This window comes from Cedecea sp. B1(4), assembly GCF_059414925.1.
Genome location: NZ_JCAHMZ010000001.1, coordinates 1 through 454234 on the forward strand (window position 1 = coordinate 1; position 454234 = coordinate 454234).

At 54.3% G+C, this 454234-nt stretch carries 447 protein-coding genes, 3 tRNA genes, 5 pseudogenes and 1 other annotated feature (1 of these 456 cut by a window edge); of the genes and pseudogenes, 270 read left to right on the forward strand and 185 right to left on the reverse strand.

Going from position 1 to position 454234, the window contains the following annotated elements; translation table 11 throughout:
- From ACR6JA_RS00005 to ACR6JA_RS00015, 3 genes and pseudogenes are all read left to right on the forward strand, one after another.
- Window positions 1-103, forward strand: a pseudogene (locus ACR6JA_RS00005) (integrase); the annotation flags it as partial.
- A 7-nt stretch (window positions 104-110) separates the two neighbouring features.
- Window positions 111-338 (forward strand): annotated as a pseudogene (locus tag ACR6JA_RS00010) (phage regulatory CII family protein); the annotation flags it as partial.
- A gap of 271 nt (window positions 339-609) precedes the next feature.
- The gene (locus ACR6JA_RS00015) at window positions 610-2370 is read left to right on the forward strand and encodes a retron Ec67 family RNA-directed DNA polymerase/endonuclease (RefSeq protein ID WP_494493276.1); all 1761 of its coding nucleotides are present in this window, start codon (window positions 610-612) and stop codon (window positions 2368-2370) included.
- 41 nt (window positions 2371-2411) lie between these two features.
- Here the strand turns inward: ACR6JA_RS00015 and ACR6JA_RS00020 are convergent.
- Window positions 2412-3029, reverse strand: a pseudogene (locus ACR6JA_RS00020) (phage portal protein); the annotation flags it as partial.
- Between the two features lie 2 nt (window positions 3030-3031).
- Between ACR6JA_RS00020 and ACR6JA_RS00025 the strand changes: the two are divergent.
- Window positions 3032-4030: pseudogene (locus ACR6JA_RS00025) on the forward strand (phage late control D family protein).
- 67 nt (window positions 4031-4097) lie between these two features.
- Window positions 4098-4313: an ogr/Delta-like zinc finger family protein gene (locus tag ACR6JA_RS00030; protein ID WP_494493277.1), complete on the forward strand. Its 216-nt coding sequence runs from the start codon at window positions 4098-4100 to the stop codon at window positions 4311-4313.
- 27 nt (window positions 4314-4340) lie between these two features.
- Here the strand turns inward: ACR6JA_RS00030 and ACR6JA_RS00035 are convergent, their stop codons facing one another.
- Both ACR6JA_RS00035 and ACR6JA_RS00040 read right to left on the reverse strand, forming a co-directional pair.
- Entirely contained in the window at window positions 4341-4937 is a 597-nt protein-coding gene (locus ACR6JA_RS00035; protein WP_494493278.1) for a GIY-YIG nuclease family protein, read from the reverse strand.
- A gap of 364 nt (window positions 4938-5301) precedes the next feature.
- The gene (locus ACR6JA_RS00040) at window positions 5302-6984 is read right to left on the reverse strand and encodes an aspartate:alanine antiporter (protein ID WP_008461047.1); all 1683 of its coding nucleotides are present in this window, start codon (window positions 6982-6984) and stop codon (window positions 5302-5304) included.
- A gap of 297 nt (window positions 6985-7281) precedes the next feature.
- On the opposite strand from ACR6JA_RS00040, the gene ybjM reads away from it, so the two are divergent.
- Window positions 7282-7671, forward strand: a complete 390-nt coding sequence (gene ybjM / locus ACR6JA_RS00045; RefSeq protein ID WP_213715988.1) for an inner membrane protein YbjM — start codon at window positions 7282-7284, stop codon at window positions 7669-7671.
- A gap of 26 nt (window positions 7672-7697) precedes the next feature.
- On the opposite strand, the gene ACR6JA_RS00050 is transcribed toward ybjM, so the two are convergent.
- Entirely contained in the window at window positions 7698-7970 is a 273-nt protein-coding gene (locus ACR6JA_RS00050; RefSeq protein WP_008461049.1) for a GrxA family glutaredoxin, read from the reverse strand.
- A gap of 175 nt (window positions 7971-8145) precedes the next feature.
- Here ACR6JA_RS00050 and ACR6JA_RS00055 point away from each other — a divergent pair, with 175 nt between their 5' ends.
- From ACR6JA_RS00055 to rlmC, 13 genes are all read left to right on the forward strand, one after another.
- Complete coding sequence (locus ACR6JA_RS00055) at window positions 8146-8445, forward strand: DUF1418 family protein (protein WP_213715987.1); 300 nt, start codon at window positions 8146-8148, stop codon at window positions 8443-8445.
- Window positions 8429-9151, forward strand: a complete 723-nt coding sequence (gene nfsA / locus ACR6JA_RS00060) for an oxygen-insensitive NADPH nitroreductase (RefSeq protein ID WP_494493279.1) — start codon at window positions 8429-8431, stop codon at window positions 9149-9151. The genes ACR6JA_RS00055 and nfsA overlap by 17 nt, the downstream gene beginning before the upstream one ends.
- A 140-nt stretch (window positions 9152-9291) precedes the next feature.
- Complete coding sequence (gene xapA / locus ACR6JA_RS00065) at window positions 9292-10125, forward strand: xanthosine phosphorylase (RefSeq protein ID WP_494493280.1); 834 nt, start codon at window positions 9292-9294, stop codon at window positions 10123-10125.
- 28 nt (window positions 10126-10153) lie between these two features.
- Window positions 10154-11377 (forward strand): nucleoside permease, encoded by a 1224-nt coding sequence (locus ACR6JA_RS00070; RefSeq protein ID WP_494493281.1) that lies wholly within the window; start codon window positions 10154-10156, stop codon window positions 11375-11377.
- 98 nt (window positions 11378-11475) lie between these two features.
- The gene (locus ACR6JA_RS00075; protein WP_008461056.1) at window positions 11476-12381 is read left to right on the forward strand and encodes a LysR family transcriptional regulator; all 906 of its coding nucleotides are present in this window, start codon (window positions 11476-11478) and stop codon (window positions 12379-12381) included.
- A gap of 75 nt (window positions 12382-12456) precedes the next feature.
- Complete coding sequence (gene rimK / locus ACR6JA_RS00080; RefSeq protein ID WP_213715983.1) at window positions 12457-13359, forward strand: 30S ribosomal protein S6--L-glutamate ligase; 903 nt, start codon at window positions 12457-12459, stop codon at window positions 13357-13359.
- 92 nt (window positions 13360-13451) lie between these two features.
- Entirely contained in the window at window positions 13452-13931 is a 480-nt protein-coding gene (locus ACR6JA_RS00085; RefSeq protein ID WP_008461058.1) for a YbjN domain-containing protein, read from the forward strand.
- A 383-nt stretch (window positions 13932-14314) separates the two neighbouring features.
- Window positions 14315-15427, forward strand: a complete 1113-nt coding sequence (gene potF / locus ACR6JA_RS00090) for a spermidine/putrescine ABC transporter substrate-binding protein PotF (RefSeq protein ID WP_008461059.1) — start codon at window positions 14315-14317, stop codon at window positions 15425-15427.
- Between the two features lie 141 nt (window positions 15428-15568).
- On the forward strand, window positions 15569-16702 hold the full coding sequence (gene potG, locus ACR6JA_RS00095; RefSeq protein WP_008461060.1) for a putrescine ABC transporter ATP-binding subunit PotG: 1134 nt from the start codon (window positions 15569-15571) through the stop codon (window positions 16700-16702).
- Between the two features lie 9 nt (window positions 16703-16711).
- Window positions 16712-17674 carry a putrescine ABC transporter permease PotH gene (potH, locus tag ACR6JA_RS00100; RefSeq protein ID WP_494493282.1) on the forward strand — a complete coding sequence of 321 codons (963 nt, stop codon included), beginning with the start codon at window positions 16712-16714 and terminating at the stop codon, window positions 17672-17674.
- Entirely contained in the window at window positions 17671-18516 is an 846-nt protein-coding gene (gene potI, locus ACR6JA_RS00105) for a putrescine ABC transporter permease PotI (RefSeq protein WP_008461065.1), read from the forward strand. The genes potH and potI overlap by 4 nt, the downstream gene beginning before the upstream one ends.
- Before the next feature lie 75 nt (window positions 18517-18591).
- Window positions 18592-19065, forward strand: a complete 474-nt coding sequence (locus tag ACR6JA_RS00110; RefSeq protein WP_494493283.1) for a YbjO family protein — start codon at window positions 18592-18594, stop codon at window positions 19063-19065.
- Between the two features lie 48 nt (window positions 19066-19113).
- Window positions 19114-20250, forward strand: coding sequence for a 23S rRNA (uracil(747)-C(5))-methyltransferase RlmC (gene rlmC / locus ACR6JA_RS00115; protein ID WP_494493284.1), 1137 nt, complete (start codon window positions 19114-19116; stop codon window positions 20248-20250).
- Window positions 20251-20889: 639 nt separating this feature from the next.
- Here the strand turns inward: rlmC and artJ (ACR6JA_RS00120) are convergent.
- The 6 genes from artJ (ACR6JA_RS00120) to ACR6JA_RS00145 all read right to left on the reverse strand — a co-directional run bounded on the left by artJ (ACR6JA_RS00120) (window position 20890) and on the right by ACR6JA_RS00145 (window position 25402).
- Window positions 20890-21621, reverse strand: coding sequence for an arginine ABC transporter substrate-binding protein ArtJ (artJ, locus tag ACR6JA_RS00120; protein WP_039291446.1), 732 nt, complete (start codon window positions 21619-21621; stop codon window positions 20890-20892).
- A 155-nt stretch (window positions 21622-21776) separates the two neighbouring features.
- Window positions 21777-22445: an arginine ABC transporter permease ArtM gene (artM, locus tag ACR6JA_RS00125; RefSeq protein WP_494493285.1), complete on the reverse strand. Its 669-nt coding sequence runs from the start codon at window positions 22443-22445 to the stop codon at window positions 21777-21779.
- On the reverse strand, window positions 22445-23161 hold the full coding sequence (artQ, locus tag ACR6JA_RS00130; RefSeq protein WP_008461075.1) for an arginine ABC transporter permease ArtQ: 717 nt from the start codon (window positions 23159-23161) through the stop codon (window positions 22445-22447). Before artQ ends, artM begins: the two co-directional genes overlap by 1 nt.
- An 8-nt stretch (window positions 23162-23169) precedes the next feature.
- On the reverse strand, window positions 23170-23901 hold the full coding sequence (gene artJ / locus ACR6JA_RS00135; RefSeq protein ID WP_008461077.1) for an arginine ABC transporter substrate-binding protein: 732 nt from the start codon (window positions 23899-23901) through the stop codon (window positions 23170-23172).
- A 20-nt stretch (window positions 23902-23921) separates the two neighbouring features.
- Window positions 23922-24650 carry an arginine ABC transporter ATP-binding protein ArtP gene (gene artP / locus ACR6JA_RS00140; protein ID WP_008461079.1) on the reverse strand — a complete coding sequence of 243 codons (729 nt, stop codon included), beginning with the start codon at window positions 24648-24650 and terminating at the stop codon, window positions 23922-23924.
- A gap of 227 nt (window positions 24651-24877) precedes the next feature.
- The gene (locus tag ACR6JA_RS00145; protein ID WP_494493286.1) at window positions 24878-25402 is read right to left on the reverse strand and encodes a lipoprotein; all 525 of its coding nucleotides are present in this window, start codon (window positions 25400-25402) and stop codon (window positions 24878-24880) included.
- Window positions 25403-25510: 108 nt separating this feature from the next.
- On the opposite strand from ACR6JA_RS00145, the gene ACR6JA_RS00150 reads away from it, so the two are divergent.
- Both ACR6JA_RS00150 and ACR6JA_RS00155 read left to right on the forward strand, forming a co-directional pair.
- Window positions 25511-25834 (forward strand): heavy metal-binding domain-containing protein, encoded by a 324-nt coding sequence (locus ACR6JA_RS00150; protein WP_008461083.1) that lies wholly within the window; start codon window positions 25511-25513, stop codon window positions 25832-25834.
- A complete protein-coding gene (locus ACR6JA_RS00155; protein ID WP_494493287.1) occupies window positions 25831-26661 on the forward strand; it encodes an N-acetylmuramoyl-L-alanine amidase in 831 nt (276 codons plus the stop codon). Before ACR6JA_RS00150 ends, ACR6JA_RS00155 begins: the two co-directional genes overlap by 4 nt.
- Here ACR6JA_RS00155 and ACR6JA_RS00160 read toward each other — a convergent pair.
- The 4 genes from ACR6JA_RS00160 to poxB all read right to left on the reverse strand — a co-directional run bounded on the left by ACR6JA_RS00160 (window position 26658) and on the right by poxB (window position 32012).
- Entirely contained in the window at window positions 26658-27668 is a 1011-nt protein-coding gene (locus ACR6JA_RS00160; protein ID WP_008461085.1) for a 3-beta-hydroxysteroid dehydrogenase, read from the reverse strand. The two genes, ACR6JA_RS00155 and ACR6JA_RS00160, sit on opposite strands and share 4 nt — an antisense overlap.
- Before the next feature lie 88 nt (window positions 27669-27756).
- Window positions 27757-29208 (reverse strand): SDR family oxidoreductase, encoded by a 1452-nt coding sequence (locus tag ACR6JA_RS00165; RefSeq protein ID WP_494493288.1) that lies wholly within the window; start codon window positions 29206-29208, stop codon window positions 27757-27759.
- A 15-nt stretch (window positions 29209-29223) separates the two neighbouring features.
- Window positions 29224-30225: a low-specificity L-threonine aldolase gene (gene ltaE / locus ACR6JA_RS00170; RefSeq protein ID WP_494493289.1), complete on the reverse strand. Its 1002-nt coding sequence runs from the start codon at window positions 30223-30225 to the stop codon at window positions 29224-29226.
- A 65-nt stretch (window positions 30226-30290) separates the two neighbouring features.
- Window positions 30291-32012, reverse strand: coding sequence for a ubiquinone-dependent pyruvate dehydrogenase (gene poxB, locus ACR6JA_RS00175; protein WP_494493290.1), 1722 nt, complete (start codon window positions 32010-32012; stop codon window positions 30291-30293).
- Window positions 32013-32162: 150 nt separating this feature from the next.
- On the opposite strand from poxB, the gene ACR6JA_RS00180 reads away from it, so the two are divergent.
- The gene (locus tag ACR6JA_RS00180) at window positions 32163-32594 is read left to right on the forward strand and encodes a DoxX family protein (RefSeq protein ID WP_039301508.1); all 432 of its coding nucleotides are present in this window, start codon (window positions 32163-32165) and stop codon (window positions 32592-32594) included.
- A 35-nt stretch (window positions 32595-32629) separates the two neighbouring features.
- On the opposite strand, the gene hcr is transcribed toward ACR6JA_RS00180, so the two are convergent.
- The 4 genes from hcr to aqpZ all read right to left on the reverse strand — a co-directional run bounded on the left by hcr (window position 32630) and on the right by aqpZ (window position 37141).
- Entirely contained in the window at window positions 32630-33598 is a 969-nt protein-coding gene (gene hcr, locus ACR6JA_RS00185; RefSeq protein ID WP_213715973.1) for an NADH oxidoreductase, read from the reverse strand.
- A gap of 9 nt (window positions 33599-33607) precedes the next feature.
- Complete coding sequence (gene hcp, locus ACR6JA_RS00190; protein ID WP_494493291.1) at window positions 33608-35260, reverse strand: hydroxylamine reductase; 1653 nt, start codon at window positions 35258-35260, stop codon at window positions 33608-33610.
- Between the two features lie 141 nt (window positions 35261-35401).
- Window positions 35402-36301: a LysO family transporter gene (locus ACR6JA_RS00195; RefSeq protein ID WP_213715971.1), complete on the reverse strand. Its 900-nt coding sequence runs from the start codon at window positions 36299-36301 to the stop codon at window positions 35402-35404.
- Window positions 36302-36445: 144 nt separating this feature from the next.
- The gene (gene aqpZ, locus ACR6JA_RS00200; protein WP_213715970.1) at window positions 36446-37141 is read right to left on the reverse strand and encodes an aquaporin Z; all 696 of its coding nucleotides are present in this window, start codon (window positions 37139-37141) and stop codon (window positions 36446-36448) included.
- A 410-nt stretch (window positions 37142-37551) separates the two neighbouring features.
- Between aqpZ and ACR6JA_RS00205 the strand changes: the two genes are divergently transcribed.
- On the forward strand, window positions 37552-39207 hold the full coding sequence (locus ACR6JA_RS00205) for an ATP-dependent endonuclease (RefSeq protein ID WP_213715969.1): 1656 nt from the start codon (window positions 37552-37554) through the stop codon (window positions 39205-39207).
- A 21-nt stretch (window positions 39208-39228) separates the two neighbouring features.
- Here ACR6JA_RS00205 and ACR6JA_RS00210 read toward each other — a convergent pair whose 3' ends face one another.
- The gene (locus tag ACR6JA_RS00210) at window positions 39229-40176 is read right to left on the reverse strand and encodes a VirK/YbjX family protein (protein WP_494493292.1); all 948 of its coding nucleotides are present in this window, start codon (window positions 40174-40176) and stop codon (window positions 39229-39231) included.
- Between the two features lie 142 nt (window positions 40177-40318).
- Here ACR6JA_RS00210 and macA point away from each other — a divergent pair, with 142 nt between their 5' ends.
- Together macA and macB are read left to right on the forward strand one after the other, a co-directional pair.
- Entirely contained in the window at window positions 40319-41434 is a 1116-nt protein-coding gene (gene macA / locus ACR6JA_RS00215) for a macrolide transporter subunit MacA (protein WP_213715967.1), read from the forward strand.
- On the forward strand, window positions 41431-43377 hold the full coding sequence (gene macB / locus ACR6JA_RS00220; RefSeq protein ID WP_166875463.1) for a macrolide ABC transporter ATP-binding protein/permease MacB: 1947 nt from the start codon (window positions 41431-41433) through the stop codon (window positions 43375-43377). The genes macA and macB overlap by 4 nt, the downstream gene beginning before the upstream one ends.
- Before the next feature lie 77 nt (window positions 43378-43454).
- Here the strand turns inward: macB and cspD are convergent, their stop codons facing one another.
- On the reverse strand, window positions 43455-43676 hold the full coding sequence (cspD, locus tag ACR6JA_RS00225) for a cold shock-like protein CspD (protein WP_008461102.1): 222 nt from the start codon (window positions 43674-43676) through the stop codon (window positions 43455-43457).
- Between the two features lie 323 nt (window positions 43677-43999).
- Here cspD and clpS point away from each other — a divergent pair, with 323 nt between their 5' ends.
- Complete coding sequence (gene clpS, locus ACR6JA_RS00230; protein ID WP_008461103.1) at window positions 44000-44320, forward strand: ATP-dependent Clp protease adapter ClpS; 321 nt, start codon at window positions 44000-44002, stop codon at window positions 44318-44320.
- A 27-nt stretch (window positions 44321-44347) separates the two neighbouring features.
- Complete coding sequence (gene clpA / locus ACR6JA_RS00235; RefSeq protein WP_494493293.1) at window positions 44348-46621, forward strand: ATP-dependent Clp protease ATP-binding subunit ClpA; 2274 nt, start codon at window positions 44348-44350, stop codon at window positions 46619-46621.
- Between the two features lie 96 nt (window positions 46622-46717).
- On the opposite strand, the gene infA is transcribed toward clpA, so the two are convergent.
- The 5 genes from infA to trxB form a co-directional block, all read right to left on the reverse strand.
- Window positions 46718-46936, reverse strand: coding sequence for a translation initiation factor IF-1 (gene infA / locus ACR6JA_RS00240; protein ID WP_002211347.1), 219 nt, complete (start codon window positions 46934-46936; stop codon window positions 46718-46720).
- A 278-nt stretch (window positions 46937-47214) separates the two neighbouring features.
- Window positions 47215-47916, reverse strand: coding sequence for a leucyl/phenylalanyl-tRNA--protein transferase (aat, locus tag ACR6JA_RS00245; RefSeq protein WP_494493294.1), 702 nt, complete (start codon window positions 47914-47916; stop codon window positions 47215-47217).
- Window positions 47917-48178: 262 nt separating this feature from the next.
- A complete protein-coding gene (cydC, locus tag ACR6JA_RS00250) occupies window positions 48179-49900 on the reverse strand; it encodes a heme ABC transporter ATP-binding protein/permease CydC (RefSeq protein ID WP_494493295.1) in 1722 nt (573 codons plus the stop codon).
- Window positions 49900-51666 (reverse strand): heme ABC transporter permease/ATP-binding protein CydD, encoded by a 1767-nt coding sequence (cydD, locus tag ACR6JA_RS00255; RefSeq protein WP_494493296.1) that lies wholly within the window; start codon window positions 51664-51666, stop codon window positions 49900-49902. Before cydD ends, cydC begins: the two co-directional genes overlap by 1 nt.
- 113 nt (window positions 51667-51779) lie before the next feature.
- Entirely contained in the window at window positions 51780-52748 is a 969-nt protein-coding gene (gene trxB / locus ACR6JA_RS00260) for a thioredoxin-disulfide reductase (RefSeq protein ID WP_039291478.1), read from the reverse strand.
- 492 nt (window positions 52749-53240) lie between these two features.
- Between trxB and lrp the strand changes: the two genes are divergently transcribed.
- The 9 genes from lrp (at window position 53241) to ACR6JA_RS00305 (ending at window position 66819) form a co-directional block, all read left to right on the forward strand.
- Window positions 53241-53735 carry a leucine-responsive transcriptional regulator Lrp gene (gene lrp / locus ACR6JA_RS00265; protein ID WP_000228469.1) on the forward strand — a complete coding sequence of 165 codons (495 nt, stop codon included), beginning with the start codon at window positions 53241-53243 and terminating at the stop codon, window positions 53733-53735.
- Between the two features lie 121 nt (window positions 53736-53856).
- A complete protein-coding gene (locus ACR6JA_RS00270) occupies window positions 53857-57570 on the forward strand; it encodes a DNA translocase FtsK 4TM domain-containing protein (protein WP_494493297.1) in 3714 nt (1237 codons plus the stop codon).
- A 176-nt stretch (window positions 57571-57746) separates the two neighbouring features.
- On the forward strand, window positions 57747-58358 hold the full coding sequence (gene lolA / locus ACR6JA_RS00275) for an outer membrane lipoprotein periplasmic chaperone LolA (protein WP_494493298.1): 612 nt from the start codon (window positions 57747-57749) through the stop codon (window positions 58356-58358).
- A gap of 8 nt (window positions 58359-58366) precedes the next feature.
- Window positions 58367-59710, forward strand: a complete 1344-nt coding sequence (locus tag ACR6JA_RS00280; protein ID WP_213715960.1) for a replication-associated recombination protein A — start codon at window positions 58367-58369, stop codon at window positions 59708-59710.
- Window positions 59711-59804: 94 nt separating this feature from the next.
- Entirely contained in the window at window positions 59805-61097 is a 1293-nt protein-coding gene (gene serS, locus ACR6JA_RS00285; RefSeq protein WP_008461154.1) for a serine--tRNA ligase, read from the forward strand.
- Between the two features lie 345 nt (window positions 61098-61442).
- Window positions 61443-63884: a dimethylsulfoxide reductase subunit A gene (dmsA, locus tag ACR6JA_RS00290; protein WP_494493299.1), complete on the forward strand. Its 2442-nt coding sequence runs from the start codon at window positions 61443-61445 to the stop codon at window positions 63882-63884.
- A gap of 10 nt (window positions 63885-63894) precedes the next feature.
- The gene (locus ACR6JA_RS00295; protein ID WP_213715958.1) at window positions 63895-64512 is read left to right on the forward strand and encodes a DMSO/selenate family reductase complex B subunit; all 618 of its coding nucleotides are present in this window, start codon (window positions 63895-63897) and stop codon (window positions 64510-64512) included.
- A 1-nt stretch (window position 64513) separates the two neighbouring features.
- Window positions 64514-65374: a dimethyl sulfoxide reductase anchor subunit family protein gene (locus tag ACR6JA_RS00300; RefSeq protein WP_213715957.1), complete on the forward strand. Its 861-nt coding sequence runs from the start codon at window positions 64514-64516 to the stop codon at window positions 65372-65374.
- Window positions 65375-65670: 296 nt separating this feature from the next.
- A complete protein-coding gene (locus ACR6JA_RS00305) occupies window positions 65671-66819 on the forward strand; it encodes an MFS transporter (RefSeq protein WP_008461162.1) in 1149 nt (382 codons plus the stop codon).
- Window positions 66820-66950: 131 nt separating this feature from the next.
- On the opposite strand, the gene pflA is transcribed toward ACR6JA_RS00305, so the two are convergent.
- The 4 genes from pflA to ycaO form a co-directional block, all read right to left on the reverse strand.
- Window positions 66951-67691 carry a pyruvate formate lyase 1-activating protein gene (pflA, locus tag ACR6JA_RS00310; protein WP_213715955.1) on the reverse strand — a complete coding sequence of 247 codons (741 nt, stop codon included), beginning with the start codon at window positions 67689-67691 and terminating at the stop codon, window positions 66951-66953.
- Between the two features lie 194 nt (window positions 67692-67885).
- Window positions 67886-70168: a formate C-acetyltransferase gene (gene pflB / locus ACR6JA_RS00315; protein ID WP_494493300.1), complete on the reverse strand. Its 2283-nt coding sequence runs from the start codon at window positions 70166-70168 to the stop codon at window positions 67886-67888.
- 50 nt (window positions 70169-70218) lie between these two features.
- Entirely contained in the window at window positions 70219-71076 is an 858-nt protein-coding gene (gene focA, locus ACR6JA_RS00320) for a formate transporter FocA (protein WP_039301559.1), read from the reverse strand.
- Window positions 71077-71478: 402 nt separating this feature from the next.
- On the reverse strand, window positions 71479-73242 hold the full coding sequence (gene ycaO, locus ACR6JA_RS00325) for a 30S ribosomal protein S12 methylthiotransferase accessory factor YcaO (RefSeq protein WP_494493301.1): 1764 nt from the start codon (window positions 73240-73242) through the stop codon (window positions 71479-71481).
- 338 nt (window positions 73243-73580) lie between these two features.
- Between ycaO and serC the strand changes: the two genes are divergently transcribed.
- The 12 genes from serC to ACR6JA_RS00385 all read left to right on the forward strand — a co-directional run bounded on the left by serC (window position 73581) and on the right by ACR6JA_RS00385 (window position 87608).
- Complete coding sequence (gene serC, locus ACR6JA_RS00330) at window positions 73581-74666, forward strand: 3-phosphoserine/phosphohydroxythreonine transaminase (protein WP_494493302.1); 1086 nt, start codon at window positions 73581-73583, stop codon at window positions 74664-74666.
- 77 nt (window positions 74667-74743) lie between these two features.
- The gene (gene aroA, locus ACR6JA_RS00335; RefSeq protein WP_213715953.1) at window positions 74744-76027 is read left to right on the forward strand and encodes a 3-phosphoshikimate 1-carboxyvinyltransferase; all 1284 of its coding nucleotides are present in this window, start codon (window positions 74744-74746) and stop codon (window positions 76025-76027) included.
- A gap of 192 nt (window positions 76028-76219) precedes the next feature.
- Window positions 76220-76903: a (d)CMP kinase gene (cmk, locus tag ACR6JA_RS00340; RefSeq protein WP_213715946.1), complete on the forward strand. Its 684-nt coding sequence runs from the start codon at window positions 76220-76222 to the stop codon at window positions 76901-76903.
- Window positions 76904-77017: 114 nt separating this feature from the next.
- Window positions 77018-78691: a 30S ribosomal protein S1 gene (gene rpsA / locus ACR6JA_RS00345; protein WP_008461180.1), complete on the forward strand. Its 1674-nt coding sequence runs from the start codon at window positions 77018-77020 to the stop codon at window positions 78689-78691.
- Window positions 78692-78806: 115 nt separating this feature from the next.
- The gene (ihfB, locus tag ACR6JA_RS00350; RefSeq protein ID WP_008461182.1) at window positions 78807-79091 is read left to right on the forward strand and encodes an integration host factor subunit beta; all 285 of its coding nucleotides are present in this window, start codon (window positions 78807-78809) and stop codon (window positions 79089-79091) included.
- 202 nt (window positions 79092-79293) lie between these two features.
- On the forward strand, window positions 79294-81561 hold the full coding sequence (locus ACR6JA_RS00355; RefSeq protein ID WP_494493303.1) for a ComEC family protein: 2268 nt from the start codon (window positions 79294-79296) through the stop codon (window positions 81559-81561).
- A 37-nt stretch (window positions 81562-81598) separates the two neighbouring features.
- Window positions 81599-83347: a lipid A ABC transporter ATP-binding protein/permease MsbA gene (gene msbA, locus ACR6JA_RS00360; protein ID WP_494493304.1), complete on the forward strand. Its 1749-nt coding sequence runs from the start codon at window positions 81599-81601 to the stop codon at window positions 83345-83347.
- Entirely contained in the window at window positions 83344-84327 is a 984-nt protein-coding gene (lpxK, locus tag ACR6JA_RS00365) for a tetraacyldisaccharide 4'-kinase (RefSeq protein WP_494493305.1), read from the forward strand. The genes msbA and lpxK overlap by 4 nt, the downstream gene beginning before the upstream one ends.
- Window positions 84328-84370: 43 nt before the next feature.
- On the forward strand, window positions 84371-85603 hold the full coding sequence (locus tag ACR6JA_RS00370) for a winged helix-turn-helix domain-containing protein (protein ID WP_494493306.1): 1233 nt from the start codon (window positions 84371-84373) through the stop codon (window positions 85601-85603).
- A 48-nt stretch (window positions 85604-85651) separates the two neighbouring features.
- Window positions 85652-85834 carry a protein YcaR gene (ycaR, locus tag ACR6JA_RS00375; protein ID WP_039291513.1) on the forward strand — a complete coding sequence of 61 codons (183 nt, stop codon included), beginning with the start codon at window positions 85652-85654 and terminating at the stop codon, window positions 85832-85834.
- Entirely contained in the window at window positions 85831-86577 is a 747-nt protein-coding gene (gene kdsB / locus ACR6JA_RS00380) for a 3-deoxy-manno-octulosonate cytidylyltransferase (RefSeq protein WP_213715941.1), read from the forward strand. The genes ycaR and kdsB overlap by 4 nt, the downstream gene beginning before the upstream one ends.
- 137 nt (window positions 86578-86714) lie before the next feature.
- Window positions 86715-87608 carry a YcbJ family phosphotransferase gene (locus ACR6JA_RS00385; protein ID WP_166995503.1) on the forward strand — a complete coding sequence of 298 codons (894 nt, stop codon included), beginning with the start codon at window positions 86715-86717 and terminating at the stop codon, window positions 87606-87608.
- On the opposite strand, the gene elyC is transcribed toward ACR6JA_RS00385, so the two are convergent.
- Window positions 87585-88364, reverse strand: a complete 780-nt coding sequence (gene elyC, locus ACR6JA_RS00390) for an envelope biogenesis factor ElyC (protein WP_494493307.1) — start codon at window positions 88362-88364, stop codon at window positions 87585-87587. The genes ACR6JA_RS00385 and elyC overlap by 24 nt on opposite strands.
- A 132-nt stretch (window positions 88365-88496) precedes the next feature.
- On the opposite strand from elyC, the gene cmoM reads away from it, so the two are divergent.
- The 7 genes from cmoM to ACR6JA_RS00425 all read left to right on the forward strand — a co-directional run bounded on the left by cmoM (window position 88497) and on the right by ACR6JA_RS00425 (window position 99191).
- A complete protein-coding gene (gene cmoM, locus ACR6JA_RS00395) occupies window positions 88497-89273 on the forward strand; it encodes a tRNA uridine 5-oxyacetic acid(34) methyltransferase CmoM (RefSeq protein ID WP_494493308.1) in 777 nt (258 codons plus the stop codon).
- Between the two features lie 3 nt (window positions 89274-89276).
- On the forward strand, window positions 89277-90599 hold the full coding sequence (gene mukF / locus ACR6JA_RS00400) for a chromosome partition protein MukF (RefSeq protein WP_213715938.1): 1323 nt from the start codon (window positions 89277-89279) through the stop codon (window positions 90597-90599).
- Window positions 90580-91296: a chromosome partition protein MukE gene (mukE, locus tag ACR6JA_RS00405; protein ID WP_008461197.1), complete on the forward strand. Its 717-nt coding sequence runs from the start codon at window positions 90580-90582 to the stop codon at window positions 91294-91296. The genes mukF and mukE overlap by 20 nt, the downstream gene beginning before the upstream one ends.
- Window positions 91293-95750, forward strand: coding sequence for a chromosome partition protein MukB (mukB, locus tag ACR6JA_RS00410; protein ID WP_494493309.1), 4458 nt, complete (start codon window positions 91293-91295; stop codon window positions 95748-95750). The genes mukE and mukB overlap by 4 nt, the downstream gene beginning before the upstream one ends.
- Window positions 95751-95932: 182 nt before the next feature.
- Entirely contained in the window at window positions 95933-97771 is a 1839-nt protein-coding gene (gene ldtD, locus ACR6JA_RS00415) for a L,D-transpeptidase (protein ID WP_008461201.1), read from the forward strand.
- Between the two features lie 184 nt (window positions 97772-97955).
- Window positions 97956-98504 (forward strand): peptidoglycan L,D-endopeptidase MepK, encoded by a 549-nt coding sequence (gene mepK, locus ACR6JA_RS00420; RefSeq protein WP_008461203.1) that lies wholly within the window; start codon window positions 97956-97958, stop codon window positions 98502-98504.
- Between the two features lie 39 nt (window positions 98505-98543).
- The gene (locus tag ACR6JA_RS00425; RefSeq protein ID WP_213715935.1) at window positions 98544-99191 is read left to right on the forward strand and encodes an MBL fold metallo-hydrolase; all 648 of its coding nucleotides are present in this window, start codon (window positions 98544-98546) and stop codon (window positions 99189-99191) included.
- A 57-nt stretch (window positions 99192-99248) separates the two neighbouring features.
- Here the strand turns inward: ACR6JA_RS00425 and ACR6JA_RS00430 are convergent, their stop codons facing one another.
- The 5 genes from ACR6JA_RS00430 to ACR6JA_RS00450 all read right to left on the reverse strand — a co-directional run bounded on the left by ACR6JA_RS00430 (window position 99249) and on the right by ACR6JA_RS00450 (window position 106603).
- Window positions 99249-100439: an amino acid aminotransferase gene (locus ACR6JA_RS00430; protein WP_213715934.1), complete on the reverse strand. Its 1191-nt coding sequence runs from the start codon at window positions 100437-100439 to the stop codon at window positions 99249-99251.
- Window positions 100440-100624: 185 nt separating this feature from the next.
- Entirely contained in the window at window positions 100625-101719 is a 1095-nt protein-coding gene (ompF, locus tag ACR6JA_RS00435; protein WP_284143114.1) for a porin OmpF, read from the reverse strand.
- 596 nt (window positions 101720-102315) lie between these two features.
- A complete protein-coding gene (asnS, locus tag ACR6JA_RS00440; RefSeq protein ID WP_008461212.1) occupies window positions 102316-103716 on the reverse strand; it encodes an asparagine--tRNA ligase in 1401 nt (466 codons plus the stop codon).
- A 177-nt stretch (window positions 103717-103893) separates the two neighbouring features.
- Complete coding sequence (gene pncB, locus ACR6JA_RS00445; RefSeq protein WP_166875399.1) at window positions 103894-105096, reverse strand: nicotinate phosphoribosyltransferase; 1203 nt, start codon at window positions 105094-105096, stop codon at window positions 103894-103896.
- A gap of 262 nt (window positions 105097-105358) precedes the next feature.
- The gene (locus ACR6JA_RS00450) at window positions 105359-106603 is read right to left on the reverse strand and encodes a hypothetical protein (protein ID WP_008461216.1); all 1245 of its coding nucleotides are present in this window, start codon (window positions 106601-106603) and stop codon (window positions 105359-105361) included.
- 214 nt (window positions 106604-106817) lie between these two features.
- On the opposite strand from ACR6JA_RS00450, the gene pepN reads away from it, so the two are divergent.
- Window positions 106818-109430 (forward strand): aminopeptidase N, encoded by a 2613-nt coding sequence (gene pepN / locus ACR6JA_RS00455; protein WP_273969033.1) that lies wholly within the window; start codon window positions 106818-106820, stop codon window positions 109428-109430.
- 37 nt (window positions 109431-109467) lie between these two features.
- Here pepN and ssuB read toward each other — a convergent pair whose 3' ends face one another.
- Genes ssuB through ssuE form a run of 5 tightly spaced genes read right to left on the reverse strand, consistent with a single transcriptional unit; the run spans window position 109468 to window position 113723 of the window.
- Complete coding sequence (ssuB, locus tag ACR6JA_RS00460) at window positions 109468-110238, reverse strand: aliphatic sulfonates ABC transporter ATP-binding protein (RefSeq protein WP_213715930.1); 771 nt, start codon at window positions 110236-110238, stop codon at window positions 109468-109470.
- Window positions 110235-111026, reverse strand: coding sequence for an aliphatic sulfonate ABC transporter permease SsuC (gene ssuC, locus ACR6JA_RS00465; RefSeq protein WP_213715929.1), 792 nt, complete (start codon window positions 111024-111026; stop codon window positions 110235-110237). The genes ssuB and ssuC overlap by 4 nt, the downstream gene beginning before the upstream one ends.
- 9 nt (window positions 111027-111035) lie before the next feature.
- Complete coding sequence (gene ssuD / locus ACR6JA_RS00470; protein WP_494493310.1) at window positions 111036-112181, reverse strand: FMNH2-dependent alkanesulfonate monooxygenase; 1146 nt, start codon at window positions 112179-112181, stop codon at window positions 111036-111038.
- A complete protein-coding gene (locus ACR6JA_RS00475; RefSeq protein WP_213715927.1) occupies window positions 112178-113155 on the reverse strand; it encodes a sulfonate ABC transporter substrate-binding protein in 978 nt (325 codons plus the stop codon). Before ACR6JA_RS00475 ends, ssuD begins: the two co-directional genes overlap by 4 nt.
- Window positions 113148-113723 (reverse strand): NADPH-dependent FMN reductase, encoded by a 576-nt coding sequence (ssuE, locus tag ACR6JA_RS00480; RefSeq protein ID WP_494493311.1) that lies wholly within the window; start codon window positions 113721-113723, stop codon window positions 113148-113150. Before ssuE ends, ACR6JA_RS00475 begins: the two co-directional genes overlap by 8 nt.
- Window positions 113724-113970: 247 nt before the next feature.
- Here ssuE and pyrD point away from each other — a divergent pair, with 247 nt between their 5' ends.
- The gene (gene pyrD, locus ACR6JA_RS00485) at window positions 113971-114981 is read left to right on the forward strand and encodes a quinone-dependent dihydroorotate dehydrogenase (protein WP_494493312.1); all 1011 of its coding nucleotides are present in this window, start codon (window positions 113971-113973) and stop codon (window positions 114979-114981) included.
- A gap of 153 nt (window positions 114982-115134) precedes the next feature.
- Window positions 115135-115677: a cell division protein ZapC gene (gene zapC, locus ACR6JA_RS00490; RefSeq protein ID WP_008461231.1), complete on the forward strand. Its 543-nt coding sequence runs from the start codon at window positions 115135-115137 to the stop codon at window positions 115675-115677.
- On the opposite strand, the gene ACR6JA_RS00495 is transcribed toward zapC, so the two are convergent.
- On the reverse strand, window positions 115674-116789 hold the full coding sequence (locus ACR6JA_RS00495; RefSeq protein WP_494493313.1) for a YcbX family protein: 1116 nt from the start codon (window positions 116787-116789) through the stop codon (window positions 115674-115676). The two genes, zapC and ACR6JA_RS00495, sit on opposite strands and share 4 nt — an antisense overlap.
- A 103-nt stretch (window positions 116790-116892) precedes the next feature.
- Here ACR6JA_RS00495 and rlmKL point away from each other — a divergent pair, with 103 nt between their 5' ends.
- From rlmKL to rmf, 6 genes are all read left to right on the forward strand, one after another.
- Window positions 116893-119016 carry a bifunctional 23S rRNA (guanine(2069)-N(7))-methyltransferase RlmK/23S rRNA (guanine(2445)-N(2))-methyltransferase RlmL gene (gene rlmKL, locus ACR6JA_RS00500; protein ID WP_494493314.1) on the forward strand — a complete coding sequence of 708 codons (2124 nt, stop codon included), beginning with the start codon at window positions 116893-116895 and terminating at the stop codon, window positions 119014-119016.
- Window positions 119017-119021: 5 nt separating this feature from the next.
- Window positions 119022-120929 carry an ABC transporter ATP-binding protein gene (locus tag ACR6JA_RS00505; protein ID WP_008461239.1) on the forward strand — a complete coding sequence of 636 codons (1908 nt, stop codon included), beginning with the start codon at window positions 119022-119024 and terminating at the stop codon, window positions 120927-120929.
- 16 nt (window positions 120930-120945) lie between these two features.
- Entirely contained in the window at window positions 120946-122214 is a 1269-nt protein-coding gene (gene pqiA / locus ACR6JA_RS00510) for a membrane integrity-associated transporter subunit PqiA (protein WP_213715922.1), read from the forward strand.
- Window positions 122204-123844 carry an intermembrane transport protein PqiB gene (gene pqiB / locus ACR6JA_RS00515; protein ID WP_008461242.1) on the forward strand — a complete coding sequence of 547 codons (1641 nt, stop codon included), beginning with the start codon at window positions 122204-122206 and terminating at the stop codon, window positions 123842-123844. The genes pqiA and pqiB overlap by 11 nt, the downstream gene beginning before the upstream one ends.
- A complete protein-coding gene (gene pqiC / locus ACR6JA_RS00520) occupies window positions 123841-124407 on the forward strand; it encodes a membrane integrity-associated transporter subunit PqiC (protein WP_213715921.1) in 567 nt (188 codons plus the stop codon). The genes pqiB and pqiC overlap by 4 nt, the downstream gene beginning before the upstream one ends.
- 259 nt (window positions 124408-124666) lie before the next feature.
- On the forward strand, window positions 124667-124834 hold the full coding sequence (gene rmf / locus ACR6JA_RS00525; RefSeq protein WP_008461244.1) for a ribosome modulation factor: 168 nt from the start codon (window positions 124667-124669) through the stop codon (window positions 124832-124834).
- Between the two features lie 71 nt (window positions 124835-124905).
- Here the strand turns inward: rmf and ACR6JA_RS00530 are convergent, their stop codons facing one another.
- The 5 genes from ACR6JA_RS00530 to ACR6JA_RS00550 form a co-directional block, all read right to left on the reverse strand.
- A complete protein-coding gene (locus ACR6JA_RS00530; protein ID WP_213715920.1) occupies window positions 124906-125976 on the reverse strand; it encodes an ABC transporter ATP-binding protein in 1071 nt (356 codons plus the stop codon).
- A complete protein-coding gene (locus ACR6JA_RS00535; RefSeq protein ID WP_008461246.1) occupies window positions 125969-127738 on the reverse strand; it encodes an ABC transporter permease in 1770 nt (589 codons plus the stop codon). Before ACR6JA_RS00535 ends, ACR6JA_RS00530 begins: the two co-directional genes overlap by 8 nt.
- An 88-nt stretch (window positions 127739-127826) precedes the next feature.
- Window positions 127827-128915, reverse strand: coding sequence for an ABC transporter substrate-binding protein (locus ACR6JA_RS00540; protein ID WP_166875364.1), 1089 nt, complete (start codon window positions 128913-128915; stop codon window positions 127827-127829).
- Between the two features lie 232 nt (window positions 128916-129147).
- A complete protein-coding gene (fabA, locus tag ACR6JA_RS00545) occupies window positions 129148-129666 on the reverse strand; it encodes a bifunctional 3-hydroxydecanoyl-ACP dehydratase/trans-2-decenoyl-ACP isomerase (RefSeq protein WP_008461248.1) in 519 nt (172 codons plus the stop codon).
- Between the two features lie 68 nt (window positions 129667-129734).
- Window positions 129735-131489: an AAA family ATPase gene (locus tag ACR6JA_RS00550; RefSeq protein WP_494493315.1), complete on the reverse strand. Its 1755-nt coding sequence runs from the start codon at window positions 131487-131489 to the stop codon at window positions 129735-129737.
- Between the two features lie 176 nt (window positions 131490-131665).
- On the opposite strand from ACR6JA_RS00550, the gene matP reads away from it, so the two are divergent.
- Window positions 131666-132118 (forward strand): macrodomain Ter protein MatP, encoded by a 453-nt coding sequence (gene matP / locus ACR6JA_RS00555; RefSeq protein WP_008461251.1) that lies wholly within the window; start codon window positions 131666-131668, stop codon window positions 132116-132118.
- A 91-nt stretch (window positions 132119-132209) separates the two neighbouring features.
- Here the strand turns inward: matP and ompA are convergent, their stop codons facing one another.
- Both ompA and sulA read right to left on the reverse strand, forming a co-directional pair.
- Window positions 132210-133265: a porin OmpA gene (gene ompA, locus ACR6JA_RS00560; protein WP_213715916.1), complete on the reverse strand. Its 1056-nt coding sequence runs from the start codon at window positions 133263-133265 to the stop codon at window positions 132210-132212.
- Between the two features lie 357 nt (window positions 133266-133622).
- Window positions 133623-134132: an SOS-induced cell division inhibitor SulA gene (sulA, locus tag ACR6JA_RS00565; protein WP_213715915.1), complete on the reverse strand. Its 510-nt coding sequence runs from the start codon at window positions 134130-134132 to the stop codon at window positions 133623-133625.
- Between the two features lie 217 nt (window positions 134133-134349).
- Here sulA and ACR6JA_RS00570 point away from each other — a divergent pair, with 217 nt between their 5' ends.
- The gene (locus ACR6JA_RS00570) at window positions 134350-134979 is read left to right on the forward strand and encodes a TfoX/Sxy family DNA transformation protein (RefSeq protein WP_213715914.1); all 630 of its coding nucleotides are present in this window, start codon (window positions 134350-134352) and stop codon (window positions 134977-134979) included.
- Here ACR6JA_RS00570 and yccS read toward each other — a convergent pair.
- Together yccS and ACR6JA_RS00580 are read right to left on the reverse strand one after the other, a co-directional pair.
- Window positions 134964-137102 carry a YccS family putative transporter gene (yccS, locus tag ACR6JA_RS00575; protein WP_213715951.1) on the reverse strand — a complete coding sequence of 713 codons (2139 nt, stop codon included), beginning with the start codon at window positions 137100-137102 and terminating at the stop codon, window positions 134964-134966. The genes ACR6JA_RS00570 and yccS overlap by 16 nt on opposite strands.
- 12 nt (window positions 137103-137114) lie before the next feature.
- Entirely contained in the window at window positions 137115-137561 is a 447-nt protein-coding gene (locus ACR6JA_RS00580) for a YccF domain-containing protein (RefSeq protein WP_008461256.1), read from the reverse strand.
- Window positions 137562-137691: 130 nt separating this feature from the next.
- Between ACR6JA_RS00580 and helD the strand changes: the two genes are divergently transcribed.
- Window positions 137692-139746 carry a DNA helicase IV gene (gene helD, locus ACR6JA_RS00585; RefSeq protein WP_213715913.1) on the forward strand — a complete coding sequence of 685 codons (2055 nt, stop codon included), beginning with the start codon at window positions 137692-137694 and terminating at the stop codon, window positions 139744-139746.
- Here helD and mgsA read toward each other — a convergent pair whose 3' ends face one another.
- Together mgsA and csgI are read right to left on the reverse strand one after the other, a co-directional pair.
- The gene (gene mgsA / locus ACR6JA_RS00590; protein WP_008461260.1) at window positions 139747-140205 is read right to left on the reverse strand and encodes a methylglyoxal synthase; all 459 of its coding nucleotides are present in this window, start codon (window positions 140203-140205) and stop codon (window positions 139747-139749) included.
- Between the two features lie 99 nt (window positions 140206-140304).
- Complete coding sequence (gene csgI / locus ACR6JA_RS00595) at window positions 140305-140952, reverse strand: curli synthesis inhibitor (protein ID WP_213715912.1); 648 nt, start codon at window positions 140950-140952, stop codon at window positions 140305-140307.
- A 168-nt stretch (window positions 140953-141120) separates the two neighbouring features.
- Between csgI and ACR6JA_RS00600 the strand changes: the two genes are divergently transcribed.
- On the forward strand, window positions 141121-141534 hold the full coding sequence (locus ACR6JA_RS00600; protein WP_008461263.1) for a CoA-binding protein: 414 nt from the start codon (window positions 141121-141123) through the stop codon (window positions 141532-141534).
- A gap of 29 nt (window positions 141535-141563) precedes the next feature.
- Here ACR6JA_RS00600 and hspQ read toward each other — a convergent pair whose 3' ends face one another.
- Both hspQ and rlmI read right to left on the reverse strand, forming a co-directional pair.
- A complete protein-coding gene (hspQ, locus tag ACR6JA_RS00605; protein WP_008461265.1) occupies window positions 141564-141881 on the reverse strand; it encodes a heat shock protein HspQ in 318 nt (105 codons plus the stop codon).
- Window positions 141882-141942: 61 nt separating this feature from the next.
- Entirely contained in the window at window positions 141943-143133 is a 1191-nt protein-coding gene (gene rlmI / locus ACR6JA_RS00610; RefSeq protein WP_213715911.1) for a 23S rRNA (cytosine(1962)-C(5))-methyltransferase RlmI, read from the reverse strand.
- A 161-nt stretch (window positions 143134-143294) separates the two neighbouring features.
- Here rlmI and yccX point away from each other — a divergent pair, with 161 nt between their 5' ends.
- Window positions 143295-143585 (forward strand): acylphosphatase, encoded by a 291-nt coding sequence (gene yccX / locus ACR6JA_RS00615; RefSeq protein WP_166995548.1) that lies wholly within the window; start codon window positions 143295-143297, stop codon window positions 143583-143585.
- On the opposite strand, the gene tusE is transcribed toward yccX, so the two are convergent.
- Window positions 143582-143911 (reverse strand): sulfurtransferase TusE, encoded by a 330-nt coding sequence (tusE, locus tag ACR6JA_RS00620; RefSeq protein ID WP_008461270.1) that lies wholly within the window; start codon window positions 143909-143911, stop codon window positions 143582-143584. The genes yccX and tusE overlap by 4 nt on opposite strands.
- A gap of 137 nt (window positions 143912-144048) precedes the next feature.
- Window positions 144049-144708 carry an FtsH protease modulator YccA gene (yccA, locus tag ACR6JA_RS00625; protein WP_039291604.1) on the reverse strand — a complete coding sequence of 220 codons (660 nt, stop codon included), beginning with the start codon at window positions 144706-144708 and terminating at the stop codon, window positions 144049-144051.
- A gap of 226 nt (window positions 144709-144934) precedes the next feature.
- On the opposite strand from yccA, the gene ACR6JA_RS00630 reads away from it, so the two are divergent.
- Together ACR6JA_RS00630 and ACR6JA_RS00635 are read left to right on the forward strand one after the other, a co-directional pair.
- Window positions 144935-146560, forward strand: coding sequence for an ABC transporter substrate-binding protein (locus ACR6JA_RS00630; protein ID WP_166875340.1), 1626 nt, complete (start codon window positions 144935-144937; stop codon window positions 146558-146560).
- A 157-nt stretch (window positions 146561-146717) separates the two neighbouring features.
- Window positions 146718-146805, forward strand: a tRNA-Ser gene (locus ACR6JA_RS00635).
- 80 nt (window positions 146806-146885) lie between these two features.
- On the opposite strand, the gene ACR6JA_RS00640 is transcribed toward ACR6JA_RS00635, so the two are convergent.
- On the reverse strand, window positions 146886-147224 hold the full coding sequence (locus tag ACR6JA_RS00640; RefSeq protein ID WP_213715950.1) for a RamA family antibiotic efflux transcriptional regulator: 339 nt from the start codon (window positions 147222-147224) through the stop codon (window positions 146886-146888).
- Window positions 147225-147583: 359 nt separating this feature from the next.
- Window positions 147584-148411: a MipA/OmpV family protein gene (locus ACR6JA_RS00645; RefSeq protein ID WP_494493316.1), complete on the reverse strand. Its 828-nt coding sequence runs from the start codon at window positions 148409-148411 to the stop codon at window positions 147584-147586.
- A gap of 87 nt (window positions 148412-148498) precedes the next feature.
- Between ACR6JA_RS00645 and ACR6JA_RS00650 the strand changes: the two genes are divergently transcribed.
- On the forward strand, window positions 148499-149197 hold the full coding sequence (locus ACR6JA_RS00650; RefSeq protein WP_213715909.1) for a response regulator: 699 nt from the start codon (window positions 148499-148501) through the stop codon (window positions 149195-149197).
- Window positions 149194-150381, forward strand: coding sequence for a sensor histidine kinase (locus ACR6JA_RS00655; RefSeq protein ID WP_494493317.1), 1188 nt, complete (start codon window positions 149194-149196; stop codon window positions 150379-150381). The genes ACR6JA_RS00650 and ACR6JA_RS00655 overlap by 4 nt, the downstream gene beginning before the upstream one ends.
- A 1-nt stretch (window position 150382) precedes the next feature.
- Here ACR6JA_RS00655 and attM read toward each other — a convergent pair whose 3' ends face one another.
- Complete coding sequence (attM, locus tag ACR6JA_RS00660; RefSeq protein ID WP_494493318.1) at window positions 150383-151165, reverse strand: AttM family quorum-quenching N-acyl homoserine lactonase; 783 nt, start codon at window positions 151163-151165, stop codon at window positions 150383-150385.
- A 144-nt stretch (window positions 151166-151309) separates the two neighbouring features.
- Between attM and ACR6JA_RS00665 the strand changes: the two genes are divergently transcribed.
- Window positions 151310-152197 (forward strand): LysR family transcriptional regulator, encoded by an 888-nt coding sequence (locus ACR6JA_RS00665; RefSeq protein ID WP_494493319.1) that lies wholly within the window; start codon window positions 151310-151312, stop codon window positions 152195-152197.
- Window positions 152198-152269: 72 nt separating this feature from the next.
- On the opposite strand, the gene ACR6JA_RS00670 is transcribed toward ACR6JA_RS00665, so the two are convergent.
- Together ACR6JA_RS00670 and ACR6JA_RS00675 are read right to left on the reverse strand one after the other, a co-directional pair.
- The gene (locus tag ACR6JA_RS00670; protein WP_213715905.1) at window positions 152270-152947 is read right to left on the reverse strand and encodes a hypothetical protein; all 678 of its coding nucleotides are present in this window, start codon (window positions 152945-152947) and stop codon (window positions 152270-152272) included.
- Between the two features lie 127 nt (window positions 152948-153074).
- Complete coding sequence (locus ACR6JA_RS00675; RefSeq protein WP_213715904.1) at window positions 153075-153686, reverse strand: methylthioribulose 1-phosphate dehydratase; 612 nt, start codon at window positions 153684-153686, stop codon at window positions 153075-153077.
- A 247-nt stretch (window positions 153687-153933) separates the two neighbouring features.
- Here ACR6JA_RS00675 and folE2 point away from each other — a divergent pair, with 247 nt between their 5' ends.
- From folE2 to ACR6JA_RS00705, 6 genes are read left to right on the forward strand one after another with little or no spacing between them, the layout of a single operon-like run.
- Window positions 153934-154863: a GTP cyclohydrolase FolE2 gene (gene folE2, locus ACR6JA_RS00680; RefSeq protein WP_494493320.1), complete on the forward strand. Its 930-nt coding sequence runs from the start codon at window positions 153934-153936 to the stop codon at window positions 154861-154863.
- The gene (locus ACR6JA_RS00685) at window positions 154853-155413 is read left to right on the forward strand and encodes an LbetaH domain-containing protein (protein ID WP_166993678.1); all 561 of its coding nucleotides are present in this window, start codon (window positions 154853-154855) and stop codon (window positions 155411-155413) included. Before folE2 ends, ACR6JA_RS00685 begins: the two co-directional genes overlap by 11 nt.
- Before the next feature lie 2 nt (window positions 155414-155415).
- On the forward strand, window positions 155416-156213 hold the full coding sequence (locus ACR6JA_RS00690) for an ABC transporter ATP-binding protein (protein WP_494493321.1): 798 nt from the start codon (window positions 155416-155418) through the stop codon (window positions 156211-156213).
- Between the two features lie 19 nt (window positions 156214-156232).
- Complete coding sequence (locus ACR6JA_RS00695) at window positions 156233-157183, forward strand: ABC transporter substrate-binding protein (RefSeq protein ID WP_494493589.1); 951 nt, start codon at window positions 156233-156235, stop codon at window positions 157181-157183.
- Window positions 157183-158181, forward strand: a complete 999-nt coding sequence (locus tag ACR6JA_RS00700) for a FecCD family ABC transporter permease (protein ID WP_213715901.1) — start codon at window positions 157183-157185, stop codon at window positions 158179-158181. The genes ACR6JA_RS00695 and ACR6JA_RS00700 overlap by 1 nt, the downstream gene beginning before the upstream one ends.
- Before the next feature lie 31 nt (window positions 158182-158212).
- Window positions 158213-159562, forward strand: a complete 1350-nt coding sequence (locus ACR6JA_RS00705) for a dihydroorotase (RefSeq protein ID WP_494493322.1) — start codon at window positions 158213-158215, stop codon at window positions 159560-159562.
- Here ACR6JA_RS00705 and ACR6JA_RS00710 read toward each other — a convergent pair.
- From ACR6JA_RS00710 to ACR6JA_RS00725, 4 genes are all read right to left on the reverse strand, one after another.
- The gene (locus tag ACR6JA_RS00710) at window positions 159559-159708 is read right to left on the reverse strand and encodes a hypothetical protein (RefSeq protein WP_157141384.1); all 150 of its coding nucleotides are present in this window, start codon (window positions 159706-159708) and stop codon (window positions 159559-159561) included. The two genes, ACR6JA_RS00705 and ACR6JA_RS00710, sit on opposite strands and share 4 nt — an antisense overlap.
- A gap of 98 nt (window positions 159709-159806) precedes the next feature.
- Complete coding sequence (locus tag ACR6JA_RS00715; protein ID WP_494493323.1) at window positions 159807-160595, reverse strand: SDR family NAD(P)-dependent oxidoreductase; 789 nt, start codon at window positions 160593-160595, stop codon at window positions 159807-159809.
- Between the two features lie 173 nt (window positions 160596-160768).
- Window positions 160769-161218 (reverse strand): winged helix-turn-helix transcriptional regulator, encoded by a 450-nt coding sequence (locus tag ACR6JA_RS00720; protein WP_008455662.1) that lies wholly within the window; start codon window positions 161216-161218, stop codon window positions 160769-160771.
- A 67-nt stretch (window positions 161219-161285) separates the two neighbouring features.
- On the reverse strand, window positions 161286-162188 hold the full coding sequence (locus ACR6JA_RS00725; RefSeq protein WP_494493590.1) for a LysR family transcriptional regulator: 903 nt from the start codon (window positions 162186-162188) through the stop codon (window positions 161286-161288).
- Between the two features lie 74 nt (window positions 162189-162262).
- On the opposite strand from ACR6JA_RS00725, the gene ACR6JA_RS00730 reads away from it, so the two are divergent.
- Window positions 162263-163144, forward strand: coding sequence for an HARLDQ motif MBL-fold protein (locus ACR6JA_RS00730; RefSeq protein ID WP_494493324.1), 882 nt, complete (start codon window positions 162263-162265; stop codon window positions 163142-163144).
- 95 nt (window positions 163145-163239) lie between these two features.
- On the forward strand, window positions 163240-164484 hold the full coding sequence (agp, locus tag ACR6JA_RS00735) for a bifunctional glucose-1-phosphatase/inositol phosphatase (RefSeq protein WP_494493325.1): 1245 nt from the start codon (window positions 163240-163242) through the stop codon (window positions 164482-164484).
- 35 nt (window positions 164485-164519) lie between these two features.
- Here agp and ACR6JA_RS00740 read toward each other — a convergent pair whose 3' ends face one another.
- Together ACR6JA_RS00740 and wrbA are read right to left on the reverse strand one after the other, a co-directional pair.
- On the reverse strand, window positions 164520-164747 hold the full coding sequence (locus ACR6JA_RS00740; protein ID WP_213715896.1) for a YccJ family protein: 228 nt from the start codon (window positions 164745-164747) through the stop codon (window positions 164520-164522).
- Window positions 164748-164757: 10 nt separating this feature from the next.
- Window positions 164758-165354 (reverse strand): NAD(P)H:quinone oxidoreductase, encoded by a 597-nt coding sequence (gene wrbA / locus ACR6JA_RS00745; RefSeq protein ID WP_166993692.1) that lies wholly within the window; start codon window positions 165352-165354, stop codon window positions 164758-164760.
- 377 nt (window positions 165355-165731) lie between these two features.
- Here wrbA and ACR6JA_RS00750 point away from each other — a divergent pair, with 377 nt between their 5' ends.
- The 3 genes from ACR6JA_RS00750 (at window position 165732) to rutR (ending at window position 167675) form a co-directional block, all read left to right on the forward strand.
- Complete coding sequence (locus ACR6JA_RS00750) at window positions 165732-165905, forward strand: con-10 family general stress protein (protein ID WP_008455651.1); 174 nt, start codon at window positions 165732-165734, stop codon at window positions 165903-165905.
- Between the two features lie 155 nt (window positions 165906-166060).
- Window positions 166061-166996, forward strand: a complete 936-nt coding sequence (locus ACR6JA_RS00755) for a DMT family transporter (RefSeq protein ID WP_213715895.1) — start codon at window positions 166061-166063, stop codon at window positions 166994-166996.
- 37 nt (window positions 166997-167033) lie between these two features.
- Window positions 167034-167675, forward strand: a complete 642-nt coding sequence (gene rutR, locus ACR6JA_RS00760; protein WP_213715894.1) for an HTH-type transcriptional regulator RutR — start codon at window positions 167034-167036, stop codon at window positions 167673-167675.
- Between the two features lie 6 nt (window positions 167676-167681).
- On the opposite strand, the gene ACR6JA_RS00765 is transcribed toward rutR, so the two are convergent.
- Window positions 167682-168074: a lysozyme inhibitor LprI family protein gene (locus ACR6JA_RS00765; RefSeq protein ID WP_494493326.1), complete on the reverse strand. Its 393-nt coding sequence runs from the start codon at window positions 168072-168074 to the stop codon at window positions 167682-167684.
- A 61-nt stretch (window positions 168075-168135) separates the two neighbouring features.
- Window positions 168136-172098, reverse strand: a complete 3963-nt coding sequence (gene putA, locus ACR6JA_RS00770; RefSeq protein ID WP_494493327.1) for a trifunctional transcriptional regulator/proline dehydrogenase/L-glutamate gamma-semialdehyde dehydrogenase — start codon at window positions 172096-172098, stop codon at window positions 168136-168138.
- Window positions 172099-172524: 426 nt separating this feature from the next.
- Here putA and putP point away from each other — a divergent pair, with 426 nt between their 5' ends.
- From putP to ACR6JA_RS00835, 13 genes are all read left to right on the forward strand, one after another.
- Complete coding sequence (gene putP, locus ACR6JA_RS00775; protein WP_166875269.1) at window positions 172525-174033, forward strand: sodium/proline symporter PutP; 1509 nt, start codon at window positions 172525-172527, stop codon at window positions 174031-174033.
- A gap of 494 nt (window positions 174034-174527) precedes the next feature.
- Window positions 174528-175361 (forward strand): iron uptake transporter permease EfeU, encoded by an 834-nt coding sequence (gene efeU, locus ACR6JA_RS00780; protein WP_213715890.1) that lies wholly within the window; start codon window positions 174528-174530, stop codon window positions 175359-175361.
- A gap of 64 nt (window positions 175362-175425) precedes the next feature.
- Window positions 175426-176550 carry an iron uptake system protein EfeO gene (efeO, locus tag ACR6JA_RS00785; RefSeq protein ID WP_166875266.1) on the forward strand — a complete coding sequence of 375 codons (1125 nt, stop codon included), beginning with the start codon at window positions 175426-175428 and terminating at the stop codon, window positions 176548-176550.
- Window positions 176551-176556: 6 nt separating this feature from the next.
- Entirely contained in the window at window positions 176557-177843 is a 1287-nt protein-coding gene (gene efeB, locus ACR6JA_RS00790) for an iron uptake transporter deferrochelatase/peroxidase subunit (RefSeq protein ID WP_494493328.1), read from the forward strand.
- Between the two features lie 716 nt (window positions 177844-178559).
- Window positions 178560-179348, forward strand: coding sequence for a phosphate starvation-inducible protein PhoH (gene phoH / locus ACR6JA_RS00795; RefSeq protein WP_008455641.1), 789 nt, complete (start codon window positions 178560-178562; stop codon window positions 179346-179348).
- Window positions 179349-179613: 265 nt separating this feature from the next.
- Window positions 179614-179937 carry a PTS sugar transporter subunit IIB gene (locus tag ACR6JA_RS00800; protein WP_008455640.1) on the forward strand — a complete coding sequence of 108 codons (324 nt, stop codon included), beginning with the start codon at window positions 179614-179616 and terminating at the stop codon, window positions 179935-179937.
- A gap of 90 nt (window positions 179938-180027) precedes the next feature.
- Window positions 180028-181386 (forward strand): PTS N,N'-diacetylchitobiose transporter subunit IIC, encoded by a 1359-nt coding sequence (gene chbC, locus ACR6JA_RS00805; RefSeq protein WP_008455639.1) that lies wholly within the window; start codon window positions 180028-180030, stop codon window positions 181384-181386.
- A 55-nt stretch (window positions 181387-181441) separates the two neighbouring features.
- The gene (gene chbA, locus ACR6JA_RS00810; RefSeq protein ID WP_008455638.1) at window positions 181442-181792 is read left to right on the forward strand and encodes a PTS N,N'-diacetylchitobiose transporter subunit IIA; all 351 of its coding nucleotides are present in this window, start codon (window positions 181442-181444) and stop codon (window positions 181790-181792) included.
- A gap of 11 nt (window positions 181793-181803) precedes the next feature.
- Window positions 181804-182640, forward strand: a complete 837-nt coding sequence (chbR, locus tag ACR6JA_RS00815; protein ID WP_034808027.1) for a transcriptional regulator ChbR — start codon at window positions 181804-181806, stop codon at window positions 182638-182640.
- A 90-nt stretch (window positions 182641-182730) separates the two neighbouring features.
- A complete protein-coding gene (locus ACR6JA_RS00820; RefSeq protein WP_039291727.1) occupies window positions 182731-184074 on the forward strand; it encodes a 6-phospho-beta-glucosidase in 1344 nt (447 codons plus the stop codon).
- 45 nt (window positions 184075-184119) lie between these two features.
- On the forward strand, window positions 184120-184881 hold the full coding sequence (chbG, locus tag ACR6JA_RS00825; protein WP_213715888.1) for a chitin disaccharide deacetylase: 762 nt from the start codon (window positions 184120-184122) through the stop codon (window positions 184879-184881).
- Window positions 184882-184982: 101 nt separating this feature from the next.
- On the forward strand, window positions 184983-185330 hold the full coding sequence (locus tag ACR6JA_RS00830) for a nitrous oxide-stimulated promoter family protein (protein ID WP_494493329.1): 348 nt from the start codon (window positions 184983-184985) through the stop codon (window positions 185328-185330).
- Between the two features lie 79 nt (window positions 185331-185409).
- Window positions 185410-185868, forward strand: a complete 459-nt coding sequence (locus ACR6JA_RS00835; RefSeq protein ID WP_213715886.1) for an NUDIX hydrolase — start codon at window positions 185410-185412, stop codon at window positions 185866-185868.
- A gap of 265 nt (window positions 185869-186133) precedes the next feature.
- Here the strand turns inward: ACR6JA_RS00835 and ACR6JA_RS00840 are convergent.
- Window positions 186134-186221 (reverse strand) — tRNA-Ser (locus ACR6JA_RS00840).
- 450 nt (window positions 186222-186671) lie between these two features.
- Here ACR6JA_RS00840 and ACR6JA_RS00845 point away from each other — a divergent pair.
- Window positions 186672-187040 carry a DeoR/GlpR family DNA-binding transcription regulator gene (locus ACR6JA_RS00845; protein ID WP_494493330.1) on the forward strand — a complete coding sequence of 123 codons (369 nt, stop codon included), beginning with the start codon at window positions 186672-186674 and terminating at the stop codon, window positions 187038-187040.
- A gap of 11 nt (window positions 187041-187051) precedes the next feature.
- Here ACR6JA_RS00845 and ACR6JA_RS00850 read toward each other — a convergent pair whose 3' ends face one another.
- Both ACR6JA_RS00850 and ACR6JA_RS00855 read right to left on the reverse strand, forming a co-directional pair.
- On the reverse strand, window positions 187052-188290 hold the full coding sequence (locus tag ACR6JA_RS00850; protein WP_213715884.1) for an MFS transporter: 1239 nt from the start codon (window positions 188288-188290) through the stop codon (window positions 187052-187054).
- A gap of 381 nt (window positions 188291-188671) precedes the next feature.
- A tRNA-Ser gene (locus ACR6JA_RS00855) sits at window positions 188672-188759 on the reverse strand.
- Window positions 188760-188962: 203 nt separating this feature from the next.
- On the opposite strand from ACR6JA_RS00855, the gene ghrA reads away from it, so the two are divergent.
- From ghrA to ACR6JA_RS00875, 4 genes are all read left to right on the forward strand, one after another.
- On the forward strand, window positions 188963-189904 hold the full coding sequence (ghrA, locus tag ACR6JA_RS00860; RefSeq protein WP_213715883.1) for a glyoxylate/hydroxypyruvate reductase GhrA: 942 nt from the start codon (window positions 188963-188965) through the stop codon (window positions 189902-189904).
- A 103-nt stretch (window positions 189905-190007) separates the two neighbouring features.
- Window positions 190008-190745 (forward strand): phosphatase, encoded by a 738-nt coding sequence (locus tag ACR6JA_RS00865; RefSeq protein ID WP_008453572.1) that lies wholly within the window; start codon window positions 190008-190010, stop codon window positions 190743-190745.
- Between the two features lie 28 nt (window positions 190746-190773).
- On the forward strand, window positions 190774-191328 hold the full coding sequence (locus tag ACR6JA_RS00870; protein ID WP_039291744.1) for a TorD/DmsD family molecular chaperone: 555 nt from the start codon (window positions 190774-190776) through the stop codon (window positions 191326-191328).
- A 103-nt stretch (window positions 191329-191431) separates the two neighbouring features.
- The gene (locus ACR6JA_RS00875) at window positions 191432-191920 is read left to right on the forward strand and encodes a DUF1097 domain-containing protein (RefSeq protein ID WP_213715882.1); all 489 of its coding nucleotides are present in this window, start codon (window positions 191432-191434) and stop codon (window positions 191918-191920) included.
- Window positions 191921-191962: 42 nt separating this feature from the next.
- On the opposite strand, the gene csgG is transcribed toward ACR6JA_RS00875, so the two are convergent.
- Genes csgG through csgD form a run of 4 tightly spaced genes read right to left on the reverse strand, consistent with a single transcriptional unit; the run spans window position 191963 to window position 194302 of the window.
- The gene (csgG, locus tag ACR6JA_RS00880; RefSeq protein WP_166875247.1) at window positions 191963-192796 is read right to left on the reverse strand and encodes a curli production assembly/transport protein CsgG; all 834 of its coding nucleotides are present in this window, start codon (window positions 192794-192796) and stop codon (window positions 191963-191965) included.
- Window positions 192797-192834: 38 nt separating this feature from the next.
- Complete coding sequence (gene csgF, locus ACR6JA_RS00885; RefSeq protein WP_494493331.1) at window positions 192835-193251, reverse strand: curli production assembly/transport protein CsgF; 417 nt, start codon at window positions 193249-193251, stop codon at window positions 192835-192837.
- Between the two features lie 9 nt (window positions 193252-193260).
- The gene (gene csgE, locus ACR6JA_RS00890) at window positions 193261-193647 is read right to left on the reverse strand and encodes a curli production assembly/transport protein CsgE (RefSeq protein ID WP_008453562.1); all 387 of its coding nucleotides are present in this window, start codon (window positions 193645-193647) and stop codon (window positions 193261-193263) included.
- Between the two features lie 4 nt (window positions 193648-193651).
- Window positions 193652-194302, reverse strand: coding sequence for a biofilm master transcriptional regulator CsgD (csgD, locus tag ACR6JA_RS00895; protein ID WP_494493332.1), 651 nt, complete (start codon window positions 194300-194302; stop codon window positions 193652-193654).
- Between the two features lie 779 nt (window positions 194303-195081).
- Here csgD and csgB point away from each other — a divergent pair.
- From csgB to ymdB, 9 genes are all read left to right on the forward strand, one after another.
- Window positions 195082-195531, forward strand: a complete 450-nt coding sequence (csgB, locus tag ACR6JA_RS00900) for a curli minor subunit CsgB (protein WP_213715880.1) — start codon at window positions 195082-195084, stop codon at window positions 195529-195531.
- 45 nt (window positions 195532-195576) lie between these two features.
- Window positions 195577-195990, forward strand: a complete 414-nt coding sequence (gene csgA / locus ACR6JA_RS00905) for a curli major subunit CsgA (protein ID WP_008453557.1) — start codon at window positions 195577-195579, stop codon at window positions 195988-195990.
- 57 nt (window positions 195991-196047) lie between these two features.
- On the forward strand, window positions 196048-196377 hold the full coding sequence (gene csgC, locus ACR6JA_RS00910) for a curli assembly chaperone CsgC (protein ID WP_213715879.1): 330 nt from the start codon (window positions 196048-196050) through the stop codon (window positions 196375-196377).
- 120 nt (window positions 196378-196497) lie between these two features.
- Window positions 196498-196806, forward strand: coding sequence for a YmdA family protein (locus ACR6JA_RS00915; protein WP_008453554.1), 309 nt, complete (start codon window positions 196498-196500; stop codon window positions 196804-196806).
- Window positions 196807-196909: 103 nt separating this feature from the next.
- Window positions 196910-197515: an outer membrane lipoprotein carrier protein LolA gene (locus ACR6JA_RS00920; RefSeq protein ID WP_213715878.1), complete on the forward strand. Its 606-nt coding sequence runs from the start codon at window positions 196910-196912 to the stop codon at window positions 197513-197515.
- A gap of 97 nt (window positions 197516-197612) precedes the next feature.
- A complete protein-coding gene (gene fhuD, locus ACR6JA_RS00925) occupies window positions 197613-198494 on the forward strand; it encodes a Fe(3+)-hydroxamate ABC transporter substrate-binding protein FhuD (protein ID WP_166993724.1) in 882 nt (293 codons plus the stop codon).
- Window positions 198425-200422, forward strand: a complete 1998-nt coding sequence (fhuB, locus tag ACR6JA_RS00930) for a Fe(3+)-hydroxamate ABC transporter permease FhuB (RefSeq protein WP_434082331.1) — start codon at window positions 198425-198427, stop codon at window positions 200420-200422. The genes fhuD and fhuB overlap by 70 nt, the downstream gene beginning before the upstream one ends.
- 190 nt (window positions 200423-200612) lie before the next feature.
- Window positions 200613-202829, forward strand: a complete 2217-nt coding sequence (locus ACR6JA_RS00935) for a TonB-dependent receptor (protein ID WP_494493333.1) — start codon at window positions 200613-200615, stop codon at window positions 202827-202829.
- A gap of 150 nt (window positions 202830-202979) precedes the next feature.
- Complete coding sequence (ymdB, locus tag ACR6JA_RS00940; protein ID WP_494493334.1) at window positions 202980-203510, forward strand: O-acetyl-ADP-ribose deacetylase; 531 nt, start codon at window positions 202980-202982, stop codon at window positions 203508-203510.
- A 95-nt stretch (window positions 203511-203605) separates the two neighbouring features.
- Here ymdB and mdoC read toward each other — a convergent pair whose 3' ends face one another.
- Window positions 203606-204766: a glucans biosynthesis protein MdoC gene (gene mdoC / locus ACR6JA_RS00945; protein WP_494493335.1), complete on the reverse strand. Its 1161-nt coding sequence runs from the start codon at window positions 204764-204766 to the stop codon at window positions 203606-203608.
- 295 nt (window positions 204767-205061) lie between these two features.
- Between mdoC and mdoG the strand changes: the two genes are divergently transcribed.
- The 3 genes from mdoG (at window position 205062) to ACR6JA_RS00960 (ending at window position 209616) form a co-directional block, all read left to right on the forward strand.
- Window positions 205062-206597 carry a glucans biosynthesis protein MdoG gene (gene mdoG, locus ACR6JA_RS00950; RefSeq protein WP_166876537.1) on the forward strand — a complete coding sequence of 512 codons (1536 nt, stop codon included), beginning with the start codon at window positions 205062-205064 and terminating at the stop codon, window positions 206595-206597.
- Window positions 206590-209121, forward strand: coding sequence for a glucans biosynthesis glucosyltransferase MdoH (gene mdoH / locus ACR6JA_RS00955; RefSeq protein WP_494493336.1), 2532 nt, complete (start codon window positions 206590-206592; stop codon window positions 209119-209121). Before mdoG ends, mdoH begins: the two co-directional genes overlap by 8 nt.
- Before the next feature lie 273 nt (window positions 209122-209394).
- Window positions 209395-209616, forward strand: a complete 222-nt coding sequence (locus ACR6JA_RS00960) for a YceK/YidQ family lipoprotein (RefSeq protein ID WP_434082332.1) — start codon at window positions 209395-209397, stop codon at window positions 209614-209616.
- A 3-nt stretch (window positions 209617-209619) separates the two neighbouring features.
- Here the strand turns inward: ACR6JA_RS00960 and ACR6JA_RS00965 are convergent, their stop codons facing one another.
- Window positions 209620-209994 carry a MysB family protein gene (locus tag ACR6JA_RS00965; RefSeq protein WP_213715873.1) on the reverse strand — a complete coding sequence of 125 codons (375 nt, stop codon included), beginning with the start codon at window positions 209992-209994 and terminating at the stop codon, window positions 209620-209622.
- 440 nt (window positions 209995-210434) lie between these two features.
- On the opposite strand from ACR6JA_RS00965, the gene ACR6JA_RS00970 reads away from it, so the two are divergent.
- Both ACR6JA_RS00970 and ACR6JA_RS00975 read left to right on the forward strand, forming a co-directional pair.
- The gene (locus tag ACR6JA_RS00970; RefSeq protein ID WP_494493337.1) at window positions 210435-210740 is read left to right on the forward strand and encodes a hypothetical protein; all 306 of its coding nucleotides are present in this window, start codon (window positions 210435-210437) and stop codon (window positions 210738-210740) included.
- Between the two features lie 80 nt (window positions 210741-210820).
- Window positions 210821-211261, forward strand: a complete 441-nt coding sequence (locus tag ACR6JA_RS00975) for a hypothetical protein (protein WP_494493338.1) — start codon at window positions 210821-210823, stop codon at window positions 211259-211261.
- A gap of 136 nt (window positions 211262-211397) precedes the next feature.
- Here the strand turns inward: ACR6JA_RS00975 and mdtG are convergent, their stop codons facing one another.
- The gene (gene mdtG / locus ACR6JA_RS00980; protein WP_494493339.1) at window positions 211398-212624 is read right to left on the reverse strand and encodes a multidrug efflux MFS transporter MdtG; all 1227 of its coding nucleotides are present in this window, start codon (window positions 212622-212624) and stop codon (window positions 211398-211400) included.
- 148 nt (window positions 212625-212772) lie between these two features.
- The gene (locus ACR6JA_RS00985; protein ID WP_213715871.1) at window positions 212773-213696 is read right to left on the reverse strand and encodes a Kdo(2)-lipid IV(A) acyltransferase; all 924 of its coding nucleotides are present in this window, start codon (window positions 213694-213696) and stop codon (window positions 212773-212775) included.
- A 224-nt stretch (window positions 213697-213920) separates the two neighbouring features.
- Between ACR6JA_RS00985 and trhO the strand changes: the two genes are divergently transcribed.
- Window positions 213921-214973, forward strand: coding sequence for an oxygen-dependent tRNA uridine(34) hydroxylase TrhO (gene trhO / locus ACR6JA_RS00990; protein WP_494493340.1), 1053 nt, complete (start codon window positions 213921-213923; stop codon window positions 214971-214973).
- 32 nt (window positions 214974-215005) lie between these two features.
- Here the strand turns inward: trhO and ACR6JA_RS00995 are convergent, their stop codons facing one another.
- From ACR6JA_RS00995 to mdtH, 9 genes are all read right to left on the reverse strand, one after another.
- Entirely contained in the window at window positions 215006-215578 is a 573-nt protein-coding gene (locus tag ACR6JA_RS00995) for a YceI family protein (protein ID WP_494493341.1), read from the reverse strand.
- Window positions 215579-215595: 17 nt separating this feature from the next.
- Complete coding sequence (locus ACR6JA_RS01000) at window positions 215596-216150, reverse strand: cytochrome b (RefSeq protein ID WP_008453530.1); 555 nt, start codon at window positions 216148-216150, stop codon at window positions 215596-215598.
- Between the two features lie 264 nt (window positions 216151-216414).
- Window positions 216415-216528 carry a DUF2770 family protein gene (locus ACR6JA_RS01005; protein ID WP_071530454.1) on the reverse strand — a complete coding sequence of 38 codons (114 nt, stop codon included), beginning with the start codon at window positions 216526-216528 and terminating at the stop codon, window positions 216415-216417.
- Window positions 216529-216574: 46 nt separating this feature from the next.
- Entirely contained in the window at window positions 216575-217696 is a 1122-nt protein-coding gene (solA, locus tag ACR6JA_RS01010) for an N-methyl-L-tryptophan oxidase (protein ID WP_494493342.1), read from the reverse strand.
- 129 nt (window positions 217697-217825) lie between these two features.
- The gene (gene bssS / locus ACR6JA_RS01015; RefSeq protein WP_008453527.1) at window positions 217826-218080 is read right to left on the reverse strand and encodes a biofilm formation regulator BssS; all 255 of its coding nucleotides are present in this window, start codon (window positions 218078-218080) and stop codon (window positions 217826-217828) included.
- 299 nt (window positions 218081-218379) lie between these two features.
- Window positions 218380-218625: a DNA damage-inducible protein I gene (dinI, locus tag ACR6JA_RS01020; RefSeq protein ID WP_008453524.1), complete on the reverse strand. Its 246-nt coding sequence runs from the start codon at window positions 218623-218625 to the stop codon at window positions 218380-218382.
- Between the two features lie 75 nt (window positions 218626-218700).
- Window positions 218701-219747 carry a dihydroorotase gene (gene pyrC / locus ACR6JA_RS01025; RefSeq protein WP_494493343.1) on the reverse strand — a complete coding sequence of 349 codons (1047 nt, stop codon included), beginning with the start codon at window positions 219745-219747 and terminating at the stop codon, window positions 218701-218703.
- A gap of 153 nt (window positions 219748-219900) precedes the next feature.
- Window positions 219901-220461: a lipoprotein gene (locus tag ACR6JA_RS01030; protein WP_008453518.1), complete on the reverse strand. Its 561-nt coding sequence runs from the start codon at window positions 220459-220461 to the stop codon at window positions 219901-219903.
- A 98-nt stretch (window positions 220462-220559) separates the two neighbouring features.
- On the reverse strand, window positions 220560-221774 hold the full coding sequence (gene mdtH / locus ACR6JA_RS01035) for a multidrug efflux MFS transporter MdtH (protein ID WP_494493344.1): 1215 nt from the start codon (window positions 221772-221774) through the stop codon (window positions 220560-220562).
- A 229-nt stretch (window positions 221775-222003) separates the two neighbouring features.
- On the opposite strand from mdtH, the gene rimJ reads away from it, so the two are divergent.
- The 5 genes from rimJ to ACR6JA_RS01060 all read left to right on the forward strand — a co-directional run bounded on the left by rimJ (window position 222004) and on the right by ACR6JA_RS01060 (window position 226380).
- Window positions 222004-222594 carry a ribosomal protein S5-alanine N-acetyltransferase gene (gene rimJ, locus ACR6JA_RS01040; RefSeq protein WP_213716331.1) on the forward strand — a complete coding sequence of 197 codons (591 nt, stop codon included), beginning with the start codon at window positions 222004-222006 and terminating at the stop codon, window positions 222592-222594.
- Window positions 222595-222597: 3 nt separating this feature from the next.
- The gene (locus tag ACR6JA_RS01045) at window positions 222598-223245 is read left to right on the forward strand and encodes a YceH family protein (RefSeq protein ID WP_494493345.1); all 648 of its coding nucleotides are present in this window, start codon (window positions 222598-222600) and stop codon (window positions 223243-223245) included.
- Window positions 223246-223247: 2 nt separating this feature from the next.
- On the forward strand, window positions 223248-224171 hold the full coding sequence (locus ACR6JA_RS01050) for a Gfo/Idh/MocA family protein (RefSeq protein WP_494493346.1): 924 nt from the start codon (window positions 223248-223250) through the stop codon (window positions 224169-224171).
- 113 nt (window positions 224172-224284) lie between these two features.
- Window positions 224285-225820: a murein biosynthesis integral membrane protein MurJ gene (gene murJ, locus ACR6JA_RS01055; protein WP_213716328.1), complete on the forward strand. Its 1536-nt coding sequence runs from the start codon at window positions 224285-224287 to the stop codon at window positions 225818-225820.
- 77 nt (window positions 225821-225897) lie between these two features.
- A complete protein-coding gene (locus tag ACR6JA_RS01060) occupies window positions 225898-226380 on the forward strand; it encodes a cold shock domain-containing protein (RefSeq protein WP_008453505.1) in 483 nt (160 codons plus the stop codon).
- 54 nt (window positions 226381-226434) lie between these two features.
- Here the strand turns inward: ACR6JA_RS01060 and flgN are convergent, their stop codons facing one another.
- The 3 genes from flgN to flgA form a co-directional block, all read right to left on the reverse strand.
- Entirely contained in the window at window positions 226435-226860 is a 426-nt protein-coding gene (gene flgN / locus ACR6JA_RS01065) for a flagella biosynthesis chaperone FlgN (protein WP_008453503.1), read from the reverse strand.
- Between the two features lie 2 nt (window positions 226861-226862).
- Window positions 226863-227156 (reverse strand): flagellar biosynthesis anti-sigma factor FlgM, encoded by a 294-nt coding sequence (gene flgM, locus ACR6JA_RS01070; protein ID WP_213716327.1) that lies wholly within the window; start codon window positions 227154-227156, stop codon window positions 226863-226865.
- A gap of 95 nt (window positions 227157-227251) precedes the next feature.
- Window positions 227252-227911 carry a flagellar basal body P-ring formation chaperone FlgA gene (gene flgA / locus ACR6JA_RS01075; RefSeq protein ID WP_213716326.1) on the reverse strand — a complete coding sequence of 220 codons (660 nt, stop codon included), beginning with the start codon at window positions 227909-227911 and terminating at the stop codon, window positions 227252-227254.
- A 159-nt stretch (window positions 227912-228070) separates the two neighbouring features.
- On the opposite strand from flgA, the gene flgB reads away from it, so the two are divergent.
- The 11 genes from flgB to flgL all read left to right on the forward strand — a co-directional run bounded on the left by flgB (window position 228071) and on the right by flgL (window position 237983).
- Complete coding sequence (gene flgB, locus ACR6JA_RS01080; RefSeq protein WP_008453500.1) at window positions 228071-228481, forward strand: flagellar basal body rod protein FlgB; 411 nt, start codon at window positions 228071-228073, stop codon at window positions 228479-228481.
- A 3-nt stretch (window positions 228482-228484) separates the two neighbouring features.
- Window positions 228485-228889 (forward strand): flagellar basal body rod protein FlgC, encoded by a 405-nt coding sequence (flgC, locus tag ACR6JA_RS01085; RefSeq protein ID WP_008453499.1) that lies wholly within the window; start codon window positions 228485-228487, stop codon window positions 228887-228889.
- Between the two features lie 11 nt (window positions 228890-228900).
- Window positions 228901-229599 (forward strand): flagellar hook assembly protein FlgD, encoded by a 699-nt coding sequence (gene flgD, locus ACR6JA_RS01090; RefSeq protein WP_008453498.1) that lies wholly within the window; start codon window positions 228901-228903, stop codon window positions 229597-229599.
- Between the two features lie 26 nt (window positions 229600-229625).
- A complete protein-coding gene (gene flgE / locus ACR6JA_RS01095) occupies window positions 229626-230876 on the forward strand; it encodes a flagellar hook protein FlgE (protein WP_494493347.1) in 1251 nt (416 codons plus the stop codon).
- Between the two features lie 20 nt (window positions 230877-230896).
- The gene (locus tag ACR6JA_RS01100; RefSeq protein WP_008453495.1) at window positions 230897-231652 is read left to right on the forward strand and encodes a flagellar basal body rod protein FlgF; all 756 of its coding nucleotides are present in this window, start codon (window positions 230897-230899) and stop codon (window positions 231650-231652) included.
- 30 nt (window positions 231653-231682) lie between these two features.
- Window positions 231683-232465, forward strand: a complete 783-nt coding sequence (gene flgG, locus ACR6JA_RS01105; protein ID WP_039291854.1) for a flagellar basal-body rod protein FlgG — start codon at window positions 231683-231685, stop codon at window positions 232463-232465.
- A gap of 55 nt (window positions 232466-232520) precedes the next feature.
- Window positions 232521-233216: a flagellar basal body L-ring protein FlgH gene (locus ACR6JA_RS01110; protein ID WP_213716337.1), complete on the forward strand. Its 696-nt coding sequence runs from the start codon at window positions 232521-232523 to the stop codon at window positions 233214-233216.
- A gap of 11 nt (window positions 233217-233227) precedes the next feature.
- The gene (locus ACR6JA_RS01115) at window positions 233228-234325 is read left to right on the forward strand and encodes a flagellar basal body P-ring protein FlgI (protein ID WP_008453489.1); all 1098 of its coding nucleotides are present in this window, start codon (window positions 233228-233230) and stop codon (window positions 234323-234325) included.
- On the forward strand, window positions 234325-235269 hold the full coding sequence (gene flgJ / locus ACR6JA_RS01120) for a flagellar assembly peptidoglycan hydrolase FlgJ (RefSeq protein WP_494493348.1): 945 nt from the start codon (window positions 234325-234327) through the stop codon (window positions 235267-235269). The genes ACR6JA_RS01115 and flgJ overlap by 1 nt, the downstream gene beginning before the upstream one ends.
- 75 nt (window positions 235270-235344) lie before the next feature.
- Window positions 235345-237000 carry a flagellar hook-associated protein FlgK gene (gene flgK, locus ACR6JA_RS01125; RefSeq protein WP_213716324.1) on the forward strand — a complete coding sequence of 552 codons (1656 nt, stop codon included), beginning with the start codon at window positions 235345-235347 and terminating at the stop codon, window positions 236998-237000.
- A 14-nt stretch (window positions 237001-237014) separates the two neighbouring features.
- The gene (flgL, locus tag ACR6JA_RS01130) at window positions 237015-237983 is read left to right on the forward strand and encodes a flagellar hook-associated protein FlgL (RefSeq protein ID WP_213716323.1); all 969 of its coding nucleotides are present in this window, start codon (window positions 237015-237017) and stop codon (window positions 237981-237983) included.
- 86 nt (window positions 237984-238069) lie between these two features.
- On the opposite strand, the gene ACR6JA_RS01135 is transcribed toward flgL, so the two are convergent.
- The 4 genes from ACR6JA_RS01135 to rne all read right to left on the reverse strand — a co-directional run bounded on the left by ACR6JA_RS01135 (window position 238070) and on the right by rne (window position 242378).
- Window positions 238070-238252: a DUF1869 domain-containing protein gene (locus tag ACR6JA_RS01135; protein WP_008453480.1), complete on the reverse strand. Its 183-nt coding sequence runs from the start codon at window positions 238250-238252 to the stop codon at window positions 238070-238072.
- Window positions 238252-238608: a TehB family protein gene (locus tag ACR6JA_RS01140; RefSeq protein ID WP_494493349.1), complete on the reverse strand. Its 357-nt coding sequence runs from the start codon at window positions 238606-238608 to the stop codon at window positions 238252-238254. The genes ACR6JA_RS01135 and ACR6JA_RS01140 overlap by 1 nt, the downstream gene beginning before the upstream one ends.
- A 16-nt stretch (window positions 238609-238624) precedes the next feature.
- Window positions 238625-238954 carry a TehB family protein gene (locus ACR6JA_RS01145; protein ID WP_008453477.1) on the reverse strand — a complete coding sequence of 110 codons (330 nt, stop codon included), beginning with the start codon at window positions 238952-238954 and terminating at the stop codon, window positions 238625-238627.
- 175 nt (window positions 238955-239129) lie between these two features.
- The gene (gene rne / locus ACR6JA_RS01150; RefSeq protein ID WP_494493350.1) at window positions 239130-242378 is read right to left on the reverse strand and encodes a ribonuclease E; all 3249 of its coding nucleotides are present in this window, start codon (window positions 242376-242378) and stop codon (window positions 239130-239132) included.
- 569 nt (window positions 242379-242947) lie between these two features.
- On the opposite strand from rne, the gene rluC reads away from it, so the two are divergent.
- The gene (gene rluC / locus ACR6JA_RS01155; RefSeq protein ID WP_166876534.1) at window positions 242948-243901 is read left to right on the forward strand and encodes a 23S rRNA pseudouridine(955/2504/2580) synthase RluC; all 954 of its coding nucleotides are present in this window, start codon (window positions 242948-242950) and stop codon (window positions 243899-243901) included.
- A gap of 34 nt (window positions 243902-243935) precedes the next feature.
- Here rluC and ACR6JA_RS01160 read toward each other — a convergent pair whose 3' ends face one another.
- Entirely contained in the window at window positions 243936-244520 is a 585-nt protein-coding gene (locus ACR6JA_RS01160) for a Maf family protein (protein ID WP_494493351.1), read from the reverse strand.
- A 232-nt stretch (window positions 244521-244752) separates the two neighbouring features.
- Here ACR6JA_RS01160 and yceD point away from each other — a divergent pair, with 232 nt between their 5' ends.
- From yceD to ACR6JA_RS01270, 22 genes are all read left to right on the forward strand, one after another.
- The gene (gene yceD, locus ACR6JA_RS01165; RefSeq protein WP_008453471.1) at window positions 244753-245274 is read left to right on the forward strand and encodes a 23S rRNA accumulation protein YceD; all 522 of its coding nucleotides are present in this window, start codon (window positions 244753-244755) and stop codon (window positions 245272-245274) included.
- 16 nt (window positions 245275-245290) lie between these two features.
- On the forward strand, window positions 245291-245461 hold the full coding sequence (rpmF, locus tag ACR6JA_RS01170) for a 50S ribosomal protein L32 (protein WP_008453470.1): 171 nt from the start codon (window positions 245291-245293) through the stop codon (window positions 245459-245461).
- Between the two features lie 12 nt (window positions 245462-245473).
- Window positions 245474-246508 carry a phosphate acyltransferase PlsX gene (gene plsX, locus ACR6JA_RS01175; protein WP_494493352.1) on the forward strand — a complete coding sequence of 345 codons (1035 nt, stop codon included), beginning with the start codon at window positions 245474-245476 and terminating at the stop codon, window positions 246506-246508.
- A gap of 6 nt (window positions 246509-246514) precedes the next feature.
- Window positions 246515-247468: a beta-ketoacyl-ACP synthase III gene (locus ACR6JA_RS01180; RefSeq protein ID WP_039291889.1), complete on the forward strand. Its 954-nt coding sequence runs from the start codon at window positions 246515-246517 to the stop codon at window positions 247466-247468.
- A 17-nt stretch (window positions 247469-247485) separates the two neighbouring features.
- Complete coding sequence (gene fabD, locus ACR6JA_RS01185) at window positions 247486-248415, forward strand: ACP S-malonyltransferase (RefSeq protein WP_494493353.1); 930 nt, start codon at window positions 247486-247488, stop codon at window positions 248413-248415.
- A 13-nt stretch (window positions 248416-248428) separates the two neighbouring features.
- Window positions 248429-249163, forward strand: coding sequence for a 3-oxoacyl-ACP reductase FabG (gene fabG, locus ACR6JA_RS01190; protein WP_008453466.1), 735 nt, complete (start codon window positions 248429-248431; stop codon window positions 249161-249163).
- A gap of 154 nt (window positions 249164-249317) precedes the next feature.
- Window positions 249318-249554, forward strand: a complete 237-nt coding sequence (gene acpP / locus ACR6JA_RS01195) for an acyl carrier protein (protein WP_004157115.1) — start codon at window positions 249318-249320, stop codon at window positions 249552-249554.
- A gap of 85 nt (window positions 249555-249639) precedes the next feature.
- On the forward strand, window positions 249640-250881 hold the full coding sequence (gene fabF, locus ACR6JA_RS01200) for a beta-ketoacyl-ACP synthase II (protein ID WP_213716318.1): 1242 nt from the start codon (window positions 249640-249642) through the stop codon (window positions 250879-250881).
- Window positions 250882-250990: 109 nt separating this feature from the next.
- The gene (gene pabC / locus ACR6JA_RS01205) at window positions 250991-251791 is read left to right on the forward strand and encodes an aminodeoxychorismate lyase (protein WP_494493354.1); all 801 of its coding nucleotides are present in this window, start codon (window positions 250991-250993) and stop codon (window positions 251789-251791) included.
- 10 nt (window positions 251792-251801) lie between these two features.
- Entirely contained in the window at window positions 251802-252824 is a 1023-nt protein-coding gene (yceG, locus tag ACR6JA_RS01210; RefSeq protein ID WP_494493355.1) for a cell division protein YceG, read from the forward strand.
- Window positions 252814-253452 carry a dTMP kinase gene (gene tmk / locus ACR6JA_RS01215; protein ID WP_008453462.1) on the forward strand — a complete coding sequence of 213 codons (639 nt, stop codon included), beginning with the start codon at window positions 252814-252816 and terminating at the stop codon, window positions 253450-253452. The genes yceG and tmk overlap by 11 nt, the downstream gene beginning before the upstream one ends.
- Window positions 253452-254459: a DNA polymerase III subunit delta' gene (gene holB / locus ACR6JA_RS01220; protein WP_494493356.1), complete on the forward strand. Its 1008-nt coding sequence runs from the start codon at window positions 253452-253454 to the stop codon at window positions 254457-254459. Before tmk ends, holB begins: the two co-directional genes overlap by 1 nt.
- Window positions 254460-254469: 10 nt before the next feature.
- Window positions 254470-255264 (forward strand): metal-dependent hydrolase, encoded by a 795-nt coding sequence (locus tag ACR6JA_RS01225; protein ID WP_213716314.1) that lies wholly within the window; start codon window positions 254470-254472, stop codon window positions 255262-255264.
- Window positions 255265-255565: 301 nt separating this feature from the next.
- The gene (ptsG, locus tag ACR6JA_RS01230) at window positions 255566-256999 is read left to right on the forward strand and encodes a PTS glucose transporter subunit IIBC (protein ID WP_008453459.1); all 1434 of its coding nucleotides are present in this window, start codon (window positions 255566-255568) and stop codon (window positions 256997-256999) included.
- Between the two features lie 170 nt (window positions 257000-257169).
- Window positions 257170-257526: a purine nucleoside phosphoramidase gene (hinT, locus tag ACR6JA_RS01235; RefSeq protein ID WP_494493357.1), complete on the forward strand. Its 357-nt coding sequence runs from the start codon at window positions 257170-257172 to the stop codon at window positions 257524-257526.
- A gap of 4 nt (window positions 257527-257530) precedes the next feature.
- On the forward strand, window positions 257531-257914 hold the full coding sequence (locus tag ACR6JA_RS01240; RefSeq protein ID WP_494493358.1) for a YcfL family putative periplasmic lipoprotein: 384 nt from the start codon (window positions 257531-257533) through the stop codon (window positions 257912-257914).
- Window positions 257911-258552 carry a penicillin-binding protein activator LpoB gene (gene lpoB / locus ACR6JA_RS01245; RefSeq protein ID WP_213716312.1) on the forward strand — a complete coding sequence of 214 codons (642 nt, stop codon included), beginning with the start codon at window positions 257911-257913 and terminating at the stop codon, window positions 258550-258552. The genes ACR6JA_RS01240 and lpoB overlap by 4 nt, the downstream gene beginning before the upstream one ends.
- Entirely contained in the window at window positions 258530-259390 is an 861-nt protein-coding gene (gene thiK / locus ACR6JA_RS01250) for a thiamine kinase (protein ID WP_494493359.1), read from the forward strand. Before lpoB ends, thiK begins: the two co-directional genes overlap by 23 nt.
- On the forward strand, window positions 259378-260400 hold the full coding sequence (gene nagZ / locus ACR6JA_RS01255) for a beta-N-acetylhexosaminidase (protein WP_494493360.1): 1023 nt from the start codon (window positions 259378-259380) through the stop codon (window positions 260398-260400). The genes thiK and nagZ overlap by 13 nt, the downstream gene beginning before the upstream one ends.
- A 21-nt stretch (window positions 260401-260421) precedes the next feature.
- Complete coding sequence (ycfP, locus tag ACR6JA_RS01260; RefSeq protein WP_008453447.1) at window positions 260422-260964, forward strand: alpha/beta hydrolase YcfP; 543 nt, start codon at window positions 260422-260424, stop codon at window positions 260962-260964.
- A gap of 328 nt (window positions 260965-261292) precedes the next feature.
- The gene (locus tag ACR6JA_RS01265; protein ID WP_008453443.1) at window positions 261293-262597 is read left to right on the forward strand and encodes an NAD(P)/FAD-dependent oxidoreductase; all 1305 of its coding nucleotides are present in this window, start codon (window positions 261293-261295) and stop codon (window positions 262595-262597) included.
- Window positions 262598-262809: 212 nt separating this feature from the next.
- On the forward strand, window positions 262810-263346 hold the full coding sequence (locus tag ACR6JA_RS01270; protein ID WP_494493361.1) for a glycine zipper 2TM domain-containing protein: 537 nt from the start codon (window positions 262810-262812) through the stop codon (window positions 263344-263346).
- A gap of 45 nt (window positions 263347-263391) precedes the next feature.
- On the opposite strand, the pseudogene ACR6JA_RS01275 reads toward ACR6JA_RS01270, so the two are convergent.
- From ACR6JA_RS01275 to iucA, 6 genes and pseudogenes are all read right to left on the reverse strand, one after another.
- Window positions 263392-264410, reverse strand: a pseudogene (locus ACR6JA_RS01275) (Gfo/Idh/MocA family oxidoreductase).
- 130 nt (window positions 264411-264540) lie between these two features.
- The gene (gene iutA / locus ACR6JA_RS01280; protein WP_213716307.1) at window positions 264541-266742 is read right to left on the reverse strand and encodes a ferric aerobactin receptor IutA; all 2202 of its coding nucleotides are present in this window, start codon (window positions 266740-266742) and stop codon (window positions 264541-264543) included.
- Window positions 266743-266864: 122 nt separating this feature from the next.
- Window positions 266865-268220, reverse strand: coding sequence for an NADPH-dependent L-lysine N(6)-monooxygenase (gene iucD, locus ACR6JA_RS01285; RefSeq protein ID WP_494493362.1), 1356 nt, complete (start codon window positions 268218-268220; stop codon window positions 266865-266867).
- Window positions 268221-268223: 3 nt separating this feature from the next.
- Complete coding sequence (gene iucC, locus ACR6JA_RS01290) at window positions 268224-269957, reverse strand: aerobactin synthase IucC (RefSeq protein WP_494493363.1); 1734 nt, start codon at window positions 269955-269957, stop codon at window positions 268224-268226.
- On the reverse strand, window positions 269957-270904 hold the full coding sequence (gene iucB, locus ACR6JA_RS01295; protein ID WP_213716304.1) for a N(6)-hydroxylysine O-acetyltransferase: 948 nt from the start codon (window positions 270902-270904) through the stop codon (window positions 269957-269959). The genes iucC and iucB overlap by 1 nt, the downstream gene beginning before the upstream one ends.
- Window positions 270905-272629 carry an aerobactin synthase IucA gene (gene iucA, locus ACR6JA_RS01300; protein WP_213716336.1) on the reverse strand — a complete coding sequence of 575 codons (1725 nt, stop codon included), beginning with the start codon at window positions 272627-272629 and terminating at the stop codon, window positions 270905-270907.
- A gap of 132 nt (window positions 272630-272761) precedes the next feature.
- On the opposite strand from iucA, the gene ACR6JA_RS01305 reads away from it, so the two are divergent.
- Complete coding sequence (locus ACR6JA_RS01305; protein ID WP_494493364.1) at window positions 272762-273973, forward strand: MFS transporter; 1212 nt, start codon at window positions 272762-272764, stop codon at window positions 273971-273973.
- 15 nt (window positions 273974-273988) lie between these two features.
- Window positions 273989-274879: a siderophore-interacting protein gene (locus ACR6JA_RS01310; protein WP_494493365.1), complete on the forward strand. Its 891-nt coding sequence runs from the start codon at window positions 273989-273991 to the stop codon at window positions 274877-274879.
- A 166-nt stretch (window positions 274880-275045) separates the two neighbouring features.
- On the opposite strand, the gene ACR6JA_RS01315 is transcribed toward ACR6JA_RS01310, so the two are convergent.
- Complete coding sequence (locus ACR6JA_RS01315; RefSeq protein ID WP_008453420.1) at window positions 275046-275681, reverse strand: TetR/AcrR family transcriptional regulator; 636 nt, start codon at window positions 275679-275681, stop codon at window positions 275046-275048.
- A 247-nt stretch (window positions 275682-275928) separates the two neighbouring features.
- Between ACR6JA_RS01315 and bhsA the strand changes: the two genes are divergently transcribed.
- Window positions 275929-276186 carry a multiple stress resistance protein BhsA gene (gene bhsA / locus ACR6JA_RS01320; RefSeq protein ID WP_213716301.1) on the forward strand — a complete coding sequence of 86 codons (258 nt, stop codon included), beginning with the start codon at window positions 275929-275931 and terminating at the stop codon, window positions 276184-276186.
- A 258-nt stretch (window positions 276187-276444) separates the two neighbouring features.
- Here the strand turns inward: bhsA and ldtC are convergent, their stop codons facing one another.
- From ldtC to melR, 3 genes are all read right to left on the reverse strand, one after another.
- A complete protein-coding gene (gene ldtC, locus ACR6JA_RS01325; RefSeq protein ID WP_213716300.1) occupies window positions 276445-277419 on the reverse strand; it encodes a L,D-transpeptidase LdtC in 975 nt (324 codons plus the stop codon).
- A 149-nt stretch (window positions 277420-277568) separates the two neighbouring features.
- Window positions 277569-281015 carry a transcription-repair coupling factor gene (mfd, locus tag ACR6JA_RS01330; RefSeq protein WP_494493366.1) on the reverse strand — a complete coding sequence of 1149 codons (3447 nt, stop codon included), beginning with the start codon at window positions 281013-281015 and terminating at the stop codon, window positions 277569-277571.
- Window positions 281016-281131: 116 nt separating this feature from the next.
- Window positions 281132-282058 (reverse strand): transcriptional regulator MelR, encoded by a 927-nt coding sequence (gene melR / locus ACR6JA_RS01335; protein WP_213716298.1) that lies wholly within the window; start codon window positions 282056-282058, stop codon window positions 281132-281134.
- A gap of 248 nt (window positions 282059-282306) precedes the next feature.
- Between melR and melA the strand changes: the two genes are divergently transcribed.
- Together melA and melB are read left to right on the forward strand one after the other, a co-directional pair.
- Complete coding sequence (gene melA / locus ACR6JA_RS01340; protein ID WP_494493591.1) at window positions 282307-283662, forward strand: alpha-galactosidase; 1356 nt, start codon at window positions 282307-282309, stop codon at window positions 283660-283662.
- Window positions 283663-283747: 85 nt separating this feature from the next.
- The gene (gene melB, locus ACR6JA_RS01345; RefSeq protein WP_494493367.1) at window positions 283748-285178 is read left to right on the forward strand and encodes a melibiose:sodium transporter MelB; all 1431 of its coding nucleotides are present in this window, start codon (window positions 283748-283750) and stop codon (window positions 285176-285178) included.
- Window positions 285179-285219: 41 nt separating this feature from the next.
- Here the strand turns inward: melB and ACR6JA_RS01350 are convergent, their stop codons facing one another.
- Entirely contained in the window at window positions 285220-286284 is a 1065-nt protein-coding gene (locus ACR6JA_RS01350; RefSeq protein ID WP_494493368.1) for an acyltransferase family protein, read from the reverse strand.
- Window positions 286285-286518: 234 nt separating this feature from the next.
- On the opposite strand from ACR6JA_RS01350, the gene lolC reads away from it, so the two are divergent.
- From lolC to cobB, 5 genes are all read left to right on the forward strand, one after another.
- Window positions 286519-287718 carry a lipoprotein-releasing ABC transporter permease subunit LolC gene (gene lolC / locus ACR6JA_RS01355; RefSeq protein WP_494493369.1) on the forward strand — a complete coding sequence of 400 codons (1200 nt, stop codon included), beginning with the start codon at window positions 286519-286521 and terminating at the stop codon, window positions 287716-287718.
- Window positions 287711-288415, forward strand: a complete 705-nt coding sequence (gene lolD, locus ACR6JA_RS01360; protein ID WP_039292004.1) for a lipoprotein-releasing ABC transporter ATP-binding protein LolD — start codon at window positions 287711-287713, stop codon at window positions 288413-288415. The genes lolC and lolD overlap by 8 nt, the downstream gene beginning before the upstream one ends.
- Entirely contained in the window at window positions 288415-289659 is a 1245-nt protein-coding gene (gene lolE, locus ACR6JA_RS01365; RefSeq protein ID WP_039292006.1) for a lipoprotein-releasing ABC transporter permease subunit LolE, read from the forward strand. Before lolD ends, lolE begins: the two co-directional genes overlap by 1 nt.
- A gap of 93 nt (window positions 289660-289752) precedes the next feature.
- Window positions 289753-290664, forward strand: a complete 912-nt coding sequence (gene nagK / locus ACR6JA_RS01370; RefSeq protein ID WP_039292009.1) for an N-acetylglucosamine kinase — start codon at window positions 289753-289755, stop codon at window positions 290662-290664.
- Window positions 290665-290667: 3 nt separating this feature from the next.
- Complete coding sequence (gene cobB, locus ACR6JA_RS01375) at window positions 290668-291489, forward strand: Sir2 family NAD+-dependent deacetylase (protein WP_008453397.1); 822 nt, start codon at window positions 290668-290670, stop codon at window positions 291487-291489.
- Between the two features lie 128 nt (window positions 291490-291617).
- Here the strand turns inward: cobB and potD are convergent, their stop codons facing one another.
- Genes potD through potA form a run of 4 tightly spaced genes read right to left on the reverse strand, consistent with a single transcriptional unit; the run spans window position 291618 to window position 295426 of the window.
- A complete protein-coding gene (potD, locus tag ACR6JA_RS01380; protein ID WP_039301991.1) occupies window positions 291618-292664 on the reverse strand; it encodes a spermidine/putrescine ABC transporter substrate-binding protein PotD in 1047 nt (348 codons plus the stop codon).
- Window positions 292661-293452: a spermidine/putrescine ABC transporter permease PotC gene (gene potC / locus ACR6JA_RS01385; RefSeq protein WP_494493370.1), complete on the reverse strand. Its 792-nt coding sequence runs from the start codon at window positions 293450-293452 to the stop codon at window positions 292661-292663. The genes potD and potC overlap by 4 nt, the downstream gene beginning before the upstream one ends.
- A complete protein-coding gene (gene potB, locus ACR6JA_RS01390; RefSeq protein ID WP_039301993.1) occupies window positions 293449-294306 on the reverse strand; it encodes a spermidine/putrescine ABC transporter permease PotB in 858 nt (285 codons plus the stop codon). The genes potC and potB overlap by 4 nt, the downstream gene beginning before the upstream one ends.
- Complete coding sequence (gene potA, locus ACR6JA_RS01395) at window positions 294290-295426, reverse strand: spermidine/putrescine ABC transporter ATP-binding protein PotA (RefSeq protein WP_494493371.1); 1137 nt, start codon at window positions 295424-295426, stop codon at window positions 294290-294292. Before potA ends, potB begins: the two co-directional genes overlap by 17 nt.
- Window positions 295427-295710: 284 nt before the next feature.
- Between potA and pepT the strand changes: the two genes are divergently transcribed.
- Entirely contained in the window at window positions 295711-296949 is a 1239-nt protein-coding gene (gene pepT, locus ACR6JA_RS01400; RefSeq protein WP_494493372.1) for a peptidase T, read from the forward strand.
- A 59-nt stretch (window positions 296950-297008) separates the two neighbouring features.
- Window positions 297009-297365 carry a putative T6SS immunity periplasmic lipoprotein gene (locus tag ACR6JA_RS01405; protein ID WP_494493373.1) on the forward strand — a complete coding sequence of 119 codons (357 nt, stop codon included), beginning with the start codon at window positions 297009-297011 and terminating at the stop codon, window positions 297363-297365.
- A 435-nt stretch (window positions 297366-297800) separates the two neighbouring features.
- Here ACR6JA_RS01405 and ACR6JA_RS01410 read toward each other — a convergent pair whose 3' ends face one another.
- From ACR6JA_RS01410 to ACR6JA_RS01420, 3 genes are all read right to left on the reverse strand, one after another.
- Window positions 297801-298466 (reverse strand): hypothetical protein, encoded by a 666-nt coding sequence (locus ACR6JA_RS01410; protein ID WP_494493374.1) that lies wholly within the window; start codon window positions 298464-298466, stop codon window positions 297801-297803.
- An 81-nt stretch (window positions 298467-298547) separates the two neighbouring features.
- Window positions 298548-299267, reverse strand: coding sequence for a hypothetical protein (locus ACR6JA_RS01415; protein WP_494493375.1), 720 nt, complete (start codon window positions 299265-299267; stop codon window positions 298548-298550).
- A complete protein-coding gene (locus tag ACR6JA_RS01420; protein ID WP_494493376.1) occupies window positions 299268-300089 on the reverse strand; it encodes a hypothetical protein in 822 nt (273 codons plus the stop codon). It lies immediately after the preceding gene.
- A 764-nt stretch (window positions 300090-300853) separates the two neighbouring features.
- Here ACR6JA_RS01420 and ACR6JA_RS01425 point away from each other — a divergent pair.
- A complete protein-coding gene (locus ACR6JA_RS01425; protein WP_494493377.1) occupies window positions 300854-301384 on the forward strand; it encodes a hypothetical protein in 531 nt (176 codons plus the stop codon).
- A 93-nt stretch (window positions 301385-301477) separates the two neighbouring features.
- Here ACR6JA_RS01425 and ACR6JA_RS01430 read toward each other — a convergent pair whose 3' ends face one another.
- From ACR6JA_RS01430 to ACR6JA_RS01440, 3 genes are all read right to left on the reverse strand, one after another.
- Window positions 301478-303904 (reverse strand): DUF3772 domain-containing protein, encoded by a 2427-nt coding sequence (locus ACR6JA_RS01430; protein ID WP_494493378.1) that lies wholly within the window; start codon window positions 303902-303904, stop codon window positions 301478-301480.
- 360 nt (window positions 303905-304264) lie between these two features.
- Entirely contained in the window at window positions 304265-304816 is a 552-nt protein-coding gene (locus tag ACR6JA_RS01435; RefSeq protein ID WP_494493592.1) for an Evf family palmitoylated virulence factor, read from the reverse strand.
- A 21-nt stretch (window positions 304817-304837) separates the two neighbouring features.
- Entirely contained in the window at window positions 304838-305116 is a 279-nt protein-coding gene (locus ACR6JA_RS01440) for a hypothetical protein (RefSeq protein ID WP_494493379.1), read from the reverse strand.
- A gap of 502 nt (window positions 305117-305618) precedes the next feature.
- Here ACR6JA_RS01440 and ACR6JA_RS01445 point away from each other — a divergent pair.
- Genes ACR6JA_RS01445 through ACR6JA_RS01455 form a run of 3 tightly spaced genes read left to right on the forward strand, consistent with a single transcriptional unit; the run spans window position 305619 to window position 309328 of the window.
- Window positions 305619-306596 carry an ABC transporter substrate-binding protein gene (locus tag ACR6JA_RS01445; protein WP_494493380.1) on the forward strand — a complete coding sequence of 326 codons (978 nt, stop codon included), beginning with the start codon at window positions 305619-305621 and terminating at the stop codon, window positions 306594-306596.
- Between the two features lie 3 nt (window positions 306597-306599).
- A complete protein-coding gene (locus ACR6JA_RS01450; protein WP_494493593.1) occupies window positions 306600-308312 on the forward strand; it encodes an ABC transporter permease in 1713 nt (570 codons plus the stop codon).
- Window positions 308300-309328 carry an ABC transporter ATP-binding protein gene (locus ACR6JA_RS01455; protein ID WP_213715748.1) on the forward strand — a complete coding sequence of 343 codons (1029 nt, stop codon included), beginning with the start codon at window positions 308300-308302 and terminating at the stop codon, window positions 309326-309328. The genes ACR6JA_RS01450 and ACR6JA_RS01455 overlap by 13 nt, the downstream gene beginning before the upstream one ends.
- 66 nt (window positions 309329-309394) lie before the next feature.
- Here ACR6JA_RS01455 and ACR6JA_RS01460 read toward each other — a convergent pair whose 3' ends face one another.
- The 10 genes from ACR6JA_RS01460 to ACR6JA_RS01505 form a co-directional block, all read right to left on the reverse strand.
- The gene (locus ACR6JA_RS01460; RefSeq protein WP_494493381.1) at window positions 309395-310516 is read right to left on the reverse strand and encodes a ribosomal protein uL16 3-hydroxylase; all 1122 of its coding nucleotides are present in this window, start codon (window positions 310514-310516) and stop codon (window positions 309395-309397) included.
- A gap of 73 nt (window positions 310517-310589) precedes the next feature.
- Window positions 310590-312059 carry a two-component system sensor histidine kinase PhoQ gene (gene phoQ / locus ACR6JA_RS01465; protein ID WP_213715747.1) on the reverse strand — a complete coding sequence of 490 codons (1470 nt, stop codon included), beginning with the start codon at window positions 312057-312059 and terminating at the stop codon, window positions 310590-310592.
- Complete coding sequence (gene phoP / locus ACR6JA_RS01470) at window positions 312060-312731, reverse strand: two-component system response regulator PhoP (RefSeq protein ID WP_008453365.1); 672 nt, start codon at window positions 312729-312731, stop codon at window positions 312060-312062. It lies immediately after the preceding gene.
- A 271-nt stretch (window positions 312732-313002) separates the two neighbouring features.
- Entirely contained in the window at window positions 313003-314373 is a 1371-nt protein-coding gene (purB, locus tag ACR6JA_RS01475; RefSeq protein ID WP_494493382.1) for an adenylosuccinate lyase, read from the reverse strand.
- Window positions 314374-314389: 16 nt separating this feature from the next.
- Window positions 314390-315019: a high frequency lysogenization protein HflD gene (gene hflD, locus ACR6JA_RS01480; protein ID WP_008453361.1), complete on the reverse strand. Its 630-nt coding sequence runs from the start codon at window positions 315017-315019 to the stop codon at window positions 314390-314392.
- A gap of 22 nt (window positions 315020-315041) precedes the next feature.
- Window positions 315042-316151 (reverse strand): tRNA 2-thiouridine(34) synthase MnmA, encoded by a 1110-nt coding sequence (gene mnmA / locus ACR6JA_RS01485; RefSeq protein ID WP_494493383.1) that lies wholly within the window; start codon window positions 316149-316151, stop codon window positions 315042-315044.
- Between the two features lie 53 nt (window positions 316152-316204).
- On the reverse strand, window positions 316205-316666 hold the full coding sequence (locus ACR6JA_RS01490; protein ID WP_336817740.1) for an NUDIX hydrolase: 462 nt from the start codon (window positions 316664-316666) through the stop codon (window positions 316205-316207).
- Between the two features lie 13 nt (window positions 316667-316679).
- Window positions 316680-317009: a lysozyme inhibitor LprI family protein gene (locus tag ACR6JA_RS01495; RefSeq protein ID WP_213715743.1), complete on the reverse strand. Its 330-nt coding sequence runs from the start codon at window positions 317007-317009 to the stop codon at window positions 316680-316682.
- Window positions 317006-317662: a 23S rRNA pseudouridine(2457) synthase RluE gene (gene rluE, locus ACR6JA_RS01500; protein WP_349773469.1), complete on the reverse strand. Its 657-nt coding sequence runs from the start codon at window positions 317660-317662 to the stop codon at window positions 317006-317008. Before rluE ends, ACR6JA_RS01495 begins: the two co-directional genes overlap by 4 nt.
- Window positions 317663-317721: 59 nt before the next feature.
- Window positions 317722-318201 carry a hypothetical protein gene (locus ACR6JA_RS01505; RefSeq protein ID WP_494493384.1) on the reverse strand — a complete coding sequence of 160 codons (480 nt, stop codon included), beginning with the start codon at window positions 318199-318201 and terminating at the stop codon, window positions 317722-317724.
- Window positions 318202-318587: 386 nt separating this feature from the next.
- Here ACR6JA_RS01505 and icd point away from each other — a divergent pair, with 386 nt between their 5' ends.
- Window positions 318588-319838 (forward strand): NADP-dependent isocitrate dehydrogenase, encoded by a 1251-nt coding sequence (gene icd, locus ACR6JA_RS01510; RefSeq protein ID WP_039292075.1) that lies wholly within the window; start codon window positions 318588-318590, stop codon window positions 319836-319838.
- Between the two features lie 92 nt (window positions 319839-319930).
- Here icd and ACR6JA_RS01515 read toward each other — a convergent pair whose 3' ends face one another.
- A complete protein-coding gene (locus ACR6JA_RS01515; RefSeq protein WP_494493385.1) occupies window positions 319931-321544 on the reverse strand; it encodes an ABC-F family ATP-binding cassette domain-containing protein in 1614 nt (537 codons plus the stop codon).
- 365 nt (window positions 321545-321909) lie between these two features.
- Here ACR6JA_RS01515 and ACR6JA_RS01520 point away from each other — a divergent pair, with 365 nt between their 5' ends.
- A complete protein-coding gene (locus ACR6JA_RS01520; protein WP_494493386.1) occupies window positions 321910-322119 on the forward strand; it encodes a DUF6434 domain-containing protein in 210 nt (69 codons plus the stop codon).
- A 78-nt stretch (window positions 322120-322197) separates the two neighbouring features.
- On the opposite strand, the gene ACR6JA_RS01525 is transcribed toward ACR6JA_RS01520, so the two are convergent.
- Entirely contained in the window at window positions 322198-323406 is a 1209-nt protein-coding gene (locus tag ACR6JA_RS01525; protein ID WP_494493387.1) for an MFS transporter, read from the reverse strand.
- Between the two features lie 102 nt (window positions 323407-323508).
- Between ACR6JA_RS01525 and ACR6JA_RS01530 the strand changes: the two genes are divergently transcribed.
- Window positions 323509-324417: a LysR family transcriptional regulator gene (locus ACR6JA_RS01530; protein ID WP_213715695.1), complete on the forward strand. Its 909-nt coding sequence runs from the start codon at window positions 323509-323511 to the stop codon at window positions 324415-324417.
- A gap of 150 nt (window positions 324418-324567) precedes the next feature.
- Here the strand turns inward: ACR6JA_RS01530 and ACR6JA_RS01535 are convergent, their stop codons facing one another.
- Window positions 324568-325452, reverse strand: coding sequence for a GGDEF domain-containing protein (locus tag ACR6JA_RS01535; RefSeq protein ID WP_008456730.1), 885 nt, complete (start codon window positions 325450-325452; stop codon window positions 324568-324570).
- 224 nt (window positions 325453-325676) lie between these two features.
- Window positions 325677-325898, reverse strand: a complete 222-nt coding sequence (locus ACR6JA_RS01540) for a DUF7661 family protein (RefSeq protein ID WP_494493388.1) — start codon at window positions 325896-325898, stop codon at window positions 325677-325679.
- A 252-nt stretch (window positions 325899-326150) separates the two neighbouring features.
- Between ACR6JA_RS01540 and ACR6JA_RS01545 the strand changes: the two genes are divergently transcribed.
- Window positions 326151-326348 carry a hypothetical protein gene (locus tag ACR6JA_RS01545; RefSeq protein ID WP_494493594.1) on the forward strand — a complete coding sequence of 66 codons (198 nt, stop codon included), beginning with the start codon at window positions 326151-326153 and terminating at the stop codon, window positions 326346-326348.
- 141 nt (window positions 326349-326489) lie between these two features.
- Complete coding sequence (locus ACR6JA_RS01550; RefSeq protein ID WP_008456726.1) at window positions 326490-326762, forward strand: hypothetical protein; 273 nt, start codon at window positions 326490-326492, stop codon at window positions 326760-326762.
- Between the two features lie 67 nt (window positions 326763-326829).
- On the opposite strand, the gene ACR6JA_RS01555 is transcribed toward ACR6JA_RS01550, so the two are convergent.
- The gene (locus tag ACR6JA_RS01555; protein WP_494493389.1) at window positions 326830-327144 is read right to left on the reverse strand and encodes a hypothetical protein; all 315 of its coding nucleotides are present in this window, start codon (window positions 327142-327144) and stop codon (window positions 326830-326832) included.
- Between the two features lie 115 nt (window positions 327145-327259).
- Between ACR6JA_RS01555 and ACR6JA_RS01560 the strand changes: the two genes are divergently transcribed.
- The 6 genes from ACR6JA_RS01560 (at window position 327260) to ACR6JA_RS01585 (ending at window position 330780) form a co-directional block, all read left to right on the forward strand.
- Entirely contained in the window at window positions 327260-327601 is a 342-nt protein-coding gene (locus tag ACR6JA_RS01560; protein ID WP_494493390.1) for an antibiotic biosynthesis monooxygenase family protein, read from the forward strand.
- Window positions 327602-327671: 70 nt separating this feature from the next.
- Window positions 327672-328103, forward strand: coding sequence for an ASCH domain-containing protein (locus ACR6JA_RS01565; protein WP_494493391.1), 432 nt, complete (start codon window positions 327672-327674; stop codon window positions 328101-328103).
- A 99-nt stretch (window positions 328104-328202) separates the two neighbouring features.
- Window positions 328203-328418: a fumarate hydratase FumD gene (gene fumD, locus ACR6JA_RS01570; RefSeq protein WP_008456724.1), complete on the forward strand. Its 216-nt coding sequence runs from the start codon at window positions 328203-328205 to the stop codon at window positions 328416-328418.
- 40 nt (window positions 328419-328458) lie between these two features.
- Window positions 328459-328812 carry a DUF1304 domain-containing protein gene (locus tag ACR6JA_RS01575; RefSeq protein WP_008456723.1) on the forward strand — a complete coding sequence of 118 codons (354 nt, stop codon included), beginning with the start codon at window positions 328459-328461 and terminating at the stop codon, window positions 328810-328812.
- Window positions 328813-329150: 338 nt separating this feature from the next.
- Window positions 329151-329309, forward strand: a complete 159-nt coding sequence (locus tag ACR6JA_RS01580) for a YqaE/Pmp3 family membrane protein (RefSeq protein ID WP_008456722.1) — start codon at window positions 329151-329153, stop codon at window positions 329307-329309.
- A 361-nt stretch (window positions 329310-329670) separates the two neighbouring features.
- Window positions 329671-330780, forward strand: a complete 1110-nt coding sequence (locus tag ACR6JA_RS01585) for an SDR family oxidoreductase (protein ID WP_008456721.1) — start codon at window positions 329671-329673, stop codon at window positions 330778-330780.
- 81 nt (window positions 330781-330861) lie between these two features.
- On the opposite strand, the gene ACR6JA_RS01590 is transcribed toward ACR6JA_RS01585, so the two are convergent.
- Entirely contained in the window at window positions 330862-331710 is an 849-nt protein-coding gene (locus ACR6JA_RS01590; protein WP_008456719.1) for a Vmh family MBL fold metallo-hydrolase, read from the reverse strand.
- 132 nt (window positions 331711-331842) lie between these two features.
- On the opposite strand from ACR6JA_RS01590, the gene ACR6JA_RS01595 reads away from it, so the two are divergent.
- Window positions 331843-332721, forward strand: a complete 879-nt coding sequence (locus tag ACR6JA_RS01595) for a LysR family transcriptional regulator (RefSeq protein ID WP_494493392.1) — start codon at window positions 331843-331845, stop codon at window positions 332719-332721.
- 93 nt (window positions 332722-332814) lie between these two features.
- Window positions 332815-333120, forward strand: a complete 306-nt coding sequence (locus ACR6JA_RS01600) for a nuclear transport factor 2 family protein (RefSeq protein ID WP_494493393.1) — start codon at window positions 332815-332817, stop codon at window positions 333118-333120.
- Here the strand turns inward: ACR6JA_RS01600 and ACR6JA_RS01605 are convergent.
- Together ACR6JA_RS01605 and ACR6JA_RS01610 are read right to left on the reverse strand one after the other, a co-directional pair.
- Window positions 333114-333467 carry a DUF488 domain-containing protein gene (locus ACR6JA_RS01605; protein ID WP_494493394.1) on the reverse strand — a complete coding sequence of 118 codons (354 nt, stop codon included), beginning with the start codon at window positions 333465-333467 and terminating at the stop codon, window positions 333114-333116. The genes ACR6JA_RS01600 and ACR6JA_RS01605 overlap by 7 nt on opposite strands.
- Window positions 333464-333967 (reverse strand): 2-thiouracil desulfurase family protein, encoded by a 504-nt coding sequence (locus ACR6JA_RS01610; RefSeq protein WP_213715690.1) that lies wholly within the window; start codon window positions 333965-333967, stop codon window positions 333464-333466. The genes ACR6JA_RS01605 and ACR6JA_RS01610 overlap by 4 nt, the downstream gene beginning before the upstream one ends.
- A gap of 162 nt (window positions 333968-334129) precedes the next feature.
- Here ACR6JA_RS01610 and ACR6JA_RS01615 point away from each other — a divergent pair, with 162 nt between their 5' ends.
- A complete protein-coding gene (locus ACR6JA_RS01615; RefSeq protein WP_213715689.1) occupies window positions 334130-334837 on the forward strand; it encodes a CTP synthase C-terminal region-related (seleno)protein in 708 nt (235 codons plus the stop codon).
- 286 nt (window positions 334838-335123) lie between these two features.
- Here the strand turns inward: ACR6JA_RS01615 and ACR6JA_RS01620 are convergent, their stop codons facing one another.
- Window positions 335124-335864, reverse strand: a complete 741-nt coding sequence (locus ACR6JA_RS01620; protein ID WP_494493395.1) for a class I SAM-dependent methyltransferase — start codon at window positions 335862-335864, stop codon at window positions 335124-335126.
- A gap of 22 nt (window positions 335865-335886) precedes the next feature.
- The gene (locus tag ACR6JA_RS01625) at window positions 335887-337089 is read right to left on the reverse strand and encodes a CynX/NimT family MFS transporter (protein ID WP_494493396.1); all 1203 of its coding nucleotides are present in this window, start codon (window positions 337087-337089) and stop codon (window positions 335887-335889) included.
- 98 nt (window positions 337090-337187) lie between these two features.
- On the opposite strand from ACR6JA_RS01625, the gene ACR6JA_RS01630 reads away from it, so the two are divergent.
- On the forward strand, window positions 337188-337988 hold the full coding sequence (locus ACR6JA_RS01630) for an AraC family transcriptional regulator (protein WP_213715686.1): 801 nt from the start codon (window positions 337188-337190) through the stop codon (window positions 337986-337988).
- On the opposite strand, the gene ACR6JA_RS01635 is transcribed toward ACR6JA_RS01630, so the two are convergent.
- On the reverse strand, window positions 337978-339513 hold the full coding sequence (locus tag ACR6JA_RS01635; RefSeq protein ID WP_494493397.1) for a methyl-accepting chemotaxis protein: 1536 nt from the start codon (window positions 339511-339513) through the stop codon (window positions 337978-337980). The genes ACR6JA_RS01630 and ACR6JA_RS01635 overlap by 11 nt on opposite strands.
- Before the next feature lie 294 nt (window positions 339514-339807).
- Between ACR6JA_RS01635 and ACR6JA_RS01640 the strand changes: the two genes are divergently transcribed.
- From ACR6JA_RS01640 to ACR6JA_RS01655, 4 genes are read left to right on the forward strand one after another with little or no spacing between them, the layout of a single operon-like run.
- The gene (locus tag ACR6JA_RS01640; RefSeq protein WP_494493398.1) at window positions 339808-340665 is read left to right on the forward strand and encodes an ABC transporter substrate-binding protein; all 858 of its coding nucleotides are present in this window, start codon (window positions 339808-339810) and stop codon (window positions 340663-340665) included.
- Window position 340666: 1 nt separating this feature from the next.
- The gene (locus ACR6JA_RS01645; protein WP_494493399.1) at window positions 340667-341485 is read left to right on the forward strand and encodes an amino acid ABC transporter ATP-binding protein; all 819 of its coding nucleotides are present in this window, start codon (window positions 340667-340669) and stop codon (window positions 341483-341485) included.
- Window positions 341482-342240, forward strand: a complete 759-nt coding sequence (locus tag ACR6JA_RS01650) for an amino acid ABC transporter permease (RefSeq protein WP_494493400.1) — start codon at window positions 341482-341484, stop codon at window positions 342238-342240. Before ACR6JA_RS01645 ends, ACR6JA_RS01650 begins: the two co-directional genes overlap by 4 nt.
- On the forward strand, window positions 342230-342925 hold the full coding sequence (locus ACR6JA_RS01655) for an amino acid ABC transporter permease (RefSeq protein WP_494493401.1): 696 nt from the start codon (window positions 342230-342232) through the stop codon (window positions 342923-342925). Before ACR6JA_RS01650 ends, ACR6JA_RS01655 begins: the two co-directional genes overlap by 11 nt.
- Here ACR6JA_RS01655 and ACR6JA_RS01660 read toward each other — a convergent pair.
- A complete protein-coding gene (locus ACR6JA_RS01660) occupies window positions 342906-343352 on the reverse strand; it encodes a DUF441 domain-containing protein (RefSeq protein WP_034808455.1) in 447 nt (148 codons plus the stop codon). The two genes, ACR6JA_RS01655 and ACR6JA_RS01660, sit on opposite strands and share 20 nt — an antisense overlap.
- A gap of 150 nt (window positions 343353-343502) precedes the next feature.
- On the opposite strand from ACR6JA_RS01660, the gene yoaI reads away from it, so the two are divergent.
- On the forward strand, window positions 343503-343607 hold the full coding sequence (gene yoaI / locus ACR6JA_RS01665; RefSeq protein ID WP_284143111.1) for a small membrane protein YoaI: 105 nt from the start codon (window positions 343503-343505) through the stop codon (window positions 343605-343607).
- On the opposite strand, the gene ACR6JA_RS01670 is transcribed toward yoaI, so the two are convergent.
- Entirely contained in the window at window positions 343608-344111 is a 504-nt protein-coding gene (locus ACR6JA_RS01670) for a YbaK/prolyl-tRNA synthetase associated domain-containing protein (protein ID WP_213715681.1), read from the reverse strand.
- A gap of 72 nt (window positions 344112-344183) precedes the next feature.
- Between ACR6JA_RS01670 and ACR6JA_RS01675 the strand changes: the two genes are divergently transcribed.
- Window positions 344184-345008, forward strand: coding sequence for a phosphotransferase family protein (locus tag ACR6JA_RS01675; RefSeq protein ID WP_494599131.1), 825 nt, complete (start codon window positions 344184-344186; stop codon window positions 345006-345008).
- On the opposite strand, the gene ACR6JA_RS01680 is transcribed toward ACR6JA_RS01675, so the two are convergent.
- Window positions 345005-345451 carry an NUDIX hydrolase gene (locus ACR6JA_RS01680; RefSeq protein ID WP_494493403.1) on the reverse strand — a complete coding sequence of 149 codons (447 nt, stop codon included), beginning with the start codon at window positions 345449-345451 and terminating at the stop codon, window positions 345005-345007. The two genes, ACR6JA_RS01675 and ACR6JA_RS01680, sit on opposite strands and share 4 nt — an antisense overlap.
- Before the next feature lie 104 nt (window positions 345452-345555).
- Between ACR6JA_RS01680 and ACR6JA_RS01685 the strand changes: the two genes are divergently transcribed.
- Window positions 345556-345981, forward strand: a complete 426-nt coding sequence (locus tag ACR6JA_RS01685) for a GNAT family N-acetyltransferase (RefSeq protein WP_494493404.1) — start codon at window positions 345556-345558, stop codon at window positions 345979-345981.
- A 53-nt stretch (window positions 345982-346034) separates the two neighbouring features.
- Here the strand turns inward: ACR6JA_RS01685 and ACR6JA_RS01690 are convergent, their stop codons facing one another.
- The 3 genes from ACR6JA_RS01690 to ycgZ form a co-directional block, all read right to left on the reverse strand.
- Entirely contained in the window at window positions 346035-346313 is a 279-nt protein-coding gene (locus ACR6JA_RS01690; protein WP_494493405.1) for a biofilm development regulator YmgB/AriR family protein, read from the reverse strand.
- Between the two features lie 37 nt (window positions 346314-346350).
- Window positions 346351-346716 carry a hypothetical protein gene (locus ACR6JA_RS01695; RefSeq protein WP_494493406.1) on the reverse strand — a complete coding sequence of 122 codons (366 nt, stop codon included), beginning with the start codon at window positions 346714-346716 and terminating at the stop codon, window positions 346351-346353.
- A 72-nt stretch (window positions 346717-346788) separates the two neighbouring features.
- Window positions 346789-347037: a regulatory protein YcgZ gene (gene ycgZ, locus ACR6JA_RS01700; protein ID WP_213715677.1), complete on the reverse strand. Its 249-nt coding sequence runs from the start codon at window positions 347035-347037 to the stop codon at window positions 346789-346791.
- Window positions 347038-347344: 307 nt separating this feature from the next.
- Between ycgZ and ACR6JA_RS01705 the strand changes: the two genes are divergently transcribed.
- On the forward strand, window positions 347345-348535 hold the full coding sequence (locus tag ACR6JA_RS01705; RefSeq protein WP_213715676.1) for a diguanylate phosphodiesterase: 1191 nt from the start codon (window positions 347345-347347) through the stop codon (window positions 348533-348535).
- Window positions 348536-348664: 129 nt separating this feature from the next.
- Window positions 348665-349393, forward strand: a complete 729-nt coding sequence (locus tag ACR6JA_RS01710; protein ID WP_494493407.1) for a MerR family transcriptional regulator — start codon at window positions 348665-348667, stop codon at window positions 349391-349393.
- Window positions 349394-349438: 45 nt separating this feature from the next.
- Here the strand turns inward: ACR6JA_RS01710 and ACR6JA_RS01715 are convergent, their stop codons facing one another.
- The gene (locus ACR6JA_RS01715) at window positions 349439-350719 is read right to left on the reverse strand and encodes a YeaH/YhbH family protein (protein ID WP_494493408.1); all 1281 of its coding nucleotides are present in this window, start codon (window positions 350717-350719) and stop codon (window positions 349439-349441) included.
- Window positions 350720-350790: 71 nt separating this feature from the next.
- A complete protein-coding gene (yeaG, locus tag ACR6JA_RS01720) occupies window positions 350791-352725 on the reverse strand; it encodes a protein kinase YeaG (protein WP_008456669.1) in 1935 nt (644 codons plus the stop codon).
- A gap of 424 nt (window positions 352726-353149) precedes the next feature.
- On the opposite strand from yeaG, the gene ACR6JA_RS01725 reads away from it, so the two are divergent.
- Entirely contained in the window at window positions 353150-353896 is a 747-nt protein-coding gene (locus tag ACR6JA_RS01725; protein ID WP_008456668.1) for a MipA/OmpV family protein, read from the forward strand.
- Window positions 353897-353994: 98 nt separating this feature from the next.
- Here the strand turns inward: ACR6JA_RS01725 and ACR6JA_RS01730 are convergent, their stop codons facing one another.
- Window positions 353995-354885, reverse strand: coding sequence for a D-hexose-6-phosphate mutarotase (locus ACR6JA_RS01730; RefSeq protein ID WP_494493409.1), 891 nt, complete (start codon window positions 354883-354885; stop codon window positions 353995-353997).
- Window positions 354886-354967: 82 nt separating this feature from the next.
- Entirely contained in the window at window positions 354968-355963 is a 996-nt protein-coding gene (gapA, locus tag ACR6JA_RS01735) for a glyceraldehyde-3-phosphate dehydrogenase (RefSeq protein WP_008456666.1), read from the reverse strand.
- A 344-nt stretch (window positions 355964-356307) separates the two neighbouring features.
- Between gapA and msrB the strand changes: the two genes are divergently transcribed.
- Entirely contained in the window at window positions 356308-356721 is a 414-nt protein-coding gene (gene msrB / locus ACR6JA_RS01740) for a peptide-methionine (R)-S-oxide reductase MsrB (protein ID WP_008456665.1), read from the forward strand.
- Window positions 356722-356760: 39 nt separating this feature from the next.
- A complete protein-coding gene (locus ACR6JA_RS01745; RefSeq protein ID WP_008456664.1) occupies window positions 356761-357042 on the forward strand; it encodes a YeaC family protein in 282 nt (93 codons plus the stop codon).
- 48 nt (window positions 357043-357090) lie between these two features.
- Here ACR6JA_RS01745 and chiD read toward each other — a convergent pair whose 3' ends face one another.
- The 4 genes from chiD to sppA form a co-directional block, all read right to left on the reverse strand.
- A complete protein-coding gene (chiD, locus tag ACR6JA_RS01750) occupies window positions 357091-358365 on the reverse strand; it encodes a chitinase ChiD (RefSeq protein ID WP_494493410.1) in 1275 nt (424 codons plus the stop codon).
- Window positions 358366-358569: 204 nt separating this feature from the next.
- On the reverse strand, window positions 358570-359205 hold the full coding sequence (pncA, locus tag ACR6JA_RS01755) for a bifunctional nicotinamidase/pyrazinamidase (RefSeq protein ID WP_494493411.1): 636 nt from the start codon (window positions 359203-359205) through the stop codon (window positions 358570-358572).
- A 9-nt stretch (window positions 359206-359214) separates the two neighbouring features.
- Complete coding sequence (gene ansA, locus ACR6JA_RS01760; protein WP_008456661.1) at window positions 359215-360231, reverse strand: asparaginase; 1017 nt, start codon at window positions 360229-360231, stop codon at window positions 359215-359217.
- A 97-nt stretch (window positions 360232-360328) separates the two neighbouring features.
- Complete coding sequence (gene sppA / locus ACR6JA_RS01765) at window positions 360329-362179, reverse strand: signal peptide peptidase SppA (protein ID WP_494493412.1); 1851 nt, start codon at window positions 362177-362179, stop codon at window positions 360329-360331.
- 232 nt (window positions 362180-362411) lie between these two features.
- On the opposite strand from sppA, the gene ACR6JA_RS01770 reads away from it, so the two are divergent.
- Window positions 362412-362963, forward strand: coding sequence for an NAD(P)H nitroreductase (locus ACR6JA_RS01770; RefSeq protein ID WP_166874945.1), 552 nt, complete (start codon window positions 362412-362414; stop codon window positions 362961-362963).
- Window positions 362964-363007: 44 nt separating this feature from the next.
- On the opposite strand, the gene phoC is transcribed toward ACR6JA_RS01770, so the two are convergent.
- Window positions 363008-363757 carry an acid phosphatase PhoC gene (gene phoC / locus ACR6JA_RS01775; RefSeq protein ID WP_494493413.1) on the reverse strand — a complete coding sequence of 250 codons (750 nt, stop codon included), beginning with the start codon at window positions 363755-363757 and terminating at the stop codon, window positions 363008-363010.
- Window positions 363758-363986: 229 nt separating this feature from the next.
- Here phoC and selD point away from each other — a divergent pair, with 229 nt between their 5' ends.
- The 3 genes from selD to ACR6JA_RS01790 are packed head-to-tail and all read left to right on the forward strand — an operon-like array spanning window position 363987 to window position 367227.
- Window positions 363987-365027 (forward strand): selenide, water dikinase SelD, encoded by a 1041-nt coding sequence (gene selD, locus ACR6JA_RS01780; protein WP_008456654.1) that lies wholly within the window; start codon window positions 363987-363989, stop codon window positions 365025-365027.
- A gap of 3 nt (window positions 365028-365030) precedes the next feature.
- Complete coding sequence (locus ACR6JA_RS01785) at window positions 365031-367025, forward strand: DNA topoisomerase III (protein WP_494493414.1); 1995 nt, start codon at window positions 365031-365033, stop codon at window positions 367023-367025.
- Complete coding sequence (locus ACR6JA_RS01790; RefSeq protein ID WP_494493415.1) at window positions 366982-367227, forward strand: YnjH family protein; 246 nt, start codon at window positions 366982-366984, stop codon at window positions 367225-367227. The genes ACR6JA_RS01785 and ACR6JA_RS01790 overlap by 44 nt, the downstream gene beginning before the upstream one ends.
- On the opposite strand, the gene ACR6JA_RS01795 is transcribed toward ACR6JA_RS01790, so the two are convergent.
- Window positions 367193-367603 (reverse strand): pyrimidine (deoxy)nucleoside triphosphate diphosphatase, encoded by a 411-nt coding sequence (locus ACR6JA_RS01795; protein WP_494493416.1) that lies wholly within the window; start codon window positions 367601-367603, stop codon window positions 367193-367195. The two genes, ACR6JA_RS01790 and ACR6JA_RS01795, sit on opposite strands and share 35 nt — an antisense overlap.
- 70 nt (window positions 367604-367673) lie before the next feature.
- Between ACR6JA_RS01795 and ACR6JA_RS01800 the strand changes: the two genes are divergently transcribed.
- Both ACR6JA_RS01800 and ACR6JA_RS01805 read left to right on the forward strand, forming a co-directional pair.
- Window positions 367674-368240 (forward strand): carboxymuconolactone decarboxylase family protein, encoded by a 567-nt coding sequence (locus tag ACR6JA_RS01800; protein ID WP_494493417.1) that lies wholly within the window; start codon window positions 367674-367676, stop codon window positions 368238-368240.
- Window positions 368241-368867, forward strand: a complete 627-nt coding sequence (locus ACR6JA_RS01805) for a CDP-alcohol phosphatidyltransferase family protein (protein WP_494493418.1) — start codon at window positions 368241-368243, stop codon at window positions 368865-368867.
- A gap of 132 nt (window positions 368868-368999) precedes the next feature.
- Here ACR6JA_RS01805 and ACR6JA_RS01810 read toward each other — a convergent pair whose 3' ends face one another.
- The 5 genes from ACR6JA_RS01810 to ACR6JA_RS01830 all read right to left on the reverse strand — a co-directional run bounded on the left by ACR6JA_RS01810 (window position 369000) and on the right by ACR6JA_RS01830 (window position 374439).
- Window positions 369000-370289, reverse strand: a complete 1290-nt coding sequence (locus ACR6JA_RS01810) for a sulfurtransferase (RefSeq protein ID WP_494493419.1) — start codon at window positions 370287-370289, stop codon at window positions 369000-369002.
- 84 nt (window positions 370290-370373) lie between these two features.
- Window positions 370374-370997, reverse strand: coding sequence for an ATP-binding cassette domain-containing protein (locus ACR6JA_RS01815; protein ID WP_494493420.1), 624 nt, complete (start codon window positions 370995-370997; stop codon window positions 370374-370376).
- Entirely contained in the window at window positions 370997-372535 is a 1539-nt protein-coding gene (locus ACR6JA_RS01820; protein WP_494493421.1) for an ABC transporter permease, read from the reverse strand. The genes ACR6JA_RS01815 and ACR6JA_RS01820 overlap by 1 nt, the downstream gene beginning before the upstream one ends.
- A 32-nt stretch (window positions 372536-372567) precedes the next feature.
- Window positions 372568-373725 (reverse strand): ABC transporter substrate-binding protein, encoded by a 1158-nt coding sequence (locus ACR6JA_RS01825; protein WP_494493595.1) that lies wholly within the window; start codon window positions 373723-373725, stop codon window positions 372568-372570.
- A gap of 51 nt (window positions 373726-373776) precedes the next feature.
- On the reverse strand, window positions 373777-374439 hold the full coding sequence (locus ACR6JA_RS01830) for a TVP38/TMEM64 family protein (RefSeq protein WP_494493422.1): 663 nt from the start codon (window positions 374437-374439) through the stop codon (window positions 373777-373779).
- 207 nt (window positions 374440-374646) lie between these two features.
- Here ACR6JA_RS01830 and ACR6JA_RS01835 point away from each other — a divergent pair, with 207 nt between their 5' ends.
- Window positions 374647-375075, forward strand: coding sequence for an organic hydroperoxide resistance protein (locus ACR6JA_RS01835; protein WP_494493423.1), 429 nt, complete (start codon window positions 374647-374649; stop codon window positions 375073-375075).
- Window positions 375076-375105: 30 nt separating this feature from the next.
- On the opposite strand, the gene ACR6JA_RS01840 is transcribed toward ACR6JA_RS01835, so the two are convergent.
- Both ACR6JA_RS01840 and xthA read right to left on the reverse strand, forming a co-directional pair.
- Entirely contained in the window at window positions 375106-375774 is a 669-nt protein-coding gene (locus ACR6JA_RS01840) for a TVP38/TMEM64 family protein (RefSeq protein WP_213715660.1), read from the reverse strand.
- A gap of 78 nt (window positions 375775-375852) precedes the next feature.
- Entirely contained in the window at window positions 375853-376659 is an 807-nt protein-coding gene (gene xthA / locus ACR6JA_RS01845) for an exodeoxyribonuclease III (RefSeq protein WP_039292300.1), read from the reverse strand.
- A gap of 444 nt (window positions 376660-377103) precedes the next feature.
- Between xthA and ACR6JA_RS01850 the strand changes: the two genes are divergently transcribed.
- The 8 genes from ACR6JA_RS01850 to hutH all read left to right on the forward strand — a co-directional run bounded on the left by ACR6JA_RS01850 (window position 377104) and on the right by hutH (window position 386783).
- Complete coding sequence (locus ACR6JA_RS01850) at window positions 377104-378324, forward strand: aspartate aminotransferase family protein (protein ID WP_494493424.1); 1221 nt, start codon at window positions 377104-377106, stop codon at window positions 378322-378324.
- On the forward strand, window positions 378321-379355 hold the full coding sequence (astA, locus tag ACR6JA_RS01855; protein ID WP_494493425.1) for an arginine N-succinyltransferase: 1035 nt from the start codon (window positions 378321-378323) through the stop codon (window positions 379353-379355). Before ACR6JA_RS01850 ends, astA begins: the two co-directional genes overlap by 4 nt.
- Window positions 379352-380830, forward strand: a complete 1479-nt coding sequence (gene astD / locus ACR6JA_RS01860; protein ID WP_494493426.1) for a succinylglutamate-semialdehyde dehydrogenase — start codon at window positions 379352-379354, stop codon at window positions 380828-380830. The genes astA and astD overlap by 4 nt, the downstream gene beginning before the upstream one ends.
- Window positions 380827-382158, forward strand: a complete 1332-nt coding sequence (gene astB / locus ACR6JA_RS01865; RefSeq protein ID WP_494493427.1) for an N-succinylarginine dihydrolase — start codon at window positions 380827-380829, stop codon at window positions 382156-382158. The genes astD and astB overlap by 4 nt, the downstream gene beginning before the upstream one ends.
- Before the next feature lie 10 nt (window positions 382159-382168).
- A complete protein-coding gene (gene astE, locus ACR6JA_RS01870; RefSeq protein ID WP_213715655.1) occupies window positions 382169-383134 on the forward strand; it encodes a succinylglutamate desuccinylase in 966 nt (321 codons plus the stop codon).
- Between the two features lie 334 nt (window positions 383135-383468).
- Window positions 383469-383954: an ATP-independent periplasmic protein-refolding chaperone Spy gene (gene spy / locus ACR6JA_RS01875; RefSeq protein ID WP_494493428.1), complete on the forward strand. Its 486-nt coding sequence runs from the start codon at window positions 383469-383471 to the stop codon at window positions 383952-383954.
- A gap of 476 nt (window positions 383955-384430) precedes the next feature.
- Window positions 384431-384976, forward strand: coding sequence for an environmental stress-induced protein Ves (gene ves, locus ACR6JA_RS01880; protein ID WP_008456615.1), 546 nt, complete (start codon window positions 384431-384433; stop codon window positions 384974-384976).
- 262 nt (window positions 384977-385238) lie between these two features.
- Complete coding sequence (gene hutH / locus ACR6JA_RS01885; RefSeq protein WP_213715653.1) at window positions 385239-386783, forward strand: histidine ammonia-lyase; 1545 nt, start codon at window positions 385239-385241, stop codon at window positions 386781-386783.
- A gap of 29 nt (window positions 386784-386812) precedes the next feature.
- On the opposite strand, the gene cho is transcribed toward hutH, so the two are convergent.
- From cho to nadE, 3 genes are all read right to left on the reverse strand, one after another.
- Window positions 386813-387676 (reverse strand): excinuclease Cho, encoded by an 864-nt coding sequence (gene cho, locus ACR6JA_RS01890; protein WP_494493429.1) that lies wholly within the window; start codon window positions 387674-387676, stop codon window positions 386813-386815.
- 66 nt (window positions 387677-387742) lie between these two features.
- On the reverse strand, window positions 387743-388633 hold the full coding sequence (gene yddG, locus ACR6JA_RS01895; protein WP_494493430.1) for an aromatic amino acid DMT transporter YddG: 891 nt from the start codon (window positions 388631-388633) through the stop codon (window positions 387743-387745).
- 66 nt (window positions 388634-388699) lie between these two features.
- The gene (gene nadE, locus ACR6JA_RS01900) at window positions 388700-389527 is read right to left on the reverse strand and encodes an NAD(+) synthase (RefSeq protein ID WP_213715650.1); all 828 of its coding nucleotides are present in this window, start codon (window positions 389525-389527) and stop codon (window positions 388700-388702) included.
- Between the two features lie 267 nt (window positions 389528-389794).
- Between nadE and osmE the strand changes: the two genes are divergently transcribed.
- Complete coding sequence (gene osmE / locus ACR6JA_RS01905; protein ID WP_166874884.1) at window positions 389795-390136, forward strand: osmotically-inducible lipoprotein OsmE; 342 nt, start codon at window positions 389795-389797, stop codon at window positions 390134-390136.
- A 153-nt stretch (window positions 390137-390289) separates the two neighbouring features.
- Window positions 390290-390526 (forward strand): cell division activator CedA, encoded by a 237-nt coding sequence (gene cedA, locus ACR6JA_RS01910; RefSeq protein ID WP_008456606.1) that lies wholly within the window; start codon window positions 390290-390292, stop codon window positions 390524-390526.
- Between the two features lie 45 nt (window positions 390527-390571).
- Here the strand turns inward: cedA and ACR6JA_RS01915 are convergent, their stop codons facing one another.
- From ACR6JA_RS01915 to hxpB, 3 genes are all read right to left on the reverse strand, one after another.
- Window positions 390572-391963: an L-cystine transporter gene (locus tag ACR6JA_RS01915; RefSeq protein ID WP_008456603.1), complete on the reverse strand. Its 1392-nt coding sequence runs from the start codon at window positions 391961-391963 to the stop codon at window positions 390572-390574.
- Between the two features lie 132 nt (window positions 391964-392095).
- Window positions 392096-392686 (reverse strand): metal-dependent hydrolase, encoded by a 591-nt coding sequence (locus ACR6JA_RS01920; protein ID WP_494493431.1) that lies wholly within the window; start codon window positions 392684-392686, stop codon window positions 392096-392098.
- Window positions 392687-392807: 121 nt separating this feature from the next.
- Window positions 392808-393476: a hexitol phosphatase HxpB gene (gene hxpB, locus ACR6JA_RS01925; protein WP_494493432.1), complete on the reverse strand. Its 669-nt coding sequence runs from the start codon at window positions 393474-393476 to the stop codon at window positions 392808-392810.
- A 168-nt stretch (window positions 393477-393644) separates the two neighbouring features.
- Between hxpB and ACR6JA_RS01930 the strand changes: the two genes are divergently transcribed.
- Window positions 393645-394181, forward strand: a complete 537-nt coding sequence (locus ACR6JA_RS01930) for a YniB family protein (protein WP_494493433.1) — start codon at window positions 393645-393647, stop codon at window positions 394179-394181.
- A gap of 36 nt (window positions 394182-394217) precedes the next feature.
- Here the strand turns inward: ACR6JA_RS01930 and ACR6JA_RS01935 are convergent, their stop codons facing one another.
- From ACR6JA_RS01935 to pfkB, 3 genes are all read right to left on the reverse strand, one after another.
- On the reverse strand, window positions 394218-395078 hold the full coding sequence (locus ACR6JA_RS01935) for a fructosamine kinase family protein (protein ID WP_494493434.1): 861 nt from the start codon (window positions 395076-395078) through the stop codon (window positions 394218-394220).
- A gap of 98 nt (window positions 395079-395176) precedes the next feature.
- Window positions 395177-395458: a type V toxin-antitoxin system endoribonuclease antitoxin GhoS gene (gene ghoS, locus ACR6JA_RS01940; protein ID WP_494493435.1), complete on the reverse strand. Its 282-nt coding sequence runs from the start codon at window positions 395456-395458 to the stop codon at window positions 395177-395179.
- Between the two features lie 99 nt (window positions 395459-395557).
- A complete protein-coding gene (pfkB, locus tag ACR6JA_RS01945) occupies window positions 395558-396487 on the reverse strand; it encodes a 6-phosphofructokinase II (RefSeq protein WP_494493436.1) in 930 nt (309 codons plus the stop codon).
- 291 nt (window positions 396488-396778) lie between these two features.
- On the opposite strand from pfkB, the gene ACR6JA_RS01950 reads away from it, so the two are divergent.
- From ACR6JA_RS01950 to ihfA, 10 genes are all read left to right on the forward strand, one after another.
- Window positions 396779-397537 (forward strand): DUF481 domain-containing protein, encoded by a 759-nt coding sequence (locus tag ACR6JA_RS01950; protein WP_008456590.1) that lies wholly within the window; start codon window positions 396779-396781, stop codon window positions 397535-397537.
- Between the two features lie 125 nt (window positions 397538-397662).
- Window positions 397663-397917, forward strand: coding sequence for a hypothetical protein (locus tag ACR6JA_RS01955; RefSeq protein WP_213715644.1), 255 nt, complete (start codon window positions 397663-397665; stop codon window positions 397915-397917).
- Between the two features lie 258 nt (window positions 397918-398175).
- Window positions 398176-400104 carry a threonine--tRNA ligase gene (thrS, locus tag ACR6JA_RS01960; protein ID WP_494493437.1) on the forward strand — a complete coding sequence of 643 codons (1929 nt, stop codon included), beginning with the start codon at window positions 398176-398178 and terminating at the stop codon, window positions 400102-400104.
- Between the two features lie 3 nt (window positions 400105-400107).
- A complete protein-coding gene (gene infC, locus ACR6JA_RS01965) occupies window positions 400108-400650 on the forward strand; it encodes a translation initiation factor IF-3 (RefSeq protein ID WP_071530481.1) in 543 nt (180 codons plus the stop codon).
- 91 nt (window positions 400651-400741) lie between these two features.
- Window positions 400742-400939 (forward strand): 50S ribosomal protein L35, encoded by a 198-nt coding sequence (rpmI, locus tag ACR6JA_RS01970; protein ID WP_006118955.1) that lies wholly within the window; start codon window positions 400742-400744, stop codon window positions 400937-400939.
- Between the two features lie 44 nt (window positions 400940-400983).
- Window positions 400984-401340 (forward strand): 50S ribosomal protein L20, encoded by a 357-nt coding sequence (rplT, locus tag ACR6JA_RS01975; RefSeq protein WP_000124850.1) that lies wholly within the window; start codon window positions 400984-400986, stop codon window positions 401338-401340.
- A gap of 239 nt (window positions 401341-401579) precedes the next feature.
- Window positions 401580-401703, forward strand: a sequence feature (Phe leader region).
- The gene (gene pheM / locus ACR6JA_RS01980; protein ID WP_106120997.1) at window positions 401585-401629 is read left to right on the forward strand and encodes a pheST operon leader peptide PheM; all 45 of its coding nucleotides are present in this window, start codon (window positions 401585-401587) and stop codon (window positions 401627-401629) included. Its footprint overlaps the feature before it by 45 nt.
- A 60-nt stretch (window positions 401704-401763) precedes the next feature.
- The gene (pheS, locus tag ACR6JA_RS01985; RefSeq protein WP_008456562.1) at window positions 401764-402747 is read left to right on the forward strand and encodes a phenylalanine--tRNA ligase subunit alpha; all 984 of its coding nucleotides are present in this window, start codon (window positions 401764-401766) and stop codon (window positions 402745-402747) included.
- A 14-nt stretch (window positions 402748-402761) separates the two neighbouring features.
- Window positions 402762-405149, forward strand: a complete 2388-nt coding sequence (gene pheT / locus ACR6JA_RS01990; RefSeq protein ID WP_494493438.1) for a phenylalanine--tRNA ligase subunit beta — start codon at window positions 402762-402764, stop codon at window positions 405147-405149.
- A 4-nt stretch (window positions 405150-405153) separates the two neighbouring features.
- Entirely contained in the window at window positions 405154-405453 is a 300-nt protein-coding gene (gene ihfA, locus ACR6JA_RS01995; protein ID WP_001229265.1) for an integration host factor subunit alpha, read from the forward strand.
- A 131-nt stretch (window positions 405454-405584) separates the two neighbouring features.
- Here ihfA and ACR6JA_RS02000 read toward each other — a convergent pair whose 3' ends face one another.
- Both ACR6JA_RS02000 and ACR6JA_RS02005 read right to left on the reverse strand, forming a co-directional pair.
- Window positions 405585-406571, reverse strand: a complete 987-nt coding sequence (locus tag ACR6JA_RS02000) for a phage integrase (RefSeq protein ID WP_494493439.1) — start codon at window positions 406569-406571, stop codon at window positions 405585-405587.
- Between the two features lie 102 nt (window positions 406572-406673).
- On the reverse strand, window positions 406674-406973 hold the full coding sequence (locus tag ACR6JA_RS02005; RefSeq protein ID WP_494493440.1) for a helix-turn-helix domain-containing protein: 300 nt from the start codon (window positions 406971-406973) through the stop codon (window positions 406674-406676).
- 121 nt (window positions 406974-407094) lie between these two features.
- On the opposite strand from ACR6JA_RS02005, the gene ACR6JA_RS02010 reads away from it, so the two are divergent.
- Window positions 407095-407373 carry a regulatory phage cox family protein gene (locus ACR6JA_RS02010; protein WP_494493441.1) on the forward strand — a complete coding sequence of 93 codons (279 nt, stop codon included), beginning with the start codon at window positions 407095-407097 and terminating at the stop codon, window positions 407371-407373.
- Window positions 407374-407394: 21 nt separating this feature from the next.
- Entirely contained in the window at window positions 407395-407760 is a 366-nt protein-coding gene (locus tag ACR6JA_RS02015) for a hypothetical protein (protein ID WP_494493442.1), read from the forward strand.
- A gap of 2 nt (window positions 407761-407762) precedes the next feature.
- Here ACR6JA_RS02015 and ACR6JA_RS02020 read toward each other — a convergent pair whose 3' ends face one another.
- Entirely contained in the window at window positions 407763-407951 is a 189-nt protein-coding gene (locus ACR6JA_RS02020) for a hypothetical protein (protein ID WP_494493443.1), read from the reverse strand.
- Between the two features lie 269 nt (window positions 407952-408220).
- Between ACR6JA_RS02020 and repB the strand changes: the two genes are divergently transcribed.
- From repB to ACR6JA_RS02045, 5 genes are all read left to right on the forward strand, one after another.
- A complete protein-coding gene (gene repB, locus ACR6JA_RS02025) occupies window positions 408221-408721 on the forward strand; it encodes a phage replication protein B (protein ID WP_494493444.1) in 501 nt (166 codons plus the stop codon).
- A 75-nt stretch (window positions 408722-408796) separates the two neighbouring features.
- Window positions 408797-408997, forward strand: a complete 201-nt coding sequence (locus tag ACR6JA_RS02030) for a DUF2732 family protein (RefSeq protein WP_494493445.1) — start codon at window positions 408797-408799, stop codon at window positions 408995-408997.
- Window positions 408998-409031: 34 nt separating this feature from the next.
- On the forward strand, window positions 409032-409304 hold the full coding sequence (locus ACR6JA_RS02035; RefSeq protein ID WP_494493446.1) for a DUF5405 family protein: 273 nt from the start codon (window positions 409032-409034) through the stop codon (window positions 409302-409304).
- A 55-nt stretch (window positions 409305-409359) separates the two neighbouring features.
- Window positions 409360-411321 carry a replication endonuclease gene (locus ACR6JA_RS02040; protein ID WP_494493596.1) on the forward strand — a complete coding sequence of 654 codons (1962 nt, stop codon included), beginning with the start codon at window positions 409360-409362 and terminating at the stop codon, window positions 411319-411321.
- A gap of 153 nt (window positions 411322-411474) precedes the next feature.
- Entirely contained in the window at window positions 411475-413175 is a 1701-nt protein-coding gene (locus ACR6JA_RS02045; protein ID WP_494493447.1) for an AIPR family protein, read from the forward strand.
- Window positions 413176-413213: 38 nt separating this feature from the next.
- On the opposite strand, the gene ACR6JA_RS02050 is transcribed toward ACR6JA_RS02045, so the two are convergent.
- From ACR6JA_RS02050 to ACR6JA_RS02060, 3 genes are all read right to left on the reverse strand, one after another.
- The gene (locus ACR6JA_RS02050) at window positions 413214-413906 is read right to left on the reverse strand and encodes a hypothetical protein (RefSeq protein WP_494493448.1); all 693 of its coding nucleotides are present in this window, start codon (window positions 413904-413906) and stop codon (window positions 413214-413216) included.
- 600 nt (window positions 413907-414506) lie between these two features.
- Window positions 414507-415538 carry a phage portal protein gene (locus ACR6JA_RS02055; RefSeq protein WP_494493449.1) on the reverse strand — a complete coding sequence of 344 codons (1032 nt, stop codon included), beginning with the start codon at window positions 415536-415538 and terminating at the stop codon, window positions 414507-414509.
- The gene (locus ACR6JA_RS02060) at window positions 415538-417307 is read right to left on the reverse strand and encodes a terminase ATPase subunit family protein (RefSeq protein WP_494493450.1); all 1770 of its coding nucleotides are present in this window, start codon (window positions 417305-417307) and stop codon (window positions 415538-415540) included. Before ACR6JA_RS02060 ends, ACR6JA_RS02055 begins: the two co-directional genes overlap by 1 nt.
- 166 nt (window positions 417308-417473) lie before the next feature.
- Between ACR6JA_RS02060 and ACR6JA_RS02065 the strand changes: the two genes are divergently transcribed.
- The 34 genes from ACR6JA_RS02065 to selO all read left to right on the forward strand — a co-directional run bounded on the left by ACR6JA_RS02065 (window position 417474) and on the right by selO (window position 444203).
- Window positions 417474-418337, forward strand: coding sequence for a GPO family capsid scaffolding protein (locus tag ACR6JA_RS02065; RefSeq protein WP_494493451.1), 864 nt, complete (start codon window positions 417474-417476; stop codon window positions 418335-418337).
- 62 nt (window positions 418338-418399) lie between these two features.
- On the forward strand, window positions 418400-419572 hold the full coding sequence (locus tag ACR6JA_RS02070) for a phage major capsid protein, P2 family (protein ID WP_494493452.1): 1173 nt from the start codon (window positions 418400-418402) through the stop codon (window positions 419570-419572).
- Window positions 419573-419575: 3 nt separating this feature from the next.
- Window positions 419576-420340 carry a phage terminase small subunit gene (locus tag ACR6JA_RS02075; protein ID WP_494493453.1) on the forward strand — a complete coding sequence of 255 codons (765 nt, stop codon included), beginning with the start codon at window positions 419576-419578 and terminating at the stop codon, window positions 420338-420340.
- A 96-nt stretch (window positions 420341-420436) separates the two neighbouring features.
- Entirely contained in the window at window positions 420437-420940 is a 504-nt protein-coding gene (locus ACR6JA_RS02080; RefSeq protein WP_494493454.1) for a head completion/stabilization protein, read from the forward strand.
- Entirely contained in the window at window positions 420940-421143 is a 204-nt protein-coding gene (locus ACR6JA_RS02085; protein ID WP_494493455.1) for a tail protein X, read from the forward strand. Before ACR6JA_RS02080 ends, ACR6JA_RS02085 begins: the two co-directional genes overlap by 1 nt.
- Before the next feature lie 3 nt (window positions 421144-421146).
- Window positions 421147-421443 (forward strand): phage holin family protein, encoded by a 297-nt coding sequence (locus ACR6JA_RS02090; protein WP_494493456.1) that lies wholly within the window; start codon window positions 421147-421149, stop codon window positions 421441-421443.
- Window positions 421430-421927 (forward strand): glycoside hydrolase family 24 protein, encoded by a 498-nt coding sequence (locus ACR6JA_RS02095; protein WP_494493457.1) that lies wholly within the window; start codon window positions 421430-421432, stop codon window positions 421925-421927. The genes ACR6JA_RS02090 and ACR6JA_RS02095 overlap by 14 nt, the downstream gene beginning before the upstream one ends.
- Window positions 421924-422349 carry an Rz-like lysis system protein LysB gene (gene lysB, locus ACR6JA_RS02100; protein ID WP_494493458.1) on the forward strand — a complete coding sequence of 142 codons (426 nt, stop codon included), beginning with the start codon at window positions 421924-421926 and terminating at the stop codon, window positions 422347-422349. The genes ACR6JA_RS02095 and lysB overlap by 4 nt, the downstream gene beginning before the upstream one ends.
- On the forward strand, window positions 422240-422482 hold the full coding sequence (lysC, locus tag ACR6JA_RS02105) for an Rz1-like lysis system protein LysC (protein WP_494493597.1): 243 nt from the start codon (window positions 422240-422242) through the stop codon (window positions 422480-422482). The genes lysB and lysC overlap by 110 nt, the downstream gene beginning before the upstream one ends.
- On the forward strand, window positions 422445-422915 hold the full coding sequence (locus ACR6JA_RS02110; protein ID WP_494493459.1) for a phage tail protein: 471 nt from the start codon (window positions 422445-422447) through the stop codon (window positions 422913-422915). The genes lysC and ACR6JA_RS02110 overlap by 38 nt, the downstream gene beginning before the upstream one ends.
- The gene (locus ACR6JA_RS02115) at window positions 422908-423357 is read left to right on the forward strand and encodes a phage virion morphogenesis protein (RefSeq protein ID WP_494493460.1); all 450 of its coding nucleotides are present in this window, start codon (window positions 422908-422910) and stop codon (window positions 423355-423357) included. The genes ACR6JA_RS02110 and ACR6JA_RS02115 overlap by 8 nt, the downstream gene beginning before the upstream one ends.
- 63 nt (window positions 423358-423420) lie before the next feature.
- Window positions 423421-424779 carry a DUF4062 domain-containing protein gene (locus tag ACR6JA_RS02120; RefSeq protein ID WP_494493461.1) on the forward strand — a complete coding sequence of 453 codons (1359 nt, stop codon included), beginning with the start codon at window positions 423421-423423 and terminating at the stop codon, window positions 424777-424779.
- Between the two features lie 71 nt (window positions 424780-424850).
- Complete coding sequence (locus tag ACR6JA_RS02125; protein WP_494493462.1) at window positions 424851-425492, forward strand: phage baseplate assembly protein V; 642 nt, start codon at window positions 424851-424853, stop codon at window positions 425490-425492.
- A complete protein-coding gene (locus ACR6JA_RS02130) occupies window positions 425489-425836 on the forward strand; it encodes a GPW/gp25 family protein (protein WP_494493463.1) in 348 nt (115 codons plus the stop codon). Before ACR6JA_RS02125 ends, ACR6JA_RS02130 begins: the two co-directional genes overlap by 4 nt.
- Window positions 425837-425841: 5 nt before the next feature.
- Window positions 425842-426750 (forward strand): baseplate assembly protein, encoded by a 909-nt coding sequence (locus tag ACR6JA_RS02135; RefSeq protein WP_494493464.1) that lies wholly within the window; start codon window positions 425842-425844, stop codon window positions 426748-426750.
- Window positions 426743-427288 carry a phage tail protein I gene (locus ACR6JA_RS02140; RefSeq protein WP_494493465.1) on the forward strand — a complete coding sequence of 182 codons (546 nt, stop codon included), beginning with the start codon at window positions 426743-426745 and terminating at the stop codon, window positions 427286-427288. Before ACR6JA_RS02135 ends, ACR6JA_RS02140 begins: the two co-directional genes overlap by 8 nt.
- Window positions 427285-429318: a phage tail-collar fiber domain-containing protein gene (locus ACR6JA_RS02145; protein ID WP_494493466.1), complete on the forward strand. Its 2034-nt coding sequence runs from the start codon at window positions 427285-427287 to the stop codon at window positions 429316-429318. The genes ACR6JA_RS02140 and ACR6JA_RS02145 overlap by 4 nt, the downstream gene beginning before the upstream one ends.
- 4 nt (window positions 429319-429322) lie before the next feature.
- Window positions 429323-429757 (forward strand): tail fiber assembly protein, encoded by a 435-nt coding sequence (locus ACR6JA_RS02150; RefSeq protein WP_494493467.1) that lies wholly within the window; start codon window positions 429323-429325, stop codon window positions 429755-429757.
- Window positions 429758-429886: 129 nt separating this feature from the next.
- Complete coding sequence (locus ACR6JA_RS02155) at window positions 429887-431074, forward strand: phage tail sheath protein (RefSeq protein ID WP_494493468.1); 1188 nt, start codon at window positions 429887-429889, stop codon at window positions 431072-431074.
- A gap of 13 nt (window positions 431075-431087) precedes the next feature.
- Window positions 431088-431606 carry a phage major tail tube protein gene (locus tag ACR6JA_RS02160; RefSeq protein ID WP_494493469.1) on the forward strand — a complete coding sequence of 173 codons (519 nt, stop codon included), beginning with the start codon at window positions 431088-431090 and terminating at the stop codon, window positions 431604-431606.
- Between the two features lie 65 nt (window positions 431607-431671).
- Window positions 431672-431971: a phage tail assembly protein gene (locus tag ACR6JA_RS02165; RefSeq protein WP_494493470.1), complete on the forward strand. Its 300-nt coding sequence runs from the start codon at window positions 431672-431674 to the stop codon at window positions 431969-431971.
- Entirely contained in the window at window positions 431971-432123 is a 153-nt protein-coding gene (locus ACR6JA_RS02170) for a GpE family phage tail protein (RefSeq protein WP_494493598.1), read from the forward strand. The genes ACR6JA_RS02165 and ACR6JA_RS02170 overlap by 1 nt, the downstream gene beginning before the upstream one ends.
- Complete coding sequence (locus ACR6JA_RS02175) at window positions 432116-434584, forward strand: phage tail tape measure protein (RefSeq protein ID WP_494493471.1); 2469 nt, start codon at window positions 432116-432118, stop codon at window positions 434582-434584. Before ACR6JA_RS02170 ends, ACR6JA_RS02175 begins: the two co-directional genes overlap by 8 nt.
- Window positions 434585-434599: 15 nt before the next feature.
- Complete coding sequence (locus tag ACR6JA_RS02180; protein ID WP_494493472.1) at window positions 434600-435094, forward strand: phage tail protein; 495 nt, start codon at window positions 434600-434602, stop codon at window positions 435092-435094.
- Window positions 435094-436269, forward strand: a complete 1176-nt coding sequence (locus ACR6JA_RS02185; RefSeq protein WP_494493473.1) for a phage late control D family protein — start codon at window positions 435094-435096, stop codon at window positions 436267-436269. The genes ACR6JA_RS02180 and ACR6JA_RS02185 overlap by 1 nt, the downstream gene beginning before the upstream one ends.
- A 75-nt stretch (window positions 436270-436344) precedes the next feature.
- Window positions 436345-436566, forward strand: coding sequence for a DNA-binding transcriptional regulator (locus tag ACR6JA_RS02190; RefSeq protein ID WP_085542225.1), 222 nt, complete (start codon window positions 436345-436347; stop codon window positions 436564-436566).
- 220 nt (window positions 436567-436786) lie between these two features.
- Complete coding sequence (locus ACR6JA_RS02195) at window positions 436787-437746, forward strand: bifunctional helix-turn-helix transcriptional regulator/GNAT family N-acetyltransferase (protein WP_494493474.1); 960 nt, start codon at window positions 436787-436789, stop codon at window positions 437744-437746.
- Between the two features lie 102 nt (window positions 437747-437848).
- A complete protein-coding gene (btuC, locus tag ACR6JA_RS02200; RefSeq protein WP_494493475.1) occupies window positions 437849-438829 on the forward strand; it encodes a vitamin B12 ABC transporter permease BtuC in 981 nt (326 codons plus the stop codon).
- 26 nt (window positions 438830-438855) lie between these two features.
- Window positions 438856-439407: a glutathione peroxidase gene (locus ACR6JA_RS02205; protein WP_494493476.1), complete on the forward strand. Its 552-nt coding sequence runs from the start codon at window positions 438856-438858 to the stop codon at window positions 439405-439407.
- Window positions 439408-439417: 10 nt separating this feature from the next.
- The gene (gene btuD, locus ACR6JA_RS02210; protein ID WP_434082330.1) at window positions 439418-440155 is read left to right on the forward strand and encodes a vitamin B12 ABC transporter ATP-binding protein BtuD; all 738 of its coding nucleotides are present in this window, start codon (window positions 439418-439420) and stop codon (window positions 440153-440155) included.
- Between the two features lie 76 nt (window positions 440156-440231).
- The gene (locus ACR6JA_RS02215) at window positions 440232-440693 is read left to right on the forward strand and encodes a C40 family peptidase (protein ID WP_008456552.1); all 462 of its coding nucleotides are present in this window, start codon (window positions 440232-440234) and stop codon (window positions 440691-440693) included.
- 125 nt (window positions 440694-440818) lie between these two features.
- Window positions 440819-441793, forward strand: a complete 975-nt coding sequence (locus tag ACR6JA_RS02220) for a LacI family DNA-binding transcriptional regulator (RefSeq protein ID WP_494493477.1) — start codon at window positions 440819-440821, stop codon at window positions 441791-441793.
- A 168-nt stretch (window positions 441794-441961) separates the two neighbouring features.
- Window positions 441962-442693 carry an EAL domain-containing protein gene (locus ACR6JA_RS02225; protein ID WP_213715636.1) on the forward strand — a complete coding sequence of 244 codons (732 nt, stop codon included), beginning with the start codon at window positions 441962-441964 and terminating at the stop codon, window positions 442691-442693.
- A 64-nt stretch (window positions 442694-442757) separates the two neighbouring features.
- Complete coding sequence (selO, locus tag ACR6JA_RS02230; RefSeq protein WP_494493478.1) at window positions 442758-444203, forward strand: protein adenylyltransferase SelO; 1446 nt, start codon at window positions 442758-442760, stop codon at window positions 444201-444203.
- On the opposite strand, the gene ACR6JA_RS02235 is transcribed toward selO, so the two are convergent.
- The 8 genes from ACR6JA_RS02235 to ppsR form a co-directional block, all read right to left on the reverse strand.
- Window positions 444204-444983, reverse strand: a complete 780-nt coding sequence (locus ACR6JA_RS02235) for a heme ABC transporter ATP-binding protein (RefSeq protein WP_213715634.1) — start codon at window positions 444981-444983, stop codon at window positions 444204-444206.
- Window positions 444980-445939: a FecCD family ABC transporter permease gene (locus ACR6JA_RS02240; RefSeq protein ID WP_494493599.1), complete on the reverse strand. Its 960-nt coding sequence runs from the start codon at window positions 445937-445939 to the stop codon at window positions 444980-444982. The genes ACR6JA_RS02235 and ACR6JA_RS02240 overlap by 4 nt, the downstream gene beginning before the upstream one ends.
- 35 nt (window positions 445940-445974) lie before the next feature.
- Window positions 445975-446790, reverse strand: a complete 816-nt coding sequence (locus ACR6JA_RS02245) for a heme/hemin ABC transporter substrate-binding protein (protein ID WP_494493479.1) — start codon at window positions 446788-446790, stop codon at window positions 445975-445977.
- The gene (locus ACR6JA_RS02250) at window positions 446787-447818 is read right to left on the reverse strand and encodes a hemin-degrading factor (RefSeq protein WP_494493480.1); all 1032 of its coding nucleotides are present in this window, start codon (window positions 447816-447818) and stop codon (window positions 446787-446789) included. The genes ACR6JA_RS02245 and ACR6JA_RS02250 overlap by 4 nt, the downstream gene beginning before the upstream one ends.
- Window positions 447819-447829: 11 nt before the next feature.
- The gene (locus tag ACR6JA_RS02255; RefSeq protein WP_494493481.1) at window positions 447830-449809 is read right to left on the reverse strand and encodes a TonB-dependent hemoglobin/transferrin/lactoferrin family receptor; all 1980 of its coding nucleotides are present in this window, start codon (window positions 449807-449809) and stop codon (window positions 447830-447832) included.
- Between the two features lie 102 nt (window positions 449810-449911).
- Window positions 449912-450076, reverse strand: coding sequence for a hemin uptake protein HemP (gene hemP / locus ACR6JA_RS02260; RefSeq protein ID WP_008456537.1), 165 nt, complete (start codon window positions 450074-450076; stop codon window positions 449912-449914).
- A 187-nt stretch (window positions 450077-450263) separates the two neighbouring features.
- On the reverse strand, window positions 450264-451310 hold the full coding sequence (gene aroH, locus ACR6JA_RS02265; RefSeq protein ID WP_008456536.1) for a 3-deoxy-7-phosphoheptulonate synthase AroH: 1047 nt from the start codon (window positions 451308-451310) through the stop codon (window positions 450264-450266).
- 170 nt (window positions 451311-451480) lie between these two features.
- Window positions 451481-452314, reverse strand: a complete 834-nt coding sequence (gene ppsR, locus ACR6JA_RS02270; RefSeq protein ID WP_008456534.1) for a posphoenolpyruvate synthetase regulatory kinase/phosphorylase PpsR — start codon at window positions 452312-452314, stop codon at window positions 451481-451483.
- 327 nt (window positions 452315-452641) lie between these two features.
- Between ppsR and ppsA the strand changes: the two genes are divergently transcribed.
- Window positions 452642-454234 carry the 5' portion of a phosphoenolpyruvate synthase gene (gene ppsA / locus ACR6JA_RS02275; protein ID WP_213715769.1) on the forward strand. 786 nt of this gene lie beyond the right edge of the window, so 1593 of the gene's 2379 nt are visible here — the first part of the coding sequence; its start codon is at window positions 452642-452644; its stop codon lies beyond the right edge, outside the window.

Genomic DNA, 454234 nt, shown 5'->3' on the forward strand with positions numbered 1-454234 from the left:
ATATAACAGTGAGCGGCCCCATGAATCCCTGAATAACCTGACGCCAGAAGAGTACCGGCTGATGGCTGAAAACCCGGAAATCTCAAAAAGTGCGTGGAACTAAAACGGGTGTGCTTACACTAGCAGAACGCGCTGGCATGAATGTCCAGACTCTACGCAACAAGCTAAACCCGGAACAACCTCACCAGCTTACTGCGCCGGAAATCTGGCTGCTAACCGATCTCACAGAGGACTCAACTCTGGTTGATGGCTTCCTGGCGCAAATTCATTGCCTGCCGTGTGTACCGACCAATGAAGTCGCACGAGGGAAAATTCCTCAGTATGTCCTGAAAGCCACTACATAAAGCGGGCAGGCGTGGCGGGGATACGAGCGCGCGTAATTACCTATAAAAGATGAAATACTTCTGGAATTCATAAAGTTGAAGTGATACGTTCCTAGATGCGCATGTAGGCAGATTTGTTGGTTGTGAATCGCAACCAGTGACCTTAATGGCAGGAGGAATCGCCTCCCTGAAATCCTTGATTCATCGCTATACGGCCAATATGCTGTGCGAAGGAGTGCCTACATGCGTTTTCTCATGACCTTTTTTCCTCCTGGACGAAGAAGAAATGACAAAAACCTCTAAACTTGGCGCACTTAGGGCTGCAACTTCACGTGAAGACTTGGCCAAAATTTTAGATGTTAAGTTGGTATTTTTAACTAACGTCCTATATAGAATCGGCTCAGATAATCAATACACACAATTTCCAGTGCCGAAGAAAGGAAAGGGAGTAAGGATTATTTCCGCTCCGACAGAACGGCTAAAAGACATTCAGCGCCGAATTTGTGATTTACTTTCTGATTGTAGAGATGAAATATTCACTGCAAGGAAAATTAGTAATAATTATTCCTTTGGTTTTGAGAGAGATAAGTCAATTATACTAAATGCTTACAAACATAGAGGTAAACAAATAGTATTAAATATAGATCTCAAGGATTTTTTCGAAAGTTTTAATTTTGGGCGTGTTAGAGGGTATTTCCTTTCCAATCGGGATTTTTTATTAAATCCTATAGTAGCAACGACACTTGCAAAAGCTGCATGTTATAATAGAACCCTGCCTCAAGGGAGTCCGTGTTCGCCTGTAATATCAAATCTAATTTGCAATATAATGGATATGAGATTAGCTAAACTGGCTAAAGAACATGGTTGTGCTTATAGCAGGTATGCAGATGATATAACAATATCCACAAATAAAACCATATTTCCTGCAGAGATGGCCGTAGTACAACCTGAAGGGGTTGTTCTGGGAAAAGTTTTGGTGAAAGAAATAAAAAGAGCTGGTTTTGAAATAAATGATTCAAAGACTAGACTTGCGTTTAAAACATCAAGGCAAGAAGTAACGGGCCTTACAGTTAACAGAATTGTTAATGTTGATAGACGTTACTCAAAAAAAACTCGAGCGTTAGCGCATACTTTGTATAGTACTGGTGAATATAAAGTGCCGGATGAAAACGGTGATTTAGTACCAGGAAGCTTAGATAAGCTAGAGGGGATGTTCGGCTTTATTGACCAAATTGATAAATTTAATAATATAAAGAAAAAATTGAGTAAGCAACCTGATAAGTATGCATTGGCTCCCGCATCCTTACATGGATTTAAATTGAAATTGAATGCCCGAGAAAAAGCATATAGTAAATTCCTTTATTATAAGTTTTTTCATGGCAACTCCTGTCCTACGATAATTACTGAAGGAAAGACAGATAGGGTATATTTGAAGTCAGCTTTAAATTCTTTGGGTGTATCTTACCCTGAGTTATTTAGAGAGAGATCAGATAGTAAAATAAAAGAAATCGATCTTAATATATTTAAATCGAATGATAAAACAAATTATTTCTTGAGTCTTTCGGGAGGAACGGCGGATTTGAAAAAGTTTGTGGAGCGCTATAGAGAACATTATGCTTCTTATTATGGCTCTGTTCCAAAACAGCCAGTAATTATGGTTCTTGATAATGATACAGGCCCAAGCGATTTACTTAACTTCCTTCGTAATAAAGTTAAAAGTTGCCCAGATGACGTGGATGTAATGAGAAAAATGAAATATATCCATGTTTTCTTGAATTTGTATATAGTTCTTACACCATTGGCTGCATCAGGTGAGCAAACCTCAATGGAAGACCTTTTCCCTAAAGATGTTTTAGACATTGAGCTTGATGGGAAGAAATTCAATAAAAATAATGATGGAGACTCTAAAACTGAATATGGGAAGCATGTTTTTTCCGTGAAAATTGTTAGGGATAAAAAAAGAAAAATAGCTTTCAAAGCATTTGGCTATATCTTTGATGTTATTAAAGATATTAGTGATCATTATAATGTAGTATTAAAGAGCTAATGGCCAACCCTAATTTAGGAGCGCTAGGGTTGACGTTTTGGTTAAAATTCATATGGTTTGAATTGCAATATATCATCTTCAAGCCAATTATTTAATTCCTGCATCCTTTTTTGTAAAGGTATTAGTTCGTTTCGTACGAACACTTTACTCGCCTTATCCACATCCCCAAACCCCCCAACATTACTCGGCATGATCCCCATCATCTGCGGCGGAACGCGGTGCGCTGCCATCATGTCATCGCGGCTCACGTTCTTGATATTCAGAAACTCATCCTTTGCCGCGACCTCTGACAACGGGATGATCTGAATCCCGTCCTTTTTGCCGTTCGGCGAGTAGATAAACAGATTGCGGAAATTGCCTGGCCCTTTGGCGCTTTTCATCGCATGGCTGATGTTGTTCACGTCCTCCTGATTCTGTGCGGCGTCGGTCATGTACATGATGAACCCCGCATGGCTGCCGTTGATGTAATACTTGCGGCGGAACAGGGTTGCGGACTCGTTCAGTAGGGCGGACGGGATGGCGGACAGGTACTCCGGCAGACCGTAAATCTCCTGGTTTAAATCCGGCTCCATCAGATGAAAGATGCTGCCTTTAGTGAACTCGTACGGCTGCGTGGTCATGCCGTACTGCACAAACCAGTAGGTATCCAGATCCACGCCTGATGAGTCTGACGCTGACGGATAACCGGGGCTTTGAAGCGGACCAGCTTGATCTGGAACTGGACGACTCGGACGGGAAAATCGTTCTGCCGCGCCGGGGGGCCATTATTCAGTTTGCGCTGGGGTGGAAAGGTCAGCCGCTTTTTCCGAAAGGGGCCTTTACTGTCGATGAGATTGAGCACAGCGGCGCGCCTGACCGTCTCACAATTCGCGCGCGTAGTGCCGATTTCCGTGAAACCCTTAACACGCGGCGTGAAAAGTCCTGGCACCAGACAACGGTGGGCGAAGTCGTGAAGGAAATCGCCGCCAGGCATAAATTAAAGATGGCGCTGGGCCAGGACCTGATGGACAAGCCTGTGGATCATCTTGACCAGACCAATGAGAGCGATGCGAGTTTCCTGATAAAGCTGGCGCGGCAGTATGGAGCGATAGCCTCAGTTAAGGACGGCAATTTGTTGTTTATCCGCCAGGGGCAGGGCAGAACGGCAAGCGGTAAGCCGCTGCCGGTTATCACCATAACCCGCCAGGCCGGTAACGGTCATCGTTTTACCCTGGCAGATCGCGATGCCTATACGGGGGTGATTGCCAGCTGGCTCCATACCCGTGAGCCAAAGAAAAAAGAGACAGCAAAGGTTAAGCACCGTCGAAAGAAAACCACCGCGGCAAAGGAGCCGGAAGCAAAACAGGGCGATTACCTGGTGGGAACTGATGAGAACGTGCTGGTACTCAACAGAACTTATGCAAACCGCAGCAATGCAGAGCGAGCGGCAAAGATGCAGTGGGAGCGCCTGTAGCGCGGGGTGGCGTCATTCACCCTGCAGCTGGCAGAAGGTCGGGCAGATCTCTACACCAAAATGCCGGTGAAGGTGAGCGGGTTTAAGCAGCCGATTGATGATGCGGAGTGGACCATCACGACGCTGACTCACACCGTCAGCCCGGATAACGGGTTTACGGCCAGTCTGGATCTCGAAGTGAAAATAGATGAGCTCGAAATTGAATGATTAGTTCCATATTGAGAACAATTATGTATCATTATTGCGAACTGGTTAAGAGTGAGGGCTGAACGAAATGATGAATTGTCCGATGTGCGGCCAGGCCGCGCATACACACAGTAGCTTTCAGGTTTCCAGCGAAACCAAAGAACGATACAACCAGTGTACCAATATTGAGTGCGGGCATACGTTCGTGACGCATGAGACTTTCGTGCGATCTGTTTGCCGTCCGCAAAAAATCAGCGCCGCGCCGCCTCATCCGAAGGGAATACAGGAACAATTAGCTTACTGATCTAAGACCATAGGCGTAGTTTTTTTACTACGCCAAAAGTCTTCTTCTGAAACCCCTTTCATCAGCAATCTCCATCAATCTTGCCTCTGCTGCAGCCTGACTACGCATTCCTGAAAGCGTCATTCTAAAGTCATGAGCATTTCCCTGAATGTTCAATGGCAGGGGAATCGATGCGATCAAAGTGTCCTCAAATTCCCATGGCGCTGCGACAGATATCCAGTGAACTTTGGCATTCTTTTCCATCCAGGCATCAAGCCACTGCTCGCCTGGGTGAGTGAATGTCATTCTGGAGCCAGACCCTACCCTGCGCAGGGGAAAGTTGCTTTCACGGCTGAGTAGCACTCCAAGCGTGCGTCTAAAAGTGGAACCAGCAGCATTTCCGCTGTAATGCGTTTTGATACGCTTCCTTAAATTCGAACGACTGTTGGGTTTCCCACGCTGGTCTGGTGAGATGCCAACATAAAGCAAAGTGTAATCGTCGAATGTTATGCAGCCTTCTGCAGGACCGCCCGGAGGGATTTCTTTAAACCACCAAAAATAAATACCGTTCACCGCTGGAACCGGAGAAGGCACACTCATGACTTCCGTTCTGCTGTAGGTTTTCTCAGGGTAAAAATCGAACATTCGGCTATCCTTGCTGACTATTTTTTTTGATTTTATTCATTTGTTGCCATGAATCGATGGTTTTTAGTAGTGAGGAGGGCGAAAAATCATGGGGAATTGAAGTCAGGTTTTTGCGACGTGCTTTAGCGCTGTCGCCACTTTGTCGCCATGCATGGGAAAGCGGTGATGTAAGTAATTGATTTTACGGTTGGTAAAATTCAGGCAACAAAAAACCCATCAACCTTGAACCGAAAGCGGCGGGGTTGATGGGCTCCACAAATTGGGGACATCAAAGAAAAGCAGTGGCACTAATTCAGACTGACGCCCCGAAAGAAAGTTCGCTCAGGCATAAAAAAAAAGTATTTTTCTTTGTCTGTGGTTGCGATCACAAACCTGGCCATATCACGACAATTAATGTACCGGCCAGTGTTAACAACACGTTAGCGATAGCGTAGGTGCCGGCATATCCCAACGCAGGAATGTTGCTGCGGGCGGTGTCGCTGATGATTTCCATCGCTGGCGCACAGGTCCGTGCCCCCATCATCGCGCCGAACAGCAGGGCGCGGTTCATTCGCAGCACATAGGCGCCGAACAGGAAGCAGATAATCACCGGCACCAGGCTCACGATAAGCCCGGAAATCAGCATCTGGCCGCCTACAGCACCGAGGCCGTTGCTGATGCCGCTGCCGGCGCTCAGGCCAACCCCCGCCATAAACACCATCAGGCCGAACTCTTTCACCATGTTTAGCGCACCCTGCGGAATGTAGCCGAAGGTTGGGTGGTTGGCGCGCAGGAAGCCAAGCATGATGCCTGCAAACAACAGGCCAGCGGCGTTCCCGATGCCGAAGCTGAACGAGCTGAACTGGAAGGTGACCATGCCCACCATCAGGCCAATAACAAAGAAGGCGCAGAAGGCCAGCAGGTCGGTTATCTGGCTGTGAATTGAGATAAAGCCGATGCGCTCGGCAACGGTTTTCACGCGTCTGGCATCGCCGCTGACCTGCAGGACATCGCCTTTGTTCAGCACGATATTGTCGTCGATGGGCATTTCAATCTGGCTGCGGATCACACGGTTCAGGAAGCAGCCGTGGTCGGTGAGCTTGAGCTGCGCCAGGCGACGGCCCACGGCATTGTGGTTTTTCACCACAATTTCTTCGGTAACGATGCGCATATCCAGCAGATCGCGGTCGAAAACCTCTTTACCGTTTCTGAAGCTTGGGTCGAGGCGCGAGTGAGAATCCGGGTAGCCCACCAACGAGATTTCATCCCCCATTTGCAGCACGGCATCCCCGTCCGGGTTAGCCAGAATGCCGTTGCGGCGAATACGTTCGATGTAGCAGCCGGTCTGGCGATAAATACCCAGTTCGCGCAGATTTTTACCGTCGGCCCAGGCAACCAGCTCAGGCCCGACGCGGTAGGCTCGGATCACCGGGAGGTAAACTTTGCGGCTCGCGTCAGTATCCAGACCGCGCTCGCGAGCAATCTGCTGGGCGCTGGTCTGCAGATCCTGATGTTGCAGCTTCGGCAAATAGCGAGCACCCACGATCAGGCTGACCAGGCCAATAAGGTAGGTCAGGGCATAGCCGAGGCTCAGGTTATCCAGCGAGGTCGCAAGCTGCGCGGCGGGGATGCTTGAATGGCGCAGGGTATCGCCCGCTCCGACCAGCACGGGCGTGGAGGTCATGGCACCGGCGAGCATACCGGCTGTCAGGCCAATGTCCCAGCCAAACAGTTTGCCCAGCCCCAGCGCAATTAGCAGCGCGCTGCCAACCATCACCAGAGCCAGCATCAGATAATTTTTGCCGTCGCGGAAGAAAATAGAAAAAAAGTTTGGCCCGGCTTCGACGCCTACGCAGAAAATGAACAGCATAAAACCCAGATTTAGCGCGTCGGTATTGATCGAGAAATGCTGTTGCCCGAGTAATAAAGAGACCACTAAAACACCAATGGAATTACCCAGTTGCACCGGACCGAGGCGTAATTTCCCCAGGCAAAGTCCGAGCGTTAGTACAACAAATAACAAAAGGATGTAATTCCCGTTTAACAAATCTGCGACGTTTATATTCACGAAGGCTAACTTCTTGTTTACCAGTAAGCTGTTGAAAGAGATAGAGTTATGCGCTAAGGTTTTGACGGTTTCGTCAGCGACGACCGGCAAATTATCACGCATATAAATATCTCACGCGACGACCGAATTTCTGCCGCTAGTTTAATCTTTCTCTGTATCAGCGGCTAGTAAGAATATTGTGCTAAATGTGGCAATGCTTTATCGGAACGGATGGCCAGGCATTATCAAATCGGGTAAAGACGCTGCTGAATTTTCCGGCAGGGTATTTTCGAGCAAAAGCAGATGTCAGGAGGTAAAATGCACAGACGCGCGCAAAAGTGGTTAGGAATTACCTGCTGCTTCGTGCTCTTTATTCTGGTTTTTCTTTCTCTGCGCCTGAACGTGATGGGGCGGTTTATTGCCACCGGGCGCTATGAGCTTGGGCTGCTGTTTTTCCTTCTCCCGGGTGCCGTGGCCAGCTTCTTTTCCCAAGGCGATCGAGTGGTCAAACCGCTGGTGGGAGCGATGTTTGCTTCGCCGTTCTGCCTGTTGATTGCCCACCTGTTTTTCCCCGTAACACGCTCGTTCTGGCAAGAAATGGCCTGGCTACTGAGCGCTGTTTTCTGGTCGTCCCTCGGTTCGCTGTGTTATCTGCTATTTTTTATGTGTAAGAATCGGAATCGCACGCACAAAAAAACCGACTACTGAGAGTCGGTTTTCTGCATTCTTAAAGTTTACTGCGCGGTCTGGAACAGGTTCAGATGTTCTTTTGCGTAAGCTTCAAAATCGGTGCAGCCACCAATGTGCTTCTGATCCAGGAAGATCTGCGGCACCGTTTCAACCGGTTTACCCACGGTTTTTTCCAGGTCAGCTTTGGTGATGCCTTCTGCGTGGATGTCAACATAGCGGAAGTTGAAGTCATCACGCTCGGCGGTCAGTTTCTCAGCCAGTTCTTTAGCGCGAACACAATATGGGCAGCCAGGGCGTCCAAAAATTACTGCAAACATGCTCTCTCCTCAGTTTTTATGGCCGATACGAACCGGCGAATGCGCTTATAATGCCGACATCCGTCACATTTTTAAAGAAGGTCGTGCCTGTTAGTTCGATGCCCGTAGGCTATCTCCTTTCAGTGGGAGGGGCGTGGACTCGATGATAGCTGGCCTGAACACAGGAGATGCCGCTATGCGCGCGGTCGGATCGTTATACAAATCGGTGATTGTGCTGGAAGCGGTGGGGATAGGTTTTTTGGCGCTCGCCTTTCTCTCGCTGCAGGGATACCTGACGCTGCCCGCACCTGTGGCCACTGCAACGGCGGCCATAGTCATGGTATTTATTGGCCTTGGGCTAATGCTGCCGGCGGCAATCATCATGACGTGGCATATTGCTAAACGTCTTGCCCCGCAGCTGACGCTGCCTGATTCTGCTTCAAAACACTCTGATGTAAAAAAGCCAAAGGAAAATCGCGATGACGCCGACCATTGATCTGCTTCGTTCCCACCGTTCAATTCGTCATTTTACCGGGGAACCTATTACCGACGAGCAGCGCGAAGCCATTATTGCCAGCGCACAGGCTGCTTCTACTTCCAGCTTCCTTCAGTGCAGCTCAATCATTCGCATCACGGATATAGCGCTACGCGAGCAACTAGTGCCGCTGACCGGCGGGCAAAAGCATGTGGCGGAAGCCGCCGAGTTTTGGGTGTTCTGCGCCGACTTTAACCGCAATCTTCAAATCTGCCCGGACGCCCAGCTTGGGCTGGCGGAACAGCTGCTGCTTGGTGCGGTCGATACCGCGATTCTGGCTCAGAATGCGTTTACCGCCGCAGAATCTCTGGGGCTGGGCGGGGTCTATATTGGCGGCATCCGCAACAATATTGAAGCGGTGGGAGAGCTGTTGGGCGTGCCGAAATACGTGTTACCGCTGTTTGGCCTTTGCCTGGGCTGGCCCGCTGCCACGCCGGATATCAAGCCGCGTATGCCCGCTGCGATGCTGGTGCATGAAAACCGCTATCAGCCGCTGAACAGGCCGCTGCTGGACGAGTACGACGAGCAGCTGGCGCAGTATTATTTGAGCCGGGACAGCAATACACGGCGCGACACCTGGAGCGACCACATCAGCCGTACCATCATTAAAGAAAGCCGGCCTTTCATTCTGGATTACCTGCACAAGCAGGGCTGGGCGACACGCTAATTCACGCGGCTGCCAGGCCATCAAAGCGGCGATCGATACATTTTTAGTATTAATCGTGGCCTCAAACGGTATTGGTTTCATCCGTCGGTGAGTCGTTATAACTGCTGAAGTTATAACGACAATCTGACAAGGAACCTTCTATGCCAACCTCTACTTTTGATAATTCGCCTTTCTACGCCGCCGACATTATTCGCGCCCGCATTAACGGTCTGGTACCCCGCATTGCTTTTATTCTGGGCTCCGGGCTGGGGGAGCTGGCGGAAAAAATCGACTCTCCTGTAACATTTTCCTATGAAGAGCTGCCCGGGTTCCCCGTCAGCACCGTCCATGGCCATGCGGGCGAACTGGTCGTCGGCACTCTGGCTGGCGTGCCGGTAGCCTGTATGAAAGGGCGGGGGCACTTTTATGAAGGGCGTGGAATGTCGGTGATGACCAGCGCAATTCGCACTTTTAAGCTACTGGGATGCGAAATACTGTTTTCTACCAACGCCGCCGGTTCTCTGCGCCCGGAAGTGGAACCTGGAAGCCTGGTGGCACTCAGCGATCATATTAATACGATGCCGGGCACGCCGACCGTTGGGCCAAATGATGAGCGGTTTGGTGAGCGCTTTTTCTCGCTGGCAAACGCCTATGATGCCGACTATCGCGCCGTACTCCAGCAGGTTGCACATGAGCAGGGGTTCCCGCTGCATGAGGGAGTATTTGTTTCTTATCCAGGGCCAAACTTCGAAACCGCAGCGGAAATTCGCATGATGCAAATTATTGGCGGCCACGTGGTGGGGATGTCGGTTGTGCCGGAGGTGATCAGCGCCCGCCATTGCGGCCTGAAGGTGGTTGCCGTCTCGGCGATTACCAACCTTGCCGAAGGGCTGGGGAGTATTCAGCTTTCCCATGAACAGACGCTGAAAGCGGCTGCGCTGTCGCGGCAGAACTTCATTAACCTGATTTGCGGCTTCCTCGGCAAACTGGCCTGATCCTCACTGACCAAGGCAGGGAAAACAGATGGCGATTAAACTCCGCTTAAAAATCATGCTGTTTTTGCAGTACTTCATCTGGGGGACGTGGCTGGTCACTTTGGGATCTTACATGATCAATACGCTCGGCTTTAAGGGGGCAGATGTTGGCATGGTTTACAGTACCAAAGGGCTTGCGGCGCTGCTGATGCCGGGTCTTATCGGCATTGTGGCCGATAAATGGCTCCCGGCCAATCGGGTGTACTCTCTCTGTCATCTGGTGGGGGCGGGGATGCTGGTCTGGGCGGCCAGCATCGATCAGCCGGGGTTGATGTTTTGGGCAATGCTGGGTAATGCCCTGGCCTTTATGCCGACCATTGCGCTGTCCAATACGGTGTCTTACGCCTGCCTGGAAAAAAACGGTCTGGATACGGTGACGCATTTCCCGCCTGTGAGGGTGTTCGGTACCGTGGGCTTTATTGCGGCGATGTGGACCGTTAGCCTGATGCGCATAGAGTTGAGCAGTATGCAGCTCTATATTGCCGCAGGGGCTTCCGGGATGCTGGCGCTGTATGCGCTTACGCTGCCGACTATCCCGGTGATAAAAAGCCAGGCCACGCGCAGCTGGGTGAGTCGCCTGGGGCTGGACGCGTTTGTGCTGTTCAAAAAGCCACAAATGGCGGTTTTTTTCCTGTTCGCCATGCTGCTTGGGGCAGTGCTGCAAATCACCAATACTTTCGGCAACCCGTTCCTGCATGATTTCGCCCGCCAGCCGGCGTTTGCCAGCAGCTTTGTGGTGCAGTACCCCTCGATCTTGCTTTCCGTCTCGCAGATGTCGGAAGTGGTCTTTATTTTAACGATCCCCTTTTTCCTGCGGCGTTTTGGCATTAAACAGGTCATGCTGATGAGCATGGTCGCCTGGGTGCTGCGCTTTGCGCTGTTCGCCTGGGGCGATCCTTCTGCCTTTGGTTTTGTGCTGCTGTTGCTGTCGATGGTGGTCTACGGCTGCGCCTTTGATTTCTTTAATATCTCCGGCTCCGTGTTTGTTGAGCAGGAGGTGGAGTCACGTATTCGCGCCAGCGCTCAAGGGCTGTTTATGACGATGGTGAACGGGGTTGGGGCGTATTTCGGAGCGATTGTCAGTGGTTATGTGGTGGATTATTTCACCGCCGATGGCGCCAAAGACTGGCCGACTATCTGGCTGGTTTTTGCTGGCTATGCGCTGGTGCTTGCCGTCGTCTTCCACTTTAGCTTCCACTATCACCACCGCTAGCAGAGTGATTCTTCGGCATCGCTCGCACATTAAGGCTCCTGGCCTTACAGCAAGTTTAAGCGATGGTAATTTATGAGGCTTGCCACTCAGGGAGCCTCATGAATACATCTCAGCGTATCTATCGCACCGATCTTAAGCTGCTGCGTTATTTTCAGGCCGTAGCCGAGGAACTGCACTTTGGCCGGGCTGCCGCGCGGCTGAACATGTCGCAGCCTCCCCTGAGCTTTCATATCAAAGAACTGGAAGCTCAACTGGGGACGGTACTGTTTATCCGTCATTCCCGGCACGTGGCGCTGACTCACGCAGGCGAAGTCCTGCTGGAAGAGACAAAACAGCTGCTGAACAACGCAAGCCTTGCGCTGGCCAGGGTTGAGCAGATTGGCCGTGGTGAAGGCGGTCGAATTCAGCTAGGGATTGTTGGAACCGCCATTTGGGGTGGGCTGCGGCTTGGGCTACAGCGGTTTATTGCTGACTATCCCGCCATTGATGTGACCTTCCGTGAAAAGTCCCCGGGGGATCAGCTTGCTTTGCTTGAACGTCACGAGATTGATGCCGGGATCTGGCGGATGGAAACCAGCCCGCCCGGTGGCCTTAAGAGCGAAAAGCTGCATGAGGCGACATTTATGGTCGCGCTGCCGGAGCAGCACCCGCTAGCCCGGCAGCAAACGGTGGACATTACCCAACTGCGGCATGAAGCGTTCGTGACGATGACCGCCATTCACTCTGACTGGACTTTCCTGCAACGTGTTTGCCGTGAAGCTGGTTTTACCCCGAGGGTTGTTCGTGAGGCGGTGGAGCCGCAAACCGTCCTGGCACTGGTGAGCATTGGTTTCGGGCTAACCATCATCGCCGACAGCTACGCGCAGATGAACTGGCCTGGCGTGGTGTTTCGCCCCCCGGCGAGGCCGATACCCGCCGACCTGTATGCCGTTTTTGATCCCGTCCATCTCACCTCGACCACAAAGCAATTAATTGAGGCACTTAAGATGTCTCCCACCGATTAGTCCGTCGTTGAAAGGTGAAGGCAGTGGTATGATTAGCGGGCGGTTAATTTTGGTCTGGTTGCTCAGAGGTGCAGGTTGAAAATCGCTATTTTATCCCGGGATGGAACGCTCTACTCATGCAAGCGCCTGCGCGAGGCGGCAACGCGTCGTGGTCATCAGGTGGAGATCATTGATCCCCTTTCTTGCTATATGAACATTAATCCGGCCGCGCCTTCCGTGCATTATAAGGGGCGTCAACTGCCGCATTATGACGCGGTTATCCCGCGTATTGGCTCGGCTATCACCTTTTACGGCACGGCGGTGCTGCGCCAGTTCGAAATGCTGGGAAGCTACCCGCTGAATGAGTCGGTGGCGATCACCCGCGCGCGGGACAAGCTGCGCTCGCTGCAATTGCTGGCGAAGCAGGGGATTGATTTGCCGGTGACGGGGTTTGCCCACTCGCCGGACGACACCAGCGATCTTATTGATATGGTAGGTGGCGCGCCGCTGGTGGTGAAGCTCGTTGAAGGTACGCAAGGCATTGGTGTGGTGCTGGCTGAAACGCGGCAGGCGGCGGAAAGCGTGATTGATGCGTTTCGCGGTCTTAACGCCCATATTCTGGTGCAGGAATACATCAAAGAAGCGCAGGGCAGAGATATTCGCTGTCTGGTGGTGGGCGATGAGGTTGTGGCCGCCATTGAACGGCAGGCCAAGCCCGGCGATTTCCGCTCAAACCTGCACCGTGGCGGCGTCGCGCATCAGGTCACAATTACCGATCTTGAGCGAGAAGTGGCGCTAAAAGCGGCCAGCACGCTGGGGCTGGATATTGCCGGGGTGGACATTTTACGCGCCGATCGCGGGCCGCTGGTGATGGAAGTTAACGCCTCGCCGGGGCTGGAAGGCATTGAAAACACGAGCGGGGTCGATATCGCCGGGCTGATGATCAAATGGATAGAGCGGCAGGCCCGCCCTGGGTACTGTCTTAAAACCGGGGGATAATTGCCAAATCGGCGCTAATGCATAGTATGACGTGTCATTTTTGCGTAAGATGGCACGTTAATTTTTGAACAGGTAATGAGGTTTTTGCGTTTATGGATTCACTCGTGGTCCCGACTCTGGACACTTTACGCCGCTGGCTGGATGAAACTGGCGTAACCTTTTTCGAGTGCGATACCTGCCAGGCATTGCATTTGCCCCATATGCAGAACTTCGATGGCGTATACGACGCGAAAATCGATCTCGTGGACAACATTATTCTGTTTTCCGCATTGGCAGAAGTTAAACCGTCGGCGCTGCTGCCGTTGGCGTCCGATCTCTCCTCGATCAACGCCAGCTCGCTAACGGTGAAAGCGTTTCTCGACATCCAGGATGATAACCTGCCCAAGCTGGTGGTGTGTCAGTCGTTGTCTGCCTCCGTGGGCATCACCCGCGAGCAGTTTGCCGCCTTTGTTCAGCAGAGCGAAGAGCAGGTTTCGATGGTGATCCTCGAGGCTTGCGCTAATCAGCTGCTTTTTGTGGCCGAAGAAGAAGAGCGCGACGGCACAATTATTCACACCCACTCTCTGCACTGATCCTTTCTTTTTTTAACGCAGCGGCCACCAGCGCCGCTGCGTTCTGCATGTTTTTATTCTGTCATAAAGCCGTCACAGCCAGACAAATCCCTGCCATAAGGCGCATTTTTGCCGCCTGAATAGACGAAAGATGTCTAAAAAGTTGATAAAAGGCGTTTTTTCATCCGGGCTATAGTCGCCAACCCTGGCTACAGTTATTCTTGCTTGGCCGTAAAAACGAGCAACGTCTGCGTGAAGATTACCCAAATTCTTTTTCAGCAGAATGAATAGAGATGCATGAATTTTGCATGCTAAAAAAGCATGCGGTGAATGCGGATAAGCCACATTGCGTAAATTCGGCTCATTCGAGCCTGGTTTGGCCTTTATTCAGAAGGAATGAAATTATGCTCTACCTACGTAAAAAAGGGTTGTTGGGGATGGTTGCTGGCGCGCTGATGGTGGCTTCTGCCGCCAGCTCTGCCGCCGAACAAAAGACGCTGCACGTTTATAACTGGTCTGACTATATAGCCCCGGATACCCTGGCAAACTTCACGAAAGAGACTGGCATCAAAGTGGTCTACGACGTGTTTGATTCCAACGAAGTGCTGGAAGGGAAGCTGATGGCGGGCAGCACGGGCTATGACCTGGTGGTGCCGTCTTCGCAGTTCCTTGAGCGCCAGGCGCAGGCCGGCATCTTCGAGCCGCTGGATAAAAGCAAACTGCCGAACTACAAAAACCTCGACCCGGAAATGCTCAAGCTGGTGGCGCAAAACGACCACGACAACAAATACGGCATTCCGTACATGATGGTGACGACCGGCATCGGCTACAACGTCGATAAAGTGAAAGCCGTGCTGGGGAAAGACGCACCGGTGGACAGCTGGGATCTGATCTTCAAGCCGGAAAACCTTGAAAAACTGAAAAGCTGTGGCGTGTCTTTCCTGGACGCGCCAAGTGAAATTTACGCGACCGTGTTGCACTACCTGGGCAAAGATCCGAACAGCACCAACGCCGCGGACTACACCGGGGCGGCTAACGATCTGCTGATGAAGCTGCGGCCAAATATCCGTTACTTCCATTCATCGCAGTACATCAACGACCTTGCCAACGGTGACATCTGCGTGGCGATTGGCTGGTCCGGGGATATTCTGCAGGCGGCAAACCGCGCCAAAGAAGCTAAAAATGGCGTGAATGTTGCTTATTCCATTCCTAAGGAAGGTGCGATGGTCTACTTCGATATGTTTGCCCTGCCGGTAGATGCGAAGAATAAAGACGAAGCGTACCAGTTCCTGAACTACCTGATGAAGCCGGACGTTATCGCCAACATCAGTAATCATATATACTACGCGAACGCCAACAAAGAAGCTACGCCGTTACTGAGCGAAGAGGTCCGCAGCAATCCGGGAATTTACCCGCCGGCGGATATTCGTGCCAAGTTGTTCACACAAACGGTGATGCCAGCGAAGATTGACCGGGTTATCACCCGCGCGTGGACTAAGGTTAAAACAGGCAAATAGTCCTGTCACAACCTGCACCGGGCGGTTGCACCAGAGTTGTGCAATCGCCCCAGCCTGAACGGAAGCCCTTGTTTCCAGAATGGCGAAAAGTACGGCAACCGGGCCGTATCTTCTTTTTGCTTTTGCCGGAGAGCAACAGAATTGAACGACGCAATCCCTCGCCCGCAGTCCAAAACACCCAAAGCGCTGACGCCGCTGCTGGAAATTCGTAACCTCACTAAATCGTTTGATGGCCAACATGCCGTGGATGACGTCAGTCTGACCATCTATAAAGGCGAAATTTTTGCTTTGCTGGGCGCCTCTGGCTGCGGAAAATCCACGCTGCTGCGCATGCTGGCGGGGTTTGAACAGCCAAGTGCCGGGCAAATCATGCTTGATGGCGTCGATTTGTCGCATGTGCCGCCTTACCAGCGCCCAATCAATATGATGTTCCAGTCCTACGCGCTGTTCCCGCACATGACCGTGGAGCAAAACATCGCCTTTGGCCTGAAGCAGGACAAACTGCCGAAGGCGGAAATTACCAGCCGGGTGGCAGAAATGCTGACCCTGGTACACATGCAGGAGTTCGCAAGGCGCAAGCCTCACCAGCTGTCCGGCGGCCAGCGTCAGCGCGTGGCGTTAGCCAGAAGCCTGGCCAAGCGTCCCAAATTATTGCTGCTCGACGAGCCAATGGGGGCGCTGGATAAAAAGCTCCGTGACCGGATGCAGCTGGAAGTAGTGGACATCCTTGAACGCGTCGGCGTGACCTGCGTGATGGTGACCCACGATCAGGAAGAGGCGATGACCATGGCCGGGCGAATTGCCATCATGAATCGCGGCAAGTTCGTGCAAATTGGCGAGCCGGAAGAGATTTATGAGCACCCAACCACTCGCTATAGCGCGGAGTTTATCGGGTCGGTAAACGTCTTCGAAGGGCTGCTGAAAGAGCGTCAGGACGACGGGCTGGTGATAGACAGTCCCGGACTTGTGCATCCGCTGAAGGTGGATCCTGATGCTTCCGTGGTGGACGGCGTACCGGTCTTCGTTGCGTTGCGCCCGGAAAAGGTGACGCTTTGCGAGGAGCCGCCCGCCGATGGCTATAACTTTGCCGTCGGAGAAGTGGTGCATATCGCCTACCTCGGCGATCTCTCCATCTACCACGTTCGGCTGAAAAGCGGGCAGATGATCAGCGCCCAGCTGCAAAATGAGCACCGCTACCGTAAAGGAGCGCCCACCTGGGGGGATGAAGTTCGCCTGTGCTGGGATGCCGACAGCTGCGTGGTCCTGACGGTTTAAGGGGGCAAGATGACAACACTTTCTGAAGGCCCGGCAGAGACGGCGGTTCCTCAGCCCGCGGGCGTGAAGCGTTTGCTTGCCCGTCTGCAGATGGCGCACGGGCGCAAGTTGGCGATCGCGCTGCCCTATTTGTGGCTGATCCTGCTGTTTATGCTGCCGTTCCTGATCGTCTTTAAGATCAGTTTTTCGGAAATAGCCCGGGCGATCCCGCCTTACAGCGATCTGGTGAGCTGGGCCGATGGCCAGCTGTCGATCACCCTGAATCTGGCGAACTACTTCCAGCTGACGGACGATCCGCTCTACTTCGAGGCTTATCTGCAATCTTTGCAGGTAGCGGCGGTGTCAACGCTGTGCTGCCTGGCGCTGGGCTATCCGCTCGCGTGGGCGGTGGCGCACAGTAAACCCTCAACGCGAAATATCCTGCTGTTGCTGGTGATCCTGCCTTCATGGACCTCGTTCCTGATCCGCGTGTATGCGTGGATGGGCATCCTGAAAAACAACGGCATATTGAATAACGTGCTTCTTTGGCTCGGGGTTATCGACCAGCCGCTGACGATCTTGCACACCAACCTTGCGGTCTACATCGGGGTAGTTTATGCCTACCTGCCGTTTATGGTGCTGCCGATTTATACCGCGCTAACGCGCCTAGATTATTCGCTGGTGGAGGCTTCGTTAGATCTCGGTGCGCGGCCGCTGAAAACGTTCTTCAGCGTGATTGTGCCGTTGACCAAAGGCGGGATTATTGCCGGTTCGATGCTGGTGTTTATTCCGGCGGTAGGGGAGTTTGTTATCCCGGAACTGCTCGGCGGGCCTGACAGCATCATGATTGGTCGCGTCCTGTGGCAGGAATTCTTTAATAACCGCGACTGGCCGGTGGCCTCAGCCGTGGCGATTATCATGCTTCTGCTGCTGATCGTGCCGATCATGTGGTTCCACAAATATCAGAACAAAGCGGCGGAGGACCACACATGAACAACTTACCGGTTGTGCGCTCTCCGTGGCGTATTTTGATTCTGGTGATTGGCTTTACCTTCCTGTATGCGCCCATGCTGATGCTGGTTATCTACTCGTTTAACAGCTCTAAGCTAGTGACGGTGTGGGCCGGCTGGTCAACGCGCTGGTATGGGGAGCTGTTCCGGGATTCGGCGATGATGAACGCCGTTGGCCTAAGCCTGACCATTGCTGCGGCGGCAGCCACGATGGCCGTTATACTGGGGACGATTGCTGCCGTGGTGATGGTGCGTTTTGGTCGCTTTCGTGGCTCAACCGGCTTTGCCTTTATGCTAACGGCACCGCTGGTTATGCCGGATGTGATCACCGGGCTTTCGCTGTTGCTGCTGTTCGTGGCGCTGGCGCACGCGATTGGCTGGCCGAGCGACAGGGGAATGCTTACCATCTGGCTGGCTCATGTGACGTTCTGCACCGCCTATGTTGCGGTTGTCATTAGCTCACGCCTGCGGGAACTGGACCGCTCCATTGAAGAAGCGGCGATGGATCTGGGGGCGACGCCGCTGAAAGTGTTCTTTGTGATCACCGTGCCGATGATCTCGCCCGCCATTATCTCCGGCTGGCTGCTGGCGTTCACGCTTTCGCTTGATGACCTGGTTATCGCCAGCTTCGTGTCCGGGCCGGGCGCGACCACGCTGCCGATGCTGGTGTTCTCGAATGTACGGATGGGGGTTAACCCGGAAATTAACGCCCTGGCGTCAATTATTCTCGGCGTTGTGGGCGTTATCGGCTTGATTGCATGGTGGTTTATGGCGCGGGCAGAAAAGCAGCGGCTGCGCGATATCCAGAGTGCAAGACGTGGTTAAAACGCCTAAAATCTGCAATGATGTGCCTCCGGTGCCGCGCTTGTCGCGGCACCGTGACGTAAGGAACGCGAGGTTGTGGAAATTATCAGGAAACAGCGGTCATCCCATGCAAAATTAAACGTCCCCACGCTGGTGATGGTGGCGGCTATCGGCATCGTCACTACCCGATGCCTCGATTTGCTGCTGCTGTTTAATATGCTAGGGGTTAGTGGGGTGATGGATTTTGTCCATCGCAGCGTGCAAACCTGGCCCCTGACGCTGGTTTTTCTCGGCAGCCTGTTGATGCTCTATGTCGAACTGCGCTGCGCGTTCGTCATCGTCAAAGGGCGTAACTGGGGGCGCTGGCTGTTCCTGCTGACCCAAATTATTTCCGTGACCTGGTTGTCTCTGTCCTCCCTGGGCTGGGGATACCCTGAATTATTCAGCGTTGCCGGGGGCACTAAGCGCGAGATCTTCCGTTCGCTGTTTACCCAAAAGCTGCCCGATATTCTGGTGTTGATTTTGCTGTTTGTCCCTGCCCGCAGCCGGCTTTTTTTCAGACTTCAGTAAGCGCGGAGTGCTACAATCTGCGCCCTCGTTTTTTCTCAGGGTTTTTCTATGCAATGCGCGCTCTATGATGCCGGCCGCTGTCGTTCCTGCCAGTGGATTGAACAACCAGTGGAAGACCAGCTTCTCGCTAAAATGACCGATCTCCGGCAACTGCTGGAAGGCATTGCCGTGGGCGAGTGGTGCCAGCCGGTCAGCGGCCCTGAGCGGGCATTTCGCAACAAAGCTAAAATGGTGGTTAGCGGCAGCGTGGAAAAACCGCTGCTGGGGATGTTACACCGCGACGGCACGCCCGAAGATTTAACCGACTGCCCGCTGTATCCTGTTTCATTTGAGCCTGTTTTTGCGGCATTGAAGCCCTTTATTGCCCGTGCAGGATTAACGCCCTACAACGTGGCGCGTAAGCGTGGAGAGCTGAAGTATCTACTGCTGACCGAAAGCCTGGCGGATGGCGGTATGATGCTGCGCTTTGTGCTGCGTTCGGAAAGCAAGCTGGAGCAGTTGAGAGCGGCGCTGCCGTGGTTACAGCAGCAACTACCTCAGCTCAAGGTGATTTCGGCCAACATTCAGCCCGTACACATGGCGATTATGGAAGGTGAGCAAGAAATTCCGCTGACCGAACGGCGTGCGCTCGAAGAGGTTTTCAATGGCGTACCGCTCTATATTCGCCCGCAAAGTTTCTTCCAGACTAACCCTCAGGTTGCTTCCCGGCTGTACGCCACCGCCCGTGACTGGGTGCGCGCGCTACCCGTCAATCATATGTGGGATCTGTTCTGCGGCGTGGGAGGTTTTGGCCTGCACTGCGCCACGCCGGAGATGAAGCTTACCGGGATTGAAATTGCCCCGGAGGCGATAGCCAGCGCACAGCAGTCGGCTGAAAAACTGGGCCTGCATAATATTCATTTTCAGGCGCTGGATTCCACTCAGTTTGCCGTCGCCCAGCAGGATATCCCGCAGCTGGTGCTGGTGAACCCGCCGCGCCGTGGGATCGGTAAAGCGCTGTGCGATTATCTGACGCAGATGGCTCCGGCGTTTATTGTCTACTCAAGCTGCAACGCGCAGACCATGGCGAAGGATATTCAGATGCTGTCGGGCTATCGCGTGGTGCGTACCCAACTGTTCGATATGTTCCCGCATACTTCGCATTACGAAGTGTTGACGTTGCTGGAGCGTTGTCCTTCATCCTGACGTTTGACCCTTCTTTGACCTGTTCTTGGAGGTGTCTGCTAGCCCGTTGTTTTCCGTTCACCTACCGAATGGTTATCTCTGCACTTTCCGCAAACAGTGAACGTGTCAGGGGACATTACGCCATGCCCCCTGACAACCCCCGTCGGGCTCATCGCAGCTGAAGCGGTAAACCCCCCGGCTACCACCCAAACATTCGGGGTCGTTCGCGATTCGTTCCCGACGATCGCTCTCTTTCGCTGTTCCCGACAGCTCAACCCCGCCTGAGTTGGGTGATAGCCGGGGGCGATGAGAGCCGGGAACAAGGGCGTGGCTGTAGGACTTGAAGCAACAATGACTTTCAGGATGGCTGTGGGCTAACAGCGAGGCACGGTGCCGGCTTAAATCGCCTCCGTTTTCTCTCCGACCCAGGACTGGGAGATAAAACGGAGGTTTGCCGCTCACGCGGTCGATTTATTTCGCCGGGAGTCCGGGTTCTCAGGGGAGTGACGGTGACTCCCCTGAGACGTTCACCGGTGCGGGGGGCATATAAAACAGGACTCAAAGTGAACGGAATTTTAGCTAATCCTTCATAATCGAGGATATTTGTGACGACTCTATAGCTGTACTTTTACTCCCCAGAGGATCGCGATGAGGACAAACTTACTGCGGGAACCACTGAGTGCTGATCTTCTGGTAAGTCCCGTCCGCTTTAATCGCCGCCAGCGCGTCGTTCAGCTTCTTCAGCAGCGCCTGATTATCCGGGCGAACCGCAATCCCTAAACCGGTGCCAAAGTATTGTGCGTCGGTCACATGCTCGCCCACGGTGCCCAGCTGCGGATTGGTCTTCAGCCATTCGTTCACCACGGCGGTATCGCCAAACACGCCATCAATACGGCCATTTTTCAGGTCAATAATCGCGTTCTGGTAACTGTCGTAGGAGACGGTTTTGATCTCAGGGTGTTTATCCTGCAGGTATTTCTGGTGCGTGGTGCCGTTTTCCATCCCGATACGTTTGCCTTTGAGATCGTCCAGCGAAGCAAACTGGCCTTTTTTCGCAATCACCACCGCCGAGTTGGCGTAGTACGGGTTGGTAAAGGCGACCTGTTTGGCGCGCTCAGGTGTGATATCCATCCCGGAAATCACCGCATCGTATTTACGGAACTTCAGGGAAGGGATCAGGCTGTCGAATGCGTGGTTGGTGAAGGTACATTCTGCCTGCATTTGTTTGCATAATGCTTTTGCCAGATCGATATCGAAACCGACGATCTGATTGCTGGCGTCCAGAGATTCAAAAGGAGGATAGGTTGCCGAAGAGCCGAAGTTAATTTTCTCCGCTGCGGCCGCGCTGAATGCGGTTGTAGCGAACATGGCGGCTAACAGTAACTTTTTCATGCGTGTTGCTCCTGTCTGTCAATATTGTTTTAAGTCGCCGTTTCGCGGCGTCAAACCACCATGCCAAAGAGTGAATTTATATGCAATAAAAATGTATATTTATAATTGCATGGGCGTAAAAAAAGCGGGTTGCCCCGCTTTGTCTGTTAGCTTGTCTAGCTGCGGTGTTCAAAGGCCAGCGCCCGGCGTTCAATCAGGCGCATCAGCAAGGTAAGCAGCCCGTTGACGATGAGGTAGACCAGACCGGCTGCGCCGAAAACCGCCACATCATAGGTGCGGCCATACAGAAGCTGCCCGTAGCCCATCACTTCCATCAGCGTAATGGTGTAGGCGAGCGAGGTGCTCTTGAACACCAGCACGACTTCGTTCGAGTAAGAAGAGAGTGCGCGCTTGAAGGCATAGGGCAGCAGAATAGCCAGCGTGTCTTTCTTGCTCATTCCTAAGGCGCTGCAGGACTGCCACTGACCTTCCGGGATAGCGCGAATTGCCCCGTAAAACAGCTGCGTGGTGTACGCGGCGCTGTTCAGAGAGAGCGCAATCAACGCGCACAGCCACGGTTCGGAAAGCAGATGCCACAGCACCGGATAATGCTGAAGCGACGGGAACTGCCCCGGACCGTAGTAAATCAGGAAGATCTGCACCAGCAGCGGCGTGCCGGTAAACAGCGTGATGTAGGCGCGCACAATGTGCACCAGCACCGGCGTTTTCAGCGTCAGAGCGATGGTGAACAGCAGAGACAGCACGAGTGCGACGGCAATGGAAGCGGCGGTGAGCGTCAGGCTGGTGTGCAGGCCTTTCATCAGCTCCGGTAAATACTCGAGCATCAGCCAGGTCTCCGTTCAAAGCGCGTGGCGCGCAGGTCAATGCGCTTCAGGATGTACTGACTCAGCAGGGTAATGACCAGGTAAATCGCCGCCGCAATCACGTACCAGGTAAACGGCTCCTGGGTGCGCGTGGCGATACTTTTGGTTTGCAGCATCAGGTCATTCACGCTGATAAGCGACACCAGCGCGGTGTCCTTCAGCAGCACCAGCCACTGGTTACCCAGGCCCGGCAGCGCGTGACGCCACATCTGGGGCATGACCAGCCGGAAGAAAATCGCGGTTTTGGATAAACCCAGCGCCTGGCCTGATTCCCACTGCCCAACCGGCACCGCTTTCAGCGCGCCGCGCAGCGTCTGTGACGCGTAGGCGGAATAGAGCAGGGAGAGGGCAATCACGCCGCAGAGAAACGGGCTGACGTCAAAGTTCTCAATCTCCATTTTGACCGGGATCGCGGTAAAACCGAGGTTGAGGGTGAAGCCGTCAGAGAGTATCAGCAGCAGTTGGGAGGAGCCGAAGTAGATGAACAGCACCACCAGGATTTCAGGCAGGCCGCGGAAAAGCGTGACTACCCCGGAGCCTATCCATGCCACCGGGCGCCATTTGGCGGATTCCCAGACGGCAAAAATCATCGCCAGCACGAGGCCGACGATGAGGGCACAAACGGCAAGGCCGACGGTCATCCCGGCGGCGCTTGCTAATGGAAACAATTCGTTCATCGAGTTGATTACTTCTGGAACCATTTGTCATAGATGGCTTTGTAGGTGCCATCTTGTTTCACTTTATCCAGCGCGGCGTTGAATTTGCTCTGCAGGTCAGTGTTGCCCTGGCGCAGGGCGATGCCGAGGCCGGTGCCGAAGTAATCTTTGTCGGTCACTTTGTCACCCACGGCAACCAGTTCCGGGCTGGCTTTCAGCCACTCGGTCACCACGGCGGTGTCGCCGAAGACCGCGTCGATACGACCGTTCTGCAGATCCAGCTTAGCGTTCTGGTAGCTGTCGTAAGGCACGGTGGTGATTTCCGGGTGTTTGTCGGTGATGTATTTCTGGTGGGTGGTGCCGTTTTGGATGCCCACTTTTTTGCCTTTCAGCGCGGCAATATCAGCGTACTTGCCCTTCACGCCAACGAACAGCGCGGAGTTGTCATAGTAAGGTTTAGTGAACAGTACCTGTTTTTCACGTTCAGGGGTGATGTCCATCCCCGCCATTACCGCGTCAATACGGCGAAATTTCAGGCTTGGGATCAGACTGTCGAAGGCCTGGTTGGTGAAGGTACAGGTGGCATCGATCTGCTTGCACAGGGCGTTAGCGAGATCAACGTCAAAACCGACGATCTTGTTGTTGGCGTCGATAGACTCAAACGGAGGGTAAGAGGCTTCGGTAGCAAAACGGATAGTCTGTGCGGCGGTAGCAGAAAGGCTCAGAGTGGCTAAAAGAGTGGCCAGCAAAACTTTTTTCATTGTCGTTTTCCCGTTCAACATCAGTGAGAGAGATAGAATTTAAACGCATCGGTTTGCGGGTTAGCAAAGCAGCTGGCATCACCTTGTTCGATGATGTGGCCGTTTTCCATATACACCACGCGGCTGGCGGTTTTACGCGCCACTTCTACTTCATGGGTCACGATGACCTGAGTAATGTTGGTTTCCGCCAGTTCGCGGATAATGCTGACGATCTGCGCGGTGATTTCCGGATCAAGAGCGGCGGTAGGCTCATCAAACAGCAGAATCTGCGGCTCCATCATCAGGGCGCGGGCAATGGCAACACGCTGCTGCTGGCCACCGGAAAGGTGCAGCGGATAGCGGTCCATATAGGGCTTCAGGCGCAAGCGTTCAAGCAGTTTATCGGCGCGTTCACGCGCACGATCTTTGCTTAATCCGAGCACGCGGCACGGCGCTTCAATCAGGTTTTGCAGCACGGTTAAATGCGGCCACAGATTGTATTGCTGGAAGACCATACCGACGTTCTGGCGCAGATCGCGAATCGCTTTGTCGCTGGGGGCTTTGGCGAAGTCGAAAGTCGTGCCCGCAATGCTCAGCTTACCGGAACGCGGCATCTCAAGCAGGTTAAGGACGCGCAGCAGAGAACTCTTGCCGGCGCCGCTCGGGCCCAGCAATACCAGCGTCTCGCCCTGCGGGCAATGTAGTGTGATATCGAACAGCGCCTGATGGGCACCGTAAAAGCAATTAATGCTGTCTAGTTGAATACTCATGCGCTGAAGTTGAATAGCAATTGAGGCCGCAAAGGGTACCTTTAACAGAATAGTTATGCAATCTTTGTGCGTTAAAACTTATAAGCAACCACTTTCCTTGCCTAAAGTTAGCACAAAATAGCGAGGCGGGTGGTGGCTAAGTATAAAAAACCGCGATCCCTGAATATACCAGATTATTTACAGGGGTTATGTTTTCTCCACCCGCATAGCGTAAGCATAAATTGCCGCTATTTGCCTTCAACTGCCTGACGCAGCGTGCCGGTTGGCGCATGGCTCGCCGCGCCGAGGTAACGCACATCGTCCACCGCCCAGCACTTGCCTTCACGGACCATCAACACTTCATCTTTCCAGGTCTGGCTGCCGCGGGTCAGCTCGACGCGCAGAGGAATATTTCGCGCGTCGGTATTTGGGATTGTTGACGCCGAACCCACGCTCGCTTTGTCAGGCCCTTCAGACTGGCTGGAGAAGATATCGCTGCGGGTAAACGCGCTTTGCGCCGCCGGAGAGGTGCTGGATTTTTGCAGAAGCTGGAACAGGGAGTCGCTCAGATAGGGGCGCAGCGCGGCAACGGAACTCAGGCCTTCGCCCTTGTGCGCGATACGGTAATCATAGAACTGCTGAGCGACATCATCCGGGCCGCCGCTGACGCAGGGGCCGCTGCGGGTGCCGATGTCTTTGAAGGCCGGAGTGACGGTGGTACAGGCCGACAACACCAGCGCACAGGGAAGAAGAGCCAAAGCCGAGCTGCGCATTTTTATTTCCTTATTTTCTCAGGAGGACTACCTTAGCATAGCGTATTGGCTCAAAATCGCGTGGCGATTGCCGGGCTAACATGTTGATGGCAAAGAGAGGAGAACGTGATGCAGTTTACAACGACGCCAGGCCTGGAAGGCCACACCATTACTGAATACTGCGGCGTAGTGACCGGGGAAGCTATCCTGGGTGCCAATATTTTCCGCGATTTTTTCGCCGGGGTTCGCGATATCGTCGGCGGCCGCTCGGGGGCTTATGAAAAAGAGTTACGCAAAGCGCGGGACATCGCGTTTCGTGAAATTCAGGAACAGGCCGAAAGCCTGGGCGCTAACGCCGTGGTCGGGATTGATATCGACTATGAAACCGTCGGCAAGGACGGCAGTATGCTGATGGTTTGCGTCAGCGGGACGGCGGTGAAAACGCGCAAATGAAAACCAGGATCTTAGCGCTTGCCCTGGCGCTGTTACTGGCGGGCTGCGCCGGGCAAAAAGGGATTGTCGATCGAGGCAGCTATAAAGTGGACACCCTGCATCAGGCTCAGGCCGCTTATCCGCGGGTGAAAATTCTGGTGATCCATTACACGGCGGATGATTTTTCAAGTTCGCTTTCCACGTTGACCGATCGTAACGTCAGCGCCCACTATCTTGTTCCCGCCGAGCCGCCGCTGTCCGGCGGGAAACCCGTTGTCTGGCAGTTGGTGCCGGAAGAGCAGCTGGCCTGGCATGCCGGGGTCAGTTTCTGGCGAGGGGCTACGCGGATTAACGACACGTCCGTAGGTATTGAGCTGGAAAACCAGGGCTATATCCGGGTTGGCGGTGTTCAGCGCTTTTACCCCTTCAGCCAGCCGCAGATTGCGGTGCTTGAGGATTTAGCGAAGCAGATTATTGCGCGCTATAACATCGCGCCGCAGAACGTGGTCGCTCATGGGGATATCGCGCCGCAGCGCAAGGTTGATCCTGGCCCGCTGTTCCCCTGGAAGCAATTTGCGGAAAAAGGGATTGGCGCATGGCCGGACGCCGCTAGAGTGGCGTTTTATCTTAACGGCCGTGGCCCGCTGCAACCTGTGGATAAATCCGAGTTGCTGGATGTGCTTTCCCGGTATGGCTACGAAGTGCTGCCGGGCATGACCGAGGCGCAGCAGAAAAGAGTGATTACCGCCTTCCAGATGCACTTCCGCCCGGCCAACTACAGCGGCGAGGCGGATGCGGAAAGCCTGGCGATCGCCGAGGCATTACTGGAGAAATACGGCCAGGGTTAGCCCCGGTGCAGCGTGCCGTGATCTTTCAACCACAGCGCGGTACGGCGAATGCCTTCATCAAGGGTGACGATAGGCTGATAGCCCAGCTCCGTTTCCGCACGCGTGGTGTCCAGCGTTAAATCGAAGTTCAGCTTGGAGACGCCGTAGTGCGTGAGCACCGGCTCTTTGGCAGACTTATTGCCAAAGTGCTCCAGGCTGCGGGCGATGATATCCAGCATCGGGTACGGCACCGAGCGAATGCGGCATTTAATGCCCAGCTCGTCGATCAGCTTCTGCACGATGGTCCGCAGCGGGCGGGCTTCCATGTTGGTGATGTTGTAGGCGCGGCCAGAAGGTAAATTCTGTTTCTGTGTCGCCAGCCACATCGCGTGTACCGCGTTTTCCAGATAGGTCATATCCACCAGCGCATCGCCGCCGCGCGGCAGCAGCACGCTGCCGTAGTGGCGCATCATCTGCACCAGGCGCGGGAAAAACACTTTGTCGTGCGGCCCAAACAGGCTTTGCGGGCGCAGAATGGTAAAACGGGTGTTCGGGTTGGCCTGCGCCAGCAGCTGAATCACCTCTTCGCTGGCGGCTTTGCTGCGGGCAAATTCGTTGGCGAAGCGCACCGGGCGAAAATCTTCGCTGATGTTGCGGTGGTGGTGGTAGTCGAAGTAGAGCGACGGCGACGAGATATGAATAAAGTCACGCACGCCCCAGGCCACGGCCCATTCGCCCAGACGGCGCGTGGCGCGGACATTGGCGAGGTCGAAAGCTTGCTGGGTTCCCCACGGCGAGGTGAAGCTGGAGCAGTGCCAGAGCGTGTCGACGTCCGCAAGCATCACTTTCGCCTGGGAAGAGACCAGCTCCGTCAGGTCGGCATGGACAAATTCGGCGCCCATTTTCTGCAGCAGTTTGCCCATCGCTTCGTTGCGCCCGGTGGCCCGAACGCTGATGCCCCTGGCGCGTAAATACTCGACCGCGTTTCGGCCTAAACCGCTGGTTGCGCCCGTGACCAGTACCTTCATGTGACCAACTCGTTATGTTTTGGATTAACGCTGCGCATTTTTCCGTGAAACGGCAGCGCATGCAATGGGAATACTGAAAGATTAGGAGCTAACTTCTCTTTTTGATCGAGTTTTGTTCCGCTAAATGAACAATTCGCCGCGCCATTCCCCTAAAGATAAATAAATGGGCGGGGATCATCGCCAGCCAGTAGATCAGACCGGCGCAGCCGTGAGGATGCCACCAGGCTCTGACGTCCAGCCGACGCTGCTTGCCATCATCCTGTAAGGTGAACGACAGCCGCCCCAGGCCAGGGGCCTTCATACCAAACAGCAGCGTTAGCTCTTTTTCTGGTTCAGCGATAATCACTTTCCAGCTATCAACGGTGTCGCCCACTTCCAGCGTGGCTTTATCAGGCCGCCCTTTGGCAAGCCGATGCCCGACCAGCAAATCCATCAGCGCCCGGGTTTTCCACAGCGCATTGCCAAAAAAGTAGCCTTCTTTGCCGCCTAGCTGGTTGATCACCTGCCAGAGCGAAGAGAGTGAGGCCTGGGTAGTCAGCGTGCAGCCCGCTTGTTTAGCAAAAAAACCGTAGTCAGGTCGCCAGCGGGCAAACGCCTGGGCGTCGTAGCCCCAGTCCTGGGAGTTGGCGAGCCGGTGTTCGTTAGCCAGAGTCAGGCGCACGGCGTCGTCAAAGCTGATGAGCTGTTGCGGGATGCGTTCGCGCAGGCTACGGTCGTCCGCCAGCAAATCGTGTTCCAGACCCTGAATCAGCGCCTTAGCAATACCGGGCGGCACCGAGGTAATAACATTCAGAAACCACACGGAAATCCAGCTGGTGGGGAGTGGCACGGGGATCAGCAGGCGGCGGCGACCGCTGATAGCCATAAAGCGCTCGAACTGCTGCTGATAGCTCAGAACGTCCGGCCCGGCGGCTTCAAACAGGCGATGTTCTGTGGCCGGATGGTCCAGCAGTGCGACGAGGTAGTGCAGCAGGTTATCCAAAGCAATGGGTGAAGTACGGGAGCGAACCCAGCGCGGCGGCGTCAGCACCGGCAGGTTGTACACCATATCCCGCATGACTTCGAAGGCCGCCGAGCCAGCGCCAACAATAATCCCCGCGCGCAGTTCGGTGACCGGCACGCCGGAATCTCGCAGGATATCCGCGGTGATTTGCCGGGCTTTTAGGTGCTTTGAATGCGTTTGCCCGCTTTTGGCCTGTAAAGAGCTGAGGAAAATGACCTGCTTGACTGGATGTTCGGTCAGCGCGTCGCGCATATTCAGCGCCGCCTGGCGTTCGAACTCCATAAAATTATCGCCGTCGCCCATGCTGTGGATCAGGTAGTAGACGGTATCCGCTCCTTCGAGCAGAGCACCCAGGCGGTGCGGCCAGTGCAAATCTACGTGCCGGCATTCTACGCCTGGCCAGGGCTGTTTTTTCAGCCAGTCAATGCGGCGGGCTGCGGCGGTGACATGATGTCCCGCCGCCACGAGTAACGGCACCAGATGCTGGCCAATGTAGCCGCTGGCGCCGAGGACCACTATCCTTTGAGGTTCTGCCATCGTCCCTGAGTCCCGTTAGTTTTGCAGGAAGCTGCGCCAGTGGGCGACGACTTCAGCCAGTTGGCTGCGGGTGACGTCCAGATGGGTGACCAGCCGAGTTGCCGGACCTGCACTGAGGATGATGCCGCGCTCACGCATGTAGGGCCCTAAATCTTCTGCTTCTTCCGCCGTCATGCGCACAAAGACCATGTTGGTGTCCTGACGCATCACATCGACACCAATTTCGCGCAGCTCGCCTGCCAGCCAGTGGGCGTTGTCGTGGTCTTCTTTCAGCCGCTCGACGTTATTTTTCAGCGCATACAGGCCTGCCGCCGCCAGAATACCGGCCTGACGCATACCGCCGCCGGTAATCTTGCGCCAGCGTACAGCGCGCTTGATGTACTCTTTACTGCCCACCAGCAGGGATCCCACCGGCGTGCCAAGACCTTTCGACAGGCAAATGGTGAAGCTGTCGCAGTAGCGAGTAATTTCTTCTAACTGGCAGCCGTAGGACACCACGGCGTTAAAAATACGCGCGCCGTCTACGTGCAGCGCCAGGTTGTGTTTGCGGGTGAATTCCCAGGCCTGCTTGAGGTATTCACGCGGCAGCACTTTGCCGTTATGGGTGTTTTCAAGGCTCAGCAATTTAGTGCGGGCAAAGTGAATGTCGTCCGGTTTAATTTTTGCCGCTACTTTATCCAACGGCAGCGTGCCGTCGCGCTCCGCTTCAATGGGCTGAGGCTGAATGCTGCCCAGCACCGCTGCGCCGCCGGCTTCGTAGAGGTAATTATGTGCGGCCTGGCCAACGATGTACTCTTCGCCGCGCTCGCAGTGGCTGAGCAAAGCTACGAGGTTGGCCTGTGTGCCGGTAGGTAAAAACAGGGCAGCTTCTTTCCCGCTGATTTTTGCCGCGTATGCCTGAAGTTCGTTAACAGTGGGGTCATCGCCGTAAACATCATCCCCGGTCGGGGCGACCATCATTTGCTCCAGCATGGCGCGGGAAGGGCGGGTAACGGTATCGCTGCGTAAATCGATCATGACGGGTCCTTTATCGAGAGGCTGCGCCCGGACGGTTATCCGGGCGGCTGAGGCAACCTTCTTTTTTACCGGAACCAGTTGGTTTTCGCCAGCTCGATCACTTCATCTCCTCGCCCGCTGATGATGGCGCGAAGCATATACAGGCTGAACCCCTTGGCCTGCTCCAGCTTGATCTGCGGCGGGATAGCCAGCTCGTCTTTGGCGACGACAACATCGACCAGCACCGGGCCATCGGTGCTGAAGGCCCGTTCCAGCGCAGCGTTCAGCTCCTCAGGTTTTTCAACGCGAATGCCAGTAATGCCGCAGGCCTCGGCGATACGGGCAAAGTTGGTGTCGTGCAGTTCGGTACCGTCGGTGAGGTAGCCCCCGGCTTTCATCTCCATTGCCACGAAACCGAGCACGCTGTTGTTGAACACCACGATTTTAATCGGCAACTTCATTTGTGCTACGGACAGGAAGTCGCCCATCAGCATGCTGAAGCCGCCGTCACCGCACATCGCCACCACCTGGCGATCGGGCGCGGTGGCTTTGGCGCCCAGCGCCTGCGGCATAGCGTTAGCCATTGATCCGTGGTTAAACGAGCCCAGCAGGCGGCGTTTGCCGTTCATTTTCAGGTAGCGTGCGGCCCAGACGGTGGGCGTGCCCACGTCGCAGGTAAAAATGGCGTCATCGGCGGCGTAATGGCTTATTTGCTGCGCCAGATATTGCGGGTGAATTTGCTTGCCTTCCGAGGGTTTGGCCAGTTCATCCAGCCCTTCACGCGCTTTGCGATAATCCTCCAGCGCTTTGTCGAGGAAGCTGCGATTGGTTTTCTCCTCCAGCATCGGCAGCAGGGCGGACAGCGTGGCTTTGATATCGCCCACCAGCGCCATGTCGACCTTGCTGTGCGCGCCTATGCTGCCGGGGTTGATATCAATCTGGATAATTTTGGCGTCCGTCGGGTAGAACGCGCGGTAAGGGAACTGGGTGCCGAGCAGGATCAGCGTGTCGGCGTTCATCATAGTGTGGAAGCCGGATGAGAAGCCTATTAATCCGGTCATGCCAACGTCGTATGGGTTGTCGTACTCAACGTGTTCTTTGCCACGCAGGGCGTGAACAATGGGCGCTTTCAGGGTTGCCGCCAGTTGCACCAGCTCAGTATGCGCTCCAGCGCAGCCGCTGCCGCACATCAGGGCGATATTGTCGTTGTAGCGCAGGAGTTTGGCGAGTTTTTTAAGCTCATCATGAGGGGGAACCACAATGGGCGGCGGTGCAGGATACCAGTGCGTCGTGGCATGCTCTGGCGCGGGTTTAAGCGCCACGTCGCCGGGCAGTACCACCACGGAAACGCCCCGGTTCAGAATGGCTTTGCGCATGGCAATCGCCAATACCTGTGGGATCTGCTCCGGGTTAGAAACCAGTTCGCAATAGTGGCTGCATTCGCGGAAAAGCTCTTCGGGATGCGTTTCCTGGAAGTAGCCGCTGCCAATTTCGCTGGAGGGAATATGGGCTGCAATGGCGAGAACGGGCACGTGATTGCGGTGGCAATCGTACAGGCCGTTAATCAGGTGCAGGTTACCTGGCCCGCATGAACCGGCGCAGACAGCAAGCTCGCCGGTGAGATGCGCTTCGGCCCCGGCGGCGAAAGCGGCCACTTCTTCATGGCGAGTTGGCATCCATTTAATCGTGCCCATCCGGTTGAGGCTGTCGCTGAGGCCGTTCAGCGAATCGCCGGTGACGCCCCAGATACGTTTCACGCCCGCGCTCTCAAGGGTTTTGGCCAGCCAGGCCGCTACGGATTGTTTCATCGGTTTTCCTTGTCCAGTGTGATAGCGCTTACAAGCTTAGTTCAATTCTGCGTAACGGCAGGTAATGGCCTCCCTAAAATTGGGGCTATTTGTTAGCAAATATTAAGCGTAAATTATTCTCGTTATCATTTTAAAAGGGTGGCAATTCATATGGTTACTAAATTGTTAAATGCAGTGAATGGCGCGCTAAATAAAGACGATCTGGGAAAATTGTTACTGCGTCTGGCGGTAGGCGGCCTGATGCTGTTTCACGGCCTGCACAAGCTGTTTGGCGGCGTGGGCGGGATTAAGGGAATGCTGGCGGCGCATGGCATCCCGGAGTTTGTCGCCTATGGCGTGCTGCTGGGCGAGGTGCTTGCCCCGCTGCTGATTATTTTAGGGATCCTCACTCGCCTGTCTGCGCTTGGGCTGGCGTGCACGATGATTGTGGCCTGGCTGCTGGTGGGCGTGGGGGAAACCTTCATGCTGGATAAAACCGGGGCTTGGGGCATTGAAAGCCTGATGTATTTTTTCCTCGGCGCGCTGGCGATAGTCTTTTGCGGCGCAGGGCGTTACGCGTTTGGCAAGTCGGCCTGGCGTTAGAAAAAGAAAAGGCACCGTGAAGGTGCCTTTTTAGATTAGGCGAGCACTAGGTCGCTCTGTGGATGGCAGGAGCAGGCCAGCACGTAGCCGCTGGCAATTTCCTCTTCCGTCAGTGTCATGGTGCTGGAGACGGTATAGTCACCGGAAACCACTTTTGTTTTACAGCAGCCGCAAACTCCGGCGCGGCAGGCGGCATTCACCGGCACGCTGTTGCTCTCCAGCGCTGCAAGCAGCGTGCTGCCGACCGGTGAGTAGAACTCACGCATCGGCTGGAGCGTGGTGAACTTCAGGCCGCCCGCTGAGGGTGCAGCGGCTGGCGTGAAGAACACTTCCCGATAAAACGCCGTGACTCCCAGCGCTTTCACTTCTTTCTCAACCATGTCCATATAAGGCACAGGCCCGCAGGTCATAACCGTCCGGCTGGCGATATCCGGCACCGCGGCCAGGATCTCGCGAGTCAGTCGCCCGGCGATAAAGCCGTGAGTGGCGTTGTTTTCTGCCACCAGCGTGACCGGGTAATGCCGCCATTCGTCAGCAAAAATCACGTCCTGCGGGGAGCGCACGTTGTAGATGACCTGCACATCCGCTTGCGGGCAGTGTTTTGCCAGCCAGCGGCGCATGGCCATAATTGGCGTGACGCCGCAGCCCGCCGCCAGCAGCAGATAGCGCTCCGACACGATGTTTTCACAGCTGAACTCGCCCTGGGCTTCAGACAGCCACAGGTTGTCGCCGACTTTCACTTCTCCGGTCAGCCACTCTGAGCCAGCGCCGCCGTCGATGCGGCGTACCGTCAGCGTGATAAATTCACTGAGGCTCGGCGTGGAAGAGATCGTATAGGCCCGCAGCGTCTCGCTGCCGTTGCGAATGCTCACCAGGGCATATTGCCCGGCTTTGTAGGGATAGAAGTCGTGGTTAATCAGCGACAGCGTCCAGACATCCGGCGTTTCCTGATGAATATGGTGTACCTGCATTCGGTGCGGGCACAGCGGCGTTGGCATGGTCATGGCTGCTCCTTACGCGCTCATTAACTGTTGGATGTCTTGCTCAACGGTGGTAATGGCGCGCAGGCCAAATTTCTCGTTCAGCACCGCCAGCAGGTTTGGCGTCAGGAAGCCCGGTGCGGTCGGGCCGGTGACGATGTTGGTCACGCCGAGCGACAGCAGCGTGAGCAGAATCACAATCGCCTTTTGCTCAAACCATGAGAGCACGAGGCTCAGCGGCAGGTCGTTCACGCCGCAGCCCAGTTTCTCGGCGAGGGTGACTGCCAGAATAATCGCTGAATATGCGTCGTTGCACTGGCCGGCATCCACCAGGCGCGGCAGCCCTTCGATGTTGCCGAAATCCAGCTTGTTGAAGCGGTATTTGCCGCAGGCCAGGGTCAGGATTAGGCAGTCCTGCGGCACGCTGGTAGCGAAGTCGGTGAAGTAGTTACGTTCTCCGCGTGCGCCGTCGCAGCCGCCGACCAGGAAGATGTGGCGAAGTTTTTCGCGGCTAACCAGATCGATGAGCGTGTCTGCCGCACCCAGTAACGTCTGGCGGCCAAAGCCGACGGTGATCAGGTGTTCGATTTCGCTGTACGGGAAACCGGCCATTTGCTGGGCCTGGGTAATCACCGGGCTAAAATTGTCGCCTTCGAGGTGACTGACGCCTGGCCAGCCGACGATGCTGCGGGTCCAAATTCGGTCATCGTACGCGCCCACGGTTGGGTCGATGATGCAGTTGGATGTCATGACAATAGGGCCTGGGAAGCGGGCGAATTCCGTTTGCTGGTTCTGCCAGCCGCTGCCGTAGTTGCCGACCAGGTGTTTGAATTTCCGCAGTTCTGGATAGCCGTGCGCCGGGAGCATTTCACCGTGGGTGTAGACGTTCACGCCGGTGCCTTCGGTTTGCTCGAGCAAGTTATAGAGATCTTTCAGGTCATGGCCGGAAATCAGGATGCACTTCCCGGCGACCGGGCGTACGTTAACCTGGGTTGGGGTTGGATGGCCGTATTTGCCGGTTTCCCCCTGATCCAGAATGCTCATCACTTTGAAGTTCATCTGGCCGATTTCCATGGAACAGTCCAGCAGCGCGCCCATATCCGCAGGCCAGGTGCCGAGCCACGCCATGATGTTGTGGTACTGGGCGTAAATATCGTTGTCGTACTGGCCCAGAACATGCGCGTGTTCCATGTAAGCGGCAGCGCCTTTCATGCCGTACAGGCACAGCAGGCGCAGGCCGAGAATATCTTCGCCAATGTCGGCTTTGTCACGATTTGGCGTGAATTCAGCGGCCTGGCGCTGAAGTTCACCGAGGTCACTGCTGACCAACTGAAGCTCTGCCATCGGGTTAGTGACGATGACCGCAGGATCGACAGCCAGCGTACGGATTTTCAGATCTTCGCGCATGGCAATGGCATCACGGGCATAGCCAACGATGCGGCCGGAGTCGAAGTTCACGTTGGTCAGCGTTGAGAAGAAGGCGCGGGGAGCAAAGTTATCAATCTCGTGGTCGATAATACCGCGTTCGCGTGCGGCAACGGCCCAGGCGGACAGCCCCTGTAATGTCGCGATCAGCAGATCCTGTAGATCGGAAGTCTGGGCCGTTTTGCCGCAGACGCCTTGGGCATAGGCACAGCCGTCGCCGGCCGGGGTACGAATGGTCTGTTCACATTGCACACAAAACATGATGTCACCTTAAAGTTATATTTTAAATACATGTTTAAGGTTAGGCTGCGGCTTAACAGGTTAAAAGGACTTTTTGGTGCAACTTAAAGGGAGATTGATATAGCTCAACTTTGGCGGCAGCAGGCTACCGCCAGAGAGGTATCAGGCGGCGAAGAAGGCGATGAGCAGCGGGGTCAGCAGGCTAAGAATAAATCCGTGCACAATGGCGGCAGGCACGATTTCCACACCGCCGCTGCGCTGCAGCACCGGCAGGGTAAAGTCCATCGAGGTGGCGCCACAAAGGCCCAGAGCCGTTGAGCGGCTGCGGCGCACCAAAGCCGGGATAAGCATAATAGCCAGTAATTCCCGCACCAGATCGTTAAAGAAGGTCGCGCTGCCAATCACCGGCCCGTAAGACTCAGTCATCAGGATCCCGGACAGCGAATACCAGCCGAACCCAGAGGCCATAGCCAGACCTGTTTTTATCGGCAGGCCAAGCAGTAGGGCGTTGATCACCCCGGCGACCATTGAGCTGAAAACGACCACAATGGCGACAATGATGCCGCGGCGGTTGAGGACGATTTGCCGAAAGGTCATGCCGCTGTTGCGAAGCTGGATCCCGACCAGCAGCAGCAGGAAAATAAGCGTATATTCGCTGGCCTCTGTGGCGTATTTAAGCACCTCAAACCCGGTCAGCCCCAGCAGGAAGCCCAGAGCCACTACCCCGCAAAGCTGTAAGGACTCCAGGGCCATCGCCAGGCGCGAGGGCAGTTTTTCCTGTTTGTGCTGATGCCGCCACGGGAGAGAACGCTCCAGCAGCAAGAGGCCGGCGATGTTACACAGCAGGATCACCCCGACGCTTATCACCGAGTAATGCAGGATAGTCAGCAGGTTGCTGGCGAGATTATCGAGGAACGCCAGGCTAATGCCCATCAGGAAGAGGATCACGTAAACAATCCAGCCCAGCAGGCGGTGAATCAGCCTGAGCAGGTGGATTTGTTTCAGTGGGATCAGGTAACCGGCGAGCAACGGCACCAGGATAATAAGTAATCCTGACAGCATGGAAGGGACAGTCCTTGTAGTTAAAATGTTACGACGGATGTCACACTACCGAAAGAAAGGAATTGAGTCGAGTAGGGGCGAAGAAAAAGGTTTATGCGGGGAAAAGAAAACAGCAGGCTCACCCGAGTAAGCCTGCCTCGGGACTTAGCTGCGTTTTTCCAGCAGGGTGCGGTAAATTATACCGCCCATGATCCCGCCAATAATAGGCATCACCCAGAAAAGCCACAGTTGATCCAGCGCCCATCCACCCTGGAAAATAGCCACTGCGGTACTGCGCGCAGGGTTTACTGAGGTGTTGGTAACCGGAATACTAATTAAGTGAATTAAGGTTAATGCCAGGCCAATGGCTATTGGCGCAAAACCCGGTGCAGCAAATTTGTCCGTTGCACCGTGAATAACAATCAAGAATCCACAGGTTAATACGATTTCAATCACAATGGCGGACAGCATGGAATATCCACCCGGAGAATGTTCGCCGTAGCCGTTAGAAGCAAAACCGCTGGCTGCAGCATCAAAGCCTGCTTTACCGCTGGCGATTAAATAAAGGATAGCGGCAGCAACAATCCCGCCAATCACCTGGGCAATAATGTAGCCAATCACTTCTTTAGCCGGGAAGCGGCCACCGGCCCAGAGGCCAAGAGTGACGGCCGGGTTAAAGTGACCACCGGAAATATGGCCGACGGCAAAAGCCATGGTCAGCACGGTTAAACCAAATGCCAGCGCGACGCCGACAAAGCCAATGCCTAATTCCGGGAATGCTGCCGCTAATACTGCGCTACCGCAGCCACCAAATACCAGCCAAAACGTCCCGAAGAACTCGGCTGCTAATTTTCTAAACATAACCACCTCTGATAAAAGCCAGAAACAATGCAAGGTTCACGCAATAAATCACATGATCCTGACTGTCGCTAATTCACCGTCATTAAGTGAATGACGAAAGTAATATTAAATGCGCGTTAATATTAGGTATTTCGCCAATTCGCCACCAGCACAATAAATTCCAGTTTTTTGATTTAGGGCAATGAGGTGTTATTCCTTTTCTGAAGAGAGGTAGCAGAAGTATAGGTTATCTTTGAATGAAGTAAGAATATTCTGGATAATAAAAAAATACGTCTCAGCACGAATTGATTATGGTAAAAGCGGCGTGCGTTTATCGCGTAACGCTTTGACATTGTGTGGTTACATTGCCTTCCGAGTTGCCGCTATACTCGAAAAGGACGCTGGATGGAAGCGGATGCACAGGAGGCGGTATGTTTCTCGAGCGAGTTGAGATGGTTGGTTTTCGCGGTATTAACCGTTTGTCGTTAATGCTTGAGCAAAACAACGTGCTGATTGGCGAAAATGCCTGGGGTAAATCCAGCCTGTTAGATGCGCTGACTTTGCTACTTTCCCCGCACCGGGAGCTCTACCATTTTGTTCGCGAAGATTTCTATTTTCCCCCCGGCGAGCTGCATGGGCGTGAAAGCCACCTGCAAATCATCCTGACCTTCCGCGAGGCGGCGCCTGGCCACCATTTAGGGCGGCGGTATCGTAATCTTTCCCCGGTTTGGGTGGCGGGGAACGACGGCTTTCATCGTATTTATTACCGTCTGGAAGGCGAGCTTGGGGATGAAGGGACGGTTTTAACGCTGCGAAGCTTTCTCAATGCCCACGGCCAGCCGCTGGCGCTGGACAAAATTGACGACATGGCGATGAATATCACGCGACTGAACCCGGTGCTGCGCCTCAGAGATGCCCGATTCATGCGGCGGCTGCGCAACGGAAGCATGCCCGAAATGCCGGAAACGGAGCTGACCGCGCGCCAGCTGGATTTCCTGGCGCGAGAGCTGGTATCAAGGCCGCAAAACCTCACCGATGCGCAGCTGCGGCAAGGGCTGTCGGCCATGGTACAGCTGCTTGAACACTATTTCTCTGAGCAGGGCGCGATAGCCCACCAGCGCCTGATGCGGCGGCGTTCTCATGATGAGCAGCGCAGCTGGCGCTATCTGGATGTGATCAACCGTATGATCGACAAGCCAGGCAGCCGTTCGCACCGCATGATCCTGCTGGGCATGTTTTCCACGTTGCTACAGGCGAAGGGCAGCATTGCGCTCGACAGGGACGCCCGCCCGCTGCTGCTGGTGGAAGATCCTGAAACCCGGCTGCATCCGATTATGCTGTCTGTCGCCTGGCACCTGCTGAATCTGCTGCCGCTGCAAAAAATTACCACGACCAATTCCGGAGAGCTGCTCTCTCTGACGCCGGTAGAACAGGTTTGCCGGCTGGTACGTGAATCTTCCCGCGTGGCCGCGTGGCGGCTTGGACCGGGCGGTATGAACGCGGAAGAAAGCCGGAGAATTGCTTTCCACATTCGTTTTAATCGCGCGTCGTCGCTCTTTGCCCGCTGTTGGTTGCTGGTGGAAGGAGAGACCGAAGTATGGGTGATGAACGAACTGGCGCGGCAGTGTGGGCACCATTTTGATGCTGAAGGCGTGAAGGTCATCGAGTTTGCACAATCCGGCCTGCGTCCGCTGATTAAGTTCGCTCGCCGGATGGGCATTGAATGGCATGTGCTGGTGGACGGGGATGATGCCGGTAAAAAATATGCGGCAACCGTACGCGGCTTGCTCGACAATGACCGGGATCAGGAGCGCGATCATCTTACAGCGCTGCCTGCGCTGGATATGGAACACTTTATGTATCGGCAGGGATTTTCAGATGTGTTTCATCGCGTGGCTCAGTTGCCCGAAAATGTGCCGATGAATTTGCGCAGGATTATTACGAAAGCGATTCATCGTTCGTCAAAGCCGGATTTAGCTATCGAAGTGGCGCTGGAGGCGGGGCGTCGCGGCGTGGATGCGGTTCCGCCGCTGTTTCGTAAAATGTTTTCCCGGGTGCTTTGGCTGGCGCGTGGCCGGGCGGATTAGCGCCCGGCTGGAAATGCAGATTTAGAAATGACTGTTGATGCTGTTCATCATGCCGTCTAGCAATTCATAACGGCGGCGATATTCTGCACGTTTTTTGCTGGCGATGTCTTCCAGCGGTTTGCGTTCCACGCTGGATGGCAGGGCAAACAGGCCGTCGGCGCGAGGTTCACCGCTCATAGACTGCCAGAAACTGTCATAGTCCGCATGTAGACTGTCTTTTTTCTTCTTCTCGTAGCGCCATGAACGGTAAATATGCGTACCGTTGCCGACGGCCAGAATGCGCTCTGCGTCGAGAAGTTTCGCCAGTTCACAGGCAACCTCAAGCAGCATGCGTTTCGGGAACAGTCCGTGGCAAGCTTTCGTGGCAGCCTGAATTGCTTCATGAGGCACCCAGGTTTTGGCTCCCTGCAGGCAACCAATAAAGAAGGTGTTCTTGCCTTCAAACTGGTTGAGAGTAAAGGTCATACGCGCCAGGGGAACGCCCTCTTCATTACAGAAGTTCAGGAAGGCTTCGCCTTCTTTACCTTCAATATCGTGAGAGGTGAGATCGATAAACATCAGCTCGTTGTTTTTACCCACCAGCGTGGCCAGGCGATAACCTTCGGCAGAGAAATGCCCGTTAAGCATTTTTTTCGGCATTTTCTCGGCAATTTTCTGGTAGTGGTAAGCGATAGTATCCCGCGTATGCTTGCGTTTTAGCGGCAGCGCAAGGTAAGGGCGATGCAGGCGGCAAGGCAGACCAGGCTGAGCGTTCAGCATGCTGGCAAGATGAGGCTGGCTTGCGAGGCTGTTCATCAGGCTGACGGTGTGCAAAGGCATCGCCAGTGAGCGTAAAATAAACTTGCGGCGGTAAGTCTTCTTGCCCCAGGATGCTCCCGGCTGCCATTCCCCCGTCGCGAGGGAAAGGAAAAGTTTCCAGCCTGTTTGAGGCAGGGTTTCGGTAACATGCGCGGCAGCGATCTGGGACATAATAACAACCTGATATTCGGGAAAGATGGCACTATTTCAACACGCCGGATGTCAACCGACGTTCAATAACTGTTACATATCTTCACATTGTGCAGTTTGTTTAAGAACCGTTTAATCATGCGTTAGCTATTTCAGGATTTATATGAAAATTAAGGGAAAATTTAAAAAACGTTATTGGCTTTACGCGCTGCTGGTAGTGATATTTTTCCTCTGGCTTTGGCAGTTTTTGCATGTGCCAGCCCCACAATATCAAACGATGATCGTGCGTAAGTCTTCGCTTCAGCAAAGCGTTCTGGCAACCGGAAAGCTCGATGCTGTGCGCAAAGTTGACGTCGGGGCGCAGGTGAGCGGGCAGTTAAAAACGCTGTCAGTTAGCATCGGCGATAAAGTAAAAAAAGATCAGCTTTTGGGGGTTATCGATCCCGAACAGGCAGAAAACCAGGTCAAAGAGGTTGAGGCCACGCTGATGGAGTTGCGTGCCCAGCGCATGCAGTCCGAAGCTGAAAGTAAGCTTGCCGCGGTGACACTTTCCCGCCAGCAGACGCTGGCAAAAACTCAGGCGGTGTCCCGCCAGGATCTTGATAAAGCGGCAACCGATTTGGCGGTAAAACAGGCCCAGATTGGCACCATTGACGCTCAAATTAAGCGCAATCAGGCTTCTTTGAGCACCGCGAAAACTAACCTCGAGTTCACCCGTATCGTCGCGCCAATGGCGGGGGAAGTGACGCAGATAACGACGCTGCAGGGGCAAACCGTGATTGCGGCGCAGCAGGCGCCAAATATTCTGACGCTGGCGGATTTAAGCACGGTGCTGGTGAAAGCACAGGTCTCTGAAGCCGATGTTATTCATCTCAAACCGGGCCTGAAAGCCTGGTTTACGGTACTTGGCGACCCGATGACGCGCTATGAAGGCGTGCTGAAAGATATCCTGCCGACGCCAGACAAAGTCAATGAGGCCATTTTCTATAATGCGCGTTTTGAGGTGCCGAATCCGAAGGGCATTCTGCGCCTGGATATGACCGCTCAGGTGCATATTCAACTCGGTGGCGTAAAAGATGTGCTGACGATTCCGCTGGCCGCATTGGGCGAACCGATCGGTGATAATCGCTATAACATCACGGTACTGCGCAACGGGGAAACCAAAACCCGTGAGATAACTATTGGGATGCGGAACGACACCCAGGTTCAGGTCGTTAACGGGCTGGAAGAAGGCGAAGAGGTGGTGACTGGTCGCGCCAATGCCGGGAGTAGCAAATGACGGCGCTGCTTGAATTAAAGGACATTCGCCGCAGCTATCCTTCTGGTGAAGAGCAGGTTGAGGTACTGAAGGGCATCAGCCTGACGATTGAAGCCGGGGAAATGGTGGCGATTGTCGGTGCGTCCGGTTCCGGTAAATCGACGCTAATGAACATCCTCGGTTGCCTGGATAAACCCAGCAGCGGCAGTTATAAGGTCGCGGGCGTGGATGTGTCGGGGCTGGATAACGATGCGTTGGCGACGCTGCGTCGCGAGCATTTCGGTTTTATCTTCCAGCGTTATCACCTGCTTTCTCATCTGAATGCTTCGCAAAATGTTGAAGTCCCAGCGGTGTACGCCGGGACAACGAGAGCCCAGCGTCAGCAGCGGGCGCATGAGTTGCTTGGGCGTCTGGGGCTAAAGGAGCGGGTGGAATATCTGCCTTCACAACTTTCGGGTGGGCAGCAGCAGCGCGTCAGTATCGCCCGTGCGTTAATGAACGGCGGGCAGGTGATTCTGGCGGATGAGCCCACGGGCGCGCTGGACAGCCATTCCGGCGAAGAAGTGATGGCCACGCTGAAGCAACTGCGCGAGCGCGGGCATACGGTGATTATTGTGACTCACGATCCGGCCGTGGCGGCGCAGGCTCAGCGTATTATTGAAATTCGCGACGGAGAAATTATCAGTAATCCTCCGCCGGTTCATCAGCCTGCGGCGCGCATGGTTGAAAATCAAACGCTGCGGAGCGGTTCGTCGATACAGCAAGTCATCAGCAGCTTCCGCGAGGCGCTAGGTATGGCCTGGCTGGCGATGGCCGCGAATAAGATGCGCACGCTGCTGACCATGCTTGGCATTATTATTGGCATTGCCTCGGTGGTCTCCATTGTCGTGGTGGGCGATGCCGCCAAGCAGATGGTGCTGGAGGATATTCGCTCCATCGGCACCAATACGATCGATGTCTACCCCGGTAAAGATTTTGGTGATGACAATCCGCAGTTCCAGCAGGCATTAAAATATGATGATTTGCTGGCTATCGGCCAGCAGCCCTGGGTAAGTTCGGCCACGCCTTCTATTTCCAGCAATTTACGCCTTCGCTACGGCAACGTGGATGCGGCGGCCAGCGTCAATGGTGTCAGCGGCGACTATTTTGATGTTTACGGTATGACTATGAGCCAGGGCGCGAGCTTTAACGACGAGCAGATGAAGGGCCGTGCGCAGGTTGTGGTGCTGGACGCCAATAGCAAAAGGCAGCTTTTCCCGAACAAAAGTGATGTTGTCGGGGAGGTTGTGCTGGTGGGGAATATGCCCGCCACGGTGATTGGCGTGGCGGAAGAGAAACAGTCGATGTTCGGCAGCAGTAAAGTGCTGCGCGTCTGGCTGCCTTATAACACGATGGCCGGGCGCGTGATGGGGCAAAGCTGGCTCAACTCAATAACCGTACGTGTTAAAGAAGGGTACGACAGCCACGAAGCCGAGCAGCAGCTTAATCGCCTGCTGTCGCTGCGTCATGGTAAGAAAGACTTTTTCACCTATAACATGGACGGGCTGTTGAAAACGGCGGAAAAGACCACACGTACTCTTCAGATGTTCCTGACGCTGGTAGCGGTTATTTCGCTGTTGGTTGGGGGGATTGGGGTCATGAATATTATGCTGGTGTCGGTCACTGAGCGTACCAAAGAGATCGGTATCCGTATGGCGGTGGGCGCGCGAGCCAGCGATGTACTGCAGCAGTTTTTAATTGAGGCGGTGCTGGTTTGCCTGGTCGGTGGCGCTCTGGGGATATCGCTGTCGCTGGTTATCGCGTTCACGCTGCAGCTGGTGCTGCCGGGCTGGCAGATAGGTTTCTCGCCGGTGGCGCTGCTGACCGCGTTTGGCTGCTCCACGGCCACGGGGGTGCTCTTTGGTTGGTTGCCGGCCAGAAACGCGGCGCGCCTGAACCCTATCGATGCACTAGCTCGTGAGTAATCCCGGCGGTTGGTCATAAAAATGCCAGCCTTATGGGCTGGCATTTTATTTGCGGGATGTACACAATCAATGGGGAACTACGCGACCGCTTCCGCCTCGTGGGGAACGATCAGGCTGGCATGGTTGCCTTTAGGTCCCTGATGCACATCAAACCTGACAAGCTGTCCGGCTTTTAACGTTCTGTATCCGTCCATTTGAATGGTGGAGTAGTGAGCGAAGATGTCTTCGCCGCCGCCTTCCGGGCAGATGAAACCGAACCCTTTGGCGTTATTGAACCATTTAACAGTACCCGTCTCCATGCTTCGACATCCTTCGTAACTCTTAATAGTGAGATGGAATCAACCGGTGGGTAAGGGCGGGCTGTTCAAAACCTCGCCAACTCACCCCGCTACAATGTAGATATTTTATACACTGCGTCAAGCGTCTGGCGGGGCAGGTAAGGCAACAATCAGTCAAAAATTTGAAGCAGTTAACGCTATTGCTATTAATGTGATGTAGCTCGCTTACGGAGATTCGTCACGGGATCGAATACGTTGTCATACGTTTGCGAAAAGCGTATTACACTCAATATAAGGCCTTGCCTGACAGTATGTTGGGCTTCAACAAACGATGATAAATCGCAATGGGTAAGACGAACGACTGGTTGGACTTTGACCAAATGGCGGCGGATAAACTGCGCGAAACGCTAAAACCGCCCTCCATGTATAAAGTTATACTGATGAACGATGACTACACGCCAATGGAATTTGTTATTGACGTACTGCAAAAGTTCTTTTCTTATGATGTTGAACGTGCCACGCAGTTGATGCTCACGGTTCACTATCAGGGTAAAGCTATCTGTGGCATCTTTACTGCAGAAGTAGCGGAAACCAAAGTGGCGTTAGTGAACCAGTATGCAAGGGAGAACGAGTACCCGTTGCTGTGTACGCTAGAAAAGGCCTGACAAGGTCGATAATTTGGGGAGGTGCCTATGCTCAATCAAGAACTGGAACTCAGTTTAAACATGGCTTTCGCCAGAGCGCGCGAGCACCGACATGAGTTTATGACCGTCGAGCATCTGTTACTGGCATTGCTCAGTAACCCATCTGCCCGCGAAGCGCTGGAAGCGTGTTCTGTGGACATGGTGGCGCTGCGGCAGGAGCTCGAAGCCTTCATCGAACAAACTACGCCGGTCCTGCCACCCAACGTTGAAGAGCGCGACACGCAACCGACGCTAAGCTTCCAGCGTGTGCTGCAGCGAGCGGTGTTCCACGTGCAGTCCTCCGGGCGCAGTGAAGTGACCGGCGCCAACGTGCTGGTTGCCATTTTCAGCGAACAGGAATCTCAGGCAGCCTACCTGCTGCGCAAACATGAAGTAAGCCGCCTCGACGTGGTGAACTTTATCTCTCACGGCACGCGCAAAGACGAACCGAATCAGTCATCGGGTTCTGAAAATCCGGTCAACGAAGAGCAAGCAGGCGGGGAGGAACGTATGGAAAACTTCACCACCAATCTTAATCAGCTTGCGCGCGTGGGCGGGATCGATCCGCTGATTGGCCGCGATAAAGAGCTGGAGCGTGCTATCCAGGTTCTGTGCCGTCGCCGTAAAAATAACCCGCTGCTGGTCGGCGAATCTGGCGTGGGTAAAACGGCTATTGCCGAAGGGCTGGCGTGGCGAATTGTGCAGGGTGATGTGCCGGAAGTGATGGCCGACTGCACCATCTACTCGCTGGATATCGGTTCTCTGCTGGCCGGTACCAAATACCGCGGCGATTTTGAAAAACGTTTTAAAGCGCTGCTGAAACAGCTCGAGCAGGATCAAAACAGCATTCTGTTTATCGATGAAATCCACACCATTATTGGCGCGGGCGCGGCTTCCGGTGGCCAGGTCGACGCCGCTAACCTGATTAAACCGCTGCTCTCCGGCGGTAAAATTCGAGTGATTGGCTCGACGACTTATCAGGAATTCAGCAACATCTTCGAAAAAGATCGTGCCCTGGCGCGCCGCTTCCAGAAGATTGATATTACTGAGCCAAGCGTTGAAGAAACGGTGCAGATCATCAACGGGCTGAAACCGAAATACGAAGCGCACCACGACGTTCGCTATACAGCGAAGGCGATTCGCGCGGCGGTTGAGCTGGCGGTGAAATACATCAATGACAGGCATCTGCCGGATAAGGCTATCGACGTCATTGATGAGGCGGGCGCACGTAGCCGCCTGATGCCGGTCAGCAAACGTAAGAAAACCGTTAACGTGGCGGACATCGAAACCGTGGTTGCTCGCATTGCGCGCATCCCGGAAAAAAGCGTTTCCGCGAGCGATCGCGATACGCTGAAAAGCCTGGGCGAGCGCCTGAAAATGCTGGTGTTTGGCCAGGATAAAGCGATTGAAGCGCTGACCGAAGCGATCAAGATGAGTCGTGCCGGTTTGGGTCAGGATCATAAACCTGTCGGTTCGTTCCTGTTTGCTGGCCCTACCGGGGTTGGTAAAACGGAAGTCACCGTACAGCTGGCGAAGTCGCTGGGCATTGAGCTGCTGCGCTTTGATATGTCCGAGTATATGGAACGCCATACCGTGAGCCGCCTGATTGGCGCCCCTCCAGGATATGTTGGTTTCGATCAGGGCGGGCTGCTGACGGATGCGGTGATTAAGCATCCACATGCGGTTCTGCTGCTCGATGAAATCGAAAAAGCACACCCGGATGTCTTTAACCTACTGCTGCAGGTAATGGATAACGGTACGCTGACCGATAACAACGGGCGCAAGGCGGACTTCCGCAACGTGATTCTGGTGATGACCACCAACGCCGGGGTGCGGGAAACCGAACGTAAATCTATCGGCCTTATCCGCCAGGATAACAGCACCGATGCAATGGAAGAGATCAAAAAGATCTTTACGCCGGAGTTCCGTAACCGCCTCGACAACATTATCTGGTTCAACCACCTCTCTACTGAGGTGATTCATCAGGTGGTGGATAAGTTTATTGTCGAGCTACAGGTTCAGCTGGATCAGAAAGGCGTTTCGCTGGAAGTGAGCCAGGAAGCGCGTGACTGGCTGGCAGAGAAGGGCTATGACCGCGCGATGGGCGCTCGCCCAATGGCGCGTGTTATCCAGGACAACCTGAAAAAACCGCTGGCCAACGAACTGCTGTTCGGCACCCTTGTTGACGGTGGGCAGGTTACGGTTGCGCTGGATAAAGACCAGCAGCAGTTGACCTTCAACTTTGCGAGTGCGCAGAAGCACAAGCCGGAGGCCGCGCATTAGCGCTGGCTGAGGATGTAAAAAAGGCCGGGCATGCCCGGCCTTTCTATTACAACTAACTCTCAACGCCGCCCATCTCAGGCCGCGGAATAAAAACTATCAACGGCTACGGAAGACAATGCGGCCTTTGCTCAGGTCGTACGGGGTCAGCTCAACGGTGACTTTGTCGCCCGTCAGAATGCGGATGTAGTTTTTGCGCATTTTACCGGAGATATGAGCGGTAACCACGTGCCCGTTTTCCAGCTCAACGCGGAACATGGTGTTAGGTAACGTATCAAGTACGGTACCCTGCATTTCAATATTGTCTTCTTTGGCCATCTAATCCTCTGGGGTATCACTACCGTAGTTTGAACCGGCAAGATAATGCCGAAGTTCGCTTATCATGTAAAGAATTGTTGGTGAAATCACCAGTGAAAGTGCATTTTGCTTATTACCCGCCGGTTAGCAGCTTGCCGCGTGGCAACGTCTGCGACGAAGAACGCAAGGAGATAAATGAGAGGGTATTCCCTTAAACAATAAATCCCAGACAACGGCGGGGTAGCAGGCAAAAGCCACTTAGCGGCGCTAATTATAACACCCTCACATAAAATGTGTTGTTAAACATTATTGCTCAGCGCCTGCGGAACCCAGCAATGAGAGCCTAAGTGCTGGAGGCGAAGTTCCGCTAATGCCTGGAGATACTCTCTACGAGGAATTTCAATCACGCCCAGAGAAGCCGTATGCTCATTTAATACCTGGCAGTCGATCAATTTACCGCCATGGCGAATAAAGTGCTGACAGAAAACCAGCAGCGCCGTTTTGGAGGCATTCACCCGGCGGCTAAACATAGATTCGCCGCAAAATAATGCTCCCTGCGCCACGCCGTACATGCCGCCTACCAGCTCTTTTCCTTCCCATACTTCAACGGAGTGGGCATGGCCTAATTCATGCAGGCGCAAATAAGCTTCTACAATGTCTGCGGTGATCCATGTGCCTTCATTTCGGTCGCTGGCGCAGCCATAGAGTACGCGCTCAAAAGCGTGGTTGAGCGTGACGGTATAAGGCGAAGTGCGATGAAAGCGCTTCATGCTGCGGCTAAGGTGAAACTGCGCCGGGTAAAGAATGGCGCGGGGATCGGGCGACCACCACAAAATAGGATCGCCGGGAGAAAACCACGGAAAGATACCTCGCTGATAGGCCATCAGCAGGCGTGCGGGGGTCAGGTCGCCGCCAAGCGCCAATAACCCATTAGGTTCACGCAACGCCCCTTCCGGCGAAGGAAAAGCAATCGAGTCACGAGACAGCTGTACCAGACGCATGACGACCAATACTCCAGAGCAAGAGAGCAATAATAAATTGATAAACCCGTCATACTTCAAGCTGCAGGCGCATTGACTGCACCTGTTATTCGTCTCATCCGTGAGCCTCACCCTGAAGGGCCGCTGCGAGCAACGTTCAAATCTGTTCCCGACAGATTTGTCACCCCAGTCACATAGTTAGCTATGTGACTGGGGACTTACGGTCTTGTCGCCTGCCTGCAACCCGAATTATTTAGGGTTATGTATAGTCTATCAGGAACGCCTACAGGCGCTGGCGAAATTGATAATAACGTCCGCCGGACGCCATTAATTCAGCGTGATTACCTTGCTCAATTATTTGCCCGTTGTCCATCACAATTATGCTGTCAAAAGCGTTCAAACCGCGCAGGCGGTGAGTGACCATCAGCACCGTTTTATCTCTGGTGACTTCAGCCAACAAATCAAGGATTTGGCGCTCTGTTTCTGCATCCAGGCCTTCGGTAGGTTCATCCAGCAGCATAAGAGGGGCGTTATGCAATATTGCCCTGGCAATCGCAAGGCGACGAAGCTCCCCGCCGGAAAGCTGACGACCACCTTCGCCAAGCCAGCTATTAAGCCCGCCGTCTTCAAGCAGTTTTTCAAGTCCTACCTGAGTCAGAGCGGTGTTGAGTTGGGCATCGCTGGCCTCTGGAGATGCCAGTAAAAGGTTATCGCGAAGCGTGGCGCTAAACAGGTGTACGCGCTGAGGGACAACGCTCGTTGCTTTGCGCAGAGAGACTTCATCAAAAGCGCTAAGGGCGATGCCGTTAAGTTGAATTTCGCCCTGCTGAGTATCCCATGCGCGGGTCAGTAATTGCAGTAAAGTGGATTTACCGCAGCCGGTTTTACCGAGGATCGCTATTCTCTGCCCGGCGCTGACGGACAGTGAAATGTCTTTCAGTGCAGACTGACTCTGGCCTGGATAAGTAAAACTCAGCTCACGAATGTCCAGAGTTGCCCGCCGTTGCTCGGGCTGCGTTGCTTCAGGAAAAATAACTTCAGGTGTCTGGCTGGTGATTTGCGTCACGCGCAGCGCGGAGGCAATGACCTGGCCAAGATGCTGAAAGGCGCCGGTAACCGGGGCCATCGCTTCAAATGCCGCCAGGGCACAAAAGACGAACAGGGCAATCAGCGCGCCGGGAGATTGGCTTTCGCCTACGCCTGCGGATGCCATCCACAGCATCGTCAGTACGGCAATACCACTGATAAGCAGCATGACAGCCTGCGACAGGGCAGTTAACCCGGCCTGGCGACGTTGCGCTTCCTGCCAGCTGTTTTCCGTGGCATCTAACTGTTCGCGCGCGCGGTTTGCTGCGCCGAAAATGGTTAATTCCGCGTGGCTTTGAAGCCAGGAGGTGAGCTGCTGGCGATAGTTACCGCGTTGAACGGTTAGCGCTTCCCCGGTTGGCTGCCCGGCGCGGTAGAACAGCGGCGGCAGAAGGAGCAGGGTCGCGAGTAAAATTCCGCCAAGCGTTAAGGCAAGGGAAACATCAAGGAAACTCAGGCCAAAAGTCACCACCAGGATAACGACAAAAGCGCCGACGAGCGGGGAGATAACCCGTAAATAAAGGTGATCGAGTGTATCGACGTCTGCCACCACGCGATTGAGCAATTCTCCCTGGCGAAAGCGCGCCAGTCCGGCAGGGGAAAGGGGCAGCAGCTTGCTAAAGGTTGAAACGCGTAAATGCTGCAGGACGCGGAAGGTAGCATCGTGGCTGGCCAGACGCTCAAAATAGCGACCCGCTGTGCGGGTGATAGCCGCCCCGCGAACGCCTGCGGCAGGCAGCATGTAGTTAAAGCTGTAGAGCCCGGCAACGCCCACTACGGCCGAGGCAGAAAGGAACCAGCCGGAGAGCGTTAACAGACCAATGCTGGCAAGCAGCGTGATAATCGCCAGAACAACGCCTAAAGACAGTAACCATTTGTGGCGGCGATAAAGCGCCAGATAAGGCAGCAATGCGCGCATTAGATCTCCTCCTGGCGACTGGCCAGTAATACAGCAAAGGGGCCTTCTTCAGCGGAAAGCTGTTCGAAGTTTCCGTGCTGAACAATCAGCCCGTTCCGCATCACCCAAATTTGATCCCAACTGCTGATGTAGTCCAGTTGGTGAGTCACCATCAGTGTGGTTTGTTTCTGGGACGCTTCCGTGAGCGCTTCCATTACACGCTGTTCGCTGTGGGCATCCAGGCTCGCGGCAGGCTCATCCAGCAATAAAACACCGCAAGGGGAGAGTAAGGCTCTGGCTACGGCCACTCGCTGTGCCTGACCCACGGATAAACGGGTAGACTGATCGCCGATTGGGGTGTCGATACCTTCTGGCAGCTGCGACAGAAACTCTGTTACCGAGGCTTTATCCAGAGCTGCTTGCAAACGAGTGCCGTCCGCTTCTGGCATCCCAAGAAGTACGTTGTCACGTAGGGTAGCCGCCGGTAGCTGCGGATTTTGCCCAACCCAACTAAGCTGTGTGCGCCACCATTCAGGTGAAAGCTGTGCCAGCTCGACGCCATTGACCAGCAACTGCCCCTGATAGGGCAGGAAGCCGGACAGGACATTCAGCAGGGAGCTTTTGCCCGCACCGCTTTGGCCTACCAGCGCCACGCGTTGCCCGGCAGGAAGCATAAAATTCAGCGGCCCGGCCAGCACTTTCCCCTCTGCGGACAGAATTGTCATCTCTCGGGCTTCAAGAGTGAATGCCCCGTTGCCCGAAAGCTGCACGGTTCCCTGCTCAGGGTGTTGCAGCGGTGCGTCGAGGAAGGTCTTCAGGGTCTCTGCCGCGCCTACGGCCTGAGCCCTGGCGTGATAGAAGGTGCCCATATCACGCAGCGGCTGGAAGAACTCAGGGGCAAGAATGAGCGTCAGGAAGCCAGCGAATAAAGTGACTCCAGCACCATAATGGCCGAAATTCAGCTCGCCAAGGTAAGAGAAGCCGAAATAGACGGCCACCACGGCGATAGATAACGAGGCGAAAAACTCCAGCACGCCGGAAGAAAGAAAGGCCATACGCAGCACTTCCATGGTGCGCTGACGAAAGTCCTGGCTTGCCGCGCGAATATTTTCAGTTTCCGCCGCGCCACGGTTAAATACACGAAGTGTTTCCATTCCGCGAAGACGATCGAGGAAATGTCCGCTGAGCCTTGCCAACGCCTGGAAATTACGGCGGTTCGCATCGGCTGCGCCCATGCCTACCAGCGCCATGAAAATGGGGATAAGCGGCGCGGTGCCAAGCAAAATGAGTGCGGCTGCCCAGTTGATCGGGAAAATGGCAATAATAATCAGCAAAGGCACCATGACCGCCAGCGACATCTGCGGCAGGTAGCGCGCGTAGTAGTCGTGCATGTCTTCTATTTGTTCAAGAACCAGCGTAGCCCAGCTACCTACTGGTTTGCCCTGAATCCAGGCAGGGCCTGCCTGATGTAACCTGTCGAGTACCTGGCGGCGAATTTCCTGGCGAATGTGCAACCCGGCGTGGAATCCGACCTTTTCGCGCAGCCACACGATCCACGCGCGCAGCACAAATACCAGAACCAGCAAAATAAACGGCATGAGCAGGGCTTCACGAGGAATATTTTCCATGATCATGTGCTGGAGAATGCGGGCGAGCAGCCAGGCCTGGGCCACAATCAGTAAACCACTGACCAAACCGAGCAGACGTGACAGGCCGAGCCAACGGCGAGAGATAATACTTTGCTGTTTTAGCCAGAGGCTAAGTTCTTGCTGACGGGTTTTATTCATCGCGTGCCAGATGCTGGTAGAAGAAGGAATTCTCAGGCAATTTTGACAGGCAATGTTACATGGCAGAAACAAGAAAGGCGACCAGCAAGGCCGCCTTTTTTAACATCTTTAGATTATTTACACTGTTCGGCCAGGCCGTCGAGATAGCGTTCGGCGTCCAGAGCGGCCATACAGCCGGTTCCGGCAGAAGTGATGGCCTGACGATAAATATGGTCCATCACATCGCCTGCGGCAAACACGCCAGGAATACTGGTCTGGGTGGCGTTGCCGTGAATGCCGGACTGCACTTTAATGTAGCCGTTTTCCAGCTCCAGTTGACCGTTGAAGATGGCGGTGTTCGGGCTATGACCGATAGCCACGAACAGACCTGCTACTTCCAGTTCTTCGGTAATATCGGTGTTTTGCGTGTCGCGCAGGCGAAGACCGCTGACGCCCATTTGATCGCCTGTGACTTCTTCCAGCGTGCGATGGGTGTGCAGCACAATGTTGCCATTTTGCACTTTATCCATCAGACGGTTAATCAGGATCTTCTCCGCGCGGAAGCTGTCGCGACGGTGGATCAAATGCACTTCTGAAGCGATATTTGCCAGATAAAGCGCTTCTTCAACTGCGGTATTCCCGCCGCCGATAACCGCGACTTTCTGGTTGCGGTAGAAGAAACCGTCACAGGTGGCGCAGGCAGAAACGCCGCGGCCTTTGAAGGCTTCTTCGGAAGGTAGGCCAAGGTAGCGTGCAGATGCGCCGGTCGCGATGATCAGCGCGTCACAGGTGTATTCGCCGCTGTCGCCCACCAAGCGGAAAGGACGGTTCTGCAGATCGACGCTGGTGATGTGGTCGAACAGAATTTCAGTTTCGAACTTAGCCGCATGCTCGTGCATACGTTCCATCAGTAACGGACCGGTCAGGTCGTTAGGATCGCCAGGCCAGTTTTCGACTTCGGTTGTGGTGGTCAGCTGACCGCCTTTTTCCATCCCGGTAATCAAAACCGGTTTTAAGTTGGCGCGTGCAGCGTAGACCGCTGCGGTATAGCCCGCAGGGCCGGAGCCAAGAATAAGCAGCTTACTGTGTTTAGCTGTGCCCATGAGATCCTCATTGAACGTTTACAGACAATGGGGGTGATTGTAGGGAATTCGTTGCATTAAAAAAAGAGTGCAGCAATGTTGTTAACGATGTGTGTCATTGATGCTGCCTATAAGCCCAATGAATATTGCCGTCATGTGCATAAATAATCATTGTAATAGCACGGTAATCACGGTGCGAAAATGATGAATAATCATCAGCCAAAAGGAATATCTGGCACGTTCCACTAAAAATAGATGTTTTGCTTTGACAATCCCCTAAGCATTTGCGAAAACATTCGAGGAAGAAAAACATTTGGTGATGTGGAAGCCGCGTGCTCTCGCGCAAACCTGATGCAAATTTACCGAGTTATTGAAATTTACGCATGACGTGGACAGACGCTATGCGTGATGTCGATAGCAGCCGCAAGGCATCGGTCTTCTCACGTACACCCTGAACATTGACGTCACCAGGGTTATGGCAGGTGAAGGAAGGAATAGAGAGAGACAATAATAATGGTAGATAGCAAGAAGCGCCCGGGCAAAGATCTCGACCGTATCGATCGCAATATTCTCAACGAATTGCAAAAGGATGGGCGCATTTCTAACGTTGAGCTTTCAAAGCGTGTTGGGCTTTCGCCGACGCCGTGCCTTGAGCGCGTTCGTCGTCTGGAACGTCAGGGTTTTATTCAGGGCTATACGGCGCTGTTAAACCCGCATTATCTGGATGCCTCGCTGCTGGTATTTGTTGAGATTACTCTGAATCGTGGCGCCCCGGATGTGTTTGAGCAATTTAACGCCGCAGTGCAGAAACTTGAAGAAATTCAAGAGTGTCATCTCGTATCCGGTGATTTCGACTACCTGTTGAAAACACGCGTGCCGGATATGTCGGCGTATCGTAAACTCTTAGGTGAGACCCTGCTGCGTCTGCCGGGCGTGAACGACACCCGTACTTATGTTGTCATGGAAGAGGTCAAACAGAGTAACCGTTTGGTCATTAAGACCCGTTAATACGGGCCAGGTGCAAAATTGGCGTATTTTGGTTACACTCCTGGGAATCCATACAGCAACAGCTCCGGCAGGCCGCCGGTGCTGTTGTCTCCATTGAGTTTAAGGACCTGGAGAGCCTTTCTTGAGCCAGGAATATACCGAAGATAAAGAAGTAACATTGCGGAAACTGAGCAGCGGGCGCCGTTTACTCGAGGCGTTGCTGATCCTTGTTGCCTTATTCGCCATCTATTTGATGGCTGCCTTGCTAAGCTTTAACCCCTCAGACCCTAGCTGGTCGCAAACCGCGTGGCATGAGCCCATCCATAATCTAGGTGGTGCGCCGGGAGCGTGGTTTGCTGATACGCTGTTCTTCATTTTTGGCGTGATGGCCTACACCATTCCGGTGATTATCATCGGGGGCTGCTGGTTCACCTGGCGCCAGCGCGACAGTGAAGAATTCATCGATTATTTTGCCGTTTCACTGCGCCTGATCGGCGTACTTGCGATGGTGCTGACCTCTTGTGGCCTGGCGGCCATCAATGCGGACGATATTTGGTACTTCGCTTCGGGCGGCGTGCTGGGTAGCTTGCTTAGCACCGCTATGATGCCGCTGTTGAACAGCAGCGGCGGCACAATTGCGCTGCTTTGCGTTTGGGCTGCTGGTCTGACGCTGTTCACCGGCTGGTCCTGGGTCAGCATTGCTGAGAAACTTGGCAGCGCGGTGCTGACCGTGCTGACTTTTGCCAGCAACCGCACCCGCCGGGATAACACCTGGCAGGATGAGGACGAATACGAAGAAGAGCATGACGAAGACGAAGCGCCGCAGGTTTCTGCTGAGAAACGCGAATCTCGGCGGGCGCGTATTTTACGCGGGGCGCTTGCGCGTAAGCAGCGCTTATCGCAGAAGTTTGCTAATCCTAATGGTCGCAAAACGGATGCGGCGTTGTTCTCCGGCAAGCGTATGGATGACGCTGAAGACGATGTGTTGTTCAGCGCTCGTGGTGTAGAAGCAGATCCGAACGATGTGCTGTTCTCCGGGCATAAAGCGACTTTGCCAGAAGATCAGGAATACGATCCGCTGTTCAGTGGACACTCTGCCGTTGAGCCTATTGCAGCGGCTGCCGCGGCAACAACCGTTCACCAGTCGTGGGCTGCACCGGTACCGCCGGTTGCTTCAATGCCTCCAGTATCAACACCGGCACCTGCCGTTGACGCTGAGCTTGCTGCCCCAGCGATTGCCTGGGAACCGGCACCGACAACGGTCACGCCAGAACCGGTTATTGCGCCTGCCCCGGATCATTACACGTCGCCGCACCCGGCAAGCATACAACAGCAGGTTGTGCCTGAGACGCATCAAAGCTGGTCTGAACCCGTTGTGCCAGTGGCTCAGCCAGCCGTTGAACCACAGTCCGTGCCTGAGCCGGTAGAAGAGGTGAAATACGTTCGCCCGCCGATGTACCACTTTGAAGAAGTGGAAGAGAAGCGAGCCCGGGAACGTGAACAGCTTGCGGCGTGGTATCAACCAGTCAATGAGCCAAAGCCTGATCCTTACAGCTATGCGCCAGTAAAACCCGCTAGCCCGGAACCGGTTCAACCTTTGATACCGACATCTGCGCCCGCTTCCACGCCGTTATTGGCACCAGAAATGCCAGTGCCGGATATAACGCAGACTGCATCTGGCATTCAGCAGGCAGTAAAAACTGGTGCTGCAGCGGCAGCATTTTCACCCGTGTTCAGTATCGCCAGCGATGCGCCACGTCCTCAGGTAAAAGAAGGTATTGGCCCTCAACTGCCACGTCCAAACCGGGTACGCGTTCCGACTCGTCGTGAACTGGCGTCCTATGGCATAAAACTGCCTTCCCAGCGAATGGCAGAAGAGCAGGCGAGACTCGCCGAGAACCAGCAGTCTGAAGACGATTACGGCGATGAAGGCGATGCGCTGCAGCAGCACGAACTGGCCCGCCAGTTTGCAGCCCAGCAACAGCAGCGCTATGGCGAAGAGTACGAAGACGAAAGCTGGTCTGAAGAACAGCAGGCCGAGGCGGAAGAGGCGGAACTTGCGCGTCAGTTTGCCTCACAGCAGCAACAGCGCTATAGCGAGCAGCCACAGCAGAATAATGCGCCGTTCTCTCTTGACGACTTTGATTTCCAGTCATCGTTGAAGGAACTGGTGGATGATACGCCGAGCGAGCCGCTGTTTACCCCGAGCTTTGAACCGGCCCCGCAGCTAGTTCAGCACAGTCAACCCGCGGCACAGCCTTCTCAATATGCTCAGGCGGCTCAGCAGCAGCCTGCTGCGCCAGAGCCAAAAGAGAGCCTGATCCACCCGTTCTTGATGCGCAACGGTGACGACCGCCCGCTTCAGAAACCGACCACGCCGCTGCCGTCGTTGGATCTACTGACTTCTCCTCCAACTGAGGTTGAACCGGTAGATACCTTTGCAATGGAGCAGATGGCGCGCCTGGTTGAAGCGCGTCTGGCGGATTACCGCATTAAAGCGGATGTAGTGGATTATTCCCCTGGCCCAGTCATTACCCGCTTCGAGCTGGATTTGGCTCCGGGTGTGAAGGCTGCCCGCATCTCTAACCTTTCCCGCGACCTGGCGCGTTCGCTCTCCACCGTCGCCGTGCGTGTGGTTGAGGTTATTCCGGGTAAACCTTACGTAGGCCTTGAGTTGCCTAACAAAAAGCGCCAGACCGTTTATCTGCGTGAAGTGCTCGACTGCGCTAAATTCCGCGACAACGGCTCTCCGTTGACCGTGGTTCTGGGTAAAGACATCGGCGGTGAGCCTGTCGTTGCAGACCTGGCGAAAATGCCTCACTTGCTGGTAGCCGGTACAACGGGATCCGGTAAGTCGGTTGGCGTAAACGCCATGATCATCAGCATGTTGTATAAAGCAACGCCGGAAGATGTTCGCTTCATTATGATCGACCCGAAAATGCTTGAGCTGTCGGTGTATGAAGGCATTCCACATCTGTTGACCGAAGTGGTTACGGATATGAAAGACGCGGCGAATGCGCTGCGCTGGAGCGTGAACGAGATGGAGCGCCGCTATAAGCTGATGTCCGCGCTGGGCGTGCGAAACCTTGCGGGCTACAATGAACGCGTGCTGGAAGCTGAGCGCATGGGGCGCCCAATCCCTGACCCGTTCTGGAAACCTGGTGACAGCATGGAAGTGAGCCACCCGATGCTGGAGAAACTGCCGTATATCGTGGTGCTGGTGGATGAATTTGCCGACCTGATGATGACGGTAGGCAAAAAAGTAGAAGAGCTGATCGCCCGCCTCGCACAGAAAGCGCGCGCCGCAGGTATTCACCTTGTCCTTGCAACCCAGCGTCCATCGGTTGACGTCATTACCGGCCTGATTAAAGCTAACATCCCAACCCGTATCGCGTTTACGGTGTCGAGCAAAATTGACTCACGCACTATCCTGGATCAGGGCGGCGCGGAATCACTGCTTGGTATGGGGGATATGCTTTATTCTGCACCAAACTCCACGACGCCGATTCGTGTGCACGGTGCCTTTGTGCGTGATGAAGAAGTGCATGCGGTGGTACAGGACTGGAAAGCACGTGGCCGTCCGCAGTACATCACCGGCATTACCGATGATGAAGGCAGCGGTGACGGCGTAGGCGGCGGGATGGACGGTGACGAAGAGCTGGATCCGCTGTTCGATCAGGCTGTCGCTTTCGTGGTAGAGAAACGCAAAGCATCCATCTCCGGCGTGCAGCGCCAGTTCCGTATCGGCTACAACCGAGCCGCGAGAATCGTGGAGCAAATGGAAGCGCAGGGGATCGTGAGCCCACAGGGGCATAACGGTAACCGAGAGGTTCTTGCGCCACCTCAGTTTGAGTAATCCGACCGAGCGCTAGTCCATTGAACAAAAAAGAGCCGCGCCTGCGGCTCTTTTTGCAAAGATGGGTAAATTACCGGAAAATCAGCTTATTCTTCTGTTGCGGTAGCCGAAGACTTCACTAGAGTGAGCAGCAGAAGCGCCATCATCAGGTGGTCAATGAATCCAGAGGGAACATAATGAAAAAAATCGTAATGACCTGCGCGCTGTTAGCTGGCCTGACCGCAACCGGAGCCTGGGCTGACGCAGCCGGGGATTTGCAGGGCCGCCTTGATAAAGTTGGCAGCTTCCACGCCAGCTTCACCCAGAAAGTCACCGATGGTAGCGGCGCTGCCGTGCAGGAAGGCCAGGGGGATCTGTGGGTTAAGCGCCCAAACCTGTTCAACTGGCACATGACTCAGCCCGATGAAAGCATTCTCGTTTCCGACGGTAAAACCCTGTGGTTCTACAACCCGTTTGTTGAGCAGGTTACGGCTACCTGGCTAAAAGACGCCACCAGCAATACGCCGTTTATGCTGATTGCCCGCAACCAGTCCAGCGACTGGAAGCAATACAACATCAAGCAAAGCGGCGATGACTTCGTGCTGACGCCAAAAAGCAGCTCGGGTAACCTGAAGCAATTCACCATCAACGTCGGCCGAGACGGCACTATCCATCAGTTCAGCGCAGTAGAGCAGGATGACCAGCGTAGCAGCTATACTTTGAAGGCTCAGCAAAACGGTGCAGTGGATGCCGGTAAGTTTACGTTCACCCCGCCAAAAGGCGTCACGGTGGACGACCAACGTAAGTAGAGGCTTGAGTGAGCAATCTGTCGCTCGATTTTTCAGAGAATACCTTCCAGCCGCTGGCCGCGCGTATGCGGCCAGAAAATCTGACACAGTACATCGGCCAGCAGCATCTGCTGGCTGATGGAAAACCGCTGCCCCGAGCCATTGAAGCAGGTCATCTGCATTCCATGATTCTTTGGGGGCCGCCGGGCACCGGTAAAACAACCCTCGCCGAAGTGATTGCTCGCTATGCCAGCGCGGATGTTGAACGTATTTCTGCGGTAACCTCAGGCGTGAAAGATATTCGTGAGGCAATAGAACGTGCGCGGCAGAACCGCAATGCCGGGCGCCGCACCATTCTTTTTGTCGACGAAGTTCACCGCTTCAACAAAAGCCAGCAGGATGCCTTCCTGCCGCATATTGAAGACGGCACCATTACTTTTATTGGTGCGACAACCGAAAACCCTTCTTTTGAGCTGAACTCGGCGCTGCTTTCCCGTGCCCGCGTGTATCTACTGAAATCACTGACCGTGGCGGATATTGAGCTGGTGCTCGATCAGGCGATGAACGATAAAGCCAGGGGCTACGGCGGGCAAAATATCATCCTGCCGGACGAAACGCGTAAAGCCATTGCCGAGCTGGTAAACGGCGATGCGCGCCGGGCGTTAAATACGCTCGAAATGATGGCGGATATGGCTGAAATTGACGCCAGCGGCAACCGGATTTTGCAAACCCAATTGCTAACGGAGATTGCTGGTGAACGCAGTGCGCGTTTCGATAATAAAGGCGATCGTTTTTACGATCTAATTTCAGCGGTACATAAATCAATTCGCGGTTCTGCCCCGGATGCCGCTCTTTACTGGTACGCGCGTATTATTAGTGCAGGTGGCGATCCGCTCTACGTTGCGCGGCGCTTACTGGCGATTGCCTCTGAAGACATTGGTAACGCGGATCCCAGAGGTATGCAGGTGGCCATTGCCGCCTGGGATTGCTTCACCCGCGTAGGGCCAGCGGAAGGGGAGAGGGCTATTGCTCAGGCGATTGTTTATCTGGCCTGCGCCCCGAAAAGTAACGCCGTTTATACCGCGTTCAAAGCTGCAATGGCGGATGCGCGCGAACGTCCCGATTATGACGTGCCCGTCCATCTGCGTAACGCCCCAACGAAATTAATGAAAGAAATGGGCTACGGCCAGGAATACCGTTACGCCCATGACGAGCCCAATGCCTATGCCGCCGGGGAAGACTATTTCCCACCTGAAATGGCGCAAACTCGCTACTATCGGCCGACCAACAGAGGTCTGGAAGGTAAGATTGGCGAAAAGCTAGCCTGGCTGACCGAGCAGGATCAGAAAAGCCCCACAAAACGCTACCGCTAATGCAGGCGTTGCGGTAAGGTTAGCAAGACTATCAAAGCGGCCGCAGGCTGTGGCCGTACTCCTATAAATTCAATTCGATAAGCACAGGATAAGCATGCTCGATCCCAATCTGCTGCGTACAGAGCCAGACGCAGTCGCTGAAAAACTGGCACGCCGGGGCTTTAAGCTGGATGTAGACACGCTGCGCTCTCTGGAAGAGCGTCGTAAAGTACTGCAGGTCAAAACGGAAAATCTGCAGGCTGAACGTAACTCGCGATCGAAATCCATCGGCCAGGCGAAAGCGCGCGGAGAAGACATTGAGCCGCTGCGCCTGCAGGTTAACCAGCTGGGCGAAGAGCTGGATGCAGCGAAAAACGAGCTTGATTCTCTGCTGGCAGAAATTCGCGATATCTCGCTGACGCTGCCAAACATTCCTGATGACTGCGTGCCATTGGGCAAAGACGACAGCGAAAACGTCGAAGTCAGCCGCTGGGGCGAACCGCGTAAATTTGATTTCGAAGTGCGCGATCACGTAACCCTGGGCGAAATGGCAAAAGGCCTGGATTTCGCTGCGGCGGTGAAACTGACCGGTTCCCGTTTTGTAGTAATGCAGGGGCAGGTGGCGCGTATGCACCGTGCGCTGAGCCAGTTTATGCTGGATCTGCACACCGAGCAGCACGGTTACATGGAAAACTATGTTCCGTATCTGGTTAACCAGGACACGCTGTACGGTACCGGCCAGCTACCTAAATTTGGCGGTGACCTGTTCCATACCCGTCCATTGGAAGAAGAAGCAGACAGCAGTAACTATGCGCTGATCCCTACCGCAGAAGTGCCGCTGACCAACCTGGTTCGCGACGAGATCATCGACGAAGATTCCCTGCCGCTGAAGCTGACTGCGCACACGCCGTGCTTCCGCTCTGAAGCTGGTTCCTATGGCCGTGATACTCGCGGGCTGATTCGTATGCACCAGTTCGATAAAGTTGAGATGGTGCAGATCGTTCGCCCTGAAGACTCTATGGACGCGCTCGAAGAGATGACCGGCCATGCGGAGAAGGTTCTGCAACTGTTGGGTCTGCCATACCGTAAAGTGCTGCTTTGCAGCGGTGATATCGGTTTCGGTGCGCGCAAAACTTACGATCTGGAAGTCTGGCTGCCGGCACAGGATACGTACCGTGAGATCTCTTCCTGCTCCAACTGCTGGGACTTCCAGGCTCGCCGCCTGCAGGCCCGCTGCCGCAGTAAAGCAGACAAGAAAACTCGCCTGGTTCACACCCTGAACGGTTCTGGTCTGGCAGTTGGCCGTACTCTGGTCGCCGTCCTGGAAAACTACCAGCAGGCTGATGGCCGCATTCAGGTACCAGAAGTGCTGCGTCCTTACATGAATGGCCTGGAATACATCGGGTAATCCGCCGTTTGTGATGCATTGAAAAAGCGCCTCAGGGCGCTTTTTTTATACCCTAATTCCGAGGTTTTACGTCAACACCGCCTTTCTTGATACCAGACAATAACCCCTACTCCCAAAGAAGTATTATTGCTCACCGGAAGCGGGTGATGATTGTTCAATTAAAACTTCCATCTAATCATCATTTGACGGCCGTGCTTCACAAGGCGTGACGCGGCCAGGTCAATCCTTCAATAAAAATAAACCGGACACCCCTTTCACCCTTTAGCTGTGCAACGGAATGTGGGCTCTCAACCCGCGTGACCGCTGTCGGCTTATTTCAACTGTGAGCAAAACAAGTAGGTCACTATGACTGATAAAACCCCTAACGCGATCCTCGCGGCAGAGGTCAGCCGTCGTAAGCTGGTCCAAACCACGGCAATCGGTGGTTTAGCTGCTGCAACTAGCGCCTTCTCACTCCCCTTCTCCCGGCTCGCTTTTGCCGCTAAAACCGTTAATCCCGGTAGCAGTGAAAAAGTGGTCTGGAGCGCCTGCACGGTGAACTGTGGCAGCCGCTGCCCGTTGCGTATGCATGTGGTGGATGGCGAAATTAAATATGTCGAAACCGATAACACCGGCAATGACGATTATGAAGGTTTACACCAGGTTCGGGCCTGCCTGCGTGGTCGCTCTATGCGCCGACGGGTCTATAATGCTGATCGCCTGAAATACCCGATGAAACGCGTTGGCGCGCGTGGCGAAGGGAAGTTCGAGCGCATTAGCTGGGATGAAGCGTTTGATACCATTGCCCACAGCATGCAGAGCATCATTAAAGAGCATGGTAACGAAGCTATTTATCTGAACTACGGTACCGGTACGCTGGGTGGCACCATGACGCGTTCCTGGCCGCCGGGTTCTACGCTGATTGCTCGCCTGATGAACTGCTGCGGGGGCTACCTCAATCATTACGGGGACTATTCCACCGCACAGATTGCCGCCGGTCTGAATTATACCTACGGCGGCTGGGCGGACGGCAACAGCCCATCCGATATTGAAAACAGCAAGCTGGTGGTGCTGTTCGGCAATAATCCGGGCGAAACGAGGATGAGCGGTGGCGGGGTAACTTATTACCTCGAGCAGGCTCGCCAAAAGTCCAATGCCCGAATGATCATTATTGACCCACGTTACACCGACACCGGCGCAGGCCGGGAAGACGAGTGGATCCCTATTCGCCCTGGCACGGATGCGGCGCTGATTTCCGCGCTGGCGTGGGTCATGATTGACGAAAACCTCGTAGATCAGGCCTTTCTGGACAAATATTGCGTTGGCTATGATGAAAAAACGCTTCCGGCTGGCGCGCCGCGCAATGGCCACTACAAAGCTTACATCCTCGGTCAGGGGGCTGACGGCGTTGCCAAGACGCCTGAATGGGCTTCGCAGATAACCGGTATTCCGACCGATCGTATTATCAAACTTGCCCGGGAAATTGGCAGTGCTAAACCGGCCTTTATCAGCCAGGGGTGGGGGCCGCAGCGTCACTCTAACGGCGAGCTGGTTTCCCGTGCAATCGCCATGCTTTCTATCCTGACCGGTAACGTCGGTATTCACGGGGGCAACAGCGGGGCGCGTGAAGGTTCTTATAGCCTGCCGTTCGTGCGAATGCTTACGCTGGAAAACCCGGTTCAAACCAGTATTTCCATGTTTATGTGGACCGATGCCATCGAACGCGGCGCGGAGATGACAGCCACCCGCGACGGCGTGCGTGGTAAAGAGAAACTGGATGTACCGATTAAAATGGTCTGGAACTATGCCGGGAATTGCCTGATTAACCAGCATTCTCAGATCAACCGCACGCACGACATTCTGCAGGATGATAAAAAATGCGAAATGATCGTGGTAATCGACAACCATATGACGTCCTCTGCGAAATACGCCGATATTCTTCTGCCGGATTGCACGGCCTCTGAGCAGATGGATTTCTGCCTCGATGCTTCCTGCGGCAACATGTCTTATGTGATTTTTGCTGAACAGGCCATCAAGCCGCGTTTTGAATGCAAAACCATCTATGAAATGACCACCGAACTGGCGAAGCGTATGGGTGTGGAGCAGCGTTTCACGGAAGGACGGACGCAGGAAGGCTGGATGCGTCACCTGTACGCTCAATCTCAGGAAGCGATCCCTGAGCTGCCGAGCTTTGATGAGTTCCGCCAATTGGGGATGTTTAAAAAGCGTGACCCGGAAGGGCATCACGTCGCCTACAAAGCCTTCCGTGAAGATCCCCATGCCAACCCATTAACGACGCCGTCAGGGAAAATTGAGATCTATTCCGCTCAGCTTGCGGATATTGCCGCCACCTGGGAACTGCCGGAAGGGGATGTCATCGACCCGTTGCCGGTGTATAGCGCTGGTTTTGAGAACGTCGGCGATCCGCTGGCGGAAAAATGGCCGCTGCAGCTAACCGGCTTCCATTACAAAGCGCGGACGCACTCGACCTATGGCAACGTTGACGTGCTGAAGGCTGCCTGTCGCCAGGAGATGTGGATCAACCCGCTTGATGCAAAGCAGCGCGGCATCGCCAATGGTGATGAAGTCCGTATTTTTAACGACCGCGGGGAAGTCCGCATTAGCGCCAAAGTCACGCCACGCATCATTCCTGGCGTTGTCGCCTTAGGGGAAGGCGCCTGGTATAGCCCCGATGCCAATAAAGTCGACCGCGGGGGCAGCATCAATGTGCTGACCACCCAGCGCCCGTCACCGCTGGCAAAAGGCAATCCATCCCACAGTAACCTGGTCCAGGTTGAAAAGGCGTAAGGAGCAGTAAATGACAACCCAATATGGCTTTTATATCGACTCCAGTCGCTGCACAGGCTGCAAAACCTGCGAACTGGCGTGCAAGGATTTTAAGAACCTGAGTCCGGAAGTTAGCTATCGCCGCATTTATGAATATGCGGGCGGTAACTGGCAGGAAGATAACGGTGTTTTTCATCAGGATGTATTTGCTTATTACCTCTCTATTTCCTGTAACCACTGTGAAGATCCGGCCTGTACTAAGGTCTGTCCGAGCGGTGCCATGCACAAGCGCGAAGATGGGTTTGTGGTGGTGAACGAAGAGGTTTGTATCGGCTGCCGCTACTGCCATATGGCGTGTCCGTACGGTGCGCCGCAGTACAACGAAGAGAAAGGCCACATGACCAAGTGTGACGGCTGTTATGAGCGCGTTGCCGAGGGGAAAAAGCCGATTTGTGTGGAATCCTGCCCGTTGCGAGCGCTGGATTTAGCGCCTGTCGACGAATTACGCCAAAAGTACGGGACTCAGGCCGCCATTGCGCCGCTGCCTGCATCGCACTTCACAAAACCAAATATCGTGATTAAACCTAACGCCAACAGCCGCCCAAGTGGGGATACCAGCGGTTATCTGGCCAACCCGAAGGAGGTGTGAGATGGGAAACGGATGGCATGAATGGCCACTGATGGTCTTTACGGTGTTAGGCCAGTGCGTTGCAGGCGGGTTTATCGTTATGGCCTTGGCGCTGTTGTATGGTGTGAAGGACAAGGCGGTTCGCAAGCGCGCCGAATTGCTGATGGTGGTGCTGTGGATCCTGATGGGCATCGGCTTTATTGCCTCAATTCTGCATCTCGGGTCGCCGCTGCGAGCGTTCAACTCCCTTAATCGCCTCGGCAGTTCAGCGCTAAGCAATGAAATTGCCAGCGGCTCGGTATTTTTTGCGGTGGGCGGTTTCTGGTGGCTTTTTACCGTGCTCGGAAAAATGCCCCAGGCGCTTGGTAAAAGCTGGGCCGTGCTGACCATGATTTTGGGCGTGGTATTTGTCTGGATGATGAGTCGGGTTTACCTGATCGACACGGTCCCGACTTGGTTTAGCGTCTGGACGCCGCTGAGCTTCTTCCTGACGATGTTTATCGGTGGTCCACTGCTGGGCTATTTGCTGCTTTCTGCAGCCGGGGTTAGCGGTTGGGGGATGCGTATATTGCCTGTCGTCTCGCTGCTTGCCTTGCTGGTTAGCATGGTTGTTGTGCTGATGCAGGGAATGGAACTGGCTACGCTGCATAACTCTATTCAACAGGCATCTGCGCTGGTGCCGGAGTACGGTTTGCTGATGGCCGGGCGGATGGTTCTGCTGGTGATTGCTCTGGTCGGCTGGATTGCACCGCAGCTGAAAGGCTATCGACCTGGCGTCGGTTGGCTGACGCTGGCGATGGTCTTGATGATTGCAGGTGAACTTATCGGTCGCGGCGTTTTCTACGGGTTGCATATGACGGTTGGTATGGCGATAGCGAGCTAACATTTCATCGAGTTATAAGCGCGCCTGAGGGCGCGCTTTTTAATCTTCTCGCATAAGAAAATTTCACCTGAATATCCATGAAATTTTTGATTGCTCATTTTGACCTGCTTCCCGCTATATCGCATCAAAAACAGCGAGATACAATTTACGTGACTCCGGTCACTTATTAGCAGGATAAGTTTTTCAAATCGTACCCGCTCAAACCCTACATACCCCCCATTATTGCTGGATTGACAATCAATTTACCGGTGGCATGATGCGCACAAATTTCCTGATTTCCTCACGGTTTGATACCCATGACCACCTATACCCGTCCCGTATTGCTCCTGCTTTGCGGGCTTTTGCTGCTGACTCTGGCGATGGCGGTTTTAAACACGCTTGTCCCGCTTTGGCTGGCTCACGATAATCTTCCTACCTGGCAGGTCGGGATGGTGGGCTCCGCCTACTTTACCGGCAACCTGGTCGGGACATTGATTACCGGATGGGTGATTAAGCGTCACGGGTTTAACCGTAGCTACTATCTTGCCTCCATTATCTTTGCCGTGGGCTGTATTGGCCTCGGGCTGATGGTTGGTTTCTGGAGCTGGATGGTCTGGCGCTTTGTGGCCGGCGTGGGCTGCGCCATGATTTGGGTTGTGGTTGAAAGCGCCCTGATGTGCAGCGGGACTTCCCGCAACCGTGGCCGTCTGCTGGCGGCTTATATGACCGTTTACTACATCGGGATGGTGGTCGGCCAACTGATGGTCAGCAAGCTTTCTACTGAGCTGATGAACGTTCTGCCCTGGGCTACCGCGCTGGTGCTGGCCGCTATTCTACCATTGCTGTTTACCCATATCGTGAGCGACGGGGATGAGCATCGGGATAACACTCCGGTCTGGCCGATGCTGCGTCTGCGTCAGGCTCGACTGGGCGTGAACGGCTGCATTATGTCAGGTATCGTACTCGGCTCTCTCTATGGTCTGATGCCGTTGTATTTGAACCATCAGGGCGTGAGTGACTCCGGTATTGGCTTCTGGATGGCGCTGATGATCAGCGCGGGTATTGTTGGTCAGTGGCCTATGGGGCGTCTGGCGGACAAATATGGCCGTCTTCTGGTGCTGCGTGTGCAGGTGTTTGTGGTGATTCTCGGCTGTCTGGCGATGCTCAGCAACGCCGCCATGGGGCCTGCGCTATTCGTTCTGGGGGCTTTTGGTTTCACGCTCTACCCGGTGGCTATGGCCTGGGCTTGCGAAAGGATTGAGCGTCATCAGTTGGTGGCGATGAATCAGGCGCTGTTGCTGAGCTACACCATCGGGAGCTTAATTGGGCCGACAGTGACTGCGCTGCTGATGCAAAACTACTCTGATAACGTGCTGTTTATCATGATGGCCGCCGTCTCATTTGTTTACCTGATGATGCTGCTGCGCAAGGCGGGCCATCATCCAACACCGGTGGCTCACGCTTAATCAGCTTGCCGCGTCTATAGACCCGATCTCATGGGCGTTTGTGACTGGTTGAGTTATGTGAGGCCCTGCTGAGAAGTGAGCGAGCCGGAAGAAAAATATACGTGCTCCCACTGAGGGGAGCACGGTTCGAATCAGTACATCACTTTATGGCCGTACTGCTCCAGAATACCTTTCACCCGCTCCATCGTTTCCTTCTTCGGCGGATGCACGCCATCCAGCTTGTATTCTTCGCCCATCGCCACCCACTTGTGTTTGCCCAGCTCGTGGTACGGCAGCAGCTCGATTTTTTCAACGTTGCCCATATCGCGGGTAAATTCCCCGAGTCGATGTGCAGAGTCGTCATCGTCAGACCAGCCCGGTACAACAACGTAGCGGATCCACACTTTAATGTCTTTTTTCGACAGATATTGCGCAAATTCAAGCGTGCGGTGGTTTGACACGCCCACCAGGTTTTGGTGGATTTCGTCGTTCATTTGCTTGAGATCGAGCATCACCAGATCGGTGACCTCCAGCAGCTCATCAATCACCGGATCGTAGCGGCGAACAAAGCCGTTGGTGTCCAGGCAGGTATGAATCCCTTCTTTGTGACAGGCGCGGAACCAGTCACGTACGAACTCGGCCTGCAGAATAGCTTCGCCGCCGGATGCGGTAACGCCGCCGCCCGAGGCATTCATGAAGTGGCGATAGGTAACAACTTCTTTCATCAGTTCTTCTACTGTCACTTCTTTGCCACCGTGGGTGTCCCAGGTGTCGCGGTTGTGGCAGTAAAGGCAGCGCATCAGGCAGCCCTGAAAGAAGGTGATAAAACGAATACCGGGGCCGTCCACGGTACCGCAGGATTCAAAAGAGTGAATTCGTCCGATTGCTGACATTGCGGTGATCTCTCCAGATGTGGCCCGTCCAGGGCCTGTGTCGTGCACAGCTCAAGCCGGCTGTGTTAAGTCTGTTTTGACAGATACCCAGAGTATAGATAGCTGGCAAAGCAGGCTGAGGGTAGGGAGGTGAGTAAAAAGGCCCCACGGGAGTGGAGCCTTTATATAGTACGCTTCTTCAGTCTGACAAGGAATTAGATGGACTGAGTGAAGGTACGGGTAATAACGTCCTGCTGCTGCTCTTTAGTCAGCGAGTTGAAACGAACGGCATAACCGGATACGCGAATGGTCAGCTGAGGATATTTCTCAGGGTTTTCCATCGCATCCAGCAGCATTTCACGGTTCATTACGTTGACGTTCAGGTGCTGACCACCTTCGATATTTGCTTCGTGGTGGAAGTAACCATCCATCAGACCTGCAAGGTTGGTTTTACGCACGTCATCGTCTTTACCCAGCGCGTTTGGCACGATGGAGAAGGTATAAGAGATACCATCTTTCGCGTAGGCAAACGGCAGTTTAGCGACGGAGGTCAGAGAGGCAACGGCACCTTTCTGGTCACGACCGTGCATTGGGTTAGCACCTGGGCCGAACGGAGTACCTGCACGACGACCGTCTGGGGTGTTACCGGTTTTCTTACCATAAACCACGTTAGAGGTGATGGTCAGAACAGACTGGGTCGCGATAGCGCCACGGTAGGTGGTCAGTTTCTGAATTTTCTTCATGAAACGTTCTACCAGGTCAACGGCGATGTCATCTACGCGAGGATCGTTGTTACCGAACTGTGGATATTCACCTTCGATTTCGAAGTCGATAGCCAGACCGTCTTCGTCGCGGATAGGTTTCACTTTCGCATATTTGATTGCAGACAGGGAGTCAGCCGCAACGGACAGGCCAGCGATACCACAAGCCATGGTGCGAACAACGTCACGGTCGTGCAGAGCCATCAGAGACGCTTCGTAGCTGTATTTATCATGCATGTAGTGAATGATGTTCAGCGCGGTAACGTACTGTTTAGCCAGCCAGTCCATGAAGTGATCCAGACGATCCAACACATTGTTGTAGTCCAGAACATCGGCAGTGATTGGTGCTTCTTTAGGACCAACCTGCATTTTCAGTTTTTCATCGATGCCGCCGTTGATAGCGTACAGCATGGTTTTCGCCAGGTTTGCACGAGCACCGAAGAACTGCATTTGCTTACCAACGATCATCGGGCTTACGCAGCATGCGATAGCGTAGTCATCGTTGTTGAAGTCAGGACGCATCAGATCGTCATTCTCGTACTGCAGAGAAGAGGTATCGATGGAGACTTTAGCCGCGTATTTTTTGAAGTTCAGTGGCAGTTTTTCAGACCACAGAATGGTGATGTTTGGCTCCGGAGAAGGCCCCATGGTGTACAGGGTGTTCAGGAAGCGGAAGCTGTTTTTGGTCACCAGAGTACGGCCATCAACGCCCATACCGCCGATAGATTCCGTTGCCCAGATTGGGTCGCCGGAGAACAGCTCATCATATTCAGGGGTACGCAGGAAGCGAACCATACGCAGTTTCATGACCAGGTGGTCAATCATTTCCTGAGCGTCTTGCTCGTTAATTTTGCCTGCTTTGATGTCGCGCTCGATGTAAGCATCCAGGAAGGTGGATACGCGACCGAAGGACATTGCAGCGCCGTTCTGAGATTTAACCGCAGCCAGGTAGCCGAAGTAAGTCCACTGAATAGCTTCCTGAGCGTTGGTAGCAGGACCGGAGATGTCGTAGCCATATTTGGCGGCCATCTCTTTGATCTGACCCAGCGCGCGGTGCTGTTCGGAGATTTCTTCACGCAGACGGATAGTCGCTTCCAGATCTTCACCGTTTTCCAGTTTGGTTTGCAGTGAGTTGAACTGAGCGAATTTGTCTTTCATCAGGTAGTCGATACCGTACAGCGCAACGCGACGGTAGTCACCGATGATACGCCCACGGCCATAGGCATCCGGTAGACCGGTAATAACACCGGATTTACGGCAGTTCAGGATGTCTTTGGTGTAAACGTCAAACACGCCCTGGTTGTGGGTTTTGCGGTATTCGGTGAAGATCTTTTTCAGCATTGGGTCGAGTTCGCGACCGTATACTTTGCAAGAACCTTCGACCATTTTGATGCCGCCGAAAGGAATGATGGCGCGTTTCAGAGGAGCATCGGTCTGCAGACCCACGATAGTTTCGAGGGACTTGTTGATGTAGCCCGCATCGTGAGCGGTGATGGTAGACGCGAGGTCGGTATCGAAGTCAACTGGTGCGTGAGTGCTGTTTTCCAGTTTGATGCCTTCCATCACGCTGTCCCACAGTTTGGTAGTTGCGTCGGTAGCACCTGCCAGGAAGGACTCGTCACCCTCGTACGGGGTGTAGTTTTTCTGAATAAAGTCACGGACGTTAACTTCATTCTGCCAGTCGCCTTTAGCAAAACCTTCCCAGGCTGTGGCTAACTTTTCATTTTGCTCGGACATGTAACACCTACCTTTAATGTGGAGTTCTTAAACCTGCGTACTGACGTAGCTTAGTGCTTGTCGCCACCGCGCAGATAAATTACCCAGTATGTCAACCCAACCAGTAAACCTCCGCCGATGATGTTTCCGATGGTGACTGGAATCAGGTTATCGGTGATGAAGTTCAGCACGGTCAGATGCGAGAAACTTTCCGGAGAAGACCCTACGGCAGTCCAGAATTCCGGGCTGGCAAAGTCACGAACCACGATAGCCATCGGGATCATGAACATATTTGCGATGCTGTGCTCAAAGCCGCTGGCAACAAACATGGCAACCGGAAGGATCATAGCAAACATTTTGTCCATCAGGCTGCGGCCGGAGTAGCTCATCCAGACGGCGAGACACACCATCAGGTTTGCCAGAATGCCAAGGCAGACGGCCTCAACAAACGTGTGGTGCATTTTATGATCTGCGGTTTGCAGGACATTCAGTCCCCATGCGCCGTTGGCGGTCATATACATGCCGGACAGCCAGATCAGCAGTACAAAGAGTAGAGCACCGATCAGGTTACCGATGTAGACGTTAGCCCAGTTACGCAGTAGCTGGCCCCAAGTGATACGGCCGCTGGCTTTGGCTACGACGATAAGCACGGTGGAGGTGAAAAGGTCAGCACCGCAGATAACGCAAAGAATTAAACCCAGTGAGAAGCATGTGCCGCCAATCAGCTTGGCAATCCCAAACGGAATCGTGGATGTGCCTGTGGTGGCGGTGATGTAGAACACGAAGGCAATCGAAATGAAGACGCCGGCGGTAATCGCTAAGTAAAAGGTCGTTAGCGGTTGTTTTGTTGCTTTATAGACGCCAGCATCTTCGGCAATTTTTGCCATCGCTGGTGGAAGTACTAGATCAAAAGGGTTGTCAGCTTTCACACTAACTCTCTCTTATTTAATTCGGCGAGGAGATACTAACAAAGCATTATAGAGTAAAAATTGATGTGGATCATATCTCGCCAAGCTAATAGGCACTGAAAAAGCAGGTGTTTACCTGTTTTTCATCTTATTTTATTGATTGTAAACGAAAAAATAAATTTTAATAATTATAGATAAAATTGAATTAAGCATCCCCCTTACGCGAAATTGGTTAATTATAATGGGGTATTTTTATATTTTGATAACATTATCGCCGCAGCCAAAAAATAACCATTTACCTGAGGTTAACCAAAAAATTACATAATAAATTATTATTGTTTTAATAATAAAAAGGGGCGCAAAAAAGCGCCCCGTAATATAGCTCAGACAAGGTGCAGTGCGCACCAGGAAGTTGTCAGGAAATTACTTTACCTGCCAATATTTGGCTTTAGCGCGCTGTAATTTTTCGTACGCGGCCAGCAGCGCCTGATGCGCCGGGAAAGCTTTCAGATCTTTATCCACTGGCTGCAGTCCATAAAAGGCCGCTTCACCGCTCATTGCCGCGCTGGCGGCATCCACGGCTTCAGCCCCGTACATACGGACGAAAGCGTTCAGGTATTGCAGAGGCTCACGCTCTTCTTCCTGTGACAACAGAAGCAGAGTTTGCAGGCAGCGGTAGTAGTTGGCACGCTCAGGACTAAAGATGGAAGCGTTGAACTCCATGGTCCATTCGGTCCAGATCAGTGCCTGCTCAAGATCGCCGCCCGCTAGCGCTAGCATGGCTTTCAGCTCGCCAATGCGCAGCGTGTACCAGCCGTTATCTTTCCCGGTTGCCAGGCCCAGTAACTCGCGTACGCGGGTAAAGTCATCGTGGCCTTCGTCGTCCAGTTGAGCAATCAGATCCAGGTAGTCCTGCTGCTCCCATTCGCTGTCCGGCAGCGCAAGAATCGTTTCACGCAGGTGGCTGCCCATACTGTTGTTGGCCAGCAGCAGGTCGTCGGCAGGGTAAATATCAGACATGCCTGGGACGATAATACGGCAGGCGTAAACGTCTAAATGCTCGTAGTCGGCGATATACACTTCTTTATCTTCCGACTTGAAGATAGCCATCAGCGTAGCGAACTCTTCTTCCGTTGTGCCAGCAAAGCTCCAGTCAGCAAACGGGTAATCTGCATCCTGCTTGAACATATCCCAGGAAATCAGGCCGCTGGAATCGATGAAGTGTGTTTCCAGGTTAGCGTGTTCAGCGACTTCTTCATCGTCGAAGGTTGGCGGCGTAAAGACATCCAGATCTTTCAGACCGCGCCCCTGCAGCAGCTCGGTGACGGTACGCTCCAGCGCTACGCCAAAATCAGGGTGCGCGCCGAAGGAAGCGAAACAGGTTCCGTTGGCCGGATTGAACAGCACGACGCAGATAACCGGGTACTTACCGCCCAGAGAACCGTCGTACGCAAAAATAGGGAAACCTTCAGCTTCAAGCGTTTTAATGGACTCCACGACGCCCGGATAGCGGGCCAGCACATCCTGTGGGATCTCTGGCAGGCTGATGCTTTCTGCGATAATGCGGTTTTTGATATGACGCTCGAAGACTTCAGACAGACCCTGGACCCGTGCTTCATTAGCCGTGTTGCCCGCAGACATGCCGTTGGAGACGTACAGGTTACCAATGATGTTCATCGGGATATAAACAGTTTGCAGATCTGACTGGCGGGTGAACGGCAGAGCACAAATACCGCGCTCTTCGTTCCCGGACTGCAGATCGATCAGCATCCCAGCGCCGACTTCGTTTTCCGGGTCGTAGAAAGCGCGCAGACGATCGTCGAGGATGCCCTCAGGCAGTTGGTCATCTTCCGGCAGCGGGAACCATTTCTCGTTCGGGTAATGCACGAACGGGCCGTTCGCAATCGTATTGCCCAGCCAGAAGTCGGCGAAGAAGTAGTTAGTCGACAGACGTTCAAAATATTCACCCAGCGCGGATGCCAGCGCGGCTTTTTTGGTCGCACCTTTACCGTTGGTGAAGCACAGGGCGCTGTCTTTGTCGCGGATATGCACCGACCAAACGTTTGGTACTGGATTAAGCCAGGAGGCTTCTTCGATATTAAAACCGAGGTCGGTCAGCTTTTTCTGGAAGCGAGCGATGGAGTCTTCCAGGGCGGCATCTTTGCCGGGGATAAATGTCTGGGTCATGGGGTTCACTTTAATGGTACGCAAAACGCGCAATGATACGGGTTTTACCGGGCAGACGCTATCCTCCGCACGGTGCAGGCGACGCTAGCATAACAGGCTATGCCTGCTTACAGTAACTCGCTGTTATGGTAGTAAAATGACTGGCCGCCAGTGGGCATGTCCGTCGTATTGCCTTGCCGTCGGAAATCGGGCAGTTTTTTCACTTGCCGGAAGATTGTGTTGTGTGATTTTGCTCACATTGGTCTTCCGCGAGGGATTAACCATTGCAACACTGCGCCGCTGAATGATAAAACCGATAATGTAATAAAAACTTATTGCTCGAGGCGTGGTGAGGGGAAATGACACAGGTATACAATTTTAGTTCTGGTCCGGCGATGCTGCCGGCTGAAGTACTTCGTCGTGCACAACAGGAGCTGTGCGACTGGCACGGTCTGGGCACTTCCGTAATGGAAATTAGCCACCGTGGTAAAGAGTTTATTCAGGTCGCTGAAGAGGCGGAAAAAGATTTTCGCGATCTGCTGCAAATCCCCTCCAACTATAAAGTTTTATTCTGCCACGGCGGTGGGCGCGGTCAGTTTGCAGGCGTGCCGCTGAATATTCTCGGTGACAAAACCACCGCCGACTATATTGACGGCGGCTACTGGGCAAATAGCGCAATTAAAGAAGCGAAAAAATACTGCCAGCCGGTTGCTCATGACGTGAAAATCACCGTGGACGGTAAACGTGCTATCAAGCCAATGAGTGAATGGCTGGTATCTGATAACAGCGCGTTTCTGCACTATTGTCCGAACGAGACAATTGACGGTATCTCAATCGATGAAACCCCAGATTTTGGTGATACCGTTGTTGCCGCCGATTTCTCTTCTACTATTCTGTCTCGCCCTATCGACGTTAGCCGTTTCGGCGTTATCTATGCTGGCGCACAGAAAAACATCGGCCCTGCCGGCCTGACGCTGGTTGTTGTTCGTGAAGATCTGCTAGGTAAGGCGCACAAATCGTGTCCGTCGATTATCGATTACACCGTGCTGAACGATAATGACTCAATGTTCAACACGCCGCCGACTTTTGCCTGGTATCTGGCAGGCCTGGTCTTTAAATGGCTGAAAGAGCAGGGCGGCGTTGCCTCGATGGATCGTATCAACCAGGCCAAGGCTGAGTTGCTGTACGGCGTGATTGATAATAGTGATTTCTATCGTAACGATGTTGCGGCTTCTAACCGCTCCCGGATGAACGTTCCGTTCCAACTTGCGGATAGCGCGCTGGACAAAGTGTTCCTTGACGAGTCCTTCGCTGCGGGCCTGCATTCCCTGAAAGGTCACCGCGTTGTAGGTGGTATGCGCGCCTCGATTTACAACGCGATGCCGCTCGATGGCGTCAAAGCGTTGACTGACTTCATGGTGGACTTCGAGCGTCGCCACGGTTAATTAATGCAGTAGCACTTCGCCCTGCGGCCCGTCTGCGGGGTTTTTATTCTGTTTGAGTTGAGAGTATTTTTCCCATGCTGGAATCCCTGACGTTACAACCCATCGCGCTGGTCGACGGCACCATTAATCTGCCAGGTTCAAAAAGCGTGTCTAACCGCGCGCTGCTACTGGCCGCGCTGGCCAATGGCACCACGGTGCTGACCAATTTGCTGGATAGCGATGATGTCCGCCATATGCTTAACGCGCTGAAGGCGTTGGGCGTGAGCTATACGCTTTCGGCGGATCGTACCCGTTGTGAAGTCACCGGCGTGGCCGGCCCTCTGCAGGCACATGGTGAGCTGGAACTCTTTTTAGGGAATGCTGGCACCGCTATGCGTCCGCTGGCTGCAGCGTTATGCCTCGGCAGTAGCAACATTGTGCTGACCGGCGAGCCGCGTATGAAAGAGCGCCCAATCGGCCATCTTGTCGATGCGCTGCGCCAGGGTGGAGCGAACATTGAGTACCTTGAGCAAGAAAATTACCCGCCGCTGCGTCTGCGTGGCGGCTTTGGCGGCGGCAAGGTTGAAGTGGACGGCAGCGTATCCAGCCAGTTCCTGACCGCGCTACTGATGACCGCACCTCTGGCTGCACATGACACTGAAATCACCATTAAAGGCGAGCTGGTTTCCAAACCTTATATCGATATCACGCTGCATCTGATGAAAACTTTCGGCGTGGAAGTTGAAAACCGCGACTATCGCAGTTTCCTGATTCGCGGCGCACAACAGTATCAATCCCCAGGGGCTTACCTGGTAGAAGGTGATGCCTCCTCCGCCTCTTACTTCCTGGCCGCTGGGGCAATTAAAGGTGGCGTGGTCAAAGTTACCGGCATCGGGCGGAACAGCGTGCAGGGCGATATTCGCTTTGCTGATGTACTTGAGAAAATGGGCGCGAAAGTGACCTGGGGCGATGACTTCATTAGCTGTGAACGTGGTGAGCTAAACGCGATCGACATGGATATGAACCATATCCCGGATGCGGCAATGACTATCGCGACCGCGGCCCTGTTTGCTAAAGGCACGACCACGCTGCGTAACATCTACAACTGGCGCGTAAAAGAAACCGATCGCCTGAGCGCAATGGCGACGGAATTACGAAAAGTTGGTGCAGAAGTTGAAGAGGGCGAAGACTATATTAGCGTTACGCCACCGGCTAAGCTGACGTTTGCTGAAATCGGCACTTACAACGATCACCGTATGGCGATGTGTTTCTCGCTGGTGGCGTTGTCCGATACGCCAGTAACGATTCTTGACCCTGGCTGCACGGCAAAAACCTTCCCTGATTATTTCGAGCAGTTAGCTCGCATCAGTACGCCTGTATAACGTTTGTAAAACCGCATCGTCTGATGCGGTTTTTCTTTCTCTCTACGATTCCTTACAGCGTCCGTTGCGCAATTCTTCTACACTCAGCCTGATTCCCGTGGATATTTGTCTGGAAAGATAACAGTCCTGGCGGTTGCGGCGTATAATGCGCGGCGTTTACCACCCGCGAATCCAGCGATAGAGGAGAAAACGATGACGGCATCCGCCCCGGTAATAACGATTGATGGCCCAAGTGGCGCCGGTAAAGGCACGCTTTGTAAGGCCATGGCCGAAGCGCTGCAGTGGCATCTGCTGGACTCTGGTGCGATTTATCGCGTTCTGGCGCTCGCGGCGTTACATCACCATGTTGATGTGTCTTCCGAAGACGCACTGGTACCCCTTGCGGCCCACCTGGACGTTCGGTTTATTTCCACCGACGGCAATTTGGAAGTGATTCTCGAAGGGGAAGACGTTAGCGCTGAAATTCGCACTCAGGAAGTGGCAAACGCGGCTTCTCAGGTGGCCGCGTTCCCGCGTGTGCGAGAAGCCTTGCTGCGCCGCCAGCGCGCTTTCCGCGAAGCGCCGGGTCTGATTGCAGACGGTCGCGATATGGGGACCGTTGTGTTCCCGGATGCGCCGGTGAAAATTTTCCTTGATGCCTCCTCTGAAGAGCGCGCCCACAGGCGCATGCTACAGTTGCAGGAGAAGGGCTTTAGTGTTAACTTTGAGCGCCTTTTGGCCGAGATCAAGGAACGCGACGATCGCGACCGTAATCGGTCTGTAGCGCCGTTAGTGCCTGCTGCCGATGCTTTAGTTCTGGATTCAACCAGTATGAGCATTGAGCAAGTGATTGAAAAAGCGCTACAATACGCCCGCGAAAAGCTGGCGCTCGCTTGAGATAGCGACCCATTTTGTAGTACCCCCGCTGCAATGGAGTGTGAGCGGGTATGTAAAACAACCCCATCCGGCATGAGGCCAGATGGACGTTAATCTAACTTTTGAAGATTAAACATGACTGAATCTTTTGCTCAACTATTTGAAGAATCCCTTAAAACAATCGAAACCCGTCCGGGTTCCATCGTTCGTGGTGTTGTTGTTGCTATCGACAAAGACGTCGTTCTGGTTGATGCGGGCCTGAAATCTGAATCTGCAATTCCTGCAGAGCAGTTCAAAAACGCAGCCGGCGAACTGGAAATCCAGGTTGGTGACGAAGTTGACGTTGCGCTGGACGCAGTAGAAGACGGCTTCGGTGAAACCCTGCTGTCCCGTGAAAAAGCTAAACGTCACGAAGCTTGGATCACGCTGGAAAAAGCTTACGAAGAAGCTGAAACTGTGGTTGGTGTTATCAACGGCAAAGTTAAAGGTGGCTTCACTGTTGAGCTGAACGGTATTCGTGCGTTCCTGCCAGGTTCCCTGGTTGACGTTCGTCCAGTTCGCGACACTCTGCACCTCGAAGGCAAAGAGCTTGAGTTCAAAGTGATCAAGCTGGACCAGAAGCGCAACAACGTTGTTGTTTCCCGTCGTGCGGTTATCGAGTCTGAGAACAGCGCAGAGCGCGATCAGCTGCTTGAAAACCTGCAAGAAGGCATGGAAGTTAAAGGTATCGTTAAGAACCTCACTGACTACGGTGCATTCGTTGACTTGGGTGGCGTTGATGGCCTGCTGCACATCACCGATATGGCATGGAAACGCGTTAAGCATCCAAGCGAAATCGTGAACGTTGGCGACGAAATCACTGTTAAAGTGCTGAAGTTCGACCGCGAGCGTACTCGTGTTTCCCTCGGCCTGAAACAGCTGGGCGAAGATCCATGGGTAGCTATCGCTAAGCGTTATCCAGAAGGTACCAAACTGACTGGCCGCGTGACCAACCTGACCGACTACGGCTGCTTCGTTGAAATCGAAGAAGGCGTTGAAGGCCTGGTTCACGTTTCCGAAATGGATTGGACCAACAAAAACATCCACCCATCCAAAGTTGTTAACGTTGGTGATGTAGTGGAAGTTATGGTTCTGGATATCGACGAAGAACGTCGTCGTATCTCCCTGGGTCTGAAGCAGTGCAAAAACAACCCATGGCAGCAGTTCGCGGAAACCCACAACAAGGGTGATCGTGTTGAAGGTAAAATCAAGTCTATCACTGACTTCGGTATCTTCATCGGCCTGGACGGCGGCATCGACGGCCTGGTTCACCTGTCTGACATCTCCTGGAACGTTGCGGGCGAAGAAGCAGTACGTGAATACAAAAAAGGCGACGAAATTGCAGCCGTTGTTCTGCAGGTTGACGCAGAGCGTGAGCGTATCTCCCTGGGCGTTAAGCAGCTCGCAGAAGATCCGTTCAACAACTACGTTGCGCTGAACAAGAAAGGTACTATCGTTACTGGTAAAGTAACGGCAGTTGACGCGAAAGGTGCTACAGTTGAATTAGCAGATGGCGTAGAAGGCTACCTGCGTGCTTCTGAAGCTTCCCGCGACCGCGTTGAAGATGCAACTCTGGTTCTGAACGTTGGCGACGACGTTGAAGCTAAATTCACCGGCGTTGATCGTAAAAACCGTGTTGTTAGCCTGTCTGTTCGTGCTAAAGACGAAGCTGACGAGAAAGATGCAATTGCGACTGTTAACAACAAACAGGAAGAAGGCAACTTCTCTAACGCAATGGCTGAAGCATTCAAAGCAGCTAAAGGCGAGTAATCGTCCGAGCGTTGTATCCCGGCTTTTGCCAGGGTATAAAATCAGGGCGGCTTCGGCCGCCCTTGTTCGATTGAGAGCTGTAAGCTAATTTTCCTGAAAGGAAACCGGAGGAATCATGACCAAGTCAGAATTGATCGAAAGACTTGCAACCCAGCAATCTCACATCCCTGCAAAAGCAGTAGAAGATGCGGTGAAGGAAATGCTGGAGCATATGGCCTCTACGCTCGCCGAGGGTGAACGTATTGAAATCCGGGGTTTCGGCAGTTTCTCCTTACACTATCGCGCTCCTCGCACCGGACGTAACCCGAAAACCGGCGACAAAGTGGATCTGGAAGGTAAATACGTTCCACACTTTAAGCCAGGCAAAGAGTTGCGTGACCGCGCCAATATTTACGGCTAATTCCTTAGAGTTAGCAAAAATGGCACCTCAAATGAGGTGCCATTTTTTTTACTGATTTTGCTATTTTGCGAGCGCCTTCCTGAAGGCTAACGCAATATTGTTAAGCCGGATTCATCGGAGTTCAGGCCATCACGTATTTCTCCAATTGCTTCCTGATTTAATCTCAAGATTCCCGCACACTTCCTGTAACAAGGAGGTGGATGTGTTTTCTATTCCTGCCGTTGCTGGCGCCGTTCTGATTAGCGCTTTACCACTGTTATGGATGTCGGTTATTCCAGAACAAAATGGGATTTTACTGTTCGTGGCGGCTGCACTGACACTGGCCTGTTTTTGGGGCCGTATCGTTTGGGTGAGCTATCTGGTGCTTTGCCTTTTATTCTTGAGCTGGAGCCTGTTGGGTGCGCGGCAAATGCTGGATATTTTCTCTGAGTTTGGGGAGAAACCGCTGACCGTGCAGGTGAAAATTACGAGAAGTGATGGCGAAAAACGGCATGAACTGCGGATAGTCAAACGGGATGATCGTTACCTGTTTCCTGCGCCAGGCGTTGTATTGCGAAATAGCGTATTGCCTGAGCCTGTTTGTGAGGGGCAAACATGGTTAATGACGCTACGCCTTCGCCCGGTACATGGGCGTCTTAATGAAGGTATTTTTGACGGACAGCGCTATGCGCTTTCGCAGATGCTGCCGTTTAGTGGTCGGGTGTTGAAAGCAAGCCTTCTATCGGGCGGCTGTAATCTCCGAGGTAAATGGCTCCAACAAGCCAAAAATGCTACCGCTAATCTCCCGTGGCAGGGTGTGATTATCGCTCTGGGCTTTGGGGAGCGAATAGATGTCAGCGAAGACGTCAAAAAAATCATGCGTGATACCGGGACTGCACATCTGATGGCCATTTCTGGGCTGCATATTGCGTTAGCCGGTGGGATTGGCTGGCTGTTTGCTCGGGTTCTGCAATTTTGCCTGCCAGCTTCGATGATAGGGTTTCGTTTTCCCCTCGTGATGAGTTTTAGCGTCGCGCTATTTTACACTTGGTTGTCAGGGATGAATCCGCCGGCGGTCAGAACCCAGGTTGGAATGGGCATTTGGGCAATATTACGTCTGAGCGGCAGAAAGTGGTCATCCTGGGATGTGTTGTTGTGCTGTGTCGCGGGTATTGTGTTTAGCGAACCGATGGCTATCTTGTCTGAAAGTCTTTGGCTTTCCGCACTTGCGGTATGCGGGCTTATCTTTTGGTACCAGTGGGTGCCGCTGCCTCGCATGACGATAAATCGCTGGCTTCGGCCTTTTACCGATCTGCTTTATTTGCAAACAGGGATTACGCTGTTGCTCATTCCACTTCAGGTGATTTTATTTCACGGCATCAGTATGACTTCGCTGGCCGCTAATCTCTTCGCTGTGCCGTTGGTTACCTTCGTTAGCGTGCCTTTCATTTTAGCCGGTATGGTGTTCGGAGAAGTCCCTGTCATTGGCGAGGTGCTTTGGTCACTGGCCGATAAATCACTTGCAGGAGTATTCGGATTACTGGCTGGGTTGCCGGATGGGTGGAAAGAACTCGATCGCCGTTATCAATTTCTGGCGTTCATTGCCTGGTGGGCCATAGTGATGTGGCGATTCGGTTTTTGGCGAAGCTCTTTCGCTACGACTATAGCCGTGTTGCTTATGATGATGTTTCCCTTTTGGCGTAAGCCGGAGGCCAATAGCTGGGCCGTCCATATGCTTGATGTGGGCCATGGGCTTGCCGTGGTTATTGAGCGTGAAGGGAAAGCGTTACTCTACGACACAGGCAACGCATGGCCCGGGGGAGACGCGGCTAAAACCGTGATTATTCCCTGGTTAAAATGGCGAAACCTTCAGCCAGAGCAGGTCATTATTAGCCATGAACATCTTGATCATATCGGCGGATTGAAAAGTCTTAAGCAGCAGTGGCCTGCTTTAAATATTCGTAGCCCTTTGCGCTGGAAGGGACATGAGCCTTGCTTTCGTGGTCAACACTGGGCATGGCAGGAGATTCAATTCGATGTGCTGTGGCCCCCCGAAGAGTATGAGGGGAGCAGCAACAATCGCTCTTGTGTGGTTAAAGTTAGTCACGGGGGATTCAGCCTTTTGCTTACGGGGGACCTGGAGACGAATGCGGAATTGGCTATGCTGAGAAAACGGTGGCAAACGCTAGAAGCAAACGTCCTGCAGGTTCCACATCACGGGAGCCGAACTTCGTCCAGCGGTCCTTTACTGAGAGCCGTTTCAGGCAGCGTGGCACTGGCTTCTGCTTCCAGGTTTAACGCCTGGCGCTTACCGTCTTCAACAATTATTCATCGTTACCGGCAATACGGTTATCAGTGGCATGACACGGCTCAATCAGGGCAGCTGACAATTGAAATAAAAGGTGATAAATGGCAAATCTCTGGCTTCAGAGAACAAATATTGCCCCGTTGGTATCATCAGTGGTTTGGCGTCACCCGAGATAATGGGTAGAATATGCGGCTATTTCATAAAAGGCTGGTTCGACTTAATGCAGAACGATAAAGATCTCTCCACATGGCAGACTTTCCGCCGGCTCTGGCCGATGATTTCCCCCTTTAGAACGGGTCTGATTGTGGCTGGGATAGCGTTAATCCTCAATGCGGCGAGTGATACCTACATGCTTTCGCTGCTTAAACCATTACTGGATGATGGTTTTGGTAAAACGGACTCTTCTGTACTGCTATGGATGCCAGTGGCCGTGATTGCGTTGATGCTGCTGCGCGGCGTGACCAGCTATGTTTCAAGCTACTGTATTTCATGGGTGTCAGGTATGGTGGTCATGAACATGCGTCGCCGACTGTTCAGCCACATGATGGGGATGCCGGTTTCATTCTTCGACCAGCAGTCCACCGGGACGTTACTCTCCCGTATTACCTATGATTCTGAGCAGGTTGCCTCTTCCTCTTCCGGCGCGCTGATCACCGTTGTCCGTGAGGGAGCATCAATTATTGGCCTGTTTATATTGATGTTCTGGTACAGCTGGCAGCTTTCAGTGATCCTGATCGTGTTGGCACCGGTTGTGTCTTTTGCCATTCGCTTCGTCTCTAAGCGCTTCCGTAATATCAGCAAAAACATGCAGAATACCATGGGGCAGGTGACAACCAGCGCAGAGCAGATGCTGAAGGGGCACAAAGAAGTGCTTATTTTCGGCGGCCAGCAGGTAGAAACCGACCGCTTTGACAAAGTCAGTAACCGCATGCGTAATCAGGGGATGAAGCTGGTTTCAGCCTCTTCTATCTCTGATCCGATTATTCAGCTTATTGCTTCCCTTGCGTTGGCCTTTGTGCTTTATGCCGCCAGCTTCCCTAGCGTGATGGAAACCCTGACAGCCGGCACCATTACCGTGGTGTTCTCCTCCATGATTGCGCTAATGCGTCCGCTTAAGTCACTGACTAACGTCAACGCTCAATTCCAGCGCGGGATGGCAGCGTGCCAAACGCTGTTCTCTATCCTTGACTCTGAGCAGGAAAAGGACGGTGGCAAACTGGTCATCGAACGTTCTAAAGGTGACGTTGAATTCCGCAATGTGACCTTCACCTATCCAGGCCGTGATGTCCCGGCGCTGCGCAATATCAACCTGACCATTCCAGCAGGAAAAACCGTTGCGCTGGTAGGGCGTTCAGGTTCGGGGAAATCGACGATTGCCAGCCTGATCACGCGTTTCTACGAGCAGCAGGAAGGTGCAATCCTGATTGACGGGCACGACATACGCGAATACACCCTTGCGTCTCTGCGTAATCAGGTGGGGTTGGTGTCGCAAAATGTTCATCTCTTTAACGATACCGTAGCGAATAATATTGCCTACGCTCGTACCGGAGAGTATTCCCGCGAAGATATCGAAAAGGCCGCGCGCATGGCTTACGCGATGGACTTCATTAGCAAAATGGACAACGGGCTGGATACCATTATCGGTGAGAATGGTGTGCTTCTGTCTGGTGGCCAGCGTCAGCGTATCGCTATCGCTCGCGCGCTGCTGCGTGACAGCCCAATCCTGATCCTGGATGAAGCAACCTCTGCGCTCGACACGGAGTCGGAGCGCGCGATTCAATCTGCCCTGGATGAACTGCAAAAAAACCGCACATCACTGGTGATTGCTCACCGTCTGTCGACAATTGAGCAGGCTGATGAAATCGTGGTGGTGGAAGATGGTTGTATCGTCGAACGCGGGCCTCACCTGGAGCTGCTGGCCCATCGTGGCGTCTATGCCCAGCTACATAAGATGCAATTCGGCGAATGATAGAGCGTATCTGGTCGGGAAAATCACCTCTCTACCTACTGCTGTTGCCGCTTTCCTGGCTTTATGGCCTGGTGAGCGGCGTTATTCGCCTGTCTTATCGTATTGGTCTGCGTGCCATATGGCGTGCCCCTGTACCTGTGGTGGTCGTTGGAAACCTGACGGCGGGGGGAAACGGGAAAACACCCGTTGTTATCTGGCTTGTAGAACAGCTACAGCAGCGTGGCGTGCGAGTTGGCGTTGTGTCCCGGGGCTACGGCGGAAAAGCGGCAGCGTACCCTTTGCTGCTTGACGCAAAAACCACACCTTCCGAAGCTGGAGACGAACCGGTACTTATTTTTCAACGCACCGGCGCGCCCGTCGCCGTTGCGCCAAAGCGTAGCGAGGCTGTAAAAGCCCTCATCGCGGCTGAAGCTCCGCAAATCATCATTACCGACGATGGCCTGCAGCATTATGCTCTGGGGCGTGATAAAGAAATCGTTGTGATCGACGGGGCCCGCAGATTCGGTAATGGCTGGTGGTTACCTGCCGGGCCAATGCGCGAAAGAGCCGGGCGTCTGCGCAGCGTGGACGCAATTATCGTGAATGGTGGGGAACCGCAGGCTGGTGAAATCGCCATGCGCTTGAAGCCCGGGCTCGCCATTAACGTACACACAGGTGAGCGCCGGCCGGTCACTGATTTTACTGACGTTGTGGCTATGGCCGGTATTGGCCATCCGCCGCGTTTCTTTGCCACGCTTGCGCAATGCGGTATTACGCCGGTGAAAACAGTGGCGCTGGCCGATCATCAGGCAATTACCGAACAGGATATGCTGGCTATCGCGACGGTGGAGCAAGTCGTACTAATGACGGAAAAAGATGCAGTAAAATGCCGTGCGTTTGCCGGGGGGCATACAAACTGGTGGTATCTGCCGGTTGATGCGCAGCTTTATTCACCTCTCGCGGAAACTCTCCTCAAGCAATTACTGGCGCTGGTGCGTTAATCTTTGCGGCACCGGTTTTTCGTTCGTTGATTACAGGTGTGCCATGACCGTTTCACAACTATCATTACGAGCAGCCCGAAATCTCCACCTTGCAGCCCAGGGATTACTTCAAAAGCCTCGCCGTCGTGCACGGCCCTCTGACGTTGCCGACGCGATCTCCCGCATGTCGCTGCTGCAAATTGACACCATTAATATTGTTGCCCGCAGCCCTTACCTGGTCTTGTTCAGTCGCCTTGGTCAGTATGAATCTGGCTGGCTTGATAGTGCCCTGGCGAGCGGTGAACTAATCGAATACTGGGCACATGAAGCCTGTTTTTTGCCGAAAAAAGATTTTGCGCTAATTCGCCACCGGATGCTGAGCCCCGAAAACATGGGCTGGAAATACCGTCCCGAATGGATGAATGAGCATGCGGAAGATATCAGCCAGCTGCTCGCTTATATCAAAGACAATGGCCCCGTCCGTTCAGCTGATTTTGAGCATCCACGCAAAGGCGCGAGCGGCTGGTGGGAATGGAAGCCACAGAAAAAACATCTTGAGGGGTTATTTACCGCCGGACAGGTGATGGTGACGGAACGGCGTAATTTTCAAAGGGTTTACGATTTAACCCAGCGCGTTATGCCGCACTGGAACGATGCCTTGCATCTGATTGAGCAGCCCGAGGCTGAGTTACTCATGCTGGAAAACAGCGCCCGTAGCCTGGGGATCTTTCGTCCGGAATGGCTCGCTGATTACTACCGACTGAAAAATATTGCGTTAAAGCCCCTGATAGAAAGATGGCTTTCATCGGGCAATATCATTCGCGTTCAGGCCGATAAACTGGGTGATATGCTGCTGCATCATTCGCTGCTACCGCTGCTTGAAAAAGCGCAGCAAAATCTGCTTAACGCTACCCACAGCGCCGTACTTTCACCGTTTGACCCCGTCGTTTGGGATCGTCGCAGAGCAGAGGTGCTGTTTAACTTTTCCTATCGACTGGAATGCTATACCCCAGCGGAAAAGCGTCGCTATGGTTATTTTGTTTTACCGCTGCTGCACAAAGGGGCGCTGGTGGGCAGGATAGACGCCAAAATGCACCGTAAGCAGGGGGAGCTGGAGGTCATAAGCCTCTATCTGGAAGAGGGCATAAAAGTCACCGACGCCTTGCAGGACGGTCTGCGTGGTGCACTGACGGAATTTGCGCGCTGGCAATCCGCGACGCATCTTACCCTGGGTATTTTGCCCGCAGAATTAAGAGAAAGCTGGGGCACTGGCTGGGAAATGACCCCGGCTGACTAGTCATTTATGCTATTCTGGTGCCGTTGATGGCACTCATCTGGAGTAATTATGGAAAGTCGTTTACTTGAAATCATTGCCTGCCCGGTCTGTAACGGCAAGCTCTACTATAACCAGGAAAAGCAAGAGCTTATCTGCAAGCCTGATGGCCTGGCCTTTCCGCTGCGTGACGGCATTCCGGTTCTGCTGGAAAGTGAAGCCCGTACGCTGACTTCAGACGAGACCAACCCATGAGTTTTGTCGCCATTATTCCCGCGAGATATGCGTCTACGCGTCTGCCGGGTAAGCCTTTAAAAGAGATTAACGGCAAAGCAATGGTGCTGCATGTTCTGGACCGCGCGCGCGAGTCAGGTGCTGAGCGTATCATTGTCGCGACCGATCACCCGGAAGTTGCACGAGTCGTCGAAGCTGCGGGAGGAGAAGTCTGCCTGACCAGCCCCGATCATCAGTCCGGCACCGAACGCCTGGCAGAAGTTATTGAGAAATGTGGCTTCAGCGACGACACGGTAATCGTGAACGTACAGGGCGATGAGCCAATGATCCCACCGGTGATTATTCAGCAGGTTGCTCACAACGTCGCGAACAGCAAAGCTGGCATGGCGACTCTCGCAGTACCCATTGAATCTGCGGAAGAAGCGTTTAATCCGAATGCGGTAAAAGTGGTTATGGATGCGCAGGGCTACGCGCTTTATTTCTCACGCGCCACGATTCCGTGGGATCGCGAGCGTTTTGCCGCTTCACGTGAAGAGATTGGCGATACCTTCCTGCGCCATATCGGCATCTATGGCTACCGCGCTGGTTTCATCCGTCGCTACGTCAGCTGGGCACCGAGCCAGCTTGAACAAATCGAAATGCTTGAACAGCTGCGCGTCTTGTGGAACGGCGAAAAAATACATGTTGCCGTGGCGAAAGCCATCCCGAGCATTGGCGTGGATACGCCAGAAGATCTTGAACGCGTCCGTCTCGCAATGCGCTAATTCACCTTCAGCGTGAACAATCAAACCGGCTAACCAGGCCGGTTTTTCTTTTTCTGAAACCCAATTGATCTGGAGTGGTGACAACTTCGCCTGGTGCGCTCATTATTAAATCAACAGTATTACCAGGGGAAATCGGTATGGAATTGCTGCGTAAGGAGCTAAGTCACCTGCTGGGTGAGAAGTTAAGCCGTATTGAGTGCATCAGCGAACATGCGGAAACTGCACTTTGGTCGCTCTATGACAGCGGCGGCCACGCAATGCCGCTGCTCGCCAAAAGCTTTACCTCGCCGGGCCTGGCGACTCAGTTGGCCTGGAAAATGTCGATGCTGGCGCGTTCAGGCACCGTCCGCATGCCGGTGGTCTACGGCGTACTGACTCATGAAGAACATCCTGGCCCGGATGTTTTGCTGATGGAGCGCCTGCGCGGGGTTCCCGGTGAAGCGCCGACCCGCACCCCAAACCGCTGGGAGCAGCTCAAAGACCAGATTGTGGAGGGGCTGTTAGCCTGGCATCGCGTGGACAGCAGCGGCTGTGTGGGGAACGTCGACAGCACTCAGGAAAACATCTGGCCGCACTGGTACCGCCAGCGAGTCGAAGTGCTCTGGACTACGCTCAATCAGTACCAGAACACCGGGTTAACCATGCAGGATAAACGTATTCTGTTTCGTACCCGAGAATGTCTGCCGCGTATGTTCGAAGACTTCAGCGATAACTGCGTACTTATTCACGGCAATTTTTCCCTTCGCAGCATGCTCAAAGATTCTCGTAGCGATCAATTGCTGGCGATGGTTAACCCCGGGGTTATGCTTTGGGCGCCGCGAGAATATGAGCTGTTTCGCCTGGCTGAGCCAGGTCAGGCCGAAAGCCTGCTTTGGCACTATTTACAGCGCGCCCCGGTTGCCGAATCTTTCCTCTGGCGGCGATGGCTATATGTGCTGTGGGATGAGGTCGCACACCTGCTGCAAACCGGCCGACTGAACCGGCCGGTGTTTGACAACGCCTCTAAGTCATTGCTGCCCTGGCTCTCCTGAAGAGCCTTTCAGCCACTGCCACAGGCGCCCGAGGGTTTCATAGCCCACGCGCTCGCTGTGCATCAGCCATACCGGGTCGGGGATAGCCTTTTCCCACGGATTCAGCGGAGAGGTTATCGCCAACTGGTTAGCCGGGGCAGGGAGAGGATGCAGCCCGGCCCGGGCGAAGAAGATCATCGCCCGTGGCAGGTGCGAAGCTGACGTCACCAGAATAAACGGCTGCTGGCCTATCAGTCTGGCCACGGCATGGGCTTCCTCTTCCGTGTCTTTTGGCGTGTCTAGCGTAATGATGTCATCTCTGGCAACGCCGAGGCTTTCCGCAACCCTGGCGCCAGTCTCTGCGGCGCTCACCGAGTTAGTCATCGCCCTTGCCCCAGTGAAGATAAGTTTTGCTCCCGGATTCAGCTGTTTCAGACGAATCGCTTCGGTGAGTCGCGGTAAACTGTTGTCGATCAGATTTGAGCTGGGTGCCCAGTCCGAATTCCAGGTGTAGCCGCCGCCCAGTACGACGATGTAGCGGGCGCTGTCGCCGTGCTGGCGAGTGGCGTAGGTGTCTTCGATAGGCTTTAACATCCAGTCCGCGACGGGCTGCAGGCTAATCAGAAAAAGCACCAGCCAGCTGGCAGTGAGTAACCCTTTGGCTGTTTTTTGCCAGCGGGTAAACCACAGCAGCGCCAGAGCCACGCCCATGGTTAATAGCAGGAATGGCAGGGGAAGCAGCAGGCCGCCAATGATTTTTTTCAGTATAAAAAGCATGAAATTCGGATCCTTTTTAACCATCCAGCAGGTAAACGCCCGTGATATTACACCAGATGGGTTCATTCTCGTCCCGCCTGTGCCAAAATAGCGGTTTTGTCAGATGACCTCTTTTGCCACGGAGCTGTACCCATGGGTGACCGCAATTTTGACGATATTGCCGAGAAGTTTTCGCACAATATCTATGGCACAACCAAAGGCCAGTTGCGGCAGGCGATTCTCTGGCAGGATCTGGATGCTTTTCTGGCGACGCAGCCCGCAACCCTAAAGGTGTTGGACGCCGGCGGTGGGGAGGGGCAAACGGCCACCCGTTTTGCTGAGCGGGGGCATGAGGTCGTGCTTTGCGATGTGTCCGCCGAAATGATTGTGCGTGCAAAAATGCTCGCTCAGGAGAAAGGTGTGAGCGACAACATGCATTTTGTACAATCTGCCGCTCAGGATATGGCTCAACATTTGGAAAGCCCGGTTGATCTGATATTGTTTCATGCGGTGCTTGAGTGGGTCACCGATCCTCAGGCCGTGCTAAAAGCGCTTTGGGATTGTTTGCGTCCCGGCGGCACTTTGTCGCTAATGTTCTACAATGCAAACGGCCTGCTGATGCGAAACATGTTTGTCGGAAACTTCGAATATGTACTGCAGGGGATGAAAAAAAATAAGCGCAAAACCCTTTCGCCCGACAATCCGCTGCAGCCAGAACAGGTTTATCACTGGCTGGAGCAAATTGGCTGGCAAATTACCGGTAAAACCGGCGTGCGGGTGTTTCACGATTACCTGCGAGATAAACACAAACAACGAGATGGTTTTGACGATTTGCTGACGCTGGAGACGCGTTATTGTCGGCAGGAGCCGTTTATCAGTCTCGGCCGCTATATTCACGTAACCGCGTTTAAGCCGCAGAGCCAAGGATAAATTATGAGTGATTTTTCCCAGACAGTGCCTGAACTGGTTGCCTGGGCCAGGAAAAATGATTTTTCGATCTCGCTACCGACGGAGCGCCTGACGTTTTTGCTGGCCGTGGCCACCTTAAACGGCGAGCGCCTTGATGGCGAGCTGAGCGAGGGAGAGCTGATTGATGCGTTTCGTCACGTCAGCGATGGTTTTGAACAAACGAGCGAAACCATCAACGTGCGCGCGAACAACGCCATCAATGATATGGTCCGTCAGCGTTTGCTCAATCGCTTTGTAAGCGAGCTAACCGAAGGCAATGCCATTTATCGCCTGACGCCTCTGGGGATTGGCATCACTGACTACTACATTCGCCAGCGTGAGTTTTCCACGCTGCGTCTGTCTATGCAGCTTTCGATCGTTGCGGGCGAGCTTAAGCGCGCCGCTGATGCGGCCGATGAAGATGGCGATGAATTTCACTGGCACCGCAATGTTTATGCGCCGCTCAAATATTCCGTGGCGGAGATTTTCGACAGTATCGATCTTACCCAGCGCATTATGGACGAGCAGCAGCAGCAGGTAAAAGATGACATTGCCCAACTGCTGAACAAAGACTGGCGGGCGGCGATTTCAAGCTGCGAACTGCTGTTGTCAGAGACATCCGGCACGCTACGTGAACTGCAGGATACGCTCGAAGCCGCAGGGGATAAGCTGCAGGCCAACCTGTTGCGCGTTCAGGACTCAACCCTGGGGCGCGACGATCTTCACTTTGTAGACCGCCTGGTGTTCGACCTGCAAAGCAAACTCGACCGCATTATCAGCTGGGGCCAGCAGGCCATTGACCTGTGGATTGGCTACGACCGCCACGTGCATAAATTTATCCGTACCGCTATCGATATGGATAAAAACCGCGTCTTTGCTCAGCGTCTGCGCCAGTCGGTGCAAAGCTACTTCGATGCGCCATGGGCGCTGACCTACTCCAGCGCCGATCGCCTGCTGGATATGCGTGACGAAGAGATGGCACTGCGGGATGAAGAGGTCACCGGCGAGTTGCCAAGTGAACTCGAGTTTGAAGAATTTAACGAAATTCGTGAACAGCTGGCGGCGCTGATTGAAGCGGCGCTGCAGGTCTACAAAACCCAACAAGCTCCTCTTGATTTGGGCGTTGTGGTACGTGACTACCTCGTGCAATACCCGCGCGCGCGTCACTTCGACGTGGCTCGTATTGTTGTAGACCAGGCGGTGCGTCTGGGCGTAGCGGAAGCGGATTTCACAGGATTGCCGGCTAAGTGGCAAACCATTAACGATTACGGAGCCAAGGTACAGGCGCATGTCATCAACAAATATTGAACAAGTGATGCCGGTTAAACTGGCACAGGCGCTGGCTAACCCTCTTTTTCCTGCGCTCGACAGCCAGCTGCGCGCCGGGCGTCATATTGGCCTCGAAGAGCTGGACAACCACGCCTTCTTGATGGATTTCCAGGAATATCTGGAAGAGTTTTACGCGCGCTATAACGTGGAACTCATCCGTGCGCCAGAAGGATTTTTCTATCTGCGTCCACGTTCCACCACGCTAATCCCTCGTTCTGTGCTCTCCGAGCTGGATATGATGGTGGGCAAAATTCTGTGCTACCTCTATCTCAGCCCGGAACGTCTGGCCAACGAAGGGATCTTCACCCAGCAGGAGCTTTATGACGAGCTGCTAACGCTGGCGGATGAAAACAAGCTGCTGAAGCTGGTGAACAACCGCTCCACCGGGTCCGACCTTGACCGACAAAAACTGCAGGAGAAAGTGCGTGCTTCACTGACTCGCCTGCGCCGTCTCGGCATGATCTGGTTTATGGGCCACGACAGCAGTAAATTCCGCATCACCGAATCGGTCTTCCGCTTCGGCGCCGATGTGCGCACCGGCGATGACCCGCGCGAAGCTCAGCTGCGCATGATTCGCGACGGCGAAGCCATGGCGGTCGAAAGCCGCCTGCAGCTCAATGATGAGAGCGATGAGCCACAACCAGGACTGGATAACGCGGAGGATGAACAAGAATGATTGAACGCGGAAAATTTCGCTCGCTGACGCTGGTTAACTGGAACGGTTTCTTCGCGCGTACCTTCGATCTCGATGAGCTGGTCACCACGCTTTCCGGGGGCAACGGGGCGGGTAAGTCCACCACTATGGCGGCTTTCGTCACGGCGCTTATCCCGGACTTAACCTTGCTGCACTTCCGCAACACCACGGAGGCGGGTGCTACCTCAGGCTCTCGCGATAAAGGTCTTCACGGCAAGCTGAAAGCCGGCGTGTGTTACTCCACGCTGGACGTCATCAACTCACGCCATCAGCGCGTTGTGGTGGGGGTTCGCCTGCAGCAGGTCGCCGGGCGCGACCGTAAAGTCGATATTAAACCCTTTGCGATTCAGGGCTTGCCAACCTCGATTCAGCCGACGCAGTTACTGACTGAAACGCTGAATGAGCGTCAGGCTCGCGTACTCAGCCTGCAGGAGCTGAAGGATAAAGTTGAAGCCATTGAAGGCGTGCAGTTCAAGCAGTTCAACTCCATTACCGACTACCACTCGCTGATGTTTGATCTGGGCATTGTTGCCCGTCGTCTGCGCAGTGCCGCAGACCGTAGCAAATACTATCGCCTGATTGAAGCCTCGCTGTACGGCGGTATCTCCAGCGCGATCACCCGTTCCCTGCGTGATTATCTGCTGCCGGAAAACGGCGGCGTGCGTAAAGCCTTCCAGGACATGGAAGCGGCGCTGCGTGAAAACCGCATGACTCTGGAAGCGATTCGCGTCACCCAGTCCGACCGTGATTTATTTAAGCACTTAATCTCGGAAGCGACTGACTATGTGGCGGCAGACTATATGCGTCACGCCAACGAACGGCGTATCCACCTGGATAAAGCGCTCGAATTTCGTCGCGAACTGCTGATCAGCCGCCAGCAGCTGGCCGCCGAACAATATAAGCACGTTGATATGGCGCGCGAGCTGGGCGAACACAGCGGTGCGGAAGGCGATCTGGAAACGGATTACCAGGCGGCAAGCGATCACCTGAACCTGGTGCAAACGGCGATTCGCCAGCAGGAGAAGATCGAGCGCTACGAAGCTGACCTCGACGAGCTACAAATTCGTCTTGAAGAACAGAATGAAATCGTTGCCGAGGCCCACGAGCAGCAGGAAGAAAACGAGGCCCGTGCCGAAGCCGCAGAGCTGGAAGTGGATGAGCTGAAAAGCCAGCTTGCCGATTACCAGCAGGCACTCGACGTGCAGCAGACTCGTGCGATTCAGTATCAGCAGGCGCTGCAGGCGTTAGAGCGCGCTCGTGAACTGTGCCATCTGCCGGACTTAACCGCCGACAGCGCCGACGAGTGGCTGGACACCTTCAAAGCGAAAGAGATTGAGGCGACGGACAAGTTGCTGTCTCTTGAGCAGAAAATGAGCGTGGCTCAGGCGGCTCATAGCCAGTTCGAACATGCTTACCAACTGGTGACGGCGATCAGTGGCCCGGTGAGCCGCAGCGAAGCCTGGGACACCGCGCGTGAACTGCTGCGCGACAGTAGCAACCAGCGCCATCTGGCCGAACAGGTCCAGCCGCTGCGTATGCGCCTCAACGAGCTGGAACAGCGCCTGCGTGAACAGCAGGAGGCCGAGCGTTTGCTCGCCGATTTCTGTAAACGCCAGGGGAAACAGTTCGATCCCGAAGATCTTGAAGCGCTGCATGAGGAACTGGAAGAGCGCATCGGTGCGCTGCAGCAAACCGTAGCCGAAGCAAGCGAACAGCGTATGGCGCTGCGTCAGGAGCTGGAACAGATTCAGGCCAGCATCAAAACGCTGAACCTGCGCGCGCCAAGATGGATTGCGGCGCAAACCAGCCTGACTCAGCTGTGTGAGCAAAGCGGCGAGCAATTTGACGCCAGCCAGCAGGTGACTGAGTACATGCAGCAACTGCTGGAGCGCGAGCGCGAATCCACCGTTGAGCGTGACGAAGTTGGGGCGCGTAAACGCGCCGTAGATGACGAAATCGAACGCCTCAGCCAGCCTGGCGGTGCCGAAGACCCTCGCCTCAACGCGCTGGCCGAACGTTTTGGCGGCGTGCTGCTGTCTGAAATTTATGACGACATCGGTCTCGAAGATGCACCGTACTTCTCCGCGTTATACGGCCCATCCCGCCACGCCATCGTGGTGCCCGATCTTTCGCTTGTGCGCGAGCAGCTGGAAAATCTGGAAGATTGCCCGGAAGACTTGTACCTGATTGAAGGGGACCCGTCTTCGTTCGATGACAGCGTGTTTACCGTTGAAGAGATGGACGCGGCGGTGCTCGTCAAAACCGCTGAACGCCAGTGGCGCTATTCGCGTCTGCCGGAGCTGCCACTGTTTGGCCGCGCCGCGCGTGAAAACCGCCTTGAAGCACTGCATAACGAACGTGAGTCACTGGCCGAGCGCTTCGCGACGCTTTCTTTCGATGTACAGAAAAACCAGCGCCTACACCAGTCGTTTAGCCGCTTTATCGGCCAGCATTTGGGTGTGGCGTTTGAAGACGATCCTGAAGCGGAAATTCGTCACCTCAATAGCCGTCGCGGCGAGATTGAGCGGGCGATCAACAACCACGAAAATGACAATCAGCAGCAGCGCCAGCAGTTTGAACAGGCGAAAGAGGGCGTGGCCCAGCTTAACCGACTGCTGCCGCGTATTAGCCTGCTGAATGACGAAACGCTGGCCGATCGCTGCGATGAAATCCAGGAGCGCCTGGATGAAGCCGAAGAATCAGCTCGCTTTATTCACCAGCACGGCAACCAGTTGATCAAGCTGGAAGGCGTTGCTAGCGTGCTGCAGAGCGACCCTGAACAGTTCGAGCAGCTTAAAGACGACTACGCTCACGCGCAGCAAATACAGCGTGATGCTCGTCAGCGCGCGTTTGCGCTGACCGAAGTCGTGCAGCGTCGCGCCCACTTCAGCTACAGCGATTCTGCCGCCATGCTGGACGGCAACAGCGACCTGAATGAGAAGCTGCGTCAGCGTCTGGAACAGGCTGAAGTGGAGCGGACGCGTTCCCGTGAAGCGCTGCGCCAGCACGCCCAGCAGTTGGGTCAGTACAACCAACTTCTGGCGTCGCTGAAAAGTTCGTTTGATACCAAAAAAGAGCTGCTGACGGATCTGCATAAAGAATTGCAGGATATCGGCGTCCGCGCAGATACCGGGGCGGAGGAAAGAGCACGTGCGCGCCGCGATGAGCTGCATACCGCGCTCAGCAACAACCGCTCGCGCCGTAATCAGCTTGAGAAGCAGCTGACTTACTGCGAAGCGGAGATGAACAACCTGACCCGCAAACTGAAGCAGCTGGAGCGTAATTACTTTGAAATGCGCGAGCAGGTTGTGACGGCGAAAGCAGGCTGGTGCGCCGTCATGCGTATGGTGAAAGACAACGGCGTTGAGCGCCGCCTGCATCGTCGTGAGCTGGCTTATCTCTCCGGGGACGATCTGCGCTCTATGTCGGATAAGGCGTTGGGTGCGCTGCGCCTGGCGGTGGCCGACAACGAACATCTGCGTGACGTACTTCGTCTGTCGGAAGATCCAAAACGCCCTGAACGTAAGATTCAGTTCTTCGTCGCGGTTTATCAACATCTGCGCGAGCGTATTCGCCAGGACATCATTCGTACCGACGATCCGGTTGAAGCCATCGAACAGATGGAAATTGAACTGAGTCGCCTGACAGAAGAGCTGACTTCACGCGAGCAGAAACTGGCGATCAGCTCCCGCAGCGTGGCGAACATCATTCGCAAGACGATCCAGCGCGAGCAGAACCGTATTCGCATGCTCAACCAGGGCCTGCAAAGCGTCTCCTTCGGTCAGGTGAAGAGTGTTCGTCTGAACGTCAACGTGCGCGAGGCTCACGCAACGCTGCTGAACGTTCTTTCCGAGCAGCATGAGCAGCATCAGGATCTGTTCAACAGCAATCGCCTGACCTTCTCCGAAGCGCTGGCGAAGCTTTATCAGCGCCTTAACCCGCAGATCGACATGGGCCAGCGCACGCCGCAGACCATCGGCGAAGAGCTGCTGGATTACCGTAACTACCTGGAAATGGAAGTTGAGGTAAACCGTGGTTCAGACGGCTGGCTGCGTGCAGAGAGCGGGGCGTTGTCCACCGGGGAAGCTATCGGGACCGGGATGTCTATCCTGGTGATGGTTGTTCAGAGCTGGGAAGATGAGTCGCAGCGCCTGCGTGGGAAAGACATTTCCCCTTGCCGCCTGCTGTTCCTGGACGAAGCGGCGCGACTGGATGCCAAGTCCATCGCCACGCTATTTGAGCTGTGTGAACGTCTGGAAATGCAATTAATTATTGCCGCTCCAGAAAACATCAGCCCGGAAAAAGGGACCACCTATAAGCTGGTGCGTAAGGTCTTCCAGAACAGCGAACACGTTCATGTTGTTGGCCTGCGTGGCTTTGCGGCCCCGGCGCTGCCAGAGCCGCAGCAGGGTTCGGAAACGGCGGACGCCTCGTAAACCAGCGATACTGGATGCGATATTATCAAGCGGGCTAAGGCCCGCTTTTTCTTTGTCGCGAACAGTCTTAATCTTTAATTTTCTTTACATTTTGTCAGGCAAATGGTTTTTACTGTTTATATACTAGTGGTGAATACTTCCCGCCTTTGACGGTGAGCACAGTAATAAACAGGGGGCAAGGGATGTTGCTTAGAAAAGCTAAAGATTTTCGATTATCGGCAGTCGGTTACTGCCTCGCGCTCAGTTTCGCTCCGCTGTTTGTGGCCCAGGCCGACGAGCCTGCCGTCGTTCCCTCCGACAGTTCTGCTTTCCAGACCGATCGGCCCACGGAACTCAATCAGCCTTTGGCGCAGTCTACGGCGACGGCCACGATGGCCGGAACTTTGCCAACAAACACCTCCACGATGTCGGCGGCACAAAGCCGGTCGCAGCTTATTGCGGGCCTGCCTGCGGGCTACACGCCGGTTTATCTCAACGCTCTGTCGGCCTTCTATGCTGCGCGTGACATGAAGCCGATGTGGGAAAACCGCGATGCGGTTAAGGCCTTTCAGCAACAGCTGGCGGAGGTGGCCATTGCCGGAATACAGCCGCAGTTTAACCAGTGGGTTGAGCTGTTGACCGATCCCGCAGTGACCGGTATGGCGCGCGATGTGGTGCTTTCCGACGCCATGATGGGTTACCTGCAGTTCGTTTCGGGCATCCCGATTGACGGCAATCGCTGGCTTTATAGCAGCACGCCTTACAAGTTAAAAACGCCGCCCCTGTCGGTGATTAACCAGTGGCAGGTAGCCGTTGATCAGGGTTCTCTGGTGAACTTTATCGACAGCCTTGCGCCTCAGCATCCGCAGTATGCCCAGCTGCATCAGTCGCTGATTCATCTGTTGGCTGATACCCGTCCGTGGCCGCAGATGGCCGGCAAAGAGACATTAAGGCCAGGGCAGTGGAGCAACGACGTGGGGGCGCTGAGAGAAATTCTTGCCCGAACCGGAATGCTTCAGGACAAGCCATCGGGGGTGACCAGCGTGGCTGATGTCACCGTAAGCCCGTCCGCGATTAACGTCGAGGACGCGTCTCCTCAGGCTGGCAAGAAGAAATCTCAGGTTGCCGCCCGCGGCGTTTATAGCCGAGATCTGGTCGATGGCGTGAAACGCTTCCAGCAATGGCAAGGGTTAGGCTCGGACGGTGCGATTGGCCAACTGACGCGCGACTGGCTTAACGTCACGCCTCAGCAGCGTGCAGCCCTGGTAGCATTGAATATTCAACGTTTACGCCTGCTGCCGGATAAACTTGAGACCGGCATTATGGTGAACATTCCTAACTATTCGCTGGTGTATTACCTTAACGGCAATGAAGCGTTGGCTTCTCGCGTTATCGTTGGGCGGCCGGATCGCAAAACCCCGATGATGAGCAGCGCGCTGAACAACGTTGTGGTTAACCCTCCGTGGAACGTGCCGCCGACGCTGGCGCGAAAAGACATTCTGCCAAAGGTTCGCCAGAATCCGGGTTACCTGGAACAGCACGGCTATAGCGTGATTCGCGGCTGGAGCAACAATGCGGAGATGATCGATCCGTGGCGCGTAGACTGGTCGACGATCACCGAGAATAATCTGCCGTTCCGTTTCCAGCAGAAGCCCGGCACGCAGAACTCGCTTGGACGCTACAAGTTTAATATGCCGAGTTCTGACGCCATCTACCTGCATGACACGCCCAATCATAATCTCTTCCAGAAGGATGCAAGGGCGCTGAGTTCAGGCTGTGTACGGGTCAACAAGGCGTCTGAGCTGGCAAATATGCTGTTGCAGGATGCCGGATGGAATGATTCCCGTATATCCAGTACCTTGCAGGAAGGGAACACTAAATACGTCAATATCCGGCATAACATTCCGGTTAATCTGTACTATCTGACCGCTTTTGTCGGAAAAGATGGCCGCACCGAGTTTCGTACAGATATTTACAATTATGATCTCACCGCGCGATCTGGCGCACAAAACCTCGCAAAAGCCGGGTTATTAATCCGCTAAACGCAACATTTCTAATGAATTAGTGGTCGTAGAAAATGTAAAACGCAGCCGGGCCCTCTGCAGGGCCCGCCGTTGCAGGGTTTTATCGTGCCTTGACTCCCCGGATTCGGGCAGTTATGGTGCGATGGCTGTGCGCAAAAGTGCATATTAAACCATCATTTTATTACCTGTAGACCTGGATATCATGGACAAATTTGACGCTAATCGCCGCAAGCTACTGGCTTTGGGGGGCGTGGCTTTCGGTGCCGCTCTCATGCCTTTGCCGTCGTTTGCCACCCTCTCGACACCACGCCCGCGTATTTTGACTCTCAATAACCTGCATACTGGAGAGTCACTGAAAGCTGAGTTTTTTGATGGCAGAGGCTATATTCAGGATGAATTAGCAAGGCTTAATCATTTCTTCCGGGACTACCGGGCGAACAAGATTAAATCCATCGATCCTTCCCTGTTCGACCAACTCTATCGCCTGCAGGGGCTTTTGGGGACTAACAAACCGGTCCAGTTGGTTTCCGGCTACCGTTCCATCGACACCAATAATGAACTCCGTGCTCACAGCCGAGGCGTGGCGAAAAAAAGCTACCACACCAAAGGCCAGGCGATGGATTTCCATATTGAAGGCGTTTCGTTAAGCAATATTCGCAAAGCAGCATTATCTATGCGGGCAGGTGGTGTAGGATACTACCCCAGCAGCGACTTTGTGCATATTGATACCGGGCCGGTAAGGCACTGGTAAAACAACGGAATCCGGCTTTGTTGTCGGTAATGGAGCAGCATGAACTATCACATTATTCCGGTCACGGCTTTTGCCCAGAACTGTTCTCTTATTTGGTGCGAGGAAACGCAGCAGGCAGCGCTGGTGGATCCCGGCGGCGATGCGGCGCGCATTAAGCAAGAAGTGGCACAGAAAGGCGTGCAGATTAGCCAAATTCTGTTGACGCATGGTCATCTCGATCACGTTGGCGCGGCGGCTGAGCTAGCGGCACATTACGGCGTGCCCGTTATGGGGCCGGAAAAAGAAGATGAGTTCTGGCTGCAGGGACTGCCGCAGCAAAGCCGGATGTTTGGCCTCGACGAGTGTCAACCTTTGACGCCGGACCGCTGGTTAAACGAAGGGGAATGTGTTTCCGTAGGGAATGTAACTTTACAGGTGTTGCATTGTCCGGGGCATACGCCTGGCCATATCGTTTTCTTCGATGCGGCCTCTCGTTTACTGGTTTCGGGCGATGTTATCTTTAAAGGCGGAGTGGGGCGCAGCGATTTCCCGCGTGGTGACCATGCGGCGTTGATTGATTCTATCAAACGTAAGCTGCTGCCGCTGGGGGATGATGTGACCTTTATTCCCGGCCACGGCCCAATGTCTACGCTGGGCTATGAACGCCTGCATAATCCGTTTTTGCAGGATGAGCAGCCGGTCTGGTAAGACGGGTTTCCAATAAACAAAGAGCCGCTAAAGCGGCTCTTTTGCTATACGTGGTGATTACAGCACGGCAACGATGGCTTCGCACAGCGGCGCCATGTTATCCGGCGTCATGCCCGCCACGTTAACGCGGCCAGATGCGACGGCGTAAACGCCGAACTCTTCACGCAGGCGCAGGACCTGTTCTTTGGTCAGGCCGCTGAACGAGAACATCCCGTTCTGGTTAATAATGAAGCTGAAGTCGCGGTTGGCGCCTTTCTCCTGCAGGGTATTCACAAACAGCTGACGCATGCGGTGAATACGCTGACGCATATCGGTCAACTCTTGTTCCCACATGGTACGCAGCGCGTCGTTGCTCAGAATAGTCGCCACAACGGAGGCACCGTGTGCCGGTGGGTTGGAGTAGTTGGCACGAATAACCGATTTCACCTGGCTGAATGAACGGTCAGCGGTATCAGCATCGGCGGCAACCAGCGTGAAAGCGCCCACGCGTTCGTTGTACAAACCGAAGTTCTTGGAGTAGGAGCTGGCGACCAGCAGTTCTTTGTGGCCGGCCGCGAAAAGACGCAGGCCTTCCGCATCTTCTTCCAGGCCACGGGCAAAGCCCTGGTAAGCAAAGTCAAACAGCGGCAGCCAGCCTTTGGCCAGCGACATCTCTGCCAGCGTTTTCCACTGTTCGGCGGTAGGATCGATCCCGGTTGGGTTATGGCAGCAGCCATGGAACAATACGACGTCACCGGCTTCCGCCGCCTGCAGGCTGGCCACCAGGCCATCAAAGTCCAGGCTGTGATTTTCCGCATCGTAGTAGGCGTACTCTTTCACTTCCAGGCCCGCGGCGTTAAACACGCTTTTGTGGTTCGGCCAGCTTGGGTTGCTTACCCAAACGCGTTTTGCTGCGGTGTTTTTCGCCAGGAAATCAGCGGCAACGCGCAGCGCACCGGTCCCGCCTGGGGTTTGTGCCGTACGGGCGCGTTTGTCGGCAATAAGCGCGTTGCTTTTGCCGAACAGCAGCTCTTGCGTGCAGCGGCCAAACTCTGGAATACCATCAATGCCCAGATAGTTTTTGGTGGTCTCATTTTCCAGCAGATAAAGCTCAGCTTTCTTCACGCTGGTCAGGACAGGGGTTTTACCGGTCTCGTCCTTATAGACCCCGATGCCGAGGTTAATTTTGGTTGGACGGTCGTCGGCGCGAAACAGGTCAGCCAGACCAAGAATAGGATCGGCAGGGGCAGCGGTAATGTTCTCAAACATGACGGGTTCCATTAGTGATATCGGGGGAAATCGCTTTCAGGTTAACTGCTGTTTTACGAATTGCCAACCGTTTGCGACAAAAAGAGACGGTTAGCGATAACATCGGGTTTATTCTACTTTTTTGCCATAAAAAAACAGGGCCGAAGCCCTGTTTTTAAACATTTCAGACAAACAAATGGCTGAAATTAGAACTGGTAAACGATACCAACAGCAACGGTGTCGTCGTCGCTCAGGCCCAGCTTGTTGTTTTTGTCCAGCTGGTTGATCTGGTAGTCAACGTAGGTAGACATGTTTTTGTTGAAGTAGTAGGTCGCGCCGATATCAATGTAGTTGATGTAGTCTTCGCTGCCGATACCTTCAACATCTTTCGCTTTAGATTTGTAGTAAGCGATGGATGGACGCAGGCCGAAATCGAACTGGTACTGTGCCACAACGGAGAAGTCCTGAGTTTTGTTCAGGTAGCCCTGGGTGCCATTGATTCCCAAGCGAGTTGCGTTGTGGCTTTCACCGTACAGCGCGGCCAGGTAGATGTTGTTCGCGTCATATTTCAGACCGGTAGCCCACTGCTCAGCTTTACCGTTGCCGTTGCCGTATTTCAGGTTGTTCTGAGCTGCCAGACGGTTAGCAGCGCCGTATGCGCCTACAACACCGAAGCCATCAACGGTGTAGCTTGCGGAGGTCGCCCAGCCGTCACCGTTTGAACGAACGATATCTTTACCGCTGTTGGTTCCACGATCGTTTTTACCCAGGTACTGAACGCCGAAGTCCAGACCGTCAACCAGGCCGAAGAAGCTGTGGTTACGGTAAGTGGCCAGGCCACCGTTACGACCGGAGAAGAAGTTGTCGCTCGCGCCGGTATCGCCACCGAATTCTGGCAGCATATCGGTCACGCCGATTGCATCGTAAACCAGGCCGTAGTTACGACCGTAGTCGAAGGAGCCCGCATCACCGAATTTCAGACCCGCGAAGGCCAGACGAGTTTTGTTGTTGGCCTGAGAGTCAGTACCGCCTTCAGAGTTGCTGCCGCTGAAGTTATATTCCCACTGGCCGTAACCGGTCAGCTGGCTGTTGATCTGGGTTTCGCCTTTGAAGCCCAGACGAGCGTAAGTTTGGTCACCGGTGCCATTTGGGCCGTCGGTTTTACCGAAATAGTGCAGACCTACCGCTTTACCGTACAGGTCAACTTTGTTGCCGTCTTTGTTATAGATTTCTGCAGCGTTAGCTGCACCGGCTACCAGCAGAGCAGGGATAACCACTGCCAGAATATTGCGCTTCATCATTATTTATTACCCTCATTGTGGTTTTTATGGACACCTGCCACTGCCGTCAATAATTCTTTACGGAACTATTGATGATAGTTTGGTGTCTTTCTGTATCTGTCTGGCATCTTTCCATCCATGAAACCGTTTCGCTAGCCTGAAAGTGCTACAAATGCGCACATTGAGTTTCAAAAAGAAAATATGTGTAACTTAATATTAATTTCAGGGAACTTTGTGAACCATTTCAAATTTCATTCTTAGCGCAACAAAAATGCTTCGCTTGTTAACATATATATATGAATTACTTATGTTTAATCCGCATAAGCTCAATGAGTGGGTATTTCTTGTTCACAATTGTTCATTTTTTGACTTGTTTTTGGATGTCCAGATGTCTGTGCGAAAAGTGAACGATTGTGCTATGCCCAGCACCGATTTGAAATGCGAGCAAACTTAAGCGCAATTTTTGTTAAAGAGTGTGAGATAGAAATAGTTGGTAACGGGGCAGTCGGGAATGGCGGTTGAAATTGACGTTTGCTTAATGAGCGTTGAAGAAAATAGACCTTTTATTGTCAAATGTAAAAAAGGCCAGCGAAAAGCTGGCCTTTGGTTTTGTTGGCTTAGAAGCTGGCGTTACGCGGGGTACGTGGGAACGGAATCACGTCGCGCACGTTCTGAACGCCGGTAACATAGGCGATCAGACGCTCAAAGCCCAGGCCGAAACCGGAATGCGGCACGGTGCCGTAGCGGCGTAGGTCGCGGTACCACCAGTAATCTTCTTTATTCAGACCCATTTCAGCCATGCGCGCATCCAGCACATCCAGACGTTCTTCACGCTGGGAACCACCGATGATTTCACCGATGCCTGGCGCCAGGACGTCCATCGCGGCAACGGTTTTACCGTCTTCGTTAAGGCGCATATAGAAAGCTTTGATGTCTTTCGGGTAGTTTTTCACCACCACCGGTGCCTTGAAGTGCTGCTCGGCCAGGTAACGCTCGTGCTCGGAGGAGAGATCGACGCCCCAGTAAACCGGGTTTTCGAACTTATGCCCACAGTTCAGCAAGATGTCGACCGCATCGGTGTAGTTCACCTGGGCGAAGTCTGCGGAGATGAAGCGTTCGAGACGCTCAATGGCCTCTTTGTCCACGCGCTCGGCAAAGAACTTCATGTCGTCCATGCGTTCTTCCAGAACAGCCTTAAAGACGTACTTGAGCATCGCTTCGGCCAGGCCGGCAACGTCGTCCAGATCGGCAAAGGCGACTTCCGGCTCCAGCATCCAGAATTCAGCCAGGTGGCGGCTAGTGTTGGAGTTTTCCGCGCGGAAGGTTGGCCCGAAGGTATAAACCTTGGACAGCGCGCTCGCGTAGGTTTCGCCGTTCAGCTGGCCGGAAACGGTCAGGAAGGCTTCTTTCCCGAAGAAGTCTTTATCAAAATCGACTTTGCCTTCTGCGGTGCGAGGCAGATTTTCCAGATCCAGCGTTGAAACGCGGAACATCTCACCGGCGCCTTCGGTGTCCGAAGCGGTGATCAGCGGAGTCGATACCCAGAAATAACCATTTTCATGGAAGAAGCGATGCAGCGCCTGGGCCAGCGTGTGACGCACACGCGCTACGGCACCAATCATATTGGTACGTGGGCGGAGGTGAGCCACTTCGCGGAGGTATTCAATGCTGTGGCGTTTGGCCGCCATCGGGTAGGTATCCGGATCGTCAACCCAGCCGGTCACTTCAACTTTGGTAGCCTGAAGTTCGAATGCCTGGCCCTGGCCCTGAGACTCGACCACTTTGCCGGTAACAATCACGGAGCAGCCGGTGGTCAGGCGCAGCACGTCTTCATTGTAATTGGGCAGAGAATTATTAATGACGGCCTGTACAGGATCAAAGCAGGAACCGTCGTAGACGGCGAGGAAGGAGATACCAGCTTTTGAATCTCTTCGAGTACGTACCCATCCGCGCACGGTGACTTCGCTGTCAACGGCGGCACGGCCCTGGAGTACGTCGGCTACAGGCACAACGCTCATAGTTTTCTCTCTATTAAATGGTCAATGACAAAAAAAATAGTAACCCACAGATGGGGGTTATCTATGTTACCTGTCGCGCGCCATCAGACAAGCAGAATTCGCGTTACTAATGAAGAAATAAAGGAATGAGAGAAGGGCGGTGAATAGCGAAGCGGCTATTCACCGATTATCGCTGAATCAGCTGGCTTTTTTAACCAGCGGAAGGTCAAAGGCTTTGCGCAGTGCCCGAACAAAGGCTTTGTCGTGGCAGATGGTTTTTCCCGGGCTATCCGAAAGCTTAGCCACCGGCTTACCGTTGCACTCCACGAGCTTAATCACGATGTTCAGCGGCTTAACCTGCGGAATGTCGCAGGTCAGGCGGGTGCCGATACCAAAGCTGAGGTTAACCCGGGATGAGAAGCGGCGGTACAGCTCCACAGCTTTGTTTAAATCCAGATTGTCGGAAAACACCAACACTTTGCTTAACGGATCGATACCCAGCTTCTGGTAGTGGGCAATAGCTTTTTCTCCCCACTCTACCGGGTCACCGGAGTCATGGCGCAGCCCCTGATAGCGCGTGGCGAACTCTTTGCCGAAATCACGCAGGAAAGCATCCATGGTGATGCAGTCAGTCAGGGCTATTCCTAGCTGATCGGGATATTCGTCGAGCCACGCCTGCAGCGCTGCACGTTGGCTGTTCGCCAGGTCCGGGCTTATCTGCTGATGTGCCTGGAACCACTCGTGGGCCTGGGTGCCCATCGGCGTAAGATCAAGCCGGCGGGCCAGATCATAGTTGCTGGTGCCGATAAACCACGGCTCCTGCTTGAGGCGCTCGACAATCGCCTGCTGCACTTCCCGAGAGAAACGGCGGCGGGTGCCGAAGTCCATCAGGCGGAAATGAGAAAGATCCAGCCCGGCGGTCAGCGTGTTAAATTCCTGCAGCTTAGTTTCCAGGTGATCCAGCGCCATTTTTGGCGTCACGCCGGGGGCACGATGCTGGTGAACGACTTCACTGATTACCGCCAGCAGGGGAACTTCCCACATGATGACTTCCCGCCAGGGACCGCTTAGGCGGATATCCAGGTGACCATGATTATTGGTCACCTGAACCTGAGCAGGGTCATAGCGGAAGTCACGCAGCCAGTCGAGGTAATCGGCTTTGAAAAAGGGCAGGCTTTTCAGCCAGTGAAATTCTTCGTCGCTGAGGCGCAGGTGCTGCATAGCCGCGACCTGCTCACGAATAGCCTCGGCATGAATGCCCAGCAGGTCGTCGCCGCGGCAGCGGAATTCCGCTGCGACATTTACGTCGTAATAGCGGTGATAAACCGCTTGCTGCATATGAAGCTTATAGGCGTCAGTATCCAGAAGCGTTTGCAAAATCGGGGAAGCGTGTCGTGTCATGGCGCGTTTCAGCATCCTCTCACAGGAGCGTTTCCATCAGTCCGGGCAAATTAAGACGCGGGAGTATACCCTGATTATCTGTTTATTGAAGCAGGATCACAACATTAGACGGGCAGGCTCTGGGGCAGTTTATGAAATGTTTAGCGCTATAATAGAGTTCAATACATTGAATCAAATGGTGTTTAGAGTACTAAACAAAACGTGCGACATCCTTTTCTCGGTGAAATCACCGGCGCGAATGGCCGCCGATGTTTACTCGCAGCTAACGAATGCGAAGACTGCCGTTCTCCGCTTTTTCACGCAGAGTGTGATTCAGCGATTGAAGTTGCTCGAGCGTCATCCTGCCCATATTCGTTGTGCCCGACCCCAGCAGCGCGTGACTGAATCTGGCGAGTGCGGATGCATCCAGATACAGCGCCTTCAGCCCGTGCTGTTTTTTTTCATTCGGGGTTGGGTTGATACGAATCAGCGCGTCTTTCGGTAACGCGACGTTTTGTACCTTACAGGCAAGCGTCAGCGTGGCAAGATCGGCCAGGGATTTCACTTCAATTTCTTTGAGCTTGCCGCCGTTAGCTGTCCCGCTCAGGGGATGGTTTTCAGCCTGGTAGTTAAACATCGAGGCGGTGTTGCTCAACGAATTATGGATGGTATGGGTTTTCAAGTTGTTCACTTTACTGAAGCCAAACACCAGCGGCAGGGTTTGCCCATCGTTGAGCAGATTCAGGAACGGTAATTTTCCGCCGATCATTTCATTTTCAATGCGCTTAAAGGCGTTACCGATCAGTTTCCGCGTTTGTTCCCCGGAAGGCGGGTGGCTGTTATCCACGAATTTGATATGAGCCGGGACGCCGGTTTGCTGCAGGATTTGCTCCGGCGTTTCCTTTTTTAGGCGATAGCCGTTATTCGACAAAAGACGCACCAGGCTGTCATACACCGCCTCTTCCAGATTATTGCTGCTTTTTAGCGTCAGCGTTGAGGCTGGGAAATGGCTGGCAGAAGAAGCATGATTAATGGCTTTGCTCAGCACGTACAGGTTCGAGCGCGTCTCCACCGTGGTGGGCTTGATGCCCAGTCCTTTGGCGTACACGCGAGGTTTCTGGCGAAGATTCTCACGTGTTTCAAATTTGTTGCTCGACTCCCGAGTTCGATCGGAGAAAAACACTTTTCCCTCCAGCGACTGTGAACCGCCTTTAGGATCGTTCACGCCGCCTTTCAGCGCGCCGCTGCGCAATATTTCAAAGCCCCAGGGAGAGCCATGAAAAGCTTCCGGCTTGATATAGCCCGACGGCGCACTGGGATTCAGCGAAGCCAAAAGGCTGTGGTATAGCCGCGCCCGCGTAGTGCCGTCAATATCACGGCGGTTAGCCAGCGCATCCAGCGGCGAGTTTCCGTGCTGGTCCAGAGCGACAGGTTTATAACCCTGCTGTCTTAGCTTCTGGATGGTAGCAATATCGTTTTGGGCAACGGCCTGATGAAAAGCCATGGGGCCGGAAGGAGGAATACGCATATTAAGTTCTCTCAGGGGGAAGGGGCTGCATTGAGTGGCGGAGGAAAAGGAAGAGTTCCGTGCCGGAAGGTGCAGGAGAGAAAGCGTAATACCGCATAAAGCGGTAAAAAATTTGGGCTATCGGCCGCCAAAGATGAAGATTCTGCGTAGCAACATTCCGGCAACAGGAATAGACTGAAGTTCGTTATCTTACGGACGATGTATAAGGTTTTTTATGACACAACAGCCACAAGCCAAATATCGCCACGACTATCGCGCGGCGGATTATACGATAACTGATATCGATTTGACCTTTGACCTTGATGCCACAAAAACGCAGGTCACCGCAGTCAGCAAAATTGTCCGTCAGGGCGAAGCGGGCGCTCCGCTGCATCTTGATGGTGAAGACCTCACGCTGGTCTCCATTGCCGTAAACGGTAGCGCCTGGCCGCACTATCGCCAGGAAGATGGCGCACTCATTCTGGAGCAGGTTCCTGACGCCTTTACGCTGACGATTGTGAACGAAATCAGCCCGGCAACTAACACCGCGCTTGAAGGGCTGTACCAATCCGGCGAAGCGTTATGTACCCAATGTGAAGCTGAAGGCTTCCACCATATCACCTGGTACCTGGACCGCCCGGACGTCCTGGCGCGCTTCACGACCAAAGTCATCGCCGACAAAAACAAATATCCGTATCTGCTGGCTAACGGCAACCGCATTGCCGAAGGTGAGCTGGAAAATGGCCGTCACTGGGTGCAGTGGCAGGATCCGTTCCCAAAACCTTGCTACCTGTTTGCGCTGGTGGCGGGCGATTTCGACGTCCTGCGCGACAGCTTCAAAACCCGTTCCGGCCGTGACGTTGCGCTGGAGCTTTTTGTTGACCGCGGGAATCTGGATCGCGCTGACTGGGCGATGACCTCGCTGAAGGCGTCCATGAAGTGGGATGAAACCCGCTTCGGCCTGGAGTATGACCTCGACATCTATATGATCGTCGCCGTCGACTTCTTCAATATGGGTGCGATGGAAAACAAAGGGCTGAATATCTTCAACTCGAAGTATGTCCTGGCCCGCGCCGAAACCGCGACTGACAAAGACTACCTCGACATTGAACGCGTCATCGGCCACGAGTATTTCCACAACTGGACCGGTAACCGCGTCACCTGTCGTGACTGGTTCCAGCTGAGCCTGAAAGAGGGGTTAACCGTCTTCCGTGACCAGGAGTTCAGCTCTGACCTGGGGTCTCGCGCAGTAAACCGTATTCAGAACGTGCGTACCATGCGCGCGATGCAGTTCGCCGAAGACGCCAGCCCGATGGCGCACCCGATCCGCCCGGACAAAGTTATCGAAATGAATAACTTCTATACCCTGACGGTGTATGAGAAGGGCTCAGAAGTGATTCGTATGCTGCACACGCTGCTGGGCGAAGAAAACTTCCAGAAGGGCATGCAGCTTTACTTTGAACGCCATGACGGCAGCGCGGCGACCTGCGATGACTTCGTGCAGGCGATGGAAGATGCCTCCAACGTTGATCTGTCTCATTTCCGCCGCTGGTACAGCCAGGCCGGGACGCCGGTTGTCACCGTGCGTGACGACTACAACCCGGAAACTGAGCACTACACGCTGACCATCAGCCAGATGACGCCGCCGACCGCTGAACAGCAGGAAAAACACCCGCTGCATATCCCGTTTGATATCGAGCTATACGATAACGAAGGAAAGGTCATTCCGCTGCAGAAGGACGGTCACCCGGTGCACCACGTGCTGAACGTGACCCAGGCCGAACAGACCTTTGTCTTCGACAATGTCTACTTCCAGCCGGTGCCGTCTTTGCTGCGTGAATTCTCTGCGCCGGTGAAGCTCGAGTACAAATGGAGCGACCAGCAGCTGACGTTCCTGATGCGCCACGCGCGGAACGACTTCTCCCGTTGGGATGCAGCGCAAAGCCTGCTGGCAAATTACATCAAGATCAACGTGAACCGCAGCCAACAAGGGCAGCCGCTTTCTCTGCCGCTGCACGTGGCTGACGCATTCCGCGCCATTCTGCTGGATGAGAAGATCGATCCGGCGCTCGCCGCGGAGATCCTGACGCTGCCTTCGCAGAATGAAATTGCCGAGCTGTTCCAGACAATTGATCCTATCGCCATTGCTGAAGTCCACGGGGCGCTGACCCGCACCCTCGCAGCAGAGCTGGCCGACGAGTTCCTGGCTATCTATAACGCCAATAAGCTCGACAGCTATCGCGTGGATCACGGTGATATTGGCAAGCGTGCGCTGCGCAACACTTGCCTGCGCTACCTGGCGTTTGGTGACGTTGAACTTGCTGAGCAACTGGTACGCGAGCAGTATCAGCAGGCGGACAATATGACCGATTCTATCGCCGCGCTGTCCGCAGCGGTGGCCGCGCAGCTGCCATGCCGCGAAGCGCTGCTGGCTGAGTACGATGAGAAATGGCATAAAGATGGCCTGGTCATGGACAAGTGGTTTGTGCTGCAGGCGACCAGCCCGGGCAGCAACACGCTGGCTAAGGTTCGCGAGCTGCTGAATCACCGTTCCTTCAGTCTGGGTAACCCGAACCGCGTACGTTCGCTGATTGGCGCGTTTGCTTCAGCCAACCCGGCCGCGTTCCACGCCAAAGACGGCAGCGGCTATCAGTTTATGGTCGAGATGCTGACCGAGCTGAACAGCCGCAACCCGCAAATTGCTTCTCGTCTGGTCGAACCGCTGATTCGCCTGAAGCGTTATGACGCAGAACGTCAGGCTAAGATGCGTGCCGCGCTGGAGCAGTTGAAAGGGCTGGAAAATCTGTCCGGAGATCTGTTCGAGAAGATTGCCAAAGCGCTGGCGTAATCTTTGCCCCTATCCCTTTCAGGGATAGGGTATTAAATCAGCCGGTGCGCACCGCGCGCGCCGGCTCCTCTGAATCTCGTTTCATCACTCTGGCAAGCACCTCAGCCTCCAGCTCCGCCAGCTTCACCGATCCCAGGCGGCGCGGACGCGGTAAATCCACCGTCAGATCCAGGCCAATTTTCCCTTCTTCTATAAGCAACACGCGATCGGCCATGGCGACGGCTTCGCTGACATCATGAGTGACCAAAAGCACGGTAAAGCCATGTTCCTGCCACAAAGAAACAATCAGCTCCTGCATCTCAATCCGCGTCAGGGCATCCAGCGCGCCCAGCGGTTCGTCGAGCAACAGCAGGCGCGGACGATGAATGAGCGCCCTTGCCAATGCCACGCGTTGCTTTTGCCCGCCGGAAAGTGCCGCCGGCCACTCATTGGCCCGATTTTCAAGCCCAACGGCGGTGAGCGCTTGAAGAGCCGCGCCTCGCCAGTTATTTTTCAGCCCGAGCCCGACGTTATCTATCACCGTTTTCCACGGCAGCAGCCTGTCGTCCTGAAACATCAGCCGCGTATCATCCTGGCTGTCCCGCAGCGGCGCACTGCCAGCGAATAGCGCGCCGTGATTGGGCGTTTCTAGCCCGGCAAGCAGGCGCAGTAGGGTACTTTTGCCGCCGCCGCTGCGGCCGACCACCGCCACGAACTGCCCGGCGGGGATACGCAGCTCAAGCTGATTGAGAATACTTTTATCGCCGTAGCGTTTACTGACGCCGTTGAGCCACAGCGGCGTGCCCTGGTTCAGACGAGCAGTTGTCATACCGTCTCCTCCTTTAATTGATAAGCCGGATGCCAGCGTAACCAGACACGTTCCAGCAGGCGGGCGCTGACATCGGCGAGTTTGCCCAGCAGCGCATACAGCACGATGGCCACCACCACCACGTCGGTTTGCAGGAACTCCCTGGCATTCATCGCCAGATAGCCAATGCCTGAGTTTGCCGAGATCGTTTCGGCGACAATAAGCGTCAGCCACATCAGGCCTAAGGCAAAACGTACACCGACCATAATGGACGGCAACGCACCCGGCAGAATGACGTGCACAAACAGACTAAACCCGGAAAGGCCGTAGCTGCGCGCCATTTCCAGCAGGCCACGATCGATATTGCGGATGCCGTGCCAGGTATTGATGTAAATAGGAAACAGCGTCCCGAGCGCCACCAGAAAGATCTTGGCCGTTTCGTCGATACCAAACCACAGGATCACCAGCGGGATCAGCGCCAGGTGCGGAACGTTGCGCAGCATCTGAATAGAGCTATCCAGCAGGCGTTCGCCCCATCGCGACAGGCCGCTAATCAGGCCTAAGATCAGCCCCAGCGATCCGCCGATGCTGAAACCAATCACGGCACGCCAGGAGCTGATAGCCAGATGCTGCCAGAGTTCACCGCTGGCTGAGAGGCTCCAGAAAGCCAGCACTACGCCCTCGGGAGAGGGCAAAATACGGGTGGAAAGCCAGCCTGCAGACGAAGCTAATTGCCAGAGAAGCACAATCGCCACCGGCAGCGCCCAGGGGGCCAGGCGCAGCAAGACTTTGTGCACGGACGCTTGCATGGTGCCTCCCTAGCTCTGCGCCACTTTACGCGGGATAAAATCGTTGGCGATAACTTCGCCTTTTTCCTGAACCTGTCGCGGCTGAGGAATTTCTGGGATCGCCACGTCAAGGTGAGGGAACAGCAGTTCGCCCGCTCGGTAGGCTTCTTCCAGATGCGGATAGCCGGAAAGAATAAAGCTGTCGATGCCCAGGTCGGCGTACTCGTTTATTCGGGCTGCGACGGTTGGCCCATCGCCCACCAGCGCGGTGCCAGCCCCACCGCGAACCAGACCGACACCGGCCCAAAGATTAGGACTGATCTCCAGCTTGTCTCGCTTACCGCCGTGTAGGGCGGCCATGCGCTGTTGCCCGACGGAGTCGCTGCGGGTAAAAGCGGCCTGTGCCTTGGCGATGGTAATGTCATCCAGATGAGAAATAAGTCGGTTTGCCGCCTGCCACGCTTCTTCGTTGGTTTCCCGCACGATAACGTGCAGGCGAATACCAAAGCGAACTTGCCGCCCCCGCGCTTCAGCTTTCGCCCGAACTTGCTCGATCTTTTCTTTTACCAAATGTGGAGGTTCGCCCCAGGTCAGGTAAAGGTCAACCTGCTCGGCCGCAAGATCCTGAGCGGCATCGGACGATCCGCCAAAATAAAGCGGTGGGCGAGGTTGCTGTACCGGGGGATAAAGCAGCTTCGCGCCTTTGACCTGGATGTGTTTGCCGCCATAGTCGACGGTTTCACCTTCCAGGACGCGTCGCCAGATGTGCGTAAACTCTGCAGAGGCCTCATAGCGCTCTTCATGGTCCAGAAATACCCCTTCCGCAGCCAATTCTTCAGCATCGCCCCCGGTCACAAGGTTAAACAAGGCTCGTCCGTTGGAAAGTCGGTCCAGCGTGGCGGCCTGGCGAGCGGCAAGAGTAGGGGAGACAACGCTCGGGCGCAGCGCGACCAGGAACTTAAGCCGCTGAGTGACCGGGATCATTGAGGCCGCCACCAGCCAGGCATCCTCGCAGGAACGCCCGGTCGGGATCAGCACGCCGGTGAAGCCGATGCGGTCTGCAGCCTGAGCTATTTGTTGCAGGTAGCCATAGTCGACCGGGCGTGCGCCCGTGTCGCTGCCAAGATAGTGCCCATCCCCGTGGGTAGGTAAGAACCAGAACAGATTCAGACTCATGACTTAGCTCCTTGTGTCGTGCCGGCGGGTTGCCAGATGCGGGTTCGGATATCGACTTTCTTTGGAACAAGGCGATTTTCATAAAACAGGTCGGCGGTATTTTGCTGTTTGGCGGCAGTCGCTTCGTTGACCGGCGTAATTTCTGAAGGAGGGCGATGGTCAAAGTAAGTGGCGATGACTGCTTCAGGCAGGCCCATCGTTTTGGCGAGAAGCGCTACGCTTGCTGCCCGCTGCGTGCGGGTGAGCGCGTCGGCGTCGCTAAAGGTTTTCAGTACCTGTTGAAGAAACGGGCCGTTCGCTTCTGCATAAGGGCGGGAAGCTAAATAGAACGACCCGGTTTGATTCAGCTCGCTGCCGTCCGTTAAGACGCGAACGCCGCCGTTTAACAGTGCCGCCGAATAGTACGGATCCCAGATAGCCCAGGCATCGACGTTCCCCTGCTGAAAGGCCGCGCGGGCATCGGCGGGGGTCAGGTAAGCGGGCTGAATATCGGAAAACTTCAGTCCGGCTTGTTGCAACGCGCGCAACACCAGGTTGTGTGAGCTGGAGCCTTTCTGGAAGGCAATCTTATGGCCTTTTAAGTCCGCCACGGTTTTCAGGGGGCTATTTTCGGGGACCAGAATCACCTCTGCTTTCGGTTTGGGCGGCTCGGCACCTACATACAGCAGATCCGCCCCGGCTGCCTGCGCGAAAATAGGCGGGATATCGCCCGTGCTGCCCAAATCGATGCTGCCGACGTTCAGTGCTTCCAGCATCTGTGGCCCGGCGGGAAACTCAACCCACGAGACTTTGGTGTTCGGGTATTGCTTCTCCAGGAGCTGGTGGCTTTTGGCTAACACCATACTGACAGAGCCTTTTTGGTAACCAATGCGCAGCTGTTCCGGGCCGCTGTCCGAGGCGTTGCTATAGGTTGAAAAAGCGAGCAGGCCGGCAAAAGCGAGCCACGGAGAGCGGCGTTTAAGCAAATTAAACATGGCTCACCCCTCGGGCGTTAAACGGTGAAGGTACCGCAAAGTCACGGCGGTGGAGCGCCTGCCAGAAGGTTTCCAGCGCTTCGTCCAGACGTTTTTGTAGGTTAGGCGTGAAGTGAGGTTTGTGCTGGTAATCGGCTATCTGGCCGTCGTCGGCGAAAACGCCGTGCAGGATCTCCTGTGCTTTGAGCGCATTCAGCACCGGTTTAAGGGCATAGTCCACGGCGAGCATATGCGCCACGGTACCGCCGGTGGCGAGAGGCAGAACAACCTTCTTCTCTAAGGCGCGTTCGGGGAGCAAATCGAGCAGCGTTTTTAGCGCGCCTGAAAACGAGGCTTTGTAAATCGGCGTGGCGATAATCAGGCCGTCGGCAGTGCTGAGTTGTTCGGTGAGGGCTAGCAGCGCCGGGCTGTCGAACCTTGCATAGAGCAAGTCTTCAGGCGCGAAGTTCTGTAAGTGCCAGTGATAAACTTCAACATCAAGGGCGCTCAGCTTCTCCCGCGCATACTCCAGCAGCGAGCTGGAGCGGGACGGGTAGCGAGGGCTTCCGGCCAGGGTAATCACACGCATCACGACTCCTTATAACTAATTGTTTGTTTTTATCTAACATTGATAACAATTAGCGTGATACTCGCAGAGATGATTTCCGTGGCTAAGTGATTTTTCCGGGATAGATTTGCGAAAAAGCGCATATTGCGCGCCGGGAAAGAAAACGTTTGCCTCTATTCAGGCTTTTTTGCGACAGGTCAATTCCAATCATCCCCCGGATCGTGAATAATAACGCCCCGGTCTGCACACCGGGAATCCAGGAGAGTTCATGTACTACCCCTTCGTCCGTAAAGCCCTTTTTCAGCTCGATCCAGAGCGCGCTCATGAGTTAACTTTTCAGCAATTACGTTTTGTCACCGGAACGCCGCTTGAGTGGCTGGTGCGTCAGAACGTGCCGTCAAAACCTGTGGCCTGCATGGGGTTAACGTTCAAGAATCCGCTTGGCTTAGCCGCGGGTCTGGATAAAAACGGGGAATGCATTGATGCCTTCGGGGCGATGGGCTTTGGCTCCATTGAGATTGGCACCGTGACGCCGCGTCCGCAGCCGGGGAACGACAAGCCGCGTATCTTCCGTCTGGTGGAAGCTGAAGGGCTGATTAACCGAATGGGGTTTAATAATCTTGGGGTGGATAACCTGGTCGAAAACGTAAAAAAAGCGCATTTCGACGGCGTGCTCGGTATTAATATCGGCAAGAACAAAGATACCCCCGTTGAACAGGGGAAAGACGATTATCTGATCTGCATGGATAAAATTTATCCATATGCTGGCTATATTGCGATCAATATCTCATCACCGAATACGCCAGGGCTGCGTACTTTGCAATATGGTGAAGCGTTAGACGATCTTTTAAGTGCCATTAAAAATAAGCAACAAGCGCTGCAAGAGATCCACCATAAATATGTTCCTGTGGCGGTGAAGATCGCGCCGGATCTTTCTGAGGAAGAATTGATCCAGGTGGCGGACAGTTTAGTTCGCCATAATATTGACGGGGTCATTGCAACCAATACCACTTTAGATCGCAGCCTTGTTCAGGGCATGAAACACTGCGATGAAACCGGGGGCTTAAGCGGGCGTCCTGTACAATTAAAAAGCACGGAAATTATTCGCCGCCTGTCTCAGGAATTAAATGGCCGCTTGCCGATTATTGGCGTAGGAGGGATTGATTCCGTGGTTGCCGCTCGCGAGAAGATGGCGGCTGGCGCTTCGTTGGTTCAAATATACTCAGGCTTCATTTTTAAAGGCCCACCGCTGATTAAAGAAATCGTTACCCATCTCTGATCATTTACCTTTTACAGACAACCAGGGCTTTATTTTCGGTCCTGGTTGTTTTATATTCCGCTACTGTTGCTTATTTAAACATATTGGTCTTTTATTAATATGGTAAGAAATTGAGTGGCAATTCAGCAGCGGGATAAATGAAGGGTAAGCATTATGCGAATAAAACCGGACGATAACTGGCGTTGGTATTTCGATGAAGAGCACGATCGAATGATGCTCGATTTGGCCAATGGTATGCTTTTCCGTTCGCGCTTTCCTCGTAAAATGCTAACCCCGGATGCCTTTGAAAATTCAGGTTTTTGTGTTGATGATGCGGCACTTTATTTCTCCTTTGAAGAAAAATGCCGTGATTTACCGTTAGGGAAAGAGCAGCGCGCCGAGCTGGTGCTCAATGCCCTGGTAGCGATTCGCTTCCTCAAGCCGCAGATGCCGAAAAGCTGGCATTTTGTCTCCCACGGCGACGGCTGGCAGCCAGAAGTAGGGGAAGGGGCCTGCGTGTGGCTAAGCGAGAATATGCAGCAGGTGAACCTGCTGGTGGTGGAAACCGGCGACAATGCCGCACTTTGCCTGCTTGCTCAGCAGGGGCTCACGTTAGCTGGCCGCACTATGCAGCTTGGGGATGCCATTAAAGTGATGAATGACCGGCTGAAACCGCAGCCTTTAAGCAGCGGCCTCAGTCTCGATCAGGCCGTTTAGCGCGACGCCACGCTCACATTCCCTGCGGGCACGCAGCTGCAGCATAAAATGGTGCCGTCCACGCCAATTGCGCCTTTCTTCAGTGCTTTCACTTCGCCATCCAGCAACCTAACCCGACAGCTCCCGCATATCCCGGCCCGGCAGGAATAGGGGACGCGAATCCCTTTGTTTTCCAGCTGTTCCAAAAGAATCTGTTGGTTATTGCCCTGGAACGTCGTGCCTTCCCAGTCGATGCTGACGCTGCTTTCAGGTTGGCTCTGAGGTTCGAGGCTTTCCACCACTTCGCCGGGGCCGTAAACATTCGCCGGCCTGTGGGCCAGCACCTCCAGTTCGTCGCCCACGCGAATAACTCCGCTGTTACGGGCAATCAAATTCTGACCGAAATCTACTGCGCCGCTATTATCCTGCGCGGTGCGGAACCCCTGCAGCGTTTTGAGCGGTTCTCCACTCGGATGTTTCAGGCCGCGCTCCGGGCTAACCGTCGTAAAAATACAGCGGCTGCAGGGTTTAGCCACGTCGAAAGTGACTCCGCCAATACGCACGACTTTCCAGGTATCCTCCGCCCACGCAGAGGCACCGGTCACCACGATATTCGGGCGAAATTGGGTCATTTTAACGCTGGCAGGGCAGCGGTTTTGCAGGTCGCGCAGCGAAGCTTCGTTGGTCAGCAAATAAGGGAAACCGTCGGCAAAAGAGAGCGGCACTTCTTCGTGGCGTTTCACCCGGCGGGTGGGCTGCTCGCCAACCCATCGCAGCTGCACCGGGCGAGAAAAGAACCCGCTCAGCCACTGATTAATTTCATCGGGTGCAATGAGCGCGGTAAAGTGCGTGCCCCAGACTTCTGTCGGCTCCGGCGTTGCGGCGAAATCAGTAAAGCGAATGCTGGCCGAGCTGCCGTCTGGGGCGGATAAATAAAGGCCGTCATGCACGAATGCGGGAGTGAACAGCACCATCTGCGGATGCTGGCGGGCGGTAATAAAGGTGCCATCCAGCTCGGTAATCATAAAGATGCGGTCAAAGGCCAGGCCGCTGGTGGTTGCCTGCGCGTGGGAGAGCGCCAGGCCGCGCATAGATTTTACCGGGTGAATAAAGAGTTGAGACAAAGTAATCACGGCGCCCTCCGTGGGAAGTAAATATAAGAGGGCAACTTTATGACATGCGTTGCGGATTAGCTATAATGCGCCACAATTTTCTTTTTACCTGATAAGTGACGATATGAATTCTCTGTTTGCCAGTACGGCGCGTGGGCTTGAAGAGCTGTTAAAAACTGAACTAGAAAACCTGGGGGCCCAGGGCTGCCAGGTGGTTCAGGGCGGCGTACATTTCCAGGGGGATACTCGTCTACTCTATCAAAGCCTGATGTGGAGCCGCCTGGCTTCGCGCATTTTGCTGCCGCTCAGCGAATGTAAAGTCTACAGCGATCTTGATCTTTATCTCGGCGTGATGGCTATCGACTGGCCGGCGCTGTTCGGGCCGGGTGCAACCTTTGCCGTGCATTTTAGCGGCCTGAACGAAACCATTCGCAACAGCCAGTACGGGGCGCTGAAGGTAAAGGATGCGATCGTTGACTCCTTTACACGTAAAAACCTGCCGCGTCCGGATGTCGATCGCGAACAGCCGGATCTGCGCATTAACGTCTGGCTGAACAAAGATACCGCCAGCATCGCCCTGGATCTCAGCGGCGAAGGCCTGCACCAGCGCGGCTACCGCGATGCAACCGGCGCGGCCCCTATTAAAGAGACGCTGGCAGCGGCTATCGTGATGCGTTCCGGCTGGCAGCACGGCACGCCGTTATTGGATCCGATGTGCGGCTCCGGCACCCTGCTGATTGAAGGGGCGATGATCGCCACCGATCGTGCGCCGGGCCTGCATCGTAAGCATTGGGGCTTCCTGAACTGGGCGAAGCATGATGCCGATGTCTGGAAAGAGGTGGTAACCGAAGCCCAGGTTCGCGCCCGTCGCGGCCTGACTGAATATCAGTCTCGCTTCTATGGTTCAGATAACGACAGTCGCGTGATTGAACGCGCCCGTGCCAACGCCCGCCGTGCGGGTCTGGCTGACGTGATCAGCTTCGACGTTAAGGATGTAGCGAACCTGGTAAATCCGCTGCCGGAAGGCCCGGCGGGGACGGTTATCAGCAACCCGCCATACGGCGAACGTCTGGAAAGCGAGCCGGCGCTGATTGCCCTGCACAGCCTGCTGGGCCGCCACCTGAAAAACCAGTTTGGCGGCTGGCATCTGTCGCTGTTCAGCGCCTCCCCTGAACTGCTGAGCTGCCTGCAGCTGCGCGCTGACCGCCAGTTTAAAGCCAAAAACGGCCCGCTGGATTGCGTACAGAAAAACTATCAGCTGGCGGCTAATCCTGCAGGTATTGCCGCGGCCAGCGGCCAGATTGCCGAAGATTACGCCAACCGCCTGCGTAAAAACGTCAAGAAGCTCGACAAGTGGGCGCGTCAGGAAGGCATCGAATGCTATCGCCTGTACGATGGCGATCTGCCTGATTACAACGTGGCGGTTGACCGCTACGGCGACTGGGTTGTGGTGCAGGAGTACGCGCCCCCGAAAACCATCGATCCAAACAAAGCCCGCCAGCGTCTGTTTGACGTCATCGCGGCAACGCTTGCGGTGCTTGAGCTGCCGACTAACAAGCTGGTGTTAAAAACTCGCGAACGTCAGAAAGGGAAAAGCCAGTACCAGAAGATGGGCGAAAAGGGTGATTTCATGGAAGTGAGCGAATATGACGCTCGCCTGTGGGTCAACTTGACCGACTATCTGGATACCGGTCTGTTCCTCGACCACCGCATTGCCCGCCGCATGCTGGGGCAGATGAGCAAAGGCAAAGACTTCCTGAACCTGTTTGCTTATACCGGTACTGCAACGGTACACGCGGGGCTGGGTGGGGCGAAAAGCACTACTACGGTAGATATGTCCCGTACCTATCTTGAATGGGCAGAGCGCAACCTGCGCCTGAACGGCTTGACCGGCCGCGCCCATCGTCTGGTGCAGGCTGATTGCCTGGGCTGGCTGCGCGACAGCGACGAACAGTTCGACCTGATCTTTATTGACCCGCCGACGTTCTCTAACTCCAAGCGTATGGAAGACTCTTTCGACGTGCAGCGTGACCACCTTGCGCTGATGAAAGATCTGAAGCGCCTGCTGCGTCTCGGCGGTACCATTATGTTCTCCAACAATAAACGTGGCTTCAAAATGGACTTCGCCGGCCTGGCGGAGCTAGGCCTGGTTGCACAGGAAATTACACAAAAAACGCAGTCGCAGGACTTTGCGCGCAACCGCCAGATCCATAACTGCTGGTTAGTCACTCACGAATCCCGGGATTAATAGTCATGTCATTAATTAGTATGCACGGTGCCTGGCTGTCGTTTAGCGACGCGCCGCTGTTAGATAACACCGAATTACACATCGAAGAAAACGAACGCGTCTGTCTGGTCGGCCGTAACGGCGCGGGCAAATCAACGCTGATGAAGATCCTCAACCGTGAAGTCCCGCTGGACGATGGCCGCATGGTTTATGAGCAGGATCTGATTGTCGCTCGCCTACAGCAGGACCCGCCGCGTAACGTTGCGGGCACGGTGTATGACTTTGTGGCGGAAGGGGTGGAAGAGCAGGCGGAATACCTGAAGGCCTACCACGATATCTCCCACAAAGTAATGAGCGATCCGAGCGAGAAGAACCTCAACGAGATGGCTCGCATTCAGGAGATCCTCGATCATCAGGGCCTGTGGCAGCTTGATAGCCGTATTAACGAAGTGCTGGAGCAGCTTGGTCTGGAAGCGGATACCGAGCTGTCTGCGCTGTCCGGCGGCTGGCTGCGTAAAGCCGCGCTGGGGCGTGCGCTGGTCAGCTCTCCGCGCGTATTGCTGCTGGACGAACCGACGAACCACCTCGATATCGAAACCATCGACTGGCTGGAAGGCTTCTTGAAAGAGTTCCAGGGCAGCATTATCTTTATCTCCCACGACCGTTCGTTTATCCGCAATATGGCCACCCGCATTGTCGATCTCGATCGCGGCAAGCTGGTGTCTTACCCTGGCGACTACGATCAGTATCTGCTGGCGAAAGAAGAAGCCCTGCGCGTGGAAGAGTTACAGAATGCCGAGTTTGACCGCAAGCTGGCGCAGGAAGAAGTGTGGATCCGCCAGGGCATCAAAGCGCGTCGCACCCGTAACGAAGGGCGCGTTCGCGCCCTGAAAGCGATGCGCCGCGAACGCGGCGAGCGTCGTGAAGTGATGGGCAGCGCGAAGATGCAGGTGGAAGAAGCGAGTCGCTCAGGCAAAATTGTCTTCGAGATGGAAGACGTTAACTATCAGGTTGCCGGTAAAACGCTGGTGCGTGATTTTTCCGCGCAGGTGCTGCGTGGCGATAAAATCGCGCTGGTAGGGCCGAACGGCTGTGGCAAAACCACGCTGCTGAAGCTGATGCTGAGCCAGCTTCAGGCCGACAGCGGCCGCGTACACTGCGGTACCAAGCTGGAAGTTGCCTACTTCGATCAGCACCGTGCCGAGCTGGATCCTGACCGTACCGTGATGGATAACCTGGCGGAAGGGAAGCAGGAAGTGATGGTGAACGGCAAGCCGCGCCATGTGCTGGGTTACCTGCAGGACTTCCTGTTCCATCCCAAACGCGCGATGACGCCGGTGCGTGCGCTTTCCGGTGGGGAACGCAACCGTCTGCTGCTGGCGCGTTTGTTCTTAAAACCTAGCAACCTGCTGATCCTCGATGAACCAACCAACGATCTGGACGTCGAAACCCTGGAGCTGTTGGAAGAGCTGATTGATGGTTACCAGGGCACCGTGATGCTGGTCAGCCACGATCGTCAGTTTGTCGACAATACCGTGACCGAGTGCTGGATCTTCGAAGGCCAGGGCAAAATTGGTCGCTATGTCGGTGGTTACCATGATGCCAAAGGTCAGCAGGGTTCCGCTCAGCCGCTGCGTCAGGCTGCTGCGGCTAAATCCGAGAAGGTCGAATCGCAAAAAGCAGAACCTGTTAAACGTGCCAATAGCAAACTAAGCTATAACCTGCAGCGCGAATTAGAGCAGTTGCCTCAACGGCTTGAGCAGCTTGAAGCCGATTTAGGCACGCTGCAGGCGAAGGTCGCTGATGCTGATTTCTTCAACCAGCCGCACGATGTGACCCAAAAAGTCCTGGCGGAAATGGCCGCGGCTGAACAGGCTCTGGAAGAAGCATTTGAACGCTGGGAGTACCTGGAAGCGCTGAAAAACGGCTCGTAATCTAAGGAGAGTTACGATGTGTGCCACGCACCACCATCGCTCGCATATTTTGTGTCGACAATGTGATTTGCTGGTGGCGCTGCCCGCCCTGCAGGATGGCCACAAAGCCTCCTGCCCGCGCTGTGGCACTCCGTTAGTCACGCAGTGGTTTTTGCCGCGTCAGCGGCCAACGGCTTACGCTTTGGCGGGGCTGTTTATGCTGCTGCTGGCGAACCTGTTTCCTTTTATCAATATGAAGGTGGCCGGGATCAGCAGCGAAGTCACGCTGATGCAAATTCCCGGTGTGATGTTTTCCGAGGATTACGCCAGCCTCGGCACCTTCTTTCTGCTTTTTGTTCAGGCGGTGCCGGCTTTTTGCCTGATAACCATCCTGCTGTTGGTCAACCAGGCAAAATTGCCTTTTGGGCTTAAACGCTGGCTGGCGCGAGTGCTGTTCCAGTTGAAAAGCTGGGGCATGGCGGAAATCTTTCTCGCCGGGGTATTGGTGAGCTTCGTGAAGCTGATGGCCTATGGGGACATTGGCGTGGGCAGCAGCTTTATTCCCTGGTGCCTGTTCTGCATTTTGCAGCTTCGAGCCTTCCAGTGCGTGGACCGGCGCTGGCTTTGGGATGATATAGCGCCCATGCCGCCAGTGCACCATCCATTAAAAGTTGGCGTGCCGGGGATTAAGCAGGGGCTGCGCTCCTGTTCCTGCTGCACTGCTATTGTTGAGGCGGATACGCTGGTCTGCCCACGCTGCGGGACACACGGCCACGTTCGCCGCAGGCACAGCCTGCAGTGGACGCTAGCGCTGCTGATCACCTCCATTATGCTTTATCTGCCGGCAAACATTTTGCCGATCATGGTCACCGAAATGCTGGGCAGCAAATATCCTTCCACCATTTTAGCCGGGGTGATCCTGCTCTGGAGTGAGGGCTCTTATCCGGTGGCAATGGTGATTTTTATCGCCAGTATTATGGTGCCCACGCTAAAAATGATCGCCATCGCCTGGCTATGCTGGGATGCAAAAGGGCACGGCAGGCGTGACAGCGAGCGAATGCACCTGATTTATGAAGTTGTTGAGTTTGTCGGCCGCTGGTCGATGATCGACGTGTTTGTGATTGCCGTTCTCTCCGCGCTGGTGCGCATGGGCGGGCTGATGAATATCTACCCGGCTATGGGGGCGCTAATGTTTGCGTTTGTGGTGATTTTGACGATGTTTGCTGCGATGACCTTTGACCCTCGCTTGTCCTGGGATCGCGCTGACGATGTAACTGATGAGGAGTCTTCCGAACATGGAAAATAAGCACGGCGAGGCGAAAGTGCAGAAGGTAAAAAACTGGTCGCCGGTTTGGATCTTTCCCATCGTAACGGCGCTGATTGGCGCCTGGATCCTGTTTTATCACTACAGTCATCAGGGGCCGGAAGTGACCCTGATCACCGCCAACGCAGAAGGGATTGAGGGCGGTAAAACCACCATCAAAAGCCGCAGCGTAGACGTTGGGGTAGTGGAGAGCGCACAGCTAACGGACGATCTGCACCATGTAGAAATTAAGGCGCGGCTAAATTCCGGGATGGAGAAGCTGCTGCACAAAGATTCCGTGTTCTGGGTGGTAAAACCGCAGGTGGGGCGCGAAGGGATCTCCGGGCTCGGCACGCTGCTGTCCGGCGCCTATATTGAGCTGCAGCCGGGGACCAAAGGCGAGCAGCCCGAGAATTATGCTCTGCTGGATGCGCCGCCGCTGGCGCCACCTGACGCCAAAGGCATTCGTATTACGCTCGACAGCAAAAAAGCCGGCCAGCTTACCCCTGGGGATCCGGTGCTGTTCCGCGGCTACCGCGTAGGCTCGGTGGAAACCAGCACCTTTGATACCAATAAGCGAGCGATTAGCTACCAGCTGTTTATTGCGGCGCCAAACGACAGGCTGATTACCAGCAACGTCCGTTTCTGGAAAGACAGCGGCATCGCCGTGGATATGTCCGCCCAGGGGATGCGCGTGGAGATGGGGTCGTTAACCACGCTATTTAGTGGGGGCGTCAGCTTCGACGTGCCTGAAGGCTGGGAGTGGGGCAAGCCGGTTGAAACGGGCGCTGACTTCCAGCTGTTCGACGATCAGAAAAGCATTCAGGATTCGCTGTATACCAACCATATCGATTACCTGATGTTCTTCAAAGATTCTGTTCGTGGTCTGCAGCCAGGTGCGCCGGTGGAATTCCGCGGCATTCGCCTGGGGACGGTGGCACAGGTTCCGTTCTTCAACGAAAAAATGCGCCAAAGCCTGAATGACGATTTCCGCATTCCGGTGCTGATCCGCATCGAACCAGAACGCTTGAAAAATATGCTTGAAGATGGCGCGGATATTTCGACCAATCTGCAGGTATTGATCAAGCGCGGACTGCGTGCCTCGATGAAAACCGGGAGCCTGGTGACCGGAGCGCTGTTTATCGATCTCGATTTCTATCCGAAAGAGAAAGCGCTGGGCGATCTGCCTCAAATCGCGGGCTATCCGCTTATTCCAACGGTGAGCGGTGGCCTGGCGCAAATTCAGCAAAAACTGCTGGAGACGCTGGATAAAATCAACAACCTGCCGATTAACCCGATGCTGGAACAGGCCACGAATACGCTGGCTGAAAGCCAGAAAACGATGCGCCACCTGCAGCAGACGCTGGACAATCTGAACAAGATTACTTCCAGTCAGTCGATGCAGCAGCTACCGGAAGATATGCAGAAAACGCTTCGCGAGCTGAACCGCAGTATGCAGGGCTTCCAGCCGGGCTCTGCGGCCTATAACAAGATGGTGGCGGATATGCAGCGTCTTGATCAGGTGCTGCGCGAGCTGCAGCCGGTATTGCGTACGCTGAACGACAAGAGCAACTCGCTGATATTTGAAGCGAAGGATAAAAAGGATCCGCAGCCGAAGAGGGCACAACCATGAAAAAGTGGCTCACGCTAGCCGCCGTCTTAGCGCTTTCCGCCTGTAGCGGGAGCGACAATGGCAAAACGTACTATCAGCTGCCGCAAACTTCACAACCTGCTTTGCAGGCCGTGAGCCAGCCTGGAAGCCACTTGCTGTGGGTCGATCAGGTCACCGTGCCTGATTTCCTCGCCGGCACAGGGGTGGTTTACCAGACGACCGATGTGCAGTATGTCATCGCCACCAGCAACCTTTGGGCTAGCCCGCTTGACCAGCAGCTGCGCAATGCGCTGGTCAGTAATCTCAGCAGCGCATTGCCCGGCTGGGTGGTTGCCTCCCAGCCGCTAGGCCACGATCAGGATGCGCTCAGCGTGAATGTGACCGGTTTTCACGGTCGCTATGATGGTAAGGTCATTGTCAGCGGAGAGTGGCTCCTGAAGCGTCAGGGCGAAATTATTAAGCGCCCGTTCCATATCGAACTGAAGCAACAGGATGACGGCTACGATGCCATGGTGAAAACCCTGGCTCAGGGCTGGCAGCAGGAAGCGAAGAGTATTGCTTCGGCGCTCACACGCCTTAATTGATAGGTAAAATGATTGGTACAAAAAAGCTGCGATTTTCACCTTTGGGTGGTCGCAGCTTTTCTTTTTTGCTGAACCGGTTAGCGACAGGCACGCCTCAGTTTTTGTCGAAAAGATAACCAGAATATCGCGGAAATATGACATTGGCGTGAATTTTGCGCATTGACGCTCACTGAATTTCGCGTTATTGCTTATCCGTGGTTGCACATTTTGTAATCACTGTTTTCTTTTCCACCAGACAATGTAATGAGGGAAACGAGGCATGAAGAGACAAAAACGAGATCGCCTGGAACGGGCACATCAACGTGGTTATCAGGCAGGTATCGCCGGACGCTCAAAAGAGATTTGTCCATATCAGACTCTGAATCAGAGGTCCTACTGGATGGGAGGCTGGCGAGAAGCCATGGAAGACAGGGCGGTTACTGCGTAATCACTGTCTCTTTAGAAAAAGAAACCTCCGCATCGCGGAGGTTTCGCCTTTTTGGACCGGTGTAAAATCGATCAGGTTTTAGGGAAAATCCAGACGTGCTGCTCTGGCAACTGGAGATGATGCGGCTGAGCATCTCGCATATCATTGCCGTAGGCGCGAATCACGAAATCATCTCCAGAGGTTCGGAAGAGATATTCCCAGCGATCGCCGAGGTACATGCTGGTTAACAGCGGCAGCGTCATGCCGTTTTCCCCCGGTAGATCGGCAATCCGTACGCGCTCCACGCGAATCACCGCCGTCCCTTCCTGCCCGGCCACGACGCCAGCCCCAGCTTTGCCCCAGAGCGCCCAGCCGCTTCCCTCAATGCGTGCTTTACCGTCGCGAACCTCAGTCACTTTACCGTTCAGGCGGTTATTGCTGCCCATAAACTCGGCGGTGAACAGCGTTTGAGGTGAGCCATACATCTCTTGCGGCGTGCCCTGTTGCTCAATTTTGCCGTTATTCAGCAGCAGAATACGGTCAGAAATGGCCATCGCTTCGTTCTGATCGTGGGTGACCATCAACGCCGACAGCCCTAGCTTGATAATCAGTTCTCTCAGGAAGACACGGGCTTCTTCGCGCAGCTTCGCATCCAGGTTGGAAAGCGGTTCATCAAGCAAAATCACCGGCGGGTTATAAACCAGCGCCCGGCCAATCGCGACGCGCTGCTGCTGCCCACCGGATAGCTGATAAGGGTGGCGCTGGCCGAGGTGCCCAAGCCCCAACTGATCCAAAACGGCCTGTACGCGCTGGTTGATTTCCGCCGTCGACACTTTACGCAGCTTGAGCGGGTAAGCGACGTTTTCAAAGACGGTTTTATGCGGCCACAGGGCATAAGACTGGAAGACCAGGCCAAGATTACGTTCTTCGGCCGGGATCTCTTTGCGGGATGCGCCGTCGTAAACGTTGCTTTTGCCGATAACAATTGTGCCCTGGGTGGGTTTTTCCAGTCCGGCGACGGCGCGCAGCAGCGTCGTTTTGCCGCTGCCGGAAGGGCCAAGCAAAGACACGACTTCGCCGCGTTTCAGCTCCATGGAAACGCCTTTCAGCACGGGGTTGTCGCCGTAGGTTAAGTGCAGGTTCTCGACCGATAACTCAATCATGTAATTTCACTCCAAAACGAAGGGCAATGCCGAGCCCTAACACCACGAACAGAATATTAATAAAGGAAAGTGCGGCGACAATATCGATGGCGCCCGCGGCCCACAGCGAAACCAGCATGGAACCGATGGTTTCCGTACCAGGGGAAAGCAGGTAGACGCCGGTAGAATATTCACGCTCAAAGATCAGGAACATCAGCAGCCAGGAGCCAATCAGGCCGTAGCGCGACAGCGGGATGGTGACGTGGCGGGTAATTTGCCCACGGCTTGCCCCGGTGCTACGGGCAGCCTCTTCCAGCTCCGGCCCAACCTGCAGCAGGGTAGACGAGATAAGGCGCAGGCCATAGGCCATCCACACCACGGTATAGGCCAGCCAGACGCTGAATATTGTGCTGCGCAGCGAGCGTAGCCAGACGATAAGGTTATCCCGCAGCCACTGTGACCACGGCATACCGGAAAGCCAGCCGGACTTCAGCGCGTTATCCAGCCACATCGGCAGGAATAAAAACACCCACAGGAAGGCCAGACCGGCCAGCAGGCCAGGCACGGCACGAGGTACCAGCACGCTGTAGTCCAGGAAACGGGTCACGTTGTCTGGTTTTCTGTGCATGGCGATGCCGATAAACAGGTAGCAAACCACCGCTAGCGCTCCGCCGATGACTCCTATCGCCATTGAGTTGACGATGGCTCGCAGCAGGTTGGGCTGTTCCCAGATAGTGCGGAAGGTATTGAGCGACAGTTCATCCCACAGTGAAACGCCCACGCCCCAGTTGGAGATAAAGGAGCGCAGGATAACGCCAATCAGCGGCACCCCGATGGTGACGGTCAGCCAGAACGCCACGACTGCGCCTGCGACCCAGCGCCATTTACCCAGCGGCAAGGCTCGCGCCTGAGAGGCTTTGCCTTTGACGGTGACAAAGCGGTTTGCCGTGCGCATCAGACGGCGCTGCAGCATGACCAGCGGGATAGTGATACAAATCAGCACGACAGCGACGGCAGCCATCAGATGATAGGACGGCGTCCCGAGCTTATTGGTGAGCTTATAGAGATACGTTGCCAGCACCATGTTTCCTTCCGGGTCGCCCAGCACGAGCATCAGACCGAAAACTTCCAGCCCGAGGAAGAACAGCAGCACGGTGGCATATAGCATTGCTGGACGCACCATCGGCAGGCTGACGGCTGTCATCACCTGAAGCGGCGTCGCACCTGCGGTGCGAGCCGCTTCCTCTACGTCGGAACCTACGCTGCGCAGGGCCGAGGAGATGTAGAGATAGGCGTGGGGAACATGCGTCAGGCCGGCGATCACCACGATGCTCGACATGTCGTAGATATTCCACGGCACGAAGCCAAGCAGCGACTGCGCCCACAGGGAGAAGAAGCCAACCGGGCCTGCGGCCACCACATAGCCAAATCCCAATACCATCGGCGACACAAAAATAGGCACCAGAATCAGCGGCTCAATGATGCGTCTGCCCGGCAGGTCAGTACGCACCATCAGGAAAGCCAGAATGCCGCCCAGCGGGATGGCAATCACCACCAGGCCAAAGGCCAGAATAAAGCCGCTCTTCAGCGCCAGGTAAAAATCGGAGTCGGTGAAGATAAATTCAAAAGATTCGAGGCTCCACTCCTTCGACGGGGAGAAGAAGGGGGCCGAGAGAAAACTCTGTATAACGATAAACGACAGCGGAATATAGATAACCAGCGCAGTTATCAGCACCACAATGCCGCGCGGCAGGCTTTGCCACTTTCTGCGTAATGCATCCATGTAACGATCCCTCAGGTCAGTTAGCCTGAATAGCCTAATGTGTTCGGGTTAAGCGAGGCGCAGCCGGACGGCACGCCTCATCAAAGGATTATTTCGCGGCGGCTTCGCGCCACTGCTTGATGTAGTCCAGGCGTTTTTTCTGCTGCAGGTATTCCAGCAGGGTTTCATCTACTGGAATCGGCTTCAGGGCGTTGCCGAGTTTTTTGGTCATGCCGTCGATGTCGTTGTCACCGTCGATATCATTGCGGATGGAAGGAATATCCGCCTGATTAGCGAGGATGTTTTGCCCTTTTTCAGACAGCACGTAGTCAATCCACAGCTTCGCCGCGTTGCTGTTTTTCGCTTCATTGCTGATAAAGGAGACGCGTGACAGCACCAGGGTGTAGTCCTTCGGATAAGCGATACCGAGGGAGGTGTCCGTTTTGGCACGGGCTTCGGCGTAAGAGCCCAGAATGTTGAAGCCAATCAGGTTTTCACCCGAGGAGACTCGTTCCATCATGGTGCCGGTTGAGGACTGAACCGAAAGGCCGCCTTTGGCTACATCGGCGAGCGTTTGGAAGTAATTTGGATCGGCCTTGTGATCCTGTACCGAAAGCATAAAACCGAGACCGGATTTTTCAATATCGTAAGTGGTGACTTTTTTGCTGAATTTTTCGGGCTGGCTGGCGATAAGTTTGGCCAACGCAGCATGGCTGTCAGGCACTTCATTGGCCGGGATCAGGCGTTTGTTGTAGATAAAAATAACCGGCTCATAGGTGGTGCCGTAGGCCTTGTCTTTCCAGACTGCCCACTTCGGCAGTTGGCCTTGCTCAGGGGATTTGTATTCCTGGGCATAGTCGGTGGCGAGCTTTAATGCCGTGTCCATGGAAGAACTCCAGACCACGTCACCGCTGGTACCGCCGGCGGCCTGCTCGCTGATATAACGGTTGTACAGCTCGGTGCTGTTCATGTCGTTATATTCTACTTTGATGCCCGGATAGGCGGCCTCAAAGCCCTGAATAAGCGGGGCCGCGGTTTTGGTGTCGGTGGTGGAGTAGAGCACCACTTTGCCTTCTTTGGTCGCGGCATCGATGATTTTTTGATAATCCGCCGGATAGCCCTGAGGCACAGCAGAAAACGCGGAGGTAGAGAGCAGCACGGCAGAAGCAAGGCAAGATATACGTAACTTATTCGACATTATTGTTAACCTCTAGTTACATTTGAGAAACTAAAAATCAACATAACGCATAACGTTTTTCAGGCAAGAGGGGGCGTTTTTTATCTTCACGATTTGTGATTTCGAACGTTGTTTAAGCAATTAACGCCATAAAAACCACGGCAAGAAAGCGTCATTCAGGCGGGCGATAGAAACAAAAAAGCACCCACTGCGAACAATGGATGCTTTCGAGGTGAAGCCAGATGAAACGGTATTAGAAAGCAGACGTGTCTTTGAAAAGACCCACTTTCAGGTCGGTTGCGGTGTAGATCACACGGCCATCAACCAGTACTTCACCGTCAGCCAGGCCCATGATCAGGCGGCGATTCACAACGCGTTTGAAGTGAATACGGTAGGTAACTTTCTTCGCGGTAGGGAGAACCTGACCGGTAAATTTCACTTCGCCCACGCCCAGCGCGCGGCCTTTGCCTTCGCCACCGAGCCAGCCGAGGTAGAAACCAACCAGCTGCCACATGGCATCAAGCCCCAGACAGCCAGGCATCACCGGGTCACCAATAAAGTGGCAACCAAAGAACCACAGGTCAGGGTTAATATCCAGCTCGGCTTCCACGTAACCTTTATCAAAGTTACCGCCGTCCTCGGTCATCTTGACTACGCGGTCCATCATCAGCATGGAAGGTGCAGGCAGCTGCGGGCCTTCAGCCCCAAACAGTTCGCCACGCCCTGAGGCAAGAAGATCTTCTTTCGTATAGGATTCGCGTTTATCTACCATGTCTACAGTAAGCCTTTTTATAATGAAGCACGCAGGTTAGCTAACACGTGTACGCTCAACAAGTCCGATCAGTTGTGGTTGAACCAGTTGAGCCAGCGTAGCGGCCACGGAAAGCGCTGGCGAACATCCGGCGCCGAGGCCTGAGCAATACGCTCCTGCACCGCACGCATCAGGGTGTTTTGCCCTTCGCCATCCCACGGGAGATTGGTCAATAACGGCAGGGCATCAGCCACGTCGTCAATTGCCCAAATCGAGAATTTATTTTGCTCGACGGCCTCCAGTACATCTTTATGCAGCGACAGGTGACGTACGTTCGCCAGAGGAATAATAACGCCCTGGGCACCGCTAAACTCTCGCTGCTGACAAATGCGGAAGAAACCTTCCACTTTTTCATTCAGCCCGCCAACGGGCTGTACACGGCCGAACTGATCCACAGAGCCGGTGATCGCAATGTGCTGATAAATAGGGACGTTAGCCAGGGCACTTATCAGGGCGCAAAGCTCAGCCATGGAGGCGCTGTCGCCGTCAACTTCGCTGTAGGATTGCTCGAAGGTAAGGGACGCCGAAAACGGGATTTGCTGGTCAAGCTGCAGCTCTGACATCAGAAATGCCTGCATGATCATCATCCCTTTGGCGTGAATGTTACCGCCGAGTTCTGCCTTGCGCTCTACGTCCGTAAACTCCCCATCACCGACGTGAACCACGCAACTGATACGGGAAGGTTCACCAAACGCCCGTGGATGACCCGGGAATTCAATGACCGACAGCGCGTTAATCTGGCCGATCATTTCGCCTTCGGTTTCAATCAGGATTTGCTCCATCAGGATTTCATCCTGCATGCGCTCGGCCAGGAAACCTTCGCGCCATTCACGCTGTTCAAGCATTTGTTGGAGCTGTTCGGCGTTAAAGCTGTCTGCTTCGGTAAACGGCGCGACTTCACGCAGCTGGCGTGAAATCCAGGAAGGGCAGAGTGGCAGCATTTCCTGATCGCCCGTGTAGCGGACGGCCTCACGAATCAGCGGTTGCCAGGCATCGGCTGCAGGTGCTGGCAATGACTTCTCTGCGGCGATGGCATAGATCCACTGACACCAAAGCGCCATTTCATCGGCAGAAGCAATTTGCATATTGTCTTCAAATTCACTGTAGATAGCGGCTGCAGCCAGATCCATCTCCATTTCCTGGAAATCGGCCAGCGAGTCGCGCTCGCCAACCAGAACCAGTTTGAAATCCAACGCTAATGACGGAATTTTTACCGGCAGCGGACGAGTTTCGTCAGGTGAAATCCAGTCGAAACGCCCCAGGGTCATGATTTGTTTCAGGCGTAGCCACAGCAGCGGCTGGGCAAGGACGCTACGCATCGACAGCACCAGGACGCCGCCGTTCACGCGATGGATCAGGCCGGGCTCCAACGACACCTCGCCCGCAAACTGCCGCACGCAGCCGAACAGTTGCTCCGGTTCAACCCAGTCAGCGGCAATAACTTCTCCGCTGGACGCAAAGTTATCGCCAGCGTTCTCGGCCGGGCGCAGGGTTACCCGATTACCTTCAATGAGATAATGTCCGCCGATGATTTCTTCGGCTTCATCATGGGATGCTTCAACGGCCGCGGCGATAAGATCCAGATACTCTTGTTCTTCCGGGGCTTTTATCAGCATTAGATCGACGGAAGAAACGGAAAGGTTGAGTTGCTCAATCCCGTAAACTAAACGAGGTTGAACCGCAGAAAGAGGGGCCGAGTCGGTATCATAAGGCTGTGCAAAAATTTCCTGATAGCTTTCGGTATCAGGCACCAGGGCACGCCAGTCAAGTCGATTAGTCGTCAAAGTCGCTATATTTTTTAATGAGATGTCAAAGGCGCGATTATACAAGAATCGCTCGGGTAGCACACGGATAAAGCAGTAACACAGTTTTATCCCTCTCACAGCTTTGATTTTCAGTTCAGCGAATGGCGGAAAAACTGTTATTCTGAACTAAGTTACACGGTCACACTGAGATCACAATGAAATATCAACAGTTGGAAAATCTCGAGAGCGGCTGGAAGTGGAAGTATCTGGTTAAGAAGCATCGCGAAGGGGAATTAATCACGCGATACATTGAGGCCAGCGCAGCCCAAGAGGCGGTAGAGCAGCTCCTGACGCTGGAGAATGTGCCGGTTCTGGTTCAGAGCTGGATTGATCAGCATATGAACCCGGCGCTGCATAACCGCATGAAGCAAACGATTCGTGCACGGCGTAAAAGGCATTTTAACGCTGAGCACCAGCATACCCGCAAGAAATCCATCGATCTGGAATATCTTGTCTGGCAACGTCTGGCCGGGCTTGCTCAACGTCGCGGCAATACGCTTTCGGAAACGGTTGTTCAGCTGATTGAAGATGCGGAGCGCAAAGAGAAGGTGGAAAGCAAGATGTCGACGCTTAAGCAGGATCTGCAGGCTATGCTCGGTAAAAAATAAAGCACTGAAAGCGTGCACGACCTCGCCATCGCGAAGTCTCAGACAATAAAAAACCCCGCCATGGCGGGGTTTTTGTTCAAGGAAGGGTAACTTATGCCGCAGGCTGAGTTACAACTTCTTTGATACCTTTAACTTCGATCTCAACGCGACGATCTGGAGCCAGGCAGTCGATCAGTTTAGCTTTAGGCGCTACGTTGTCACAGGTGTTGCCGGTAACTGGGTTAGCTTTGCCCATGCCACGTGGAGAGATTTTGTTCGCTGGGATACCTTTAGAGATCAGGTAATCAACAACGCTCTGTGCACGTTTTTCAGACAGTTTCAGGTTGTACTGCTCGGAACCGATACGGTCGGTATAGCCCAGAACAACAACGGAACCATCTTTAGGATCCAGGTTGCTCAGCTGGGTGTAAAGCTGATCCAGTGCCTGCTGACCTTCTGGTTTCAGGGTTGCTTTGTTGAAGTTGAACAGAACGTCAGACTTCAGAGTGAAGTGTTTGGTCTGTACTTCAGGAGCTGGAGCTGGAGCCGGAGCTACAACTGGTGCAGCTTCTTCCTGCTGGCCAAAGCGGTAGGAAACACCTACGCTCAGCATGCCGTTGTCAGGACGAACGCCAACGGTCTGTGCATCACCGATGTTGTTAACCCACTGGTATTCCAGACGGGTAGCGATGTCACGGGTAACTGCCCACTCAACACCACCAGCGAATACTGGGGAAACACCGGTGTCGTGGTTTTTACCAGCGATGGTGTTTGTAGAGTCTGCACGCCATACCATACCGCCCAGACGGGTGTAGATGTCCAGGTCGTCAGTGATTGGGTAACCCAGTTTGGTGGTCAGCTGTACGCCCTGAGCTTTGAAGGCACCGCTAACTTCGCTGCCTTTGTAAGGCATACGGCCAAGCCAGTCGTAACCCATTTCAAAACCAACGTACGGGTTAACCTGATAACCACCGAAGGCACCTGCGCCCAGCTGGCTTTCGTGGGTGTTACCGTTGTTTTGCAGGTCCTTGTTATACCAGCCGGTATCGTGGAACTGAGACCAGCCCAGTTTACCACCTGCATACCAGGTGTTATCTTTCGGTGCGGCCTGCGCTACGGTAGCGAAGCCAGCCAGTGCCACTGCAATCGCGATAGCTGTCTTTTTCATTTTTTGCGCCTCATTATCATCCAAAAGGCCATGAGCTCTAAACCAATTTAAAGCCCAGGGTTAAATCCTTCGCCCGGGTTTACGCTCAATTGTTACTCTACCGATATATCGGTGTTATGAAGAGCAACCCTGGCGAGGTAAAGTCTACAACGTAGTTGGAAAGTTACAAGTGTGAAGTCCGTCAGGCATATGAAAAAAAACGACTTGCATACATATTTTTTTACAGAATGGACTATTTTTTGAGCGGCACACCTATCCAATAAACCCCGTCAAACCGCCATATGACGGGAATTTTTGAGTCATGACAGCGGATTATATGGCATACGTAAAAAATTCCAGGATTTCTCCTAAATTTACTTAATGATACAAACTAGAATGAATTTTTAGGCCATTTCGTGGTCTTGAACCGGATGTTCCCGTGCTGGTTGGACGCATAATAAAGCCCATCGCATTGCCAGCTTCGGCTGCTATTGTCAGCCGTAAATGTTCTTCATCTGTTAATTCTTCCGTTAGCCAGCCGATGACTACGCTGTAATTTCCCGTCTGCAAAGCTTTCACCATTGCATCAACGGTGCAGAGAGGATCTAACTGATTTGCCTGCATCACTTTTGCCAGCGGAAGCCCAGCCGCCTGCAGCCATGTACGGCTGAGTTTTTGCTGCGGCGTAAGCCATAGCTGCCAGCGGGATTGTTGTCCCAACTGCTGTAATAAAGGTAGCAGAATAAACTGCGTAACCCATGGGCTCTCTTCGCTGTAGACCACTTCACTGATTAACCCCTGTACGCTGTTATCAGAGAGAGACTGCGCCGGGGTGTGCGCAGTAACTGCAACATGACGAAAGTGAGTTTGAACGTTATGTGAGTGCATAGTGAGTCCCGCCTAATGGGTTACTGTATACATATACAGTAATGTTTGTGCGAACAAAGATCAACCGGAATTTCGGAAAGTGTCTCGCATTTTCCGTACGCAAAAGCGACACCGATGAAATTGTCGTTGCCATTAGCTTTAACCTTACTTATTTTCAGGGATTAAGAAGATAAGTAACTAAGGCAGCTATTTACCAGTTGATATATAAGGACATATTATGAAAAAGGTGACATTTCTTAGAATTCATAAATCACGGGAATATCTTTCGTCACTGGGTAAAATCGGCTACAGACCGTTATTTGGCGGTTATAGTCTGACCGTCGAAGGTGTGGTTTTTGCTATGGTGGCGGAAGGTGAGCTTTACCTGCGAGCTTGTGAACAGTGCTCGGAATATTTCATCCAAAAGTCGGCTCCCCCGCTGATGTACAGTAAACGGGGGCTTCCAGTCGCACTGAATTACTATCGTGTCGATGAAGAGCTTTGGGAAAATCCCGATAAACTCGTCCAGCTCTCTTCCCTGGCTTTACGAAGCGCCCAACGGGAAAAGACACAAATTAAGATACGTTCTCGCCGCCTAAAGGATCTTCCCAATCTTTCCCTGAATATTGAAGTTATGCTTCGTGAGGTGGGCATTAATGATCCACAAACGCTTCAACTCTTTGGGGCAAAACGGTCATGGCTAAAATTACGCAGTACCCGGAAAACGGTAGGTATTAAAGTACTGCTCGCGCTTGCAGGCGCTATTCGTGGTGTTCATGAGGCTGTACTGCCTGCTGATGTTCGCAAAGAATTGACGGATTGGTGGCGCCGCTATGAGCAGCGCCACCAGCCTTATTCTGAGCACTGAGCGATTTGTTGCTGAAGACGAGAGATCTCTGGCAGAAGAGCAATTAATAACCCAATTTGTTGCAGAACCAGGGGTTCTTTTGTGTCTGCCCGAGTTTCAAGCTGCGAGATGCGGATGGAGAGCCCTGTCAGAGCAGCCTGAACGCGACTTTCATCGACTGGCAGGTGGTGTAGTGCGTCGTCAACATAGCAAACGGCGTCATCAAGCAGCATCAACGTATCACCGTGGTTGAGTTTTTCCCTGTGTGCACCTAATGCAGAGATATAGCTGTTAAACGAGTGGTTCAGGCAAAGCAGACGGAACGCCGCTTCCCGCATATCAACGGAGACTCGAGGCTCGGAAGACATATTTGAAACCACGGAGGCCAGCTCGGCGTCTCTGTTATGGGCATCCCGTCGGGCAATGCGATATTCCAGGCGGTTATCACGTCCCTGATGGTACTGCTCAAGAATCGCATCCAGATAGCGACAATTGGCGTTGAACGCACGTTCAACGACTCTTGAAAGCCGGCGGAACCGCCAGTCAGGCCAGATGAAACTCACCGCCGCCCAGGCTATTGCGCAGCCTAAGAGGGTATCAATCACGCGCGGGAGAGCGACTTCAAAACCTTCTCCCAGGAGATTAAAACACAGTAATACCAGCAGAGTAATAAACATGGTGGCGTGGGCGTATTGCACATTGCGGAAAGCGAAGAACAGCACGCCAGTAATGACGATCAGTATCAACTGACCTTCGAGAGACGGGACAAGCCAAAGTAAGGGCAGGCCAACGGCCACCCCAACCAGTGTGCCGATGATACGCAGCGCTAATCGTCGCCGGGTTGCACTGTAGTTGGGCTGGCAGACAAACAAGCTGGTCAGAAGTATCCAGTAACCATGCTGCAAACCCGTAAACTGAATAAAGGCATAGCCCACACAGAGCACCAGGGACATCCGCACCGCGTGACGAAAGAGTGCGGATTCAGGCGTGAGGTTAAGCTTTAGCCGCTGCCAGATATCATCGAAGCCGGTCAGCTTGTCGTCGGCTAGACGATTCTCAGGATCGTTCTGTGGCTCAGCAATCGCCTGTTCTGATTCAATGTTTGCCAGTTGTGCATCAATTGCCCTCAAGTTTGTAATCAGAAAGCCTAACGCTTTTATCTCAGAAGTGGTTGCATGGCTGGCACGAATTCGGTCCAGAGCGGAGTCCAGATGGGTAAATGCGCGTTCAAACCGTGGGTCGTGCTGATAAGGGACTCGCAGCAGGATTGATCGAGAGAGCTGCTGGCAGGCATGAGATTGCATCGTTAGCAGACGCTGAAAGCGGAACATCACGTCGCTATAGCGAAACTTATCGCGTAAGGCCTGGTACTGAATATGAGACGAGCTCGCCCGCTCGTGAATATCCTGGGCTACGAAATAATAGTGAAGTGTTCGACGAGTCCCTCTCTGCCCCCGATCGCCGCGGAGGCGAGTCAGTAATGAGCTTTTTGTCTGGTTTAGCGTGGTTACTAACTGGCTGTTAGCCATGGCCAACTGGAGCATTGGAGCCTGGCTTTCTTCTTCGATATCAGGATCAAACAGTGCGGCTTTAATTTCCAGAAAGCTAGCGAGGCTTTCATAACAGCGTGCCAGGTTGTCCTGCAGGGGACGAATCGGGAAAATTAAATGGCCTGCTAAGGTCAGCAGGTTATACCAGATGGCGCCGGCTAAAAGGAACAGTGGTTGCTGATACCAGTGCTCGTAGAGGGAAATACCGAGCATCGTGTAGATAGCAATCAGCAATGCACCAAAGGCAATGGTGGCATAGCGTTGGCCCAGTCCTCCAAGGAGGATAAATCCGCTGGTGGAGACCGTTAAGCCCACTGCAAACAGCCACGGCCAGGGAAACAGCAGCTCAACAGACGCTGAAGCAATGAAAAAGCTGACTAAAGTGATCAGTAAATTTCGTAACCTACCACTTACCCGGTCGTCGAGGTCGGCCAAGGCGGCAGCCACAACGCCAAGCGTGAGGGGAATCGTCAGCTTGACTTCACCGAGCCACCACGGCAGTGCCGCAGTGCCTGCAAGGGCAATAAATATGCGCAAGTTGTAAAGCCAGGCGCTGTTCCAGGTGTAACGACGTACCAGTGGGCTTAGGGTCAGCACAACGGCTCCTTACTGGAAACGGCGACGTGCATTGGATTCGCGTGCTGCTCTTGCCACTTCGACTGGAACAACCCGGCGACCAACGGGCCATAACGCAATGGCCGCAATCTTGAAGTTCGCAATTCCTACAGGGATCCCAATTACGGTAATACACTGCGCGATGCCCGCCATGATATGCATAATGCACAGCCACCAGCCGAAGAAGATAAGCCAGAGAACGTTCAACAGGGTCCCCCCCGTATTTAGCAGCGTATTTTTACCCTGTGGATTAAGCTCATCCACATGAATGGCTTCATTGCCGTAGGGCACAAAGGAAAGCTTGGTGATTTCCCAGCAGGAGCGAGTCAGTGGCAGGGTGAAAATCAGCACAATACTCACCAGCGTGGCGAATAGCCAAGAGAGGGTGGTCAAGAAGCCACCCAGCACGAAGTTCAGAACATTAAGTACGGTACGCATAGTGGCGCTTCCCTGACAGAAAAATAAAGAGTGATTAACCGCAGAAATTATAACGCGTTTTTACTCTGGAGCGTCATTCCATCGGCAGTTAAACTTGAGCCATAACTCTTACATTGGATCGGGCAACGTAATGGAACTCAAAGCAACTTCTCTTGGCAAGCATTTAGCTCAGCACCCATATAATCGGGTCAAACTGCTGCCTGCCGGCGTTGAGGTTAAAGGCGATCGCCACGAATATCTTATTCCATTCAATCAGTTAATCGCGATTAACTGTAAGCGTGGCCTGGTTTGGGGAGAGCTTGAATTCGTTCTTCCTGATGACAAAGTGGTTCGCCTGCACGGTACCGAATGGGCGGAGACCCAGCGCTTTTTCCATCATCTGAGTTCGCTCTGGCTCAACTGGAGCACGGAGATGAGTGAAGTTGCCGCCGAAGTATTAACCGCTCAACGAGAGGAGATTGCTCAGCGCACTCGCAAGGAGGTGTGGTTCCGGAGAAGTGATATGCAGGCGTTACAAGATAACCTCCGCGCAGCTATTTCAGCCCTCCCGCTACCGCATGCCCGACTTGGTGAGTTCGAAAATTGCCGGGAAGCGTGGGCCATATGTAAAGCCTGGCTTGAACAGGGTGAAGAACGCCGACACCAGCGTAATAGCGCTTATACCGAACGGATGCTGGAAAAATATGCCGCTTTCTTTGAGCAGGTTGAAAGTTCGCCGCTGAATCCGTCTCAGGCCAGGGCCGTGGTGAATGGAGAAGATTCGCTCCTGGTGCTGGCTGGGGCCGGTAGCGGCAAAACCTCCGTTCTTGTGGCGCGTGCCGGATGGTTGTTACAGCGCGGTGAAGCAACAGAGGAGCAAATCCTGCTTTTAGCCTTTGGCCGTCAGGCCGCGCAGGAAATGGATGAGCGTATAGCCAGCCGCCTTAATACCGAAGCGATTTCTGCCAGAACTTTCCATTCACTGGCGCTACACATTATTCAGCAGGGAAGCAAAAAAGTCCCTCGAGTCAGTGAACTTGAGAGCGACACAACGGCTCGCCATCAGTTGCTGATCGACAGCTGGCAGCAGCAATGCCGGGAAAAGAAGGCGATGGCCAAAGGCTGGCGGCAATGGCTAAGCGAAGAGCTTGAGTGGGATGTTCCAGAAGGTGAATACTGGCAGGATAAACGCCTGGCGAAGCGGCTTGCCAGCCGGCTCGATCGCTGGCTCGGCCTAATGCGGATGCACGGAGGTTCGCAGGCTGAAATGATAGACAGCGCGCCAGAAGAGATCAGAGAACTCTTCACTAAACGTATTAAGCTGATGGCGCCATTGTTAAAAAGCTGGAAAGCCGCGCTGAAAGCCGAAGAGGCGGTAGATTTCTCCGGGCTGATTCATCAGGCAATTAATGTGCTTGAAAAGGGGCGTTTTATCAGCCCGTGGAAGCATATCCTTGTCGACGAGTTTCAGGACATTTCCCCCCAGCGGGCCGCCTTACTGGCCGCTTTAAGGCGGCAGAATTCCCATACTTCGCTTTATGCCGTGGGAGATGACTGGCAGGCAATCTATCGATTTAGCGGAGCAGAAATGACGCTCACCACGGCATTTAGCCACCATTTTGGGGAGGGTGACAGCTGCGCTCTGGATACTACGTATCGTTTTAACGATCGAATCGGCGAGATTGCTAACGGTTTTGTGCAGCAAAATCCGTATCAACTGCGCAAGCCGCTCAATAGCCTCTCCAAAGGGGATAAAAAAGCGGTAACTCTGCTTGTCGATGACAGGCTCGATGATTTGCTGGACAAACTTAGTGGGTACGCCTTGCCCGAACAGCGAATTTTGGTGCTGGCGCGGTATCACTATTTGCGTCCGGAAAGTCTGGAAAAAGCCTCAACGCGATGGCCTAAGCTCAACATCGATTTTATGACTATCCACTCCAGCAAGGGGCAGCAGGCGGACTATGTGATCATTCTTGGTTTGCAGGAAGGAAAAGAAGGTTTTCCGGCACCCGCGCGGGAGTCAATCATGGAGCAGGCGCTCCTGCCACAGCCGGAGGATTTCCCGGACGCAGAGGAGCGGCGTTTACTTTATGTCGCGCTGACGCGAGCTCGTCATCGGGTCTGGCTTATGTTCAACAAGCAGGAACCTTCTGTCTTTGTTGAGGCACTTAAGCGGCTGGGTGTGCCCGCGGCTAATCGCCCGTGATTATTTCAGGCGTTCATTCAGGTAGCGTTGGTAATCCGGAATAAGAATATCCACGCTCTCATTGAAGCCCGGAGAGTGAATAATAAAGTCTGCGGTAGAAAGGTTGGTGGCGACCGGGATATTCCAGACGGTCGCAAGGCGCAGCAGGGCCTTAACGTCGGGATCGTGAGGAACGGCATTGAGCGGGTCCCAGAAGAAAATCAGGACATCAATTTTGCCTTCGGAAATTAACGCGCCTACCTGTTGGTCGCCCCCCATTGGACCACTGAGCATGGCGTTGACTTCAAGCCCTGTTGCTCTTTGAATTAAATTACCCGTTGTCCCGGTGGCATAGAGAGTGTGGTTGGCAAGCGTTGCTTTGTGGCGCTGTACCCACTTCAAAAGCGCGTCCTTACAGTGATCGTGGGCAACCAGTGCGATATGTTTTTTTACCGCAAGGGTGCGGGTTGTTAGTTCCATTCTCTTTTCCTGGGTAGTTTTAGGCTGCTAACAGATTACTAAAAGCGCCCGGGGCTGCAAGAGCAGAACGTCAAAAAAGCGAGGCATCTCGAGGCATTGCTATGGGTTGGGTGTCTCATTTGCCCAGCGTAGAAAACGCGCCCGTGTCGGATTATCGGCCTGACTGAACCAGTATCTCAGCCGTTGCTCTGTTAGCACTTCAGACTGAGCCGGTGGAAGATCTGGATTAGCCTGGGCAAAATGCAGAATACCTTCGTTGGCCATGCGGTTTGCGAATCCGGGCATTGACGCTTTTTTTCCTGATTTGTTATAGCGCTGTGTCTCTTCTTCATAATCCGTTCCGGTTGGATCGGGTTTTATCTCCAAAATATCGGTTCGGACGGGAATAGAATGACCCTGTCCGTCCTGCAGCTTAATTTGAAAGGCGGCTCCAGAATGATTGGGATCTTTTAGCGGTAGAACAATATTGACCTGATCTATCTCTTTGGTGTCAAAACTGATCACCATCGGGGGGGATACCCCAGAAGACCGGCTGCGTGCGTTGTTTATTTTTTTTTCAACGCGCAGAACCAACTGATGTGGCCCATTATCTATTTCAATGCTGTCCGCCCCTTTAAGGAGCGAGCTGGAAACTCTTTTACCATCCAGAACCAGTAAATCCACATCGGCGGAAAGGCGAAGCGTGGTTCCCCATACCAGGGTTGGTAGCATCAATATTAGCCCTGCAAGTGGCAGACCTGCTCTCATTTCACTCTCCCTGGTGAACATGCTGAGTGGATATTTCAAAGTTTTTCCTGAGACCTGTTTATTAACATATAGACATATTTTCAGAAATTGCGCGCCTGAGTATCCAGTAGAAAGATGGCTGGGTGACGGGGTTTGGCATACACTTCAGACAACATCTTAGGGGGCGCTATGAAACAAAGTGATATCGAAAATATCCTGAAAACCACCCGTACCATTGCGCTGGTGGGGGCCAGCGACAAGCCCGATCGTCCGAGTTATCGGGTGATGGATTATCTGCTTAAACAAGGTTATGAGGTTATTCCTGTGTCGCCGAAGGTCGCGGGTAAAACGCTGTTAGGGCAGCAGGGCTATGCCACGCTTGCGGACGTACCGAAGAAAATTGATATGGTCGATGTGTTCCGTAATTCTGAGGCCGCCTGGGGAGTAGCGCAGGATGCTATCGCCGTGGGAGCGAAAACGCTATGGATGCAGCTTGGCGTGATTAATGAGCAGGCTGCGGTGCTGGCACAGAATGCGGGATTAAGCGTTGTGATGGATAAATGCCCGGCGATTGAAATCCCTCGTCTTGGGCTGGCGAAATAATAAAAACCCCGCATCGGCGGGGTTTTTTATCAGTTACGCAGGCGCGGTGCCTGAAGCTGTTGGCGTATCGAGGCAGCCAGTTCGTCCATTGACGGCTGTTCAGGGTGCTCGTCGTCATCTTCAGAACTGAGCTGAGCTTCGGCGAGATAGGTATGAATCGCCTGGCCATCCTCATCTTCCATGACAACGTGGTACCACGGCGCCGCGCGGAGTGCGCTATTGTCGGCCAGATCGTCTTCCTGCGGCTCATCGAGCGAATACTCGGGGTCAATGTCGACCACTACGCCCAGATAGCCCAGTAAAGAATGGCGAACCTGCTGGCCAATACCGAATTTGCTGGCAATCATAGTCACCTCCCGGGAGCATTACTCTGCATACGAATATGCGGGCAATTTCCGCCTTTTCAAGCTACATGACTCGACAGGCAAACCCTTTCAGATACAGCCCTTCCGGGTAGGTTGCGATCACCGGGTGATCGGCCGCCTGGCGGAACTGTTCTATAAATTGTACATCACGCCCGGCATCTACGGCGGCATCGGCGATGATTTTCTGGAATAAATCTGTGGTCATCAGTCCGGAGCAGGAGAAAGTCAGCAGAATGCCGCCAGGGTTCAGTAACTGAATCGCTAACATGTTGATGTCTTTATAACCCCGGCAGGCGCCCGCCAGCTGGTTTTTGTTTTCAACAAATTTAGGCGGGTCCATGACGATGACGTCGAATTTCTCACCCTGGTCGCGATATTTGCGCAGCAGTTTGAACACATCGTCACGAAGAAACTGGGCTTTGCTGAGATCAAGTTTGTTCAGCTCTACGTTTTTTCTGGCTATATCCAGCGCGTCCTGAGAGGTATCCACGCTTACCACCTGGCTGCAGTTACCCATCAACGCAGAAACGGCAAAACCACCAGTGTAGGAGAAGCAGTTCAGTACGCGTTTATTGTCGACGTAGCGGCGAGTGGCGAAACGGCTGTCGCGCTGATCGAGGTAATAGCCTGTTTTATGTCCGCCCTGAATGTCTACCAGCAGCTTCATACCGTGTTCTTCGATAGGCAGCAGGGCAGGAGGCAGTTCACCGCTGACCGGCCCCTGAGTCAAAGCCATGCCTTCTTTCTTACGTACGGTCACATCGGAGCGATCGTAAACAGAGCAATCAGGGTAGAGAGACTGCAAGGCGGCAATGAGGGCCGGGCGCTGATATTCTGCGCCGGCAGACAACAGCTGCAGCACCAGGAAGTTGCCAAAACGATCGATAGTCACGCCCGGTAAACCGTCAGATTCACCGGCGATCAGGCGGTAGCTGTCCAGCCCATCACGCTTAGCCAGCCAGTCTCTCCACTGCTGGGCCTGCTGTAGGCGGCGAGTAAAGAAGGTGATATCAATACTTTCAGCCTGATCAAAGGTCCAGACGCGGGCGCGGATTTGTGATTCAGGGGAGTATGCCGCTCGGGCTAGCCATTTGCCCTGGCTGTCCACCACATCAACCGTTTCACCGAGACTGGCCTTGCCTTCCAGGCGTGCAACAGCCCCAGAGAAAACCCATGGATGACGGCGCAATAACGACTTCTCACGCCCTTTGGCTAACACTAAACGTACGCTCATAATTTATTTGCTGCTTCGCTAAGAAATGGGCGCCATTTTCCGGTTTAGGGCCGCTAATTGCAATTTATTCACGTGAAAGCCTCACAGAGTGGGTTACTGCCAAAGAAAAAAAGACGGGGTTTGTTAGACTTAGAACTGTTTTGAGCGTTCAGGCGGAGGCAATGATGAGTTCAGACAAACAGTGCGTGAAGTGTTGGGTACACGGCATGGTTCAGGGCGTGGGCTTTCGTTACAGTACTCAGCGTGAGGGGGAAAAGCTTGGCTTAACCGGCTATGCCCGTAACCTGGATGATGGCAGCGTGGAGGTGGTGGCCTGCGGAGAGGCGGGGCAGGTTGAAAAGCTGCTGGCGTGGCTAAAAGCCGGCGGGCCACGTAGCGCCAGGGTTGATAAAGTTCTGACTGAACCGTATCAACCCGAACGCGAATGGATCAACTTTGGTATCCGCTACTAGATACACTTCACCGGTTTTGGCAGGCCAGCGATTTTTGTGGCCTGTTTGGCCGGGCCTTTCGGGAACAGGCGATAAAGATAGCGGCTGTTGCCTTTCTCTTCGCCGAACTTGTTCGCCATAGCCTTAACCAGCATGCGAATGGCCGGGGAGGTATTAAACTCCAGATAAAACTCGCGTACGAAGCGAACCACTTCCCAGTGCTCTACCGCCAGGGTAATGCCTTCTTTGGCGGCAATCTCTTCCGCCAGCGGCTCGCTCCACTCCTGACTATTTTTCAGGTAGCCATCGGCATCTGTCTCTATTTCTCTGCCTTCAAAGGTCAACATAGTTATCCGCTATTTACGTCAAATCGGGCGAAGTGTAGCAAATTTTCTCTGTGGGCTTAAGGGCGGAATGCGGCAAGGATTGAGGGCAAAAAAAAGAGAATGCACAAGGCATTCTCTTTTGGGGATTACGGCATCAGTTAGTCGCGGCTGGCAAAACCAAGGATGCTCAGCAGGCTAACGAAGATGTTGTAAAGAGAAACATACAGGCTTACGGTCGCGCGGATGTAGTTCGTTTCGCCGCCGCGGATGATGTTGCTGGTCTCAAACAGGATGGCGCCAGAAGAGATCAGGATAAACACCGCGCTAATCGCCAGGTGCAGAGCCGGGAGCTGCAGGAAGATGTTAGCCACCATACCAATCAGCACAACCACCACGCCCGCCATCAGCATGCCGCCGAGGAAGGACATGTCTTTACGGGTTGTCAGCACATAAGCAGAGCAGCTAAAGAAGACCAGTGCGGTACCACCCAGCGCCAGGCCAATAACATCACCCATGCCTGCGGACAGATACGCATTCAGCATTGGCCCCAGGATATAGCCCAGGAAGCCGGTAAAGGCGAATGCAGACAAAATGCCTACTGGTTTATCCGCAGTTTTGTAGGTCAGGAACATCAGGCCGTACATACCGACCAGCGTCAGAATCAGCCCTGGAGAAGGCAGCATCAGTACGGTGCTGGCGGTTGCCGTCAACGCGGAAAATGCCAGCGTTAAACTCAGCAGGAAATAGGTATTACGTAGCACCTTGTGGGTGCTGAGCAGTGACGAACGGTCACGCGAGGAGGTAATAATGCGATCCATTCTAAACTCTCTCTTTTACAGGTGTTTTATGGTCATGAGCATAATGCCCGCCTTTATTAGACAAAAGCCTTTTTACCCATCTTTACCTCGTGCAGTTTATCACATTGTAAAAAATTAATGCCATAACACCCACTTATAGGTGGCTGAAAAATATTGCTTTATTACCTAAAGCCGACTAAGAGTGTTAGCCGTACCGTCGTTAAATAACATTAATAAGGCGTAGGTCATGAAAGCAAACAACAACACATTTTCAAAATCATTGGTTGCTCTGGGTCTGCTCAGCGCTATTTCCAGCGCATGGGCAGCAGACGTTCCGCCAGGAACCGAGCTTGCAGCCAAACAGGAGCTGGTACGTAACAACGGCAGTGAACCGGCGTCGCTGGATCCCCACAAAGTGGAGAGCGACGTTGAAAGTAATATTATCGGCGACTTTTTTGACGGCCTGATTCGCGTCAAAAACGATGGTTCTATCGAACCTCATCTGGCCGAAAAATGGGATAACCAGGACAACAAAGTCTGGACATTCCATCTGCGTCCGGGGATTAAGTGGTCCAATGGTGAACCTATCACTGCGCAGGACGTGGTCTGGAGCTGGAAGCGTTTAGTCGATCCTAAAACGGGCTCCCCTTACGCAACTTATCCCGGCACGATGCATATCGAAAATGCCAATGATATTGCCGAAGGCAAAAAGCCGGTCGATAGCCTGGGTGTGAAGGCGCTGGATGCCAACACCGTTCAGGTGACGCTGGACCAGCCAACGTCGGCCTTCCTGCTGATGCTTGGCCATACGTCTATGGTACCGGTGAGCGAAGCTGCGGTAGAAAAATTTGGGGATAAATGGACCCAGCCGGCCAACTTCGTGAGCAGCGGTCCGTATAAGCTGTCGCAGTGGGTGGTGAACGAGAAAGTCGTCGGCGAGCGTAATAAGCAGTACTGGGACGATGCTCATACGGTGATTAATAAGGTGACTTATCTGCCTGTGACTTCCGGTACAGCAGATATAAATCGCTATAAAGCGGGTGAGATTGACATCACCTATACCGTGCCGGAAACGCTGTTTGCCTCACTGAAAAAATCGATTCCGGATCAGGTCCATATCACGCCTTATCTGTCCACTTACTATTATGAATTCAATACCACCAAAGCGCCGTTTAACGACCCACGCGTTCGTCTGGCATTAAACCTGGCGCTGGATAAAGATATCATTGCCGGTAAGGTGTTAGGGCAGGGGCAAAAGCCTGCTTGGCTGGTGAGCCAACCTAAAATTGGCGGGATAACGCTTAAGCCTGCGGAGTACGGCAGCTGGAGCCACGATAAGCGTGTCGCTGAGGCGAAGAAATTGCTGGCAGAGGCGGGCTTTAACGAATCTCATCCGCTGCAGTTCAACCTGCTTTATAACACCTCGGAATCTCACCAGCGCATTGCCATTGCGGCCAGTTCAATGTGGAAGAAGAACATCGGCGTCGAGGCGAAGCTCCAAAACCAGGAATGGAAAACCATGCTGGATACCAAACGTACCGGCAATTATGACCTGGTGCGCTACGGCTGGATTGCCGACTACGATGATGCGGCGACCTACCTGAATAACTTCCGTACCGGCGATAGCCAGAACAGTTCCAAATACAGTAATCCTGCCTACGATGAGATCATCGCTAAAGCTTCACAGGCCACTACCCAGGAAGAACGTGCGAAGTACTATCAGCAGGCCGAAGATATTCTTGCGAAAGACGTCCCGACCATCCCTATCTACCATTATGTGAAGGTTCAACTGGTGAAACCTTACGTAGGGGGTTATGCACCGAGCACGCTGGGCAAATATTTAACCCAGGATCTCTACATCAAAAAGCACTAATGCTGACGTTGCCCTCTCCGGAGGGCAGAAAAAGCGGTTTGAAACTGAGCATGTTGCTGCTGTTTCAGGCAAATAACACAAATATGATGAAATTTCAGGCGATTGAACAAAATCGTGCTTTACATGAAGTATGGGTATGTTTATAGTTCGCCTCGTTGGAAGTGTGGCCGAGCGGTTGAAGGCACCGGTCTTGAAAACCGGCGACCCGAAAGGGTTCCAGAGTTCGAATCTCTGCGCTTCCGCCAACATTTACAAGGGGTTGCCGAAAGGCAGCCCCTTTTGCTTTGGCGCTGAAGCAACGCGCCGCAAGTGCAGGCTTTGTACATCACCCCTGTACACCTTTAGCCTTCCTGTAAGTTCCTGGCGACATCTTAAAGCTGCGGGTAAACAGCCGGTTAAAGCTCTGCTGTGAGTCAAAGCCGTACTTCACCGAAATATCGACGATTCGCTCCTGGGTATTTTTGAGATCCTGTGCCGCCAGCTGTAATTTTCTGATTCTGATGTATCGGCCAATACTTTCGCCTTTATAATATAAAAAAATTCTCTGGAAGTGCCATTTAGAGTAGCCAGAATAGCGAGCAATATCCTCTATTCGTAATCGACGATGAATATTATTATCTATCCAGCCGGTGATGGTTTCTATGACTTTGGCGGAAATCTTCATGCTGATATCTCTCAGTGTTAGTAAATGCTTAGTTACGCGTTGAACGCTGCAGTAGTGATTTAATGAAATTTCTAAGATGGCAGGATAAAATATAACGATCGATGTTTTTTGTTTTATCTGAATGACAACGCCTGACGTTGTTTTTATATAAGGGTGATTTCGGATGGTGTTTTGAATGCATGATTTTAACGTATGTATTATTGCAGAAGTTAAAATCACCCTTTTCGTACAGGCACGCTCTACCATTATGGATTCCCGTTGATGAGGGAAATGCCATGAAGATGAAAGCCATAAAAAGAGCGAACTTCATAACTGTGTTTCGGTCAGCTGTTGTAATGAACACGCGATGGCATAAGCGATCAGAAACTATAATTGATGGCAAGCATACCGGTCGTACCGTCTTTTCTCATGACGATGGGGCTGTTGGAGGCCTTCTTATCAAGCCAGGCATAGCTGAGACTAAACAAGCCTCCCCAATGTTCGCTGAACTGATGGGTCAGCGTCAGGCTGGTGTCCGTGCCGTAAAACCCGCCGGCACTGCTGTAGCGCGAGAAACCTGAACGGCCGTGCTGCAGTTCGTTGACCCCATACCAGGTATTCATATAACGAGCATCACCGAATAACGCGCTCGCCTGAAATGTAAGCGTATTAGCTTCGTTCATAATTGGGATATAATTTATTGCTGTGGAATAAGATACGCCCTGGCCATCATTTAACGGCAGAGTTGTTTTACCTTCAAAAACCAGCCAGGGGGCGACTGCCCAGCCAAGCGCAATGCCCGCATTGACCGTAGACGAAATATCCCCCATGCCTTTAAGTTTACTCGAGCCTTTTCGCCAGCCTGAATTTTTATCCGTGCGGCCTGAATCGTAGCCCAATGTCGGCTCGAAATATAAACCATTATCGCTTTGAAGATGAATGCCAAGCCCATTCATGGAATCAAAGAAGATATTACTCATCTGAATGTGTATCAGTGGAATAACACTGGTATTTTGTTCATTGGCTCCGCTGTATCGCGGAGAGGATATAGCGCCAAGGCCAAAGGTTGTCACGGTTTCATCAGAATTAAATTCACTTGCATACGATGATGAAATACTGGAAATTATCAGCGGTGCAATTATGTATTTTGTGCTTTTCTTCGTTAACATAATGATTCTCATCGTCAGGTGTTTATATTTTTTGTGCATACTTAGCTCAGTAAGTAAAAGGATTATGCTGAGGGCTTATCAATGAACGACCAGGGATTTGTGAAGAAACTGTCAAGGTAACATTAAATGAAAAATAAACGGGTCCTGGTGATTGAAGACGATGCCGATGCGGCAAATGTGTTGGAGGCCTATCTCAAACGCGAAGGCTATAGCGTTTCGGTGGCAGGGGATGGCCTGGCGGGCATGAACACGGTGGTTACCTGGAAGCCCGATCTTATTTTGCTGGACGTCATGCTCCCCGGGATGAACGGCACGGAAATTCTTGCGGCCGTCAGGCGAAGGGGCAATACGCCCGTCATCATGATCACCGCCATGGGCGAACCCTATGACAAGATCGGCGCTTTGCGCTATGGCGCCGATGATTATGTGGTCAAGCCCTACAACCCCGGCGAAGTCATGGCCAGGGTGCAGGCCGTGCTCAGGCGCAGCCAGGCCAGCCAACTCCCCGCAGAGGATGTTTTACGCTGGGGTCCACTGGAGGTTGATGCCACCAATTTGGCGGCGCAGGTGTTGCATGAGGGACTTTCTCCCCTGCGCCTGGATTTAACGCTCACCGAGTTTTCTATTTTGAAAACGCTAATGCGCGCCTCGACGAGGCCGCTCAGCCGCCAGTTTTTGCTCGAAGAGTGTCTCCCGGAAAGCGACGCTCTGGAGCGAGTAGTGGACACGCATGTCTATAACTTAAGGAAAAAGCTTGAGGCGGCGGGAGTTGATAATCTCATTCTGAACGTGCGCGGCATTGGCTACAGGTTCTGCAAACCATGAAAAACAAAAAGAGCAAATCGCTCCTGCTGTGGATATCGATTCGTATCATCGTGGTGGCCGTCAGCGTACTGTTTTTCATCGTGCTGGCGATGTGGAGCATCTACGCAGTTCAGTATTACTGGGTTGTGCATCACATGTCGCCTGCCGCTTACCAGGAGTTTCTGACGCTGCGGGCGAACCCTGACTTAGACATTGTCCGTTTTCATCAAATTGTGGATGCCCGCTGGGGAATTGAATACAGCACGCCTTCCATCAGCTCTCTCAACTGGGGGTGGCTGTTTATCTTTATTTCCATGGCGACCCCGTTTGTGATCGTCAGCTGTTTACGCGCCACGCGTCCGCTTGCCGCGCAGTTTCGCAGCCTGACGGACGTCGCGGAGATAGTGGCTCAGGGGGATTTCAATCAACAGGCGAAACGGGTGGATGAATGTCCGGCGGAGGTGACTCGCTTTGCCAGCAACTTCAATAAAATGATTAGCCAGTTGGCGCTGTACGAACGCGAGCTTAAGGCCGCGCACGTCGCGGCCGCACATGAACTGCGCTCACCTCTTACCGCTGCTATGGGGCGGCTGCAGGGCATGATCGACCATGTGTTTCCGGCGGATGAAAAACAGCTGAATATGGTGATGACGCAGCTCAAAAACCTCAGCCACCTGACTGATGATTTGCATTTTCTTTCCCTGGCGAGCGCGGGGCAACTCTCGCTCCAGCACGGTGTATTCTCGCTTTCTGAAGTCCTGAACGAGAGGATCGCATGGCTAAAACCCCAGTTGGAAGCGGCCGGGATGTCCGTCTCTGTGGAGGCGGAAGATGAATGCTATTATTCGGGAGATGAAGCCCGCCTGGGTCAGGTCTTTACCATTATCATTGAGAACATGCTTCGCTATTGCAGCAGAGGCGATCGCATGTCCATTCGCTTTCGCCATCTTAAGCAGGGTATTGAAATCCAGTTTCTTGATACCGGGCCCGGCGTCGCCGGGGATTATTTGCCTCATATATTTGAGCGTTTTACCCGTGGGGAGCGTTCGCGGGCAAGAGATTCAGGCGGCAGCGGGCTGGGGCTTTCTATCGCCAGAGAAATATGTCACGCGCACCGGGGAGATATCCGCGCCAGTTTGCCTGCTGAGGGCGGGTTGCTGATGACGATAAATCTGCCCGTGCCGCTCAGCGAAGATGAAACCTGACTTACTCGTACCACGCCGGTGCCAGCGTAAACTGCGGCCAGGCATCGGGATCGTGGCCGGGAATCAGCCTTGCCCAGTTACACTCGGTCAGGTGTCTCAATTTTGCCACCGAACGCGCCGCTTCGCTGGCTGAGGTCATCAAGCCCGGAAGCGCGCGGTCATAAAAATGATCCAGCGTATAGGCCGCATCAATCGCCAGCGTGAATGCCTTGCCGCTGGTGAGCGTCACCAGAAACGACTGATGCCCCGGCGAATGTCCCGGGGTCGAAATGCAGCGCAGCGTCTCGTCGCCGTACAAATCAAAACCGTCCTCATCCAGCAATAGCCAGTTCAGATTCTGGCGGGCAAAATCCTTGCGGCAATAGGCACCTGCGGTGAACCAGTCCGGCTGAAAGGCATAGTGGTATTCCTGCCGTTGCACAATGTGTAAGGCATTGGGGAAGCGGCCAATCGCGCCGGTGTGGTCAGAGTGCAGGTGGGAAAGTAATACATAGCGAATCTCTTCCGGCTCAATGCCCAGCGCACGCAGCTGCGCCACGCATCCCTGTTCTTCGGTCATTAACGGCTGATAATGTTTGACCGTATCTCCCCAGTATGCACGAGGATCGGCCAACCCCTCTGCCGCTAGCCCGCCGTCAATAATGGCGTGGCCTTTGGGGTGAGTCAGAAGGAACCAAGGGACGGGGATTTCATAGTGGCTCCCTTCACCCTGATTCATCCTGATATCGTGATACTTACAGCGTTGAGTGCCGGACTGGAAAAGATAAAGTCTGATCTCTGCCATGATGATATTCCTGATGAGTAAGAGCATTTGATACCGCCATAAGCCGTCAGTTTTACGTAAATTGCACTGGCGCAGTAGATATCTGTTGCTGCTTTCATCTATCGGAAAAACCAATATACTCAGTCCATGGATCTTCTGGCGGCAATGCGAATTTATGTGCGAGTGGTGGAGCGGGGAAATATGTCCGCCGCCGCGCGCGATATCGGCATCGGACAGCCGGCGGTGAGTGAGAGGATTGAGCGGCTGGAAGCTCACCTTGGCACCCGTCTGCTGCGGCGAAACACGCGCCGAATGTCCCTGACCGACAGCGGGGCGCTATTCTATGAACGCAGTAAAGTGGCGATCTCTGCGGCAGACCTTGCGCTGGCAGTTGTGGATGAGCGAACTGGACTAAAAGGGCTGATTCGCATCGCAGCACCCTTTGGCGCGGGTGAAGAAGTCCTGATGCCAGCCTTGCTGAAGCTGAGAGCAAACCATCCCGATCTGAATATTGAGCTGGTCCTGAACGATCGCGTAGTCGATCCGGTGACGGAGGGCGTTGATATTTCATTCAGGCTTGGCGACCTGGGTGAGGGCAATTTCGTGGCACATCCACTGGGTGAAGTGCGGCGGATGCTGGTGGCTTCCCCGGAGTATTTGGCGCGAAATGGCACGCCAGCTTCCCCCGACGACCTGATTCACCATGCTTTTGCGCGGGTATCCGGCCTGTTTAACGACAACAGACTGCCGCTTATTTCACAACATAACCATATTGTTAACGCCCGGCTGAACGTGGTGTTCAGCGCCAATCACTGGCGGCCGCTCTACACGATGCTGAGAGCGGGTGCCGCGCTCGGCGTGTTGCAATATCCGGTATGTCATCAGGCGCTGAAAAACGGCCAGCTTGTCGCTCTACTGCCGGACTATACGGTACCGTCTTTTAGCGCCTACTTGCTGTATCCGCCAATAAACAAAGCCTCCCGTGAGGTCAGCGCCTGCGTTATTTTTCTGAAACGGGCACTCGCAGAAGTTCTGCAAGATATTGTGGTGTAAATTCTCAGATAAACTGATGGAACGCGCCGTTCAAGAAATATGAACGACGCTATTTTTATCTAAACTAAGGGACTATTTTTTTAACAGGCGAGGGAGTTGGTTTTCCAGTTCAAGCACGCATGCATCCATCATTTTCTGCGTTTCTTCGGTGACTTTCTGGTAATTATTTGCCTGCCAGTCGGCCAGAGGGGCTGTTTTAATTGATGGAGAACATTCCGCAGTGACAAATGAGCTAAACATGGTTCCCCCTTCAGGACGTTTGTAGAACAAAACGCGATACGTTAAGTCATAGTTGCTGTTGCTGGCGGACATGTCGGTATACACCAGCGACCAGCGCGAGGCCGCTATCACTAAAGGTTCTTTATAGCTATAGTTTCCACTTTGCTTATCAAGCCACTCACGAATTTTGCCCTCTGCTTTCGGCGTCAGATACCGCGCTGTAGGCTCAGGCATAGTGTCTATCGAGCTTCCCTTATAACTATCTTTGTCAAAGGAATTGGCGCTGGCGCCACCGCCTAATACCGCGCCTAAAACAGCGAGTCCGATACCAGCGCCAGAATGAGCCGGGGAAACTAAGCGCAGAGTAGTGTCCGGATGATGATTATTATTTATTTCCGCCTGCGCAAAAGTCGAGGAAACATCCAGTGTGCTGCCATTATTCGCCTTTACTGTATCCGGTTTTTTTGGGGCAGCGCACCCGGCTAATAAAGTAATGGAAAGTACGCCTGCGGTTATTGTTTTAATGCTCAAAGAGATTCCTTTTTATATAGCTGGGTCCACTCCGTGGGGCGAATACAATGTTGTAAGCTTTGTGACACGGAGAGAAATGAGATTATTTGCCGTAAAGTTAACGGCCAGCTAAAAGGAAACTTTAGAATTAATCGCGCTCGTACAGGCGGCGCTGCATTTCGCACTCGAACAGGAATTCAAGCCCTTCAAGCTGACGACGTGCTTCGGCGACGTCTTTGCCCCAGCAGGTCAGGCCGTGGCCGCGAAGCAGGAAGCCATAGCTAAGCGGAGTCTGCTCTGCATAAAGTTCAATTCGTTTGGCCAGCGCGTCGATGTCCTGATCGTTATCGAAGATGGCAATTGGCACCGTATCAAGGTGCGTCTGCTGGCCGGTCAGGGTTTTTTGCATTTCATAGCCGCTGATGTTTAGCGCCGGGCCTTTCTCAATCCGCGACAGCACGGTGGCATTCACGGTGTGGACGTGAAGCACGACGTTAGCCTCAGGGAAGAGACGATAAACCAGCGTGTGCAGCCCTGTTTCGGCGGAGGATTTACGCCCCGATGGCGCCTGATTAGTGGCAATGTCTACCTGCAGGAAATCCTCGCTGGTGAGGCTGCCTTTGTCGCGCCCGGATTCACTCAGCCAGCACCATTCGGCATCCTGGCGAATGGACATATTGCCGCCGGTCGCCGGAGCCCAGCCTTTAGCGCCAATCCAATGACAGGTGGTGACCAACTGCGCGAGCCTTTCTTGCCACATAGGGTATTCCTCAATGCTTTCTAGTTTAACTGTCTAGCCGTCTAAATGGCTGTTTGCATGATGCTATCATTGTGTGAACACTCGGGCAACACCTGCCGGGTTATAAGGTATATCGAGCCAGTCAGCGGTTTTACACCGAATTTTCTCCTGTGATCGGGCGGTTTCGCTTTACGGCAAAACGTCGCTTTGCATAAATGGTTTTTGTTATGTTATAACGTAACAAAAATACAGCAAAACGATGTGCAATATGACGGTCACTCCAATGTTATGCCCCAAAATGCTGCCAGATATTCAGTCACTCAGAAGCCACGATTTCGACATGGCTCTGTCCTGGGTTGGCATGGAACAAATCGATCTTCCGGTGGAAGTGGCGGGTCGCCCGCTGACGGCGAAAGTAAACGCCGGGATCAATCTTCTCCGTTCCCCAGAAGCGGAAAAGGGCATTCACATGTCCCGAATCTATCTGCTGCTGGATGAGTTAACCCAGGGCGAAATTACGCCCGCGGTATTGCGCCATTTGCTGGGTGAATTTTTGGTTTCGCACCAGCGCAGCAGTGACCGCGCCAGTGTAGAAATTTCCGGAGAACTGCTGCTCTCCCGCAAATCTTTAACCTCGAACCACTTTGGCTGGAAGGCCTATCCCATCCGTATTCTGGCGGAGCGCGGGGAAGATTTTGCCGTCACGCTTCGGGTGGGGATCCCGTATTCATCTACCTGTCCGGCCTCGGCGGCGCTGAGTCGCAATCTCGCGCAGCAGCAGTTTCAGCGGGACTTTGGCTCGCGAAAGGATGGTGTGTCCGTCGAAGAAATGCTGGCCTGGCTGGGCGAGAAGGGCATGCCGGGCACGCCCCACAGCCAGAGAAGCTGGGCGTGGGTTAGCTGCCAGCTGAAGCCGGATGTTGCGACATTGCCTTTCGAGGAACTTATCGACCGCTGCGAGGCCGCGCTTGGCACGGCGGTGCAAACGGTGGTTAAGCGTAGCGACGAGCAGGCCTTCGCTCTGGCCAATGGCCAAAATTTGATGTTTTGCGAAGACGCCGCTCGCCGCCTGAACAAGGCGATGCAGGACGCGCCTTTTAGCACCGCTTTTACCCTCCGCGTTGAGCATCAGGAAAGCCTGCATGCGCACAACGCGGTGGCCCGTATCCACTGGGCAGGAAATCACCATGTTGCGTAAAAACCCTTCAGGCCATTTGCCACAGGTCTCTCCCAAAGCGTACATCGATCCCACGGCGGTCATTTGTGGCCGGGTCATTATTCATGACTATGTTTATGTCGGGCCTTACGCGGTGATCCGCGCCGATGAGCTGAATGCCGAAGGCGACATGGATCCTATCGTGATCCATTCCCATTCGAATATTCAGGATGGCGTGGTTATTCACTCGAAAAGCGGGGCGCCGGTGACCATTGGCAGCGGTACGTCGATTGCGCACCGGGCGATTGTGCACGGCCCTTGTCGGGTCGACGAGCGGGTGTTTATCGGCTTTAACAGCGTACTTTTTAACTGCCACGTTCAAACCGGCTGCGTCATTCGCTACAACGCGGTGGTGGATGGGGTGACACTGCCGAAGCAAACGTATATTCCGTCCACCGAGCGCGTGGGGCCCGACTCTGATTTAAGCCAATATTCACGGGTTGACCCCGCTTCGGTGCAGTTTTCTGAAGAGGTGGCCAACACCAACGTCAAGCTGGTGGAAGGTTACCAGCTGCTGCGCAACGAGTTCTGAGCATGCTTTTTTCCCCCGCAGAACCAGCAGCCGAGCTAAGCGTTTCCCTGCGGGCAATTGCCCGTCCGCAGGGCGCAGCCTGGCCGGTGGCGATTAATTTTCACCTGCGAAAAGGTGAGCGGCTCAGCGTGATTGGGCCAAACGGCAGCGGCAAAACGTCGCTGCTGCGGGCGCTAAGCCAGGAGCTAAAGGCCGAGGGGGAAATAACGCTGGCGGGCCGCCCCTTAAATAAGCTCAACCCGCTGCTGCGGGCGAAGCTCGTGGCGGTCATGTCGCAAAACGATCTCCCCGATTTGCGTCTCTCCATTGAGGATTATGTCGCGTTAGGCAGGCTCCCGTTTGCCCGTGATATGCCAGAGCCAGAACACCGCTGCATTGTTTGTGGGGCGATGAAGGAGGTTGGTGTGCTCGGGATGCGGCATAAATCGCTGGCCTGTCTGTCCGGCGGGGAAAGGCAGCGGGCGATTCTGGCGCGAACGCTGGCGCAAACCTCCCGGTTGCTGTTGCTGGATGAGCCGACTAATCATCTGGACCTGGCGGCACGGGAAGAACTGCTGGCGCTGGTGAAAGCTCGCGGCACAACGGTTATCGCCGTCCTGCACGATCTCAACTTAATCGAAGGGTTTGCTGACAAGGTCCTTATTTTGTCGGCGGGGCAACAGCAGGCTTTTAACGTGCCCGACGCCGCGCTGAATACCGAAACACTTCGCCCCATTTTCGGCCTCGACAGCTTTACCGTTGACCATCCAGGCCAGCAAGGCAGACGAGTCCGTTTTTTTGAACCTTCACGCCCACGTTAAATTTTCAGGGATCGCTATGATGTTAAAAATCGCGACCGGCTTCTGGCTGGCCTTTACCTCCTTTACTGCCTTTGCCTCCGGCTTTCCGGTAACCATTGAGAGCTGCGGTAAACCCATTGTCTTTACCGCAGCACCAAAGCGGGCGGTAATCAACGACCTGAACATGTCGGAAATGGCTTTTGCTCTGGATTTACAGCCGCAGATTGTGGGCCTGACCGGCATCTCCGGCTGGTACAAAATGACGCCCGAATTTAAGCGACAAATGGGGACGATCCCCGAGCTTGCGCCCAAATACCCCTCGCTTGAAACGCTGCTGGCCGCCGAGCCAGATTTCTTCTTCGCGGGCTGGAATTACGGCATGAAAGTGGGGGGCGACGTTACGCCCCAAAGTCTTGCCAAATACGGCATCAAAACCTTTGTGCTCAGCGAAAGCTGCGCGATTTCCGGGGAAAGCAAAACCAAGGCGACCCTGGACCTGCTCTATAACGATGAGCTTACGCTTGGCAAAATTTTTGGTAAGGCGGAGGCTGCTCAGAAGCTGGTTGATGGCTGGAAAGCGCGGCTGGCGGCTCTCCCCAAAGCACTACCGGGCGCAAGGCCACTGAAAGTCTTTGTGTATGACTCCGGGGAAGACAAACCGTTTACCAGCGGAAAATACGCCATGCCGCAGGCCATTATCGAGGCCGCTGGCGGTAAAAACGCCATGGAAGGGCTGGACACCAGTTGGGGCACGACTTCCTGGGAAAACGTGGCGGCGGCCGAACCAGATGTCATCATTCTGCTGGATTACCAGACCGGTGGGGGCGCTGATTCGCTCCGCCGGTTCCTTGAGCGCCACCCGCTGATGAAGCTCACCCCAGCGGTGAAACAGCAGCGCTATCTTAAGCTGCAGTACGCCGAGTTGACGCCCGGCCCGGCAAATATCGCCGCGGTTGAGAAGCTCGCTCGCGTTCTGTTCGCGGCACAGTGATGGTTTTAGCTTGGCGTTACCGGCGGGCCGCATGCCTGGCGGGGTTTCTCGTCATATTTTTTGCGGTGCTTAGTTTAACGGAAGGCTCAGTCCGGCTCAGCCTGAATCAGGTGGTAAATGCGCTGCAACCCACGGCAACAGACATTTCACCGATGATTCGCGGGATCGTGCTGGACATCCGGCTGCCCAGAACGCTTCTCGCCCTGATGACCGGCGCGGGGCTGGCGGTGGTGGGCGCGCTGCTGCAAACGGCCACGCGCAATGAGCTGGCGGACCCTTTTTTGTTCGGGCTTTCTTCGGGCGCGTCTGCCGGAGCGGTGCTGGTTTTTACCCGCTTCGGCGACTTCTTCGGCGTCTGGACGCTACCGGCGGCGGCTTTTGGTGGCGGGCTGCTTTCTTCGGTTGCGGTGCTGTCTTTATTCCAGCTTAAACGCGATCGGGGTGCCGAAACGCTGATTATTTGCGGGCTGGCGATCTCTTTCTTGTTCGGGGCGTTAACCAGCTACCTGATCTTCGCCGGTGACCAGCGTACGGCCAGCTCGGTTTTATTCTGGTCGCTCGGCGGCCTGGGGCTGGCGCGATGGGATAACCTGGGATTCGCGCTGGGCGGTTTGCTGCTGCTGGCCGCATTTTGCCTGTTGAGATGGCGATCGCTGGATGGATTGCTCGCGGGGGATCGCACCGCATTTTCGCTGGGCATTAACGTGACCCGCCTGCGCACCGAAATTTTTCTGTGCTGCGCTTTTTCGACCGCCATTTTTGTATCGCTGACCGGCGTGATTGGCTTTGTCGGGCTGATGGTGCCGCATCTTTGCCGCCATTTTTCCGCCATTAAGCACGCCAGGCTGCTGCCTTTGTGTGCCCTTGTCGGGGCCTGTTTGTTGTGCGGCGGCGATCTGGTCAGCCGGGTGCTGGTTGCGCCGCAGGAGCTGCCCATCGGCATTATTACCGCCGGAATTGGCGGGCTGTTTATTGTTGTGATGGTTGCCCGACGCTAGCGCAGCCTTTTTGAGCCGGAGAAAACGACTAATGAAACCTCTGTTACTGACTAACGCGCTGATGATGAATGAGGATCGGCGTTACCAGGGCGATCTGCTCATCGTGGACGGGCGAATTGAAAAAATAGCCGCTGCGATCCCGGCTCGTACCACGTGGAATGTGCGCGATCTTGCCGGGAAGTGGCTGCTGCCGGGCATGATAGACGATCAGGTACATTTTCGTGAACCGGGGTTGATGCATAAGGGCACGATTGCCAGCGAGTCACGCGCGGCGGTGATGGGCGGGATCACCAGCTATATGGAAATGCCCAACGTTTCGCCGCCGACCACCACCAGACAGGCGCTGGAAGGCAAATTTCAGCGGGCCGCCGAAGGTTCACTGGCCAATTACAGTTTCTATTTCGGTGCCACCAACGACAATCTGGAAGAACTTAAGGCGCTGCCAGCCGGTGCCGCCTGCGGCGTAAAAGTGTTTATGGGTGCCTCCACCGGCAACATGCTGGTGGATGACGAACGCATTCTGGAGGCTATTTTCCAGCATGCGCCGGGGCTGGTGGCCACGCACTGCGAAGATACGCCGACTATCAAACGTAATGAGGCGCTGTGGCGAGAGCGATATGGGGAGCAGATCCCGGCCGCAGAACACGCAGCTATTCGCTCGGTTGAGGCCTGCCTGCTTTCATCTTCCCGGGCGGTCGCGCTGGCGAAAAAGCACGGCACGCGGCTGCATGTGCTGCATATCACCACGGCCGATGAGCTGGCGTTGTTTGAGCCCGCGCCCACGCTTGAAGCCTTACGCAGAAAAACGATCACGGCGGAAGCCTGTATCCATCACCTCTATTTTAATCAGGATGATTACGCGGCGCTGGGGCACAGGCTGAAGTGCAACCCGTCGGTCAAGGGCCAGGAACACCAGCGGGCGCTATGGCAGGCAGTTAAGACGGGCGTGATTGATATTATTGCGACCGACCATGCGCCGCACTTACTGGCAGAAAAGCAGAATGATTATTTCTCGGCTCCGTCGGGATTGCCGCTGGTGCAGCACGCGCTGCCTGCGCTGCTGGATATGTGTGCCAGAGGGATTTTCACGCCTGAACTTATCGTCAGAAAAACCAGCCACGCGGTAGCCGAACGTTTTCAGATTAAGGATCGCGGCTTTATCCGGGAAGGTTACTGGGCCGATCTGGCGGTGATCAACCCCTGGAAACGCGCCAGCATTGAGGGCAATAATATTGCCTACAAATGCGGCTGGTCACCCTTCGAAGGGCACACCTTGCAGGGCGGCGTGGTTGAAAGCACGCTGGTGAATGGGCACCTCGTCTGGGACGGCGAGTCAGTTGCCGAGGGGATTTACGGCCAGGCGCTGGCGTTTAACCGCTAGCGTTCGCGAGGTTTGAACAAATCTTCGATGTAGTGCATCAGCTCGGACATTTGTTGCAGGATATTGGCGCTGTCCACAATCAGCGCTCCCCAGAGCACAATCAGCGCAGCAACCATGCCTGCGGCTGAATAGTAAAACAGTTTCATCACAGCATCATATTGGCAGGAATTTGCCTCATTATAGCGAGACATGGCGGCCTGTCAGTAAATGATGGGCAGATGCCACCGACATCTGCCCGGAAAAATTAGCGGGCGTAGCGAGGCGCTGGCTGGCCAACGGCTGCCGCATCAAACATCGCCTGCGCCGTAGTGGCGTAGGTTTCCCACAGGCTGAGATCGTGCAATGGCGGGATGGTGACAGCTTCCCCGCTGTCCAGCCCGGCCAGGGCGGAATCCACCAAATCATCCACTTGCATGACCGCACCTTCCGGCAATGAGTCCACTGACACGCCCGCACGATCCCAAATTTCGGTTGCCGTAGCCGCGGGCAGCACCGCCTGAATACGAATGCCGGTGCCGGCAGCTTCGGCCTGCAGAACTTTCGTCAGGTTCAATACATAGCCCTTTGTGCCGCTATATACCGCGCTGCCCACCCAGCTCTGTACTGCCAGAATCGACGAGATATTGATCAGTGTGCCGCTGTTCTTTTGCTGGAAATTAAGCAGAGCGGCATGGCTGAGGCGAGTTAACGCCGTGATGTTCAGCGTGATCAGCGCCTGATGTTGTTCCACGCTGGCGGCGATAAACGCTGCGCTGTGGGCAGTGCCCGCGTTGTTAACCAGCACGCTGATGCGCGGATCTTTCAGGGCCTCCTCAACGGCGGCAATGTCCTGATCGTTAACCAGATCTGCTTTTAGCGTAGTCACGGTTATGCCGTGGCGGGCCTCAAGCTTCGCGGCCAGATCGCGCAGGCGATCTTCGCGCCGGGCAACCAGCAGCAGATCAAAACCTCGGGCCGCAAAACGATCGGCATAAACCGCACCAATACCGGAAGATGCGCCGGTAATTACCGCAATAGAACGAGAGTTAGCCATAAAACACCTCACATGAAGTAGAGCAACGTTAATGTGGTTTCATAATGAAACTGTGAGGTGAGCTTAGATTTATTGGTTTTATTATGCAACCAATTTGGGGACTGTTTTTTCGTTATGCGCAGGAATTGCTAAAGGGGATATTAATAAGCACCTGAATAACAGATGCTTATTGGTCAGGAGGAGGATCGTGCCTGAGTGATTATTTCGTCAGGTTTTAGCTCACGACCATCTTCGGCCTGTAAGGTTAGTTTGCGGATAGGGCGATGCTGCTGGCTGTCGACGAGCACGCTGCGTGTCTCATCTTTAGCGTAGAGGTTTTCGCAGCCCCACTGTGAAAGGGCCGCTAAAACGGTCTGCAGCGCCCGGCCTTTTTCCGTCAGCACGTACTCGTGCCAGGCGCTGCCGTCCGACGCCGGACGAAGCTCAAAAATACCGTTATCGACGAGCTGTTTCAGGCGAACGGTCAGCATATTTTTGGCGATGCCGAGGTTTTTTTGGAACTCACCGAAGCGAGACATGCCGTTCAGCGCATCGCGCACGATCAGCAACGACCACCAGTCGCCGATCACGTCCAGCGTGCGGGCAACCGAACAGACGCTGTCTTCAAGGCTCTTACGTTTCATCATTCCTCCCGATGGGTTTTCCGGGTTCTATTATAAAACTTTTTGTATGAGAGGCTGAGCGGTAATTTCAATGATACCAGGCGGCCAGCGTACGGCGCAGGCTGTCTATCAGACGCTGCTTCCATTCCACGGTGGAGGTCCGGTACTGCAAAAACAGGCTGCCAATAGCCTGGTCGCCGGACAGCGGCAGCGTAAAAAGCTGGGCTTTGTTATTCAGAGTATCAAACCATGGGGCCGGCACGATAGCCATCAGCGGGGCATTGCGCAGGGCGGGAGCGAGCTGGCCGTAGTCGCTACAGGTAAAGGCCAGACGGCGTTCGAGCCCGGCACGTGCCTGCTGGCGATCGAGCTCGTTAATGCCCTGTGGCCAGGGGTGACAATAGAAATGATCAAACTGCGCCAGTTCGTCAAAGGCCAGAGTTTCACGCCCGTTAAGTCTGGAGGACAGCGGTTCGCCGAAAACAGCAATCAGGCGCGTGCTGCCTACGCGTTCATAATGCAGGGCACTGACGCGTTTTTGATGATCGCCAATCGCAACCAACAAATCTATTCGTCCCTCCAGCAGCTCATCACGCCACGCACGCCGTTCAAACGTCAGGCATTCAATCATGGCCCCGGCCTGATGCCCTTTTCGGGCGAGTTCCGGCGTGAGTAACACATTCAGCGCCGGGGGAAGAACCAGACGAAATCGGCGCTCCTCCGCGTGTTCTTCGCCAAATAATTCTTCATTCAGGGACACGAAGAGCGGGATCAGACGTTCTTTAATACCGAGTGCGAAAGATGTGGGAACCTGGGCATTGCCTTCCCGACGAAAAAGCGGATCGCCCAGGGCATCACGCAGGCGGGCGAGAGCATGGCTGACGGCGGACGGGCTAAGCGCCAGCTTTTGCGCCGTTCGGCTGGTCGAGCCGGTGATTAACATCACGTACAGCACCTTCAGCAGATTCATGTCTAATTGCAGGATATTCACGCCATTATTTCTCAATTGCATCGGACTAAATTGCCCGGCAGTATACTGCGCCTCCTGACCAAAAGGAGCCACCTGTGAACCGTTATAGCCTGTTATTTACCTGCATGATTTCAGTCTTCTCTGCCGGCAGTTCTGCGGCATTAAATCCAACCCAACCGCTTTCCGCCGCGCCGCCTTATTCGCTTTTTGAAGGCTGGGCCAAACCGGTCAAACCGTTCCGTATGGCAGCAAACGTCTGGTATGTCGGCACCGAAAATCTCTCGTCCATTCTGATTACCACGCCTGAAGGACATATTCTCGTCGACGGTGCGCTGGACGCAAGCGCCAGGGGCATCAAAGAGAATATTGCTTCTTTGGGATTCGACATTCGCGACGTGCGGTTCATCCTCAACAGTCATGCCCGGCTCGATCAGGCCGGGGGCATTGCCAAACTGAAAAAGTGGAGCGGGGCAAAGCTGGTTGCTAGTAGGGAGAATGCTGACCAAATGGCACGGGGAGGCAAAGAGGATTTTGCGCTGGGAGATGCGCTGCCCTTTCCACCGGTCACCACGGATAAAATCATTCATGACCGCGAGACGCTAAAACTGGGCGGCGTAACCACGACAGCGCTGCTGACACCGGGGCATCTGCCGGGCAGCACGTCATGGCTGTTTGCGCTGCCAGGTGGGTACACGCTTATTTACGCCGACAGTCTCGCCACGCCGGACTATTATCTGGTGGAGAACAAAAATTACCCGACGCTGGTCAGCGACATTCGCCACAGTTTTGCCACGCTCGCCGCACAAAAAGCGGACATTTTTGTGGCGAACAAAGGGGAACGCTTTGGTCTGGCGGAGAAACAGGCCCGGCTTGTCGCCGGAGATAGCAACGCCTTTCTCGACAGAGAAGGGTTACAACGCTATGTGGATCTCTCTCGCCAGCGCTTTGAAGCGCAGCTGAAGCAACAAACGGAATAATAGGGCTTTTTGCGATCCGCCAGGCAGGTCGGCCGTCATTTTTCTGTCACAATATATTCTTCACATTTTATTAATCACTCCCTGAGGAATAAGTAATGAAGAAGAAAATTGTTGCCTCATTGCTGGCCGCCGCCTGTCTTGCCCCAGGCCTGGCGAAAGCGGACGCCGTGCCGGAGGGCTACCAGCTTCAGCAGGTTTTGCTGATGAGCCGTCATAACCTGCGTGCGCCGCTGGCCAACAACGGCAGCGTGCTTGAGCAGTCTACCGCGCAGGCATGGCCGGAGTGGGATGTGCCGGGCGGGCAGCTCACCACCAAAGGCGGGGTGCTGGAAGTCTATATGGGGCATTACATGCGTGAATGGCTGGCGAGCCAGAATCTGGTAACCAGCGGCGAATGCCCGGCGCCGGAAAGCGTTTATGCCTATGCCAATAGTCTCCAGCGCACCGTCGCTACCGCGCAATTCTTCATTACCGGGGCTTTCCCTGGCTGCGATGTGCCGGTGCATCACCAGGAAAAAATGGGCACCATGGACCCGGTGTTCAACCCGGTGATCACCAACGACTCGCCGGAGTTTAAAGCCAAAGCCGTTCAGGCGATGGAAAAACAGCGCACTGAATACAAGCTGGCCGACAGCTATAAACTGCTGGAGCACATCGTCGGCTATAAAAACTCGCCAACCTGCAAAGATAAGCAGCAATGTGAGCTGAACGGGCCAAAAGACGTCTTTAGCGCCAATGCGACTCAGGAGCCGGGCGTTAACGGTTCCCTGAAGGTGGGCAATGCCCTGGTCGATGCGTTCACGCTGCAATATTACGAAGGTTTCCCGATGGACCAGGTCGCGTGGGGAAAAATCAAAACGGCGGAACAGTGGCGCGTGCTTTCCCAGCTCAAAAATAGCTATCAGGACACGCTGTTTACTTCCCCGGAAGTGGCCCGCAACGTCGCGGCTCCGCTGGTGAAATACATTCAGAACGCGTTAACGTCCAAAGAAGCCGCTTCAGGGCCGAAAGTGACGCTGATGGTGGGGCATGATTCGAACATCGCGTCGCTGCTGACCGCGTTGCAGTTCAAACCTTATCAGCTGCCGGGGCAGTATGAGCGTACCCCGATTGGCGGCAATATTCTGTTCCAGCGCTGGCATGATAAGACCAACAACCGCGACCTGCTGAAAGTGGAATACGTTTACCAGAGCGCCGAACAGCTGCGCAATGGCGATGTGTTAACCCTGAAGCACCCGCCAAAACGTGTGACGCTGGAGCTGGAAGGCTGCCCGACGGACACCAACGGCTACTGCTCATGGGATAAGTTTAGCGAAGTGCTGAATGAAGCCGTGAAGTAAGAAGAGGCTGCCCCCGAAAGGGGGCAGCAGAAGGATTAAACGTTTTTGCGCTCGATGGTCTGTTCGCCCCAGAAGAGCGAGTCCTTATCGGTTTTAGCAAAGGCGAGCGCCAGGACTTCATCGCTCCCTTCTTCCCAAATTTTTTCGGCCAGCTTTTCGTCATACTTCGCCAGCTCAAAAATGGCTTCTGCAATTTCTGGTGAGGTGTTGCGAAGACTCGCCCACTCGCCAACGTGGTGGGCTTTTGCCTGAGATGTGGTCATCACTCCTCCGTTAACCTTTCAGTTTAACCGCCAGGCCTGCGACGTGCTCTCCCTGATAGCGGGCGATCGCCAGTTCTTCCTGACTTGGCTGGCGTGAGCCGTCGCCGCCGGCAATGGTTGTTGCGCCGTAAGGCGTGCCGCCGCGAACCTGAGAAACATCAAACAGCTCCTGTGCTGCATAGCCGATAGGCACAATCACCATCCCGTGGTGGGCGAGCGTGGTCCAGGTTGAGGTGATGGTCTGCTCCTGGCCGCCGCCGGTGCCGGTAGAGCTGAATACGCTGCCCAGTTTGCCGTAAAGCGCGCCGGAAGCCCAAAGGCCGCCCGTTTGATCGAGGAAGGTGCGCATCTGGCCGGCCATATTGCCGAAGCGGGTAGGGGTACCGAAGATGATAGCATCGTAGTCGGCCAGCTCCTGCGGCGTGGCGACCGGCGCGGTGTGGGTTTTGCCCCCGGCTTTAGCAAAGACTTCCGGGGACATGGTTTCGGGCACGCGCTTTATCGTCACTTCCGCCCCATCGACTTTCTGTGCACCTTCCGCCACGGCTTTAGCCATAGTTTCGATGTGTCCATACATTGAATAATAAAGCACCAGTACTTTAGCCATCTTGCTTCACTCCTCAGTTGAACTGCAGTTTTACTGCACTCCTTTAAAGATATGACCTGTGGCGCAGAGTGCAAACCTGAATGGCCTTTCCTTGATACATCACAAGCGCAGATGAAATTTTGACCCTGTAGCATTAGTTAACATTTTACTGGCTGTTTTTTGACCATGTAGAAGAGGGGCTTATCGCGTCGCATTGGAAGGATAAAAAAATAAGCTCACCGGCATGTTTCTGGATATGTCTGAACAGAAGCCCGACCGCGCCGGTGCACTAAGCTTAGACCCACGCGGTAACGTTGGCGGCAAGCCTGCCTGGCCGCGTGGCAAAAGCGTTCTCTTTTATTGAATGCAATATGATGTCCTAAATCCGGAGGTTAGAAATGGCAAACCATCGTGGTGGTTCAGGTAATTTCGCTGAAGACCGTGAAAGAGCATCAGAAGCAGGTCGTAAAGGTGGCCAGCACAGCGGCGGTAACTTTAAAAACGATCCGCAGCGCGCCTCAGAAGCTGGTCAAAAAGGGGGTAAAAACAGCCACGGCAGCAAAAATAAATAGCCGTGACTTTGTGAAGCGTACGGTGGATTAACGCTTGCGCCGAAATTACCCCAACCGCCGGTTAGCCGGCGGTTTTTTATTTTCCCATTGCAACAAAATGTGACTGGAAGCACTATAGCACATCGACTTTCACCCTGATTTTTCCGGTCTCCCTCATGTCTGCGCCATTAAGCCGTTATAAATTCTCCGTTAAGCCGCAGGAAGCGCTGCTTATCCTCATCACCATGTTCTGGGGCGGCACATTCCTGGCCGTGCAGTACGCCATGACGATGAGCGACCCATTTTTCTTTGTTGGTCTGCGCTTCGCCACCGCCGCCATTGCCGTCGGGCTGCTGTCGCTGAAATCGCTGCGCGGGTTAACCTGGCTTGAAATCAAAGCGGGGGGGATGATCGGCGTGGCGATTGCCATCGGCTACAGCATGCAGACCTGGGGACTCCAGACGATTCCCAGCAGTAAATCCGCCTTTATTACCGCGATGTACGTGCCAGTTGTGCCGCTCCTGCAGTGGATTTGCCTTGGCCGCATGCCGGGGCTGATGTCCTGGATTGGCGTCGTGCTGGCCTTTGTTGGCCTGATTTTTCTTGCCGGGCCGGAAGGCACCAGCCTTTCGCTGGGGGCCGGGGAAATCATTACGCTTATCGGTGCCGTGGCGATTGCCGCAGAGATAATCTTGATCAGCGCCTGGGCGGGGAAAGTGGATATCAAACGTGTGACCGTGGTGCAGCTGGCAACCGCTTCGCTGATGTCGTTCGCGGCGATGGTCCCAGCCGGGGAAAGCGTGCCGCATTTCAGCCTTGGTCTGGTGGTGATTGCTCTGGGGCTTGGAATTTTCAGCGCCATCATTCAGGTGACGATGAACTGGGCGCAGCGCAGCGTGTCGCCGACCCGCGCCACGGTAATTTATACCGGTGAGCCGGTGTGGGCGGGGATCTTTGGCCGCATGGCGGGTGAGCGCCTCCCGGTGCTTGCGCTGGTTGGCGGGGCGTTGATCGTGCTCGGGGTGCTGGTGAGCGAGCTGAAGCTCAAGCGCAAGAAAGCGGCAAACGCGGAGCGCGACTGGCAGGAAGATACCGAAGGCGAGGGCGTCTGAGCTATACTTCAGGCCAGCGAAAAAATGGAGAGCTCGCATGGCCGCTGCCACTGATATCAAAACCCCTGGACGCCGCTCGAAAGCCGTCGCCGCCAAAAAACAGGCCATTCTTGACGCTGCGCTGGCGTTTTTTTCGCAATACGGCATCCACGGCACCAGCCTTGAGCAGGTAGCCGAGCGGGCCGAAGTGTCAAAAACTAACCTGCTTTATTACTACCCTTCCAAAGAAGCGCTCTACATCGCGGTGCTGAAGCAGATCCTGGATATCTGGCTGGCACCGCTGCGCGCCTTTCGGGAAGATTTGCAGCCGCTGGTGGCGATTGGGGAATACATTCGTCTCAAGCTTGAAGTTTCAAGGGATTATCCGCAGGCGTCTAAGCTGTTTTGCCTGGAGATGCTGCAGGGGGCGCCTTTGCTGAAAGGCGAGCTGACGGGCGACCTGAAAGCCCTGGTGGATGACAAATCGGCGATCATTGCAGGTTGGGTAGCCAGCGGTAAACTTGCTGCCGTTGACCCGCATCACCTTATTTTTATGCTTTGGGCCACGACCCAGCACTACGCGGATTTTGCCAGTCAGGTTGAGGCCGTTACCGGCAATACGCTGCAGGATGAAGACTTTTTCCGCCGCACGGTGGAAAACGTGCAGCGGATGATTATTGAGGGGATTCGGGTGCGCTAATCACGCTTACTTAGGGGGCAGGACGCAGCTCACGTCGCCCTCTTCGCACTCCAGCGTGCCTTTCAGCAGCTCGGTACGTTCCAGCGTTTTATCCGCCAGGCAGTTGGCACGTACCATCGGGTAGACCGAACCTTGTTCCGCGCCAGAACTCATAAAATCACAGTCCGCATCGCGGAAGGCAATCCACGCGTTCTGCGCCTTTTTAAGCAGATCTTTTTGCTTGTCGGTTGCCCGGGACATCACTTCTTTATAGGTTTTATTCAGCCGCTCGTCCTGCTTTTTATACTCTGCGGCATAGCACTGGTTCATATCGGCCTGGGTGGCGGCGGAATCACAGCCATCGGCCAGGGCGGCCCCGCTCAGCAGCAGCCCGCCAACAAGTAAACACACGCGTTTCATTCTGGTGTCCTCATCAAAAAAAAGGCTCTCATGACGAGAGCCTTTGTATCCTGACAGACTGTTAACCGATTGTCATCAGGCTGGCGTTGCCACCAGCAGCAGCGGTGTTCACGCTCAGAGAACGCTCTACGTAGAGACGCTCAAGCAGAATGTTACTTTCCCCGTGCGCGAAGCCCTGAACGGAAACAATCGCCCCGGTGCGAGCCGCGACGGCTTCGCAAAGTTTGCGCAGCTGGTCGGAGTCGCCGTGGTAAATCACCGCCTCAAACGGCTGCTTCAGCAGATCTTCCGGCTTGGCAAAATCAACCTGCTGCTGTACGGCTTTAGGCAACTGCTTCGCCAGGTCGCGATGCAGGCTGTCATCCGCCCACAGCACGCGGCTGCCCACGCTGGTGACCGCCGCCAACTGCACTAACGCATCACGCTCATCGTCGGCGACGCAAAGAATGCGTTCACGCGGCAGCAGGGCGTAGGTATTGCGCTCCCCGGTTGGGCCTGGCAACACGCGCAGCGTTCCGCTTTGTGCCAGCTCGCCAAACTGCTGGCAAACGGCTTTCAGCTCTTCGCGGTTGGTCGCCCACTCGCTCAGTGCCTGATGGGCAACCTGCAGATCGCTCTTCAGGGAGGCATCCACCGGGGTTTCCGCATCGTGGCGGTTGAAAGTGGTTTGCAGCGCATTTTCAGGGCGGCTCGCCAGCAGGCGGTACAGGTACAGCGGACCACCGGCTTTAGGGCCGGTACCGGACAGGCCTTCGCCGCCGAACGGCTGAACGCCAACCACGGCCCCGACCATGTTGCGGTTAACGTACATGTTGCCGACGTGGGCGGAGCCGGTGACCTGGGCAATCGTCTCGTCGATTCGGGTATGCACGCCGAGCGTCAGACCATAGCCAGCGGCATTGATCTGCTTAATCAGCGATTCAAGATTGTTGCGGTTGTAGCGCACCACGTGCAGCACCGGACCGAACACTTCTTTCTTCATCTCGTCGAAGCTTTCCAGCTCGATAAGGGTTGGCGCTACAAAGGTGCCGGACTGCCATTCGCGCGCGTCCACGCTGTTTTCACGCACGGTCTGGAACACGGTGCGGCCTTTGGCGCGCATCGCCTGGATGTGCTTCTCAATATTCTGCTGCGCTTCGGCGTCAATCACTGGCCCAATGTCGGTGGTCAGGCGGCCTGGGTTACCCATGCGGCATTCCGCCATGGCACCACGAAGCATTTGCAGCGTGTGGTCAGCCACGTCTTCCTGCAGGCAGAGTACGCGCAGGGCGGAGCAGCGCTGCCCGGCGCTGTCGAAGGCGGAGGAAACTACGTCCACCACAACCTGTTCGGTTAGCGCGGAAGAGTCCACGATCATCGCGTTAAGGCCGCCGGTTTCCGCAATCAGCGGCGTTGGGCGGCCCTGAGGATCGAGGCGGTCGGCGATATTGCGCTGCAGCAGAGAGGCGACTTCAGTTGAGCCGGTGAACATCACACCACGTACGCGGGAGTCGCCTGTGAGCTGTGCCCCGACGGTTTCACCACGGCCGGGCAACAACTGGAGTACGCCAGCAGGTACGCCTGCTTCAAGCAGGATCGCAACGCCCTGGGCGGCGATCAGTGGAGTTTGTTCCGCAGGCTTGGCCAGCACGCTGTTCCCGGCGGCAAGCGCGGCAGCAATCTGGCCGGTAAAGATAGCCAGCGGGAAGTTCCACGGACTGATACAGACCACCGGGCCAAGAGGACGATGTGTTTCATTATCGAAGTCGTCACGCACCTGGCCTGCGTAATAGTGCAGGAAGTCTACGGCCTCACGCACTTCGGCGATGGCGTTGCTGAAGGTTTTACCCGCTTCACGCACGAGGATGCCGATCAACTGCTGCATGCGGCTTTCCATCATCACGGCGGCGCGTTCGAGAATAGCGGCACGCTCCTGCGGCGGGGTGGCAAACCAGATTGGCGCGTGGTTGACGGCATTCTCAAGGGCGAGGGAAACCTCTTCGCTCGTGGCTTCACGGGTGTAGCCCACAATGTCGGTTGGCTCGGCCGGGTTTTTCACCGGCGTTAATTCGCCTTCAATAACTGGCTGCTCCAGCACAGGCGAGGCCTGCCATTTCTGTGCGGCGCTGTTCAGCAGGGCGGAAGAAAGCGACGCCAGGCGGTGTTCATTGGCTAAATCAAGGCCGCTGGAGTTGGCGCGTTCCGCCCCGTAAAGCGCTTTCGGCAGGGCGATTTTAGGATGCGGCAACCCTGGCTGGCCTTCTTTGGCGGCCATGGCTTCCACCGCGCTCACCGGGTCCGCAACCAGCTCGTCCAACGGCAGGGTGGCGTCGGCAATGCGGTTGACGAAAGAGGTGTTGGCGCCGTTTTCCAGCAGGCGACGCACCAGGTAAGCCAGCAGCGTTTCGTGCGTACCCACCGGGGCGTAAATGCGGCAAGGGCGGTTCAGTTTGCCATCTGCGACTTTCCCCACCACCTGCTCATACAGCGGCTCACCCATACCGTGCAGGCATTGGAACTCGTACTGGCCTGGGTAGTAGTTCTGCCCGGCCAGATTATAGATAGCAGCCAGCGTGTGGGCGTTATGGGTCGCAAACTGTGGGTAGATCAGGTTCGGCACGGCCAGCAGTTTTTTGGCGCAGGCGAGGTAGGAGATGTCGGTGTACACCTTACGGGTATAGACCGGGTATCCTTCCAGACCGTCGACCTGGGCGCGTTTAATTTCGCTGTCCCAGTAGGCGCCTTTGACCAGGCGAATCATCAGGCGGCGACGGCTGCGGGTGGCCAGATCAACCAGGTAATCAATCACAAACGGGCAGCGCTTTTGGTAGGCCTGAATAACAAAGCCGATGCCGTTCCAGCCCGCCAGTTCAGGTTCAAAGCAGAGTTTTTCCAGCAGATCGAGGGAGATCTCCAGGCGATCCGCCTCTTCGGCGTCAATGTTAATGCCAACGTCATACTGGCGAGCCAGCAGCGTCAGGGACTTCAGGCGCGGGTAAAGCTCTTCCATCACGCGGTCATACTGCGCGCGGCTGTAGCGAGGGTGCAGAGCGGAAAGCTTGATGGAGATACCCGGGCCTTCATAAATCCCGCGTCCGTTGGACGCTTTACCGATGGCGTGAATCGCCTGCTGGTAGGAAACCATATAGGCCTGCGCGTCGGCGGCGGTCAGCGCAGCTTCGCCCAGCATGTCGTAGGAGTAGCGGAAACCTTTCTCTTCCAGCTTGCGGGCGTTAGCCAGCGCTTCGGCGATGGTTTCCCCGGTCACGAACTGCTCGCCCATCAGGCGCATCGCCATGTCCACGCCTTTACGCACCAGCGGCTCACCGCTTTTGCTGATGATGCGGTTCAGGGAGCGGGAAAGGCTGGCTTCGTTGTGGGTGGACACCAGACGGCCAGTAAACAGCAGACCCCAGGTCGCCGCGTTCACGAACAGCGACGGGCTGCGGCCAATGTGCGAGTGCCAGTTACCGTTGCTGATTTTGTCACGGATCAGCGCGTCTCGGGTGGCTTTGTCCGGGATACGCAGCAGCGCTTCCGCGAGGCACATCAGCGCCACGCCTTCCTGGGAAGACAGGGAGAACTCCTGCAGCAGGCTCTGAACCATGCCCGCGCGGCCGGATGCCGTTTTCTGGTTGCGCAGCTTGTCGGCCAGCTGGTAAGCCAGCTTTTGTGTCTGTTCGGCGATAGCTGGAGCCAGACGAGCCTGCTCAAGGATCATCGGGACTGCGTCGGTTTCCGGACGACGCCACGCGGCGGTAATCGCGGCCCGGCTGACGGACTGCGGCAGGATTTGCTCGGCAAAGTCGAGGAACGGCTGCGCCACTTCTTCAGGCTGCACCGGCGATTCTTCGCTCTCATTGGCCGCCCCGGCCAGCAGGGCTGGCAGCTCAGGCAGCTCATCGCTGCTTTCCAGGCGCTCGAGATAATTAAAAATCGCCTGCTTAATCAGCCAGTGTGGGGTGCGGTCAATGCGCGAGGCGGCCTCTTTAATGCGGTCGCGCGTCGCTTCATCCAGTTTTACGCCCATCGTGGTGGTGCCCATACGACAGTCTCCAGGTTAATGATGATTCGGGGTTGTGCTTTGTTAGCCAGCAATATCTATGAAGTTGCAACTTTGTGCAACCTTGTTAAATCGAAGCCGATAAAGGGCCCACAAAAAAGAGGAATTGTTACTAGTAAGATAAGAAATTCGTCTGACGGAGCGGGAAGCGGAACGCTAGATTTATTGATGAAGTTAACACTTTTTAACGGTGCAACCGCTAAAAGTGTGAGTAAGTGCAACCTGGTGAAAAATGCTTACCTAAGGCAGATGCAAACGATGTAAATGCCGTGTTAAATCGTTTGTGAAAAATAAAGGGTTCCGGCAGGATGCATTCCCCATTACATCACGATAACAACACAGCGCCTCGTTCCGGCGCGAAGCAGCCTGGTCAGAGAGAGCAGGCGTAATAGCTATGGAGAAGTCTGAATGACAATTAGCACACCGATGCTGGTGACCTTCCTCGTTTATATCTTTGGCATGATTCTCATCGGCTTTATCGCCTGGCGTTCAACCCGCAGCTTTGACGACTATATTCTTGGCGGCCGTAGCCTCGGGAGCGTGGTGACCGCGCTGTCGGCGGGCGCCTCGGATATGAGCGGCTGGCTGTTAATGGGGTTGCCGGGCGCAATCTTTATCTCTGGTATTTCAGAAAGCTGGATCGCCATCGGCCTGACCTTAGGGGCGTGGATCAACTGGAAATTAGTGGCGGGGCGCCTGCGCGTTCACACGGAATTGAACAACAATGCGCTGACGTTGCCGGATTACTTTACCGGGCGTTTTGAAGACTCCAGTCGCCTGCTGCGGATTATCTCTGCGCTGGTGATCCTGCTGTTCTTCACCATTTATTGTGCTTCCGGCATCGTGGCCGGGGCGCGCCTGTTTGAAAGCACCTTTGGCATGAGCTACGAAACGGCGCTGTGGGCCGGGGCGGCCGCTACCATCCTCTATACCTTTGTGGGCGGGTTCCTGGCGGTGAGCTGGACGGATACCGTGCAGGCCAGCCTGATGATCTTTGCGCTGATTCTGACACCGGTGATGGTGATCATTGCCGTTGGCGGCCTCGATGATTCCCTGATGGTGATTAAGCAAAAGAGCATCGAAAACGTCGATATGCTGAAAGGGCTGAACTTTGTCGCTATCGTTTCGCTGATGGGCTGGGGCCTGGGCTACTTTGGCCAGCCGCATATTCTGGCGCGCTTTATGGCGGCGGATTCACACCACACCATCGTGAACGCACGGCGCATCAGTATGACCTGGATGATCCTCTGCCTGGCGGGTGCCTGCGCGGTGGGCTTCTTCGGGATTGCCTACTTTAACAACAACCCAGAGCAGGCCGGGGCGGTGACGCAAAACGGTGAACGGGTGTTTATCGAGCTGGCGCAAATCCTGTTCAACCCGTGGATTGCCGGGGTGTTGCTCTCCGCGATTCTGGCGGCGGTGATGTCCACGCTGAGCTGCCAACTGCTGGTGTGTTCCAGCGCGATTACCGAAGATCTGTACAAAGCGTTCCTGCGTAAAGGCGCGAGCCAGAAAGAGCTGGTGTGGGTAGGGCGCATGATGGTGCTGGTCGTCGCGCTGGTGGCGATTGCCCTGGCCGCTAACCCGGAAAACCGCGTACTGGGCCTGGTCAGCTACGCCTGGGCCGGTTTTGGCGCGGCGTTTGGCCCGGTGGTGCTGTTCTCGGTGATGTGGTCACGCATGACCCGCAACGGGGCGCTGGTAGGGATGATTGTCGGGGCGGCAACCGTGCTAGTCTGGAAGCAGTTTGGCTGGCTGGGGCTGTACGAAATTATCCCAGGCTTCGCTTTCGCCAGCCTGGCGATTGTGGCGGTGAGCCTGCTGGGTAAAGCACCTTCAACGTCCATGCAGAAGCGTTTCGCCGAAGCCGATGCGGTTTATCACACCGCGCCGCCGAGCAAACTGCAGCCTGAGTAACAGCGACATTTTACAGGGGCCGGTTAATCCGGCCCTTTATAGGTTGCTGACAAAGAGGAAAAAAGCGTGGTTTTTCCCTCTTTGTGGTTATCAGCCGAAAATCAATGAATTGATTTTCCTGTTTTTTTTAATGAGTCATCTGATATTTCTTCTCTCGTCAGAGGGTTGTTATCAGTCTGAAGGGCCGGTTAATCCGGCCCTTTATAGGTTGCTGACAAAGAGGAAAAAAGCGTGGTTTTTCCCTCTTTGTGGTTATCAGCCGAAAATCAATGAATTGATTTTCCTGTTTTTTAATGAGTCATCTGATATTTCTTCTTTCGTCAGAGGCTTGTCATCAGTCTGAAGGGCCGGTTAATCCGGCCCTTTTTACATCTGGTCATAAATATGTAATCCCCGTCTCTTGTTTTTCTTTTCAGCGCTAATGATAATCACAATCGTTATGGTTTACTTTTCTTTACGTCAATTGACTTGTATTCACATCTGAGGTGTCAGGCATGTTTGTTCCGTTTCTCATCATGTTACGCGAAGGGCTGGAGGCAGCGCTCATCGTTAGCCTGATTGCCAGCTATCTGAAGCGTACCCAGCGCGGCCAGTGGATAGCCGTGATGTGGATTGGCGTTTTTGCCGCCGCTGCACTTTGCCTGGGCCTCGGTATCTTCATCAATGAAACCACCGGCGAGTTCCCGCAAAAAGAGCAGGAGCTGTTTGAGGGGATCGTGGCGGTTATTGCCGTGTTTATTCTGACCTGGATGGTGTTCTGGATGCGTAAAGTGTCCCGCAACGTCAAGGTGCAGCTGGAGCAGGCGGTGGATAACGCGCTGCACAGCAAAGGCAACCACGGCTGGGCGCTGATCATGATGGTCTTTTTCGCCGTCGCGCGCGAAGGTCTGGAGTCGGTGTTCTTCCTGCTGGCGGCTTTCCAACAGGACGTGGGCATTTGGCCACCGCTGGGGGCGATGCTGGGCCTGGCCACCGCCGTCGTTTTAGGCTTCCTTATTTACTGGGGCGGGATTCGTCTCAATTTGGGCGCGTTCTTTAAATGGACCAGTCTGTTTATTCTGCTGGTGGCCGCAGGCCTTGCAGCCGGTGCCGTGCGCGCATTCCACGAAGCCGGGCTGTGGAACCACTTCCAGGATATCGCGTTTGATATGAGCAACACGCTCTCCACCCATTCGCTGACCGGCACCTTGCTGGAGGGGATTTTTGGCTATCAGGAAACCCCAACCGTGAGCGAAGTGGCGATGTACTTCATCTATCTGATTCCGGCGCTGGTGCTGTTCTTTATGCCGCCGCGCGTGAACAACCAGGCGACCAATACGGCTCGTTAATTGATTTCCGGCGGGGCGACTCGCCGTTCAGTGATAACTACTCATTGCTTAATAGGGATAGGTCATGACCAAACATTTTCGTCTGAAGGCACTGCACGTTGCGCTGCTCGCGCTTGTCTCTTCCACGTTTGCCGCGCAGGCGGCGGATATTCCCCAGGTAAAAGTCACCGTCACGGATAAACAATGTGAGCCGATGAATGTGACCGTGAACGCCGGGAAAACCCAGTTCATTATCCAGAATAACAGCCAGAAAGCGCTGGAGTGGGAGATCCTGAAAGGGGTGATGGTGGTGGAAGAGCGTGAAAACATCGCGCCGGGCTTCTCCCAGAAGCTGACCGCCAACCTGCAGCCGGGTGAATACGACATGACCTGCGGTCTGCTGACCAACCCGAAAGGCAAGCTGGTGGTGAAAGCGACAGGCAAACAGGAAGCACCTAAATCCGATCTGCTGGCGCTGACCGGCCCAATCACCGAATACAAAGCCTATGTGACCGCTGAAGTTGCGGAACTGGTGAAAGGCACCAAAGCCTTTACCGACGCGGTGAAAGCCGGCGATTTAGAGAAAGCCAAAGCCCTGTATGCGCCAACTCGTCAGCATTACGAGCGTATTGAGCCGATTGCCGAGCTGTTCTCAGACCTCGACAGCAGCATTGATGCCCGTGAAGACGACTTCGAGAAAAAAGCGGATGACCCGAAATTCACCGGTTTCCACCGTCTGGAGAAGATCCTGTTTGGCGACAACACCACCAAAGACGCCGCGCAGTTTGCCGACAAGCTGAACGCCGACGTGCTGGATCTGCAGACTCGTGTTTCCGAGCTGGCCTTCCCGCCGAGCAAAGTCGTTGGCGGTGCAGCTGGCCTGATTGAAGAAGTCGCTGCGACCAAAATCAGCGGAGAAGAAGACCGCTACAGCCACACTGACCTGTGGGACTTCCAGGCGAACGTCGACGGCGCGCAGAAAATCGTTAACCTGCTGCGTCCTCAACTGACTAAAGAGAATCCGGCGCTGCTGGCAAAAGTGGATGCCAACTTCAAGAAAGTTGACGCCATTCTGGCGAAGTACCGCACCAAAGACGGGTTTGAAACCTACGACAAGCTGACGGATAACGATCGTAAAGCGCTGAAAGGACCAATCACTACGCTTGCGGAAGACTTGTCTCAGCTACGCGGCGTGATGGGCCTGGACTAAAGCATCATGAGTGATAAGGACAACACCGGCGCGCACCAACCGGCGCGCCGCCAACTGCTGAAAACACTGGGCGCCCTCGGGGGCGCTTTTGCCGTGGGCGGCGGGTGCCCGATGGCGGCCCATGCGGCGAATCCGGCCTCTTCGCCGGGCACGCTGCCGCCGGATGGTCGCCTTGAAAGCCAACCGCTGTATGGCGAACACCAGGCCGGGATTCTGACACCCCAGCAGGCCGCCATGATGCTCGTGGCGTTTGACGTGCTGGCCAGCGACAAAGCCGACCTCGAACGTCTTTTCCGCCTGCTGACCGCCCGCTTTGACTTTCTGACCAGCGGCGGCCCGGCACAGGCAACGCCAAATCCACGGCTACCGCCGATGGACTCCGGCATTCTTGGGGCGGAAATTTACCCGGATAACCTGACGATCACGGTTTCCGCCGGCAGTTCGCTGTTTGACGAGCGTTTTGGCCTGCAAAAGCAGATGCCGAAAAAGCTACAGCCAATGACCAGTTTCCCGAATGATTCGCTGGATGCCAGCCTGTGTCACGGCGATTTGCTGCTGCAGATTTGTGCCAACACCAACGACACGGTGATCCACGCGTTACGCGATATTATCAAGCACACGCCAGATCTCCTCAGCGTGCGCTGGAAGCGGGAAGGGTTCATCTCCAACCATGCCGCGCGCAGCCGAGGGAAAGAGACGCCCATCAACCTGTTAGGCTTCAAAGACGGCACGGCCAACCCGGACAGCCATGATAAGCCACTGATGGACGACGTGGTGTGGGTAACGAAACAACAGCAGGAGCCAGCCTGGGCTACCGGCGGTAGCTATCAGGCCGTGCGCATTATTCAGTTCCACGTTGAGTCCTGGGACCGTACGCCGCTGAAAGAGCAGCAGACTATCTTCGGGCGAGAGAAACACAGCGGTGCGCCGCTGGGTATGAAGAATGAGCACGATGTGCCGGACTATACTGCCGATCCTGACGGCGATGTGATTGCGCTGGATGCCCATATTCGCCTGGCCAACCCGAGGACCCAAGAGACGCAGTCGGGGTTGATGATGCGGCGGGGCTACAGCTATTCGCTGGGCGCCACCAAATCCGGCCAGCTCGACATGGGGCTGCTGTTCGTCTGCTACCAGCATGACCTTGAAAAAGGCTTCCTGACGGTGCAGGGCAGGCTGAACGGCGAGGCGCTGGAAGAGTACATCAAGCCGATCGGCGGCGGGTATTTCTTCGCGCTGCCGGGCGTGCCGGATAAACAGCATTATCTGGGGCAGGGGATGATTGAGGCGTAATTATTGCCGTACCGGTGATGAAAGCCGGGAACGAATCTTCCCCTCACCCCGGCCCTCTCCCTAAGGGGGCGAGAGAGAAAACAGCTGACGGGAGCATTATTTATTCCCTCTCCCTTTTAGGGAGAGGGTTAGGTTGAGGGTAAATCCAGAAGCGACATTGTGACGGAGGGAAACCTTAGCCGTTCTTTTCGAGAGTGGTTTATGTAGATTTTCATTTGCTAACAATTCACTACCCCTATTATTCATTACAATTCCCTATGACTATCCCGCTGATATATTTCTGTAATATTGATGTGCGAAAACGTTACACAGCAGCGGATTACGATTAAACGTTACTTAAAAGTGAAATTTATGTTGCATTTTGGGTGATGTTTGTTGTACTTAAAGCATGAGCGGTAGTTCCCTGCTGTGACGTTTAATCACTACGGAGATCGCGAATGGTTGGGTCCTGTACTGGACGGTTACTTAAACACTTTACCCGCACTACCCAGCGCGGAGGCCTCTCCTCCGGCTTCGCTATCTTCACCGCTAAATTTCCCCATTCAGAGTCAAATCAGCGTCCTAACGGTGCGTCAGGCAACGTTTCGCGTTCGCTTAACGCGCCCTCTCAACCGGCAGTTAATGGCTTACAAGGAAGCCAAACCTCATCCGTTAGTGGCCATAATCGCGCCTGTCCAGACGGCGCGGGAAATGAAACCAACTGTAAGGTGCCATCCATGGGAAGACAGAAAGCTGTGATCAAAGCTCGTCGCGAAGCAAAACGTGTGCTGAGACGGGATTCGCGTAGCCACCGGCAGCGTGAAGAGGAATCGGTCACCACGCTTGTGCAGATGAGCGGCGTAGAATCTATAGGCATGGCGCGCGACAGCCGCGACCATTCACCTATCGAAGCGCGGAATGAAGCTCAGGCGCACTATCTTAATGCCATCGAGAAAAAGCAGCTGATATTTGCTACCGGCGAAGCCGGCTGTGGCAAGACGTTCATCAGCGCGGCAAAAGCCGCTGAGGCCCTGATACATAAGGATGTTGACAGGATTATTGTTACCCGTCCGGTGCTGCAGGCCGATGAAGATCTCGGCTTCCTCCCCGGTGATATCTCAGAAAAGTTCGCCCCGTATTTCCGCCCGGTGTATGACATCCTGGTGCGACGTTTAGGGTCGTCTTTTATGCAGTATTGCCTGCGGCCTGAAATTGGTAAGGTTGAGATTGCGCCGTTCGCCTATATGCGCGGACGCACTTTTGAAAATGCCGTGGTTATTCTGGATGAGGCGCAGAATGTCACAGCAGCGCAAATGAAGATGTTCCTCACCCGCCTCGGGGAAAACGTGACGGTTATCGTCAATGGCGATATCACGCAGTGCGATTTACCTGCGGGCGTACCGTCCGGTTTAAGCGATGCGCTGAACCGTTTTGAAGAAGATGACATGGTTGGCGTTGTTCGCTTTGGTAAGCAGGATTGTGTGCGTTCGGCCCTCTGCCAGCGCACGCTGAACGCCTACGACTAACGGTCTTCAACGATTTAGACAAAAGCCCAAACTTCGGTTTGGGCTTTTTTATTTGCGCGAATTATTTGGCCAAACTGTGAAGGGGGTCATAACGCCAGGTCAAGGAGAGACAATTTATGAGGGATGAGAATTATCTCTCTTCAGAATGCATGCCGTATACTTTCCTCAAGCAGAGACAATAGTCTCTCTCCACAAACCCGCTTTGGAACAGCAACAATACGCCACGGAAGTCCGTTACAGCGTATTGAGACTTGAGGAACAACTTATGCAAAAGAAAAAAATTTACCTGTTCTGCTCCGCTGGGATGTCAACCTCGCTGCTAGTGACCAAAATGCGAGCGCAGGCCGAAAAGTATGAAGTGCCGGTAGAAATTGAAGCTTTCTCTGAGTCTTTGGCCAGCGAGAAAGGGAAACATGCGGACCTGGTATTGCTCGGGCCACAAATTGCCTACATGCAGGCAGATATCAAGAAATTGTTGCCCACCAAGCCTGTAGAAGTTATCGATTCTGCTCTGTACGGTAAAGTCGATGGGCTGGGTGTGTTGAAAGCGGCTGTGGCAGCAATTAAGAAAGCAGCGGCCGAGAGTTAATTTTTTATTCTTGTTTTGTTTAATTTTCCGTCAAAGAGCGACTTACACCTACAGCCGTAAGTAATTACGGCTTTCAAGGATATTTATAATATGAGTAAAGTCATTGATTCACTTGAGAAGGTTCTCCTGCCTTTTGCTGTAAAAATAGGAAAGCAGCCTCACGTTAATGCCATTAAAAACGGTTTTATTAAATTAATGCCATTAACCCTAACGGGGGCAATGTTTGTTCTGATCAACAACGTATTCCTGAGCTTCGGCGCAGGGTCATTCTTCTACTCGTTAGGCATCCGTTTAGACCCCGAGACCATTGAAACCCTGAATGGGTTTAAAGCTATCGGCGGCAATGTGTACAACGGTACGTTGGGCATAATGTCGCTGATGGCGCCTTTTTTCATTGGCATGGCATTAGCTGAAGAAAGAAAGGTCGATCCTTTGGCAGCGGGCTTATTATCCGTCGCAGCCTTTATGACCGTGACGCCATACAGCGTGGGCGAAGCCTATGCCGTGGGTGCTAACTGGTTAGGCGGCCAGAATATTATCTCCGGTATGATTATCGGTCTGGTTGTCGCGGAACTGTTTACCTTTGTTGTGCGCCGGAACTGGGTAATTACCCTGCCGGACAGCGTACCGGCCTCAGTATCCCGCTCGTTCTCGGCGTTAATTCCAGGCTTCCTGATTCTGTCTATCTTCGGGATCATTTCCTGGGCGCTGTCTCACTACGGCAGCAACTTCCACCAGATCATCATGGACTCCATTTCGACTCCGCTGGCGTCAATGGGTAGCGTGGTTGGCTGGGCATACGTGATTTTCAACTCCCTGCTGTGGTTCTTCGGTGTTCACGGTTCTCTGGCGCTTACAGCTCTGGATAACGGCATCATGACCCCATGGGCGCTGGAAAACGTCGCGCTATACCAGCAGTACGGTTCTGTAGAAGCTGCTATCGAAGCGGGCAAACAGTTCCACTTCTGGGCGAAACCAATGCTCGACTCCTACATCCTGCTGGGGGGGTCCGGTGCGACGCTGGGTCTGATTATCGCTATCTTCATCGCCTCTCGCCGCGCCGATCACCGTCAGGTGGCTAAGCTGGCGCTGCCGTCAGGCATCTTCCAGATTAACGAACCGATTCTGTTTGGTCTGCCGATCATCATGAACCCGGTCATGTTCATTCCGTTCGTGGCGGTACAGCCGATTCTGGCTGCGATCACCCTGATTGCGTACTCCATGGGCATTATCCCGCCGGTCACCAACCTGGCACCGTGGACCATGCCTACCGGCCTGGGCGCCTTCTTCAACAGTAACGGCAGCGTCGCTGCACTGCTGGTGGCGCTGTTCAACCTGGGTGTTGCAACGCTGGTATACATGCCGTTCGTTATCCTGTCCAACAAGGCACAGGCGGTTATTGAAGAAGAAGAAAGCGAAGAAGATATCGCTAACGCACTGAAATTCTAAGTTCAGCCGGGGGAGAGAATGCCTCCCCCGTTTTCAGAATCCGGGGAGCACTCGTATGTTTGATTTAGATAATGTTGTTGAAACGGAAGTAGAAGTGGACGATCTCGAAGAAGTGGTGATGGGCTTAATCATCAATTCAGGCCAGGCCCGCAGCCTAGCCTACGGCGCGCTCAAAAAGGCCAAGCAGGGTGACTTCGCCGGGGCCAAAGAGATGATGGACCAGTCCCGCACTGCGCTGAACGAAGCGCACCTGGTGCAAACTAAGCTGATTGAAGGCGACCAGGGCGAAGGTAAAACCAAAGTGAGCCTGGTGCTGGTACACGCGCAGGACCACCTGATGACGTCGATGCTGGCGCGTGAGCTGGTCACCGAGTTGATTGAATTGCACGAGAAAATGGACAAGTAGCAGGTCAGCATATGCAGCCAGAGATAGACAATATGGAAATTAACATTGTTCGTGAAAGCCAGCTGTTTAACGGCAAGTGTTTCCATGCGTTTATCTACACCAAAGAAGAGAGCGTGAGCGGGCTGCACCAGCATGACTACTACGAATTCACTATCGTGTTAACCGGGCGCTACTACCAGGAAATTAACGGTAAGCGCGTACTGATGGAGCGAGGCGATTTTGTCTTTATTCCGGTCGGTTCCCATCATCAGAGTTTCTACGAGTTTGGTGCGACCCGGTTATTTAACGTGGGGATCAGTCAGCAGTTCTTTGAACAGCATTATATGCCGCTGCTGCCGTCCCATTTGGTGGCCTCACAGGTTTACCAGATTAAGGATGAATTCCTGGCGTTTATGGAATCGGTGATTGCCTCGTTTAATTTCCGCGAAGGGGAATTTAACGAGTTCCTCGAAATGGTGAGTTTTTATGTCGTCAATCGGCTGCGCCATTATCGGGAGTCGGAAAATCAGGATGATATTCCATTGTGGTTAAAATCCACCGTTGAAGGGATGCACGACAAAATGCGTTTTGGTGACAAAGCCTTATTAAACATGGTCGCGCTTTCGGGTAAGTCGCAGGAATATTTAACGCGCGCCACTCAGCGCTATTATGGCAAAACGCCGATGCAGATTATTAACGAAATCCGCATTAATTTTGCCAAGAAGCAGCTGGAGATTACTAACTCGTCGGTGACCGATATTGCCTTTGAGTCCGGCTACAGCAGCCCCAGCATGTTTATTAAGAACTTTAAAAAGGTCACCTCTTTTACGCCAAATAGTTATCGGAAGAAATTGTACAGCATTAATTAAGGTGCTGATTAATTACCACGGTCAATATTGCGTTTTTATTAACTTATTCAATTTTCTAAATACGGCGCGTGGCGCTGTACGGGAGCCTGTATGACTAAGAAATTAAAAGTTGTTACTATCGGTGGCGGCAGCAGCTATACCCCAGAATTACTTGAAGGTTTTATTAAGCGCTATCATGAATTACCGATTACCGAACTTTGGCTGGTGGATGTCGAAGCCGGTAAAGAAAAGCAGGATATTATTTTCAATCTTTGCCAGCGCATGATTGAGCACGCCGGTGTGCCGATGACGGTACACAAGAGCCTCGACCGTCGTGAAGCGCTGAAAGACGCGGACTTCGTGACCACCCAGCTGCGCGTGGGCCAGCTGAAAGCGCGCGAGCTGGATGAGCGTATTCCGCTGAGCCACGGTTATCTTGGCCAGGAAACCAACGGCGCGGGTGGCCTGTTCAAAGGGCTGCGCACCATTCCAGTGATTTTCGACATCATCAAAGACGTGCAGGAAATCTGCCCGGATGCGTGGGTTATCAACTTCACTAACCCGGCCGGGATGGTGACTGAGGCGGTATTCCGCCACACCAACTTCAAAAAATTCATCGGCGTGTGTAACATTCCTGTTGGCATGAAGATGTTTATTACCGACGTGCTGAAGCTGACCCCGGAAGATGACCTGGGGATCGATCTCTTCGGCCTGAATCACATGGTGTTCATCAAAGATGTGCTGGTGAACGGCGAATCCCGCTTTGCCGAACTGCTGGACGGCGTGGCCAGCGGAAAACTGAGCGCTAACTCGGTGAAAAACATCTTCGATATGCCATTTAGCGAAGGGCTGATCCGTTCTCTGAACCTGCTGCCGTGCTCTTACCTGTTGTACTACTTCAAGCAGAAAGAGATGCTGGCCATCGAAATGGGCGAGTTCTACAAAGGCGGCGCGCGCGCTTCCGTGGTGCAGAAGGTCGAGAAACAGCTGTTCGAACTGTATAAAGATCCTAACCTGGATGTGAAACCGAAAGAGCTGGAGCTGCGCGGCGGGGCTTACTACTCTGACGCCGCATGCGAAGTGATCAGCGCTATCTACAATGATAAGCAGACCGAGCACTACGTGAACATTCCGCACCATGGCCACGTGGACAATATCCCGGCGGACTGGGCTATCGAGACGACCAGTATCATTGGCCGTGACGGCGCAAGGCCACACCCGCGCGTGACTCACTTCGACGAGAAAGTGATGGGCCTGATTCATACCATCAAAGGCTTCGAAGTGGCGGCGAGCCAGGCGGCACTGAGCGGTGAATTCAACGATGTGTTGCTGGCGCTGAACCTGAGCCCGCTTATCCACTCTGACAAGGATGCGGAAGTGATTGCCAAAGAGATGCTGCTTGCCCATAAAGCCCATCTGCCAAACTTTGCGAAAGCTATCGAAAAACTGGCTTAATGCCTTGCCCTCCCCGGACGGGGAGGGCCACTTAAGAGGGATGCTATGGACCGCTTACTGATTATCAACGCCGATGACTTTGGCCTGAGTAAGGCGCAAAACTACGGCATCATCGAAGCGTTTCACCACGGTGTGGTGACGTCAACCACCGCGATGGTTAACGCTGAAGCCATTAAACATGCTGCCGGGCTGTGCGCACGCTATCCGGGGTTGGGGGTCGGCATGCACTTCGTGCTGACGCTGGGACAACCGCTGACCAACATGCCGGGGCTGACTCGCGAAACGGGCGTACTGGGTAAATGGATTTGGGAGATGGCCGAGCAGGGGCAGTTGGACCTGGACGAGATCAAACGCGAACTGGAAAGCCAGTATCAGCGCTTTATCGAGATTTTTGGTATTGAACCAACCCATCTTGATAGCCACCATCACGTGCATATGATCCCTGAAATTTTCCCCATCGTTGCGGCGTTTGCCAGCGCGAAAGGGATCCCGCTGCGCGTCGATCGTGATGCCGCAGCCCGGGACAACATTTCCCTGGTTGGCGTGCGGACTACGCAAGGGTTTAGCAGCGAGTTTTACGGCGATTCGATTTCTGAAAGCCTGCTTCTGGAGTGCGTGGATGCTTCGGCTAAGCGAGAGGAAGCCTCGCTGGAAGTGATGTGCCACCCGTCATTTGTGGATAACACGCTGCTGAAAAGCAACTACTGCTACCCGCGCCTTGCGGAGCTGGAAGTGCTTACCTCCGCCGCGTTGAAATACGCGATTGCCGAACGAGGCTACCGTCTGGGCACGTTCCGCGATCTCTAACCCCTATTCGTACTTCGGCCTGCTGTCGATAAGGTGTATTATTGCCGCATCTTATCGACAATCATTGACCGGACGTTTGTACCGGTTAACCAGGTGCAGCTATGTCCGGAAAACGCATCCAACGCGAAAAGCAAACCATCGCTAAAATGCTCGCCCTGTACGAGCGCAAAAACCCAGCTGCCAGCCCGGATCCAGACCATTACTCACGGCTATACGACTACGCTGCCAAAAGGTTGGATCGCTGCGCTTTTGGCGAAGAAAAGCCCGCCTGCAAGCAATGTCCCATCCACTGCTATCAGCCCGCAAAACGTGAAGAAATGAAGCAGGTGATGCGCTGGAGTGGTCCCCGAATGCTGTTTCACCATCCGATTCTGACCGTGCTTCATTTGATGGACGATCGCCGTCCGGTTCCACCGCTGCCGGAGAAATATCAGCGTAAGAAAGAGTGACGGAGTCAGTCATGCCGGTTTCATCTTAATCGTGTATAAACGCTGACAATAACGCGCCGTTTTGCCAGGAGGGTAGGCGATGGGATACGTGGAAGAAATGAGGGCGCTGGTAGGCCACCGGCTTTTATTAGTGGCCGGGGCGAATGTCATCATCACCGATGATCAGCAGCGCATTTTGTTGCAGCTGAGGCGCGATGGCGGCTGGGGATTGCCCGGCGGTTTGCTTGAGCCCGGTGAAAGTTTTGAAGAAACGGCTATTCGTGAAGTGAAAGAAGAGACGAATCTTGATGTTCACGACCTGACTTTACTCGGCACTTTTTCGGGTTCGGACTATACGTTTAGGCTCGAGAATAAAGACAGGATTAACGTCATTACTTCACTGTTCGAAGTGACAAGCTGGTCAGGCCGTATGATTAATGATCCTACAGAAGGTCTGGCGCTCACCTTCTTTGCGGAGAGCGAGATCCCGGCAGAAACAAAGGATGAATACAGGGGTTATATAAACTACTACCTGGCGCAAAGAGTTGCTAAAAAGTAACTGCAGGTTGTATTCGAACCCGTCCCTCGCGGTGCGACATGCGAAAAAAAAGCCCGCATTTGCATGCGAGCTCTTCTTTAAATATGGCGGTCAGGGAGGGATATCACTCGCGCCGTCCATGGCGCTCGCCCTTCGGGTTGCCGGAGGCAATGCAAAACGGCTGTCCTGTCGTTTTGGCGAACCTGTCGAGGGTTCTCATCCGTCCCTCATGGGATTACGGGCAATAAAAAAGCCTGAACGTGAGTTCAGGCTCTCTTATCGAAGATGGCGGTGAGGGAGGGATTCGAACCCTCGATACGTTGCCGTATACACACTTTCCAGGCGTGCTCCTTCAGCCACTCGGACACCTCACCATATTGTTTTGCTGCACACCTTAGGTGGGCAACGGGGCGCTACTATAGGGAGTCATGCCTCTCCGGTCAAGCCTATTTTCAGCGATCTTCGTCGTTCGGTTAAGGTCTGAGCGTTTTTCTTTGCTTTAGGTTAAACCTGTCGCCTTAAGGGTACTTTTTGGCTAATGGCTCAGTTGAAACGCTTTCAACATCAGGTGAAGTAATATCGTAGCGTGAGAAACAGACGGTCCGACGCTACGGGCAGCTTTCTTCCTGCGATTCACATGATTTTGTTAATTTTCCCAAACGCGATGATTTAATAAAGTTGTTTACTATCAATAAGATGTGATTTTTTCTGGAATAAAAATAAACCCTCCACGCGTGATTGCGATCCTATTTTTGTGAATGCTCGCGGCGAATAATGTTAGTCATGAATTGGCCGTAGAGCGCCCGGCCTGAGAGAGTAAAACGATGCAGCCTGAAGAACGACAAGAGTTTATCTATCGCCATATTTTTACCCGACGTTCTGCCACTATTAAAGAACTGGCAAAGCTGATGGATGTCTCTGAGATGACCATCCGGCGGGATATCAAGACTCTGGAAGAGATGGGATTACTTGTCGGCATTCTCGGGGGAGCAAAGCTGAATGCCGTGATTCACCATGAGCTTCCCTATTCGGATAAGGCTCTGCTGCACAGTAGAGCCAAGAAGAAAATTGGTCGTTACGCAGCAGGATTAGTACAGGAAGGGCAGATCGTTTATTTGGATGCCGGCACAACAAATTATGAAATTGCTCGCCACCAGGGGGAGCGATTCAACCTTACTTGTGTTATCGCCTGACGTTTTATGCGTCAGGAAATACTTTCATTTTCAAGCTTTTGTCGTTGACGCAGGTGTGGGAAAAGGGTCATCCATACCGCCACCACCACCAGTGTGCCGATGCCACCAAGCGCGGCAGCCGGTACTGCGCCCATCCAGGCGGCGAGCAGGCCGGATTCAAATTCGCCGAGCTGGTTTGAGGTGTTGATAAAGATGGCATTTACCGCATTGACTCGGCCTCGCATCTCATCCGGCGTATCCAGCTGCACCAGGGCGCCGCGAATGACCATACTGACCATATCAAAACCACCCAGGGCAGCCAGCGCAAGCAGGGAAAGCCACAGCTGCGTTGAAAGGGCGAATACCAGCGTCGCCAGGCCAAAACCGGCCACCGAAGTGAACATGATCATGCCGACGTTTTTTTCCAGCTTATGACGGCTGAGCCAGATGCCAACCACCAGTGCGCCGATCGAGGGCGCGCCGCGCAGCATGCCCAGTCCCCAGGGACCCGTGTGCAAAATATCCTGTGCAAATATCGGTAATAGCGCCGTGGCGCCACCAAGAAGCACGGCAAAAAGATCGAGCGAAATCACACCCAGCACATCTTTGCGTTCGCGGATAAAGCGCACGCCGGCAAATAAATTGGTGATGTTCATCGGCAGGCGGGCCTGCGGCGGCCGTTCATAACGGAGTCGACTCACCAGCACAATAGAGAACAAATAGAACAGGGCGGAAACGCCATATACGACTTCCGGGCCTGCGACATAAAGCAGGCCGCCCAGCGTCGGGCCGATAATCACCGCGGCCTGCCCGCCGACGGAACTGGCCGCCATTGCCCGGGCCAAAACAGGGGGAGGCACCAGGGCCGGCAGCATGGAAGTAATAGAGGGCCACTCCAGCGCCTTCGCCAGTGAGATTAAAAAGACCAGCCCCCAAATCTCAATCTTATCTGCCCAGTACAATAGCGTCAGCATGACCAGGCCAAGTAAAGCCAGACATTCAATGAGCTGACCAAACAGTACAATCCGGCGACGATCGAACTGATCTGCCAGATGCCCGGCGGGTAAGGCAAGCAACACTGAAGGTAAAAATTGCATTAGGCCTATCATCCCGAGCGCCATAGCGCTGTGGGTGATGCTATAGATTTGCCAGCTAACGGCTACGGAAAACATCTGAAAACCAAACGATGAACAGGTTCGTGCCAGCCAAAAAGCAACGAACGATCTGTGCCGCAGCAGTGACTCTTCCGCTGCGGGTAACGGTGACCCCATAGTCTTTTACCCCATTAATTGAAATCGTATTCCGGCGAGGTTCGTTGCCTGGCCTGGTGAAAAGTCTGCCTGAGACTCTCCTTAATTTTTTTCACATTATAGAATGTTGCATCTTCTGTGTTCAGACAGTGGCAGGGTGTGCGCTTCATGCGACATGTGAAAAAAAGCCCGCATTTGCATGCGAGCTTTTCTTTAAATATGGCGGTGAGGGAGGGATATCACTCGCGCCGTCCATGGCGCTCACCCTGCGGGTTGCCGGGGGCAATGCAAAACGGCTGTCCTGCCGTTTTGGCGAACCCTGTCGAGGGTTCTCATCCGTCCCTCATGGGATTACGGGCAATAAAAAAGCCTGAACGTGAGTTCAGGCTCTCTTATCTAATATGGCGGTGAGGGAGGGATTCGAACCCTCGATACGTTGCCGTATACACACTTTCCAGGCGTGCTCCTTCAGCCACTCGGACACCTCACCATATTGTTGCCCCAGCGCTGCTGGAACGGGCGCTAATTTAGGGAAAATAGGCTTCGCCGTCAATGCTAATTTCATGTTTTTGGTGCGTTTAGCCAAACTTCATCCAACTTGATTCTTAAACCACCACAAGATGCTGCTTTTTATTACTTTGGGGCTTGCATGGGGAGTCGATTCGCGCAAGCCTAAGAAAAAAAGGAGGCAGTATGGACGTTATTTTTCATCACCCCACTTTTGACACCGAGTACTGGCTGAATCGCCTTCAGCAGGCTTTACCTGGCGCACGCGTTCGCCAGTGGAAGCAAGGGGACCAACAATCCGCGGATTACGCCCTTGTCTGGCATCCTCCGGTGGAAATGCTTAGCGGCCGTAAAGGGCTAAAAGGTGTATTTGCGCTGGGGGCGGGCGTAGACGCTATTCTCAGCAAACTTCAGGCTCATCCTGACATGCTGCCTGACGGCGTGCCGCTGTTCCGCCTCGAAGATACCGGCATGGGGCTGCAGATGCAGGAGTATGCGGTCAGCCAGGTGCTGCACTGGTTCCGTCGTTTTGACGATTACCAGAGACAAAAACAGCAGGGGAAATGGCAGCCGCTGGACGATTATCGTCGCGAGGATTTCACCATTGGGATCCTTGGCGCAGGCGTGCTGGGCGGTAAAGTCGCTGAAAGTCTTGTGGCCTGGGGCTTCCCGGTTCGCTGCTGGAGCCGCAGTAAGAAAGATTTCCCTGGCGTAGAAAGTTTTGCCGGTGGCGAAGCGCTGCCTGCCTTTTTAAGCGGCACCCGCGTGTTGATCAACTTGCTGCCTAATACGCCGCAAACCGTCGGCATCATCAATCGTGAATTGTTGAGTCAATTGGCTAAAGAGTCCTACGTGATAAATCTCGCGCGCGGGGTTCACCTTGTCGAGGCCGATCTGCTTGCGGCGTTGGATGCCGGGCAGCTCAAGGGCGCAATGCTGGACGTCTTCTCTAAAGAGCCGCTGCCGGAAAATAATCCGCTATGGGCGCATCCTCGCGTGGCAATTACGCCGCATGTTGCAGCGGTAACTCGTCCTGATGAGGCGATTGCCTATATAGCAAAAACGATTACTCAACTGGAAAACGGTGAAGCCGTTTCCGGTGAAGTCTCACTTCAGCACGGCTATTAAGCATCAAGCCCGGCTTTGGCCGGGCTGATAACGTTCCAGAAGCAGGCTAAAAATTGTCATGGATTGCTGGTATCCTTACTTCAAAATAGAAAAGGAGAAAGCCATGTACCCCGTTGACCTGCATATGCATACCGTTGCCAGCACCCACGCCTACAGTACCCTCCACGATTATATTGCCGTTGCGAAAGCCAAAGGTATCAAGCTGTTCGCCATTACCGACCACGGCCCGGATATGGCGGATGCGCCGCATTACTGGCACTTTATTAATATGCGCATCTGGCCACGATTGGTCGATGGCGTCGGCATTTTGCGCGGTATTGAGTCGAACATTAAAAACACTGCCGGGGAAATAGACTGCACCGGCCCGATGCTGGACGCGCTGGATTTAATTATCGCAGGCTTCCATGAGCCGGTGTTCCCGCCCAAAGATAAAGCCACCCACACCGAAGCGATGATCGCGACGATGGCGAACGGCGACGTACATATCATCAGCCATCCGGGGAATCCTAAGTTTGAGATTGATATCCCAGCTGTTGCGGCGGCGGCGGCGAAGTATAACGTCGCGCTGGAGCTGAATAATTCTTCGTTTACCCATTCGCGCATTGGCAGCGGCCCAAACTGCCGCGCTATTGCCGAAGCCGTGCGCGATGCAGGTGGCTGGCTGGCGTTAGGATCTGACTCTCACACTGCTTTTACGCTGGGGGATTTCACCGAATGCCGTAAAATCCTCGACGAAATCAATTTCCCGGAAGAGCGGATCCTTAACGTCTCTCCGCAGCGCCTGCTGGGCTTTCTGGAGGCCCGTGGAATGGCGCCAATTGCTGAATTTGCCACACTGTAATTAACACCCGTAATGGATAGAGCCAGTCATGAATGAATTTTCAATTATTTGCCGCGTACTCGGATCGCTTTTTTATCGCCAGCCGCAGGATCCCCTGTTGGTGCCTCTTTTTACGCTGATCCGTGAAGGGAAACTGGCGGCAAGCTGGCCACTGGAGCAGGATGAACTGTTGGGCCGGCTGCAAAATAGCTGCGATCCGCAGCTGCTGGCGGCCGACTTTAACGCTTTGTTTGTCGGCGAAAAATGCAGCGTGCCGCCATTCCGTTCCGCATGGGAAGAGGGGAGCGATGAAGGCGAAGTGCGCCAGTTCCTGAAGCAGCGTGGCATGCCGCTGGGTGAGTCGCCGGCCGATCATTTTGGGACGCTATTGCTGGCGGCCTCGTGGCTTGAAGACCAGTCTCAGGAAGATGAGTTTGAAGCGCAGGTGACGCTGTTTGATGACTACCTGATGCCGTGGTGCGGGACTTTCTTGGGGAAAGTTGAAGCCCATGCCACAACGCCATTCTACCGAACGCTGGCGGCGATCAGCCGTGAGGCACTGCAGGCCATGCGCGATGAGCTGCAGGAATCAGAGGAAGAATAATTGTGATGTTTATCACAATTAAAATGTAACGCTGATTTCTTATTTACAAAAAACGTGCGCCAGATCGTAGTGGTTGACCCGGCCTCTGCTATGATACTGCGCCATGAAGACACTTATTCCATTATCAATCACCACCGGTATTCTCTCAGGCCTTTGGGGCTGGGTGGCGGTGAGCCTCGGCCTGCTGGGCTGGGCCGGTTTCCTCGGCTGTACCGCTTATTTTGCCTGTCCGCAGGGCGGTATGAAGGGGCTTTTTATTTCCCTGTGTACGCTGTGCAGCGGCGTGCTGTGGGCGCTGGTGATTATTCATGGCAGCGCGCTGGCGCCGCAGGCGGAAATCCTGGGCTACATCATGACCGGCGTAGTCGCCTTCCTGATGTGTATGCAGGCGCGCCATATTTTGCTCTCGTTTGTCCCCGGGACGTTTATCGGCGCCTGTGCAACCTTTGCCAATCAGGGTGAGTGGCACAACGTTGTACCTTCGTTGCTTTTAGGTCTGGTGTTTGGCTTTGCCATGAAAAACAGTGGGTTGTGGCTCGCTGCCCGGCGGGACAAGCCAAAACCGAAAGCTAGCTCATTGTTAAGCGAATAAAAAAACCAGCGAAAGCTGGTTTTTTTATCGATGCAGAGCGTCTCAGGAAGCGGGCGGCGTTGAGAGCTGTTTGTATTTCACCAGCACCGGATTGTTAACATCGGCCGGGTTCTGCAGATCCCAGAGTCCCCGGTCGATACCGTCGTTGACCAGATAGATGACCCCCGTTTCAATGGCGGACATCAGGCACAGCATGACCGGCTCGTTGCTGGTATAGCCCACTTCACCTTCCAGCAGACGCTGATAATCAATAAACCGAAAGACGCCGGCTTGCACCTCGTATGACAGGATCGTTTTGCTGGTGTTGACGGACGACATAACTTCGCCGGTGCTGACGTCCACCACCCTTAAATTAACGGCAATTTGATCAAGCTGGTACTGCGTGTCGGCCCCAATGCCAAAGTAGCGAGCGCCCGCGCCACCCGACTTCACGTTACTCTCGTAGCCAATGATCGAGCCTTCAATCATCACATTGGCCGCCATCAGAGAGTGCAGCGGGGCGCGGTTATTATCGGCCACGGTGCCATTTTCCTGGGCGGCACGAATAATTTTGCGTTCGTTTAGCAGGTTTTGCAGCCCCTGGCGTTCAAGGGGGATAAACCAGCGGGAATCCTTCAATGCCGTGACCAGCATAGACGTCGCGCTCTGCGGTACGGCGGTAGAAAAGTTGCTGGCAGGATAGGGCTTGAACTGGCCCGTTTCGTCCTGAATGTTATACACCGAAACATATAGCTTACCTTTTGCTTCCGGCAAATGCGTCAGGTCGAGGTAACTTTGCGCGCGCGGTAATAACGTTGGCCTGGCGGCTTCTTTCGGCGGCGCCATCAAACAACCACTTAATAAAAACACCGCCATAATCAGAAGTATGCGCTGCATGATAGTGATCCTTTCAGAGGTATTATGATTTTAAGCCACTAAAAATTCGTGGAATTTGCCTGCAGGCCGGATACCTGAATGGTTGACGTTTTGCCGGTTTTGCGGTCGGTGACGTTGAGCTGAAGCTGGCCGTCAGTGTTGGCAATATCGACGATAAAATCATTGGTGACCATGTGCCCTGGTTTACCGGTATTAATATTGGTCAGCAGCCCCCCCAGCACCTGCGACTGCAGCGCCTGGGTGAAGTTATCCAACGCGCTGGGCATTTGAATGCCAAGATCGCTGCTGTAGCTGGGATCTTTATAAGAGTTTTGCGCCTGGGCGGAATTTAACAAATAGGCGCCGTTATTGGGGTTACCGCCAAAATTGGGGTTCACAAACTGGAAAACCATATTCCCGCCCCAGGCCAGCGGCGTAAATAACAGCACGGGCAGTACGGCATGATAAATACGCATCATCGTCTCCTAGAATTCATCGTGGGTTAAATCGCTGGTGCTCAATAGTTGCTTATCGATCAGCCTGCGTTTAAGCGCCTCATCGGTATGGACCAGTGCAACGTCAACGTTTTTGTCAAAGTCGCGTTTTGTGGGAAAAAGAAAAGCCTGATAAACAACATCCTGGCCTGCGGTAATCGTTATCCAGCTCCCCCAGCGGGCGCTGGGGCGCTCGTTGATGGTTAAATTACCGGTATAGTTGCTTTCCCATTTATCGCTGAAGGCGCGATAAAAGCTGTGGCCAACGGAGGTGACGGTATGGTCTGTCAGCAGTCCAGGGATCTCGACTTCTTCGGCCAGGACACTGCTTATCAGGCAGCAGCAAGCTGCCAGCGTAAATGCAGCTGAACGTTTCATGAGGCTATCGCCGAAGATTATCGTTGGCCCAGGAAACCGCCTGAGTTCGATTCTTGACGGCTATCTTTCTGAACAGGTTATACAGGTGCGTTTTGACCGTGTTCTCGCTGATAAACAGCGAACGCGCGATTTCAACATTGGAAGAGCCAACGCGCAGCTTATTCAGTATTTCCTTTTCGCGCTGCGTCAGGCGGGATGACTCGGCGTTGTTAAACCGGTAGTTGCCGGAGTGGCTGATCAGATAACTGGCCAGTTTCTGCGAGAAGTAACATTCGCCAGCCAGTACCCCGCGCAGTCCCTCGATGACTTTGGGCTCTTCTGCAGCAAGATAAAAAACGCCATTGATGTGTGGCCAGCTTTCAATCTCCCGGAAGGGATACTCCTCCGGCGTATTGAGTAACAACAATTTTATCTGACTGTTTTTACGACTTAGTTTATCCTGCCAGAATAGAATGGTCTTTTTATCTGTTTCCGCCATATCAAACAAAATCAGAACATTACCGGGAAACTCATCCAGTGGGCGTTGAATATTATGAATACGGCCATTTATTTCTAACGAGGCGCGCAGGTGCTGTAATAAGGCTGAAGCCTGGAGAGAGGGTTTTGTCATTAACAATAACGTAGGGCCCTGAAGGGCATGGACTTCATTATACATGATGAAACTCCACCTGGTTTATGTCGCTACCTTTTGAATTAATAAGAATTAATTCTCTATAACGTGAAGAATGTCGCGACGGTGCTGTATGTTAAATAGTTTTAATCACCGAAATGATTTTATTTCGGTCAGCAAAAGAAAATTAACTGAAGAAGTGGTAACTGTTTCCAATTTAGCGATTGGATATTTTAACGCAAGTGTTAACTATGTAACTAAATGTTTCTTGAGATATTAAAATGTTTCAATTAAAGATGTTGTCTATTTAATTTTAAGCAGAAAGTTGTACTTTTTTTTCTTTCTGTATAGAAAATTAAGTTTGATTTATAATATTAATCGATTGTATTTTATGTGTTTTATTTTTTGTTTTTTTGTTTTATGCACTCTGTTCATAATTTTAAAAACTGCGTTTCCAGCATTCAGCCGCTTCGCTTAAGAAAACTGATCATGATGACGAAGTTTTTTCATAAACTGACTAAGCATCGCTTAAGTTGTGCTAAGTCAGTGAGAGTGAAGGTGACTTTAAATAAGTATGCTAATGTTTATCCGATCCCTGGATTAGGTGGTTGTAATAGTGATGATTATCTATTTTTGTTTCGTATTAATACTTTGGTGTGAATTTTATAATGCAAAATACCACCCCAGCATGAGATATTTTTAATTGTTGTCGTAACATACTCATTTGCGTAAAGATGCAATAACACATTATTGTTGGTCCGTTATGCTTGACCTGAACATAACGCGTCATATTGTTCCGGCATTATCTGGTTCAGGGTGACAGAATGAAAAAATATTTTATTTCTATAATGTTCGCTGGCCTGGCGAGCCATTGTTTTGCAGCGAGTAACGATCTCGCCACTGCTGAATACAATTTTGCTGTCAATGAATTGAGTAAACCTCAATTTAATCAAACGGCCATTATTGGCCAGTCTGGTAGCAATAATAATGCTGCAGTAGTTCAGCGGGGGCAGAAGCAACTTTCTGAGGTTACGCAAAGCGGAGCAGGAAACCGGGCAAACATTGAACAATCAGGCAGTTATAACCTTGCTTATATCTCGCAAGAGGGTAACGCCAACGAGGCGAGTATTAAGCAGGATTCATTTGGTAATGCGGCGCTTATTATCCAACGAGGTTCTGGTAATAAAGCAAACATTACCCAGTACGGTACCCAGAAGTCAGCAGTTGTTGTTCAAAACCAGTCACAAATGGCGATTCGCATTATTCAGCGATAAGCAAAATATTTGGGCTGAAACTATCAATCCGATGGGGGTTTTAGTATGAATCTTTTCAAAGTGGCAGCATTAGCAGCACTGGTTGTTTCCGCAGGTGCAATGGCGACCTATCCGCAGCAGGCTCAGCACTCGACCTTGAAAATATATCAGCAGGGTAACGGAAATAATGCCACAGCGCTGCAGTCGAATGCGTTCTATTCGAAGACTGAAATTAAACAGCTGGGCACGGTGAATGGTGCAAAAGTTGGCCAGGGCTCTGACAGCAGCGATATTAAATTGCTGCAGGATGGCTACGGTAACAATGCCACCATCAGCCAGTGGAACGGGAAAAACGCGCAGATTGATGTTCAGCAGTTCGGGACCAACAACGGGGCAGTGGTTAATCAGACGGCATCCAGCTCTCTGGTGTCGGTCACCCAGTTCGGCAACGGTAACCACGCCACTGCGTCTCAGTACTAAAGCGACCTGGCTATCGCGTGAACAGGGCCGACGGCCCTGTTTTTCTTTGGAGGTTGTATGCATACCCTGGTATTGCTTGCCGCACTCTCAAGTCAGCTGACGTTTAATACCCGGCAGCAGGAAAACATCTACACAATAACGCCTGTCGCGACGCTGGCGGCGGATTGCCAGTGCACCTTGACGCTGGTGGCAACCAAAACTGGCCCGTCGGGGAAAAGCTCCAGCCACCAAAGCAGCGAACTGTTTATAAAAGCACATCAGCCCGTCGATCTGTCGCAGCTAAGTTTGAATATTGACCCCGGAGACAGCGTCACGGTCATTGTTACCCTGAGCGACGGAAAAGCCTTTCACCTTCAGCAACAGTGGCAAAAGCCGGGGAAGTCTTGACCGCAAACAAATATATGTGACGGAAGTATTGCAAGAACAAAAAACATGGATCACTGTTTAATTATCTTTGATTTTCTGCCGATAACCTTCAGGGACGACAGCAATCGAGGAGTAATAAACGTGAAAGCAAGTTTTCAGCAGTATTTGCTTTGTCTGGCGCTGGGCATCGCGGTTTCACCGCTGTCTCAGGCTGCATCCTCTGGCATCATTCATTTTCGAGGTGAAATAGTAGAAGGCGGCTGTCAGTGGACGTCGGCCAGCTCCAATGTCGCCATGACCTGCACCGAAAAAGGCAAACCCGTCACTCAGACCGTTGCCCTTAGCTCCCTGGATGGTATTACCCTTCATAATGACAGTACGATGCAAACCCGTGTGAAATACCTCGACCCACAGCACAAAACAGCAGTGCTGTACGTTACCTATCAATAACGCCACGGCCCGTTTAACGCGGGCTGTGTATTTTTGGTTTCAGACCACATAGCAGAGTAAACTAACGCGGATCGATTTCAGTTGAACGCATAGGGTTATTGCTGTGAAAAAAAGTTTGCTCCTTTCTCTTCTGCTGGTGGCGCAGGTGACCGGGGCGGTAACGCTGGATGACATCCAAAAGCGATTTGCCGCCGTGCCGGTAATGCGGGCGCAGTTTGAGCAGGAGCGCCAGATAAAAGGCATGGCGCAGCCGCTGCATTCCAGCGGGCGGATTGTGGTGACAAAGCATAAAGGGCTGTGGTGGCAGCAGCGTCAGCCTTTCCCGATGGGACTGGTTGTTGGGGAAAATCGGATGGTTCAGGTGATGGGTAATCAGCCGCCGCAGGCAATCACCGCGGAGAACAATCCGCAAATGTTTCAGTTCAACCAGCTGCTGCGTACGCTGTTTTATCTCGATCGAAAAGCGCTTGAGAAAGACTTCATCAGCGAGTTTTCCGATCTGGGGGAGGGAAAATGGCGGCTGGTATTAATTCCCTTTGAGAAAACGCTCAGCGGGCTGTTCCGCTCGATTACGCTTTATGGTGAGAAGTCGCTGGACCGAATTGAGCTGAATGACGTGGAGGATGACGCCACGGAGATAACGTTTACGCACCATCAGTTTGAACCCCGCAGACTTAGTCAGGAAGAGCGCAAACGCCTTGTCTTCTAAATAATGCCCGGCCGCTAGCTGAGTTTTTGATTGCGTTGGCGGCGGCTGGCGGCATAATGTGTAAAACTTAATTAGAACGATAACTATTGCTATTTATATGGACGTTTCTTTAAGCCGCCGACGCCTGCTGGCGCTAGCCTCCCTGCTGCCTCTGGCGGCCATTCTTCCCTGCCAGGCTGATGCCCGCCGCTTTGATGTCGCACGTATTATTGCCCTGGAATGGCGACCGGTTGAAATGCTGCTGGCGCTCGGGATTATGCCGATGGCGATTGCCGATAAACGTAATTATCACCGCTGGGTAGGGGAGCCAACGTTGCCTGAAACCGTCGTTGACGTTGGGCTGAGAAACGAGCCTAACCGCGAGCTGATGCAGCGTCTCACTCCTTCTCTCTTTCTCATTTCCAAAGGCTTCGGGCCGGCTGAGTCAGATTTAACACCTATCGCTCCCTGTTGGTCGACGGCCTTTAATGATGCCTCTGGCCGCCCGCTGGCGCTGTTGGAAAAGGATCTTCTGAGGCTCGGGCAGTTTTTAGGGCGGGAGCAGCAGGCTACCGAACATCTGGCCCATTTTCACCAGCAGATGGCCGCCACCCGCGCAAAGCTGCCGGGTAATCCCAACCCGCTGGTGATGTTTTCATTTCTTGATAGCCGCCGGGTGATGATCTTTGGCCGTAACAGCCTGTTTAACGACCTGCTGGAACGGCTGGGGATGCGTAACGCCTGGGACGGGAAAACCAATGCCTGGGGCAGCGCCATTGTGGGCATTGAAACGCTGGTCAGGCTGGAAAATGTTACGGCTATTTGCTTTATGCACGGTGATGACGATCCGGTCAAAACGGTGGCGAAATCTGCACTATGGCAGGTTATGCCTTTCGTGCGCGAGGGCCAGTTACACCTGCTGCCAGCGGTATGGTTTTACGGCGGCAGCTTCTCGGCGCTGCGTTTTTGCCAACTCCTGCCGGAGGCACTGTGCGCATAATCCTGCTTATACTCTGTGCCTTCACGCTGTTTTTGACCGGCTACAACTTTCAGCAAATGCTGCCTGCCGGGCTATGGTGGCAAGCGATAACGCTGCCTCAGGTGACCGATGTTTCGCAGATGCTGTTTCACTACAGCCTGCTGCCGCGAACCGTGCTTGCGCTGCTTACCGGCGCCGGGCTGGCGCTGGCCGGTTGCCTGTTCCAGCATATTCTACGCAACCCTCTGGCCGAACCTGCCACCCTTGGCGTTGCGGCTGGGGCACAGCTGGGGCTGACCCTTGCGACACTGTTTTTGGCGGGGGCAGGGGAAACCGGCAAACAGCTTGCGGCGCTGGCTGGCGCAATGGCCGTAGGCAGTATTGTGCTCGGGGCTGCCTGGGGTAAACGAATGTCGCCGGTTACGCTAATCCTTGCCGGCCTGGTATTGGGCCTTTATTGCGGGGCCGTAAAAAGCTTCCTCGTATTGTTCAACCATGAACGCCTGCAAAATCTGTTTATCTGGAGCAGCGGGATGTTGAACCAGTACGACTGGGATGGCGTGGAGTTTCTTTGGCCGAGGCTTCTGGCCGTGCTGGTACTCATCGTACTGATGATTCGCCCGCTGGGTATGCTGGCCCTGGATGACACCGTATTACGTGGGCTGGGGATGAAGCTGGCTTTAGTGCGCGTGGGCGGGCTATTTTTGGCGCTGCTGCTGAGTTCGATGCTGGTCAGCGTGGTAGGCGTGATCGGATTTATTGGCTTGTTTGCTCCGGTCCTGGCCGGCATGTTTGGCGTGAGACGTCTGCTGCCTAAACTCCTGGCTTCGATGGCGACGGGGGCATTGCTGCTGTTACTGAGCGATCAACTGGTCCTGTGGGTTGGAAGCTATTGGCAAGAACTGCCGACCGGCGCCGTGACGGCGCTGGTGGGGGCACCGTTAATGCTGTGGTTATTGCCACGCCTGCGCCATCAGCGTCTGGCGGCTTCTGATGATGCCAGCGCGATTGCGGAACGCCGACTTTCCCCCGCTACGGTATTGCTGATTATTGCTGTTTTGGCGCTGGTTGCCTTGCTCGCGCTGGGCGTGGGGCGGGAAAGCGCAGGCTGGTTTATCGGCATACAAGAAATGTGGCAGTGGCGCTGGCCGAGGGTACTGTCGGCGCTTGCCGCGGGCGCAATGCTGGCGGCGGCCGGTACGTTGGTACAAAAAATGACCGGCAATCCGATGGCCAGCCCCGAGGTGCTGGGCGTGAGTTCCGGCGCGGCCTGTGCCATCGTGTTATTGATATTTCTCGTTCCCGGCGACGTCAGCGCCTGGCAACTTCCGGCGGGCTTTGCCGGCGCGGCACTCACGCTGCTGGCGATGCTCGTTTTAGCCCGCTCCGGGCTGGCTCCGGGAAGGCTTTTGCTGACCGGTGTGGCGCTGAGTACCGTCTTCGCCACGCTGCTCACGCTTTATCTGGCCAGCGGAGATCCGCGCAGCGGGTCGGTGCTGACGTGGCTGTCCGGCTCCACCTGGAAAGTAACCGGGCAGCAGGCGCTGGTGAGCGGGGGCATGGCGCTGGCGCTGATCGGGCTTACGCCTCTGGTGCGCCGCTGGCTCGCTATACTGCCGCTGGGGGGGGAGACGGCTCAGGCTCTGGGCATTGCCCTGAGTCAATCGCGCATCAGTATTCTGCTGCTGGCAGCCGGACTAGTTGCTGCCGCAACGCTCTGCGTGGGGCCACTAAGTTTTGTTGGGTTGATGGCACCGCACATGGCAAGAATGCTCGGCTTCCGCCGCGCACTGCCCCAGCTTATCGTGGCTATTGCTATCGGGGCCGGACTGATGCTGCTGGCCGACTGGCTGGGCCGAAGCCTTATCTTCCCGTTCCAGATCCCGGCGGGATTGTTAGCCACGCTCTGCGGTGCGCCGTACTTTATCTGGCTGCTGCGCAAAGCTTGATAGGCCTTAAAAGCAGGCTCGTTCCGGGCGTGCCTGCTGTTTGAGTTCCACTCTATTTACGTGGCCAGGCGTTTTTGCTGGCCAACCTCCTTCTGGGCATTTTTCTTGCAATTTTTAATGATGAAACGATAATCACGATCAAAATCATAATCGTTCTCATTAATTGTTTTTATTTTACCAGGAAATTTCAATGCCTCACCAACCACCTCGCCAGGCCGGGTTTAAACCGCGCCTGATCGCAGCGTTGATCGCTGCCGCCTGCATGCCTGTTGCCGCTGCGCCACAGGAAAATCCTCAGCAAAAAGCTTTAGTCAAAGAAGAGACCATTACCGTCACGGCGACCCCGGATACGCAGTTCCGCGAAGGCGGTAACGAGCTGGTGCCTGCTTACCTGGACGGGCAGGTGGCCAATGGCGGTCGCCTGGGCATGCTCGGTGAGCAGGATGCGCGCAACGTGCCGTTTAACGTCATCGGCTATACCTCCAAAATGATCGAGGATAAGCAGGCCAATACCCTCAGCGACATTATCCGTAATGACGCGACTATTCAGCCCGTGCGCAGCTACGGTAACTTTGGCGAGTCGTACCGCGTGCGCGGTTTCCTGTTAGACGGGGATGATATTTCTTACGGCGGTCTGTATGGCGTATTGCCGCGGCAGATCACCAGCACGGCTATTGCGGAACGCGTCGAGGTGATTAAGGGCTCCACGGCCTTCCTGAACGGTGTTCCTCCGGGCGGATCTGGCGTGGGCGGGGCCATTAATATTGAGCCCAAGCGTGCAGGCAGCGAACCACATACACAACTCGGCGTGGATTACACCGGACGTTCGCAGGTTGGAGGCTCTTTGGATACTGGCCGCAGGTTTGGGGATAACGACCAGTTTGGCGCCCGCGTTAACCTGCTGCATCGTGAAGGCGAGAGTGAGGTTCGCGAGCAGAAGAACAGAACATCGTTGGCAAGCGTTGGGTTGGATTACAAAGGCGACAGGCTGCGGACGTCGTTCGACGGCGGTTACCAGAAGATGACGGTACATAATGGCCGTATCGGGGTAGGGGTTGGCGCTATTACGCAGATGCCTGAGGTGCCGGATAACCGCACAAACTACGGGCAGCCGTGGGTTTACTCAGATATGAGCTCTCGTTTTGCTGCGCTGCACAGCGAGTATGATGTGGCGAACAGCTGGACGCTTTATGGCGCGTTGGGCACCAGCGAAACCGACGAAAGAGGCAATTACAGCGTGCCTAAGTTTGTTGATAACAAGGGCAACACCAGCCAGACTCGTTTGTCTACGCGATACATCGCCGACGCTTTCTCCGGCATGGGCGGCGTGCGGGGGAAATTTGATACCGGCTTTATCGGCCATAGCGTAAACCTCGGCTATTCTGGCGTTTACCGTAAAACCCGCGCGGCCTACACCATGTCATCCAGCAAAACCGCCGTCGGCAATAATATCTACGATCCGTCTTATCTCGACCTGAGTCGTTTTCCGACCGTCGCTTCCGGCAGCAATATGGACGACCCAACGCAGCGGAGCCGCACAATAACAGGCGGGGTTTCGCTGTCCGATACGCTCTCCGCGCTGGACGATAAGGTGTTGTTGACCGTGGGCGCTCGTCGCCAGGATGTACGGGTTCGCAACTACAGCTACACCGGCGTGGAAGACCCTAAAACACGCTTTGATGCTTTCAAAGTTACGCCGGTTTATGGTCTGGTGGTGAAGCCGTGGGAGCCGGTTTCTTTCTATGCGAATCACATTGAAGCGCTGCAGCCTGGGCCGACAGCAACCTCTAAAGCAACCAATGCCGGAAACGTGGTCGGGGTTGTGCAGTCGAAGCAGAACGAAGTGGGCATGAAGATGGACTTCGGCCGCGTGGGCGGCAGCCTGGCGCTGTTTGAGATCGAAAAGCCGGTGGGGATGCTCGACAGCAACAATCTGTACGGCCTGTATGGCGAACAGCGCAGCCGCGGTATGGAGCTGAACGTCTTTGGTGAGCCAGTGTACGGCGTGCGCCTGTTGGGAAGTGCCCTGTGGCTTCAGCCAGAAATGGTGAAGACTAACGGTGGGACAAACGACGGTAAGGATGCGATCGGCGTTCCGCGTTACTCCTGGTCCGTGGGCGGCGAGTGGGATCTGCCGTGGGTGCAGAACCTCACTGCGACGGGGACGCTGATCCGCACCGGGTCACAATACGCCAACGCCGACAACAGCATTAAGCTGAACGGCTGGACTCGCCTCGATCTCGGCGTGCGCTACAGTACGAAGGTTAACGAACAGACGCTGACCTGGCGCGCCAACGTCGAAAACGTTACCAACGAAAAATACTGGGCTTCTGTCGACGACAGCGGGGCGTATATTACGCAAAGTGACCCACGTACCCTGAAACTTTCCATGACTGTTGATTTCTAATCCAATAACAAAGGCCCCGTGAAGGCGGGGTTTTTTGTGGCTGATATCCGGAGATTTTCAAAAGTTGAAATGTCCGGAAACGATAATAGTCATGTACGCGCCCCGTCTGACGAGAATAGACTACGGCAAAGTACAGTTGGAGAGTGGTTAATGAGTGAACGCATACAGGTTGTCCAGGGAGACATCACGCAGATTGAGGTCGATGTGATCGTCAACGCGGCAAACCCTTCGCTGATGGGCGGTGGGGGAGTGGATGGGGCGATACATCGCGCCGCCGGACCTGCGCTGCTGGAAGCCTGTAAAGCGGTACGCCAGCTGCAGGGCGAATGCCCCCCAGGTCAGGCGGTGATTACCGAGGCCGGGAATATTCCGGTAAAAGCGGTGATTCACGCCGTGGGGCCTGTCTGGCACGACGGCGAGCAGAACGAGGCCGAGCTTTTGGAACTGGCCTACCGTAACAGCCTGGATTTAGCCGCCGCTAACGGCTACCGCTCAATTGCTTTCCCGGCAATCAGCACTGGCGTGTATGGCTTCCCAAAAGCGCAGGCCGCACGCATAGCGTGGGATGTTGCTTACAAATATATTGGTCTGCGCCCGCTGCCGGAGCGCGTGGTATTTGTTTGCTTTGATGATGAGAACACGCAGATTTATCAGCAGATTGCGGCTGAGTGTCATAAATAAATCACGGCAGCTTCATAAAACTTCAATCTGTGGTCGCTAAGATTTCTGGCGCAGAGATAAAAAAAGGCCGGTGTTCATACCCGGCCTTTAGTGTGTTATCCCGCAAATGATTGTGGCGTCGCCGCCTTCTCCTTCGGCTTGCCTGAGAACAGGAAACGAAGCAGGGGAATGCGCAGGTGCAGCTCGTAAAGCAGCAGCGCGATACCGACTACAAAGACCAGCCCGCTGAAGAAACCTAAAATATTGGACGTGATGTGCGGCGTGATAAACGCGCCGAAAAACAGCGTGAGCGGATGGTGTACCAGATAGATAAACAGCGATGCATTAACGAAATAGGTCACTCGCGCGGATTTAAAATTCAGCATTTTATAGCCCAGTGAAAACACGACGTTGACCATCCATAGCCCCATCAGCATGGTGATCACGCTTTCCGTTTCGTACATCCAGGCATCGCCGCTGCCGTAGCGCTGGTTTAATAAATAGGCGGCAAACGCAAAGACTGCGCCCACCTGACTCCAGCGTGAAGGCGTGGTGAACAGGATTTTCAGCGACTCGCGTTTGAATGTCAGCGCGCCAAGCATAAAGAACGGCAGATAAAACAGCGTTTGCATCACCACGAAATTAAACAGCCCGTCGCTTAATAACGGCGCGTGGATAATAAAAATAGTCCGGCGAATAGCGGCGTATAAAATGCCGAAGCCGAGAAATAAAAGTGAGAGTTTTCCCAGGGTAATTGGTGAATTATTATTCTGTTCGTTTCTAATTATAAAATTATTAATTTTTTGAAACAAAACCATGCCCAGGGTCGTTAATATCACCAGGACCAGTAAAAACCACAGGTGAGACACAAGCTCCCACACCAGCGTATTGTATTTTTGATAGCCGGTGAGCGTATGCCACATGCCAGTTTTGTCGTTGATGTACTGCAGCATCATGAACTGAGGCAGCGTCAGCAGCGGTATTGCGGTGAGCATCGGGATGCCGACGCGCTCTACGCGTACTGTCCACCAGCGTTTCAGCGGGTAGCGCAGAAATAACATGTAGGAAAAATAGCCAGAAATAACGAAGAACACCTGCATACGAAACGCGTGAATAAAATCATTAAACAGCGTCAGGCTCGCGGAGGGGACCGCGCTATTGACGTGCCAGTGATGGCTCGAATAGATGAGCGAAATGTGGAATGGAATGCCCAACAGCATCAACCATGCACGAATAGAATCCAGGAAAAACTCACGTTGTTGCGGTGCTTTACTCATAATACTCCAGACATTTTCAGACTATTCGTCTTATCCTTAAGACCCTATCCCATCAGGCTAAAAGTCCAGTTCAGTCTACATATTCGTGGCAACCCTACACTAAGCATGTCATCCTGTCGCCAGGATGAACTCTTAAAGCGTAAGCAGTTGTCTTTATTTTGCTTAAACCCTGAGCCAGTACGCTGAACAAAGCGGTGATTTGGTTGTCGGAAAGCAAAACTTTCCATTAAAATGGATAGATTGATTTAAGCACACAAAGGGGGATGTGCTGGTTAATATGAAACATAAAGCAAATATGATGAAAGTGTCCTGGCTTGGCGCTGCGGTAATGTTGTCCCTTTATACCACCTCGGTTTGGGCGTTCACTATCGACGATGTCGCAAAACAGGCGAAAACCTTAGCGGGCAAGAGCTACGAAGCACCGAAAAGCAACCTGCCTTCGCAATTCCGCGAGATGAAATACGCGGACTACCAGCAGATCCAGTTTAATCACGACAAAGCTTACTGGAGCAACATCAAGACCCCATTCAAGCTCGAGTTCTACCATCAGGGTATGTACTTCGACACGCCGGTAACCATCAACGAAGTGACCGCCACCGCGGTGCACCAGATCAAATACAATCCGGACTATTTTAACTTCGGTGATGTAAAGCACGATAAAGACACCGTAAAAGATCTCGGTTTTGCCGGGTTCAAAGTGCTCTATCCGATCAACAGCAAAGATAAGAACGATGAAATTGTCAGCATGCTCGGAGCGAGTTACTTCCGCGTAATTGGTGCCGGCCAGGTGTATGGCCTGTCTGCCCGAGGACTGGCGATTGATACTGCTTTACCGTCTGGTGAAGAGTTCCCTCGCTTCCGCGAATACTGGATTGAACGTCCGAAACCAACGGATAAAACGTTAACCCTGTATGCACTGCTTGATTCCCCACGAGCGACCGGGGCTTATCGTTTCGTTATCACCCCTGGGCGCGATACCGTGGTGAACGTGCAGTCGAAAGTTTACCTGCGTGACAAAGTAGGCAAGCTGGGCGTTGCGCCGCTGACCAGTATGTTCCTGTTCGGGCCAAATCAGCCTTCACCAACCACTAATTTCCGCCCGGAACTGCATGACTCCAACGGACTGTCTATTCACGCCGGCAACGGGGAATGGATCTGGCGTCCGCTGAACAACCCGAAACACCTGGCCGTGAGCTCTTACGCTACGGAAAACCCGGTCGGCTTTGGCCTGCTGCAGCGTGGCCGTCAGTTCTCCCGCTTTGAAGATTTAGACGATCGTTACGATCAGCGCCCTAGCGCGTGGGTTGCACCGGTCGGGGATTGGGGTAAGGGCCGCGTAGAGCTGGTTGAAATCCCAACCAACGATGAAACGAATGACAATATCGTTGCTTACTGGACGCCGGATCAGCTGCCGGATCCAGGCAAAGAGATGAACTTTAAGTACACCATCACCTTTAGCCGCGACGAAGACAAAATGCATGCGCCGGATAACGCGTATGTGTTGCAAACTCGCCGTTCTACCGGGGATGTGAAGCAGTCTAACCTGATCCGCCAGCCTGACGGCACCATTGCGTTTGTGGTGGACTTTACCGGGGCAGAGATGAAAAAACTGCCAGCCGACACGCCGGTCACCGCACAGACCAGCATTGGCGATAACGGTGAGATCGTTGACAGCCAGGTGCGCTATAACCCGGTCAACAAAGGCTGGCGTTTAACGCTGCGCGTGAAGCTGAAAGACGAGAAGAAGACGACGGATATGCGTGCTGCGCTGGTTAACGGCGAGCAGACATTGAGTGAAACCTGGAGCTACCAGCTGCCTGCCAATGAATAAGTCTACTGAATTCTCGCCTGACTACATCGAAGCACTCCCGCTTTCTGCTGAGCAGAAGGCGGCTTTGCCTGCGTCCGATCTTCAGGCGGTGCATGAGGCGCTTGATGCGCAGCATCACCACTTTGAACGAGCGGATGATTCTCCTCTGGCTTCGGTAAAAGCTCGTCTCGAGACGAGCTGGCCGGGTTCTCTCGGCGGCGAACAGCTGATCACCGATGACGAAGGGCGCACCCAGCTTCAGGCTATGCCGAAAGCGACGCGTGCTTCTATGTTCCCGGACCCGTGGCGTACCAACCCGATTGGCCGCTTCTGGGATCGCCTGCTTGGGCGTGAAACGAAGTCTAAGTTCGCGTCTAAAGAAGAAGAGGCCTCTGAGCAGAAATGGCGTACCGTCGGCACCATCCGCCGCTACATTCTGCTGCTCCTCACGCTGGCACAAACCGTGGTTGCGACCTGGTACATGAAGACGATCCTGCCGTACCAGGGCTGGGCGCTGATTAACCCGGCGGACATGGGGGGCCAGGATCTGTGGGTCTCCTTCATGCAACTGCTGCCGTACATTCTGCAAAGCGGCATCCTGATCCTGTTTGCCGTACTGTTTTGCTGGGTCTCTGCCGGTTTCTGGACCGCGCTGATGGGCTTCCTGCAGTTGCTGATGGGCAAAGACAAATACAGCATTTCTGCGTCAACGGTGGGGGATGAGCCCATCAACCCTGAGCACCGTACCGCGCTTATCATGCCGATTTGTAATGAAGACGTCGATCGCGTGTTTGCCGGCCTGCGTGCGACGTGGGAATCCGTCAAAGCCACCGGGCAGCAGGCGCACTTCGATGTGTATATCCTGAGCGACAGCTACAACCCGGATATCTGCGTAGCGGAACAAAAAGCCTGGATGGAGCTGATTGCGGAAGTGCAGGGCGAAGGGCAGATCTTCTACCGCCGTCGTCGTCGTCGCGTGAAGCGTAAAAGCGGCAACATCGATGACTTCTGCCGTCGCTGGGGTAACCAGTACAGCTACATGGTGGTTCTGGACGCCGACTCCGTCATGAGCGGTGATTGCCTGACCAACCTCGTGCGCCTGATGGAAGCGAACCCGAAGGCCGGTATTATTCAGTCTTCGCCCAAAGCCTCCGGCATGGACACGCTGTATGCGCGCTGCCAGCAGTTCGCTACCCGCGTCTACGGGCCGCTCTTTACTGCGGGCCTGCACTTCTGGCAGTTAGGGGAATCCCACTACTGGGGCCACAACGCCATTATTCGCGTGAAGCCGTTCATTGAACACTGTGCGCTGGCGCCGCTGCCGGGTGAAGGTAACTTTGCCGGGTCGATTCTTTCCCATGACTTCGTCGAAGCTGCGCTGATGCGCCGTGCCGGCTGGGGCGTGTGGATTGCTTACGACCTGCCTGGCTCATACGAAGAACTGCCGCCGAACCTGCTGGACGAGCTGAAACGCGATCGCCGCTGGTGCCAGGGCAACCTGATGAATTTCCGTTTGTTCCTGGTGAAAGGTATGCACCCGGTTCACCGGGCGGTGTTCCTGACCGGCGTCATGTCCTACCTGTCTGCCCCGCTGTGGTTTATGTTCCTGGCGCTGTCGACCGCGCTGCAGGTTGTCCACGCTCTGACCGAGCCGCAGTACTTCCTCCAGCCGCGGCAGCTGTTCCCGGTCTGGCCGCAGTGGCGTCCTGAGCTGGCGATTGCGCTGTTTGCCTCGACGATGGTTCTGCTGTTCCTGCCTAAGCTGCTGAGCATCATTCTTATCTGGTGCAAAGGTTCTAAAGAGTACGGCGGCTTCCTGCGAGTGACGTGTTCACTGCTGCTTGAAGTGCTGTTCTCCGTGCTGCTGGCACCGGTGCGTATGCTGTTCCACACCGTGTTTGTGGTCAGCGCGTTCCTGGGCTGGGAAGTGGTCTGGAACTCGCCGCAGCGTGATGATGACTCCACGCCGTGGGGTGAAGCCTTTATGCGCCATGGTTCTCAGCTGCTGCTGGGCCTGGTCTGGGCAGTGGGCATGGCCTGGCTGGATCTGCGCTTCCTGTTCTGGCTGGCACCGATTGTCTTCTCGCTGATCCTGTCGCCGTTCGTTTCCGTGCTTTCAAGCCGGGCGAGCCTCGGCCTGCGCACCAAGCGCTGGAAGCTGTTCCTGATCCCGGAAGAGTATTCCCCGCCGCAGGTGCTGGTGGACACAGAGAACTATCTGGAGCTGAACCGCAGCCGAACGCTGGACGATGGCTTTATGCACGCGGTATTTAACCCGTCGTTTAACGCCCTGAGCACGGCGATGGCCACGGCTCGTCACCGTAAGAGTCTGGTGCTGGAGATCGCCCGCGACCGTCACGTTGAGCAGGCGCTGAACGAAACGCCGGACAAACTCAACCGCGACCGCCGCCTGGTTCTGCTGAGCGACCCGATGACCATGTCGCGCTTGCATTACCGCGTGTGGGCGAACCCGGAGCGTTACTCCTCCTGGGTGGAGAGCTACAAAAAACTGCAGCTTAACCCGCTGGCGCTGACGGCAAAGTAAGCCGTAACTCAGCGACAATGCCGACCTCAGGGTCGGCATTTCAGACGGCTGACAAACCCTTGGCGAGAGAAAAAATAGCCAACGGCTCGTTAATAAAAACAGGAAAATCAATTCATTGATTTTCGGCTGATAACCACAAAGAGGGAAAAACCACGCTTTTTCCCTCTTTGTCAGCAACCGCCAATGCCGACCTCAGGGTCGGCATTTTTTTGCCTTTTATTCAGCGATGGTTATACTCAGCGCGTTCTGAACAGGAGTGCATGCGTGGGTAAAATAATTGCGGTACTGATGATGGCCTGTCTGCTGAGCGGCTGCGGCAGCATTATTAGCCGAACGGTGCCGGGGCAAGGGCACGGAAACCAATATTACCCCGGCGTACGCTGGGATGTACGCGAGGGCGCATGGCGCTACATAACCGTGCTCGACCTGCCGTTTTCGCTGATCTTTGACACTTTGCTGTTGCCGATTGACGCCAGCCACGGGCCGTATGAATAACGGCTAGCGCTCATCCCACTCGTCTGCCGCCGTGCGACCTTCTTCGGTGTCCAGCGGCGGCTCGAGCTGAAATTCACCTTCGTCCCATTCGTGCAGCGTATTCTCTTCCAGCCATTCCTGGCGCAGTTCAATCTCATCGAAATCACCGTCAAATACGCTTTGCGCCGCTTCCCCACTTAGCATCGGCAGGCATTCACCTTCCTCGCTGTCGTTGGTAAAGAACTCGGCCTGCCACATGATGTCACCATCCTGCAAAACGTACTTCTGGAAATTGAATTGCTCGACGCTGGCGCTCTCTTCATCCACGCTCGGGTTATCGGCAAGATACTGCTCCCGCGCGGCATCAATGGCTTCTTCCAGGGTTGCATACATGCTCATGGTTATCTCCTTTAATCACATCAGAATGGGCGTAAAAGAATGTATAGATGGCGATATGAAAGCTGTCAAAGAAGGTTGAATTTGAGAAGGGGATAGGGTGTTGAAGCTTTGATGTCGGATCATTAGGACGCAAGATCCAGGCCTGTTTTTAAGCGCTTATCTGTAATATAACGTTAACCAGGTATAAAGATGAGATAGTTAGCAGATAGGGATAAAAACATATTTACAGCGTTTAAAGTTTTGACGTCAGAGGCCAGGTTTACATGCTGTATTATGTGTTTAGATATAAAATTATCGGAATTATATTAAAGTCAGAATGCTTATGGTTAATATTGACATGGTTGTTTCCAGCATGAAGTTTGGTCTGGGTAAGGTTAAAGTTATTACATGAATGGCCGATAACATCTTTGTACTTCATAACTATAATTCTGGACACTTATATGAAAACCAGTACCAAACTAATCTGGGGCGTTGTTATCATCGCCACATACTTTCATTTTAAAGATGGAACTCCGGTTAAGGCTGAGGCCGAGGAGGCATCCCAATCAAAAATGACGGAGGAAGAGATTTCAGACGCGAAAGAATTCGCCCAAAATCTAATTCTTTCGCGTGATTATAAGTGCGATAAACTAACGGGCTTTGTTCCTGCTAATCTTGCACACGCAGAAGTTAACGTGTGGTGTGATGACGTATACCACTATGAAATTACTAAGCCAGGCGGGCGCTGGAAAGTCGTTGCGAAGTAATATGGGAAATCAGCAGGTGAGGATTGATAGATCTTCGTGTTATGATCTGCGAAGAATATAGATGGATATTGAGTTGCTAAATGAAAATTACGGTAGATAGTATCAATGCAATGTTCGAGGGGACAAAAGCGCTGCTGATTGGTGGGGCAATAACCTCAATTATTGGGTCGTTGATTATTTTGAATATTACTGAGGTTATCACCGCCAGAATCCCTTTGATGGTTGTGGTATTATTTTTATTGACGGTGGGGCCGGGTTTATTTGCAATGTTATTTAGTCCAATGACTAAATTAACTGCGAAGATTTTTGATATAAAGTCAAGCGCGGTGCTTTGTCGTATATTTTCAGGTATATATTTTATACTGTATTTATTTATTCCCTTGCTTATAGTTAACATGATTCTCACAAACGCACTGTCTCTTCGCAGTGGAGATAATGGCTTGCGTGTATGTTTTGCCATCGGGTGCTTCATCATTGCAGTTGTACAGACTAAAAGGTTTTACAAACTCATCGCTGAATGACATTTGGCACATTCTCACCAAATCCCTTGTAAAGACTATATCTCAAGCCCCGTTTTTCTGGGAGCCGTGATAAAACGGATTAATTAGCTCCGCCACGGCTTCCAGTTAACACCTCGCAAATCTGTAAGTCGGAGATTTATTCCCCCGGAATTCGTACCCGCGCGGCAGGCTGGCGCAGCGTCATCCATGAGTAAAGGGCGTTAAACAGCACCACGCTGGCGGTGACCAGGAACACGGTGCGGAAGCCGTAGCTGGCGGAAACGGCGGCACCGAGCAGCGGGCCGGTGACGTTGCCAATATCGCGGAAGGACTGGTTGTAGCTGAAAATACGGCCCGAGATTTGGCTGGAAGAGTTATAGACCAGCAGCGTTTGCACGGCGGGGAGAAGAGCCCCGTCGGCGGCACCAAGCAAAAAGCGTAAGATCCCGAGCTGCCACGGGTTTTGTACCAACGACATCGGGATGAGCAGCAAAACGGAAATTACCAGCGCACCAATCAGGATCTTTTCCGGCCCTATACGATCCCCCAGCTTGCCGAGTCTTGGGGCACTGATCAGCGCCGCTACGCCGGGCACGGAAGCAATCATCCCGCTAATAAACGCCAGATTGCTGACGTTACCGGCCAGATCGCGCACGTAGAGCGTCAGGATAGGCGCGATAGAACCGGTGGCAACCTGGATGATCATCGTGGTGACAAACAGACTCAGTACCAGGCGGGGATTTTTTAATGAGGTGAGTACCTGGCGGGCGTGCAGCATGTCTTTTTTGGAAACGGGCGTGAACGACTCGCGAATAAAAAACAGCGTCATCACGAAGCAGATAAACAGCACCAGCGAGGTGATGAAGAACACCGAGCGCAGCCCGTAGCTGTCCGCCATCAGGCCACCCATCAGCGGGCCTAGCAGCGCGCCGCTGACCGCTCCCGTAGACAGCGTGCCAAGTGCCCAGCCGCTTTTATGGCGCGGTATCTGAGTGGCTATCAGCGCGTTGGCATTCGGCACAAACCCACCCAGCAGGCCAAGTAAGGCCCTAAGCGCCAGAAATTGCCAAATGTTTTGCGCGAGACCCATCAACAGCATGACGACAGACATGCCAAGCGCGGAACGCAGCAGCATAAGTTTTCGGCCTTTACGGTCGGCAAGCCCACCCCAGAAAGGGGATGCCACGGCAGAAAACAGGAAAGTAATGCTAAAGACCAGCCCGGACCACATGTTCAGCTGACTGTGGCCGGTGACGCCGAGTTGCTCAACGTAAAGCGGGAGGAAGGGCATGACCAGGCTGAATGCCGCGCCGGTCAGGAAGCAGCCAACCCAGACGACGGCCAGATTACGCTTCCAGTTGATAGTGCTGTCAGGGGGAGTCATACCGCTCCGAAGTTGCCAGTGCCAAAGAGAAGAGAGGGAATTATTACTCTGCTAATTATGCGCCTGTTGGCATTGGGCTGGCAAATCAAAGGGCTTTTTCGATCAAACTACGGCAAAAAAAACCGCCTGAAAAGGCGGCTGTTAGGCGTTATTGGTAACGGTCGGGCATGCCTTCCGGGCGCGTCTTAAAGCGGCGATGCAGCCACATGTACTGCTCTGGTGCCATCAGGATGCACTTCTCGACAATTTTGTTCATCCAGCGTGCCGTTGCTTCCGGGCTGTCAAGCGGTGGGTTCAGCTCTGGCTGAATAATCGTCAGCTCGTAGCCTTTGCCGCCCGGCAGGCGACGCGGAACAAACGGCACGGCGCAGGCGCCGGAGAGTTTGGCGAGCGTGTAGGTTCCCGTGGTGGTCGCAGCTTGTTCAACGGCAAAGAACGGCACAAACTCGCTGCCTCTCGGGCCGTAATCGTGGTCCGGGGCATACCAGATGATGTCGCCATTTTTCAGCGCGCGGATCATGCCTTTCAGATCTTTGCGGTCAATCATGCTCTTATTGGAGCGCATGCGCCCCCAGGTCTGCAGCCAGTCCAGCAGCGGGTTGTCGTTTGGGCGGTAAACGCCGATGCCCGGCGTTTTAATGCCGAAAATACGGGCGCCCAGCTCCAGCGTCAGGAAGTGAATGCCAATCAGTAAAATGCCCTGGCCCGTTTTCTCGATGCCTTTAACAATATCCACACCTTCGTAGTGGCACCATTTATTGATGCGCTTCGTAGACCAGAACCAGGCCATGCCGGTCTCAATCAGCCCCATGCCGACTGACTCGAAGTTGGCGATCACCATCTGCTCGCGTTTTTCCTCGCTCATGTCCGGGAAGCAGAGTTCAAGATTGCGGTAGGCTATTTTCGCGCGGCGTTTCATCAGGCGTTTTGCCAGCCGGCCCAGCCCGCAGCCGATGCGATAAAGCACCGGATAGGGGAGCTGCACCAGCAGGTATAAAAAGCCGATGCCAAGCCAGGTGAGCCAATAGCGCGGGTGCAGTAATGCACGGGAGAATTGCGGTAAGTTCGTCATGTAAAACCTTTGTGACGGCAATTGCCGGATCTTCTAATCATTCCATTGTGGCATTTTTTAGCGCAGAGCCAAAATACGCGGCGTCGGAGTGCCTGATATTTCATCAATTGTTGCCGCAGATGCCTTTGAATGAGCAAAATGTAGCGTAAAACGTGGGGATGTAAATAAGCGTTATTTGCTTTATGATGCAGCCCACTTTTTTTCAACGATTGCGAGCGAACACCATGCCAGTGTTACACAACCGCGTATCGAATGAGGAGCTGCGTGAGCGCATGCTTGCCGAAACCGAGCCGCGCACGACCATCTCATTCTACAAATATTTCAATATCGAAACGCCGCAGGCGACCCGTGATGCACTGTATCAGCTGTTCCTGAGCCTGAACGTGTTTGGCCGTGTCTATCTGGCGCATGAAGGGATCAACGCTCAGATAAGCGTCCCGGAAAGCCGCGTTGCTGCCCTCCGCGAAGCGATTTATGCCTTCCACCCGGCCTTAAATAATTTGCGCCTGAATATTGCGCTGGAAGATGACGGTAAATCCTTCTGGGTGCTGCGCATGAAGGTACGCGACCGTATTGTCGCTGACGGTATTGATGACCCGACGTTTGACGCAAGTGACGTGGGGGAATATCTGAAGGCTGCGGAAGTAAACGCCATGCTCGACGATCCGAGCGCGGTATTTATCGATATGCGTAACCACTACGAATACGAAGTGGGGCATTTCGAGGACGCGGTCGAAATTCCGGCCGACACCTTCCGTGAGCAGCTGCCGAAAGCCGTAAATATGATGCAGGATGACAAAGAGAAGAAAATTGTCATGTATTGCACCGGCGGCATTCGCTGTGAAAAAGCCAGCGCTTGGATGCGCCATAACGGCTTCAAAAATGTGTATCACATTGAAGGCGGGATCATTGAATATGCGCGCCGCGCGCGTGAGCAAGGTTTGCCGGTGCGCTTTGTCGGTAAAAACTTTGTTTTCGATGAGCGTATGGGAGAACGTATATCTGACGATGTGATCGCCCATTGCCATCAGTGCGGAACGCCGTGCGACAGCCACACCAACTGCAAAAATGACGGCTGCCATCTGCTGTTTATTCAGTGTCCGGCCTGTGCTGAGAAATTCTCTGGCTGCTGCAGTGAAGTTTGCCGTGATGAGCTGGCGCTATCTCCAGAAGAACAGCGCCGCCGCCGGGCAGGCCGCGAAAACGGGAATAAGATCTTTAATAAATCTCGTGGGATGCTGAATACCACGCTGGGTATTCCTGATCCCGAGAAGTAATCACATTCCCCCGGTTCGCCGGGGGAGTATTTTTACTGACGTAGGCCTTCGACAGAAATAATCAGATCAACGTCCTGAGACGCTGGCCCCAGATCCTGAGTAATATTGAAGTCCTTCAGCTTAATTTTACCTTCGGCCTCAAAACCCGCGCGCACGCCGCCCCACGGATCGTTACCCTGACCAATCAGCTTAGCCTTCAGCGTAACCGGCTTTGTCACGCCGTTCAGGGTCAGGTTGCCGGTAATATCTAAAGCTTCACCGTCTTTTTTCACTTCCGTTGAGGCGAAGGTAGCCTGCGGGAACTTAGTCACGTTGAGGAACTCTGCGCTACGCAGGTGTTTGTCACGTTCGGCATGGTTGGTATCCACGCTGGTGGTGTTGATGGTGACGTTGACTTTATCTGCCGCCGGGTTTTTCTCGTCGAAGGTAAAAGTTCCGTCAAAATCGCGGAAGGTACCGTACAGCCAGCTATAGCCGAGATGCTGAATACGGAAATTCACAAACGCATGCTGACCTTGTTTATCAATTTTATAGTCAGCGGCCACGGCGGAGCCGGTGGTGAATAACAGAGCACTTAAGGTGGCTCCCAGCAGGATTTTCTTCATTGTCTTACTCTCCATAGTTAACGGGATGCTTTCCCCAGCATGCGCTTGAGGGTGGCATCTTTATCTAGAAAATGGTGCTTTAAGGCCGCAAGGGCGTGTAGTACGGAAACAATCACCACGGTCCACGCCAGCCAGAGATGAACTGTCCCGGCAAGGTCGGCCTGCGCCCCGAAGTCGGTTAGCGTGGCGGGCACATCAAACCAGCCAAACACGCTAATGGGTTTACCGTCAGCCGTTGAAATCAGATACCCGCTCAGCAAAATGGCGAACAATAATGCATACAGCAAAATATGTGCGGTAAGTGCGCCGATGCGCGTCAGGCGTGAATAACTTTTTAACGGTGGCGGCGGAGGTGATATAAAGCGCCAGAGAATACGAATAGCCAGAGCAGACATTAACAAGATGCCGATGCTCTTATGTATTTCTGGTGCTTTATGGTACCAGACGTCGTAATAGCCCAGCGTGACCATCCAAAGTCCGAGTGCAAACATGCCATAAACCGTGGCGGCAACCAGCCAGTGAAGGAGAACCGAAAAATGTCCATAGCGTTCGGATGAGTTTCGCCATTGCATATTTATGCGTCCATGTATTTTCTAAAGAAGCTAAAACATAGGCGTTCTGTTAACAGCAGATCAACATAAATATCCGTATTTCGATATATATTTATTGTATGTCTGTTTTTTTGAATAACACTAGCGGCAGGCGTTCAGTAGAGTCGAATGAATATGATCGTTTTTGATTGAGGAGAGTATTTATTGACGGTTAATTATTTGCGCTAAAACTATATTTAATTAATTTTACGTCAATAATTGTCAATATAACAGGAGTCTGAATAATCAAAAGAAATAGATATAAGCCAGATCGAGAAGTGCAAGTATTGCCCAGAGAAAAAGATACAGAATAAAGTGTTCGCGAATATTGTTGGTTAAAAATTGAAAAAAGCGAATCATGATGGCCCCAAAGAAAAGTGGCGGAAATGCCCGCCACTCGGGGATTCTACGCCGTTTTGAAGCGAGAAAGTACAAATGGGGATAAATCAAAGGCAGGTTTTTGACCCAAAGCAAACTGGCAGGCAATTTCGCCTAAAACGGAGGCGAATTTGAACCCGTGTCCGCTCAGCCCGGTAATGATCAGGGTGTTGTCATGGCCGGGGAGAGTATCAATGATGAAATCTTCATCCGGCGAATTGTCATAGGTGCAGGCTTTACCGTGCAGGCAGCAGCCGATGCCGGGTAAAAATTCGCGCAAGAACGGAAAGACTTCAGACCCATCGCTGGCGACGGCGCCAAAGGGTTTACGCTGCTCGGGGGAGTCAATCAGTTGCCCGCCGTTGTGCTTGCCCAGCTTCAGTTCGTTGTCTTCCGCCGGGAAGCCGTAATACTGATCGCCGTTGGGTGTTTCTGCGGTAAACGCCGGGAATTTGTTGTTCTCGCTGTAGCGCCCATCGGCCTGGTGCCAGGCAAAGATTTTGCGAACCGAGGCGATCGGCAGGTCAGGCAGCAGTTTGGTAACCCAGGTCCCCGCGCTGACCAGCAGTTTGCTCCCGTGATATTCACCTTCTTCAGTCACGACGGTGACACCTTCGTCGCCGTGGCGGATCGCCGTCACCCTGCAGTTAAAAAGCTGAGCGCTGCCGCCTTGCTTAGCAAGGTTGATGTAGGTTTCGATGGCTAGCTCGCTTTTCAGCACGCCTGAGTCCGTCTCAAACAGGCCGACGTAGTTTTCAGGCACAGCAATCTCCGGCCAGCGGGCGGCAATGGCGGCGGCGTCCAGTGTTTCAACCGGCAGGGAAAATTTCTCTGCGCTGGAGGCGACATTGCGAATAAAGGGCGAATCAGATGGCCCCAGGTTAATGACCCCGGTGCGGTGGAAGAGCTTCTCACCGCTGGCTTCCGCCAGGGCATCCCACAGTTTTTGTGCTCGCAGGACCAACGGGACATATTTTTCACCTTCGCCATAAGCATGGCGCATCAGGCGAGTGTCGCCGTGGTGGCTGCCCTGGTCATGCGGCGGGTGGCCGCTGTCGAGCATCAGTACCTTCAGGCCCGAGTGTGTGGCATAGCAGCCTGCGGCGGCACCGACGGAGCCGCTGCCGACAATGATGAGGTCGTAGTTCATAAGCTTTTCTCTGTGGAAAATTATCTGTAGCAGGGTAATTAATTCACCGGAACGATGCAATTGACGGTGACGCTTAAAATAAAAAAGGCACCCCGTTGGGTGCCTGTGGCCATTGTTAAGCATGTGTCGTCAATGCTTGCGATAATCGCTTTCCTGGTAATCACTGGATTCAATTTTGGCTATCCCGGCCTCAAGGATGGAAATAAATTGCCGGGCGACATCGGTGGTCAGCCAGAGGGTCTGACCGATTTCGGTTTCATCGTGCTTCTGATTATTGGATGTCAGGTAATGCAGGCGCAGCATCATGGCGTCGTAGCTGTCGACGGTGCTGATATCCCATCCGACGAGGGGATGAGTCTGAATAACATCACTATTTTTTTCCATCATAACCCCTTTTATACGTGTTTAAAGACAACGACTAGTGAGGTTCATGCGTGATTTATCGTGAAGCGACTTAAGTATATCAACACTCTTGCGGTCATGGGGATGAAATAATTACCTGGTAACACTTTTTCCACATTATCCTGGAAAAGCGAACAATAAATCGACAGGCTATTCCGATGTAATTGGAAAGAAAGGCAGGAAAGACTTTAGCGGCGTTTAAAAAATAATCAAATCAGCGAGGGAAATAAAAAAAACCGGATGGCGACACCCGGCAAAAAGTACCAACATACTTGAGGGTATTAGTCGGCAGAGAACCAATCGTCAGCGCTTTCCCAGGTTTCCTGGAGGATCTCGCTGATTCGCGTTTTGTCTTCTTTGGCACCGCCCAGCACGGAGAGGTTATTGCCGGAGGCATAACGTACCTGCACTTCGCTGCTGGTGTCGGGGAAATGTTGATTGATACGGCGGGAAAGCTCACTGGCAAGGGCATCGATAGCCCCGGCTGGCAATGGTGTGGTTTTGGCTATAGTGACTTCAATACGCATAACGACCCCCTGTACAATATACTGGATATTTATACAGGCTTAATTTCCAGTAAGCAACAGGGGGCGTTGAAAAATTTAGCCTTTAACGGACCAGACGACCTCTTCACCCGCCAGGAACGGCACGATGCTGTCGTCGCCGGCTTCAATCAGTTCTGGCATTTTCTCAGCGACGCGAACCAGCTCGATGTGCTCTTCATTGACCGGCAGGCCGTAGAAGCGCGGGCCGTTCAGCGAAGCGAAAGCTTCAAAATGCTGCAGCGCGTTCATTTCTTCAAATACCGTCGCATAGGCACCGAGCGCGGAAGGCGCGTTGAAGCAGCCGGCACAGCCGCAGCTGGCTTCTTTACGATGACGCGCATGTGGCGCAGAGTCGGTGCCGAGGAACACGCGATCGCAGCCGCTGGTGACCAGCTCGCGCAGTGCTTCCTGGTGGATGCTGCGTTTCAGAATCGGCAGGCAATAAAGGTGCGGACGAATTCCGCCCACCAGCATGTGGTTACGGTTAAACATCAGGTGCTGAGGCGTGATAGTCGCGCCAATCAGCGAGTTGCCTTCTTTCACATACTGGGCGGCATCTTTGGTGGTGATATGTTCAAACACCACTTTCAGCTCAGGCAACTGGCGACGCAGCGGCTCCATGACGGTTTCAATAAAGCGCGCTTCGCGATCGAAAATATCGATATCAGCATGGGTGACTTCGCCGTGCACCAGCAGCGGCATGCCAATTTTCTGCATACGCTCAAGCACCGGCAGAATGGCTGCGGTGCTGGTTACGCCATGAGCGGAGTTGGTTGTGGCGTTCGCCGGGTAAAGCTTGGCAGCGGTAAACACGCCTGCATTGAACCCGCGTTCGATTTCGTTGGGATCCAGCGTGTCGGTCAGGTAGCAGGTCATCAGCGGTTCAAACTTTTGCCCGGCCGGAACCGCATCAAGAATGCGCTGGCGATAAGCAATAGCGGCCTCTACGCTGGTCACTGGGGGCACAAGATTGGGCATGACAATCGCGCGGCCATAGGTCTGGCTGGTGTAAGGCACCACGGTTTTCAGCATCTCACCGTCACGAAGGTGAATATGCCAGTCATCTGGGCGGCGGATTTTTAATACCTGAGGTAATGCGGTCATCAATGTGCTCCGGCGTGAGAGGGAAATCAGTCATCAAGGGCTGGTTTTATGCCGGGCACTAAGGATAAGGGGAAACGTTATCGTTTGCACCCCTTATATTGCGCATGTTGTACAAAACCCTCAGAGCGCATGAACGGCTCTGAGGGGCAGGGGCTATTCCGTTAACGGAATGATTATCTCACCGGGTTTTACTTCAATGCCTTTGGCATATTTCTTCGCCAGCGACTCGCCGGTGCTGCGGTCTTCGCTCAGGATATAAGCAGGCTGCTGATTGAAGTAGCTGCGCAGGGACTGGTTAAGGTAAGGGATCATGGTCTGCAGGACGGTCTGCATTTTTTGCGGCTCGACCTGAGCGTCAACCACCTCCATTTCCTGCAGGTAGATGGCGCCTTGCTCTTTATTGAACACCGGCAGTGCTTTCAGCTTGAGCTTCAGAATGGCTTTTTGGTTACCAAACAGGGATGTCATGTCGAGATTGGCATCGCCGGTCAGGGTAATTTTATTCGGCTCTTCCCGCCCTATCTGACTGACTAAATGGGTTAACACCACATGGGCTTCAGCCACGCCGGGCAGGCCAATATCCTTCGAGAAGTTATTGTGTTTTTCCAGCGACTGGTTGATTTCCTGTTCGCTCACGCTGTACTGCGTTAACTGGTTGCATCCTGAGAGCAGGCCGCTAAGCATCAATGCTGCGGCAAAAACAATCTTCTTCATAGGCTTCCTCAAAATAGCGGCTCCAATGCCGTGCCTTGCTTTATCAGCATAATGCGGCACGGCGGGAGCGGCTACCGGAAAAAGATGATACGAGAAAATTATCCCTGCCCGCCAGGCTCCAGCATCGTTGGCTCAACGGGTCTAAGGCTAAATTGCCACCACAGGGCGGCAAGGGTGATACAGCCGATAATGCCGAGCATGGCCCAGGGTAACTCCGGCTGCTGCAGGGCTTTACCTGCGTCAAACAGCCAGCCACCGCCGGTGTAACCTAGTGCGCCGCCCAGCGACAGGCCCAAACGGCTGAACCCCATGTAGCTGCCGCGAGCGCGGGCATCCGCCAGCGAGGCGCTGAGTGTTTCCCGCGCAGGTTCAGCGATGATTGAGCCGATGTAGAAAGTACAAATCAGGGCGAAAAGTTGCTGTAGGTTGGACGCCAGACCAATAGGCATCAGGCTCACCGTCATCAGCACCAGGCCTGCCATTAAGCGTTGCTCCAGGCGGAAGCGCCTTTCACTCCAGCGGGCGATAGGGTAGAGCAGCGTCAGCGAAAGCGCGGCTTCAATGGCGTACATCCATTTTACCGCCGACGCGGTACCGGCAATGTCGTTGACCATCAGCGGCAGCATCAGCATGACCTGCACCGCCAGCATGTAATAGCCGGTGAGCGTCAGAACATAGGTGATAAAGCGTTTATCTCGAAACACGCGACCCATGCCTTCGCGCATTGGGGTGCGGATCGTTGAAAGTTTATAGGCGGGCAGCAGCCAGGCATTAAGCGCGGCGCACAGGACAAACATTACGGCACCGACGGCGCATACCAGACGGAAGTCGTACAGCAACAGCCAGCTACCCAGCAGAGCGCCGATCACCGCGCCTGCACTGTCCTGCATCATCAGGATGGAGAAGAAGCGGCCGCGGTGCTGAGGGCGAACCAGTTTGACGACCAGCGCCGAGCGGGGCGGATCAAACAGCGTTCCGCCAATAGCGGAGAGCAGGCAGGAAAGCCATAGCATCCAGGGTTCCGTGGCGATGCCCATGGTGGCAAAACCTGCGGCCCGCAGCAGCATGCCGGTGACAATCATCGGTTTAGCGCCCAGCCTGTCGGCAATCGCGCCGCCGAAGACGCCGAGCCCCTGCTGGATAAACTGACGCAGACCCAGGGCAATCCCGACCATTAAAGCGGCCCAGCCCAACTGGTCAACGAAGCGAATGGAAATCAAAGGGAAGACAACGAAAAAGCCTAATACCACTAACATGTTATCAAGCAGCAGGAAATATTTACCCAGGCTCCTTGCCTGCGCCACGCGCGACATCTCCCCTCCAGGGAACTTAATTAAACGCGACAAGTCTTTATTCTCGCTTGGCATTCGGGCTTTTAATACCTGATGCAGGACAATATTTTTTTATCGTGCAACGAGTTTGATTCAAGGCTTTCATCGAAAAAAGTGATGTCGCTTCATGTTGTTGTTTTCACACGGCGGTCAGGCGCAGGTATAGTAACAAGATGAGCCCCGTTAACCGGGATGAAGGAGTGGGATAAACATGTTTGGCTACCGCAGTAACGCACCAAAAATTCGCCTGGTGACTGACCGTCTGGTGGTGCGTCTGGTTCATGAGCGAGATGCCTGGCGCCTGGCGGATTACTACACGGAAAATCGCCTGTTTCTGAAGCCCTGGGAACCCGTTCGGGACGAGAGCTACTGCTATCCTTCGGGCTGGCAGGCAAGGCTGGGCATGATAAGTGAAATGCACAAGCAGGGTAGCGCGTATTACTTCGCGCTGCTCGACCCGGAAGAAAAAGAGGTTATCGGCGTCGCCAACTTCTCCAACGTGGTGCGCGGCTCCTTCCATGCCTGCTATCTCGGGTACTCCATCGGTGAAAAGTGGCAGGGGCAGGGGCTAATGTACGAGGCCCTGGCCAGCGCCATTCGCTATATGCAACGTAGCCAAAATGTGCATCGCATTATGGCCAACTATATGCCGCATAATCAGCGCAGCGGCGGCCTTCTCGCGCGCCTGGGCTTTGAAAAAGAAGGCTATGCAAAGGATTATTTGCTGATTGACGGCGTATGGCGGGATCACGTTCTCACCGCGCTGGTTAATCAAGACTGGACCCCAGGTCGTGGAGTTTAAAAGATGAAATATCAGTTAACGGCGATTGAAGCCCGCGTTATCGGCAGCCTGCTGGAAAAACAGCTCACTACGCCAGAGCAGTATCCGATGTCCGTCAACGGCGTGGTGACCGCCTGTAATCAGAAAACAAACCGTGAACCGGTGATGGAGCTGAAAGAGCATGAAGTCCAGGACTCGCTGGACGGGCTGGTCAAAGGCCATTATTTGCGAACCGTCAGCGGGTTTGGCAAACGCGTGACGAAATACGAGCAGCGTTTTTGCAACTCCGAGTTTGGTAATTTAAAGCTAACGCCAGCGGAAGTGGCTGTGGTTACGACTTTGCTGCTGCGCGGCGCGCAAACGCCGGGTGAGCTGCGTAGCCGCGCCGGGAGAATGTTTGAGTTCACCGATATGGCGCAGGTAGAAGCGACGCTGGAAGGGCTGGCTGGCCGTGAAGATGGGCCGTTTGTCGTGCGTCTGCCGCGTGAGCCGGGTAAACGAGAAAGCCGCTATATGCATCTTTTCAGCGGTGAGGTTGAGGCGTCAGTGTCCCCGGAACAAAGTATCAGCCCGGTTGCAGACGATCTCAGCGCGCGAGTGGACGCGCTGGAAACTGAAGTCGCCGAACTTAAACAGCGTCTGGATTCCTTGTTGGCGCATTTGGGAGATTAAGGATGACGAAATTACGTATTGGCGTCGTGGGGCTGGGCGGGATCGCGCAGAAAGCCTGGCTTCCGGTTCTGGGGGCATCCGACGATTGGTCGCTGGTGGGCGCATTTTCACCGACCAAAGCGAAAGCGCTGCCGGTGTGTGAAACCTGGCGTATTCCGTATATTGATTCGCTCAGCAATCTGGCGGCGCAGTGCGATGCTGTTTTTGTGCATAGCGCCACCAGCTCCCACTACGCGGTGGTGAATGATCTGCTCAATGCGGGCGTCAGCGTCTGCGTAGATAAGCCGCTGGCGGAAAACCTGGCTGACGCCGAAAAGCTGGTGGAGCTTGCAGAGCGCAAAAAACGCACCCTGATGGTGGGCTTTAACCGCCGTTTTGCCCCGCGTTACCAGCAGTTAAAGACAAAGCTGTCTGCCGGGGCATCCTTGCGGATGGACAAACACCGCAGCGACAGCGTCGGCCCGGGAGATCTGCGCTTCACGCTGCTTGATGACTATCTTCACGTCGTGGATACCGCACTCTGGCTTGGCGGCGGCAGTGCCCAGCTGCAAAGCGGGACGTTGCAAACCAATGAATCAGGGCAAATGCTGTACGCCGAACACCATTTCAGCCAGGGCAACCTGAGCGTGACCACCAGTATGCATCGCCGCGCCGGAAGCCAGCGAGAGTGGGTGCAGGCGGTGACTGACGGCGGGCTGTATGAGGTAACCGACATGCGTCAGTGGCGCGAAGAATGCGGCGCCGGTGTAGTGGAACAGCCCATTCCCGGCTGGCAAACCACGCTGGAACAGCGCGGCTTTGCGGGCTGTGCGCGTCACTTTATCGACTGCGTGGCGAACCAAACTGTCCCGGAAACCTCCGGCGAGCAGGCGCTGCTGGCGCAGCGTGTCGTCGAGAAGCTCTGGCGCGAGGCAATTAGCGAATAAGCTGTAACATATCGCGGTAGCAATTCAGCGCCGTATCGGTAGACTATGCCGACTTGTCATCATCCATGTACGCCTGCATTGCAGGCGTTCATGTTTGTGGAATAACAGAATAAATGAACCTATTAAAATCGCTGGCAGCCGTCAGCTCGATGACCATGTTTTCACGCGTGCTTGGTTTCGCGCGCGACGCCATTGTGGCAAGGGTATTTGGGGCAGGGATGGCGACGGATGCCTTCTTTGTTGCCTTTAAGCTGCCGAACCTGCTGCGCCGAATCTTTGCCGAAGGCGCTTTCTCCCAGGCGTTTGTGCCCATTCTGGCCGAATACAAAAGTAAGCAGGGCGAAGATGCCACGCGCGTCTTTGTCTCGTACGTTTCCGGGCTGCTGACTCTTGCGCTGGCGCTGGTCACCGTCCTCGGGATGCTTGCGGCTCCCTGGGTTATTCTGGTCACTGCGCCGGGTTTTGCCGACACGGCGGATAAATTTGCGCTAACGTCGAGCCTGCTGCGCATTACCTTCCCGTACATTTTACTGATTTCGCTGGCGTCGCTGGTGGGGGCAATTCTCAATACCTGGAACCGTTTCTCTGTGCCAGCGTTTGCCCCGACGTTCCTTAATCTCAGCATGATTGGCTTCGCGCTGTTTGCCGCCCCGCACTTTAATCCACCGATTCTGGCGCTGGCCTGGGCGGTAACAGTAGGGGGCGTATTACAGCTGGCCTATCAGCTGCCGCACCTGAAGAAAATTGGCATGCTGGTGCTGCCGCGTATCAGCTTTAAGGATGCGGGCGCAATGCGGGTTATCAAACAGATGGGGCCGGCTATTCTCGGCGTTTCCGTCAGCCAGATTTCACTGATCATCAACACCATCTTTGCTTCGTTCCTGGTGTCCGGTTCGGTTTCCTGGATGTATTATGCCGACCGCCTGATGGAGTTTCCGTCTGGGGTTTTAGGCGTGGCGTTAGGCACTATTCTACTGCCGTCGCTGGCGAAGAGTTTTGCCACCGGCAACCACGATGAATATTCTCGCCTGATGGACTGGGGGCTGCGCCTTTGCTTCCTGCTGGCGCTCCCAAGCGCGGTGGCGCTGGGAATTCTGGCAAAACCGCTGACCGTCTCTTTGTTCCAGTACGGTAAGTTCTCAGCTTTCGATGCCCTGATGACCCAGCGGGCGCTGGTGGCGTATTCGGTCGGCCTGATGGGGCTTATTGTGGTTAAGGTTCTGGCGCCAGGCTTCTATTCCCGGCAGGACATTAAAACCCCGGTTAAAATCGCTATCGTGACGCTGATTTTGACGCAGCTAATGAACCTTGCGTTTATCGGCCCGCTGAAACATGCCGGACTTTCCCTGTCGATTGGTTTGGGGGCCTGTATTAACGCCTCGCTGCTTTACTGGCAGCTGCGTAAGCAGGATATCTTCCAGCCACAGCCCGGCTGGACGGCATTTCTGCTGCGCCTGGTCGCCGCCGTGATGGTGATGTCTGCGGTACTGATTGGGATAATGTACGTTATGCCTGCGTGGGATCTGGGCAACATGCCTTATCGCCTGCTGCGGCTAATGGCGGTGGTGGTGGCCGGCATCGTCGCTTATTTTGCGACATTGTTGCTGTTGGGCTTCAGGTTGAAAGATTTCGCCCGTCGCACAATTTGATTTTTTCTGGGTGGATGACGGTTTCGTCACGCCGCCCTATTCTTTATATGTTGAAAGGTTAATTAGGTGACAGAGCGATGAGAGGAATAATCACAACCTGGTTCGAAGAGAAGGGCTTCGGATTTATCAAAGATGAAAACGGTGAAAACCGTTATTTCCACGTGATTAAAGTCGCCAACCCGGAACTTATCAAAAAGGACGCGTCGGTGACCTTCGAGCCGGGGACCAATAATAAAGGGCTGTCGGCGTTTGCTGTGAAAGTGGAGCCTGAGAGCAAGCATCTGTTTATTGCGGGCGAGCGGCTTAAAATCACCTCGATCAAATCTTTCGTGGTGTACAGCGAAGAAGAGCCCGCGGACGGGAAGATTGATAAAGAAAATGCGGTGCTGTCGGTTGGGTTGCTGATGAACAGCATTCGCCCGAAGGCAGAGAAAAAAGAAGGGGAAATGCGTACGGTGAAAAAACTGGCCGTGACCACCTTCCAGGGCGAAACACATCTGTTCTCAGAGGATGAGATTGATATTGAGGCGACGGTAAAAGTCTTGAAATCGCTGAAATAAGCAAGCAGCTGGTCAAGGAGAGTGTTGACCAGCTGTTTTCATTGGCGAGGAGAATCAGATAGTAATTTTTTTACCGCCGCGGCTGCCCTGCGCCGTTGCCTGCCCATCGGCGCCATAGAAGTCCGGTGCCTGATGTGGTTTTAACACGGCAATAGCCTGCTCATTGCGGGCCATCTGGTCTTCCAGCAACCAACCGTTATGCTGATTAATGTCCCGCAGGTGCAGGGTTTTTTGCGTAATCGTCTGCCAGCGCTGGCTAACGTCCAGGCTGGTGACCGCCCCGGCGTTTTGTTCCGCGCGACGCTGTTGCTCCAGGTAATCCAGCGTAGCCAGCAGCGAGCTTTTATCTTCAGTTATACGTTGTAGCGCATTGCTGTTTATCTGGCCTGCGGAAAGCTGCAGCTGTTCAGCATCCATCACCTCTTTCAGTGAATTCAGCACCGCGGTCATTTGGTCCAGCACTTCTAACAGACGACTCACCGTTATTTACTCGACAAATAGCTTTGGGCTTCCTGGATCAGCGCGTCGGCGATCTTGCCGGTATCCATCTTCAGGTCGCCGTTACGAATAGCCGTCTTCAGCGCTTCAACGCGTTCCATGTTGATATCGCCGGTGCCGGGCTGCATCAGTTTGGCCTGCGCATCACTCAGCTTTACGCTGGTGCTGTTGGCGGTAGTGGATTTTTCAAGACGGCTTTTCAGCGTCTGTGGATCGCTGGTTTCACGTGTTTGAACAGTGCTTACCGGTTTCAGTGGCGACGTGCGATCAATGCTCATTGTTCTCTCCTCATCGAGGGGCTCGCGGCGTAAGAGCCAGTCAGTATCATTTGTTGATAGTACTATCGGCAGTCGCCGCGGAATCTTTAAAAAGATTATAGATTAATCAGAATATTCCCATCAGCATCCACCGTCCCGCTCACCACCTGCCCTGAGGACATGCGAACGCGGGCATTTTGCGCGACGGCGGCGTTATTAAGCGCTTTGCCTTCTCCGTTGACGCTAAAGCCTTCGCCGGAGGCAATCACCTGAACCTGCTGACCGGCTTTTACTCGCCAGGCCTGGCGTACCATCGTCTGAATCACCGGCTGCCCGGGCGCAATATCCCGAAGCGAAACGGCGTCCGTCGCCTGGCCGAGATCCAGCATAGTCCGCGGCGGCAGTTGGTCAAGGCGCCCCTGGGTTAATTGCACGCTACTGGCATCGATCCTTGCACCACGGGCGATGGGGCGGCTGGCAACCACATACTGGCCCGTGGCAATCACCTGAACCTGGATAAACCGTTTGTCGCTGCCGCAGCGGGCCATGACGCTAACGTTGCCCCACAGTTTGGCATTGCCGGGCGTTGAGAATTCTGGCTGAGGGCAGGCTGGAAGCTGAGCCTCTGGCGTTTTCACCTTGACGCTGACGCCATCGCTGATCCCCGCCAGTCGCTGTTGAAAATACTCAGTCAGCGGCCGATCGAGTGCGCTCGCCATAGCCAACTGACCGAACAGCAAACTGGCGATACCGCTCAAGATTTTCAGACTTCTCATCGCGCTTCTCCGTATTCAGATTGCGGTGATTTTAACCGCGAGCCGTTTTGATCAAGGCGATAAATAGCGACGTATTTTGCGTTTATTCCACCCATCGCGTACGCGTAAGGGGATTTAAGCTTTCGGACGATTCCTAATTCTATGGACCATGGAGGAAGCATGCTCGATAAACTGGACGCCGCACTGCGATTTCAGCAAGAAGCGCTTAATTTGCGTGCTCAGCGCCAAGAGATTCTGGCCGCGAATATCGCCAATGCCGACACGCCGGGCTTTCAGGCGCGCGATATCGACTTTGCCAGTGAAATGAAAAAAGTGATGGAGCGCGGACGCGTTGAAGGAGGCGGCATGTCTCTGGCGCTCACTTCGGCACGCCATATCCCGGCAGAAACCCACTCCACTCCGTCGCTCGATCTCCTTTACCGCGTACCTGACCAGCCCGCCATGGACGGTAACACCGTCGATATGGACCGTGAACGTACGCAGTTTGCCGATAACAGCCTGAATTACCAAACAAACCTCACGGTGCTTGGCGGGCAAATCAAAAGCATGATGTCGGTGCTACAGGGATAATCGATGGCCTTACTCAATATTTTCGACATCGCCGGTTCGGCTATGACGGCCCAATCCAAACGCATGAACGTGGCGGCAAGTAACCTCGCCAACGCCGACAGCGTCACCGGACCAGACGGTCAGCCTTACCGCGCAAAACAGGTCGTTTTCCAGGTGGATGCAGCCCCTGGCGCGGCGACCGGTGGCGTTAAAGTGACCAAAGTGATTGAGAGCGATGCGCCGGACAAGCTGGTTTTCCAGCCGGGTAACCCGCTTGCGGACGCGCGCGGTTACGTGCGTATGCCAAACGTTGATGTGGTCGGGGAGATGGTCAACAGCATGTCCGCCTCTCGTAGCTATCAGGCCAACGTCGAAGTGCTCAACACCGTGAAGGGCATGATGATGAAAACGCTCACTCTCGGTCAGTAACAGGAGCCTATATGTCCATTGCAGTCAAAGTGAACGATCCGACTAACAATGTTGATCCTACGGCTGGTGCATCGAAAAACAGCCTGACCGGCAACAGCGCCGCAGACCTACAGGGGAGTTTTCTGACTCTGCTGGTGGCGCAGTTAAAAAACCAGGATCCGACCAACCCGATGCAGAACAACGAACTGACCACGCAGCTGGCGCAGATCAGTACCGTTAGCGGCATCGAAAAACTTAACACCACGCTGGGCTCCGTTTCCGGCCAGATCAACCAGAACCAGTCTCTGCAGGCCAGCGCCCTGATTGGCCATGGCGTCATGATCCCGGGCAACAAAATCCTGGCGGGGACCGATTCAAAAACCAACACCATCAGCACCACGCCGTTTGGCGTCGAGCTGCAGCAGGCGGCGGACAAAGTCACGGCCACCATTTCCGATAAAGACGGCAAAGTGGTGCGTACTATCGAGATTGGTGGACTGAGTGCCGGGGTGCATACCTTTACTTGGGACGGCAGCGCCAACGACGGCACCAACGTGCCGGACGGCTCTTATACCGTGGCGATCAATGCCACGAATGGCGGGACACAGCTGGTGGCTCAGCCGCTGGGCTTCGCTATGGTGAGCGGTGTTATCAACGGCAAAGATGGCCTCAAACTGGATCTCGGGACCTACGGTTCTACGACCCTCGATGCAATCAGGCAAATTATTTAAGCCTACAACCTAAGCAGGAGTAAGACATGGCGTTTTCTCAAGCGGTCAGCGGCTTAAATGCTGCGGCCACCAACCTGGACGTGATTGGTAACAACATTGCCAACTCCGCCACCTACGGTTTTAAATCAGGTTCGGTCTCTTTTGCCGATATGTTCGCAGGCTCTAAAGTGGGTCTGGGCGTTAAAGTCGCGGGCGTGACCCAGAACTTTGGCGACGGTACCACTACCAGCACCGGTCGTGGTCTGGACGTGGCTATCAGCCAGAACGGCTTCTTCCGCCTGGTGGATAGCTCCGGTTCCGTATTCTACAGCCGTAACGGGCAGTTCAAGCTGGATGAAAACCGTAACCTGGTGAACATGCAGGGCCTGCAGTTGACCGGCTACCCGGCAACCGGTACGCCGCCAACCATTCAGCAGGGTGCCAACCCGGTAGGTCTGTCCGTGCCAAACACGCTGATGCCGGCGAAGACCACCACCACTGCGTCCCAGCAGATCAACCTGAACTCTACCGATAAGACCCCGACCGTAACGCCGTTCGATCCTACCAATGCGAACAGCTACAACAAGAAGGGCACGGTCACCGTTTATGACAGCCAGGGTAACGCCCATGGTATGGATGTTTACTACGTTAAGAGCGCGGATAACGCCTGGCAGGTTTACACCAAAGACTCTTCCGTAGCGGGTTCTACGGCAACGTCAGCCGGGTTTATGCGTTTCGACAACAACGGCAACCTGCAGGGGATTACTGCCAATGCTGCCGATCCGATTCCAAACCCGAACACGCTGCCAACCAGCATCAACGTGACCACCGGCGTCACCAACGGCGCGACACCTGCGACCTTCGCGCTGAGCTTCCAGAACTCCATGCAGCAGAACACCGGGTCTAACAACATCGTGGCGACCAACCAGAACGGCTACAAGCCGGGTGACCTGACGTCTTATCAGATTAACGACGATGGCACCGTGGTCGGGAACTACTCCAACGAGCAGACCCAGCTTCTGGGGCAAATCGTGCTGTCCAACTTTGCGAACCCTGAAGGTTTGCAGTCCCAGGGCGATAACGTCTGGACCGCAAGCAACTCTTCCGGTGTTGCGTTGCTGGGCCTGGCGGGCACCGGTAACTTCGGAACCCTGACCAGCGGCGCGCTGGAGTCTTCGAACGTGGATCTGAGTAAAGAACTGGTCAACATGATCGTCGCGCAGCGTAACTATCAGTCGAACGCGCAGACCATCAAAACCCAGGACCAGATCCTCAACACCCTGGTTAACCTGCGCTAAGCGCCTGAAGGGACGGCTTAATGGATCATGCAATCTACACCGCCATGGGCGCTGCCAGCCAGACGCTGAATCAACAGTCAGTCACGGCGAGCAACATGGCGAACGCTTCCACACCGGGCTTCCGCGCGCAGCTTAATGCTTTGCGTGCTGTCCCTGTGGAAGGGCTTTCTCTGCCAACTCGTACCCTGGTGATTGCCTCAACGCCAGGGGCTGATATGACGCCTGGTCAGCTGGACTACACCTCGCGCCCGATGGACGTTGCTTTGCAGCAGGATGGCTGGCTGGCGGTGCAGACGCAGGACGGCGGAGAAGGCTATACCCGCAACGGTAACATTCAGGTCAGCCCTGCCGGTCAGTTGACCATTGGTGGCCGGCCCGTTATCGGTGAAGGTGGCCCGATTGCGGTGCCGGAAGGTTCGCAGCTTACTATCGCCGCGGACGGAACTATCTCCGCGCTGAACCCGGGCGACCCGCCAAATACCGTGGCGCCGATTGGTCGACTGAAGCTGGTGAAAGCCACGCAGCAGGAGGTGGTGCGCGGTGATGACGGGCTGTTTCGTTTGAACCCCGCCGCCCAGGCGACACGCGGTGCCATCGCGCAGGCCGACCCAACGATTAAGGTGATGTCCGGCGTACTGGAAGGCAGCAACGTCAAACCGGCAGAGGCGATGGCGGATATGATCGCCAACGCCCGTCGTTTCGAGATGCAAATGAAAGTTATCGCCAACGTTGATGAAAACGAACAGCGCGCTAACACGCTGCTGCAAATGACCTAACGCCCGGCTTACTTATTACAGGATTCAAACATGATCAATTCTTTATGGATCGCCAAAACGGGCCTTGATGCACAGCAAACCAATATGGATGTGATTGCCAACAACCTGGCAAACGTCTCCACCAATGGTTTCAAGCGTCAACGCGCCGTGTTTGAAGATTTGCTTTATCAAACCATTCGCCAGCCGGGGGCTCAGTCTTCTGAGCAGACGACGCTGCCGTCCGGTTTACAGATCGGGACCGGCGTTCGTCCGGTGGCCACCGAGCGTCTGCACAGCCAGGGCAACCTGTCTAAAACGGACAACAGCAAAGATGTGGCCATCAAAGGTGAAGGTTTCTTCCAGGTTCTGCTGCCGGACGGTACCGCCGCCTATACGCGCGACGGTTCTTTCCAGGTTGACCAAAATGGACAGCTGGTGACGGCGGGCGGTTTCCAGGTACAGCCTGCGATTACCGTGCCGGCAAACGCGCTGAGCCTGACTATCGGCCGTGACGGTGTGGTGAGCGCGACTTTGCAAGGGCAGACCGCGCCGGTGCAGGTAGGGCAGCTGAACCTGACGACCTTTATGAACGATACTGGCCTGGAAAGTATTGGTGAAAACCTTTACACCGAAACGCAGGCATCCGGTGCGCCAAACGATTCCACGCCGGGATTGAACGGCGCAGGTCTGCTCTATCAGGGCTATGTTGAGACCTCAAACGTAAACGTTGCTGAAGAGCTGGTAAACATGATCCAGGTTCAGCGCGCCTACGAAATCAACAGCAAAGCGGTCAGCACCACCGACCAGATGCTGCAAAAACTGACGCAAATGTAAGGCGTTTGCCGGCGCGTGAAAGCGCGTCGGCTGCCGTGACCTGAAGATGAAAGCAATGCAAAACCCAATGGTGCTCCGTCCTGTTCTCCTGAGTCTGGTGTTTGCCGTAAGCGGCTGCGCCTTAGTGCCTAGTAAACCGCTGGTTGAAGGGGCCACGACCGCGCAGCCGGTGCCTGGTCCTTCGCCAACGATTAACGGATCAATATTCCAGACCGCACAGCCGATGAACTACGGCTATCAGCCGCTGTTTGAAGACCGTCGTCCACGTAATATCGGCGACACTCTGACCATCCAGCTTCAGGAAAACGTCAGCGCCAGTAAGAGTTCCTCGGCGAACGCCAGCCGCGATGGAAAATCGGCACTCGGCTTCGACACGGTCCCGACTTTTGCTTCGGGGCTATTGGGAGGAGGGAAAGCTGACCTGAACGCTTCCGGCAGCAATGGCTTTAACGGTAAAGGCGGCGCCAACGCCAGCAACACCTTCAGCGGCACGCTGACGGTGACGGTCGATCAGGTGCTGGCCAACGGAAACCTGCACGTCGTAGGTGAGAAACAGATTGCCATCAACCAGGGGACGGAGTTTATCCGCTTCTCTGGCGTAGTGAACCCGCGCACCATTAGCGGCAGCAACACCGTTGCGTCGACCCAGGTGGCGGATGCCCGAATTGAGTATGTCGGTAACGGCTACATTAATGAAGCGCAGAATATGGGCTGGCTGCAGCGCTTCTTCCTTAACGTATCGCCGATGTAAGCGAGGGTACTATGGTTAAATATTTATTCGGGTTGGTTGTGCTGCTGACAGCGGCTTATGCATCAGCTGACCGCATTCGCGATCTGACCACCGTGCAGGGCGTGCGTGAAAACTCCCTGATTGGCTATGGCCTGGTGGTTGGGCTGGACGGCACCGGTGACCAGACGACGCAAACGCCGTTTACCACCCAAAGCCTGAATAACATGCTTTCCCAGTTGGGCATTACCGTGCCGACCGGCACCAATATGCAGCTGAAAAACGTGGCAGCGGTGATGGTGACGGCAAAATACCCGGCGTTCGCGCGAGCAGGGCAAAACATTGATGTTGTTGTTTCGTCCATGGGTAATGCGAAGAGCCTGCGTGGCGGGACTCTCTTAATGACGCCGCTCAAAGGCGTGGATAATCAGGTTTATGCCCTGGCGCAGGGTAACGTGCTGGTGGGTGGCGCGGGCGCTGCTGCCGGTGGGAGCAGCGTGCAGGTGAACCAGCTTAACGGCGGGCGTATCACCGGCGGCGCGGTTGTAGAGCGTGAGCTGGCCGGGACTTTCGGCAACGGCAACACCCTCAACCTGCAGCTTAACGATGATGACTTCAGCCTGGCCCAGCGGATCACCGACACCATTAACCGCTCCCGTGGCTTCGGCAGCGCAACTGCGCTGGATGGCCGTACGATCCAAATCCGCGTGCCAAGCGGCGGTAGCTCTCAGGTTCGTCTGCTGGCGGATATCCAGAACCTTGAAGTGAGTATGCCGGTGCAGGATGCACGCGTGGTGATCAACTCTCGCACGGGTTCCGTGGTGATGAACCGCGAAGTGACGCTGGATAACTGCGCCGTTGCGCAGGGGAACCTGTCGGTGACCGTAAACCGTCAGAATCAGGTCAGCCAGCCGAATACGCCATTTGGCGGCGGCCAGACCGTGGTGACGCCGCAAACGCAGATCGACCTGCGTCAGAGCGGTGGCTCGGTACAGCGCGTTAATTCCAGCGCCAACCTGAATAATGTCGTCCGTGCGCTAAATGCGCTGGGGGCCACGCCTATCGATCTGATGTCTATCCTGCAATCCATGCAAAGCGCAGGCTGCCTGCGTGCAAAACTGGAAATCATCTAATGCTGACTGACGCCCGTTCACTTGCTAATGCTGCGTTTGACGCCAACTCGCTCAATGATTTAAAGGCGAAGGCCGGACAAGATCCTAAGGGCAACCTGAAAGAGGTGGCTCATCAGGTGGAAGGGATGTTCGTACAGATGATGCTGAAAAGCATGCGTGAGGCGCTGCCGAAAGACGGTCTTTTCAGCAGCGAGTCCACGCGCATGTATACCAGTATGTATGACCAGCAGATAGCCCAACAGCTGAGTGCGAAAGGGCTGGGGCTGGCGGATGCGATGGTTAAGCAAATGAGTAACGAGCAGGTCGAGCCATCGGAAACGGCAGGTCAGGTGCTGATGAAACTCGACCCGCAAACGGTCACCAGCTACCAGAACCAGACGCTAACGCAAATGGTGCGTCAGGCCGTGCCTCGTGCGCCTTCTAATGAAGAGCCGATGAGCGGAGACAGCAAAGACTTCCTGGCGCAGCTCTCGCTGCCGGCGCGTCTGGCCAGTGAGGCCAGCGGCATTCCGCACCACCTGATTCTGGCGCAGGCTGCGCTGGAGTCCGGCTGGGGCCAGCGTCAGATCCGCACTGAAAAAGGGGAACCGAGCTTCAACCTGTTCGGCGTTAAGGCAACGCCGGGCTGGAAAGGAGCGACGACGGAAATCACCACCACCGAATTTGAAAACGGTGAGGCGAAGAAGGTGAAAGCGAAGTTCCGCGTTTACAGCTCTTACCTGGAAGCGCTTTCTGACTACGTTGGCTTGCTGACGAAAAACCCGCGCTATGCTGCCGTGACGAATGCGTCTTCCGCAGAGCAGGGCGCTCAGGCGCTGCAAAACGCCGGTTATGCCACGGATCCAAACTACGCACGTAAGTTGACCGGCATGATCCAGCAGCTGAAAGCCATGAGCGACAAGGTTTCCAAAGCCTACAGCACTGATTTGTCGAATTTGTTCTGAAGAGACTCAAGTCCCGTGGCCTGCTGCCGATAATAGGTAGCAGAACCTTTGACCACACGCTATCAAGGAACCTTCATGTCCAATAGCCTGATAAACAGCGCCATGAGTGGCCTGAGTGCTGCCCAGGCGGCATTAAGCACCGTCGGCAATAACATTTCGAACTATAACGTAAGCGGTTATACCCGCCAGACGACGATTCTGTCCCAGTCAAAAAGCACCCTGACCGGCGGCGGCTATATTGGCAACGGCGTGTATGTTAACGGCGTGCAGCGTGAATACGATTCCTTTATTACTAACCAGCTGCGTGCGGCCCAGACGCAAAGCAGCGGGCTGACAACCCAGTATCAGCAGATGTCAAAAATCGACAACATTCTGTCCGGGACGACCAACTCGCTGTCAAAAACCATGCAGGACTTCTTCTCCGGCCTGCAGACGCTGACCAGTAATGCTCAGGATCCTGCGGCTCGTCAGGCGTTGCTGGGCAAAGCGGATGGTCTGGTAAACCAGTTTAAGGTCACCGACCAGTACCTGCGCGATCAGGACAAGCAGGTTAACCTGTCGATCAGCAGCAGCGTGGACCAAATCAACACCTACGCTAAGCAAATTGCGAATCTGAACGACCAGATCTCACGCCTGAAAGGTGTGGGCGCGGGTTCAGCGCCAAATGACCTGCTGGATCAGCGCGATCAGCTGGTTAGCCAGCTAAATCAGATCGTTGGCGTTGACGTCAGCGTGCAGGATGGCGGTGCGTACAACGTATCTATCGGCAATGGTATTAGCCTGGTACAGGGCGACACGGCTAACCAACTGGCGGCGGTTAACTCCAGCGCCGATCCTTCCCGTACGACAGTCGCTTTTGTCGATCCGGTTGCCGGTAAAGTGGAAATTCCAGAAAGCCAGCTGAATACAGGTTCTCTGGGTGGACTGTTTACCTTCCGTACTCAGGATTTGGACAGCGCTCGTAACCGTCTGGGCCAGATGGCTCAGGCCTTTGCGACGGCCATGAACAGCCAGCACACCCAGGGCTATGATGCCAACGGCGACAAAGGCACCAACCTGTTTACCGTCGGTGGCCCAACCGTGTTGAGCAACAGCCGCAATACCAGCGGCACCCAGCTCACCGCGACCACCACAGACAGCAAGCAGATACAGGCCAGCGATTACAAGGTTGAGTTTGTGGGCGGGAACTGGAAAGTGACCCGTCTGTCGGACAATGCCAACATTAATCCAGGTACGACCACGGATGCAGGTGGCAACGTCAGCCTGAATTTTGACGGACTGAAAGTTGGCGTGAGCGGTACGCCCGCTAACAACGAAAGCTTCACCGTTAAACCGGTATCCGACGCGGTAGTGAACATGAGCCTGGCCGTGAAAGATGAGTCGAAACTGGCGTTGGCAAGCGATCCTACCGCCGGCAAGAGCGATAACCGCAACGCCCAGGCTATGTTGGATCTGCAGAATTCCAAGCAGGTAGAAGGCAACAAGTCGTTCAACGATGCGTATGCCACTCTGGTCAGCGACGTGGGTAACAAAACGGCAAGTCTGAAAGTGACTAGTACGACTCAGGGGAATGTGGTGACGCAGCTCACCAAGCAGCAGCAATCTATCTCAGGCGTTAGCCTCGATGAAGAGTATGGCAACCTGCAGCGTTACCAGCAGTACTATATGGCTAACGCCCAGGTCCTTCAGACTGCATCAACGCTGTTTGATGCGTTGCTGAACATTCGCTAACGGGAGCCAGCGTCATGCGTATTAGTACCCAAATGTTATATGACCAGAACATGCGCGGCATTAGCGACGCGCAGAGTTTATGGCTGAGTTATGGCGAGCAGATGAGCACCGGTAACCGCGTTAACCGGCCATCAGACGATCCTGTTGCAGCGTCTCAGGCGGTGGTGCTTTCCCAGGCTCAGTCTATGAATGACCAGTACAAACTGGCGCGTACTTTTGCGACCCAGAAGGTTTCGCTGGAAGAGAGCGTTTTGCAACAGACGGTCTCCTCAATACAAAGCGCCCAGGAAAAAGTTGTTTATGCAGCCAGCAGCGGAACGTTGAGTGATGACGATCGTGCTTCATTGGCTACCGACCTCGAAGGTATTCGCAACCAAATACTGAACTTGGCGAACAGTACCGACGGGAACGGTCGTTATATTTTCGCTGGTTACAAAACGGAAGCCGCGCCTTTTACCGGTGGGGCAGGTAGCATCACCTATCAGGGCGGAACGCTTCCAATTACCCAGCAGGTTGACACCGCCCGGACCATGACGATTGGTCATACCGGCAATGATGTTTTCAACCGCATCTCCAGTAACGCCACGCCGGAACCCGATGGTTCGCCGAGCGAGACCAACATCTTTAATATGCTGGACTCTGCTATCGCGGCCTTGAAAACGCCAACGGCCGGGTTGGACGACGCAGGTAAGAAAGCCCTTGATGCGGCTGTCGCGAAAACAAACCGTGGGCTGAGCAATGCCCTGAGCAATGTGTCCACCGTGCGCGCTGAGTTAGGTACCCAGCTTAATGAGCTGAGCAAACTGGATGACCTCGGTAATGAAAGAGCGCTGGCGCAAACTGACCAGATGAGTCAACTGGTCGGCGCCGACTGGACGTCAACCGTCTCTAACTATGTTCAGCAGCAGGCTGCGCTCCAGGCTTCTTATAAAGTCTTCACCGATTTGCAAGGCATGTCGCTTTTCCAGATGAATAGCCGATAGTCTTTAACGTTTTGGGCGCGTTATGAAACTGAACGCGCTTTATATGCCCGCTTCCGCACCCCGGAGCGGGCTTTTTTTTGTGTATTTCACCAGCCGCAAACTTCGTGTTCGTCTTCCGTGTCATAAGCGCGGACGGTGTTGACCAGCTCTTTGACCACTTCGGCAGCGACGTCCGGGATAAGGAGCGTCATTGGCGTTTCGGTCTCATAGTCGACCGAGACGCCGTTGCTGTTGTTGGTGACGCTGACGGTATAAGTTGCTTTGCCCATTATGAGTGCCTCTGACTGTTAACCACTTTACCCAGGCCGTTGCCTTCCAGTTTCGCTTCAGGAGAGGCGAAGAAGTCGATATTGAAGTAAGTGTCGTCGGTCAGAAGCTCAATGCGGTGCCACTTCTGCGGCGGAGAAATAGCAAAGGCGCCGGCCTCAATAACGATTTCCACGTCGGGTGTAGCTGAATCGGCGTCGGGAAAACCAAAATATTTCACTGCGCCCTGCATCACTGAGAGGCGGCCAAAGACGCCCGCTTTGGTGTTGTGGTGGGTAAATAAAGCGGCAGGGGCGGTCTCTTTAGTCCAGAACGGCGTGGCGCGGGTATGTAGATAGTTTTTGGGAATAGTCAGCATAATTAGATTCCTTCTGTCATGACATGGAGCGGAGCACTTCCGGGGCGACAAAAAAGTCGATGTTAAAGACGGCGTCGTCGGTGAGCAGCTCGAGGTGATGCCATTTCTCTGGCGGGAATACGCCGAAGTGACCCGCTTCAACAATCAGTTCTGTTTCTGGCTCTGGCGAGGTGGCATCGGCATAGCCCAGGTAGCGAACCTTCCCTTGCATGACGCTCAGGCGAGGGTACACGCCGGGGCGCGTGCCTTTATCGAGATGTCGCTGAAACAGGCCCGCGGGGGCGGAGTTTTTATCCCAGAAGGGAGAAGAGCGGGTGTGAATGCAGTTCTGCGGTACAGGGAGCATGGTGCGTTTCTCCTCAATAAGTTCTGCAAGCATTACATCATACAATTAGCCATAGTGTTTATCATAAAGTGCATTTTAAATGCATCTTATTGGTTGGCGATTGTTTCGCTTATCGATCAGACTGGGGAAATAAAAAAGCCGGTCAGGTGACCGGCTTTTGACTTAGCGCTGAAGATTACTCCACGCTTTGTGGGCGAGTGGCTGGCGCTGTAGCCTGGTGGCTGGCGCTGTGCCCGCCGGCAGAGCCTTTCCCGCTGAAGCCGAAGTCCGGGCGAACCCAGTCGCTTTGGCGAGGCGCTTCAGGCGTGTATTCCGGAGCCGGAGCGCGGGTCATTGGCGCCGTGGCGTGCTTAGCGGCAACAGAAGATTCGGTGTTAACCTCCGGCGTCACAGGCGCTGCTTCCACAACAGGTTTTACCTCTTCAACTACTGCAACCGGCGCTTCTTCAACCGCTGGAGTCTCTTCAATCGCTGGAGCTTCTTCAATCGCTGGAGCTTCTGCCGCTACCGGCGCTGGTTCGTTGACTTCTGCGATCGCTTGAGCAGTTTCTTCCTCTGCAGGCGAAACCTGTGCCACGATCTCTGCGACAGGCGCTTCATCCACTTCGGCAACCGGCTCCGACTGTTCAGCCACCGGTGCTTCAATCACTTCTGGATGAGCTGTTTCCACCACGGCAGGTTCAATAACGGTTTCCACCGCTTTCACCGGCTCGATGACCAGGCCGTCTTCAACAGGGGCTTCTACTGCTGCAGCCTCAGCGACGTTAACGTGCTGAACATCTTCGTGAGCCTGGAACGCCTCTTCCTGAGCAAGCTGATCGTGTGGACGGGCAACAGGGTAGGTGATGAACACTTTCCCGGATGCCAGCTCTGGAGAGGCGCATGCTGCTGCCAGTGGCATCGGGGATACCGCCGGGTAACGCTCATCACGATAGCGACGACGGCGCTGGCCGCTGACACGCAGGTGACGAGGAGAGCGACGTGAACGACGCGGCATACCGGCAGTATCGCGGTTTTCACCGTTTTCATCCTGCTGTTCTGCATTTACCGGCGCTTCTACAACCGCAGGCAGTGCAATCGGTGCCTGCTCGGTGCTTGCCTGCACAACCTGAGTTTCTTCTACTGCAGGAGCATCGGCAGATTCAAAGCGAACTTTCTGGCTCAGCTGGCGCGGTTTACGGCGCTGCATAACCTGAGTGCGTTCTTCCTGCTCGGCATCCTGCTCGACAACATTGTCCTGCTGCAGTGCTTTGACTTCCTGCTGTGCCTGACGTTTTTCATCAGAGCGACGGCGGTTACGCTCGCGACGTGGCTGTTGCTCGTCACGGGACTTCTGCTGTTTTTCAGCATCGTCAACGGCAGCAACAACGTTCTGGCGTGATTCACGGACTTCCGCATTTTGCTGTTGACCGTTACGACGGTTGCGACGATTGTCGTCACGGCCTTCACGCGGTTCGCGAGCTTCACGGGCTTCATTGTTGCGGTCATCGCGGCTGTTGCGATTATCACGGTTGTCGCGATCGCGGTTGTTACGGTCCCCACGGTCATTGCGATCGCCACGATCGCGGCGGTTGTTCTGACGGCGGTTATTGTTACGACGATCCTGACGCGGATTTTCAGAGTCGGTCGCTTTCTCTTCCTTCACTTCTTTCACTTCAGCGGCAGAGGTGTCGCCGGCGAAGAGTTTTTTCAGTGCAGAGAAGAAGCGGCTAACCAGGCCCGGCTGTGCAGCGGCACCAGCTTTTGGCTGAGCGGCTGGTTTCGCGGCGACAACAGCAGGTTTCTCCGCCGTGGTTTCCTGTGGCGCAGGTGGCACTTCCGGCATGACAAAGGTGGCCAGTGCAGGCTGCTCAGGGCGCTTACGCTCGGTGTACTCTTCGTCAGACGGCACCGCCATCTCTTCTTCATGCAGCTTAGGCAGCATGTAGCTCAGCGTCTGGGTTTCTTCGCCTTTACGCACGCGGAGTACGGAGTAGTGCGGGGTTTCCATCTGATCGTTTGGCACGATAATCGCGCGCACGCCGCCCTGGCGTTTCTCAATGGCGCTTACTGCATCACGTTTTTCGTTCAGCAGGTAAGAGGCGATTGGCACAGGAACAATGGCGTGAACTTCTTTGGTGTTCTCTTTCAGCGCTTCTTCTTCAATCAGACGCAGAATGGAGAGCGACAGGGATTCGTTATCGCGAATGGTGCCGGTACCGCTACAGCGAGGGCAGACGTGGTGGCTGGACTCACCAAGAGAAGGGCTCAGACGCTGACGCGACATTTCCAGCAGGCCGAAACGTGAGATATGGCTGATCTGGATGCGGGCTCTGTCTTGACGCACGGCTTCACGCAGGCGGTTTTCAACCGCGCGCTGGTGGCGAACCGGCGTCATGTCGATGAAGTCGATAACGATCAGGCCGCCGAGATCACGCAGGCGCAACTGACGGGCAATTTCATCGGCCGCTTCAAGGTTAGTGTTGAAAGCGGTTTCTTCGATGTCGCCGCCGCGGGTTGCACGCGCGGAGTTGATGTCGATGGCGGTCAAGGCCTCGGTAGTATCAATAACGATAGAACCGCCAGACGGCAGACGGACTTCGCGCTGGAAGGCGGACTCAATCTGCGACTCAATCTGATAGTGGCTGAACAGCGGAATTTCACCGGTGTAGAGCTTAATTTTGCTGCTGAAATCCGGGCGACCCAGGGCAGCGATGTGCTGGCGAGCCAGCTCAAGCACTTTCGGGTTGTCTATCAGGATTTCGCCGATGTCCTGGCGCAGGTAGTCGCGGAAGGCGCGAACAATAACGTTGCTCTCCTGGTGAATCAGGAACGGAGCAGGGCGGTTTTCAGCGGCTTTCTGAATGGCTTCCCAGTGCTTCAGGCGGAAGCTCAGATCCCACTGCAGTGCTTCTGCAGATTTGCCCACGCCTGCGGTACGTACGATAAGACCCATACCGTCCGGCAGTTCAAGGGAAGAAAGCGCTTCTTTTAATTCGGTACGGTCATCACCTTCGATACGACGAGAAATGCCGCCGGCGCGAGGGTTGTTTGGCATCAGAACCAGATAGCTGCCAGCAAGGCTGATAAAGGTGGTTAAGGCTGCGCCTTTGTTACCGCGTTCTTCTTTATCAATCTGGACGATCACTTCCTGGCCTTCGCGCAGAACATCTTTAATGTTTGGGCGACCGTGGGAAGCGTAGTTCGAAGGGAAGTATTCGCGAGCGATCTCTTTCAGAGGGAGGAAACCGTGTCTTTCTGCGCCATAATCAACAAACGCCGCTTCCAGACTTGGTTCAATACGGGTGATTTTGCCTTTATAGATGTTTGCTTTTTTCTGTTCGTGCCCTGGGCTTTCAATATCCAGATCGTACAGACGTTGCCCATCTACAAGGGCGACACGCAACTCTTCTTGCTGAGTTGCGTTAATTAACATTCTTTTCATCGTAACTTACTCATTATTCTTACATTGGCGACAGAGCTGCGGGCATGGTGACGCTAACCGGGAGTGAACCGATGGCCTCGTGACTAAACGCGTGTCGCCAACCTCACGGTTGTCGTTTGCTGAGAGGCGCAAAGTGTCGGTTGCCTGTATTTCATACGGAAATACAGCGCAATTATCGTGGGAATAACCTTAGAATATTTCTTAAGAGTTGATTCCATATTACCGGTCAGGCTGCAACCCGCAGCCCGCTAACTGCCTGAAAGTACAATACGTCTTACGCCATTGCTGCGTGGATGGACGTTCAGGCAAAATGGGTATTCCGCAAACTTTCTTGTTCTAACAAGATTCAACACGGAAAACCGCAACATTATTCCACTGCTAACCTTGTTATAGCAAGATGACTTTTGCTATTAGCGTCCTGTTTCTTACAGTTTTTTAACCGCTATTTTAACCTCGCCACAAAGGGGATGAAAAAAGGCGGTCTGGACGGTTTAAAACAGAACCGATTGTCAGTTAAGCACATAAAAATGAGTGGCGCTATGCGCCAGGGCTATTTAGAATCGCCGACCATGAAAACAGAGACTCCATCAGTAAAAATCGTTGCAATTTCCGCCGATGAGGCCGGGCAGCGTATCGACAACTTTTTGCTCGCCCGCCTGAAAGGCGTGCCAAAAAGCATGATTTATCGCATCGTGCGCAAAGGTGAAGTGCGGGTAAATAAAAAACGCATCAAGCCAGAGTACAAACTTGAAGCAGGCGATGAAGTGCGCATTCCGCCGGTGCGCGTTGCCGAGCGTGAAGAAGAAGCCGTTTCTCCGCATTTGCAAAAAGTCGCTGCGCTGACCGATGTCATTCTTTATGAAGACGACCACATTCTGGTGCTAAACAAGCCTTCCGGTACGGCGGTACACGGCGGTAGCGGCCTGAGCTTCGGGGTGATTGAAGGGCTGCGCGCCCTGCGCCCGGAAGCGCGCTTCCTTGAGCTTGTGCATCGCCTTGACCGCGATACGTCCGGCGTTCTGCTGGTCGCTAAAAAACGCTCTGCGCTACGCTCGCTTCATGAACAACTGCGCGATAAAGGCATGCAGAAGGATTACCTTGCGCTGGTGCGCGGGCAATGGCAGTCGCACGTAAAAGTCGTGCAGGCGCCGCTGTTGAAAAATATCCTGCAAAGCGGTGAGCGCATCGTGAGAGTGAATAGTGAAGGCAAGCCTTCTGAGACTCGCTTCAAGGTGGAAGAGCGCTACGAGTTCGCGACGCTAGTACGCTGCAGTCCGGTTACCGGGCGTACGCACCAAATTCGTGTGCATACTCTCCACGCGGGCCATCCGATCGCCTTTGACGATCGTTACGGTGACCGCGAGTTTGATAAGCAGCTTGCGGGCACCGGGCTCAACCGTCTGTTCCTCCACGCTGCCGCGCTGAAGTTTACCCACCCGAATACCGGGGAGGTGATTCGCATCGAAGCGCCGCTGGACGATCAGTTAAAGCGCTGCCTGCAGGTTTTACGCAACGCTAAATAAAGAAAAATGCTCCGTTTTGACGGAGCATTTTTTATTACGCCAGCAGCGGGTTACAGTCTTCGTTGCGCAGCATTTCGCACAGGCTGATGAGCGGCAGTCCGATTAACGTATTGGGATCTTTCCCCTCAAGCCTTTCAAACAGCGTGATGCCCAATCCTTCGCTTTTAAAACTCCCGGCACAGTTGAGTGGCTGCTCTTTTTGCACGTAGCGGCGAATTTCATCCTCCGTCAAATGACGAAAATGAACATCAAAAGGCTCGCACAGCGTTTGTAGCTGCCCGTTGGCAGAATTATACAGAGCCAGCCCGGTATAAAAGGTCACGATAGTGCCCCGGGCCAGCATCAGCTGCTGTACGGCATTCTCTACCGTGTGTGGTTTTCCCGTGATGTGGTTATTCAGAACACAAACCTGATCGGAACCGATAATAAGGTGGCACGGGAAGCGTTCTTTTAATGCCTGCGCTTTGGCCTGGGCGAGACGGGTCACTAAATGGCGTGCATCTTCTCCCGGGTATGGCGTCTCATCGACCTCTGGTGACGCAGTGATGAAAGACATGCCGAGCTTTTCAAGCAGGCTGCGGCGAAAGGGGGAGGTGGAAGCCAGAACAATCGGTTTCATATTTTTTTCATTAAAGATAGCGAATTGGATGAAGGCATTTTAAACTGTGCCACCGCAATGTGTGCGAATATACCCGTCATATTTTAAGCCGCAGGAGCGTTACCTGTGCTCACTTAGCTGAGCTGGGCGTCTGCCTGCAACTTAAACTATTTAGGGTAGAAATGGCAAAAGGCGCTGTTTCCAGGCCTTTTTCTTTGACTCTATGACGTTACAAAGTTAATATGCGCGCCCTATGCAAAAGGTAAAATTACCCCTGACTCTTGATCCGGTTCGTACGGCTCAAAAACGCCTTGATTACGAAGGAGTGTATGCTTCCGATCAGGTTGAGCGTATCGCCGAGTCTGTAGTCAGTGTGGATACTGATGTAGAATGCTCCATGAGATTCGCTATCGATAACCAGCGCCTCGCGGTCTTGACCGGCGATGCAAAGGTGACGGTAACGCTCGAATGCCAGCGTTGCGGGAAACCGTTTGTGCATCATGTTCACACAACGTATTGTTTCAGTCCGGTCCGCTCTGACGAACAGGCTGAAGCACTCCCGGAAGCGTATGAGCCGATTGAGGTTAACGAATTCGGTGAAATCGATCTGCGGGCGCTGGTGGAAGATGAAGTTATCCTCTCCCTGCCTGTAGTTCCGGTGCATGATTCTGAACACTGTGAAGTGTCCGAGGCGGACATGGTCTTTGGCGAACTGCCTCCAGAGGCGGAAAAACCAAACCCATTTGCCGTATTAGCCAGTTTAAAGCGTAAGTAATTGAGGAGTAAGGTCCATGGCCGTACAACAGAATAAACCAACCCGTTCCAAACGTGGCATGCGTCGTTCCCATGACGCGCTGACCACCGCCACCCTGTCCGTGGACAAAGTTTCTGGCGAAACTCATCTGCGTCACCACATCACTGCCGACGGTTTCTACCGCGGCCGCAAGGTTATCGCTAAGTAATCTGGCGCAACCTTGAGACGTCTAACCCTAGCGTTAGATGCCATGGGTGGGGACTTCGGTCCTTCCGTGACAGTGCCTGCAGCTTTGCAGGCACTGGACTCTAACTCTTCGCTTAATCTTCTTTTAGTCGGCAATCCCGACGCAATCACGCCATTACTTGCCAAAGCTGATTTCGAGCAACGCTCACGTCTGCAGATTATTCCTGCGGAATCGGTTATTGCCAGTGATGCCAGACCTTCTCAGGCGATCCGTGCCAGCCGGGGATCGTCAATGCGCGTTGCGCTGGAGTTGGTTAAAGAAGGGCGGGCAGAGGCTTGCGTCAGTGCCGGGAATACCGGTGCGCTGATGGGGCTTGCGAAGTTACTGCTCAAGCCGATAGACGGAATAGAGCGCCCGGCGCTGATGACGGTATTACCGCATCAGCAAAAAGGTAAAACGGTGGTGCTTGATCTCGGCGCCAATGTTGACTGCGACAGCACGATGCTGGTGCAGTTTGCCATTATGGGTTCCGTAATGGCCGAAGAAGTATTGGGTATTTCTCGCCCGCGCGTTGCGCTGCTAAATATCGGCGAAGAAGAGACGAAGGGGCTGGACAGTATCCGCGATGCCTCTGCATTATTAAAAACAATGCCTTCATTGAACTATATTGGATACCTTGAGGCCAACGAATTGCTCACGGGCAAGACGGACGTTCTGGTCTGTGACGGTTTTGTCGGCAACGTCACACTCAAGACGATGGAAGGTGTTGTCAGGATGTTCCTTTCACTGCTCAAATCGCAGGGGGAAGGAAAAAAAAGGTCGTGGTGGCTGATAATATTGAAGAAGTGGCTACAAAAGCGTCTGATAAGGCGATTCGGTCACCTCAACCCCGACCAGTATAATGGCGCCTGTCTGTTAGGATTGCGCGGCACGGTGATTAAGAGCCACGGTGCGGCCAATCAGCGAGCGTTTGCTGTCGCGATTGAACAGGCAGTGCAGGCGGTGCGGCGGCAAGTTCCCACCAGAATTGCTGCCCGCCTGGAATCTGTATTACCCAAGAGTGACTGAGCGTAAATGCATACGAAGATTATTGGTACCGGCAGTTTCCTGCCTGAACAAGTGCGTACTAACGCTGACCTGGAAAAAATGGTTGATACGACCGACGAGTGGATTGTCACCCGGACTGGTATTCGCGAGCGTCGTATTGCGGGCCCGAATGAAACCGTTTCAACCATGGGTTATGAAGCCGCGCTTCATGCACTGGACATGGCCGGCATTGATAAAAATGACATCGGCCTGATTGTTGTAGCGACAACCTCTTCCACGCACGCTTTCCCAAGCGCAGCCTGTCAGATTCAGGCGATGCTGGGAATTAAAGGCTGTCCGGCGTTTGATGTGGCGGCGGCATGCGCAGGCTTTACCTACGCGTTAAGCATTGCCGATCAGTACGTGAAATCTGGCGCAGTGAAAAATGCGCTGGTTATCGGGGCCGATGTTCTGGCACGTACCTGCGATCCTGAAGATCGCAGTACCATTATTATTTTTGGCGACGGCGCGGGCGCCGTTGTGCTAGGGGCGTCTGAAGAGCCTGGTATCATTTCTACCCATCTGCACGCAGACGGTAGCTATGGCGATCTGCTGACGCTGCCGAACGTCGATCGCGTGAATCCTGAGAATTCAGTTCACCTGACGATGGCCGGGAACGAAGTGTTTAAAGTCGCGGTGACCGAACTGGCTCATATCGTCGACGAAACCCTGGCTGCGAATAACCTCGATCGCACCGCGCTCGACTGGCTGGTACCGCATCAGGCTAACCTGCGCATCATCAGCGCGACCGCGAAGAAGCTCGGTATGCCGATGGATAATGTCGTCGTGACCCTGGATCGCCATGGCAATACCTCTGCTGCATCCGTCCCGGCTGCGCTGGATGAAGCGGTACGCGATGGCCGTATTAAACGCGGTCAGCTGGTGCTGCTGGAAGCGTTCGGGGGCGGTTTCACCTGGGGCTCTGCACTGGTTCGTTTTTGATTAAAGGAATTTTCGACATGACGCAATTTGCTATGGTGTTTCCGGGACAGGGTTCCCAGTCCGTTGGCATGCTGGCCGATCTCGCGGCAAGCTATCCGGTGATTGAAGCCACGTTCCGCGAAGCCTCTGACGCGCTGGGCTATGACCTGTGGACGCTGACGCAGCAAGGGCCAGCGGAAGAGCTGAACAAAACCTGGCAGACTCAGCCGGCTCTGTTGACGGCTTCCATCGCTTTGTGGCGCGTTTGGCAGCAGCAGGGCGGTAAAGCACCTGCGCTGTTAGCAGGCCATAGCCTGGGCGAGTATTCCGCGCTGGTGTGTGCTGGCGTAATTGATTTTGCCGATGCTGTTCGCCTGGTTGAGCTGCGCGGCAAACTGATGCAGGATGCCGTTCCGGAAGGGACTGGCGCGATGTCTGCCATTATCGGTCTGGACGATGCTTCTATTGCCAAAGCTTGTGAAGAGTCAGCGCAGGGGCAGGTTGTTTCTCCGGTGAACTTTAACTCTCCGGGCCAGGTTGTGATCGCGGGTAACAAAGACGCCGTTGAGCGTGCAGGCGCTGCGTGTAAAGCAGCGGGCGCAAAACGTGCTCTGCCATTGCCGGTTAGCGTGCCGTCCCACTGCGCGCTAATGAAACCTGCGGCGGATAAGCTGGCGGTAGCGCTGGAAAATATCACCTTTAACGCACCGGTAATTCCGGTTGTGAACAACGTTGACGTGAAGTGTGAAACCGCAGCAGACGCTATCCGTAGCGCGCTGGTACGTCAGCTCTATAGCCCTGTCCAGTGGACTAAATCCGTAGAGTTTATGGCGGCACAGGGCGTTTCCCAACTGCTGGAAGTGGGTCCGGGTAAAGTATTGACCGGGCTGACCAAACGTATTGTTGACACCATGACGGCAACGGCCATTAATGAGCCTGCAACGCTGTCAGCGGCGCTTGAACAATAAAACGAGGAAAACCATGAGTTTTGAAGGAAAAATTGCGCTGGTTACCGGCGCTAGCCGTGGTATCGGCCGCGCCATCGCAGAGACCTTAGTGGCTCGCGGGGCAAAAGTTATCGGGACTGCGACCAGCGAAAGCGGCGCGCAGGCCATCAGCGATTATCTGGGCGAAAACGGCAAAGGCTTCATGCTGAACGTGACCGACCCGGCTTCCATTGAAGCCGTGCTGGACAGCATCCGTAAAGAGTTTGGTGAAGTGGACATTCTGGTGAACAACGCCGGTATCACTCGCGATAACCTGCTGATGCGCATGAAAGAAGACGAGTGGAACGACATTGTCGAAACTAACCTGTCATCTGTTTTCCGTCTGTCAAAAGCGGTGATGCGAGCTATGATGAAAAAGCGTCATGGGCGTATTATCACTATCGGTTCTGTGGTTGGTACCATGGGAAATGCTGGTCAGGCTAACTACGCTGCGGCGAAGGCTGGTTTGATTGGCTTCAGTAAATCGCTGGCGCGCGAAGTCGCGTCTCGCGGTATTACTGTGAACGTTGTTGCTCCGGGCTTTATTGAAACGGACATGACGCGTGCGCTCTCTGATGAACAGCGTGCGGGTATTCTGGCGCAGGTTCCTGCGGGTCGCTTAGGCGACGCAAATGAAATCGCCAGTGCAGTAGCATTTTTAGCCTCTGACGAAGCTGGGTACATCTCTGGTGAGACCCTGCACGTCAACGGCGGAATGTATATGGTTTAATCACGGTGAAAAATATTTGCGTTATTTGGGCGAATGCCCGCAAAATAGCGTAAAATCGTGGTTTGACCAGCCGGGATTTGGTTGCATCTTTTTCAACATTTTATACACTACGAAAACCATCGCGAAAGCGAGTTTTGATAGGAAATTTAAGAGTATGAGCACTATCGAAGAACGCGTTAAGAAAATCATTGGCGAACAACTGGGCGTTAAGCAAGAAGAAGTAGTGAACACCGCTTCCTTCGTTGAGGACCTGGGCGCTGATTCTCTTGACACCGTTGAGCTGGTAATGGCTCTGGAAGAAGAGTTTGATACTGAGATTCCGGACGAAGAAGCTGAGAAAATCACCACCGTTCAGGCTGCCATTGATTACATCAACGGCCACCAAGCGTAAGTGAACATCTCCAGGCGGTCATTCGACCGCCTGAGTTTTATCTGAATTGTCCCACTAGTATTTTTTCCCTCCCTGGAGGACAAACGTGTCTAAGCGTCGTGTAGTTGTGACCGGACTGGGCATGTTGTCTCCTGTCGGCAATACCGTAGAGTCTACCTGGAAAGCTCTCCTTGCCGGTCAGAGTGGCATCAGCCTGATCGACCATTTCGATACTAGCGCCTACGCAACGAAATTTGCTGGCTTAGTAAAGGATTTTAACTGTGAAGACATTATCTCGCGCAAAGATCAGCGCAAGATGGATGAATTCATTCAATATGGAATTGTTGCTGGCATTCAGGCCATGCAGGATTCTGGCCTCGAAGTAACGGAAGAAAACGCGATCCGCATCGGCGCTGCAATTGGCTCTGGGATCGGTGGCCTGACGCTTATTGAAGAGAACCACTCTTCGTTAGTTAACGGTGGCCCTCGTAAAATCAGCCCGTTCTTCGTGCCTTCAACCATCGTCAATATGGTGGCAGGTCACCTGACCATCATGCTGGGTCTGCGTGGTCCGAGCATTTCCATTGCCACGGCTTGTACCTCTGGCGTACACAACATCGGCCATGCGGCACGTATCATTGCCTATGGTGATGCAGACGCAATGCTGGCAGGTGGTGCAGAAAAAGCCAGTAGCCCGCTGGGCGTTGGTGGCTTTGGCGCGGCGCGCGCACTGTCTACCCGTAACGACAACCCGCAAGCGGCAAGCCGCCCGTGGGATAAAGATCGTGACGGCTTCGTACTGGGCGACGGCGCAGGCGTCATCGTACTGGAAGAGTACGAACACGCGAAAAAACGCGGCGCGAAAATTTATGCAGAAGTTGTTGGCTTTGGTATGAGCAGCGATGCGTACCACATGACTTCTCCACCAGAAAACGGTGCAGGTGCTGCGCTGGCGATGGAAAACGCACTGCGCGATGCGGGGATTTCTGCAGGGCAGGTTGGCTACGTCAACGCCCACGGTACCTCTACACCGGCAGGCGATAAAGCTGAAACGCAGGCGGTTAAGTCTATCTTTGGTGCCGATGCAAGCCGTGTGATGGTGAGCTCAACTAAATCGATGACGGGCCATCTGTTAGGTGCGGCGGGTGCGGTAGAGTCTATCTATTCCATCCTTGCGCTGCGCGATCAGGCCGTGCCACCAACCATCAACCTCGATAACCCGGATGTTGGCTGTGACCTGGACTTCGTGCCACACGAAGCTCGTCAGGTAAGCGGTCTGGAGTATACTTTGTGTAACTCCTTCGGTTTCGGTGGTACCAACGGTTCGTTGATCTTCAAGAAGATCTAACCGTTTCTGAAAGGGCCCGCTTGCGGGCCCTTTTGCTGTTCAGAATTCCCCTCTTGTCGCCCGTAAATCCCTCTGGCAACCTTGTGTCTCCGTATCCTGAGGAATCCCTATGTATCTTATTAATGGTCAGTGGCAGGAAACGCTGCCGGCAAACGACCGGGCGATTCAGTTTGGCGACGGCTGCTTTACTACCGCCCGTGTTATTGATGGTGGGGTTCGCTTTCAGGCAAATCATCTTCGCCGCCTCCAGCAGGCCTGCGAAGCGCTGATGATAGGGCCGATTGACTGGGCCATGCTCAGTGATGAGATGGACATGCTGGCGGCCTCTGAAACCAAAGCCGTGCTCAAGGTGATTATTTCTCGCGGGGCTGGCGGGCGCGGTTACAGCGCATCGAACTGCACACAGCCTACGCGAATGCTCTCTCTGTCGCCTTACCCTGACTTTTATCCTGCCTGGCGCGAGCAGGGGATTAGGCTGGCGCTCAGTCCTGTGAAAATAGGCATTAATCCTTCCCTGGCGGGTCTTAAGCATCTTAACCGGCTTGAACAGGTTCTTATTCGTACGCATCTTGAACAGACGGCGGCCCAGGAGGCGCTGGTTCTTGACAGTCAGGGGAGCCTGGTGGAATGCTGTGCGGCTAATTTATTCTGGCGCAAAGGCTACGACGTTTATACGCCTTGTATTAACGGTGCGGGCGTGAATGGCACGATGCGCCAGCGCATCATTGCGTGCCTGACGGATTCCTCCTGGCGGCTGCATGAGGTCAGCGAAGGTCTGGAAACCCTGGCCGATGCGGATGAAGTGCTCATTTGCAATGCGCTAATGCCGGTTGTACCGGTGAACCAGGCCCAGGACTGGGATTACACATCGCGTGAACTTTACTGTTTTTTAGCCCCACTTTGTGAGTAACCGATTACCGATGAAAAAAATGTTTCGTTTCTTTCTGGTTTTGCTGATTGTGCTTGGCATCGCCGCCGGTGCAGGCATGTGGAAGGTGCGCCAGCTGGCAAAAGCGCCGTTGCCGATCAAACAGGAAACCATTTTCACCCTGAAGCAGGGCACCGGACGTTTAGCTCTGGGCACTCAGCTTTATGAAGAAAAACTGATTACACGCCCGCGTGTCTTCCAGTGGTTGCTGCGCATCGAGCCGGAGTTGGCCAAATTTAAGGCTGGCACATACCGCCTCACGCCAGGGATGACGGTCACCGATATGCTCCGCCTGCTTGCCAGTGGGAAAGAGGCGCAGTTCCCGCTGCGTTTTGTGGAAGGTATGCGCCTGAGCGATTTACTCGAGCAGCTGCGAGATGCCCCATACATCCAGCACACGCTAAAAGACGACAGCTATGCGACCGTGGCGGAGACGCTGAAATTTGAGCACCCTGAATGGGTCGAGGGCTGGTTCTACCCGGACACCTGGATGTACACCGCCCACACCACGGATGTTGCTTTGCTTAAGCGCGTGCATCAAAAAATGGTTAAAGCCGTGGCGCAGGCCTGGGAAAGCAAAGTTGATGGCTTGCCGTATAAAACCGAAAACGACCTGGTGACCATGGCCTCGATCATCGAGAAAGAGACCGCGGTCGCGGCCGAGCGTGACCAGGTGGCCTCGGTGTTTATTAACCGCCTGCGTATTGGCATGCGCCTGCAAACCGACCCCACCGTTATCTACGGGATGGGCGACAGCTATAATGGTAAGCTAACGCGCAAAGATCTTGAGACCCCCACGCCGTATAACACCTATGTGATTAGCGGCCTGCCGCCGGGCCCGATTGCGGTGCCGAGTGAAGCGTCTCTGCAAGCGGCGGCGCACCCGGCAAAAACGCCGTATCTCTATTTTGTTGCTGACGGTAAGGGTGGCCATACCTTTAGCACCAACCTCGCCAGCCATAACAAGGCGGTGCAGGTCTATATCAAAGCTCTTAAGGATAAAAATGGACAGTAAATTTATCGTCATCGAAGGCCTGGAAGGCGCCGGGAAAACCAACGCCCATAACGTTGTCGTGGCGACCTTAAAAGAGCTGGGTATCAGCGAGCTGACCTTCACGCGTGAACCCGGTGGCACACCGCTAGCCGAGCGCCTGCGTGAGTTGACGCTCAACAATGCCGGGATCGGTGATGAGAAGGTGACCGATAAAGCCGAAGTGCTGATGTTCTACGCGGCGCGCATCCAGCTGGTAGAAACGGTGATCAAACCGGCTCTGGCGCGTGGTAGCTGGGTCATCGGCGATCGCCACGATCTCTCCACCCAAGCCTATCAGGGCGGCGGGCGTCAGATTGACCAGCAGTTATTGATGGCGCTGCGCAACACCGTGCTGGGCGATTTTTATCCTGACCTGACGATTTATCTCGACGTGACGCCTGAAGTGGGGCTAACCCGCGCCCGCGCCCGGGGTGAACTTGACCGCATTGAGCAGGAATCTATCGACTTCTTTAACCGCACACGTGCGCGTTATCTGGAACTGGCAGGCCGCGACAGCCGCATTAAAACCATCGACGCAACGCAGCCGCTGGATGACGTCTCGCTGGCTGTGCGTGAGGCCGTGCTGAGCTGGTTCCGGGAGCAGCAATAGTGAAATGGTATCCGTGGCTTCGCGGCGCGTTTGAGCAGCTTATTAGCCAGTATCAGGCCGGCCGTGGGCATCATGCGCTGCTGGTTCACGCGCTGCCGGGCCTGGGGGACGACGCGTTAATCTACGCCCTGTGCCGCTGGCTGATGTGCCAAAGCCCGGAAGACAATAAAAGCTGCGGCCATTGCCATAGCTGCCAGCTGATGCAGGCGGGTACGCACCCTGACAGCTACTCCCTTGAAGTAGAAAAAGGCAAATCCAGCCTCGGGATTGATGCCGTGCGTGACATAACCGAGAAGCTTTATGGCCACGCCCAACAGGGCGGGGCGAAAGTCGTCTGGCTGAAAGATGCCGATCTGCTGACCGAGGCCGCGGCGAACGCGTTGTTGAAAACGCTGGAAGAGCCGCCAAGAAATACCTGGTTCTTTCTGAGCAGCCGCGAACCCGCGCATCTGCCCGCAACGCTGCGCAGCCGTTGCCTTTATTGGCATCTTGCGCCCCCGGATGAGCGTTTTGCTCTGGCATGGCTGGGCCGCGAGGCAACGGCCTCTGCGGAAGAGCTGCAGGCCTCGCTGCGGCTTAGCTCCGGGGCTCCTGCCGCCGCGCTGGCGCTTTTGCAGCCCGAACAGTGGAAGGCCCGGCAGCAGCTTTGCGAGAAGCTCACTCAGGCTGGGGAAGCGAACAACCTGCTGGCGCTTTTGCCGGCATTAAACCATGAGGACGCTGCCCGCCGCGTCCACTGGCTTTGCGCGCTGCTGGTTGATGCCCTCAAGTGGCAGCAGGGGGCAGGGGCGTGGCTCACCAACGCGGATATGCAGCCGCTGGTGGCAAGCCTCGGCGGACGTTATTCCCCGGCCGTGCTGCAAAGCCTGCTTCACCACTGGTTTACCTGCCGCGATGCCTTGCTTAACGTGGTCGGTGTTAACCGTGAGCTCCTGCTCACGGAAAGTCTTCTTACGTGGGAGCGTCTGGCTCAGCCCGGCGCACTGCTTCACTCACATCATCTCTAAGAGTATTACTATGTTTCTGGTCGACTCACACTGCCATCTCGATGGCCTGGATTATCAATCCCTGCACAAAAACGTTGATGACGTTCTGGAAAAAGCGGCCGCCAGGGACGTGAAGTTTTGCCTGGCTGTGGCGACTACCCTTGACGGTTATCGGGGAATGCGTGAGCTGGTCGGGGAGCGTAACAACGTGGCCTTCTCATGTGGCGTACATCCGCTGAACCAGGACGAAGAGTACGACGTTGAAGAGCTGCTCCGCCTGGCCGCCGAACCTGGCGTTATCGCGATGGGGGAAACCGGGCTGGATTACTTCTATACGCCGGAAACAAAACCGCGTCAGCAGGAATCTTTCCGGAACCATATCCGTATTGGCCGCGAGCTGAACAAGCCGGTGATCGTCCACACCCGTGATGCCCGCGCCGATACGCTGAGCATTCTGCAGGAAGAAAAAGTGACAGAGTGCGGCGGGGTACTACACTGTTTCACGGAAGACAGAGAAACGGCGGGTAAACTTCTGGATATGGGGTTTTATATCTCTTTTTCCGGGATAGTGACCTTCCGGAATGCCGAGCAGCTGCGTGACGCCGCGCGTTATGTCCCGCTGGACAGAATGCTGGTGGAAACGGACTCCCCGTATCTTGCACCGGTGCCACATCGCGGGAAAGAAAACCAGCCTGCTATGACGCGTGATGTTGCCGAATATATGGCCGTACTGAAGGGCGTTTCGCTGGAAGAACTGGCTATTGCCACCACGCAGAACTTTGCTGATTTGTTCCACGTCCCCTTATCCCGCCTGCAATCTCTCTGAAATTCATAGTTATTTTAAAGCTCGTAATTAATAGCCTAAGCGAGTAAAGTGCACCGCCATAAAATGAGCGGTGCACGCTCGTTTTGAACCATTTGTAAGCGTGTTATGTAAATTAATGAAAGTTTTTCGCGCGATCGGCTGAGAAACGTGATAGCCGTCAAACAAAGTTTTCGATATTTATTTTACTCTGCGTAATAAATAAAAGGACACTTAGATGTCCTGTTTATGAACCGGTTCTCCCCCCGGTTCGATGCGTAAATGCGTACAAAAAAAGCACAAATACTCAGGAGCACTCTCTATTATGTTTAAGAATGCATTTGCTAACCTGCAAAAGGTGGGTAAATCGCTGATGCTGCCAGTCTCCGTACTGCCTATCGCAGGTATCCTGCTGGGCGTCGGGTCTGCAAACTTCAGCTGGCTGCCGGTCGTTGTCTCTCACGTTATGGCGGAAGCGGGCGGTTCAGTCTTCGCCAACATGCCGCTTATCTTCGCTATCGGTGTGGCACTGGGCTTCACTAACAACGATGGCGTATCTGCCCTGGCGTCGGTTGTTGCCTATGGCATCATGGTGAAAACCATGGCCGTGGTCGCGCCTCTGGTCCTGCACCTGCCTGCGGAAGAAATTGCAGCTAAACACCTGGCGGATACCGGCGTGCTTGGCGGTATTATCTCCGGTGCAATTGCGGCATACATGTTCAACCGTTTCTACCGCATCAAGCTGCCTGAGTATCTGGGCTTCTTCGCCGGTAAACGCTTTGTACCGATTATCTCCGGTCTGGCGGCTATCTTCACCGGCGTAGTGCTGTCCTTCATCTGGCCACCAATCGGTACGGCTATCCAGACCTTCTCTCAGTGGGCTGCATACCAGAACCCGGTTGTTGCCTTCGGTATCTATGGCTTCATCGAGCGCTGCCTGGTACCGTTTGGTCTGCACCATATCTGGAACGTTCCATTCCAGATGCAGATCGGTGAATACACCAACGCTGCGGGCCAGGTGTTCCACGGCGACATCCCTCGCTACATGGCCGGTGACCCAACTGCGGGCAAACTGTCCGGTGGCTTCCTGTTCAAAATGTACGGCCTGCCGGCTGCGGCAATTGCTATCTGGCACTCTGCTAAACCAGAGAACCGTGCAAAAGTGGGCGGGATCATGATCTCCGCGGCGCTGACTTCGTTCCTGACCGGTATCACCGAGCCAATCGAATTCTCCTTCATGTTCGTGGCACCGATCCTGTACATCATTCACGCGATTCTGGCGGGTCTGGCATTCCCTATCTGTATCCTGCTGGGCATGCGTGACGGGACGTCCTTCTCTCACGGTCTGATTGACTTCATCGTGCTGAGCGGTAACAGCAGCAAACTGTGGCTGTTCCCAATTGTCGGTATCTGCTACGCGATCGTGTACTACACCATCTTCCGCGTACTGATTAAGGCACTGGATCTGAAAACCCCGGGTCGTGAAGACGCCACCGCAGAAACCACCGCTGGCGTAACCAGCGAAATGGCACCTGCTCTGGTTAGCGCTTTCGGCGGTAAAGAAAACATCACTAACCTCGACGCTTGTATCACCCGTCTGCGCGTTAGCGTGGCCGACGTGGCAAAAGTTGACCAGGCTGGCCTGAAAAAACTGGGCGCAGCAGGTGTGGTTGTCGCAGGTTCCGGCGTTCAGGCTATTTTCGGCACTAAGTCCGATAACCTGAAAACCGAAATGGATGAGTGGATCCGTAACAACTAAGTTTGTTCGGGGAGCGATAAGGGAGGCGAAAGCCTCCTTTTTTGTTACTGAAAAAAGACGAATTTGTTTTAAAGGCCAGCACTTAACGAAAGAAAAGCGCGCAGAAGGTTGAGTCAAGTGAGCGCCTCGCTCATACTCCCAACACCGTTTTCTCCTTCAAGGAACAGCTCATGGCCGAAGAAACTATTTTCAGTAAAATTATTCGTCGTGAAATTCCGGCGGATGTGGTTTACCAGGACGAACTGGTCACCGCGTTTCGTGATATTTCCCCTCAGGCACCCACCCACATCCTCATCATTCCAAACGTGCTTATCCCAACGGCCAATGACGTTAAAGCTGAACACGAGATTGCGCTGGGGCGGATGATGACCGTTGCAGCTAAAATTGCAGAACAGGAAGGGATTGCCGCTGACGGCTACCGCCTGATCATGAACTGCAACCGACACGGTGGGCAAGAGGTGTACCATATTCACATGCACCTGCTGGGTGGCCGTCCGCTTGGCCCAATGCTGGCGCATAAGGACTGATCCTATGTCGCGCTTTTCCCTAAGTCTGTTAGCGCTGCTGCTGGTGGCGGGCTGTAGCTCTCGCCCCGCCATTCCGGTGAACAACGACCAAACCCTGGTCATGGAATCTGCGGTGCTGGCGGCCGGGATTAGCGCGGAAAAACCGGATATCTCTCAGCAAAACGGTGCCACGGTGGCCGAGTCATCGCTGTATAATGAGCAGCATAAGCCGGTCACGCTGTACTATCGTTTCTACTGGTACGACAAAAAAGGGCTGGAAATCCACCCGCTTGAGCAAGTGCGTACCGTTACCCTCCCGGGGCAGTCTTCGCAGCGTATTGAGTCGACTGCAGCCTGGCCCGGAGCCAAAAAAGTACGTCTTTCTCTCTCTGTAAGGAGCGAATTTTGATTAGGGGACTTCATCGTTATCTGGCCGTCACTGCGGTGGCGCTGATCCTGACCGGGTGTATTAATCGCGGCGAACAGCCTGCCCCGGTTGAAGAAGCTAAACCTGGCGTAGAGCAGCCTGCACAGCCGGAGCCTACCGTGCCAACGGTACCGAACGTGCCGACGCAGCCTGGCCCTGTGGAACAACCAGAGCCTACTATTCCGCCTCAGCCTAAGGTTCGCACCTATGACTGGAACAGTGCCATGCAGCCGATGGTCAGCAAAATGCTGCAGGCTGATGGCGTGACGCCGGGTAGCGTGTTGCTGGTGGACAGCGTCAATAACCGCACCAATGGCAGCCTGCAAACCAGCAGCGCGACTGAAGCCTTGCGCGGCGCGCTGGCCAACAACAACAAGTTCACGCTGGTTTCTGCGCAGCAGCTCTCGATGGCTAAGCAGCAGCTTGGGCTTTCTCCGCAGGACAGTTTAGGTACGCGAAGCAAAGCGATTGGCATTGCGCGTAACACCGGCGCCCAGTACGTGCTTTACACCAACGCCAGCGGCAACGTGAACACGCCCACGCTGAAAATGCAGCTGATGCTGGTGCAAACCGGCGAAATCATCTGGTCGGGTAGTGGTGCTGTTCAGCAAACCAACTAAAGCATCGCTCGATGCGGCAGTGACTCGATACCTTCCGGCGGCTCAGGCCGCCGGTTGTGTTTCTGCGCTCGAGGGACTGAGCGGCACAAGCTACCGCGTAGAGACAGAAGCCGGCAGCTTTACGGCAAGAAAGCTGCCCGAACAGCGCTTGCCGGGGATTTCCCTTAGGCGGCATCATCGCGCGCTCAGGCAGTTGCCCATCGGCATCGCGCCCGAGCCCTGGTGTCTGGCGGAAGGCTGGCTGTTCACCCGCTGGCTTGACGGCGAGGTTTTGCCGAACCTGGCCCCGCTCACTGAATTAACGGGCTTATTGTATTATCTTCACCGGCAGAAACCGTTCGGCTGGCGCATAAGCCTGGTTCCGCTGCTTGAGTTTTACTGGCAGGAAAGCGACCCAAACAGGCGAACCCTGACCTGGCTGCGTGAACTAAAGCGCCTGAAGCGGCGTAAGGAGCCCAGGCCCCTGCGGCTGGCCCCTCTGCACATGGATGTTCACGCGGGAAATCTGGTGCGGCAACCAAGCAATTGCCTGGGGCTTATTGACTGGGAATACGCCGGGGATGGCGATATTGCGCTAGAGCTGGCCGCCGTGCTGGGAGCAAACGCTGTCGACAGTGAAGCGCTGCTGGAGTTGTATGCTGCCCAGGCTTCACTCAGCCTCGACGTCCTCAATCGCCAGGTTGCACGCTGGCGGCCGTGGATAACGTTACTTATGGCATCCTGGTATGAATGCCGCTGGCGGCAAACCGGGGAGCAACATTTTATTACGCTGGCAGACGACGCGTGGCGCGCGCTGCGGGCGAGCAAACATCAGGAGAGAGTATTGTGGGCCCAGTAATGTTGGATGTGGCCGGCTTCGAGCTGGATGCGGAAGAGCGTGAAATTTTGCAGCACCCGCTGGTGGGCGGTTTGATTCTTTTTACCCGTAACTACCACGACCCGGAGCAGCTTCGTGAACTGGTGCGCCAGATCCGTGAAGCTTCGCACCATCGTCTGGTTGTTGCCGTCGATCAGGAAGGCGGCCGCGTGCAGCGGTTCCGCGAAGGGTTTACCCGTCTGCCTGCGGCACAATCTTTTGCGGCACTCCGCGGCCTGGAAGAGGGCGGTAAGCTGGCGGCAGAGGCTGGCTGGCTGATGGCGAGCGAAATGATCGCCATGGATATCGACATCAGTTTTGCGCCGGTGCTGGATATCGGGCACATCAGCGCGGCCATTGGGGAACGTTCTTACCATGAAGACCCGGCCAAAGCGCTGGTAATGGCCACGCGTTTTATCGACGGGATGCATGCTGCGGGCATGAAAACCACCGGTAAACACTTCCCTGGCCACGGGGCGGTCACCGCCGACTCGCACAAAGAAACCCCGCACGACCCGCGCCCGAAGGCGGACATCCGCGAGCATGACATGCGCATTTTTGCCTCACTGATTCGCGAGAATAAGCTGGATGCCATCATGCCTGCCCACGTTATCTACGATGAAGTAGATCCGCGTCCGGCTAGCGGCTCTGAGTATTGGCTAAAAACGGTCCTGCGTGGCGAACTGGGCTTTAATGGTGTGATTTTCTCCGATGATTTGTCGATGGAAGGCGCGGCTATCATGGGCAGCTATGCCGAACGTGGTCAGGCATCGCTGGACGCCGGTTGCGATATGATCCTCGTCTGCAATAATCGTAAAGGGGCGGTGAGCGTGCTTGATAACCTGTCGCCGGTCAAAGCAGAGCGTGTTACAGGTTTGTATCATAAAGGGGCATTTACCCGCGATGAGCTGCGTTCATCCGATCGCTGGAAGCAGGTGAACCAGCAGCTGGAAGCGCTGCACGAGCAGTGGCAGGCGCAGAAGGCGGGCTAATATTCAGGTAATGAGGATGCGATGATTATCTATTTGCACGGTTTTGACTCAAACAGTCCCGGAAACCATGAAAAAGTGCTGCAGCTTCAGTTTATCGATCCCGACGTGCGGCTGATCAGCTACAGCACGCTGCATCCGAAGCACGACATGCAGCATCTGCTGAAGGAAGTCGACAAGATGCAGCAGCTTACCGACGACGAACGCCCCTTAATTTGCGGCGTGGGTCTCGGCGGGTTCTGGGCGGAGCGCATTGGTTTTCTCTGTGATATGCGGCAGGTTATTTTTAACCCGAACCTTTACCCCCATGAAAACATGGAAGGGAAGATCGACAGGCCGGAAGAGTACGCGGATATCACCACCAAGTGCGTGCCAAACTTCCGTGAGAAGAACCGCGATCGCTGCCTGGCTATTCTCTCGCGCAACGACGAAGCGCTGGACAACCGGCGCACGGCAGAAGCGCTGCATCATTACTATGAAATCGTCTGGGACGAGCAGCAAACCCACAAATTCAAAAATATCTCCCGGCATTTGCAACGCATTAAAGCCTTTAAAACCCTGGGCTAAATTTTCCCGTCATACTTCAAGCCGCAGGTGTGTTGGCTGCACCTGCTCACCCCAGTCACATAGTTAGCTATGCTCCTGGGGTTTCTCAGCTTTGCCGCCGTCCTGCAACTCGAATTATTTAGGGAAAATGTCATGGTTAGCCTCGCGCTGGCCTTTTTGTTTATCTTTTCGGCATAAAAATTGATGTACATCAATTTTGGTATGACCAATGCACCCTTCATGTTATTCTCGATAAAGTTTGGCGTTAAACGTGCAGTAACCCTTTGTTAATTAAAGGTTATTTAGATAACTTTTAATTAACAATTGGTTAATATTTTAGGGGGTCAAGTTGACTACACCATTGAAAAAAATAGTGATTGTTGGCGGCGGCGCTGGTGGTCTGGAGCTGGCGACTCAGTTGGGTAAAAAACTCGGGCGTGGCAAAAAAGCCAAAATTACTCTGGTCGACCGTAACCACAGCCACCTGTGGAAACCGCTGCTGCATGAAGTGGCCACCGGTTCGCTGGATGAAGGCGTGGATGCGCTGAGCTACCTGGCCCACGCGCGCAATCATCATTTCCAGTTCCAGCTGGGTTCCGTGGTGGATATCAACCGCGAAAGCAAAACGCTGACCATCGCCGAACTGCGCGATGAAAAGGGCGAGCTGCTGGTGCCTGAGCGCAAGCTGCCATACGACACGCTGGTGATGGCGCTGGGGAGCACCTCCAACGACTTCAACACCCCTGGCGTGAAAGAGAACTGCATCTTCCTCGACAACCCGCATCAGGCGCGTCGTTTCCATTCCGAGATGCTAAACCTGTTCCTGAAATACTCCGCCAACCTCGGCGCAAGCGGCAAGGTTAACATCGCTATCGTTGGTGGTGGCGCGACGGGCGTTGAGCTGTCTGCTGAGCTGCATAACGCCGTTAAGCAGCTGCACAGCTACGGCTACAAAGGGCTGACCAACGAAGCGCTGAACGTCACGCTGGTGGAAGCCGGGGAGCGCATTCTGCCTGCGCTGCCGCCGCGCATTTCTGCCGCCGCGCATAGCGAACTGACCAAGCTTGGCGTTCGCGTGCTGACGCAAACCATGGTGACCAGTGCCGAAGCACATGGCCTGAACACCAAAGACGGCGAGTTCATCGAAGCGGATCTGATGGTCTGGGCGGCGGGCATTAAAGCGCCAGACTTCATGAAAGATATCGGCGGCCTTGAAACTAACCGCATTAACCAGCTGGTGGTTGAGCCAACGCTGCAGACCACGCGCGACCCTGATATCTATGCTATCGGCGACTGTGCATCCTGCGCTCGCCCGGAAGGTGGTTTCGTGCCTCCTCGCGCTCAGGCCGCGCACCAGATGGCTTCCCGCGCGCTGACGAACATCCTTGCGCAGATGAAAGGCCAGCCGCTCAAAGCTTACAGCTATAAAGATCACGGCTCGCTGGTTTCATTGTCCAAATTCTCCACCGTGGGCAGCCTGATGGGTAACCTGATGCGCGGCTCGATGATGGTGGAAGGCCGCATCGCCCGCTTCGTGTACATCTCCCTGTACCGTATGCACCAGATTGCGCTGCACGGTTATTTCAAAACTGGCCTGATGATGCTGGTGGGCAGCATCAACCGCGTGATTCGTCCACGCCTGAAGCTGCACTAAGTTTTATTTCCTTCCGAAACCCGGCCCCCGAGCCGGGTTTTTTATTGCCGGGAAGCAGCATAACATTCGGCATATTCCTGGCGGATTGCTCGGAGTTGTCTTAAACACACGTTTTCACCGCACGATCCCGCACTTTTGATCCGTTGTCTGATTTCTCAATATTGTCACTGCAGTGCAAAATTAGGTTAACAACAAGGTCAGGAGGATGTCCTGTGAATAAATCAATGTTAGCGGGTATAGGTATTGGCGTGGCCGCTGCGCTGGGCGTGGCTGCGGTAGCCAGTTTGAACGTGTTTGACCGTGGTCCCCAGTATGCACAGGTGGTGTCAGCGACGCCAATCAAGGAAACGGTTAAAACACCGCGTCAGGAGTGCCGCAATGTGGCCGTGATGCACCGCAAACCTGTTCAGGATGAGAACCGTATTTTAGGTTCTGCTCTGGGCGCGGTGGCCGGGGGCGTGATTGGTCATCAGTTTGGCGGTGGACGCGGGAAGGATGTTGCCACGGTCGTGGGCGCGCTGGGCGGCGGCTACGCCGGGAACCAGGTGCAGGGCGCGATGCAGGATGGGGATACCTACACCACCACCCAGCAGCGCTGCAAGACCGTATACGACAAATCAGAAAAAATGCTCGGTTATGATGTGACCTACAAAATCGGCGATCAGCAGGGTAAAATCCGCATGGATAAAGACCCTGGCACCCAGATCCCGCTGGACAGCAAAGGCCAGTTGGTGCTGAATAAAGCCTGATATCGAGCCTTAAAACAAACCCGCCTTCCGGCGGGTTTTGTGTTTCTAGTGCTCGCCGCGCAGCGTTTGCTGCAGCGTCAATAAGACCCTGACTTCCTGAATTCTGCGGCGGGTTAAGGCGGGAATTGCCTCTGGAGCCTGCTCAAATAGCGTTTTACCAGCAAAAATAACTTCTCCGAGGCAGCGGTCGTACAGCGGCCCGCTTACATCCAGCTTTAATTCATCGTCGACGCTCAGGGTTTCATCCGCCCCGCGGCGGTCGGCGGCAATGACTCTGCCATCTTTCAGCACGATATTAATACCTTTTTGCCCCCCGGCGGGCCCGGCATATTTGTTTAGCTGCAGCACGCAGGGGATGCCGCCCATATCCCCGCGCAGCAGCGCCTGGCCCTCTGCCGTTGTAACATCGCCCGGCAAGATACCGTTGCCGAGCCGGTCTTTGGCAAGCAGTAACTCCAGCTTCAGCGCTTCGCCAGCGCCTGCCTGCACCAGCGTTTCCCGCATCATCGCCAGTACATGCGTGCCGATGTCCACGATAACGCCGTCCGGGTGTCGCAGCTCACGAGTATCGGGCTCGCCGGTGGCAAAATTCAGCGCAATGGGCTCTCCGGCGGCGTTAAACCCGCTGGGCTCCAGCAGGAATCCTTCGATACGGTCGATATCCTCAAGGCGGTCGATAAAACGTGCCGCATCGGTTCTCACCATCCAGTGATCCAGGGCGAGCACCCGCGCGGCAATGGCCGGTCGCTCAATAACGATGTCAGTTCGTCCAGCTGCTGTAACGTTGCTGCGACGGGTTTTTCCACCACGACGGGCAGCGAACTTTGCTGTAGCACCTGCTTCAGCATCGGCCAATGCTGGAGCGATGAAGTGGTGATAAACACCAGATCAAGCGGCAGCGCCAGGAGCTGGTTTAAGGAGGGGAGAAGCGTGATGGCATCAGAGCTGTAGCGTGGGGCGGGATCAAACCCGTAGCAAACCGCATCACGCCGGGAAAGCCGCTGAATCGCCGGCAGGTAAGCCGTTTCTATTACGCTGCCCACGCCAATAAACCCAACTTGCATATCATCTCCGGTCATAAGAGAGGAAAATATCCCTTATTTTTAAAAGACTATTTTGCGTGGGTCGAGGGATAAACTGTTAGGAAGGGTAAGCGTGTGAACTTGCCCGGCAACTGCCGGGCAAGGAAGAGGCTTAGAACAGCACAGAGTAGTTCATGCCGAAGGTGCGACCACGGCCTTTGTAGTTATACAGCGAAGCAGGACCGTAGCCTGGGCTGTAGTTCAGAGGCGCGCGCTGGCCCCAAAGTGTGGTGTAGTCGCGGTCCAGCAGGTTCTCAACGCTGAAGCTAAGTTTACCCACCGGGAGCTGGTAGCTGCCCAGTAAATCAACAGTGGTGTAACCCTTGAGTTCATTCCCTGCGCTATCGCTGACGTCAAACGAGGTGGTGCTTTGCACACGAAGGCTCCACGGGTCCGGCGCCCAGCCAATATAGGCGGTGGCTTTCGACGGGCTGGCGGTTTTAACGGTAACCTTCTCCCAGCTGCCGTTCACTTTTGACTCGGTTTTTAAGACGTTGAAGTTAGCCCCGGTGCTCCATTCGCTGTCAGGGATAAAGTAATCCACCGCGCCTTCCACGCCATAAACCCGTCGTTTATTGTCATTCACGCTAATGGTCAGGTCAGTATTCGGGACGACTTCCTTATTAGACAGCGAGTAGTAGGTGGCAATCTGCGTGCGCAGGCTGTCGCCGGTGTAGCGCCAGCCCAGCTCGTAGGAGTCAACCTTCACGCCCTGCAGTTTGCTCGCGCCGACGTTGACACTGTTGGTCAGCGGCAGGTGGCCGTTAACCGCCGCGCCATAGGTGCCACGGCCGTAGTATTTACCCGGATCAGGCAGCTCCACGCCCTGGGAGAAGTTCAGCCACGTCTGCTGGCGCTCGGTGAGGTGCATCAGCAGGCCGGCGTTGAACAGGTAGTTGTCGTAGTTGGTGGAGCCGCCAGGGATAGCATCGGCGGATTTTACTTTACCTGAGGCAATTTGCTGCTGCTGCGAGTAGCCGATGAAATCATCAATCTTGTTCTCGGTGTATTGGTAACGCACGCCGCCGCTCAGGGTAAAGATCTCGTTGATGTCATAGCTGGACTGTAGGAACGCCGCCATGTTGCTAATGTCATACGCCGGGTAACGTCCGGTGGTATAGATTTTCTGGTTATTCAGGCCGCCTGAGGCGCTGGCCTGCGCCAGATCGAAGAACATCTGGTTAGAGGTGAAGCGCTCGTGGTCCGCGTCCAGGCCGTAGGTCAGCTGCCAGCCGTCGAGCGGCTTGCTGTTGAAGGTCAGTTTCGCGCCGTACTGGTTAGTATCCTGCTGGGAAGAGGAGAATGCGGTCGCTTTTTGGCTCGCGTTTACCGTCGGGAACGGGTAGAACAGCAACGACTCATCACGGTAGTAAACTTGGCCCACCATCTCCTGGCCGAGGAAGTCGCTGTTGGAATATTGCATGCTGATCAGGTGACGTTCTGTGCCGGGGACTCGGTCAGAGTTCAGCCCTTTGCTGACGTAAGGGGTGCTTGCGCCGCTGATGGCAGAGAAGTTTTTCCCAAGGTCCAGGCCGTAATCGTCATCGCCCTGACTTTTATAATATTGGGTGACTAATTGAAGCTGCTGGTTTTCATCGATGTTCAGCGTCCCGGTGCCCATCACGTCCAGGCGGTCGGAATACTGTAACCCGGTCTGGGTGTTGTCGAGCAGGGTGGCATCACCCTTGCCGTCATACCAGCCGCCGAATTTTTGATAGGCGATCGAGGCGCGGCCAGAAATATGGTCGTTCCCGCCGGAGATGGCGCTGGCGACGCGCTCATCGTGGTCTTTGCTGCTGTTAAAGCCGCTCTTGATCCCGGTCTCAAACTCTACCTGTGTATCTTTCTGGCCTTTTTTGGTCACGATATTAATCAGCCCGCCGGTACTGCCGCCGCCGTACAGGGAGGTCGCCCCGGAAATGACTTCAATATGATCGATGTTGAACGGGTCGATAGAGTCCAGCTGGCGGCTGTCGATACGGGAAGAGTTGAGGCGTACCCCGTCAACCAGCACGACCAGCGGGCGACCACGCAGGTTCATGCCGTAGTTGGTACGGCTCTGGCTGCTGACGTCGAGGCCAGGGATCAGCTGGGCCAGCGCGTCTTTAAACTCTTTGCCGCCCTGGATCTGCTGCTCCAGTTCGGCTTTCTCGATCACCCAGGTGGTTTGGGCCATCTCGGCGACGGTGCGGTTGCTGCGGTTGGCGGAAACCACCATCGTCTCGTCACTGGTTTGCTGTGCCACTGCTGGCGCCATCATGGCGAGCAGTAACGGATTGAGCGCCCAAAGCGTTTGCTTTTTGGTTATCATCATTGTTCCTTCATACGGGCTGACAAACATCGGCCCAAATATGCTGTGTCCTCGTCATTCTTCAATTTGACGCGGGGTTAACGGTTACCCCCGTCCCGCAGCGGCCTGCGTTCCGGGGGATAAACTCAGTTAGCGCCGGGCTGCATTTCGAATGATTTTGAGGAGTAGTGAGTTAAGGACGCAGCGCTGTGCTGCGGTTTTTCCCGGCTGCCGCTGCGCCATTGGATCAGCGCGGGCGGTGTACTGAGATCGAACAAATCACGCCCCAGCGCGCGATTCAGAATTTTGGCGGAGCGCCACGCCATCAGGCTCAGCTGCGGCTCGGCAATGCCGTGGGTTTGCATGCTGGCGTTGACCGCGAAGATGTTATTTCCGGCCGGGCCGTTCCACTCCAGCGTAAAGTCGTCGCGCACTTTGAAGTTGCACTCATCCAGCATCGTCATGCGTGACATTAACGGCGAAAGCATTTGCGGCAGCGTAGGGCGGTAGCCGGTGGCGAAAATCACCACGTCGCTGTCCAGCGTGTCATAGCCCTTGTCCAGATGGTGTTCCAGCAGCAGCTGCCAGCCGTGGCCACGGCTTTCAAGGCCGGTGACCGAGCGGCTTGGCAGCAGGCGAGCATTGCGCGGCAGCCCGAGCACTTCAAAGCGGTGATACAACTCGCGGTAGATGGTCAGCAGCGAATCGGCGGTAATGCCGTCGGAGGTCATCTTCTGCTCATCGAGCATTTTCTGCCGCGCGCCTTCATTCAGGCCCACAAAGCCGGTGACGTATTCCGGCGTGAAGTATTCGTTGGCAAACGCGGCTTCATCGAGGGCGTTAAAGTTATTGCGGCGTGAAACCCAGTTCACTTCGGCAACTTCGCCCCAGGCACCACGGAACGCATTCAGGAACAGGTCGGCACCGCTTTGCCCGCCGCCAACAACCGTGACGCGTTTCCCGGCCAGATTCGGCAGGCGCAGGCTCATTTCGCTGGCGTGGAAGCAGGTCGGCGTGGCGGTTTTTACGCACGGTGGCAGGTGAGGCTGTTTGCCAATCCCGAGGCAAATGTTGCGTGCCAGCGTTTCACCCTGGCCGGTTTGCACCACAAACAGCTTGCGCTGCTCGTCGAAATCAACGCGCTCAACCGTCTGGTTAAACTGCAGGTTATTCATGCCCTCTGCGGCCCAGCGCAGGTAATCCGAAAACTCATCGCGCGAAACGGTGCGCAGTTCGGTGGTCAGAAAACGGTAGAATTTTTTACGCTTCACCAGGTAGTTCACAAAGCTGAACGGGCTGGTGGGGGCCACGGCGCTGACCAAATCTTTCAGGAACATGGTCTGCATATGGCAATCCGGCACTAACATGCCGGGGTGCCACGCAAAGTCAGGGCGGCTGTCAAAGAACTGGCTGCTAAATCCCTCTGCTTCGTGAGACAGCGCCGCAATGCTCAGGTTAAACGGGCCGATACCTACGCCAATAAAATCAACAGTGTTTGTCATAATTCAATCCCTGGTTACCAGCCACAGCGGGTTTTGCAGATCCTCGAGGTAATTCGGCAGCATGCGGCTGCCGCCGTCCTGGTCAGGCCAGGTCAGTTTTACCGGGTTCAGCACAACGCGGATGATTTGTGGCTTAAAGAGTGAGAAAAGCGCAAAACGCGCCGACATTTGCGGGTGTTCCTGCATGTAATCACTCAACACTGCGGCCAGCAGCTGATAAAAGCGTCTCTCCGGCACGCCAAGGCGGGCCATGAGCGGCGAAACAAAACGCAGCACCGTGACAAAATGGCCGGTCTGCAAATCATGAATTAAATAGTCGGCGCTCAGGCGGGCGGTTACGTCCCGCACTTCCTGAGGCAGGGAGTCCATCTCCGGGAACTCATCCTTCACCAGTCGCATATCGCCCTGAAAATCTTTCAGCAGCACACGCTGCGGCACGCCGTCTTTCATGGCGAGCGTAATATTTTGTCCGTGGGCGATCAGCGCCACGCCGTAGCGGCAGAGCAGGTGATACAGCGGCACCACCACCGCGCGGAACATTTGGGTCAGCCAGGCTTCTGCATCCAGGCCAGAGCGGGCGATATAGGCCCCAATCAGCGGCTGATTGTTCTCGTCGCACTCCATCAGGGTCGCCATCAGAATCGGCGTCTCGTCAGGCTTCAGCCAGCGGGTCGGGTTCTCGCGCCAGATAACGCCCAGCATCTCCTGGTAGCGATAGGGCGCCTGAGCCAGCGCGGCGTAGCCTGAATGAGAAACATAGCCGGCAGCCGGTTCGCCGAGGATAACCGCCCCGGTTTGCACCAGCGTGCTGTCGGTAGCGAAGACGTTTTGCAGCCAGCGGGAAGCCAGCGGCCCGGCGGCAATGTACTTGCCCGGAATACCGCGGTAGCAGGAGGTGTTGTAAATCGTCAGCGGCAGCTTGATGTCTAACCCGCCCTGGCGGCTGGCGTTGGTCAGGGTGCGCAGCGACTGTTGGGCCAGCCACTGGTCGCCAAATTCGCCGAGAGACACCATCTTGCCTTCGGCGAGATCGGCCACGAAATCCAGCGCGATCTTTTGCTGCCATTGCCACGGATGCACCGGCAGCGGCAGCCAGTTATTATCCAGGCCATTGTTCTGCCACGCCTGAGTAAAGCGGGCCAGTTCCTGCTCGTCCATCGCGGCGGCGATAAGCTGCTGAATATCCAGCTCGCTGTCGCAGCGCCAGACCATATGCTCGCGTTTAACCGCCAGCCAGTGCAGCCGGAAGGTATTGGCATACTCCGGCGCATAGCGCTCCAGCGCCTCTTTGCCCCAGCCGCGACGCCCTTTGTTAAAGGCAAATTTCGGGTGGCCGCTCAGCAGGCACTGCAGGCGGTCAGCGTCGAGATCGATCAGGTTTTCAGCGCTCATGCCGCGGCGCGCTTTCAGCAGCTGCAGGTCACCCAGCAGCGTGGCGTACAGATCCTGCATATGCTCGGCCACGGTGGCGTCGCTCATCGACAGCACCGGTTTGAGCTGCATCAGCAGCGTTTGGGCTAACACAGGCTCGTCCGCACAGCGCAGCTTTTGTGCATCAATCCACAGCCAGCCCCAGATACCGCGCTCGGCGTTAAAATGCCACTCGGCCCCGGCCAGGCTGATGCAGTAGCGATTTTCACCCAGCGATTCGGCCTGAAAAACCTGCTCGTACTCCAGCTCAGCCAGCATTTTGGCTACCAGCTGGCGGTTAACGAAATCCCAGTCCATGCGATTCATTACAGGCCTACCTCGCTAAAGAAATTATGGCGGTCCGCCATGACGAGGCGTGAACGCTTGTGCGGGAAGTCAAATTCCTTGCGCGTCACGTAGCCCGCTGGCTCCAGATGCTTGAACAAGCGCTGGTTGTCGGCGCGCGGCTCCAGCACGGTGCGCTGCGTGCGCGGCTCGTCCAGCAGAAGGTAGTGGGTTAACCCTCGCAGCCAGCTTTGCACATAGTGCGCGCCGCGCCACTGCTGCTCGCCCACCAGCAGATGCAGGCCGCGATCAAACGGCTGCCACGGGTAATGGCGGCCAATGCGATCTTCCGCTGCCCAGTAAATTTCGAAGTAACTGAACGGCTGGTCGTCAAAGCAGCCGATCAGCGGAAATGCATGTTTTCCTGTGAGCTGGCGCTCCAGATACGCGGTTTGTACCTCCAGCGAGCCGCTTTGCTCCCAGAAATAGTCCACGCGCGGATCGTTCATCCAGCGGGTAAAACGCTCGGCGTCCAGTGCCGGGTCGGCCACGCGGAAGCTCAGCGTTTTGCGAACGCGTGGATCGTAGCGACGGTAAACTTCCCCGGACGGGCGGGCAGGGCGCAGCGGGAAGTAGATCTCACGCTCGGCGTCAAACACCATTTCGCCGGAAGCGTGCTTCGCCGGAGCGCTGAGCCACAGCGGCAGCTGCCAGAAAGTCGCACGGTGAACGATGTCGCTTTTCAGCAGATCGAACAACACCAGCGCCTGCGGCTCTTCGCGCCACTCTGCGTAAGGCAGTACGATAGACGTAAGCTGCGGCGCCGCGACGAACATCTGATCCAGCGCATCGCGCAGCCAGCCTGCGGGCAGTTCGCCCGGCCAGTGCAGAACCGCGCCGCCGTCCTGGCCCCAGCTCAGATTCAGAGGCTTATTGAGTTTTTCACAGCGCAGCCCGTGGCCGCCGTGAACAATAGATGCCTGAAACATTCAGCCCTCCTGAGCCAGCAGCGGGTTTACAAAGTCGAAATAAATCACCGAAGGATCGACGATGGTGTTTTCGTTATGGTCGTGCAGGTAGCAGAAGAAGTTCCCCTTCACGTTCCAGTGCGGACTTTCCAGCACGTAGTCGAGGCAGGTTTTATGCGTCACCTCGTCACGCACGGCGCTAAGTGCGCTGCGTACACGGCTCATCAGATTCACTTCGTTATCCAGCCCCGCAGCCCCCAGCGCGGCGGTCACGGCGAAGGTCGAATTGACCAGCAGGTAGTAAGGGAAGTAGCGCAGCAGCTGTTCACGGGTGAAGACGTTTTCCGCCTGTGCTTCGCCAATCATGTCGAGCCAGCCAGCGGCATGCGGCATAAAAGCGCTGCCCTGGCAGTCGCGGTAGATAAGCCCGACCGGCAGATCCTGCTGCATCTCCACCAGAATATTTTGCTGGTGAGCGAGGAGAACCAGGCCGTAATCCGCTTCGGCGGTAAACAGCGGCTTCAGCACCTGCTGGCAATAGGCGTCGACCCAGGCGTGTGCGGCCTGTTTCGGCGTGATCCTAAGGCGAGAGCTCAGGCGGTTCACGGCGGCAACCAGCAGGGAATCTCCGCCGTCCGGGGCTGACTGAGTCAGGGAAACCAGGACATTAGTCTGGCTCTGCGGCTGCTCAACCAGCAGGTTTTCGCGCAGGGCAAACAGGCTTTCTTCCATGATGTTGCCGTGGAGATCGCGCAGTCCGGCCCAGCCGTCCTCCTGCATCACGCGGAAGGTCGGGAAGCGGGCCTGCAGCGTTTGCCAGCGGTCAGTTTGCGCCAGGCGCGCCAGGCGCATGCCGCGTTTAACTTCTTTCACTGACAGGGTGCGTACGGAGTTGGTCAGGCGTACGCTCAGGGAGAATTTGATCATGTCGCGGCTGGTGGCGCAGTAGAGCGAGCGCGATGACGTGGTCGGTAACCACGGCGCGCCGGCCTCACCTAAATCTTTCACCAAACCTTTGGCGACCAACTGCTGGCACCAGTCCTGCTCCAGCAGATAGCCAGCCTGCCACGGATGCAGCGGGAACAGCCATTGATTGTCGCTGAGCTCGCTCAGCAGCTGCGGTGCATTTTCAGCGGCAAAGCGCGTCAGGCGCTGTTGAAGATTGAGGTGCAGACTTTCACCCGCCAGGTAGCTTTTATCTACGGCGAACCAGCGCAGCGGGAAATGCGGGGCAAAGTCTGGCAGATAGCGCTCGGCTTCCTGCTGGTTAAACGGTTCGTGGGATTTCGGCGCCGGGTGGAAGGCGTGTCCCACCAGTAACGCCTGCTCGGCCTCACCAAAATTCAACGCTTTTTCGCGCAGCCCGTTCCAGTCATGACGGGCTTCAATCGCCTGCTGCGTGTGGGCATGGCTTTCCATTACGCGCTGATAAAACGCCTCGCAGCCGGTGGCTGGCAGCATCTGCTGGTGCTGGAGTTTATCGACAATCAGCTGGGAAAGGGTGGCGAAGTCTATCGCCTGGCTGCCGGTGGCATTGACCAGACGAGCCGGGAATTCGAAGCGGTGATGCTGGGTGGGGGAGAAATAGGCCACTTTGAAGTAGAGCGCCTGCTGTTCCCCCAGGGGGATAATGAGTTCGGCTGGGTGGCTGTCGGTCAGTCGCCAGTCGTTGGTTTCACGGACAAGGGAATTAAGAAAGCACTGTGCGGCCACATCCCAGGCCAGCGTTTTATTTGGCAAAGTCATCATCAAACAGTTTCCACGCGTTATGATAATGCGAATTCTGCCGATAACGTTTCTCATTATCAATAACAATTGTTAGAATAGATAAAATTAATTTTACAAATACGCACAATAACTCCACGGGTTAGCAACATTTTGACATCGCTTGAACTGGCGGATTCGCCGCAAAAATCCCTTTCCTGTTGGCAACTTGCGCTGAGCGCCGGGCTGCTTGGCGTCGGGCAAAATGGCCTGCTGGTCGCGATCCCGGTGCTGGTGATGCAGACACATCTGAGCCTGTCCGTCTGGGCGGCATTGCTAACGCTTGGGTCGATGCTGTTTTTACCGTCCTCTCCGTGGTGGGGGAAACAGATCGCGCGCCTCGGCAGTAAGCCCGTGGTGCTTTGGGCGCTGGGAGGCTATGGCGCAAGCTTTATGCTGCTGGGACTTGGCTGCCTGCTGCTGGCCGCGGATGCGGTCGCGGGTTACATCGGATTGGGCATATTGATTGTGGCGCGGATTATCTACGGGTTGACCGTGTCGGCGATGGTTCCGGCCTGCCAGGTCTGGGCGCTGCAGCGTGCCGGGGAAGGAAAGCGCATGGCGGCGCTGGCCACGATCAGCTCAGGGCTAAGCAGCGGGCGCTTGTTTGGCCCGCTTTGCGCCGCCGGCATGTTAGCGATTCATCCGCTTGCGCCGTTGGGACTTCTGATGGTCGCCCCGCTGCTGGCGCTGGTGATGCTGTTGCGTCTGCCGGGCACGCCGCCGCAGCCCGCAGCCGAGCGTAAAAGCGCTCGGCTGCGGGCGGACTGCCTGCCTTATCTGCTTTGCGCTTTGCTGCTTTCGGCCTCAGTCAGCCTGATGCAGCTGGGGCTCTCTCCGGCGCTTACCCGCCAGTTTGCCACGGATACCGCCGCGATTAGCCATCAGGTTGCCTGGCTGCTGAGCTTGGCCGCGGTGGCCTCGCTCTCCGCGCAGTTCGGCGTTCTCCGGCCACAGCGCCTGACGCCGATGGCGCTGCTGTTGAGCGCCGGGCTGATGATGATCGTTGGCCTGGCGATGATGATTTCCGTCCAGCTGTGGCTGTTTTACGTCGGCTGCGCGGTACTGTCGTTTGGGGCCGCGCTGGCGACCCCGGCCTATCAACTGCTGCTGAACGATAAACTTGCCGATGGTGCAGGGGCCGGCTGGGTGGCGACCAGCCACACTCTGGGCTACGGGCTTTGCGCCATGCTGGTGCCGCTGGTATCAAAAACCGGGGCCGAGGCGGCGCTGATTATGGTGGCCTTTTTAGCCGCCGTGTTATTTACCGTGGTGTCCGGCGTTATCTGGCGCAGCCGCCACCGTTCACGTCATTCTGTCATTTAAGCGTAAGGAAAAGTTATGGCTGGAGTTCAGGGCTATCGCCTGTTTAACGTTCAACTGGCGCGGAAAACGGCCGTGTCGCCTTCGCTGCTGAGCCTGGTATTTAGCGGGCCTGATGTGGCGCAGATGAAATGTGATTCGCCGGATCAGCGTATTAAAATGCTGTTTCCGTCCGAAGACGGAACGCCGCCGTCGCTGCCTGCCGAAGGGCAGTGGTACCAGATTGCCCAGGGGATGCCAAAAGAGAAGCGCCCGGTGATCCGCACCTATACGCTGCGCCATGTCGATCCTGCCCGTCAGGAAGTGACGGTAGAATTTGTCAGCCACGGCACTGAAGGTCCGGCCTCCGCGTGGGCGATTAATTCTGTTCCCGGCGATGCTATCCAGATTGTGGCCCCGAACGCCGCCCACCCGGAAGACAGCGGCGGCTATGAATGGACGCCGCCTGCCGGGCTGCGAAATGCGCTGATTATCGCTGATGAGACGGCTTTACCCGCCGCACGAGGCATTCTGGAAATGCTGGCTCGCCAGGCTCAGCCGCCAAAAATACAGGCCTTTTTTGAGGTGCCGGACGAAGGGGACTGCGTGGACTTAAGCGCCTATGGCTTCGCCGAGATTAACTGGCTGCCGCGCAAAACCGTCTCTGCCACCCACGGCGAATGCCTGATTCAGGCGGTAAAAATGCAGGCGAGGGTGCCGGAAAGCGGCCATCACGAAGCTGTCCAGGAAGAGGCCGAAGGCGAACTGCTGTGGGATAAAGCCACCAGCGGCAGCAACGAGTTTTACGGCTGGGTAGCGGCGGAGTCGACGGTGGTTAAGCTGCTGCGCCGCCATTTGATTGGCGAACGTGGCGTTGAGCACGAAGCCATTAACTTTATGGCCTACTGGGCGAAAGGGCGAGTGCGTTAATATACTCGTCATACTTCAAGCTGCAGGTGCGTTGCCTGCACCTGCTCACCTCTGTCACATAGTTAGCTATGCTCCTGAGGATTCCCACTCTTGACGCCTTCCTGCAACTCGAATTGTTTAGAGAATTGTTTAGAGTATAGATAAGGCGGCCATTGGCCGCCCTGGATCAGATCTTCTTCAACTGCGGCATCAACATCACCGTGGTTTTCACAATCTGCATTAACTCTTCATAGCTGGCGTTCTCGCGGGCGCTGACCGACATCCCCTGAATGATGCAGCACAGGTATTTTGCCAAGCAGCGAATGTTACGTTCCGCCGGGATCTCGCCTTTTTGCTGGCGCATTTCAAGGAAACGCACCAGCGTTTGCTCCTGCACGGCATGGCGGGCTTTAATCGTTGCGGCGATGTCTTCCGACGACGCGGCCAGCACGGATGAGGTGCAAATGATAAAGCAACCAGCGGGCGTGCTCTTATCGGTAAAACATTGCGCGACCGCGGAAAGATAGTTCTCCAGCGCGGCTTCCATGGTCTGCTCTTCACAAAACAGGCAGGCCTCGTGCTTCGCCGCAAAGCGCGCGATATAGCGATCCAGCACCGCGCGGAACAGGCCTTCTTTGTTGATGAACTCCGCGTAGAGCGTTGGGGCCTTTGCCCCGGTGGCTTCTACCAGATGCGCCATGGATGTTGCTTCATAGCCATGCTGCCAGAAGAGTGTCATGGCCTTGTCGAGTGCTGCTTCCCTGTCAAACACTTTTGGACGGCCACGGCTTTTTTTGCTGCAACTTAAAGTCTCGGTTGCCATACCTGCCGTTTAACCTCTGTCTAATTAGTGAACACTTATTATAAAAATAATCGGCGGCGGTAGCCAGTGCCACGTTATGAAAAATAATTATTTCTTATCACAATGAAAAATAGCGCTTTTTTTAATTAATTAACGGTCGTTATTAAAATGTGTTGACGTGTGACGTGGATCACGATTATGATTTAGTTATCGATCGTTAACTAATTAAGTTTAACGACCTAACATTCACCTGCTTAGGACCTGAATCATGAAAACCTTAACTACTCTGTTCGCTGCCGCCGTGATTAGCTCAATCTCATTTGCAAGCTTTGCGGCTGTAGAAGTCTCCGCTACGCCTGCCGGCCAGCAAAAAGTCGGCACCATCAGCGCCGATGCGGGCAGCAACCTCTCTTCCCTGGAAGAACAGCTGGCCGCGAAGGCCGATGCAATGGGCGCTAAATCGTTCCGTATTACCTCCGTTAACGGTCCGAACACCCTGCACGGTACTGCCGTCATCTATAAATAAGCCAGACGTTAACCCTCAATACGTTTGACCTTATTCGTTATATGCCACTGCAAGCAAAAGGCCCTGTCTTTCGACAGGGCCTTCATGCTTAAACAAAGAAGGAAAAAGCGTGGTTTTTCCTTCTTTGTGGTTATCAGCCGAAAATCAATGAATTGATTTTCCTGGTTTTTAAGATGAAAGCACATGCAAGTATGTGTCTGTCATCAGGTTTAAGCCCTGTCGAAAGACAGGGCTTTTTTTTACGCCTGAAGATTTAACTCAGATTTCGTTGTTCGACTGGTCAGCGGCATGGGCACTGACGTTGACCGGCATCCCGGAACGGTGCTCCATGGCCTGTTCCATCACCTGCGCATCGGTTTTAGGTGCGTTGCGGAACTGCGTCATCTGCTCGTTCAGTACAATCGGCAGAACTTTCGGGTCATCATCAATCGCTTTGGACAGCGGCTGGTGAACTTCAACCAGGCGAGAGCCGTCTGGCTCAACGGACGCTTTGATTGGCGTGTTGATGATACGCACTGAAGTGCCGACCGGGACCGTGTTAAACAGCGCTTTGATATCGCCGTCGCGCAGGCGGATACAGCCGGAGCTGACGCGCATACCGATACCGAAGTCGGCGTTGGTGCCGTGTAGCAGGTAAACGCCGCCGAACGCTGCCAGGCGAATCGCGTGGTGCCCCATTGGGTTATCCGGCCCGGCAGGAACCACGGCCGGGAGCTTAATGCCCTGCGCCAGGTAACGCGCGCGAATATTGGCCGTTGGTGTCCAGGTCGGGTTGGCCCGTTTGTCGGAAATCTTGGTCACCATCGTCGGGGTCAACGTGTCTCCGCCCAGTTGGCCAATGCCAATCGGGTAAACGGTGACGCTGTTTTTCCCTGCCGGGAAATAATACAGACGCAGTTCGGCGAGGTTAATCACAATCCCCTCGCGTGGGACATCTGGCAGCAGCATCTGGCGCGGGATGGTCAGCACGCTCCCGGCGCGGGGCACATAAGGATCCACGCCCGGGTTGGCCTGCAGCAACGCCAGGAAACCGACGTTGTACTTTTTGGCAATGGCCTCCAGCGAGCCGCCGTCGTTTTCAACCTGATGGAACAGGTTTTTGCCGATCAGGCGGCTGTTAGCGGCGGGAAGCGGATAATCGTTAGCGCTGGCGGGCAGCGCCATGGCCGCGGCACCCAGTAAGGCTGCGGCGGTAAACCAGCGGCGGAAAGACAAAGTATGCGATGCAAACATAGCTTAAACCCTGCGATGTAATGGCTAATTTTTGAGGCAGATAAACGCCAATTATCGCTGAGCTGCGTGTCGGGAAGTCCTGGGGATTGCAAAGAGTGTGTAAATGTCACAGAAAATTGCGCCTTACCGGGCGGTAAGGCGCAGAGGCGTCAGGCCGCGGCGTTTTCCGCCAGGCTGCGCATAAAGTTACGCACCCATTCCATGCGTGTTTTTCTGTCCTCAAGCGCCTGGAAGAACTTCAGTCGGGTAGGGCCGTCAAGGCGGTAATGCTGCGGCTGCTTCTGCAGCAGGCCAATCAGCCACACAGGATCAACGTGGTTTTTCTCCGCGAACTCGATGGTGCCGCCTTTTTCATTGCCCTCAATCTTACGCACGCCCAGCTTCTGTGCCTGCTGGCGCAGCGCGGCGATATCCAGCAGATTACGTGCCGCATCCGGCAGCAGGCCAAATCGGTCGATAAGCTCGACTTTTAGCTCGTCCAGCTCGTGCTCGCCTTTGGCGCTGGCGATGCGTTTGTAGAACGACAGGCGCGTATTGACATCGGGAATAAAATCATCCGGCAGCAGGGCGGGCATTCGCAGCTCGACCTCTGTCTGGCTGTTGGTGAGATCTTCCAGCGAGGGCTCGCGGCCCTCTTTCAGCGCATCGACGGCGTTTTCCAGCAGCTCCATGTACAGCGAGAAGCCGATAGTTTCCATCTGCCCGCTCTGATCCTCCCCCAGCAGCTCGCCCGCGCCGCGAATTTCCAGGTCGTGGGTGGCTAACGCGAACCCGGCACCTAAATCTTCCAGCGAGGCGATCGCCTCCAGGCGTTTTTGCGCGTCTGTGGTCATTGCCTTCGGGTGCGGCGTCAGCAGCCAGGCATAGGCCTGGTGGTGAGAACGCCCGACGCGGCCACGCAGCTGGTGAAGCTGCGCCAGGCCAAAGTGGTCAGCCCGCTCGATGATGATGGTATTGGCGGTCGGAATATCGATCCCGGTTTCGATGATCGTGGTGCACACCAGCACGTTAAAACGCTGGTGGTGGAAGTCGTTCATCACCCGCTCCAGCTCGCGCTCGCGCATCTGGCCGTGGCCGATGGCAATACGCGCTTCTGGCACCAGTTCAGCCAGCTTATCGGCGGCTTTCTGAATGTTTTCGACGTCGTTGAAAAGGTAATACACCTGGCCACCGCGCAGCACTTCACGCAGGATGGCTTCCCGCACCACCAGATTGTCGTACTCGCGCACGAAGGTTTTCACCGCCAGGCGGCGTGCCGGAGGCGTGGCGATAATCGACAAGTCGCGCATGCCGCTCATTGCCATATTCAGGGTTCGTGGAATAGGCGTTGCGGTCAGCGTCAGAATATCCACGTCGGCGCGCATCGCTTTAATGCGCTCTTTGTGGCGCACGCCAAAGCGGTGCTCTTCATCGACAATCAACAGCCCAAGATCGCGCCATTTCACGTCGGCCTGCAGCAGCTTGTGGGTGCCGATCAGTATATCGATTTTCCCTTCGCTGGCCTGTTCCAGAATTTGGGTCTGTTCTTTGGCGCTGCGGAAGCGGGAAAGCATTTCAATGCGCACCGGCCAGTTGGCGAAGCGGTCGCGGAAGTTGTCGTAGTGCTGCTGAGCCAGCAGGGTCGTCGGCACTAGTACCGCCACCTGTTTGTTGTTCTCCACGGCCAGGAATGCGGCACGCATCGCAACTTCGGTTTTACCGAAGCCCACGTCGCCACACACCAGCCTGTCCATCGCCAGCGGGCGACACATGTCACTCAGCACGGCATTGATGGCCTGAGCCTGGTCCGGGGTCGTTTCGAACGGGAAGCTGTCACAGAACAGCTGGTACTGCTCGCGATCGTGCTTAAAGGCAAAGCCTTCTTTGGCGGCGCGCATCGCATAGATATCCAGCAGTTCAGCGGCGACATCGCGCACTTTCTCCGCTGCTTTTTGCCGGGCGCGGGACCAGGCATCGCTGCCCAGCTTGTGCAGCGGCGCATTTTCGTCGGCACCGCCCGCGTAGCGGCTGATCAGGTGCAGGGACGAAACCGGGACGTAAAGTTTGGCGTCGCCCGCGTAGGTCAGCATCAGGTATTCGGCGGTAATGCCCCCGGCTTCCAGCGTCGTCAGCCCGGCGTAACGGCCCACGCCGTGTTCCAGGTGAACCACCGGCTGGCCCGCATGCAGCTCGGCCAGGTTGCGGATCAGCGTGTCCGGGTTAATGGTGCGGCGGCTGTCCTGGCGACGGCGGCTGACGCGCTCGCCCAGCAGGTCGCTTTCGCAAATCAGCGCCCGGTTACGCAGGGTATCAATAAAGCCGTGCTCGCTGGCGCCGATCATCAGATAGCGGCCGTTATTTTCGGCTTCTTCCAGGCGGTAAATGCGTTTGGGCGCGACTTTGATGCGCCCGAGCAGTTCGCCCAGCGCTTCACGGCGGCCTTCGCTTTCGACCGAGAAAATCACCGGCCCGGTGAAGGACTCGAGGAACTTCCGCAGGCTATCCAGCGGGGCTTTCTGCTGTGCCTGCACGGCCAGGTCCGGCAGCGCCTGGTACCCCAGGTTCACGTTGGCGGCTTTCTTCGCCAGCGAATCAGTTTTGAGCTGCACGCGCGGCCAGGCTTTCAGCTCGCTAAACAGCGAGTCTGTTTTCAGCCACAGATCTTCCGGCGGCAGAAGAGGGCGCATCGGATCCACGCCGCGATTTTCAAAGCGGGCGTTTGCGTCCAGCCAGAAGCGCTCGGCGCTGGCTTCCAGATCGCCAGTGTTCACCAGCAGCGTGTTGGCCGGGAAATAGCTAAACAGCGTTGGCAGCGGTTCGCTGAAGAACAGCGGCTGCCAGTATTCGATCCCGGCAGGCAGCGTGCCTTTGCTCACCTGCTGGTAAATATGTTCGGCGTCGCGCTTGACGTCGAACTTGTCACGCCACTGGCTGCGGAACAGCTCAATGGCGTTTTTGTCGGTCGGGAATTCATGGGCCGGCAGCAGATTGATGGCGTCCACTTCTTCCAGCGTGCGCTGAGAATCCACGTCGAAGACGCGCAGGCTGTCGATTTCATCGTCAAAGAAGTCAATGCGGTATGGCTGGGGGCTGCCCATCGGGTAGAGGTCAAGCAAGGCGCCACGGGTGGCAAATTCGCCGTGCTCCATTACCTGATCGACGCTGCGATACCCGGCCTGTTCCAGCTGTGCGCGCAGGTTATCCCGCGACAGGCGCTGGCCTTTTTTCATCACCAGCGCGTGGCCGTGCAGGTAGCTGTGCGGGCAAACGCGCTGCATCAGGGTGTTCACCGGCATGATCAGCACGCCGTGCTGCATGGTCGGCAGCTGGTAAAGCGTGGACAGGCGCGAGGAGATGATTTCCTGATGCGGCGAGAAACTGTCGTACGGCAGCGTTTCCCAGTCGGCGAGATTGACCACCAGGTTGTCGGTGAACTGGGTGATTTCATCGTGCAGGCGCAGCGCGTTCTGCATATCCGGGGCAATCAGCACCACCGGGCCGCTATGGCGTTCAACGATTTCGGCGACTTCGGTCGCGCAGGCTGAACCGGTCAGCTCGCCCAGCAGGCGTTGTTCTGCGGGTTTACTCGGTAGGTCGTAACGGGCATGTTCAGGCATGGTCAGCGCGCGTTCTCCAGAAAACCGTGTTTTCACGGTAATAATATAAATTTTCTCTACTTATTATCCGTGATGGCGGCGCGAGTGCAACCGCTGAAAATAACGATAGGTGCGGTTCAGAGCATTTGTTGTTTCTGCTGGCTGAGCTTGCGATATTGCTGGGGTGACATACCGACGTAGCGGCTGAAGGTGCTATAGAATCGGCTACTGGATCGGAACCCCGCGGTCATCGCCACATCGAGGATGGTTTTGTCGGTGTCGCTGAGCAGAGCGCGTACGTGATTAACGCGCATCACCGTAATGTACTGTTTTAACGTGAGCTGCATGACGCGCTGGAAAATACCCATTGCATAGTTGGCATTGAGTTTTACGTGATCTGCGACGTCGTTGATGGTCAGCGCCTGATCGTAATTATCGGCAATAAAGCCCAACATCTGGCTGACATAGAATTGTGCGTGACGGGAGACGCTGTTCTTGTGGGTGCGCGAGGTTTTGTTAAGCAGGATAGGCTGCCATCCCGAAAGGCTAAAGCGCTTAAGCATCAGACCAATTTCATCGATCGCCAACTGCCGGATCTGCTCGTTCGGGCTGTTGGCTTCCTGCTGCCAGCGCAGGACCTCAAAGGTGCTGAGCTGCTGAGTCTCGAGTGATGTCACCACCATGCCGTGAGTCACGTGGTTAATGAGTTCTCGATCCAGTGGCCAGGAGAGAAAGAGGTGCATCGGCAGGCTCAAAATCGCCATTTGCCGACAGTTGCCCGGGCGCGTTAACTGATGCGGCGTACAAGCCCAGAACATCGTGATATGGCCCTGTTTAATCTGTACCATTTCGTTGTTAATCAGATATTCCACATCGCCATCAAACGGCACGTTAATCTCTACCTGGCCGTGCCAGTGGCTGGCGGGCATAGCGTGCGGTCGACGTAGCTCAATATCCAGACGCTGATATTCAGAATAGAGTGACAGCGGACTGCGAGTCTGCTTCTCATCGCCGTTGCACATATGCGGGTCAGGCGGCAGAAAGGTAATTGGCTCATCGCTCATCGTCACTCCATTTCCTGAATTATCAGAATCATACTATCAATACGGATTCAGTCTCCGCCTCTTCAACAGATATTAGCCTGGCTAACAGGCCGGATACTCTGCTTTTCAGTCTATTTATTCCCAAAAACTCAGGTTTTGTAGCGATCGACATCAGATCTGAGTTTCCGGGAATGCTCAATGGGGAAGATGGAGGTTTTTGCCGGAGGCGCGTGCCACGATGAAGACGTTACCTACTGTTCTGGAGAGTGATAATGACAGCCCCAAAAATTACCTTTATCGGCGCGGGTTCGACCATCTTCGTCAAAAATATTCTGGGCGATGTTTTTCATCGCGAAGCGCTCAGGTCGGCACACATTGCGCTGATGGATATTGATGAGACGCGTCTGGAAGAGTCACACATCGTGGTGCGCAAACTGATGGATTCCGCCGGGGCATCCGGCTACATCACCTGTCACACCGATCAAAAAGCAGCGCTGCAAGGGGCGGATTTCGTGGTGGTCGCGTTCCAGATTGGCGGCTACGAGCCTTGTACCGTCACCGATTTTGAGGTTTGTAAGGGTCATGGGCTGGAGCAAACTATTGCCGATACGCTAGGCCCCGGCGGCATTATGCGCGCCCTGCGCACCATCCCGCATCTGTGGCGGATCTGCGACGATATGACCGAAGTGTGCCCGCATGCGACGATGCTCAACTACGTTAACCCGATGGCGATGAACACCTGGGCAATGTATGCCCGCTACCCGCATATCAAGCAAGTGGGCCTCTGTCATTCGGTGCAGGGCACGGCGGAAGAGTTGGCCCGTGATCTGAACATTGATCCGGCCACGCTGCGCTACCGCAGTGCCGGGATAAACCATATGGCGTTCTACCTTGAGCTGGAGCGCAAAACTGCGGAAGGGCATTACGTCAACCTCTATCCAGAACTGCTCGCAGCTTATGAAGCGGGCCAGGCCCCGAAACCGAATATTCACGGCAATGAACGCTGCCAGAATATTGTGCGCTATGAGATGTTTAAAAAGCTGGGCTATTTTGTCACCGAATCGTCAGAGCACTTTGCGGAATATACTCCGTGGTTTATCAAGCCGGGGCGTGAAGATCTGATTGAGCGCTATAAAGTGCCGCTGGATGAGTACCCGAAACGCTGTGTCGAACAGCTGGCGAACTGGCATAAAGAGCTGGAAGAGTACAAAACGGCGGAACGCATAGATATTAAGCCGTCGCGCGAGTATGCGAGCACGATTATGAATGCCATCTGGACCGGTGAGCCTAGCGTGATTTACGGCAATGTCCGTAACGACGGGCTTATCGATAACCTGCCGCAGGGGAGCTGCGTTGAGGTCGCCTGCCTGGTGGATGCCAACGGAATCCAGCCCACCAAAGTTGGCGGGCTCCCATCGCATCTGGCCGCCATGATGCAAACCAACATCAACGTGCAGACGCTGCTGACCGAGGCCATTCTGACTGAAAATCGTGACCGCGTTTACCATGCGGCGATGATGGATCCTCACACCGCGGCAGTCTTGGGCATCGAAGAGATTTATGCGCTGGTGGATGACCTGATCGCCGCGCACGGAGACTGGCTGCCAGCCTGGCTGCATCGCTAATAAAAAAACGACGCCGGGTATAAGCCCCGGCGTTGACCTTTCTAATAACAGAAGGCGGGCGCTGGTAACGGTGACCCGGTACCCTATGAGCATCTCTCTGACAACAAAACTCAGTTACGGATTCGGTGCATTTGGTAAGGATTTCGCCATCGGTATCGTCTACATGTACCTGATGTACTATTACACCGATGTCGTGGGTTTATCGGTGGGCGTGGTAGGAACCCTGTTCCTGGTGGCAAAAATCTGGAACGCGTTTAACGACCCGGTGATGGGCTGGATTGTGAACGCCACGCGTTCGCGGTGGGGCAAATTTAAGCCGTGGATCCTGCTCGGCACGCTCACGAACTCGCTGGTGCTGTTTTTACTGTTCAGCGCCCACCTTTTTGAAGGGACGACCCAGGTGGTGTTTGTCTGCGTGACCTACATCCTCTGGGGGACGACCTATACCCTGATGGATATTCCGTTCTGGTCACTGGTGCCAACCATCACGCTGGATAAGCGTGAACGCGAACAGCTGGTGCCGTTCCCGCGTTTTTTTGCGAGCCTGGCTGGATTCGTGACTGCCGGGGTAACGCTGCCGTTTGTGAACTATGTGGGTGGGGCTGACCGCGGGTTTGGTTTTCAGATGTTCACGCTGGTGCTGATCGCGTTCTTTATCGCCTCCACGATTGTCACGCTGCGTAACGTCCATGAGGTTTTCTCGTCAGACAACGAGGCCACGGCGGACAGCACCCGGCTGTCGCTGAAATCCATACTCGCCCTTATCTATAAAAATGATCAGCTTTCTTGCCTGCTGGGGATGGCGCTGGCCTATAACGTCGCCTCCAATATCATTACCGGCTTTGCCATTTACTATTTCACCTATGTCGTCGGGGATGCGGATCTGTTCCCGTACTATCTTTCCTATGCAGGGGCGGCAAACCTGCTCACCCTGGTGCTGTTCCCGCGTCTGGCGAAAGCGCTGTCCCGCCGTATCCTTTGGGCGGGGGCTTCGATTCTGCCGATGGTCAGCGGGGGCGTGCTGCTGGTGATGGCGCTGGCGGGCTCGGCTAATGTGCTGGTCATCTGCCTTGCGGGCGTATTCCTTAACGTCGGTACCGCGCTGTTCTGGGTGCTGCAGGTGATTATGGTGGCGGATACCGTTGATTACGGTGAATACAAGTTTAACGTTCGCTGCGAAAGTATTGCCTATGCGGTGCAGACGATGGTGGTGAAGGGCGGCTCGGCGTTTTCAGCCTTCTTTATCGCGGTCGTTTTAGGCGTCATTGGCTATGTGCCGAACGTCGCCCAGTCGGCTGACACAATACTCGGGATGCAGTTCATCATGATTGCGCTGCCGACGTTATTCTTTGCCATCACCCTGGTGCTCTATTTTCGCTTTTATCGTCTGAACGGCGACCGGCTTCGCAAAATCCAGATTCACCTGCTGGATAAATATCGCAAAGTGTCGTCCCCGGCAGTGCCACAGGAAACACCGGCCATGCCGATAGCCGTTACTCGTGATGTACGGGCTTAATCTACGGAAAAGCAACCCGCTCAGGCGGGTTGCTGAAGCACTTACCGGCTGGCGGCGATTTGCGCGGGAGGAGAGAAAAACAGATCGCCGAACAGCGCGACCGAAAGCTTGCGGAAACCGAGGCCAACCAGCGTACAAATGCCCAGGCTAACAAACGGGTAGACCAGCAGAATCGCCAGCACCAGCGTGTCAGAAAGCGCACCGCTGTTGATTTTAGCCAGCATGACCAGGCTTATCGCTTCGATCAAAATGCGGTGCGTGGTGTAAATGGCAATCGTATTCGAGCCCACCACGTTCAGGAAGCTGTCTTCACGAGCTTCGCGCCAGCCGTTCAGCAAATAGAACCCGCGCAGGATAGCTACGATAGACACCAGAGAAATCACCAGTGGCACGTTGACAAAGTAAAGCGCCAGCGATCCCAGGGCGATGCCTGCGCAGACAAACGGGTGTTGCGAAAAGCGGAAGTCCTTCATCCAGGCCATCAGCAAAGGGCCAAACCACGCGCCGAGGCCGTAATACACCATATTCCGCACCACGCTGTTCAGCCCCCACCACGGCAGCGGTACAAAGGCGATAACAACGTTGATGCCCATCAACGCCAGCAGCACCGTGATGCGGTAGCGGCGCAGGGCTTTAAACATCACGAAGTAAACCAGCAGGGCGTAGAGGTACCACAGGCTGGTGCTGGCCTTTGCCATGCTAAGAGCAAACTGCCCCAGTGAGTCGGCGTAGGCGGCGTTGGACGTCGGGTTACGCTCAAGATCGGGTGCCAGCCATTGGTTAAGGTGCGTCAGCGCGATCCACTGGATCAGGCCCCACAGCAGTAACACGTAAAAAATGTTCCACAGCCGCTTGTCCACGCTGTCGCGCCATTTCACTTCATGGATGTAGCGGGTGATCAGGTAGCCGGAAATAAAGAAGAATACCGGCATTCGGAAGGGGGCGAGGTAGAGATTAAGGTAAGTCCAGAGTTTGGCGACATACAGATTCAGGCCGGGCCCGAGAGATGTGAGGTGAGGGTAGAAGGTAATCACCGAATGGTAGATAACCACCAGGCAAATGCATAATCCTTTGATTTGGTTGATCCAGAGTTGCTTTTTCTTCATGCGATATCCGCGTCGTGACGGGCTCCAGTTGTCATGGGCCTGCTATCCTGGTGTCAAACCGATGCGATCTCGACCTCAATTGTCTGTTTTTGGTGCTGATTTGGTAAATTTAGGAAAAGGTGCAGGCACTTGAGATGTAACGGGAATAATTTAGTCGACGGAATTCATTTGGCCGGGGAGGTGTCGTATACTTCCCGGATCTTTGCTTAGGCAACCCGCAACAAGACGGATTTCATGTATCAACCTGTCGCGTTATTTATAGGCCTGCGCTACATGCGTGGGCGAGCAGCGGACCGCTTCGGTCGCTTTGTCTCCTGGCTGTCGACGATTGGCATCACCCTCGGGGTGATGGCGCTGGTCACGGTTCTTTCGGTGATGAATGGCTTCGAGCGTGAGCTGCAAAACAACATCCTCGGCCTGATGCCGCAGGCGTTGATCACATCACCTTCCGGCTCTATTAATCCCCAGCAACTTCCCGCTGATTCCCTGAAACTTCAGGGCGTGACGCGTATTGCGCCGCTGACTACCGGTGACGTGGTGCTGCAAAGCGCCCGCAGCGTGGGAGTGGGCGTAATGCTGGGCGTACAGCCGGACGAGAAAGATCCGCTTTCCCCGTACCTGGTAAACGTTAAGCAGGCCGATTTGGTGGCCGGGCAGTACAACGTCATCCTCGGCGAGCAGCTTGCCAGTTCTCTGGGCGTTAAGCGCGGAGAAACTATCCGTATTATGGTGCCGTCCGCCAGCCAGTTTACGCCGATGGGGCGTTTGCCGAGCCAGCGTCTGTTCACCGTGATTGGTACCTTCGCCGCCAGCAGCGAAGTGGACGGCTACCAGATGCTGGTCAACCAGCAGGACGCCTCACGCCTGATGCGTTACCCGGCGGGCAATATCACCGGCTGGCGTTTGTGGCTGGCTGAGCCGCTCAAGGTCGATGTGCTGAGCCAACAAACGCTGCCGCAGGGCACCGAATGGAAAGACTGGCGCGAGCGCAAAGGCGAGCTGTTCCAGGCCGTGCGCATGGAGAAAAACATGATGGGGCTGCTGCTGAGCCTGATCGTGGCCGTCGCCGCCTTTAATATCATTACCTCCCTTGGCCTGCTGGTGATGGAAAAGCAGGGCGAAGTGGCGATTCTGCAAACCCAGGGGCTGACCCGCCGCCAGATCATGACAGTGTTTATGGTGCAGGGCGCGGGCGCGGGCGTGATTGGCGCGCTGCTCGGGGCTTTACTCGGGGCGCTGCTTGCCAGCCAGTTGAATAATTTAATGCCGATCATCGGCATCCTGCTTGATGGCGCGGCCCTGCCGGTCGCCATCGAACCGGTACAGGTTGTGGTGATTGCCATTGTGGCGATGGCCATTGCTTTGCTGTCCACGCTTTACCCTTCGTGGCGCGCCGCCGCGACCCAACCCGCTGAGGCTTTACGTTATGAGTAATTCTGTCCTGTTGCAGTGTGACAACCTGTGCAAACGCTATCAGGAAGGCAAAGTGCAAACGGATGTGCTGCACGATGTCAGCTTCAGCATCAACGCGGGTGAACTGATGGCGATTGTCGGCAGCTCCGGCTCCGGCAAAAGTACCTTGCTGCACCTGCTGGGCGGGCTGGACACGCCGACTTCCGGCGACGTGGTATTTAACGGCCAGGCGATGAGCAAACTCTCCTCGGCGGCGAAGGCGGAGCTGCGTAACCGCGAGCTGGGCTTTATCTACCAGTTCCACCACCTGCTGCCGGACTTCACCGCGCTGGAAAACGTGGCGATGCCGCTGCTTATCGGTAAGAAAAAGCCGGAAGAAGTGCAGAAACGTGCGCTGGAGATGCTGGCCGCCGTTGGGCTGGATCACCGCAGCAGCCACCGCCCGTCGGAGCTGTCCGGCGGCGAACGTCAGCGCGTGGCGATTGCCCGTGCGCTGGTGAACAACCCACGTCTGGTGCTGGCGGATGAGCCGACCGGCAACCTCGACGCGCGCAACGCCGACAGTATTTTTGAGCTGCTGGGCGAACTGAACGTGCGCCAGGGCACCGCATTCCTGGTCGTCACCCACGATCTGCAACTGGCGAAACGCATGTCCCGCCAGCTGGAAATGCGCGATGGCCGCTTAACCAGCGATCTGACGTTGATGGGAGCGCAGTAATGGCTTCCCCGCTTTCTCTATTGATTGGTCTGCGTTTCAGCCGCGGGCGACGCCGCAGCGGCATGGTGTCGCTGATCTCGGTGATCTCCACGCTCGGCATCGCGTTGGGCGTGGCGGTGCTGATTGTCGGCCTGAGCGCGATGAACGGCTTCGAACGCGAGCTGAAAAACCGCATTCTTGCCGTGGTGCCCCACGGTGACATTGAGCCGGTGAACCAGCCCTTTACCAACTGGCAGCGGGCGCTGCCCGAGGTGGAAGGCGTCAAAGGCATCGTGGCCGCCGCGCCGTATATTCGCTTTACCGGGCTGGTGGAAAGCGGGGCGAATCTGCGCGCCGTTGAAGTAAAGGGCGTTGATCCGGTGCAGGAAACGCAGCTGAGCGCTCTGCCACAATACGTCCAGAACAATGCCTGGGCGAACTTCAAGGCCGGGCAGCAGCAAATCATCATGGGCAAAGGCGTGGCGGATGCGCTGAAGGTGAAGCAGGGCGACTGGGTGTCGATCATGATCCCCAACAACGACGGCGGCACCAAGCTGATGCAGCCCAAGCGTGTCCGACTGCAAATCGCCGGTATTCTGTCCCTGAGTGGCCAGCTGGATCACAGCCTGGCCATGGTGCCGCTGCAGGATGCTCAGGGCTACCTGGATATGGGCGATAGCGTCACCGGGATAGCCATCAAGGTGAATGACGTGTTTAACGCCCGGCAGCTGGTGCGTGACGCCGGGCTGGCAACCAATTCTTACGTGCGTATCAGCAGCTGGATTGATACCTACGGCTATATGTACCGCGACATCCAGATGATCCGCGCCATCATGTATCTGGCGATGGTGCTGGTGATCGGCGTGGCCTGCTTTAACATCGTTTCCACGCTGGTGATGGCGGTGAAAGACAAGAGCAGCGACATCGCGGTGCTGCGCACGCTGGGGGCCAAAGACGGTCTGATCCGCGCTATTTTCGTCTGGTACGGGCTACTGGCCGGGCTGCTGGGCAGCGTCAGCGGCGTGGTGGTTGGCGTGCTGGCTTCGTGGCAGCTGACCAACATTATCGGCGTGATTGAAAAACTCATCGGGCACCATTTCCTGTCCGGTGATATTTATTTCATTGATTTCTTACCTTCTGAGCTGCACTGGCTGGACGTGGTTTACGTTCTGGTGACGGCGCTGGTCCTTAGCCTTCTGGCTAGCTGGTATCCGGCCCGGCGCGCAAGCAATATCGATCCGGCAAGGGTGCTAAGCGGACAATAAATTCAATTAACTATAATTTGCCCTACATCATTCGAGCTGTGACCCGGCAGAATCCAGGCACAGCTTGAGGCGCAACGGGCATTGGGAGCAGCGATGTATTACGGATTTGATATCGGCGGCACTAAGATTGCACTCGGCGTTTACGACCAGCAGCGGCGTTTACTTTGGGAAGCCCGGGTTGCTACTCCTCATGACAGTTACGAAAATTTCCTCGACGCGGTGGTCGGGCTGGTGGCGCAGGCAGACGAGAAGTTTAACTGCCGCGGCTCGGTAGGCATTGGCATTCCGGGCATGCCGGAAACCGACGACGGCACGCTGTATGCCGCCAACGTTCCGGCTGCCAGCGGCAAACCGCTTCGCGCAGACCTGAGCGCAATGCTTGAGCGCGACGTGCGCATCGACAACGACGCCAACTGCTTCGCGCTTTCCGAAGCCTGGGACGACGAATTCCTCAACTACCCGGTGGTGATGGGTCTGATCCTCGGCACTGGCGTCGGCGGCGGCATCATCATCAACGGCAAATCTATCACCGGCCGCAGTTATATCACCGGCGAATTCGGCCATACCCGCCTGCCGGTGGACGCGCTGGAAATCCTCGGGCGTGATATCCCTTTCACCCGCTGCGGCTGCGGTAAAAACGGCTGCATTGAAAACTACCTCTCCGGGCGCGGCTTTGCCTGGCTGTGGCAGCACTTCTACCAGGAGCCGCTGGACGCGAAAGAGATCATCTCCCGCTACCGCCAGGGCGACGAGCAGGCCATCGAGCACGTGGACCGTTTCCTGGAGCTGCTGGCCGCCTGCCTCGGCAATTTATTGACCTCAATTGACCCGCATCTGGTGGTGATTGGCGGAGGATTGTCTAACTTTAGCGATATCTACGCCCAACTGCCGGAACGCTTGCCGAAGTACCTGCTGCCGGTTGCCGCAGTGCCGCGTATTGAACAGGCGCGCCACGGTGACGCAGGCGGTATGCGTGGTGCGGCATTCCTCCACTACACGGAGTAAGTCATGCTTTCTCGTCGTCAGCACCGGCTGAGCCGGTTTCGGAAGAACAAACGCCTGCTGCGCCAACGTTTGCGTCAGCGCATCTTTTTCAGAGACAGGACAGGGCCGGAAGCGATGGACAGACCAAGAGTAGTTGTACTGACCGGGGCGGGGATCTCCGCTGAATCAGGCATCCGTACCTTCAGAGCCGCTGACGGACTGTGGGAAGAGCACCGCGTCGAAGACGTGGCGACGCCGGAAGGCTTCGCCCGCGACCCGGCGCTGGTGCAGCGTTTTTATAACGACCGCCGCCGCCAGCTTCAGCAGCCGGAAATCCAGCCCAACGCCGCGCATCTGGCGCTGGCGAAGCTGGAAGAGGCGCTGGGTGACCATTTTGTGCTGGTCACCCAGAATATCGACAACCTCCACGAGCGGGCGGGCAGTAAAAACGTCATCCATATGCACGGCGAGCTGCTGAAAGTTCGCTGCGCCAGCAGCGGCCAGGTGCTGGACTGGCAGGACGATATTACCCCGGAAGACCGCTGCCACTGCTGCCAGATTTCCTCGGCATTGCGCCCGCACGTCGTCTGGTTCGGCGAAATGCCGCTGGGCATGGACGAGATTTATCAGGCGATTGCCACCGCAGATTACTTTATTGCTATCGGTACCTCCGGGCACGTTTACCCGGCGGCGGGCTTTGTGCATGAGGCCCGTTTGCAGGGGGCACACACCGTGGAGCTGAATCTGGAGCCAAGCCAGGTTGGCAGCGAGTTTGAAGAGAAGCATTACGGGCTGGCGAGTCAGGTGGTGCCGGAGTTTGTGGATAAGCTTTTGAAGGGATTGTAGTGCTTCTGAGCCCCTCATCCTAACCCTCTCCCCAAAGGGGAGAGGGAACTGGATCGAGCATAAATCAATTGTTTTCCCCCTCTCCCTTCCAGAGAGAGGGCCGGGGTGAGGGTTGGCGAAGTTTAGACCTACCGCCCCGCCTTTAACCGCTGATAATAAGACTCATACAGCGCGCTCGCGTCACCCACATCGTTCTGCCACTCGCCAGCCTTAATCACCTCTGCATCCGGGTACAGCGACTTATCTTCTGCCACATTCTTCGGCAGCAGCTTGCGGGCTTCGAGGTTTGGCGTCGGGTAGCCGATGGTTTCCGCCACCTGCTTAGCCACGTCCGGGCGCAGCAGGAAGTTGATCAGCTTCAGCGCGCCGTCGACGTTCTTCGCGTTGGCCGGAATCGACAGGTTATCCATCCAGAAAATCCCGCCTTCCTTCGGCCAGACGATCTCCAGCGGCGTCCCGGCCTGGCGAGCGACATAGGCCGAACCGTTCCACACCATACCGAGGTTCACTTCGCCTTCCATATACGGGTTGGCCGGGTTGTCGGAGTTAAATGCCGCCACGTTGGGCATCAGCTTTTGCAGCTCGTGGTACGCGGCCTCGATCTCCTTCGGATCGGTGGTATTGCCGGACAGGCCAAGCTTGCGCAGCGCCATCTGGAACACTTCGCGCGCGTCGTCGGTCAGCAGCAGGCTCTGCTTATACTCCGGCTTCCACAGGTCGGCCCAGCTGGTGACGCTCTTCGGATCGATAGCGTCGCTGTTCACGCCAATCGCCGTGGCCCCCCAGATATACGGGATGGAATAGTCGTTATTCGGGTCGAACGGCTTGTTCAGCATATCCGGGTCGAGATTTTTGAAGTTGCTGAGCTGGCTCTTGTCGATCTTCTGGATCATCCCTTCTTTGCGCATCTTCGCCACAAAGTAGGTGGATGGCACCACGAGATCATACGCGCCGTCTTTGTAGGTCTTGAGCTTGGCGTACATGGTTTCGTTCGACTCGTAGGTCGAATAAATCACCTTGATGCCAGTCTCTTTGGTGAACTGCTCCAGCAGGCCCGGCGGCACGTACTCGGTCCAGTTGTAGAAATAAAGCGTCTTGCTGTCGTCGGCATGTGCGGCGCCGAAGCTGAGCGCCAGAGCGCCCGCAGCAAGCAGGTGGCGTGGCCATTTTTTCATTTTAACGTCCCCTGAGGTTGAGTTTTATCGCGAAGAATCAGCTGGCTGGCGATCACCAGCAGCAGTGAAAGTAACAGCAGAATAGTGGCCAGGGCGTTCACTTCCGGCGAAACGCCGACCTTGACCATCGAGTAAATTTTTAGCGGCAGGATCTCGTAGCTTGGCCCGGTCACGAACGAAGACACCACCACATCGTCCATCGACAGGGTAAAGCTTAGCAGCCAGCCAGCGGCCACGGCGGGCATCGCCAGCGGCAGAATAATCTTGCGCAGAATGGTCAGCTCGCTCGCACCCAGGTCGCGCGCAGCTTCCAGCATCTTCACGTCGAACCCTTTCAGGCGCGAGTAAACGGTGACCACCACAAACGGCAGGCAGAAGGTGATGTGGGAAAACAGCAGCGACCAGAAGCCAAGCGACACGCCCAGCAGCATAAACAGCACCAGCAGCGAGATAGCCATCACGATGTCCGGGGACATCATCACCACAAACAGCATTCCGCTGACGAACGGCTTGCCGCGAAAGCGATAGCGGTACAGCGCCACAGCGGTAAGTGAGCCAATAAGCGTGGCGGCGCTGGCAGAAAACACCGCCATCGTCAGCGAATGCTTTGCGGCCTGCAGCAGGCTGTCGTTATTCATCAGCAGGCTGTACCAGTTAGTGGTGAACTCCTGCCAGTTAATGCCGAAGCGAGAGCTATTGAACGAGTTCACGATCAGGATAACGATCGGGATATACAAAAAAGCGTAAATGGCGGACATAAAGCCGCCGCGAAGCAGGCGTCCGATCATTCCAGTTCCACCTTCTTGTTAAGCAGGCGCGCCGCGCGCCAGTACACCAGCAGCATCAGGCCCATTACCAGCGTCAGCGTAATGCTCGTCGCTGCGCCAAACGGCCAGTCGCGAATGTTGAGGAACTGGCTCTTAATCACGTTGCCGATCAGCAGGTTCTTCGCGCCGCCCATCAAATCCGACACGTAGAACAGCCCCATCGCCGGCAGCATCACCAGCAGGCAGCCAGCGACAATTCCCGGCATGGTCAGCGGCAGAATAATGCGCACAAAAGTTTGCAGCTTGCTGGCGCCGAGATCCCGCGCCGCCTCAAGCAGCGGCTTGTCCAGCTTCTCAATGCTCGAGTAAAGCGGCATCACCATAAACGGCAGCAGGATATACACCAGGCCGATAATCACCGCGCTCGGAGTGAACATGATGCGGATCGGTGTGTCAATAAGCCCCAGCCACAGCAGGAACTCGTTGAGGTAGCCCTTGGTGCTGAGGAAAATCTTCAGCCCGTAAATACGGATCAGCGAGTTGGTCCAGAACGGCACAATCAGCAGGAACAGCAGCAGCGGGCGCACCTTCTCCGGCAGCCGCGCCAGGAACCAGGCGAAAGGGTAGCCGAGCACCAGGCAGGCCAGGGTGGCTATCGCCGCCATGTTCAGCGAGTGCAGCAGCACCTGGGCGTACAGCGGGTCGGCCAGCCGGGTGTAGTTATCCAGCGTAAACACCAGGCTCACGAAGTTGTCGTTATCGCGAGTCAGGAAGCTGGTGACGATGATCATCAGGTTGGGCAGGAAGACAAACAGCAGCAGCCAGCCCACCACGGTGGCAATCACCACATTCTGGAATTTACGCGAGCTCTTCATCTGCCAGCACAACCTCCCAGCTTTCTACCCAGGTCACCGCCATTTTTTGATCCAGTGTATGGTCAAAGTCCGGGTCATCTTCGTTAAAGAACTCGCTGACCATCACCATCTTGCCGTTTTCCAGCTCGACGGTGGACTCCAGCGTCATGCCCTTGTAGTTGCGCTCGCGCACATAGCCAATCAGGCCGTCCACTTCCCGGGCGTCGTTGACCTCTTCCACGCGCAAATCTTCCGGGCGCAGCAGCACCTTCAGGCTTTGCCCGACGGTCACCGGCTGGTTCACGAAGATATGGCATTCGCGGCCTTCCACGTTCGCCCGCACGCGCTGCTCGTCGATGCGCTCGAGCACCGTCGCGTCGAAGATATTGATCTCGCCGATAAAGCTCGCCACAAACAGGTTCTTTGGCTCTTCGTAAATTTCTCGCGGCGTGCCGTCCTGCTCAATCTTGCCGTCGCGCATCACCACGATACGGTCAGACATGGTGAGGGCTTCTTCCTGATCGTGCGTGACGAACACAAACGTAATGCCGAGCTTGCGCTGCAGGGCTTTGAGCTCGTTCTGCATCTGCTTGCGCAGCTTGTAGTCCAGCGCCGACAGCGACTCATCGAGCAGAAGCAGCCGGGGCTTGTTCACCACTGCGCGGGCAATTGCCACACGCTGCTGCTGGCCGCCGGAAAGCTGGTTTGGCTTGCGCTGGGCGAACTCTTCCAGCTGCACCATTTTCAGCGCTTCGGCCACGCGCGGGGTGATTTCCGCCGCCGGCGTTTTCTGCATCCGCAGGCCAAAGGCGACGTTTTCAAACACCGTCATGTGCGGAAACAGGGCGTAGCTCTGGAAAACGGTATTCACGTGGCGGTGCTCGGCAGGCACATGGGTGATGTCCTGATTATCGAGCGTGATTTGCCCGGCATCGACGGTTTCTAACCCGGCGATAAGGCGCAGTACGGTGGTTTTGCCGCAGCCGGAAGGGCCTAGCAGCGTCAGGAATTCACCATGATTAATGGTGAGGGAGAAGTCAGAAATTACGGATTTACCATCAAAGCGCTTGGCGACTCCCGCCAGGTTGACCAGCATGGAGTGCGAACGAGGCTGTTTTTTCAATTTTTTACGCTGTCCCATAAATGACGTATCCGGAGCGAAGGATACGGGGTTTGTGATTAACCACCTTGGGTTTTGGCACGTTGAGTAAGGGCTGGCATTCTACGGCAAAGCGGCGGGATCGCCAATCCCGATGGCCACAAAGCCTGGCCGTTATCGTCTACGGTTAAAGGTACGTTTTACCCTGGCTTTGTTACGTCCTGCGAAAACTATTTTTTTCCGTAACCGACTAAAAGTGACCTGACGCAATATTTGCCCGATGCGGCTTATTGATAATTGATGTCACAAAAAACGAGGGTGGCTAAATGGATAAATTACTTGAGCGCTTTTTGCAGTATGTCTCTCTGGACACGCAATCCAGGCCCGGCGTTAAGCAGGTGCCGAGCACCGAAGGGCAATGGAAGCTCCTGCGCCTGCTAAAAGAGCAGCTGGAACAGTTAGGGCTGGTGGACGTCACGCTCAGCGACCACGGCACGGTGATGGGCACGCTGCCATCGAACGTCGGGCACGCTGTCCCGGCCATTGGTTTTATCTCCCACGTTGACACCGCGCCGGACTTCACCGGCAAAAACGTGAACCCGCAGATCGTCGAGAACTACCGCGGCGGCGACATCGCGCTCGGCATCGGCGATGAAATTCTCTCCCCGGTAATGTTCCCGGTGCTGCACCAGCTGATGGGCCAGACGCTGATCACCACCGACGGCAAAACCCTGCTGGGCGCGGACGACAAAGCAGGCGTGGCGGAAATCATGACCGCGCTGGCGGTATTAAAAGGCAAAAACGTCCCGCACGGCGACATCCGCGTAGCCTTTACCCCGGACGAGGAAGTCGGGAAGGGCGCGCACTTCTTCGACGTCGACGCCTTTAACGCCGAATGGGCTTATACCGTGGACGGTGGCGGCGTGGGCGAGCTGGAAAGCGAGAACTTCAATGCCGCGTCCGTGACCATCAAAATCGTCGGTAACAACGTGCACCCCGGCACAGCCAAAGGGGTGATGGTGAACGCCCTGTCGCTGGCGGCGCGCATCCACGCTGAAGTCCCGGCGGACGAAAGCCCGGAATGCACCGAAGGCTACGAAGGCTTCTACCACCTGAACACCATGAAAGGCTCCGTCGACCGCGCCGAGATGCACTACATCATCCGCGACTTCGACCGCGAGCAGTTCGAAGCCCGCAAGCGCAAAATGATGGAGATCGCCAAGAAAGTCGGCAAAGGCCTGCACCCGGACTGCTATATCGAGCTGGTGATAGAAGACAGCTATTACAACATGCGCGAGAAGGTGGCCGAGCATCCTTATATTGTCGAAGTGGCCCAGCAGGCGATGCGTGACTGCGACATCGAGCCTGTCATGAAGCCGATCCGCGGCGGCACCGACGGCGCCCAGCTGTCCTTCAAAGGCCTGCCGTGCCCGAACCTGTTCACCGGCGGCTATAACTACCACGGCAAGCACGAGTTCGTGACCCTGGAAGGAATGGAGAAGGCGGTGGCGGTGATAGTGCGAATTGCTGAGCTGACGGGGAAGGCGGGGGGGACGGGCGCTTAGCGCTAGTTGAATGAAAGGGAAGGGGCTGGACGCCCCTTTTAAAAAGGGACTTATTCAGCATGAAAAATCTGTTACTTATTCTGATATTTCTAATTTCGGGCTGTGTTGGCGACCGGCTGGACTTTAGAAGCGCGGGCAGTGTTTATCAAAAGAACAGCGATGTAATTTGTATTAAGTCGAAGGAAGGTGATGTGCTTAGCTATTATCTCTTAACTTCGTCCGCAGATACATACCAGCATCCTTTGTTGTTTGAAGACCATATCGCCAAGAAATACCCGGATCATTGCTTTAACCTGACGCTTAAGAAAGATGTGACCTATAACCTGCTCTATGAAATGAATGATGTGAAGTATTGGGTTAACTTTGCGTTGGATGGTGTTGGTGGGATGAAGCAGGGGGGAATAATTTGTGAGTAGTGAGTAATGTGATGCATCACGTTATTTTCCGAGAGATTGAATATATTTTAAATAGTCGCCATAGTGGTAACCCTGAGTGTTAATATTAGATAAATCAACATTGATGGATATTATCTTCTGATGAACACTGGCTTTTGAACCATGAATGTTATGAAACTCAACAATGATAATCGTGTAAATTATCATGTTAGCAGTCAAGAAATATTATAAAGTTAACATAAATAGACAATTTGATAAACTGTGAAGATACTTTTTTATTCTAAATAAAGAGAGTGATGATCTATACATAACTAATATAATGTATTTACGTTCGTATATAGTAAATTCAAATCGATTGATAAATACTTTGCTCAGTATATTGAAGTTGATTAATATTCGTCATCCAATCAGCGCGTGTTTATAAGAAGGTATACATTGGTTGGATGTGTTATTTGTTTATGAAGCCCAGAGTGTTATTTTATTTATTTCAGTTTTCTGATTGGATATGCTCGCGCTTATTTTTGTTGATAATTTCTGGTTTTTTGGTGAGTTTGTCTGTTCTGCAGTGTTATAATTTACAAATAAAAATAAAATTAGCGCAAAAATTCCTGACAAAGAAAGAGTCCATGCAAAAGCCTTGGTCTTCTTATAAGAACTCTCACCATTCTTGACTCTTTCCCATTCGGCTTTTAGAAGCGGTTGAGAGGCATCAAGCAATTCTCTTGTTAGTTTTGATGCTTCAATATAGTTAGAAGCATTGAAATCAATCTGAATTTTATCAAAAACTTCTAAGAAGTTATCATTTATTTTTTTAAGTTTACCATCAGGATCTTGGGCATTAACTTTTGTTAGAATAGAAGCAGAGCATGTAATGAATTGCTTATGAGAACCTTCAATATCTTTTGCTTCATTTGGATTATTAATAATTCGAATAGAACTGTAATATGAAATATAGATAAGAGATGATGTCAGTCCACATATATCACTCCTGAGTCCATCTATCCATGCTTGCCTAAATTCTGAAATTTTTTGCTCTTTATTATTAATCAGGTTAAATAACGAAAAAATCCCTGCTACAAAAGCAGTAAACAATGTACAGAATATCACAATGGAATTATTCATGTTATTTCCTTATGTGCTGATAAGTTAAAATTCAGTAAGGTGGTGGAATATTTACATCGAGCTATTGACGCCATCAACATTCTATTCTTGGGAAAAAAACACTAGTAACTCTGACAACCCATCTCGATCAAGAATCTTACTTTTTTTAATGTATCTTATATTATCCCAGTCATAGTAGCTTACCATAATGCAAATTATTGTCAGTAGCTTAATGTCAGTCAGATTAATAAGTGTTTCATAAAACTCTTCTTTGTCATGAACATCTGATTTATCATCAATTAATTTTATTAATAAATAGAAGCATCTAACTAATGACATTAAATGATCATGTGAGTCCCACTGTTCTATAGCAGAGCGAATAACATCTTGACTTGATCCAGTCTCGACTAATTGCATGACATTGCTTTCAAGAAAGTTTGCTGCAAGTGGGCCATTAAATTTTTTTTTAGGTAAAGAATTTGAAATCTCATGCTCAATAAAGAAATCACTAAATCCCTTTTTCTGTAAATCGATTAAGTTATAAAACCTGCTCTCTAGTTTTTTAATGTTTTCAAGTTTTTCCTGCCTTTGAGTTTCTGTAATCAAACTTTTGTTAGCAACTTGTTGTTCATTTAGAGACTTAATAAGCAATATAATTGTTATGAATGATAACAGAGGGTTAATCACACCACCTACATAATCTCCGAATTGTCCCCATGCTTCTTTAGATACAGATAGGTGACTCAAACTTCCGAATTTATAGAAGTATAGCCCCCATACGGCTGCTATGAGAAAAGCAGCTATACTTATCGTTTTTTTCATTTAATCATTTACCTTCATAACTAGATACTTAATGGTCTCTCCACTTAAAATCTTTACCTTTTTAACTTTTATCGATAAGTAAGTATAATCTTCTTGTATTAACGCTGTATTATGATGTAAATTAGCCGAAATTTTTCTTTTTTGGGCTGCTGTAACATTAATCATCTTATCATAGAAACCAAATGCGACTGTTTTATCTTCACCGGGTAACAAAAGTCTTCCATTACCAGTTCTTGAGTTGTAACGAGTTATAGCAGCAGTAATATCAACAACGTTATTCTCAATTTCAAACTGTGTTATGTTTCTTGCTGTGTCTTGTGTTAAAGTAATTATTTTAAATTCATCACTAGGGCGTTTATAATTCAGTTCTACATTAAAACCACTTTGCAAAGTAATTTGATGCATTTCTTGCAATGGATTTCTTATTCTCTCTACTAAATCATCTTCTATTTCGGATAAAGATGCAATTATAGCTTCAGCTCTAGGTGATACTTGCTGAGACTCGATGTATAAAGCTTCAGATATAAAATACCTCATAACCTCAGAAAAGACCGTCCTACCAATTTTTGCCATTGTTTTTATATGTTCTTCATTATGAAGAATTATATCAAAATTTTGACCATAAGAACTTTTGAAACTTTGCTTGAGGATAGCTCTAATTTCATTGGCAGAGGTTCGCCGCTTAATAACTTTTTGATTTAATATTCCTTCTGCGATCAGACATGTCACCTGAGCTGTGCCGGATAGTGTATCAATAGCGTAGTCCATATCTACATCTTGTTGACCACTTTTCATTACTACATCGAAGCTAACTTTCATCATGGTTAAATAGTCCTTTCATAAGCATTTAAAGAGGCGGAAATTTATCTTAAACGACAACGGGAAAACTCATGAATATTGAGTTGATTTAATATGATGTTACTGGTTGAATTAACTTCATAATCTCCATTGAAAAATTAAGGTATGCTGGTTCTCTTGAAGTTAACACTTGTAAATTATACCGATTGAACTTAGTGTTATTGATGAATATAAATATTAGATTTATACTAACGTCTTTATTGATTAATGTATACAAAATTTGACTCTAAATCGATGGATATCCAACTACCAATATTAGTAGGCTGTGCTTGAATTAATTCAGTATGGTACGGGTAATCTATTTAACCGAGTTTTATTTACAATGGCGTAGGTGCAATTAGGATAACTTACGGATTGAAATAAATTTATTTATGATGCACAAAATTAGTAAATTTTAATGGTATGGTTTAATAGTTTTCCATTATGAGGCTTCTTTGGTTGAGTTATAGAAAAGAATGAAATAATCAAAGTGTTACAAGTTCCAGGTTTAAAGAAAAACCCTCTATGCAACCCCAGTTTTCAATTCTCACATTTCCGCGATCCCCCTCGAGTTTTTTAGGTTTCCAATAATTTTAAACCAAACCACTGTTGACTTATCCAGTATAAAAAACAGAAAGTATTACCCAGAAAGCAATCAAAGTTAACGCATGAAAAGAATTCGCCCCCGAAAGGTGCGCCAACACCAGACGAGGGCTAACCACAACGTAACTAGCTAGAGGAGTCACATTATGGCTAACGCCGATAGTAACACATTCGCGTACACGGAAATGACGAAGGATCAAACGATTATTGCTAAGGACATCGCAGCGTTATTAAAAATGCCGCTGGGCGCAAAGGACGATTTATTCCATGTGTTGGATATTTGCAGCTGCTGGATGGATGAATTAGCCGAAACACATAGCCATGCGGAATATATAGCGTTAGTGGGGCGTTTGCTGGCGGGGTTTAACGTGCTGAGGGTGGTCTTAACCCATCCGCTGCCGCAGCATCTTATTGAGCGGTTAACGGTGGAAGAGGGGCAAGCGGCGGCACCCTGCACCGTGTCGGAGGCCGATTCCGATGTGCTCTGCGAATATTGCTGCGCCGTAACCCAGGTGCTGCTGGGTCAGCAGCTGGGGCAGGCTCAACAGGTGCAGATGACGGATCTTCTCAGCCAGCTGTTCAGCCTGCTGGAAGAGAATTTAACCGCGCCGCGCTTCGTGCGCACGAAGAAAGGGCTGGCGTGGACTAACGGCGAACTAGTGCAGGGCCTGCACTAAATAAACGGCGTCCCGCCTTCGCTGTGACAAAGCACGGCGAAGGCGGGCAGAGCACCAGAGACTCAGGCCAGTAGTCCTGAAATCAGCCTCAACCTAAGACGAAAACTCATCGTCATCGTCCAAAGCTTTTGCCCGCTGCTTCATAAAAACAACTTCCTGCGGGCTGGACAGATTCACCTCATTTTTGCGCAGCAGCTTGAGGATATTAAACAGCAGTTCGCTTTTGCTGGAGCCGACCATACGTGGGCTGGCGACGTAGCCGGTCACGCTCAGGATAATGCCTTCCGGCCCCAGCTGGCTGAAGCGCACATACGGCGCAGGCGCCGGGAGGATCACCTCATAGTCCTGGTAGGCGCTGAGCAGTAAATCGCGCACCAGTTCCGGGTCAATATTGGTCGGGAAGGTCAGGGCGATGGTCACCACCCCTTGCGCGTTGCCCATCGTGGCGTTGCGCACGTTCTGGGAAATCAGCTGCGAATTGGGGACGATCATCGTCGAGCGGTCGCTGAGCTGGATCTCCGTGGCGCGCACGTTGATCCGCCGCACGTCGCCCTCAATGCCGCCGATGCCGATCATGTCGCCGACTTTGACCGGGCGTTCGGTCAGCAGGATCAGGCCGGAGATAAAGTTCTTCACAATCTCCTGCAGGCCGAAGCCGATCCCCACCGACAGGGCGCTGACAATCCAGGCCAGATTGTTCCACTGAATGCCCAGCGCGGCCAGGGTGATGAGGATCAGCAGCACGTAGCCGACGTTGGTAAACAGCGTAATCAGCGACGCGCGAATGCCGATATCGGTAATGGTTTTGGGCAGCAGCTCCTGGCTGAGCCAGCGCTGGGTCACGCGCAGAATGTACAGGCCAATCACCAGGCAAAGCACGGCGTTCAGCAGGTTGCCTGGCACGATGTGCAGCTGCTTCAGCCCGTCGCCGCTTAAAATCGTTACCAGCTTGCTGATAAGCAAGCTCGGTGTGGTGGTGCCGAAGGTTCCGTTAAACAGCGCGATGATGGTCATGAGTATCAGCGCGCATTTGGTGAAGGCAGTAAACACCACCGCCAGCTGTTCAAGGTGCCGGTCTTTAAACCGAAGCGACTTTTTCATCGCCTGGCCGGGGGCGGTGTGCGGTGAAAACACGGCGGCGAAAAAGTCGGTGGCGAAGGTCACCAGATAAAAAAACGCCACCAGCACCATACCAAACCAGATGACCTGGTAAGTCAGGTAGCGGGCGAAGGCGATGTAGCCGACCAGCAGCGAAGCCAGAATTGCCAGCGAGGCGAGCATGACCAGCAGGCAGACTAAGGCGTCGAGTCGGGAGCGCTTTTCGGCAGGCTCGCCGTTTCTTTCCAGCCGCCGGTGGGCGTGCTGCACGCGCAGCATCATGACCAGCAGCACGCTGGCCATAACGGCAGCAATCAGCCCGTTGGCGCGGATCGTGGTGCCCAGGCTGGCGCCAATCGTATTATTAATCAGGTCGAGGCAGCCAATGATCAGCCCCAGAATCGCCAGCAGTGGCGGGAAGTAACGCACGCTTTCCGCCACGCTGTCGTCGAGCTGTACCAGCCGCCACGAAGGGCGATTCAGGGACAGGAACGCGCGGCCAGCGCCATAAATCAATGAGCAGAATACGGTCAGCTGCACAAAGCCGTCGACAAAATCGCTCACCTGAGGAGAGAAGGCCGCCCCCCGGGAAAAGGCGCTTTTCACAATGGAAAGCCCCAGCGCAAAAGTAAACATGGTCCCTACCGTGCTGGCCAGCGTATTAAAGCTGCGACGCAGGCGGCCATCCGGCAACCAGGTGATGGCGATCCAGACCAGCAGCCGCTCAATCAGGTAGCAGCCAGCGAACACAATCGTGGCGGCAGCCACGAGCAGCCAGGCGGTGCCCCAGCACCACTCGGGTTCCCAGGCCGCCTGCCAGGTTTCCAGCAGTTGCTCGCCAAAGGCATTGAAGCGCTGGATATCCACGGCCTGGGTGTCGGCTTCCTGCAGCCAGAAGGTGGCGCTCAACATGCTCCCGCTGTTCGAGGCCAGCTGGGATTTAAAATAGGTGCGGCGGAGATCGTTTATCTGGATGCCCAGCGCCCGGATGTTGGTTTGCAGGCTTTGTGAGGTGCCGATGGCCTGATCAATCTGCTTTTTGTCGCTGTTCAGCGCGTTGCGCTGCTGAGACACGCTGGCGGTTTCAGTCCCTGCCGGAGCCTCAGGAGCGGGCCCCAGCACCTGGAGCTGGGCCTGAACTTTGTCGTGCATCGGCTGCAGCAGCGCGGCCAGGCTATCCACCTCCACGCCGAGCTTTTGCGTGGTGTCGAACAGCTTGATCAGCCGGCTGTCGGTGTTGGTCTGCGAAACCTGCTGCTTAATGTTGTCTATCTGCGTTTTGTATTGCTTCAACTGCCCGGCAATCTCTTTCAGGCTGGGATCCTGGTCTTCAGTTGGGGCCGCCAGGCTGCTTTGGGCTGTCAGAAACAAGCCAACAAATAACAGGCAGGTGAGGAAGAAAGTATGCAGAGTTTTGCTCATGGGATGGCGCTCGATGTCCCTATTAACGTTCCCCCCAGTATGGGCAGGCGCTGGTCAGATTGCCATTTTTTATCCCCGGCTGGCCAAAGGGGAGGGCTTCTCCCGCCAGCCTGAAAATTCTCCTTGTCCGGGGCCGGGTATACTCCGGCGTCACTTACCTTTTAAGTTGTCGTATTGCCGTGACCCTCAATTTTTTCAATAAACCCCATTAGAAAAGAATTTGCCCCCGAATGGCACGGCGTACACCAGACGGGGGCTAGCCACAGCGTCGTTCTTAGGGCGGAGAGCCCGCCCCTGAAAAGTCAGCTGTGGCTGCTGACGGCATTATGCCCGGCCATCTTTGGGCCGGAGACAATCAGGCTAGTAGGCATGCTCTTTTTTAAACCGATAATCTTTCGCCGGGGAAGAACCATTGAAAATGCCGTCGAAGTAGGAATCGGTCTCGTCGATAGCTTTCCCTTCATATTTATCCAGAAAATCATCGACCCGTTTCTTGAAGGCGGGGTTGCTAAAGTACTCTTCAATCTTGAAGGTACCGCCCACGGTATTAACCCCGAATTTGAGGTTCACTTCATTGTAGGATCCGCATGACGTGGCTATTTTCTTTTGCGCCTGACTAAAATAGGTGCCGTAGACCAGGAAACTGGGCTTATAGAAAATATTGCCGCTGTTGTCTTTAAATAAATCGTGAGTGGAATAAGCATACAGGTAATTATAGTCGGCGGTGGTCTTATTCATTTGTGCGCTAAGCCCGTCGCCAAAGCCTTTCAGGAAGGCCGCAAAAGCAGTGACATTCCCCGCGATAACGCTGCAGGCAAATTCAATCACCGTTTTTGCAATTTCAATCCCTTTGACCGACGTGTCCAGGCTTTTATCACCTGAAACCGGATCGGTAAAAAAGGCGTTGATCAGTTGCTGGGTGACTTCCTTCCACTATTTATAATTATATTTATCCGCACTGTTGGGGGCTTTTTTGTTCACCGCTGCGCTGGCCACCCCTACAAAGCGCTCCATTAATACACGGCCGGCTTCGACCTGTTTTTGTAAATTAGCCGGTGCGTCATTGAATTGGTATGTTTGATATTGCACGGCGCCATCCTGAGACAGGCCGGGGACAAGCGGGGGCTTATCACTCAGGAGCTCAGCCCCTTTCAAGCCGTGAATTTGACTAAAATATGCTTCTGCCGCGTCGATCGCTTTTTCATTGAACATAACAACGTTCTCCACAATGGATGTTTATGCTGTGTGTCAAATAAAAACGGAATATTCCATATAATATATTCATTTGACCGGATGTGTAAATAATCTAAATATATGCAATATGTTACTTGCCGTATTTAACGTTACGCTAAACACTCGATGATTATAGCAACCGGGTAAAACTGCATGGCTTTTATATGTGTCAGATGCAGATGCAGTTTGTTTTTTATTTTGTTGATATCAAATGCCATGCTGATAAAATATATAATGCGTTGATTTTTTATTTTTTAAAATAACAAGATTGATGCTGTTAATTTAATTTAAGGCAATATGTGACCAATCAAAAACAGTCCATTATTTACCGGGATTAATAATGTTTTCCTCCTGTTAGGGCTATTAAGCGCTACGCTTAACGTGTTTCGGGCCAGCCAACTTTAGTACCCGCCTGGCGGTGGTCATACTCTTGTCAGATTCGGCTGGTTTAATCGTCGCCACGGAAAAAAAGGGACATAAAATGATGAAAAAACATGTGTTGTTGACGATGGTGCTGGCAGTAATGAGCACTTCTGCCCTGGCGAAATCGACCTTAACGCTTTACACCAGCCAGCCCAATGAAGATGCGCAGACCACCGTCAGCGCCTTCGAAAAAGCGAACCCGGACATCGAAGTGAAATGGATCCGCGACGGCACCAGCAAGCTGACCGCCCGTTTACAGGCGGAAATGGCCGCCGGGGGCGCGGTACCGGACGTGCTGCTGATTGCCGACAGCGTGACCATGGAATCCCTCAAGCAGCAAAACCTGCTGGCAGCCTATAAATCGCCGGAAGCGGCGCGCTTCGACGCCCAGCTGTATGACAAAGACGGCTATTACTACGGCACCAAACTGATTACCACCGGCATTGCCTACCACAGCAAAGCCCCGGTCAAGCCCACTTCATGGCTCGATTTGCTCAAACCCGAGCTGAAGAACATGACCACGCTGCCAAGCCCGCTTTATTCCGGCGCGGCGCAGATCCATCAGGCCGCGATCATGGGTGCGCCGACGCTGGGCTGGCAATACTACGAAAAACTGAAGGCCAACGGGGCGATGCCGCAGAGCGGCAACGGCGCGGTGATGAACGCCATTGCCTCCGGCAGCAAAGCTTACGGCGTGCTGGTCGATTACATGGCGATCCGTGAGAAGGCCAAAGGCGCGCCGATTGAGTTTGCCTTCCCGACCGAGGGCGTGAGCATTGTCACCGAGCCGGTGGCGATGATGAAGGGCGCTAAAAATCCCGAAGCGGCGAAAGCATTTATCGACTTCGTGCTCTCCAAAGCGGGGCAGGAGCTGGTGCTGAAACAGGGCTACCTGCCTGCGGATGCCAGCCTGCCGGTGCCGCAGGGTTTCCCGCCGCGCGACAGCATCAAAATCATGCCGTTTGATGCCGCCAAAGCGCTGGCGGACACCGACGCCAACAAAAAGCGCTTTGCCGACCTGTTCGGTAGCCGCTGATTGATGCTCAGCCCGGCATTGTCCCGCCCTAACGACGGCAGCCTGATGAAAGGGCTGCTGCGCCTGCTTGTCGTCGTCATTGCGCTCTTAAGCCTGCTCCCCAGCCTGCAGCTGCTGATCTCCGCGTTGGTGGACTGGCGACTGGGCGGCCAAAGTAGCCTTGGCCGCGTGCTCAGCAACCCGAACACCTGGGTCGCACTATGGAATAGTGTGTATACCAGCGGCCTGGGGGCGCTGCTTTCCCTCCTGCTGGGAAGCCTGTTTGCCTTTTGCCTCGGCCTGATGAACATCCGGGGCCGTCAGGCCTGGGCGTTTCTCTTTATGCTGCCGATGATGATCCCGCCGCAGATCACGGCCCTGAGCTGGCTGCAGCTGTTCGGCCCCGGTAGCGTGCTGCTCAACAGCCTCGGCCTGGCGCCGGGGTTTGGCAGCCCCAATCCGCTTTATTCGGCAGAGGGGATCGCTTTCCTGCTCGGCATCCAGCACGCGCCGCTGGTGTTCCTGACCCTGCGCACGCAGTTGCAGAGTCTGCCGCAGGAACAGATTGAGGCGGCGAGGCTGAACGGCGCTTCTCTTTGGCGAGTTTTCATCGACATTATTCTGCCGCTGTGCCGACCCGCGCTGTGGGCCGGGGTGGCGCTGGCCTTTGTTTCCGCCCTCGGCAACTTCGGCATCCCGGCGATGCTTGGCATCCCCATTTCCTATTTTGTGTTGCCCGTGTACATCTACCAGACGCTCTCCAGCTTTGGCCCGTCGATGCTGAACGAGGTGGCCTCGCTCTCGGTGCTGATGGGCATGCTGGCCGTCGCTATTGTCACGCTGCAGGGCATTATGCAGCGGCGTTACGCTTTGCCGCTGATCGGCATGGCCGGGCGGGCGGCAAGTATTGCGACAGGGAAAGGGCGGCTGGCGGTGGAGATCCTGCTCTCGCTCGTGCTGGGCGGGGTGCTGGTGGCCCCGCTGCTGGCGCTGATCGCCACCTCGCTGGTGCCAACCCTGGGCGTGCCGCTCAACGGCGACACGCTGACGTTTGCCGCCTGGACCGGCATTTTTGATGAGCAAAGCGCCACCTGGCGGGCGCTGACCAACAGCCTGCTGCTCTCCGTCAGCGCCGCCGGGCTGCTGATGGCGCTGAGCCTGCCGCTGGCCTGGCTGCTGGTGCGCCGCCCCAGCCGGCCTTTGCGCTGGCTGCACAGCCTGATCGATATTCCCTACACGTTGCCCGGCGTGGTGCTGGCCATCGCGTGCATTCTGCTGTTTGTGCGCCCGCTGCCGCTGCTAAACGTCAGTCTCAGCGGCACGTTGACGATTATCTTCTTCGCCTACCTGGCCCGGTTTCTTACCGTCTGCCTGAAGCCGGTTCACACCAGCATGCTGCAGCTGGATCCGGCGATGGAAGAGGCCGCGAGCCTGGCAGGAGCGGACGCCTCCCAGCGGTTATGCCACATCGTGCTGCCGCTGCTGGCCTCGGCGGCCTTTGCCGGTGCGCTGCTGGTATTTCTCACGGCGGTGAACGAGCTGACTGTCTCCGCGCTGCTCTGGAGCGCCGGGAAAGAAACCCTTGGCGTGGTGGTGTTTAACCTCGACGAAAGCGGCGACAAGGTGATGGCCTCGGCGATTTCCGTGCTGGTGGTGGGGCTGGTCGCCGTGGTGATGCTGTTGCTCGGCGCGCTGGGCCGTTATTTACCGAAAGGAGTGATCCCATGGCAGAGCTAAGGCTGGACAAGCTCAGCAAATTCTTTGGCGACCAGGCCGTGGTGAAGGATCTCAGCCTGACGATCCCGTCCGGAGCGTTTACCGCCCTGCTGGGGCCGAGCGGCTGTGGCAAAACCACTACGCTGCGGATTGTGGCCGGGCTGGAGTCGCTGAGCGGCGGTCGCCTGTGGCTGGGGGATAAGCTGCTGGCCGACAGCGGCACCCACGTTCCGCCGGAACAGCGCGACATGGGCATGGTGTTTCAGTCCTACGCCCTGTGGCCGCACATGACCGTGGGGGAAAACGTCGGCTACCCGCTGAAGCTGCGCCAGATCAACGGTGCGGCGCGGCAGAAACGGGTGATGGAGGCGCTGGAAGTCGTGGAGCTTGGGGCCTATTTCGGGCGCTCGCCCCAGGAACTCAGCGGCGGGCAGCGGCAGCGGGTGGCGCTGGCGCGTTGCTTGGTCTCGGAGCCGCGCGTGGTTCTGCTCGATGAGCCGCTGGCGAACCTCGACCGCCATCTTCGCGCCACTATGGAACAGACTTTCCGCGAGTTTCATCGCCGCACGGGCGCGACGTTTGTCTACGTCACACACGACCAGGCTGAGGCGATGGCGCTCGCCAGCCATATCGCGGTGATGCACCAGGGCGAGCTGATGCAGTGGGGGACGCCGCAGCAGCTTTATCAGCAGCCGCAGAATAGCTGGGTGGCCGGGTTTATCGGCCAGGGCAGCGTGCTGTCCCTCGCCGTTTCGCCGGGCTTACAAAGTCTGGATCTCGCGGCATTGCATGGCGGCCTGGATCAACCGGGGCGCGATAAAACCGTGCCGGTGCTGGTGCGCCCGGAGCATGTACAGATCTCAGGCAGTGGGCCGGTGGCCAGCGTCGAAAGCTGTATTTATCAGGGAGAACGCTATCTGCTGGAGCTACGTTTGCAGGACGGGCAGGCGCTGAGCGCGTTTCATTCTGTGCCACTGGCGGTTCGGCAGACCGTGAATGTGCGGCTGTTACAGGGCTGGCGGCTGGATGCGGCGTGAGAAACACGCTGTTGGCAGGAATATCCCGCCTTCACCGCGATAAAACGGCGAAGGCGGGGCAGGGCTTTAGTCTTCGAAGAACCAGTAGCCGCTGTTCACCAGCGCGGCTAACGTGGCGAGGAAGGAAGGATCTTCCAGCGCATCGCCAAACTTCTCTGCGTCCAGCTTAATGTGGCTGGCCAACGCTTCGACTGCCGGGCGGTGCGGGCTGTCGAGCTTCTCGCCGTTCACGTACACCTCTCCGGCCACGCGGAGCACGCGTAGGCCACCCAGGCGTACCAGCGAGTCACCCTGCTGCAGCGCGTCGTAGATCTCATCCGGCTGATAAGGCGGCTCCGGCGGCGCAACGTCCAGCTCGTGGCGGGACTGGGTAATAAACTCGCCAAACCAACTGTGGAAGGTCTCCGGCTGGTTAACGATGTCCAGCATCATCTCGCGCAGCTTGTCGATTTCCTGCGGCAGAATATCCGCCGGGTGCTGGCGCTCAGGCACGTCCGGGTCGGTATAGCGTAACCCGCCCAGCTCGCGCTGCAGCACGTAGTCGGCAAAGCCGCTGATCAGCTCGCGGCCGCTTGGGGCGCGGAAGCCGACGGAATAGTTCAGCGCGTTTTCCAGCGAGTAGCCTTCGTGCGGGAAGCCCGGCGGAATATACAGAATGTCGCCCGGCTCCATCTCTTCGTCGATGATGGCGTCGAACGGCTCAACTTGGAGCAGGTCCGGGTGCGGGCAGTGCTGCTTCATGGCGACTTTCTCGCCTACTCGCCAGCGGCGTCGGCCCACGCCCTGGATAATAAACACGTCGTACTGATCAAGGTGCGGGCCTACGCCGCCGCCTGGCACAGAGAAGGAGATCATCAGGTCGTCAATGCGCCAGTCGGGCAGGGCGCGGAAGGGGCGCATCAGGGCGCTGGAAGGTTCATGCCAGTTGTTCACGGCCTGCACCAGCAGCGACCAGTTGTTCTCGCCGAGGTGATCGTAGCTCTGGAACGGGCCGTGGCTGACCTGCCATTTGCCGCCCTGGTGGCTCACGAGGCGGCTGTCCACCTCGCTTTCCATGGCAAGTCCGGCCAGCTCATCCGGTGAAATAGGGTCGATGAAGTTTTTAAAGCCGCGCTTCAGTACCACAGGGCGTTTTTGCCAGTAGCGTGCAATAAAGTCGGGCCAGTTTAAATCCAGGTGATAATCCATATTATTGTCTTCCTGCAGATGGAGGAGCCTGACACGGATTATAACGGATGGCGAGCCGGGTTACGGGACTATTTCACCCTTCATTCTGTTCCGGCTGCTGGCGGGCAAAAATCACTTCCATGCGCGCGCCGCCCAGAATACTGGCACTGGTCTGGATCTCGCCGTTGTACTGCTCGACAATTTCTCGGGCAACCGACAGCCCGACGCCCTGCCCAGGCCTCAGCGTATCGGCCCGCTGGCCGCGATCGAAGACCATCGCACGTTTGCTTTCCGGGATGCCGGGGCCGTCGTCTTCTACGATCAGGTGCAGCGCATCGTCGGTCTGGCGGGCGGTCACTTCCACAAATTCGAGGCAGTATTTACAGGCGTTATCCAGCAGGTTGCCCATCACTTCCATAAAGTCATTTTGCTCGCCGATAAAGGTGATTTCCGGTGAGACGTCCAGCGTGATGTTCACCCCTTTGCGCTGGTAAACCTTGTTCAGCGCCGAGCACAGGTTGTCCAGCAGCGGGGCCACGGAATGCAGCTCCCGACTGAGCAGGGTACTGTTACCGCGCATGCTGGCGCGATGCAGGTAGTAGCCAATCTGCTGCGAGATGCGGCTGATCTGCTCCAGCATCACCGGCTCGGCCTGCTCGACGTTCAGCTTGTCGGTGCGCAGAGAACGCAGGGTCGATTGTATGACGGCGAGCGGGGTCTTCAGGCTATGCGTTAAGTCTGTCAGCGTGGTCCGGTACTTGTCGTGCCGGTCACGCTCGGTGCGCAGCAGTTGGTTGAGGTTACGCACCAGACTGGTCAGCTCGCGGGTGGTGTCCGGGTTCAGGCTGTCGCGGTCGTGTTTCTCCAGCTCGCGCACTTCCTGCGCCAGCTCCTGAATCGGGCGCAGGCTCCACCAGGCGGCCAGCCACAGCAGCGGGACTACCAGCAGCAGGTTGGCCAGCAGAACGTAAATAAACCAGCTCCACACCATGTACGAGCGTTTCAGCTCGATAGGAATGGTGTCCACCACCACCACGGTTAGCGCCGGCATGTGCGCCGTCGCCGGGTAGAGATTGACCGCCACCGAGTGAGTCATCTCGTAGCCGTCGTCGCTCTCGTCGTCGTGCATGTCTTTCAGCTGGGCGAGGCGATCTTTGTCGTTGTCCAGCAGGGCGGTACTGGTGGCATAGTCAGCCTCCAGCTCGTGGAAACCGTTCCCGGTCAGCCACTCTTTCTGGATCTGCTGCACCACGTCCGGGACGTTACGCTGCATCCACAGCAGTTTGCCGTGTTCGTCGTAAATCAGCGCCATGGTCGGGCTTTGGATGCTGATGTTGTCGGGCAAGTCCACCTGCAGCTTGCCGTCCTTCCAACTGGACAGCGTATAGAACAGGTTACTTTCCCCGCGCAGCAGGCGGAAGGTGGTTTTATCGAAGCTGACGCTGTAGCCAACCAGCGCCACCAGGCCGTAAGCCAGGGAAAGCACCATCACAACCGCGGCGGTAGCCAGTAAGAAACGAACCCGCAGCGACAGCGGCAGGATATGGCGAAAAATATTCAGCATTTAGTGAAGATCGAACCTGTAGCCCTGCCCGCGCACGGTGGTGATCACTTCCTGCGGGTATTCAGCCTGAATTTTTTTACGTAAACGGCCCATCAGCACGTCAATAGTGTGGCTTTCGCGCAGCTCGGCGTCCGGGTAGAGCTGCAGCATCAGCGAGTCTTTGCTGACCACCTTCCCGGCGTTGCGGATGATGGTTTCCATGATGGTGTATTCAAACGCGGTGAGCTTGATCAGGTTGTCGTTGATCGACAGCTCGCGGCGGGATAAATCGACCTGAAACGGCGGCAGGGAAATCACCTGCGAAGCCAGACCGCTGTTACGACGCATCAGCGCCTGCATACGGGCGACCACTTCTTCCAGATGGAAAGGTTTAGTGACGTAGTCATCGGCCCCGGCGCCCAGAACTTCAACTTTGTCCTGCCAGCCTTCACGGGCGGTTAATACCATGATGGGAATGGTTACGTCATGGCTGCGCCAGCGGCGGATCAGGCTCATGCCGTCTTCATCCGGCAGGCCTAAGTCAACAATTGCGATGTCCGGGGTATGTTCATTCAGGAAATAGTCTGCCTCTTTGGCATCCTCGGCCGCATCCACCTGGTGGCCTGCTTCACGCAGCTGCACCTTAAGGTGATGACGCAGCAGGGCATTATCTTCCACGACCAGTACGCGCATTGTATTTCCTCAATCCATTCATAGTATTGATAGTTTAGCGCTAATTATTAATGACAGGAAATAAACCTCGTATAAACAATGCCCTTATGGAGATTAACGCTGAGTCAACAATCCCATTCGGCTGGAGGCCCTTAGCCTAACCCTCTCCCAGAGGGAGAGGGGATAAAAAAGACACTTTGTCACTTGTTTTCCCCCGCGCCCCTCTGAGGAGAGGCCGGGGTGAGGGGCAAAATGCAGGCAAAAAAAAGCCCTCCGAAGAGGGCCTCTTTCATTACTTCAGCTCGTCAACCATGGTTATGGCGCGGCCAATATAGTTGGCAGGCGTCATGGCTTTCAGGCGAGTTTTTTCTTCTTCCGGCAGCTCAAGGCTGTCGATGAACTGTTTCATGCCTTCGGCGTCAACGCGCTTGCCGCGGGTCAGCTCTTTCAGCTTCTCGTAAGGCTTTTCGATGCCGTAGCGGCGCATCAGGGTCTGAATCGGCTCAGCCAGCACTTCCCAGTTGTGATCCAACTCGTCCAGCAGGCGGTCGCGGTTCACTTCCAGCTTGCTCACGCCCTTCAGGGTGGATTGATAGGCGATCAACGCATAGCCGATACCGACGCCCAGGTTACGCAGCACGGTGGAGTCGGTCAGGTCACGCTGCCAGCGGGATACCGGCAGTTTGCTTGCCAGGTGCTGCAGCATGGCGTTGGACAGGCCGAGGTTGCCTTCGGAGTTTTCGAAGTCAATCGGGTTCACCTTGTGCGGCATGGTGGAGGAGCCAATTTCACCGGCGATAGTTTTCTGCTTGAAGTGGTTCAGGGCGATGTAGCCCCACACGTCGCGGTCGAAGTCGATCAGGATGGTGTTGAAGCGCGCGATGCAGTCAAACAGCTCGGCGATGTAGTCGTGCGGCTCGATCTGGGTGGTGTACGGGTTCCACTGGATGCCCAGAGAAGTCACGAACTCTTCGCTGAACTGGTGCCAGTCCACTTCCGGGTAAGCGGCGATGTGGGCGTTGTAGTTGCCGACCGCGCCGTTGATTTTGCCGAGGATTTCAACGTTGCCGAGCTGGCGGAACTGGCGCTCCATGCGGTAAGCGACGTTTGCCATCTCTTTCCCCATGGTGGATGGAGTCGCCGGCTGGCCGTGGGTACGGGACAGCAGCGGGATGTCGCGGTACTGAACCGCCAGATCTTTCACAGCAATGATGATTTTACGCCAGTACGGCAGCACCACGTCTTTACGCGCGGTGTCGAGCATCAGCGCGTGAGACAGGTTGTTGATGTCTTCGGAAGTACAGGCGAAGTGAATAAATTCGGACACCGCGTGGAGGGCAGGGATCGCTTCCACTTTCTCTTTCAGGAAGTATTCCACCGCTTTCACGTCGTGGTTGGTGGTGCGCTCGATGGTTTTGATGCGCGCGGCGTCAGCCTCGCTGAACTCGGCGACGATTTTATCAAGGTAACCGTTTGCGTCCGCATCAAAAGCAGGAACTTCCTTGATCGCTGCGTGCGCGGCCAGCTTTTGCAGCCAACGTACTTCGACCTGTACGCGGAATTTCAGCAGACCGAATTCGCTGAAAATAGCGCGCAGAGCGCTGACTTTGTCGCCGTAGCGCCCGTCAACGGGGGAAACGGCGGTCAGTGAGGATAATTCCATAACAACTCCTGAGAGGTTAACAATGAGCAAGAATTTGTTTGGCCTGATCGGTCAGGCGACGACGAGAAAACATTAACTGCAGGCGGCCACCGCCAACCTGATGCCACAGCACGGCGGCACGGATCCCGGCCAGCAGCGCCGCGCGCACTTTACTTTGCACCTGCGGGCTTTGCAGCACGGCAGGGGAACCCGTGACCTGAATACGCGGGCCAAGCGGGCTGATGACATCCACGTAGATCCCGGCCATGGCGCTCAGTAGCGTGTCAGACTCGAGATCAAAGTGCTCCAGCTGGCGCTGCAGGCCATTAATTTTGCTGCCGAGCGTGTCCATCGCGCCTTTGGCCGCGTGGAGTTTACGCTCCAGCACCATCAGGCTGAGCGTATAGCGCGTCAGCTCGGCGTTCAGTCCCTGGCGGCTGCTGGCGTTTAGCACGCCCAGCAGAGTTTCAAGCCCGAGCTTAAGGTTAGCTTCGCTGCCGCCAAAAACATCCAGGGTTGAGCCTGGGTTCTGGTCAATCACGCTGTTGAGCGAGACGTGGAGCGCGTCGCTGTCGCAATGACCCTGATGTGCCAACTGCTGAACCAGACGGGCTGACTGGCAAATGCCGGCCAGCGCGAGAGTAATGTCGTAGTAGTTTTTAGCCACCAGGCTGCGTCCTTGTGTGTAATTAACTGACGAGCGGCAAACGCTGCTCGATAATGCCGCCGCCGAGGCACACTTCGCCGAGGTAGAACACCGCGGACTGGCCTGGGGTGACGGCAGCTACCGGCTCTTCAAAACGCACTTCTATGCGCTCAGCGTCCAGCGGCGTAATCGTGCAGGGGATATCCGTCTGGCGGTAGCGGGTTTTCACCGTGCAGCTCAGCGGCGCGGTCAGCGGCTCGCGATCCACCCAGTGAAGCTGCTGGGCAATCAGCCCGACCGACATCAGACGCGGGTGATCGTGACCCTGCGCGACGATAAGAATATTGTTAGCGACGTCTTTATCGACCACGTACCACGGATCTTCAGACCCTTCTTTGGTGCCGCCGATGCCGAGGCCTTTACGCTGACCGAGGGTGTGATACATCAGCCCCTGGTGCTCGCCGACGGTTTCGCCGTCCACGGTAATAATTTTACCCGGCTGGGCTGGCAGGTAGCGGCCCAGGAAGTCGCGGAATTTGCGCTCGCCGATGAAACAGATGCCGGTGGAATCTTTTTTCTTCGCGGTGACCAGATCCAGCTCTTCGGCGATGCGGCGCACTTCTGGTTTTTCCAGCTCGCCGACCGGGAACAGGCTTTGGGCAATCTGTTCGTGGCTCAGCGTATAGAGGAAGTAGCTCTGGTCTTTGTTACCGTCCAGGCCGCGCAGCAGCTGGCTTTTACCGTTCATGTCAGCGCGGCGCACGTAGTGGCCGGTAGCAATGTAGTCGGCACCTAAATCTTCGGCGGCAAATTCCAGGAAGGCTTTAAATTTGATCTCTTTGTTGCAGAGGATATCCGGGTTTGGCGTGCGCCCGGCTTTGTACTCTTCGAGGAACAGTTCGAACACGTTGTCCCAGTACTCTGCGGCAAAGTTAACGGTGTGCAGTTCAATGCCCAGCTTGTCGCAAACGGCCTGCGCATCGGCTAAATCTTCCGCTGCGGTGCAGTACTCCTCGCCATCGTCTTCTTCCCAGTTCTTCATGAACAGGCCTTCCACCTTATAGCCCTGCTGCATCAGCAGGTAAGCGGAAACGGAGGAATCGACACCGCCGGACATCCCGACGATCACTTTTTTCTGGCTGTTATCAGACATGGAGAGACTCACGACATTGAACTTCAAAGCGGCGTATTCTATCACGCAGGCCGCTACTTGACACCCTCTGTAAACGGCCAGTTAAAAGCCCCCAGTACAGACAGGGGATAACGCGGCTCCTGCTGGTAACAGCGGATGCTTTCCGCCACCAGCGGCGAGCGCAGATTTGCCGCATTGAGAATGGCTTCTGCATCGAGCCACAGACAGCGGTCAATGTCGCTGTCGTGCGGGGTGGTCGGCAGCTGCTTATCGAGGTCGATAGCAAACAGGAAGCGCAGGAAAGGCGTGTTGTCCGGGGCGATCCACTGGTGCATGCGGATAAAGCTCTGCGGCTCGGCGGTTATTCCTGTTTCTTCCCACAGTTCGCGCTTCGCGGCTTCAAGCAGCGTTTCGTCGGCTTCGAGGTGCCCGGCGGGCTGGTTCCACAGTGCTTTGCCGTGAATGGTTTCTTCGACGACTAAAAACTGACCTTCAGCCTGAACAACGCAGGCCACGGTGACGTGCGGCTTAAACATCGCTTCTCCTGGGTTAAAGCGGTTTGTCGATTTTGGCGTAAATGGCATCCAGCGCGCTGATGCGTTTGTTGTACTGTGTTGTCAGGCAGGTGACGTCAGACCCGCAGCTGTGGCGCTCTTTGAGCCAGGCCTGCTGCTGATCCTGCATGGCGCCCTGGCCACCCATGGCAAACAGCCCTTTTAAAAACTGATATTTGGTGGCCATTTCGACGTCTTTATCATTCAGCGCCCGATGGGCACAAATCGCTTTTTCATCTGGCGCATTGGCTTTGACGCAGTCAAAACTTGCCGCGCTCGCGGTAGCGGAGCCGATCAGTAAGCTCAGCAGCAGTATCTTTTTCATTTCGGTTGCTCCGGAGGGACTTCGCGCCACTCGCCATTGGCCAGGCCTGCCAGCGTGTAGTCGCCCATGGCGTAGCGAATCAGGCGCAGGGTAGGGTAGCCCACGTGCGCCGTCATGCGGCGAACCTGGCGGTTACGGCCTTCATAAAGCGTGATCTTTAGCCAACGGGTAGGGATCGCTTTACGTTCGCGAATCGGCGGGTTACGCGGCCACAGCCATTCTGGCTCGGCAACCAGTTCGGCGCCTGCCGGCAGCGTGGGACCGTCGTTCAGCTCGACGCCGTTGCGCAGGGCGCTAAGCGCTTCCTCCGTTGGCTCGCCTTCCACCTGCACGTAATAGATTTTGCCGGTGCGTTTGCCCGGTTGGGTGAGTTTGGCCTGGAGCGCACCGTCGTTGGTGAGCACCAGCAGCCCTTCGCTGTCCCGATCAAGTCGTCCTGCGGCGTAGATACCTTGTAAAGGAATGTAATCCTTCAGCGTGCTGCGCCCGGCTTCGTCGGTGAACTGCGGCAGCACATCGTAGGGCTTATTGAAGATAACCAGCTTCTTTGGTCCGTCAGGCTTCTTGCGCCTGGCTGGAGGGCGAGAAGCTAAACGTACCGGACGACGCCCCTCGGAATTCGGTTTTCTGGTGAAACTGCTTTTGTCATTCACGCGCTAATTTCTCTGCCGTATTGATAGCCGGATAAGCCGGGATTTGCGTCTTCTTGGTATTACTGCCCGGTCACGCGTGCATTGTGTGAACGACGCGGGCCAGTCATGATTTTATCTTTCAGGCTGCCTTTCTTGTAGCAGTAGTAGGCAGGTTCATCAAATGGCGGCATGATCTCTATCACATCCCCGGCTTTCACGCCTTCAGCAGCGCCAAAGAGGCCAATTTGATAAGTACCGTTAGGTTTACGTGGATCGTAGTCTTTCTCGTAAATAGCTAGTGCCGGTGCATCACCTTTTCGAGTCATGGAGTTCCAGACGTTTACTGCCTGGGTGTTCATGGTGAAACCGGTGTAGGTTTTATTTTTTACCGTTAACTGCCGGAAAGCGCCTGTCTGGTAATCCACATCAAGAACGGCCGTCCACTCGGTTTCCAGACCTTCAGTGATGGCGGATTCTTCGCAGGTATATGAAACAGGTGCGGAATGCGCAATCCCGGCAACCCCAATAAGAGTGGCGAGGGTGAACGGTAGAAATTTCATTCTATTGTCCTTATAGAAGACACAGTCTGGTGCTACAGGCTGACTTTGAGGAGGGGTTATACGGCCTAAATCTTACCACAAGCCTGGTGCCATGGCGTATCAGGGATGTGTGTTGCGGAAGATGTAACAAAATTCAAATACCATCACAGAAAACTTTTCCGTTTTGATTTGTCATAAGTTCCTCTATTCAGGGATGAATGTTATGTTCTTGATGGCACAGAAATTTGGTTCATAAAACGGCAGTAACTAAACAATTTTCAGCTGAATTGATTCAGTCGTACCACCGTAAAAGATGAGTGATTGGCGCGAGCCCGATATTGCAGTAGTATGAGCCCGCAAATTACAAATCATTAACAAAAAACCAGAAGCGCTCGAAGGAGAGGTGAATGGAAAGCAAAGTAGTCGTTCCGGCGGAAGGTAAAAAGATCACCCTGCAAAATGGCAAAATCAACGTTCCTAACAACCCAGTGATCCCGTTCATTGAAGGGGATGGTATCGGTGTGGACGTGACCCCTGCCATGATTAAAGTGGTGGATGCTGCCGTGGCAAAAGCCTACAACGGCGAGCGGAAAATTTCCTGGATGGAAATCTACACCGGCGAAAAATCTACCCAAGTTTATGGCCAGGATGTCTGGCTGCCAGAAGAAACTCTGGACCTGATTCGTGACTATCGCGTGGCCATCAAAGGCCCACTGACTACCCCAGTCGGCGGCGGTATTCGCTCCCTGAACGTTGCTCTGCGTCAGCAGCTGGACCTGTACGTTTGTCTGCGCCCGGTACGTTACTACCAGGGCACCCCAAGCCCGGTGAAACAGCCTGAGCTGACCGACATGGTTATCTTCCGTGAGAACTCCGAAGATATCTATGCGGGTATCGAGTGGAAAGCGGACAGCGCTGAAGCGGACAAAGTTATCAAATTCCTGCGTGACGAAATGGGCGTGAAGAAAATTCGCTTCCCTGAGCACTGCGGGATCGGCATCAAGCCTTGCTCCGAAGAAGGCACCAAACGCCTGGTACGTGCAGCCATCGAATACGCGATCACCAACGACCGTGATTCCGTGACCCTGGTGCACAAAGGCAACATCATGAAGTTCACTGAAGGCGCGTTCAAAGACTGGGGCTACCAGCTGGCTCGTGAAGAGTTCGGCGGCGAGCTGATCGATGGCGGCCCGTGGGTGAAAATCAAGAACCCGAACACCGGCAAAGAGATCGTTGTAAAAGACGTGATCGCCGATGCGTTCCTGCAGCAGATCCTGCTGCGTCCTGCGGAATACGACGTGATCGCCTGTATGAACCTGAACGGCGACTACATTTCTGATGCCCTGGCGGCACAGGTTGGCGGCATCGGTATCGCACCAGGCGCAAACATCGGCGACGACTGCGCGCTGTTCGAAGCGACCCACGGTACCGCACCTAAGTACGCAGGCCAGGACAAAGTAAACCCAGGCTCCATCATCCTGTCCGCAGAAATGATGCTGCGTCATATGGAATGGTTCGAAGCGGCAGACCTGATCGTTAAGGGCATGGAAGGCGCTATTGAAGCTAAGACCGTAACTTATGACTTCGAGCGTCTGATGGATGGCGCTAAGCTGCTGAAATGTTCAGAGTTTGGCGACGCTATCATTAAACACATGTAATCAGCGCCGCTGGTGATGTGACAACGGGAGCCTGATGGTTCCCGTTTTTTATTCTGTTTGAAATTGCATGAGCCATAAGATCATTCAACATGCTAACAAGGGGATAATTCCCAACCCTTATCCCCCGCAACCAGCCAGTGTGTTAGCTCAATCTGGCTGAGAAACACCTCATCGTGTGACACCACCATCAGGGTACCCTGATACTGATTAAGGAAAGATTCCAGCGTATGCAGGGATACAATATCCAGATGGTTGCTCGGTTCATCGAGCAATAAAAAGCTGGCGGGTGAGTCAGCATAAATCAGTATTGCCAGCGCCGCTTTAAGTTGTTCCCCGCCGCTAAGTTCGCCGCAGGGTAATGATACACGCGTTGCATCCAGCCCAAGCTGAGCAAGTTGCATACGTAGTTGGGATTCCCCTGTCTGAGAGTTCACCCCCAGAAGTTGCTCAAGTACCGTTTTTTGTCGGTCCAGAATGGACATTTGCTGATCAAGATAAGCCGTTTTAGCCCAGATCTCTCGATGACCAGATACCGGCGGCAACAAACCCGCTAAGGTTCTTAATAATGTCGATTTACCACACCCGTTTGAACCGACCACACCGATCCGTTGCCCGCCGTTAATGGTCAGCGTTATCTCGCGAAAAGACGCAGGAACGAAAGGCAAAACGACCTCGTCAAGTATGGCCACATTCTGCGGTAATGCCCCGAATGTAGAGGTGATGTGCATGGCGATAGGCGTAGATTCCTCAATTTGCTTTATGGCTTGCTGCACCTGCTGGCTGAGCAACTCCCGCGTCTGAGTTTGCTGTTTTATCAGTTTTCCGGCTGAAGCTTCACTGCGGCCTTTTTGACGGCCCAGCAATATTTTTGCCTGATTCGCCTCCTTGCCCTGACGGGTACCACGAGCTCCGCGTTTTTCAAGCCGTTCGCGCTGTTCACGCAATGTCTGCTCTTCACGCTTGCGCTCGGTTTTGAGGCGTTCCAGATTTTGCGTGGCGGAGGCAGTCTCCTGCGCTTTCATTTGCTGGTAAAAATCATAGTTGCCGCCGTAGCTGCGTAAACCGAGCGACGATAGCTCGACAATCCGCTCCATCTGCTGCAGCAACGCCCGGTCATGACTGATGAGCAAAAGACCACGGGGCCATTGGTGCAACTGCCGCATCAGCGTCAGTCGGCTGGCGGCATCCAGATGGTTGGTAGGCTCATCAAGGATAAGAAAATCTGCCTCAGATAGCATCGCGCCGATCAGTGCTACCCGCATGGCTTCTCCGCCACTCAGCTGATTGACCGCTGAACCCGGCGAAAGATAACCCAATCCCGCGGACTCTAACTGCGCCTGCAGCCGCTGGCGAAGGTCCCAATTATCACCCACAAGGTCAAAATCAGCCGGGTCGGTGCTGCCTGCTTCAATGCGATCCAGCGCGGCTAACTGGCTGTCGATTCCCGCAAGCATCGCCACGCTATGATAATGGTGCGGTGTCAGATGCTGCGCCAGATATCTGACACGACCTGAGCAACTACACTGGCCGGAAGTCGGCGCCACCTGGCCTGAAAGAATTTTAGCCAGCAGGCTTTTACCCACGCCATTTCTACCGACCAGAGCAGTATGTCGGTGGTCAAATTGTTCAGTGAGATCTGAGAAAAGGCGTTTGCCATCAGGCAATACAAAAGAAACGCGATTGAGCGTAAGAAGAGAATTCGTCATGCGATAACCCTGAAATTAATGCACCAAAACAGCCCCCGAGGGAAACTGCATAAAGGCCGTCAAAGATGACGGTGGGCATTAATTGCGCATTGGACGAATACCTCTAAAGAGACGTGAAAGTGGGCCGATTATAAAATTGCCAATTTCTGTCTGTCAAATGACATCCAGCGACCAGCCCACGGTATTAGATACAACGGGCAGTGAGCAATGTCGGTTTGTTAAACATGACACCACAGATGGAGATGCCGTAGATGTTCATTATGTTGACGCCTCTTACGAGGCCCGGTGCATCTCTGGCGCAGCATTTAAGCGCCAATGTGCTAAGTTTAACGCCACTATCGGTTGCTTATTACAGGAGTAAATAAGTGAACATCGACTGGCACAGTGCTGTATTAACACGCTCGACCGTCGTGGATAAAAACTACAAAAATACACAAAACGTTCGGCGCTTCATGATGGGCGAGTGTGGGCCGCACTTTCGATTTGATCGTGAATTTATGGCGTGGATACGAAATGATCTCCCCAAAAATTTGGGTGATGTCGTTGATGAGTGGAGGCGCAGACATTCATTCTAGAGAAGGAACTCCCGCGTTTCACATTGCGGAGTCCGTCTGGTTCACGCCCGTCCGCATCGCAAACAATCAGCCGCTAATCTAATCACTAATAAGGCGCTCAGCCTGAATCGTCCGTTTAGCCAGTTTCTTTTGCAGAATAATAACGAGAATTGGGAACGCTGATGCGGAAATGGCACATAGCACCAGCAACATGTTCATATTCTGGGGCGCTATTTCATCAGTGGGTGAGAGAAAGGCTGACAGGAAAAATGCGGCAGTAGTCATCAGGTACATGATTGATGTCTGCAGGGATGCGAATCCCGCCCGTTGCCCGTTATCTGGAAACTGAAGGGTAAGCGCCGAGGATGAAACCAGGCGGCTGTATGATGCCCCGAGAAATAAAATAATAAATAACGCCGAATGCGGATAGCCCAGAGCGGGAATTAGCAAACTCAGTATAAAAATGAGGGTTGCGCCAGTAGCCAGACTCAAAGCAGAAAAACGAGAAGTTAATGCGCCAGTCATTTTGCCAGACAGGTACCCGGCAATGCCTCCGGCGAAGAACAGCCAGGACAACTGCTCCAGTGAAGCACCCAACTGCCGGGTCATTAAGGGCACCAGAACCGGGATGACCAGCATCGGGCTAAACTGCACCAGCGCATTACCCGAAGCGAACAGGAGAGTATTTCTATCGAGAGGCAGAGCGGGGGGCGTGTCGCAGGAGGCCTGATCCCGAGGGATAAAGGAGACAATAAGTGGCAAGGCTAATAAACACAGGGTACTGATTAGCCACAAAGCGGCATGCCAGCCATAATGAGTACACAGAAATAATATCGTGGGCATGCCTGCACTGCTTACTATCGAATATGACGCAATCACCGTTGCCAGCATTTTTCCGCGCAAGTTAGCCGGGGCGTGATTGATCAATATGCTCATCCCCACTCCCATTGTCGTCCCTCCCACCATGCCGGCACAGAATCGCAATGCCAGCAGAAGGTTAAAACTGGCGGTGAACGTAGTCAAAAACGTCAGCAGGCCCAGCAGCGCCATATTGGCGATTAAAAAACGTTTCTTGTTGAAATGACCGATCCAGTAAAAGGCAATAATGCCCGACAGGACGGCCCCGGAGGTATACATCCCGGAGACATAGCCTGAGAATGAAATGGGCACTGAGAAATCTGCGGCCATAAAAGCAAAAACAGGGTTGAACATCATGTATTCCAGCGCGTTAGTGAACTGGATAAAAGCCATGATAAGCGCTATCCGCATAAGGGATTTATCGTTAAATGTCTGTGTAACCGGTGGCATAGCTGGCACCTGTGAGTGAAAGATGCCTGAGTTTAACGGCTATCAATACTGGTGATTAGGTGGTAAAAATGGCACTTATTATTATCATTTATGGGATAGTTGATGCGTCCGGCGCTTGATTTTAATACCCTGAAAGTGTTCATTGCCGTGGTTGAAAAAGAAAGTTTTGTTGGGGCATCAAAAGTGCTTGAGATGCCGACATCCAACGTGAGTCGCTGTATCTCTCAGTTAGAAGAAAAACTGAATCTGCAGCTCATTGAGCGCAGCACCCGGCATATGAAACTCACTCAGGCTGGGCACTTGCTTTATACCCGAGCGAAGCCATTGGTGGAGGCGCTTGAGCAAACTGAGACAGAATTAACTTTGCGGCAAGTGCAACTCAAGGGCCCACTGCGCTTATGTATTCCTAATGAACTAGGTCCTGCATTACTGGGGACTGTTATTGCCGATTTCGCCTGCCGACACCCGGACCTGGAAATCAGCTGTGTCACAAATTTGTCCGGGTTGGAATCCCTGCGCGACGATCTGGATTTAGCTATCATTGTTAGCCGCGGCAAGTTGGATGACAGTGACTACATTGCCCGCCACCTGTTGACTATCCCTTGTACGGTTGTTGCAGCCCCGGCCCTCATTCAGCGCTATGGTACGCCCGATCGTATACAGCAATTTGAAGAATTACCCTGTATTACCACGGTCAGTGCGCTGAAAGGAGCACCCTGGCAGTTCGTCAATAAAAAGGGAGGATTCGAGACTATCAAGGTGAAAGGCCATTATCGGGTCAACAGCGGAGAGATGGCAGGGCGAGCGGCGGTAGCAGGTGTCGGGTTTGCCATTCTGGCGAAGCAAGCCTGCCAGCCCTGGATTAACGATGGCCGGTTAATCGAAATTAAGTTCGAACACTCGGCAGCCCCATTACAGTTGTTCGCCCTTTATTCCGATCGGCGCTATTTGCCCGGTAAAATCAGAGCGCTGATTGATTTTATGCATCAGGAATTGAATCATATAAGTTAAGCTTGAAAAGCCGCAGGAATCAATGAGCCTCTAAACACATAATCTCTCTTTCTCGTTCATAGCTGCAGCGTATTCTCCATACTGTTGTCGGATCGACTATTTGATAACGTTTTCATGGTTTGCCAGAAAATTTCTGCGACTTGTGGCTCATTATGCATAAACTATACGATCTCTGCCGCTTCTCTTGGCCCTATATAATGCTTTATCCGCTGCGGCCAGAGCATACGATGAAGAGCTGTTCATCTGTTTAACGGCAGCACCAATGCTGAGAGTTATAGTCTCTCCGTTACCATCTTTGCATGAAACTGAGTCTTTTATTTCATTGATAACGGCTTCAGCAGCCATGTTATTAAAAATAATTACAGCAAATTCCTCGCCGCCTGATCGTGAGATGAATATATCCTTTGAGAGGAAGTGACTCAGCTGTAAGCCGATATTTTTAAGCGTTATGTCGCCAAAATCATGCCCGTAAGAATCATTTATTTTTTTGAAGTGATCAATGTCGATAATACACAGTGTGCCATATTTAGCATCAAGCTCCCTTAGCTTCATATTAAGATGTCTTCTATTGGGTAATCCTGTAAGTTCGTCAGTTAATGAAAGATCTATCGCAGCTTTATAATTATTATTAATATACTTAATAAATCTCTTGAAGGAAAGAACAATAATAAACATGGCTGGTGCATAAAGCACTGCTGCTATTAAAGAGGTCGTATCGCGATCTAAAATTTCCACTCCACCAGTCAGCGAGGCTAAGCTTGAGTTTAAAAGAAGGAATAACGCAATTCTGAACGACGCTATGTATTTTTCTTCTGATTTAATATGAAAGGATTTTCTGATGAACCATGTTAGCAGGGAAATGGTGCAAGCATTGATAAAGAAATAAAAGTTAAGTCTGCTGACGCTACCCATTGTCAATGTTAAAATCAGGATTATTGCTGTCGCACCGCAGACATAAGCGGTAATCATTCTGTAAAGCAGTCCTTGAGCTGACTCTGCCTCCTCAATAAGTTTGTCATGTATTTTAAAATTCATTTGAAGACCTTAAGCGCATGCATAACTCGGAGTGTTATTTAATCACATTACCAGTAGGTTGTTAATCATCTTTGGCAAAGACAAATAGTTAGAAATATTGCTGTTTAGCCGAAGTTTAAGGATTATGTTATTTTTCTGTTATGTTGGGCTGGAAACAAGCGAGTGTTTATATAATTTTTTCTTCGGCTTGTGTTCCGGCTAAATGTATCCTTCCTGGACCAATTTCAGCTATCTGTACGCCGCACATCCGGATGCTTTTCACTCGCCGCTTCATGGTAAATATCTCCGAGCCAGCCGGGGAGTTCTTCTTCCGTTAGCCATCCCGGGATAACCACATCATAAATCCGGGAATATTTGCCCTCGTTAGGATCAACGCGATAAAGCAGCCATTTTTCACTGACTTTCTTTACGCCCAAACGCCTACCAAAGACATCAAAGTGCAGCATACTTTCCCCTGGCGTGCCCCTATATTTATTAATGATAATCGCTACCGGGCCTGTTGAACAGGCCAGTATTTAGGGGGCATTTTTCCTCTTGTAAAATTCAGACATAAAAAATCCGAGAAATGTTACAGAGTTGTATCAATGAGTTATTTGCCGACGTCACAAAAGGGCGGGGGATTAGGAAAAGATCCCAGTTTTGTCTGAGTTCTCTTGTGCTAGTTTAGAAAGACAGGGAATTTCATTTATGGAGTGAGTATGGACAAGGACAAGCACGTCTCCGAGGAGCTTCATCCTGAAACGTTGCAGGTGATCGGGGCGGCTGTCGTGCAACTGCTGGCGCGTAAAGAGGCGCTATCGCGGGAGTCGATAGCCGACATGATACATAAGGTGTATGCCAGTGGCCTGGATGACGTAGCGGTGCAGAGGGCGGTTGATGTCCTGATCCTGGGGTAAACGTGTGTTCAGGGCCCTCTATTAGTACGCTATTTTTATACTGCTTTGGCTAATAATCTTCAGTTTTAAACTGATTGTCTTCAAGTGACATGAAGATGTTAAAATTGCAGTTGATTATCATTATCATAAAAGGGATTGTTTATGAATAAGACGCTTATCATCTGCGCTATGTTGTTAACCGCCCACGCCTATGCCGCGAACAAGCCTGCTTCGGAACTCGTCTGGACCGAGGCGGAACAAGACCCGGGCTGCTACGGGAATGTGTGTGTGAGTAATGAAGAAAAGAAACCTCAAAATATGTACGGCAAGCTTGATAAAGGTGACCAAAAGCTGCTGTCCGATCCTTATTCTAAATACGATCGCGATAACAGCAACAGTACCGCCCGGGCTGGCGTGACGTTTAAATGGGACTAGGTTGGCTGCCATTTTGAAAAATGAGAGCCAACAGGCTCTCATCGCCAGCCGTTTTCCTGCCAATACGCTAGAAAAAACGATGTTGCGTGAGTATGCCTTTCGCATCAAACAGAAATGCCACCTGTTTCCCGCCGCTGTTCTGGCAAATTACCCCATCCGCACCGGTTTTATCAGTGATGCCCTGGCAGGCCATACGTGAAACGTAAGGCCTGATCTGGCATTTGAGCATTTTACCGTCTTCCAGCACCAGCGCATTGTCAGGGGAAACATTTTCTACCGCAGGGCGCGGGTAGTTTCCTTCCCCCCAGTTAACGCCTTGATGCTGAGGCTGAGAAACACATCCCGTCAGTAATAAAAGCAGCCACAGATACCGATATTTCATATTGTTCTTCGTTTGTCCGTTAATGTCATTGTCCGATGTCAGGGCACAATAATAGACATGTTTCTTCAGTCTTTCTCAACGATAAAAAATACGTTCAGTTGCGTCTGAGGTTAACATGTTTATTGCGGTGTATGAGTTTGTCGTCAGAGTTGGCCAGGAAGAGGCTTTTATTCGCGCGTGGACGAAAAGAACCGAAGGGATTTATCGGTTAAGTGGCTCTTTAGGTTCGCGTCTACACAGGAATCAAAATGGAAATTGTATAGGCTATGCTCAATGGCCTTCCCGGGAAGTTTGGCGCCAAAGCGGAAATTCTCCGCTAAATAATGGCCATCACTTGGAGTACGATCTGGCGAGCCAGCAAATGCAAGCCTGCCTGGTCATCCCTTCAAAAACATTGTTTGAAATGCATGTTGAAGAGGATTATTTGATACCGGCACAGTTTCAAAGCCAACGCTGAAGGCGGAATAATGTTGTTCTCTGGCTTACGTGGGGGGATTACAATCTCAAAAAAAGAAGGAGAGCGCTTCATGTCTAAACAACTCGCTGAATACCAGAAAAAATATCCCAATGCGCAGGTATGGGCATTTGGCGATTCGCCTGAGCTGGCTGACGAGCTGGTGGATTTAGTTTTGAAGGGCCGCAAAACAGCGACATGTTCTGCGGCATCTGCCTATGAGAATGGGGAAGAGGCTCCCGTACCCGGCGGATATAGCATTATTCTTAACGGTAGCGGTGACCCGGTTTGTGTTATCCAGACGCTGTCTTTAACGACTCTTAAATTTTCACAGGTCAGTGCAGAGCAGGCCCGTAAGGAGGGGGAAGGGGACTTAAGCCTCTCGTACTGGCGGCGCGAGCATCAGATATTTTTTGAAAGAAATGGTGAATTTTCTGAAGAGATGCCCTTAATTTTTGAAGAGTTTATGCTGGTGGAACGCATCCCACAGGAAGAGAGCCTGTAACGTGAACTGTTCCAAAAAGCGTGAAAATTGTTTTGCTATTTTTAGTCGTCGATGGCGTTAAATGCTACTGTAAGATCAAACAGATAAGCCGGAGGCGAGATGGATAAAAAAGCAAAAGATGAAGCGCTGTACCAGGAGATGTGTCGCGTGGTGGGTAAGGTGGTGCTGGAGATGCGCGATCTTGGGCAGGAACCTAAACATATCGTGATTGCCGGGGTGGTCAGAACCATGCTGGCTAACCATAAAATCAAACGTTCCCCGCTGACCAGCGAAGCGATGGAACACGTGATCGAGGCGCTGGGCTATGAAGTGTAGCCGGTGCCTGGCGACAAAATAACCCTTTCAGGAATTGCCTATGATTGCCAATATTCTTATCGGCCTGGTGGCTGTGATTCACCTTTATATTCTGGTGCTGGAAATGGTGCTTTGGGATAAACCTGCGGGGCGAAAGGCTTTTGGGTTGTCTTCTGAGTTTGCTCAACAGTCGAAAACTCTGGCAGCCAATCAGGGGTTGTACAACGGTTTTTTAGCAGCGGGATTGCTTTATGGACTTCTGGCGGCAAGCAGCGGCTATGAATTTAAACTGTTTTTCCTTATTTGCGTTCTGGTTGCTGGTTTATTTGGTGGTTTAACAGCCAGTAAAAAAATACTTTATGTGCAGGCAGCGCCTGCGGCATTGGCATTGATTGCATTATTCGCAGGAATATAATCGAAAAAACCCGGCAAACGCCGGGTCACCATAAGGCTATCATCATTAATATAATTGGTGATCGACCGGATCGTTTTTTGAGTGGTTCCGGCCCCTCCAGTGGAGGAGAAATATAGGCATATTTCGATAGCGGAATGAGGGTTCATCGAGCTACCGAAGGCAAGAAATTATCCTGAGTTGTTATGGTTGGCAAGTGCCGCATGATATTTTTTTCAACATTGAGTTATGAAACTAAATTTTCCAGAATTATCACTCTGAACAAACCTCTGAGATTCGTCTACGCTTTAAGGGCAAGGTGTTTTTTTAGTATGGACTAATCTAATTTATCAGGAGTTTATATGGGGTTTTGGCGCGTTGTTTTCACAATTATCCTGCCACCGTTGGGTGTGCTTATCGGCAAAGGTTTTGGCTGGGCCTTCATCCTCAATATCATCCTCACCCTGCTGGGCTACTTCCCCGGCCTGATTCACGCGTTCTGGGTTCAGACCCGGGATTGACCTGTTGGGCCATTGCTGCGACGCCTGCGCCCGAGAAAAAATGACTGCTTTGGCAACTCACCTCCAGCCCACTGTTGTGGGCTTTTTATTTCCTGTAAATTAAAAAGAGTTCCTGATTACCCAGAAATAACGGTTCTGTTTATCGTTTATTAAGGTTTTCTTAATATTACCGACATCAATAAATAGTCAAAATAATTGCGCCTGAAATTAATTTTTTATTTTTATTTTTCTTTTAAAACAAGGATGTACAAACCGTTACACGAAAGTACTGGGCATTATGTAAAGGTAATCTGCTTTATTGAGGAAACGTTTATTTTTGCCATTTTACTATGCTCGTGTTTTCACTCCTGAGGTTATAATAATGAGTCAACTTTTGATTACCGGTGCGACAGGTTTCCTGGGCGGCGCGGTTTTAGCCCGATCCCTCTCTGAATCTTCTTTCAATACCGTATTACTATTGGTACGAGCGAACTCTCCTCAGGAGGGCGTGGCCAGAATCAGAAATAACCTTGCTAATTTTGGCTGTACTGAAGCACAGCTGGCACAAATTAACCCGGAAAATATATTGCTGGGTGACTTAGCCGAGCCTGAACATTTTCTGGATGATGAAAGACTGTCCAGCGTCACGCACGTTATTAACTGCGCCGCGGTGGCGTCGTTTGGCGAGAATGCGCTGATCTGGAAAGTTAACGTGGAAGGCACGCTGCAGTTTGCTCGCCGCATGTCCCAGGTGAAGGGCCTGCAGCGTTTCCTGCACGTCGGCACCGCAATGTCCTGTGTACCGGATGCGGGCACGCTGGTAACGGAAAGCATGTCCAGCAAGCCGGAAGAAGAGCACCTGGTGCAGTACACCTGGTCTAAGTCCACCATCGAACGCATGATGTCCGAGCAGTTCCCGCAGCTGCCGCTGGTTATCGCTCGTCCATCCATCGTGGTCGGCCACAGCGAGCAGGGCTGCCGCCCATCCAGCAGCATCTTCTGGGTCTTCCGCATGGTGCTGATGCTCGGGAAATTTATGTGCTCCCTGGATGACAAAATCGACGTTATTCCGGTGGACTATTGCGCAGAAGCGCTGCTGCTGCTGGCGAAGAGCGACTCGCTGAAAGAGAAGATCTACCACATCTCCGCCGGGGACGTGAGCAGCATCCGCTTTGCTGACATCGATGAAGCGATGTCCAGCGCGCTGAACCAGACGCCGATCTTCTCCAATTACGAGCAGGTGGATTACAGCGAGCTGGTGAAAAGCCGCAGAAGCTTCAAATCCATTTACGGGCCGTGCAATGAGCGCTTAATGCTGCGTGCGATGCGTCTGTACGGGGAGTTCTCTATGCTGAACGTGCGTTTCTCTAACGAGAAGCTGCTGGATTTAGGCATGTCTCCGCCGCCGCGCTTTGTGGATTACATCAGCCGTTGCGTGGAAACCACCCGGGATTATTCTATTCCCGAGCTGATGAAGGTCGACTTCAAATAATAAAAAAGGGAGCGCAGGCTCCCTTTTTAGTTTGCTGATCGTAGTAAAGGGAGCTTTTGCTCCCTTTTTACGTTTAGCGAATCACCACTTCATTTCGCCGGTATTCACTTTGGCGCTCATCTCCAGCGAGCTTTCATCGGCCAGGCCCGGATATTTTTGCTTCATTTCCGCAATGACCGGGGCGCTTTTGCCTTTCTTCAGCGCCAGCTCAAAGTCGGCTAAATAGTCGCCGGTAAAGACCACCGGGGCCGCGCCTGGTTTGACTTCACCAATGTAGTGGCCCGGGATCACGCGTTTTGGCTTCAGGGCCGCCATTTCATCCAGCACATCGCGCCATTCCTGACGGGCCGCTTTTGTCTGGGAGTCGGCGGTCCAGACATGAATACCGGAGCTGACACCTACGCCGCCAAGAATCGTTTTGTTGGCCGGAATCCACAGATATGCAGCGTGAGAAGCGGGCTGGCGCAGCTCAATTTTTTCACCATCGACGGTGAAGGTTGTCTCGTGTGTCACCTGCGGCACGAAGACTTCTTTTGGCGCGCCATCTTTCAGGATTGGGCCCCAGTATTTGAGCTTCTCTGCTTTGGTTTGGTTGATATGGTCGACGACCAGCGGCGTGGCTTCAATTTTTACCTGCGGGTACGCTTTAACAATTGGCTCCAGGCCAAAGTAATAATCCGGGTCACCGGCGGTGATAAGCACGCGGGTCAGCTTTTTGCCGCTGTGTTGAATCATTTTCACCAGCGCCTCGCCGTCTTTAACGCTGAACTGGGCATCGACCAACGTGGCTTCCGTTGGGCCGCTGATCAGCGTAGAGGTGACCGGGAAGACGCCTTTGTCCTGCGGGTTGTAGACGTCCAGCGTCAGCGGGGCGGCAAAGCTTGCGGTGGAGAACAAAAGGGTGGCCGCGGCCAGGGTCTGTGTCTTCATCTTTTTCTATCCTGATTAACTGAATCAATGGGCCCGTTTGGGAATGAGAAACAGTGTAAATTGCATTTTGTGAATCGTAATGGCCTTATTCAGGTAAGATAAGTTTCATAAATCGAACAGATGGGCGAAAGAATGGACAGAATCATTGCTGCAAAAGTCTATACCCGTATTTGCGAGCTGGGCAGCCTGAGCGCCGCGGCGCGGGCGTTAAATATGTCCCGGCCGATGGTCAGTCGCTATCTGGAGCAAATGGAGCACTGGGCGGGAGAGCGGCTGCTGCATCGCTCCTCCCGTAAACTGACCCTGACGTCGACCGGTGAGCGGGTGCTGCAGCAAACCCGGGCGCTCAACGAGGTAGCGGAAAGTATTGCGGCGCAGAAGCAGCAGGATTTGCCTTCGGGGACTTTGCGGGTGGCCTGTTCCCAGTTTGGCGCCCGGTACTACATCGTGCCTTTTTTGTCTGACTTTCTGCGCGACTACCCGGACGTTAGGGTTGAGCTGCACGTCAGCAGCCAGGCGGTGAATATGATTGAGGAGCGTATCGATCTGGCTATTCGCATCACCAACGATCTCGATCCCAATATTATCGCCCGCCGCCTGGGGGAATGTGACTCCCGGCTTTATGCTTCGCCGTCCTACCTCGAGAAAAGAGGGATGCCGCGCACGCCGGGCGATCTCGCGCACCACAATTGCCTGCAATATAGCTATTTCCTGCGCAACATCTGGCAAATGGTGGATGAAAACGGTGAGCCGCTGAACGTGGAGGTAAGCGGCAACTTCAGTGCCAACGACTCCGTGGTGCTGATGGACGCGGTCGCGGACGGCGTGGGGATTGCGATGCTGCCGGTTCAGGATGCTAAGCCGCGGTTCGAGAGCGGGGAACTGGTCAAAGTGCTTGAAGCTTATCCGCCGCGATCGATGGGGATCTACGGTATTTATCGGAGTCGAAGCTACCTGCCCGCTGCATTGAGACTGTTTCTGGCGGCGCTGTCGGACAGGCTCGCAAAATAATTTAAGAAAAACCTTAGTTACAGGTGGCCATGCCGTTTACTTTTTGCGCCAGGAATGTTCTGATCTCGCGGCAAAAAAATGAGGGGAGCAGCAATGTTTCAATTAAAACCGGGCAGCCTGGCGATGATCATCGGCGCTCGTACCGCCGCCGGGCGAGTGAATATTGGTAAAGCAGTAGAACTTTTCGGGCTGTGCCAGCCGGGAGAGCGCTTTGTTAATCCGGTGACAGGCGTGGTAACACAGCTTCCGCCGGAGGCAAACTATCCGCTTTGGCTGGTTACCGGCGAGGTTATCGCTTTTGATGGCCGCCAAGGTTACGCCTTCGTGCGCGCCGAGCATTTAATGCCGCTGGACAAAGATTTTTTCCCACAGGAAGACGAGCTCCACCTCAGCTATTGATCCCGGCAGTGGCGTAAAAAGTCGGCCAGCACCAGCGCATGGTTCTGGTCGGTATTTTTTGCGCCATACAGCAACGTCAGCGTGCCGTGTTCGCCGTGTCGGGCAAGCGCCTGGGCTGCGTCCTGATGTTGTCTAAGCTCTTGCCTGTAGAGCTCGCTGAATGCGGCAAAGTCGATAGTTTCGCTGTGAAAGGCTTTGCGTAGCTCGTTCGACGGCGTCAGTTCCTTCGGCCATTCATCGTAGCGCAGGTCGCTTTTCTTCATCCCTCTCGGCCACAGTCTGTCCACCAGGACGCGGTAGCCGTCATCTTCAGCCGGGGCTGCATAGACTCGTTTACAGCAGATCATGCCTTCTCCTTATCGCTTGCCTCAAGCCTGCTGAGCAACAGCGGGATCTGATGGTCGGCAAAGACTTCGATGCCGTGCTGACGCAACAGCGCTGCCGCGACCCCCTGACCTGAGATTGTTTTGCCAGCAAAGTGGCCATCGTAAATCTTCTGACTGCCGCAGGTCGGGCTGCCGTCGGTAAGAATAGCAAACAGGCAGTTATTTTCCCGGGCGGTTTGAAGCGCGAGCCAGGCAGCAAGAAGATAAGGTTCGGTGACGTCTGCGCCGTCGCTTTCCAGAATGGCGGCATGTCCGAGTAAAGCGGCTTCACCGCTGCCACCACTAAGCTCTGCGGGGAGGCGAGGTGTTGGCAGCCCGGCGGCGAGTTCAGGACAGTGGATAACCAGGCGGCCTTCAGCCTGCAATCGGGCGAGGGCTGCGCCAGTTTGTGATTTTTCTCGGCCATCATAGCGAACCTGAAACCCCATCAGGCAGGCGCTAACCAGTATTTTAGCTTTCATTTTCTTCTTCGATGAAGTGAACGGTACACGTTACTACATTGTTTGTCTGGGTGGAAAGATGTGAAGGACTGCCAATTTTTGCGGTTGTCAGCGCAAAGCAAAACGCCTACTCTATCATTCCTTATGTTGTTCTCTTCCCTCAAACATAAGGCCAACCAAAGCATGTCAGACTCACAGTTGAAATCCACTTTACGTATTGCGCTTGTCGGCGACTATAACCCGGCGGTGATTGCACACCAGGCCATTCCTCAGGCGTTAGATAATGCGGCCGCAGCGCTTGGCGTCAGCGCGGATTATGACTGGGTCTCCTCGCTGGAAGTGACCAGCCCTGAAGATCTGGTGGGCTATGACGCAATCTGGTGCGTACCTTCCAGCCCTTATCTGAATGAAGATGCCGCTTACCTTGCCGTTCGCTTTGCGCGAGAAAATGGCGTGCCTTTCCTCGGTACCTGCGCCGGGTTCCAGTATGCGGTGGTGGAATATGCGCGTAACGTGCTGGGCTGGGAAGATGCGGGCCATGCGGAAACCGCGAACGAAGGGCGACTGGTGATTGGCCGCCTGAGCTGCTCGCTGGTGGAAGTTTCTGACAACATCTCGCTGCTGGCAGATTCCATCGCCGGGCGTGCCTATGGCAAGACGGAAATCGAAGAAGGCTACCACTGCAACTACGGCATTGCAGAGCTGTTTGCCACCGCACTTGCCGGCGAACCCCTGAAGCCGACCGGCTGGGATAAGCAGGGCGAGATTCGCGCGGTTGAACTTCAGGGGCATCCGTTCTTTGTGGCAACACTGTTCCAGCACGAACGTAACGCGCTGAAAGGCAGACCATCCCCTTTGGTTGAGGCGTTCCTGGCCGCCGCGGAGAGATAAATTCGGGGTTTAGGGGCGCGGGTAACAGCCCTCACCCCGACCCTCTCCCAAAGGGAGAGGCAGAAAACATATGTCGGGGAAAGTGATTTCAGAGAACTTTATCTATTCTCTCTCCCAAAGGGATAGGGAAAACAAACGTTGGGGAAAGTGCTCCCTGGTAGCTTTATCTATTCCCTCTCCCTTCCAGGGAGAGGGTAAGAAAACAGAAGCGACAAGCGGTTGAAGTCAGTGCCGGACAAAAAGTGAGGCCTGGGTTCCAACGTAAATCGCATCATAGACCTTATCTTTATCGAGGCTTAGTCGCCCGAAGAATCAAAAAGGCCGGACGGCGCATTTCTTTTGCCAGACGTGGATGCTGTGCCAGGGTTTCTGCCGTCGGTTTGGTTTCCAGCATTCGGGTGAGGGCGAAGCCGCTGTCGAGCAGGGTATTGACATAGGTTTCCGTGGTGCGGTGGTACTTTTGCACATCCTCCACGAACCAGCTGGTGTGGCGTAAGCCTTGCTGGTGATAGTGGTTCACCGGCCAGATAACCTCTTCTTTATAGAGCTGCCAGCCCACCGGGAAGGCGGTGCACATTGGGTGTTCCACGGAGAAGATAAACTGCCCGCCGGGTTTTAACGCAGCAAAGATAGCGTTGCTCAGGCGGGCGAAATCTTCGAGGTAGTGCAGCGCCAGCGACGAAATCGCCAGATCCCAAGTTTCACCCTCCGGCGAGAATTGCTCCAGCGGTAAATTGTGGTAGCTGATGTTTGTGTCCTGGGTCGCGGCTCGCGCCTGGGCGAGCATCTTTTCCGAGATATCAAAACCCGTCACGCTTGCCGCCCCGTGGGCGCTGGCGAAGCGGGCAAAGTCGCCAAAGCCGCAGCCCAGGTCGAGGATCTTCAGGCCATCCAGCGGGGGCAGCAGGGAGTAAAGCTCGGGGATCTCCAGCAGCCCGTTAAGGCCAGAGTCCTGCTCCCGTAACTGACGGTAATTTTCAAAAAATACCGGGTCGTCGAAAATGTTCTGCGGTGCCGATGATGCCATTCTATCCTCCTTGGGGGTTTGTTCAGGCCGCGGCTTTCTCCGCCGAGCCAATCTCTTTCTGCCGTCCAGCATAAGCCCCAAAGACGCCCATGACGACCGAAAGTAGCGCACAACCTAATAAAGGTATCGCCCAACTGCCGGTGATGTCATGAATCTTCCCCATCACCGGCGGACCGAAAGCGGCCAGAAGATAGCCTACACACTGCGCCATGCCGGACAGTGCCGCCGCCTGATGTGCGGAACCGGTGCGCATCCCAATGAATGAGAGCCCCAGGATCATCGCCGCGCCGGAGCCAAAGCCGCCAAGCGACACCCAGAAGATGGAGAAGGCCGGCAGCAGCCACAGGCCGAGCGTCGCCAGACACCACAGCAGCGCCATCAGAGCGGCAATCCCTCGCTGGTCTTTCAGGCGGCTCAGGATCAGGCCGACAAACAATCCCGGAATGGCGGTGGCGAGCTGGAGAATACCGTGTATCGATCCGGCCTCGGCTTCGTTGTAGCCGTGGCTGATCAGAATGGAAGGCAGCCAGCCGATAATCACGTAATAGACCAGCGAGTTAATGCCCAGATACAGGGTGACCTGCCAGGCCAGCGGTGAGGACCAGATGCCGCGGCTGTGCAGCGCCGGGTTGCCGGACAGGTTCATTACCGTGCTGCTGCCAAGCTGCGGCAGCCAGACGATCAGCGCCAGCAGCGGGAAGATCATCAGCGACAGCATGGCGCCGGACCAGCCGAAGCCGTGCAGAGCAATCGGCACCACCATCACCGAGCCCAGCGCGGCGGCCACGCCCATCGTAAGCGAGTAAGCGCCGGTGAGTTTGGCGACCTGGCCGGGGAAGTCGCGCTTAAGCAGGCTGGGCAGCAGCACGTTGCCCATGGCGATCCCGCAGCCGATGATGGCCGTGCCGATGTACAGTAGCGCGGCGTGGCCGGCGGAGCGTAAAGCAATCCCGGCGCAGATAATCAACAACGCGCCAAACAGGCTGCGCTCGGTGCCAAAGCGGCGGGCGATCCCGGCGGCAAGTGGGGAAACAACCGCAAAGGCCAGCAGAGGCAGAGTGGTTAAAATCCCGATCTGCGCGGTAGATAGCGCAAGTGCATCGCGCACCATATCCAGCAGCGGGGCCGCGCCGGTAAAAGTAACGCGAAGGGTGGTGGCAATCATCAGAATGCCGAGCAGAAGCAGAGCGCGGCTCTTTTTGCTCGCTGAAGTCGTGGAAGTCATGTGTCGGTGTCCTGAAAAACGGTAAAGCAAAGATACACGCTTCTGCCTTTTTACGAATCAAGCTAAAATGACAGATTATCGCTAAATTCGGACATGCTATGGAACGTGACCTGGATCTCGAAGGGTTTGACCCGGACAGCATCGTGACGCCCGCGCTGGCGTTTCGCATTCGCGCCGCGCAAACCTATAACGAAAAGCCCATTCACACCCATCGAAAAGGGCAGCTGATTCTGGCGCTTCACGGCGGTATCACCAGCGAAGTTACCAACTCAATGTGGATGGTGCCGCCGCAGTATGCGGTCTGGGTGCCGGGACAAATGCCGCACAGCAACCGGGTAACGGCGGACGCGCGGCTCTGCTTTTTGTTTATTGAACCGGAGGCGGTCGCCATGCCGCAGGAATGCTGCGCGCTGAAGATCTCGCCGCTGGTGCGGGAACTGATTTTGCGTTTGTCCCACGTTCCCCATGAACATCTCGACTGCGCGCCCATTCAACGGCTGGTGCAGGTGCTGTTTGATGAGCTGCCTAATCAGCCGGTGGAACAGCTCCAGCTGCCGATCTCCTCGCACCCGAAAATACGTGCGATGGCGGACAGCATGGCGAAAAACCTGAAGGAGAAGAAAACGCTGGCCCAGTGGGCGGACGACATGGCGATGAGCGAGCGTAATCTTGCCCGGCTGGTGGGGAAAGAAACGGGGCTGAGTTTTCTACGCTGGCGGCAGCAGATGCAGCTCATTGTGGCGCTGAGGTATCTAATAAGCGGGATGACCGTGCAAAACGTGGCGGAGTCGCTGGGGTACGACTCCACCACGGCGTTTATTACCATGTTTAAAAAGGCGCTCGGCACCACGCCGGGGCGCTATTTAAGCACCCTGGGCGGGGACGATTTTACAGACTAGCCAGCTTAAACTGGGACACGGCGGTATTCAGCTCATAGGTCTGCGCCAGCAGCGATTCGGCCGCCTCGGAGGCCTGATTCACCATCGCTGCGTTTTGCTGTGTGGTGACATCCATCTGGCTGATGGCCGTGCTGACCTGCTCAATGCCGCTACTTTGCTCATCGCTGGCGTGGGTAATCTCCACCATCAGCGCGGCGACGCGCTTCACGTCCTGCACCACGGTGTTGATGGTCTTGCCTGCTTCGTTTACCAGCCGACTGCCGCTGGCCACCTGATTCACCGAATCTTCAATCAGCTCTTTAATCTCTTTGGCCGCGCTGGCGCTGCGCTGGGCCAGGCTGCGCACTTCGCCAGCAACAACCGCAAAACCGCGCCCCTGGTCACCGGCTCTGGCGGCTTCTACCGCCGCGTTCAGCGCCAGGATGTTGGTCTGGAAGGCGATGCTGTCGATAACGCCGATGATGTCGGTAATTTTGTTGGCAGAACTTGAAATGCCGTCCATGGTTTCCACGACCTGAGCCACTACCGCGCCGCCCTGTTCCGCGCTTCTCGAGGCGGTGTTGGCCAACTGGCTGGCGCTTTGGGCATTCTCTGCGTTTTGCTTCACCGTGGTGGTCATCTCTTCCATCGACGACGCCGTTTGCTCCAGCGCGCTGGCCTGTTCTTCGGTGCGGGAAGCCAGGTCAATATTGCCGCTGGCAATCTCGCTGGAGCGGGTGGATATCTGGTTGCTGCTTTCGTGCACCAGATGGATGACCATGGTGAGCTGCTGGCACATGGTTTCCATCGCAGCCATGACGCTGTTTCTGTCGCCGTCGCGCACTTTCACTTCTCGGGTGAGATCCCCGCAGGCCACGGCGTTGGCAATCTCGGCCACTTCACTTGGCTCGCCACCCAGTGAGCGGAAAATTGTGCGGTGAACCCACCAGCCGACAACCAGCAGCAGCAACACGGCGGCACCGGAACCAATCAACTGCCATTGCGTTGAGTTAGCGCTGCTGTGTTGGGCTTTTTCTACCGCGTTATCGGCATACTCGGCGGAGGCTTTAACAAAGGATTCAATGCCTTTCTGGTGGGCGTAAAAGTCCTTATCGGCCGCTTTCAGTTTTTCAAATAGCGGCGTCGGGGCACCCGAACGAATAAGCTCCACCAGGTCATTGGCATCTTTGATCATCGCCATCCCTGCCTGGTATTGTTCCCCGAGAAGATTCTGCTGCAGCTCAGGTGGCAGAGCGGCTTTCCAGTAATCAACGCGCTGGTGCCATTGCGCGCTGAGGCGCTTAATTTCGGCATCGGCCTGATCGACGCTCAGCGTGCCTTCCACCACGCGCGAAAGCACCAGGCGCAGTTCAATCAGGTAAATCGGTGCGGGCTTGATGTCAGACATCAAATCCTTTGCCAACAGGCCGCTTTCGGTGCTTTGGGCGCTTCGGTGGCTGCCGTAGAGTGAAATGGCGGTAACCAGGGCGGACATCAAAATCGAACAGCAAATTAATAACAACAAATTGTGAGCCAGTGATTTCATTTTGCCTCTCCTATTATTTGAAAAGCTTATCGGCCCAGAAGAAGGGAAACTTTTTCACCAGATCTGAAAACTAGCGGGTGAGTCACAAATTTATGCCATAAATCGCCAATATTTTATTTTTAAAATAATCACTTAACTCAATTATTTGTTGAATCTATAAGTAAAAGATTTAACTCAGAATTAACTAATATGTTTTCTGCATATGCAATGCAGGATTAAGCATTGGCGAGGGAAAGGCGCTTGTGCGAGCGTAAAGGCATAGCTCGCTCACAGACGGGATAACAAGGAAAATCAATGGCACAGGTAAAGGCTTTAACGCACACAACCTCACACACAACAGTGCAACATAAATTAACGCTCTCTGCTTTGGTTCTGGCCCTGTCCGGCCTGGCCTCCGCCGCGGTTCACGCAGACCAGCTGGCGGATATTCAAAAAGCGGGGGTGGTTAAAGTGGCCACTTTTGACGCAAATCCACCTTTTGGCTCTATAGATGCTAAAACGCACGATATCGTGGGCTATGACGTTGATTTCGCGAAAGCACTGGCTAAATCTCTGGGCGTTAAGCTTGAGCTGGTGGCCACCAACCCGGCGAACCGTATTCCGCTCCTGCAGTCCGGTAAGGTCGACCTTATCGTGGCGGATATCACAATTACGCCGGAACGTGCCCAGGTGGTGGATTTCTCTACCCCTTATTTTGTGACCGGGCAGCAGTTCCTGGTCCCGGCTTCCGGACCGGATAAGCTTGAGGATTACGCGAAAGGGCGCGTGGGGGCGGTGAAAGGCACCACCGGAGAACAGGCGCTGGTGCAGCGTTTCCCGTCAATTCGAGTGCTTTCTTATGATGATATCCCGCTGGCTTTTACCGCGCTGCGCAACGGTAACGTCCAGGCGATCACTCAGGACAGCACTATTCTTGCCGGGCTGCTGGCCGAAGCGCCGGATAAGGCGAAGTTTAAAATTCTGCCGGACTTGCTGAGCAAGGAAGAGATTGGCGTTGGCGTGAAGAAAGGGGAACCTGCCCTTTTAAAAACGGTTAACGACGAGCTGGTGAAGCTGGAACAAAGTGGCCAGGCAGAGCAAATCTACAGCGCCTGGTTTGGCCCCGACAGCAAAACCCCGCAGCCGCGCAGCTTTAAAATTGTAGCCAAATAATATGTTTAAACGACCGCCTCTTTTGTCCGCAGCTTCGGCTGCGGATTTTTTGCATCTGCAGTCCGCCAGCGTTGAATTTCGCAAAGCGAGTAAAAATTATGGTGAAACATCCGTCTTGCGCGAGATAGACCTGACTATCGCGGCCGGAGAAGTAGTGGCGATTTGCGGCCCGTCCGGTTCGGGGAAATCGACGCTGATACGGCTCATCAACCAGCTCGAAACCCTCAGCGATGGCGATATTTTTATCGATGGCAAACCCACCCGAGCGCTGAATAACAGGACGCTGCGCCGCCTGCGAAGCCGAATCGGGTTTGTGTTTCAGCAGTTTAACCTTTACGCCCACCTTACGGCTGAGCAGAACATTACGCTGTCGTTAACCCACGTTCACGGCTGGAAGCGTGAGGCGGCGCGTGAGCAGGCTCTGGCGCTGCTGGCCCGTGTCGGACTCGCGGAAAAAGCGCAGCACTATCCGGCGCAGCTTTCCGGTGGGCAGCAGCAGCGCGTGGCGATTGCCAGGGCGCTGGCATCTTCACCGCAAATTATTCTGTTTGACGAACCGACTTCGGCTCTCGACCCGGAGATGATCGGTGAAGTTCTGCAGGTGATGAAGGATCTCGCCCACAGCGGCATTACCATGATTGTGGTCACGCATGAAATGCAGTTCGCGCGTGAAATAGCTGACCGCGTGGTGTTCATTGACGGCGGGGCTATTCTGGAGCAGGCGGCCCCGGCGCAGTTTTTCCGCTCGCCGCAGCATCCCCGCGCCCGTCGTTTTCTGCAAAAAGTGCTCGACCCGCTGCATGCCGGGACCGAATCATGAACAGCTACTTTGACTGGGCGGGGGTGTTAAGTGGAGCACCGCGAGCCTGGCTGATTTCCGGTTTGCTGACCACCGCGTGGGTGACGTTTGCCGGGATAATCATTGCGACGCTGTTTGCCGCGCTGCTGCTGGGGTTTCGGCTCGCCGGTGGTCGGGCGGGGCGCTATTTCACGGCAAGCTGGGTTTCTGTTTTTCGCAATACGCCTTTGCTGGTGCAGCTGCTTTTCTGGTATTTCGCCGCGTGGAACGCGCTGCCGCAGAGCTGGCGCGGCTTTATTAATGACGACCACAGCTGGTCTCAGTTGCCCTGCGGCGTCTGGTGGCTGACGCCGGAGTTTCTCTGCGCGGCGTGGGGGCTAGGTGTGTTCACCTCGGCATTTTTGGTGGAGGAGATCCGCAGCGGGTTGCAGGCGGTGCCGAAGGGGCAAACCGAAGCCGCACTTTCTCAGGGTTTCTCTGAGTGGCAGCTTTTGCGCACCGTGCTGCTGCCCCAAGGCGTGGTTAACGCCTGGCAGCCGCTGGTCGGGCAATATCTCAACCTGATGAAGCTCTCCTCGCTGGCAACCGGCATCGGCTTTGCCGGGCTCACCAGCCAGGTGCGCCGTATCGAAAGCTACAACGCCCATGCGTTGGGCGCTTTTGCCGCAGGCACGGTGCTTTATCTGCTGCTGGGACTGGCGATGAGCGGGCTATTTACACTCTTTTCGCCAGGGAAACGCGGGTTACGTAAACCAGAGGTACAGCATGATCGCTAACGTTTCGGTTATTACGGATAACCTCGACTATTTACTGTGGGGGAGAATGGCTCAGGGCGAGCCGGGCGGCGTATTGCTAACGTTGATGATGGCCGTGGGCGCTGGCGTGCTTGCCCTGGGGCTGGGGTTATTGCTGGCCTGTATCGCATGGCGCTACGGCGGTATTGTGCGGCGGGTACTTTTCATTTGGGCCGATTTGATCCGCGGCATTCCGTTGATTTTTGTTATCTTCTGGCTCTATTTCCTGCTGCCCGCCATTACCGGGCGTGATTTACCGGGGCCGTTAACCGTCACGCTGGCGCTGGCCTGGTTTACGTCTGCGGCGGTGATGTACACCACGCTGGCGGCGCTGAATGCGCTGGCGAAGGGGCAAAATGAGGCGGCGATTGCCGGCGGTTTTACGCCATGGCAAACGCTGAGGTTAGTGCTGCTGCCTCAGGCGCTGCGCAACGCTTTACCGTCGTTTGCCGGGCTGTTTATCTCGCTCATCAAAGACACGTCGCTGGCGTTTATCGTCAATGTCCCCGAGCTGACAACCGTTGCCGGGCAGGTCAACAGCCGGGTGCAAATTTACCCGGCGGCCATTTTTATCTTTACCGGCCTGGTTTATTACCTGCTGTGCAGCGCGCTGGCCTGGCGCATTCACCGCTGGCAGCGGCAGGAGGCTACTGCTTACCCACAATAAGGGAAACCAGCCCAGCGGCGATCAGTGGCCCAACCGGCACGCCACGGAACAGGGCGACGCCAAGGACGGTGCCGACCAGCAGGCCGCCCACCAGACCTGGCTGGCTGCCCATCAGCGTCACGCCGCGCCCGCCGAGCCATGAAACCGCAATCCCGACGACAATCGCCACCAGCGATTTCCAGTGAGTGAAAGAGTGGATCAGGTTGCTGGCGGGCAGGGTGCCGCTGGCTATCGGGGCCATCACGCCGATAGTCAGAATAATGATCCCTACCGTCAGGCCCTGTTTCTCAATCCACGGAAAGAAGGTGTTCAGCGGGGTGACGCGCACAATAATCAGCACGAGGATGGAAACCGCGACGGTGGTGTTATGGCTGACAAAACCTAATCCCGCCAGGGCCAGAAGGATCAACAGCGTGGGGTCAAAAATCATGATATATCCTTGCCAAATAAGAGGTTTTTAACTTTTATTGTTCTGGCGAATGGCCGACAGCGATTCTGTGGCCGTTCATCATTCTGTCATTTTTGCGGTCAATAATTGAACGACATGACAGCGAGCAATGGCTTGCGGGAGAAAAGGATGGGCGATCCAGCGTTATTCGACACGATTTGCATCACTGCCGCGTTTCTCGGGATCGCTTCGGTATTGGTGTTGTCTGTCCTTTATCTCGAACGCCTCGGGTAGCTATTCGGGGCGGTGAAAATTGACCAGCTCCGGGCGCGCAATGCGCAAATAATCCTGCGTATTCATCACCACTGACTTTTCCAGCAGCCCTGCATTGAAGGCAATTTCTGAAAAACGCTCGAAAATAGACGGGTCGGCCACCAGCCGGAGCTGGGTGTGAAAGCTGAACGGCGGAATAGCGCCAAACACACATCGCGTTAACTCATCCACTTCCGCCGGGCTTGCCAGCGACGCTTTCAGGCCGCCCAGATGCTGCGCCAGCAGGCTCAGATCCGCCTGTTTATCTGCCGCCAGAATCGCCAGCACGTGCAGCTTGACGCCGTTGCCTTTGACTTTGCAGACCAGCGCTTTTGCGCCCTGGCCAAGTTCGGTGCCGCGGATTGCCGAGACTTCTTCACATTTCCCCGCCGCGACATGTTTTACCACACGGTAGCGGGCCTGCTGTTGCTCGAGTAAATCGATAAGTTGCTGATGGACGTCTTCGCCTTTTGCGTGGGATGTCATTGCACTGCCTCTTGTCGTCTTTCTAAGTCTCTGCTTTGAATTTTCATCCTATCGCGATAATAGTTATCTGACATGCAAAAATTCGGGCAAAAGATGGCTAATAATGTACTGACGCAGATGGGAAATGCCCTCGTGCGTGAATGCGTTTTTCAGGGAAAACCTGCCGTTGAAAAGCGAAATGCTTCCGAGGTTGAACTCGATTTTTATCAGTACCATGCCTCCGTGTTAAGGGATCAGGGGCTCGGCATTCCCGACGTTTATTCCCTTAACCGCCAGGCACGACGGCTGATCATCGAATTTATCCCGCAGCCTTGTTCACTGGAAACGCTGACTGCCGACCCCGATTTGTATGAAAAGCTGGCGTTGCTCCATCATTGCCAGATGAAACCCTCAGGGATATTCAGGCGGCATCAGTGGAGGGATGAGCAAATGGCGTTGGCACTAAGCCTGCTGAAATTGCCCCCAGAGCTCGAAGCAGTTTTGCGTTATTTCAAAGCTCACAGTGATGTGCTCTTCGAGCCGCAGCAGTGGGTGTCTGGGGATTCAAATGCCGGGAACTGGGGACGCCGAGCCGGGGGAGAGTTGGTTTTATTTGACTGGGAGCGCTTTGGCCGTGGGAGCCCGGCGATAGATTTGGCACCTCTGATTAAAGGAATGGGGGAACCTGCCAGTATTCACCTCATGGTAGCGCGATATGAACAAGTGGCGCCTCAGCGGTCGAAGTCACGCCTGATACGCCATGTGGTTTTGGCTAAAGCCTGGCTGGTGGTTGAAGTGCTGAATCTTCTTTCCCGCAGACACCCGCAAACGTTAACCCGGTATCTTGACTGGTATCAGGCTAACTTGCCGGCCTGGTTGCCACAGGCCCAGCATTTATGGCGCTCTACGTTCGCTTAGCTTAGCCAGCCGTATTCGGAATAAATCTCGCCGTTGATAATAGCGCTTATGGCTTGCTTAACATAGGGCACGGTGTTCTCCGGCAACTGTCTGATATTTACCCATAGTAGGTCAGAATGCTTATCAGGCTCGGCGATATAAGGCTCACGCTGCCAGTCTGAACAGAGAAAGAAGTGGCCCATCCACGAGCGATCTTCGGTTTTAACGTGCATCGAGTGAACTGACCTGAGGTTTGCGGCCTCAATGGTCACGCCCGTCTCTTCATGAGCTTCTCTGACCGCAGCGTTAAGCAGCGTTTCACCGCTTTCAAGACCGCCTGCGGGCAGGCTGTAGAAACCGTCCATCCAGCCGGTGTTAGCCCTGCGGATAAGACAAATTTTTTCGCCGCGGCGCAGGACAACAAAGACGGCTACGGAAAGCTGGTGGCGTTCTCTTTTCATCATTTTCGGCTCTTGCTATTGTGGTCTGTGAATATATACAGTGTTATCGACCCGGTTCAACGCAAAAACGGGTAGGGTGACAAGGGGCAATGTCAGTGAGGTATGGGATGTCGGGTTTCAAACTAGAAATTTCTGATCAAATCAGCGAGGAGTATTCGCTGCCCATCGAAGCCGGGCTCGGTGAGTTTAACGATGCGATGAGCGGGATAAACGACCGTAAACCGCTGGCGGTTGTGGTTCGCGATCGTGATAGCGGTAGCGTCGTCGGCGGGATGCTGGGGCGTTCGTCGCTTGGCGTACTGTTTATCGATCTTTTTTATTTACCGCCTGAGTTAAGAGCGCATGGATTAGGCAGCGAGATCCTGAGGACGTTTGAAACAGAAGGGCGCAGGCGCGGCTGTGTGGCTGGTTTTTTATATACCATCAGTTTCCAGGCTCCGGGCTTCTACCGCAAGCATGGCTGGGAGGAATTCGGCAAAATTGACTGTTTACCCGAAGGCACCAGCCGGTATTTTATGAAGAAAATGCTGTAATTCAGAAACAATAAAGGCCGGTTCTGGCCGGCCTTTAACTGTCTGCGCACGCCTTAAATATCGTCCACGGTATGGCCCACAACAATCTCTAAAGCATTGCGATAAACGTCGCACATGACGACGTCTTGAGTCGTTTCCAGGGCGTCAACCAGCCAGATAATAATCGCTTTATTGGAAACGCTCTTATTGGCAGTCAGAATGGCGGTGACGGCCTGACTGATGGCTGCATTTTCTTCCGCGTGCCGGTCTGCTGTGCTTCTTATAAAGTCGGATAATGCGTGATCTACGATTCCGGTATGCATTGCAGAGGTATTAGAAATTAGCTGTGTCATAGTCATTCACCGTTTTTCAGTTGTTGGCCATGGGCCGCTAGTGGACATTTTTTTCGTTAAACCGTTGAGTCTTAACTGCGCCTGAAAGCGCTTTTTTTTCTGTCTTTCCTGTCAGACGCTGGGAAATATTCCCCTCGATTTCAGCGATAATTTTCTGCAGCGCGTTACGTCGACGTAGTTCTTGTTCCGATATCAACATCGCTTCCAACCGGGCAACTAAAGCGCGCGTATTAATTGCGCTGTTGCTGTTCAGTAACGACAGCGCTGCTTCGCCGATAATCTCGTCCGTTAATTGTTCATCGTCGCTTCTCTTCACTTCGTTACTCCTGATTTCTTCGCCGGGGGTAAATACCGCTGGCATGAAGTCATTTGCCGGAGTCTGAGAATGAGGAAAATTCAGCATTTATACTTCAAGGTTACTCTCCCACCAGGGAGCGTACGCATTACTCTGATTGAACTCCGGGTGGATTATTCGCTAGCGAGTAAAAAGCATGCCCAACAGGGCGTGATAGTGCTTTTCTTCTTCCGGTTCAGAAACGCGATCGAGTCGAGAGAGCAATTTTGTACAGATCGCTTTTCTGTTCAGATTGCGGCCATCGCTGAGAATTTCGAGCACAATTTGCCCCATTGTTTCCTGCTCAGACGGCGGCGCAACGCGGCTAAAATAGCGCGCAATGTCATTTTCTACGCTGTTCTGACCAGTTGTAAAAGTGTCCTGTCGCATAAGTTGCTCCTGTAAATTCACACGTTGCAAGATGTTAACTAAGTTATGCAATTGCTATAAAAACTGTACACAAAGGTGTATTAGTTTGCCTGCTATTTTTTGACTAAAAATGCTAATCTTTATTTATCAATTGTTTATGTTTTAATTTTTTTAACTTATCGATACGTAAAATTGTACATTTTGATTAAAGGTAAATGGCGAGCAAAACATTCCATGTTGTTAAGTTGTTTAGACTTTGTTGAGTATGTGGCGACGTCAGGGTGGGGATCTGTTAAGTTACTCCCTTAACCTTTCGCTGGAACCCACCATGCTCACGACAGTTATTTACCGAAGCCACATCCACGCCAGCACGCCGTTTGAGGTTTTGGAGGCGATGGTTTCCGCGGCAAATGCAAAAAATATTGACGCTAATGTGACGGGGATCCTGCTATTCAACGGCAGACATTTCTTTCAACTATTGGAAGGCCCGGAAAAGAGCGTGCAGAAGGTTTATCACGCTATTTGTAAAGACGATCGCCATCACAACATTGTTGAATTGCTCTGTGATTACGCCCCGGCCCGCCGCTTTGGGCGAGTGGGCATGGAGCTTTTTGATTTAAGAGAGCACGATAAAAACGATGTCTTGCAGGTCGTTCTGGAAAAAGGGACTAGCCGATATCAACTGGCTTACGATGACCGGGCCTTGAGTTTTTTCCGGACCTTCATCGAATCGACGGAAAAAGAGAACTATTTTGAGATCCCTCCGGGTGATGCGTGGGAATTTATTCTCGATGCGCCGGCTCATTCGACATCAAGTCCACAAACGCTGCATAAAAAGATAGTTTTTCAACCGATTGTTGACCCAATGGCTCGTACTGTCGCGGCAGTAGAGGTGTTAGCCACGGAAGCTAATTCAGCGCCAGAGGAAGGGGGCGATGTATACCTGGCTGAACTGCTGAACGCGAAGGCCGCTTTCACCGCAGCATGCGCCGCTAATATTGGTGTGCAAACGCTATGCATCAATCTGCTGCCGATGACGCTGGTCATGATACCTGACGCCGTGGAACAATTGCTGGCGGATATTGAGGCGAACGGGTTTGTTCCCGAGCAGGTGGTTATTGAGTTTACCGAAAGCGAAATCATGCCGCAGATGGATGCGTTTACCGACGCTATCAGGCAGCTTAAATCGGCCGGTATCAAGCTTGCGATTGATGATTTTGGCGTCGGCTTTGCTGGGCTACAGCTGCTGGCACAGTTTCAACCTGAAAGGCTGAAAATTAACCAGTCGCTGATTCGGGGCATTCATAAAAGTGGGCCACAGCAGGCGATTATCCAGGCCATAATCAAATGCTGCGCGTCCCTTGAAATTGCGGTTTCCGCCACGGGTATTGAGCAACCGGAAGAGTGGATGTGGCTCGAGGCGGCCGGTATTTCTCACTTCCAGGGGAGTTTGTTTGCTAAACCCTGCGGCCACGGCGCTTTCCGTATTGCCTGGCCGGAGCGTAAAGCAGAGTTGTGATATCTGCCGCGTGTCGTGCCTCAAAGGCATCAGGTTTCACTTGTACAACTCTAAAAAAAATTGTACACATTGAACAGATTGACTAATGTTTCAATGGAGGCGTGGGATCTGTGTACGGGGAGGGACACTATGGCCTATTACACGATCGGTGATGTAGCAGAGCGATGTGGCATCAACCCGGTCACTCTGCGAGCCTGGCAGCGCCGCTACGGCTTGCTGAAGCCCCAGCGTAGCGAGGGTGGTCATCGCCAGTTTGATGATGCGGATATTCAGCGTATCGAAGAAATCAAATACTGGATGAGCAAAGGCGTTTCCGTAGGCAAAGTGAAAGCCTTACTGGAGCGCAGCCACGTGCCGGAAGAGCAGCTGTGGGTAACGCTGCAAGAAGAAATGATGCTTCTGGTCAGGAAAGTTAATCCTGGAAAGCTGCGTGAGAAGATTACTTCTCTCAGCCGGGAGCACAGCGCAGACTTACTGATTGATAACCTTTTGCTGCCCGTGAGGCAAAAACTTAGCCAGGATGAATCCACGGCTTTGTTGATGCGCAGCCTGCTGGATGGCGCGTTGATCTGCCATTGTGCCCAGAGCCTGGCGGCGGCGCAGAACCAAAGTTTGGGCGACATCCTGCTGATTGGCTGGCAGACGGACGATCGGGCTGCGTTATGGCTGGAGGCGTGGCGCCTGTCCCGCAGAGGCCTGACCGTGAACGTATTTGCCGATCCGGTGGATACGTTGCGTCCGGAGCTTTTCCCCGGGCAGCATATTTTCCTATGGGCGGGAAAGACGTTATCGACAGCCCAGCAGGAACAGCTGCTTCACTGGAAACAGTGGGGATACGACATTGAGCTCCATCAATAAGCGATAAAAAGCCGCGTGTGATACGCGGCTTTTTTGTTTCAGCGATCAGTACGCATCGCTGCTTTGCTTTTGGAACAGCTCCCGGAATACAGGATAAATATCATCCTGATCGCGGATATGCTGCATTGCGAAGTTCTCGAAAGTGGCCTGCAGATTTTCGTACTCGCGCCACAGGGTCTGGTGCGCCCGGCGGGTGATTTCGATGTAGCTGTAGTAGCGCACCACCGGCAGCAGTTTTTTCGCCAGGATCTCATGGCATAGCGGCGAATCGTCTGCCCAGTTGTCGCCGTCCGAGGCCTGCGCGGCGTAGATGTTCCACTGCGCCGGATCGTAGCGTTCATGTACCACTTCATCCATCAGCTTCAGGGCGCTGGAAACAATGGTCCCGCCGGTTTCCTGCGAGTAGAAGAACTCGTGTTCGTCCACCTCTTTGGCCTGGGTATGGTGGCGAATATAAACCACCTCCACGTTTTTATAGGTTCGGCTCAGGAACAGATAGAGCAGGATATAAAAGCGCTTGGCCATGTCTTTTGTCGCCTGGTCCATCGAACCGGAGACGTCCATCAGGCAGAACATCACCGCCTGGCTGGAAGGTTCCGGGCGCTTCTCGTAGTTCTTGTAGCGGAGATCGAAGGTGTCGATAAACGGCACGCGGGCAATTTTTTCCCGCAGCTCTGCAATCTCTTTGCGCAGGCGCTCCTCTTCCAGCAGTTGAGCGGGTTCGCTGCGGCTGACGGTGTCGAGGGTCTCTTCGAGTTCGTGCAGCAAACGGCGTTTACCCGCGCTCATTGCCGTCCGGCGAGCCAGCGAGTTTTGCAGCGAGCGAACAACGCTGATATTGGCCGGGACGCCGTTAGAGGTGAAACCTGCGCGATGGGATTTAAATTCGGTAATCTGCCGGTGCTGGTTACGTTTCAGGTTCGGCAGCGCCAGATCCTCGAACAGTAAGTCGAGATATTCATCTTTGGAGATCTGGAACACGAATTCATCCTGGCCTTCGCCGTCCTGGCTCGCCTGACCCTGGCCGCTTCCACCACCGCCGCCTCCGCCCTGCGGGCGCTCAATGCGGTCGTTTTGTACAAAGTGGTCGTTACCGGGATGGACGCGGTGGCGCAGGCCGCCGCGACCCTGATGAAACATCGGTTCGTTGATATCCTCACTGGGGATGGACACGGACTCGCCGCTGTCCACGTCGGTCACCGAACGCTTGTTGATGGCCCCGGAAATCGACTGTTTGATCTGCGCCTTATAGCGGCGCAAGAAGCGCTGGCGGTTGACCGCGCTCTTGTTTTTGCCGTTAAGCCGCCTGTCTATGAAGTAGGCCATAGTTCCCCCAACTGCTTATGCCAGGTGCGCAAACAGGCCACGCCGCCCGGCGTGACCTGCATGAAACTCCCTTAAGAAGACTTACGGACCCGCAGATACCATTCACACAACAGGCGAACCTGCTTGCGGGTGTAGCCTTTCTCCATCATCCGATCGACAAAATCATCGTGTTTCTTCTGCTCGTCGGTGGAGGTTTTGGCGTTGAACGAGATAACGGGCAGCAGCTCTTCGGTGTTCGAGAACATTTTCTTCTCGATAACCGTGCGCAGCTTCTCGTAGCTGGTCCAGTTTGGGTTACGACCGTTATTATTGGCCCGGGCACGCAGCACGAAGTTGACGATTTCATTGCGGAAATCTTTCGGGTTGCTGATCCCGGCCGGTTTTTCAATTTTCTCCAGCTCCGCGTTCAGAGATTCCCGGTCAAACAGCTGGCCTGTGTCCGGGTCGCGGTACTCCTGATCCTGAATCCAGAAGTCAGCGTAGGTGACATACCTGTCAAAAATGTTCTGTCCGTACTCTGAGTAAGATTCGAGATAGGCGGTCTGGATCTCTTTGCCGATAAATTCCGCATATTTCGGAATCAGGTAGCCTTTAAGGTACTCGAGGTATTTCTCTGCCTGATCCTGCGGGAACTGCTCGCGCTCGATTTGCTGTTCCAGCACATAGAACAGGTGCACCGGGTTCGCCGCCACCTCAACGTGGTCAAAGTTGAACACGCGGGAGAGGATTTTAAAGGCGAATCGCGTTGAGAGCCCGTTCATGCCTTCATCGACCCCGGCGTAGTCCCGGTATTCCTGGTAGGACTTGGCTTTCGGGTCGGTGTCTTTCAGGCTTTCCCCGTCATAGACGCGCATTTTTGAGTAGATGCTGGAGTTTTCCGGCTCTTTCAGGCGCGACAGGATGGAGAAACGAGAAAGCGTTTCCAGGGTGCCTGGGGCGCAAGGCGCGTGGGAAAGTTCGCTGTGGTTGAGCAGTTTCTCGTAGATTTTGATCTCTTCCGAGATGCGCAGGCAATAAGGCACCTTGACGATGTATACGCGGTCAAGGAAGGCCTCGTTGTTCTTGTTGTTGCGGAAGGTGACCCACTCGGATTCGTTCGAGTGCGCAAGAATAATGCCGTTAAACGGCAGGGCGGAGATACCTTCTGTGCCGTTGTAGTTCCCTTCCTGGGTGGCGGTCAGCAGCGGGTGAAGCACCTTGATCGGCGCTTTAAACATCTCCACAAATTCCATGATGCCCTGGTTGGCCCGGCATAACGCCCCGGAGTAGCCGTAAGCATCCGGGTCGTTTTGCGCGTGGTGTTCCAGTTTACGGATATCCACTTTACCGACCAGCGCAGAGATATCCTGGTTGTTCTCATCGCCGGGCTCGGTTTTGGCAATCGCAATCTGGGCCAGAATGGACGGCCAGACTTTCACCACGCGGAATTTGGTGATGTCGCCGCCAAATTCACTGAGGCGTTTGGCTGCCCACGGCGACATGATGGTGCCGAGGTAGCGGTTAGGGATGCCATATTCTTTTTCCAGAATGGAGGCGTCTTCCTGCGGGTTAAACAGGCACAGCGGATGGTCGTTGACCGGGCTACGCTCGCCGTTGGCGCTCAGCACGTAAATAGGCACGCGCTGCATCAAGGCTTTCAGGCGCTCGGCCAGGGAGGATTTACCGCCGCCCACCGGCCCCAGCAGATAGAGAATTTGTTTCTTCTCCTCCAGCCCCTGAGCCGCGTGTTTCAGGTAGGCCACGATCTGCTCGATAGCCTCTTCCATGCCATAAAACTCTTCAAATGCCGGGTAACGGGCAACCACCCGGTTTGAAAAGAGACGGGACAGCCGTGGCTCTGTGGCAGTGTCTACCATCACTGGCTCACCAATGGCCGTCAATAGCCGTTCTGCCGCATTCGCGTAGGCACTGCGATCTTGTTTACAGATAGCAAGAAATTCCTGCAGTGTGAACTCTTCGTCCTTGGCAGCTTCATAACGCTGGCGATAGTGATCGAATATATTCATGGCATGCCGTCCTTTCGTTTTTAGCACAGGTTAAAGAGCCGTTGGTATGTGTAATAGAGGCTCCCCGGAAGACGTCTGCTAAATGAACAGCAACCCTTGTGCCAGGTTGATACCGGGCGCTCACGCCGCCGTCTCAGCGATTCACCTTCCTAAAATAAAGCGTAGATGGCATTTGCAAAACTTGCATACGGCCAACGCTCAATTTCAATGACATATCAATAACTCATCCTAAAAATTTCGTATTTGAGATAAGCGACAGAGTTCGCTTTCATCTGGCTGACATAAAGCTGAAAATCCGCCGTCATCTGATTGCGGGAAGCTAAAAAGTTGGTTGAAGGTTGTGACTAAGTAAATTATTTGGGATGGGAGCCAAGGGCGGTTACACTTCCTGCGCTGATTATTTGATTAAAGGACTGAAAGGATTGTGACCAAATTCAAAATTCTCGCATTAGGCGTACTGCTAGCCTCCTCCGTTACCGCTGCACATGCAGAGGGCCCGTGGTCTATTGGTGCGGGGGCGCTGGTTTCGCCAAACCCTTACAAAGGTGACCAGAACCGCGTCTATCCGGCGCCTCTGCTGGGCTATGAAGGTGACAATTTCTACTTCCGCGGGTTTAACGCGGGTTACTACTTGTGGAATGACCAGGCCGACAAGCTGTCCGTGACCGCTTATTATTCGCCGCTGCATTTCAGGCCGAAAGACAGCAACTACGACAGCATGCGTGCGCTTGACTACCGTCATTCTACCGTGATGGCGGGCCTGTCCTGGGTGCATAACACCGACTATGGCTTCCTGCGTACCGTGCTGGCCGGGGATATCCTGAACAACAGCAACGGCATCACCTGGGATACCGCCTGGCTGTACCGCTACAACGCGGATAGCCTGACGGTCACGCCGGGGATTGGTGTCGTGTGGGACAGCAAGAATCAAAACGACTACTACTATGGCGTGAGCGGCAAGGAGTCCAACCGCAGCGGCCTGAACGAGTACGATGCGGGTAACAGCTGGTCACCGTACGTTGAGCTGTCCGTCAACTATAAGCTGAACGCCGACTGGAACGTGTTCGGTATGGGCCGCTATATGCGTTTGTCCAAAGAAGTGACCGACAGCCCAATGGTCGACAGCAACTGGACTGGTGTGCTGCTGACGGGCGTGAACTACAGCTTCTAATTGGTGCAATCAGTGCACTAAAACGGGGCGCTTACGCCCCGTTTGCTTTTTAATGGGGCAGAGGTTAGCGGCCTTTGCCCTAAGCTGGTGAAAGGCGTTTAGCCTTTCTTCGCCACGCTGATGGTCTGGCTCAGACGGGTAGGTTTCTCCGCGCTGGCTTTCTGTTTTTTCGACGCGCAGGCGGTTTCTACGCAGACGAAGGTTTTGTAGCCGTCGTCCGGCATATCGCCCATCGAAACGGACAGCGCCGGGCCTGGGTTCCAACCCACCACGTTGTAATGATGGTGATGAACCACGTTCAGGGTGCGCTTCAACGGGCTGGCATCATGAATGACGCTGCACTCTTCCGGCTCCAGGTAGAGACGATCGGTGCGGTCAGGGAAGGTTTGTACGCCGTCGGTCAACTGGCCCGGGGCTTCATTCAGCACTTTATCAATATACGGATTACCCAGACCGCTGACTTTTACATCCGCGATGTCGCCGACATTGAAGTAGGTGTGCAGGGCCGAGGTGGTTTCGAACTCACCGTGTGCTTCCAGCTCGATTTCACAGGTTTTGCCTAGCTTGAAGCGGGCATACAGCGTGAATTCATGCGGCCACAGTTTTAGCGTCTCGGCATTGTTATGCAGCTCAAAGGTCAGCACCACGCCGTTGGCGTCTTCATTATGCGCGCTCAGCGTCCACGGCTGGTTGCGAGCAAAACCGTGCGCCGGCAGGCCTGGCTGCTCCGCCGGGCCAAACCATGGCCAGCAAATCGGCACGCCGCCGCGCAGCGCTTTGCCTTTATGGAATGGGGTGATGTCGCTCAGCCAGAGTACTTCATCTTCGCCTGCGGGCTGCCAGGAGAGCAGATGTGCGCCCTGGAGCGCGAAAGATGCCCGAACCTGTGGGTGATCAACGACGATGACGTCCAGTTCATCGTTTATGCGGCGGGTAAGGGCAGGGGTAATTTGTTCGACGACCGGAAGTGCAAAAATTTTATTAATCATTTCTTTTTTCCTTAGTCCTGGTTATTTGAGGCAAAAAAAAGAGCGACCGAAGTCGCCCTTTAGGATCAGGTTCCATCTCAACTTATTTGGAGATGTGAGCGATCAGATCCAGTACTTTGTTGGAGTAGCCAGTTTCGTTGTCGTACCAGGAAACCAGTTTCACAAAGTTGTCGTTCAGTGCGATACCCGCTTTAGCATCGAACACGGAAGTCAGTACTTCGCCGTTGAAGTCGGTAGAAACTACGTCATCTTCGGTGTAGCCCAGAACGCCTTTCATTGCGCCTTCGGAAGCAGCTTTGATTGCTTTCTTAATTTCTTCGTAAGAAGCAGCTTTTTCCAGACGAACGGTCAGGTCAACAACGGACACGTTAGGGGTAGGAACGCGGAACGCCATACCAGTCAGTTTGCCTTTCAGCTCTGGCAGTACAACGCCTACAGCTTTAGCAGCACCGGTAGAAGAAGGGATGATGTTCTGAGCTGCGCCGCGGCCGCCGCGCCAGTCTTTGTGAGACGGGCCATCAACGGTTTTCTGAGTTGCGGTGGTAGCGTGAACGGTGGTCATCAGGCCTTCAACGATACCGAAGTTGTCGTTGATAACTTTAGCCAGTGGAGCCAGGCAGTTGGTGGTGCAGGATGCGTTGGAAACGATGTCCTGGCCTGCGTATTTTTCGAAGTTAGCACCGCGAACGAACATTGGGGTGTTGTCTTTGGAAGGACCAGTCAGAACAACTTTTTTCGCGCCAGCAGTGATGTGCTTACGAGCGGTTTCGTCAGTCAGGAACAGACCAGTTGCTTCAGCAACAACGTCAACGTTCACTTCGTTCCACTTCAGGTTAGCCGGGTCACGTTCTGCGGTAACACGGATAGTTTTACCGTTAACAACCAGGTTGCCGTCTTTAACTTCTACAGTACCGTTGAAACGACCGTGAGTTGAGTCGTACTTCAGCATGTAAGCCATATAGTCAGCGTCTAACAGGTCGTTGATTGCAACGATTTCGATGTCAGAACGTTCCTGAGCAGCACGGAAAACGATACGGCCGATACGACCAAAACCGTTGATACCTACTTTGATAGTCATAGTATTCCACCAGCTATTTTTTAGTGAATAAAAGGTTGGCTGTAAAATTACAAAAACCTTACGCAGCGTCAAGCGGAATCGTGTCAATCATTGCGACAAATCAATCCTGTGACCAGGGTTTGTACGACTGAACGCCTCACGCTTCCTTTTGGGCTTAAATCCAAATGGGGACGATGCGGGGAATTTTAAACGCCAGTCCCAACAATAATGTGATTCACGTCACGCTTTGTGCCGTGCCAGAATTTCAGGGCTAAGTTTAGAACAAAAAGCAGCACGGTGTTGTTAATTTTTTGTTAGAATGGGGCCGTGAGCTGTCCCAATTGAACTGACCGAGATGTACACCTATGTCTAATCAATTACCCCCTGATTCAAATAAGAAAAACCTCAGCGAGATGCAATACTACGTGACCCAGAAGCACGGCACTGAACCACCGTATTCAGGGCGTTTACTGCATAATAAGCGTGACGGGATTTATCACTGTCTGGTGTGTGAGGCCCCGCTGTTTCTTTCGGAAACAAAATACGACTCAGGCTGCGGCTGGCCAAGCTTCTACGAGCCTGTCAGCCCCGATGCCATCCGCTATCTGACCGATAATTCTCACGGCATGGAACGCGTTGAAATCCGCTGCGGCAGCTGCGACGCGCACCTGGGCCATGTGTTCCCGGATGGCCCGCAGCCGACCGGGGAGCGGTATTGCGTTAACTCGGCCTCGCTGAGCTTCACCGACGGGCAAAATGGTGAGCAGGTTGAGGGTTGAAGAATCGATTCAGCTAATTATTCTGCGACGGGGTGCCCAATGAGCAATCTGGATGAGATGTTGAGCGTGATGACGCCGGAAATTTATCAGCGCCTGGCGACCGCGGTCGAACTGGGAAAGTGGCCTGATGGCGTGGCGCTGACCCAGGAGCAAAAAGACAACAGCCTCCAGTTGGTGATGCTGTGGCAGGCGCGCCACAACACGGAGGCGCAGCACATGACTATCGACACCAATGGCCAGATGGTGATGAAGAGCAAGCAGCAGCTGAAAGCGGAGTTTGGCATCGAGCCTGCGCCGTTTGTGACGATGAAGCTGCAGTAAACAAAAAGGGAGACTCACTGGTCTCCCTTCGTTTTTCTGCGCTAACCGCTATTTAGCGTGATCGATGCCCAGCGACTCGGCGAGCTGTTTCGCCAACTGGTTGTTGTCATCCGCGCCGTATTCCCAGAACATCGCGCCGCCCAGCCCCTTCTCCTTGATGTATTCGGCTTTGATTTTCACCGAACGTGGGTTCTCATAGGAAATGGCAAACAGCGGTTTACCTTCAGCAGACTTCAGCGTCAGGTACGGCACCTTCGCGTCGTCATCCCACTCTTCGGTGAAGCGCTTCTGCGGGTCGTTCAGCATTTTCTTCACCAGGTCGTTGTATTTGACGTAAGTGTCTTTCGTCAGCTCCACGCCCAGCGCGGTTTTAAACAGCTCCAGCTCACGCTCGCCGAAGTAGGGCTGTGTGACCGGATTTTTCTGCGCGTCGGGTTTTGACCAGTCAATGCCCGGCTCTACGGCACGCTTAGGTACGCGGCCATAGAAGCCGATGCCGAGGTTCATCTGCGCTGGTTTCAGCCCGGCTGCGAGATAGTTATTTACTACGAAATCAGCGCTGTACTTGTCGGCTTCGGCAACGGTCGGCCACTTTTTCGAATCATAGAGATTCGAGTTGAAGTACTGCGTACCGTACGCCATGTCGTAGGTCATCAGGTTGATGTAGTTCAGCACCGGCGCAATGGCTTTCACATCAACCCAGCTTTTCGGGCTTTCAGCATTGGCCCCGACGGCAATGGTAACCAGTTTTTTATCGCCCACGGCTTTACGCAACTCTTTCAGCAGGGCGGTGAAATTATCCCGGTCGGCATCCAGCTTATCCACCAGGCCCCAGGCACCATTTACCGGGAACTCCCAGTCGAGGTCGATCCCATCCAGGCCATATTTGTCCATCACTTCCTGCACGGAGCGGATAAACACCGCGCGGTTTTCAGGGGTTGCTGCTGCGGCAGAGAAACCGCGAGCCCCCCAGCCACCAACGGACAGCAAGATTTTCAGCTGTGGATTCTGCTTCCGCAGTGCCGGCAGGGTTTCAAGGTCGGAGACAACTTTTGGGGAAAGATAGATTTGATGCAGTTTTGACGAGTCTTTCAGCGCTTCGTTGGTTTCGCCTTTCTCGTCGTTATAAATCAGGCCAAAGGAGTAATTGAGGTGGGTAATCTGGCGAACATCAAGCTTATTGATATCCCCACCGGGACCGGCAGTGACGTCGCCGCCGCCGTTGAAGTAACCCACGGAAAGCAAAGATTCAGCCTGCGCAACGCCGCTGCAGGCGAGCGTCACCGCGGCCACCAGCGGTAACATTTTACGTGTGAATGACATAATGATTCCTCTTTGACGGGCACAACATAAAAGCTCCCCGGCCACGCTTAACAGACGAAAACGGCGGAAAGCGAAATCAGCTAACGTGCTGAATAAATTCACTGAATATGATTATGAGAGCGCTCCCAGGCGAGGGCGAGCAAAAAAAGCGTAGAGTGTGAGCGGAATCGATACAAAAGTGCGGGGCGGGGGCCGCCCCTACAATTATTGGCAGGTAAAATCGGCGAAGGTCATTAGCGTGGCGCCTTCAACCGCCATCTCCTGGAATGCGTCCAGACTGCTCTGGGGCCGCAGGTTCACGCCTCGACAGCCATCGGTGATGACGGTGACTTCATAACCCAGTTCCAGCGCGTCCAGCACGGTAAATTTCACGCAGAAATCCGTTGCCAGCCCCAACACCACCAGGCTGCGGATGTCGTGCTCGCGCAGCCAGGCATCAAGCTCCGTTTGCTGCCGGTGGCCGTTATCGAAAAACGCGCTGTAGCTGTCGATAGCCGGATTTTGGCCTTTATGGACGATCTTATCGATGCCGGAAGCCTTCAGCAGTGGGTGAAGTTTCGCCCCTTCGCTGTTCTGAATGCAGTGATCGGGCCACCAGGTTTGCGCCAGGCCGTCGAGCATGCCCTCAGAAAAAGGTTCAGAGCCTTGCGTACTGGCGAAACTTCCGTGCTTTGCCGGGTGCCAGTCTTGAGTGGCAACCACGTTTTCTCCGCAGGCGTTAAACAGTTCGATAAGCTGGTTAGCGACCTCAACGGTGCTGTCACCTTCCGGGACGGCGAGCGTGCCACCAGCACAAAAATCGTTCTGCAAATCAATCAACAGCAAAGCACGTTGCGCCATTGGCGTTCCTTATTCGTCGGGGGTGAGTTCACCACGCAGGTTGCACGACATGGCATCACGGATCGCCTGGGCATCCAGACCCTGGCTCAGCAGATAGTGAAGCTTGGTTAACGTCGCTTCCACCGTCATATCAAAGCCGCTGATAACGCCAGCCTGCGCCAGCGCGTTGCCGGTCGCATAGCCGCCCATGTTCACTTTGCCGGACATACACTGCGTGAGGTTAACCACCACGATGCCGCGCGCGCTAGCTTCCTGCAACTCTTTAATGAACGCGCCCTGCTGCGGGGCATTACCCACGCCGTATGAACGCAGGATCAGCGCCTTGACCGGCTGACGCAGGAAGTTGCCCACAACGTCGGCAGAAATGCCTGGATAGATGGTGACCACGCCAATCGGCTGCGGCGTGATCGGGTGAACAATCAGCTCGCCTTCACCGTGCGGGGCTGGGGGCGTATTCAGCTTCCGGATGTGGATCCCGGCTTCCAGCAGCGGCGCCAGGTTAGGAGAGGCAAAGGCATCAAAGCCGTCGGCATGGGCTTTGGTGGTGCGGTTCCCGCGATAGAGACGATTGTTGAAGAACAGCGTCACTTCGTTGATCGGGTAGTTGGCCGCCACGTACAGCGAATTGAGCAGGTTGATTTGCCCGTCAGAACGCAGCTCCGCCAGCGGGATCTGCGAGCCCGTGACGATCACCGGCTTGCTGAGGTTCTCCAGCATGAATGAGAGCGCAGAGGCGGTAAACGCCATGGTGTCCGTGCCGTGGAGGATCACGAAGCCGTCATACTCGTCGTAGTGGGCTTTGATGTCGTCGGCGATGTGCTGCCAGTCTTCAGGCGTCATGTCCGAAGAGTCCATCAGCGGATCGTATTCGTGGATCGTGAAGTCCGGCATTTCCGGGCGGTGGAATTCAGGCATCATCGCCAGCTGGCGCTGGAGATGGCCGGAAACAGGAATGTAGCCGTGTTCAGAACGCTGCATCCCGATAGTACCGCCGGTGTAGGCAACGTAGATAGATTTCTTTGGCATAGTTTTGCTCGAGGCTTTCGATATTTGCGGCAGAGTATAGAGAGGATGGCGGAAAAAAAAAGCCCGGTTTAACCGGGCTTTGATTCATTTGAGTAAATTAACGCACATCGCCGCAGGTGAGGCAGAAGGCGTAACGGTTTTGCGGATCGTTCATGGTGCCGAATTTGTCATTCTGGGCCTTGACCGCCAGCGCGGCGTCCGCCAGTGGCGCTGGCAGGTAAGCCTGAATGGCCTGCGGCAGCGCGGCGCGTACCGAGCCGGTCATGGCGTTAAAGACCATGTCGGTGAAGGTCGCGTCATCCTGCCAGAACGCCAGGTGCCAGCTTTTCAGTTTCGCCAGCTCGGCAGCTTTGGCCACGGCATCGTCAAAGTCACCCAGGCTGTCCACCAGGCCGTTGGCTTTGGCATCTTCCCCGGTCCAGACGTGACCCTGAGCAATCTGATCGATTTGCTCCGGCGTTTTCTTACGGGACGCCGCCACCAGGCCAATAAAGCGCTTGTAGCCGTTATCAATGCTGAGCTGCATCATTTGCTGTACTTCAGGCGGCAGCTTCTTGGTCACGGCCACGTCGGCCAGCGGCGACGTTGATACGCCGTCGGTATGCACACCAATCGCGTCGAGGGTGTTCTCTACGGTGTTGATGACGCCGAAAATACCAATCGAGCCGGTCAGCGTGCTTGAGTTGGCGATGATGTAGTTCGCCGGGGTGGAGATCCAGTACCCGCCGGATGCCGCCATGCCGCCCATGGAAACCACAATTGGCTTCCCGGCTTCACGCGCAGCGACAAGCTCTTCACGGATGGTTTCGGACGCAGTGACGCTGCCGCCAGGGCTGTTTACGCGGAAGACGATGGCTTTCACCTTCGGATCCAGACGCGCTTCACGGATCTGCATGGCCGTCGTATCGCCGCCGACCTGGCCCGGAGTTTCTTCCCCGTCCATGATTGCGCCGTTGGCGAAGATCACCGCGATGGCGTCGCCTTGCTCAGACGGTTTTTTCACGCTGTAGTCGTAAATACTGGTGTAGCTAAAGTCTTTGTTAGCTTTGCTCCAGCCGAATTGCTTAACCAGCGCCTTGTCCACGGCCGCACTGCTTGCCAACTCGTCCACCAGCTTGTTGTCCAGCGCATATTTAGCGGTATCGCCACCTAACTTCTGCAGATTATCCAGCAGCGCCTGAGCGCCGGGGAAAGCCTGCTGAGCGGTGATCTGGCGGTTGGCCGCGATGGTGTTCAGGTAGTTTTGCCACAGCTCGCCAATCCAGCGGCTGTCCGCGTCGCGCGCGGCAGGGGACATATCGTCGCGGATATATGGTTCAACCGCTGATTTGTAAGTGCCGACGCGGAAGACGTGGGTCGAGACCTTCAGCTTATGCAGCAGGGTTTTGTAATACAGCGCGTTGGTGGCAAACCCGTGCAGGTCAACCATGCCCTGCGGTGAGAGCCAGATTTTATTGGCAAAGCTTGCCAGATAGTACTGACTCTGGTTATAGCTGTCGCCCATGGCATAAACCGGCTTGCCGCCGTCGCGGAACTCGCGCAGCGCTTTACCGATGTACTGCATTGACGGCTGGTCGGCCCCGGCGAAATCTTTCAGATCCAGCACGATGCCGGTGATATTGCGATCGTCTTTCGCCTGACGAATGGCGTCGACGATGTCGAACAGGGAATTTTCCTGCAGACGGTCAGAGCTGGCGCCCACCAACTGGCGGCCAATCACGCCCAGCTTATTGCTGACCGACGGTTTGTCTACCACCACGCCGGTGATGTCCAGCAGCAGCGCCCCGCGCGCAGGTTCTGCAGGCGTGCTTTTTACCTGCATCCAGATGCCGACGCCGACCAGGATCAGCAGAATAAGGAACAAGTTGAGAATAAATTCCCGAATAAAATTAAGCAGACGCCAGGTCCACTTAAAAAAGCCGCTAATAAATCGCCCAATGGTGCGCATGTTTTCTCCATAACCTTCAACAGGGGTATTACCCGCACGCCGCAATGAAGCTGGCTAAAGCGGCGAAAGTAAAGGCTATCCTAAAGAGAGGGCGAGGAAATGTCAGCAGGAAATCGGGGCGGCGCTGTAACAAAAACTACGGCTGTGTTAATTTTGTGAATGAAAATCATTTAACGGACTGGGGCAACCTCCGCGCTTTGCCAGTCATTTCATGTCAGTAAGGGGCTTTTAAATGGATGCACTTGAACTTTTGATTAACCGCCGTAGCGCCTCCCGCCTGGCCGAGCCGGCTCCGGCGGGTGAAGTGCTGGAAAATATTCTGCGTGCCGGGATGCGCGCGCCGGACCACGGTACGCTCCAGCCGTGGCGCTTCATTGTTATTGAAGGGGAAGGGCGCGAGCGCTTTGCTCAGCTTTTAGAGAAAGCAGCCCTTGCGGCCGGCATGGATGAAAAAAGCGTTGAAAAGGCGCGTACATCGCCGTTCCGTGCCCCGCAAATCATTGCCGTGGTCGCGCATTGCGAGACTAATCATAAAGTGCCGGTGTGGGAGCAGGTGGTTTCCGCAGGCTGTGCGGTGATGGCGATGCAAATGGCGGCGGTGGCCCAGGGCTTTAACGGTATCTGGCGCAGCGGCGCGTGGACTGAAAATGATTTGGTGCGCGAAGGGCTGGGTGGCCGTGAGCAGGACAAAGTGGTGGGCTTCCTCTACCTCGGCACGCCGCAGTTGAAAGCGTCGACGACCATCAGCACCCCGGATACTTCTGCGTTCGTTTCTCGCTTCTGATTGGACATTATCCTGCCGGGTGCTGACCCGGCAGGTTCCATTTCTTATTTCTTCTGCTGTTTCGCAAACTCGTCTTTCGCTTTCTGCAGCTGCTGCTGGAAGGCGGCGTTGGTATGCAGCGTGGCCACTACGGCAGATCCCACGACGCGAGCGGCATCAATATCGCTCTGCCAGTGGTAACCGCAAATCACCCGGCTTTGCCCCAGCTCAAACCCGCGTTTCAGGATCTCGTTCTGGCGCTGCGGGTTGATTTCCGCCAGCACCAGCGCGGTGGCCCAGCCAATTGAGGTATGCCCGGACGGATAAGAGCCATTTTTCGACAGCTTATCCTGCTCTTTGGTGTTACAGGTTGGCACACCGTAGAAGGCAAACGGGCGGATGCGCATGTACTTTTCTTTTGCGCCGCGCGTGGCGAGATCACCGGCATCCTCAATCATGTTGGTTAGCAGCTTGTGCAGTTCCGGCGCATCTTTTTCGGTAATTGGCGAGCCAAACGCGCCGGAGAAAGCGTTAGCCACGCCGCCACCGCTCAGGTTGGCATCTTCTTCTGCCAGCTTGCCGCGTTCGGTGGCGCGCAGCAGGCGGCCTTTCTCATACATAGCCTGATCGTTCAGAAACGCAATGCTGCCGATTTCAGGCGGCGGGGGCAACAGCGCCAGGCTGTCAATGGCCTGAGCGTTGGTCAGGTAATAGAGGTCGGGCTTGGTGGTGGCGTCATTTCCTGACGGGGCAAGGGCAAAGGCCGCAGAGGAGAACAGGCCGGCAATACAGAAGGCTAATACGCGTTTTTTCATTGTTATTCCTTACTTGCGTTAGTTGTCCAGTGAGTTGCCAGATGGTTGTAACATTACTGTCATATTCGAGTAAAAGAGCGTATCGGCAAAATGTGGCCTGGCTTCACAAAACGTCCGGATTGCCTGCATAGTGAGCAACGGCACGCGAATTAGGACTGCCAGACTTACCACCAGGACGTTTGAGCGCTACCATATTGGGTACAGAATTTGGCAAAGAAAGGAAAAGTCCATGAAGCAAACCGTTCGTTTGACCCAGTACAGCCACGGCGCAGGATGCGGCTGCAAAATTTCCCCGAAGGTGCTGGAAACCATCCTGCACAGTGAGCAGGCGAAGTTTGTCGATCCTAATCTGTTGGTGGGGAACGAAACCCGCGACGATGCGGCGGTTTATGACCTGGGCAACGGCACCGGTATCATTAGTACCACCGATTTCTTCATGCCGATCGTGGACGATCCCTTCGACTTTGGCCGTATCGCGGCGACCAACGCCATCAGCGACATATACGCCATGGGCGGTAAACCAATTATGGCGATCGCTATTCTCGGCTGGCCGATTAATACGCTGGCGCCCGAAATTGCTCGTGAGGTTATCGAAGGCGGGCGTTTTGTCTGCCAGCAGGCGGGGATTTCGCTCGCTGGTGGCCACTCGATTGACGCGCCTGAACCGATTTTTGGCCTCGCGGTGACCGGCGTTGTGCCTACCGAGCGAGTGAAGAAAAACAGCTCTGCCGAAGCAGGCTGCAAGCTGTACCTGACCAAACCGCTGGGCATTGGCGTGTTGACCACCGCCGAGAAAAAATCCCTGCTGCTGCCAGAGCACAAAGGCCTGGCCGCAGAAACCATGTGCCAGTTGAACAAAGTCGGCGCGGAGTTTGCCGATATTGCGGGCGTGACCGCGATGACGGACGTGACTGGTTTTGGCCTGCTGGGCCACCTGAGCGAAATGTGCGAAGGCGCGGGCGTTCAAGCTGATGTTTGGTTTGAATGCGTGCCAAAATTACCGGGTGTGGAAAGCTACATCGAGCAGGGCTGTGTGCCCGGCGGCACCTCCCGCAACTTCGCCAGCTACGGGCAACTCGTCGGCGAGATGCCGGAGGCCTGGCGCAATCTGCTGTGCGACCCGCAAACTTCCGGCGGCCTGCTGCTGGCGGTTCGTGCGGATGCCGAAGCCGAAGTCTTTGCGGCTGCCGAGCGGAACGGCATTAAGCTCAGCGCCATCGGTGAATTGAAAGAGGCCCGCGCTGGCCGCCCAATGATCGAGATCCGTTAATTCATGCGGCTGTTTATTGCGGAAAAACCAAGCCTTGCGCGAGCCATTGCCGACGTGCTGCCCAAGCCCCATCGTCGAGGCGATGGGTTTATTGAATGCGGCAATGGCCAGGTGGTGACCTGGTGCATTGGCCACCTGCTGGAGCAGGCACAGCCGGACGCCTACGACGGGCGATATGCCCGCTGGAACCTCGCTGACTTGCCCATCGTGCCGGAAAAGTGGCAGCTCCAGCCTCGTCCCTCCGTGACTAAACAGCTCAACGCGATTAAAAAGCTGCTGACTCAGGCAACCGAAGTGGTTCATGCGGGTGACCCCGATCGCGAAGGGCAGTTGCTGGTGGATGAAGTGCTGGACTATCTCCAGCTTGCCCCGGAAAAGCGCCAGCAGGTGCAGCGCTGCCTGATCAATGACCTTAACCCGCAGGCCGTGGAGCGGGCGATTTCCCGCCTGCGCGCCAACAGCGAATTTATTCCGCTTTGCGTTTCGGCGCTGGCCCGCGCCCGTGCCGACTGGCTGTACGGGATTAACATGACCCGCGCCTACACCATTCTCGGGCGCAATGCGGGCTACCAGGGCGTACTGTCCGTAGGCCGCGTCCAGACGCCGGTGCTGGGTCTGGTCGTGCGCCGCGATGAAGAGATTGAAAACTTTGTCGCCAAAGATTATTTCGAAGTAAAAGCCCACATCGTGACGCCCGCCGACGAACGCTTTGTGGCGGTGTGGCAGCCGAGCGAGTCCTGCGAACCCCATCAGGACGAAGAAGGCCGCCTGCTGAACCGCAAGCTGGCGGAGCACGTCGTCGCGCGTATCAACGGCCACCCGGCGATGGTCACCGCCTATAACGATAAACGGGAATCGGAAACCGCGCCGCTGCCGTTTTCGCTCTCGAGCCTGCAAATCGAGGCGGCGAAACGCTTTGGGCTGAGCGCCCAGAACGTGCTGGATATTTGCCAGAAGCTGTACGAAACCCACAAACTCATTACCTACCCGCGTTCGGATTGTCGCTATCTGCCCGAAGAACACTTTGCCGGGCGGCATGCGGTGATGAATGCTATCAGCGTGCATCAGCCGGATTTGCTGCCGCAGCCCGCGGTGGATGCCGATCTGCGTAACCGCTGCTGGGATGATAAAAAAGTGGACGCCCACCACGCGATTATTCCTACCGCACGCAGCTCTGCAATCTCATTAAGTGAAAATGAGGCTAAAGTTTATGGCCTGATCGCCCGTCAATACTTAATGCAGTTCTGTGCCGACGCCGTATTCCGCAAATGCACCATCGATCTGGATATCGCCGGAGGCAAATTTATCGCCAAAGCGCGTTTCCTTGCCGAAGCGGGCTGGCGGGCGCTGCTTGGCAGTAAAGAGCGTGACGAAGAGAACGACGGCACGCCGCTGCCGGTGGTGGCGAAAGGGGACGAACTGCTGTGCGAGCATGGCGAAGTGGTTGAACGGCAAACTCAGCCGCCGCGCCACTTTACCGATGCGACATTATTGTCTGCGATGACCGGGATTGCGCGCTTTGTGCAGGACAAAGATCTGAAAAAGATCCTGCGCGCCACGGACGGATTAGGCACCGAGGCGACGCGAGCCGGGATCATCGAACTGTTATTCAAACGCGCTTTCCTGGTCAAGAAAGGGCGCTATATTCATTCTACGGAAGCCGGGCGGGCGCTGATCCACTCGCTGCCGGAGCTGGCCGCCAGGCCGGACATGACCGCGCACTGGGAATCAACGCTGACGCAAATCAGCGAAAAGCAGTGCCGCTATCAGGACTTTATGCAGCCGCTGGTGCAAACACTTTATGAGCTGATTCATCAGGCGCGAACCACGCCGGTGCGGCACGCATTTAAGGGCATCAAAGCCCAGGATGACGGAAAAAAAGCAAAACGTTGGGCCAAAAAAGAGGGAAGTGATGATGCCAGTAAAAAGCCTGCTCGCCGCCGTCGTGGGGCTAATGATGAGTCTGCCAGCGATGGCGGTGCAGCCCCGTCAGCCTGACGTTGACGTGGTGATCCCGCCGGAAGTGTTCACCCAAAGCAATCAGCCGCAGACGCCGCCCTGCAATCAGTGCTGTATTTATGAAAATAAAAACTATTCTGAAGGGGCGGTGGTGAAGACGGAAGGCATTTTGCTGCAATGCCAGCGTGATGACAAAGTCTTAGGGACTAATCCGCTGGTCTGGCGCCGCGTGAAGCCATAAACGCTTTCAGCAGTGGGATATCCGCCGGGGCGAGGGCATAGTCAAGCGCCTCCGGCGGTTCACACCAAACCAGCTTGCTGTGGCAATGGGCGATGGGTTCGCCGCTAAAGGCCTCAACATGCCAGGCGTGCAGATGAATCATTCTCCCGCTCACTTCGCGCTGATGGCTGGCCACGTAGCCGCTAATTTGTGCGGCAATTCCCAGCTCTTCCAGTAGCTCCCGTGCCAGCGCTTCGGGCTGCGTTTCTCCCCTCTCTACTTTCCCACCTGGAAATTCCCACAGGTCGGGCTGATCGCCATTTTCAGGGCGACGGGCGAGCAGAATTTTGCCTTCGCGCTCGATAATAGCCGCGACAACATCAAGGTTTTTTAGCATTGGTGTCCATTTTCCGTGGGGCTGGCGTGGCATAATACTCGCCCTGAGATGCCAGCAAAAGAGCAACTGAATGATGGAAATGAAAAGCGAGCCCTGGATTGCCCCCCTTAAAACGCTGCCCAAAAGCCTGCGCCCGATTGTGGCGATGCATGAGAAACATTTTGGCGCGGTGCTGAACCCGACCCGCTGGTGGGGGCGACTGCCGTATTTATTCTGGCTGGTGGCGCTGTTTGTCGGCTTTCTGGAAAGACGCCGGGCAAAAATCGACCCGGTGATTCGTTCGCTGGTGATGACCCGGGTATCGCAGCTGTGCAGCTGTGAATTTTGTATCGATGCTAACAGCCTGCGTCTTGCAGAGCGTAGTCAGTCGATGGATAAGGTGCTGGCGGTGGCCAACTGGCAAAATGAGCCGATGTTTAGCGAGAAGGAACGGGTCGCATTGGCCTACGCCGAAGCGGTGACCGCCACGCCGCCACAGGTGACCGACGAGTTAAAAAACAGGCTTAAACAGCATTTCACCGACCAGGCAGGGAGCGAACTTACCGCGCTGATTGCCTTCCAGAACCTTTCGGCTCGCTTTAACGCCGCGCTGGAAATCCCCTCCCAGGGGTTATGTCCGACGAAGGGAAAACGCTAGATGTTCGACAGCTATCTTCACCCACGTATCAAACCCGTGCTTAATCGGCTGGCGGCCGTGCTCGATAAGCCCGCTATCACGCCGGACAGGTTGACGCTGGCAGGATTCGCGATTGGCGCGCTCACTTTGCCTTGTCTGGCACTGCAATGGTATGTCCCGGCGCTAGTCACCATTGTCTTTAACAGGCTGTTTGATGGCCTGGACGGCGCGCTGGCGAGACGAAGAGGGCTAACCGATGCCGGTGGTTTCCTCGATATTACGCTGGATTTTCTTTTTTATGCCCTTGTGCCGTTTGGCTTTATTCTCGCGGACCCGGCGCAAAACGGGCTGGCAGGCGCGTGGTTGCTGTTTTCGTTCATCGGTACCGGCAGCAGCTTTCTGGCGTTTGCTGCCCTTGCGCAGAAGCACGATCTCGTGAATCCAGGCTACGCGCATAAGTCGTTTTACTATCTCGGCGGGTTGACCGAAGGTACCGAGACCATTCTGCTGTTTGTGCTTGGTTGCCTGTTTCCGGGCGGTTTTACCTGGCTGGCGTGGATCTTCGGTTCGCTGTGCTGGCTCACAACGCTCAACCGCGTCTGGGGTGGGTATAAGACGTTAAAACGGCTGGATGACTCCGCAGATTAACCCCCTAACCCCGACCTTCTCCCTGGGGGCGAGGAAGAAAACAATTCCGCTCTGGGGGAGAATACAGCTGCTATTTATCCCCTTTCCCCGTGGGGAAAGGGTTAGGGTGAGGGGGAAGTCCTCAAGTCAGCATCAGTTCGGTTTACGCTCGCCGCTCACGACAGGATTTTTAGAATCAGCGCTCCATTCGTACCAGCCGCCGTCATACAAACCGACATTCTTCCAGCCCATTGCCCGCGCGTACATCAGCGTTTCGGAAGCGCGCCATCCGGTGCCGCAATAAAAAGCAACGTGCTGATCCGGCAAGATGTTCCATTTTTTCCACATTGCGGCGATGTCGTCCCCTGCACGCATGGTGCCGTCCGGGTTATGGAAGTCTTGCATATGCGTGGAGTCAGAGCCCGCGTGGCCCCAGCGGGCTCCCGCAATCTCGCCTTTGGGCTTGATGTAGCTGTACCCGCTGGTGGTGCCGATAAATTCCGGCCAGGAACGAATGCTGACCAGAGAAGCATCTTTGCGGTGCAGCAGCGCGCGTGCCTGTTCCATGTCCAGCATCAGCTGAGGCTGGCCGGGAATCGGGGCACCGAAGTCGGGGGCTGGTGTTGGCTGGCTGGGTAGGCCACGTTCAACGGGCAGATCCGCCGCGCTCCACGTCGCCCAGCCTCCGTCCAGGAGACGGACGTCTTTCACGCCGGCGTACAACATGATCGCTGCCACGCGCGCCGCCGCGTAGACATCACGCCCATACAAAATGACGGTCGTATCGTGCCGGATGCCGTGCTTCGCCAGCATGGTTTTCAGCTTGTCATCGGACACTTTGTTCCACAGCGGCTCGCTCTCCACCTCTTCGGTGTTGATGTAGCCCGCGCCGGGAATATGGCTGAGCAAATATTTTTTCGGCGCGCCCCAGCCCGCTTCAATCACTTTCCACTCCCCGGCAGGCGCTGCGGTGATCGGTTTTTTATTCTGTAAATCATGGATCCATTGCGGGTACACCAGCTGCTCAAAATGCGCCAGCTTTTGCAGGCGGGAAGGATCCTGCAGGGCGTCGGTCAGCATCGCAATCTGCGTAAACCCCAGCTTTTCTAAGCGAGTTTTCACGGCCTGAGCGTCGCTACCATACAGCGCCATCAATCCGGTTTTGCTCAACTGATGCTGCTTAGCCCACGTTGAAAGCTGCTCATCGCTCATTAGCGCCAGCCAGGAGGCCGAAAGATTCAAGGCTGTGGGTTCATGGCCGCCGTTGCCGTTTAAGGTTTGCGGCCAGCCGTTGTAAAACGCGCTCGGGCGAGTATCAATCACGGTACCGTTTACGGCTTTTACGCTGGAGAGGTTCATTTCAGTGGGTACCGAGGCGGCAAAAGTGACCTGGGACAGCCCGGCAAGCAGCAGGGCGGTGGTTAGCTGAGAAACACGTTTCATCTAATAACCTGAAGGATAGCAAAAGAGCCGCAAGTTTAGTCCTCGCTGGCGCTGGCTTCTTTGCGATACCTCATGTTCGATGGGCTAAAGCTGTATAATCTGGCCGTGTGCCGGCGCATCCTGCTCATCGTGAGTAACCAGCACGACCGGCAGTTTGAGCTGTTGGGCTTTTTGCCAGACAAATTCCCGAAAGCCCTGGCGCAGCGGCAGGTCGAGTCGGGAAAAGGGCTCATCCAGCAGCAAAGCTTCGGGTTCAGCCAGCAGGGCGCGTAGGACGCAGACGCGCGCTCGTTCCCCGCCGGAGAGCGTGGCCGGATCTCTGCGGGCATAGTTTGCCAGCCCGGCGCTTTCCAGGACCTCCGAAACAACACGCTGCCGCAGCGAGCGCCCAGCGACGGAGGAGGGAATCGCCATCAACAGATTTTGCCCAACGTTGAGGTGAGGGAATAGCAACGCATCCTGGAACAAAATGCCGATGCGGCGCTGTTCAACGGGCAAATTAGTCAGGCTGCGCTGGTTAAGCCGCAGCGTGCCCAGAGCGCTAAACTCCGGGGCTAAATCGCCGATCATCCAGTTCAGAAACGTCGATTTACCCACGCCGGAGGGGCCCATCAGCGTAACAATTTCGCCCGGAGCAACATCAAAACTGATGTTCATCAGCAGCGGTTCGCCGTTGCGTAAAAGGCAGCAATTTCGCACGCTGAGCATTAGCGTAATCCTTTTCTGTGAGTGCCAGCCAGGCGGCTAACCGAGAGTGTGGCGATAAATACGGCCATCGGCAGCAGCATTTGTAGCAATGCCTGCAGGGCGAACTGCTGGGGATCGCCGCCGCTGCTGAGGGCCACGGCTTCCGTTGTGACGGTGGTAAAGCGGCCCGCTCCGGCATAAAGCGTAGGCAAATATTGCGCGATGCTGACCGAAAAACCGACGGCCAGCGCCGACAGTACAGGCCGCATGAGCAATGGCACCTGGACGAGGCAGAGAATTTTCCAAGCCGACCAGCCGAAAGTTCTCGCCGTCAGCATCAGGCGTGCGTCGATGCGCTGCCAGGCCGGGGCCAGGATAAGCAGCGTGTAAGGGACGACCCACAGCAAATGGCTCCAGATAAGCGCGGCCCAGGTGCCTTCCATGTTCAGCCTGAGCAGCAGTTGGTACTGCCCGGCGGCCAGCGGCAGCGCAGGCAGCAGCAGCGGCAGATACAGCCAGCGATCGTACCGGCGCGGGCAGCCCTTGAGCCACAATATGGTCACGATGAACGCGAGTAACGTGCTGATAAGCCCGGCCACAAAACTTGTCCAGACCGGTGCCAGCTCAGCCTGCTGCCAACCGCTAAGCGTTAAAGTTTCAGGCCAGCGCGCCGGATAGAACCAGCCTTCAGCGAAGGACCAGGTGACAAGCATGGCGAGAGCCATAAAGCCGAACAGAGAAAGTGAACAGGCGGTCATCGCGCCAGCGGAGGACAGATTCAGGGCATAGCGCTTGCCTGAAAAATGCCCGATTCGCAGTTTAAATGTTCCCCACGCTAACCGCCCGAAAACAATAAAACCGCCGAGCAAAAGCAGCAGCACGCAGGAGGCCGCCAGGCCCATGTTCTGCCGAGAAATATCGCTGTCCGTTAACCATTGCCAGGCCAGCACGGCCAAAGTGGGCGGGTTAGCGGGGCCAAGAATAAGCGCGGCGTCCACGACGGAAACACTGTATGCCGTCACCGCCACTAAAGCCCAGCCCAGACGCGGCAAGAGCTGCGGCACAAGCACGTAGAGACGGGATTGTAGCTCGCCGTAGCCGAGCGTTCTGGCAAACGTTATCTGCTGGCTCAGCTGTTCGCTTTGTAGCTGTGCGGCTGAGAACCATAGCAAGAACCAGGCTTCTTTTAGCGCCAGCATGAGGCCGAGGATAAAGCCGTAGTTATCCGGCGGCGGAGAAAGGTTGAAAATGCGCGCCAGCCAGCCGCTGTCCGAAAACAGGAAGAAAAAGCCGCTGGCAAGGGCGACATGTGGCAGCGCCAGCAGCAGCGGCAGGCGCTGAAGATAGCGCTGCCAGCGCTCGCCGGGATACAGGGTACAAAGAATGATTAACACCAGCAGCAGCGCCCCGCCAACGCTGAGAGTGGTTGACACCAGCGTGGCAATGAAGGCTTCCGGCCACTGTGAGTCTTGCCAGAAGGCAAGCCAGGTTTCACCTTGCAGTAATGGCGGTACGATCAGGGCAAGCCCCGGCAGCACGGGCACAAACACCAGGCCCATCGCCAGTGCTCCTGCAAATGTAAAGCCGCGGCTCATCGCGACCCGTAACGCTGAAGCCAGGCTTGCTCCAGCGAGTTAACCCAGGCGGCGTGAGGTTCTGCCAGGAAAGGAACCGGATGCTGGCTTTTGGGCACCAGATCCTCAAGCTGTGATTTGTGCGGTGGCGGCAGCGCGTTGCTGCTCAGCACGCTCGCGTCGCCCCAGACAGCCGGATCGGCTTTGCGGATTTGCGCTTCCGGGGACATCAGTAAATTAGCCACGATCTGCGCTCCGGCTTTGGCGCTGCTGTTCGCCGGAATAGCGACGAAATGCACGTTGCCCAGCATACCGGCGCTAAAGCCAAAGGGTTCTGCCGACGGCTGGAGCTGGCGGCGAGCGATCAGATTGTCGACGTGCGCCGGGTTGAAGGTCACTGACAGCAGCAGCTCGCCGTCAGCCAGCATACGATCCATGCGTGCCGGCGTCGGCGGGAACGTTTTACCTTTTTGCCAAAGGAACGGATGAAGCTGGTCAAGGTAACGCCAGAGCGGGGCGGTGACTTGCTCGAAGGTGGCGGGATCCGGGGCCGTTTTCAGCGCGGCCGGTTTTTCGGTCAAGACAATCAAAAGCTGTTCAAGGAACGCCGTGCCGGTAAAGTCGGGCGGGCGAGGATAGCTGAGCTTGCCGGGATGGGCTTTGGCGAAGGCCAGCAGTTGTTCTGTATTTTGCGGAAAGGCTGGCGTGCGTTGCTTATCGCCGATGAACATCAGCTGGGCGCTTCCCCAGGGTGCCTCAGCCCCGTCAACCGGTACCGAGAAATCTTCCCGCACAGGTTTTTTCACGTCAACATATCGCCAGTTTGGCAGATTTTCGGCCCAGTTCTCGCTGAGCAACCCTGCCTGCTTGAGCACGCTGAAGTTTTCACCGTTGACCCAAAGCAGATCTACCGACCCGTTGGTTTTTCTGCCTGCAGTCGCTTCGCTTTGAATGCGCCTCACCGCATCGGCTGCGTCCGCCAGCTTCACCACTTTAAGCGTCACGCCGTAATGCGTTTTTACTTCATGGCTGACCCAGTCCAGATAGCCGTTAACGGCGGGATCGCCGCCCCAGGCGTTGAAATAAACCGTCTGGCCGTTGGCCTGCTGACGAATGTTCTGCCAGTCCTCAGGTTGGGCCACGGCACTAAAGCCGATCATCGTCAGGGCAAACATCAGCGCCCGTATTCTAGGAATAAAGCGTTGCAAGAGAAAGTCCTCAGCGTGTTATGGGGCGGTTCGTTTGGCTAGCCAGCGCGCGGCCAGCGGCAATAGCCCTAACAGGGCAAACATCAGCATCATACCGGGGGAGAGAATATCGCCCAGGCTTTGTAACTGGCTCAGTTGCCTGCCGGTGTTAATGTAGACCACGATGGCGGGCAGCATGCCGAGCAGGCTGATCGCGGCATAGCGAACGACGCCCATTGGCGTCAGGCCCATTAATAAATTCACCAGCACAAAAGGGAAGACCGGCGCGAGCCGCAGGGCAAAGAGGTAATGGCCGCCGTCGCGCCGTATGCCCTGATTCACTTTTTCCATCATGTGTGAGAAACGGCGCTGTACCCAGTCCCGCAGCAGGTAACGACTGATTAACATGGCGACGGTCGCACCTGCAGTGGCCGCCAGGGCAACCAGCACGGTGCCCAGCACCACACCAAAGATAGCGCCGCCCAGCAGCGTGAGCAGGGTGGCACCGGGAATGGAAAAGGCGGCGGTGAGAAAGTAGCAGCCCAAAAAAGTTACAATCGCCGCTATTGGGTGCTGCGCATGCCAGTGCGCAAACGCTATCTGAGAGTGCTGAAGTGCCGACAGGCTTATTGTGCCCGGAGGAAGCAGATACCAAAACAACCCCGCCATGATGACCAGCAGCGCAAAGAGACTCTTACGCACATCTACCTCTTCTCTTTTGTTTATCCATCGTCATACCATGCCGCTGCAGTAAAGGCGTGGAGTATAGCGGAGGGAGCGTGACAGCGAGCTTGAGCCAGGTCATGAAGCGGATACAGACTTATACATTTTGGCCTGGCGGAGAACATATGGCAGATACATAGCGGTAGTTAAATGGCGGCTCTTCTTACCCACGATTGAGGAATCACGATGTCCAGCAAACTCGAGAAAGTGCTTTATACCGCCCATACCACTACCGTTGGCGCTCGCAGCGGGCACGGGCGTTCGGACGACGGCAGCCTGGACGTGCAGCTCAGTACGCCGGGGTCCGGCAAGCCGGGGACGAATCCAGAACAGCTTTTTGCCGTCGGTTATTCCGCCTGCTTTATGGGGGCGATTGGGCTGGCGGGGAAAAAGCTGGCTATCCGCATTCCGGAGGAAACCGCCGTGGACGCCAGTGTTTCGCTGGGAAAAGTCGATAACGACAGCCAGTTTGCGCTGGCGGTGACGCTTCACGTCAGGCTGCCTGGGCTGAGCGAGGCCCAGCGGGAAACCTTGCTCGCGATCGCCCACGCCACTTGTCCTTACTCGCGTGCGATTAGCGGCAATGTTGACGTGACGCTGCTTTCACAAGGGTAACGACAAAACGCCTTCGATAGTCGGGGGCGTTTAACTTTTTAAGCGGGTTCTTTTTATCAGCCAGTGAGACAGGAGCGGCAGCAGGCCAATCAGCGCCAATAACAGCAGCATGGTGGGGGAAATAATGTCCCGCAGGCTTTCTATCTGACTGAGCTGGCGGCCGGTGCTGATGTACAGCACGATAGACGGCAGCAGGCCAAGCAGTGTGACTATCGCGAAACGAACGGCGGAAATCGGCGTCAGCCCCATCAGCAGGTTGATGATGGAAAAGGGCAGAACCGGTACCAGGCGCAGGGCAAACAGGCAGTGCGTAATATTGTGCTTAATGCCCTCGTTGATCTTTGCCATGGTGGTGGCAAAGCGCCGCTGTACCCAGTCATGCAAGAAGTAACGGCTCAGCAACATCGCCACGGTTGCGCCGCTGGCAGCCGCCGTGGCAACCAGGACGGTGCCTTCGACCAGCCCAAACAGCGCGCCGCCCATCAGGGTCATAATGCGCGTGCCGGGGAAGGAAAGGGCGGAAATCAGGAAATAGCCGAGGAAGAAGGCACTCATCACCAGCGCCGGGCGCTCGGCGTGCCAGAGAGTAAGCTGGGCGTGATATTTCTGCAGCGTCGCCAGGCTAAGGGTGCCCGGCGGCAGCAGGATTAACAGCGAGATGACCAGCGTGGCCAGCAGCAAAAACAGGATTTTACGCATTCTGTTCGCGCCTCGTCAGGGGGAAAAACGGCATCTCGCTATCCTTGTCTGAAGATGTGTCTACCTTCAGTATTTCCCTTACCGCTTAAACTGCGCCCAAACAGGGGCGTGGTCGGACGGTTTTTCCATGCCGCGAATGTCGTAGTCGATCCCGGTTGCCACGCAGTGCGGCGCCAGCCCCTGGCTTGCCAACAGCAGGTCTATACGCAGGCCACGGTTATCGTCGAAGCCTTTTGAACGGTAGTCAAACCACGAGAATTTGTCCTGTGCTTCCGGGTTAGCGTGGCGGTAAGTGTCCACCAGGCCCCAGCCGAGCAGGCGAGCCATCCATTCACGCTCTTCCGGCAGGAACGAGCATTTCCCGGTGCGCAACCAGCGCTTGCGGCTATCTTCACCGATCCCGATGTCGAGATCCGTCGGGCTGATATTCATATCCCCCATGATCAGCACCGGATTTTCCGGGCGCAGTTCACCCTGCAGGAAGTCCTGCAGATCCTGGTAAAACTTAGTCTTGGCCGGGAATTTGGTTTCATGATCGCGGCTTTCGCCCTGCGGGAAGTAGCCGTTGATCACCGTCAGGTTGCCAAATTCAGACGGGATTTCCGCCATGATAATGCGCCGCTGGGCGTCTTCGTCATCGGTCGGGAAGCCTTTCCGCACCGCAATCGGCTTCTCTTTGGTCAGCAGCGCCACGCCGTAATGACCCTTCTGGCCATGATAAAACACGTGATAGCCCAGTTTCTCCACGTCTTCCAGCGGGAACATATCGTCGTGCACTTTGGTTTCCTGCAGACCAATAACGTCCGGCTGATGCTGTTCCACGATGGCTTCAAGCTGATGAGGACGGGCGCGCAGGCCGTTGATATTAAAAGAGACAAATTTCATAGTCGCTGCCAGGTTGTCAGGTTAATTGTTGCAGGATGGTAGCAGAAAACGGCGCAGGTTGCTGCGCTGAAGCTAATCGTTGCCATAGGCGAGTCTGACGGGCAAAAATAAAGCAACATTTGCACCAAAATTGATCTCGATGCGCAAAAAGGGGGCGAAAACGGCAGGCAAATCCCGAAGGCGATCACAATTCCAGCATTATATTTTACCACTGCATAATATTTCTTGTTTTCGTGTCGCGAATCAGGCGATACGTTAAAACTATGCACTTTTTATTCATTTTATGTGAATAGTGAGTGTTTTTAAGTTATTGATTTTTCGTTTACCCCTCAGGTTTATGCATTTTTATCGCTGGCTGGCACGATGCCTGCAATCTACATTTACAGCGCAAACACTCAATTATTTAACATTTAATAAACTTTTTATTTACCGTGAGGGGTCACTATGTCGCAGTCAATTACACGCCAACATTTCGACGAATGGATGATGCCGGTTTATGCCCCTGCGCCTTTTATTCCGGTTCGTGGCGAGGGTTCCACCCTGTGGGATCAGAAGGGAAAAGACTACATCGACTTTGCTGGTGGCATCGCGGTTAACGCCCTGGGACATGCTCACCCTGAAATGCGCAAAGCGCTGGAGGAGCAGGCGGCAAAATTCTGGCACACCGGCAATGGTTACACCAACGAGCCGGTATTGAAGCTGGCTAAGCAGCTCATCGACGCTACCTTTGCGGAGAAAGTGTTCTTCTGTAACTCAGGGGCCGAGGCCAACGAGGCGGCGCTGAAGCTGGCGCGTAAGTATGCCCATGATAATTTTGGCGCACAGAAAAGCGGCATCGTAGCGTTCAAGAACGCGTTCCATGGCCGCACGCTGTTTACCGTCACGGCCGGTGGTCAGCCCGCTTATTCTCAGGATTTTGCGCCGCTGCCGCCGCAGATTAACCACGCGGTATTTAACGATTTGCAGTCTGCCCGTGAGCTGATTAACGATGAAACCTGTGCGGTGATCGTCGAACCTATGCAGGGTGAAGGTGGGGTCGTTCCCGCGACGCCAGAGTTCCTTCAGGGGCTGCGCGAACTTTGCGACAAACACAATGCGGTACTTATTTTTGACGAAGTACAAACCGGCGTGGGCCGCACCGGCTCGCTGTATGCCTATATGCATTATGGCGTGACGCCGGACGTGCTCTCGACGGCCAAAGCGCTGGGCGGCGGCTTCCCGATTGGCGCGCTGCTGACCACCGATCGCTTTGCCAAAGTGATGGTGGTTGGCACCCACGGCACCACCTACGGCGGCAACCCGCTGGCCTCTGCTGTGGCCGGACGCGTGCTGGAAATCATTAATACGCCGGAGGTGCTCAATGGCGTGAAACAGCGCCATGACTGGTTTGTTGAGCGCCTGAACCACATTAACCAGAAGCACCAGCTGTTCAGCGAAGTACGCGGCTTAGGGTTGCTGATCGGCTGTGCCCTGCGCCCTGAACATGCCGGTAAAGCGAAACTTATTCTGCAGGCTGCCGCGCAGGAAGGCCTGATGATGCTGATCGCCGGGGCTAACGTGCTGCGTTTTGCACCTGCGCTCATCGTCAGCGAAGCAGAAGTTCAGCTGGGCCTGGATCGCTTCGAGCGTGCCTGCGAACGCTTCCTCGCGGGAGTTTCATCATGATGGTAATCCGCCCGATTGAACGAGGCGATCTGGCGGGGTTGCTTAAGCTTGCCGGGAAAACCGGCGGCGGGCTGACCTCGCTCCCCGCCGATGAAAAAACGTTGGCCGACCGAATCGAACGCTCGCTGCAGACCTGGCAGGGCGGGCTGCCGAAGGGCGATCAGGGCTATGTTTTTGTGCTGGAAGATACCAGCAGCGGCCAGATGGTGGGGATTTGCGCCATTGAGGTGGCCGTGGGCCTGAACGACCCCTGGTACAACTACCGGGTCGGGACACTGGTTCATGCCTCCAAAGAGTTGAATATCTATAACGCACTGCCGACGCTTTTTCTCACCCACGACCATACCGGAGCGAGCGAGCTTTGCACGCTGTTCCTCGACCCGGCCTGGCGTAAAGAGGGCAACGGGTATCTGTTATCCAAGTCCCGTTTTCTGTTTATGGCCGCCTTCCGCGAGCGCTTCAACGACAAAGTGGTTGCCGAGATGCGCGGAGTAATCGATGAACACGGGCATTCACCGTTCTGGGAAAGCCTTGGGAATCGCTTCTTCTCTATGGAGTTCGCTCGCGCCGACTACTTGTGTGGCACCGGGCAGAAAGCTTTTATTGCCGAGCTGATGCCAAAACACCCGATTTATACCGACTTCCTTTCCAAAGAGGCGCAGACGGTTATCGGCCAGGTGCATCCGCAAACGGCGCCAGCGCGCACGGTGCTTGAAGCTGAAGGATTCCGCTATCGTAACTATGTCGACATCTTCGACGGTGGTCCTACGCTGGAGTGCGATATCGACCGCGTGCGGGCGATCCGCAAGAGCCGTCTGCAAACCGTCGCTGTCGGCCAGCCTGCTACCGACGAACTGCCCGTTTGTCTGGTCGCCAACGAAAATTACCACCAGTTCCGCGTGATGCTGATCAAAGCCGATCCAAAAGGCGAGAAACTGGTTATTGATGCCGCAACCGCCGATGCGCTGAAGTGCGCCAGCGGCGACACCGTGCGCGTGGTGCGCCTGTGCCCTGAGGAGAAAAAAGTATGACTAACTGGATTAACGGACAATGGGTACCGGGCCGCGGCGAAGCGCTGTTAAAACATAACCCTGTCAGCGGCTCGCTGCTGTGGGAAGGGCTGGTGGCGGATAAAACGCAGGTAGAAGAAGCCTGCCGTGCGGCTCGTGCGGCGTTTCCCGCCTGGGCGAAACGCCCGTTTGCAGAACGCCAGGAGATTGTGGAGCGTTTTGCCGGCCTGCTTGAGACGAATAAAACTGCACTCGCTGAAACAATTGCGCAAGAAACCGGCAAACCTCGCTGGGAAGCGGCCACCGAAGTGACCGCGATGGTTAATAAAATTGCCATTTCCATCAAGTCTTACCACACCAGAACGGGCGAAACACACACCACGATGCCTGACGGGGCGGCGACTTTACGCCATCGCCCTCATGGCGTGCTTGCAGTCTTTGGCCCTTACAATTTCCCAGGCCACTTGCCCAACGGCCATATCGTGCCGGGACTGCTGGCCGGCAACACCCTGGTGTTTAAACCGAGCGAGCTAACGCCGCGTATCGGTGAGCAGGTGATGAAGCTGTGGGAGGAGGCCGGTATCCCAACTGGCGTGCTGAACCTGGTGCAGGGGGGGCGCGAAACCGGCGAGGCGCTGTCTAATCAGTCGGAGCTTGATGGGCTCCTGTTTACCGGCAGCGCGGGCACCGGCTACCACCTTCACCGGCAGTTTGCCGGGCAACCTGAGAAGATCCTTGCTCTGGAAATGGGCGGAAACAACCCGCTGATAGTCGAAGATCCGCAGGATATCGACGGTGCCGTTCACGTGGCTATTCAGTCGGCGTTTATCACCGCCGGGCAGCGCTGCACCTGCGCCCGCCGTCTGCTGGTTAAGCAGGGTGAGCAGGGGGATGCATTTATTCGTCGTCTGGTTGAGGTCTCTGCCCGTTTGCAGCCGGGGGAATGGGACGCTATGCCACAACCGTTTATTGGCGGATTGATTTCGGTGCAGGCGGCTGAAAGGGTGCTGACCGCGTTTCAGGCTCATGTTACCCGCGGCGGTAAACCGCTGCTTGAACCAAAAATGATTCGTCCAGGCACCTCTTTACTGACGCCGGGCATCGTTGAGCTTAGCGGCGTGGCCGACGTGCCGGATGAAGAAGTGTTTGGCCCGCTGCTGGCGATTTACCGCTATGACAGCTTTGACGATGCGATTCGGATGGCGAACGACACACGCTATGGCCTGGCGAGCGGGCTGATTTCACCGTCCCGCGAACAGTTTGACCAGCTTTTACTGGAAGCCAGAGCCGGGATCGTGAACTGGAATAAACCGCTGACCGGGGCCGCCAGCACTGCGCCATTCGGCGGCGTGGGCGCTTCAGGTAACCACCGCGCCAGCGCCTGGTATGCGGCGGATTACTGCGCCTGGCCGATGGCCTCGTTGGAAAGTACGAGCTTCGCGTTGCCACCAACCCTGAGTCCAGGGCTCGATTTTAGCCGCGAGGAGCAGCCATGAAGAAAGCACGTGAGGCCAACTTCGACGGACTGGTGGGGCTGACCCACCATTACGCCGGGCTGTCGTTCGGCAATGAAGCCTCGACGAAGCACCAGTTTCGCGTGTCTAACCCGAAGCTGGCGGCGAAGCAGGGGTTGCTGAAAATGAAAGCGCTGGCGGACGCGGGTTATCCGCAGGGAGTGATTGCCCCGCAGGAGCGTCCGAATATCGGCGTGCTGCGTCAGATAGGCTTTAGCGGCAGCGACGAGCAGGTTGTTGAGCGTGCAGCTCGGCAAGCTCCGCAGCTACTGTCCGCCGCCAGTTCGGCCTCTTCGATGTGGGTGGCCAATGCGGCGACGGTATCACCGTCAGCCGATACGCTGGACGGCAAAGTGCATCTCACCGTCGCCAACCTGAACAATAAGTTCCACCGCGCCAGCGAAGCACCGACGACGGAAAGCGTGCTGCGGGCGATGTTCCGGGATACCGGGTGTTTTGCCGTGCACGGCGCGCTGCCGCAGGTGGCGATGTTTGGTGACGAAGGTGCCGCCAACCATAACCGTTTAGGCGGCGAGTATGGCGAGCCTGGCGTGCAGCTGTTTGTTTATGGTCGCGAAGACTCGAAAAGCGGGCAGGCGCCGGCCCGGTATCCCGCTCGTCAGACGCTGGAAGCCAGCCAGGCCGTGGCACGTTTGAATCAGGTACGTTCTGAGCAGGTTATCTTCGCTCAGCAAAACCCGGCGGTGATCGACCAGGGCGTTTTTCACAACGACGTTATTGCAGTTTCTAACCGCGAGGTGCTGTTTTGCCACCAGCATGCGTTTGTGGATCAGCCGGGGCTTTATCAGCGCCTGCGCGAAAAAGTCCCGGGCTTTACGGCCCTGGAAGTCCCGGACGATTTGGTTTCGGTGGCAGATGCGGTTTCGACCTATCTGTTTAACAGCCAGCTGTTGAGTCGCGCCGACGGCGGCATGACGCTCGTGCTGCCGGAAGAGTCTCGCCAGCATCCAGGCGTCTGGCGCTACCTTAATCAACTGCTGGAGGCGGATAACCCTGTCCGTGAGCTGCAGGTGTTTGATCTGCGGGAAAGCATGGCTAACGGCGGTGGCCCGGCCTGTTTACGCCTGAGAGTGGTACTGACGGACGAAGAGCTTAAAGCTGTTAATCCGGCGGTGATGATGAACGACACGCTGTTTATGACGCTTAATGGCTGGGTTGATCGCTGGTATCGCGACCGTTTAACCCAGGCTGATTTAGCCGATCCGCAGCTGTTGCGCGAAGGGCGTGAAGCGCTGGATGAACTGACGCACATTCTGGATTTAGGTTCCGTGTACCCGTTCCAGCAATAGGGGAGAAATAATGATTGATTTTCTGGCGCAGACGCTGGTCGGCAAGGCGCCTGAACAAACCTCCGGGGAGAATGCTTATCTCAGCTGGCGCTGGTGGGATGAAGGTATTCTGACGTTGACGCCACGTGAGGCGGCAGGGAAAGCGCTGGTCATCTCGGCCGGGATCCACGGCAACGAAACCGCCCCGGTGGAGATCCTTAGCCAGTTGACCAACGGCCTGATCGCGGGGCAGCTTCCGCTGCAGTGGCGCACGATGATTATTCTGGGTAACCCAGCGGCGCTACGCGCGGATAAGCGTTATACCCATAGCGACATGAACCGTATGTTTGGCGGGCGCTGGCAGCAGTTTCCTGAAAGCGTAGAAACCCAACGTGCGGCCAGGCTTGAACATGCCCTCGAGCAATTCTGGTCGCGAAGTGAGGAGCAAACCCGCTGGCATCTGGATATGCACACCGCCATTCGTGGCTCTTATCACCCCCGGTTTGGCGTGCTTCCTGCGAGGCCGCTGCCTTATAGCGAGAGCTTTTTAACCTGGCTGGGCTGCGCCGGGCTGCAGGCGCTGGTGTTTCATCAAAAGCCCGGTGGTACCTTTAGTCATTTCAGCAGCGAGCATTTTGGGGCGCTGAGCTGCACGCTGGAGCTGGGAAAAGCCAGGCCGTTTGGGCAGAACGATCTTGGTCAGTTCGCGATAACTAAAGAAGCAATCTCAGCGTTGTTAAGCGGGGCAGAGCCGCCGGTCATGGAGGTAGAACCGCAGCGTTACCGTGTTGCTCAGCAAATCACCCGACAGTCGGAGAAATTTGTGCTGCACATGTCCGGCCAAACGCAAAACTTTACCGCGTTTTCGAAGGGCACCCTGCTGGCTGAAGATGGTGAGAAGCGTTATGTCGTTGCCGGTGAAAAAGAGTACGTTTTATTCCCCAACCCGGATGTGGCGCTCGGGCTGAGAGCGGGCCTGATGCTGGAGGAAATTTAAACTTTAAGCAGCTCTTAATAATTGAGCTGCTTAATCATTTCGCGTTGTTAATTTATTTACGGATAATTCCTGGGTACAGGGTTTATTCGTTATGTTGATTGCTGTACACTCTTAATATTGTCTTTATAATCAGTTGGTTGTTATGTTTGGTTGCAATATTTCCCGCCTTAATCCTTATTTTCTTCATAATTGATGCATTCTTGTTTTATACCCTTTCAATGATTTACGGATGCCACCGTCTCCTTGACGATAAGACTCGTAAACTCATTCTCGTCAACACGGCATCGTCGTTTTAAGCGAGCCGTCAATTTAATGAAAAGAGAAGGTTAAAAATATGCGTAAATTAACTGCACTGTTCGTCGCTTCTACCCTGGCTCTGGGTGCCGCTAACCTGGCCCATGCTGCCGATGCAACTCCGACTGCCGCTCCACAAACCGATGCGCCGATGATGCACCATAAAATGATGCGCGGCCCAATGCATGACATGATGTTTAAAGACCTGAACCTGACCGATGCGCAGAAACAGCAAATTAAAGACATTATGAAAGAACAGCGCGGCAAGATGCAGCGCCCATCCGTTGACGAACGCCGCGCCATGCACGACGTGATTGCCAGCGACAGCTTCGACCAGGCCAAAGCACAGGCGCAGATCGATAAAATGGCCGAGCAGAACAAAGCGCGCATGCTGGCGCATCTCCAAACCCAGAACAAAATCTACAACATTCTGACCCCGGATCAGAAAAAACAGTTTAATGCGAATTTTGAGAAGCGTCTGACAGAACGTCCTGCGCATGAAGGTAAAATGCCAGCTGCTCAGTAAGCCTGAGCGACTAAATAAAGACCGCCGGTCCTGTTCACAATAGCGAGGTACGCTGTGAACAGGACCGGCGGTTTTCTCGTTTAATCATTTCATTCCACTATTTCCCCTTCGCTCGACTCAAATAATACCGCCTGGCAATAATCACGCCGACGGGACAAGCCATTTTAAACTCTCAATTTCAGCAGCTTACATACAAAATTGCAGTTCACTCCGCAGATTTTACCGACCGGTATTGAGGGCGATAAATTTACTTTGCTTCCCGACAAAAAAGCCGCTAAATCATTGTCACAAAAATAGAACCAGGGCTACAGCAACCGGCCACGGCTGCCGATAACACTGGCGTCAGGCACAGATCTGACGAACAAAACAGAGAACTGATGAGCAGGCCGCTGAAGGGGGAGATCTTCCTTTGGGGTCGCTCAATTTAAAGAGCAAATGCCAGGGCGCACGGATGCCGTGCGTCCTCAGGAGTGGTGATGGAATTCTTTGATATACGAAAGGTGCCGGTTAACCTCTGGCGCAACGGCGCCGGGGAAACGCGAGAAATATGCTGTTTTCCACCCGCGACGCGAGATTTCAACTGGCGTGCCAGTATCGCCTCTTTGGCCCACAACGGCGAGTTTCCGGTCTTTCCGCAAGTTGACCGGGTAATGACTCTGCTGGAGGGGAGCGAGGTCGTTCTCGACGGCGGAAAGGCGTTCAGGCATACGCTCAAGCGCCATCAGCCTTTTACTTTTGCCGGTGAGCAGCCCGTAAAAGCCGAGCTGACTCGCGGCATGTCGATGGACTTTAACGTGATGACTCGCCGGGACCGATGCCGGGCCCAGGTGCGGGTGGCGGACAGAACCTTTACCACTTTTGGTACCCGAGGCGGCGTTGTTTATGTCCTGAGCGGGGAATGGCAGCTTGAAGATAAGCTGCTTTCACCGGACCAGGGCGCATGGTGGCAGGAGGGCAGCCACACGCTGCGGCTGTTAAAAAACGAAGGGCAACTGCTGTTCAGCGAAATTACCTATTTGTAGACCGAATGCCCGGAAAACTGCCGGGCAATGCTCTTTCTTCCTGATGAATATCCTCAGAAACTGCTGTGCAACTGCGGTTTTGCTCTTCATTTCCCCTTCCTGTAAACGCCCGGCAGCATCCCGTGCTGGAAAAATTTCACAAGCGCGATCCGGCTCACCGATCGATAAAAAAGTCCTATGACCCGCTGGCGGATTATTTGGTTTATTAGTTAAGTTGTATATACAAATATAGACAAAAACCCGATGCAAACAGGATGCTGACATGTCAACGCAAAAGAAGCTATGCAGTCTCACTCCAGGTTCCGTTTCACTGGCCACTCTGCGCGAGATCTACCATGGAAACGTGCTGCTCAGGCTTGACCCCGGGGCGGTTGCCGCCGTTGAGCGTGCGCTCGGCACGGTAGAAGCGATTGTTGCCCACGGCGACGTGGTTTACGGTATTAACACTGGTTTTGGCAAGCTGGCACAAACCACCATCGCTACCGATCATCTGGCTGAACTTCAGCGTAATCTGGTGCTTTCTCACAGCGTGGGGCTTGGCGAAGCGCTGCCGGATGATGTTGTCCGACTGGTGATGGCCAGCAAAATCATCAGCCTGTCACGCGGGCACTCCGGCGTTCGTCTGCTGGTGATTGATAGTCTGATTGCGCTGTTTAACTCGGGCGTAATGCCGGTGATCCCGGAGAAAGGCTCGGTGGGGGCATCCGGTGACCTAGCCCCGCTGGCGCATCTGTCGCTGATGTTGCTCGGGGAAGGGAATGTCAGGGTGAACGGCGAACAGATCCCTGCCGGTGAAGGTTTGAAGCTGGCAGGCGTAAAGCCGCTGGTTCTGGGGCCAAAAGAGGGACTGGCGCTGCTGAACGGGACTCAGGTTTCGACGGCGCTTGCGCTGCGAGGGTTGTTTGAGGGCGAGAAGGTGTTTGCTGCCGGGCTGGTGGCGGGGGCCTTGTCGCTGGAGGCTATCAAAGGCTCCGTGAAACCATTCGACGCGCGTATCCACCAGGCTCGCGGCCAGGCGGGACAAATTGATGTGGCTGCGGCGGTTACTGCGCTTCTTGCCGACAGTAAAATCGTTGATTCTCACGCCCACTGTGGCCGCGTGCAGGATCCTTATTCCATCCGCTGCGTGCCGCAGGTTATGGGCGCGTGTCTGGATAACCTGCGCCATGCGGCGCGTGTTCTGCAGATTGAGGCCAATGCCGCCTCGGACAACCCGCTGGTGTTCAGCGACACCGGAGAAGTGATTTCCGGCGGCAACTTTCACGCAGAGCCCGTTGCCTTTGCCGCCGATATTATCGCGTTAGCGGTGGCGGAAATTGGCGCAATTTCGGAACGTCGTCTGGCGCTGCTGCTGGATACCGGGCTGTCTGGCCTGCCGCCGTTCCTCGTGAAAGAGGGCGGGATTAACTCCGGCTTTATGATTGCGCAGGTCACCGCTGCGGCACTGGCCTCAGAGAATAAATCGCTCGCTCATCCGGGGAGCGTCGACAGTCTGCCAACGTCTGCGAACCAGGAGGACCATGTTTCGATGGCGACCTATGCGGCTCGCCGTCTGGGATCTATGTGCTTTAACACTGCGGCAGTGGTTGGGATTGAGGCTATGGCGGCCGCTCAGGGCATCGAGTTTCACCGGCCGTTGCGCAGCTCACCCCAGCTTGAAAAAGTCTTCGGGGATATTCGCGAACGCGTGGCATTTCTGGAAAAGGACCGCCTGCTGGCACCGGATATCGAGCAAATGCGTCTCTGGGGCTGCAGCGACGGCTGGCCGGAAGCTATCACGAAGCTTCTGCCTTCGTCGGCGGCATAGCACTTTTAGGCTCCTCTCTTGGGGGGAGTCTACTCCAGTTCTATCACCTCATATTCCCCGCTCAGCATCAGCTTGCAAAGGATCTTGTAGCCGTCGTTATCAAAGCCCTCCGGCGGCTGACGGCGGGTTGTCGCGTCATTTAACTGCTGTACGGAGCCAAGATAAAACCAGTGATCGATCAGGTGATACTCGGTCATCTCCGGGCTGCGTTCCACGATGGCGACGGCGTTTTTCCATGGCCAGCAAATCAGGCGAACCTGTTCGAGAGCCTGAACCAGGCGGGCATGATGCTCGGCCTGAGTCTCTTTCCCGCAACAGGCACCGGCGCAGCGTTTAAGCGCTGAGCGAAAACAGGCCCGGCCCTTACTCAGTGATTCCAGGCCCAGCAGGCCGTAACAGAGACGATGCTCATCGGCCAGCCCTTGCAGCGTTTGCAGCGCGGCCCGGCGGTTAGCGTACAACCCATACAGGCCCGGCTGCCGGGAGAAATCGACATCTTTGGCATATACAACCTGCGGTGTGCCCTCCTGAAGAGACAGGGAACAAAGCTGGCGGTTACGACGCAGACGTTTGTTGAACAAAGGCTGTTGCTCTTTGATCATTTGCGCTTCGAGCAGCAGCGCTCCGAGTTCGCCGGCAGTGCGGATAAAGGTAATACGGCGAGACTGCCTCAAGAGTGCGGCTTCATCAGGCGTACGAAAATGGGACATCACGCGCGTGCGGATATTGACACTTTTGCCGATATACAACGGCATAATGTCGCTTTCACCGTGAAAAACATAGACGCCGGGTTTTTTGGGCAGGTCATCAAGCCATGGCCTGAGATGCTCCGGATATTCATAGACCGCCGCGGCTTCAAACTCTAACCGCGACGTATTTGCACGCCTGACCACATCGGACTCCTGGGTACTGTTTATTTCACCAGTATAGCAGTCGTGAAGGTGAAGAGGGAATCGCCCTTAACCATAGTGCCGCGTGGCAAGCCAGCAAAGCAGAGAACCGCCGACAACCATTAGTACGCCTTGCCAGAAAGCAAAGCCGGGATGCAGACCCAGCCACAGCGTGGCGAGCAGGGCCGACAATACCGGCGTGAAGTAGGAAGCCGTAGCAAGCAGCGTCATGTTTCCCCGCTGGATACCAACATTCCAGGCCGAATAGGCGACGGCGGTAGAAATCCCCATAAATAACAGCTGTGCCGTACCGGATAGCGTGAAATACATTGTTGGATGTGCCACAAAGGCGAACTTAATCCACAGCACCAGCGCGGTTGCGCAGAAAAACAGGCTGACGCCGCTTTTACCTTCGCTCCAGCGGCGAGTCAGGTTGCAGTAGAGCGCCCAGATGATGGCGGCGGCAAAAGCCAGGCCGTAGGCCAGTGGGTTATCGACAATGTTGTGCCACATCACGAGAAGCGACCAGTCGCCGTCTCCTTTCATTACCTGCACAATCCCCGCCAGGGAAAGCGCGAGCCCAGGCCACAGCCATAAATTGCTGCGCTGGCCGTTAATAAACAGGGCGAAAAAGACGGTCAGGCAGGGCCAGAGATAATTGATCATCCCCAGTTCCAGGGACTGAGCGCGGGTGTGCGCCAGGCCAATTGAAAGCGCCAGGCTTATTTCATAGCCCACAAAGAGCAGCCCGCCAACCCAGAGATAACGGGGTGGGAGTTCGCGTATTTTGGGCAAACCTCGGACGAGGCAAAGACACAGCGCGCTGACGGTGTAAAGCAGGGCCGCGCCGCCGACTGCGCCAAAGTGCTCGCTGATGCTGCGCAACAGGCCAACGGAGGTGCTCCAGAGCAGGATTGCGATAAGGCCGATAAGCGTGGCGCGTTGAGAAGAGGTGTCCATGTCCATCCTGTAAAAAAGGCGGCACTACGCCGCCCTAAAAAAATGCTTACGCAAAGCTGTTTCTGACTATTTTTTCCAGAAATCATCAAACACGGTAATCGGCGGACGGCGCTTGTGTTCCGTTTTCAGATACCAGCCTTCGATGATTTTTGCGGTTTCAGCCGGAACGGTTTTGCCTTCCAGGTAATCGTCAATTTGCACGTAGGTTACGCCCAGGGCCGCTTCATCCGGCAGAGAAGGGCGATCGTCTTCGAGATCGGCTGTCGGGGCCTTCAGGTACAAATGTTCCGGGCAGCCGAGCGTTTTCAGCAGCAGTTTGCCCTGGCGTTTGTTGAGGCGGAAAAGAGGATTAATGTCGGTGCCGCCGTCGCCATACTTGGTGAAGAAGCCGGTTACGGCTTCCGCGGCATGGTCAGTCCCCACGACGACGCCTTTGGTCATCCCGGCGATGCTGTACTGCGCTTTCATGCGCTCGCGGGCTTTTTCATTGCCGCGAACAAAATCGCTCAGCTCGATACCCGCTTCGCGCAGCGCCTGCTCGCTGGCAAGTACGGCGCCCTTGATGTTCACCGTTAACACGCGATCCGGCTGGATAAACGCAATGGCATCCTGGCAGTCCTGCTCGTCGGCCTGTACGCCAAACGGCAAGCGCACGGCGATAAACTGATAGCTGTCGTCGCCGCTTTCTTCACGCAGTTCGCTGAGGGCTAGCTGGCAGAGTTTGCCCGCCAGAGTGGAGTCCTGGCCGCCGCTTATCCCCAGCACCAGAGATTTAATAAACGGGTAGGTTTTAAGGTACGTTTTCAGAAAATCAACGCTGACGCGGATCTCTTCGCTGGCGTCGATCTGTGGCTTGACGCCCAGTGCCTGAATAATTTCTTGTTGCAGAGCCATTTAACCCCTCCAATAAGCTGTACCCGCAACGCGCAGGTCGCAAAATTTAACTGCCCTAAAACTTACCCTGTTGCGCTGAAAACGACAAGGCTCAAAGACTTACCCGGCCCGCAGGCGGCGAGTTTTCCTGCAAATCAGACAGGATCCTTATGAATACTCTTATTGTCCGAATTTTCACGCATTAAGGGTAACGAGTTGAAAAATGTTCTTTTATATTCCAGGCTTATCTAACACGCAGGATCAATACATTCATTGATGAGGATAATTATGAATAATAAATTTGCAGGATTTTTAGGCGCGGCAGCGGTAATGACTATGCTGGCAGGGTGTACCGCTTACGATCGCACCAAAGATCTGGTGACTGAGCCGGTGGTGAAAGATGTGAAAAAAGGCATGACCCGTGCCCAGGTACAGCAGATTGCGGGTAAACCGTCTTCCGAAATCACCATGATCCACGCCAAAGGTACTTGCCAGACCTATATTCTGGGCCAGCGTAACGGTAAAGCTGAAACCTATTTTGTCGCGCTGGATAACACCGGTCGCGTGATGAATTCAGGCTACCAGACCTGCGCTGAATACGACACCGATCCGCAGGCACCTAAAGCCTAAGCTAGCACGCCGTAAAGGACCCGGCTGCAGTCTCTGCGCCGGGCTTTTTTTTGCCTTACGGGCGGAGACAGAGAAGAGGGGGGGCGACGAGGAAGGGTGAGATCCGCTATCATGGTGAGGTTGTTCACTAATTCAGTTCCAATCCTGTTGCCTATGAAACCACTGCGCCAACCGAATACACGCCCAATCATTACCTACACGCCCCGCGTGGAGCCAGCTCCGCCTTCTCATGCGTGGCGAGTGGACGGGTTTAAAGATGTCTATCTGCTGCGCGGGCAGTATGTAGCGTTTGTTTTACTGGGTGATGCCTTCCGCCAGTCGCCGCCGTTTACTCTGCCCGAGTCGGCACAGCGCTGGGCAAAACAGGTTCGACAGGAAAACGAAGTATAAAAAAAGGCCGCTATCATTAGCGGCCTTTTTGTTTTTCAGTTCAGATTAACGGTGAGCTAATTCCACTTCATCATCACTGTTCAGAATCTCTTTGTCGGTCTGCTTCATCAACTGGCTGGTAATGGTCCCGGCGGTCATTGACCCGCTAACGTTCAGGGCGGTACGGCCCATATCAATCAGCGGCTCAACGGAAATCAGCAGTGCGACCAGCGTGACCGGCAGCCCCATTGCTGGCAGAACAATCAGCGCAGCGAAGGTTGCACCACCGCCCACGCCGGCTACGCCTGCGGAGCTAACGGTCACAATCCCTACCAGCGTCGCAATCCAGACAGGATCCAGCGGGTTAATCCCTACGGTCGGAGCCACCATCACGGCAAGCATCGCCGGGTAGAGACCTGCACAGCCGTTCTGGCCGATGGTTGCGCCGAAGGAGGCAGAGAAGCTGGCGATAGATTCTGGTACGCCGAGACGGCGGGTTTGCGCTTCCACGTTCAGTGGAATACTCGCCGCGCTGGAGCGGCTGGTGAACGCGAAGGTCAGCACCGGCCAGACTTTGCGGAAGTATTTCACCGGGCTAACGCCGTTGAAAGCCAGCAGTACGGCGTGAACGCCAAACATGATTGCCAGGCCAAGGTAAGAAGCCACCACGAAGCTGCCCAGCTTGATGATGTCCTGCAGGTTTGAGCCCGCCACTACTTTGGTCATCAGCGCCAGCACGCCGTATGGCGTCAGCTGCATGACCAGGCGAACCAGCTTCATGACCCAGCTTTGCAGGGTGTCGATAGCCACCAGTACGCGCTCACCTTTAGGGGCATCATCTTTCAGCAGCTTCAGCGCCGCGACGCCCAGGAAGGCGGCAAAAATCACCACGCTGATGATAGACGTCGGGTTGGCACCGGTCAGGTCAGCAAACGGGTTTTTCGGCACGAAGGAGAGGATCAGCTGCGGGACGGTCAGGTCAGCAACTTTACCAATGTAGTTGGATTGAATCGCCGCCAGACGGGCGTTTTCTGCATTGCCCTGCACCAGGCCTTCAGCGGTCAGGCCAAACAGATTGGTGACCAGCACCCCGACCAGCGCGGCAATCAGCGTGGTAAAAAGCAGTGTACCGATAGACAGAACGCTGATTTTCCCTAGAGAAGATGCATTATGCAGTTTGGCTACGGCGCTCAGGATTGAGGCGAAGACCAGCGGCATCACAATCATCTGCAGCAGCTGCACATAGCCGTTACCGACTACATTAAACCACTGAATGGAATCTTTTAGCACCGCGCTGTCGGAACCATAAATGGTGTGCAGCGCCAGGCCAAAGATCACGCCCAGTACCAGACCTGCCAGCACTTTTTTGGCAAGGCTCCATTGCTTGTGGCGAGTTTGCGCCAGCAGCAATAGCAATACAACGAACACAACAATGTTCGCTACCAGTGGAAAATTCATCCCCGTATCTCCTGATTTATTGTCACGCGGCCGCGCATGGGCGACCGTTATGTTGCAAAGCGTAACAGATGGCAGGGCGTTGGCTTATATTCAAAAGGAATTGATTATTACCAAATGAATGATATTGGCTGTTTAACGCTCAGACTGGTGAGTTATAAAGCTATTAAAGGTGGTTTGCAGCGAATTTATCATCTGCGAAGACCAGCGTACTGCACCGTTTTCGGGCAAGTTCTGGGGCATCCATACTGCAAAACCAAACAGCGCCATGCACAGGGCGCGCTCGAGCTGATTGCCTTTTTGTGGGCGAACGATGGGAAAACGGAAACGCCAGCGGCACGGCCACAATAGCGGCACCCCGGCAGGCGTTAGCATGTCGGCAAGTATATGGCTGAGGTAACCCAGCACCATACCCTGCAGCGCATCGGCCGGAATGACCCAGCTTTCCGGTACCTTGAGGTAAAACAGCGCCAGCCCGGCGAACACCACAAACAGGCTATGGGTAAACCCCCGGTGGCCGCACATTCGCGCCACCGGTTTTGAGATCCAGCTTAGCCGCTGGCCCAGAAAGGATTTTGGGTGGTCAATATCCGGCAACAGGCAGGTCAGAATCGCGGACGGCACAATATGCCACCAGTCACCCTGGGCGAGGACGGGCGTCAGTTCGGCGTTTTTGGCAAAAACTGCGCAGGCAATAGAAAAGAGCAGGTGGCCTTCCGCCGTCATGATACAACCTGAATGAAGAAACTGTCGATTCATCCAGTATAGGGTTTTTGTACAGTGTTCGGAAGAGGTGACGGTGTAACATTTTGTCAGGAAGATGGGCGGCCTGAGCCGCCCGACAGGTTTAGCCCTTCAGGCTTGTTTCGGTTAACTGAACCAGAGAAGGAAGTTTGACGTCCGCCAGGCACCAGCGTGGGTCCGCAAAGTTCTCATCGGCAGGCACCACAATGGAGCGCATTCTCGCCGCTTTAGTGGCGATCATACCGTTGACGGAGTCTTCGAGCGTCACGCAGGAGAGCGGATCGATCCCCAGCTTCGCGGCCGCATCGAGATACACTTGTGGATGCGGCTTGCTGTAGGGCAGATGTTCGGCGGAGGCAATAGCGTCGAAGTCCTGGCGCAGGTCGAACATTTCAAGCACCTTTTCCAGCATATGCAGCGGAGACGCAGAGGCCAGGCCAACCTTCAGGCCCAGCGTTTTGCAAAGCTTCACCGCTTCAATAACGCCAGGCAGCAGCGGACGCTGTTCCTCAACCAACGCAATAGCACGTTCGATAACGCGCGCGGTCACTTCCTCACGGGATGGTCCGGTCCACGGCTGGCGTGAATACCAAAGTTCAACCACCAGGTCGATGCGTAATCCCAGCGTGTCGGGCAGTTCGTGACGACGCGTAATATCGACGCCGATGCTCTCCAGCACGTCCAGCTCCGCACGATCCCAAAGCGGTTCGGAATCTATCAGCAGCCCATCCATATCAAAAATTGCTGCGAGGATTTGGCGCGTTTCGGCCATAAAATGACTCCTTTCTGTTCGTCAAAATAAAATGTTTGTGTATCTTTAGCCGGAAACAAAGCCCGAAGCTACCGCTTTTGCGAATTTAGCCCGCAAAGCTCAGGCGAAATAGCGCCACACAGGGTAGACTTTGAGCGTATAACGTTACGTCCTAATAAAGGGGAGTACATGACGTATCAACAAGCTGGACGCATTGCGATTTTAAAGCGCGTGGCAGGCTGGGTTGTCTTTATCCCGGCGCTGTTGTCGACGGTGATTTCCGTCCTGAAATTTATGTATCAGCACAGCGAAAAGCAGCCGGGCATTGACGCCGTGATGATGGATTTCGCCCACGTAATGGTTGAGATGATGCGGTTCAATACGCCGTTCCTGAATCTCTTCTGGTACAACTCGCCGCTGCCGGATTTTAACGGTCAGGTGAACGTCTTCTTCTGGCTGATATTTGCGCTGATTTTTATCGGTCTGGCGCTGCAGGACTCCGGGGCCCGCATGAGCCGTCAGGCAAAATTCCTGCGCGAGGGCGTGCAGGATCAGTTGATTCTTGAACAGGCGAAAGGGCCGGAGGGACTCAGCAAAGCGCAGCTCGATGCAAAAGTGGTTGTGCCGCATCACACGATCTTACTGCAGATTTTTCCGCTTTACGTCCTGCCGGTGATTGTCATCGTGGTGGGATATTTCTTCTTCAAGCTGCTCGGCTTTTTATAAAATAACGGGCCACGCCGTTCAGGCGCGGCCTGCTTTTTACGCCGCTAATACTTTCTCCAGCGCTTTTTGCGCCGTCACCAGGTGCTGCCCACCGAACAGAATCGCCCGGTTAAGCAGAGTATAAACTTGATAAATGGGTTGGCGGTCGAGGAAGCCCGCCGGAAGAGGAGAGATGGACTGATAGCCGTCGTAAATTTGCGGCGGCTGATCGTTGTGCAGCGGCAGCATGGCCAGGTCGCATTCCCGGTCACCCCAGTAGCAGGCGGGGTCGTAAATAAAGGGCCCGTCAGGCCCGAGGGCGCAGTTGCCCGACCAGAGATCGCCGTGCAGCAGAGAAGGCTGAGGCTGATGTGAGGCCAGCGCCTGCTGGACAAAATCAACAATCAGATCAATATCGCCATAGTCGATGCCTTTTTCCGCCGCCATTTCCAACTGCCAGCCAATGCGTTGCTCGGCAAAGAAGGTCGACCAGCGTCGCTGCCAGGCGTTGGGCTGCGGGGTGGTGGAGAGATCGTTGTCGAAGTCCAGACCGAACTGCGGCTGGTCGCTCCATTGATGAAGCCGGGCCAACTGCTGACCGAGGAGAAAAGCGTTATGGGCATCGAGGGGTTTAGAAGGCAGATACTCCAGCAGCAAGAAGCTGTAATCTCTGTCGCTGCCGAGCGCCCAGACCTTGGGTACTCTGACGGTTTTACTGCGCGACAGTAGCTCTAGCTGGTCGGCTTCTGCCGTGAAGATGGGCAGCATTTCGCGCTCGTCACACTTGACGAAAATCTCGTGGTCAGCATAACGGATATGCCATGCCGCGTGAATTTCGCCGCCGGGTAGCTCAGTGCGCTGTTCAATCTCTGCTTCGCCTAACTGCTCGCTTAACAAATGACGGATGGCTTGCCACATGACTTTTCTCCCCAGGTTGGCTGGTAGACACTGCAATCAATAGCTTATCGCCGTTTGCCGGGCAAAAACACGCGCTGACGCACAACCCCGGCCAGTACTTACTTTTGTTTCTGCCAGGTTTCCCAGCGGGTAACGACGACGCCAGGCTCCGTGCCAAGCGCTACGCTTCCCAGCCCTCTGGCCAACGCTGCAACTTCTTGTTCATCAAGCGGACTGATTAGCCCGAAGCTGCCCGGGCCAAGTTCGTGAATTTTGCCTTGATCATCGCTGAGCGTGAGGGTAAAACCGCCGCGCGTGAGCTGGTTGTTCAGCTCGTTGATGTCGGCCAGGCTTTGCTCTTCAAATTGCACCGTTATCACATAGCGTTCAACTTCGCTCATAGTCACCCCGTTGTTATCCTGAAGGTTTTAGCATAGTTCATGCTGCCGGAATGGCGATATTCTCGCCCTGCGGCAGCCCGTTTATTCTGCAACGAAACGTTAGCCTCGTAGCCAGGCGTAGAACTTCTGCGTGTTTTCCAGCGAGCAGAGGCGGGTGCCTTTGTTCAGCGTAGCGGCACTGCCGGCAGCCACGCCATAGCGAACGATATCCAGCAGAGGCGCGTTTTCCGCAAGCTTGAGCGTCATGGCGCCAACCATGCTGTCTCCGGCGCCGACGGTGCTTTGGCTTTTGACCGGCGGCGGCACTACGTGCACGCATTCTTGTGTATCAACCGCCAGGGCTCCCTGTGCTCCCAGAGAAACCACGACGCGTTTTGCCTGGCCGCTGTCGACAAGGTGCTGCGCGGCGGCTCGCACATCGTCCGGCTGCGTAAGTTCGCGCTGAACTAAGGCGCTCAGCTCTTTTTGGTTTGGCTTCACCAGTTCGATGTTGCCTAACGCGAGTGTGGCTTTCAGTGCCTCTCCTGAGCTGTCCACAATGCAGCGTATGCCTTTCTCCTGAGCCTTTTTTACCAGGCGGCAGAGCTTTTTGAGATCAACGCCCGGCGGCAGGCTACCGCTGACCACCAGAATATCGCCGGAATGAAGGGCAAGGGCTTTTTGTTCCAGGTGCAGGAATTCATCCTCCGTCAGGGCGGCTCCAGGCATAACGAATCGATATTGTTCGCCGGTAGATTCGGTATGTACGTGCAGGTTCTGGCGAGTCCAGTCTTTCGCTTCCACGGTGTCCACGGTGACATGCTCTTCAAGCAGCAGATCGCGAAGGTGCTGGCCAGTCGCGCCGCCAACCGGAAATATCGCCGTGGCGTGTCCCCCCAAATGGACAATGGCACGGGCAACGTTTATACCGCCGCCGCCGGGTTCAAAGATGGGCGAGGTGCAGCGAAGTTTCCCTTCAGGATAGATTTGCGCCGTGACGGTGGCGCTGTCGAGGGAAGGGGCGAGGGTGAGTGTAAAAATAGCGGTCATGTCTCCTCCTTTTTTAGCCATTGTCCTAAAGCGTAGCACCGAAGCGGGAAGTGAAATGTTAATTAAAATCATGATTTATCGAATGATTATCCAAAAACCATAACCTTCGTATCCTTATGAAAATAAAGATATTTTAAGAGCTCTCTTATACAAAAAATGAAACAAGAATCCATTGCTATGTTATTGCGGAGTTTTTATAATTTGTAACCTTTCCGGGGCGGCTTCGATTTGATCCCGAGGAAAGATTCCGGAACCTTAATGGTTTCTTTTTTGTGTTGTACGGATTAATAAATGAAGCTTTTAAAGACAGTGCCGGTTGCACTTTTACTCACCGGTGGAGCGTTCTTTAGCCATTTCGCAGTGGCAGATGACTCAGTATTTACTGTCATGGATGACCCGACTACCGCGAAGAAACCCTTCGAAGGTAATCTGAATGCAGGCTATCTTGCGCAGGCAGGCAATACCAAAAGTTCCAACTTGACTGCTAACACCAATATGACCTGGTACAACACGGCTACCGCTTGGTCAATTTGGGGTACCGCCAGTAACACCTCTTCCAACGATGTGCGCTCTTCCGAGAAATACTCAGCGGGTGGGCGTGGTCGTTACAACATGACTGACTATGACTATCTCTTTGGTCAGGCCAGCTGGTTGACTGACCGGTACAACGGCTATCATGCGCGCGATGTCTTCACTGCGGGTTATGGTCGCCAGTTGCTGAACGGTCCAGTTCACAGTCTGCGTGTGGAATTCGGTCCAGGTGTGCGTTATGACGAATTTACCGATGGTAAAAACGAGACTCAGGCGCTGGGCTATGCGTCTGCGACTTACAACTGGCAGCTGACCGACAACGCTAAGTTTATTCAGGGCGTGTCCGTGCTGGGCAGTGACGACACCACGGTGAACTCCGAAACGGCGCTGGATGTGGCTATCAGTGAGCACTTTGGCCTGAAAGTAGGCTATAACGTGACCTGGAACTCCGATCCGCCGTCAACTGCACCAAACCATACCGACAGACGTACGCAAATTACGCTCGGGTATAAGATGTAAGATTAAGAAGCCGGACAATATCCGGCTTTGTTTTTTTCCTCGTGCGCTCACTCTTCGTTTTTTCCTATCTTTTTGAGAACCAAAACCACCTGGCAAAACGCATCGCGCCCTGAGAATAATCGTGTATGACTATCTATCGCGTACGAGTGGGGTTTCATAACCCTTCAGCCCTGACCTTCAGGCAGCTTGATGAAATTCTGGAGCCGCAGCGATTCTGGCGCACTGAGTCCGGCGGTGGGACTTTTCGCTATTTTATGGAATACGAATATGAGTCGGAACTGAGAGACCTTTGTGCGGTGTGCGACCTGGCTTACTCCCAGGCTTGTAAGGTAAAAAAATGCCCGCTGGTGCTGGTGGAAGAGAAAGAAAAAGCGGCATAACGTGCCTTGAAAAGGGTGGGCGACAGCCTTATTTATCAAGCTCGTTCACGGCAACAAGGGATGTATTCCCCTTTCTGTTAGTGTTACCATCTGCGATTCAAGTGAGATGGCAGTGATGCCATTTTTCATTTGTACACCAGACTGCGTACCAATTCGGCGATTGTTGGTCAAATGGTTACGCAACGAGTTGTTCTAAATCCAATTTCTCTACTGTATGTGATCTTTCGTGCGGGTCACCACTGCAGATAAGGACTTAACATGCCTGTTATTACTCTTCCTGATGGCAGCCAACGCCATTACGACAAACCCGTTAGCCCAATGGACGTTGCGCTGGACATCGGTCCAGGTCTTGCCAAAGCGTGTATCGCTGGCCGCGTAGACGGTGAACTGGTTGATGCTTCCGATATTATCGAAAACGACGCGAAGCTCGCCATTATCACCGCTAAAGACGAAGCGGGTCTGGAAATTCTTCGCCACTCTTGTGCTCACCTGCTCGGTCATGCCATCAAGCAGCTGTGGCCGCACACTAAAATGGCGATCGGCCCGGTTATCGACAACGGTTTCTACTACGACGTTGATCTGGACCACACCCTGACGCAGGAAGATCTTGAGCTGCTCGAGAAGCGTATGCACGAGCTGGCCGAGAAAGATTACGACGTTATCAAGAAAAAGGTGAGCTGGCAGGAAGCGCGTGAGACTTTCGTCAACCGCGGCGAAAACTACAAAGTTGCCATTCTTGATGAAAACATCAGCCATGATGACAAACCAGGTTTGTATCATCATGAAGAATACGTGGATATGTGCCGCGGACCACATGTGCCAAACATGCGTTTCTGCCATCACTTCAAGCTGCAGAAAACCTCCGGCGCATACTGGCGCGGTGACAGCAACAACAAGATGCTGCAGCGTATCTACGGCACTGCCTGGGCGGACAAAAAGCAGCTGAATGCATATCTGCAGCGTCTGGAAGAAGCGTCCAAGCGCGATCACCGCAAAATCGGCAAGCAGCTTGACCTCTACCATATGCAGGAAGAAGCGCCGGGTATGGTGTTCTGGCATAACGACGGCTGGACTATTTTCCGCGAGCTGGAAGTGTTCGTCCGTTCCAAGCTGAAAGAGTACCAGTACCAGGAAGTGAAAGGTCCGTTCATGATGGACCGCGTCCTGTGGGAAAAAACGGGCCACTGGGACAACTACAAAGACGCGATGTTCACTACCTCTTCCGAGAACCGTGAATACTGCATCAAACCGATGAACTGCCCGGGCCACGTACAGATCTTCAACCAGGGCCTGAAGTCCTACCGCGACCTGCCGCTGCGTATGGCGGAATTTGGTAGCTGCCACCGCAATGAGCCTTCGGGCGCGCTGCATGGCCTGATGCGTGTACGCGGCTTTACTCAGGACGACGCCCACATCTTCTGTACTGAAGAGCAGGTTCGCGATGAAGTAAACAGCTGTATCCGCATGGTCTACGACATGTACAGCACCTTCGGTTTCGAGAAAATCGTGGTGAAACTGTCTACCCGTCCGGAAAAACGCATCGGCAGTGACGACATGTGGGATCGCGCGGAAGCGGATCTGGCTGTTGCATTGCAGGAAAACAATATCCCGTTTGACTATCAGCCGGGTGAAGGTGCATTCTACGGCCCGAAAATTGAGTTCACGCTGTATGACTGCCTGGATCGTGCATGGCAGTGTGGTACCGTTCAGCTTGACTTCTCCCTGCCAACCCGCTTGAACGCCTCCTATATTGGCGAAAATAACGAGCGTTTGGTGCCGGTAATGATTCACCGCGCCATTTTAGGTTCAATGGAACGCTTTATCGGTATTCTGACCGAAGAGTTTGCGGGTTTCTTCCCAACCTGGCTTGCTCCGGTGCAGGCGGTGGTGATGAATATCACCGACGGCCAGGCAGAATACGTTAACGAATTGACTCGTAAACTCCAAAATGCGGGCATTCGCGTAAAAGCAGACTTGAGAAATGAGAAGATAGGCTTTAAAATCCGTGAACACACGTTACGTCGTGTCCCTTATATGTTGGTTTGTGGCGATAAAGAGGTCGAAACAGGCAAAGTTGCCGTTCGTACCCGCCGCGGCAAAGACCTGGGAAGCATGGACGTCAACGAATTGATTGAAAAGCTGCAGCAAGAAATTCGCAGCCGCAATCTTCATCAACTGGAGGAATAAAGTATTAAAGGCGGAAAAAGAGTTCAACCGGCGCGTCCTAATCGCATTAACAGAGAGATTCGTGCCACTGAGGTTCGTCTGACCGGTATTGATGGCGAGCAGATTGGTATTGTCAGTCTGAATGAAGCTTTAGAAAAAGCCGAAGAGGCTGGGGTTGATTTAGTAGAAATCAGTCCAAACGCCGAGCCGCCTGTTTGCCGCATCATGGACTACGGCAAGTTCCTCTACGAGAAAAGCAAATCTTCTAAGGAACAGAAGAAGAAGCAAAAAGTTATTCAGGTTAAGGAAATTAAATTCCGACCTGGTACCGATGATGGCGACTATCAGGTAAAACTCCGCAGCCTGGTTCGCTTTCTGGAAGACGGAGACAAAGCCAAAATCACCCTGCGTTTCCGTGGGCGTGAAATGGCACACCAACAGATTGGTATGGAAGTGCTTAACCGCGTCCGTGACGATCTGAGTGAACTGGCAGTGGTCGAATCCTTCCCAACGAAGATCGAAGGCCGCCAGATGATCATGGTGCTTGCTCCGAAGAAGAAACAGTAAGGCCATCAAGTAACAGACCGCGGGGCTTAGGCCTCGCGGGTTTTGTTCGCCTACTGGTTCGTTTTATTAACAATGCGAAGTGGAAATTGAAATGCCAAAGATTAAAACAGTACGCGGCGCCGCTAAGCGCTTCAAAAAGACTGCTTCTGGCGGTTTTAAGCGTAAGCACGCTAACCTGCGTCACATTCTGACTAAAAAGTCTACCAAACGTAAACGTCATCTGCGTCCGAAAGGCATGGTCTCCAAAGGGGATCTGGGCCTGGTTGTCGCTTGCCTGCCGTACGCATAAGTAAACTTTTTTTAATTAATTCAGAATAGAAACAGGAGAGCTAAATGGCTCGCGTAAAACGTGGTGTAATTGCACGTGCTCGTCACAAAAAAATCCTCAAACAAGCTAAAGGCTACTACGGTGCGCGTTCTCGCGTATACCGCGTTGCCTTCCAGGCTGTTATCAAAGCTGGTCAGTACGCTTACCGCGACCGTCGTCAACGTAAACGTCAGTTCCGCCAGCTGTGGATTGCACGTATCAACGCTGCAGCTCGTCAGAACGGTATCTCTTACAGCAAATTCATCAACGGCCTGAAAAAAGCCTCTGTTGAAATCGACCGTAAGATTCTGGCTGACATCGCCGTATTCGACAAAGTGGCATTCACTGCCCTGGTTGAGAAAGCGAAAGCAGCTCTGGCATAAGCCAGTTATAAGAGGGAGCTTGCTCCCTCTTTTAATTTATCCCCGTCATACTTCAATCTGTAGCTGCGTTAACTGCACTTGCTGACCCCAGTCACTTACTTAAGTAAGCGCCCGGGATAATCGAGCTTGTCGCCTTACTACAAATCGAATTATTAGGGCATAACACAATCAATTTATTGACTTTCAACGCCGTAGCTCGTTCAATAGCCAAAGCGAAATTTGTCAAAACAAGGTAACTGCAAGCATGAATGCTGCTATTTTCCGCTTCTTTTTTTACTTTAGCGCCTGATTCAGGGGGCTTTGCGCGTAAGAAAAGAAACGAAAAACAGCGCCGAAAGCCTCCTGTACGGAGGCTTTTTTTTTGCGTTTCGTTTTCGAATCAGACCAACTACCCCGGCAGTTTGCCGGCATAAGAGGAATACCATGCCACATCTCGCAGAGCTGGTTGCCAGTGCCAAAGCAGCCATAAACGATGCCCAGGATGTTGCCGCGTTAGATAATGTACGCGTCGAATATTTGGGGAAGAAGGGGCATCTGACCCTTCAGATGACCACCCTGCGCGAACTGCCACCGGAAGAACGTCCGGCTGCGGGCGCGGTGATTAACGAAGCTAAAGAGCAGGTTCAGGAAGCCCTGAACGCCCGTAAAGCCGCACTCGAAAGCGCGGCACTGAACGAACGTCTGGCTGCAGAAACGATTGACGTTTCTCTGCCTGGTCGTCGGATTGAAAACGGTGGCCTGCACCCGGTAACCCGCACCATCGACCGCATCGAAAGCTTCTTCGGTGAACTGGGCTTCACCGTAGCGACCGGCCCTGAAATCGAAGATGATTACCACAACTTCGATGCGCTGAATATTCCAGGTCACCACCCGGCGCGCGCGGACCACGATACTTTCTGGTTTGACGCAACCCGTCTGCTGCGTACCCAGACTTCTGGTGTGCAGATCCGCACCATGAAAGACAAGCAGCCGCCAATTCGTATTATTGCCCCGGGCCGCGTCTACCGTAACGACTACGATCAGACCCACACCCCAATGTTCCACCAGATGGAAGGCCTGATCGTTGACACCAACATCAACTTCACCAACCTGAAGGGAACGCTGCACGACTTCCTGAATAACTTCTTTGAAGAAGATTTGCAGATTCGCTTCCGCCCGTCCTACTTCCCGTTCACCGAGCCGTCCGCTGAAGTGGACGTGATGGGTAAAAACGGCAAGTGGCTGGAAGTACTGGGCTGCGGCATGGTGCACCCGAACGTGCTGCGTAACGTAGGTATCGATCCGGAAGTATACTCCGGCTTCGCCTTCGGTATGGGCATGGAGCGTCTGACCATGCTGCGCTATGGCGTGACCGATCTGCGTGCATTCTTCGAAAATGATTTACGTTTCCTCAAACAGTTCAAATAAAGGCGGGATATCCAATGAAATTCAGTGAACTCTGGTTACGCGAATGGGTAAACCCAGCCAACAGCAGTGACGAACTTTCCAGCCAGATAACTATGGCCGGGCTTGAAGTTGACGGTGTCGATGCCGTCGCAGGGGCTTTTCACGGCGTTGTGGTCGGGGAAGTGGTCGAGTGCGGTCAGCACCCAAACGCCGACAAACTGCGCGTAACAAAAATTAACGTCGGTGGAGATCGCCTGCTGGATATCGTCTGCGGCGCACCAAACTGCCGTCAGGGTCTGAAAGTTGCCGTGGCGACCGTTGGCGCCGTGCTGCCGGGCGATTTCAAGATCAAAGCGGCCAAACTGCGCGGTGAGCCGTCCGAAGGGATGCTGTGCTCCTTCTCCGAGCTGGGTATTTCCGACGATCATAATGGCATCATCGAGCTGCCAGCGGACGCGCCAATCGGCACTGACATCCGCGAATACCTGAAGCTGGACGACAACACCATTGAAATCAGCGTCACGCCAAACCGTGCCGACTGCCTCGGTATTATCGGCGTAGCTCGTGACGTGGCGGTGGTGAACAAGCTGCCTCTGGTTGAGCCAGAAATTACCGCCGTTGCTGCGACTATCAATGACACGCTGCCTATTCGCGTAGACGCCGCAAAAGCTTGCCCACGTTACCTGGGCCGCGTTGTGAAAGGCATCAACGTTAAGGCACCAACGCCGCTGTGGATGAAAGAGAAGCTGCGTCGCTGCGGCATTCGTTCCATTGATGCGGTGGTTGACGTGACCAACTATGTGCTGCTGGAGCTTGGTCAGCCTATGCACGCCTTCGACCTGAACCGTATTGAAGGCGGGATCGTGGTGCGTATGGCGGAAGAGGGCGAAACCCTGGTCCTGCTGGACGGCAGCGAAGCGAAGCTCAATGCCGACACCCTGGTTATTGCCGATCACAATAAAGCGCTGGCCATGGGCGGTATCTTCGGCGGCGAGCATTCGGGCGTTAACGACGAAACCCAGAACGTACTGCTGGAATGTGCCTTCTTCAGCCCGCTGTCCATCACCGGCCGTGCGCGCCGCCATGGTCTGCATACCGATGCTTCCCACCGCTATGAGCGCGGCGTCGATCCTGCGCTGCAGTATAAAGCGATGGAGCGAGCGACTCGCCTGCTGGTGGATATCTGTGGCGGTGAAGCTGGCCCGGTTATCGATGTCACAAGCGAAGCGCACCTGCCTAAGCGAGCTACGATCACGCTCCGTCGCAGCAAACTGGACCGTCTGATTGGTCACCACATCGAAGATGCTCAGGTCAGCGACATTTTGCGTCGTCTGGGCTGCGAAGTGACCGAAGGTCAGGCGCAGTGGACTGCGGTGGCGCCGAGCTGGCGTTTCGATATGGAAATTGAAGAAGACCTGGTGGAAGAAGTGGCCCGCGTTTACGGCTACAACAGTATTCCAAACAGCCCCGTACAGGCAGGTTTGGTGATGGGCACCCATCGCGAAGCCGACCTTTCTCTGAAGCGTGTGAAAACCATGCTGGTGGACAAAGGTTACCAGGAAGTCATTACCTACAGCTTCGTCGACCCGAAAATTCAGCAGCTTTTGCACCCTGGCGAAGAAAATCTGATTCTTCCTAATCCGATCTCTACCGACATGTCCGCTATGCGCCTGTCGCTGTGGAGTGGCCTGCTGACCTCCGTGGTTTATAACCAGAATCGCCAGCAAAGCCGCGTGCGTATTTTCGAGTCCGGCCTGCGCTTTGTGCCTGATACTCAGGCAGACCTTGGGATTCGTCAGGATCTTATGCTGGCGGGGGCTATCTGCGGCAACCGCTATGAAGAACACTGGGATCTGGCGCGCAACACCGTTGACTTCTATGATCTGAAAGGCGATCTGGAGTCCGTTCTGGCCCTCACCGGTAAACTTTCAGACATCGAATTCAGAGCGCAGGCAAATCCGGCCTTGCATCCTGGGCAAAGTGCTGCCATTTATTTAGCAGGTGAATGCATTGGTTTCATTGGTGTTGTTCACCCGGAACTGGAGCGTAAACTGGACCTTAACGGCCGCACGGTGGTGTTTGAGGTGCTGTGGAGCAAGCTCGCAGACCGCGTGGTGCCTGAGGCGCAGGACGTTTCCCGCTTCCCGGCAAACCGCCGCGATATCGCTATTGTGGTGGCTGAAAACGTCCCGGCAGCAGATGTTTTGGCCGAGTGTAAGAAAGTTGGCGCAAATCAGGTAGTTGGCGTAAACTTATTTGACGTGTACCGTGGCAAGGGCGTAGCCGATGGCTACAAGAGCCTGGCCATAAGCCTTATCCTTCAGGATACGGGCCGTACACTCGAAGAAGAGGAGATGGCCGCTACCGTTGCAAAATGTGTAGAGGCATTAAAAGAGCGATTCCAGGCATCATTGAGGGATTGAACGTATGGCGCTTACAAAAGCTGAAATGTCAGAATATCTGTTTGATAAGCTTGGGCTTAGCAAACGAGATGCCAAAGAGCTGGTAGAGCTGTTTTTCGAAGAGATCCGTCGCGCTCTGGAAAACGGTGAGCAGGTTAAACTCTCGGGCTTTGGTAATTTTGACTTACGCGATAAAAACCAACGTCCCGGGCGCAACCCGAAGACCGGTGAAGATATTCCCATTACGGCGCGCCGTGTGGTGACCTTCCGACCTGGTCAGAAGCTAAAAAGTCGGGTTGAAAACGCGTCGCCAAAAGACGAGTAACCTGAGTTAACAAAAAAGGCCGCATTCGCGGCCTTTTTCTTTTCTTATGACACGCTAACGTGCCGAAATACAACGGTGCAATGCGGTTGGGAAGGCCATCATAACCCACCAAAATCCATAGGAGTGTGGACTCATTGTGGACATAAATTCCCCCTCAATGGATTAAGCGTAATGGCGTCCTGTAAGAACTCAGGCGCAAAATGCGCATACACCATTGTCTGCTCAATCCTGGTATGACCGAGTATCCTCTGCAGGGTGATAATGCTGCCGCCGTTAATCATGAAGTGAGTTGCAAAGCTATGTCTCAACGAGTGAGTTGCCTGTCCCGCAGGTAAGTCAGGTTTCACCAGTTTTAACGTCTCTCTAAACTCCCTGTACGAAGCATTGGGAAAAAGAAAGCCTTTCTTATCGCCCACTAACTCCTGAGCCACTGCATCAGAAATTGGCACAGTTCTGGGCTTGTTCGTTTTGGTTTTTACGAACGACACACGATTGTGAACGATATGCTCCGCTTTTAACCTTTCAGCCTCGCCCCATCTGGCACCGGTACTCAGGCATAAAACCGCGATTAAGCGATTATCGCCACTCAGTCTGGAGAGCAGTATTTCAATTTCGTCTGTGGTCAGATACCCCGTCTCCGGAGTTTGTTCTTTGAGGCGTTTTATTCCCCGGAAAGGGTGTTCGCCCATAAACAGTTCTGCTTCCACTAACGAAGTGAACATGCCGCCCAACGTTGTTAGCTCACGATTTATGGTTGAGGCTTTAATACCTTGTGCTCTCCGGGCTGCGCAATACTGAGCAATTACAGTACGGCTTATCTGGAAAGCACTGGGGTTAGCTGTCATTTCAATAAATCGCTCAATCTTGCGGAGGTAGGAAATGCCATGCTCTTCATGCTTTCCCGTGTACTTCCACCAGATATCTTTAAGCTCTGAAAGTTGTCGTTTATCAACAGGCTTAGCCAACCACTCTTTGTTGTGATGGTTAAACTGAACATGTTTTTCATATGCGACAGCCTCGCTCTTCTTCTCAAATTTCCGACGGATACGCTTTCCGTTGCGTCCGTTCGGTCTTACGTCCACTTCATACCGACCATCATCGAGACGCTTAATTGACATAGCGAATCGCTCCGATCAGGTTTTCAGGTCTATAAAAAACGCTTTTAAAACTTGTACATTCCGTTTTCTGACAGTTGGTACATGTCCATAGGGCATGAATTGTTAGCCAGTCTTGTGCTCTGAGTGGGGCGAGATTATTGGTTCTTGCCCAAAGTGTGCGAGAGCCGGAGCGATTTGCCCAACCTCCGGCGCGATAGTGTCAGTCATAAACCACATGGTGTATTTGGTGAACATTGGGTGTTGCAGAATTTTCATAATCTGCTCAATGCCTGCACCTTTTTGACGGCTCTCATAACTCGAAAGTGAGCTATAGGGAATACCAGTTATCTCACTGAATTGCCTACGATTAAGTCTCTCTGACTCACGAATCAGCTTCAGCTTCTCTGAAATGTCGATTGACACACTTACTCCTTTTGCGTAATTATTTACGCAATCGTAGTTAATTGAACGCAATCAAAGTCTCCACTAAGAGCAATTATTAGCGATTTAGAGCAATTGATTACACCAAAGGAGAATTTAACAAATGACTCAGCAAGTTGTAAGCACTAGTGATGTTTTGCCGTATCAGGAATTTGCCCGTGTTATAGGGAAAACGCCTGCAGCGGTACGCGGGATGATTGAAAAGGGAAAGCTGCCGGTGATTGAGATGACCGACCCGCAGTCAACCTCTGGTCGTGCAGGAGAGTATTGGGTTTATCTCCCTGCCTGGAACAACGGCATGAAAATGGCTTATGAAAGCCGTCCGAAAGAGATCAGGGAAGGGTGGCTAATGTGGTTAGGCTTAGGTGAGCCAGCCCGTTAACAATAATTGGAGATGGAAAAAATGAGTTCTGTTGATAATAAAATAAGCAAAGGTTTTTTTAAACAGTACACACCTGACGGCGAATTATCTGCACGGGTAAAAATAATCGATAGTACGTTCCTTGTATTTACAGACATTAGTGGTGAAAAGGAAATGCTTCGGTTAGACCTTGTGAAGCTTATTCAATGTGAGCTGAATAAAATTCGTAGAAATGCATTGGGGTTAGAGCCGTGGCAAAAAGCAGCTTTTGCAGAAGCTATTCACGAAGCAATACAAAATAAAGCGGATCAGCTAGGAGTCAGAAACATTAAAGCGGATGAAATTGAATCGTTATTCTTATCATTGAAAGGTACATATGCAAGTATGGCCGCACCAGGCGGCCAATAATCTCAATTTATATCGATAAAGCTTTTATGGGTATTCGGCATTTTGGATTGAACAGATTCTCTTAGCCGAATGGATAAATCGTTAATTTGATTTGCATCCTCCCAATTATCGATGGGGGAGGGTAATGACTCGGAAAGTTTCAGCGCTTTTTCAAGGGTTTTGATTAGATCATTTTGCTGTTTATTTGACACGACATCTCCTTTTGTGATTGGTACGTTTTTGGCGATTCGATCCTATCACAAGACCACATAGCGGGTGTGGCAAAAATCCCGCCATTTTTAGGAGGTTACATGCAAGAGCCTCGCTGCATCGCGCAGCTTTTACTCAATCACCAGACAGCTCGACCGTTGAACTTTCATATTACTCATGGCAAGGGGCGTAAGGGAATCATCATCAGGGGGCATTGCTCTAGGAGAGAGCGTTTTTTACGTACTGTTTTAAACATGTTGAGGAGAAGGAAATGACGGTGATGACATTGGCTGTGGTAAAGACTCAGCCCGGTGGGTTACGTGAGCTTGTAGCTAAACACTTAGCGCTGCCTCGTTGGCAGGACACTTGCTCGTTTTACAATGGGTTGCTCGAGCGTGAGCGCTTGTCTGTCTGTTTTCATGCGCAGCTAAAGCAGCGTCATGCTGTTATGCTTCTGGAAGATATGAGCGACTGTGATCGTGAACGTATTGTATGTGCAATTGATGAATTGCGAAGCGCCTTTGCTACGTATAGAACTCGGGGAGTCAGTAAGTCTGGCTTCATAGGACGCCTGACTATAAGCCAGCGTCGGACATTATTTTTACATGCAGGACTTACAGAGGAAGAGTTTAATCAGCCATATTGGCATATAGATAACGAGCAATGCCTATGGCGTGAGGCTTTATTACGTGCGCTCAGAGAGTTATTAAATTTATTTGAGCAGACCCCCACGATATTAACGTCAGTTAAACCAGAACAGTACCTGCACTAATTAATTTTCAGTGTTAATTAACACACGCTCGTGTGAAGTTTCATATTGTCTGCTTTTCTTTTGGGGGTATTTATAGTGGGTGAGTTAACCAGTTTATTAAATGATGCAATTAACAAAGCTTTAGCCGATGCCAAAGCAGATGGTTGTGCTCGTTTTTCTTCACATCTTGATGGTCTTATTCGTCATATAACCAAAGAAGAGTTGTCCAGTGTTGAAATTATAGAACTTTTACATCAGGAGTCTTTGAGATTCCATGCCGCTAGTTTTACTTATTAACCAGTTCAGTCATTAGCAAGATAGAGTGAGAATTATGCCTGTCCGTATTGATATTGATAATAAATGGGTCGTTACAAGCGATCAGTATCAATTTATTTTACAAGAAAAGAAGGTTGCCATCAGTGGTAAAAATGCAGGCAAAGAATGGATGGACACCATTGGTTATTACCCAAAGGTAAGCCAGCTCGTTGCCTGTTTGATACATCACCACATCCTGAACTCGTCTGCACAGTCATTCGATTTGCTTGCGGCAGAAGTGGCTCGCACTGGCCAAGCTTGTGAGCTGGCATTTATTGCAAATGCATAGTAACCCTCAACGGCGTAAAGCCATCCCGCCTTTAGTCAAAAACACCAGCGCGTTTATGGCTGGTGTTTATTTGAATAGTCCTCCTCGCCATACACCAACGTTTGAGCCTAATGACAGACCTCTTACACGTGATGAACACCGTCAAGTGCAAGCGGTTTTAGCCGATATCAATACGCTGCCGTACATGTTGCGAGCTCAATTTAGCAACCGGTATGACTGGCTGAAAACGCACACAACTCAGGTCGAAGCGCTGCGATTTCTTACCACGACATTTAAGCGACGTTTATGGCCGCGAATAGAAAGTGTTAATAGCAATCACGGTATGAACACTTCGGCATCGCTGCGTTTCATCTGCGAGAGCGATGCCTATTCCCGTTTGCCGGGCATGAATGATAAGGCATTGGGAAAGTTTGCCGGTCGGATCGCTGCACAGCTGTTTAATGCTTATGAAGAATTGAGCGACTGTTTCGCCAGTGAACGAGAGGCCGAGAAAAATGAAGTGCTGTTTACCAGCGAAGCTCAATCTTGGTTATACGGTGAAGTCGCTGGTGCTGCGCGAGCGTTTAACATTACCCCTTTGCACTGGAACAAATATCGCAAAGGCAAGCTGACTATCCGTGATGCATTTTCAGCAGTTGCTCGCCTGGTTAACGATGAATGGTGGGTTCGTCAGCTTAAAGCCCAGCGTACCCGATGGAATGAAGCTCTGTTAATTGCTGTAGGGGAGGTTAGTAAGAAACGTTCTCCTTACGCCAGCAAACAGGCTATTCGCGATGTCCATGCTCGTCGCCTGTCTAACATGGAATATCTGAAAGGCTGTGAGCTGGAGAACTTCGAAACTGGCGAGCGAATAGACCTCATTGAGAAGGTACTTAAAAGTATTTCTAATCCAGAGATACGGCGTATGGAACTGATGAACACCATTGCAGGAATTGAACGCTACGCAGCGAGTAAAAGCGATGTAGGAATGTTTATTACAATTACTACGCCATCAAAATATCACCCTACACGTACCGTTGGCGCTGATAAATCCGTACAGCTTAATCACAAGTGGAATGACGAGGCTTACAGCCCTAAAGATGGTCAGCGTTATCTATGCGGCATTTGGAGCAAGATGCGCACGGCATTTAAAGATAACGGCCTTAACGTATACGGAATGCGTGTTGTTGAACCTCATCATGATGGTACGCCTCACTGGCACATGATGCTTTTTTGCCAAAGCGACCAGCGCCGTCAGGTTGTCGAGATCATGCGACGTTATTCTCTGAAAGAGGACGGAAATGAGCGTGGCGCCGCTCGAAACCGCTTTGAATGCAAACACCTGAATAAAGGCGGGGCAGCTGGCTACATCGCAAAATACATTGCGAAGAATATCGATGGGTATGCCCTTGATGGTGAGATAGATAAAGACACTGGTAAGCCGCTAAAAGATACTGCCGCAGCGGTTAATGCCTGGGCATCGACCTGGCGTATTCCTCAATTTAAACCCATTGGCCTGCCGACAATGGGTGCTTATCGCGAACTGCGTAAATTACCTCGAGGCGTAAGTATTGCCAGCGAGTTTGATGACCGGGTAGAGGATGCTCGTGCGGCAGCTGATGGCGGTGATTTTGATTTATATATTGCAGCGCAGGGTGGGGCTAATGTCTCGCGTGACGAGCAGACCGTCAGGGTTGCACGTAAAATTGCCGACGAACTTAATGCCTATGACGAGGAGGTGCAAAAAGTCGTCGGCATTTTCGCGCCACACCTTGGCTCCAGTCATGTTCATGTTACCCGCACAACGCAATGGCGCATTGTCTCTAAGGTAGTTGACGTTGAGCCTTGTCGTTTGACTTTAAAGAGCGGCTCTGCCGCGACTCGGAGTCCTGTCAATAACTGTGGATTGGATGGTTTGTTGGAAGAAGTAGAAAGGTTACCTAAAGTGTCTTCACCAAGAGTGGTTGTCCGTTACGATAATCATTCTAAAAGACTGAATATGGAAATAGCTAAGAAGAGCCAGTTTGGATTCCAATAGATAGCCTAATTCTTGTATTATAGGATTTACATATTATTACTGTTCTATACTCCTTCCTTTAGCTATGCTTACCTACCAAAAATACTAGATTGAATCTTATGCTTGTTGCTGATATTTTAAAGAAATTAATCATCACTTTACTTGGTAAGTAACATGCATAGAATTGTACAAGCACATCTGGATAGCTTTGCTAAAAGTTTTGGTTTGGAATCTTATGAACCTGATGTTCAATTTGAAATGTTTTCAAACAAAGCAATATTAACCACCCATATTTGCTCGGATTTTGAGCTTGAGGATGTTACCACTAGTAATGGTGATGATGGAACTGATGGCATTGCGATAATTATCGATGAGGAATTATGTCTTTCTCCTGAGGAAGCTAGCTCCATTTTTGAAAAGCCGAAAAAAAATCATGATGTTGAACTCGTTTTTGTTCAGTCGAAAACAAGTGAATCTTTTGATTTAGGCGATTTTTTAAAATTTAAAGAGTCAGTCATTAAATTTATTGATATAGACAATGTGTACGATGCTAATGATCAATTGCAAGTTAATGCGCGAAATATTTTTAATGTGGTAATAAAAAACGTCCCTAAGATTAGAGGTGGGAAGCCTAGAATATATATAAGGTATGTAACTACAGGTGTGTATAAAAAACCTAAAGAATTTGAAGGCGCGAGGAAAAAGTTAATATCAGATGTGTTGGATTTGGGTTTTTTTTCAGATGTAAATGTGGATTTTATAGATAGAGAAAAACTTATCAAATTGTGGATAAATACATACTCTAACGTCAATGCTGAATTGCCCACTTTCAGTTTAGCACCATTACCTTCAATAAATGGAATTGATGAGGCTTATCTTGCAGTGGTTAAAGCAGAGGATTATGTTAATAATCTACTCTTAACAGAGGATGGAACGTTACGAGGGCATGTTTTCTTTGAGAATGTAAGATCTTTTTTAGGTGTCGATAATAATGTCAATGCAAAAATTGCGGAGACAATTAAAAATAAAGACTCTGCATCTAGATTCCCCGTTCTCAATAATGGGATAACAATCGTTAGTCCCGATGTCAGGGTGCAAAACAATAATATTCATCTTGAAAACTATCAGGTGGTTAATGGGTGTCAAACATCCAATGTATTATATGAATGCCGAGATTTTTTAGATGGCAATATGATGCTTAATCTCAAGATAGTGGAAACCTCCAATGAAGATGTTTTCTCCGAACTGGTTAGGGCAACAAATAGTCAAACAAAAGTCGACGAGAATCAATTCCTTTCTTTAAAACCAATTGCTAAAAAAGTCGAGGCTTTCTTTGATTCGTTCGATGGGCAAGATGCAAGGCTTTACCTTGAGCGCAGAGATAGGCAGTTTGCTGGACGTGAAATACCCGCAATTCGCATATTTCCTCTTAATTTGTCAGTTAAGTGTGTAGCGTCTGTGTTTTTTAAAAGACCAGATTTAGCTTATCGCTATCCGCAACGAATGTATGAACTGTTGGCAGAAAAGATTTTTGCCGATGATATTAAAGAAACAGTTTTTTATACTTCATGTTTAGCCCTTTATAGATTTAATTTATTAACTTCAAATGCCGATATTCCTCAAAACATAAGAAAATATAAGTGGCATATCATTGCAATTGCATGTGTGTTAGTCGCTGGTAAAGAGCAACCGAAACTAAACACAAAGCGCATCGAAAATTATTGTAATAAAATAATTGCTAAATTCTCAAGGCACGATGCTGAAGTTGTGAAAATATTTAGTCAAGCTGTTGATATAGTGACGGGGATTGAAGATCTTTCAGATGATAAAATGAAAAGACAAGCAACCATCGATGAGTTAATTAAGAGTATTTAATTATTTATTGCCAGGAGGAGTCTCCTGGCAATTTAATGTTATTGATGTCTGTTTTTCATGATGATAAGTATTTTTATGTTGCCGTAGAAAATCACCTCAATAAGTGTCTGAGTGTCATCATGGTATATTTTATAGGTGAATATCTCAGGGTTTTCACCTATGGCTGGATAGTTTTTAAATAGCTCGTTTGATGTGTCAAAAATTGCTTGATATGAATCATTTATCTCAGTGGCGTTATCGCCAAATAATTCAATCATTGAGTTGTTAATTACTTGTATCTCTCCTTCAAAGCTTTCATTGCATTTTTTGTAATACAATCCATAGGCGATATGTTTTATAACCTTATCAAAACGATTTTTATCTATTTTAAATGCTATTGTTTCTTCTAACTCGTTGTTGTCTTTTTGGATGGTTACAGGAGTAACATCTGTCATAAATTTTTTTAATGTATTAGGAGATCTTTCATGAGCTCTTTTTATTTTTGTGACTATCTGATTTTCACCGGAGTTATTGGATAATATGTTAGCTGCCAGGGTGAAAAATAAATAAAAATCATCTTGTGATTTTTCGGTGTTGTGTTCCTCACAGGATGGTACAGTTATTAAATTTTTTCTTAGGTCTTTATTTTCAGGGGCGTCTTTTTTTTCTGGAAATATACATTTCGGAGGAACGTGTTCGGTTGTTGTTCCAGGTTTTTCACACATGTAACATTTTTCGATAGTATTTGTCATAGCCGTTTCCTTTTTTGGTTTTAAAAGATTATTTTATGTTTTTTCTTCTTAAGATCAATATGTTGTGGTTTTTTATTTGTGTTGTTGATAGTGTTGCTAATTGACTGCGCTTGTTGGGGCCAGAGTGAGGTTGAGTTAAAAGATGATGTTATTTATTAATGTCAAAGGTATTAAACGGGTGTTTGTTACATACACACTGCCTGCATATCAATTATTTTGATCTGCAGACATAGTGTTAGGAAATTTTAAGTGAGTATAGAAATGTGATTTTTATGTTCATCGCTTGCATGTTTTTGCATGTTTTTGCATGTACTTCTAAGTTATCCCCGATGCTATACGCGCCAGTGCTGGCGCGGCTCAAGCCTGTTCATGCAGCTGCATTAAAAGCGCCCCCTAAAGCGGGCAGGCGTGGCGGGGAAAGCATTGCGCGCTGAGGCGGTTATTTAATTATTATTTTTCGGCCTGAGCGCGGCGCTGTGGCGTCGGCCTGGGTGCGGTCGGGCTGCGCGGTGGTGCCGGGGTTCGGTGGCGTGTCGTGCGTCTGAGGCGGTCTGAGGGTGGGATGTAAAAAAGCCGCCTGAGGCGGCTTTGGTGGATGGTTCAATCGTCCTCAAGTGAGTATTTTTTGAATCTGATAATTTCCTCCCCCGCCCACTCGTTAAGCTCCATGAAACGCGCCTGCAGTGGGGAAAGCTCATTACGCACAAAGACCTTTGCCACTTTCTCAATATCGCCCATTGAACCGATGTTCTCGGGCTTGCCGCCCATGAGCTGGAACGGGATCCGGTGTGCGTCGAGCAGGTCGGCAGCGCTGGCCTTTTTGATATTGAAAAAATCGTCTTTGGTTGCCACCTCACTGAGCGGCACGATTTTAATGCCGTCCGGTTTTCCGTTCGGGGCGTAGAAAAACAGGTTTTTAAAATTGCCGAGCCCTTTCGAATCGCGCATGGAACGGCGCAGCGCTTCAACGTCGGTGCTACTCTGCGCAGCGTCGGTCACATACATGATGTAACCCGCGTGAGCGCCGTTCTGGTAATACTTGCGACGGAACAGCGTCGCCGACTCATTCAGCCAGGCTGAATTTAATGCGCTGAGATATTCCGGCATCCCGTAAAGCTCCTGATTAATATCAGGCTCCATCAGGTGAAACACCGAGCCCGCCGCGTACTGGTGCGGCTTGTTGAAGTCCTGCAAAAACCAGTAGGTATCCTGCTCCACGCCACGCCGGGTGTATTTCGCCGGGGACGTCTCATAGCGCAACGCCTTGTTGCTGACACTCTGCCTTTTTTCCAGAAAGCCGTTGCCGAACACCAAAAAATCCAGCGCCAGGCGGCTAAAGTCCTGACTGGAGAGCTTCGGGTGTGGGATGTAAGTCGACACCAGAATATTACGCTTAACGTAAATCGGTGAGCTGTGGTGTACGGCGGCGCGCATGGTTTTCGCCAGGCCGGAGAAGCTCACCGGCGGCTCGTACCATTTGCCGTTATGGGCGCATTCCAGATAATCGAAAATTTCCCGACGGTCGAGCACCGGCGTCGGCTCCCCAAAAGTAAACGCCTCCATGTTTTGTGATGGGGCGGCGGTGTGCTGCTGCGCTTTAGCCGCGCGCTGGCCTTTGTATTTTTTTTTCATCAGTAAAATTCCAGAATGGAGGAGGATGCCTGGCCGCTGGCGGCGGTCAGTGGTTCGTTGATTAATACGTGCATGGTTGCCCAGGCTAAATCGGCGTGGCTCGCCTCTTCGGTGCGGCTTGCTTCATACGTTGAGCTGCGCCCGCTGCTGGTCATGGTTTTGCGGATAGACATAAACGACTGCGTGATATCCGTCGCGCCGACGTCGTATTCCAGACAGCCGCGGCGAATAGTGTCTTTTGCTTTGAGCACCATCGCGGTTTTCATTTCCGGCGTGTAGCGAATCTCTCGCGCTGCCGGGTAGAACGAGCGTACAAGCTGGTAAACACCCTGGCCGAGGCCGGTGGCATCAATACCGATGTACTCCACGTTATATTTTTGCGTCAGCGCCCGGATGGACTCGGCCTGTGTGGCAAAGTCCATGCCCTTCCACTGGTGGCGCTCCAGAATGCGGAACTTGCCCCCGGCGACAACCGGCGGGGCGATAACCACGCAGCCGGCGCTATCTCCGCGCAGTGACGGGTCGTAGCCGATCCACACCACACGGTGACCGAATGGCCGGTCGGCGTAAGGCTCGACGTCCTCCCACTCTTCCATGCTGTCGACCATGCAGCGCTGCAGCTCCTCGAACGGAAACACCGAGGCTTTATCGTCGACAAACTCGCACATAAACAGGTTGCGGAAATCATCGGCGCTGTTTTCCTGTTTCAGCGTGTCCAGGTCAAACAGGGTGCAGCCCCCGGCGAGCGCGTCCTCGATGGTGACAATCTGCCGCCACTGACCATCGGCGCAGGCCACGCCCCGCGCTAACGCGATGTGGCTGATATCAATCTCGACCCGCTCGCTGGCGCTGGCGCGTCCCTTGTTAAACAGTTCGCCCGACCAGAACGGATAAGCACCATGGCCGAGGGATGATGGTGTCGAAAAATAGGTCGTGCGGAGGTGTTTTTGTGAGGCCATGCCCGAGGCGACTTTGCGCAGTCGCTGGAAGTTCGGGATCCAGAAAATCTCGTCGACATACAGGTCGCCGTTATGGCTCTGCGCGGTGTTTGAGTTTGTGCCGAGGAACAACATTTCAGCGCCATTGTTGCCGATAACAATCGGGTCACCGCTCAGGTCAACATCGACCAGGCGCGCAAAGGCGATGATGTACTTTCGGAACACATACGCCTGGGTCTTACTCGCTGATAAAAAAATCTGGTTCTGGCCGGTTTTCAGCGCCCGCAGCAATGCCTCGCGCGCAAAATAAAACGTCGCGCCAATCTGGCGGGATTTGAGGATGTGCCTGATACGGTGCTCAAGTCCTGCCTTATGCCAGCCGAGCTGATACTCGAAAGACTGGTCAAAGAAAATTTCCTCAAGTTTGGCGATGGCCTCCTCGCTGAAATAATTCTTTTTCGGCTTCTTGCGATCCCCTTTGTTGCGGTTCGCCACGTTCGGATTTAAGTCGGCCTCATTCCCGCTCATGCCGTAGCGGTTGATACGGGCGAATCGCTCCATTTGCCGCGCCAGAAAATCGGCGACTTTGAAGTCGTGCGCGGTGAGGTCGGGCTTTGCGTAAAGCTGAATCAACCGCGCCTCGAGCGTGCTCTCAACCCGGTTAAGCGGGGCTGTTTCTTCCCACTGGTCGCGCTGCTTCCAGCTCTGCACCGTGGGGCGCTTGGTCTGCAACATTTCCGCGATTTGCGGTACGGAAAACCCCTGCCAGTACAAAAGCGCGGCCTGCCGCCGAGGGTCGCTAAGGATGGATGTGTCGGTCGTGATGTTCATGAATGCCTCGCCGTCGTTAATACCAGGGCAAGGCTAAAGAAACGAGTGGGCTTATTCGCTAAGCCCCTGTTGTGTCAGGCGTTGCACTTCCGTAACGGGTGGCTGGCGTGGGTCAGAGTCGGGAAACTAAGCCCGAACCCATCACCCACAATCAGGACTCCTGAACATGGCTAAGAAAGTCTCTAAGTTTTTCCGTATCGCTGTTGAGGGCGACACCTGCGACGGGCGCGACCTTAGCGCCGTGGATATTCAGCAAATGGCCGACACGTTTGATCCGCGCGTTTATGGCTGCCGCATTAATCTGGAGCACATTCGCGGCTATTTGCCGGATAGCGATTTTAAACGCTACGGCGACGTGGTGGAGCTGAAAGCCGAAACCATCGACGACGATTCCGCGCTCAACGGCAAGCTGGCGTTGTACGGCAAAATTGCCCCGCTCGACACCCTGGTCGAGATGGTTGGCAAAGGTCAGAAGGTTTACACCTCCATCGAAATCCAACCGAACTTTGCCAACACCGGCAAATGCTACCTGGTCGGCCTGGCCGTGACCGATGATCCGGCAAGCCTCGGCACGGAATACCTCCAGTTCTGCCGTAAGGCTGAACACAATCCGCTCAAGCGCTTCAAAGTGAGCCCGGACAATCTTTTCTCTGTCGCCACTCTGGCTGAAATGGAGTTCGAAGATGTGCCGGAAAAACTGCTCAACAAAATCACCGACTCGGTAAAGGGCATTTTCAGCCGCAAACAGGCCAGCGACGACGCACGTTTTAACGACGTGCATGAGGCGGTGACCGTCATTGCCGAGCAGGTGCAGCAGACCGGCGACGATACCGCCACGCGTTTCAGCAAGCTGGAGGCTGAAATCACCGGGCTTAAAAAGGCCATGGCCGAGCAGGCCACCGAAACCAGCCAGCAATTCAGCACCCTGACGAACACCCTGGACAACACCGAGAGCAAGACCCAGCAGCGCCGCAAGTTAAGCACCGGCGGCGGCGGTGAAAGTGCGGCTGAACTGCTGACCGACTGCTGATTAATGCCTTTGAATCAGCACTGATTCAGAGCCAAACCCATTTAAAACAGGAAGTAAAATCCATGCGTAAAGAGACCCGTTTCCAGTTCAACAAGTACCTGAGCCGCCTCGCTGAGTTAAACGGCGTGAGTGTGTCCGACCTCGCTAAAAAATTCACCGTCGAGCCGTCGGTGACGCAGACCCTTTTTGAAAAGGTACAACAGTCCTCCTCGTTCCTGGCGCTGATTAATATGGTCGTGGTGCGTGAGCTGACCGAGGAGAAGGTCGGCATTGATGTTAACGGCTCCATTGCCAGCACCGCTGACACCGACAGCGGCGTCGAGCGCAAGACCGCCGATTTTTCAAAGCTCGATGCTTTCCGCTATTTCTGCAAGCCGGTTAACTTCGACTACCACCTGAAATACACCAAACTCGACCTCTGGGCGCGCTATCAGGATTTTCAGATCCGCATTCGCGACGCCATCATCAAGCGCCAGGCGCTGGACTATATCACCATCGGTTTTAACGGCGTGAGCCGCGCGCCAACCTCTGACCGCAAGCAAAACCCACTACTGCAGGATGTGGCTGTCGGCTGGCTGCAGAAGTACCGCAACGACGCGCCGGAGCGCGTGATGAGCAAAGTTGTCGACGAGGACGGCAAAGTTATTTCCGACACTATCAAGGTGGGGAAAGGCGGCCATTACGCCAACCTGGACGCCCTGGTGATGGATGCTCACGAATCCCTGATTGATGAAATCCACCGTGAAAACCCGGAAATGGTTGTCATTTGCGGCCGCCGCATTCTGACGGACAAGTATTTCCCGATGATCAACACGTTCCAGCCGAACAGTGAAGCTTTGGCCGGGGAGCTGATTATCAGCCAGAAAACTATCGGCCAGCTCCAGGCGGTGCGCGCGCCGTTCTTCCCGGCTAACGCGGTGTTTGTCACCCCGCTGGATAACATTTCCATCTACCTCTACGAGGACGGCCACCGCCGCCACATCGTCGAAAACCCGAAGCTTGACCAGGTGGAAAACTACGAGCAGGTAAAAGTCGATTTCGTTATCGAGGACTACGCCGCCGGGTGCCTGATTGAAAACATCGAGATTCTCGACCCGGAAGAGCCAGCCACTGCCGAGATGAGCAGCGCCAAAGTATTTGCGGCTGAACTGGTGAAAGCCATGCAGCAGCTGAGCGCCCCGGCACCGCAGTCTGCGCCGGTCGCGGATACCGAAACCGACAAGAAGGACGCCTAAGCCATGCTGAGCCCCGCACGACGTCACGCGATGCGGGTCTCGGCCAGCCAGGCAGCGCAGCGGGAAAACGCCCCGCTGCGCCACGCCACCCCTTACGAGCAAATGCTCGTCAAGCTGGCCGCAGACCGTCGGACATTAAAAAACATCCATTCCAACGAAGCGAAAGCGACAAAAAAAGCCGAGCTGCTGCCGTTTTATCTGCCCTGGGTGACGGGCGTACTGGAGAACGGCACCGGCGCGCAGGACGACATTTTAATGACCGTCATGCTCTGGCGTCTCGATGCCGGGCAACTGGCTGGCGCGCTGGAAATCGCCCGTTATGCGCTGCGCTACAACCTCGCCACCCCTGACGGCCATGCGCGCACCGCGCCTTACATGCTGGCCGAGGAGTTTGCCCTGTCAGCACAACGCGCCAGCGATGGCGGCCAGCCGGTTGACGTGTCGCTGCTGCTGGATGTGCTGGAGCTGGTTCGTGATGCCGATATGCCCGACCAGGTGAAAGCCCGTCTGCATAAAGTGATCGGCCTTGCGATGCGTGATGCCGGAAACCCTGCCGACGCGCTGGAGCACCTGAGCCGTGCGGTGCAGCTCGACCGCAACGCCGGGGTACGCAAGGACATTGAGCGCCTGACACGCGAGCTCAACCCGAAACCGGCAGCCACAAAAACACCGGCGGCGGCTAAGGCTCCGGCCAGCAAGACCCCGGCGAAAAAACAAGATTCAGCGGTGAAACGAGGGCGAGGCCGCCCGAAGAAAGTCGCCGCCTAACCGAAAGCGCCCCGCGCCGGGCGGCACGCTGGTCAAAGACGGTGATCCACCGACACGGCGACCGGCGTCCACCGCCCACCCATTACAGAGGTTGTCATGACAGTGATTATCACGAAGCCGGAAGCGGTATCGGTCGAGCCTGGTGTGGTTATCCCCGCCCGACCGGTGCCGGAGGCCGTTATCACCAACACGGCGTTTTTCCCGGCCATTGAGCCCGCGCGTATTCGCGAGCTGCTACGCATTGAAAGCACCGTGAGCGCCGTGCGTTTACGCGCCGCGATTATTGACGGCATGGCAGAAACCAACGCCGAGCTAAGAGAGTACCGCGAGGAGCAAATCTTACTCGGACGTGAAACCCTGGCCGACGTTCCCGCCGACAACATCGACGGTGAGAGCGTGCGCTGTTTTTACTACCTGCAGGCCGTCAGCGCCATGACCACCGCGAAACTATATGAGGGTTATCGCGGGGTGGATGCGAGCGCCAAAGGTGACAAGAAAGCCGACAGCATCGAGAGCGTAATTGATGAAATGTGGCGTGATATGCGCTGGGCGATATCCCGCATTCAGGGTAAATCCCGCTGCATCATCGGGCAAATCTGATGAAGGTTTACGCGCAACAGGGCGACACCCTCGACGCACTTTGCGCCCGCTACTACGGGCGCACTGAGGGGGTATTCGAGGCGGTACTCGTCGCAAATCCGGGACTCGCTGAGCTCGGGGCGGTGCTGCCGCACGGCACTGAAATTGAACTGCCGGACGTGGAGAGCGCGCCGGTAACTGAAACTATCAATCTGTGGGATTAGAACATGACTGAGGGTGAAAAAAGCGTACTGACGCTGTTCTTGATGGGAGTGATGATTGTGGTTGGCAAGGTGCTGGCCGGGGGTGAACCCATCACCCCGCGCCTGTTTATCGGGCGCATGTTGCTCGGTGGTTTTGTCTCGATGGTGGCCGGGGTGGTTCTGGTGCAGTTCCCGGATATGTCACTCCCGGCAGTTTGTGGCTTTGGTTCTATGCTCGGGATTGCTGGTTATCAGGTGGTCGAAATCGCTATCCAGCGCCGTTTAAAATCTCAGAAGGGGGATCAGGATGCCGGTAATTAACACTCACCCAAACGTCGCCGCTTTCCTCGATATGCTGGCGTACTCAGAGGGAACCGCTAATCACCCGCTGACAAAAAATCGCGGCTATGACGTGATTGTCACCGGGATGGACGGTAAGCCCGAGATTTTTACCGACTATCGCGATCACCCGTTCGCCAGCGGCAAGCCTGCCAAAGTGTTTAACCGGCGCGGGGAAAAATCAACGGCCTCCGGGCGCTATCAGCAGCTTTATTTATTCTGGCCGCACTATCAAAAGCAGCTCGGGTTGCCCGACTTTAGCCCGCTGTCGCAGGACAAGCTCGCCATTCAGCTTATCCGGGAGCGCGGCGCGCTGGAGGATATACAGCAGGGGCGCATTGAGCGCGCGATTTCCCGCTGCCGGAATATCTGGGCGTCGTTGCCGGGTGCCGGTTACGGCCAGCGTGAGCACAACCTCGACTCACTGGTTGTCGTCTATCGCAAAGCGGGCGGGGTGGTGTCATGAAAACGCTGATTGTCCTCCTTGCCCTGGCCGTGCTCGGGCTGCTGTGGATGCGCCACGAAAACACCACGATCACCCGCTCATTTGAAAAGGCTAACCGCGTCGCCGGGGAGCAGAAAACACAAAACATCATGCTGAAAAACCAGCTCGATGTTGCGGCCAGAATTGCCGACAGCAAAGAACGTGCGCAGGTGGATTTAAGAAACAAACTGGCAACGGTTGAGGCTCTGGCCGGGCGTCGAAGCTACACGATTACGAGGCTATTCAATGAAAATAAAGCACTTCGTGAATGGTATGACACTGCTTTACCTGATGATGTTATCCGGCTGCAGGAGCGCCCCGCCTTTGACACTACCGCCGATTATTTACAGTGGCTGTCCGAAAGTAGCGCTGTGCAAACTCCCGGCCAGCCAGCCGCGCATTAACGGCGATTTGCTCGCGGAGAATCGCCAGCTCGAAAGCGCCTGGGTGAGCTGCGCCGCCCAGGTCGAAACGGTGAAACAGTGTCAGGATAATCTCGATGCACAAACAAGCCAGTCTGAAAAAAGTTCTCACTGAGGCGGTGCCTGGGGTGGCGAACACCCCCTCTATGATGCGCATTTTTGCCGATGAGGGGACGATTGAATCCACGCTTGCCGCGTCGCTGTCATTCGTGAAGCGGTACACACTGAATGTGATCGTGACTGACTACACCAGTGATATTGATTACCTCCTGGTGCCGCTGCTGGCGTGGGTGCGGGTGAACGAGCCGGATATTATGACCACGGCAGAGGGGCAAAAGCGCGGCTTTACCTGGTATGCGGATATCAATAATGACAGCAGCATTGATATCAGCATCAGCTTACGGCTGAGCGAGCGCACGATTGTCAAAGAAACTGAGGGCGGCGAGCTGCACGTCAGTTACGCGCCGGAACCGCTGCAGCCCGATCCGGTGACTCGCCCGGTGCAGCTCTGGGTTCACGGTGATTTGGTGAGTGAATGGAATGAGTGAGCTCAAGCCCTTTGACGACAAACTCGCGGCGCTGATTGCGAACCTGTCACCGGCTGGCCGCTGCAAAATGGCCGGGGAGATTGCGAAAAAGCTGCGCACCCGGCAACAGCAGCGGATAAAAACGCAGAAAGACCCCGACGGCAAACCTTACGCCGCCCGAAAGCGCCAGCCGGTGAGAAGCAAGAAAGGCCGAATTAAGCGGGAAATGTTTGCGAAGCTGCGCACCAACCGCTTTATGAAAGCCACCGGCAGCGACGAGGCCGCAGTCGTGGAGTTTGTCGGTAAAGTGCAGCGCATAGCTCGTGTGCATCAGGAGGGGTTAAAGGACAAACCCAACCCGGTAGCACGTGAAATCGAGTACCCGGCGCGCCAGCTTCTCGGCTTTAATGCTGATGACCGTCAGCTTGTAGAGGAAATGCTGATCTTAAATTTATCATCTTAGTGTTTGCTTTCTATAGAAAAAAATATCTTTCAGTTTTATATTGTGCAAAAACTGGAGGTGTTTATGGATGAAACGAAATATCAGGTCTTCGTAAGTTCTACATATGTGGATCTTATTGAAGCAAGAAAAAAAGTGATAGAGACGGTTTTAAGTCTTTATCACTTCCCTGTTGGAATGGAGATGTTTAGTGCTGATGACTCTGAACAATGGGAGATTATAAAGGAAACGATCGATATGAGTGACTACTATGTGATAGTTATTGGTCATAAATATGGGTCATTGTCTGATGAGGGGATTAGTTATACCGAGCGAGAGTATGATTATGCTAAATCATTAGGCATACCTGTACTGGCGTTTATTAGAAATCGGGATCTGCAAACCTCACCTAAAGAAAGAGAAACCGATTCGGCGTTGATAGCAAAACTGGACAGCTTTATAAAAAAAGCACAAGCAAATAAAATGTGTGACTTTTGGGATCAGATAGATGATCTTGCTACAAAAGTTGCTATCGCATTACCTAAAATAATGCGCAGAACCCCGAGGGTTGGCTGGGTTAGAGGTGATCTCGCTACACCGAAAGAAGTTTCTAATGAGCTTGCAGAACTTTCTACTGAGAATCGAACGCTTAGGCAAAAACTCAGAGAGTACGAAAGTCAATTACATGTAGATATGCCCGTTCTGGAACTATCAATGATTGACAATGGGTTGAATTTACTTTTCTCAAATAGCTATGACAAACAAAGTTATCTTCCCTATTTATCTAAGGAAGATATCCCTGTTGAATTTCGAGAGCATGTAACTGATATTGAGATTGAAAAGTACAACATGAGCACCCCATCGAATGATGTTGTTGATAATTATAATAATGCTATGTTTATGTATTCAAACTATAAGAACAACTCCATTGCCACCATTCCTAAATTAAAAAATGTAGGAAGAACAGTTGCAACGGATATTCATATTGAAATTGAGCTCCCTGAGTTTTTAGTTGCCCTTACTTATGATAATGAAGAGATTTTCACAATCCCTCCGACAATCAATATTCCGGAAACTCCTGTTGAAATGATGAAAAGGCGTATAAGAGGAAAGGAGGCTCTGGGGGGGATTTTCCAAATATTAAGAGATAGAGAAAGTGGCAGTAAATCGTATGTCGGTGGGTTGCCGCTCAATGTCATCAATAACCATATGAGTACGTTGAAAAGAATTACACCACTTAACGCAAAGGATTGGATTGTCTATGGTGACAATATAATTACTCTGCGCGCTCAAAAACTTATTCAGAGCCTATCCATAGATTTCGACGAAATTACCTTGATTCCCGTTGCGGAAGGTCAAGGCATGATCAATTTTAAACTTGTCTGCGAGGAGCTCAAGGAACCTCTCCAATTTTCCCGGCAAGTCACAGTATCTAAAATTCAGTAAGATTGTTGTACCAGCTCTGACAAAACCCCGCCCGATTGCCGCCGGATATCCCCGGCGGCATCCTTTCCAGTATGAATACTCTCGCAAATATCCAAGAACTGGCGCGCACGCTGCGCAACCTTATCCGCACCGGTGTCGTTGTTGAAGTCGACACGGCAACGGGGCGCTGTCGCGTCCAGACCGGCGGCAATATTACCGACTGGCTCCAGTGGCTGACGTCCCGCGCCGGGCGATCCCGTACCTGGTGGGCTCCCTCTGTTGGCGAGCAGGTCATGATTCTGGCCGTCGGCGGTGAGCTCGATACGGCGTTTGTGCTGCCCGGTATTTATTCCGACGACAATCCCGCCCCCTCTGTCTCTGGCGATGCGGTGCATGTTTCGTTCCCGGACGGCGCGGTGATTGAGTACGAGCCCGAAACCAGCGCCCTGACCGTGAGCGGGATTAAAACCGCTGATATCACGGCATCTGAATCGCTCACCGCCTCGGTGCCGGTGGTGACCATCAAAGCCGATACCCGCGTCACACTCGATACGCCGGAAGTGATCTGCACCAACAAGCTGACATGCGCCACCCTGGACGTGCAGAAAGGTGGGAAAATGGGCGGCAATATTGCGCATTCCGAAGGCTCGTTCACCTCCAACGGCGTGCAGGTCGATAACCACGCTCACGGTGGTGTCCAGCGCGGCGGCAGTATGACGGAGGGCACCCAATGACCGCCCGTTATCTCGGCATGAATCAGACCACCGGCCTGAGCGTCAGCGACGCGGAACACATCCGGCAAAGCATCCGGGACATTCTTGTCACGCCGGTCGGCTCGCGCGTGATGCGCCGCCAGTATGGCTCGCTGTTGTCTGCCCTGACTGACCAGCCGCAAAACGAGGCGCTGCGACTGCAAATTAGCGCCGCCTGCTATATGGCGATCCTGAAATGGGAGCCGCGCGTCAGGCTGAACGGCATCACCTTTGAAACCCGGTTTAACGGCGAAATGGTCGTCGATATCTCCGGCGAATTTACCGACTCGGGCGCAAGCCTTTCTCTTTCCATTCCGCTGAGCTGATACCTATGCCAACCATTGACCTGAGCCAGCTCCCCGCGCCTGAAATCGTTGAGGAGCTCGATTTTGAAACCCTCCTGGCCGAGCGCAAGGCGACCTTAATCTCGCTTTACCCGGAAGATAAACAGGACGCTATCGCGCGCACGCTCGAGCTGGAATCCGAGCCCATCGTCAAGCTGCTGCAGGAGAACGCTTACCGCGAGGTGATTTTGCGCCAGCGCGTGAACGAGGCCGCCCGCGCGGTCATGCTGGCCTACGCAAACGGCGCCGACCTCGATGTGATGGCCGCGAACAATAACACCGCGCGCCTGGTGCTGAGCCCGGCAGACGACACCACAATCCCGCCGACGCCAGCCGTGATGGAATCCGACAGTGATTTACGACTTCGCGCCCAACGAGCTTTTGAGGGAATGAGTGTGGCGGGTCCGGTCGGGGCGTATGAATATCACGGCCTGAGCGCCGACGGTCGGGTCGCCGATATTGCGGTCGAAAGCCCGTCCCCGGCATGTGTGACCGTGACCGTGCTGTCGCGTGAGGGTAACGGCACCGCAGGGGCTGACCTGATTGCCGTTGTGACCCGCGCGCTCAACGATGAGGACGTGCGCCCGGTGGCTGACCGTGTGACCGTGCAGGCCGCCGAGATTGTTCCATACCAGATTGACGCCACGCTTTATTTTTTCCCTGGTCCCGAAGCCGCGCCGATAAAAGACGCCGCCGAGAAGCAAATCCGGCGCTATATCTCGGCACAGCACCGGCTCGGGCGGGATATCCGGCTGTCAGCCATTTACGGGGCGCTGCACGTCGAGGGTGTGCAGCGCGTCGAGCTGGCTTCCCCGCTGGCCGATATCGTGCTCGCAAAGCATCAGGCTTCTTACTGCACCGCTTACGCGCTGAAAGACGGGGGATCCGATGAGTGATAACCGCCTGCTGCCGGTCGGCTCGTCGCCGCTGGAGGTTGCCGCCGCCCGCGCCCTGGCTGATATCGCGCGAACGCCGATTCAACTGCGCACACTCTGGAACCCGGACACCTGCCCGGTGAGCCTGCTCCCGTATCTGGCGTGGGCGTTTTCCGTCGACCGCTGGGACGAGAACTGGACGGCAGCGACAAAGCGAAACGTGGTGCGTACCGCGTATTTCATCCACCGGCGCAAAGGCACTATCGGCGCTATCCGGCGCGTGGTCGAGCCGCTGGGCTACATGATTAAGGTCACTGAATGGTGGGAAACCGACGACGAGCCCGGCACTTTTCGCCTGGATATTGGCGTACTGGAAAGCGGTATCACGGAGGAAATGTATCAGGAAATGGAGCGCCTTATCGCTGATGCCAAAGCCGCAAGCCGTCACCTGATTGGCCTGAACATCATTCAGGAAATTGCGGGTGATTTGTACGTCGGCGGCACGTATTACGACGGCGAGATTGTGACGGTTTACCCCGAAATGGAGCTACTGAAATGAGTCAAAAATTTAAAACTGTTCTCACCAATGCCGGGGTGCAAAAGCTGGCCGCCGGTTTGCCGCCTGACGGGAAGAAAGTCATTTTTACCGAAATGGCCGTCAGTGACGGGGGCGGCTCGTTGCCCGAGCCAAAACCGGAGCAAACCGCCCTGGTGCGTGAAGTGTGGCGCGCACTCATCAACACGATCACCCCGCACCCAAAATATGCTAACTGCGTGGTCGTCGAGCTGATTATCCCGCCGGAGGTGGGCGGCTTCTGGACGCGAGAGCTTGGGCTTTATGACAGCGAGGGCGTGCTCATTGCGGTGGCTAACATGGCCGAGAGCTACAAGCCACTACTCGCCGAGGGCTCCGGGCGTGCGCAAACCGTTCGCATGGTGATTGCCGTCAGCAATCTGGCCTCGGTCGAGCTGCAGGTCGACAGCTCCACGGTGATAGCGACAAAAGAGTACGTTGACGACGCACTCGACAAACACGCGAAATCACGCAATCACCCTGACGCCACGCTCAAAGAAAAAGGGTTTGTGCAACTGAGTAACGCCACCGACAGCGACAGCGAGACGTTTGCTGCTACGCCGAAAGCCATTAAGGCCGCCGTAGGTGTCGGGAATGCTGCGAACGAGAACGCCGAGAAACGACTGCTCAGAGACAGCAATCTGGCTGATGTGCCGGACAAAGTTGCAGCCCGTAAAAATATGGGGCTGGGAACGGCGGCACAATATGACGCCACCGCGTTTTTAAATGCCTGGAATAACCTGTGGGACTTGCCGGATAAAAACGCCGCGCGTTTAAATCTCGGCCTGGGTACTGCATCGCAGCTTCCAGCGGAAGCGTTTTTAATGCCTGGAAAAAATCTGTCTGATGTTGGCGACAAGGCGCAGGCACTAAAGACCCTGAACGGCGTACCGAAAACCCAAAAAGTAAACGGGCATGAGCTGGCCGATGATGTGAACGTTACTGCGCGGGATATTTTTGAAGGCCAGGCGGTTTATCTTGGTGAGTCTGCCGACCTGAACGACTGCAAAGCGCCGGGATTGTATTACCAGCCCGCGAATGCAAACGCTATCACTGGCAAGAATTATCCTGAGGCGAATGCGGGTTCGCTCGAAATCTATAAAAATGCGGGTATTACGCAGGTTTATCGCGTGTATAACAATTCACGCTCTTATGTGCGCTCATTTTACTCAGGGATCTGGTCTGCGTGGGTGATGCAGTACGACAAAGATAACAAGCCAACGCCGCAGGAAATTGGCGCAGTGCCAACGACTGGCGGCGATGTTGCCTATCTGAATAACGCAGAGCACTACAGCACAAAACAAGATGTATGGCCGGGTGCTGGCGGTTATCAAGGCCAGCTTACTGACAGAAGGGCATTATTTTATTCTGCAGGATATACGGCAAAGGGAAATATATTTTTACCGCTAACAAAGGCATCTGTACAAACACAAAATAAGGGGTATTTAGCGGCTATTAGCTACGGTGTATTAGTGTCAGGTAATGCGGATTATCCCAGCCCGTGCATTAGTGTCTGTAAGCAGTTGGGAGATGGAACATATCAAGACCTGTCCTGGATATTTAATTCTAATAACGGGGCTTTTAGCTCGCCGGGCGATGTAGCGGCCGGAAAGAATGTTGTGGCGGCAAGTGGCGTTTTCGAAAGCGGCGGTGCAGTGCGTGTCTATTCACCAAATAATCCGCAGCCCATTGATGTGAGTTGGGTCGCTGGTGCTCAGTGGGTAATGGATAACTTTGCCACTAAAAGTACTGCTGGGCTGGCACAAACTGGATGGCACAGAGACGCATCAACGGGGTTAATCACACAGTGGGGGTTTACGAATAACGCGAGCGGCTTGCAGACAATTTATTTTCCTATCGCGTTCCCTAATGGCTGTTTCAGCATCCAGGCCACGCCGTATACATCGGGCGTTATTGGGACTGTCACATCCGTCGTGATGGGTTTTAATAATAGCTCTGCTACGTTTAACGCCTCGCAGGCTATTCCTGTATTTTGGGAAGCGAAAGGGTATTGAGAATATGAACGCCAATGAATATGTGTACTCCCCAGGGCGAAATGCCTTTTATCCCGTTGGGTTAACAGAAGTGTATGAATCAGCCGGGAGCTGGCCGGGTGATGCCGTGGACGTGAAATATTCGGTCTATATCGAGTTTGCAGCAAGCAATCCCCCCGAAGGTAAGCAAAGGGCGGCGGGGAAAAACGGTAGCCCTAAATGGGTTGCGATCCCCGCCCCGGACGTGGCGACGCTCATCACCATTGCTGAGGAAGAAAGAAAGCGCCTGATGAGCAGCGCCGGAACGCGCATAGACTGGCTTACCGCTGCACAGGAAGATGGCGATATTTCAGAAGGTGAAACCGCCGAGCTTGAGGCATTGCGGGCATATCGGACGGCACTGCGCCGGTTAGATATTACGACCGCCCCGAAAATTAAATGGCCTGAGCTTCCAGCCTGATAAAGCGCTCCCGACCGGGGGCGTTTTTCTTTTCCCGGTTGTGTCACCGACAGCAAAACCCCAACCGCTCGCCCCCTCCCGCCCCGCGTCAGAAAATATCACTCACCCAAACACCACGGAGTAAACCGGATGAGTGACTTTCACCACGGCGTCCAGGTCGTCGAAGTAAACGACGGCACGCGCGTCATTTCCACTGTTTCGACGGCAATTATTGGCATGGTATGCACTGCCAGTGATGCCGACGAAAAAACATTCCCGCTCAATGAGCCGGTGCTGATTACCAATGTGCAAAGCGCGATTGCTAAGGCCGGTAAAAAAGGCACCCTGGCCGAGTCCCTGCAGGCTATCGCCGACCAGGCCAAACCGGTGACCGTTGTTGTGCGTGTCGCCGAGGGAACCGGCGACGATGAAGAGGCCACGCAGGCTGAAAGCATTTCGAACATCATCGGCACCACGGATGAGAACGGCAAATACACCGGGCTTAAAGCGCTGCTGACCGCCGAGGCGGTGACGGGCGTCAAGCCGCGCATTCTCGGTGTGCCGGGGCTCGATACAAAAGAGGTGGCTATCGAGCTCGGGGCTATCTGCAAGAAACTCCGCGCATTCGGCTATATCAGCGCCTGGGGCTGCAAAACCGTTTCGGACTGCATCAAGTACCGCGAGAATTTCAGCCAGCGTGAATTAATGCTCATCTGGCCGGACTTTCTCGCATGGGACACCGTAGCGAATACCAGCGCCACGGCATACGCCACTGCCCGCGCAATGGGGCTACGTGCCTACATCGACCAGGCTGTCGGCTGGCATAAAACGCTGTCTAACGTTGGCGTCCAGGGCGTGACCGGCATCAGCGCGTCCGTGTTCTGGGATTTGCAGGAATCCGGCACCGACGCCGACCTGCTGAACGAGGCCGGAGTCACCACGCTGATTCGTAAAGACGGTTTCCGCTTCTGGGGTAACCGCTGCTGCTCTGACGATCCGTTATTCCTTTTCGAAAACTACACCCGCACCGCGCAGGTTATCGCCGACACGATGGCCGAGGGGCATATGTGGGCGGTCGACAAGCCCGTCACGCCGGTTTTAATCAAAGACATTATCGACGGCATCAACGCCAAATTCCGCGAAATGGCGACAGCCGGTTACATCATTGGTGCTAACTGCTGGTTTGACGAAAGTGCCAACGACAAAGAAAGCCTGAAAGCCGGAAAGCTCATTCTGGATTACGACTATACGCCGGTGCCACCGCTCGAAAACCTGACGCTGCGCCAGCGTATTACCGACAAATATCTCGCTAACCTGGCCTCTGCGGTCAGCAGCTAAGGAGCCTGATTAAATGGCAATGCCCCGCACGTTAAAAATGATGAATGTTTTCATCAATGGCTTTAGTTATCTGGGCGTTATGAGCTCGCTGACGCTGCCGAAGCTGACCCGCAAGCTCGAGATGTATCGCGGCGCAGGTATGCCCGGCGCAGCCCCGATTGACTTCGGTCTGGACGATGACGCGCTCTCGATGGAACTGAGCCTCGGCGGCTTCCCGGATGAGACGCTCTGGTCAATTTATGGTGCCGTGGGTGCCGGTGAGCTGTTGCGTTACGCAGGCTCTTACCAGCGCGACGACACCGGAGAAATAGTGCCGGTTGAGGTGGTGACCCGCTTCAAAATGAAGGAAATCGACACCGGCGAAAATAAACAGGGTGAGAAAACCGAGAGCAAACTGCCGGTTATCTGCACTTATTACAAACTCACTATCAACGGGAAAGAGCTCATTGAAATCGACGTGCTGAACGCAATCGAGAAGGTGAACGGCGTCGACCGAATGGAGCAGCACCGTAAAAACATTGGCCTGATTTAACCCCTGCACAGGCGGGTAAATCTCGCCGGTGATCCCCCAAATTCTGACGAAAGAGAGCAAACAACATGGCTAAGACAAAAGACGTTTTAAACAACCCGGAAAACACCGTCACCCTGGACGCGCCAATTAAACGCGGTGATCAGGTCATTGCAGCGGTAACGCTGATTAAACCCAATACCGGCACGCTGCGCGGCGTATCGCTGGCCGATGTGGCTAACTCCGATGTTAATGCGCTGATTAAGGTGCTGCCGCGTATGACTTACCCTTGCCTGACCGAGCAGGAAGTCGCGGCGCTTGAGTTGCCGGATATTCTGGCGATGGCCGGGAAGGTCGTCGGTTTTTTGGCACCGAGTTCGGCGGCTTAATATTTCCTGAAAAACTCTCGGTCGACGATCTCATCGCGGATATTGCGGTTATCTTCCACTGGCCGCCGTCCGAGCTTTACCCGATGAGCGTGACCGAGCTCCTTTCTTGGCGCGATAAAGCGCTCCAGCGAAGCGGAAACACAGATGAGTAATAACGTTAAGTTACAGGTATTACTCAAAGCTGTTGACCAGGCGACCCGTCCGTTTAAATCCATCCAGACAGCGAGTAAATCGCTGTCGGGTGATATCCGGGAATCACAGAAATCATTACGCGAGCTGAACGGCCAGGCCTCAAAAATTGAGGGATTCCGTAAAACCAGCTCGCAGCTCGCGGTCACCGGTCAGGCTTTGAAACAGGCTAAACAGGAAGCCGCCGCGCTGGCTATCCAGTTTAAAAACACTGAACAACCCACACTCGCGCAAACACGCGCAATGGATGCCGCGCGCCGCAGCGCTAACGAGTTGCAGCTCAAACAAAACAGCCTCCGGCAATCGGTGCAGCGCCAGCGCCAGGAGCTGGCGCAGGCCGGAATAAATACCCGCACCCTGGCGAGTGATGAGCGTCGCCTGAAAAACTCCCTCAGTGAAACAACGGCGCAGCTCAACCGCCAGCGGGAAGCACTGGCGCGAGTCAGCGCGCAGCAGGCCAAACTCAGTGCCATAAAACAGCGCTACCAATCCGGCAAGGAGCTCGCAGGCAGTGCGGCCGCCGTGGGTGCTGCCGGGGTCGGTATCGCCACGGCGGGAACGATGGCCGGTGTGAAACTGCTGATGCCAGGGTATGACTTTGCACAGAAAAACTCTGAGCTGCAGGCCGTACTCGGGGTGGATAAACAATCCCCGGAAATGCAGGCGCTACGCAAACAGGCGCGCCAGCTCGGCGATAATACTGCGGCGTCGGCTGACGATGCTGCCGGAGCCCAGATAATTATCGCGAAGGGTGGCGGGGATGCCGCAGCCATTCAGGCGGCGACGCCGGTCACGTTAAATATGGCGCTGGCTAACCGCCGGACGATGGAAGAGAACGCCGGGCTTTTAATGGGGATGCGCTCGGCATTTCAGCTCTCTAACGATCAGGTGTCACACATCGGCGATGTGTTGTCTATGGCAATGAACAAGACCGCCGCCGACTTTGACGGCCTCAGTGATGCGCTGACCTATGCGGCACCGGTGGCGAAAAATGCCGGGGTCAGCATCGAGCAAGCCGCCGCAATGGTGGGGGCTCTGCATGATGCAAAAATTACTGGCTCAATGGCGGGGACGGGTAGCCGTGCGATTCTGAGTCGCCTGCAGGCACCGACCGGGAAAGCATTCCAGGCAATTAAAGAACTCGGCGTTAAGACGGCTGATAGCAAAGGCAATACACGACCAATCTTTAGCATCCTGAAAGAAATGCAGGCCAGTTTCGAAAAAAATAAGCTCGGAACCAGCCAGCGCGGCGAGTACATGAAAACCATTTTCGGCGAGGAGGCCAGCTCTGCCGCCGCCGTACTCATGACCGCAGCGGCCAGCGGTAAGCTCGACCAGTTAACTGCCGCGTTTAAAGCCTCGGACGGCAAAACCGAGGAGCTGGTCAAAGTCATGCAGGATAACCTCGGCGGCGACTTTAAAGAGTTTCAGTCGGCTTATGAGGCGGTCGGCACTGACCTTTTTGACCAACAAGAGGGTTCACTCCGCAAACTGACGCAGACGGCAACGGGGTATGTGCTCAAGCTCGACGGCTGGATTCAGAAAAATAAAGGACTGGCGCAAACGCTAGGCCTGATAGCCGGTGGCGCGCTGGCGCTGATTGGCACCATTGGGGCTATTGGTCTGATTGCCTGGCCGGTTGTTGCGGGTATCAATGCGATCATCGCGGCTGCCGGTCTGCTCGGGACAATTTTCAGCGTGGTAGGAAGTGCCATTGTCACGGCTATCGGGGCAATAACCTGGCCGGTGGTTGCAGTGGTGGCGGCCATCGTCGCCGGGGCTTTGCTAATCCGCAAATATTGGGAGCCCATCAGTGCCTTTTTCGCTGGCGTGGTTGAGGGGCTTAAAACCGCCTTTGCGCCGGTCGGTGAAATGTTCGCCCCTCTGGTGCCGGTGTTTGACTGGCTGGGCGATAAATTAAAGGCCGCGTGGGAGTGGTTTAAAAACCTGATTGCGCCGGTGAAATCCACGCAGGAAACGCTCGACTCCTGCAAAAACGCCGGGGTGATGTTTGGTGAGGCGCTGGCTAATGCGCTGCTCGCCCCGCTGAACGCGTTTAATCTGTTGAGAAAAGGCATTACCTGGGTGCTGGAAAAGCTCGGTGTCATCAACAAGGAATCGGGCGAAATCAACAAAACGGCGGGTGATCTTGCCACCGGTGGCGCAAATGCGCCGGGCGAGAACGGGAGTTATTCCCCTGCCACCGGTGGCGCATACATCCCGACCACGGCTGGCGGGGCATATCAGCCAATCAGCACGCCGGGTGGCCGTTCGTATACCGACAACAGCCGGAGTGAATACAACATCACTTTACAGGGCGGTGGTATGCCAGGGCATGACCTTGACCGTCAGATGCGCGAGGCGGTGGAAAGAATCGACCGAGAAAAACGTGCTCGCCAGCGATCCAGTATGCAGCACGACTGACAGGAGGAATTAACGATGATGCTCGCACTAGGTCTTTTTGTTTTTATGCGTCAGACGCTGCCGTATCAGTCGATGCAACATGATATTAGCTGGCGCTGGCCGTCAAACAGCCGAGTCGGTGCGCGCCCGGCTTTTCAGTTTCTCGGCGTGGAGGAGGAAAAAATCACGCTGAGCGGGACACTTTACCCGGAGCTCACCGGGGGGCGGTTTTCGCTGCTGACTTTAAAGCTCATGGCTGACGAGGGGAAAGCCTGGTCACTGATTGAGGGAACCGGCACGATTTACGGGATGTTTGCCGTTAACTCGGTGCGTCAGACCAATGCGGAATTTTTTAACGACGGCACGGCCAGAAAAATAGATTTTACGCTGGAGCTCACCCGCGTGGATGAGTCACTCGCGAATATGTTCGGGGATATTGGTAAGCAGGCCGAGAGCCTGGTCGGGAAAGCCCGTGACATGGCCGGGGATGTGGTTTCGAAAGTGAGTGGCGCAGCCGGAGGATTATTCTGATGCTCAATACAGTTTTATCTGATGCCGGGGCAACCGCGACGCCGGCCTTTTTGCTCCGGCTGGAAAATAAAGATATTACGCAGAATATTAGCGACCGGCTTCTCAATCTGAGCATGACTGACAACCGCGGATTTGAGGCCGACCAGCTCGACATTGAGCTCGATGACAGTGACGGCCTGATTGAGCTCCCGTTACGCGGCGCGGTGCTGACTTTGTTCCTCGGATGGAAAGGTGAGGCGCTTATCGGTAAGGGGCAATTTACGGTTGATGAGATTGAGCACCGGGGCGCGCCGGATGAAGTTACGATCCGGGCGCGTAGTGCTGATTTTCGTGGCTCGCTGAACTCGCGCCGGGAAGCCTCTTATCACGATACAACCCTGGGGGAAATTGTGGCGACCATTGCCGGGCGAAACAAACTGGAGCCAGCGGTCGCCGATGTGCTGAAAGGGATTAAAATTTCACACATCGACCAGGCGCAAGAGTCAGACGCCAAATTCCTTACCCGAATGGCCGAGCGGAACGGCGCAGAGGTATCGGTCAAGGCCGGTCGTCTCATGATGCTTAAGGCTGGGAACGGCGTCACGGCCAGCGGTAAACCTATCTCAGCCATTACCATCAAGCGCAGCTCTGGCGACCGTCACAGCTTCTCTATCGCTGACCGGGGCGCATACACCGGCGTTACGGCTAAATGGCTGCATACCAAAGACCCGAAGCCAGAGAAACAAAAGCAACAGGTGAAGGTGAAGCGCAAACCCAAAGAGATGCATTTTCGCGCGCTGGAACACCCAAAAGCGACGCCGGTAAGCAAGGCAAAGGCAAAGAAGGTCAAAGAGCAGGAAGCCCGCGAAGGGGAATACATGACCGGCACCGAGGATAATGTTTTCGCTCTGACCACGATTTATGCGTCAAAGGCGCAGGCCATGCGCGCCGCCCAGGCAAAGTGGGACAAGCTGCAGCGCGGGGTCGCGGAGTTTTCTGTCTCGCTGGCTTTGGGACGTGCAGATATCTACCCGGAAACCCCGGCGCGTGTCTCGGGCTTTAAGCGCGTCATAGACGAACAGGACTGGACGATCACAAAGGTAACCCATTCGCTAACCAATAACGGCTACACGACGGGATTAGAGCTTGAGGTGCGGTTAAATGATGTCAGTTATGACGTAGATAGGGAAGATTGATTTTATTTCAATTCATTGTTTTTAAATATTATTTCGTTAAAATAAAGTCATCAAGCTAATCACCCGAGGTGTTAGATGTTTCATTGTCCATTATGCAAAACTGCCGCCCATGCCCGAACCAGTCGCTATATGGGGGACACGACCAAAGAGCGTTATCATCAATGCCAGAACGTGAATTGTAGCGCTACCTTTGTAACGTTTGAGACCGTAAAGCATTACATCGTAAAACCAGGGGAAATAAACCCGGTGCTGCCTCACCCAGCGACTGGCGGCCAACAACAAATTCACTGGATGTAAAAATAAAACCCCTCAGAAGAGGGGTTTTATGCTGATGTGGTCAGCATGTGGACGTGACCAGAAATAAATCCTTTTATTTCAATTTGCTAGGTTTAAAAATGAAGGCCGCATTCGCGGCCTTTTTCTTTTGCTTTTAAGTCCTATTGCTTAATGACATGCGCTTGACAAACATTTCTCCCAAATGGTTGTATTGTACAACCATATTTTAACGGTATCGATCATGTCTGACAGCACCCTAATCGAATCTATACGCGCCTCGTCGCGCCAGGTTGTACGCGAGCTTGGTTTTCTGAACTCAACGCTTGCCGCCACGAACTACTCTGCTTCTGCGGTACATGCTTTGCTGGAAATTGATTCACGGGAGAACGTCACTGCGGCCGATCTGGTCCAGATTCTTGGTCTGGAGAAGTCGAGCGTCAGCCGAATGATAGGCAAACTACGCAAGGCGGGAGAGCTGTTCGAGAGCGTTTCAGACGAAGACGCCAGAGCCAGGCGGCTCCGTTTGACCACCCAGGGTAAACAAACGGTCAGGGAAATCCACAGATACGGCAGAATGCGTGTAGAGAAGGCTCTGGTGCACCTGAATGCTCAGGCGCAGCAATCTGTAGCTGCTGGCCTGTCGAACTATGCTCAGGCGCTGAAAGCCTGTCGTGGTGAGTTGACGAGCGGCGAGGGAAGAAAAAACTTCGAGATAATGACGGGATACCAGCCGGGCGTGATTGGCCGCGTGGCGGAAATGCACGCTAACTATTACTCAAAGTATTATAACTTCGGCTATTTTTTTGAAGGGAAAGTCGCCGCCGGGCTGGCGGAGTTTTCAGGGCGGCTGGATCGCCCGTGTAACCGCATCTGGGTGGTGCTCCACAACGGCAAAATAGTGGGCTCTGTATCCATCGATGGTGAGGATCTGGGCAATCACGAAGCCCATTTACGCTGGTTTATTCTCGACGATGAGTGCCGTGGCAGCGGTATCGGGCGAGCGCTTTTACGTGAGGCCATGCGCTTTTGCGATGAACATGGGTTTTCCGCCGTGCAGCTGTGGACTTTTAGCGGACTGGATGCAGCTCGCCATCTTTATGAGTCGATGGGATTCAAGCTAACCAGGGAATGGCAGGGCGAGCAATGGGGAAGCTCAATGCTGGAGCAGCAGTTCACTCGTAAACGGCCAGTAGAAAAGTAATTCGGGACAGGCGTGGTATTAAGGCCTTTTCTTTGCTTGTTCTCTTCGGCGAACTCCCCGTAAAATCAGGCGCATAAACGGGGCAGGGGGAGCCTTTACGGAATGCTGAATTTTGTAACCAGACAACGCAGGTTTGAGCGACGCTGGCTAGTTGCCCTGGTCTTTGCCACGGCGACGATGCTGGCCTTGAGCCTGTGCGCCGGGGATGTCTGGTTTTCCCCTCTTTCCTGGTGGAATGATGAGGCCCGGCTCTTTATCTGGCAAATCCGCCTGCCGCGAACGTTGGCCGTCCTGCTGGTGGGGGCGGCTCTGGCCGTGACCGGCACGATTATGCAGTCGCTGTTTGAAAATCCGCTGGCCGAACCCGGTTTACTTGGCGTCTCCAACGGCGCCGGCGTTGCGCTGGTTGTTGCCCTGTTGCTCGGGCAGGGGATGCTGCCAGGCTGGGTGCTTGGGTTGTGCGCCATTCTCGGTGCCTTAGCGATCACTTTTATTCTGTTACGTTTTTCCCGTCGTCATCTCTCCACCAGTCGTCTATTACTTGCAGGTGTCGCCCTCGGCATTATTTGTAGTGCCCTGATGACCTGGGCGGTCTACTTTAGCTCAAGTCTCGACCTGCGCCAGCTAATGTACTGGATGATGGGCGGCTTTGGCGGCGTGGACTGGCGTCAGGGCTGGCTGATGGTGACGCTGCTGCCGGTGGTGGTCTGGCTGTGCCGACAGCATGCGCCGCTCAACCTGATGGCGCTCGGAGAAAACTCAGCCCGGCAGTTGGGGCTTTCCGTCTGGCTGTGGCGCAATATTTTGGTTGTGGCTACCGGCTGGCTGGTTGGCGTCAGCGTGGCGCTTGCCGGCGCGATTGGATTTGTCGGTCTGGTGATCCCGCACATGCTGCGACTCGCGGGGTTAACCGATCATCGCGTTTTGCTGCCTGCCAGTGCGCTGGCTGGGGCCGCGGCCTTAACCGGCGCGGATGTAGTGGCAAGGCTTGCGCTAAGTTCCGCCGAGCTGCCCATTGGCGTAGTCACCGCTACGCTCGGCGCGCCGGTGTTTATCTGGCTATTATTGAAAGCCGGACGTTAATTCGGCTCACAGAGGAAGAGGATGATATGCAAAGCAATGTTCTGAATAACGAAGTCACCACCATTGACGGCGAAAACACCACGCTGGAGAGCTGGCAGGGAAAAGTGCTGCTGGTGGTGAACGTCGCTTCCAGGTGCGGCCTGACGCCGCAGTATGAGCAACTGGAAAACCTGCAAAAAGACTTTGAAGCTCAGGGGTTCAGCGTGCTTGGTTTCCCATGTAATCAGTTCCTGGGACAAGAGCCTGGCAGCAGCGAAGAAATTAAAACCTTCTGCAGCACCACCTACGGCGTGACGTTCCCGCTGTTTAGCAAAATCGATGTCAACGGCGAGCACCGCCATCCGTTTTATCAGAAACTGATTGATGCGCGCCCGGCAGCCGTTGCCCCGGAAGGTAGCGGTTTTCTGGAGCGAATGAGCAGCAAAGGGCGTGGCCCGCTTTACCCTGACGACATCCTGTGGAATTTCGAAAAATTCCTGATTGGCCGTGATGGCAAAGTGATTCAGCGTTTCTCTCCGGACATGACGCCGGAAGATCCTGTGGTGCTGGACGCTATTAAACAGGCGTTGGCTAAATAAGTTGTCCCTGCTGCAGCTGACAGGCGTCACCGTCGCGGGCCGGGTTGGACCAATATCTGCGGCGGTGGAGCCCGGAGAACTTATCCATCTTGTCGGGCCGAACGGGGCAGGTAAGAGCACGCTGCTCACGCGAATGGCAGGGTTAAGCGCCGGGCAAGGCAGCCTTCTGTTTAACCAGCAGTCGCTTGACGACTGGTTGCCTGCCGGGCTTTCCCGACATCGAGCCTGGCTAAGCCAGCAGCAGCTTCCTCCTTTTGCAATGCCCGTCTGGCATTATCTGCAGCTACATCAATCCTCGCCTGAGTCCGAAGCGGCAATGCTGCGTCTGGCTGCGTCGCTATGGCTCTCAGACAAACTGACCCGGTCGGTCAACCAGCTTTCCGGCGGTGAATGGCAGCGCGTTCGCCTTGCCGCCGTGCTGCTGCAGATTGATCCCTCGGCCAATCCCGAAGGGCAGCTCTTGCTGCTGGATGAGCCGATGAACAGTCTTGATGTCGCCCAGCAGGCCGCATTAGATCGCCTGTTGCTTGCGTTTTGTGAGGCGGGTATTGCGGTAGTGATGAGCAGCCATGATTTGAACCATAGCCTGCGTCATGCCCATAAAGTGTGGCTCTTGCGTGAGGGAAAAATGATCGCTCAGGGGCCGAAGGATGAAGTGCTGACGCCGAAAAATTTAGCTGCAGCTTACCAAATGCCGTTCCGACTATTGCGTATCGAAGGGCACAGTATGCTGATAAGCCCGTTATAACATCGTGGAAAGCTTGCAATAATTCGGGGCGACAGGCTAAATTACTGGAAACAGCAAGACCGGGAGTTGTCTGAAAATGCGTTTGTGGCTTATTGCAGTGGCATGCATAGTGTTGGTGGGGTGTAGTCATAATGCCCCTCATCCGAACGCCAGGCTTTCCGATTCCATCACCGTTATCGCTCAGCTAAACGATCAGCTCCGCAGCTGGCACGGCACGCCGTACACCTACGGTGGCATGAGTCGCCGCGGCGTGGACTGTTCCGGCTTCGTGCTGATGACCTTCCGCGACAGGTTCGATCTGATGCTGCCGCGCATGACCAGCGAGCAGGCAGAAATCGGCACAAAAATCGATAAAGACGACCTGCTGCCTGGCGATCTGGTGTTCTTCAAAACCGGCTCGGGCGAAAGCGGCCTGCACGTCGGCATTTATGATACCGATAACACCTTTATTCACGCGTCTACCAGTCGCGGCGTTATGCGTTCCTCACTGGACAACGTCTACTGGCGTAAAAAATTCTGGCAAGCCCGCCGCATATAGCCTTTCCTGTTTTTTCTTGACTGAAAATCGTGACCGTTCCCGCAAATCTGCGGGCAACGTCAACGGTATTGGCAATATCAGGTAATATCGGGATGCGTTGTGCTTTTCCCGCTAAGGATTGTTTCATGGTCACCCTCGAAGATGTTGCTGCCCAGGCTGGCGTCTCCCGCGCCACCGTATCCCGCGTGGTGAATGGCGACACTAAGGTTAAATCGCAAACCCGCGTTAAAGTGGAGGCCGCGATTGCTGAACTGGGCTATTCCCCCAATCCTGCAGCCAGAGCGCTGGCGTCCAGCCAGAGCCATTCCATTGGTCTGGTAACCACGTCATACACCGGGGGCTTCTTCGGGACGCTGATGGATACGGTGCAAAGCGAAGCTGAATCCCACGGCAAGCAACTGCTGGTGACGCAGGGGCGTGGCGTAGAAGAGAACGAGCGCAATGCCATTCAGCGACTCTACAATCTGCGCTGTGATGGCTTGATTCTCCATGTCCGTGCCATCGCGGACGAAACGCTGCTTCAACTGGCGGAACGAGGTAACCGGTTTATCGTCCTCGACAGAGACGTGCCCGCATTAAACTCGCGCTGCGTGGTCTTCGATCATCGTCTTGCCAGCCACATGGCCACCCGCTATTTGCTGGATGCCGGGCATCTGGCAATAGCCTGCCTGCATGGCCCGACCCAGCGCGCCTCCAGCCTCTTACGACGCCAGGGCTTTCTCGATGCCATGGAAGAGCAGGGCATTACCCCGGTGGCGGTGGTGGAAGGGGAGTACGATATGCCCAGCGGCTATCGGCAAACCTCTGCCTTGCTGGATGAATATAAAATCAGCGCCCTTTATTGCTGTAACGAAGAGATGGCCGTCGGGGCGATGCTGGCCATTACCGAGCGGGGCTTACGCATTCCTTTGGATATATCCCTTATTTGTTATGACAGTGGCGATCGTGCGGCATTTGTTCGCCCCGCGTTAACCAGCGTTTATTTCCCAATAGGCGATATGGCCCGCTTTGCCACGCGTAAATTACTGAATGAGCATTGTGAGAATGAATCTTTTTTACCTTGCATTATTGCTCGTGATTCCGTCCGGAATTTACGTTAAAAACTGGCTATGTACGGATATCCAGGATAAGCTAAAAGTTATTAAAACATAAAGCTTAAACGTTTCAGGGATGAGTGTGAAATTCACAGCGATAGCAGCTATCCGACTATTTTCGGATTGGCGCTGTATCTCTCTGCCGTCCAACCAGAAATCCACAGGGCTGGCAAAATGATTGTTTCACTTGATAGTGTTTATTGTTCTCACCTCTACTATCGCCCCGCCGTCAGGCCGGATGATAGCATTTTGGGCGTCGAAATCGTTGCTAACTTCGTGGGGGCCGACGCGCCGGTTCGTATTCCAACCGAATTGTTAATTCCTCATCTTGCGCCGGAACAGCATCTCGAACTGTTTAGAGAAAAATTAACGCAAATAGAAGAACATCAGAATTTCTTTATCACCCGGCATCTTGTTGTCTGGGTTCATATTAATGAAACTATTATTGACGCGCTAATTAACAACCAGGGTTTATATATCCGGCTAAAGGCTTTACCGTTTATTGAATTAATGATTAGCGAAAGCTTTCCTGATTTAAATAGCGGCAAAACGAATTTAAGACTGGCCTGGCTGGCTGAACGTTTCCCACTCGGTTTGGCTGACTTTGGTGCAGGGAATGCTACCACAAAATCAATTTTTGATGGTCTGTTCCGGCATGTGATCATGGACCGATTTTTTGTTCAGAAACAGCTACCGGGCCGCACTTTCTCGCCCTTTATGCTTGCCATTCTTGGGCAGGTTTCGCCGTTTTGTCAGGCTTTGTTGATTGCCGGGATAGATACCGCCAGCGCGCGGCGTAAAGTGCAGGGTTTAGGCTTTGCCGCTATGCAGGGCAAACTCTGGCCGCTGGTGCCGCCGGAAGAACTGGCCTCACTTTTCCCCCCTCATGAAGGTCTGGTTCACTAAAGCCCCTGCTGCTCGACTGTGTTTAAAATGCATTACTGGGGCTACACTGTCGGGCGGAGGAACCATGACCAATACTTTAGCTTTTCTGAATACCTGGCACGATGAGCTGCCGGGATTCTACAGCGAATTAACCCCCACGCCGCTGAAAAATGCCCGGCTGCTTTATCACAGTCAGCCGCTGGCAGACGATCTGGGGATTAACGCCTCGTTTTTTGCTGCACCACAGCAGGGGATCTGGAGTGGCGAAACGCTGCTGCCCGGCATGCAGCCGCTCGCCCAGGTTTATAGCGGGCACCAGTTCGGCGTCTGGGCAGGGCAACTGGGGGACGGGCGCGGTATTTTACTGGGAGAGCAACAGCTGGCGGACGGGCGCAAGGTTGACTGGCATCTCAAAGGCGCTGGCTTGACGCCGTACTCACGCATGGGCGATGGCCGGGCCGTGTTGCGCTCCACTATTCGCGAATTTCTCGCCAGCGAAGCCATGCATGCTTTAGGCATTCCGACGACGCGAGCATTAACTATCGTCACCAGCGATACGCCGGTACAGCGTGAAACGGTTGAGCAGGGGGCAATGCTGCTGCGGGTGTCCGAAAGCCATCTGCGTTTTGGGCATTTTGAGCATTTCTACTATCGCCGCGAGCCGGAAAAAGTTCAGCAGCTTGCCGATTACGCCATTCGTCACCACTGGCCGCATTTGCAGGGACTTGAAGAACGCTATGAGCTGTGGTTTACCGACGTGGTGGCGCGTACCGCAGCGCTCATTGCCAGCTGGCAAACGGTGGGCTTTGCCCACGGGGTAATGAACACCGACAACATGTCGATTCTTGGCCTGACCATGGACTACGGCCCGTATGGCTTCCTCGACGACTATCAGCCTGAATTTATCTGTAACCATTCCGACTACCAGGGCCGGTATGCCTTCGACAACCAGCCAGCGGTAGGGCTGTGGAACCTGCAGCGCCTGGCGCAGACGCTGTCGCCGTTTATTACTGCCGAGAAGCTGAACGCGATTCTGGATGGCTACCAGCCGGCAATTATGCGTGCTTTTGGCCAGCGGATGCGCGCCAAACTGGGGCTTTTCACCGAACAGCAGGCCGATAACCAAATCCTGAGTGAGCTCTTCGCCCTGATGAGCAAAGAAGGCAGCGATTACACGCGTACCTTCCGTATGCTGAGCGTGACGGAGCAGCTCAGGGCGGCGTCGCCGCTGCGGGATGAATTTATCGACAGGGCAAGTTTTGATGCCTGGTTTGGGCGCTATCGTGAGCGGCTTCAGGCGGAGCAGGTGAGTGATGCCGAACGCCAGCAGAAAATGCAGGCGGTGAACCCAGCGCTGGTCTTACGCAACTGGCTGGCACAGCGGGCAATCGAAGCTGCCGAAAAGGGCGATACTCGTGAACTGGCTAAACTCCACGAGGCGCTGCTCCAGCCGTTCTCCGATCGTGAGGACGAGATGACGCAGCGCCCACCTGACTGGGGAAAACGACTGGAAGTCAGCTGTTCAAGCTGATCACTGGCGCAGGCCTACCTGAGGAACCGGGTGTTCCGGATGTCGGAACACCCGCAGATCGGCCTGGTACCAGCGCTGCAACGTTTGCTCTTCCAGCACTTCATCAGGCGTTCCGTCTGCCACCAGCCTGCCTTTATGTAATAGCACGATACGGTCGGCCCAGAGTGCCGCCAGATTTAAATCGTGCAGCACAACACAGACCGATAACGTCCCTGTTTGCGCCAGGCGACGCAGCAGGCGCAGCACATGCTGCTGGTGGTAGAGATCCAGCGCCGACGTAGGCTCGTCCAGAAACAGCCAGCCGTGAGGCTGCCCGTCGCACCAAAGCTGCGCCAGCGCCCGGGCAAGCTGCACCCGCTGTTGCTCGCCGCCTGACAGACGACAAAAATCTCTGCCGCTCAGAGAGTCGCACCCGGTCAGCGCCATGACTTCCGCCACGACGCTGGCCGTTGACGCCTGCGGCCACGGGGCACGGCCCATAGCGATCACGTCTTCTACCGTCCAGCTAAACGCCATGCTGCTTTGCTGGCGCATCACCGCCCGTTTGCGGGACAGTGCTTCGTTGGACCACTGATTCAAATCCTGGCCTGCCAGCGCAACGTGCCCGCTGTCAGGCTGTTGAAAGCCGGTTAACAGCCGCAACAGCGTGGATTTGCCCGCGCCGTTTGGGCCAATCAGCGCCACAACTTCACCCGGTTTCAGGCTGACATTGACGTTATCAATCAGATAACGGTGGCCCAGCTTCAGCGAAATATCGTGCGTGGACAGAACTTCATTCATCTCGCGCTCTCCTTGCTGCGAAAGATCATTGCCAGGAACCAGGGGCCGCCTATCAGGCTGGTCAACAGGCCCACCGGCATTTCTGCTGGCGCGACAATCGTTCTCGCCAGCGTATCGGCTACCAACAGCAGCATGGCACCGGCCAGCACGGAGCCGGGCACCAGCCAGCGATGATCGGACCCAAGCCACATGCGCATCAGATGCGGAACCACCAGACCAACGAAGCCGATCACGCCGCTGATGGCTACCGCCGCAGCAACCAACAATGCGCTCAGGATCAGCAAATGCCGCTGGGTTGTTTTGACATCCACGCCCAGATAATGCGCCTCCTCATCACCAAGCTGGAGCAAATTCAGGCGCTTTGAAAGCAGCCAGATACCCAGGCTTGCAGGAAGAATAAGCGACGCGGTGGCGAGCAGCGTGGACCATTGTGCCTGGCCCAGGCTCCCCATGCCCCACAGAGAAAGCTGGCGCAGCTGAGTGTCGTTGCTTATCCACGACAGCACGCCAACCGCCGCGCCGCACAGCGCATTGATGGCGATGCCCACCAGCAGCAGGCGAGACAAACTGTTGGTGCCTTTCCGGCTAAGCAGGAAAATCGCCAGCGTCACCGCCAGGCTGCCTACAAACGCTGCCAGCATAGGGGCATAAAGCGCCAAAACCGCCGGCAGAGCCAGCGGCATAACAATCGACAGACCCACCGCCAGCGCGGCCCCGCTGCTGATCCCAAGCAGACCCGGATCGGCAAGCGGGTTACGGAACAACCCCTGCATCACGCAGCCCGACAGCGCCAGCGCGCCGCCGATCAGCGCCGCCAACAGCACCCGCGGCAGACGGATGTTGAGCCAGATGTCGCGCAACGTGTCGTCATGCGCCTGCCACAGCACGGCCACGGACAGCCGCATGGCGCCGAGGTTAGCGGCAATAAGCGCCATTGCCAGCAAAACCAGACCCATCAAACACAGAGCATGGTGAGGCAAAGGTCGGCGTATCACGGCAGTTGCTCCGCTTTTTTGCGCAGGGCGAGGATCGTCTGCGGGGTATCAATGCCAAAGCCGAGCAGCGCCATGTCATCGACGACCATCAGCTGTTTATTTTTCCCGGCTGGCGTTTGCGCAAGCCCTGGCAATGTCCAGACTTTGGCTTCTCCGCCGAGGGTTTTCACCCCATCGGTGGTGACCAGGATCAGGTCAGGTTTGCTGGCGATCACGCCTTCCTGAGACAGCGGCTGGTAGCGCTTGAAGCCCTGCATGGCATTGTCCAGTCCGGCAGCGTGAATTGCTGCATCCGCGGCGGTTTCCTGCCCGGCAACCATGGCGGTCATGCCGCCGTGGCTCATAATGAACAGCACTTTTTTGCCCAACGGTTTGGCCGGGATCGCCGCCAGCTGGTCGTGAAGCGTTTTGCGCAGCTTGTCGCCTTCGGCTGTTTTACCCAGCGCGGTAGCCACAGCAGCCACTTTGGCATCAATGCTCTCGAGGTTATTTTCCGCCGGAACGGTAACCACCTTCACTTTGCTGGCCTCAACCTGCTTCAGCGCCATGGATGGCTGAGCCTGAGCGCTGGCCAGTACCAGCGTCGGGCGCATGGCTAGAATACCTTCGGCATTAAGCTGGCGCAGGTAGCCCACATCCGGCAGTTTTTTCACGGCATCGGGATGAAGGCTCGTGCTATCACGAGCCACCACATCCTGACCCGCACCCAGAGCCCAGGCAATCTCGGTGACGTCGCCACCGATGGTTACCACGCGCTCGGCCGCACCTGCCATCAATGGCAGGGCGAGGATGGCGAGCAGCAGGCGTTTCATGCCGCTAACCCTTTGCCGATCAGGGCTTCAATTTGCAGACGCCACTGCTCCTGCTCCGGCTGGCCTTCGGTACGCTGGCCGTACAGCTGGGCAATTTGCGTGCCATCGGCGGCAAACAGCTCGAGGCTGGTCACGTGGCCGTCGGCGGTTGGTTTGCGGGTTACCCAGCTTTCGGCAATGGTGTCGCCCATCAGGTGCAGGGTGAATTCCGGGTTGAATACGTTGACCCAGTTTTCCATCGGAACCACTTTGCGGATCTCACCGGTGAAGATCTGCACGCAGCCGCGGTTGCCGACGAAAATCATGATCTCGTTGCCGTCTTCTTTCGCCTGGTTCAGCAGTTGGGACAGCGCTTCGTTATCTACGCGACAGGCCAGATCGTCTTTCACCAGGCGGAAAGCCTGCTGGCGAGTCAGCTGATGGCGTTTAAGCAGCTGGAAGAACTGGTGTACATCGGTCATCGCGCGCCATTCTGCGTCCACTTTGTCGGCCTCGACCGTAGGCGTCATTACCGCTTCTTCAACGGCTTTGATCGCCAACGCCGGATTGTCGGTGTGGATGAAACGCGTCAGCACCTGGCTCCAGGCTTCAACATCGGTGTTGTCGGTGGTGTATACCTTCAGCAGCGCATCACCCTGATGGTCAAAGAATTGAATGCTCTGGCGTTCGCCGCGAGCGGTCTCTTCCCGGACGTGGAACACGCTCGCCCACTGGTTCAGGAACAAACGCAGATCCAGCGCACGAGGATTCAGTACCAGCCCGGCGTGGCCGTTAAGGTGCTGGTTCTCAAAGCGGCCTACCTGCTCGTGAACGGCATATTCGTTGCGGCAGATGCACTTTGTTTCCCCCACGGCTTCCAGCGCGGCAAAGATCTCTTTCACATCGCCATTCAGGCGCCATGCGTCGTGCCCGACGCGGGCATGGGTCAGTTCCGCCTCGCTGATGTGCATCAGTTTGGCGATATCCCGGGCATATCTTTTCGGGTGTTCTTGCTTAAGCTGGATCCAGCTGTCGTAACGCTGACTCATGAATAACTCCTTTACCATTGATAGCTCACGAAAATTTTACCGTTACGGCCATCCTGCGGGAGACCCTGCGGTGACCAGTACTCTTTATCGAAGGCGTTGCCAAACACCAGCGTGGTGGTTAAACCGCGCAGCTGCTGCTGCCCTTTGTAGCTGACATAAAAATCGCTGACCGCATAGCCCGGCTGCTGTGCATAGGAGCTGCTGATATGGGTGGAACGCTCGGCGAAGGTGCCGACCCAGCCCACGGAGAAGCCGCTGTGTGACACAGGGATGTCCAGGGTGGTGGTGACGGTGTCCGGGTTCAGGCTGGAGATGTACTCGCCGGTATCTTCATCTTTACCACGGGTACGGTTATAGGCGGTATCCAGGCTAAACAGATCGGCGGTGTACTTCGCGTTGACGTCCCAGCCCCAAATTTTTGCTTTTGGCACGTTGTAGGACATGGTGGTCGCTTTGGCGAAGTCCACGGTGGTAGAGATGTAATCTTTCGCTTTGGTGTCGAAGTAGCTGGCTTTGAATTCCAGGCCGTCGTTAGCCATTGCCAGATTGTCGAAGCGCAGACCGAAGCCGTATTCCTGCGTTTCGTTGGTTTCCGGACGCAGATTCGGGTTTGGTACCCAATAGTTGGTGTAGCGAGTGCCGATAGAGAAATGCTTGGAGTCGTTGTACATCTCGCCCATGGTCGGCGCACGGAACGCCTGCGCATAGGAACCAAACAGCATCAGCCAGTCGGTTGGGGTGACAGAAACCGCCCCGCGTGATGACCACTTGTCGGCATCCACGTCTTTATAGCCCTGGCTGCTGCCGCTGTAGTTGTCATAACGCGTCCCTGCCAGGATAGAAATCGGCAGGTCGCGCAGGGTGATTTCATCCTGCAGCCAGCCGGAACCAAAGTTGATTTTCGCCTGTGGGAAACCAGTCGTCAGGCCACCAGGAGCCTGCTCCTGACGATAATATTCGCTGCCGTAGGTCAGCAGGTTAGCCGCGAAGCTGTCGCTAAACAGACGGCTGCGGTTTTCGAGCTTACCGCCTTTGGTCGTCTGTTTACGGAATTCACCTCCCTGATTAGGGGTTTCGGCGTTGATACGAGCTTCGGACCAGTAGGCCGTCGCGGTCGCGTTCAGCCAGTCGTTATCCTGCGGATTGAGGTGGTATTTCAGCTGCGCGTCGCGCTGAATGGTGGAGCGATTGGTCATCGGGTTGCTGGAGGCTGAGGCGTCCGGCGTCTGCGGGTTTTTCGGTTCCTGCGCGTTGTTATTGTAGTAGCGCAGGGAGCCGGACAGCGACTGAGCCGAATCGATATACCAAGTGCCTTTGGTCAGCAGGTTGCCGATGTTTTCGTCATTAGGCGCGGTTTCACCGTTGCTCTGGCGCAGGTTACCGCGATCGCGGCTGGACCAGGCGACGACGCCGTCCAGGTTATCGGTACGGCCAAAGGCACTGGCGCCCATGCCGATGCTGTGGTCGCCGGTACCACCGGTGCCGAAGACGCGGAAGCCGCTGTTTTGCCCGTCAAATAGCAGATCGGCGGCGTCTGCGGTTTCATAGGAAATAACACCGCCCAGCGCGCCGCTGCCGTACAGCAGAGCCGCCGGACCACGTACTACTTCAATACGCTTAATCAGCGCGGGATCGAGGAACGTACTGTTCAGGTGGCCGGTGTCGGTGCCCTGACGAATGCCGTCTACCAGGGTAAGTACGCCACGGCGGTCGTAACCGCGCATGTTGATGTCCTGGCCGTTGGTGCGCCCGGTGCCGTCGATGGTGATCCCCGGAACTTTGCGCAGCATGTCAGCGGCGGACGTGGACGTCTGGCTCTCTGGCGAATTCGCATCGATAACGCTCACCATCATTGGGGCTTCGAAAGTGCTGCGTTGGTTACCGGTGGCAACCACGGTCATTTGATCGTCTTTTGCGAAAGCGGGCAGGGCGGTAAATAAGGCTAACGTGAGTACAGACAGACGAAAACCTGCTGTGTTGGTGCAAGGCATAGCGCAACTCTCCTAAGGAATATCGAAAGCGCTGGCTGCCTGGGTATGACCTGGGTGGCTGGCTAATTTCCCCGTTTGGATGTGGGGAACGGTTTGTTTAATTTATTTGGTCAGGATCAGCTTCCCGGCCTGAGTCTGGCGTAACAGATATTGCTGTCCTTCATGGACGATAACAACGCGGCCATCGGCACCGAGCAGCGTTTTGCTGTCAACCTGGCGAGGTTCTGTCGCGGGCTGTGGGCGGGCGGGGGTGAATGGTTTATCCATACGCTTCACTCTGTTTACAAATGACAATCAGTATAACAATGAGAATCATTATCAGAAAAAGCCGAATCAGCAGCAAGCATTATTTGTAAGAATTGTGTGAATCAGGGAATTTCTTTGCGGACGAGTTGTCGCGAGGCGTAATGCTATGATATCCGGCGGGTTATCAAGTTCCCGCCGGTGGAGACTATCAGAAGCGTCGGTCAGTGGCCTGCGCCAGCATCGCGACCAGCGTTTCCGTATCTTCCCAGTTAAGGCAAGGATCGGTGATCGACTGCCCGTAAGTCAGGGGCTGGCCAGCAACGATTTGCTGCGTCCCTTCTTTCAGGAAGCTTTCCGCCATGATCCCGGCAATTGCCCGCGAGCCGTTGCGGATTTGCGTGCAAACATCTTCGCAAACATCCAGCTGTCGGCGGTGCTGCTTCTGGCAGTTGCCGTGGCTGAAATCAATCACCAGATGTTCAGGCAAGTCAAACGCGCTCAGCGTGTCGCAGGCGGCGGCAATGTCTTCTGCGTGATAATTCGGCTGCTTGCCGCCGCGCATAATAATATGGCCGTAAGGGTTGCCGCTGGTCTGGTAAATCGTCATCTGCCCCTGTTTATCCGGGGAGAGGAACATATGGCTGGCACGCGCGGCGCGGATGGCATCCACCGCAATGCGGGTATTGCCATCTGTACCATTCTTAAAGCCAACCGGGCAGGAGAGTGCGGACGCCATTTCACGGTGGATCTGGCTTTCGGTCGTGCGCGCGCCAATGGCGCCCCAGCTAATCAGGTCGGCGATATATTGCCCGGTCACCATATCCAGAAATTCGGTTGCGGTAGGGACACCCAGCTCGTTGACCTGCAGCAGCAGGCGTCGGGCCTGTTCCAGGCCGTAATTAATGCGGTAGCTGCCGTTCAGGTCAGGATCGGAAATTAACCCTTTCCAACCGACGACGGTGCGGGGTTTTTCGAAGTAGGTACGCATCACGATCTCAAGACGATCCTGATGTTTTTCACGCAGCGTTTTGAGGCGGCGAGCATAGTCCATCGCGGCGTCAAGATCGTGGATCGAGCAGGGACCGACGATAACCAACAGGCGCTTATCTTCACCGGTGAGGATCTTTTCGATCCGGCGGCGGGCGGCGGTAACGTGCTGGGCAACCTCAGCGGAAACCGGGAAGCGCTCGGTTAACTCAGCCGGTGTCACCAGGCTGTCGATGCGCGCGGTTCGCAATTCATCTGTTTTGTTCATTGGGTGTCTCAGAAATTTTGTCTTCTCTGCGGCAGATTTACCGGGAAGTGATGGGGATCACAATAAACCAAAGCTGACCGATTTCAACATTCGGCCGGCTTTGGCGAAAGGATTGCCCCACCGCAGTCTGTACACCCTAGCATACACGCTTGGTCTTTTGTACTAGTTTCTTAGTACATGCGGCGATTCAGCCCCATAATGTCGAGAATTTTGGTCGCCATCTCTTCAACAGAATAGTTGGTGCTGTTGAGGTAGCGGATCTGGTTTTTACGGAACAGAGCTTCCACTTCGGCGACCTCCAGACGGCACTGGCGGAGAGAAGCATAGCGGCTGTTTTCACGCCGTTCTTCACGAATGGCGGCCAGGCGTTCAGGGTTAATGGTCAGGCCAAAAAGCTTGTGCTGCAGCGGTTTAAGCACGGCCGGGAGCTGAATATTGTCCATGTCATCGGCAATAAAAGGGTAGTTCGCGGCGCGAATGCCAAACTGCATCGCGAGGTACAGGCTGGTCGGCGTTTTTCCACAGCGGGACACGCCCAGCAAAATGACCTGCGCCTGATCGAGATTGCGCATCGAAATCCCGTCGTCGTGTGCCAGCGTGTAATCGATGGCGGCAATACGGGCGTCGTACTTCGTCAGGTTGCCGGGGTTAAGGCCGTGCGTTCGGTGGGCGACGGGAGTCGGGTCGAGTTTTAGCTCCTGCTGCAGCGGCGCAACCAGCGTTTGCACGATGTCCTGACAGAAACCTTCACTCTGCATAATGATGTCGCGGATATTGGGCAGCACGATGGAATAAAACACCAGCGGACGCACCCCGGTTTGTTGGTAAATAGCGTCAATCTGCTCTTTTACTGCTTTTGCGCGGCTTTCATTTTCAACAAACGGCAGCGTAATACTGTTGATAGATACCGGGAATTGTGACATGACCGCGTGACCAAGTACCTCTGCGGTAATCGCGGTGCCATCGGAAATACAAAATACCTGACGATCGACTAAATTATCCATTTTTATTCCTGAGCGGGGAACCGGTTTCCCTAAAGCATAAAGTAAAACAAGGGATTCCGAGTAGCGCTAATCTTAATTTAAAAAGTGAAATAGCGTTTTTAAATTTAATAAACCATCTTAAATATATTCAAATCAATACTATACCCATCTAAATTGTGAGGATTATATGATAATCAATGGTTTATGAAATGAGCGGATCTATCCGAAAACGTCATATTTTATTTTGCTTGAACGATTCACTGGTTTCATTCCCCCCTAAGAATATGCAAAGCTAAATACGAAGTCTGGTGTTTCTTGTACCCATTCATTTAAAAAAGGATTGTTTCGATGTCCAATAACGGCTCGTCACCGCTGGTGCTTTGGTATAACCAACTCGGCATGAATGATGTAGACAGGGTCGGAGGCAAAAATGCCTCCCTGGGTGAAATGATTACCAATCTTTCGGGTATGGGCGTTTCCGTCCCGAACGGTTTTGCGACCACCGCCGAGGCGTTTAACCTGTTTCTCGACCAGAGCGGCGTGAACCAGCGTATCTACGAGCTGCTGGATAAAACCGACATTGACGATGTGAGCGAACTGGCAAAAGCTGGGGCGCAGATTCGCCAGTGGATTATTGACACGCCTTTCCAGCCTGAGCTGGAGCATGCCATTCGTGAAGCGTACCAAACGCTCTCCTCCGATGATGCCGAGGCCTCTTTTGCGGTGCGTTCTTCGGCCACTGCGGAAGACATGCCGGACGCTTCCTTTGCCGGGCAACAAGAAACTTTCCTCAACGTGCAGGGCTATGATGCCGTGCTGGTGGCGGTGAAACACGTTTTCGCCTCGCTGTTTAACGACCGTGCAATCTCCTACCGCGTGCATCAGGGCTACGACCACCGCGGCGTGGCGCTCTCCGCTGGCGTTCAGCGTATGGTGCGCTCCGACCTCGCTTCTTCCGGGGTGATGTTCTCCATTGATACCGAATCCGGTTTCGATCAGGTGGTGTTTATTACCGCCGCGTGGGGCTTGGGTGAAATGGTGGTGCAGGGCGCTGTAAACCCAGATGAATTCTACGTGCACAAGCCAACGCTTGAGGCGGGTAATCCGGCCATCGTTCGCCGCACTATGGGTTCGAAAAAAATTCGCATGGTCTACGCTTCAACGCAGGAACACGGTAAGCAGGTGCGGATTGAAGACGTGCCGGAAGCCGATCGCGACCGCTTCTGTATTACCCAGGAAGAGATTCAGGAACTGGCTAAGCAGGCGGTACAAATCGAAAAACATTATGGCCGCCCGATGGACATCGAGTGGGCTAAAGACGGCCATACCGGCAAGCTGTTCATCGTTCAGGCTCGCCCGGAAACCGTGCGTTCTCAGGGCCAGGTGATGGAACGCTACCAGCTGCACGCGCAGGGGCAGATCGTGGCGGAAGGCCGCGCGATTGGTCACCGCATCGGCGCGGGTCCGGTAAAAGTGATCCACGACATCAGCGAAATGAACCGCATCCAGCCGGGCGACGTGCTGGTCACCGACATGACCGACCCGGACTGGGAACCGATCATGAAAAAAGCGGCGGCGATTGTCACCAACCGCGGCGGGCGTACCTGCCACGCGGCCATTATCGCACGTGAGCTTGGTATTCCAGCCGTTGTGGGCTGTGGCGATGCCACCGAGCGTATGAAAGATGGCCAGAACGTGACCGTTTCCTGCGCCGAAGGCGACACCGGCTACGTTTACGCGGAGATCCTCGACTTCACCGTGAAAAGCTCCACGGTTGATGCCATGCCGGATCTGCCGCTGAAGATCATGATGAACGTCGGCAACCCGGATCGTGCGTTTGACTTCGCCTGCCTGCCGAACGAAGGCGTTGGCCTGGCGCGTCTGGAATTTATCATCAACCGTATGATTGGCGTGCACCCGCGCGCGCTGCTGGAGTTCGAC

Bases quoted from the DNA above. Each gene is read 5' to 3' on its own strand.
- ACR6JA_RS00015 (WP_494493276.1), top strand. From the start codon at position 610: ATGACAAAAACCTCTAAACTTGGCGCACTTAGGGCTGCAACTTCACGT.
- ACR6JA_RS00030 (WP_494493277.1), top strand. From the start codon at position 4,098: ATGATGAATTGTCCGATGTGCGGCCAGGCCGCGCATACACACAGTAGC.
- ACR6JA_RS00035 (WP_494493278.1), bottom strand. From the start codon at position 4,937: ATGTTCGATTTTTACCCTGAGAAAACCTACAGCAGAACGGAAGTCATG.
- ybjM (WP_213715988.1), top strand. From the start codon at position 7,282: ATGCACAGACGCGCGCAAAAGTGGTTAGGAATTACCTGCTGCTTCGTG.
- ACR6JA_RS00050 (WP_008461049.1), bottom strand. From the start codon at position 7,970: ATGTTTGCAGTAATTTTTGGACGCCCTGGCTGCCCATATTGTGTTCGC.
- ACR6JA_RS00055 (WP_213715987.1), top strand. From the start codon at position 8,146: ATGCGCGCGGTCGGATCGTTATACAAATCGGTGATTGTGCTGGAAGCG.
- nfsA (WP_494493279.1), top strand. From the start codon at position 8,429: ATGACGCCGACCATTGATCTGCTTCGTTCCCACCGTTCAATTCGTCAT.
- xapA (WP_494493280.1), top strand. From the start codon at position 9,292: ATGCCAACCTCTACTTTTGATAATTCGCCTTTCTACGCCGCCGACATT.
- ACR6JA_RS00070 (WP_494493281.1), top strand. From the start codon at position 10,154: ATGGCGATTAAACTCCGCTTAAAAATCATGCTGTTTTTGCAGTACTTC.
- ACR6JA_RS00075 (WP_008461056.1), top strand. From the start codon at position 11,476: ATGAATACATCTCAGCGTATCTATCGCACCGATCTTAAGCTGCTGCGT.
- ACR6JA_RS00085 (WP_008461058.1), top strand. From the start codon at position 13,452: ATGGATTCACTCGTGGTCCCGACTCTGGACACTTTACGCCGCTGGCTG.
- potF (WP_008461059.1), top strand. From the start codon at position 14,315: ATGCTCTACCTACGTAAAAAAGGGTTGTTGGGGATGGTTGCTGGCGCG.
- potH (WP_494493282.1), top strand. From the start codon at position 16,712: ATGACAACACTTTCTGAAGGCCCGGCAGAGACGGCGGTTCCTCAGCCC.
- potI (WP_008461065.1), top strand. From the start codon at position 17,671: ATGAACAACTTACCGGTTGTGCGCTCTCCGTGGCGTATTTTGATTCTG.
- rlmC (WP_494493284.1), top strand. From the start codon at position 19,114: ATGCAATGCGCGCTCTATGATGCCGGCCGCTGTCGTTCCTGCCAGTGG.
- artJ (WP_039291446.1), bottom strand. From the start codon at position 21,621: ATGAAAAAGTTACTGTTAGCCGCCATGTTCGCTACAACCGCATTCAGC.
- artM (WP_494493285.1), bottom strand. From the start codon at position 22,445: ATGCTCGAGTATTTACCGGAGCTGATGAAAGGCCTGCACACCAGCCTG.
- artQ (WP_008461075.1), bottom strand. From the start codon at position 23,161: ATGAACGAATTGTTTCCATTAGCAAGCGCCGCCGGGATGACCGTCGGC.
- artJ (WP_008461077.1), bottom strand. From the start codon at position 23,901: ATGAAAAAAGTTTTGCTGGCCACTCTTTTAGCCACTCTGAGCCTTTCT.
- artP (WP_008461079.1), bottom strand. From the start codon at position 24,650: ATGAGTATTCAACTAGACAGCATTAATTGCTTTTACGGTGCCCATCAG.
- ACR6JA_RS00145 (WP_494493286.1), bottom strand. From the start codon at position 25,402: ATGCGCAGCTCGGCTTTGGCTCTTCTTCCCTGTGCGCTGGTGTTGTCG.
- ACR6JA_RS00150 (WP_008461083.1), top strand. From the start codon at position 25,511: ATGCAGTTTACAACGACGCCAGGCCTGGAAGGCCACACCATTACTGAA.
- ACR6JA_RS00155 (WP_494493287.1), top strand. From the start codon at position 25,831: ATGAAAACCAGGATCTTAGCGCTTGCCCTGGCGCTGTTACTGGCGGGC.
- ACR6JA_RS00160 (WP_008461085.1), bottom strand. From the start codon at position 27,668: ATGAAGGTACTGGTCACGGGCGCAACCAGCGGTTTAGGCCGAAACGCG.
- ACR6JA_RS00165 (WP_494493288.1), bottom strand. From the start codon at position 29,208: ATGGCAGAACCTCAAAGGATAGTGGTCCTCGGCGCCAGCGGCTACATT.
- ltaE (WP_494493289.1), bottom strand. From the start codon at position 30,225: ATGATCGATTTACGCAGCGATACCGTTACCCGCCCTTCCCGCGCCATG.
- poxB (WP_494493290.1), bottom strand. From the start codon at position 32,012: ATGAAACAATCCGTAGCGGCCTGGCTGGCCAAAACCCTTGAGAGCGCG.
- ACR6JA_RS00180 (WP_039301508.1), top strand. From the start codon at position 32,163: ATGGTTACTAAATTGTTAAATGCAGTGAATGGCGCGCTAAATAAAGAC.
- hcr (WP_213715973.1), bottom strand. From the start codon at position 33,598: ATGACCATGCCAACGCCGCTGTGCCCGCACCGAATGCAGGTACACCAT.
- hcp (WP_494493291.1), bottom strand. From the start codon at position 35,260: ATGTTTTGTGTGCAATGTGAACAGACCATTCGTACCCCGGCCGGCGAC.
- ACR6JA_RS00195 (WP_213715971.1), bottom strand. From the start codon at position 36,301: ATGCTGTCAGGATTACTTATTATCCTGGTGCCGTTGCTCGCCGGTTAC.
- aqpZ (WP_213715970.1), bottom strand. From the start codon at position 37,141: ATGTTTAGAAAATTAGCAGCCGAGTTCTTCGGGACGTTTTGGCTGGTA.
- ACR6JA_RS00205 (WP_213715969.1), top strand. From the start codon at position 37,552: ATGTTTCTCGAGCGAGTTGAGATGGTTGGTTTTCGCGGTATTAACCGT.
- ACR6JA_RS00210 (WP_494493292.1), bottom strand. From the start codon at position 40,176: ATGTCCCAGATCGCTGCCGCGCATGTTACCGAAACCCTGCCTCAAACA.
- macA (WP_213715967.1), top strand. From the start codon at position 40,319: ATGAAAATTAAGGGAAAATTTAAAAAACGTTATTGGCTTTACGCGCTG.
- macB (WP_166875463.1), top strand. From the start codon at position 41,431: ATGACGGCGCTGCTTGAATTAAAGGACATTCGCCGCAGCTATCCTTCT.
- cspD (WP_008461102.1), bottom strand. From the start codon at position 43,676: ATGGAGACGGGTACTGTTAAATGGTTCAATAACGCCAAAGGGTTCGGT.
- clpS (WP_008461103.1), top strand. From the start codon at position 44,000: ATGGGTAAGACGAACGACTGGTTGGACTTTGACCAAATGGCGGCGGAT.
- clpA (WP_494493293.1), top strand. From the start codon at position 44,348: ATGCTCAATCAAGAACTGGAACTCAGTTTAAACATGGCTTTCGCCAGA.
- infA (WP_002211347.1), bottom strand. From the start codon at position 46,936: ATGGCCAAAGAAGACAATATTGAAATGCAGGGTACCGTACTTGATACG.
- aat (WP_494493294.1), bottom strand. From the start codon at position 47,916: ATGCGTCTGGTACAGCTGTCTCGTGACTCGATTGCTTTTCCTTCGCCG.
- cydC (WP_494493295.1), bottom strand. From the start codon at position 49,900: ATGCGCGCATTGCTGCCTTATCTGGCGCTTTATCGCCGCCACAAATGG.
- cydD (WP_494493296.1), bottom strand. From the start codon at position 51,666: ATGAATAAAACCCGTCAGCAAGAACTTAGCCTCTGGCTAAAACAGCAA.
- trxB (WP_039291478.1), bottom strand. From the start codon at position 52,748: ATGGGCACAGCTAAACACAGTAAGCTGCTTATTCTTGGCTCCGGCCCT.
- lrp (WP_000228469.1), top strand. From the start codon at position 53,241: ATGGTAGATAGCAAGAAGCGCCCGGGCAAAGATCTCGACCGTATCGAT.
- lolA (WP_494493298.1), top strand. From the start codon at position 57,747: ATGAAAAAAATCGTAATGACCTGCGCGCTGTTAGCTGGCCTGACCGCA.
- serS (WP_008461154.1), top strand. From the start codon at position 59,805: ATGCTCGATCCCAATCTGCTGCGTACAGAGCCAGACGCAGTCGCTGAA.
- dmsA (WP_494493299.1), top strand. From the start codon at position 61,443: ATGACTGATAAAACCCCTAACGCGATCCTCGCGGCAGAGGTCAGCCGT.
- ACR6JA_RS00295 (WP_213715958.1), top strand. From the start codon at position 63,895: ATGACAACCCAATATGGCTTTTATATCGACTCCAGTCGCTGCACAGGC.
- ACR6JA_RS00300 (WP_213715957.1), top strand. From the start codon at position 64,514: ATGGGAAACGGATGGCATGAATGGCCACTGATGGTCTTTACGGTGTTA.
- ACR6JA_RS00305 (WP_008461162.1), top strand. From the start codon at position 65,671: ATGACCACCTATACCCGTCCCGTATTGCTCCTGCTTTGCGGGCTTTTG.
- pflA (WP_213715955.1), bottom strand. From the start codon at position 67,691: ATGTCAGCAATCGGACGAATTCACTCTTTTGAATCCTGCGGTACCGTG.
- pflB (WP_494493300.1), bottom strand. From the start codon at position 70,168: ATGTCCGAGCAAAATGAAAAGTTAGCCACAGCCTGGGAAGGTTTTGCT.
- ycaO (WP_494493301.1), bottom strand. From the start codon at position 73,242: ATGACCCAGACATTTATCCCCGGCAAAGATGCCGCCCTGGAAGACTCC.
- serC (WP_494493302.1), top strand. From the start codon at position 73,581: ATGACACAGGTATACAATTTTAGTTCTGGTCCGGCGATGCTGCCGGCT.
- cmk (WP_213715946.1), top strand. From the start codon at position 76,220: ATGACGGCATCCGCCCCGGTAATAACGATTGATGGCCCAAGTGGCGCC.
- rpsA (WP_008461180.1), top strand. From the start codon at position 77,018: ATGACTGAATCTTTTGCTCAACTATTTGAAGAATCCCTTAAAACAATC.
- ihfB (WP_008461182.1), top strand. From the start codon at position 78,807: ATGACCAAGTCAGAATTGATCGAAAGACTTGCAACCCAGCAATCTCAC.
- msbA (WP_494493304.1), top strand. From the start codon at position 81,599: ATGCAGAACGATAAAGATCTCTCCACATGGCAGACTTTCCGCCGGCTC.
- lpxK (WP_494493305.1), top strand. From the start codon at position 83,344: ATGATAGAGCGTATCTGGTCGGGAAAATCACCTCTCTACCTACTGCTG.
- ACR6JA_RS00370 (WP_494493306.1), top strand. From the start codon at position 84,371: ATGACCGTTTCACAACTATCATTACGAGCAGCCCGAAATCTCCACCTT.
- ycaR (WP_039291513.1), top strand. From the start codon at position 85,652: ATGGAAAGTCGTTTACTTGAAATCATTGCCTGCCCGGTCTGTAACGGC.
- kdsB (WP_213715941.1), top strand. From the start codon at position 85,831: ATGAGTTTTGTCGCCATTATTCCCGCGAGATATGCGTCTACGCGTCTG.
- ACR6JA_RS00385 (WP_166995503.1), top strand. From the start codon at position 86,715: ATGGAATTGCTGCGTAAGGAGCTAAGTCACCTGCTGGGTGAGAAGTTA.
- elyC (WP_494493307.1), bottom strand. From the start codon at position 88,364: ATGCTTTTTATACTGAAAAAAATCATTGGCGGCCTGCTGCTTCCCCTG.
- cmoM (WP_494493308.1), top strand. From the start codon at position 88,497: ATGGGTGACCGCAATTTTGACGATATTGCCGAGAAGTTTTCGCACAAT.
- mukF (WP_213715938.1), top strand. From the start codon at position 89,277: ATGAGTGATTTTTCCCAGACAGTGCCTGAACTGGTTGCCTGGGCCAGG.
- mukE (WP_008461197.1), top strand. From the start codon at position 90,580: ATGTCATCAACAAATATTGAACAAGTGATGCCGGTTAAACTGGCACAG.
- mukB (WP_494493309.1), top strand. From the start codon at position 91,293: ATGATTGAACGCGGAAAATTTCGCTCGCTGACGCTGGTTAACTGGAAC.
- ldtD (WP_008461201.1), top strand. From the start codon at position 95,933: ATGTTGCTTAGAAAAGCTAAAGATTTTCGATTATCGGCAGTCGGTTAC.
- mepK (WP_008461203.1), top strand. From the start codon at position 97,956: ATGGACAAATTTGACGCTAATCGCCGCAAGCTACTGGCTTTGGGGGGC.
- ACR6JA_RS00425 (WP_213715935.1), top strand. From the start codon at position 98,544: ATGAACTATCACATTATTCCGGTCACGGCTTTTGCCCAGAACTGTTCT.
- ACR6JA_RS00430 (WP_213715934.1), bottom strand. From the start codon at position 100,439: ATGTTTGAGAACATTACCGCTGCCCCTGCCGATCCTATTCTTGGTCTG.
- ompF (WP_284143114.1), bottom strand. From the start codon at position 101,719: ATGATGAAGCGCAATATTCTGGCAGTGGTTATCCCTGCTCTGCTGGTA.
- asnS (WP_008461212.1), bottom strand. From the start codon at position 103,716: ATGAGCGTTGTGCCTGTAGCCGACGTACTCCAGGGCCGTGCCGCCGTT.
- pncB (WP_166875399.1), bottom strand. From the start codon at position 105,096: ATGACACGACACGCTTCCCCGATTTTGCAAACGCTTCTGGATACTGAC.
- ACR6JA_RS00450 (WP_008461216.1), bottom strand. From the start codon at position 106,603: ATGCGTATTCCTCCTTCCGGCCCCATGGCTTTTCATCAGGCCGTTGCC.
- pepN (WP_273969033.1), top strand. From the start codon at position 106,818: ATGACACAACAGCCACAAGCCAAATATCGCCACGACTATCGCGCGGCG.
- ssuB (WP_213715930.1), bottom strand. From the start codon at position 110,238: ATGACAACTGCTCGTCTGAACCAGGGCACGCCGCTGTGGCTCAACGGC.
- ssuC (WP_213715929.1), bottom strand. From the start codon at position 111,026: ATGCAAGCGTCCGTGCACAAAGTCTTGCTGCGCCTGGCCCCCTGGGCG.
- ssuD (WP_494493310.1), bottom strand. From the start codon at position 112,181: ATGAGTCTGAATCTGTTCTGGTTCTTACCTACCCACGGGGATGGGCAC.
- ACR6JA_RS00475 (WP_213715927.1), bottom strand. From the start codon at position 113,155: ATGTTTAATTTGCTTAAACGCCGCTCTCCGTGGCTCGCTTTTGCCGGC.
- ssuE (WP_494493311.1), bottom strand. From the start codon at position 113,723: ATGCGTGTGATTACCCTGGCCGGAAGCCCTCGCTACCCGTCCCGCTCC.
- pyrD (WP_494493312.1), top strand. From the start codon at position 113,971: ATGTACTACCCCTTCGTCCGTAAAGCCCTTTTTCAGCTCGATCCAGAG.
- zapC (WP_008461231.1), top strand. From the start codon at position 115,135: ATGCGAATAAAACCGGACGATAACTGGCGTTGGTATTTCGATGAAGAG.
- rlmKL (WP_494493314.1), top strand. From the start codon at position 116,893: ATGAATTCTCTGTTTGCCAGTACGGCGCGTGGGCTTGAAGAGCTGTTA.
- ACR6JA_RS00505 (WP_008461239.1), top strand. From the start codon at position 119,022: ATGTCATTAATTAGTATGCACGGTGCCTGGCTGTCGTTTAGCGACGCG.
- pqiA (WP_213715922.1), top strand. From the start codon at position 120,946: ATGTGTGCCACGCACCACCATCGCTCGCATATTTTGTGTCGACAATGT.
- pqiB (WP_008461242.1), top strand. From the start codon at position 122,204: ATGGAAAATAAGCACGGCGAGGCGAAAGTGCAGAAGGTAAAAAACTGG.
- pqiC (WP_213715921.1), top strand. From the start codon at position 123,841: ATGAAAAAGTGGCTCACGCTAGCCGCCGTCTTAGCGCTTTCCGCCTGT.
- rmf (WP_008461244.1), top strand. From the start codon at position 124,667: ATGAAGAGACAAAAACGAGATCGCCTGGAACGGGCACATCAACGTGGT.
- ACR6JA_RS00530 (WP_213715920.1), bottom strand. From the start codon at position 125,976: ATGATTGAGTTATCGGTCGAGAACCTGCACTTAACCTACGGCGACAAC.
- ACR6JA_RS00535 (WP_008461246.1), bottom strand. From the start codon at position 127,738: ATGGATGCATTACGCAGAAAGTGGCAAAGCCTGCCGCGCGGCATTGTG.
- ACR6JA_RS00540 (WP_166875364.1), bottom strand. From the start codon at position 128,915: ATGTCGAATAAGTTACGTATATCTTGCCTTGCTTCTGCCGTGCTGCTC.
- fabA (WP_008461248.1), bottom strand. From the start codon at position 129,666: ATGGTAGATAAACGCGAATCCTATACGAAAGAAGATCTTCTTGCCTCA.
- matP (WP_008461251.1), top strand. From the start codon at position 131,666: ATGAAATATCAACAGTTGGAAAATCTCGAGAGCGGCTGGAAGTGGAAG.
- ompA (WP_213715916.1), bottom strand. From the start codon at position 133,265: ATGAAAAAGACAGCTATCGCGATTGCAGTGGCACTGGCTGGCTTCGCT.
- sulA (WP_213715915.1), bottom strand. From the start codon at position 134,132: ATGCACTCACATAACGTTCAAACTCACTTTCGTCATGTTGCAGTTACT.
- ACR6JA_RS00570 (WP_213715914.1), top strand. From the start codon at position 134,350: ATGAAAAAGGTGACATTTCTTAGAATTCATAAATCACGGGAATATCTT.
- ACR6JA_RS00580 (WP_008461256.1), bottom strand. From the start codon at position 137,561: ATGCGTACCGTACTTAATGTTCTGAACTTCGTGCTGGGTGGCTTCTTG.
- helD (WP_213715913.1), top strand. From the start codon at position 137,692: ATGGAACTCAAAGCAACTTCTCTTGGCAAGCATTTAGCTCAGCACCCA.
- mgsA (WP_008461260.1), bottom strand. From the start codon at position 140,205: ATGGAACTAACAACCCGCACCCTTGCGGTAAAAAAACATATCGCACTG.
- csgI (WP_213715912.1), bottom strand. From the start codon at position 140,952: ATGAGAGCAGGTCTGCCACTTGCAGGGCTAATATTGATGCTACCAACC.
- ACR6JA_RS00600 (WP_008461263.1), top strand. From the start codon at position 141,121: ATGAAACAAAGTGATATCGAAAATATCCTGAAAACCACCCGTACCATT.
- hspQ (WP_008461265.1), bottom strand. From the start codon at position 141,881: ATGATTGCCAGCAAATTCGGTATTGGCCAGCAGGTTCGCCATTCTTTA.
- rlmI (WP_213715911.1), bottom strand. From the start codon at position 143,133: ATGAGCGTACGTTTAGTGTTAGCCAAAGGGCGTGAGAAGTCGTTATTG.
- yccX (WP_166995548.1), top strand. From the start codon at position 143,295: ATGATGAGTTCAGACAAACAGTGCGTGAAGTGTTGGGTACACGGCATG.
- tusE (WP_008461270.1), bottom strand. From the start codon at position 143,911: ATGTTGACCTTTGAAGGCAGAGAAATAGAGACAGATGCCGATGGCTAC.
- yccA (WP_039291604.1), bottom strand. From the start codon at position 144,708: ATGGATCGCATTATTACCTCCTCGCGTGACCGTTCGTCACTGCTCAGC.
- ACR6JA_RS00630 (WP_166875340.1), top strand. From the start codon at position 144,935: ATGAAAGCAAACAACAACACATTTTCAAAATCATTGGTTGCTCTGGGT.
- ACR6JA_RS00640 (WP_213715950.1), bottom strand. From the start codon at position 147,224: ATGAAGATTTCCGCCAAAGTCATAGAAACCATCACCGGCTGGATAGAT.
- ACR6JA_RS00645 (WP_494493316.1), bottom strand. From the start codon at position 148,411: ATGCACAAAAAATATAAACACCTGACGATGAGAATCATTATGTTAACG.
- ACR6JA_RS00650 (WP_213715909.1), top strand. From the start codon at position 148,499: ATGAAAAATAAACGGGTCCTGGTGATTGAAGACGATGCCGATGCGGCA.
- ACR6JA_RS00655 (WP_494493317.1), top strand. From the start codon at position 149,194: ATGAAAAACAAAAAGAGCAAATCGCTCCTGCTGTGGATATCGATTCGT.
- attM (WP_494493318.1), bottom strand. From the start codon at position 151,165: ATGGCAGAGATCAGACTTTATCTTTTCCAGTCCGGCACTCAACGCTGT.
- ACR6JA_RS00665 (WP_494493319.1), top strand. From the start codon at position 151,310: ATGCGAATTTATGTGCGAGTGGTGGAGCGGGGAAATATGTCCGCCGCC.
- ACR6JA_RS00675 (WP_213715904.1), bottom strand. From the start codon at position 153,686: ATGTGGCAAGAAAGGCTCGCGCAGTTGGTCACCACCTGTCATTGGATT.
- folE2 (WP_494493320.1), top strand. From the start codon at position 153,934: ATGACGGTCACTCCAATGTTATGCCCCAAAATGCTGCCAGATATTCAG.
- ACR6JA_RS00685 (WP_166993678.1), top strand. From the start codon at position 154,853: ATGTTGCGTAAAAACCCTTCAGGCCATTTGCCACAGGTCTCTCCCAAA.
- ACR6JA_RS00690 (WP_494493321.1), top strand. From the start codon at position 155,416: ATGCTTTTTTCCCCCGCAGAACCAGCAGCCGAGCTAAGCGTTTCCCTG.
- ACR6JA_RS00695 (WP_494493589.1), top strand. From the start codon at position 156,233: ATGTTAAAAATCGCGACCGGCTTCTGGCTGGCCTTTACCTCCTTTACT.
- ACR6JA_RS00700 (WP_213715901.1), top strand. From the start codon at position 157,183: ATGGTTTTAGCTTGGCGTTACCGGCGGGCCGCATGCCTGGCGGGGTTT.
- ACR6JA_RS00705 (WP_494493322.1), top strand. From the start codon at position 158,213: ATGAAACCTCTGTTACTGACTAACGCGCTGATGATGAATGAGGATCGG.
- ACR6JA_RS00710 (WP_157141384.1), bottom strand. From the start codon at position 159,708: ATGAAACTGTTTTACTATTCAGCCGCAGGCATGGTTGCTGCGCTGATT.
- ACR6JA_RS00715 (WP_494493323.1), bottom strand. From the start codon at position 160,595: ATGGCTAACTCTCGTTCTATTGCGGTAATTACCGGCGCATCTTCCGGT.
- ACR6JA_RS00720 (WP_008455662.1), bottom strand. From the start codon at position 161,218: ATGAAACGTAAGAGCCTTGAAGACAGCGTCTGTTCGGTTGCCCGCACG.
- agp (WP_494493325.1), top strand. From the start codon at position 163,240: ATGAAGAAGAAAATTGTTGCCTCATTGCTGGCCGCCGCCTGTCTTGCC.
- ACR6JA_RS00740 (WP_213715896.1), bottom strand. From the start codon at position 164,747: ATGACCACATCTCAGGCAAAAGCCCACCACGTTGGCGAGTGGGCGAGT.
- wrbA (WP_166993692.1), bottom strand. From the start codon at position 165,354: ATGGCTAAAGTACTGGTGCTTTATTATTCAATGTATGGACACATCGAA.
- ACR6JA_RS00750 (WP_008455651.1), top strand. From the start codon at position 165,732: ATGGCAAACCATCGTGGTGGTTCAGGTAATTTCGCTGAAGACCGTGAA.
- ACR6JA_RS00755 (WP_213715895.1), top strand. From the start codon at position 166,061: ATGTCTGCGCCATTAAGCCGTTATAAATTCTCCGTTAAGCCGCAGGAA.
- rutR (WP_213715894.1), top strand. From the start codon at position 167,034: ATGGCCGCTGCCACTGATATCAAAACCCCTGGACGCCGCTCGAAAGCC.
- ACR6JA_RS00765 (WP_494493326.1), bottom strand. From the start codon at position 168,074: ATGAAACGCGTGTGTTTACTTGTTGGCGGGCTGCTGCTGAGCGGGGCC.
- putA (WP_494493327.1), bottom strand. From the start codon at position 172,098: ATGGGCACCACCACGATGGGCGTAAAACTGGATGAAGCGACGCGCGAC.
- putP (WP_166875269.1), top strand. From the start codon at position 172,525: ATGACAATTAGCACACCGATGCTGGTGACCTTCCTCGTTTATATCTTT.
- efeU (WP_213715890.1), top strand. From the start codon at position 174,528: ATGTTTGTTCCGTTTCTCATCATGTTACGCGAAGGGCTGGAGGCAGCG.
- efeO (WP_166875266.1), top strand. From the start codon at position 175,426: ATGACCAAACATTTTCGTCTGAAGGCACTGCACGTTGCGCTGCTCGCG.
- efeB (WP_494493328.1), top strand. From the start codon at position 176,557: ATGAGTGATAAGGACAACACCGGCGCGCACCAACCGGCGCGCCGCCAA.
- phoH (WP_008455641.1), top strand. From the start codon at position 178,560: ATGGGAAGACAGAAAGCTGTGATCAAAGCTCGTCGCGAAGCAAAACGT.
- ACR6JA_RS00800 (WP_008455640.1), top strand. From the start codon at position 179,614: ATGCAAAAGAAAAAAATTTACCTGTTCTGCTCCGCTGGGATGTCAACC.
- chbC (WP_008455639.1), top strand. From the start codon at position 180,028: ATGAGTAAAGTCATTGATTCACTTGAGAAGGTTCTCCTGCCTTTTGCT.
- chbA (WP_008455638.1), top strand. From the start codon at position 181,442: ATGTTTGATTTAGATAATGTTGTTGAAACGGAAGTAGAAGTGGACGAT.
- chbR (WP_034808027.1), top strand. From the start codon at position 181,804: ATGCAGCCAGAGATAGACAATATGGAAATTAACATTGTTCGTGAAAGC.
- ACR6JA_RS00820 (WP_039291727.1), top strand. From the start codon at position 182,731: ATGACTAAGAAATTAAAAGTTGTTACTATCGGTGGCGGCAGCAGCTAT.
- chbG (WP_213715888.1), top strand. From the start codon at position 184,120: ATGGACCGCTTACTGATTATCAACGCCGATGACTTTGGCCTGAGTAAG.
- ACR6JA_RS00830 (WP_494493329.1), top strand. From the start codon at position 184,983: ATGTCCGGAAAACGCATCCAACGCGAAAAGCAAACCATCGCTAAAATG.
- ACR6JA_RS00835 (WP_213715886.1), top strand. From the start codon at position 185,410: ATGGGATACGTGGAAGAAATGAGGGCGCTGGTAGGCCACCGGCTTTTA.
- ACR6JA_RS00845 (WP_494493330.1), top strand. From the start codon at position 186,672: ATGCAGCCTGAAGAACGACAAGAGTTTATCTATCGCCATATTTTTACC.
- ACR6JA_RS00850 (WP_213715884.1), bottom strand. From the start codon at position 188,290: ATGGGGTCACCGTTACCCGCAGCGGAAGAGTCACTGCTGCGGCACAGA.
- ghrA (WP_213715883.1), top strand. From the start codon at position 188,963: ATGGACGTTATTTTTCATCACCCCACTTTTGACACCGAGTACTGGCTG.
- ACR6JA_RS00865 (WP_008453572.1), top strand. From the start codon at position 190,008: ATGTACCCCGTTGACCTGCATATGCATACCGTTGCCAGCACCCACGCC.
- ACR6JA_RS00870 (WP_039291744.1), top strand. From the start codon at position 190,774: ATGAATGAATTTTCAATTATTTGCCGCGTACTCGGATCGCTTTTTTAT.
- ACR6JA_RS00875 (WP_213715882.1), top strand. From the start codon at position 191,432: ATGAAGACACTTATTCCATTATCAATCACCACCGGTATTCTCTCAGGC.
- csgG (WP_166875247.1), bottom strand. From the start codon at position 192,796: ATGCAGCGCATACTTCTGATTATGGCGGTGTTTTTATTAAGTGGTTGT.
- csgF (WP_494493331.1), bottom strand. From the start codon at position 193,251: ATGCGTATTTATCATGCCGTACTGCCCGTGCTGTTATTTACGCCGCTG.
- csgE (WP_008453562.1), bottom strand. From the start codon at position 193,647: ATGAAACGTTCAGCTGCATTTACGCTGGCAGCTTGCTGCTGCCTGATA.
- csgD (WP_494493332.1), bottom strand. From the start codon at position 194,302: ATGTATAATGAAGTCCATGCCCTTCAGGGCCCTACGTTATTGTTAATG.
- csgB (WP_213715880.1), top strand. From the start codon at position 195,082: ATGAAAAAATATTTTATTTCTATAATGTTCGCTGGCCTGGCGAGCCAT.
- csgA (WP_008453557.1), top strand. From the start codon at position 195,577: ATGAATCTTTTCAAAGTGGCAGCATTAGCAGCACTGGTTGTTTCCGCA.
- csgC (WP_213715879.1), top strand. From the start codon at position 196,048: ATGCATACCCTGGTATTGCTTGCCGCACTCTCAAGTCAGCTGACGTTT.
- fhuD (WP_166993724.1), top strand. From the start codon at position 197,613: ATGGACGTTTCTTTAAGCCGCCGACGCCTGCTGGCGCTAGCCTCCCTG.
- fhuB (WP_434082331.1), top strand. From the start codon at position 198,425: ATGGTTTTACGGCGGCAGCTTCTCGGCGCTGCGTTTTTGCCAACTCCT.
- ACR6JA_RS00935 (WP_494493333.1), top strand. From the start codon at position 200,613: ATGCCTCACCAACCACCTCGCCAGGCCGGGTTTAAACCGCGCCTGATC.
- ymdB (WP_494493334.1), top strand. From the start codon at position 202,980: ATGAGTGAACGCATACAGGTTGTCCAGGGAGACATCACGCAGATTGAG.
- mdoC (WP_494493335.1), bottom strand. From the start codon at position 204,766: ATGAGTAAAGCACCGCAACAACGTGAGTTTTTCCTGGATTCTATTCGT.
- mdoG (WP_166876537.1), top strand. From the start codon at position 205,062: ATGATGAAAGTGTCCTGGCTTGGCGCTGCGGTAATGTTGTCCCTTTAT.
- mdoH (WP_494493336.1), top strand. From the start codon at position 206,590: ATGAATAAGTCTACTGAATTCTCGCCTGACTACATCGAAGCACTCCCG.
- ACR6JA_RS00965 (WP_213715873.1), bottom strand. From the start codon at position 209,994: ATGAGCATGTATGCAACCCTGGAAGAAGCCATTGATGCCGCGCGGGAG.
- ACR6JA_RS00970 (WP_494493337.1), top strand. From the start codon at position 210,435: ATGAAAACCAGTACCAAACTAATCTGGGGCGTTGTTATCATCGCCACA.
- ACR6JA_RS00975 (WP_494493338.1), top strand. From the start codon at position 210,821: ATGAAAATTACGGTAGATAGTATCAATGCAATGTTCGAGGGGACAAAA.
- mdtG (WP_494493339.1), bottom strand. From the start codon at position 212,624: ATGACTCCCCCTGACAGCACTATCAACTGGAAGCGTAATCTGGCCGTC.
- ACR6JA_RS00985 (WP_213715871.1), bottom strand. From the start codon at position 213,696: ATGACGAACTTACCGCAATTCTCCCGTGCATTACTGCACCCGCGCTAT.
- trhO (WP_494493340.1), top strand. From the start codon at position 213,921: ATGCCAGTGTTACACAACCGCGTATCGAATGAGGAGCTGCGTGAGCGC.
- ACR6JA_RS00995 (WP_494493341.1), bottom strand. From the start codon at position 215,578: ATGAAGAAAATCCTGCTGGGAGCCACCTTAAGTGCTCTGTTATTCACC.
- ACR6JA_RS01000 (WP_008453530.1), bottom strand. From the start codon at position 216,150: ATGCAATGGCGAAACTCATCCGAACGCTATGGACATTTTTCGGTTCTC.
- ACR6JA_RS01005 (WP_071530454.1), bottom strand. From the start codon at position 216,528: ATGATTCGCTTTTTTCAATTTTTAACCAACAATATTCGCGAACACTTT.
- solA (WP_494493342.1), bottom strand. From the start codon at position 217,696: ATGAACTACGACCTCATCATTGTCGGCAGCGGCTCCGTCGGTGCCGCC.
- bssS (WP_008453527.1), bottom strand. From the start codon at position 218,080: ATGGAAAAAAATAGTGATGTTATTCAGACTCATCCCCTCGTCGGATGG.
- dinI (WP_008453524.1), bottom strand. From the start codon at position 218,625: ATGCGTATTGAAGTCACTATAGCCAAAACCACACCATTGCCAGCCGGG.
- pyrC (WP_494493343.1), bottom strand. From the start codon at position 219,747: ATGACCGCATTACCTCAGGTATTAAAAATCCGCCGCCCAGATGACTGG.
- ACR6JA_RS01030 (WP_008453518.1), bottom strand. From the start codon at position 220,461: ATGAAGAAGATTGTTTTTGCCGCAGCATTGATGCTTAGCGGCCTGCTC.
- mdtH (WP_494493344.1), bottom strand. From the start codon at position 221,774: ATGTCGCGCGTGGCGCAGGCAAGGAGCCTGGGTAAATATTTCCTGCTG.
- rimJ (WP_213716331.1), top strand. From the start codon at position 222,004: ATGTTTGGCTACCGCAGTAACGCACCAAAAATTCGCCTGGTGACTGAC.
- ACR6JA_RS01045 (WP_494493345.1), top strand. From the start codon at position 222,598: ATGAAATATCAGTTAACGGCGATTGAAGCCCGCGTTATCGGCAGCCTG.
- ACR6JA_RS01050 (WP_494493346.1), top strand. From the start codon at position 223,248: ATGACGAAATTACGTATTGGCGTCGTGGGGCTGGGCGGGATCGCGCAG.
- murJ (WP_213716328.1), top strand. From the start codon at position 224,285: ATGAACCTATTAAAATCGCTGGCAGCCGTCAGCTCGATGACCATGTTT.
- ACR6JA_RS01060 (WP_008453505.1), top strand. From the start codon at position 225,898: ATGAGAGGAATAATCACAACCTGGTTCGAAGAGAAGGGCTTCGGATTT.
- flgM (WP_213716327.1), bottom strand. From the start codon at position 227,156: ATGAGCATTGATCGCACGTCGCCACTGAAACCGGTAAGCACTGTTCAA.
- flgA (WP_213716326.1), bottom strand. From the start codon at position 227,911: ATGAGAAGTCTGAAAATCTTGAGCGGTATCGCCAGTTTGCTGTTCGGT.
- flgB (WP_008453500.1), top strand. From the start codon at position 228,071: ATGCTCGATAAACTGGACGCCGCACTGCGATTTCAGCAAGAAGCGCTT.
- flgC (WP_008453499.1), top strand. From the start codon at position 228,485: ATGGCCTTACTCAATATTTTCGACATCGCCGGTTCGGCTATGACGGCC.
- flgD (WP_008453498.1), top strand. From the start codon at position 228,901: ATGTCCATTGCAGTCAAAGTGAACGATCCGACTAACAATGTTGATCCT.
- flgE (WP_494493347.1), top strand. From the start codon at position 229,626: ATGGCGTTTTCTCAAGCGGTCAGCGGCTTAAATGCTGCGGCCACCAAC.
- ACR6JA_RS01100 (WP_008453495.1), top strand. From the start codon at position 230,897: ATGGATCATGCAATCTACACCGCCATGGGCGCTGCCAGCCAGACGCTG.
- flgG (WP_039291854.1), top strand. From the start codon at position 231,683: ATGATCAATTCTTTATGGATCGCCAAAACGGGCCTTGATGCACAGCAA.
- ACR6JA_RS01110 (WP_213716337.1), top strand. From the start codon at position 232,521: ATGCAAAACCCAATGGTGCTCCGTCCTGTTCTCCTGAGTCTGGTGTTT.
- ACR6JA_RS01115 (WP_008453489.1), top strand. From the start codon at position 233,228: ATGGTTAAATATTTATTCGGGTTGGTTGTGCTGCTGACAGCGGCTTAT.
- flgJ (WP_494493348.1), top strand. From the start codon at position 234,325: ATGCTGACTGACGCCCGTTCACTTGCTAATGCTGCGTTTGACGCCAAC.
- flgK (WP_213716324.1), top strand. From the start codon at position 235,345: ATGTCCAATAGCCTGATAAACAGCGCCATGAGTGGCCTGAGTGCTGCC.
- flgL (WP_213716323.1), top strand. From the start codon at position 237,015: ATGCGTATTAGTACCCAAATGTTATATGACCAGAACATGCGCGGCATT.
- ACR6JA_RS01135 (WP_008453480.1), bottom strand. From the start codon at position 238,252: ATGGGCAAAGCAACTTATACCGTCAGCGTCACCAACAACAGCAACGGC.
- ACR6JA_RS01140 (WP_494493349.1), bottom strand. From the start codon at position 238,608: ATGCTGACTATTCCCAAAAACTATCTACATACCCGCGCCACGCCGTTC.
- ACR6JA_RS01145 (WP_008453477.1), bottom strand. From the start codon at position 238,954: ATGCTCCCTGTACCGCAGAACTGCATTCACACCCGCTCTTCTCCCTTC.
- rne (WP_494493350.1), bottom strand. From the start codon at position 242,378: ATGAAAAGAATGTTAATTAACGCAACTCAGCAAGAAGAGTTGCGTGTC.
- rluC (WP_166876534.1), top strand. From the start codon at position 242,948: ATGAAAACAGAGACTCCATCAGTAAAAATCGTTGCAATTTCCGCCGAT.
- ACR6JA_RS01160 (WP_494493351.1), bottom strand. From the start codon at position 244,520: ATGAAACCGATTGTTCTGGCTTCCACCTCCCCCTTTCGCCGCAGCCTG.
- yceD (WP_008453471.1), top strand. From the start codon at position 244,753: ATGCAAAAGGTAAAATTACCCCTGACTCTTGATCCGGTTCGTACGGCT.
- rpmF (WP_008453470.1), top strand. From the start codon at position 245,291: ATGGCCGTACAACAGAATAAACCAACCCGTTCCAAACGTGGCATGCGT.
- ACR6JA_RS01180 (WP_039291889.1), top strand. From the start codon at position 246,515: ATGCATACGAAGATTATTGGTACCGGCAGTTTCCTGCCTGAACAAGTG.
- fabD (WP_494493353.1), top strand. From the start codon at position 247,486: ATGACGCAATTTGCTATGGTGTTTCCGGGACAGGGTTCCCAGTCCGTT.
- fabG (WP_008453466.1), top strand. From the start codon at position 248,429: ATGAGTTTTGAAGGAAAAATTGCGCTGGTTACCGGCGCTAGCCGTGGT.
- acpP (WP_004157115.1), top strand. From the start codon at position 249,318: ATGAGCACTATCGAAGAACGCGTTAAGAAAATCATTGGCGAACAACTG.
- pabC (WP_494493354.1), top strand. From the start codon at position 250,991: ATGTATCTTATTAATGGTCAGTGGCAGGAAACGCTGCCGGCAAACGAC.
- yceG (WP_494493355.1), top strand. From the start codon at position 251,802: ATGAAAAAAATGTTTCGTTTCTTTCTGGTTTTGCTGATTGTGCTTGGC.
- tmk (WP_008453462.1), top strand. From the start codon at position 252,814: ATGGACAGTAAATTTATCGTCATCGAAGGCCTGGAAGGCGCCGGGAAA.
- ACR6JA_RS01225 (WP_213716314.1), top strand. From the start codon at position 254,470: ATGTTTCTGGTCGACTCACACTGCCATCTCGATGGCCTGGATTATCAA.
- ptsG (WP_008453459.1), top strand. From the start codon at position 255,566: ATGTTTAAGAATGCATTTGCTAACCTGCAAAAGGTGGGTAAATCGCTG.
- hinT (WP_494493357.1), top strand. From the start codon at position 257,170: ATGGCCGAAGAAACTATTTTCAGTAAAATTATTCGTCGTGAAATTCCG.
- ACR6JA_RS01240 (WP_494493358.1), top strand. From the start codon at position 257,531: ATGTCGCGCTTTTCCCTAAGTCTGTTAGCGCTGCTGCTGGTGGCGGGC.
- ycfP (WP_008453447.1), top strand. From the start codon at position 260,422: ATGATTATCTATTTGCACGGTTTTGACTCAAACAGTCCCGGAAACCAT.
- iutA (WP_213716307.1), bottom strand. From the start codon at position 266,742: ATGATGATAACCAAAAAGCAAACGCTTTGGGCGCTCAATCCGTTACTG.
- iucD (WP_494493362.1), bottom strand. From the start codon at position 268,220: ATGACAAACACTGTTGATTTTATTGGCGTAGGTATCGGCCCGTTTAAC.
- iucC (WP_494493363.1), bottom strand. From the start codon at position 269,957: ATGAATCGCATGGACTGGGATTTCGTTAACCGCCAGCTGGTAGCCAAA.
- iucB (WP_213716304.1), bottom strand. From the start codon at position 270,904: ATGTTTCAGGCATCTATTGTTCACGGCGGCCACGGGCTGCGCTGTGAA.
- iucA (WP_213716336.1), bottom strand. From the start codon at position 272,629: ATGACTTTGCCAAATAAAACGCTGGCCTGGGATGTGGCCGCACAGTGC.
- ACR6JA_RS01310 (WP_494493365.1), top strand. From the start codon at position 273,989: ATGGCTGGAGTTCAGGGCTATCGCCTGTTTAACGTTCAACTGGCGCGG.
- ACR6JA_RS01315 (WP_008453420.1), bottom strand. From the start codon at position 275,681: ATGGCAACCGAGACTTTAAGTTGCAGCAAAAAAAGCCGTGGCCGTCCA.
- bhsA (WP_213716301.1), top strand. From the start codon at position 275,929: ATGAAAACCTTAACTACTCTGTTCGCTGCCGCCGTGATTAGCTCAATC.
- ldtC (WP_213716300.1), bottom strand. From the start codon at position 277,419: ATGTTTGCATCGCATACTTTGTCTTTCCGCCGCTGGTTTACCGCCGCA.
- mfd (WP_494493366.1), bottom strand. From the start codon at position 281,015: ATGCCTGAACATGCCCGTTACGACCTACCGAGTAAACCCGCAGAACAA.
- melR (WP_213716298.1), bottom strand. From the start codon at position 282,058: ATGAGCGATGAGCCAATTACCTTTCTGCCGCCTGACCCGCATATGTGC.
- melB (WP_494493367.1), top strand. From the start codon at position 283,748: ATGAGCATCTCTCTGACAACAAAACTCAGTTACGGATTCGGTGCATTT.
- ACR6JA_RS01350 (WP_494493368.1), bottom strand. From the start codon at position 286,284: ATGAAGAAAAAGCAACTCTGGATCAACCAAATCAAAGGATTATGCATT.
- lolC (WP_494493369.1), top strand. From the start codon at position 286,519: ATGTATCAACCTGTCGCGTTATTTATAGGCCTGCGCTACATGCGTGGG.
- lolD (WP_039292004.1), top strand. From the start codon at position 287,711: ATGAGTAATTCTGTCCTGTTGCAGTGTGACAACCTGTGCAAACGCTAT.
- lolE (WP_039292006.1), top strand. From the start codon at position 288,415: ATGGCTTCCCCGCTTTCTCTATTGATTGGTCTGCGTTTCAGCCGCGGG.
- nagK (WP_039292009.1), top strand. From the start codon at position 289,753: ATGTATTACGGATTTGATATCGGCGGCACTAAGATTGCACTCGGCGTT.
- cobB (WP_008453397.1), top strand. From the start codon at position 290,668: ATGCTTTCTCGTCGTCAGCACCGGCTGAGCCGGTTTCGGAAGAACAAA.
- potD (WP_039301991.1), bottom strand. From the start codon at position 292,664: ATGAAAAAATGGCCACGCCACCTGCTTGCTGCGGGCGCTCTGGCGCTC.
- potC (WP_494493370.1), bottom strand. From the start codon at position 293,452: ATGATCGGACGCCTGCTTCGCGGCGGCTTTATGTCCGCCATTTACGCT.
- potB (WP_039301993.1), bottom strand. From the start codon at position 294,306: ATGAAGAGCTCGCGTAAATTCCAGAATGTGGTGATTGCCACCGTGGTG.
- potA (WP_494493371.1), bottom strand. From the start codon at position 295,426: ATGGGACAGCGTAAAAAATTGAAAAAACAGCCTCGTTCGCACTCCATG.
- pepT (WP_494493372.1), top strand. From the start codon at position 295,711: ATGGATAAATTACTTGAGCGCTTTTTGCAGTATGTCTCTCTGGACACG.
- ACR6JA_RS01405 (WP_494493373.1), top strand. From the start codon at position 297,009: ATGAAAAATCTGTTACTTATTCTGATATTTCTAATTTCGGGCTGTGTT.
- ACR6JA_RS01410 (WP_494493374.1), bottom strand. From the start codon at position 298,466: ATGAATAATTCCATTGTGATATTCTGTACATTGTTTACTGCTTTTGTA.
- ACR6JA_RS01415 (WP_494493375.1), bottom strand. From the start codon at position 299,267: ATGAAAAAAACGATAAGTATAGCTGCTTTTCTCATAGCAGCCGTATGG.
- ACR6JA_RS01420 (WP_494493376.1), bottom strand. From the start codon at position 300,089: ATGATGAAAGTTAGCTTCGATGTAGTAATGAAAAGTGGTCAACAAGAT.
- ACR6JA_RS01425 (WP_494493377.1), top strand. From the start codon at position 300,854: ATGGCTAACGCCGATAGTAACACATTCGCGTACACGGAAATGACGAAG.
- ACR6JA_RS01430 (WP_494493378.1), bottom strand. From the start codon at position 303,904: ATGAGCAAAACTCTGCATACTTTCTTCCTCACCTGCCTGTTATTTGTT.
- ACR6JA_RS01440 (WP_494493379.1), bottom strand. From the start codon at position 305,116: ATGTTCAATGAAAAAGCGATCGACGCGGCAGAAGCATATTTTAGTCAA.
- ACR6JA_RS01445 (WP_494493380.1), top strand. From the start codon at position 305,619: ATGATGAAAAAACATGTGTTGTTGACGATGGTGCTGGCAGTAATGAGC.
- ACR6JA_RS01450 (WP_494493593.1), top strand. From the start codon at position 306,600: ATGCTCAGCCCGGCATTGTCCCGCCCTAACGACGGCAGCCTGATGAAA.
- ACR6JA_RS01455 (WP_213715748.1), top strand. From the start codon at position 308,300: ATGGCAGAGCTAAGGCTGGACAAGCTCAGCAAATTCTTTGGCGACCAG.
- ACR6JA_RS01460 (WP_494493381.1), bottom strand. From the start codon at position 310,516: ATGGATTATCACCTGGATTTAAACTGGCCCGACTTTATTGCACGCTAC.
- phoQ (WP_213715747.1), bottom strand. From the start codon at position 312,059: ATGCTGAATATTTTTCGCCATATCCTGCCGCTGTCGCTGCGGGTTCGT.
- phoP (WP_008453365.1), bottom strand. From the start codon at position 312,731: ATGCGCGTACTGGTCGTGGAAGATAATGCCCTGCTGCGTCATCACCTT.
- purB (WP_494493382.1), bottom strand. From the start codon at position 314,373: ATGGAATTATCCTCACTGACCGCCGTTTCCCCCGTTGACGGGCGCTAC.
- mnmA (WP_494493383.1), bottom strand. From the start codon at position 316,151: ATGTCTGATAACAGCCAGAAAAAAGTGATCGTCGGGATGTCCGGCGGT.
- ACR6JA_RS01490 (WP_336817740.1), bottom strand. From the start codon at position 316,666: ATGTTTAAGCCGCACGTCACCGTGGCCTGCGTTGTTCAGGCTGAAGGT.
- ACR6JA_RS01495 (WP_213715743.1), bottom strand. From the start codon at position 317,009: ATGAAAAAGATACTGCTGCTGAGCTTACTGATCGGCTCCGCTACCGCG.
- ACR6JA_RS01505 (WP_494493384.1), bottom strand. From the start codon at position 318,201: ATGAAATTTCTACCGTTCACCCTCGCCACTCTTATTGGGGTTGCCGGG.
- icd (WP_039292075.1), top strand. From the start codon at position 318,588: ATGGAAAGCAAAGTAGTCGTTCCGGCGGAAGGTAAAAAGATCACCCTG.
- ACR6JA_RS01515 (WP_494493385.1), bottom strand. From the start codon at position 321,544: ATGACGAATTCTCTTCTTACGCTCAATCGCGTTTCTTTTGTATTGCCT.
- ACR6JA_RS01525 (WP_494493387.1), bottom strand. From the start codon at position 323,406: ATGCCACCGGTTACACAGACATTTAACGATAAATCCCTTATGCGGATA.
- ACR6JA_RS01530 (WP_213715695.1), top strand. From the start codon at position 323,509: ATGCGTCCGGCGCTTGATTTTAATACCCTGAAAGTGTTCATTGCCGTG.
- ACR6JA_RS01535 (WP_008456730.1), bottom strand. From the start codon at position 325,452: ATGAATTTTAAAATACATGACAAACTTATTGAGGAGGCAGAGTCAGCT.
- ACR6JA_RS01540 (WP_494493388.1), bottom strand. From the start codon at position 325,898: ATGCTGCACTTTGATGTCTTTGGTAGGCGTTTGGGCGTAAAGAAAGTC.
- ACR6JA_RS01545 (WP_494493594.1), top strand. From the start codon at position 326,151: ATGGACAAGGACAAGCACGTCTCCGAGGAGCTTCATCCTGAAACGTTG.
- ACR6JA_RS01550 (WP_008456726.1), top strand. From the start codon at position 326,490: ATGAATAAGACGCTTATCATCTGCGCTATGTTGTTAACCGCCCACGCC.
- ACR6JA_RS01555 (WP_494493389.1), bottom strand. From the start codon at position 327,144: ATGAAATATCGGTATCTGTGGCTGCTTTTATTACTGACGGGATGTGTT.
- ACR6JA_RS01560 (WP_494493390.1), top strand. From the start codon at position 327,260: ATGTTTATTGCGGTGTATGAGTTTGTCGTCAGAGTTGGCCAGGAAGAG.
- ACR6JA_RS01565 (WP_494493391.1), top strand. From the start codon at position 327,672: ATGTCTAAACAACTCGCTGAATACCAGAAAAAATATCCCAATGCGCAG.
- fumD (WP_008456724.1), top strand. From the start codon at position 328,203: ATGGATAAAAAAGCAAAAGATGAAGCGCTGTACCAGGAGATGTGTCGC.
- ACR6JA_RS01575 (WP_008456723.1), top strand. From the start codon at position 328,459: ATGATTGCCAATATTCTTATCGGCCTGGTGGCTGTGATTCACCTTTAT.
- ACR6JA_RS01580 (WP_008456722.1), top strand. From the start codon at position 329,151: ATGGGGTTTTGGCGCGTTGTTTTCACAATTATCCTGCCACCGTTGGGT.
- ACR6JA_RS01585 (WP_008456721.1), top strand. From the start codon at position 329,671: ATGAGTCAACTTTTGATTACCGGTGCGACAGGTTTCCTGGGCGGCGCG.
- ACR6JA_RS01590 (WP_008456719.1), bottom strand. From the start codon at position 331,710: ATGAAGACACAGACCCTGGCCGCGGCCACCCTTTTGTTCTCCACCGCA.
- ACR6JA_RS01595 (WP_494493392.1), top strand. From the start codon at position 331,843: ATGGACAGAATCATTGCTGCAAAAGTCTATACCCGTATTTGCGAGCTG.
- ACR6JA_RS01600 (WP_494493393.1), top strand. From the start codon at position 332,815: ATGTTTCAATTAAAACCGGGCAGCCTGGCGATGATCATCGGCGCTCGT.
- ACR6JA_RS01605 (WP_494493394.1), bottom strand. From the start codon at position 333,467: ATGATCTGCTGTAAACGAGTCTATGCAGCCCCGGCTGAAGATGACGGC.
- ACR6JA_RS01610 (WP_213715690.1), bottom strand. From the start codon at position 333,967: ATGAAAGCTAAAATACTGGTTAGCGCCTGCCTGATGGGGTTTCAGGTT.
- ACR6JA_RS01615 (WP_213715689.1), top strand. From the start codon at position 334,130: ATGTCAGACTCACAGTTGAAATCCACTTTACGTATTGCGCTTGTCGGC.
- ACR6JA_RS01620 (WP_494493395.1), bottom strand. From the start codon at position 335,864: ATGGCATCATCGGCACCGCAGAACATTTTCGACGACCCGGTATTTTTT.
- ACR6JA_RS01625 (WP_494493396.1), bottom strand. From the start codon at position 337,089: ATGACTTCCACGACTTCAGCGAGCAAAAAGAGCCGCGCTCTGCTTCTG.
- ACR6JA_RS01630 (WP_213715686.1), top strand. From the start codon at position 337,188: ATGGAACGTGACCTGGATCTCGAAGGGTTTGACCCGGACAGCATCGTG.
- ACR6JA_RS01635 (WP_494493397.1), bottom strand. From the start codon at position 339,513: ATGAAATCACTGGCTCACAATTTGTTGTTATTAATTTGCTGTTCGATT.
- ACR6JA_RS01640 (WP_494493398.1), top strand. From the start codon at position 339,808: ATGGCACAGGTAAAGGCTTTAACGCACACAACCTCACACACAACAGTG.
- ACR6JA_RS01645 (WP_494493399.1), top strand. From the start codon at position 340,667: ATGTTTAAACGACCGCCTCTTTTGTCCGCAGCTTCGGCTGCGGATTTT.
- ACR6JA_RS01650 (WP_494493400.1), top strand. From the start codon at position 341,482: ATGAACAGCTACTTTGACTGGGCGGGGGTGTTAAGTGGAGCACCGCGA.
- ACR6JA_RS01655 (WP_494493401.1), top strand. From the start codon at position 342,230: ATGATCGCTAACGTTTCGGTTATTACGGATAACCTCGACTATTTACTG.
- yoaI (WP_284143111.1), top strand. From the start codon at position 343,503: ATGGGCGATCCAGCGTTATTCGACACGATTTGCATCACTGCCGCGTTT.
- ACR6JA_RS01670 (WP_213715681.1), bottom strand. From the start codon at position 344,111: ATGACATCCCACGCAAAAGGCGAAGACGTCCATCAGCAACTTATCGAT.
- ACR6JA_RS01675 (WP_494599131.1), top strand. From the start codon at position 344,184: ATGCAAAAATTCGGGCAAAAGATGGCTAATAATGTACTGACGCAGATG.
- ACR6JA_RS01680 (WP_494493403.1), bottom strand. From the start codon at position 345,451: ATGATGAAAAGAGAACGCCACCAGCTTTCCGTAGCCGTCTTTGTTGTC.
- ACR6JA_RS01685 (WP_494493404.1), top strand. From the start codon at position 345,556: ATGTCGGGTTTCAAACTAGAAATTTCTGATCAAATCAGCGAGGAGTAT.
- ACR6JA_RS01690 (WP_494493405.1), bottom strand. From the start codon at position 346,313: ATGACACAGCTAATTTCTAATACCTCTGCAATGCATACCGGAATCGTA.
- ACR6JA_RS01695 (WP_494493406.1), bottom strand. From the start codon at position 346,716: ATGCTGAATTTTCCTCATTCTCAGACTCCGGCAAATGACTTCATGCCA.
- ycgZ (WP_213715677.1), bottom strand. From the start codon at position 347,037: ATGCGACAGGACACTTTTACAACTGGTCAGAACAGCGTAGAAAATGAC.
- ACR6JA_RS01705 (WP_213715676.1), top strand. From the start codon at position 347,345: ATGCTCACGACAGTTATTTACCGAAGCCACATCCACGCCAGCACGCCG.
- ACR6JA_RS01710 (WP_494493407.1), top strand. From the start codon at position 348,665: ATGGCCTATTACACGATCGGTGATGTAGCAGAGCGATGTGGCATCAAC.
- ACR6JA_RS01715 (WP_494493408.1), bottom strand. From the start codon at position 350,719: ATGGCCTACTTCATAGACAGGCGGCTTAACGGCAAAAACAAGAGCGCG.
- yeaG (WP_008456669.1), bottom strand. From the start codon at position 352,725: ATGAATATATTCGATCACTATCGCCAGCGTTATGAAGCTGCCAAGGAC.
- ACR6JA_RS01730 (WP_494493409.1), bottom strand. From the start codon at position 354,885: ATGATTAATAAAATTTTTGCACTTCCGGTCGTCGAACAAATTACCCCT.
- gapA (WP_008456666.1), bottom strand. From the start codon at position 355,963: ATGACTATCAAAGTAGGTATCAACGGTTTTGGTCGTATCGGCCGTATC.
- msrB (WP_008456665.1), top strand. From the start codon at position 356,308: ATGTCTAATCAATTACCCCCTGATTCAAATAAGAAAAACCTCAGCGAG.
- ACR6JA_RS01745 (WP_008456664.1), top strand. From the start codon at position 356,761: ATGAGCAATCTGGATGAGATGTTGAGCGTGATGACGCCGGAAATTTAT.
- chiD (WP_494493410.1), bottom strand. From the start codon at position 358,365: ATGTCATTCACACGTAAAATGTTACCGCTGGTGGCCGCGGTGACGCTC.
- pncA (WP_494493411.1), bottom strand. From the start codon at position 359,205: ATGGCGCAACGTGCTTTGCTGTTGATTGATTTGCAGAACGATTTTTGT.
- ansA (WP_008456661.1), bottom strand. From the start codon at position 360,231: ATGCCAAAGAAATCTATCTACGTTGCCTACACCGGCGGTACTATCGGG.
- sppA (WP_494493412.1), bottom strand. From the start codon at position 362,179: ATGCGCACCATTGGGCGATTTATTAGCGGCTTTTTTAAGTGGACCTGG.
- ACR6JA_RS01770 (WP_166874945.1), top strand. From the start codon at position 362,412: ATGGATGCACTTGAACTTTTGATTAACCGCCGTAGCGCCTCCCGCCTG.
- phoC (WP_494493413.1), bottom strand. From the start codon at position 363,757: ATGAAAAAACGCGTATTAGCCTTCTGTATTGCCGGCCTGTTCTCCTCT.
- selD (WP_008456654.1), top strand. From the start codon at position 363,987: ATGAAGCAAACCGTTCGTTTGACCCAGTACAGCCACGGCGCAGGATGC.
- ACR6JA_RS01785 (WP_494493414.1), top strand. From the start codon at position 365,031: ATGCGGCTGTTTATTGCGGAAAAACCAAGCCTTGCGCGAGCCATTGCC.
- ACR6JA_RS01790 (WP_494493415.1), top strand. From the start codon at position 366,982: ATGATGAGTCTGCCAGCGATGGCGGTGCAGCCCCGTCAGCCTGACGTT.
- ACR6JA_RS01795 (WP_494493416.1), bottom strand. From the start codon at position 367,603: ATGCTAAAAAACCTTGATGTTGTCGCGGCTATTATCGAGCGCGAAGGC.
- ACR6JA_RS01800 (WP_494493417.1), top strand. From the start codon at position 367,674: ATGATGGAAATGAAAAGCGAGCCCTGGATTGCCCCCCTTAAAACGCTG.
- ACR6JA_RS01805 (WP_494493418.1), top strand. From the start codon at position 368,241: ATGTTCGACAGCTATCTTCACCCACGTATCAAACCCGTGCTTAATCGG.
- ACR6JA_RS01810 (WP_494493419.1), bottom strand. From the start codon at position 370,289: ATGAAACGTGTTTCTCAGCTAACCACCGCCCTGCTGCTTGCCGGGCTG.
- ACR6JA_RS01815 (WP_494493420.1), bottom strand. From the start codon at position 370,997: ATGCTCAGCGTGCGAAATTGCTGCCTTTTACGCAACGGCGAACCGCTG.
- ACR6JA_RS01820 (WP_494493421.1), bottom strand. From the start codon at position 372,535: ATGGGCCTGGTGTTTGTGCCCGTGCTGCCGGGGCTTGCCCTGATCGTA.
- ACR6JA_RS01825 (WP_494493595.1), bottom strand. From the start codon at position 373,725: ATGTTTGCCCTGACGATGATCGGCTTTAGTGCCGTGGCCCAACCTGAG.
- ACR6JA_RS01835 (WP_494493423.1), top strand. From the start codon at position 374,647: ATGTCCAGCAAACTCGAGAAAGTGCTTTATACCGCCCATACCACTACC.
- ACR6JA_RS01840 (WP_213715660.1), bottom strand. From the start codon at position 375,774: ATGCGTAAAATCCTGTTTTTGCTGCTGGCCACGCTGGTCATCTCGCTG.
- xthA (WP_039292300.1), bottom strand. From the start codon at position 376,659: ATGAAATTTGTCTCTTTTAATATCAACGGCCTGCGCGCCCGTCCTCAT.
- ACR6JA_RS01850 (WP_494493424.1), top strand. From the start codon at position 377,104: ATGTCGCAGTCAATTACACGCCAACATTTCGACGAATGGATGATGCCG.
- astA (WP_494493425.1), top strand. From the start codon at position 378,321: ATGATGGTAATCCGCCCGATTGAACGAGGCGATCTGGCGGGGTTGCTT.
- astD (WP_494493426.1), top strand. From the start codon at position 379,352: ATGACTAACTGGATTAACGGACAATGGGTACCGGGCCGCGGCGAAGCG.
- astB (WP_494493427.1), top strand. From the start codon at position 380,827: ATGAAGAAAGCACGTGAGGCCAACTTCGACGGACTGGTGGGGCTGACC.
- astE (WP_213715655.1), top strand. From the start codon at position 382,169: ATGATTGATTTTCTGGCGCAGACGCTGGTCGGCAAGGCGCCTGAACAA.
- spy (WP_494493428.1), top strand. From the start codon at position 383,469: ATGCGTAAATTAACTGCACTGTTCGTCGCTTCTACCCTGGCTCTGGGT.
- ves (WP_008456615.1), top strand. From the start codon at position 384,431: ATGGAATTCTTTGATATACGAAAGGTGCCGGTTAACCTCTGGCGCAAC.
- hutH (WP_213715653.1), top strand. From the start codon at position 385,239: ATGTCAACGCAAAAGAAGCTATGCAGTCTCACTCCAGGTTCCGTTTCA.
- yddG (WP_494493430.1), bottom strand. From the start codon at position 388,633: ATGGACACCTCTTCTCAACGCGCCACGCTTATCGGCCTTATCGCAATC.
- nadE (WP_213715650.1), bottom strand. From the start codon at position 389,527: ATGGCTCTGCAACAAGAAATTATTCAGGCACTGGGCGTCAAGCCACAG.
- osmE (WP_166874884.1), top strand. From the start codon at position 389,795: ATGAATAATAAATTTGCAGGATTTTTAGGCGCGGCAGCGGTAATGACT.
- cedA (WP_008456606.1), top strand. From the start codon at position 390,290: ATGAAACCACTGCGCCAACCGAATACACGCCCAATCATTACCTACACG.
- ACR6JA_RS01915 (WP_008456603.1), bottom strand. From the start codon at position 391,963: ATGAATTTTCCACTGGTAGCGAACATTGTTGTGTTCGTTGTATTGCTA.
- ACR6JA_RS01920 (WP_494493431.1), bottom strand. From the start codon at position 392,686: ATGACGGCGGAAGGCCACCTGCTCTTTTCTATTGCCTGCGCAGTTTTT.
- hxpB (WP_494493432.1), bottom strand. From the start codon at position 393,476: ATGGCCGAAACGCGCCAAATCCTCGCAGCAATTTTTGATATGGATGGG.
- ACR6JA_RS01930 (WP_494493433.1), top strand. From the start codon at position 393,645: ATGACGTATCAACAAGCTGGACGCATTGCGATTTTAAAGCGCGTGGCA.
- ACR6JA_RS01935 (WP_494493434.1), bottom strand. From the start codon at position 395,078: ATGTGGCAAGCCATCCGTCATTTGTTAAGCGAGCAGTTAGGCGAAGCA.
- ghoS (WP_494493435.1), bottom strand. From the start codon at position 395,458: ATGAGCGAAGTTGAACGCTATGTGATAACGGTGCAATTTGAAGAGCAA.
- pfkB (WP_494493436.1), bottom strand. From the start codon at position 396,487: ATGACCGCTATTTTTACACTCACCCTCGCCCCTTCCCTCGACAGCGCC.
- ACR6JA_RS01950 (WP_008456590.1), top strand. From the start codon at position 396,779: ATGAAGCTTTTAAAGACAGTGCCGGTTGCACTTTTACTCACCGGTGGA.
- ACR6JA_RS01955 (WP_213715644.1), top strand. From the start codon at position 397,663: ATGACTATCTATCGCGTACGAGTGGGGTTTCATAACCCTTCAGCCCTG.
- thrS (WP_494493437.1), top strand. From the start codon at position 398,176: ATGCCTGTTATTACTCTTCCTGATGGCAGCCAACGCCATTACGACAAA.
- rpmI (WP_006118955.1), top strand. From the start codon at position 400,742: ATGCCAAAGATTAAAACAGTACGCGGCGCCGCTAAGCGCTTCAAAAAG.
- rplT (WP_000124850.1), top strand. From the start codon at position 400,984: ATGGCTCGCGTAAAACGTGGTGTAATTGCACGTGCTCGTCACAAAAAA.
- pheS (WP_008456562.1), top strand. From the start codon at position 401,764: ATGCCACATCTCGCAGAGCTGGTTGCCAGTGCCAAAGCAGCCATAAAC.
- pheT (WP_494493438.1), top strand. From the start codon at position 402,762: ATGAAATTCAGTGAACTCTGGTTACGCGAATGGGTAAACCCAGCCAAC.
- ihfA (WP_001229265.1), top strand. From the start codon at position 405,154: ATGGCGCTTACAAAAGCTGAAATGTCAGAATATCTGTTTGATAAGCTT.
- ACR6JA_RS02000 (WP_494493439.1), bottom strand. From the start codon at position 406,571: ATGTCAATTAAGCGTCTCGATGATGGTCGGTATGAAGTGGACGTAAGA.
- ACR6JA_RS02010 (WP_494493441.1), top strand. From the start codon at position 407,095: ATGACTCAGCAAGTTGTAAGCACTAGTGATGTTTTGCCGTATCAGGAA.
- ACR6JA_RS02015 (WP_494493442.1), top strand. From the start codon at position 407,395: ATGAGTTCTGTTGATAATAAAATAAGCAAAGGTTTTTTTAAACAGTAC.
- repB (WP_494493444.1), top strand. From the start codon at position 408,221: ATGACGGTGATGACATTGGCTGTGGTAAAGACTCAGCCCGGTGGGTTA.
- ACR6JA_RS02035 (WP_494493446.1), top strand. From the start codon at position 409,032: ATGCCTGTCCGTATTGATATTGATAATAAATGGGTCGTTACAAGCGAT.
- ACR6JA_RS02040 (WP_494493596.1), top strand. From the start codon at position 409,360: ATGGCTGGTGTTTATTTGAATAGTCCTCCTCGCCATACACCAACGTTT.
- ACR6JA_RS02045 (WP_494493447.1), top strand. From the start codon at position 411,475: ATGCATAGAATTGTACAAGCACATCTGGATAGCTTTGCTAAAAGTTTT.
- ACR6JA_RS02050 (WP_494493448.1), bottom strand. From the start codon at position 413,906: ATGACAAATACTATCGAAAAATGTTACATGTGTGAAAAACCTGGAACA.
- ACR6JA_RS02055 (WP_494493449.1), bottom strand. From the start codon at position 415,538: ATGAAAAAAAAATACAAAGGCCAGCGCGCGGCTAAAGCGCAGCAGCAC.
- ACR6JA_RS02060 (WP_494493450.1), bottom strand. From the start codon at position 417,307: ATGAACATCACGACCGACACATCCATCCTTAGCGACCCTCGGCGGCAG.
- ACR6JA_RS02065 (WP_494493451.1), top strand. From the start codon at position 417,474: ATGGCTAAGAAAGTCTCTAAGTTTTTCCGTATCGCTGTTGAGGGCGAC.
- ACR6JA_RS02070 (WP_494493452.1), top strand. From the start codon at position 418,400: ATGCGTAAAGAGACCCGTTTCCAGTTCAACAAGTACCTGAGCCGCCTC.
- ACR6JA_RS02075 (WP_494493453.1), top strand. From the start codon at position 419,576: ATGCTGAGCCCCGCACGACGTCACGCGATGCGGGTCTCGGCCAGCCAG.
- ACR6JA_RS02080 (WP_494493454.1), top strand. From the start codon at position 420,437: ATGACAGTGATTATCACGAAGCCGGAAGCGGTATCGGTCGAGCCTGGT.
- ACR6JA_RS02085 (WP_494493455.1), top strand. From the start codon at position 420,940: ATGAAGGTTTACGCGCAACAGGGCGACACCCTCGACGCACTTTGCGCC.
- ACR6JA_RS02090 (WP_494493456.1), top strand. From the start codon at position 421,147: ATGACTGAGGGTGAAAAAAGCGTACTGACGCTGTTCTTGATGGGAGTG.
- ACR6JA_RS02095 (WP_494493457.1), top strand. From the start codon at position 421,430: ATGCCGGTAATTAACACTCACCCAAACGTCGCCGCTTTCCTCGATATG.
- lysB (WP_494493458.1), top strand. From the start codon at position 421,924: ATGAAAACGCTGATTGTCCTCCTTGCCCTGGCCGTGCTCGGGCTGCTG.
- lysC (WP_494493597.1), top strand. From the start codon at position 422,240: ATGTTATCCGGCTGCAGGAGCGCCCCGCCTTTGACACTACCGCCGATT.
- ACR6JA_RS02110 (WP_494493459.1), top strand. From the start codon at position 422,445: ATGCACAAACAAGCCAGTCTGAAAAAAGTTCTCACTGAGGCGGTGCCT.
- ACR6JA_RS02115 (WP_494493460.1), top strand. From the start codon at position 422,908: ATGAGTGAGCTCAAGCCCTTTGACGACAAACTCGCGGCGCTGATTGCG.
- ACR6JA_RS02120 (WP_494493461.1), top strand. From the start codon at position 423,421: ATGGATGAAACGAAATATCAGGTCTTCGTAAGTTCTACATATGTGGAT.
- ACR6JA_RS02125 (WP_494493462.1), top strand. From the start codon at position 424,851: ATGAATACTCTCGCAAATATCCAAGAACTGGCGCGCACGCTGCGCAAC.
- ACR6JA_RS02130 (WP_494493463.1), top strand. From the start codon at position 425,489: ATGACCGCCCGTTATCTCGGCATGAATCAGACCACCGGCCTGAGCGTC.
- ACR6JA_RS02135 (WP_494493464.1), top strand. From the start codon at position 425,842: ATGCCAACCATTGACCTGAGCCAGCTCCCCGCGCCTGAAATCGTTGAG.
- ACR6JA_RS02140 (WP_494493465.1), top strand. From the start codon at position 426,743: ATGAGTGATAACCGCCTGCTGCCGGTCGGCTCGTCGCCGCTGGAGGTT.
- ACR6JA_RS02145 (WP_494493466.1), top strand. From the start codon at position 427,285: ATGAGTCAAAAATTTAAAACTGTTCTCACCAATGCCGGGGTGCAAAAG.
- ACR6JA_RS02150 (WP_494493467.1), top strand. From the start codon at position 429,323: ATGAACGCCAATGAATATGTGTACTCCCCAGGGCGAAATGCCTTTTAT.
- ACR6JA_RS02155 (WP_494493468.1), top strand. From the start codon at position 429,887: ATGAGTGACTTTCACCACGGCGTCCAGGTCGTCGAAGTAAACGACGGC.
- ACR6JA_RS02160 (WP_494493469.1), top strand. From the start codon at position 431,088: ATGGCAATGCCCCGCACGTTAAAAATGATGAATGTTTTCATCAATGGC.
- ACR6JA_RS02165 (WP_494493470.1), top strand. From the start codon at position 431,672: ATGGCTAAGACAAAAGACGTTTTAAACAACCCGGAAAACACCGTCACC.
- ACR6JA_RS02175 (WP_494493471.1), top strand. From the start codon at position 432,116: ATGAGTAATAACGTTAAGTTACAGGTATTACTCAAAGCTGTTGACCAG.
- ACR6JA_RS02180 (WP_494493472.1), top strand. From the start codon at position 434,600: ATGATGCTCGCACTAGGTCTTTTTGTTTTTATGCGTCAGACGCTGCCG.
- ACR6JA_RS02185 (WP_494493473.1), top strand. From the start codon at position 435,094: ATGCTCAATACAGTTTTATCTGATGCCGGGGCAACCGCGACGCCGGCC.
- ACR6JA_RS02190 (WP_085542225.1), top strand. From the start codon at position 436,345: ATGTTTCATTGTCCATTATGCAAAACTGCCGCCCATGCCCGAACCAGT.
- ACR6JA_RS02195 (WP_494493474.1), top strand. From the start codon at position 436,787: ATGTCTGACAGCACCCTAATCGAATCTATACGCGCCTCGTCGCGCCAG.
- btuC (WP_494493475.1), top strand. From the start codon at position 437,849: ATGCTGAATTTTGTAACCAGACAACGCAGGTTTGAGCGACGCTGGCTA.
- ACR6JA_RS02205 (WP_494493476.1), top strand. From the start codon at position 438,856: ATGCAAAGCAATGTTCTGAATAACGAAGTCACCACCATTGACGGCGAA.
- ACR6JA_RS02215 (WP_008456552.1), top strand. From the start codon at position 440,232: ATGCGTTTGTGGCTTATTGCAGTGGCATGCATAGTGTTGGTGGGGTGT.
- ACR6JA_RS02220 (WP_494493477.1), top strand. From the start codon at position 440,819: ATGGTCACCCTCGAAGATGTTGCTGCCCAGGCTGGCGTCTCCCGCGCC.
- ACR6JA_RS02225 (WP_213715636.1), top strand. From the start codon at position 441,962: ATGATTGTTTCACTTGATAGTGTTTATTGTTCTCACCTCTACTATCGC.
- selO (WP_494493478.1), top strand. From the start codon at position 442,758: ATGACCAATACTTTAGCTTTTCTGAATACCTGGCACGATGAGCTGCCG.
- ACR6JA_RS02235 (WP_213715634.1), bottom strand. From the start codon at position 444,983: ATGAATGAAGTTCTGTCCACGCACGATATTTCGCTGAAGCTGGGCCAC.
- ACR6JA_RS02240 (WP_494493599.1), bottom strand. From the start codon at position 445,939: ATGGGTCTGGTTTTGCTGGCAATGGCGCTTATTGCCGCTAACCTCGGC.
- ACR6JA_RS02245 (WP_494493479.1), bottom strand. From the start codon at position 446,790: ATGAAACGCCTGCTGCTCGCCATCCTCGCCCTGCCATTGATGGCAGGT.
- ACR6JA_RS02250 (WP_494493480.1), bottom strand. From the start codon at position 447,818: ATGAGTCAGCGTTACGACAGCTGGATCCAGCTTAAGCAAGAACACCCG.
- ACR6JA_RS02255 (WP_494493481.1), bottom strand. From the start codon at position 449,809: ATGCCTTGCACCAACACAGCAGGTTTTCGTCTGTCTGTACTCACGTTA.
- hemP (WP_008456537.1), bottom strand. From the start codon at position 450,076: ATGGATAAACCATTCACCCCCGCCCGCCCACAGCCCGCGACAGAACCT.
- aroH (WP_008456536.1), bottom strand. From the start codon at position 451,310: ATGAACAAAACAGATGAATTGCGAACCGCGCGCATCGACAGCCTGGTG.
- ppsR (WP_008456534.1), bottom strand. From the start codon at position 452,314: ATGGATAATTTAGTCGATCGTCAGGTATTTTGTATTTCCGATGGCACC.